Raw genomic sequence first — 453,674 nt, forward strand, 5'->3', positions numbered from 1 at the left:
TGGGACGGCGCGGCGCTGCGCGAGGTCATCGACGCCTCGCTCGCCGCGATGCGGCCCGTCGGTGCCCCCGCCACCTGGGTGCTCTCCAACCACGACGTCACCCGGCACGCCACCCGCTTCGCCGGACCGCCCTTCGCGGGCACCCAGACACGCGAGGCCGGCGACCGCGCGCTCGGCCTGCGGCGGGCCCGCGCGGCGACGCTGCTGATGCTGGCGCTGCCCGGGTCCGCGTACGTCTACCAGGGCGAGGAACTGGGCCTGCCCGACGTCACCGACCTGCCCGACGAGGCCAGGCAGGACCCGTCGTACTTCCGCGCCGCCGGCCAGGACGGCTTCCGCGACGGCTGCCGGGTCCCCATCCCCTGGACCCGCGAGGGCAGTTCGTACGGGTTCGGCGGCGGGGGCAGCTGGCTGCCGCAGCCGGCGGGCTGGGGCGCGCTGAGCGTCGAGGCGCAGACCGGCGACCCCTCCTCGACCCTGGAGCTGTACCGGGCCGCGCTGGCCATCCGGCGCGAGCACCCGGACCTCGGGGCCGGTGACTCGGTCGCGTGGCGGGACACGCCCCCGGGCGTACTGGCCTTCACCCGGGGCGACTTCGCCTGCACGGTCAACACGACACAGGAGCCGGTACGGATCCCCGTCCCCGGCAAGCTGCTGCTGTCGAGCGGCCCGGTGACCCCCGGCGGCACGCACACCGACCTGCCGCCGGACACCACGGCGTGGTGGACACGCTGACCACGCGACGACCCGCAGCACCCCCGAACCGCACCACACCGTAAGGAGCCTTGAGGGCAGAGCGCGACGCCACGCGAGGCCGCACCACCGTCACCCGCACACCCCACTCGTGCAGGAGGAACCATGGTCCGCAGATCCCTCGCCGCCGCGCTCGCCCTCGGGGCGGCCGCCACCGCCCTCGCCGTCCCCACCGGGACGGCGCAGGCCGTACCGCCGGGCACCAAGGACGTCACCGCCGTCCTCTTCGAGTGGACGTTCGCGTCCGTCGCCAAGGCGTGCACCGACACCCTCGGCCCCGCCGGATACGGGTACGTGCAGGTCTCGCCGCCCCAGGAGCACATCCAGGGCGGCCAGTGGTGGACCTCGTACCAGCCCGTCAGCTACCGGATCGCCGGGCGGCTCGGCGACCGCGCCGCGTTCTCCGCCATGATCGGCACCTGCCACGCGGCCGGGGTCAAGGTCGTCGCCGACAGCGTCATCAACCACATGGCCGCCGGGGACGGCACCGGCACCGGCGGCTCCCCGTACACCAAGTACACCTACCCCGGCATCTACTCGGGCGCCGACCTGGACGACTGCCGGGGGCAGATCAACAACTACCAGGACCGGGCGAACGTCCAGAACTGCGAACTGGTCGGCCTCGCCGACCTCGACACCGGTGAGCCGTACGTACGCGGCCGGATCGCGGCGTACCTGAACGACCTGCTCTCGCTGGGCGTCGACGGCTTCCGGATCGACGCCGCCAAGCACATGCCGGCCGCCGACCTCGCCGACATCAAGCGGCGGCTGAGCGACCCGGGAGCGTACTGGAAGCAGGAGGTCATCTACGGCGCGGGCGAGGCGATATCGCCCGACGAGTACCTCAACACCGGTGACGTACAGGAGTTCCGGTACGCGCGGAGCCTCAAGCAGGTGTTCCACCACGAGAATCTCGCCTACCTCAAGAACTACGGCGAGGGCTGGGCCTTCATGCGGGGCGACAAGGCGGCCGTCTTCGTCGACAACCACGACACCGAGCGCGGCGGCGACACCCTCAGCTACAAGGACGGCGCGAACTACACCCTCGCGAACGTCTTCATGCTGGCCTGGCCCTACGGCTCGCCCGACATCAACTCCGGCTACGAGTTCACCGACCGCGACGCGGGACCGCCCAACGGCGGCACGGTCAGGGCCTGTTACACCGACGGCTGGAAGTGCCAGCACGCCTGGCGGGAGATCGCCTCGATGGTCGCCTTCCGCAACACCACCCGCGGTCAGGCGGTGACCCAGTGGTGGGACAACGGCGGCGACCAGATCGCCTTCGGCCGGGGCGCCAAGGGGTACGTGGCCCTCAACCACGAAAGCGCCGCGCTGACCCGTACGTTCCAGACCTCCCTGCCCCCGGGCGGCTACTGCGACGTGCAGAGCGGCCGGCGGGTCACCGTCGACAACGCCGGGCAGTTCACCGCAACGCTCCCCTCCAACACGGCCGTTGCCCTCCACACGGCCGCCAGGAACTGCTGAACCGGGCGCCGTGACGGGTGTGGCGGAGTCTTCGCGTAGTGGCCTTGTAACGGACTCCGCCGCGCCCGTGTGAACCGCCCCTGGCGGGAAATCAGTCAGGTATGACGTCCACCGACGTGCAACCGGAACAGAGCCAGCGCAAGCCCCGCCCGGCGGGGCTGCCCTGGTGGAGCAAGCTGCTCATCACCCTCGTCGCCGTCGCGGCCCTGCTCTTCGCCGGGAGCAAGCTGGACCTGATCCCCGGCTTCGGCGACGTCTTCGGCAGCGAGACGAAGGACAGGACGGGGCCCACCCTGCTCCAGTCCATGCAGGACCTCGACCGGTACGAAGCCGCCTCGGGCAACTTCCAGGTCGTCGTCGACCTGGAGAAGGACGCCAAGTACCTGCCCGACGCGATCCGCGGCACCCGCACCCTCTACGTCGGCGCCGGCACCGTCAGCGCCTCCGTGGACTTCAGCGGCATCGGCGAGGGCAACGTCACGACCGACAAGGAACGCACCATGGCGACCATCCGGCTGCCGCACGCGCAGCTGGGCAAGCCCGCGCTGGACGCCGAGCGCTCCTACGCCGTCTCCAAGCAGCGCGGGCTGCTGGACCGGCTCGGTGACCTGTTCTCGGACAACGCGGCGAGCGAGCGGGCCGTGAACCAACTGGCCGCCAAGCACATCGGGGAGGCCGCCAAGGACAGCGAACTGGCCTCCCGCGCCGAGAAGAACACCACCAGCATGCTCCAGGGCCTGCTGCGGTCCCTCGGCTTCACCCAGGTCACCGTCGTCTACGGGACGAACTGACCGACCGGGCGGCCGGGGTACGGGAGGGGCCCACCGGCCGGGTCACGGGACGCGCTGACCCGGCAGCCGGGTGCCCAGCCCCATGAGCCGGCCGAGCAGGTCGCCGAACGGGCCCTCGGCCGGCTCGTCCGCGACGATCCGCAACAGGATCTCCGCCATCTCCGCGTCGTACGCGGCGCTCACCGCGGCGAGCGCCGCGAAGTCGTGCACGAGCTGCAACTCCAGCTCCCCGCGCGGGATCACCCGCCCGTCGAGCCAGATCAGCGCCGTCGACTCGGCGAGCGACACCCAGGACCGGACGACCAGGTGCAGCCGCGCGGGCGGCGTCGTCACGTCCAGGTGCGCGAGGATCTGCTCGTACGCCGCCTGCCGCACCTCGTCGATCATCGCGTTCGCCGTCGAGGAACCCACCGCGGGACCCCCGCGCATCAGCGCGGAGAAGCCGGGACCGTGCTCGTCGACGAAGTCGAAGAACCGCCCCATCACCCGCAACAGCCGGGCCCCGAGCGGCCCTTCCCTCGGCTCGACGAACCGCTCCGCCAGGTCCTCGGCCGCCCGGCGCAGCGCCGCCTCGTACAGGCTCTGCTTGCCGGGGAAGTAGTGGTAGACGAGCGGCCGCGAGATCCCCGCCGCGGCGGCAATCTCGTCGATGGAGACGTCCTCCGGGGAGCGGTGGCTGAACAGTTCCAGCGCGACACCGATCAGTTGCCGCTTCCGCTCTTCGACGCCCATCCTGCGGCGCACCCCGGTCGTCATACGAACAGCCTAACGGGCACGCTCCCCGGGGTGTCGATTACGCTGCCGGTCCATGACCTCATCTGACCCGGACCAGCCGACAGAGACACCCGCCGAGGCTCTTGGCGACACTGTGGCTGAGGATCCGGCCGAGGATCCGACTGAGGACCCGGCCGAAGACCCGGCGGAGGATCCGGCCGAGGATCCCGCACCCGGCCTGACGCCCCGTCAGGCGCGGGCCCTGCGGGTCACGCTCGCGTCGGCACTGCTGGTGGCGATGGCCGTGCTGCTGGCCGTACGGCTGGCGGAGCGCACGTCGGTCCTGGTGGTCGGGGTGTACGGGCTGGCGATGGTCCTGTGCGGTGTGGTGATCGAGCTGAGCCGCAACGGCCGTACCCGCCTGGGCACCTGGCTGCTCGCGGCGTGCCTGCTGTCGGCGCTGGGCGCGGACTGGCTGCTGCCGTAAGGCCCCGGGGTCACCGGAGCCCTTGGCGTCAGCGCGGCACCGCACGCCACCGAGGCGCCCCCGGCGTCACCGCAGCGCCCCCACCGAGGTGCCGTCCGCCACGACCCCCTTCAGCTCAGCCCGCGCGCCCGCCGAGGCCCGTACCGCCAGCAGGCGGCCCTTCGAGGTGCCCTTCACCCCGCCCGACACCTCCAGGGACCTGAACTCCTCGCTGCCCGCGGCCAGGACGTACCAGTGGCCCGCCCGCGACTTCCAGAGCACCCCGGCCAGCACCTCGCGCGGCCCCCGGGCCCCGCACGCGAGCGAGTCCTCGGCGCGGGCCGCGATCGCCCCCGCCGACGCGGGCCTGGTGGAGGAGGGGGCCTGGAACTGCGCCAGCACCCGGCTCCCCGTGCCCCGCCAGGTCTCCGCGCGGGTGCACAGCCAGTCCGCCGTGCCGTTCGACTCGGGCAGCTTCTGGCCGGCGAACGCCCAGGAGTTCACCGACCGCACCCCGTGCGAGCGGACCGTGGGCAGCAGGCACGCGGTCCTGGCCCACGCGGCCCGGTCCCGCGCGCTCCACACGTCCGAGGGGGCCGACGGCGGCCCCGCCGTCAGCCGCGCCGGGGTCAGCTCGCCGAGGTCCGTGAGCAGCCGGTCGTGGGACCCGTCCCGGATGTCGAGGGTGTCCCAGGAGCCGCAGTCGCGGGCCGTCGCCGGGCTGTCCATCGGGTCCGTCACCCCGTCCGCGTCCCGCGCCAGCGGCCTGACCGGGGTGGCGGGGTCGCGCAGGTCGCGCACGGACGTACGGGTCACCCAAGGCGCCGTCAGATAGCGGACGTTGCTGTCGGAGCGGCCCACCACCAGCGCCCCGGAGGCCGCCGCGTCCGCGCCGTCGACCCGGGCGAAGTCCAGCCCCGCCGCGTCGCCGCCGTCCGCCGGCTCCGCGTACCGCACGACCCGCAGGCCGTCGTACAGGAGCACCACGCGCGCGGCGTCGACCCGGCCCGCGTACAGCAACTGCGGTGATCCCATGGGCGGTCCCGAGGGGGTCCCCGGGGTGGTGGAGACCTGGACGGTACGGCCGGGCCGCGCCCAGACGGCCAACGCCCGCCGCAGCAGCCCGGTGTCACCGGCCAGAGCGCCGCGGGTGGGCCAGGCGGAGAAGTCGGTACGGGCGGAGGTCTCCCAGAAGGTGGGGGCGACCCGGCGTACCTTGGCCGGGTCCAGGGCGGACTGGGCCATGGGGTTGCGGGCGTACGAAGGGGCCGCCGCGCTCCCGGGGCCCCAGCCGTCGCCCGGCAGCCCGAGCAGGGTCCCGCAGACGAGCACGGCGGCGGTCGCCGCGAGGGCCGCCTTCGCGTGCTGGCGCCTGCGCATCAGGTCGGTGGGCCTGGCCTGGAGCGAGCAGGGGTCGAACTCGGCCGACCGCAGCAGCGTGCCGCTCTCCGGCGTCCCGGCGGCGACGGCCTCGGCGAGCGCCCCCGCCGGGTCCTCGGCCCCGGCCGCGGCGAGTGCGCGCTGTACGTCGGCGTCGGCCAGCCCTTCCAGGCCGCGCAGGACGAACGCGGCCCTGGCCGGCCCGGAGAGGGCGGACAGCCGCTGGTCGAGGGCGAGTTCGTCGGCGCCGCCGGAGCGCGGGAAGAGCCGCAGCCCCCAGACGTGCGGGAGCACCGGCGGGAGCTGGGCGCGGCGGGGCCTCGCGAGGCGCAGGAGGGGGCGGCCCGCGTCGAGGGCCTGGCGCAGCACGCGGGCGCGTACGTACGTGTAGCCGGGGTCGCGTGCCCCGTCGGAGCCGCCGCCCGCCCGGCGCGGGGCCGGGAGGACGCCCTCGACGGCCGCGGTACGGCCGCGGGGCAGCGAGCGCTGCACGAGGGCGTGAGCGGTCAGGACGCGCCGGTTGCGGCCGAGCGACGGGGGGAGGACGAGATAGGCGATCCGTACGAGACGGGGGTAGTGCTCGACAAGCGCCGCCTCGGCCTGGTCGACGTCGACGGGACCGCCGGGGGCGGAGGTGGCGGGGGCGGTGGCGGTGGCTGAGTCCTGTGGGCGCACGTTCAGCAGAACGAGCGATTGGTCCGATGGTCACCTCGGAATCCGGTGGTGCCCCCGGACGGCCACCTCGGAATGAGTCATTCCGCTCATTCCGTTCATTCCCTCGTTCCGCCGCGCGAAGGCGCGTTCGACAGGGCACCATGGGCCGCATGCGTACGGAACGAGCAGGCGTGGCAGTCGCGATCCTGGCCCTGGCCCTGACGGCGGGCTGCGGCGCGAACGACAACAAGGCCCCCGCGGTGCCGAAGGCGGCGACGGGGAGCCTCGAACAGCTCGCCGCGAAGGCGAAGTGCGAGCCGAACATCTCGACGGACGCCGCCGAGCTGCGGCAGGCCAACTGCGTGACCGGGGACGGCAAGTACGTCCTGGCGACCTTCGCCACCGACCGCGGCCAGCGCGAGTGGATCAACGAGGCCAAGGACTACGGCGGTTCGTACCTCGTGGGCCGCAAGTGGGTCGTGGTCGGCGAGGCGGCCGTGGTCGCCACGGTGCGCGGCCGGCTGGGCGGGGAGGTGGAAACGGGCTCGTCCCACCACGCGCAGAACGGTGGTGGGACGAGTGCCGATCCGTCCGGTCACGACATGAGTGACATGCCCGGCATGGACGGTATGGAGGACATGCCGTCCATGCGCTGACCGGCGTGGTGACGCCTACGACGTCGGGACGCGTGCCTCAGCGGCACGAGGTCCCGGCGTTGAGGCAGCTCACCATCTTGTTCATGATCCGGGTGTCGAACACGTTGATGAAGTCACCGTGGTCGGTCACCGGCTTGTGCAGCTGCTCCGGGAAGGAGTCGACCGCGAAGCCGGGGCCCGGCGGGACGCGGTAGACGATGCGCTGCTGGAGCTGCGGAATCGCCTTGAACCCGTTCTGGCAACGGCCGTTGGCATCGGCGAACGCCACGTGGGTGCGGTGGTTCGCACTGTCGGTGTTCGTGCCGTCCCAGCAGCTCTGGAAATTGAATGTACGGACCACCTTGCTGCCGCGCGGGCAGATCGGGTATTTGTCCTTGAGCTGGCGGTTCTCGAATCCGGTGCAACTCCACGACGCGTTGGCGTTGGCGTTTCCGTTGACGAACGCCTTGGCGTCACCCGTGATGATCCGCAGGAAGCGGGGCATCGCGACGACCTTGGAGGTCGGGTTGCCGACAAACTTCAGAGTCACCTCGGCGGGCGTCTGAATCTTTCCGGCATTTCCTTCCTTGCCGCCGCCGTCCGCGTTGACGTCGAACTCGGCCTGGCCGTTCTGAAGACGCAGCACCGGCCAGTAGTAGGTCGACTTGTCGCCCTGATTACGGCAGCTCGTGGCCGCCGCGGCGAGCGCGTCGTCACTGGCGAAGGCGTTGTTGCCCTGATTGCCGACATAATCGTGCATGTGGTGCGCGCCGTTGCTCACGCCGGGCGCCACGATCACGTTGTCCGAATTGTATTTCTTGTTCTTGTTCACCCCGCATGAGGTGGTGAACGAACCCCGGGACGCCTGGCGCAGCTTGCGCGGCTTCACCACGTTCGGCCGGACCGACCTGATGCTGACGAAGTCCGAGGCGTCCGGGCCGTTGCCGCCCTGGCCCGCCGCAGGCGGCGCGCTCGCACCGGCCTGGCCGTTGCCGGCCTGCCCGTTGCCCTGCGCGCCGGCGTCCTGGCCCTCGGCCGGGGCGCTCTCGGCGCCGGACGGGGCCGGGGAGGCGGTCGCGGGCTGCGCCTGCGCGCGCAGGGTGCACGGCGCGAGGGCCTCAAGACCCTGCGGCTGCTGCCCGCCGGCGCCGGTGATCGCCGCGGAGATCTTGTTCAGGCTCTCCAGGCGCTTGTCCTTCAACGGATTGAGAATCGCGTTGTCGGCGACGGCCGGGTCCTGCTCGATCTGGGCCTTCTGATCGGCGAACTGCTGGTAGGCCGCGGTGATCTGGCTGTCGATCCCGGCCAGCTCCTGGTCGACCGCCGGGCGGGCCGCCTCGGGCACGTCCGTGATGCTGTTCGCCACTTCGGGACAGTCGATGGTCGACATCTGCTGCGCGGCATTCTCGGCCTGGGCCGGCGGCTGCTTGTCCTTCGACCAGCCCTCACCCGCGGATGCGTAGAAATTGGCTGCTATCAGCCCACCCCCGCCCAGGAGCAAGGCAGCCGTGGCGGCGATCGCCCGGTTTGCCACGGTGGAACGTTTTCTTCTCGCTGTGCGTGCCATGGAACTCCTCAAGCTTCGTTGCCGGTTACAGGGAAATCGCGGCAGGGGAAGCGAAGCGCTCCGTTCCATACGGACGGCATTCGGGGAGTGTTCAGAGGTTCCGAGAATTCGTGGAAATCTCCGAAGCCAAACGGGCGGATACCCCCCATCACGGCACGATCGACCCCTGTACGGTCCGCCACGCGTTCCCGCTCGCTCACGTCCGGCCGCTCATGTCCGCCCGCTCATGTCCGGCCACTCACGTCCGGCCGCGGTCCAGGTAGGCGAGGACGGCCAGGACCCGCCGGTTGTCGTCGTCCGACACGGGCAGCCCCAGCTTCGCGAAGATGTTGGACGTGTGCTTGGCCACCGCACGCTCCGTGACGACCAGTTGACCGGCGATGGCCACGTTGGACCTGCCCTGCGCCATCAGTTCCATGACCTCCCGCTCGCGCGGGGTCAGCGCCGCGATCGGTTTGTCCTGCGACCGCCGGGACAGCAGTTGCTGGATCACCTGCGGATCCATCGCCGTGCCGCCGCCGGCCACCCGGCGTACCGCGTCGATGAACTGCTCCGCGTCGAAGACCCGGTCCTTGAGCAGGTAACCGACCCCGCCGGTGCCGTCCGCGAGCAGTTCGCGCGCGTACAACTGCTCGACGTGCTGCGACAGGACGAGGACCGGCAGGCCGGGGCGGGCCCGGCGGGCGGCGAGCGCGCACTGAAGGCCCTCGTCCGTGTGCGACGGCGGGAGCCGGACGTCGACGATAGCGACGTCCGGCTCCAATTCCGCCAGGGCCTTGGTGAGTTCGGGCCCCGTCTCCACCGCGGCGAGGATCTCGAAGTCGAACGCCTCCAGCATCCGGACCAGACCGTCGCGCAACAGGAAGAGATCTTCGGCTAGGACAACTCGCAAGGAATCTCCATGGTCACCATGGTGGGACCGCCTACAGGGCTGTTGACGGCCAGGACTCCGTCGAATGTACCGAGTCGCCGCTCCAGGCCGCTCAGCCCGGACCCCTTCCCGACCGCCGCCCCGCCCGATCCGTTGTCGGTGACCGCGACGCGCAGCATCCCCTCGCCGTACGAGATGTCCACCCAGATCCGCTCGGCGTTCGCGTGCTTGACCACGTTCGCCAGCGCCTCGCTCACCGCGAAGTAGGCGGCGGACTCGACGGGCGCCTCCGCCCGCCCCGGCAGGTCCACGTTGACCTCGCTCTCCAGCGGCAGCCGCAGCGCCAGGGCCCGTACGGCGTCCCCGAGGCCGCGCTCCGCCAGCACCGGCGGGTGGATCCCGCGCACCAGGTCCCGCAGCTCGGTCAGGGCCTCCGCGGACGACAGCCGCGCCTTGCCGAGCAGCTCCTTGGCCTTGGCGGGGTTCTTCTCGATCAGGGCCTCGACCGTGCCGAGGTCCATGCCCACCGCGACCAGCCTGGCCTGCGCGCCGTCGTGCAGGTCCCGCTCGATCCGGCGCAGTTCGGCGGCGGACGTGTCGACCGCGTCGTGCCGGGACTCGGTGAGCCGCTCGATCCGCCGCGCCAGCTCCTCTTCCTGGGTGGGCGCGATCAGCGCCCTGGTCAGGGTGAAGTGGGCCCGGACGAGCGCGGGGGAGTACCGCAGCCCGGCGGCGAGGACCACCAGGCCGAGCGCGAACGCGTACAGCCCGGTCAGCTGGCTGTCGACGGGCACGAAGGCGTACCAGTACGGGTCGTCCGTGAACACCCGCCACAGGCCGGCGGCCAGGGCGAGCCCCTCCACCGGGAAGACGATCAGCCAGGTGGCCGCGACGGCGACGGCGAAGCCCGCCGTCATGTCCACCAGCAGCCACCGCAGGTCACGCCAGGTGGCCCGTTTCTTGAGCAGGAGGACGGTGCGCTCGACGCGGCCGGTGAGCCCGCCGCGCACGTCGGCGGGGAGCGGCTCGTACGGCGGCGGGATCCGTATCCCCGACCACTTCGCGGCCAGCAGGCGGCGGCGGTTGGCGTGCGCCCTGACGGCCGCCAGCGCCGACGGGGTGGTGAGGAAGCCGATGCCCACCGTCGTGAGCGCGACCGAGACCACCGTCAGGACGAAGAGGGTGACGGATCCCACGATCGCGGTGAGCGCGAGTGCCAGCCCCCGGCCCGCGGCCACCATCGCACCCCGTATGTCGATTTCTTTCATGACGGTCCCTCTCCTTCGCGGCCGGACGGCCCCGGCCCGACCCCCGGGCAGGTCCCCAGTCTGACCGCGGCGCGGTGCGGGACGGCAGCCGGTTCGCCCCCCGGGCCGGGGTGTTGCCAGCACCACCCCCGGGCCGGGCCCCGCGTCCGCCCGCGGTCGTCCCTGAGGTCGTCCCCGGGATTGTCCCTGGTCAGGGTCGATTGTCAGTGGCGGGTGGCACGATCGGGACCATCGACGGATCGGGCGAACAGGGGCGGACGATGGGCGTGTGGGACACCGGACACTTCGACAACGACACGGCGGCGGACTTCGCCGGTGATCTCGACGCCGCCGCCGGGGCCGAGCGGACGGAGCTGGTGCGGGGGGCGCTGGCCCGGGTGATCGGTACGGGCGGGGGCGCGGTCCTGGAGGAGAGCGACGGGGCCGTGGCCGTCGCGGCGGCGGCGCTGGTGGCCGCGCAGTGCCCGGGCGGCCCGCCCGTGGAGACGGTGTACGGCCCCGACGAGCCCCTGCCGTCCTTCCCGGAGGAGTTGAGGGACCTCGCGGTCCGGGCCCTGGACCGCGTCCTCGCGGAGGACTCCGAGCTGCGCGAGCTGTGGGCGGATGGGGAGGGGGAGCGGGGACCCTGGTGGCGGGGGGTGACGTCCCTGAGGGGCGCGCTGGCGGCGGCGACCGCGATATCGGGCCAGGTCCCGGAGCTGTCCGGCGCGGTACGGCCTCCGGCCTGAGGGGGCGCCGCGCAGGGCGGGCGGAGGCGGGGCGGCCCGGGCCCGGGCCGCATGGGCCGACAGGGCTCCGGGTGTTGCCTCGTCGCGGCTCCCTGTTACGCGTCGCCGGTCAGGACCCTTGCCTCCGCTTCGGGGGACAGGCCCAGGGTCGGACGGTCCGGGCGCTGGGGGGCCTGGCCGCCGATCGACCGGAGCCAGGACCAGGTGTCCGCCACCGTCTCCTCCACCGGGCGGCACCGCAGGCCCGTGGCCAGGGCCTTGCTGACGTCGCCCCCGTGCATGGAGTCGTGCGCCTCACCCGGCGGGAGCCAGACGGGCAGGTCCGTCCACGGTTCGACGCCCGCGGCGAGGATCGGCCCGGGGTCGGTCCAGCGCAGCTCGGCGTCGGAGCCCGTGGCCCGGACGCAGGCGTCGAGCAGCCCGCCCATGGTGGTGTGCCCGGACGGCGAGACGAGGTTGTACGGGCCGTCGAGACCCTGCTCCACGGCGCCCACGATCCACGCGGCCAGGTCCCGCGCGTCGATGTACTGGAGGGGGTTGTCGCGCGGCCCCGGGGCGAGCACGGGACCGCCCCGGGCGATCCGCCCCAGCCACCACGGCAGCCGCCCGATGTTCTCCCATGGACCGAGGATCAGCCCGGCGCGGACCAGGACCGCGCGGTCGCCGAAGACGGCCTCCGCCGCCAGTTCACCGCCGAGCTTGTCCTGCGGGTAGGCGGTCGGCCCGGCGTCCGCCGACGCCCCCTCCACCAGGGGGCCGTCCTCCGTGAGCCCCGCCGGGCCCGGATAGGCGTACACCGACCGGCTGGAGACGTACACGTACCGCTCCACGCTCGCCTTGAGCGCCCTGGCCGCCTCGCCCACCACCGAGGGCGCCCCGGACCAGGTGTCGACCACCGCGTCCCAGGCCCCGCCCGACAGCGCCGCCAGTCCCTCCGGGTCCGTCCGGTCGCCCAGCACGGACGTCACGCCCTCCGGCGCCTCGTGGCGGCCGCGGTGGAACGCGGTCACCTCCCAGCCCCGTCCCACCGCCGCCTCCGCGACGGCGCGTCCGACGAATTCCGTACCACCGAGGAGGAGAAGTCTCATGGCACCGACTCTGCCTCGCGGCCACCGCCGTCGCCAAGAGAGTTCGCCGCGGGGTGAATCGGCGGCTTTTGGGACCTGCCGCGCGGCCCGGTCGGGATGGCAGCATGTGCGGACCATGACAGATGCCCGGTCGCCGATGCGCGCCCTGCGGGCCGCGTTCTTCGCGGCGGTGTGCGTGACGCTGGCGGCGCTGGGGCATTTGTACACATCCGGGCACGACATCCCGGCCGGGGCGGTGTGGACCGCCTTCGGGGCGACCGGGTGCGCCGCCTGGCTCGCGGGCGGCCGGCGCCACGGCTTCCTCTCCCTCGGGGCCGGACTGCTCACCGTCCAGGGCACCCTGCACCTGCTCTTCGCCGGCGTGCTGCCGTACGGACCGGCCACGGCCGCGCACGACCGGCACGCCATGGCCGGGGGAGGGGCGGACGCCCGCGCCGGGCTCGGCATGGGCCTCGGCATGGGCGGGCGCCCCGGCATGGACATGGGGACGGGCGGTGAGGGCGAGACCGCCGCGCTGGCCGCGGTCACCGACGGCCCGGCCGCGATGGTCGCCGCACACGTGCTCGCCGCCGCCGTCTGCGCCCTCTGGCTCGCGCGGGGCGAGGCCGCGCTCTTCCGGCTCGCCCGCACGCTCGGCGCCCTCGCCCTCGTACCGCTGCGACTGCTCCTCACCCCGGCGCGGCTGCCCGCCGTACCCCGGCCGGCCCCGCTCACCCCGGGGGCACCCGCCCCGCGCCGCTTCCGTGGCGTGGTCCTCGCGCACAGCCTGTCCCGGCGTGGTCCGCCCGTCGTGCGCACCGCTCGCACCACGGACCCGGGAGCCGCGCTCGTCCTCACCGCCTGACGTCGGCCGGCACCGGGGCCGCTTCCCCCATGCCCACGCCAACACCTAGGACAGTCATGGCCATTGACGATCCCCTCAAGGACGCGGACCCCGTCGCGGAGACCGCCACCACCGTCACCACCGACCCCGCCACCTCTGCCCCCACCACCTCCGCTTCCGCGTGGAGTGCGCTGCGCCCCCTCGTGCTGCGCCTGCACTTCTACGCGGGCGTGCTCGTCGCGCCGTTCCTGCTCGTCGCCGCCGTCAGCGGGCTCCTCTACTCGCTGTCCTTCCAGGCGGAGAAGGTGGTCTACCGCCACGAGCTGCGCGTCCCGGCCGGCGACCGTGTCCTCCCGCTGGAGACCCAGGTCAACGCCGCCCGTACCGCCCACCCGGACGGCAAGGTGACCTCCGTACGGCCCTCGTCCGAGGAAGGCGCCACCACCCGCGTCCTGATGTCCACCCCCGAGGTCGACGAGGGCAAGTCCCTGGCCGTCTTCGTCGATCCGTACACCGCCGAGGTACGGGGCCAGCTCGCGAGCTACGGCAGCTCGGGCGCCCTCCCGCTGCGCGCCTGGCTTTCCGAGCTGCACCGCCATCTCCACCTCGGCGAACCGGGCCGCCTCTACAGCGAACTGGCCGCCAGCTGGCTCTGGGTCGTGGCGCTCGGCGGGCTGGTCCTGTGGCTCGGCCGCCGGCGCACCTCGAAGCGCGCCCTGCTCCTCCCCGAGAGCGGCGCCACCGGGCGGCGCCGGACGCTCACGCTCCACGGCTCGCTCGGCCTGTGGGCCGTGACCGGCCTGGTCCTGCTCTCCGCGACGGGCCTGACCTGGTCGACGTACGCGGGCGCGAACATAGGCAAGGTCCAGGACCAGCTGGGCGGCTCCACCCCGTCGGTCTCCGCCACCCTCGACGGCGGAACCGGCTCCACGGGCGGCGGCCACGAGGGCCACGAGGACATGCCGGGGATGACGGACGACATGCCGGGCATGGAGGGCATGGGCGGTATGGACGTTGGGATGGACCTCGCGGTGGTCGCCGCCCGCCAGGCCGGCCTCGACGGACCTCTCCAGGTGACCCTGCCGACCGCGGGCAACGGGTACGTCGTCGCGCAGACGGACACCCAGTTCCCCGTCCGCCTCGACTCCGTCGCGGTCGACCCGGCCAACGGCATGGTCATCGACGAGCTGCGCTTCGCGGACTACCCCGTGCTCGCCCAGCTCACCCGCTTCGGCATCGACGCCCACATGGGGGTCTTCCTCGGGCTCGTCAACCAACTCGCCCTCGCCGCGCTCGCCCTGTCCCTGGTCCTGATCATCCTCTGGGGCTACCGCATGTGGTGGCAGCGCAGGCCCACTCAGGAGCGGAAGGCGGGCGTCGGCCGGCCGATGGCGCGCGGCGCCTGGCGGAAGGTCCCCCTGCGGGTGCTGCTGCCCCTGGCCGCGGTGACGGCCGTGGTCGGCTGGTTCGTCCCGCTGCTGGGTATCAGCTTCGTTGCGTTCCTGCTGCTGGACGGGGCGCTGGGCCTCACGGCCAAGGCGCGGGCGCGCGCCGCGCGATAGGGGTCACCGGCACATAGGGATCACCGGCACGCACGCGGCACAGAAGGACGCACCGGCCCGTCAGGTGCCGGTGCGTCCTCCTCGTGCCACGCGTCGGGGGGCCGGGGCGCCGCGCCCGGCCCGCCCGCTCAGGGGGCGTACTTGTACCCGACCCGTCGTACGGTCTGGATGGTGTGGCGGTGCTCGACGCCCAGCTTCCGGCGCAGGCGCGCCACGTGCACGTCGACGGTCCTGCCGTCCCCCACGTGCCCGTAGCCCCACACCGTCGTCACCAGCTGGTCCCGGGTGTGCACCCGGTGGGGGTGCGCCACCAGGTGCGCGAGCAGCTCGAACTCCAGGTAGGTCAGGTCCAGCTGCTGTCCGTCCACGAGCGCCGTGCGCTGGACGCTGTCGATCCGCACCGGACCGCCGCCGGCCTCGGTCCTCGGCGCGGCCGCCGCGCCCGCCCGGTCGGCCGGGTCCGTGGCGAGGTACGGCACGGAGGCGGCCAGCGCCGCCGCGTGCTGGTCGGCCGGGACGAGCACGAGGTAGCCGACCATCGGCGGCTGGCCGGGCAGGGACGGCAGGGTGTGCTGGGGCGCGGGCAGCCAGGTCGCGCCCGGCGGCAGGAAGTCCACGGCCTGCCCGGACGTGACGGCCGCGGGGAACGCGGCCGGGACGGTCTCGTCACGGTCGACGGCCCGCAGCCGGTGGCGGCCGGGAACGGGAGGCTTCTGGTTGAGCGGGGCCGCGGTCGCCGCGGAGAAGGAACGGGTGTTCGCCATGAGAGGTCAGCTCTTTCGCGCGAAGGAGTCGTCATGTGGGGAGGACGTACGTCATGCGCGGCGGCCGAAGGCCAGAAAGGAAGCTTTAGAGGGCCGGCGCGTTCTTCGCGCGACAACACACCCGGTCGAAATCGTGGTGCTGCCGGGACGGCCAGAACGGCTCCAGGTCGATGCGACCCGTCGCGGTGTGCTGGAAGCTGGCCATGCACCCATTGAAGCAGATAGCTGCCCGGCGCAGCAGACCCAGTTCACGCTACTGGGCGCACGCCGGGCGCGAGGCGGGTCGCCGGCCGCACGCCGAAGGGGCGGCCGCCGGCCCGGCGGTCGCCCCTCAGCTGCGTGTTCCCGGGTCCGGTCAGACCTGTCCGGCCTTCTCCAGCGCCGAGCAGCAGGTGTCCACGATGAGCCGCGTCACCACGTACGGGTCGACGTTCGCGTTCGGGCGGCGGTCCTCGATGTACCCCTTGCCGTCCTTCTCGACCTGCCACGGGATGCGGACCGACGCGCCGCGGTCCGAGACGCCGTAGCTGTACTCGTTCCACGGGGCGGTCTCGTGCAGGCCGGTCAGCCGCTCGTCGATGCCCGCGCCGTAGTTCTTGACGTGGTCGAGCGGCTTCGAGCCCTCGCCCAGCGACTCGGCGGCCGTGATGATCGCCTCGTACGTCTCGCGCATGGCCTTGGTCGAGAAGTTGGTGTGCGCGCCCGCGCCGTTCCAGTCGCCCTTCACCGGCTTCGGGTCGAGCGTCGCCGACACGTTGAAGTCCTCGGCGGTGCGGTAGAGCAGCCAGCGGGCCAGCCACAGCTGGTCCGAGACCTCCAGCGGCGACAGCGGGCCCACCTGGAACTCCCACTGGCCCGGCATGACCTCGGCGTTGATGCCGGAGATGCCCAGACCCGCCTTGAGGCAGTTGTCCAGGTGCGCCTCCACGATCTCGCGGCCGAAGATCTCGTCCGCGCCGACACCGCAGTAGTAGCCGCCCTGCGCGGCCGGGAAGCCGCCCTCGGGGAAGCCCAGCGGGCGCGCGCCCTTGAAGAAGGTGTACTCCTGCTCGATGCCGAAGATCGGCTCCTGGCCCGCGAACTTCTCCGCGACCTCGGTGAGCTGCGCCCGGGTGTTGGACTCGTGCGGGGTCATGTCGATGTTCAGGACCTCGCACATCACGAGGACGTCGTCCCCGCCGCGGATCGGGTCCGGGAAGGAGGCCACCGGCTTGAGCACCCGGTCGGAGGCGTGGCCCTCGGCCTGGTTGGTGCTCGATCCGTCGAAGCCCCAGATGGGCAGCTCGGCACCGTCGTCCAGGATCTTCGTCTTCGAGCGGAGCTTTGCGGTCGGCTCGGTTCCGTCGATCCAGATGTACTCAGCCTTGAAGGTCACGGGGCCTCATCCTTTGCGGGTGCAGCAGTTGTGGCCAGAAGAGTCGCAATCTGTCATGTCCCGGTTGTTGCCCGTTCATGAACTGCGTGTTACTCAGGTTTATTTTGTTTCCGCGATCCGGCGCGCGACCACGTGCTCGTTCAGCAACGGTCCAAAACCGGCGGCCTTGATCCGGCGCACCAGCTCCTCGTACGTCGTCCCCAGCGCCTCCGCCGCCCCCGCCAACCCCCAGTCGTGGTCCGCCAGCACGTTCAGCAGATGCCCGCGCCTGACCTGCGCGTCGGACAGCCGGAACGTCTTGAGGTACGCCGTGCGCCCCTTGTGGTCCGTGATCAGCTCACCGATGTGCTGCTCCTGCCGGCCGCGCGAGAACGGCGGCAGGAAGCGGTGCAGCTCGTACGAGCCCATCCGGTACACCCGCTCGAAGGCGTACGACTCCGTCAGCAACTCCCTCGCCAGGACCGCCCGGTGGGTCTCGTCCCACAGCCGCTCCTGCGCCACCGCGCGGGCCCGCAGATCGGCGAGCGTGGTGACGTACCGGTCGGGGATCCGCGCCTCGAAGTCCGCGACCGGGCCGCCGAAGAAGGCGTACTGGTGGACCAGTTCGCCGTACAGGTCCTGGAGCAGGCTCGGGTGCAGCGCCCGGTAGTCGTCCGGATGCGGCACGACGAAGGCGGCGGCCAGGGAGTCGGCCGTGTAGAGGAGCACCCCGCACTGGCCGGGGTGGATCTCGAAGACCCGCAGCGCGTCGGTGAGCCCCCGGACGTCGAGCCCGAGGTACGCCTCCTCCTCGCGGGGCGAGAACCCCTGCCGTACCGCCTGCCGGGACCACTCCTCCCAGGCGACGGACGGGCCGCCGAAGTGCAGCGACAGATAGCCCTCCAGGGCCAGGTGGAGCGGCAGGAACCGGCAGCGGGTCGTGGCGGCGCCGCCCGACAGCCCCTTGCCGGGCCGGCGGCGCTTCACCATGCGGTGGTGGTGGTGAACGGCCATGGCGTCCGGGCGGGCGTCACCCAACTGCGTCCCGTAGGAGGCCCGTTGCTGCGCCCTGCGGCCGTTGCCGTGTCCGTCGCCCCGGCCGCCGTCCTGGCCGCCGCCCGGTCCGCCGTCCGGTCCCGGGTGCGACTCCTCCCCGGACCAGTCCGCGACGAAGCCGTGCGGGACGTACGCCAGGTACTCCACGCCCTTGTCGACCGCGACCGCGCCCAGCCCCGCGTAGATCTCCGCGTGCAGCCGCAGACCGGGCATCGGCTCGGCGCGCACCAGCGGGACCAGCCGGACGCCGCCCCACACCTGCGCGGGGCGGGTCTCCAGCCCCGTGAGGTCGAGCCGGGTCATCGCCCCTCCCGCGCGGTGCCGGGCTCACCCGGGAAGTAACAGAACGGATCGTCGTCCACGAAGAGCCCCACCCGCCGGTCCAGGTACTCCCGCAACTCCGCCATGCCCGTACGCCCCTCCGCGAACTGCGCGATCTCCACCAGGGCCGGCAGATCCTCCGCGTCCCTGATCCCCGCCGTCGGCACGCTCGGTGCGAGCCGCCGTACGTCAAAACCATCCGTGTCGTATACGGGGTTGAGGTGAACCACGGTCGTCCGCCCCTCCCGGTCGAGCCGCGACCGCCACACCCGCAGCACCTCACCCGCCAGCCCCGGAGGCGCGTTGTCCCACCCGTCCGAGACGATCACCAGCCGTTCGGGGGCGTGCTCCAGGGCGTCGAGGATCCGCGTCCCGAGCGGCGTCGGCCCCCAGGGCCGTACCAGCAGCGCGTCCACGGCCCCCGACGTCCACCACGCCGTGTACGCGCCCGGCGCCGCCAGCGACTCCAGCAGGAAGTGGCAGGCCAGGGCCGTGCCCAGCGGGCGGCGGCGCCTCTCGCCCGAACCGGACGACGAGTAGCTGTCGTCCAGCACGGCGGCGACCCGCCCCCACGTCCCCCGGTACGGCCCCGCCGTGCGGCGCGCCGCCGTCCGCAGCGCGCCCGTGAGCTCCGCCCGCCGCCGTACCCGCTCGTCCAGGGGCAGCGACAGGGCGTACAGCGCGAGGCGGGTCAGCGGCATGGCGGACAGGTCCGCCCCGACCCCGGTGGACCGCTGGGTCCGCAGCCGCTCCAGCCGGGTCATCCGGGGCGCGAGCCGCTCCGCGAGGTCCTCGCGGCCCACGGCGTGGCGGGCCGCGAACCCCTCGGCGACCGTGAACGGCAGGTCGTACAGCGCTCCTTGCTCGTAATGGGCGCGGCGGTGCGCGTCCAGCAGCGGGTGCTGGTACTTCGTGCGGCGGCCCGGCGCGAAGAGGAAGTCACCCACCTCGCCGGCCCCGTTCCCCTTGCCCGCCGAGCCCGCCGAGCCCGCCGCGCCCGCCCCGCCCGTTACGAGCGGAAGGTGCGCGTGACGCGCAGCCGTCTTCAGCCCCCGCCGGTACTTCACCGCGTCGTGCCCCAGGTCCGGCCGCCCGGCCAGCCAGTCGCGCAGGATCGCGCGCGTCCGCCGGTTGTTCACCCGGGCCGCGCGCAGCGCCCGGAACAGCCGGTAGACCCGCTGCGGCGGCAGTATCGCCAGCCTGCGGGCGATCAGCCGCCCCTCCGCCCGCTTCTCCTCCGCGCTCGCCTCCCCGGCGGTGCGCAGCAGCGTCTCGACGATCCGCGCCGCGTTGTGGTCGTTGATGTCGAGCGCCAGCGTGGCGGCGTACAGCGGGCGGTAGTTGACGCACACGTACTCGTGCAGGAAGTCCAGGGACAGCCGCTGGGCGTGCGCCTCGGAACGGAACTCCCGCTGCCCCGTCGCCGTGACGGCCGCGTTGACGAACAGCAGCACGTCCTCGGCCGCGATCAGATCGGCGAAGGTCTCCGCCACGGTGTCCCCCCCGGGTGCGTGCCGTCGGATGCCGGCCGGGGCATGGAGGCGCGAACAGCGAAATGTTTGCTTCATAGGCAAGTCCCGGAAGTCGCACCGGAGGCCCGCGGCCGGCCCGTGCAACGTAACACCGATCCCCACCACCCCGGCCAGGGAATTTCCGCCCTGGCGGTGTCACCGCCACCGCCCCGGTGCACACTGAGCGCCATGAGCAAGCCACCACGTATCGGACTCCTCGGCGCCGGCCCCTGGGCGGAGCGCACCCAGGCCCCGGCCCTGGCCGCCCACCCCGGCCTCGAATTCAGCGGTGTCTGGGGGCGGCGCCCCGAGGCCGCCGCGGCCCTCGCCGCCGCCCATGACACCACCGCGCACTCCGGCGAGGCCGGGATAGACGCGCTCTTCGCGGAGAGCGACGCCATCGCCTTCGCGCTGCCGCCGGACGTACAGGCGCCGCTGGCGGTACGGGCGGCCGCCGCCGGCTGCCACCTGATCATGGACAAACCGGTCGCCACCACCGTGGAGGGGGCCCGCGCGGTGGCGGACGCCGCCGCGGCCGCGAACGTCGCGTCGGTGGTCTTCTGCACCCTGCGCTTCTCGCCGGTGACCTCGGCCTGGATCGACGACCAGGTCGCGACCGGCGGCTGGTTCACGGCCCACGCGCAGTGGCTCGGCTCGCTGTACGGGCCGAGCGCGGAGAGCAGCCCGTTCGCGGCCTCGCCGTGGCGGCGGGAGAAGGGCGGGCTGTGGGACGTCGGCCCGCACGCGCTGTCCGCGCTGATCCCGCTGCTCGGTGACGTCACCGAGGTGACGGCCGTACGCGGCGAGCCGGACCTCACCCACCTCGTCCTGCGGCACAACTCCGGGGCGACGAGCACCGCCGCGCTCAGCCTGAGCGCGCCGTCCAAGGGGGCGCGCACGGGGTTCGTCGCGCACGGCGAGCACGGCGTCGTGTCGCTGCCCGAGGAGTGGGGCGACCCGATCGGCTCCTTCACGGCGGCGGTCGACGCGCTGCTGGCGTCGGTGCGCTCGGGGCTGCCGCACGCGTGCGACGTGCGGTTCGGGCTGCGGCTGACCGAGATCCTGGTTGAGGCCGAGAAGCAGGTGGCGGCCGCGGCCGCGGGGAAGTAGCGGGGAGGGGTACGGGTACGGGTACGGGGGCCGCGTCGGCGAACCCGTACCTGTACCGCTCGTGTCCTCAGCCGACGCGCTCGATCCGGGCCTTGCGGATCAGGAACTTGCCCGGCTCGCGGACCTGCTCGAAGGCCGCGTTGTTCAGCAGCACGCAGCTCGCCGACGTCGAAGTGACCTTCACCGTCGTGGACTTGGAGTTGTCGAGGTTGGTCACCCGCAGTGTCGTCCCGATCGGGAACTGACCGCTGGACGCGCCCGGTGCGCCCTCCTCGTTGAAGAGGGTGACGGTCGAGCCGGGGCACACCACCTGCCCGGCGCCGTTGCCGGCACCACCCGCGGCGGGCGGCGCCTTCACCGGCGGGGTCTTGGCCGGCGGGGCCTTGACCGGCGGCGTCTTCACGGCCGGGGGCGCCTGGACCGCCCCACCGGCGACCACACCCTTGCCGCCCTCGCCGACCCGGCAACCGGACGCCTTCTGCTGCACCTTGATCTGCTCGATGACCGCCACCCGGTTGGCGATGCGCGCCTCGGACTGCGCGTCCGGCGCGGAGCGCTGCCCGGCGATGAACGCCTCGTTGTTGCCGAGGGCCGTCGCGAACCCGTCACAGGCGACGGACGCCTGGCTCGTACCGGTCATCACCACCGCCGTACCGCCGACCAGGGCGGCCGCCCCGACGAGCAGGGAGATCTTCTTCTTGCGGCTGAGCGTCTTCTTGCGGGACACGTGTGGGGCTCCTGTTCCCGGCCGCGCGCAGGCGGGCCGGCTGGGGTTCCGTGTGCCCTGGGATACGGGTGAGCTGGGCGTTCCACTCAATCGGCGGGACATCAACTTCCCTTTTCCGCAACGGGGTTCGCCTTTCACGTGTCACCCCCGCGCCCGCTCGGCCCGCTCGCGCCCCGCTCACTTCGTCGACCGGGAGCGGGACGATACGGCCCGCGCCGGATACCTGTCCGGCGCCTCCGGCATGAGCGCGGCGCGCCGCCCGCCGGGGGCGTTCCCGCCTCTTTCGCCACTCTCGGCACCGCGCTGTACTCCTGTCGCCAAACAGCCTCTGGCCAGGCCCGATTGTCAGTGGGGGGCAGTAGAATGGAGGGAGTTCGTGAGGGTTCCACCACCGTGCCGGGAGGTCGCCGATGGCCGTTGCCACAGTCACGACAATCACCACGAAAACGATCCGGATCCAGCCGAAGCCCGAGCGCAAGCCACTGCCCGCGGGACAGCCGCGTGAGTGGTACGAGACGCACAACCGCCGGCTGAAGGCCATGCGCCTCGCCATCGCCCTGCTGGACTCGGGCGTGTACCACCCGGCGAACGCCGGCAACCGCAGGATAAGGAGTACGGCGGCCAGGATCGGCATCCACCCGCCGTCCGACACGACGTGCCGGATGGTGCGCGCGCTGATCAGCTAGAGCGCGGGGGGCCGGGCGCCGGGCGTACGGGATCGTTCCGGCGTCCGGCGTTCCGGGTTCGGCGTTCGGGCCCCCGCACTACCGTGGAAGCGTGACCACGGGGACAGCGAAGTGCCGGACGTGCGGCCGGCCGATCGAGACGGGTGGGCGGCCCGGGAGGGCCGCGTCGTACTGCTCACAGGCGTGCCGCCAACGCGCGTACCGCGAGCGCAGGCAGCCGGACGGGCCGCCGGTCGAGGAGCTGATCGCCGGGATCGGCGGGCGGCTGCGCCGGCTGCGCCTGGCCCCCGCGCCCGCCTTCCGGGCGGACGTGGAGGCGGTGTCGGCGCAGTTCGCCCGGCTGCGGCGGCTGGCACGGCTGGCGGGGGAGCGGGTCGTCACGGAGCCGGTCGTCACGGAGCCGGGTGTTACGGAATCACCCGCCACGGAGCCGGCCGTCACACCGGCCCGAAACGTCACAGCACCCGGCGTGACGAATCCGCCCCGCGACGAGGACGCCTTCGCCGCCCTCACCGAGGAGTACCGGCGTGAGCTGCGCGCCCACTGCTACCGGCTGCTCGGGTCGTACGACGAGGCGGAGGACCTGACCCAGGAGGCGTTCCTGCGGGCCTGGCGCGCCTGGGAGACGACCGGCGCGATCGAGCACCCCCGCGCCTGGCTCTACAAGATCGCCACCCACGTGTGCCTCGACTTCCTCCGCAAGCACCACCGGAGCCCGACGACGTACGAACCGGTCCCGGGCATGGAGTCCGGCGACGGACCGCCCCCGCCCCGGCTGCCGTGGCTCCAGCCGTTCCCCGACGACCAACTGCCCGACGTACCCGCCCCGCAGCACGACCCGGACGTCCGGGCCGTGGCGAGCGAGACCATGGAGCTGCTCTTCCTGACGGCGATCCAGCGGCTCCCCCCGCGCCAGCGCGCCGCGGTGATCCTGCGCGACGTCGCCGGATGGTCCGCCCAGGAGACGGCCGACCTGCTGGGTTCGAGCCTGGCGTCGGCGAACAGCGCGGTCCAGCGTGGCCGGTCCGCGCTGCGGGCCGCGCTGCCGGGGCGGCGCGAGGACTGGTCGGCGGCCGAGCCGACCGCCGATGATCTGGCCCTGCTGGAGCGGTACATGGAGGCGTCCGCGCGCGCCGACATCGACGCGATGGTCGCGCTGGTACGGGAGGACGCGGTGCTCACGATGCCGCCGAACCCGTTCTGGTTCACCACCAGGGAGGCGCTGTTCGGGTTCGTACGGCCGAGCCTGGACCCGGCGTCACCGGCCTACGCCGGGCACTGGAAGCACGTGCGCGTGCACGCCAACGGGCAACTGGCCGTGGCCGGTTACCTACGGCGGCCGGGCACCAGCGTCCACCGGGCCCAGACGATCGACGTGCTGCGGGTGGAAGAGGGCGCGATCGCCGAGATCACGACCTTCGAGCCGCACCTGTTCGCGTCGTTCGGGCTGCCGATGACCCTGCCGGGGAGCGATGAGTCCGGGAGCGATGAGCCCCGGGGCCGATGAGTTTGTCGCTCCCGCGCGTCCTACGGGGTGAAGGGCGCGCACGGCGCCCGGGACGAGGACGACGGAAGGACACGAGACCATGCTGAAGGACAGGACCGCGGTCATCTACGGCGGAGCGGGTTCGCTGGGCACCGGCATCGCCCGGGCGTACGCGGAGGCCGGGGCGCGGGTGTTCCTCGCCGGCCGTACGGAGTCCACGCTCCGGAAGGCCGCCGCCGAGACCGGCGCCTCGTACGACGTCCTCGACGCGGAGGACGAGGAAGCGGTCGAGGCGCACGCCGCGTCGGTCGCCGAACGGGCCGGCCGGATCGACATCTCCGTCAACCTGGTCCCGCGCGGGGACTTCCAGGGGGTGCCCCTCACGGAGATGTCCGTGGAGGACTACACGCGGCCGGTGGTACGGGGGATCGCCTGCCAGTTCCTCACCGCGCGCGCCGCCGCCCGCCGGATGACCGCGCAGGGGTCGGGCGTGATCCTGTCGCTGAACAGCGGGTCCGCCAACGGCAGCCCGATGATGGGCGGCACCGCCGCGGCCGACGGCGCGATCGACGCGCTGATCCGCCAACTGGCGCAGGAGGTAGGCCCGTCGGGCGTCCGGGTCTGTGGCATCTGGACCGCGGGGGTGGCGGACTCCCTGACCCCGGAGAAGCTGTCGGCGGCGGGCGCCCCGGCCATGGACGAGGCGGCCGTCAGCGGGATCGTGGCGCACCTCGACTCCCTGCGCATGACCAGGCGCTCCCCCCGGATCGCCGACATCGCGGCCCTGGCAACGTTCCTGGCCTCGGACGCGGCCGCGTCGATCACCGGGACGTGGATCAACGCAACGGCGGGCATGTTCGCAAGCTGAACCACCAGGGGGCGGCCCGGACGCGGGGCCCGCGTCCGGGCCCCGCGTCCGCGTCCGGGCCCCGGCCTCCGCGTCCCGGCCTCCGCGCCTCCGCGCCCCCGCGCCTTCGGTCCCCCGCGTCTGGGCCCGCGTCCGGGCCCCGAGTCCGCGTCCGAGCCTCCCTCTCCATGCCTCCGCGTCCGCGTCCGCCTCCCCGCGTCCCAGGGCGCGGCCCTCCTCGTCGGGCCGGGGACGCAGAGACGCACCCCCGACCGACCGCCCTCGGACCGCCCCCCCCCGGTCGACCGCCCCCCATCACCCCACCCGCCGCTCCCAGCGGACCTCGCCGTCGTGCCACACGGTGGTCGGCGTCAGGCCGCACGCGCGGGCCACCGCGGCCGACGCGTGGTGGTCCGGGTGGATGTGCGCGATCACGCTGCCGACCCCTCGTACCTCCAGCCACCGTACGAGCCCCCGCGCGGCCTCGGAGGCGAACCCCCGGCCCTGCCACGGCGTCCCCACCACCCAGGCGATCTCGGCGACGCCGCCCCGCCCGGGACCGCTACCCGGAGCGGCCGAAGTAACCGTGGCCTGCACGGTCCCGACCAGCACGCCCCCGGCGTCCCTGACGCTCTCCCCGTCCCCGAGGCTCTCCCCGCCCCCGGCGCGCCCCACCCGCTCCACACCCTCAGCGCTCCCCGCGCCCCCGGCCTCCTCCGCACGGAGACGCAACACCCAGTTGCACCAAGCCACCTCCGGATCCGGAGATCCCCCGACCATCCGCGCGTAGCGCACCCGAAGTTCCGCCTCCGTCGACGGAGCCCCGCCGATGAACGCGTGCAGAGCCGGATCACCGAGCACGACGGCCATCTCCCGCGCGTGCTCCACCGCCAGGGGTACGAGGCTCAGCCGTTCCGTCCCGATCGGCCCCGGCCGCAGCCTCGCCGTCATCGGGCGGCGATCCACGGCCCCGCCGCCACCGCGTGCAAACGCCCGCGCCGCAGGGCGAGTTGCGGCAGCGCGACGCCGAAGAAGTCCGTCAGCGCGTCGAGCGCCTCGAACTCGTCGTCGACGTCAAGGGCGACCGGCGCCGGCCCCGCGTACTCCTCGTGCTCCACGTACTCCTCCTCCACGTCCTCCGGCACCTCCGCCCCCGGGAACAACTCCTCGGGATCGAGCGCCTCCGGAACGTCCCCCCACTCCTCGATCTCGTCCCCGCGCACGGCGAACCCGTACACGCGCCGCCCATCCTCGGCGTACGAGAAGTAGAACGCACCCGGCCGCGCCGCCGCGGTGTCCCCCCGCTCGACCCATACCGTGACAGCCTCCGTACCGCGCGAGGCCCGCTCCCCGGGATCGGCCAACTGCCCCGACCTGAAAGGCTCCAGGACCGTACCGAAGGCGAAACTCCACCCCTCCCCGGCCGTCCCGACCCGGACCATCGGTCGCGCGTCCGGCCCGAACGATCGCCGCTGGAACTCCCCTTCGTCGCCCGGCGGCAGCAACACCCCCTCCCCGACCCGCGCCGCCACCTCCCGCGGCGACACGCCCCGGACCAGCACGAACCGGTAGTCGCCGGGCTGCGCCACATGATCGGCGAGCCAGGTCAGCCCGACCTCCCGGGACACGAGCCCCGGCGCGTCCCAGCCCTCACCGGCCTCCCCGAGACCCTCCCCGCCACCCGCCCGCCGCCCGCCCCCACGCGGCGTCTCCAGCAGGTACCGCCCCCGCTCCGGAGTGATCACCGGCCCGAGGACCGGATCGGCGAGAAGCCCCACAGGAGCGACATGCTCGTTGCCGTGCGGCTCCCACGTACCCACCGCCGTCGCGAGCGTGCGCCACGCCGCGTCCGTGTCGCCCCAACGCGCCTGCTCCCGCGCGGTGTCGACGGCCACGCGGAAGGGCCCGTCCGGTTCGTACGGCAGCAGCCGCGCCCCCGCGTCGCCCGGACGCCCGTCCAGCAGGGCCGCCAACTCGGTCCGGAACCCGCCCGCCCGAGGCCGCCCGTGCTCCACCGCGTCCTCGAACACGTCGAGTTGGCCGTCGATGTCCTCACCCGCCAGACACGCCACCCGCGCCTCCTCCACCGCCGCGTCGAGTTCGCGCGTGGTCGCGTTGACGAACTCCGGGACCGCGCTGCTCCGGTGGAAGTCCCGGAAAAGCGCCTGCATGAGGTCGAGGAACGACTCGTAACGGACCGGCGGTTCGCCCGACCACGAGCGGTAGAGGTACGCGGCCCACTCCCCGTCCGCGTTCACGTCACCCGGGTCGAGCAGGAGGTCTGTGAGGTCCGACGCCACGGACAACTGGAGCGCGCGCCCCCACATCCCGGCCCGCAGCACCTCGCCGTCGGACGCCCCCTCGTCCAACCCGCTCTCGTACAACTCCTGGAGCTCGGCGCCCTTGTGCCAGTGCACCCCGTCCACCGTCCCCAGCAACTCGACGGCGGTCCCGGCCGGCCGCCACCCGTCCGTGACCGCGAGGAAGGACCGGAACGACGGCGGCAACTCCGTACCCAGCCGCTCCTCCAAGCCTGATATGCGCTCCGCCCCGGCCGGCGCGAACCCGAGCCACCGGTCCCGGACGACCTCCTCGGCCGCGTCCTCCCGCCCCTCCGCGTGAGGTGAGTCGATCCAATCCGCACTCCACCGGTCCAGGAACGGGCGCCAGTTGTAGATCTTCATGCGGTCATGGTGCCAGCGCCCACTGACAAGGGGCACATTCCGGCGGCCGGTGCCAGACTCTTCCCCGCACAGGGATAACGGCACGCGAGGATGACAGACATGACAGACGCAGCAGAGAACACAGAAGCCCCCAGCACAACCGCCACGCCCGACAGGTCAGGCACACCGGTGGCAACCGCCCCGACCACCTCGACCGACACAACCGCCCCGACCACCACCCCACTCACCCCCACAGACACCCCCCTCAACGCCCTCCGCAGCCGCTTCGCCGCCCTCACCACGGCCCACCTCGCGGACGCCTGCATCCGCGCCCGTATCCCCGTGCGCTGCGCCCCCACCGCCCTGCGCGCCCTGCAACCCGGCACACGCCTGGCCGGCCGGGTCGTCCCCGCCCGGCACGTCGGCAGCGTCGACGTGTTCCTGGAGGCCTTCGAGGGGGCCGACCCCGGCGACGTACTGGTGGTCGACAACGCCGGCCGGTCCGACGAGGCCTGCGTGGGCGACCTGGTGGCCCTGGAGGCCCGTATCGCCGGACTGGCCGGGATCGTGATCTGGGGCCTGCACCGCGACACCGCCGACCTGCTCGCGATCGGCCTCCCGGTCTTCAGCCTCGGAGCGCTCCCCACCGGCCCGCAACGCCTCGACCCCCGCCCCGAGGACGCCCTGACCTCCGCCACGGTGGGGGAGTGGAGCGTGGGCCGCGACGACCTGGTCGTCGCCGACGAGGACGGCGCCCTCTTCCTGCCCGCCGCCGGCATCGAGGCCCTCCTCACCCTGGCCGAGACGATCCGCGACACGGAACACCGGCAGGCGGACCGGATCCGCGCGGGCGTCTCCCTGCGCTCCCAGGTCGGGTTCGACACGTACCTCGCCGCACGCCGCCTCACCCCCTCCCTCACCTTCCGCGATCACCTGCGCGCGGTGGGCGGAGCGATCGAGGAGTAGACCTCTCGCCCCTCAGCCGGCCCAAGCCTCCCGCTCCGTGGTGACGGCGCGCCCGGTCCGTACGGACTCCTGGATCGCCAGGCTGATCAGATGGTCCTGACACCCTTCGGCGAGGGGGTACGGCTCCGGCCCCTCGCCGCGCACCCACGCGCCCGTACGGCACAACAGGTCGACAACGGCGAGGTCGTCCTCGGACAGCTGCGCCCCGACGTACTCGTTGCGGTACACCACCCGCCCGTCGAAGGAGATGTGGTGCAGCTCCCGCCCCTCCAGATTGAGGTCGGTCCCGGTCAGGCGGCGGACCAGCGGCGATTCCACGGGCGTACGGGGATCGGCCATCCGGATCACCTGATCGTCGACGATCTCGCCCAGCGAGCCGCGTACGACCATGCGCCGGGCGCGCAGCGGGTTCCACCACTGGTTGTCGGTGAAGTCGTACAACCCGGCCCGCCCGCCGCCGAAGTCGAGGAAGGCCAGGCAGGTCTCGGCGTCCCGGGGGGTCAGGTCGTCCGTCCAGCCGTCCCGGGACAGCGGGTCGGCGAGCGGGGCGGTGAAGGCCCGGGCCGTCACGGTGACGGGATCGAAGCCGACCCCCAGCAGGTGCCGGATCAGGGACACCGCGTGGTAGAGGTGGGTGGAGGACAGCTGTACGGAGGTGACGTCGCCGATGACCCCGTCCCGCACCAGCCGGAGCCGCGCCGCGTGCCCCGCCATCAGCGGATACTGCTCCGCGACCTGTACGAGCCCGCTTGCCCCGGTCGCCCGCCACAGGTCGCGCAGGCCGTCGGCGTCAGGGGCGGGGGGCGTCTCGGCGAGGACGGGCACGCCGAGGGCGGCGAGCTCCTTGGTCACGCCGGGGGTGGCGTCCCAAGGCACGGACGGAATGACGAACTCCGGCCGTACGTCAGAGCCTTCTGTCCCCGCCATCAACGCCTCGACGCTGCGATGGACGGGCACCCCCCAGGCGGCCTCCACCTCCGCGGCCCGCTCGGCGGACCGGCTGACCACCCCGACGACCGTCAACCGGCCGGGCAGCGCGCGGGCGAGCCGTACGAAGAACTCGGACCGCCACCCGGTCCCGACCAGCCCGAACCGCACGGGCGCCGCGCTCGCACTCACGTCATTCGCTCCTCGTACCGAGACCGTTTTTGTTCCGCCGCTGAACGATAGACGCAAAGGCACCCGGGCCCCGGCGCGGGCGGAAACTGTTCGAGCGACCGATGAGTTCCCCCAGGACCAACAGTCAGACCCCACAGACCCACAGACCCCACAGACCCACCACTGAACACGTACCAGGAGAACAAGATGCGCACCCTGATCAGCACCGCCTTCGTCTCACTCGACGGCGTCGTGGAGGCCCCGGGCGGCGAGCCCGGCTACCGCAACTCCGGCTGGACCTTCAAGAGCGTGGAGTTCCTCCCCGAGGCGTTCGAGATCAAGGGCCGCGAACAGGAGGAATCCGCCGCGATGCTCCTGGGCCGCACCAGCTACGAGTCGTTCAGCGCGGTCTGGCCCGACATGGAGGAGTTCGCCAGGTACAAGGTGATGCCGAAGTACGTCGTCTCCACCACCCTCACCGACAACGACCTGGTGACGAACTGGGGCGACACCACGATCCTGCGCTCACTGGACGACGTGGCCGCCCTGAAGGAAACCGACGGCGGCCCGATCATCATCCACGGCAGCGCCACCCTCAACCAGGCCCTCTCGGACGCCGGCCTGATCGACCGCTACCACCTGCTGGTCTTCCCCCTCCTGCTCGGCGCCGGCAAGCGCCTGTTCAGCACCACGGACAAGGACACCCAGAACCTCAAGCTCGTAGAACACGAGGCCTACCCCAACGGCCTCCAGAAGAACGTCTTCGACGTGGTCCACTGACAGCGCCGTCGGTCCGGCTGGAGCGGCACAGTAGGTCATTGAACGCACCACGTCCTGGGTTGCCGGTTGCCGGTTGCCGTCGTCTCCACCGCCATTACGAACGCGAACCCGAACACCTCCTAGCCTCCGCCGCCATCGCCACCAGCCTGATCGGCTACCGCTGATTCGCCAACCGAAACGACGTTTCAGGGGCGGTCCCGCATGCCACGCGACAACAAGGCGATGTATGACGCCGCCGACAGCATCAGGCCCTCGCCGCTCTTTGTGAAGAGTGACGAGGGCCTGATCGATCATGGCGAGCCATCGGCCTCGCGAGATCCACGTGTGTCCGGTGCAGCCCGAGCCTGTCGCGTGCCCGGTTCCGGACATGTGCGACCTAGGTCAGGGCGCTGGGGGTGAGAGGCGCCCGCACGTGCTTGAGCGGCGTCCCGTCTCAGTTCTCTGGGAACTGCCGATCGAAGAACTGGGAGGTGTCGGAGACGGCCCTCGCGTACGCATCGTCAACCATCCGATTCCGTGTCGGAGTCCGTTGTGTACACGGGCATTTCCTCGATTCCTAGTGAGCGCATGAGTTCGCAGGTCGCGATTCTGTAGATGCCCCCGACATGCAGGACCCGGCAGGGGAAAGTGTTCTGGTTGATCAGTCGGTACGCCATTGCGGGGGAGATGTTCAGGGCGCGAGCCGCCGTTCGCACGTCCACAGCGGTGGGCAGATTGAACAGGTCGGTGAACGAGAGCGCCCCGCCCTCGACGGACTTCATCGGCGCCTCGTACGGCGCAAGGAAACCGAACGGGTCGGACGCTTGATCGACTTCTTACGGCGGCGACGGATGGCCTTGTGCTGGTGGTCTGCGCCCAACTCCTTCAGCATCTCGGTGGGGACCGAGAACCTGAGGCTCGTTCGAAGGCCGTCCGGGCTGTCGGGGCGGTCGACCGTGATGTCCGTCGTCTCCGGGGCACTGTTGGAGTCCGGCTCCGTATCGGAGCGCAGGCAGTCTCCGTGAGCTACCAGGTTCTCCAGGTAGGAGACCGGCCGTTCCCGCAAGCCTTCTCGAGCGAAACGCCATCCGGCCGCGCGCGCGGCGGTGATGAGAGCGTTCGCCGGCAGAGGTGACTCCGGGTCGACAGATGCCAGACGCTCCAGGAACGCCACCATCATCTCCGATTCGACGTCGGCACGATGGGCACGCAGACGGGTGCTGATCCGGTGGGCGGCTCCGGTGAGGTGGGGAAGTGCCAGCCAGAGCAGCAGCATCTGTGATGAATCGGAGTATTTCCCCTTCTCCTGGGCTGCCCTGACGGCGGACCGCCAGACAGCCGAGGAACGCGCGGGTGTGGTGTTCGGGCCGTGCACCGCCGCGTAGGCCTCGGCGCAGGTCAGCCAGATGTTCCTGTCCCCGGCGATTTCCGGGACCTGAAGCAGTGCCGCGTCGTGTGAACGCGCGTTGCTGAAGTGTCGGCTGATCGCGGCGAATGCGCCGGAGGGTGGGATGGCCGTCATGTGAGGTCCTCTCTCGGATGAAGGACTTTGCATGTACTGGTCAACGGTGAAGTCGATTGACCGGGGTCACGTTCCGGGGCGAGCGGACACCACGGACACACATGTCCTGTGTCTCAGCGTTGTCCTTCTGTGTCGTCCTGAGCTCACGTGCAGGTCGAGAGTGGCGACACCCCTCTGCGGTTGACAGTCCGGGAAAGGGGGACGTCGTGCGGCAACGGCCGTTGCCGCGTTGTGGGCCGGGGCAGCCCGCCTGGGGCTGCCCCGGCCCAGCCGGGCGAGCCTCAGTTGGCCGTCGGCACCTGCGTGTCGGGTGTCGGCGGCTGCTGGGTCTCCGTCATCTGAGGGTCGGTGACGGCCGGCCGTCGGCGGTTGGGTTCGATCGGCGGGGAGGTGCGGTTGCGGCGAGGCTTACTGGTGGCACGGCGGATGGTCATGGTTTTTCCCTTCTGGCTTTCTTCGGCCGTCTCACGGCTTTCGTGAGCGGCTGATGGCCATGGTGCCCGCAGCGCGAGGTGAGTTGCTGGGGCAGAGCTGAGCGGAAGCTGAGTCCGGTCTGAGGGCGCGAAGGGGCATTCGCGTGTGACGCCGCAGCTGAGCTGCGCACACTGGTTGTGGGGTACGCCGCTCAGAGCGTCGAAAAACGGAGGGAGATCCGTGGAAGAGGGGGTCTTAGAAGGCCGTGTCCTGGGGCCGGTGAACGCCAAGGGCCGCGGCGGGACGCTCAGCGGCTCGATGCGTCTGGCGTTGTTCGCCCTGTTGGTAATGGCGGAGGGATACCGGTGTTCGGAAGATCAGATCATCGAGGCGCTGTGGCCTGAGAAGAGGGAAGGAGGTCGTCGTCGCGTCCACCGACTGGTGTCCGACCTTCGGGACGTTTTCGGGAAGGGCGCGGTGATCAACGAGGGGCGGGGCACCTATGTGCTGATCGTCAAGTCGATGAGCCTGGACGTCCTGAGGTTTCGCACAGGAGTGCGGGAGGCTCGCGGCCTTCAAGGACGGAAGCGCTTCGATCGACTCGTGGAGGCGCTCAATGAATGGCCCGCAGGGGCAGAGGCGTTGCACGGGCTCGTCGGCCGCCCCTTCGCCCTCCTCAGGGAGAACCTCATCAACGAACGGATGCACGCCCTGCATGACCTGCTGGAGACGGCCTGGCAAATCCGCGAAATCGAATGGCTCCGCGCTGAAACACAGAAATGGATTCGCGAAGCGCAGGACGACCCGACGATTTTTCGCTTCTACCTGAAGGCTCGATCCGGTGACAAGTCGAGCAGGCAAGAGCTAAAAACAATGATGAGAAAGTGGCGAAAGAACAACGGGGATCCTGACGAGGAGCTCCGGCGGGCAATGGACACTGTTCTCGGAAGGGTATCAGCGGTCCGTCGCTCCTTTGAACCGGTGCCCGACCAGCTGCCCCGGGAAGGGCGGACTCCGCGAGGGCAGGATGATCTTTTAGAGGAAGTCGAATCCCTTGTCAAGGCTCGTCTGGCTTCTGGGCGAGGCGCGTCGATCGCCGTCAGCGGCATGCCTGGTGTGGGTAAGTCAACTGTTCTGCTGAACCTCGCCTGGCGGCTGAGGAGTAAATTCCCCGACGGCGTACTCTACTTCAACATGCGGGGGTTCTCGGGAGCGGATGTCCGGCCGGCGACAACCGAAGAGGTCCTGGACTCCTTTCTCGCCGCGCTGCCGCCCTTCATGTCAAATGGTAGTTGTGAGGCCAAGAGCGGAGCATTTCGGTCCCTCGTGGCTCAACGGGCCATGCTCATCGTGCTGGACGATGTCCGCAATGCCGAGCAGATCCTCCCCCTTCTTCCCGGTACCGGGTTGAGTACGGTTCTCGTCGCCAGCCGGCAGAAGCTCGCGGGCCTGCAATCCCTTCAGGAAGTGGAGTTCCGCACGGTCGAGCCTCCGGAGGAGGCGGCGGCGCTGGAGATTCTCTGGCAGTACGTCCCGGTCTCCGATCGTCGAGGTCATGAGCAGGCTTTCGTTAACCTCGTCCGTTTCTGTGAACGGCTTCCCCTCGCGCTCGTCATCCTGGCCTGGCGTTTGAGGAATCTGCCGGTTCGCGCTGTTTCTCGGTTGGCCCAGGAGATGGAGGACGAATGCAGCAGGCTCGACCATCTGGAGCACCCCTCAGAACGCTCTGTGATGACGGTTCTCCAATGCTCAGCACGGCTTTTGTCCCCTGCGGCACGGCTTCTCCTACGGCGATTGAGCGTCCATCCGGGGCCGACCGTCCGCTGGGAGGCGGTGATGCACCTCAACTCGGGTGAATCGGAGATGAACAGCAGCCGAGCCCTGGAAGAGCTAATTGAGGCCAATCTTGTCGAATGTCAATCAAAAAGGTTCCGCCTCCACGATCTGGTGAGATCCTTTTCCCGTCACCGCATGGAACTGGATCTTTCAGATTCTGTGATCGATTTCGAGAAGAAGACTGTTCTCAATATTCTTGAGTATCAATTGCACTGCATTCGGTCCTGCGACAAGGTACTCAACCCCCGCCGTGTGCTACCGATCGGTGAACCGGAAGGATTTGGCGTGTACGTGCCGGAGAGTCGTGGAGAAGCCATGTCATGCCTCGACGAGGAATATCCGGCGGCGTTGCCCTGTATTGAGCTGGCGCACGAGTGGAAGTCGGAACGCCATATGTGGATGCTGCCGATGGCCCTAGTCGCGTATCAATGGCAAAGGAACCGTCTGTCCGATGCAATGAAGTGGCTCAGGATGGCAGTGGATACCGCAGAAACCTTCGCATCGGCCCCGGACCTGGCCATGGTTCACAGAATGATTGCCGGAACACAGTGGCGCTCCAAGCAGTTCAATCTCGCTGAGAGCACGCTGCGTCGTTCCATCGCGCTGAGCAAAGATGACGAAAGTGCGGCCGGGCGATTGAGTCTTGCGCATTCCTTGCAGGCCTATGGTGTTGCGCTGCGCAAGAAGAATCAGCAGGTTGAGCACACGGTCGGCAACGAAGCAGTTGACGGAGGATCTCTGGGATGTTTCCAGTGGGCTCTCAGTCTTTTTCGTGAACTTTCGGATCGTGCGGGGGAAGCGGCAGCTTTGAATGGATTGGGAACACTTCACCACGACCGCGGCGAGTACGACGACGCGCTGAGAATCTGTGCGGAAGCTCTGCGTGTCGTCGAGTCGACATCGGATCGGGCGGGGTACGCCAACACGCTTTGCACGCTTGCGAAGATCCATGTTTCTCGGGCGGAGCGGGAGGAGGCATTCGATCTCTACCGCAAGTCCGCGGCCGTCTACCAGGGAATTGACGACTGGGCCGGCGAGGACGATGTCCTCTGTCGTTTCGCGGACGCCTTGGTGATGGACGGCCGAATTGCCGAGGCGGAGGCCGCACTCGAACGCGTACTGGCCCTCAGGGAACGTATGGGTACCGCGGACGTCGAGCAAGTCCGTTCCAGGCTGGAAGGGTTACGGTGAGGAACGGAAGGGGCGCGTTGGAGTGTGGCGGTCCGATTACAGGGTGGGTGCGTTCGCCAGATAGTACTGGACGGGGTCTGGACGCAGTGGTTTCGCCGATCGTCGCGAACCGGGCACCGGGATCAGCGGACGCAAGGCGTCGAACACCGCTTTCATCGTGGGCGGGCGCAGATCCTTGTCGCGCTCGACCATGCTCAGGGCCAAAGGGCGAATGCGGGAAGGGATCTGCGCGAGGCGGTCGGCCGGCAGGACAGCGTGCTCTTCAAGTAGCCGTTCCTCGGTACCACCGTACGGCACGCGCATCACCGTCATTTCCAAGAGCATCACGCCCAGGCCGAAGATGTCCGCCTGACCGGTCAGTCCCTTCCCCTTCGGATTCCCGTCGTACTGCTCGGGGGCCATGAAGCCTGGGGTGCCCCGTGAGAAGTGGAACTCTGTTCCCATGGCAATACCCAGGCCCATATCGATCAGGCGGACCCGTCCGTCATGTTCCACGATGACGTTCTCCGGCTTCACATCGCAGTGTACGAGATTGAGGGCGTGCACGCCGTGAAGGATTTCGCACAATTGCCCGATGAGTGCGGCAACGGTCCCTAGATCCTTGACGGGGCGCACGCTCTCCACAAGGCCGGCGAGGGGGACACCGTCCACGTATTCCATGACGATGCACCGCCGTCCCCGATACAGGCCCCGGGCAAAGACATCGGGGATACCGGGAACCGCACTCAGTTCCTCATTCCTGTCTCCCTCTTCGAACAATTCTCTGCCGAGGCTCATGAATCGAGCGTGCGACTCGGAGTGCCAAGGGGGCTGGACCTTGACCGCCATTCTCCTGCCACTGGCGCGTTCGATCGCGACGAAGAGCAGTCCCTGACCACCGCGCCCGATCTCACCCTGGACGTTATAGCGGGTCTCGATGTCCATCAGTTCCTCAATCACACCTGTCTCCTTCCGGTCGCCATGCTCGGCGGCCTTCGACCTCTTGATAGAGCACAGACCACATCTTGGATGATCGGAGTGACGATGATTGACTCATGGTTTCCCCCTGACGGTGTGCAGTGCACCTCTGACGTCATCACAGTTGCGGCCAGCATGTTCAAGGCGAGGGAGTTCCGCTGTCCGGCCGCTGACGCGCTCAAGGCGCGGGGCTGTCGTCCGGCCCAACTCGGTTCACACCGTCGGGAACTGCTACAGCATTTCCCCCTGGGCCCGTTCATGGCCGCGTGCGACGGGCACGCCGGCTTGCCTTCTACGCCCCCAGGACGTCCGTCCCCGCCGCTCCACGAAGGGCTGCGCGTGTGGACCGAACACGCAGTCGCTGCCTACCGCGCCGCCTTCGCCGACGACGCCGACCGCACGCTTGGCGACGACGCGTCGCCGTGGGTCTACCGGCATCGCCCGACCACGAGGGATCAGCGCGGAGCGCGTGAGTACCGCCTCACTGTGTGGGGGAGGCGGCTGCGGTCGGCCGACGGCAGTGTGTGTGAACTACGTTTGCCGGTAAACCGCTTACATAGTGAGCCCCCGCCTGCCGCCTTCGTCGCTGTCGCCGCTCTGGTGCTGGCCGAAGGGGTTCGGGAGCCTCTGCCCGAGCGCGTGCGGATCATCGAGTTCGCGCTGCTCGACGGGCGTACGCGAGTCCTCGCCGACGATACGAGGGACGAAGCACTCGCCCGGTATCGGGAGCACGGACCGGCCGCGCTCACCGCCGTCCTCGACACCCATGAGTACCGACCGGGTCCGGTCTGTGTCGACTGCCCGTTCCTCGCATCCTGCCCTGCGGTGCGCAAGTCGACAGGCCTTCTCGGCGTCGCGAGCGAGGGCCGGCCGCGCCGTACCTGGTCCGTCACCAACGGCCGCAACTACCGGGACTGTCCTGCGCGCGACCACATGCGACGCCTCCACCTGCCAGCGGCGGACTCCATCGAACGGGGGAGCGCGGCCGAACGAGGACGGGCCATCCACACCTACCTCGCCGATCGCCACGGGCGTGGCGACGCACGTCCTTGCACGGTGGACGTCCCAGCGCACTGGGTGCCGGAGGGCTACGACCTACCGGCGTCCGAACGCGATCTCGGTGCCACACTTCTCCGCCGCCACGCCGCCGTTTGCCCCCTCCAACGCATCGGCGACATGACGGACGTCAGGGTCGAGCCCCGAGTGGTCCGACACGACACCGCCGCGGACATCCTGGTCCTGGCCGTACCTGACCTGCTTTACCGGGACAACGCATCGTGGGTCTGGCGCGAGACCAAGACCACGGCCACCACGCCGTGGGCCGGGCGGCCGTTGTTGGAACGATATCCGCAACTGGCGCTTGCTGTGATGCTGCTGGCACGGGGCGACCTGGGAGGAGAGCCGCGGCGGGCACGGGTCGAACTGGAGGTGCTGCGGCCCGATGGCGCGGATCTTGAGATCATCGATCCGTTCGCGCCCGCCACCCGCGCCTCTGCGGGGCGAATCATCACCGCACTGGTGGCCGGGTGGTCCGGGGACGATCACTACGCTCCCACCCCAGGACGCGCGTGCCGGCGTTGCGAAGTGGCGCAGTGGTGCACCTCGGCGGCTTCCCTGGAAGTGACCGAGTGACCGGCACGCCGGGCCGTCGCCGGACTCGCCGCACCGACGCCAGGCTGGACGTCGAGGGTGGTGTCGCGCTGTTCGCCGAACTCGCGTCGGTCATCTACTCGTTGACCGAACTTCGCAACTTGCGATCCTTCACACTGCCCTATCCGGCCATCTCCCAATTTGCCTTCGACCGCACCGTTCTGCGGTGTCTGCAACTTGGCCAGCAACCCCCGCGGAGCATTGCCGAACTGCTGGAATGGTGCCGCCACAGGTCTGCTGACAGCCCGCTGTTCGGCGTGCCCTCCGATCTCGTTACACCGGATGCGACGCTCGTGCACCCGGTCGGGTTGATGCCAACCCGCACGTGTCTCGAAGTCGCCTCCTACGAGAGGGAGGACGGTCCGGAGAGGGAGGCACTTGCTCTCCTTGACGAGCTTGCCACCCGGTGCGGTTCGACGGACAGGTACCGCGCCTGCCGGAGTTTCCTCCAGCGCCATCCGATGGTAAGCGGAGGAGCGCGGTACGAGACAGGGTGGAACAGAAACGTCTGGACTCGGGTCAAGACCTTGTACGAGCCGGTCCCGGAGTCCTTCCTGGCAGGCGGATACCTACTGCGCTGCCCGGCTTGCGGGCTGCCGGCCCTCCTTGGTGACCGGAGAGTTCCCGATCAGGGGCCGCCCTTCAGCGGCGACGACACCTGGTGCGAAGGGGAGACCTGCCGGAGCCCCCAGCCATTCGAAGTGATCCACGAACCGGAGAAGACCTGGATTCTCCGGCGATCCTTGCGCACCTTCCTCGCCCTGCCACATCGAGTGGAGGAGAGTGCTCTCGCCGAGCTTGACCGAGCGGGCATCGAATGCACACTCCTGACGGACGACCTCGCCGCCTACCGGCTGAGCGGAGCGGGCCCTGGAACCCGAATTCTTCAGTTCCGTAACCGGATACAGCCCGCGCTACTGGCAGCCGGTACGGGCCGGTGCGCCGAATCCCTTGCCGCAGATCTGACGGTCGTGGCGGTTCCGAGGCGTTTTGCGGAATGCGGCCAATACCGTGCCGCGTTCTTCGCGGCCTTACCGAGGCACGTCGTACAGCAGGTGAGACTGACCCATCCCCACGACATCGCGCGCTGTGTCCGCGCTCCCCTCGCCGGCAGTTCGCCCCAAGGGCCGACAACAGGAAAGGCTGATGGCGACGATGCGTAGCCTCACACCACCCCTACAGGACATTGTCGGCGAGCTCGCCGCGCACCTCGGCCTCAAGACAGCCCGGACGAAACTGGAAGGCCTATGCCAGGTCGAGCTCGGCCTTCATCTGCAGAGCAAGCTGATGCCGGGTACTCCCGCGGCCCACGCCTGGGTGCTGTTCAGCGGGTACGGGTTCGCCGAGGCGTACGGTGTGCGGCTTCCGCCGGACGGGGAGAAGATGCTGCGAGTCGCGCGCTACTCGCTGTGGACTCTCCGGCGCGGACGCGCATGGCGGGAGGCGCTTGAGGAGTATCAGCGCTACGCTCCCCTGCTGCGCGGTTTCGACGTACAGGATTCCGGGCGCGCCGCCACCCGCCAAGAGATCTCCGTCGCCGCCTCCCGCTGGCGGTGTTACGACCGGTTGCTGCGGGTGGCGCCGCCGCTCGCCGGCCGACCTCGTCCCGTTGCCCAGCACGGCCCGCACGGTTTCCCCATCAGCCGGTCCATGGCCGTGGTCGACCTGCCCGAGGTCGCCGCCGGACCCTTGACGGCCCACGACGTCGACATGCTTCCGGCGGGCGACGGGGCACCGCTGCGCTTTCGCATGAGAGACCTGGAGCGCACTGCCGCCGAAATGGACTCCCTGCACAGGGAAGAGGATCCGCAGCGAAGGCCGCGATGGCTCAAGCGGTTGAAGGACTTCACCATGTCTGTGAGGAAGGACGACTCCTTCGCCCCCTCCCGTGAGTTCACCGTGGACGGGGTCCAACATCTGCTCGGCATCGTCGGCGCCGGCAAGAGCACTCTGCGGGATGTCATCGCAGTGCATCTGGCGAAGCGAGGGCTGCGCACGACAGTTGTCGTGTCGGATGTACCCGATGTCCTCAAACTGGTCCAGATGTACAACCTCTACACCCAGGGCGCAGCCGCACCAGTCATCGGTTCCTCTAACCGAGAGCAGCACGCACAACGCCTGCACCGCCGTCTGGCCGGACGCGGCGAACACCGACTCCTTGCCCACGACGATCCGTCCTTCGCGTTTCTCGGGACATCGTGCGTACTGAACCTGCACCGGCGCAGCGGCCCGGTGGCCGAGCCCCTCGCCTTCGGAGAAGCGCCGTGCTCCCGTCTGCGTAAGCCCGCCGATCCGAAGCCCCGCAGCGCCCGCACTCCCGAGTGGCAGAGGGATTTGCTGAGTTGTCCGTACTGGTCGGTTTGCCCGCGGCATCACGGCTCCCGTGCTTTGGTCCGGGCCGCGATCTGGGTGGCGACGCCGGCGGGGCTTGTCGACGCTTCGCCGCCGCAGGCGCAGAACGCCCAGCGCATCCGCTACCTGGAACTGGCCTGCCGGCGCAGCGACCTGGTGATCATCGATGAGGCCGACCGGGTGCAGATGCAACTGGACACGGTCTTCGCCCCCGCCGTGCTCCTCGCCGGTGACGAGGAGCGGGGCTTCATCGATGTGCTGAGCAGGCACAAGATCCGCGAGCTTGCCGCGAGCGGACGTACCCAGCTCTCCGAGCGTGATGTGGAGAACTTCACCGCCGCCCTCAATACCGCCGGCACAGCCACTGACCGGCTGTACGCCATGCTGGTCGCCAGCGACAAGTTGCGCGAGTGGGTCAGGGTCGGGTACTTCAGTGCCTGGACACTCCAACTCGGTCTGCTCGATGAACGCTACCCGGTGCCCGAGGAGGGCACTTCGGCAGTGCCGTTGCACGCGGAAAGGGAAGCACTGGGCAAGCTCCTCGACGCCTTCCGCGACAATCCGCTCGGCGACCGTCCCCGGGCGGCGGAAGTCGAGTTCGGTCGGCTCACTGCTCTGCTTTATGAAATCCTTCACACGGGAAACCCGGATGCGACACGGCAGATCCTGGCGGAGGCAGTGACGGACATCTTCCGCATCGACGAGAAGTTCCTCGCGGGGAAACAAGAGGAATACGAACGCGAGCGGGTGAAATGGGAGTGCAAGAAGGAGAAGCGGCAACGGGGGAAGAAGAGCGGTAGCGCAAAGGCTCCGGATCCTCCGGAGACTCCCGATGAGTGGTACAAGGAGCTCGTCAAGCGGTTCGAATTCACCCTGCTGCTGAGCGCACTAGAACCTCGGCTGGCGATGATCAACGCCATGTGGCCCAGGGTTCAGTCTGCGCTCTCTCTCGGTTACAACGAGATGTACCGTCGCCCGCTCGACTACGGCCCCATGGTGCCCGAAGCCCCGATGGGTAATGTGCTCGGATTTCAGTTCCGTGTGCATGGAAAGGATGAAGGGGGCGTCAGGAGCGGAGAGCTGACGTTCTTCCGATGCAGCGGCGTCGGCCGTGAATTACTTCGCGCCCTGCCTCACCTGGCATCGGTCGACGCGCGCCCCGGTGCCCACCTCCTGCTCATGTCCGGAAGCAGCTGGGCCGGGAAGTCCAGTCGCTACCATCTCCGCGAGCCGGTGGGCGTGATCATCGAACCGCCGGCCCGGTTGACCGAACGCATTGCTGAGGAAAGCACCATGCGTTTCGAGTTCATCGACGACGGGGACGAGAGACTGCGCATTTCCGGTAGCGATGTTGAGGAACGCCCCGAAAAGATGCGACGCATTGCCAGTTGGCTGGGGGCGGGGGTCAACGAAGCAGAGGATGGCGGTCCTCTCGAACGGGAACTGCTCGATCTGCCGCCAGGGCGTGACCAGATCCTGCTGCTGGTCGGCAGCTACGTAGAGGCTCGGCTTGTGGCGGACACCCTGCACAATCTCAATTCCCGTTGGCGAGACCGGGTTCTCTGCCTCATCTCCGACGACGAGGAGATCGATGAGGACGACCTGGCCCCTTCCGCGTACCGGGCACGCTCGCTGCGGAGAGGCGATGTAGAGCATCTCAAGGATGCCCGGGCGGACGTTTTGGTGGCCCCCCTGCTTGCCGTGGAAAGAGGGCACAACATCCTCAACGAAGATGCCGAGGCGGCCATCGGCACAGTCTACTTTCTCGCCCGGCCGAATCCCCACCCCGATGACCTCTCTCTGGCGGTACACGCGGTCAACGACTGGATCGTGCGCGCGCTCGACAACGGCGACTTCGCGTCCTGGGTGCGCAAGGGCAGCACTGTCGAGGAAGGGGCGGAAGAGGTCCGCAGCATGGCGCGGTCACGCTGGCACGAGTTGCTTCAGCGGCCCATGGCGTGGAGTCGCCTCGGCGACGACCGCGAACAAGTGACCTGGGACATGCTGGTGTTGATGTGGCAGGTCATCGGCCGATTGGTACGCGGTGGTGTGCCGGCGCGTGTCGTCTTCGTCGATGCGGCCTTCGCACCCCACCGGGCGTCGAATCCGCCCCGTCCGGACACCCCACGGTCCAGTCTGTTGCACAGCGTCCTGGACGTACTCGACCCCTACCTGGTGAACGACAACGAACCTGCCGACCATCGTTTCATCGTCCGGGCCCTGTACGAGCCGCTGTGGCGGATGCTCAGCCGCTGCCTCGCACAGCCGCCGTCCGCGCCTGACGACTTTCGTACCACTTAGAGGAGGGCCCGTGTACCACACTGTTCGATGCCTTGCCTACGAGCCCGATCCGGACCGTGGACCGTGGATGGAGCACCTTCAGGTGCTCCGCCTGGGTGAGGATCTGCACAACGAGCTCACTCGACGCTCCGAGGAGGCCAACGCAACCGGTGATCGACCCGGCCGCTTGCCTGTCACCAGGCTGAACAGCCTTCTACAGGCACTCGCGCCGGGCACGGTGGCCACCGCACGACATGCCGGAAGCGATGGCAGGCTGCCCTGGCTCTATGCCCGCGAAGCTGTGCCCGTAGATGTTCTCGCACCTGTCATCGGTACCTGGGCGAGCGGGTTGCTCGTCGGCGGCGAAGGCGATGACGACGACGATCTGGAAGAGACACTCCTAACTGAGGGGAGCGCCTCGGGCCCAAGACTCCCGGCATGGGAGAACACGACCATCGACCTCACCGAGACGCTGATCTCCGGCGGGGGGACTGCCGAGCCCGAACAGCGTCTTTACAGTCTTCTGCCTGAGCAGATCGCCTTTCGCCTGGCAGAGCACCCCCTCCGAATCCGTGGAACGATCCTTCGGTTCCGCGTCGTGAGCTCGGCTTCAGGGACGGATCTCATTTCCTGGCCCCCTCAGCGATACGAGCGCGGAAGGCAGACCTGGTACTACTCGGCACGTCTCAACATCACCGTCCACACGGTTCCGTTCGCACCGCGGTTCCGGGTGCACATCTCCGCGGGGCTTCGACGATGGGCCACCCGGCTCGACATCCGACCCCGGGAACTCGACGGGTCGACGGTGCTGCTCGACGTACCGATTCCATGGCCGGACAGCGCGGACCACAGGCGTCGGCTCATGACCAACACACTCGGATACGACCGTAGGAAGCGTGAGATCGCATGGCGGCGGCGCAGCGCCGCGCCCTTGCTTCCTGAGCTGGACATCCTCCGCCACTACCCGGACGCTGCTGAGCTGTTCGCCTCGCCAGAGAAGTGGATCACAGGACGTGGAGAGGTCGCGGCAGGCATTGTGTACCACCCGTCCCTGGGGCCTCATGAGGTGGGCGCCGGACTCATGCCGGGGGAGCGAGCGACGCTTGACGCCTGGATCGAGGACGGTCTGCGGCCAGTACTCCGCCGAGTGGACGACCTTAGGCGAGTCACCAGACGTAACACACCGACACTGCTGCCGCGTACCGTGAAGAAGGATGAACCGGACACCAGGGAGGCACGAAAGTCACTGGCGCGCCGGACGGCGCTGGCAGTTGCTCTGAGCGGTCAGTCGCTTGACGTCGAAGTGGTCTGGCAGTCCCCCGAAACACGGGACGCCTTGCTCGCCGAACTTCCGAGACTCATCGGTCTTCCACCGGGGAGCAATACGGATCGGGAGAAGAAGGTCTGGCGGTGGCGACACGAAGGGATCGACATCACGGTCCGGACGCGTCCGGCTGGGCCGCTCGTGGCCGCCCTGACTGTTGCCCAGGATCGTGGCCGTCGTCGTTCGGTCAGGCTTGCCGAGGCAGTCGAGGAGAGGTGCGCGCTTGTCTTGAGCGAGGTCGGCCCACCGTGGGAGGGCATCGGCCTCGTCATCGCCGAGATCGCGGACAAGGGACGGTTCAGCGCCGTTCCGGATTCGGATCCCAAGAACGCGCTCCGCCTCGCATGGGCACGGCAGGGGCGTCCGAGCCAGTTCATCAACCTGCCCCAGGAGGACACAGCGGCTGTGGAGCACCGCGCCCGGTCGACGTGGCTCGACGCCTTCCGGCAACTGGGCGCCGTCAGCCCCCCCGCCCACCGAGTGGGTGCCGGAATCCCGAGTGATCTCCAATACGTGGCGCTGTGGATGGTGCGCTACACGAGGAAGGGGCCGACGCGGTGTCCCGTACGGCGTCTGATCGCTGTGCGGGTTCGTCCTGGTGGCGGCGGGCTCGGCGATGTCGATGGCTGGGATGCGGAGCGAGCCGAGTGGGTGCCGTACCGGCAGCTGCTTCTCCAACTGGCCGATTCCGCGAAACCGGAGGAGAGTTCCGCCCCGGGCAACCGCCTGAGGCAGCCTGCCGGTTCGGCGTCCGACAGTGCTCGCGCTGCCGGGCGGAGCGCTCGATGGCAGGCCCAGACCGAGCGGCAGATCCGTGAGCTGCTCTTTCAGCTGCGTGAGCGGCCGACCTTGCTGTTGGTCAGCGCTGGAAACTTGCGCCAGCACTGGCCCTACTTGCGCAACGGTGCCTTGGTCCGTGACTGCCTGGCATTCGGCACGGAGCCGCAACAACGCCACTCCCTCTACGGGGAGGAGCTTCGTGTCGTGGTGCTCCGCGATGCGAACGGCCGGAACGAAGTCGCCGAGTGGTACGCACACGACGGCAAGGGAAAGGTTGGCTTCGCGGAGGGGGTCTGGGGGACGTCCGACCTTGAGGGCCGAGTCTTCTCGAGTATTACCAGCACACCGCACACGGCGGCGAACCTGCCGAGGGGACTCATGAAACTGGTTCCCGCGGAGGGGTCCCGCACAGCCCCGGGCAAGACTGCCTGGAACCCGACACAACTCGAAGTGACTGTCCTGGGCTGCCGGTCCCCTCATTCCGAGGAGTGCGGGAACGGAAGCTGCGAGAGCGTCGACAACGCTGCCGAATGGGCGACGCTGACACATCAGTTGCGTTATCACGACGACTACCAGCCGCTCTCCCGACCGCTTCCGCTGCATCTGGCGCGACTGGCCGGCGAGTACGTACTTCCTCTCGCCACAGGTGGAGAACCGGCCAAGGCAGGTGACGGATTGGTACGGACCGCGATGGAGGAGCTGGAAACGACATGAGCTTGAGACGGTGCCACGAAGGGGGCGGCCCGGCGGTCGTGTCAGCGCCTCGCGGCCGCGGCGTGTTATGCCCCGACCGGCGCCCGTGCCGCCAGGACGCCGACCGATGGTGCCTCAGGTTCAATGCGGCCCCAGGGTTCCGCGCGGGATTCTGGTGACCAACCGGGGGAGCGAAACCGGCCCCGCCGCTCTCTGAGGCAGAGAGGGGCGGGGCCGGATCACGCGAGCCCATAGCCGGGTCATCTTGTCACCAAGAAGTCCCGGTTCCGGAGATCTCCGCTGGCGGCCGGTTCCCGGTTCTAGATGTCGAAGTACAGCTCGAACTCGTGGGGGTGGGGGCGGAGCTGGATCGGGGCGATTTCCTTGGTGCGCTTGTAGTCGATCCACGTCTCGATCAGGTCCGACGTGAAGACGCCGCCCGCCTGGAGGTACTCGTTGTCCGCCTCCAGGGCGTCCAGTACCGCCGGGAGGGACGTGGGGACCTGGGCGACGCCCGCGTGCTCCTCCGGGGCCAGTTCGTACAGGTCCTTGTCGATCGGCTCGGCCGGCTCGATCTTGTTCTTGACGCCGTCGAGGCCCGCGAGGAGGAGGGCCGAGAACGCCAGGTACGGGTTCGAGGACGGGTCCGGGGCGCGGAACTCGACGCGCTTGGCCTTCGGGTTCGAGCCCGTGATCGGGATGCGCATCGCGGCGGAGCGGTTGCGCTGCGAGTAGACCAGGTTGACCGGGGCCTCGAAGCCGGGGACCAGGCGGTGGTACGAGTTCACCGTCGGGTTCGTGAACGCCAGCAGCGACGGGGCGTGCTTGAGGATGCCGCCGATGTAGTAGCGGGCGGTGTCCGACAGGCCCGCGTAGCCCTGCTCGTCGTAGAACAGCGGCGTGCCGCCCTGCCACAGGGACTGGTGGACGTGCATGCCGGACCCGTTGTCACCGAAGATCGGCTTGGGCATGAAGGTCGCGGTCTTGCCGTTGCGCCACGCGACGTTCTTCACGATGTACTTGAAGAGCATCAGGTCGTCGGCCGCGGCGAGCAGCGTGTTGAACTTGTAGTTGATCTCCGCCTGGCCGGCGGTGCCCACCTCGTGGTGCTGGCGCTCGACCTGGAGGCCCGAGGCCTCCAGCTCCAGGGAGATCTCCGCGCGCAGGTCGGCGAAGTGGTCGACCGGCGGGGCCGGGAAGTAACCACCCTTGTAGCGGACCTTGTAGCCGCGGTTGTCCTCCGTGGAACCGGTGTTCCAGGCGCCGGCCTCGGAGTCGATGTGGTAGAAGCTCTCGTTCGACGTGGTGTTGAAGCGCACGCTGTCGAAGACGTAGAACTCGGCCTCGGGGCCGAAGTACGCGGTGTCCGCGATGCCGGTCGACGCGAGGTAGGCCTCGGCCTTCTTGGCGATGTTGCGCGGGTCGCGGCTGTACTGCTCGCCCGTGATCGGGTCGTGGATGAAGAAGTTGATGTTCACCGTCTTGTCACGGCGGAACGGGTCGACCCGGGCCGTGGACAGGTCCGCGCGCAGCGCCATGTCCGACTCGTGGATGGCCTGGAAGCCGCGGATCGACGAACCGTCGAAGGCGAGCTCCTCGGCGGGGTCGAACGCCCGTGCCGGGATCGTGAAGTGCTGCATCACGCCAGGCAGGTCGCAGAAGCGGACGTCGACAAACTTGACGTCGTTGTCCGCGATGTACTTCTTTGCCTCGTCGGCGTTCTGGAACATCCAGCTCCTCCTCCTCCCGACCCGAGGAGGGGCGGGGGTTTGTCGCTCGGTGGTGCGGCCAGTGCGGTGGCACACGCTGGTCCCGACCATAGGTTTCCGGGATTTCTCCGGCGTGACCCATTTGTTTCGTAGAAGTTAACCAGGCCCGGTGCGTACGGGGGCGGCGGGCGGCTCCCCGACCCCCGTCAAGAGGGGGTAAATCCCCGCCCAGTACCGTGGACGGGTGGACAACAGGCAAGTAATCGGATCCTGGCTCTCCGGACCCCGCGCCGCCGCCGAGAACATGGGTGTCGACTTCGGCTACCGGGGCGAGCGGCTCGGCCTGCCGGAGCACGGCCCGGGGTCCGTCGCCCCGCTCGGCCGCCGGTTCGGCGCGATCTTCGTCGACTGGGCGCTGTGCATGCTGATCGCATACGGGCTGCTCGCGGGCGGTAACTGGCCGAAGGCCGGCAACTGGGCGCTCGGCGTCCTCCTGGTCCTCAGCCTCCTCACCGTCGGCACGGTCGGCTTCACGCCCGGGAAGCGCCTCTTCCGCCTCCGTGTCGTCTCCGAGCGCGGTGGCCGCCTGTCCCTTCCCCGCGCCCTCGTCCGCTCCGTACTGCTCTGCCTCGCCGTCCCCGCCCTCGTCTGGGACCGGGACGGCCGCGGCTTCCACGACCGCCTCTCCGGCGCCGTACAGGTGCGGATGTAGGGACAGCAGGGACGTACAGAACCGCGATACGGCTGGAGGGCGGCCCGGGAGATCCCGGGCCGCCCTCCAGCCGTATCGCTCGGCATCACCGCGAGAGCGCTCAGCGCATCTTTCCGCCCCGCGGCATCCGCATGCCCTTCGGCATCGGACCCTTCGGCAGCGGCATGTTGCTCATCAGGTCGCCCAGCGCCCGCAGCCGGTCGTTCGTCGACGTCACCTGCGGCCCCGCCAGGACCCGCGGCAGCTTGAGGAGCGTCGTCCGCACCTTCTTCAGAGGCACCTGCCCCTCGCCGTCACCGACGATGATGTCGTGCACCGGCACGTCCACCACGATCCGCGCCATCCGCTTCTTCTCGGCGGCCAGCAGGCTCTTCAGCCGGTTCGGGTTGCCCTCGGCCACCAGCACGATGCCGGCCTTGCCGACCGCCCGGTGCACCACGTCCTGGTTGCGGTTCATCGCGACCGCCGGGGTCGTCGTCCATCCGCGCCCGACGTTCTCCAGCACCGCGGCCGCCGCCCCGGGCTGGCCCTCCATCTGACCGAAGGCCGCCCGCTCGGCACGGCGGCCGAAGACGATCGCCATCGCGAGGAACGCCAGGATGAAGCCCAGGATGCCCAGGTAGATGGGGTGGTCGATCAAGAAGCCGACCGCGAGGAAGACACCGAAGGTGACGATCCCCACACCCGCGACGACAAGACCGACCTTCGAGTCGGCCCGCCGGGTCATCTTGTAGGTAAGGGCGATCTGTTTCAGTCGCCCGGTGTTCGCAGCAGAGTCTGCGTTTTCCTTCGCCGCCATGTACGGGAGTTTACGTGGCCCGGGAAGTGCGGTCCGACACCGCCTCCAGCACATGCTGTGCCTCGACCCGGTCCCTGGCCCTGCGGCGGTCCTCCTGGACGGCCGTCCAGGCGTTACGGCGGGCCGTGCGCTGCCCGCCGCTCAGCAGGAGGGACTCCACGACGCGCAGCGCGGTGCCCACCGACGGGAGGGCGACGGCGGGCAGGCCGGCGCTGGGGCGGATCACTGTCGGCCCGGTGCCCGCACCGGATCCGGTGACGGGCCTTATGTGCGTGACCTGCATGGTGGCATTCCCCCTGGAGCGAGCCTGGAACCTGGAGCGGCGTCGAGCGGCGTGGAGCATGTCCGTGGCGCGTAGTGCCAGCGTCACCGACTGGTGTTACCAGGGCGTGACCGACCGGTCAAACGCCCATGAAGCCTGGGTACGGGGCCGGTGTACGCCCCCGTCGGCGGCCCGGGACGCGGACGCGGCCCGCACGCCGCCCCCGACCTGCGGGGAGGGTACGGACCGCGTTCCGCCGGGCTTCCGCCGGCGCGCTACCCGGAGGTAATCGCTTGTGCCCGGACTCACACCGCGGCGCCCGTGATCGGGCGGGCCCGCGGTGCCCGGATCACACCGCGGCCTGGCTGCCCACGACCGCGCCGCGCCGGTCCATCGCCTGCTGGTACAGCCGGCCCGCGCGGTACGACGAACGCACCAGCGGCCCCGACATGACACCGGAGAAACCGATGGCCTCGGCCTCGTCCTTCAGCTCCACGAACTCGTGCGGCTTCACCCAGCGCTCGACCGGGTGGTGCCGTACCGAAGGACGCAGGTACTGCGTGATCGTGATCAGCTCGCACCCCGCCGCGTGCAGGTCCCGCAGCGCCTCGCTGACCTCCGCGCGCTCCTCGCCCATGCCCAGGATCAGGTTGGACTTGGTGACGAGACCGGCCTCGCGGGCCCGCGTGATCACGTCGAGGGAGCGCTCGTACCGGAAGCCGGGGCGGATCCGCTTGAAGATCCGCGGCACCGTCTCGACGTTGTGCGCGAGCACCTCGGGGCGGGACGAGAAGACCTCGGCCAGCTGCGCGGGCTCGGCGTTGAAGTCGGGGATGAGCAGCTCGACCTTCGTGCCGCCGGCCTCGCGGGCCGCCGTCATCGCGTGGATCTGGCGCACGGTCTCCGCGTACAGCCACGCGCCGCCGTCCTCCAGGTCGTCGCGCGCGACGCCGGTGATCGTGGCGTAGTTCAGGTCCATCGTGACGACGGACTCACCCACGCGGCGCGGCTCGTCACGGTCCAGCGCCTGCGGCTTGCCCGTGTCGATCTGGCAGAAGTCGCAACGCCGCGTGCACTGGTCACCGCCGATGAGGAAGGTCGCCTCGCGGTCCTCCCAGCACTCGTAGATGTTGGGACAGCCCGCTTCCTGGCAGACGGTGTGCAGGCCCTCGGACTTCACGAGGCTCTGCATCTTGGTGTACTCGGGCCCCATCTTCGCCCGGGTCTTGATCCACTCGGGCTTGCGCTCGATGGGAGTCTGGCTGTTCCGGACCTCCAGACGCAGCATCTTGCGTCCGTCGGGTGCGACAGCGGACACGTCCGGCACCTCTCTCTGCTGGCGCGGCATTCGATTCTTCGGCGAACACCAGGTTACGCCCGTTGTTTGCGCGGCATTACGTCTGGCCAACCCGGGGCCGTGGGGGCGCATTCCCCCGTACGGCCCACGCACGGTCGCGTACGGCCCCTTCACGGACTCGTACGACCCCACGCCGGGGGAGCGGCCGTCAGGCGGTCGCGCGCTCCGGCTCGCGCACGATCGCGCGCGGCTTCGGCTCCGCGCCCTCCAGGACGTCCCGCAGGTGCCTCTCCACGGAGGGCAGCACCTCCGCGATCGTGACGTCGCGGCCCAGCTCGTACGCGAGCGAGGTGACGCCCGCGTCCCGGATGCCGCACGGCACGATCCGGTCGAACCAGGTGTTGTCCGGGTTCACGTTCAACGAGAAGCCGTGCATCGTCACCCCCTTGGCGATACGGATCCCGATCGCCGCGAGCTTGCGGTCCTCCCGGCGCTGCCCGGCGTTGGACGGCGCGTACTCGGGCCCGTTCAGCCGGGGGTCGAACTCGTCGTCCTGGAGCCGCGGGTCGAAGTCGAGCGTGAGCCCGCCCAGCGCCGGCCGCTCCTCCACCGGGTCGCCGAGCACCCACACCCCGCTGCGGCCCTCCACCCGGGACGTCTCCACCCCGAACTCGGCGGCCACCCGGATCAGCGCGTCCTCCAGCCGCCGGACGTGCGCGATCACGTCGACCGGGCGCGGCAGCTTGAGGATCGGATAGCCGACGAGCTGGCCGGGGCCGTGCCAGGTGATCTTCCCGCCGCGGTCGACGTCGACGACGGGCGTGCCGTCGAGCGGCCGTTCGCTGTCCGCCGTGCGCCGCCCCGCGGTGTAGACCGACTGGTGCTCCAGCAGCAGACAGGTGTCGGGAAGCTCGTCCGCGAAGCGGGCCGCGTGGACCCGGCGCTGCTCCTGCCAGGCCTCCCGGTACTCGACGGATTCCTCGCCGAACCCCAGATGGACGTACCGCAGCTCACTCACGGCCGTGCCTCCTCAAGAAGCTTCATGGCGCGTTCCTCACGCCCTCGCCACTGTACGGCGGCGCGGGGCGGGGGCGCGGGGCCGGGGCGCCGGGCAGGCGCGCGGGGCCCCAGGGGCTCCCGCCCGCCGGCCTGGCAGTTGCCCCCGGCACAGGCCCTCGGCCCCTGCCGCACGCGCTTGCGTCAGCCGTACCGTGAATCCTCACACGATCGGATGAATGTAGGACGAAGGCGGCGGTACGGACCCCCGGTGCCGCTAAATTCACGCCGTTCCATGAGGGCTGCTCCGGGGCCCGGAAGGCAGGAGACCCTACAGCTGATGTCGGAACGACCACCCCAGCGCATCCCCAACCGCCAGCTCGCCGCGCTCATCGCGGAAGCCGGGTTCTCCAACGCCGGGCTCGCCCGGCGCGTGGACCAGCTCGGCCTCGAACACGGCCTCGACCTGCGGTACGACAAGACGTCGGTGACCCGCTGGTTACGCGGGCAGCAGCCGCGCGGCACCACCCCCGCGCTGATCGCCGAGGTCTTCACCCGCCGCCTCGGACGCCGGCTCTCGGCCCAGGATCTCGGGCTCGACGCGTGCGCGCCGGTCTACGCCGGGCTCGAATTCGCCGCCACGCCCGAAGAGGCCGTCGACATCGTCGGCGGGCTCTGGCGCAAGGACTCCGGCAGCCACGCCGAGCTGCGCAAGATCGCGTTCACCCCGGCCGGACTGGTCGTCCCCAGCCGCGACTGGCTGATCGGCCGCGCCGACGAACGGGTCGGCCACCCCGACCTCGCCACTGGGACGCCCTCCCCGTACGAGCAGGGCACCCGCGGATCGCGGGACCCCGCCGCCCGCGAGGGCCCGCCCCGCGTCCCCGTCCAGGGCCGCCCCGCCGCCGTCCCCCGCCAGCGCACCGAACGCACCGCCGGCCAGCGCGTCAGCGGCGGGGACATCGCCGCGCTGCGGTCGGTCGGCGAGCTGTTCCGCGCGCTCGACCAGGCGTACGGCGGCGGCCACGCCCGCCAGGCCCTCGTCAGGTACCTGGAGCACGAGGTCGAGCCGATACTGCGCGGACTGTACGGGGAGGTCACCGGGCGCCGCCTCTTCGCCGCCGCCGCCGACCTCACCCGGCTCGCGGGCTGGACCTCGTACGACATCGCCGCGCACGGCCTCGCCCAGCGGTACTTCGTCCAGGCGCTGCGCCTCGCCCAGGCGGCCGGGGACCGCGCCTACGGCTCGTACGTCCTGATCACCATGAGCCGCCAGGCCGTCTACCTCGGCCACGGCCGCGAGGCCGTCCAGCTCGCCCGCGTCGCCCAGCAGGGCGTCGGCTCCTCCGCGCCCCCGGTCGTCCAGGCCCTGCTGCACGCCGTCGAGGCGCGCGGACACGCCGTCCTCGGCGAGGTACGGGCCTGCACCGCGTCCCTCGTACGGGCGGAACGGGCCCTGGAGACCTCACGCCCCGGCGACGACGTCCCGCACTGGGGCCGGCACTTCGACGAGGCACAGCTCGCCGACGAGTTCGGGCACTGCTACCGCGACCTCCAGCAGTACCGCGCGGCCGTCCAGCACGCCGAACGCTCCCTCCAACTGCGCGCCCCCGCCCTCGCGCGCAGCCGGCTCTTCTGCCGGGTGGTGCTCGCCACGGGCCGCCTCGGGCTCGGCGAACTGGACCAGGCGTGCCTGCTGGGCGCGGAGGCGGCCCAGCAGGCGGCCGAGATGCGGTCGGCGCGGGCGGTGGAGTACGTACGGGACTTCGAACGCCGCCTGGAGCCGTTCCGGGACGCGGCGGCGGTACGGAACTACCGGGACCGGGTCGCGGCGATCGGCTGACGCGGGGGCCGGGGCGCGCCTACGCCGCCGTTCCTACCCCGCCGTTCCTACGCCGCCGTGGCGCGCGGCGGGGTGTCGGGGGTGCCGGGCGCGGGCCTCACCCCCAGGTCCCCGAGGACGGCCCGGGCGGCCCTGCGGCCCGAGAACAGCGCGCCCTGGACCGTGTTGGTGTCCCGGTGGTCCCCGCACACGTACAGGCCCGACAGCAGCCGCACGGGCCGGTGCGGGTCGTGCGGGGCGGGCATCGCGGGTACGGCCTCCGGGGTGTGGTGCACGGCCAGCAACTCCCAGTCGTCCGTGGGCGTTCCGTACACCCCGGCCAGCTGCGCCCGTACGAGCCGGTCGACCTCCCCGGCCGGGGGCGGGGGGCCGAGCACGGTGGACGAGACCAGGACCCGGCCGTCGGGCGTGCGCGACGGGTCGACCGCGCTCATCACGGCCGTGTGCGCGACCGGGCCGCCGGTCTCGGCGTCCAGGACCAGCGCCGGGTCGGCCGACGGGGCGGTGGGGGCCGTGTGGTGAAGGACCGTCACCGGGTGGAAGTCCGGCACGCGCAGCCCCGGCAGCAGCTCGGCGGCGGCGCGCGCGCCGGTCGCGACGAGGAGGGAGCGGCACGCCGTCTCGCCGTGCTCCTTGGTCGTGACGCGGTTGATCGACGCGTCCGTCACGCACACGTCCGTCACGACGGTGCCGGGCGGCAGCGTCCGCGCGAGCAGGTCGGGCAGGGCCGACGCGCCGCCCGCGGGGACGCAGAGGCGGCCCCTGGCGTACGCGCGCAGCGCGAGGTCGGCGCGGTGGCTGGACGTCGACAGGTCCGGGTCGCCGAGGAGGGCGGTCAGGAGCGGGCGTACGAAGCCGTCGACGGCGGACGCGGGGAGGCCGCTGGCGGCGAGGGCCTCGTGGGTGGCGCGGTCGGGTCTCGCGGGGGCGCCCGGGTCCCTGTCGTGGCCGCCCCGCCGGGGGGCGCTCGCGAGGGCGCGTGCGGTGGTGAGTGCGCGGTGTGCGCGCCGGGGTGGGGTGGGGGCCGGGCCTGGGGCTGTGGCGCGGGTGCCGGTGGTGCGGGTCCGCTCGACCGGGTCGGCGTTCCCGGCCCGTTGGAGCCGGCCGTCCCTGCGGACGAGCACGCCCGGGGAGAACATCCGGAGCGGGATGCCCTCCAGGGCGGGGGTGCGGAGCAGTTCCGGGTACGCGGTGCTGAGCAACGGCCCGACCCGGTCCAGCCGGAAGCCGTCCACGTGCTCGGTGGCCATGCGACCGCCGGGACGAGGGGCGGCCTCCAGCACGCGGACGCTGAGGCCCGCGGCGGTCAGGTGATGCGCGGCGGCGAGACCGGCGATTCCGGCGCCGATGATGACGACGTCTGCGCTGTGCGCGCTGGTGTGGGTGCTGCTGAGCACGTGCGCCTCCCCGAGGTTGGTTGCCCGAGTGCAGGACGAGCGTAGGAAGCGGGGGGTGGGGTGGGCGCCGCGCGTGAGGTGGAGCATGGTTGCACGGGCGGCGCGTGCCCCCCCTCGATGTCCTCAATCGCCGGACGGGCTGGGGTTGCCTCGGGCCCGTTGCCCGTGCGGGTCAAGGATGTCCTCAAACGCCGGACGGGCTGGATGTGGCGCGGGCCCGTTGACCGTGCGGGTCAAAGACGTCCTCAAGCGCCGGACGGGCTTGAGAGGGGTTGCGGTCCGGTCGTGACCGTTGCGGTCACCGATGTCCTCAAACGCCGGACGGGCTTGATTTGCCCGCCCCGGCGGGCGCATCCGGGCCGCAGCGGGCACCATTAAGCCCGTCCGGCGATTGAGGACAAAAGGCCCGGCGCGCCCAGCGTCAGGACAACGCCGCGCCCACCGCGTCCCGCACCGTCGGGAACGCGAACGTGAAGCCCGAGTCCAGGAGCCGCCCAGGCAACACCCGCTGACTCGTCAGGATGTCCGACGACAGCTCCCCCAACACCACCCGCAACACCGCCCCCGGCACCGGGAACAGCGTCGGACGCCGCAGAGCCGCCCCCATCGCCGCCGTCACCTCCCGGTTCGTCGCCGGGGACGGCGCCGTCACGTTCACCGGCCCCGCCAGCGACTCCGTGTCGATCAGGTGCCGCAGCGCCGCCACGTGGTCGTGGAGCGCGACGAAGCTCCAGTACTGGTCCCCCGACCCGAGCCGCCCGCCCAACCCCGCCCGGAACAGCGGGAACATCCGCCCCCACGCCCCGCCCTCGGGCGATACCACGAGCCCCGTGCGCGCGAACACCGTGCGGATGCCCGCCTCCTCCGCCGCCGACGCCGCCTCCTCCCACTCCACGCACAGCGACGGCAGGAACCCGTCGCCGGGCGGAGCCGACTCGTCGACCGCCCGGTCCCCGGTGTCGCCGTAGTACCCCACCGCCGAGCCCGACACCAGCACCCGCGGTGGCACGTCCAGCGACGCCACGGCCTCCGCGATGGCCGCCGTGCCGAGGACGCGGCTGTCGCGGAGTTCCTTCTTGTACGCGTCGGTCCACCGGTGGTCGCCGATCCCCGCGCCCGCCAGGTGGACGACCGCCTCGCAGCCGTGCAGCCCCGCCGTGTCGACGTACTGCCGCGCCGGGTCCCACTCCACCTCGTCGCCGGTCCGCGAGGGCCGTCTCACCAGGCGCACCACCTCGTGCCCGTCCGCGCGCAGGGAGCTGACAAGTGCCGTACCGATGAGCCCGGTGGAGCCGGTGACCGCGATCCTCATGGCCCCATCCTGCCCCCGGGACGCCCCATGGCACAGTTGCGCCATGTCGGAATCACGGATACGTCCTGCCGTCCAGGACGACGACGAGGCGCTGGGGGAACTCGACCGGGAGACGTGGTCGCCCCTCCACGCCGTGTCCCCCCGCCCGCGCCCGCCCTACGACCCGTTCTACGACGACCGGCACCGGCCCGAGGAACACCTGGTCGCGGAGATCGGTGACCACCTCGTCGGGTACATCAGGATCGCCCGCCCCACCACGCTCCCGTGCAACGCGCACGTACGGCAGATCCAGGGGCTCGCGGTACGGGAGTCGGCACGCGGCCACGGCGTGGGCCGCGCCCTGCTGCGCGCGGCGCTGCTCCACGCCCGCAACCAGGGCGCGCGCCGGCTGACCCTGCGGGTGCTGGGGCACAACGTCGCGGCGCGGCGGCTGTACGAGGCCGAGGGGTTCGCCGTCGAGGGCGTACTGCCCGGGGAGTTCCTGCTCGAAGGGGAGTACGTGGACGACGTGTTCATGGGGCGCTCGCTCCTGGACTGAGCGAGCGCCGGAACCTCAGGGCGTACCGAAGCGGTCCGACAGGCGGGGGAAGCGGTCCGCGAGTGCCGTCGTGTCCTCGAAGTCCACCGGCGTGCCCTCCGGCTCCGCCGGCTGCGCCGCCACCCCGAGGTCCGGCGCCACCACGCCGGTCAGCTGTTCGTACGCCTCGTCCGCCGCGTACCCCAGCTCCTCGCCGTCCCCGTCGAGGTCCTCGTCGAACTCGTCCAGCAGTTCCGCGAGGCTGTCCGGGTCGTGGAGCGCGCCCTCGAAGATCTCCCGGCCCTGCCCGATGAGCCAGCAGCGGAAGTAGTCGAAGGCGTCGTCGCTCGCGCCGCCGAGGAGGACGGCCGCGGCGCCCCACAGATCCCAGTGGTACGCGCGGTTGTACCGCGCCTCGAAGTGCCGCGCGAAGTCCAGGACGGAGTCGGGGTCGAGCTGGAGCAGCCGCTCCACCAGCAGCTCGGCGTGGTCCTCGGGGTCGCCGTCGGCGGCCTCGCGGGTGCTGTCGATGATCTCCCAGAACTCCGTCTCGTCCATCACGGGTCCAGCATCGTGCTTGCCGGGGGCCCGCGCACGCGGAGGCGCCGAAATGAGACCGTCCGATACCTGGGCGAGGGGTGAATCGCCGAACGGCGGAGACGTCGCGACAAGCCGGACAGAGGATGTCGCCTTTTCGTGCGACGGTCGGTCGGCGGCCGGGACGCGGCCGGAAGCGATGGAGGTGGCGGATGACGGACCAGCCGTTGACGGGGAGGACCACGCTCGTGGCGGGGGCGACCCGGGGCGCGGGGCGGGCGATCGCCGTGGCGCTCGGGGCGGCCGGCGCGACGGTGTACGTGACGGGGCGCACGACGCGGGAGAAGGCCAGCGAGGTCGGGCGGACCACGGAGACCATCGAGGAGACCGCCGAGCTGGTGACGGAGGCGGGCGGCGAGGGGATCGCCGTACCGACCGACCATCTGGAACCGGACCAGGTCCGGGCGCTCGTGGCCAGGATCGACCGGGAGCAGGGCCGGCTGGACGTGCTGGTGAACGACGTCTGGGGCGGCGAGCACCTGGTGGAGTTCGGCAAGAAGATGTGGGAGACGGAGCTGGAACGCGGGCTGCGGATGCTGGAGCTGAGCGTGAAGACCCACGCCATCACCAGCAGCTGCGCGCTCCCGCTGCTGGTCCGCGAGCCCGGGGGGCTGGTCGTCGAGGTCACGGACGGCACGGCCGAGACGAACAAGGCCTTCCGGGAGAACTTCTACTACGACCTGGCGAAGAACGGTCCGATCAGGATGGCGTTCAACCTCGCCGAGGACCTCAGGAGCGTCGGCGGTACGGCGGTCTCGGTCACCCCGGGCTTCCTGCGCTCGGAGCAGATGCTCGACCACTTCGGCGTACGGGAGGAGAACTGGCGCGACGCGGTGGGGACGGACCCGGTCTTCGCGATCTCCGAGTCACCCGCCTTCGTCGGGCGCGCGGTCGCGGCACTGGCCTCCGACCCCGACCGGCACCGGTGGACCGGCCGGTCGCTGTCCAGCTTCTCGCTGGCCCAGGAGTACGGGTTCACCGACGCGGACGGCAGCACGCCGAACGCCTGGGGGTACATCACGGACGTCGTGAACGGCGGCAAGGACGTCCCGGCGGCCGACTACCGCTGAGGGGGCCGGATCAGGCTGGCCGGCCCGGATCAGGCTGAGCGGGCCGGATCAGGGCTGAGCGGCCCGGATCAGGCCGCCCTCACGCGTACAGCGCCCGGACCCGCTCCGCCGACTCGGCGAGGCGGGTCCGCAGCGTGAGCGGGCGCAGCACCTCCACCTCGGCGCCCAGCCCCAGCAGTTGGGTGTACGCCACGTCCTCAGACTCCACGGGCAGCGTGAGCGTCACCCGGCCCCGCTCGTCCGGGGCGGGCGCCGCGTCGAGCGCCTCGTGCGCCGAGGCGCGGTCCACGACGTGCGGCAGGGCGCGCACGCCGGCCGGGGAGAGCCGGATCCCGATCTCCGTACGGAGCAGGGAGCGCGCGAACTGCGCCGCGCGCTCCTCCCAGAAGCCCGGCAGGTCGAAGGACTCGTCCCGTACGAAACGTTCCGCCAGCGGCTCCACGGCCGTGAAGCGGTCGAGCCGGTACACCCGGAAACCGCCCCCGGCGCACGCGCACAGGTACCAGACGCCCGCCTTCAGCACGAGCCCGTACGGCGCCAGCTCCCGCGCCACCTCGCCGTCCGCGCGCCGGTACCGGACCGCGAGCAGCCGGTCGCCCCACACGGCCTCCGCGACCGCGGGCAGCAGTTCCGGGGTCCGCGGCTCCTGGTACCAGCCCGGGGCGTCCAGGTGGAAGCGCCGCGCCGCCGACTCCGGGGCGTCCCGCAGGGACGGCATCAGCGCCGCCGACACCTTGAGCCGCGCGGCCGACGAGACGTCGCCGAGGCCCATCTCGCGCAGCGCGCCCGGCACCCCGGACAGGAACAGCGCCTCCGCCTCGCCCCGCGCCAGCCCCGTCAGCCGGGTGCGGTAGCCGCCCACCAGCCGGTAGCCCCCGGTCCTGCCCCGGTCCGCGTACACCGGCACCCCGGCCTCGGACAGCGCCTGGGCGTCCCGGGTGACGGTGCGCTCGGAGACCTCCAGCTCCCCGGCCAGCTCGGCGGCCGTCATGGACGGCCGGGACTGGAGCAGGAGCACCATCTTGATCAGCCTGGCAGCGCGCATCGCCCCATGATGCCGCGAAACCCCTGCCGCGCGGCGGCAGGGGTTTCGTGGCGGAATCCGTGCGGGGAGGCAGGATCCGGGTACGGGACGGGTCAGAGGCCGTAGCGCTCGCGGGCCTCCAGCACCTTCTCCGGCTTGACCTCGCCGCGCCGCGCGAGCTGCGCGAGCGCCGCGACGACGATCGACCTGGCGTCCACGCCGAAGTGCCTGCGGGCCGCCTCGCGGGTGTCGGAGAGGCCGAAGCCGTCCGTCCCCAGCGAGGTGTAGTCCTGCTCGACCCACTGGCTGATCTGGTCGGGGACCTGGCGCATCCAGTCGCTGACCGCCAGCACCGGCCCCGGCGCGCCGGCCAGGGCGCGGGTCACGTACGGCACCCGCTCCTCGCCGCGCAGCAGCGCCTCGTCGGCCGCCAGGCCGTCGCGGCGCAGCTCGCCCCAGGAGGTGGCGGACCACACGTCGGCGGTGACGCCCCAGTCGGCGGCCAGCAGGTCCTGGGCCTCCAGGATCCAGTGGATCGCCGTGCCCGACGCGAGCAGCTGCACGCGGGGCGCGTCGGACGTGGCGGGCACGCCCTCCTTGAAGCGGTACAGGCCCTTGAGGATGCCCTCCTCGACGCCCTCGGGCATCGCGGGCTGCGGCATCGGCTCGTTGTAGACCGTGAGGTAGTAGAAGACGTCCTCGCCCGAGGGGGCGTCGGGGGTGGGCGTGTACATCCGCCGCAGGCCGTCCTTGACGATCACGGCGATCTCGTACGCGAACGCCGGGTCGTAGTTCAGCGCGGCCGGGTTCGTGGACGCGATGAGGTGGGAGTGGCCGTCGGCGTGCTGGAGGCCCTCGCCCGTCAGGGTCGTCCGGCCGGCGGTGGCGCCGACGATGAAGCCCTTGCCGAGCTGGTCGGCGAGCTGCCACATCTGGTCGCCCGTGCGCTGCCAGCCGAACATCGAGTAGAAGATGTAGAACGGGATCATCGTCTCGCCGTGCGTCGCGTACGACGTGGCGGCGGCGATGAAGTCGGCCATCGAACCGGCCTCGGTGATCCCCTCGTTGAGGATCTGCCCGTCCTTGGCCTCCTTGTAGTACAGCAACTGGTCACGGTCGACCGGGTCGTACGTCTGGCCGAGCGGCGAGTAGATGCCGTACGCGGGGAACAGCGCCTCCATGCCGAAGGTGCGCGCCTCGTCGGGGACGATGGGGACCCAGCGCTTGCCGGTCTCCTTGTCCCGCATGAGGTCCTTCATCAGCCGGACGAACGCCATGGTCGTGGCGACCGGCTGGGAGCCCGAGCCCTTGTAGACCGTCTGGAACGGCTTCTCGGCGGGCGCGGGCAGCGCCACCGCGTGCGTCCGGCGGGCCGGGGCGGGACCGCCCAGCTCCGCGCGCCGCTCCTGGAGGTAGCGGACCTCGGGGGAGTCGGCGCCGGGGTGGCCGTACGGGACCAGGCCGTCGTCCAGCTTCGAGTCCGGGATCGGCAGGTCGAGCAGGTCGCGCATGGTGCGGAACTGGTCGCCCGAGAGCTTCTTCATCTGGTGGTTGGCGTTGCGCGACTCGAAGCCGGCGCCGAGCGTGTAGCCCTTCACCGTCTGGGCGAGGATCACGGTCGGCGCGCCCTTGTGGGCGAGGGCGGCGCGGTAGGCCGCGTACACCTTGCGGGCCTCGTGGCCGCCGCGCGAGGTGAAGAAGCACTCGGCGATCTTCGCGTCCGTCAGCAGCTTCGCCAGCTCCACGAGGGCCGGCTCGGCGCCGAAGAAGTGCTCGCGGATGTAGGCGACGTCACGGGTCGCGTACGTCTGGAACTGCGCGTCGGGCACCTCGCGCAGGCGCCGTACGAGCGCGCCCGTGGTGTCCAGGGCGAACAGCTCGTCCCAGGCGGAGCCCCACAGCGACTTGATGACGTTCCAGCCGGCGCCGCGGAACTGCGCCTCCAGCTCCTGCACGATCTTGAAGTTCGCGCGGACCGGGCCGTCGAGGCGCTGGAGGTTGCAGTTGATGACGAAGGTCAGGTTGTCGAGCTTCTCGCGGGAGGCGAGGGCGAGGGACGCCGTCGACTCGGGCTCGTCCATCTCGCCGTCACCGAGGAACGCCCACACGTGCGAGGCGGAGGTGTCCTTGATGCCGCGGTTGGCCAGGTAGCGGTTGAAGCGTGCCTGGTAGATCGCGGAGAGCGGGCCGAGGCCCATGGAGACGGTGGGGAACTCCCACAGCCAGGGCAATCGGCGCGGGTGCGGGTACGAGGGGAGGCCCTGGCCGCCCGCCTCCTGGCGGAAGTGGTCCAGGTCCTGCTCGCTCAGGCGTCCGTCGAGGAACGCGCGGGCGTAGATGCCGGGGGAGGCGTGGCCCTGGATGTAGAGCTGGTCGCCGCTGCCGTCCCCCTCCTTGCCCTGGAAGAAGTGGTTGAAGCCCGTCTCGTAGAGCCAGGCGGCCGAGGCGAAGGTGGCGATGTGGCCGCCGACGCCGTAGCGGGCTCCGCGGGTGACCATCGCGGCCGCGTTCCAGCGGTTCCAGGCGGTGATCCGGGACTCCATCGCCTCGTCGCCGTCGAAGGCGGGCTCGGCGGCGGTGGGGATGGTGTTGACGTAGTCGGACTCCAGCAGCGCCGGCACCGGGACCCCGGCGGTCCCGGCGTGCTGGAGGGTGCGGCGCAGCAGGTACGCGGCGCGGTGGGGGCCGGCATGCTCGGTGACGGCGTCCAGGGAGGCCGCCCATTCGGCGGTCTCCTCGGTGTCACGGTCCGGGAGCTGGTCGAGCTCGCTCGGGAACTTGCCTACGGGGTCGGTCATGGTCGCCGCCTTCCGGACAGGAGGGGGGTGGAGAAAGGCCTTGTCTGGCAGGACAGGGCGAAGGACTGGGTGCAGTCCATGCGTTCGACTGTAATTCGCTGATCGATGATCGATCAAAGGGGTACGGGGTAAAACTTCACGTTCTGAAGAAAGTGGCATCCCGTGCCGTACGCAAGGGCACCCAGTGACGCTCGGTAAGTCATGCCAAAGAGGGGCGAATCAGGCGCGGGGCGCGCATCCGAGCACATGCACCTTCACCAGAGCGCCGATGGTCGGATCCCGCCGCCGGAACGCCTCGACCAGATCCTGGTGCTCCTCCGCGTACGACTTCTGTACGGTGCCGAGCCAGCGGATCGACAGCGCGGTGAACACCTCGATCCCCAGCCCCTCCCAGGTGTGCAGCAGGACCGCGTTCCCGGCGGCCCGCACCAGCTCCCGGTGGAACGCCACGGTGTGCCGCACCTGCGCCGTCCCGTCGGCCGTGCGGTCCGCGTCGTAGAGCGCCGTCACGTGCGGCTCCAGCGCCGAGCAGTCCCGCGCCAGCCGCTCGGCCGCCAGCTCCGCCGCGATCTGCTCCAGGCCGGCCCGGACGGGGTAGCTCTCCTCCAGGTCGGCCGCGGTCAGGTTCCGTACCCGCACGCCCTTGTTCGGCGCCGACTCGATCAGCCGCAGGCTCTCCAGCTCCCGCAGCGCCTCCCGCACCGGCGTCTGGCTCACCTGGAGCTCGGTGGCGATCCGCCGCTCGACGATGCGCTCGCCCGGCTTCCAGCGGCCGCTGACGATCCCCTCCACGATGTGCTCGCGGATCTGCTCGCGCAGCGAGTGGACGACGGGCGGAATCATCAGGGCGCTCCTCGGGGCGGGGCCGATGGGTAGACGATACGGCGACGCCCCCGCCCGGAGTGATCCGGACAGGGGCGCCGTCGCCGTACGGGGGTGTCACCTACAGCCTCACAGGCCGAGTTCGACCTCGAACTCACCGGCTTCGAGGATCGCCTTGACCGCCGTCAGGTAACGGGCCGCGTCGGCGCCGTCCACCAGGCGGTGGTCGTAGGAGAGCGCGACGTACGTCATGTCGCGCACCGCGATGGTCTCGCCGAGGTCCGGGTGGTCGATGACCACCGGACGACGGACGGTGGCACCGATGCCGAGGATCGCGGCCTGGTTCGGGGGCACGATGATCGTGTCGAACAGCGCGCCGCGCGAACCGGTGTTGCTGATGGTGAAGGTGCCGCTGGCCAGGTCGTCCGGCGTGATCTTGCTGGCGCGGACCGCCGCCGCAAGCTCCGCGGTCTTCTTGGAGATGCCGGCGATGTTCAGGTCGCCCGCGCCCTTGATGACCGGGGTCATCAGACCGCGCTCGGAGTCCACCGCGATACCGATGTTCTCGGTGTCGAAGTAGGTGATCGTGCCTTCGCCCTCGTTGATCCGGGCGTTGATGACCGGGTGGGCCTTCAGCGCCTGGGCCGCGGCCTTGACGAAGAACGGCATCGGCGAGAGCTTGACGCCCTCACGGGCCGCGAACGACTCCTTCGCCTGGTTGCGCAGACGCATCAGCTTGGTGATGTCCACCTCGACCACGGAGGTCAGCTGCGCCTGCTCGTGCAGGGCCTTCATCATGTTGTCGCCGATGACCTTGCGCATCCGGGTCATCTTGACGGTCTGGCCGCGCAGCGGCGACGCCTCCAGCTTCGGCGCCTTCGACGCGGCGGCCGGGGCCTTCGCGGCGGGGGCGGCGGCCGCGGCCTTCGCGGCGGCCTTGGCGGCCTCCGCGGCGGCGAGGACGTCCTGCTTGCGGATGCGGCCGCCGACGCCGGTGCCCTTGACCGAGCCCAGCTCGACACCGTTCTCGGTGGCGAGCTTGCGGACCAGCGGGGTCACGTACGCGCCGTCGTCACCGGCGGTCGCGGCGGGAGCCGGGGCCGGGGTGGCGGGCTTGGCCGGCGCGGGGGCCGGGGTTGCCTGCTGCGGGGCGGGCGCCGGGGCGGCCGGTGCCTGGGCCGCCGGGGCGGGGGCGGCCGGTGCCTGCGGAGCCGGGGCCGGGGCGGGAGCCGCCGGAGCCGGAGCCTGGGCGGCCGGCGCGGGGGCCGGAGCCGGAGCCGCGGCGGGCGCGGGAGCCGGTGCCGCCGCCGGGGCGGGAGCGGCCGGAGCGGCGGCCGGGGCCGGGGCGGCACCCGGGGCGCCGATCACGGCGAGACGGCTGCCGACCTCGGCGGTCTCGTCCTCGGCGACCACGATCTCCAGCAGGACGCCGGCGACGGGCGCCGGGATCTCGGTGTCGACCTTGTCGGTGGAGACCTCCAGCAGGGGCTCGTCGGCCTCGACCGACTCACCGACCTCCTTGAGCCAGCGGGTGACGGTGCCCTCGGTGACGCTCTCGCCGAGCGCGGGGAGGACGACGTCGGTGCCCTCGGCGCCGCCGCCGCCCGCCGCCGCCTGCGCGGTGGGGGCGGGAGCCGGGGCCTCGGTCTCGGTCGACGGGACCGCCTCGGCGGCCGGGGCGGGCTGCTGCGGCGCGGCCTGGGCCGGGGCCTCCTGGGCGGGGGCCGGGGCGGCGGGGGCCGGTGCGGCCTCGGCGGCCGGGGCCGCGTCGGCGGCGGGCGCGCCGGAACCGTCGTCGATGACGGCCAGTTCGGCGCCGACCTCGACGGTCTCGTCCTCGGCGACCTTGATCGACGCGAGCACACCGGCGACGGGCGCCGGGATCTCGGTGTCGACCTTGTCGGTGGAGACCTCGAGCAGGGGCTCGTCGGCCTCGACGCGCTCGCCCTCGGCCTTCAGCCAGCGGGTGACAGTGCCCTCGGTGACGCTCTCGCCGAGCGCCGGCAGGGTTACGGAAACCGCCATGGTTTCAGTTGCTCCTAACGAATGTGCGGTAGGTGGTCGTCGCCCGGACTGAGTCAGTCGTGGGAGTGGAGGGGCTTGCCCGCGAGCGCCAGGTGGGCCTCGCCGAGCGCCTCGTTCTGCGTCGGGTGCGCGTGGATGAGCTGCGCGACCTCGGCCGGCAGAGCCTCCCAGTTGTAGATCAGCTGAGCCTCGCCGACCTGCTCGCCCATACGGTCACCGACCATGTGGACGCCGACGACGGCGCCGTCCTTGACCTGGACGAGCTTGATCTCGCCCGCGGTCTTCAGGATCTTGCTCTTGCCGTTGCCCGCGAGGTTGTACTTGAGGGCGACGACCTTGTCCGCGCCGTAGATCTCCTTGGCCTTGGCCTCGGTGATGCCCACGGAGGCGACCTCGGGGTGGCAGTACGTCACCCGGGGCACGCCGTCGTAGTCGATCGGGACGGTCTTGAGGCCGGCCAGCCGCTCCGCCACGAGGATGCCCTCGGCGAAGCCGACGTGGGCGAGCTGGAGGGTCGGGACGAGGTCGCCGACCGCGGAGATCGTCTCCACGTTCGTGCGCATGTACTCGTCGACGACGACGTAACCGCGGTCGATCGCGACGCCCTGCTCCTCGTACCCGAGGCCCTGCGAGACCGGACCGCGGCCGATCGCGACGAGCAGCACCTCTGCCTCGAAGGTCTTGCCGTCGGCCAGCGTCACGCGGACGCCGTCCTGCGTGTACTCGGCCTTGTCGAAGAACGTGCCGAGGTTGAACTTGATGCCGCGCTTGCGGAAGGCCCGCTCCAGCAGCTTGGAGCTGTTCTCGTCCTCGACCGGGACGAGGTGCTTGAGGCCCTCGATGACGGTGACGTCGGTGCCGAAGGACTTCCACGCCGAGGCGAACTCGACGCCGATGACGCCGCCGCCCAGGATGATCGCGGACTCCGGGACGCGGTTCAGCGTCAGCGCGTGGTCCGAGGAGATGACCCGCTCGCCGTCGATGACCAGGCCCGGCAGCGACTTCGGTACGGAACCGGTCGCGAGCAGGACGTGACGGCCCTCGACCCGCTGGCCGTTCACGTCGACGGAGGTGGGGGAGGACAGCCGGCCCTCACCCTCGATGTACGTCACCTTGCGCGAGGCGACCAGGCCCTGGAGCCCCTTGTACAGGCCGGCGATCACGTCGTCCTTGTACTTGTGGACGCCCGCGATGTCGATGCCCTCGAAGGTGGCCTTGACGCCGAACTGCTCGCTCTCGCGCGCCTGGTCGGCGATCTCGCCCGCGTGCAGCAGGGCCTTCGTGGGAATGCAGCCGTTGTGCAGGCAGGTGCCGCCCAGCTTGTTCTTCTCGATCAGTGCGACGTCCAGGCCCAGCTGCGCTCCGCGCAGCGCCGCGGCGTAACCGCCGCTACCGCCGCCGAGGATCACTAGGTCGAAAACGGTGCTGGCGTCGTTCGCCACGTCACGTCCTCCATGCATGTGCGCCGGGCGCGGTCATCGATGACCGTCGCGGCGGCTGGTCTTCGGCCGCTTGCTTCTTCGGCCCTGTGGTGGGGGCCCTGTCCTGCCGAGGACCCATCTTCGCACTTGTTCAGGGCCCGCGGGACGCGGGGCCGGGGTCCGGGACGTGTGATGGAGCACCCCTGGCGACTTAACGCCCGCACGAACGTGCGTATTTCTTGGACCCGCCCCGGGCATCCCGGCGCCCGCCGCTTCCGGCCGGGGCGCCCCGGCCGGAAGCGGAACGCTCAGCCCAGGTCGCCGGCGGCGGTGCGCTCGGCGAGCCGGACCAGGGTGCGGATCGCGGAGCCCGTACCGCCCTTGGGGGTGTAGCCGAACGGCGCCCCCTCGTGGAAGGCGGGACCCGCGATGTCGAGGTGCGCCCAAGTGATGCCCTCGCCGACGAACTCCTTCAGGAAGAGCCCGGCGACCAGGCCGCCGCCCATCCGCTCACCCATGTTGGCGATGTCGGCGGTGGGGGAGTCCATGCCCTTGCGCAGGTCGGCGGGGAGCGGCATCGGCCACGAGGCCTCGCCGACCTCCTCGGCGATCTCGTGGAGCGAGGTACGGAACGCGTCGTCGTTCGACATGATCCCGAAGGTGCGGTTGCCCAGCGCCAGGATCATGGCGCCGGTGAGCGTCGCCACGTCGACGATCGCGTCGGGGTTCTCCTCCGAGGCGCGGGTCAGCGCGTCCGCGAGGACCAGCCGCCCCTCGGCGTCGGTGTTGAGGACCTCGACGGTCTTGCCGCTGTACATGCGCAGGACGTCACCCGGGCGGGTGGCGGAGCCCGACGGCATGTTCTCGGCCAGGGCGAGCCAGCCGGTGACGTTGACGCGCAGGCCGAGCCGGGCGGCCGTGATGACGGCGGCGAACACGGCGGCGGCGCCGCTCATGTCGCACTTCATCGTCTCGTTGTGCCCCGGGGGCTTGAGGGAGATGCCGCCCGAGTCGTACGTGATGCCCTTGCCGACCAGGGCGAGTGTCTTCTCCGCCTCGGGGTGCGTGTACGCGAGCTTCACCAGGCGCGGGGGGTTCACCGAGCCCTGGCCCACGCCGAGGATGCCGCCGAAGCCGCCCTTGGCGAGCGCCTTCTCGTCGAGCACCTGCACCTTGACGCCGTGCTCCTTGCCCGCGGCGGCCGCCACGGCGGCGAACGCCTCGGGGGTGAGGTCGTTCGGCGGGGTGTTGATCAGGTCGCGGGCGCGGTTGACCTCGTCGGTCAGCGCGATGGCGCGGTCGGCCGCGGCCTTGTGGGCCTTGTCGCGGGGCTTGGCGCCGAGCAGGGCGACCTCGCCGAGCGGTAGCTTCGGGCCGTTGCCGTTGCCGCCGTTCTTCTTCGCCGACTTCTCGCCGCCCAGGTAGACGGTGAAGGCGTACGCGCCCAGGAGAGCGCCCTCGGCGACGGCCTCGACGTCCTCGGCGTCCTCGACGGGCAGCGCGAACACGGCCTTCTTCGTGCCCGACAGGGCGCGGGAGGCGGAGCCGGCGGCGCGGCGCAGCGCCTCGGAGGCGTACGCCTCCTCCTTGCCCGGCGCGGGGCCCAGGCCGACCGCGAGGACGACCGGCGCCTTCAGGCCGGACGGGGCGGGGAGCTTGGTCACCTCGCCCTCGGCGCCCGACGCGCCCAGGGTCTCCAGGACGGCGGCGAGCTTGCCGTCGAACGCCTGGTCCACGGCTTCGGCGCCGGGCGCGACAACCGGCCCCCCGGCGCCCTTCGCGACGCCGACGACGATCACGTCGGCGCGGAGCGTCGCCGCCCCGGCTGTGCTGAGAGTGAGAGCAGTCACGGTGGTGAAATCTCGCTTCCGTTGAGTTCTTGAGCGGTCGAGGGATGGGCCGACCGTGCCCGCCGCATCGTAGGACCGATCCGGCCAGGTCGTCTCTCCCGGGATGTCGGCGAGGCAGGATCCGGAAGAGGCGGCCTGATGCCCGCCGGGAAGGAGCCTACGCTCGGTGATGTCCGGCGTTCACGGGGGCTTTGGGTGAGGGGACCGGCCCGGACACTCCCGGTCCCCGCCGGTGTCGCCCGGGGTCCGGTACGGGGTCGGCCCGGCGCCCGGCACGGGTCAGCCCAGGGTCAGCGCCACGAGCGCGGCGGTCGCGGCCGTCTCCGCCAGGGCGCCGAGGACGTCCCCCGTCACCCCGCCGAAGCGCCGGACGCAGTGCCGGAGCAGCAGGTGCGCGGCGCCGAGCGCGGCCAGGAGCGCCAGCACGTGGTGCACGGCCCCGGTGACCCCGAAGGCCCCGCCCCCCGCCGCGCAGACCGCGCCCGCCGCCAGCGCCGTGAGCAGGGCCGCACGCGGGGGTACGGCGCCGGCGACGGCCGCGCCCAGGCCGTCGGGCCGGGCCGGGGGCACGCCCGTACGGCAGGCGAGGGTGAGCGCGAGCCGGGCGGCCACGCCGGACACGGCCAGGGCCACCGCGCCGTGCGCCCAGCCCGCCCCGTACAGCTCGGACACCGCCGCGACCTGCGCGAGCAGGACGAGCAGCAGCGTGACCACGCCGAACGGGCCGATGTCGGAGCGCTTCATGATCCGCAGGGCGTCCTCGGCCGGCTTCCCGCTGCCCAGCCCGTCCGCGGTGTCCGCGAGGCCGTCCAGGTGCAGCCCCCGGGTCAGCGCGGCGGTCACGGCGACCGAGGCGACGGCGGCGAGCGGCGGCCCGGCGCCCGCCGCCAGCAGGAGCGCGCCGAGCGCCGCCGCGGCCAGCCCCACGACCAGGCCGGCGAGCGGCGCGGCCCGCATCCCGGCGCGGGCGGCCGGCCGGTCCCAGCGAGTCACCCGGACCGGCAGCACGGTGAGGGTGCCGAAGGCGAAACGCACGCCGTCGGCGGCCGAGGCGCGGGTGCCGTTCGCCGGTATGCCGTCCGGGGAACCGTCCGTGGAAGTCATCGCGCGAAAGGGTAGCCGGGGGACGCCGGGGGACGCGTCGACCGACGGCCGGTCAAAAGGCGCCCAATGCCGCAGACTTCCCATACCGTCACGTCGTACCGTCCCGTCCGGCACTCCGGAGGCAGGTGGCATGGGTCACTGGTTTCACCAGAACATCGTCGAGCCGGGCAAGCTGCCCGCCCTGCTCGCGCTCGCGTCGTTCGTGCTGACCTTCGCCGTGACCCGTACGGTGACCCGGCTCATCCGGGCGGGGAAGGGCCCGTTCCGGAACATCTCACCGGGCGGGATGCACATCCACCATGTGGTCCCCGGCGTGATCCTGACGGTCGTCGGCGGGTTCGGCGCGGTCGGCAGCGGGACGCAGGGCGTCACGGCCTGCGTCTGCGCGGTGATCTTCGGCCTCGGCGCGGGGCTCGTGCTCGACGAGTTCGCGCTGATCCTCCACCTCCAGGACGTCTACTGGTCCGAGCAGGGCCGCCAGAGCGTGGAGGTCGTGGTGACGGCGGCGGCGCTGGCGCTGCTCGTGCTCAGCGGCTTCTCGCCGGTGGAGGTGAACTCCCTGACGACCCAGCAGCAGGAGAACCGGACGTCGGTGATCGCGACGCTCGTCGTCAACTTCGGCTTCGTCCTCGTCGCGGCGTTCAAGGGCAAGCTGCGCATGGCGCTGATCGGCACGCTGGTGCCGTTCGTGGCGCTGACGGGCGCGATCCGGCTGGCGAGGCCGGGCTCCTGGTGGGCCAGGCGCTTCTACCGCTCGCGCCACAAGAAGCGGGCGCGGAGCACGCTGCGCGCGTACCACCACGACAAGCGCTGGGTGGGGCCGAGGCGCCGCTTCCAGGACCTGATCGGCGGCGCCCCGACCCCGGACGCGGCACGGATCCCGCACTGAGAGGGGTCCGCGCGGCGTGCGGGATCCGGGTACGGCGCCGGGGCCGCGACGTCAGTCCGAGGCCGGGTCCGCGTCCGCCGCCGCCCCGTCGTCCGCGTCCTTCTCCGGGGCGGGCGCGAGGGGCGCCTCCGGCAGTTCCGCCGCCAGGGCGGCCGCCGCCTGGACCAGGGGCAGCGCCAGCAGCGCCCCCGTCCCCTCGCCCAGCGTGACGCCCTGGTCGAGCAGCGGCACCAGCGCCATCCTGTCCAGCGCCTTCGCCTGCGCGGGCTCGCCGCTCATGTGACCCGCGATCCACCAGTCGGGCGCGCGGAACGCCGCCCGCTGGCCGACCAGCGCGCACGCCGCCGACACCACGCCGTCCAGGATCACCGGCACCCGCCGCACCGCGCTCTGGAGCAGGAAGCCCGTCGCCGCCGCCAGGTCCGCGCCGCCCACCGTCGCCAGCAGCTCCAGCTGGTCGCCGAGGACCGGCCGCGCCCGGCGCAGCGCGTCCCTGACGGCCGCGCACTTGCGCATCCACGCCAGGTCGTCGATCCCCGCGCCGCCGCGCCCGGTGACCACCGAGGCGTCCGTACCGCACAGGGCGGCGATCAGCGTCGAGGCCGGAGTGGTGCCGCCGACGCTCAGGTCGCCCAGGACGACCAGGTCCGTGCCGGAGTCGGCCTCCTCGTCGGCGATCCGCATGCCGAGGCGTACGGCCTGCTCGGCCTCCTCGATCGTCAGCGCGTTCTCGACGTCAATGCGCCCGCTGCCGCGCCGCACCCGGTGCCGTACGACCTCGTCGGGCAGCAGCTCCGGGTCGCAGTCCAGCCCGGCGTCGATGATCCGCACCGGCACACCCGCCCGGCGGGCCAGCACGGCGGCGGGGCTGGCGCCCTCCAGGAAGGCCCGCACCAGCTCGTGCGCGCTGCCCGCGGGACGCCCCGAGACGTCCAGCGAGGCCACCCCGTGGTCACCGGCGAACACCACCGCGCGCGGCTGCCCGACGGCCCTGACCGGGACGGACCCCTGCGCGGCGGAGAGCCACTCGCCCAGCTCGTCGAGGCGCCCGAGGGCCCCGGGCGGCACGGCCAGCCGCTCCCGGCGTTCCTCGGCGTCACGCCGCGTACCGCCGTCGGGGCGCTCGATCAGATCGGAGAAGTCGTCGAGATTCAGCGTGGTCATTCGCGAAACCCTACCGGGACGCGGGACGCCGCCCAGGACCGGACATCCCCGTCGGACGGACGGCAGTTCGGGCCGGGCCGGGACCGTCCCGTACGGTCACCCCCGCAACGGCAGCGGCTGGCCCGCCACCACCAGGAGGACGTGTTCGCACTCCTCGGCGACCGCCGCGTTCAGCCGGCCCAGCTCGTCGCGGAACAGGCGCCCCGAGACGTGCGCCGGGACGATCCCCGAGCCGACCTCGTTCGTCACCAGGACCACCGTGCGCGGGGTCGCGCGGACGGCCGCGACCAGCTCCGCGACCCGTTCCCGCAGCGCCCCCCGGCCCCCGGCCTCCCACGCCTCCTCGTTCCACGCGTCGACCCGGTCCATCGCGTCCGTCAGCCACAGCGACAGGCAGTCGATCAGCAGCGGCGCCCCCTCCCGCGCCAGCAGCGGGACCAGGTCGCGGGTCTCGACCGTCCGCCAGGTGGCCGGCCTGCGCTCCCGGTGCGTCCGCACCCGGGCGTCCCACTCCGCGTCCCCGTCCCGGCCGCCGCCCGTCGCCACGTACACGACCCCGGGGAACGTGGCGAGCCGCCGCTCCGCCTCCCAGGACTTGCCCGACCGCGCCCCGCCCGTCACCAGCGTCCGGCGCGGCACCTGTGGCACCGCCCGGTACGCGCCGACCGACACCGTCGTCCCGTCGGGCACCGCCCGCGCGCCCGCCGCCGCGAGCCGCCGGTCCAGCTCCGCGCCGGGCGGTACGTCATGGTCGAGATGGACGGCGACGATGTCGGTGGCCGCCCCCACCGCCCCGCTCGCCCGCAGCCGCGCCACCGCGTCCGGCCGGCCGGTGACGTCGGCCGCCACCAGGTCGTACGGGGCCGTCGTGCCCCGGCCGGGACCGTCGGGGAGCCCGGCGGGCGCGCCGCCGGGCGGCAGGTAGAGCAGGCGCTCGCCGCCGGGCGCCGTCACCTCGTACCCGGTGCCCGGCGCGTCCATCGCCAGCGCCCTGACCCGGTGGCCGCTGAGGAGCGTCAGCACCCGCCCGTCCGCGACCCGTCCCGCGGTCGGCAGGCCCACCGGCAGCTCCACAGCGGGCCCGTCGTGCGGATGGGTGAGCAGGACCTGCCGTACCCCCGCCAGGGAGTGCCCCGCGCGGGCGGCGGCCAGCGCGGCCCCGGGGGTGAGGTCGAGCAGCAGCACCCCGTCCACCAGCAGCGCGGTCGCGGCGCGGGCCAGCGTGCCGCGGGCGGTGGCGCAGGCGGCGCAGGGGCAGTCGGGGCGGGGGAGCCCGGAGGGGGCTCCCGTGCCGAGCAGAGTCAGTTCCACGGAGTAGATCCTCCCGCTTCGCCTCGTACGGTGCGCGCCCGGCTACGCTGCGGGCAGGAAGCTGATCAGTCGGGCAGGATCCGGGAGGCGCACATGGCGTGGACGTGGCGGTTCGAGAAGTCCGACGGGACAGAGGTCCCGCCGGCGGTGGAGCCGGAGGAGTTCACCACGCAGGGGGACGCCGAGTCCTGGATCGGGGAGGCGTGGAAGGAGCTCCTGGCAGGGGGCGCCGACCAGGTGCACCTCTTCGAGGACAGCACCAAGATCTACGGTCCGATGAGCCTGCACGCGGACGAGGCGGACCCGGCGGACCCGGCCGACGGGACGGAGCCCGGGGCGGACGCGAAGACCGAGGCGGCGGACGCCGGCGCGGGCTCTGCCGAAGAGGCCGCCGACCAGGCCTGACCGGGGCCGTACCGGCCGGGAGCGCGGGGCGCCCGGGGACCACGAGGTCCGCGGGCGCCTTTTCCCTTGCTCCTGATGCACCTGCCGCCCCTGCCGCCGCGCGGGGCTACATCTCGCCGAGGGTGACGTCCGCCGTGTGCGTCGCGCCCTGGCGGATGTACGTCACCTGGACCTTCTCGCCGGGGGAGTCGGACGCCAGCGACTCGGACAGCGACTGGATCGTGGTGACCGGGTCGGAGCCCACCTTGGTGATGATGTCCCCCGCCTTGATCCCGGCGCCGGCCGCGGGGCCGCCCTTGGTGGTCGAGACGACGGCCACCCCGGCGGGCTGGAAGTCGGTGCCGAGGAACGTACGGCCGGTGATCCCGAGGGCCGCGCGGCCCGAGTTGGTGACGCGCCCGCTCTTGATGATCTGGCCGGCCACGTTCTGCACCGTCGAGGCGGGGATCGCGAACCCGATGCCCGGCGCGGCGCTGTTGCCCTCCTGGGGGTCGGTCGCGGCCAGCGTCGGGATGCCGACGATCTGGCTGTCCAGGTTCACCAGCGCCCCGCCGGAGTTGCCCGGGTTGATCGCCGCCGACGTCTGCACCAGGTTGGCGATGGTCGCGCCGGTCCCGCCGCCCGAGTCGCTCTCGGTCACGGTCCTGCCGACCGCCGAGACGATGCCCTGGGTGACACTGCTCGACAGGCCCAGGGGCGAGCCCATGGCCAGCACGATCTGACCGACCGCCACCTGCGAGGAGTCGCCGAACTTCGCGGCCTTGAGCCCGGAGGGGACGTTCGTCAACTTGATGACGGCGAGGTCACCCTGCGGGAAGCTGGCCACGAGGCGGGCCTCCAGCGGCTGTTCGCGGGTGGCGACGGTGACCGCGAACGTCTTCTGCGAGCCCACGACGTGGGCGTTGGTGACGATGTGGCCCTGGGTGTCGAAGATGACGCCGGACCCGAGCGCGTTCCCCGCGTCGATCTCGACGACCGACGGCAGCACGTTCTTGATGACGTTCTCGTAGGCGCTCTGGAGGTCGTTCTGGGCGCGCTCCACGGGCCCGGCCCGGACCCCCGTGTCGGCCTTGGCCGCGGCCGCGGACCCCGCGTCGGTGTCCGAGCAGCCGGCGGCGAGGGCGACCGCGCAGACGCCGGCGGTCAGGGGCAGCAGCAGCCGGCGGGCACGGCCGCGGCGAAGGGAAGCATTCATGCCCGGAGTATCCCTTTTGTCCGCAGGGTGGCGCCTGCGGTACGCGGCCGATCAGGGGGTACGCGCCCACGCGGCCGCCCGCCCCGCCGACCCGCCCCCCGCCCTACCGCGCCGACGCCAGGAACTGGGTGGCCGCCAGCTCCCCGTACAGCGGATCCTCCGCCACCAGTTGGTCGTGCGTGCCCACCGCCCGCACCTTCCCCGCGTCCATCACCACGATCCGGTCGGCGAGCGTCACCGTGGACAGCCGGTGCGCCACCACCAGGACCGTCACCTCCCGCGCCGCCTCCGCCACGACGTCCCGCAGCGCCATCTCGTTGACCGCGTCCAGCTGCGAGGTCGCCTCGTCCAGGAGCAGCAGCCGCGGCCCCCGCAGCAGCGCCCGCGCGATCGCCACCCGCTGGCGCTCACCGCCCGACAGCTTCGACCCCCGGTGGCCGACCAGCGTCTCCAGACCCTGCGGCAGCCGCTCCACCAGCCCGTCCAGCCGCGACCGCCGGAGCACGTCCCGTATCGCCTCCTCCGAGGCGTCGGGCGCCGCGAAGACCAGATTCTCCCGGAGCGTCCCGGCCAGCACGGGCGCGTCCTGCTCGACATAGCCGATCGTGGCGCGCAGGGCGGCGAGCGGCCAGTCCCGTACGTCCGTCCCGTCGACCAGCACCCGCCCCCCGGTGGCCTCGTAGAACCGCTCGATCAGCCCGAACACCGTCGTCTTGCCCGCGCCCGAGGGACCGACGAAGGCCGTCATGCCGGGGCCCGGCACCTCGAACGAGACCCCGTGATGGACGTACGGCAGGTCCGCGCGGTACCGGAAGGTGACGTCCTCGAAGGTGACGGCGGCGGCGCCCCCGGCCCCCGCCGCCACGGGCACGGTCCCGGCGCGGTCGGCCAGTGCCTCGTCCTCGGTCTCCAGCCGCTCCGCCTGCGTGATCCGGGCGACGGCGGCCGAGCCGACCTGGTACTGCGTCACGGCGTTCACCAGGTTCGACACCGGGTCGATCAGGTAGAAGAGGAACAGCAGGAACGCGATGAGCGTCGAGACGGAGATCGCCCCCGACGCCACCCGCGCCCCGCCGATGCCGAGCACCGCCAGGAACGACACCTGCACGGCCAGCCCGACCGACGTGGACGCCACGGACTGCCACTTCGCGGACCGCACGCCGTGCCGCCACGCCTCCTGCGCCGCCGCCTCCACCACGGCGCTCTCCCGCTCCTCCGCGCCGGACGCCTTGACCGTACGGAACGCGCCGAACGCCCGCTCCAGCACGGTCGATATCAGCCCGACCGCCTCCTGGGAACGCCGGGTCGCCTCCGCGATCCTCGGCATCACCAGCGCGACGGCCCCGCCGATCAGCACGATCACGCCGAGCGTCACCCCGAGCAGCACCAGGTCCATCACGCCCATCAGGACGATCGTCGCCACGAACGCCAGCCCGCCGGTGGCGGCCGACACGATCGACTGCGTGGTCACCGCCCGCAGCAGGGTGGTGTCCGACGTGACGCGCGACATCAGGTCACCGGGCTGGGTGCGCTCCACCTCGGGCAGCCGCAGCCGCAGCAGCCGCCCGATCAGGCTCCGGCGCGCGGCGAGGACGACGGACTCGGCGGTCCGCTCCAGCAGGTACGAGGCCACGGACTGGATCAGCGAGCCGAGCAGCCAGCCCGGTGAGCAGCAGCAGGATCCCGGTGACCGACCCGTCGTCGCCGAGCCGGTCGACCAGCGCCTTCGCCGCGAGCGGCTGGGCCAGCCCGGTGCCGGCGCCGAGGAGGGACAGGAACCCGCCCAGCGCCACGACACGGCGGTGCGGGCGGAAGTGCCGGTAGAGGGCGCGCCAGGTCTCGCGGCCGGACAGGTCGGGCGGGGTGTCCACGCCGCTCTCGATTCCACTCACACCGGTGAGGACGCGGCCCGGGGGGTCCGTACCTGAGCCGGTACGGGTGCCGCGCCGACCACCCGTACCCAAACGGCCCGCCCCCGGAGACCCGCCTCAGCCGCGCACGCCACACAGATGGAGCAACGCGGCGACCCTGCGGTACGGCTCCGTCCGCCCCGCGCGGTCCTCCGCGGCCAACAGCCGCTCCAGGTCACCGTCGCCCGGCGGCGGGGTGCCGTCCGGCGCGAGGTCGGTGAAGACCCGCACCCCGTACCAGGCGTGCAGCGGCGCGGCGATCCCCGCGAGCGTCGCCGTCAGGGCGTCGAGCCGGTCCGCGCGGACCTGGAGCCCCAGCCTGTTGGTGTACGTGTCCGCCTCGAAGGCGTCCAGCGCCCCCGCCCAGTCCCCGGCGAGGCCGGGGCGCAGCGCGAGCGCGTCCGCGTTCCTCACCAGTAACGACAGCAGCCCGCCGGACGCCAGCATCCTGGCCAGCCCCGCGAGCATCGCGTCGGGCTCCTGGACGTACATCAGCACGCCGTGGCAGAGCACCACGTCGAAGCTGCCGGGCAGGAAGTGCACCCCGGTCTCCAGGCCGTCGCCCTCGATCAGCGTGACGCGCTCACGTATCCCCGCGGGCTCGTCCGCGAGCGCCGCGCGGGACGTCGCCAGCATGTCCGCGTCGGACTCCAGGCCGGTCACCGTGTGCCCGGCGCGGGCCAGCCGCAGCGCCTGCGTCCCCTGCCCCATGCCGACGTCGAGGATCCTCAGCCGCTGCCCCACGGGGTAGCGGGCCGCGATCTGTTCGTCCAGCTGTCGCGCCACCAGCTCCTGGCGGACGACGTTGCGTACCCCTCCGAGTCCGGCGAGCCAGCCCTGCGAGGCTCCCGCGAAACCGGAGACTCCGCTGCTCAGGGCCGTTGTCCGCGCTTGACCTGCGGCTTCGGCAGACGCAGGCGGCGCATCTGGAGCGTGCGCATCAGCCCGTACGCCACCGCGCCCCGCTTGGGGGTGTCGGGGAAGCGCTCCGCGAGCTGCTTCTTCAGCCGCAGCCACAGGCCGATCGAGTCGACGACGATCAGCACGATCACGCCGAGCCACAGCAGCAGCGCGATGTTCTGGAGGGAGCCGACCCGGACCATGCTCAGGACCAGGATCACCACGGCCAGCGGGAGGAAGAACTCCGCCATGCAGAACCGCGAGTCCACGTAGTCGCGGACGAAGCGGCGCACCGGGCCCTTGTCACGGGCCGGCAGGAACCGCTCGTCACCGCTGGCCAGCGCGGCGCGCTGGCGGGCCATGTCGGAGCGGCGCGCCTCGCGCTGCTGCTTCATGGCCGACTTGCGGTCGGTCGGCGTGGCGGCACGCCGCCGCTGCGACTGTGCCTCACTGCGCTTCGGGGTCGGGCGGCCCTTCGGGGCCTGCGGGTCGCGGGTCTGTGTGGAGAGGTCCGACGTCACCTGAGTGGCGGCCTTCTCTGTATTGGCGCGGCTACGGAACACAAAGCCCAAGGGTACGGGGTGTCGCGGTTGGACCCCACCCCCGCGGGGAACGATCCCGCAACAGCGGACGTCTCTACCGGTACGGACGCGGACTTTGTCCGTTCCGATCCTGTTGTACCTGGATTTCCCTCAGGGTCACCTACTCCTTGCGCCTGACCGGATCGGGGAGCAGTCGTCCTTGGGGAGGAGCGCATTCGCCTCCGAACAGTGCGGTAATAGAGACAGGGCCCGTACTGTGGGTTCTGTTGAAGTGCTGGATCTCACGTCCGTCAGAAGGGGGCGCGCGAAGCCCATGAGCGGTGTCATGAAGCGTATGGGGATGATCTTCCGCGCGAAGGCAAACAAGGCCCTTGACCGGGCCGAGGATCCGCGCGAGACCCTCGATTACTCGTACCAGAAGCAGCTCGAACTGCTCCAGAAGGTGCGCCGCGGTGTGGCCGACGTGGCCACCTCGCGCAAGCGCCTGGAGCTTCAGCTGAACCAGTTGCAGGGGCAGTCGACCAAGCTGGAGGACCAGGGCCGCAAGGCGCTGGCGCTCGGCCGCGAGGACCTGGCGCGTGAGGCGCTGTCCCGCCGCGCCGCGCTCCAGCAGCAGGTCACCGACCTGGAGACGCAGCACACCACGCTCCAGGGCGAGGAGGAGAAGCTCACGCTCGCCGCGCAGCGCCTCCAGACCAAGGTCGACGCCTTCCGTACGAAGAAGGAGACGATCAAGGCCACGTACACGGCCGCGCAGGCGCAGACCCGGATCGGGGAGGCCTTCTCGGGCATCTCCGAGGAGATGGGCGACGTCGGCATGGCGATCCAGCGGGCCGAGGACAAGACGGCCCAGCTCCAGGCCAGGGCGGGCGCGATCGACGAGCTGCTCGCGTCGGGCGCGCTGGAGGACCAGTCGGGCGTGGCGCGGGACGACATCGCGGCCGAGCTGGACCGGATCTCCGGCGGTACGGACGTGGAGCTGGAGCTCCAGCGCATGAAGGCGGAGCTGGCCGGAGGGTCGCCGCAGCAGGCGATCGAGGGCGGCAAGGGCGAGCAGCAGGACGCCCCCCGGAACACGGACAAGTTCAACAAACAGTAGGGGCTCGTCATGATCGTACGGATCATGGGGGAGGGCCAGGTGCGGTTGGCGGACAGCCACCTGGCCGAACTGAACAGGCTCGACGACGAACTGCTGGCCGAGGTCAGGGGCGGCGACGAGGACGGCTTCCGCCGTACCTTCCACGCCCTCCTGGACAAGGTCCGCGAGCTGGGCGAGGCCCTGCCGGACGACGCCCTGGAGCCGTCGGGGCTGATCCTGCCGGCGCCGGGCGCCACACTCGACGAGGTCCGCGCCCTCCTGGACGACGACGGCCTGATCCCGTCGGTGTAGGGGCCGGGCGACCAGCTCGCGACCTCCACAGCACTTCAACAACAGGTGCCCCACGCCCTGAGGCGTGGGGCACACTGCTTTGCCGCGCCGCCTCCGGCGCCTTCCGTACCCCGTACGGTGGCCGGTGTGACGACGACCCCCCTCGGTACCGCGTTCACGCGCTCCCGGTCCTGGGCCCGCGCGCACCCCCTCGCGCCCGACGTCCTCCTCGCCGGCGCCGTCCTCGTCGCCATGCTGGTGGGTTCGTTCGCCGACCCGAGCACCGGCCACAACACCCCCACCTTCGGCACCCGCAGCCCCACCGTCCCCAGCGTCCTCCTCATGGTCCTCGGCGCGGCCCTCATCGTGATGCGCCGCCGCCGGCCCCGGCCCGTCCTGCTGGGCACCTGCGCGGTCACCGCCCTGGAACTGATCACCGGCGACCCGCCGGCCCCCGTCGTGCTCAGCGCCGTCATCGCGCTCTACACCGTCGCCGCGCACACCGACCGCCCCACCACCTGGCGCGTGGGCCTCGCCACCATGACCGTCCTCACCGCCGCCGCCATGTGCTTCAGCTCCGGGCCCTGGTACGGGCAGGCGAACCTCGCGATCTTCGCCTGGAGCGGGATGGCGTCCGCGGCCGGCGACGCCGTACGCAGCCGCCGCGCCTTCATCGACGCGATACGCGAGCGCGCCGAACGGGCCGAACGCACCCGCGAGGAGGAGGCCCGCCGCCGGGTCGCCGAGGAGCGCCTGCGCATCGCCCGCGACCTGCACGACGTCGTCGCGCACCACATCGCCCTCGTCAACGTGCAGGCGGGCGTGGCCGCCCACGTCATGGACAAGCGCCCCGACCAGGCCAAGGAAGCCCTCGCCCACGTACGGGAGGCCAGCCGTTCCGCGCTCAACGAACTACGCGCCACCGTGGGGCTGCTGCGCCAGTCCGGCGACCCGGAGGCCCCCACCGAACCGGCCCCCGGGCTCGCGCACGTCGACGGACTCCTGGAGACCTTCCGCAACGCCGGCCTGCCCGTCACCTTCGTGGCCGGCGAGGGCGTCCCGCGCCTGCCCGCCGCCGTCGACCTCGCCGCGTACCGGATCATCCAGGAGGCCCTGACCAACACGCGCAAGCACGCGGGCCCCGGCGCCCGCGCCGAGGTGAGCGTCGTCAAGGTCGGCCCGACCGTCGAGGTCACCGTCCTCGACAACGGCGAGGGCACCGGCGAACCGGCCGACGGCGGCGGCCACGGCCTCCTCGGCATGCGGGAGCGGGTCACCGCGCTCGGCGGCAGCCTCACGGCGGGACCCCGCTACGGGGGCGGCTTCCGCACGCAGGCCATACTCCCCGTGAAGGGCCACGTCCCGGCGGCCACCACCACGCCGCCCGCGCGGAACCCTGCCGCACGGACCACAGACCCAGCACAGACAGCACAGACAGCACAGACCGCGCCCACCGGGGAGACCGCATGACCATCAGGGTGCTGCTCGCCGACGACCAGACACTGCTGCGCAGCGCCTTCCGCGTCCTGGTCGACTCCGAACCGGACATGGAGGTCGTCGGCGAGGCCGCAGACGGCGCCGAGGCCGTCGCCCTCGCGCGCGAACTGCGCGCCGACGTCGTCCTGATGGACATCCGCATGCCCGGTACGGACGGCCTCGCCGCCACCCGCATGATCAGCGCCGACCCCGAACTCGCCGGGGTGCACGTGGTGATGCTCACGACGTTCGAGGTCGACGAGTACGTGGTCCAGTCGCTGCGCGCCGGCGCCTCCGGCTTCCTCGGCAAGGGCGCGGAGCCCGACGAGCTGCTCAACGCGATCCGCATCGCCGCCGCCGGCGAGGCGCTGCTCTCGCCCCTCGCGACCAAGGGCCTGATCGCCACCTTCCTCGCCCAGGGCGGCAGTTCGGTCGACGACCGGGACGCGGCGGCCTACTCCGAGCGCCTCGGCGCGCTCACCGTGCGCGAGCGCGAGGTCCTGGTCCTCGTCGCGGGCGGCCACTCCAACGACGAGATCGCCGAGCGCCTCGCGGTGAGCCCGCTGACCGTCAAGACCCATGTGAACCGCGCGATGGCGAAGCTCGGCGCCCGCGACCGCGCCCAATTGGTGGTAATCGCGTACGAATCGGGCCTGGTACGTCCACGGGTGGAGTGACGTCCGGCCGCCGCGTACTCCAGACGCGGTATGCGGCGCGTAAGGAAATGGACCTACGGCCTACGCGTCGGCCCCGGCGATGGCAGATCGTAGAGGAGGACGATCGGCGCCGTGCCCGCACGGTGTGTCCGTCCCCGCAGACCTCCCCGCCCGGGCCCGGCGCCCACCCTCGGGCCCCGCGCCCACCTTGCCGTGCACACCACAGAAGAGAGACCCCATGTCCTGGCTGTCCAGATTCAGCCTCGCGCAACGGGCCCTGATAGGGCTGATGTCGATCATCGCGATCGTCTTCGGCGCGATCGCGATCCCTCAGCTCAAGCAGCAGCTTCTGCCGTCCATCGAACTGCCGATCGTCTCCGTGCTCGCCCCCTACCAGGGCGCCTCCCCCGACGTGGTGGAGAAGCAGGTCGTCGAGCCGCTGGAGAACTCCCTCAAGGCCGTCGACGGCATCAGCGGTGTCACCTCCACGGCCAGTGAGGGCAACGCCGTCGTCATGGCGAGCTTCGACTTCGGCAGCGAGAACACCAAGCAGCTCGTCGCCGACGTCCAGCAGGCCGTGAACCGGGCCCGCAGTCAACTGCCCGACACCGTCGACCCCCAGGTCGTGGCCGGCTCGACGGACGACATCCCGACCGTCGTCCTCGCCGTCACCTCCGACAAGGACCAGCAGGCGCTGGCCGACCAGCTCGACCGCTCGGTCGTCCCCGTCCTGGAGGACATCGACGGCGTCGGCCAGGTCACCGTCGACGGCGTGCGGGACCTCCAGGTCTCCGTCACCCCCGACCCCAAGAAGCTCGCCGCGGCCGGCCTGAGCGACCAGGCGCTCGCCGACGCCCTCAGGACCGGGGGCGCGACCGTCCCCGCCGGTTCCTTCGAGGAGGGCGGCAAGAGCCGCACCGTGCAGGTCGGCGGCGGCTACTCCTCGCTGAAGCAGATCGAGGACCTGCGGATCGCCCCCCAGCCCGCCCCCGGCGGCGCCGGCGCGGGCAAGCCCGCCAAGCCCGTACGCCTCGGTGACCTCGCCACCGTCGCGCAGAAGCCGTCCACCGCGGTCTCCCTGGCGCGTACCAACGGCAAGCCCAGCCTCGCGATCGCGATCACCATGGACAAGGACGGCAGCGCCGTCGCCATCTCCGACGCCGTCAAGGACAAGCTGCCGGACCTGCGCGCGGACCTCGGCTCGGGCGCCCAGCTCACCGTCGCCAGCGACCAGGGCCCCGCCGTCTCCAAGTCGATCTCCGGACTGACCACGGAAGGCGCGCTCGGCCTGCTCTTCGCGGTCATCGTGATCCTGGTCTTCCTGGGCTCGCTGCGCTCCACCCTGGTCACCGCGATCTCCATCCCGCTCTCCGTCGTCCTGGCGCTGATCGTCCTGTGGACGCGCGACCTCTCGCTCAACGTCCTCACCCTCGGCGCCCTGACCATCGCGATCGGCCGCGTCGTCGACGACTCGATCGTGGTGCTGGAGAACATCAAGCGGCACCTGGGCTACGGCGAGGAGCGCTACAGCGCCATCACCGTCGCGGTCAAGGAGGTCGCGGGCGCGGTCACCTCGTCCACCCTCACCACCGTCGCCGTGTTCCTGCCGATCGGCCTGGTCGGCGGCATCGTCGGCGAGCTGTTCGGCTCGTTCTCGCTCACCGTGACCGCGGCCCTGCTGGCCTCGCTGCTCGTCTCGCTGACCGTCGTACCGGTCTTCTCCTACTGGTTCCTGCGCCCGCCGAAGGAGTCCGTCGGCGTCGAACCCGCCGAGGCGCGCCGCCTGGCGGAGGAGAAGGAGAACAAGAGCCGGCTCCAGCGCTTCTACGTGCCGGTGCTGCGCTTCGCCACCCGCAAGCGCCTCACCAGCGTGGGCATCGCGGCCGTGGTGCTCCTCGCCACGTTCGGCATGGCGCCGCTGCTCAAGACCAACTTCTTCGACCAGGGCGACCAGGAAGTCATCTCCCTCAAGCAGGAGCTGCCGGCCGGCACCGGCCTCACCGCGGCCGACGCCGCGGCGAAGAAGGTCGAGAAGGTCCTCGCGGGCATCGACACGATCAAGGACTACCAGGTCACGGTCGGCTCGTCCGGCTTCCTGGCGGCCTTCGGCGGCGGTACGGGCGCCAACCAGGCCTCGTACAACATCACGCTCAAGGACGCCTCGACGTACGAGAAGACCACGGACCGGATCGAGAAGGACCTCGCCGGGGTCTCCGGCATCGGCGACACCACGGTCTCCGCGGGCGGCGGCTTCGGCAGCCAGGACCTGAGCGTCGTGGTGAAGGCCTCCGACGCGGACGTCCTCGACAAGGCCGCGGCGCAGGTACGGGACGCCGTCGCGAAGCTCGACGACGTCACCGACGTCCAGAGCGACCTGGCGCAGAGCGTGCCGCGCATCTCGGTCAAGGCGACGCCCAAGGCGGCGGACGCGGGTTACAACGACGCGACCCTCGGCGCGGCGGTCGGCCAGGCCGTGCGCGGCACCCAGGCCGGCACGGCGATCCTGGACGACACCGAACGCGACATCGTCGTCACCCCGGCCTCCCCGGCCGTGACGATCGCGCAGCTCAAGAACCTCCAGCTGAACGGGGTCAAGCTCGGCCAGATCGCCGACGTGGCGCTCGTGCCGGGCCCGGTCTCGATGACCCGGATCGACGGCGCCCGCGCCGCGACGATCACGGCCAGGCCGACCGGCGACAACACCGGCGCGGTCAGCGCCTCGCTCCAGACGAAGATCAACGAGCTGGACCTGCCGGCCGGGGCGACCGCCTCCATCGGCGGGGTCTCCGAGGACCAGGACGACGCGTTCGTCAACCTGGGGCTCGCCATGCTGGCGGCCGTCGCGATCGTCTTCATGCTGCTGGTCGGCACCTTCCGGTCGCTGATCCAGCCGCTGATCCTGCTGGTCTCCATCCCGTTCGCGGCGACCGGCGCGCTCGGCCTGCTGATCGTGACGGGGACCCCGCTGGGGGTCCCGGCGATGATCGGGATGCTGATGCTGATCGGCATCGTGGTGACCAACGCGATCGTGCTGATCGACCTGATCAACCAGTACCGCAAGCAGGGGCTCGGCGTGGTCGAGGCCGTGGTCGAGGGCGGCCGTCACCGGCTCCGCCCGATCCTGATGACCGCCCTGGCGACGATCTTCGCCCTGCTGCCGATGGCCCTCGGGGTCACCGGCGAGGGCGGCTTCATCGCCCAGCCGCTGGCGGTCGTGGTGATCGGCGGCCTGATCTCGTCGACGGTCCTGACCCTGCTGCTCGTACCGACGCTGTACGCGATGGTCGAGCTGCGCAAGGAGCGGCGCGCGGCCAAGAAGGCGGCGAAGCGGGACGCGAAGGCGGGACCCGCCCCGTCGGAGCCCTCGGCCCAGGAGCCCGCGAAGGTCTGACGGGCACCACAGCAGCACACCACCGCCCCCGGAGCAGGACGCTCCGGGGGCGGTGTCATGCGTACGAGGGACCCGCGGCCCCTACGGCAGCGACAGCATCCGCTCCAGCGCCAGCCGGGAGAAGTCCGCCGTCTCCTTGTCGACCTGGATCCGGTTGACCTCGTTGCCCTCCGCCAGCGACTCCAGGGTCCACACCAGGTGCGGCAGGTCGATGCGGTTCATGGTGGAGCAGAAGCAGACCGTGCGGTCGAGGAAGACGATCTCCTTGTCCTCCGCGGCGAAACGGTTCGCCAGCCGCTGGACCAGGTTCAGCTCCGTACCGATCGCCCATTTCGAGCCGGCCGGGGCCTCCTCCAGCGCCTTGATGATGTACTCGGTCGACCCCACCTGGTCGGCGGCGGAGACGACCTCGTGCTTGCACTCCGGGTGCACCAGGACGTTCACCCCGGGGATCCGCTCCCGTACGTCCCGCACGGACTCGACCGAGAACCGCCCGTGCACCGAGCAGTGGCCGCGCCACAGGATCATCTTCGCGTCCCGCAGCTCCTGGGTGGTCAGGCCGCCGTTCGGCTTGTGCGGGTTGTAGAGGACGCAGTCCTCCAGGGACAGCCCCAGGTCCCGGACGGCGGTGTTGCGCCCCAGGTGCTGGTCCGGCAGGAAGAGGACCTTCTCCCCCTGCTCGAAGGCCCAGTTCAGCGCGCGCTCGGCGTTCGAGGACGTGCAGATCGTGCCGCCGTGCCTGCCGGTGAAGGCCTTGATGTCGGCCGACGAGTTCATGTACGAGACGGGCACCACCTGCTCGGCGATCCCGGCCTCGGTCAGGACGTCCCAGCACTCCGCGACCTGTTCGGCCGTCGCCATGTCGGCCATGGAGCAGCCCGCGGCCAGGTCGGGCAGCACGACCTTCTGGCCCGGGCCGGTGAGGATGTCCGCCGACTCGGCCATGAAGTGCACACCGCAGAAGACGATGTACTCCGCCTCGGGGCGCGCGGCGGCGTCCCTGGCGAGTTTGAAGGAGTCCCCGGTGACGTCGGCGAACTGGATGACCTCGTCGCGCTGGTAGTGGTGGCCGAGGACGAACACCTTGTCCCCGAGCTTCTCCTTCGCCGCGCGGGCGCGCTCCACCAGGTCCGGGTCGGACGGGGAGGGCAGGTCGCCGGGACACTCCACACCCCGCTCGCTGCGCGGGTCGGCCTGGCGGCCGAGCAGCAGCAGGGCGAGGGGACTCGGCTGGACGGCGAGGTCCTGCTGGGGTTGGGCGGTGGTCACGTCACGCACCCTTTCTTCTCTTCGAACACGCCTTTTCGTCTATTTGACGTTATCTATCATAACCGGTTCATGTCACTTTGACGATGGCGATAGCGTCGATGTGACGCATTCCCGTTCGGGAATCCCGCGAAGGCTCCCGCTCCCGTTCGGCGGGCCCGTGTGCGAGCATGAAGAAGGGAAATGACACACGCCAGGGTCCGGAATGAATCCGAGGCCGCGCCGGTTGCAGTGTCGGCAAGCAGTCCGTACCAACCCGGGAGAGAAGCAGATGTCCGTATCGGACGACACCAAAACCGTGAGCGACGGCATCCTCCTGTCCGAGGCCGCCGCGGGCAAGGTCAAGGCCCTGCTGGACCAGGAAGGCCGGGACGACCTCGCGCTGCGCGTGGCTGTCCAGCCCGGTGGCTGCTCGGGCCTCCGCTACCAGCTCTTCTTCGACGAGCGCTCGCTCGACGGGGACGTCGTCAAGGACTTCGGCGGCGTCAAGGTCGTCACGGACCGGATGAGCGCCCCGTACCTGGGCGGCGCCTCCATCGACTTCGTGGACACCATCGAGAAGCAGGGCTTCACGATCGACAACCCGAACGCGTCGGGCTCCTGCGCCTGCGGCGACTCCTTCAGCTAGTACGGCCGGTCCGGCCCACCGGACCAGCACGGAAAGGCGGCGGCCCCCACGGGACCGCCGCCTTTCGCGTGCTCGGGATCGCCCGGCCCGTACGAGCCTCAGCCGCGTGGCACCGACGCCCCGGTGGTCGCGTTGACCACGCCCCGCTCCCGGAGCGGCGCCTTGAGCGTCACCGACGCCGTCTGCTCCTTCGCCATCGAGACGCACACCCGGTCCGGGTCGGGATCCGCCTGGTACACGGTCACCTTCACGTCCCGGCCCCCCTCCTCGGCACGGGCCGCGTACGAGCCGCACACACCGGCCCAGAAGCGCATGGTCAGCGTCGTTCCGTCGGAGGTGTACGAGATCACCGGCCGGATCGTGCCGCCACCCCCGTCGCCTTCCACCGCACCGGGCCCCACCGCGCCGGTCCCGCCGCCACCGGGCGCCTCCCTGTGCGGCGGCAGGGAAGGCGCGGGCGGGGCCTCGACGAACTTCGGCGCCACCGCCGTACGCGTCACCGTGTACGGCTCCGCGCCGCCGCCCGGCGCCACCCGGAACAGCCAGGCGGGCACCAGCGCCGGCTTGCCGCCCTCGGCCTCCAGGGCGAGCCCGAAGACCGCCCGGTCGACCACCAGCGGCTCCGGGGCGGTCGGAGCCGTACCCGGCTCGCACGGAGCGGCCGGCTTCGCCTCGCCCCCGCCCTTCAGCGGCTCCGCCGTCGCGCAGCCGCCGATCCCGGACGACGGCGTGCCGGCCGCCGCGCGGTTCAGCTCCGCCAGCGCCTCGTCCGCGCCGACCACCGGATAGTCCCGCGCCCGCTCCGGGGCCTTGAGCTGCCCGCTGCCGCCCGTCACCGTGCCGTCCGCGCCGACCTGGATCCCGGTCGACCAGCCGTACGTGGGCAGCCCGCCGACCACCGGATCCGCGTTCACCACCCGGACCGCGCCCATGACCTGCCGCGCGTCCAGCTTCGCGTCGTCCTGGCCCAGCGCCTCGATCACCGGCGCGGCCGCCTTCCTCGCCGCGGCCTCGCTCACCGCGGGGCCCTCGCCGGAGGCGATGTCCCCGCTCGGGCAGCTCTTGCCCTTCAGGCAGTTGTCGCCGCCCGGCGACGGGCCGAAGCGCGCGAACGTCCACGTCCCCGGCGCCTGCTTCTCCACCCGCAGCAGCGGCCCGGAACCGTCCTGGTCCGTGCCCACCTCCCAGGCCGTCCCGTCCGCGCGCGGGGCGCCCGGCACCCCGAGGGCCGCCGCCAGCCGCGCGACCTCGGCCGCCGAGACCGTGCCGGACGTCCGGTAGACGGGCGCCGAGTCCGGTCCCTCGGGCAGCTCACCCCCAGCGCGGTACGTCACCCCGTTCGGGTCCGGCTCGCCCGGCGCGATGCCGGGGGGCGGCGCGGACGGGTCCGCGGCCCGGGCCGCGCTGTCCAGCACCAGGGGCGGGGGATCACCCACCGTGCGCGCGCCGTCCCCGCCACCGCTCCCCGGGGTGGCGCCGGCGAGGTACAGGCCGCCGCCCCCGGCGATCAGTACCGCCACCACCGTCGCGAGGGCCAGCGGGGAACGCCGCCGGCGCGGGCTGTCGGGATCGGTGCTCCGACCGGGCTCCGTACTCGTCACCGCTTCGCTCCTTCGACCGCGTCCTGTCCCCCGGACGGGGACACCGGTGGGACGGAGCGGAGCGCCGGGCGGTTCCCCCCGGCGGGGGAGCGGGCCGCGTCAGCAGTCCCCGTACTCGGACATCCCGTCGAGCAGGCGGGCCGACCCTGGTGGCACGGTCACCCCGCGGATCAGCGACGGCGGCACCGGCGCGCGCGTCCCGGCGGACCCCGCCGTCCAGTGCGACGCCATCCGCGCGCAGTCCTCGCGGAGCCCGGCCAGGGTCCCGTCGTCCTCGCTCCCGGCCGGAACGGTACTCAAGGGGTTCTCGAAGGGCACGCTGTCCTTGGCCATGGTCGAAGCGTGGCACGGTCCGGCTCGCGAAGAAAGTTCTACTATCGGGTAGTTTTCCGGGTTGGGGAGTCTTAGGAAGGCGGCCCGCCAACCGGTAGCGTGAACTGTCAACCGTTCTCCGCCCCAGGAGCGTTCACGCCGTGCGAATCGCAGTCTCCGGCTCCATCGCCACCGACCACCTGATGACCTTCTCCGGACGCTTCTCCGACCTGCTGGTCGCCGAGCAGCTCCACACGGTCTCCCTCTCCTTCCTGGTCGACAACCTCGACGTGCGCAGGGGCGGTGTCGGCGCGAACATCTGCTTCGGCATGGGCCAGCTCGGCACCGCGCCCATCCTGGTCGGCGCGGCCGGCGCGGACTTCGACGAATACCGCGCCTGGCTCGACCGGCACGGGGTCGACACCGCCTCGGTCCGGATCTCCGAGGTCCTCCACACGGCCCGGTTCGTCTGCACCACGGACGCCGACCACAACCAGATCGGCTCCTTCTACACGGGCGCGATGAGCGAGGCCCGCCAGATCGAGCTCAAGAACGTCGCCGACCGCGTGGGCGGCCTCGACCTCGTACTGATCGGCGCCGACGACCCCGAGGCGATGCTCCGCCACACCGAGGAGTGCCGCAGCCGCGGGATCCCGTTCGCCGCGGACTTCTCGCAGCAGATCGCCCGCATGTCCGGCGACGACATCCGCACCCTGCTCGACGGCGCCACGTACCTCTTCTCCAACGAGTACGAGAAGGGCCTCATCGAGTCCAAGACCGGCTGGACCGACGAGGAGATCCTCGGCAGGGTCGGCCACCGCGTCACCACCCTCGGCAAGCAGGGCGTGCGCATCGAGGCCGTCGGCGCGGACCCGATCGAGGTCGGCTGCCCCGAGGAGGACACCAAGGCCGACCCCACCGGAGTCGGCGACGCCTTCCGCGCGGGCTTCCTCTCGGGCCTCTCCTGGGGCGTCGGCCTGGAGCGCGCGGCCCAGGTGGGCTGCATGCTGGCGACGCTCGTCATCGAGACGGTCGGCACCCAGGAGTACACGCTCGCCCGTACGCACTTCATGGAGCGCTTCACCAAGGCGTACGGCCACGACGCCGCCACCGAGGTCAGGGCCCACCTGGTCTGAGTCCGCGCCGGGCCCCCCGGCCGGCCGCCCGCTCACGACACCGGGCACACGGCACCGGGCACAACCGGGCTCACGACACCCGGCGGACCACAAACGCGGCACCGTGGTCCGCCGGCCGCTCGCCCACGTACTCCTGGCCCCGCATCGCGCACCACGCCGGGATGTCCAGCCGCGCCGCCTCGTCGTCCGCGAGGACCGTCACCGTCCCGCCGACCGGCACGTCACCGATCACCTTCGCCAGCTCGATCACCGGGATCGGGCACCGCCGCCCGATCGCGTCCACCACCAGCGTCCCCACGGCGGCCGGGGACGCCGCGGGTGTCCCGGCCGCCGGCGGGGCCGCCGGCGCGCCCAGCCGGTCCCGTACCCCCGCCACCGCCCCCGGCAGCACCTCCAGGTACCGCTCCACCTCCGCCGCCGTGGTGCCGGACGGCAGCGAGACCCGCACGTTCCCCTCCGACAGCACGCCCATCGCCCGCAGCACATGGCTCGGGGTCAGCGTGCCGCTCGTGCACGACGAACCGGAGTTGACCGAGAAGTCCGCCAGGTCCAGCGCGTGCAGCAGCGCCTCCCCGTCGACGTACAGGCACGAGAAGGTCACCAGGTGGGGGAGCCGGCGCAGCGGATCGCCCACCACCTCGACGTCGGGGACCAGCTCCGGCACCCGGGCCCGGATCACGTCCACCAGCTCCCGCAGCCGCCGGCCCTCCGCCGCGGCCTCCGCCCGTACCGCGCGCAGCGACGCGGCCGCCGCCACGACCGCCGGAATGTTCTGGAAGCCCGGGGCGCGCCCCGACTCCCGCTCGTCGGCGGGGCCTTGAGGGGCGAACCGCACCCCCTTGCGGACGGCCAGCAGCCCCACCCCCGCCGGCCCGCCCCACTTGTGCGCGCTGGCCGTGAGCACCGACCAGCCGCCCTCCACCGGACCCCACCCCAGCGACTGCGCCGCGTCCACCAGCAGCGGCACGCCCCGGCTCCGGCACACCTCCGCGACCGCGGCCACCGGCTGCTCGGTCCCCACCTCGTGGTTGGCGGACTGGAGGCACGCCAGCGCCGTGTCCGTACGCAGGACTTCACCGTACGAGTCGGGCGAAACCGCCCCGAACCGGTCCACCGGCACCTCGGTCACGTCACCCCCCGCCGCGACCGCGTGCAGCACCGACGAGTGCTCCACCGCCGACACGGCCGCGTGCCGCCCGACACGCCGACGGCCGGAAAGGACTCCGGTCACCCCCGCGTGCACCGCGTGCGTCCCCGAAGGAGTGAACACGAGCTCGTCGGGACGGCAGCCGACCGCCTCCGCGGCGGCCTCCCGCGCCGCGTCCAGCAGCAGCGCGGCGCGCCGCCCCTCCCGGTACAGCCGGGCGGGGTCGGCCCAGCCCTCGTCCAGCGAGGCCCGCAGCGCCTGGCGCGCGACGGGGTGGAGCGGGGCGGACGAGGCGGCGTCGAAGTAGGGCACGCCGCCACGCTAACCCCGGCGCCCGGCGGGTGAGTCGGCGCCGCCGCCCGGAGGGGGCGTCAGAAGCGTCCCGGAGCGGGGTATTCCACCCCTTCGAGGTGCCCGGCGGCGCGTTGGGCACCCTCGCTGCGAGGCCCCGAATTGCGTCCAGTAGGGTTTGGTCCGCATAAACATCCAAACCCCTGCCCGCGTCAGGGCCGGCGACCGACCGACACGGCCGCAGCCGGCCGTGCGGGCGAGACTCTCGGGAAGGCGCTACGTGAGTCCCAACGGCTCCGACCGCTCGTCGCGGCGCCCGATGCGGCGGACGCTGCCGCAGGTGCTGACTGCGGGCCTGATCCTTGCGACCGCCACCGGTTGCACGTACAAGGACTTCCCCCGCCTGGGTATGCCCACCCCGGTGACGGAAGAGGCCCCTCGGATCCTCTCCCTCTGGCAGGGCTCGTGGGCGGCAGCGCTCGTCACGGGTGTCCTGGTGTGGGGTCTGATCCTGTGGAGCGTCATCTTCCACCGGCGCAGCCGCACCAAGGTGGAGGTACCCCCACAGACCCGGTACAACATGCCCATCGAGGCGCTGTACACCGTGGTCCCCCTCATCATCGTCTCGGTGCTCTTCTACTTCACCGCGCGTGACGAGACGAAGATCCTCAGCCTCTCCGACAAGCCGGCCCACACCGTGAACGTGGTCGGCTACCAGTGGAGCTGGGGCTTCAACTACATCGAGAACGTGGACGGGAACCCGAACACCGGGACGAAGATCCCCAGCGAGATCAGCTCCATCCCGAACCGGTACCTCAAGGACTTCCCCAAGGGCGCCGAAGGCGTCTACGACGCCGGCGTCCCGGGCGAGCGGAATCCGCAGACCGGCAACCCCGGCCCGACCCTCTGGCTCCCCAAGGGCGAGAAGGTCAGGTTCGTCCTCACCTCCCGTGACGTCATCCACGACTTCTGGGTGGTGCCCTTCCTGATGAAGATGGACGTCGTCCCCGGGCACACCAACGCCTTCGAGGTGACCCCCAATCAGGAGGGCACCTTCAAGGGCAAGTGCGCCGAACTCTGCGGCGTCGACCACTCCCGGATGCTCTTCAACGTCAAGGTGGTCTCTCCGGAGCGTTACCAGCAGCACCTGAAAGACCTGGCGAAGGAAGGCCAGAACGGCTACATCCCGGCGGGCATCGCCCAGACGGACCCGGCCAGGAACGCGAAGGACAAGAACCTGTGAGCATCCTCAACGAACCCCAGGGTGCCGCCGCGGCCGAGGACTCGTACCAGAACGAGATTCCGGTACGGCGCAAGCAGCCCGGTAGCGTCGTCGTGAAGTGGTTGACCACCACCGATCACAAGACGATCGGCACGATGTACCTGATCACGTCGTTCGCGTTCTTCTGCATCGGCGGGGTGATGGCGCTCTTCATGCGCGCCGAGCTCGCCCGTCCCGGCACGCAGATCATGTCGAACGAGCAGTTCAACCAGGCGTTCACGATGCACGGCACGATCATGCTGCTGATGTTCGCGACGCCGCTGTTCGCCGGATTCGCGAACTGGATCATGCCGCTCCAGATCGGCGCGCCCGACGTGGCGTTCCCGCGGCTGAACATGTTCGCCTACTGGCTCTACCTCTTCGGCTCGATCATCGCCGTCAGCGGCTTCATCACCCCCCAGGGTGCCGCCGACTTCGGATGGTTCGCCTACTCCCCGCTGTCGGACGCGGTCCGCTCGCCGGGTGTCGGCGCCGACCTGTGGATCATGGGCCTGGCCTTCTCCGGCTTCGGCACCATCCTCGGTTCGGTCAACTTCATCACCACGATCATCTGCATGCGCGCGCCCGGCATGACGATGTTCCGCATGCCGATCTTCACCTGGAACGTGCTGCTGACCGGTGTGCTGGTCCTGCTCGCCTTCCCGGTGCTCGCCGCCGCCCTCTTCGCACTGGAGGCGGACCGCAAGTTCGGAGCACATGTCTTTGATGCCGCCAACGGCGGAGCCCTGTTGTGGCAACACCTCTTCTGGTTCTTCGGGCATCCAGAGGTGTACATCATCGCCTTGCCCTTCTTCGGGATCATCTCCGAGATCATTCCGGTGTTCAGCCGGAAGCCGATGTTCGGTTACATCGGCCTGATCGCGGCGACGATCTCCATCGCCGGCCTGTCCGTGACCGTGTGGGCCCACCACATGTACGTCACCGGCGGAGTGCTGCTGCCGTTCTTCTCCTTCATGACGTTCCTCATCGCGGTCCCGACCGGCGTGAAGTTCTTCAACTGGATCGGCACGATGTGGAAGGGCTCCCTGTCCTTCGAGACACCGATGCTCTGGACGATCGGCTTCCTGATCACCTTCGCCTTCGGTGGTCTGACCGGCGTCATCCTGGCCTCGCCGCCGCTCGACTTCCACGTCTCCGACTCGTACTTCGTCGTCGCGCACTTCCACTACGTCGTCTTCGGCACCGTGGTGTTCGCGATGTTCGCCGGATTCCACTTCTGGTGGCCGAAGTTCACCGGCAAGATGCTGGACGAACGGCTCGGCAAGATCACCTTCTGGACGCTGTTCATCGGCTTCCACGGCACGTTCCTGGTGCAGCACTGGCTGGGCGCGGAAGGCATGCCCCGCCGGTACGCGGACTACCTCGCCGCCGACGGCTTCACCGCGCTGAACACCATCTCCACGATCAGCTCGTTCCTGCTCGGCCTGTCGATCCTGCCGTTCTTCTACAACGTCTGGAAGACCGCCAAGTACGGCAAGAAGGTCGAGGTGGACGACCCGTGGGGCTACGGCCGTTCACTCGAATGGGCGACTTCGTGCCCGCCCCCGCGGCACAACTTCCTCACCCTGCCGCGGATCCGTTCCGAATCCCCGGCGTTCGACCTGCACCACCCCGAGATCGCCGCGCTCGAACAGCTGGAGACCGCCGGTCACGGCGCCGGGACCGGCGCCCTCGCCGGTGGCAAGGAGGCCGGGAAGTGAAGATCCAAGGCACGCTCTTCCTCTGGCTGAGCGTCTTCATCCTGGGCATCGCCGTCCTGTACGGCGTGTGGTCCAAGGAGGCCGCCGGCACCACGGCGCTCTTCCTGGCCTTCGGCCTGACGATCATGATCGGGTTCTACCTGTCCTTCACGGCCCGGCGCGTCGACGCCATGGCCCAGGACAACAAGGACGCCGACGTCGCGGACGAGGCCGGCGAGGTGGGCTTCTTCTCCCCGCACAGCTGGCAGCCCTTCTCGCTCGCCGTCGGCGGCGCGCTCGGCTTCCTGGGCATCGCGATCGGCTGGTGGCTGCTGTACTTCTCGGCGCCGCTGATCCTGGTGGGCCTGTGGGGCTGGGTCTTCGAGTACTACCGCGGCGAGAGCCGCACCCAGTAGCACGACCCGAGGCGAAAAGAGGCCGGACACTCCGAGAGGAGTGCCCGGCCTCCCCTCGTTCGGCCTACTCCGTCGCGCTGCCGGCGGCGAAGCTTCATAGCGTGAGGGGCATGAACCACACGCCACGCTTCCGCACCGTTCTCAGCTGCACCCTGCTGGTCGTGTCCTTCGGGGCGGGCGCGACCGCGTGCGGCGACAGCGGTGACAACCCCCTCTCCGCCGAGCCCTACGACGCCGCGGGACAGATCGCGTTCAGCGCCCCCTCCGGCAGCAAGAAGGCGAACCCCGACAAGCCCCTGGAGGTCACCTCCAAGGGCGGCGGCGGCCGCATCACGGACGTCACGGCCACCGACACCTCCGGCCGCTACCTCGCCGGCGAACTCACCGCCGACGGCTCACGCTGGCGCTCCACGGCCCCCCTCGCCGCGGGCACCCGCTACACCGTCCACGTCGCCACCGAGGACGACGACGGCGCGCCCGGCTCCCGCACCCTCTCGTTCGACACCCAGGCCCCCAAGGGCAAGAAGCTCCTCACCGTCGAGTTCGGCCCCGAGGCGGGCAAGTACGGCGTCGGGCAGCCCGTCACGGCGAAGCTCAGCGCCCCGGTCAAGGCCAAGGCGGACCGCGCCGCCGTCGAACGCTCCCTCAAGGTCCGCTCCAGCCCCGCCGCCCAGGGCGCCTGGCACTGGGTGGACAGCAAGACCCTGCACTTCAGGCCGAAGGAGTTCTGGCCCGCCAACGGCACCGTCACCGCGACGAGTACGCTCCAAGGAGTGAAGGTCGGAGCGTTGTACGGCGGCCCCGTGAAGCCCCTGAAGCTCTCGACCGGCGACCGCGTCGAGGCCGTGGCCGACGCCGGGTCGCACTACATGACGGTCTACCGCAACGGCGAGGAGATAAAAAGCATCCCGGTGACCACCGGGAAGCCGGGCTTCTCCACGCGTAACGGGATCAAGGTGATCCTGGGCAAGGAGCAGTTCGTCCGGATGCGCGGGACGAGCGTCGGCATCGCGGCCGGCAGCAGCGAGTCGTACGACCTGCCCGTTTACTGGGCGACCCGGGTCACCTGGAGCGGTGAGTACGTGCACGCCGCGCCCTGGTCCGTCGGCTCGCAGGGCTCCGCCAACGTCAGCCACGGCTGCGTCGGGATGTCCACCGAGAACGCCAAGTGGTTCTTCGGGGCCGTCCGCCAGGGCGACATCGTGCGGGTCGTCAACAGCGAGGGTCACACGATGGAGAACTTCGGCAACGGGTTCGGCGACTGGAACCTGAGCTGGGACAAGTGGCGCGGCGGCAGCGTCCTGACCGCCGGCGTCAAGGAGGGCAGCGGCCCCGTGGGCGCGGCGCGGCTGCGTCCCGAGGTCTGACACGCGGCGGGCGGGCGCCGTACGGGACCACTCCCGTACGGCGCCCGCCCGTTCTTCCGTTCGTTCGTCCCTTCGCCCGGGGGTCCCGGGATCCCCGGGCCGGGACTACGCCCCCACGGCCTGCCTCGTACGCAGCAGGGCGGCCAGGGTGTCCGCGAAGCCGACCGGTTCGACCGGAAGGGTCACCGCGGCGTCCGCGCGGCTCCAGGTGGCCAGCCAGGCGTCCTGCGGGCGCCCGATGAGCAGCAGCACGGGTGGGCAGTTGAAGATCTCGTCCTTGATCTGCCGGCAGACGCCCATGCCGCCCGAGGGCGCGGCCTCGCCGTCCAGGACGCAGACGTCGATGCCGCCCTTGTCCAGGGCGGCGATGACGGCGGGCAGGGTGGCGCACTCCAGGAACCGGATCGGCGGCACGTCGGCCGCCGGCCTGCGTCCCGCCGCCAGCCGTACCTGCTCGCGGGTGTTCGCGTCGTCGCTGTAGACCAGCACCGTGGCGGTCGGCTGCATTGTTCCTCCGTGACATCCGTGTCTGCGAGGGCTTCAGGGCACGTGCCCTGAACCGATGCGCGGATGCTACTCCGTCGGACAGCCTGTCAGCACGGGTAATGACAGCTCTTCGATGGGCCGTTCGGGCTGGACAGGACGCATGGACACACCGAACTGCACCCCCCGGAGTGAGGGCGGGATAAGGGACCGACATAATGTCGGTCGTGGCGACAGCAACGACAGTAGAAACCGGGCACGCGCACCCGTCGGTCAATCGGCCGAACCTCACCAGCGTCGGAACGATCATTTGGCTGAGTTCCGAGCTGATGTTCTTCGCGGCCCTCTTCGCGATGTACTTCACCCTGCGATCCGTGACGGGGGAGGAGCACTGGAAGGAAGTGGCGTCGTCCCTGAACGTTCCGTTCTCGGCGACGAACACCACGATCCTGGTGCTCTCCTCGCTCACCTGCCAGCTCGGCGTCTTCGCCGCGGAGCGCGGTGACGTGAAGAAGCTCCGCACCTGGTTCGTGATCACGTTCGTGATGGGTGCGATCTTCATCGGCGGTCAGATCTTCGAGTACACGGAACTGGTCAGGAACGACGGCCTCTCGCTGTCCTCCGACCCGTACGGCTCGGTGTTCTACCTGACCACCGGCTTCCACGGTCTGCACGTGACAGGTGGTCTGATCGCCTTCCTGTTCGTCCTCGGCAGGACGTACGCGGCCAAGAGGTTCACCCACGAACAAGCAACCGCCGCCATCGTTGTGTCCTATTACTGGCACTTCGTCGATGTCGTCTGGATCGGCCTCTTCGCCACGATCTACTTGATCAAGTAACGGACCGCGCCCCTGAGCGCGTCCGCACACTGTCCAGCAAGCACCGACGCAGAAGATCCTGACACCGGGGTAATCCGTGAAAAAGCTCTCCGCACGACGACGCCATCCGCTGGCGGCGGTCGTCGTCCTACTCCTCGCGCTGGCGGCCACCGGGGGGCTGTACGCGGCGTTCGCGCCCGCGGACAAGGCGCAGGCCGACACCACCTCCCAGTCACTCGCCATCGAGGAGGGCAAGAAGATCTACTCCGTGGGCTGCGCGAGCTGCCACGGGGTCGGCGGCCAGGGCAGCAGCGACGGTCCCTCCCTGGTGGGCGTCGGCGCGGCCGCCGTGGACTTCCAGGTCGGCACCGGCCGCATGCCGGCCCAGCAGCCCGGCGCGCAGGTGCCGAAGAAGAAGGTCATCTACTCGCAGAAGGAGATCGACCAGCTCGCCGCGTACGTCGCGTCCCTCGGCGCCGGACCCGCCCAGCCGACCTCGGAGCAGTACAGCCCCGACGGCGCGGACATCGCCCGGGGCGGCGACCTGTTCCGTACCAACTGCACGCAGTGCCACAACTTCACGGGTGAGGGCGGCGCGCTGACACACGGCAAGTCCGCACCGAACCTGGACGGCGTCGACCCGAAGCACATCTACGAGGCCATGCAGACAGGCCCGCAGAACATGCCGTCCTTCCCGGACACGACGATGCCGGAACAGCAGAAGAAGGACCTCATCGCGTACATCCAGGCGGTGAACGGCGCCGACTCGCCGAGCCCCGGCGGCCTCAACCTGGGCGGCCTCGGCCCCGTCAGTGAGGGCCTGTTCGGCTGGATCTTCGGGCTCGGCGCATGTATCGCAGTCGCCATCTGGGTCGCGGCCCACACCGCTAAGGCCAAGAAGTCATGAGTAGCCAAGAGATTCCAGAAGAAGAGAACCTGCCGAGCGCGCAGGAGCCAGGGCACGGCGGCGCGGTCGAGCGGGCGGACGATCCGTTCGCCGACCCGGGACTGCCGGCGCATCAGCCGCGGATCCAGGACATCGACGAGCGCGCCGCCAAGCGGTCCGAGCGCGTGGTCGCCTTCCTGTTCCTGCTCTCGATGCTGGCGACGGTCGCGTTCATCGCGTCGTTCGTCGCGTTCCCCGTGGACAAGATCGTCTACATCTGGCCGCTCGGGCACATCAGCATCCTGAACTTCTCGCTCGGAGTGACGCTCGGCGTCGCCCTGTTCTGCATCGGCGCCGGCGCCGTCCACTGGGCGCGCACGCTGATGTCGGACGTGGAGATGACCGACGAGCGCCACCCCATCGCGGCGACCCCCGAGGTCAAGGCGAAGGTGCTGGCGGACTTCGCGGCCGGCGCGTCGGAGTCCGGCTTCGGCCGCCGCAAGCTGATCCGCAACACGATGTTCGGGGCGCTGGCGTTCGTACCGCTCTCCGGTGTGGTGCTGCTGCGCGACCTCGGCCCGCTGCCGGAGAAGAAGCTCCGCAGCACCCTGTGGGCCAAGGGCAAGCAGCTCATCAACATGAACACGCTGGAGCCGCTGCGTCCCGAGGACGTCGTCGTGGGCTCGCTGACCTTCGCCATGCCCGAGGGGCTGGAGGAGGACAGCGAGGAGTTCCAGGTGGAGATCGCCAAGGCGGCCCTGATGATCGTCCGTATCCAGCCGGACGACATCAAGGACAAGCGCGAGCTCGACTGGTCCCACCAGGGGATCGTGGCCTTCTCGAAGATCTGCACCCACGTCGGCTGCCCGATCAGCCTGTACGAGCAGCAGACGCACCACGTTCTCTGCCCGTGCCACCAGTCCACCTTCGACCTCTCCGACGGCGCCCGCGTCCTCTTCGGCCCGGCCGGTCACGCTCTTCCGCAGCTGCGGATCGGAGTGAACGGTGAGGGCAATCTCGAGGCGCTCGGCGACTTCGAAGAGCCCGTCGGCCCTGCCTTCTGGGAGCGCGGATGAGTACCACGACGGACGAGACGACCACCCGCAAGGCGCCCGCCGGAGAACGGGTCGCCGACTGGGCCGACGGCCGGCTGGGCATCTACGGCCTGGCCAAGGCCAACATGCGGAAGATCTTCCCGGACCACTGGTCCTTCATGCTGGGAGAGGTCAGCCTCTACAGCTTCATCATCATCATCCTCACGGGTGTCTACCTGACGCTGTTCTTCCACCCGTCGATGAACGAGGTCGTCTACCACGGCAGTTACGTCCCCCTCCAGGGCGTACGGATGTCGGAGGCGTTTTCCTCGACGCTGGACATCAGCTTCGACGTCCGCGGTGGTCTGCTGATCCGCCAGATCCACCACTGGGCCGCGCTGATCTTCCTCGCGGCGATGCTCGTGCACATGATGCGCGTGTTCTTCACGGGTGCGTTCCGCAAGCCCCGTGAGGTCAACTGGCTGTTCGGCTTCCTGCTGTTCGTCCTAGGCATGTTCACCGGGTTCACCGGTTACTCCCTGCCCGACGACCTGCTGTCCGGCACCGGTGTCCGCTTCGTGCAGGGCGCGATCCTGTCCGTGCCGATCGTCGGTACGTACATCTCGATGTTCCTGTTCGGCGGGGAGTTCCCCGGCGGCGACTTCGTGGCCCGCTTCTACTCGGTCCACATCCTGCTGCTGCCCGGGCTGATGCTGGGCCTGGTGGCCGGCCACCTGATCCTGGTGTTCGTGCACAAGCACACCCAGTTCGCGGGTCCGGGCCGTACGGAGAAGAACGTCGTCGGCATGCCGCTGCTGCCGATCTACATGGCGAAGGCCGGCGGTTTCTTCTTCCTGGTCTTCGGTGTGATCTCGGTTGTCGCGGCGATCGCCACGATCAACCCGATCTGGGCCATCGGCCCCTACCGGCCCGACCAGGTCTCCACCGGCGCGCAGCCCGACTGGTACATGGGCTTCTCCGAGGGGCTCATCCGGTTCATGCCCGGCTGGGAGATCAACTTCTGGGGCCACACCCTGGTCCTGGGTGTGTTCATCCCGCTGATCATCTTCCCGCTGGTGCTCGTCGCGATCGCGGTCTACCCGTTCATCGAGGCCTGGGTCACCAACGACGACCGCGAGCACCACATCGCGGACCGGCCGCGCAACGCGCCGACCCGCACGGCCTTCGGTGTCGCCTGGCTGTCGTGGTACTTCGTCCTGCTCGTCGGCGGTGGCAACGACATCTGGGCCACGCACTTCCACCTGTCGATCAACACGATCACCTGGTTCGTCCGGGTCGGGTTCTTCGTCGTCCCGGTGGTCACCTTCGTCGTCACCAAGCGGTTCTGCCTCGGCCTCCAGCGCCGGGACGCCGAGAAGGTGCTGCACGGACGCGAGTCCGGGCTCATCAAGCGGCTGCCGCACGGTGAGTTCGTCGAGGTCCACACGCCGCTGGAGCAGGGCGACCTGTACAAGCTCACCGCGCACGAGCAGCCGAAGCCGGCCGAGCTCGGCCCGACGGTCGACGAGAACGGTGTCGAGCGGAAGGTCTCGCCGGTCGAGAAGGCACGGGTGAAGCTCAGCAAGAGCTTCTACGGGGAGAACACGCAGATCCCCAAGCCCACCGCCGAGGAGTACAAGGAGATCACGAGCGGCCACGGCCACCACTGATCCCACCGGCCCCAGGGTCGTCACCACCGAGGGCCCCGGCCCGGTCTCCTTCCCCGGAGACCGGCCGGGGCCCTCGGCGTCGCCCCGACACCGGCCGGTCCGCAGTCCGGTCACGCGGCCCGCCGGGACCGGGTCCGCCGATAGGCTTGGTGGCGGGCCTGGCGGCAGGCCGGGACCGTTGACTGACACCCCCAGGAGCGAGCATGAGCGCTGTTACCCCCGTCGGAGGCGACACCGTGGCGGCCCGTACCTGGCCGGGCGTCCTCAACCCCCTGCTGCGCGGCGAGGACCTGAGCACCGACGACACCGCCTGGGCGATGGACCGGATCATGGAGGGCGAGGCCACCGACGCGCAGATCGCCGGGTTCGCCGTGGCCCTGCGGGCGAAGGGCGAGACCGTCGAGGAGGTCTCCGGGCTGGTCCGCGCGATGTACGCCCACGCCAACACCATCGAGGTGCCCGGCCGTACGGTCGACATCGTGGGGACCGGCGGCGACCTCGCCAAGACGGTCAACATCTCCACGATGGCGGCGATCGTCGTCGCGGGCACCGGCGCCAAGGTCGTCAAGCACGGCAACCGCGCCGCGTCGTCCGCGAGCGGCTCCTCCGACGTCCTGGAGAAGCTCGGCGTCAACCTGGAGCTGACCCCGCGGCGGGTCGTCGAGGTGGCGGAGGAGGCGGGGATCACCTTCTGCTTCGCGGTGAAGTTCCACCCCGCGCTGCGGTACGCGGCCAAGGCGCGCCGGGAGTTGGGCGCGCAGACCACGTTCAACATCCTCGGGCCGCTGACCAACCCGGCCCGGGTACGGTCCCAGGCCGTCGGCGTGGCCGACGCGCGGATGGCGCCCATCGTGGCGGGGGTGCTGGCCGAGCGCGGCAGTTCGGCGCTGGTCTTCCGGGGCGACGACGGGCTCGACGAGCTGACCACGACCGCGACGTCGCGGGTGTGGGTCGTGCGCGACGGGAAGGTCGGCGAGGTGCCCTTCGACCCGCGTGACCTGGGCCTGGCGCTGGTGCCGGTGGAGGCGCTGCGGGGCGCGGACGCGTCGTACAACGCGGACGTGGCGCGCCGGCTGCTGGCCGGCGAGACCGGTCCGGTACGGGACGCGGTGCTCCTGAACGCGGCGGCGGCGCTGGTCGCGCTGGACCCGACGGATGACACGCTGGAGCTCCAGTTGGCGGCCGGCATGGCGCGCGCGGCCGAGTCGGTGGACTCGGGCGCGGCGGGCCGGGCCCTCGCCCGGTGGGTCGAGGCGTCGCACCGGTAGCGGTGCGCGGCGGCGGGGCGTGGCCACGGGCCGCGCCCCGCCGTTCCCGTTCCCACCTCCGTTCCACATCCCGGACGCGGACTTGAGGCGTCTGCCCGTCTGTGTCAAGCTCGTCGACAAGGTCATGAGTGACAGCGATTTAGGCCCCGGCTCGCTGTCCGGCAACCCTCCGTCCGTGGCGGGGTGCCCCGGGTGAAGACCAGGCCGTAGGCAGCGAGGTCTACGGCAAGCGCGGACCCCTGGCTTTCTTGGGGTCCAGGTCCTCGAGGGAGCAGTCTCGTGAGCAAGCGAATGCGATAGGGCGTACGCCCTTCTTCAACACGCCTCCGTACGGATCCCCGTGCGTGGAGGCATCCCCACGTCCGCCGCGGCGCCCGCCGCCTCCGTGGGTCCTTGAAGCCGTTCCGTCCTGCCGGGGAGATCTCGTCATGTCCGCATACCCGAACGCCGCCGCCACGCCGTCGTCCGCCACCAGCACCACCACCGCCACCACCGAGGACCCCGCCTGTGCGGCGCCGCTGCCCGTGCTCGGGCGCGACGTGACCGTCCCGCTCGTCACCGGCGGCGAGGTCACCTACGCCGCCCTCGACTACGCGGCCAGCGCCCCCGCGCTCCAGCGGGTCTGGGACGACGTCGCCGCCTACGCCCCGTACTACGGCAGCGTGCACCGCGGCGCCGGCTACCTCTCCCAGCTGTCCACGGACCTGTTCGAGAACAGCCGCGCCACCGTCGCGGAGTTCCTCGGCTGCCGCCCCGGCGACCAGGTCGTCTTCACCCGCTCGACCACCGACTCGCTCAACCTGCTGGCCGCCGTGGTCCCCGCCGACTGCCAGGTCTTCGTCTTCGAGACCGAGCACCACGCCTCGCTGCTGCCCTGGCGCGACGCCCGGGTGACGTACCTGAACGCGCCCCGCACCCCCGGCGAGGCCGTCGCCACGCTCGACCGGGCCCTCGCCGGCCGGGAGCCGGGCCCCGCCCTGGTCTGCGTCACCGGCGCGTCCAACGTCACCGGCGAGATCTGGCCCGTACGGGAGCTGGCCGCCGCCGCCCACCGGCACGGCGCCCGGATCGTCCTCGACGCGGCGCAGCTCGCCCCGCACCACCCCGTCGACATCGCGGAACTGGACGTCGACTGGGTCGCCTTCTCCGGGCACAAGCTCTACGCGCCGTTCGGCTCCGGCGTCCTCGCGGGCCGGGCCGACTGGCTGCGGGAGGCGGAGCCGTACCTCGCGGGCGGCGGCGCCAGCCGCAAGGTCGCCCGGCGGACGGACGGCGGGGTGGACGTCGAGTGGCACACCACGGCCGCCCGGCACGAGGCCGGCTCGCCCAACGTCATCGGCGTGTACGCGATCGCCTCGGCGTGCAAGGCGCTCCAGGAGGCCGGGTTCGACACGCTCGTCGCCCGGGAGCAGCGGCTCGTCGCCCGGGTGCGGGCGGGACTCGCCGACGTGCCCGAGGTGCGCGTGCTGTCCCTGTTCGGGGACGACGCCCCGCGGGTCGGCGTGCTCTCGTTCGTGGTGGAGGGCTGGAACAGCTCGCACTTCGCCGCGGCGCTCTCCGCGGAGTACGGCATCGGGGTGAGGGACGGCCTGTTCTGCGCCCACCCGCTGGTCCGCACGCTGCTCGGCAGCGACCCGCAGGACCCGGGGGAGTGCGGCGCCCCGGAGGCGGAGCCGGGCGAGCGCTCGCTCAACGCCATCCGGGTGAGCTTCGGCGCGGGAACGCCGGACGAGCACGTGGACCGGTTCGTCGGCGCGGTGCGGGAGCTGGTGCGCGAGGGCGCCCGGTGGAGCTACCGCACCGAGGAGGGCCGCTGCGTCCCGGACCGGGACGGCGAGACGGTCTGACCCCCGCGGGCGGGGACCGGGCGTCCGTACCGACAGGCCCGGCGCCCCGGCCCCCGTACCGGCGGGCCTCGCAGACCCCGCAGACCCCGCACCCCAGGAGGCGGCCCTACGCGTCGAGCCCGATCGCGAAGGCCGCCTCCAGGTCGTGCTGGGAGTACGTACGGAACGCGACGTGCGTGTCCGTCGCCTCGACGCCCTCGATCTTGCTGATCGAGCCGGGGATGACGTCCGCCAGGTCGTCGTGCCTGGCGACCCGCACCATGGCGATCAGGTCGTAGGTGCCGGTGACCGAGAAGACCTCGCTGACGCTGTCCAGCGCGGCGATCGACTCGGCGATCTCGGGGATCCGGTCGACGCTGGTCTTGATGAGCACGATCGCGGTGATCACGGTTGACGCTCTCCCTCGGTGGCCACGGCTTTGACCTCCACCCTATCGCTCCGCCGGTAACGGCCCCAGGCGTAGCAGAAGCCCACCGCGAAGCCCACCAGGTGGGCGAGATACGCCACCCCGGGCCCAGATCCGGCGTGCCGCGCGGCCACCCACTGGAGGACGAACCAGAAGACCAGCACGATCCAGGCGGGGAAGCGCAGCGGCAGGAAGAGGAGGAACGGGAAGAGGCTGGTGACCCGGGCCCGGGGGAACAGCCGGAGGAACGCGCCGAGCACCGCCGAGATCGCGCCCGACGCCCCCACCAGGGTCTGCTCCGAGCCCGCGTTGGCGATCGCGTACCCGAACAGCGCGACGTACCCGGCGGCGAGGTAGAACAGCGCGAAGTGCACTCGCCCCATCCGCTCCTCCGTCATCGCCCCGAAGACGTAGAGGAAGAGCATGTTCCCCAGCAGGTGCAGCCAGCTGCCGTGGACGAAGAGCGCGGTCAGCGGGGTCAGCAGGGACCAGAGGGTCGGGTGGTGCGTCAGCTGGGCGGGGATGACACCCCAGCGTTCGAAGTACGCGCTCTGCGCCCCGAGGAGCGCCTCGCCCCGGCCGTACGCCATGGTGAAGCCCGACAGGGGGCTCACCAGGAACGTCAGCACGCAGAGCGCGATCAGTCCGTACGTCACCACGGGGCCGTCGTTCGCCGTACGCCGATTGATCACGGACAGAGCATGGCGTACCGGGAGTCATCGGGCGGGAATGCCTCGCCGGACCATGGGGTACCCGGGAGGCCGTAGGGTTACGGGCGGACATCCACGGTTCGACGGCGCACCGACTGCCCCACCCCGACATACAAGGACGGCACGATGACGACGGTTCCCCGGCCGACGGCCGCCACCCGGTGGCGCTGCACGCTGTGCGGCAATCTCACGCGTTTCGACGTGACCCGGTCGTCGAGGGTCGTGGAGTACGTCCATCTGGACCTGGCGGGCGAGCCGACGGTGGAGGAGCGTGAGGTGGTCAGTGAGACCATCGAGTCCGTGCGCTGCCGTTGGTGCAACGCGGTGGACCAGATCGAACTGGTCGACAGGCCGGGCGCCGGTTCCTGAGGGAACCGCCCGAGGGTAGTGGGGTGACGGATCGTGGAGCAGCCGGACAGCGGTGCCGCGGCCGGCGGTGACGCCGCCGAGGCGCTCGACCGTCCGCTCCCTGACGGGGTGAGACGCCGTGTCGTCGCGCTGGTCTCGGACGCCTTCGGCGGGCTGACCGTCACCGAACTCCCGCCGCAGCTGCGCCAGTACGCCCGCTTCACCCCGAACAGGCGTGCCAAGTTCGCGGGCAACGCGATGGCAGCGGCGCTGGAGAGCGACCCCCTCTTCCGGCAGCGGATCGGGGAGCGGATCACCCAGTCGCAGCCCGAGCTGTCCTCCGCGCTGGAGTCCGGCTCGCCCCCCGCCGCCGCCGATCCCGTCGACGTGGCCGCCGCCGCGTACGTGCTGCGGCCCCCCGGATGGGTGAAGTTGGTGGCGGCCGCCGGCGAGGAGGCCCAGCGGGCCGACGCCGAGCGCGCGGGCGAGGAGGCCAGGCGCGAGCTGGAGCGGCTGCGCGAGGAGCTGGCCGTCGCCAGGGCGCTGACGAAGAGCGAGAACGAACGGCTGCGTACGGAGCTGGAGGCGGCCCGCAAGGAGACCGAGTCCCTCCACCGCAAGCTGCGCAGCGCCCAGAGCGACGTCAAGCGGGGCGAGGCCGCCCTGCGCCGTACGACCGCCGAGTCCGAGGCGCTCAAGGCGGAGGCCGCCGCGCAGGTGTCGGCCGCCGAGAGCGAGACCCGGCGGATCAGGGCGCGGCTGGCCGAGGCCGAGTCCACGGTCGAGTCGAGCCGCAGGGCCGCGCGCGAGGGCCGGTCGATAGAGGACATGCGGCTGCGGCTGCTGCTGGACACGGTCCTGGAGTCGGCGCAGGGGCTGCGCCGCGAGCTGGCGCTGCCGCCCGCCACCACCCGGCCGGCGGACTCGGTCGACGCCGTGGAGCCGGGCCGGATGTCCCCCAAGGACGTGGCGGCGCGGGCGTTGTCCGACATGGACCCGGCGCTGCTCGACCAGTTGCTGGCGCTGCCGCAGGCGCACCTGATCGTGGACGGGTACAACGTCACGAAGACCGGCTATCCGACGATGCCGCTGGAGAAGCAGCGGCTGCGGCTGCTGGGCGGGCTCGCCATGCTGGCGGCGCAGTCGGGCGCCGAGATGACGTGTGTCTTCGACGGGGCGGAGCTGGCGGCGCCGGTGCTGCTCGCGCCGCCGCGCGGGGTACGGGTGCTGTTCTCCAAGCCCGGGATCACGGCGGACGAGCTGATCCGCCAGCTCGTGCGCGCGGAGCCGCCGGGGCGGCCCGTCGTGGTGGTCTCCACCGACCGTGAGGTCGCGGACGGGGTGGCGAAGGCGGGAGCCCGGCCGGTCGCGTCCGCCTTGTTGCTGAAGCGGCTTTCGCGCAGCTAGTCAACTCGTGCGACCAATGACCGAATTGGCATCTCTTGTGGCCACCGCAGCGTCAAATGTCCATTACTGCCTGTGTGGTGTCGGTAAATTATGCCCCTCGTGGCCGAGATTTTTCCCGTGAGGATTTGAACTGATCACGGGAAGGTCACTAGGGTCAGGCCTCGAACCTTCGCGCGGTCGATCACCCATTCGGGGTGGCAGCGAAGGAACCGCCGAGTCCACGCCGTTCAGCCAGGTTCCGGGGGAGCTGAACGCGCGGAGCCGGGACATCCGTCCCCTTCCCGGTAGGCGGCTGAGGAAGAAGGAGCTCGCCTTCGTGGCGTCCCACCGTCGTCCCAAGCAGCCCAACCGCGCCCGGGTGACCGTTCTCACCGTGACCGCCGCAGCCGCTGTCGCACTGACCTCCCAGGCCGCCAACGCGGCCCCCAAGCCGTCCAAGGCCGAGGTCAAGGAGCAGGTCGACAAGCTCTACCACGAGGCGGAGGTGGCGAACGAGAAGCTGCACGCCGCCGAGGACGCGCAGGACAACCTGGAGAAGCAGGTCAGCGCCCTCCAGGACAAGGTCGCCGACGGGCAGGACGACCTGAACGAGCTCCGGGACGAACTCGGTTCGATCGCCAGCGCCCAGTACCGCACCGGCGGCATCGACCCCTCCATCCAGCTCTTCCTCTCCTCGGACCCCGACACCTACCTGGAGAAGGCCTCCACGCTGGACCAGGTGAGCGCCAAGCAGGCCGAGATGCTCCAGCAGATCCAGGCGAAGCAGCGGTCCCTCGCCCAGCAGCGCACCGAGGCGCAGGACAAGGTCAAGGACCTGTCCGACGCCCGCAAGCAGCTCGCGGACAACAAGAAGCAGGTCCAGAGCAAGCTCGCGGCCGCACAGCAGAAGCTCAACACCCTGACCGCGAAGGAGCGCGCCGACCTCGCGGCCGCCGACGCGGAGCGCGCCAGCCGCGGCAACGACCGCGTGGAGCTCGGCGACACCCCGCCGCCCGCCTCGGGCCGCGCCTCCGCCGCCCTGGCCGCCGCCAAGACCCAGCTCGGCAAGCCCTACATATCCGGCGCCGAGGGCCCCAACGCCTACGACTGCTCGGGACTCGTCCAGTGGTCGTACGCCCAGGCCGGCGTCCAGCTCACCCGTACCACCTACACCCAGGCCAACGAGGGAACGCGCATCGCGCGCAGCGAACTGCGCCCCGGCGACCTGGTGTTCTTCAGCAACCTGAGCCACGTGGCCCTGTACGTCGGCAACGGCCAGGTCATCCACGCCCCCAAGCCCGGTGCCGTGGTGCGGTACGAGGCCATGGAGTGGGCCGGCAGCTACATGTTCGGCGTCCGTATCTGAGACACCGTCCGCGAGAGAACCCTTCTCGACACGCGCGCGGCGGACACCGCCCATTCGGGCGAATTCCCCGCCGCCGTGTCGGCACCACGCCCCGCCGGTGACCTGTGGTCCACGGTGGGGCGTCACTGTGTGTGCGCGAGCCGGTCGTTGGTCGCTCCGTGTCCGCACGGCTACTGTCTGCTCCGCGCAACCCCGGCCATCGGTCCGCCCGTCGGGCGGCAGGGGGTGCGCTGTGCGTACAGCGGAAGGGAGCGCGGCTCTGTGGTGTCCCATCGTCGCCCCTCACAGCCCGGTCAGGGATTCGGTGTCCGCGGGGGCGCCGTCACGGCCGTGTCCGTCGCGGCCGCCACCGCCGCGGCCGCCCTCGGCGCCGCCCCGGCGAGCGCCGACCCCCACCTGACACCGGACGCGACCCGGGCCCGGGTCGACCGGCTGTTCGAGCAGGCCGAGAAGGCCACCGAGCTGTACAACAAGGCCGACGAGCGCGCCGACGCACTGCGCGCCCTGGTGGACCAGGCGCAGGACCGGGCCGCGCGCGGCCAGGAACGCATCAACCACATGCGCGGCGCGCTCGGTTCGCTCGCCGGCGCCCAGTACCGCGCGGGCGGCATCGACCCCGGGCTCGCGCTGCTTCTCTCCTCGCACCCGGACGACTACCTGGAGAAGGCGTCCGTCCTGGACCGGGTCGCCGAGCACCAGTCCGGCACCCTGACGGAACTCCGCCAGGCCCAGCGGGCGCTGGCCCAGGAACGCCTGGAGTCCACCCGCGACCTGGCCGAGCTGGAACGCAGCCGGGCGGCCGTCGCCCGCCACAAGCGGACCGTCGAGCGCAAACTCGCCGAGGCGCGGCGGCTGGTGAACGCCCTCCCGGACGCCGACCGTGTGTCGTTCGACCGCGCGTCGCGCTCCTCCGACCGCGACGGGCTGTTCGGCCCCTCCGGCGCCGTACCCGCCTCGGGCCGCGCGGCGGCGGCGGTGCAGGCCGCGGAGGGCGCGGTGGGCCGCCCGTACGTGTGGGGCGCCAACGGCCCCACCGGCTTCGACTGTTCGGGCCTCACCCAGTGGTCGTACGCCCAGGCCGGGGTGGGCCTGCCCCGCACCTCGCAGGCCCAGCGGTACGCCGGCCGCCAGGTCTCGCTGAGCGAGGCGCGCCCCGGCGACCTGGTCGCGTACCGCGACGACGCGAGCCACATCGGCATGTACGTCGGCAACGGCCAGGTGATCCACGCCCCGTACCCGGGCGCGGCGGTGAGGTACGACCCGGTGGGGATGATGCCGGTCTCCTCGGTGACCCGCGTCTGAAGCGGTACGCGGGCGTGGCACACCCGTGCCGCGGGCGCACCCGTACGATCGTGACGTGGCAGGTCAGCGGCGTATCGCCGGGGAACGGCAGAGCGGGCACCCGACCCGGCGGGGTGTCCTCGGGACGGTCCTCGGGATCTCCGGGGTGCTGCTCGTGCCCGGGTGCTCGGGGGCGCCGCCCGCGCCCGACGCCGCCACCCCCGCGATCCAGCGCGCGCTGGACGGCCGGGCCGCCGGGATCCTCGGCCGGGACGAGGACGCCTACCTCGCCGCACTCGACCCCGCCGCGACACGTCTGCGCGCCGACGCCCGCGCGGAGTTCGCCCACCTCGCCGGCGTACCGCTCAGCTCCTGGGCGTACCGGGTCACCGGCGTGGAACGCTCCGGCGCCCGCGCCACCGCCCAGGTAGAACTGCGCTACCGCCTCGCCGGGTACGACGACGCGCCCGTGTCGACCCCCCGGGAGGTGAGCCTCACCGAGCACACCGGCCGCTGGTACGTGACCGGCGACCGGCCCGCCCCGGACGGCGGCGCCCAGCAGCTCTGGCAGCAGGGGCCGGTACGGGTGGTACGCGGCGCGCACTGCCTCGTCCTCGGGGTCGGGCAGACCACCACCCGGCTGCGCGCGATCGCGGCCACCGCCGACCTCGCCGTGCCCGCCGTGGACGACGCCTGGACGGGCGCCTGGGCCCACCGCGTCGTCCTGCTGGTCCCGCGCTCCCTCACCGCCATGGCGGCCCTCCTGGGGGCACCGGAGGACGGTTACCGGGGCATCGCGGCCGTCACCACGGGGGAGACCGGCGCCTCCGGCGCCTCGCCCGCCGACCGGGTCACCGTCAACCCCGCCGCGTACGGCGCCCTCGGCGACTTCGGACAGCGTGTCGTCCTCACCCACGAGACCACCCACGTCGCCACCCGCACGGCCACCTCCTCCGCCACCCCCACCTGGCTCTCCGAGGGCTTCGCCGACTGGGTCGCGTACCGCGCCACCGGCCGTACCGCCGCCGAGATCGCCCCCGAACTCCAGCGGGCCGTCCGGCGGGGCGACCTGCCCGCCGCGCTCCCCGGCAACGACGCCTTCTCTTTCAGCGGCGACGCCGACACCCTCGCCCGGGCGTACGAGAGCGGCTGGCTCGCCTGCGAACTGATCGCCCACCACTGGGGCGAGAAGCGGCTGACCGCCTTCTACCGCGCCGTCGGCGCCGGCCGGCAGCCCGACGGGGCCGTCGAGAAGGCCATGAACGACGTCCTGTCGACCACCCCGGACGACTTCACCGCACGGTGGCGCGCGTACGTACGGGAACGCCTGGGCTGACCTCCCGCGCCCGCGCCGCCCGCCGCCGCGGCGCCGCCACCGTCCGTACCCACAGCCGCCGGCAGGCGATCAGGGCCGCCGCGACGAGCAGACCGTTCCGTACGGCCAGCAGCAGCACCCCCAGCGGGTCGCTCGCGACGACGTGCGAGAACAGCAGCGGGAATTCGAGCAGCGTCACCCCCGTGGCCACCAGCACCAGGCGCGCCGGCAGCACCATCCCGCTCGTCCGCACCACCAGGCACGCGGCGGCCAGGCCCACCAGCCACAGCAGGTACTGCGGGCTGATCACCCGGCTCGTCGTGGTGAACAGCAGCACCGCCACGAAAGCCGCGTCGCCCGGCGTGCTCGCGGGGAACTCCCGCGCCCGCAGCCGCCACACCACCAGCCACCCCAGCGCCACCCCGCTCAGCGCCAGCGCGGCCGCGCTCACCAGCCTCACGTACGGGCCGAGGAACTCCACCGAGCCGTAGTTCAGCAGCACCTCCCCCTCCCAGCCGACGTGCCGCGCCCCGTGGAACACGAGCGCCCCCAGCGACTCGACCTCCGTCCCCCGGTCCCGCTGGAACGTCAGGAACGCCAGCGCACCCGGCATCGCCGCGACACACCCCGCCGTCACCACCAGCGCCGTCCCGCCCGCCACCGCCCACGCCCGGCGCGTCGGCATCCCGCGCGGCGTGCCCACCAGCAGCAGCGCCGGCCACACCTTCAGCAGCGCGCCGAACCCGGCGAGCGCCCCCTTCACGGCCGGCCGGCGCGCCCCGGCCACCAGCGCCGCCACCGCGACGGCCGTCACCATCACGTCGTACCGCGCGTACGCCGTCGGCCCCAGCAGCGGCACCCCCGCCACCCACACCCACACCCCGCGCGCCGACCCGCCCGGGCGCCGGCCCGCCCGAACCAGCAGGCCGAGGACCACCGCGTCGCACGCGCACGCCAGGACGAAGAACGCGGCGGCGTAGCCCAGGAACGGCAGCGCCGCCGGCGAGAGGATCGCGAGCGCGGCGGCGGGCGGGTACTGCCACGTCACGTCGTCCAGCGGGTACGTGCCGGTCCTGAGCACCTCGGACCAGCCCTGGTAGATGACCGTGACGTCGCCGGTGACGTCGGGGCCGGGCAGGGTGACGACCTTGAACACGCAGAGCAGCAGCGCCGCCCTGGTGACGGCCCACACCGCGACGGCCGCCCGTCCTCCGGATCCCGCCCGGCCCACCCACCTGGTCATGGTTGTCATGATGCCGGGCAGGTGAGGGTGCGGGCGGGGAGGCAGGGCCGTCGGGCACCGACCGCGGCGATACTGTTCGGGGCGATGGACAAGACCCTGATCGTGACCAATGACTTCCCGCCCAGGCCCGGCGGGATCCAGGCGTTCCTGCACAACATCGCGCTGCGGCTGGACCCCGAGAAGGTCGTCGTCTACGCCTCCTCGTGGAAGCGCGGCCGTGAGGGCGCGGAGGCGACCGCCGCGTTCGACGCGGAACAGCCCTTCACCGTCGTACGCGACCCCACGACGATGCTGCTGCCGACGCCCCGCGTCACCCGGCGGGCGGCGGAACTGCTGCGCGCGCACGGCTGCGCGTCCGTGTGGTTCGGCGCGGCGGCGCCGCTCGGGCTGATGGGGCCCGCGCTGCGCCGGGCGGGCGCGCGGCGCCTGGTCGCGACGACCCACGGGCACGAGGCGGGCTGGGCCCAGTTGCCGGCGTCGCGGCAGCTGCTGCGGCGGATCGGGGAGGGTACGGACACGATCACGTACCTGGGCGACTACACGCGCTCGCGGATCGCCCCCGCGCTGTCGCCCGCGGCGGCCGCGCGGATGGTGCAACTGCCGCCGGGGGTCGACGAGAAGACGTTCCACCCCGGCTCGGGGGGCGCGGAGGTCCGCGCCCGGCTGGGCCTGACGGACCGGCCGGTCGTGGTCTGCGTCTCGCGCCTGGTGCCGCGCAAGGGGCAGGACACGCTGATCCGGGCGATGCCCGAGATCCTCTCGGCGGTGCCGGACGCGGTGCTGCTGATCGTCGGGGGCGGCCCCTACGAGACCGCGCTGCGGCGGCTGGCGCAGGCGGCGGGGGTGGCGGAGTCCGTGCGCTTCACCGGCGCGGTGCCGTGGGCGGAGCTGCCGGCCCACTTCGGCGCGGGCGACGTCTTCGCGATGCCGTGCCGCACGCGGCGGGGCGGGCTGGACGTGGAGGGCCTGGGCATCGTCTACCTGGAGGCGTCGGCGACGGGGTTGCCGGTGATCGCCGGGGATTCGGGCGGGGCGCCGGACGCGGTGGTGGAGGGCGAGACGGGGTGGGTGGTGCCGGGGGCCCCGGCACCCCTGGCCGCCTCGGCGACGGCGGACCGCGTGGTGACGCTGCTCCTGGACCCGGAGCTGCGTCGCGCTCTGGGGGAGCGGGGGAGGGCGTGGGTGGAGGAGCGCTGGCGCTGGGACACCTTGGCGACCCGCCTGGAATCCCTGCTGTAGCCACCGCTGCGACTCACCGATCGTCCTCAATCGCCGGACGGGCTTGATTTTGCCCGCTGCGGGCACCGATCTTGAGCCCGTCCGGCGATTGAGGACAATCGGTGCAGGGCTACGCGGAGTAGATCGCTTCGATCTCGGAGGCGAACTCCGCCACCACCACGTTCCGCTTCAGCTTCATCGACGGCGTCACATGCCCCCCGGCCTCCGTGAACTGCGAAGCCAGAATCCGGAACTTCCGCACCGACTCCGCCTTCGACACCGCCGCGTTCCCCTCGTCCACCGCCCGCTGGATCTCCGCCAGCAGGTCCGCGTCGAGGCGCAGCGTCGCCGCCGTGGACCCCGCGGGCTTGCCGTGGTCCGCCGCCCAGCGCGTCAGGAACTCCTCGTCCAGCGTGATCAGCGCCCCCACGAAGGGCCGCCCGTCGCCCACGACCATGCACTCCGCGACCAGCGCGTGCGCGCGGATGCGGTCCTCGATGACCGCGGGGGCGACGTTCTTGCCGCCCGCCGTCACCAGGATCTCCTTCTTGCGGCCGGTGATCGCGAGATACCCGTCCTCGTCCAGCGTGCCGATGTCACCCGTGTGGAACCACCCGTCGGCCAGCGCCTCCGCCGTCGCGGCCTTGTTGTTCCAGTACTCCGTGAACAGGTGCTCGCCGTGCAGCAGCACCTCCCCGTCGTCCGCGATCCGTACGACCGACCCCGGCAGCGGCTGCCCGACCGTGCCGATCTTCTGCCGGTCCCACGGGTTGAACGACGTCGCCGCGCAGGACTCCGTCAGGCCGTACCCCTCCAGGACGGTGAACCCGACCCCCCGGAAGAAGTGCCCGAGCCGCTCGCCCAGCGGCGCGCCGCCGGAGATCGCGTACTCCCCGGCCCCGCCCAGCACCGCGCGGAGCTTGCGGTAGACGAGCCTGTCGAAGATCGTGTGCTTGATCCGCAGGCCCAGCGAGGGACCCCGGGGTGTGGACAGCGCGCGGCTGTACGCGATCGCCGTCCCCGCGGCCCGGTCGAAGATCTTGCCCTTGCCGTCGGCCCGGGCCTTCGCCCGCGCCCCGTTGTAGACCTTCTCGAACACGCGCGGCACCCCGAGGATCAGCGTCGGCCGGAACGCCGCCAGCTCCTCGGTGAGGTTCTTGATGTCGGGGACGCAGCCCAGCTTGATCGGCGCCATCACGGCCGCCACCTCGACCAGCCGCCCGAAGACGTGCGCGGCGGGCAGGAAGAGCAGGATCGAGCATTCACCCGTACGGAACAGCGGCTTGAGCCGCTCCACCGCGTTCCCGCACTCGGCGAAGAACGCGCGGTGGGTGAGGACACAGCCCTTGGGGCGGCCGGTGGTGCCCGAGGTGTAGACGATCGTCGCCGGGTCGTCGGCCTTCGCGGACGACGCGCGCGCGTCGACGGTCGCGTCGTCGATCCCCGCCCCGCTCGCGACCAGCGCCTCCACGCCGCCCTTGTCGATCTGCCACACGTCCCGCAGCTCCGGCAGCGCGTCCCGGACCGAGGCCACCGTCTCCGCGTGCCCGTCGCTCTCCAGGATCACCGCGACCGACCCGGAGTCGCCGAGGACCCACCGCACCTGCTCGGCCGAGCTGGTCTCGTACACCGGGACGGTCACCGCGCCGGCGGTCCAGATCGCGAAGTCCAGCAGCACCCACTCGTAGCGCGTACGGGACATCAGCGCGACCCGGTCGCCCGGCCGCACGCCGGCCGCGATCAGGCCCTTCGCCGTGGCTCTGATCTCGGCCAGGAACTGGACCGCGGTCACGTCCGTCCAGACGCCGTCCACCTTGCGGCCGAGGACGGCCACGTCGGGATGCTGGACGGCGTTGCGGCGGACGAGGTCCGTCAGATTGCCGTCCGCGGGGACCTCGTACAGGGCCGGAAGGCTGAACTCGCGCAAGACTGCTGCTCCTCATCGGGCGCCGGCGCCACGTCGGTGTGGTGCGCCGGCCGCGGTCCAAGATCGGGCAGGTGCTCGGTGGCTGCGAGCACGACCGGACTGCCCGGACGTTACCCACCGGTACGGACATCCGGATAGGGGGCCCCGGCGAGATGTTCCTCGCGTCACACGTTTTTGACGGTACCTCGCGCACAGTAGTCCACGCCTCCGACACCATGGAGGTAACCGCAGGTCCGGCCCCCTCTGCCGGGTGGGACGCCGCAGCCCCTAGGGTGATCGTCATGCGAGGTGCGCGAATGGGTACACGAGTCCACGTGGTCAGCGACGTGCACGGGAACACCCGGGCCCTCGCCACCGCCGGCGAGGGCGCCGACGCCCTGGTCTGTCTCGGTGACCTCGTGCTCTTCCTCGACTACGCCGACCACTCGCGCGGGATCTTCCCCGACCTGTTCGGCGTCGGGAACGCCGACCGGATCGTCGAACTGCGCACCGCCCGCCGCTTCGACGAGGCCAGGGACTTCGGCCGGGAGCTGTGGGCGACGCTGGACGTCGAACCCTCCGCCGCCATCGAGGGGGCCGTACGCCGCCAGTACGCGGAGATGTTCGCGGTCCTCCCCACTCCTACGTACGCCACCTACGGCAACGTCGACATCCCCACGCTCTGGCCCGAGTACGCCGGACCGGGCACGACCGTCCTCGACGGCGAGCGCGCCGAGATCGGCGGCCGCGTCTTCGGCTTCGTCGGCGGCGGCCTCCGGACCCCCATGCGCACCCCGTACGAGATCTCCGACGAGGAGTACGCCGCCAAGGTCGAGGCCCTCGGCGACGTCGACGTCCTGTGCTCCCACATCCCGCCGGACGTGCCCGAGTTGACGTACGACACCGTCGCCCGCCGCTTCGAACGCGGCAGCCGGGCACTCCTGGCCGCCATCCACCGTACGAAGCCCCGCTACGCCCTGTTCGGCCACGTGCACCAGCCTCTGGCACACCGGATGCGGGTCGGTGCCACGGAGTGCGTGAACGTCGGCCACTTCGCCGCCACCGGGCGCCCGTGGGCACTGGAATGGTGACCGGCGCGGTCGCGATAGCCTGCACACCGCGTACCCAGCACTGAGGAGCACGGCGATGGCGGAACACACCAGTTCGAGCATCACGATCGAGGCGGCACCGGCCGACGTCATGGGCGTGATCGCCGACTTCGCCCGCTATCCCGAGTGGACCGGCGAGGTGAAGGAGGCCGAGGTGCTCCAGCGCGACGCCCAGGGCCGCGCCGAGCAGGTCAGACTCGTCCTGGACGCCGGCGCGATCAAGGACGACCACACCCTCGCGTACACCTGGACGGGCGACGACGAGGTCAGCTGGACGCTCGTGAAGTCCCAGATGCTGCGCTCGCTCGACGGCTCGTACCTCCTCGCGCCCGTCGGCGCCGGCGACCGCACGGAGGTCACCTACCGGCTGACCGTCGACGTCAAGATCCCGATGCTCGGCATGATCAAGCGCAAGGCCGAGAAGGTCATCATCGACCGCGCGCTCGCCGGGCTGAAGAAGCGCGTCGAGTCCGTCCCCGGAGCCTGACCCGTATGCGTACGGTCCTCGTCACCGGTCCCGGCGGTGCGGGCCGTACGACGGTCGCCGCGGCCACCGCCCTCGCCACCGCCCGGAGCGGCGGCCGCACGCTGCTGCTGTCCGCCGACCCCCTCGACACCCTCCTCGGCACGCCCCCGGGCCCCGGTCCCGCCGACCCCGCGTGGATCAGGGACGGCCTGTGGGCCGCGCGCGTCGACTCCGGTGACCACTTCCGTACGGAACTGCTCGCCCTCCAGGAACGGGTCACCCCCGCCCTCGACCTGCTCGGCGCCCGCCCGCTGCGCGAGGAGGAGCTCACCGAACTCCCCGGCAGCGGCCAGTTCGCCCTGCTGCACGCCCTGCGCCGGGCCGCGGAAGGCGACTGGGACGTCCTCGTCGTCGACCTGCCCCCGCCGCGCGAGGCCCTCGCCACCCTCGCCCTGCCCGAACAGCTGCGCCGCTACCTGCGCCGGCTGCTGCCCCGGGAACGGCAGGCCGCGCGCGCCCTGCGCCCGATGATGGCCCAGCTGGCCGGCGTCCCCATGCCCGCCCAGTGGCTGTACGACATGGCCGCCCACCGGGACGCCGAGCTGGCCGCCGTCCAGTCGGTGATCGAGGACCGCGGGACCACCCTGCGCCTGGTCGCCGAACCAGGACCCGCCGGGGAGGAGGCCCTGCGCCTCGCCCGCGCCGGGGCCGCCCTGTACGGCCTGGCCGTCGACCCGCTCGTACCGAACCGGCTGCTGCCGCAGGACTCCGCCGACCCCTGGCTGGCGACCCTGGCCGCCCAGCAGCGCAAGAGCCTGGACGCGTGGCGCGGCACCGGAACACACCCGGCCGATGCCCTGCGCCCCGTGACCCACCTGGGCCGCGACCCGCACGGACCCGACGACCTGGCCCTGCTGGACACGGCCGCCGGCGGACTCGCCGTGGACCCGGACGGACCGGCCGGGACGGGCCCCCGCGAGGAACCCGGGCGGGTCGAGGACCGCCTCGCCGAGGACGGCCTGCTGGTCTGGTGCCTCCCGCTGCCCGGCGTCGCCAAGAGCGAACTCACCCTCGTGCGCCGGGACGACGAACTCGTCCTCACCGTCGGCCCGTTCCGCCGGATCGTGCCGCTGCCCTCCGTGCTGCGCCGCTGCACGGTCGCCGGGGCGGCCCTCACGGACGGCCTGCTGCGCGTCAGGTTCACCCCCGACCCCGCCCTGTGGCCGCGTTCGAACTGAACGACGTACCGCCGTTCGGGTACCGTCGGAGGTACACCCTTCCGCCGTCCCTGACGCAGGAGAACCCCATGAGCGAATCCACCGAGCGCCCCGCCGCCGACTCGGACGCCTGGGCCACGGCGTGCGCCGAGGACCTGGAGGCGGAGAAGGCCCGCCGCCGGGCCGTCCACGGCCGCCCGCCCGCCTCCGCCTCCGAGGAACTGCGCAAGCTGGTCGACGCCGTCACCGACAAGGTCACCTCGCTCCAGAACCCGCTGTTCGGCATGGCCGCCCAGGGCGCCGTCCAGCAGTTCATCAACCAGGCCAGGGCCGCCGTCGAACCGGTCATCGAGCGCAACCCCGGCGTCTTCGACCACCTCGCCGCCGCGGGCAACGAGCTGCTCGCCGCCTACCGCGACGCGGTCGAGGGCCAGGAGAGCCGCTGGACCAAGGGACCGTCCGACGGACGGGACGTACCGCCCGCGGAGCGTACGGACGGCGTGAAGGGGTACGGAAACGACGAGCAGGCCTTTCCTGGCGCCCCGGGTGTCACGGACGACACGAAAAGCTCCGACGACCCCACGGACCCCAGGGACGAAGGACCAGGTCCGGGCGGCCGCATCGACCTGGACTGAACAGCCGGTCCGAAGCACCGGACCGACCGGGCGGGCGCCCGCCCTCGGGTACGGTTGGCCTTAGCGGGGCACGACCGAAAACTGAGGGACTCATGGGACTCACCATCGGCGTCGACATCGGCGGCACCAAGATCGCGGCGGGCGTGGTCGACGAAGAGGGCACCATCAGGGGAATGCACAAGGTGCCCACCCCGCAGACGGCCGAAGGCATCGTCGACGCGATCTGCGCCGCCGTCTCCGGTGCGGGCGAGGGACACCAGATCGAGGCGGTCGGCATCGGCGCCGCCGGCTACGTGGACGACAAGCGCGCCACCGTCCTGTTCGCGCCGAACATCAACTGGCGGCACGAACCGCTCAAGGACAAGGTCGAACAGCGCGTCGGGCTGCCGGTCGTCGTCGAGAACGACGCGAACGCCGCCGCCTGGGGCGAGTACAGGTTCGGGGCCGGGCAGGGCCACGACGACGTCATCTGCATCACCCTCGGCACCGGACTCGGCGGGGGCATCATCATCGGCAACAAGCTGCGCCGCGGACGCTTCGGCGTGGCGGCGGAGTTCGGCCACATCCGGGTCGTCCCCGACGGGCTGCTGTGCGGGTGCGGCAGCCAGGGCTGCTGGGAGCAGTACGCGTCCGGCCGCGCCCTGGTCCGGTACGCGCGCCAGCGCGCCAACGCCACGCCGGAGAACGCCGCGACGCTGCTCGGTCTCGGCGACGGCACCCCCGAGGGCATCGAGGGCAGGCACATCAGCGCCGCCGCCCGCGCCGGTGACCCGGTGGCCGTCGACTCCTTCCGGGAGCTGGCCCGTTGGGCGGGCGCGGGCCTGGCCGACCTGGCCTCGCTCTTCGACCCGTCCGCGTTCATCGTCGGCGGAGGCGTGTCGGACGAGGGCGAGTTGGTCCTCGACCCGATCCGCAAGTCCTTCCGCCGCTGGCTGATCGGCGGCGAGTGGCGGCCGCACGCCCAGGTGCTCGCGGCCCAACTGGGCGGCGAGGCCGGGCTGGTGGGCGCCGCGGACCTGGCCAGACAGGGCTGAGCCGTACGACTGTGCCCGTCGCACCCGCCGGACAGACCCTGGCGGGGGTGCGGCGGGCACAGCCATGTCCGGGGAGGCGCGGGGCGGGTGCCCGGCGGCCGGACGGCGTGGTGGCGGCCGGTGTCGGCGCGGAACCTCGTGTGCCCCTCACGTAATCTGGTGACCATGGAAATGCCGCCACCGCTGCCCGACTCCCGTACCGAGCCGGACGGTTCGGCCGTGATCCGGGTCCTCAGCTACAACATCCGCTCGATGCGGGACGACCGTGAGGCACTCGTCCGGGTGATCAAGGCCTGCGCGCCCGACCTGGTGCTGATCCAGGAGGCCCCGCTGTTCTTCCGCTGGCGCAAGCGCGCCGCTTGGCTCGCCTCCCGCACCGACCTCGTGGTGCTGAGCGGCGGGGGCACCGCGGCCGGCCCGCTGCTGCTCTGCTCGCTGCGCGCGACCGTGGAGCGGACCGAGGACGTCCTGCTGCCCCGTACCCCCGGTCTGCACCGGCGCGGGTTCGCGACGGCGGTCGTCCGGTTCGGGCGGGCCAGGCTCGGGGTGCTCAGCTGCCACCTGAGCCTGGACGCCACCGAACGCGAGGCGCAGGCGGGGATGCTGCTCGACCGCCTCGACGGGCTGGACGTCCCCCACGCGGTCGCGGGCGGCGACCTCAACGAGCCGCCGGACCGGGGCGCCTTCCGGCGGCTGGCGGCCAAGCTCCAGGACTGCTGGTCGGCCGCGCCGTGGGGCGGGGAGCACACCTGGGTACGGAGCGGGCCGCCCCGGCGCATCGACGCGCTCTTCGCCACGGAGGGCGTGGAGGTGCTCGGCTGCGGCGTGCCGCGCGGCCTGCCCGGCCTCACCGACCATGACCTGAGGACGGCCACGGACCACCTGCCGGTCCTGGCCGCGGTACGCGTCCCCGCGTCCTGAACGCGGGCCGGCCCGGGCGCACCGACACCGCCCGGGCCGCGAGCCCTGTGCTTCAAGCCCTGTGCTTCCTGCCGCGTGAGCGCTACACCACCGCGCCGCGGCCCGGGTCGTCGTCCTCCTCGTCGCCGTGGCTCATCCGCGCCACCAGCGTGGCGAACCCGCCCAGGAAGCCGCCCACGCAGATCGTGGTCAGCCACCACGTCATGTCCCACTGGAGCAGCACGGCGACCAGCATCAGCACGGGACCGCCCACCACCCCCAGCCAGGCGAACTTCGACGTGACGTCGGCCTCCGGCAGCGGCGGCGGCTCCGGCGGGACGAAGTGCCCCTCGTCGTCCGACTCCTCCGCCGGCGCGTAGTCACGCGGGCCCGCCACCGGGGAACCCACCCCGGGGGCGAAGATCACCGAACCCCCCAGCGGGGGCCTCACCTCGTCCGTACCGCCGTCCGCCCCGCCGTCGCGGGGCTGGTCCGCGGTCTTTTCCGCGCCGTTCTCAGGATGCTTCTCGGAACCCTTGTCCGGGGACGAGCCGTCCGGCTCCTGGCCGCCCCCGGTGCTGTTCGTCCCGCCCTCCAGCAGGGCCAGGCCGTCCACCGACTTGAACGGCTTGGCGCCCGGGGGGTCCGCGGGCTCGTCGCCGTACCCGGCCACGATCGCCGCCCAGGCGGCGTCCTCGTCGATCGGCTGCGGCTCGCGGTCCGCGTCATGTTGCTCAGCCACCGGTGGTGCTCCCCTTCTTCCCGACAGTCGGAGCGAGCCGGCCGATGAACGCGTGACTCTCCTCGAAGATCCGCTCCGCGTCATGGTCCAACGTCGCGACGTGGTAGCTCTGTTCCAGCAGGACCTCCCGGACATCCGTCGAGGAGACCCGGGACAGCACCCGGGCGGAGTCGGAGGGGGGCACCACATGGTCCCGAGGACTGCGCAACAGCAGCAGCGGCTGCGTCACCTGGGGCAGCGCCGCGTCCACCAGACGGAACAGCCTCCCCAGGGAGTAGGCGGCGTGCAGGGGCGTCCGGGTGTAGCCCAGTTCGACCTTCCCGTCCTTGGCGATGTCGTTCGCCAGCCCCCCGACCGAGGGGATCACGTGCCGCAGCACCGGCAGCGCGTACGCCGCCGCCCCGTGCATCCGCACCGCCGGGTTGACGACGACGATCCCGCTGATCGCCGCCCCGTGCTTGGCGGCCAGCCGCAGCGTCAGGGCCCCGCCCATGGAGAGCCCGGCGACGAAGACCTGCGCGCACCGCTCCCGCAGCTCGCGCAGCTCCCGGTCCACCTCCGCGTACCAGTCCTGCCACCGGGTGGACTGCATGTCCTGCCAGCGGGTGCCGTGCCCGGGCAGCAGCGGCAGCGACACCGTCAGCCCGCGCTCCGCCAGATACTCGCCCCAGGGACGCATCGACTGGGGGGAACCGGTGAAGCCGTGACAGAGGAGGACGCCGGCCTCGCCGCCCTCGTGGTGGTACGGCTCGGCTCCAGGAAGGACCGGCACCGGGGTCTCCTGTTCGTGAGGCTCGGAAGATGTACTTCACCGTACGCGACCGGACCGACACCGACCAGGTGCGTTCGGCCCCCAGGAAGGACAGCGCGGGACGCGCACGGGTTAAGGTCAGTCGGACAGCACACAGGAGGCATCCGAGTTGATCTACGGTGCAATGAAGTTCTCCGTCGGAGGGTCGCTGAAGCTCGCCTTCAGACCCTGGGTGGAGGGCATCGAGAACGTTCCCGCCGAGGGGCCGGCGATCCTCGCGAGCAACCATCTGTCCTTCTCGGACTCCTTCTTCCTCCCGGCCGTGCTCGACCGCAAGGTGACCTTCATCGCGAAGGCCGAGTACTTCACCACGCCCGGCATCAAGGGCAAGCTGACGGCCGCCTTCTTCAAGGGCGTCGGGCAGTTGCCGGTGGACCGCTCCGGGGCGCGCGGGGCGGGTGAGGCGGCGATCAAGAGCGGCGTCGACGTCCTGGCCAAGGGGGAGTTGTTCGGGATCTACCCCGAGGGCACCCGCTCGCCCGACGGCCGGCTCTACCGGGGCAAGCCCGGCGGCCTGGCCCGGGTGGCGCTCGCCAGCGGCGCCCCGGTCATCCCCGTCGCGATGATCGACACGGAGAAGATCCAGCCGCCCGGGAAGGTGGTGCCCAAGCTGATGCGCCCGGGCATCAGGATCGGCAAGCCGCTGGACTTCAGCCGGTACCAGGGCATGGAGGGTGACCGGTTCATCCTGCGCTCGGTGACCGACGAGGTCATGTACGAAATCATGAAGCTTTCCGGTCAGGAGTACGTGGACGTCTACGCGACCGCCGCGAAGCGGCAGTTGGCCGAGGCGGCGAAGGAGAAGAGCCCCACCGGCGAGTGAGGGCGGGCGGGGCACGGGCGGGACGCGGCCGGGGGGCCGCGGAGCGGAACGGGGGCGGGGTCGTGGTCAAGCGTGAGCGTGTCGTACGGATGTCGGTCGAGCAGCCGCTGTGGCGGGCGCTGACCGGCTACCGGGTGCTGACCGCCGTCTACGCGATCCTGCTGTTCGTGTTCGAGCGGGGGAAGTTCGAGCGCCCCTGGGTCGCGATCGCCTTCCTCGCGTTCCTCGCCGTCTGGACCGCCGCGACCCTGCCCCGGGTGGCGAACGCCGCGAGCTGCACGAAGCGCTTCCTGGTCGCGGACCTCACCGTCGCCGTGGTCGGCATCCTGCTCACCCCGCTCGCCGACGAGCAGGCGCAGCACGTCGACGGCCCCACCCTGCCGACGATATGGGCCGCCGGTTCCGTCCTCGCCTTCGCGATCAAGGGCGGCTGGCGGTGGGCGGCGCTCGCCTCCACCATCGTCGCCGTCGCCAATCTCGTCGAGCGGGCCCACCCCAGCAGGGACACGCTCCACAACGTGCTGCTGGTGTGGATCGCCTCGATCGCGATCGGCTACATCGTGGAGGTGGCCCGCGCCTCCGAACGCGTCCTCGCCCACGCCCTGGAGATCGAGGCCGCCACCCGCGAACGCGAGCGCCTCGCCCGCGACATCCACGACAGCGTCCTACAGGTGCTGGCGATGGTGCAGCGGCGCGGTACGGCCCTGGGCGGCGAGGCGGCCGAGCTGGGCAGGATGGCGGGGGAGCAGGAGATCGCCCTGCGGACCCTGGTCTCCAGCGGCCTCGTCCCCACCGCCCGCGCCTCCCACGACGCCCTCGCGGGGGGCGGATTCCTCCGTACGGACGACGGTCAGGACGACGGGACCGGCCACGGTCCGGGCCCCCGGCGGGACGGCGGTCCGGACCACCGGCACGACCACGGCCGGGGCGCGGGCCTCGGCAAGGGGCGGGCGGCCCCCGACGCCGGCCCGCAGGCGCCGTGCGACCTGCGCTCGCTCCTCGCCCCCTACACCGGCTCGAAGGTCACCTTCGCCGAGCCGGGCGCCCCGGTCCTGCTGGCGCCCGCCGCCGCGCGCGAGCTGGCCGCCGCAGTCGGCGCCGCCCTGGACAATGTGGGCAGGCACGCGGGTACGGACGCCCGCGCCTGGATCCTGGTCGAGGACGACCCGGACGAGGTGGTCGTGACCGTACGGGACGACGGCCCCGGCATCCCCGAGGGCCGGCTCGCGCAGGCGGAGGGCGAGGGGCGCCTCGGCGTCGCCCTGTCGATCCGTGGCAGGCTGCGGGACCTGGGCGGTACGGCCGAGCTGATCTCCGTCCCGGGCCAGGGCACGGAAGTCGAGTTGCGGGTCCCACGGGGGAAGGCGGAGCGATGAGCACGGACATGACGGGGACGACGGCGGGTCCGGTCAGGGTGATGGTCGTCGACGACCACCCGATGTGGCGCGACGCCGTCGCCCGCGACCTGGACGCGGCCGGGTTCGAGGTGATCGCCACGGCCGGGGACGGCCCGCAGGCGGTACGCCGGGCGAAGGCCACCGCCCCGCAGGTCCTCGTCCTCGACCTCAACCTCCCCGGCATGCCCGGCGTCCAGGTCTGCAAGGAACTGGTCGGCCTCCAGCCGGGCCTGCGGGTCCTGGTCCTCTCGGCCAGCGGCGAGCACGCCGACGTGCTGGAGGCGGTCAAGTCCGGCGCCACCGGCTACCTGCTCAAGTCCGCCAGTACGGAGGAGCTGGTCGACGCCGTCCGCAGGACCGCCGTCGGCGACCCGGTCTTCACCCCCGGCCTCGCCGGGCTGGTCCTCGGGGAGTACCGCAGGCTCGCCTCCGAGCCCGCCCCCGCCGCCCCGGACGAGCCGAAGGCCCCCCAGCTCACCGAGCGGGAGACCGAGGTGCTGCGCCTGGTCGCCAAGGGGCTGTCGTACAAGCAGATCGCCGAGCGGCTGGTCATCTCCCACCGGACCGTGCAGAACCACGTCCAGAACACCCTGGGCAAGCTGCAACTGCACAACCGCGTCGAGCTGGTGCGGTACGCGATCGAACGCGGCCTGGACGACGCCTGACCGGCCCGGCGCCCCCCGCGCGCCGGCGGGCCGGACGGACCGGGGCGCTCGACGCCCCCGGCCCGCCCGGCCGCCCGGCTCACACCCCCGCGCGGGCGCCGCTCATCGCCCCGGCCAGCAACTCCCGTACGATCTCCGGGCCGTTCAGGGTCAGCACCGACTCCGGGTGGAACTGCACGGAGGCGAAGCCCGGGCCGCGCAGCGCGTGCACCTCGCCGTCGTCCGTACCGCCGTCCCCGCGGCTCACCTCGATGCCGTGCGCCGCCAGCTCCACCGCCGCCGCGTCGTCGCAGGTCGCCGTGAAGCTGTTGTAGAACCCGACCGTCTCCGCCCGGCCGAACAGGTCGACGCCGGTCTGCGCGCCCTGGTGGGGGACCCGCTTGCGCACGGTCTCCAGGCCCAGTTCGACCGCGATCAGCTCATGGCCCAGGCAGATGCCGAGCAGCCCGTGCCGCCGGTCCCGCAGCAGCCCGGCGGCCAGCTCCCGCAGCAGCCCCATCTTCGGATCCGCCGGGTCCGCCGGATCGCCCGGCCCCGGCCCCAGCACCACCGGTCCCGGGTGCGCCAGCGCCGCCGGGCGCAGGCCCGGCTCGTCGAAGCGCCGCACCGTCACCTCCAGGCCGGACGAGCGCAGCAGGTGCGCGAGCATCGCGGTGAAGGTGTCCTCCCCGTCCACGACCAGCGCGTGCCCGGCCAGCGGCGCCGGCGCGGTCCGCATCCTCAGCCAGAACGGCGAGAGGTCCGCCCGCCGCGCGTCCAGCGCCGCCCGCACCCGCGGGTCGTCCGCCAGGCGCGGGGCCTCCCGCGCGGTGCGCGACGGCCCCGGCCGTACCCCCAGCGCCGCCAGCACCCCCGCCGCCTTGGCGTGGGTCTCCGCCACCTCGCCCGCCGGGTCCGAGTGCCGTACGAGCGTGGCCCCGACCGGCACCCGCAGGCCGCCCTCGCCGTCGATGTCGGCGGTACGGATCAGGATGGGCGAGTCGAGGGTCTGCGCCCCGCCCGCGTCCCGGCCGATCAGGGCCAGCGCGCCCGCGTAGTAGCCGCGCCCGCCCTCCTCGTGGCGTTCGATGACCCGGCAGGCGTTCTGCACGGGCGACCCGGTCACGGTGGCGGCGAACATCGTCTCCTTGAGCACCTCGCGCACGTCCAGCGAGGACCGGCCGCGCAACTCGTACTCGGTGTGGGCGAGATGGGCCATCTCCTTGAGCCGCGGCCCGATCACCACCCCGCCCCGGTCGCCGACGGTGCACATCATCTTCAGCTCCTCGTCGACGACCATCGACAGCTCCTCGGTCTCCTTGCGGTCGCCCAGGAAGCCGAGGAGGCCCTCCGCCGTCGGCCCGCCCGGCGGATAGCGGAACGTGCCGCTGATCGGGTTCATCACGACCGTCCCGCCGCTCATCCGCACATGCACCTCGGGGCTGGCGCCGACGAGGGTGCGCTCCCCGGCGTGCACGACGAAGGTCCAGTACGCGCCCCGCTCCCCGGCGAGCAGCCGCCGGAACAGCGCGAGGGCGTCGGCGCGCCCGAAGCCGGGGATCCGCCCCTCGAACGTCCTGCGAATGACGAAGTTCGCCCCCTCGCCGCTGCCGATCTCGTCCTCGACGACCCGCCGCACGATCCGCGCGTACCGCTCGTCGTCCACGTCGAAGGCGCCGCCCTCGACCCGTACCGCGTGCTCCGGCAGCAGGCCGAGCACCTCGTCCAGGGGCAGTTCGTACCGCTCGTCCGCGACGAGCACCGCGAGGGGCGTCCCGTCGTCCCGTACGTCGAAGCCGCGCTCCCTGATCTGCCGGAACGGCACCAGCGCGAGGGCGGTGCGCGACCCGTCCGGCAGGTCCGCGAGGCGCGCTGCCTCCTGGACCGGGCCGATCAGCAGCTCCACCACGTCGTGGTCACGGCCCGGGGTGCGGCGGCGGAGCAGGGCGAACGGCGGGGAGGCGGGGTCCAGGAGCCGGTCGAGGAGAGCGGCGGTGGAGGTCTCGGTCATGGGCGGTGTTCCTTCCGGGTGAGCTTCCGGGTGACGAGGAACGGCCCGCTTTCCGGAAGGACCCGGAAACACCGAAGGCCGCCCCTCGGGCGGCCTTCTCGATTCGTGTCGCGCGCTGAATCAGTGGGCCGCCGAGCGAGCGGTCCACCACCAGGTCTGCTGTGCGTGCGCGAACATGCACGGCACCCTAGCGCATCCGCCCCCCGCGAGGCGCGAAGCGTTCCATACTGTGAGCGTCGGCCATGGCACAGGCCGCGACCACGTAATCTGGGCGCGTGACAGTGAACGCTCAGAACCCCGCGACCCATGTGCCTACCTGGAAAGATCTTCCCGCTGCCCAGCAGCCGGAGTATCCGGACCGGGACGCCCTGCGCGGAGTGGTGGCCGAGCTGGAGTCCTACCCCCCGCTCGTCTTCGCCGGCGAGTGCGACCAGTTGCGGGCCCGGATGGCCGCCGTCGCCAAGGGCGAGGCGTTCCTGCTCCAGGGCGGCGACTGCGCCGAGGCCTTCGACGGTGTCTCCGCCGATCACATCCGCGGCAAGCTCAAGACGCTCCTCCAGATGGGCGCCATCCTCACGTACGCGGCGTCCGTGCCGGTCGTCAAGGTCGGACGCATCGCCGGGCAGTACTCGAAGCCCCGCTCCAAGGACACCGAGACCCGGGGCGGCGTGACCCTCCCCACCTACCGGGGCGACTCGGTCAACGGCTTCGCGTTCGACGAGAAGTCCCGCGTCCCGGACCCGGAGCGGCTCAAGCGGATGTACAACGCCTCCGCCGCGACGCTCAACCTGGTCCGCGCCTTCACCACCGGCGGGTACGCCGACCTGCGCCAGGTCCACGCCTGGAACCAGGACTTCGTGAAGTCCTCCCCCTCCGGCCAGCGTTACGAGCAGCTCGCCCGCGAGATCGACAACGCGCTGAACTTCATGAAGGCCGCGGGCACCGACCCGGCCGAGTTCCGCACGGTCGAGTTCTACGCGTCGCACGAGGCACTGCTGCTGGACTACGAGACGGCGCTGACCCGCGTCGACTCACGGACGGGCGAGCTGTACGACGTCTCGGGCCACATGGTCTGGATCGGTGAGCGCACCCGCCAGCTGGACGGCGCGCACATCGAGTTCGCCTCGCGGATCCGTAACCCCATCGGCGTCAAGCTGGGCCCGACGACGACGGTGGACGACGCGCTCGCGTACGTCGACCGCCTCGACCCGGACCGGGAGCCCGGCCGGCTGACCTTCATCGTCCGGATGGGCGCGGACAAGGTGCGGGACAAGCTGCCCGAGCTGGTCCAGAAGGTCACCGCCTCCGGCGCGACCGTGGCGTGGGTGACCGACCCGATGCACGGCAACACCTTCGAGGCGGCCTCCGGCCACAAGACCCGCCGCTTCGACGACGTGCTGGACGAGGTCAAGGGCTTCTTCGAGGTCCACAAGGGCCTCGGCACCCACCCGGGCGGCATCCACGTGGAGCTGACCGGCGACGACGTCACGGAATGCGTGGGCGGCGGCGACGAGATCTTCGTCGACGACCTGCACCAGCGCTACGAGACCGCGTGCGACCCGCGGCTCAACCGCAGCCAGTCGCTGGACCTCGCCTTCCTCGTCGCGGAGATGTACCGCGCGCAGTAGGCCGGCGGACAGGCGCCGAGAACGCACGACGGGGCGCGGATCGGTGTGATCCGCACCCCATCGTCCGTTCCGGGACTTTTGCGTGCGGGCCGCAATGGGTAAGGTTAGGTTTGCCTCACCGGGACGGTCGGGGCGACCGTCCGTTGCCGCTGCCCCACCGATCCCGCCGGAGGTGAACCGCGTGTACGTGTGCTCGTGCTTCGGCATCACCGAGAAGCAGGTCAGGGAACACGCGGACAGCGGCGCCTGCACCCCGCGCCAGATCGCGTCGGCCAGCAAGGCCGGCACCGACTGCGGTTCGTGCGTGCGCCGTATCCAGTCCCTCCTGGGGCGGGGAGCGGTGTGCCCCCGCCGGGAGCTGCTCGCGGAGGCCGTACCCGCCGAGTCCGCCCCGGCCGTCGTCACCCGCACGGGCCTGGGCGAGGCCGCCTGACGGTCAGCTGTCCGGCTGCTCGATCACCTGGGCGAGGTACAGCGGCTCACCGAGCTTCTCGATCAGCGCGAGCTGCGTGTCGAGGTAGTCGATGTGGTGCTCCTCGTCCGCCAGGATCGATTCGAAGATCCGCTTGGACGTGTGGTCCGACTTCTGGCGCATGACGTCGATCCCGCGCTTGAGGCGGTCGATCGCCTCCACCTCGACCTCGCGGTCCGCCTGGAACATCTCGGTGACCGTCTGCCCCACCCGGACATGGAACAGCCGCTGGTAGTTCGGCAGGCCGTCCAGGAAAAGAATCCGGTCGGTGAGCAGCTCGGCGTGCTTCATCTCGTCGAACGACTCCGCGCGCGTGTACTTCGCGAGCTTCGTCCAGCCGAAGTTCTCCTGCATCTTGGCGTGCAGAAAGTACTGATTGATCGCGGTCAGTTCCGCGGTCAGCTGCTCGTTGAGGAATTCGAGGACCTCGGGGTCGCCCTGCATCGCGGCGGCTCCTTCCAGGCGGGTGACGGGCAGGAATGCGCGAATCCTCGCACCGCCACCGGGGGGCGTCCAGTAAGTGCACGCTTACCACCAGTTGCCCGAATCCGGCGAGACCTGGTCATGACCACCCCTTCCGGTCTGTCACCATGGAACGCATGGGGCAGCCGAACCGGGAACGTCAAGAGCCGGATCAGGCCGAACTTCCACCAGGTCAGCGCCTCCAGCGCGGCTGGCCGGTCACCCACTACGGCCCCGTCCCCCGGTTCCGGCCGGAACGCTGGGAATTCCGGGTCTTCGGCGCCACCCTCGACGGCGACAAACACTGCTGGAATCACCAGGAATTCTCCGCGCTCCCGTTCTCCACCGTGATCGGTGATCTGCACTGCGTGACGAAGTTCAGCATGGTGGGGGCCGAATGGGGCGGAGTGCCCGCCCGTACGGTCCTGGAACTGGCCCCGCCCGCGCCCGACGTCACCCACGTGATGGTCTGGGCCGAATACGGCTTCAGCGCCAATCTGCGACTCGCCGACTTCGCCGCCGACCGTACGATTTTCGCCACCCACAAGGACGGCGAACTGCTCACCGCCGAGCACGGCTTTCCGCTGCGCCTCGTCGTACCCCAGTTGTACGCGTGGAAAGGGCCCAAATGGGTCCGGGGCGTGGAATACATGACGGCCGACCGCCGCGGCTTCTGGGAGGAGCGCGGCTACCACAACGTCGGCGACCCGTGGGCGGAGCAGCGCTACTCGTACCAGGAGGGGCCGGGCGAGGGCCCGGAGCTCTAGGACCTGTCCTGGCGCTCCCGGACAGGCCCTAGAGTTCTGGGGCCGCCGTACGGGCTACTTCCCCTGCCCCGCCTGCTCCCGGAGCTTCTTCAGCAGGGCCACGTCCGCCGCGTGCCCCTCCTTGCCGCCCGGTGTCTCGATCACCAGCGGGACGCCTTCGGTCGCCGGGTGCGTGAACAGGGCGCGGAACGCGTCCTCGCCGATGTGGCCCGTCCCGATGTTCTCGTGCCGGTCCTTGTGCGCGCCCGCCACGTCCTTGGAGTCGTTGGCGTGGATCAGCTTGAGCCGCCCGGCCCCGACCGTCTCCACCAGCAGGTCCAGGGTCCGGTGCGTCCCGCCGGGCTCCGCGAGGTCGTGGCCGGCGGCGAAGATGTGGCAGGTGTCCAGGCAGATCCCGAGCTTGGGGTGGGAGTCCAGCGCCTCGAAGTACGGGCCGAAGTCCCACGTCCTGGAGCAGAGCGAGAACCCCTGCCCCGCCGTCGACTCCAGCAGCAGGAACGGATCGTCGTCCCGGGTCAGCTCGTCGAGCAGCGGCAGCATCCGGTCCCGTACCTGCGCGAGCGCCACCTCGCGGGAGCGGCCGCCGGTCGCGGAACCGGTGTGCACGACGACCCCCGGCGCACCGATCTCCCGCGCCCGGCGCAGGCTGTGGCGCAGGGAGTCCACGGACCGGTCCGCCGTCGCCTCCGTGTGCGAGCCGAAGTTGATCAGGTACGGGGCATGGACGTACGCCGGCATTCCCGCGTCGGCGCACGCGGCGCGGAACAGCTCGTCCTGCGCCGGGTTCCCGGCGGGGGTCGCCCAGCCGCGCGGATTGGCCGCGAAGACCTGGACGGTCTCCGCGCCCAGCTCGCGGGCGTAGGCCAGGCCGGTCGCGGCGAGGCCGCCGGCCACCGGGACGTGGCCCCCGACGGGGTTGCGGCCCGCGACAGGGTCGCGGCCTCCGGCCGGGAGGCGACCCTCGGCCGGGATGCGGCCTTCGGCTGGGGTGCGGCCTGGGGCAGGGTCGGGCATGGGTGGTCAGAGTCCCTTGGTCTTGATGGTGATCGTGCTGCCCTCGGGGGCCGTGTCGCCGCCCGCCACGGACTGCTCCGAGACGGTGTCGTCCAGGAACGGGAAGCTCCGGTCCACGCTGACCTGGAAGCCGGCGTCCTCCAGGGCCTTCTTCGCCTCGTCGAGCTTCCGGCCCTCGACGTCGGGGACGGTCACCTGCCTCGGGCCCTTGGATAGTGTCAGCGTGACCGTGTCGCCGCGCGCCAGCTGCCGGCCCTCCGCCACGGACTGCTTGGCGACGGAACCGGCGTCCACCGGGGAGTTCACCCGCCCGGGGGCGATCCGCACCTTGAGGCCGGCGTCCGTGAGCCGGGCCGTGGCGTCCTCCTGGGTCTCGCCCGTGACGTCCTCCATCTCCAGCGGGCTGCCCTTGCTGACCACGAGCCTGATCCCCGCGTCGGGCTGCACCTCGGCGCCGGCGGCGGGGTCCGAGCTGATCACCGCGCCCTGCTCGACGCCGTCGTCGAAGGACCGGGACACCACCCCGGCGGCCAGCCCGGCCTGCTTCAGCGCCCGCTTCGCCTCGGCGAGCGTCGCGCCCTCCAGGTCCGGGACCTTCACGACCTTCGGGCCGCGCGAGACGACGAGGGTCACCGGACCGCCGCCGCGGACCCGTGCGCGGGAGGCCGGGTCGCTGCCCATGACCGTGCCGCGCGCGAAGGTGTCGCTGAAGTCGGTGCTGACCTGTACGTCGAGGCCGGCGTCCGCCAGCCGTTTCTTCGCCTCCTGCTCGGACTGCCCGAGCAGCGAGGGGACGCGCGTGAACTGGCCGGAATTGATGTACCAGACCCCCGTGCCCACGCCCAGCACCAGCAGCACCGCGACCACGGCGGCGATCAGGCCCCGGCGGGGCGGGCGGGCGGTCCGGCGGGGTGCCGCCGCATGGGGGAGATCGGGGGGTGCCATCTCCAGGCGGCTGGTGCGGTGGACGCCGTCGGCCTTCGGGGTCCTGGTGTTGCGGGTGGGTTCTTCGGAGCCGTGCGAGCCGTGGGAGGCGTGCGCGTGGTGCGAGCTGTGCGCGCCGTCGGGCTCCTCGGGCGGCAGGACGCGCTCGATCACCGTCGTACGGCTGTCCGGGCCGCCCTCCGGTACGGGCTTGGCCTTCGGCGGTACGGCGTCGAGCTGGGCGTCGCTCAGCCGGGAGCGGGCCTCCCGGGTCAGGGCGAGCAGCGCGACGGCGTCGTACGGGCGGATCTCGGGGTTGCGGGCCGTGGCCGCCGCGACCAGCTCGTCCAGTTCGAGGGCGAGGCCGGGGACGGCGGCGGAGGGGGCGGGTACGTCGGCGTTGAGGTGGAGGTACAGCACCTGCGCGGGGGTGTCCCCGGCGTGCGGCTTGCCGCCGGTCAGCATCTCGTGGAGGACGACCCCGCAGGCGTACACGTCGACGCGGGTGTCGGAGGTGCCGTGCTCGATCTGCTCGGGCGCCAGGTACGACACCGTGCCGAGGACCGTGCCCGTGGAGTTGGTGACGTCGCCCATGACCCGGACGAGCCCGAAGTCCGCGACCTTCACGCGGCCGTCGTCCCCTATGAGGACGTTCTCGGGCTTCATGTCCCGGTGCACGAACCCGGCGCGGTGGGCGGCGCCGAGCGCGGCGAGCACGGGCTCCAGGATGTCCAGCGCGGCGCGCGGCTGGAGCGCGCCGCGCTCGCGCAGGACGTCGCGCAGGGTGCAGCCCTCGACGTACTCCATCGCCAGGTAGACGTACGCGCCCTGGGCGCCCTGGTCGAAGACGCCGACGACGTTGGGGTGCGCGAGGCGCGCGACGGACTTGGCCTCGCGGATGAACCGCTCCACGAAGGCGGCGTCCGCGGCGAGCGCGGGGTGCATCACCTTGAGGGCCAGGACGCGGTCGAGCCGGGTGTCGAGGGCGCGGTAGACGGTGGCCATACCGCCCACCGCGATGCGCGCGTCCACGCGGTACCGGCTGTCGAGCACTTGCCCGACGAGAGGGTCCTGAAGGGTCGTATCCACGTTCCCGAGTCTACGAGCCGCCCCACCACCCGCAGCCCCCGCGCCCTTCTTGCAGCGCACCTGTGACGCCGGGCGGGTCACTGCTTTGTCCTCAAGCGCCGGACGGGCTTGGTGGTGCCCGCTGCGGCCCGGATCCGATCCGCGGGTTGTCGCCGGGGGTCGGGCAGGGGCCATGTCCTGCACTGCATGTTTTACGTCGCGCGCGACCAGTTGTCTTGATTAACCCTCGTCACGCGACACAAAACACGCTCTACGTTCCGGACAAGACCCCTGCCCGCCCCCCTTCCAGGCGCGCGTCCAGACAAATCAAGCCCGTCCGGCGTTTGAGGACATCTTTGACCGCAACGGTCCCGCCCGACCGCAACCCCCTCCAGCCCGTCCGGCGCTTGAGGACGTCCTTGACCCGCACGGGGCAACGGGCCCGGGCCACAATCAGCCCGTCCGGCGCTTGAGGACATCGGTGAGCCGCGCCCGCGCAACGAGCCGACGCCCAACCAAGCCCGTCCGGCGATTGAGGACGTTCTCGGCTAGGCGAACGCCGGGCGTTCCGGGTCGAGGGTCGGGACGCCCTCCGAAGGGGACGACGCGTGGGCGAAGTGACGTCGTGGGATACGCCCCGCCCGCCAGGCCAGGCGCCCGGCCGACACGGCGTGCCGCATCGCAGCCGCCATCAACTCAGGCTCCCGCGCCCGCGTCACCGCCGACGCCAACATCACCGCCGCACACCCGAGCTCCATCGCCAGAGCCGCGTCCGACGCGGTCCCCGCCCCCGCGTCCAGGATCACCGGGACGCGGGCGTGCTCCACGATGAGCTCGAAGTTGTGCGGGTTGCGGATCCCCAGGCCGGACCCGATGGGCGACCCCAACGGCATGATCGCCGCGCACCCCACGTCCTCCAGCTTGCGCGCCAGCACCGGGTCGTCGTTCGTGTACGGCAGGACCGTGAAGCCGTCGTCGACCAGCGTCTCCGCCGCGTCGAGCAGCTCGATCGGGTCGGGCAGCAGCGTGCGCTCGTCCGCGACCACCTCCAGCTTGATCCAGTCCGTGCCCAGCGCCTCGCGCGCCAGCCGGGCCGTCAGGACCGCCTCCCCGGCGGTGAAGCACCCCGCGGTGTTGGGCAGCGCCCGGATCCCGAGCGATTCGAGGACGGACAGCACCGACCCCTGCACGGTCGGGTCGAGGCGCCGCATCGCGACGGTGGTGAGCTCGGTGCCCGACGCGATCAGGGACCTGCGCAGGACGTCGAGGCTGGGCGCACCCCCCGTACCCATGATCAGGCGGGAGTCGAGGACGGTGTCACCGATGACAAGCCGGTCGTCGGCCATGTCAGCCTCCCTGGACGGCGGTGAGGACTTCCACCCGGTCGCCCTCGCCGAGGAGGGTGCCGGACCAGCGGGTGCGCGGGACGACCGTCTCGTTGACGGCGGCGGCGACGCCCGAGGGCGCGGGGGTCAGCGTGGCGACCAGGGCGTCCAGCGTGGTGGCCGCGCCGATCGCGCGTGGCTCGCCGTTCACGGAGATGGTCACGGAGACGTTCATGGTGTCGGTCATGCGAGCTGCTCCTGACGTGCCGGGGCGGGGGAGAAGCGGCGGGGGGTGAAGGGACGCGCGACCTCGGGGAGTTCACCGGTGGTCAGCACGTCGGCCATCGCGTCGCCGGTGACGGGGGTGAGGAGGACCCCGTTGCGGTAGTGGCCGGTGGCCAGATCGAGGCCGGGGAGGGCGGTGGGCCCGAGCAGGGGCGCGTTGTCGGGCGAACCGGGCCGCAGCCCGGCGGACGCCTCGGTGAACGGGAGTTCCGTGATGCCGGGCACCAACTCGTGCGCGTCACGGAGCAGTTCGTACACCCCGCCCGCCGTGACGGTGGTGTCCCAGCCCTGTTCCTCGCTGGTGGCGCCGACGACGAGCTCGCCGTTCTCGCGCGGCACGAGGTAGACGTGGCTGCCGCGGACGACGGCCCGTACGGAGCGGGACAGGAACGGCGCGTACGCCCGGGGCACCCGGAGGCGCAGCACCTGCCCCTTGACGGGCCGTACCGGCGGTACGACGTCGCTCGGCAGCCCCGCCAGCTTCCCGCTGAGGCTGCCGCCCGCCAGGACGGTCCGGTCCGCGGTCAGCACACCGCCGTCTTCCAGGACCACCCCGGTCGCCCGGTCCCGTACGACGGTGAGGCGGCTCGCGAACGCCCGGTGGAAGAGGACCCCGGCCCGCTCGCAGGCCGTCACGAGGGCCGCCGCCAGCCGCCGGGGATCGATCTGGTGGTCGCCGTCGACCCGCAGGCCGCCGCGTACGCCCGGCGCGAGCATCGGCTCCAGCCGCCGGCACTCGCGGCCGGACAGCCACTCCGAGGTGAGCCCGGACCGCTGCTGGAGGCCGTGCAGTTCGCGCAGGTGGGCGCGGTCGTCGGCGTCGAGGGCCACGGCGAGCGTGCCGCACGCGCGGTAGCCGGTGTCCTGGCCGGCGGCCTCTTCGAGCTCGGCGACGAAGGCGGGATAACGCGCGGCCGAGGCGAGGTTGAGACCGAGCAACGTCTCCTCGCCGTAGTGGAGTTCGGTGACGGCGGCGAGCATGCCCGCCGCGACCCGCGCCGCCCCGCCGCCCGGTTCGGGGTCGGCCACGACGGTACGCAGGCCGCGCTGCGCGGCCCGCCAGGCGATGACGAGGCCGATGATGCCGCCCCCGACGACCAGGACGTCGGAGATCTCCGTGGGGGCGGTGCGGGGGTGTTGATCGGTACGAGACGACTGCATGGGCGTCCAGCCCCTCCCTTCGCCGGCATGACCCGGATCAGGTTCGTACGGTCGGAGGCCGTCAGCCTCCCTCTCAGCCCGGTGCGTCCGGGCTCCCGCGAGGTAGTGTCACCAGCCAGACTAACGCCCTGTCCGCCGCCCGGTAAGGGAGCATTCACCGTGGCCCGTTCCCTGGACGGTCTTGTCCTGGCCCCCGTCGCCGACCAGGCGCCCGGGCAGGTGGGCACCCGCACGCGCTTCACGTACCACGAGCGGGACGGCCGGATCTGGGCCGCCTACGAGGGCGGTGACGTGGAGCGGGGGTATCTGGTCGGCACCCGGGAGGGCGACCGGCTGGACTTCCGGTACGTACAGCTCAAGCGGGACGGCGGGACCTCGGCCGGGCACTGCGTCTCCCTGGTGGTGGACCTGCCGGACGGCCGGGTCCGGCTGGAGGAGACGTGGGAGTGGGAGTCGCGCGAGGGCAGCGGGACGAGTGTGGTGGAGGAACTCCCCTCCGGTGTCCCGTCGGTCGACTGATTCCGGCGGCGCCCGTTCTCTAAGGTGATCGGGTGAGCGAGCAGCGGAGACACCCGGAAGAGCGGAACGTCGTCATCGTCGGGGCCGGCATGGCGGGGGTGCAGACCGCGGTCGCCCTGCGCGAGGGCGGATTCCGCGACCGGATCACGCTGATCGGCGCGGAGCCGCATCCGCCCTACGACCGGCCGCCGCTCTCCAAGGCGGTCCTGCTCGGCCAGGCGGACGGGTCGTCCTTCGACATCGACTTCGCGGCGCTCGGCGTCGAGCTGCGGCTCGGCCTCGCCGTGACCGGGCTGCGGGCGGACGTACGGGAACTCGACACGGCGGACGGCCCCGTGCCGTACGACGTGCTGGTCCTCGCGACCGGCGCGGAGCCGGTCAGGCTGCCCGGCACGGACGGCCTCCCGGGCGTCCACCTGCTGCGCACGCTGGACGACGCCGAGCGGCTGCGGCCCGTGCTGGCGCGGCGGGACGACGTGGTGGTCGTGGGCGCGGGCTGGATCGGCGCGGAGTTCGCGACGGCGGCGCGCGAGGCGGGGTGCGCCGTCACGGTCGTGGAGGCGGCGGACCGGCCGCTCGCGGGGGTGCTCCCGGCGGAGGTGGCCGCGCCGATGTCCGGGTGGTACGCGGAGAGCGGCGCCGAACTGCTGACGGGCACGCGCGTGGCGTCGATCGAGCCCGGCGCGGTGGTCCTCGCGGACGGCCGGCGGCTGGCGGCGGGCGCGGTGGTCGTGGGCGTCGGCGCGCGGCCCGCGACGGGGTGGCTGGCGGGCTCGGGCGTGGAGCTGGGCCCCGACGGGTCGGTCACCGCGGACGAAGGGCTCGGGACGTCGCTGCCCGGCGTGTACGCCGTGGGCGACTGCGCCTCCTTCCCCTCGGCCCGGTACGGGGCCCGGCTGCTGGTCCACCACTGGGACAACGCGCTTCAGGGGCCGCGTACCGTCGCCGCCCGGATCACCGGAGAGGGGGAGGGGGTCTACGACCCGGTGCCGTACTTCTGGTCCGAGCAGTTCGGCCGGTTCGTGCAGTACGCGGGCCATCACGCGCCGTCCGACACCCTGGTGTGGCGCGGCGCCCCGGCGGAGGCGGCGTGGTCGGTGGCGTGGCTGCGGGAGGGCGCGCTGGTGGCGCTGCTGGCGGTGGGCCGCCCGCGGGACCTGGCCCAGGCGAGGAAGCTCCTGGAGACCGCCGCCCGGTTGGATCCCCGGCTCCTGGCGGACCCGTCGGTTCCGCTGAAGAAGGCGGTCGTCTGACCGGCGGGACGGGCGGCGACCCACGTCCGGGTGGCTCCGGGTACCGTCTGTCCGTCCGGGATGGCACGCTTGTCCTCGTGACCGAGATTGACGCGAAGATCGATGCTCTCGTACCTGCCTGGCTCCACCTGCCCGACATCGCCGAATTGTTCGACATCGAGGTGACGCGGGTGCGGCAGCTGGTGAAGGAAGGCCAGCTCATCGCCGTCCGCCGTGGTGAGAACCGCGCGCTCCAGGTGCCCGCCGCCTTCATCGACGGCGGCAAGGTCGTCAAGGGTCTCGCCGGGACCCTGACGCTCCTCAGGGACGACGGCTGGACCGACGAAGAGATGCTGGAGTGGCTCTTCACCTCCGACCCCACCCTGCCGGGCACGCCCGCGCAGGCGCTCAGCGAGAATCGCGGCACGGAGGTGAAGCGCCGGGCCCAGGCGCTCGCCGTCTGAACCACATCACCGCACGCGGCGAGCGGCGGCACGGCACCGCCCCCGCGGTCCCGCGCCGCCGGCCGCCGCGGAACCGACGGGGGGACACTCCATGCCCGCAGAACGTACGTCCGCGGAACGCGCCGCGCTGTCCGACGCCCGGCTCTACCTCTGCACGGACGCGCGCAGGAAGCAGCGGGACCTTCCCGACTTCCTCGACGCCGTGCTGGCGTCCGGCGTGGACATCGTGCAGTTGCGCGACAAGGGCATGGAGGCGGCCGAGGAGCTGGAACACCTCCAGGTCTTCGCCGAGGCCGCCCGGCGCCACGGCGTCCTGCTCGCGGTGAACGACCGCGCCGACGTGGCGCACGCCATCGGCGCCGACGTGCTGCACCTGGGCCAGGGCGACCTCCCGGTCCCCGCCGCCCGCGCGATCCTCGGCGGGACGCCGATGATCGGCCGGTCCACGCACGCGGAGGCGGAGGTCGACGCGGCGGTGGCGGAGCCGGGCGTGGACTACTTCTGCACGGGCCCATGCTGGCCCACCCCCACCAAGCCCGGCCGCCACGCGCCCGGCCTCGACCTCGTGCGGTACGCCGCAGGCCTGGCCACCGACCGCCCCTGGTTCGCGATCGGCGGCATCGACGCGGGCAACCTCGACCAGGTGCTGGACGCGGGCGCCCGCCGGGTGGTCGTCGTACGGGCGATCACGGAGGCCGACGACCCGGCGGCGGCGACGGCGTCGCTCGCCAAGCGGGTGCGCGAACGCTCCCGCTGACCGGTGGGGCCTGTCCCCGGGGAACGCCCGCGCCGGTGTCCGAGGCGTGGACCGGGGACCGGCAATCCGGGCAAATGCCCCCCGCTCGCTTGGGGGACCGCCATCCCCTCGATAACCTGCACGTATGGCCTTCGGTACACCTTCGACCAGAACGGATCACGCGCCGACCGTGCGTGATCTGCTCGCCGCGGGCGAGACCACCTATTCGTTCGAGTTCTGGGCGCCCAAGACCGAGAAGGGCGAGCGGAACCTCTGGAACGCGCTGCGCCGCGTCGAGGGGGTGGCCCCCAGCTTCGTGTCGGTGACGTACGGCGCGGGCGGCTCCACCCGGTCCGGCACGGTCAAGGCCACCGAGCGCATCGCCGCCGACACCACCCTCACCCCGGTCGCCCACCTCACGGCCGTCGGCCAGTCCGTCGCCGAACTGCGCAACATGATCGGGCAGTACGCCGACGCCGGGATCCGCAACATCCTCGCCGTACGGGGCGACCCGCCCGGCGACCCCATGGGCGAGTGGGTCAAGCATCCCCAGGGCGTGCGGTACGCGGCCGAACTGGTGCGCCTGATCAAGGAGTCGGGGGACTTCTGCGTCGGGGTAGCGGCCTTCCCCGAGATGCACCCCCGGTCGTCCGACTGGGACACCGACATCAGGCACTTCGTCGACAAGTGCCGGGCCGGCGCCGACTACGCCATCACCCAGATGTTCTTCGAACCTGACGGATATCTCCACCTTCGTGACCGGGTGGAGTCCGCGGGTTGCACAACTCCGATCATTCCGGAGATCATGCCGGTCACGAGCGTGAAGATGCTGGAGCGGCTGCCCCAGCTCAGCACCGCCGCCGTCCCGGCCGCGCTGAAAGAACGGATCCTCGCCGTCAAGGACGATCCGGCCGCTGTACGCTCCATTGGCATCGAGTTCGCGACGGAGTTCTGCGCGGGACTGCTCGCCGAGGGTGTCCCCGGACTGCACTTCATTACACTCAACAACTCCACGGCGACGCTCGAAATCTACGAGAATCTCGGACTGCGCGAGCAGTCGTGACCGGCCGTAGCCGCCCTCTGCCGGGGTGGCGGCCGCAGGAGAGGGGCGGGCATGGGCTGGACGGTCCTCTACATCGCGTTCGGAATCGTGGCGCTGTGGCTGCTGGGTGAGGTGCTCCTCCAGTACAAGGCGCGGCTGCGCTGGCGCCTGCTCGCCTTCACCGGGTTCATGGGGGTGGTGCTGGGCGTCCTGATGCCGTCCGTCTTCGTCATCGCGCTCGGCGCGATCGCCTTCGCCGTCGGGCAGGCGTACGTGACGCTGTCCTTCCGCCGCGGTTTCTCCACCGGCTGGGCGCTGGGCGGCAGTCCGGGAGCCAGCCGCCGCCGCAAGGCGGTCGGCGCGGTCGAGCAGGAGCCCACGCTCGAGGTCTCGGACCTGGAGTACGAACCGGCCATGGCCGGCCCCGCGGCGGACGTGCCGATGGACGCCGCGATGACGGCGACGATGGGCGCGGTGTACGAGCCGCAGCCGCTCCCCGACGACACCGGGCAGTACGGCGTCTACAAGGACGACCAGGCCCAGGACAACCCGTACGGTGAGGCGTTCGACGCCTTCGCCGGGTACGGGCAGGCCGCGGCCGGGCAGCCGTACGCGGCGCAGGACCCGTACGCCGACCAGCAGACCGCGTACCAGACCGGGCAGGGCGTCTACGCGGCGCAGGACACCGGCCAGGGGGCCGGCCAGGACGCCTACGCGCAGTACGGCTACGGCGCCGACCAGTCGTACGCGGCCTACGCCGACCCGTACACCGGCGCGGGCGACGGCGGTCAGCAGGCCGGCGCGTACGACAGCTACGGCGGCCAGCAGCAGTACGCGGACCCCTACGCGGCCCAGCAGTACAGCGTCGACACGCCGCCCGGCGGGGTGTGGGTCCCGCAGCAGCGCGAGAACGACCAGCAGGTGCCGCCGATGCCGCAGGACCAGCCGCACGAGTACGGCTACGACCCCGGCTACAACAACGAGCAGCAGTACCGCTACTGACCTCCCGGCACTGACCTCCCGTCACCGACTCCCGCGGCTACCGCGAGCCGCGGAAGTCCGCCCCTTCCACGATCAGCCCGGCCACCAGCGCGCCGGACATCCCCGCGTGGGCGAGACCGCCGCCGGGATGGGCCAGGCCGCCCACCCGGTGGAGGCCGGCCAGGGCCGTGCCGTTCGCCGGGTACAGGAACGCCCCGTCCGCTCCGGCCAGCGCGGGCGCGGGCACCGAACCGCCCGGCGCACCCGTCAGCTCCGCCGTGTCGGCCGGCGTCCGCACCTCGCGCCACTCCACCCGCCCGGCCAGCCCGGGCACGGCCGCCTCCGCCGCCGCGACCAGCACGTCGGCGTACCGCTCGCGCACCGCGTCGTCCGTCCAGTCCACCGACCCCTGCGGGGCGACGGTCGCGGTGATCGTCACCGCCTCGTGGTCACCGCCGGGGCGCGTCGCCGGGTCGTCGGGACGCAGCACCGTGACCGTGGGCCGCGCCGCCCGCCGCCCGGCGAAGAGGTCGGCCGCCTCGGCGGGCCCGTCGGGGGAGTGCACCACCGTCCGGTGCGCGGCGCCCGCCGGCCGCCCGCCCCGCAAGGCCAGCAGCACGGTGAACCGCGCGGGTGCCGGAGAGGCGTCCCGGCCCCCCGGCCGTACGTCCCGGCCCTCGGGGCCCGTGTCGCCCGCCTCCCGGACCTCCCGCCCGGCGAGCGGTCCCGGGTCGACCCCCGTGACCACCCGGTCGGCCGCCACGACCGTCCCGTCCGCCAGCTCGACGCCGGTGGCCGCGCCGTCCTTCTCCACGATCCTGGTCACCGCCGCCCCGAACACGAACTCCACCCGGCGCGCCAGGCACCTTTCGTGCACCGCCCGGGCCAACTCCCGCATCCCGCCGCCCACATACCAGCTGCCGAAGGTCTGCTCCAGGTACGGCAGCACGGCCGCGCTCGCCGGGGCCCGCCGCGGATCGAGGCCGTACGCCAGGGCGTACCCGTCCAGCAGCGCGGCGAGGCGGGGGTCCGCCAGCTCCCAGGCGCCGATCTCCGCGACCGTCGCGGCCCGGCGCGCGCCGCGCAGCAGCCGTCTGTGCCGCACCGCCGGATACGGCTCGTGGGCCAGCGGCCCCCGGTCGGCGGGCAGCGGCTCCTCCAACAGCGGGCGCCTGGACCGCTCCCAGGTGTCCCTGGCCCGTCCGAGGAAGTCCCCCCAGCGCTCCCCGGCGCCCCCGCCCAGCGCGGCGTCGAGCGCGGAGACGACCCCGGCCCGTGACGCGTTGGGCAGCAGGACGTCCGTACCGTCCGCGAAGACGTGCCGGCTCGCCGGGTCCACCTGCCGGAGCTCGACGCACGCCTCCAGCGGCTCCTTGCCGGTCTTGACGAACAGATCGCGGTACACCGCAGGCAGGTGCAGCAGCCCGGGGCCCGTGTCGAAGACGAAGCCCTCGCGGGCGAACCGGCCGACCGACCCGCCGTACGTCGCCGCCCGCTCGTACACCGTCACCCGGTGCCCCGCCACGGCCAGCCGGGCGGCCGCCGCCATGGCGCCCATGCCCGCGCCGATCACCACAATCCGTGCCATGCCAGGGACTTTATCCGGGGCCACCGACAACGCCGTCCCGCACCCGGCGCCCCGGGCGGCTGCGCGTAGGGGTACTCAGCGTGCGGGATGAGTACGCGCGCGGATGGGACGGCACCCGCGCCGCAGGGAGAGTGGGGACCACGGAAGGGGCGCGGCGCCGGCACCGCCGGCACGGGGCTGCGGAACGGTGCCGCTCTCCTGACGTGGTGGACGGGGGGAACGGGGGAGGGGAACAACGGGGGAGGGGAACGGGGGAGCGGGGGAACGCGCCGGCCCGGTGGGACTCAGGAGGACCGAGTCCCACCGGACCGGCGCACTCGTGTGTCCGGGGCGCGGCCCCCGACGCGCGGCGAGAAATCTCGTCCGTACGTGCGTACGAGGCAACGTCGCAGGTCAGGGGTGATTGTCAGTGGTGTGCTCCACGATGAACACATACGGCCACAGAGCCGTCACACGAGGACAGGAGGTTCCGCCATGGCCAGCTCCCACGCCGGTGCCGCACGTCGGCGCCCCACGGGTGGCCCTGCCCCCTCACTGACCGGACCACCCAGCGACGTCCACCCGGTCCTGCGCAGGGCCACGGCCCCGCCGGCCGCCCTCGACCTCCTCGCCAAGGCCCGCCACGGCCTGGACGAGGCGGCGACGCTGGACACACCGAACGAGCGCTACGCCACCGCCCACCTCGCCGCCCTGCGCACCGCGGCCGCCGTCCTCGCCGCGCGGGGCCGCCCCGACACCACCCCGCCGCGCCGCCGCCGGATCAGGACCGCCTGGGAGGTCCTGCCCGAGATAGCGCCCGAACTGTCCGAGTGGAGCGCCCTGTTCGCCGCCGGCGCGCCCCGCAGGGCGCGCGCCGAGGCGGGCATCCGGGGCGCGGCGAGCAGCCGCGACGCCGACGACCTCCTGCGGGACGTGGCCATGTTCCTGCGCCTGGTGGAGCGGATGCTGGTGCTCGCGCCGGTCCTGCCCCAGCCCCGCGCCGAGTTACCGGGACAGGAGGACGCCGCGGGGTGAGGGGCGGGGGCGGCCGAGGCAATAGGGTGGGCGGAGCCCGCACCGTTCACGCCCCGCCGCCCGGGGCGGCACCGCGCCGAGGAGTCAACTGCCGTGTCGGACCCTTCCCCTGTCTTCGGTGGGGAGACGCCATCGCGCCCCCGGGGCTCCCTGCGTACCGCCGTGGTCTGGGAGGTCCTCAAGGACGCCCTGGAGCGCCGGGGCAAGGCCGCCGGGACGGACGTCCTCGACGTGCTCGACACCGGCGGGGGCACGGGCAACTTCGCCGTGCCCGTCGCCCGCCTCGGGCACCGGGTGACCGTCGTCGACCCGAGTCCGAACGCGCTCTTCGCGCTGGAGCGCCGGGCGGACGAGGCCGGGGTGGCCGACCGGGTCCACGGGGTGCAGGGCGACATCCACGGGCTCTTCGACGTGGTCGAGCGGGCCGGTTTCGACGCCGTGCTCTGCCACGGCGTCCTGGAGTACGTGGACGACCCCGCCGACGGCGTACGGACCGTGTCGGACGCCCTGCGCCCGGCCGGCGCGCTCAGCCTGCTCGCCGCGGGCCTCGGCGGGGCCGTCCTCGCCCGGGCCCTCGCCGGCCACTTCACCGAGGCCAGGCAGGCGCTCACCGACCCGGCGGGCCGCTGGGGCGAGGGCGACCCGGTGCCCCGGCGCTTCACGGCCGAACAGCTGACGGACCTGGTCGGCGACGCGGGCCTGCGGGTCGGCGCCGTGCACGGCGTACGGGTCTTCGCCGACCTCGTCCCCGGCGGTCTGGTCGACACCCAGCCGGGGGCACTGGAGGCGCTGCTGAGGCTGGAGACGGCCGCCGCCGAGCTGCCCGCGTTCCACGCCGTCGCCACCCAGCTGCACGTCCTCGGCGAGAAACGGCCGTGACCTTCAGGGGCCGATCGTGTGGCTGATCAGCGATGCAGCCGCGCATGCAGTGCGTCACTGGACCCCCGTGAAAGCCCCGGGCGCCGTATGATCGGTGTACACCATCCGGCATGACGGATCGATGGTTGGGGAATCAACGCCTCAGCGGTTGAAACGGCATGGCGGCCCGGATTGGCGAAATGGCGTTGAGGGCGGGTTTCACGGGGGCCGATTCCCTGCCTATCCTTGAAGGGGCCGCATCCCGGTCGCCCCCCGCGACCGACGACTAGGAGGACTCCGTGCCGCTCTCGGAGCACGAGCAGCGAATGCTCGAGCAAATGGAGCGAGCGCTGTACGCCGAAGATCCCAAGTTCGCGACAGCGCTTGAGGGAAGCGGGCTGCGTACATACACCCGACGACGGGTCTATCAGGCAGTCGCAGGCTTCCTGGTGGGTATCGCGCTCCTCATGGCCGGAATGGTCGCTCAGCAGATCTGGATCAGCGTGGTGGGGTTCCTCGTCATGCTCGGCTGTGCGGTCCTGGCGGTCACCGGCTGGCGGAAGGCGCCCAAACCGGGCGAGCAACCGGCTGCCGGGGGCGGAGCGCCCGGCCGACGACAACCACGACAACGTCGCTCGATGATGAACCGTATCGAGCAGCGGTGGCAGCGCCGCCGCGACGAACAGGGCCAGTGAGTTCCTGAGGTTCTTCATGAAGGAGGGGCGGACGCGTGACGCGTCCGCCCCTCCTTCATGTCGTGAGCTGATCCGTGAGCCGATCCGTCACCCGGTCCGCGCCGCCCCGGCCCCTCAGCCCCCCTGGCGGGAGGGGCGGCGGCGGATCGTGTCCGCCCAGCGGGACGGATGGAGGCGGTGGGCGGACCAGCGGTCCACGAGAACCGTCCACCGCTCCGAAAGCGCCCAGATCACCCGAATGGAGGAGCGCGGAGCGAGGAGCGCGCGCAGCCGCGCCGCGCGCCCCGCCGGGGCGTGCAGGCCCTCGTGCACCAGGCGGACGTCCTCGGCCAGCCCCGTACCCGCCCGGGGTACCGGTGCGTACAGCACCTGCTCCACCGCGCCGGCCAGCCGGTGCACGGCCTGCGCCGCCCCCGGCTCCAGGCGTCCTTCCCGCACGATCCGCTCGGCCGCCTTCCGCGGGGTCCGCGAATCGTCCGGCGTAATGCCGTAGTCCCACGCCGTATCGGTGATTTCACGCCACGCCGCGAGCGTCCGCGCGAAGGCGTCCGCTTCCGTACGCCCCGCCGAGCCCAGTCGCCGGGCCCGCAGCCCGCGCCGCCGCAGCAGCGGCAGGAACGGCAGCAGGAGGACCACCACGGCGGCCAGCCACAGGGCGGCCACCCCCACCCCCGACCACCAGGGGCTCTCGGGGTCGTCCGGGGTCACCGCGGCGCCCGGGGCGACCGAGCCGCACCCGTCCAGCCGCCGCGCCTGCGCGTCGCAGCTCTGCGAGGCCGACGGCTCCGTGGACGGCGCGGCCGAGGTCGTGGAGTCCGGGAGCTGGGGGTCGCTCGCGCTGCCCGAAGGCGCCTCGGGGCGGGTGTAGTCGGGGGTGCTGCCCCGGCTCGGCGTCGGCTCGAACCGGGTCCACCCCACGCCCTCGAAGTACAGCTCGGGCCAGGCGTGCGCGTCGCGCAGTCCCACCGACACGGTCCCGTTCGGCTGGGCCGTACCGGGCGTGAAGCCGACCGCGACCCGGGCCGGGATCCCGAGCGTGCGGGCCATCGCGGCCATCGTGAAGGAGAAGTGGACGCAGAAGCCTTCCTTGTTCTTCAGGAAGCGCGTGATCGCGGTGATCCCGGTGCCGGAGTCGACCTGGGTGTCGTAGGTGAACCCGCCGTCCACGGCGAACCAGTCCTGGAGCTTGACGGCCCTCTCGTAGTCGTTCGCCGAGCCCGACGTGACCTTCTTCGCGGTGTTCTCGACCACGGCCGGCAGGTTGCGCGGCACCTGGGTGTACTCCCGGCGCAGGGCCGCCGGGGCCGGGGGCGCCGAGGCGAGCTGCTCGCGGGTCGGCTCGACGAGCAGGCTGCTGACCTTGTACCGCTCACCGCGGGTCGACTGGCCGTTCTCGCCCACCAGCGTCCGGCCCGTGGGCTCGTAGCGCCAGCGTCCGTCGATGTCGACCTTGGTCGCCGGGTACGGCATCGGCAGGTAGTCCTGCCGGTACCAGGGGGCGGCCGAGATCGTGGTGGTGACCTCGGTGGTACGGACGTCCGAGTCCAGCCCCGGCGGGGTCGGCAGCTCGTCCGGCACGTCCTCGATGCTGCGCTGCGAGAACCGCCAGGAGGTGCCGTCGAACTTGTCGAGCGCCATGATCCGCAGGTACATGTTCTGCGTGTCGGGCGCGTTCGTCCGGTAGCTCAGCGCCTCGCGGTCCTCGGGCTGGTTCAGGTTGTCCTGGAGCGACACCAGCGGGTTCACCGCCGAGATGGTGCCTCCGCCGCCCGGTCCGGAACCGGTCCCGCCGCCGGTGCCGGCCAACAGGCCGCCGTCGAGGGCGGGCAGGGCCAGCGGGACCACCAGGGCCACCCCGAGCGCGACGACGCCGATCCTGCGTCCGGTACGGATCGGTGGCGGCGCGCCCGCGCCGGCCGCCTCCCCGCCGGGCAGCCGCCCCGTCCGCGGGGTGCCGCCGAAGACCCGGCCCCACTGGGACAGCCGGTCCCGGCCCTCGGCCAGGAGCAGCAGCAGATACCCGCACGCGGCGAGCAGGAACCACCAGGCGCCGCCGGCCCCGCCGGAGAGCCCGGCCGCCACCGAGTACAGCGCCAGCAGCGGCAGCCCGGCCGGGGCCGCGCTGCGGAACGTCACCGCGAGCGCGTCCACGGCCAGCCCGATGACGACCACGCCGCCGACGAGCATCAGCCGGATGCCGTCGGTCGCCGGCGCCGGTATCGCGAAGCGCCCGACGTCGTCACCGCCCGCGCTCAGCAGCGCGCCGAAGCGGGAGATGACGTCCGGGGTCGGCAGGAGGCCGAGGAACGCCTGCTGTCCGGCGAAGACCACCGTCAGCATGAGCAGCGTCACCAGCGCCTGGAGCGCCACGGTGAGCGGCCTGGCCAGCGGCACCCGCCGGCACAGCGCGCCCGTGACGCCGACGACCGCCACCATCACGGCGGCCTGGAGCAGCCACGTGGCCGGTTCGACCAGCGGCAGCAGGGCGCCCGCCGCCATCAGCGTGGCGGCGAAGGCGCACAGCGCCAGCCTTCCGCGACCGCTCATGACCATCCTCCGGAGAATCCGTTCGAACCGCCGGTGACGGTCGATTCCACGCGGTTGTGGGCCGCTTGGTGCCACAGGTCGGCCAACGCCGTCCCGGCGGGCACCAGGAGGGCGGTCCAGCCGGCCTCCCGCAGCTGCCGCAGCCGCTTCTCGACCCGCTCGGCGTCCCCGGCGTGGCCGGGCGCGCCCTGCGCCCAGCCGGAGCTGTCGAGGACGAACGCGACGGCCGCGCCGCTGCGCTGCCGCATCCGGGCCGCGATGGCGGCCTGCTCCTCGTCCAGGTCGCCGAAGAAGGCGAGCAGCAGGCCCTCGGTGCTGCCGCGCAGCACGTCGTACGCGCGGGAGAGGCCCGCCCCGTCGGAGTGGTCGACGATCGCGAGGGTGTCCATCATCAGGCCCGCCGAGTCGGCGGACCCCTGGGTGGCCCCGGCGAAGCCGTCGGAGCCCTCACCCGGCACCGAACTGCCGGTGTCGGTCAGGAGCCGGACGGCGAAGCCCCGCTCCAGCATGTGCACCAGGGCGGAGGCCGCGCCCGACACCGCCCACTCGAAGGCCGAGTCGGGTCCCGCGCCCAGGAAGCCGACCCGCCGGGTGTCCAGCAGCACCGTGCACCTGGCCCGCTGCGGGGTCTCCTCCCTGCGGACCATCAGCTCGCCGTACCGCGCGGTGGAGCGCCAGTGGACCCGGCGCAGGTCGTCGCCGTGCCGGTAGCCGCGCGGGATGACGTCGTCCTCGCCGGCCAGCGCCTGCGACCGGTTGCGCCCCTCGCCGTACCCCGCCGCCTCGCCCGCGAGCCGTACCGCGGGCAGCGGTTCGGTGCGGGGGATGACGGTGAGGGTGTCGTACGCGCTGAACGAGCGGGTCAGCTCGCACATCCCGAACGGGTCGCTCAGCCGCAGCTGGAGCGGCCCGAGCGGATAGCGGCCGCGCAGGTCGGAACGGACCCGGTAGGACACCTCGCGCCGGCCGCCCGACTCCACCCGGTCCAGGACGAACCGGGGGCGCGGGCCGAGCACGTACGGCACGTGGTCCTGGAGCATCAGCAGACCGGTCGGGCCCCGCGACACGTTGTCCATGCGCAGACGCACCCGGGCCTCCGAGCCCGCGGGCACCCGCGAGGGCGACAGCTGCCGGCCGGCCGCGACCCGGTAGCGGGTGCGGTACAGCACCCCCACACAGATCAGCGGCAGCACGGCGAGGAGCAGCCCCACCCGCAGCAGGTCCGACTGGCCGAGGACGTAGGCGCACACCGCCGCGGCGATCCCGGCAGCGAAGAACGAGCGCCCGCGCGTCGTCAGCCCGGACAGGGCGGCCCGCAGGCCGCCCGAGTCGTCGAGGTCCGGGGCGGCCGGGGCGGCCTGGGTGGCCGGCGCGTCCGGCCCCCCATGTCCCATCACAGCCGCCGGGCGCCGGGCTGCTGGCCGTAGAGCGGGGCGCCCGGCACCACCGGGCGTCCCCCCGTGGCCAGGCCGCCGTCCGCGGTGGGTACGGGCGTGCGCTGGAGGATCTCCAGCACGACCTGCTCCGCGGTCCGGCGGTTCAACTGCGCCTGGGCCGTGGGCAGCAGACGGTGCGCCAGCACGGCCACCGTCAGGGCCTGCACGTCGTCGGGCAGCGCGTAGTCCCGCCCGCTCAGCGCGGCCGACGCCTTCGCCGCCCGCAGCAGGTGGAGCGTGGCGCGCGGCGACGCGCCCAGTCTCAGGTCCGGGTGGTTACGGGTCGCGCCGACCAGCTCCACCGCGTACCGCCGCACCGACTCGGCGACGTGCACGCCGCGCACCGCCTCGATCAGCTTCACGATGTCGTGCGCGTGCGCCACCGGCTGGAGGTCGTCCAGCGGCGAGATCCCGCCGTGGATGTCCAGCATCTGCAACTCGGCCTCCGCGCTGGGGTAGCCGATCGACACCCGGGCCATGAAGCGGTCGCGCTGCGCCTCGGGGAGTGGATACGTGCCCTCCATCTCCACCGGGTTCTGCGTGGCCACCACCATGAACGGGCTGGGCAGTTCGTACGAATGCCCGTCGATGGTGACCTGCCGCTCCTCCATGGACTCCAGCAGCGCCGACTGGGTCTTGGGCGAGGCGCGGTTGATCTCGTCGCCGATCACGATCTGCGCGAAGATCGCCCCCGGTTTGAACTCGAATTCCCGCCGCTGCTGGTCGTAGATGGACACCCCGGTGATGTCCGACGGCAGCAGGTCGGGAGTGAACTGGATACGCCGCACCGAACAGTCGATGGAGCGCGCGAGCGCCTTCGCGAGCATCGTCTTGCCCACGCCGGGGACATCCTCGATCAGAAGATGTCCCTCGGCGAGGAGCACGGTCAGCGAAAGCCGTACGACCTCAGGCTTGCCCTCGATCACACCTTCCACCGATGCGCGCACACGCTCCGCTGTGGTGGTCAGATCAGTGAGGCTCGCTCGATCGTCATAGGTCGTCACCCGGCCCTCCTCGGCCCGTTCATACGGGCCGGCGCTCGACAGACGGCCCGGCCCACCTCGAAATACGGACGCCGCCCCCGGATGGTTCCGGTGCGCCGTCACACACGCATTCTTGTTGCCGTTACCGCTTCGTGTCACTCGCCTGTGGATAAGTGGGTGGGATACGTCGGCTTTGCCGGGATTGAGGGCCGGGACGACGACAGTTGAGGGGGTTTACGGGACTCAGTCGGAGGTTTCGATCTCCCGCAGGAGACCCGTCTTCACGTCGAAGACGAACCCGCGGATGTCGTCCGTGTGCACCAGGAACGGCGAGGTACGGACGCGCCGCATCGACTGCCGTACATCCTGGTCCACGTCGCGGAACGACTCGACCGCCCAGGCCGGCCGCTGGCCGACCTCCATCTCCAGGTCGTGCCGGAACTCCTCGGTGAGGCTCTCCAGGCCGCAGCCGGTGTGGTGGATGAGGACGACGCTACGCGTACCGAGGGCCCGCTGGCTGATGGTCAGCGAACGGATGACGTCGTCGGTGACCACGCCGCCCGCGTTGCGGATGGTATGGCAGTCGCCGAGCGAGAGGCCCAGCGCGGAGTGCAGGTCGAGCCGGGCGTCCATGCAGGCGACCACGGCGACGCGCAGCACCGGGCGGGCGTCCATGCCGGGATCGCTGAACGCGTCGGCGTACTGGTGGTTGGCGTCGATGAGCCGGTCCGTGACCGTCCCGCCGGTGCGGGCCGCGCCGGCGGGAGCTACGGAAGGCTCTGCGGGGAGGTGTGCGGAAGTCGACATACGTAAGACGGTAATGGTCACAGCCCGTCGAGGCTCGCCCCAAGACAGAACAAAGACCGTCAACGTGGCTGGATGTGAGCTACCCCACATGGGCCTGCCCCCGTAGCCCGATGGGGTGATCCGCGGTATTTGCGGCGCTGTGGTGAGTGGCCCGCGCGACGCGCCAGCCGGTTGATTGACCGGAAGGGCGAGTGGACTAAAGTGACGCGAAGTTCACGGACACCTTCCGAAGACATCCCGATTTCCCCCGCGTGTGCGGCGTACGTGCGGCTCGGCCCCCTCCCGCCGGCTCGGCCGGAGCCGCCGACGCCCCTCCCGGCGCCGGCGGACCTCCCCTCCCGGGCGGGCGGGAACCGGCCGTACGTACCGGCCGCACCGGATCTGAGAGGGGCGCATGAACCAGGCCCGACACGTACCGGTGATGCTCCAGCGGTGCCTGGACCTGCTGGCCCCCGCCCTCGACCGCCCCGGCGCCGTCGTCGTCGACGGCACCCTGGGCCTCGGCGGCCACAGCGAGGCGCTGCTCACCGCGTTCCCGGCCGTCCGGCTGGTCGCGCTGGACCGCGACAAGGAAGCCCTCCGGCTCTCCGGCGAACGGCTCGCCCCCTACGGCGACCGCGCCACGCTCGTCCACGCCGTCTCCCACGAACTCCCCGACGTCCTCGACCGGCTGGGCATCCCCAAGGTCCAGGGCGTCCTCTTCGACCTCGGCGTCTCCTCCATGCAACTGGACGAGGCCGAGCGCGGCTTCGCGTACGCCCACGACGCCCCGCTCGACATGCGGATGGACCAGTCGGCCGGCATCAGCGCCGCCGAGGTCCTCAACACCTACCCGCCCGGCGAGCTGGTCCGGATCCTGCGCGCGTACGGCGAGGAGAAGCAGGCCAAGCGGATCGTCTCCGCGGTCGTCAAGGAACGCGAGAAGGAACCCTTCACCAAGAGCGCCCGGCTCGTCGCCCTCATCCGCGACGCCCTGCCGCAGGCCGCCATGCGCACCGGCGGCAACCCGGCCAAGCGCACCTTCCAGGCCCTGCGCATCGAGGTCAACGGCGAACTCTCCGCACTGGAGTCCTCACTGCCCGCCGCCGTCAGGGCGCTCGACGTCGGCGGCCGGATCGCCGTCCTCTCCTACCAGTCGCTGGAGGACCGGGTCGTCAAACAGGTCTTCGCGGCCGGCGCCGCCACCACCGCGCCCCCCGGACTGCCCGTCGTCCCCGAGCGCTACCAGCCCCGCCTCAAACTCCTCACCCGCGGCGCGGAACTCCCCACGGAGGAGGAGATCGCCGACAACCGCCGCTCCGCCTCCGCCCGGCTGCGGGGGGCGGAGAGGATCCGGGAGGACGTGTCGTGACCGGACCGGCCAAGCAGTTGAAGGGGCGCGCCGCACGGCTCGCCCGGATGATGCCCGCCGGGGCCACCTCGGCGGCCCGTACCCCCTTCGTCCTGCTGGTCGTCCTGCTCCTCGGCGGCGGCCTGATCACCCTGCTGCTCCTCAACTCCTCCCTCAACGAGGGCTCGTTCCGCCTCAGCGAGCTCAAGAAGCAGACCACCGACCTCACCGACGAGCAACAGGCGCTGCAACGGGACGTCGACGACCACTCCGCGCCCGACGCCCTCGGCCGCCGGGCCCGCGAACTGGGCATGGTCCCCGGCGGCAACCCCGCCTTCCTCAACCCGGACGGGAGCGTCCGCGGCGTCCCCGAGCAGGCCGAGGCGCTGCCCCCGGTACGGCCCTCGGTCCTGGAGCAGCCGCCGCCCGCGAGCCCGCCGCCCGGCTCCACCGTGCCCGTACCCCTGCCGTCGCCCGCCGCCTCCGCCGCGGACCCGTCCGCCACCGCCACCGAAGCCCCCCGGGATCCCGCGGCCTCCGCGCCCGTGCCGACCCCCGGCGACCCCGCCCCGACGACCTCCGGCAGGTGACGCAGTGCCCCCCAAGGAACCACCGCGCCGCCGGGTCCCCGGCCCCGCCAGGACCGGGAACGCCCCGCGCCCCCGCCCCACCGGCCGCCCCGCCCCGCCCCGCCGCCGCGCCGGCGCCCGCCCGGCCAACCGGATCAGGCTCGGCAACCCCCGCCCCCGGCTGCGCCTGGTCAGCCTCGGCCTCACCCTCGTGATGCTGGTGTTCGTCGTGCGGCTGCTCCAGGTGCAGGCCGTCGACGCCCGCGCGTACGCCGCCAAGGCCGAGAAGAGCCGCTACCTCAGCCACACCCTGGACGCGGAGCGCGGCGAGATCACCGACCGCTCCGGGATCGCCCTCGCCGACAGCGTCGACGCCTACGACATCACCGCCGACCCGCTGATGTTCACCCCCGACTCCACCAGGGTCCCCGACGCCCCCGAACAGGCCGCCGCGCTCCTCGCCCCGATCCTCGGCGTCGACACCGGCGACCTGATCAAGAAGCTCAAGACCCCCAAGTCCCGCTACGCCGTGCTGGCCCGCCGCCAGACCCCGCAGGTCTGGAACCAGATCAAGGACCTCAAGAGCGTCCTCGCCAGCAAGGCGAGCAAGGCCAACCAGGGCGTGCCCGCGGACCGGGCGCGCAGCAGCGTCCTGTCCGGCGTCTTCCAGGAGGCCAGCAGCAAACGGGTCTACCCCAACGGCGACCTCGCCGCCGGGATACTGGGGTACGTCAACGCCGCCGGCCACGGCGCCGGCGGGGTGGAGTCCATGCTCGACAAGCAACTGTCGGGCGAGGACGGGCAGGTCACCTTCGCCCAGTCCGGCGGCCACCGGGTGCCCACCGCGACCTCCCGCGAGAAGCCCGCCGTGCCCGGCTCCGACATCGAGCTGACCATCGACCGGGACATCCAGTGGGCCGCCCAGCAGGCCATCACCGACCAGGTGCAGAAGTCCAAGGCCGACCGCGGCTACGTGGTGGTCCAGGACACCAGGACCGGCGAGGTGCTGGCCATGGCCAACGCCCCCGGCTTCGACCCGAACGACCTCTCCGAGGCCAACGCGGCCGACATGGGCAACGCCGCGCTCCAGGACGCGTACGAACCCGGCTCCACCGCCAAGATCATGTCCATGGCCGCCGTACTGGAAGAGGGGGCGGCCACCCCGCTGACCCACGTCGTCGTCCCCAACCGGCTGCACCGCGGCGACCGGCTCTTCAAGGACGACATCGACCACCCCACCTGGCACCTGACGCTCAACGGCGTCCTCGCCAAGTCCAGCAACATCGGGACCATCCTGGCGACCGGGCAGCTCGGCCCGACCCAGCCGAAGGCCAACCAGGTCCTCTACTCGTACCTGCACAAGTTCGGCATCGGCCGGCCCACCGGGCTGGACTACCCCGGGGAGACCCAGGGCATCCTGGCCCAGCCGCAGGACTGGTCGACCTCCCAGCAGTTCACCATCCCCTTCGGCCAGGGACTCTCCCTCAACGCCATGCAGGCCGCGTCGGTCTACTCGACCATCGCCAACGGCGGCGTACGGATCGAGCCCACCCTCATCCGCGGCGCGAAGGGCCCCGACGGCCGCTTCACCCCGGCGCCCGCCCCCAAGAAGACCCGGGTCGTCAGCGAGAGGACCGCCAAGACCGTCGCCACCATGCTGGAGTCGGTCGTCGGCAACGAGGAGGGCACCGGCACCAAGGCCCGCATCCCCGGCTACCGCGTCGCGGGCAAGACGGGTACGGCCAACCGGGTCGATCCCGAGCTGGGCCGCTACAAGGGCTACACCGCCTCCTTCGCCGGGTTCGCCCCCTCCGACGACCCGCGGATCACCGTCTACTGCGCCATCCAGAACCCGACCAAGGGCAGCTACTTCGGCGGCCAGATCTGCGGACCCATCTACAAGAAGGTCATGGAGTTCGCGCTCAAGACCTTGCAGGTCGCACCGACCGGAACCGCCCCCGCCCGACTGCCGGTCACCTTCTAGACGGGCCGGCCCACAGCCGGCCCGTCGCCGCCCGGCGCGTGACCCCAGGGAAAGCCCCAGTGACAACCATCACCCCAGATCCCGGGAACCGTTCCACCCCTCCCGACGGCCCCGACGGCACGAACCGCTCACTTCGCCCGCGGCCCTCCGGGCCCGGTACGCTCACCGCCGTGCCACACGCTGATCAGTACAGAACCGCCCCCGAGGACGCCCCTGTGAACCAGCCGGGGGCGCCCCGTCCGGACCGGGTCCGGCCCACCTCCCTCGCCGAGCTCGCCGTCCGGCTGGGCGCCGAGGCCCCGAGCCCCGCACCGAGCCCCGCACCGGGACACGGGGAGGCGCTCGGTGAGGCGACGGGCATCACCCACGACTCGCGGGCGGTCCGGCCCGGCGACGTGTACGCGGCCCTCCCCGGCGCCCGCGTCCACGGCGCCGACTTCGCCGCCCAGGCCGCGGGACTCGGCGCGGCGGCCGTCCTGACCGACCCCGCGGGGGCCGAGCGCGCCGCCGCCACCGGGCTGCCCGTCCTGGTCGTCCCGGACCCCCGGGCCCGCATGGGCGAGCTGGCCGCCGAGATCTACGGGCGGCCCGGCGAGGACCTGCTCCAGATCGGCATCACCGGCACCTCGGGCAAGACCACCACGGCGTACCTCGTCGAGGGCGGCCTGCGCGCGGCGGGCCACCGGACCGGCCTGATCGGCACCGTCGAGATGCGCATCGAGGACGAGCGCATCAAGTCCGAGCGCACCACCCCCGAGGCCACCGACCTCCAGGCCCTCTTCGCCGTCATGCGCGAACGCGGCGTCGGGTCGGTCGCCATGGAGGTCTCCAGCCACGCCCTGGTCCTCGGCCGGGTCGACGGCTGTGTCTTCGACGTCGCGGTGTTCAACAACCTCAGCCCGGAGCACATGGAGTTCCACTCCGGCATGGAGGACTACTTCCAGGCCAAGGCACAGCTCTTCACCCCCCGGCGCAGCCGCCTCGGCGTCGTGAACCTGGACGACACGTACGGCCGCCGGCTCGTCACGGAGGCGACCGTCCCGGTCACCACGTTCTCCGCCGAGGGGCGCGAGGAGGCCGACTGGCGCGCCGAGGACGTCGAGATCGGCTCCCAGGGCTCGACGTTCACCGCCGTCGGCCCCGAGGGGCAGCGGGTACGGGCCGCGGCGCCGCTGCCGGGGCCGTTCAACGTCGCCAACACCCTCGCGGCGATCGCCACCCTCGCCGCGGCCGGGATCGACCCGCAGACCGCCGCCGACGGCGTCGCCGCCGTCCCCGGGGTGCCGGGCCGGCTGGAGCGCGTCGACGCGGGACAGCCGTACCTCGCCGTCGTCGACTACGCCCACAAGACGGACGCCGTCGAATCGGTCCTGCGCTCCCTGCGCAAGGTCACCAAGGGCAAGGTGCACCTCGTCCTCGGCTGCGGCGGCGACCGCGACGAGACCAAGCGCGGGCCGATGGGCGCCGCCGCCGCCCGGCTCGCCGACACCGCCGTCCTCACCTCCGACAACCCCCGCTCCGAGGACCCCCTCGCGATCCTCGCCGCCATGCTCGCGGGCGCCGTCGCGGTGCCCGCCGCCGAGCGCGGCGACATCCTGGTCGACGCCGACCGGGCCTCCGCCATCGCCACCGCGGTCGCCCGCGCCCGGGCCGACGACACCGTCCTGATCGCCGGCAAGGGCCACGAGCAGGGCCAGGACATCGCCGGGGTGGTACGGCCCTTCGACGACCGCCTGGTCCTGCGCGACGCCATCGCACGCTCCCTCGACCGCGCGCCCGACCGCGGCGCCGCCGGCGAGGAGCCCCGCCCCGAGAACAACAGTCAGGGATGACCCAGTGATCGCCCTCTCCCTCAACGAGATCGCCGCCATCGTCGGCGGGCAGTCGCACGACATACCGGATCCGGAGGTCCGGGTCACCGGACCCGTCGTCATCGACTCCCGCACGGTGGAGAAGGGCGGCCTCTTCGCCGCCTTCGCCGGCGAGCGTGTCGACGGCCACGACTACGCGCGCGGCGCCGTCGAGGACGGCGCGGTGGCCGTCCTGGCCACCCGCCCCCTCCCCGGCGTCCCCGTGATCGTCGTCGACGACGTCGTCCAGGCCCTCGGCGCCCTCGCCCGTACCGTCGTCGAACGCCTCGGCGCCACCGCCGTCGCGCTCACCGGCTCCGCCGGCAAGACCAGCACCAAGGACCTCATCGCCCAGCTGCTCCGGCGCCGGGGCCCCACGGTCTGGCCGGACGGGAACCTGAACAACGAGATCGGCCTGCCCCTCACCGCCCTGCGCGCCGTCGAGGACACCCGCTACCTCGTCCTGGAGATGGGCGCCCGGTACGTCGGGGACATCCGCTACCTCACCGGCCTCGTCCCGCCCCGGATCGGCCTCGTCCTCAACGTCGGCACCGCCCACATCGGCGAATTCGGCGGCCGTGAGCGGATCGCCCTGGCGAAGGGCGAGATGGTCGAGTCCCTCCCCGCCGCCGCCGAGGGCGGAGTGGCCGTCCTCAACGCCGACGATCCCCTCGTCCGCGCGATGAGTTCCCGTACCCGAGCACGCGTCGTCCTCTTCGGAGAGGCAGACGAAGCAGACGTACAGGCAGAGAACGTCCGCCTCACAGCGACCGGACAGGCGGCGTTCCGCCTTCGAACACCCTCCGGGTGCAGGGACGTGACGCTGCGGCTGTACGGTGAGCACCACGTGTCGAACGCGCTCGCCGCGGCCGCCGTCGCCCATGAGTTGGGCATGTCCGTCGACGAGATCGCCGATGCGCTCTCGGAGGCGGTAACCCTCTCCCGCTGGCGTATGGAGGTCACCGAGCGCTCGGACGGCGTGACGATCGTCAACGACGCCTACAACGCGAACCCCGAATCCATGAGAGCCGCGCTCCGTGCGCTGGCCGCCATGGGCGGTGCCTCACGGGCCGAAGGGGGGCGTACCTGGGCGGTGCTCGGCCCGATGGCCGAGCTCGGGGACGAATCGCTCGCCGAGCACGACGCGGTCGGACGGCTCGCCGTCCGGCTCAACGTCAGCAAGCTCGTGGCGGTCGGGGGCAGGGAAGCGTCCTGGCTGCGGCTGGGCGCTTACAACGAGGGTTCGTGGGGTGAGGAGTCGGTGCACGTGTCCGACGCACAGGCGGCGGTCGATCTGTTGCGCAGTGAACTGCGTCCGGGAGACGTCGTGCTGGTGAAGGCTTCCAGGTCGGCAGGTCTTGAGAGGGTCGCCCTGGCACTCCTCGAGAGCACCACCGAGGGCGAGGTCTCCGGCCGATGAGGCAGATCCTCTTCGCGGGAGCCATCGGGCTCTTCCTGACCCTGATCGGCACACCGCTGCTGATCAAGCTCCTGGCCCGCAAGGGATACGGGCAGTTCATCCGGGACGACGGGCCGCGCACCCATGGCAGCAAGAAGGGCACGCCCACCATGGGCGGCATCGCCTTCATCCTGGCCACGCTGATCGCCTACGCCCTGGCGAAGGTGATCACCGGCGAGAACCCCACCTTCTCGGGTGTGCTGGTCCTCTTCCTGATGGCGGGGATGGGACTGGTCGGGTTCCTCGACGACTACATCAAGATCGTGAAGCAGCGGTCGCTGGGACTGCGGGCCAAGGCCAAGATGGCGGGCCAGCTGATCGTCGGCATCGCCTTCGCGGTGCTCTCGCTCCAGTTCGCCGACACCCAGGGACTGACCCCGGCGTCCACCAGGCTGTCGTTCGTCACGGACTTCGGCTGGTCGATCGGCCCGGTGCTGTTCGTGGTCTGGGCGCTGTTCATGATTCTCGCGATGTCCAACGGCGTGAACCTGACGGACGGTCTGGACGGCCTGGCCACCGGCGCGTCCGTGATGGTCTTCGGCGCGTACACGTTCATCGGGCTCTGGCAGTTCCAGGAGTCCTGTGCCAACGCGGTGACCCTGACCAACCCCAACGCCTGCTTCGAGGTGCGCGACCCACTGGATCTCGCGGTGGTCGCCTCCGCGCTGATGGGCTCCTGCTTCGGCTTCCTCTGGTGGAACACCTCGCCCGCCAAGATCTTCATGGGGGACACCGGGTCGCTCGCGCTCGGCGGCGCCCTCGCGGGACTCGCGATCTGCTCCCGTACGGAGTTCCTGATCGCCCTCCTCGGCGGGCTGTTCGTCCTGATCACGATGTCCGTCGTGATCCAGGTCGGCTCCTTCAAGATGACCCGCAAGCGGGTCTTCCGCATGGCTCCCCTCCAGCACCACTTCGAACTCAAGGGGTGGTCCGAGGTCCTTGTCGTGGTCCGCTTCTGGATCATCCAGGGCATGTGCGTGATCGTGGGCCTCGGCCTCTTCTACGCGGGCTGGGCGGCGGACAAGTGATCCGGTCCGGCAACTGATCCCGCCCGGCACGCGAAACCGGGCGGACGAATGAACAAGGCGGTCACGTGAACTGGCAGGGCAAGCGGGTCACCGTCGCGGGTCTCGGAGTCTCCGGGATCCCGGCGGCCCGGGTGCTGCGCGGCCTCGGCGCCGAGGTCACCGTCGTCAACGACGGCGACGACGAACGGTCCCGTACCCAGGCCGCCGAGCTGGAGAAGCTGGGCGTCACGGTCCGGCTCGGCGACGGGGACACCCTCCCCGCCGGTACGGAACTGATCGTCACCGCCCCCGGCTGGCGGCCCGACAAGCCGCTGTTCACGGCCGCCGCGGCGGCCGGGGTGGAGATCTGGGGCGACGTCGAGCTGGCCTGGCGGCTGCGGGGACCCGACGCGGCCCCCTGGCTCGCCGTCACCGGCACCAACGGCAAGACGACCACCGTCAGGATGCTCGCCTCGATCCTGACGGCGGCGGGGCTGCGCACGGCCGCCGTCGGGAACATCGGCGTCTCGCTGCTGGACGCCGTGGCCGGCGAGGAGACCTACGACGTGCTCGCCGTCGAACTCTCCAGCTACCAGCTGCACTGGGCGCCGAGCGTGCGCGCCCACTCCGCCGCCGTGCTCAACCTCGCCCCCGACCACCTCGACTGGCACGGCTCCATGGAGGCGTACGCCGCCGACAAGGGCCGCGTCTACGAGGGCAACCGGATCGCCTGCGTCTACAACGCGGCCGACCCGGCGACCGAGGACCTCGTCCGCGCCGCCGACGTCGAGGAGGGCTGCCGGGCGATCGGCTTCACCCTCGGCACCCCGGGCCCCTCCCAACTCGGCGTCGTGGACGGCATCCTGGTCGACCGCGCCTTCGTGGAGAACCGCCGCGACCAGGCCCAGGAACTGGCCCACGTCACCGACGTGGACCCGCCGGCCCCGCACAACATCGCCAACGCCCTCGCGGCGGCCGCCCTCGCCCGTGCCTTCGGCGTCGCGCCCACCGCCGTACGCGACGGACTGCGCGCCTTCCGCCCCGACCCGCACCGCATCGAACGGGTCCCCGCGGCCGGGGACGTCACGTACATCGACGACTCCAAGGCGACCAACACCCATGCCGCGGAAGCGTCCCTGGCGGCCTACGACCCGATCGTCTGGATCGCGGGCGGCCTCGCCAAGGGCGCGACCTTCGACGACCTGGTCTCCGGGGCGGCGAAGCGGCTGCGCGCGGTCGTCCTGATCGGCGCCGACCGTGCGCTGATCCGGGAAGCCCTCGCGCGACACGCCCCCGAAGTCCCGGTGGTCGACCTCGACCGGACCGACACTGGAGCGATGTCCGCCGCGGTCCGCGAAGCGGCACGGCTCGCCCAGCCGGGGGACACCGTACTGCTGGCCCCCGCCTGCGCCTCGATGGACATGTTCACCAACTACAACAAGCGAGGCGAGGCGTTCGCGGACGCCGTCCGCGCACTCGCCGCCGAGCACGCCTGACCGGCCCGGCCCTCCGGTGCCGTGCCGAGCTGTCCCGAGGACCCGGCCGCGGCACCCGAGCCGCGGTCCTCGGACCTCCGGCAGCCGCGCCAGGCACGACTGGAGGGGACAGCGACGATGCCGGCCGACGACACCGTGGGACGGGACCCGCGCCCCGCGCCGCGCGGAGCGGGCCTGACGGGCGCTCCCGCCCTCGCGGGAGCGCGGGGCGCGGGAACAGCACCCGGCGCCGGCGCGAAGGCCGCAGCGGGGTTCCTGGCGGTACGGGGGCCCCTCGCCCGGCTCCCCGGGCTCGCGCTGCGCGGCAAGGCCCCCGGAGCGCCCGTACGGCGCCCCGCCGCCCGCGGCAGGGGGAGCGGCCCCCGCGTCCCCGGGCCGCCCCGCGGCGGCGGGATCAGGCGCAGGTTCGAGCAGGCCCGGCGCACCTGGGACCGGCCGCTCACCGCGTACTACCTGATCCTCGGCAGCAGCCTGCTGATCACCGTCCTCGGACTGGTGATGGTGTACTCCGCGTCGATGATCAAGGCGCTGGAGCTGTCGCTGCCCGGCGCCTACTTCTTCCGCAAGCAGCTCTTCGCGGCCGCCATCGGCACCGCCCTGCTGCTGGTCGCCTCCCGCATGCCGGCCAAGCTCCACCGCGCCTTCTCCTACCCGCTGCTCGTCGGCACGGTCTTCCTCATGGCCCTGGTCCAGGTCCCCGGGATAGGGCAGTCCGTCAACGGCAACCAGAACTGGCTCTCCGTAGGAGGCCCCTTCCAGCTCCAGCCCAGTGAGTTCGGCAAGCTGGCGCTGATCCTGTGGGGCGCCGACCTGCTCGCCCGCAAACAGGACAAGCGGCTGCTCTCGCAGTGGAAGCACCTGCTGGTGCCGCTGGTCCCCGTCGCCTTCATGCTGCTCGGGCTGATCATGCTCGGCGGCGACATGGGTACGGCGATCATCCTCACCGCCATCCTCTTCGGCCTGCTGTGGCTGGCCGGGGCGCCGACCCGGCTGTTCGGCGGGGTGCTGGGCCTCGCGGGCGTCGTCGGCTTCGTCCTGATCAAGACCAACGAGAACCGGTTGTCCCGGTTCTCCTGCGTGGGGGCGATCGACGTCGGCCCCAACGGCGAGTGCTTCCAGGCCGTGCACGGCATCTATGCTCTTGCCTCCGGCGGATGGTTCGGTTCGGGGCTCGGCGCCAGTGTGGAAAAGTGGGGCCAACTTCCCGAACCGCACACCGACTTCATCTTCGCCGTCACCGGGGAGGAACTGGGGCTGGTGGGGACGCTGTCGGTGCTCGCCCTGTTCGCGGCTCTAGGCTATGCGGGTATCCGCGTGGCCGGACGCACGGAGGACCCCTTCGTGCGGTACGCCGCGGGAGGTGTCACCACGTGGATCACGGCCCAGGCCGTGGTCAACATCGGTGCGGTGCTCGGTCTGCTGCCGATCGCCGGAGTCCCGCTGCCGCTGTTCTCCTACGGAGGATCGGCTCTGCTGCCGACCATGTTCGCCGTCGGGCTGCTGATCGCCTTCGCTCGGGACGATCCCGCCGCGAAGGCGGCGCTGGCCATGCGGCAGCCTGTCTTCAGCAGGAAGCGGGCCGGGGTGAGATGGAAGACGATGAGACGGCGCGTCAAGAAGCGTCCGTCCGGAGAGCGGTGAATTTCGGTGCATGTCGTACTCGCCGGTGGGGGGACCGCCGGCCACATCGAGCCCGCGCTCGCCCTCGCGGACGCTTTGCGCAGGCAGGACCCCACCGTGGGGATCACGGCCCTCGGCACGGAGCGCGGCCTGGAGACCAGGCTCGTGCCCGAGCGGGGGTACGAGCTGGGGCTCATCCCGGCCGTACCGCTCCCGCGCCGCCCCACCCCCGAGCTGATCACCGTCCCGGGACGGCTCCGCGGCACCATCAAGGCCGCCGAGCAGATCCTGGAGCGCACCAAGGCCGACTGCGTCGTCGGCTTCGGCGGCTACGTGGCGCTGCCCGGCTACCTCGCCGCCAAGCGGCTGGGCGTGCCGATCATCGTCCACGAGGCGAACGCCAGGCCGGGCCTCGCCAACAAGATCGGCTCGCGGTACGCGGCGGCGGTCGCCGTCTCCACGCCGGACAGCAAGCTCCGGGGCGCCCGGTACATCGGCATCCCGCTGCGCCGGACGATCGCCACCCTCGACCGGGCCCGGGTCCGTCCCGAGGCGCGCGCGGCCTTCGGGCTCGACCCCAACCTGCCGACGCTGCTCGTCTCCGGCGGCTCGCAGGGCGCACGCCGGCTCAACGAGGTGGTGCAGCAGGTCGCTCCGGTGCTCCAGCGCTCCGGGATCCAGATCCTGCACGCGGTCGGCCCGAAGAACGAATTGCCGCATGTGGACAACATGCCCGGAATGCCGCCCTATGTCCCGGTACCGTATGTGGACCGGATGGACCTCGCGTACGCGGCGGCGGACATGATGCTCTGCCGTGCGGGCGCGATGACCGTCGCCGAACTCACCGCCGTCGGGCTGCCCGCCGCCTATGTCCCGTTGCCCATCGGCAACGGCGAACAGCGGCTCAACGCCCAGCCGGTGGTGAAGGCGGGCGGTGGACTGCTCGTCGACGACGCCGAACTGACGCCCCAGTGGGTGCAGGGCAACGTGCTGCCGGTGCTCGCCGACCCGCACCGGTTGTACGAGATGTCCCGCGCGGCCGCCGAGTTCGGCCGCCGGGATGCCGATGATCTGCTTGTCGGCATGGTGTACGAGGCGATTGCCGCACGCCGGCAGGCGTAGCGCGCCGTGAGGCGCCCGATCAGGGAGGCAGGGAGCGTGGCCGGACCGACGACCGCCGAACGGGACGGGCGAGCGCAGGCGGAGTCCGGCCGCTCCGGGCCGGACGGCTCCCCGCCGGGCCGCCGCTTCCAGCTGCCGGGCCGGTACGTACTGATCGGGGTGGCCGCCGGGACCCTCCTGCTGGTCGCCGGCGGGACCTGGGTGCTGTACGGCTCGCACTGGCTGCGGGTCGAGACGGTGAGCACGTCCGGCACGGACGTGCTCACCGTCGCGGAGGTGGAGCGGGCGGCGGCCGTACCGGTCGGGTCGCCGCTGGTCTCCGTCGACACCGGCGCGATCGGGGAGCGGCTCCGGCAGAGGCTGCCGCGTATCGACACGGTCGAGGTGACCCGGTCGTGGCCGCACGGAATCGGTCTGGAAGTGACCGAAAGGCAGCCGGTCCTCCTGATCGAAAAGGGCGGAAAGTTCATCGAAGTGGACTCGGGCGGAACCCGTTTCGCCACCGTCGGGAAGGCGCCGAAGGGCGTGCCCCTCCTGAAATTGACGGTGGAACGGTCCACGGGACAACCACGCTTCCCGGCCGACCGGCTGACCGGCGAGGCCGTACAGGTCAGAAGCGAACTCCCCGGGAAAGTCGCCGCCGACACCAGGGCGATCCGGGTGCGTTCGTACGACTCCATCTCCCTGGAGTTGACCGGCGGACGTACGGTGATGTGGGGAAGCGGCGAGGACGGCGCGGCCAAGGCGCGTGCGCTCAGCGCTCTCATGAAAGCCGCCCCCGGGGCGGGGCACTTCGACGTGAGTGCCCCTACCGCGCCTGCCGCGTCAAGGAGTTGACGCTCATACGTGCTGGCCAACACCCTGGTTGGTCAGCGCTATGGGTGATCACATAGGGTGAAAAGAAAAACGGGAGGTTCGGCGTGTTCGTTGAACGTGCGCCACTTGTCGACTTAGTGTCCTGTTCGGAAGAGTCCAAGAAGCGGACACACAGGTAACCCTGAACTTCGACGTCAGGGTTTGGGTCGGCGTTCCGGACCGTCCCATCGGCATCAGTCTCGCAGCGCGACTTCAGCGAAGCGACGACACGTAACTCGAGGCGAGAGGCCTTCGACGTGGCAGCACCGCAGAACTACCTCGCAGTCATCAAGGTCATCGGTGTCGGCGGCGGTGGTGTCAATGCCATCAACCGAATGATCGAGGTCGGTCTCAAGGGCGTCGAGTTCATCGCGATCAACACTGACGCGCAAGCCCTGTTGATGAGCGACGCCGACGTCAAGCTCGACGTCGGCCGCGAACTCACCCGGGGCCTCGGCGCCGGAGCCAATCCGGCGGTCGGTCGCAAGGCGGCAGAGGACCACCGTGAGGAGATCGAGGAGGTCCTCAAGGGGGCCGACATGGTCTTCGTCACCGCAGGCGAGGGAGGCGGCACCGGCACCGGTGGCGCGCCCGTGGTCGCCGCCATCGCGCGCTCGCTGGGCGCCCTCACGATCGGCGTGGTCACCCGCCCGTTCACCTTCGAGGGCCGCCGCCGCGCGAACCAGGCGGAGGACGGCATCGCCGAGCTCCGCGAAGAGGTCGACACCCTCATCGTCATCCCCAACGACCGGCTGCTGTCCATCTCGGACCGTCAGGTCAGCGTGCTGGACGCCTTCAAGTCGGCCGACCAGGTGCTGCTCTCGGGTGTCCAGGGCATCACCGATCTGATCACCACACCGGGTCTGATCAACCTCGACTTCGCCGACGTCAAGTCCGTCATGTCCGAGGCGGGATCGGCGCTCATGGGCATCGGCTCGGCCCGCGGCGACGACCGCGCGGTGGCCGCCGCCGAGATGGCGATCTCCTCGCCGCTGCTCGAAGCGTCCATCGACGGCGCCCGCGGCGTGCTGCTCTCCATCTCCGGCGGCTCCGACCTCGGTCTCTTCGAGATCAACGAGGCGGCGCAGCTCGTGAGCGAGGCCGCCCACCCCGAGGCCAACATCATCTTCGGCGCCGTCATCGACGACGCCCTGGGCGACGAGGTGCGGGTCACCGTGATCGCGGCGGGCTTCGACGGCGGACAGCCGCCGACGCGCCGCGAGACCGTGCTCGGCGCCGGCAAGCGCGAGGAGCCGCAGGCCCCGCCGCGGTCCGCGGACAGCGGCCGGTCCACCGGCGGACTCGGTACGGTCCCGCCGCGCGACGACAGCCCGGCCAAGCCGGAGCCGGCCCAGGCCGTCAACGAGAAGCCCCTCCCGCCCGTCAGCTCGCCGCACGTCCCGCCGGCCCGTCCCTACCAGGACACCCAGGTCGAAGAGCTGGATGTTCCGGACTTCTTGAAGTGATAGAGCGGCAGGACACCGAGAGCGGCGCGCACTTCGCCTTCACCGACAGGTGGGGCGGGGTGAGCGCCGTTCCGTACGAACAGCTCAATCTGGGCGGCGCGGTCGGCGACGACCCGGCCGCCGTACGGACCAACCGCGAGCGGGCGGCGAAGTCCCTGGGCCTCGATCCGGGCCGGGTGGTCTGGATGAACCAGGTGCACGGCCGCGAGGTCGCGGTCGTGGACGGCCCCTGGCACGCGGCCGGTGACGGCGCCGCCGCGGACCCCGCCGTCCTCCCGGACATCCCGCCGGTCGACGCGCTGGTCACCGCGCGCGGCGGACTCGCCCTCGCCGTACTCACCGCGGACTGCGTGCCCGTGCTGCTGGCCGACCCGGTCGCCGGGATCGCGTCCGCCGCCCACGCCGGCCGCCCCGGTCTGGTCGCGGGCGTCGTCCCCGCCGCCGTCGAGGCCATGGTCGCGCTCGGCGCCGAACCGTCCCGGATCACCGCCCGCACCGGACCGGCGGTCTGCGGACGCTGCTACGAGGTCCCGGCGGCCCTGCGCGACGACGTCGCCGCGGTCGTACCGGAGTCCTGGGCCGAGACCAGCTGGGGCACCCCGGCGGTCGACGTCGTCGAGGGTGTGCACGCGCAGCTCGCCGCGCTCGGGATCCGGGACCGGCGGCGTTCGGACTTCTGCACACGCGAGTCGGGCGACCACTTCTCGTACCGCCGCGACCGCACCACGGGCCGGCTCGCCGGCTATGTCTGGCTGGACGGGACGGCATGACGGACCGCGGAACGGAACTCGCCGAGAACCTCGCGAAGGTGGAGGCCCGGATCGCCGGGGCCTGCGCCGCCGCCGGGCGGGCCCGGGAGGAGGTGACGCTCGTCGTGGTCACCAAGACCTACCCCGCGAGCGACGTCCGGATCCTCCACGAGCTGGGGGTGCGGGAGGTCGCCGAGAACCGCGACCAGGACGCCGCGCCCAAGGCCGCCGCCTGTCAGGATCTGTCGTTGACGTGGCACTTCGTCGGTCAGTTGCAGACGAACAAGGTCCGTTCCGTGGCGGGTTACGCCGATGTCGTGCAGTCCGTCGACCGGGTGAGGCTCGTTTCCGCCCTCTCCGCCGCGGCGGTCCGGGCGGAGCGCGAGCTCGTCTGCCTGATCCAGGTCGCGCTCGACGCCGGGTCCGGGGAGCGCGGGGCGAGAGGGGGCGCGGCGCCCGACGCGATCGAGGAGTTGGCCGCCGCGCTGGCGGACGCGCCGGGACTGCGGCCGGGCGGCCTGATGACCGTGGCGCCGCTGACCGGGCCGTACGCGGGCCGGCAACAGGAGGCGTTCGAGCGGCTGCTGGAATTCTCATCCCGCCTGCGCGCGGACCATCCGGCTGCGAACATGGTGTCCGCAGGGATGAGTGCGGACCTCGAGGCAGCCGTCACGGCCGGAGCGACACATGTACGCGTCGGTACGGCGATACTCGGAGACCGACCTCGGCTCGGGTAACGTCGCGAAGCAAGTCGGACCACAGCAGAAAATATGGTCATTCCCGCCGATAGACGGGTGGACCCAGTGGATCGCGGGCACTTGGTGACGAGGCCGATCCACCACAGAGCGGAGGACTCAGAGCATGGCCGGCGCGATGCGCAAGATGGCGGTCTACCTCGGCCTCGTGGAGGACGATGGGTACGACGGCCGGGGCTTCGACCCCGACGACGATTTCGAACCCGAGCCGGAGCCCGAGCGGGAGCACCGGCGCCACCAGCCCGTGCACCAGCAGGAGCGGGAAGAACCGGTGCGGATGGTCCAACCACCCGCGCAGCGCGAGCGCGAGCCGGTGCCCCTAGCGGTAGAAAGCGGACGTCCGGCGCGAATCGCCCCCGTGGCATCCATCACACCTGAACGTCCGAGCCTGGAGAAGAACGCACCGGTGATCATGCCCAAGGTCGTGTCCGAGCGGGAGCCCTACCGCATCACCACGCTGCACCCGAGGACCTACAACGAGGCCCGTACCATCGGGGAACACTTCCGTGAGGGCACGCCGGTGATCATGAATCTGACGGAGATGGACGACACGGACGCGAAGCGACTTGTCGACTTTGCCGCGGGTCTTGTCTTCGGTCTCCATGGCAGCATTGAACGGGTGACGCAGAAGGTGTTCCTGCTGTCTCCTGCTAACGTCGATGTCACGGCGGAGGACAAGGCCCGCATCGCAGAGGGCGGATTCTTCAACCAGAGCTGAGAACACGGCACCGGGAACGACCCGGTCGCAGGGCGGGAACGATCCGGTCGCAAGGCCGGAACGGGAGAACCAGGGGAGAGGGAAGCACGGGATGGGCGTCGCACTAGAGGTGATCTACATCGTTCTGGTGTGCTTCCTCGTCGTGCTTATTTTCCGGCTGGTCATGGACTACGTCTTCCAGTTCGCCCGCTCGTGGCAACCCGGCAAGGCGATGGTGGTCGTCCTGGAGGCCACCTACACTGTCACCGATCCACCGCTCAAGCTTCTGCGGCGGTTCATTCCGCCGCTGCGTCTCGGGGGCGTGGCACTCGACCTGTCCTTCTTCGTTCTGATGATCATCGTGTACATCCTCATCGCGGTCGTGAGCAATCTCGCGACGTGAGCGACCTGGTGAGGGGAATGTGAACGATACGGTCTTGCCGACTGCCGACGACTACGTAGAGGTGAAGAAGAGATGCCGTTGACCCCCGAGGACGTGCGGAACAAGCAGTTCACGACCGTCCGCCTCCGAGAAGGCTACGACGAGGACGAGGTCGATGCCTTCCTAGACGAGGTCGAGGCGGAACTGACGCGCCTCCTTCGTGAGAACGAGGATCTGCGCGCCAAGCTGGCCGCCGCCACGCGTGCCGCCGCGCAGAACCAGCAGCAGCAAGGCATGCGCAAGCCCCCCGAACAGCAGGATCGGCCCGGCGCCCCGGTGCCCGCCGCCATATCCGGACCGCCGCAGCAGCAGCAGCCCCCGCAGATGGGCCCGCCCCAGCTGCCCGGTGGTGCTCCGCAGCTGCCCGCGGGACCGAGCGCGCACCCCGGCCATGGTGGTCCCCAGGGCCACGGCCCGCAGCAGGGCCAGCACGGCCCGGGTCCCATGCAGGGCGGCCCCATGCAGGGCCAGATGCAGGGTCCCATGCAGGGTCAGATGCAGGGCGGCCCGATGCAGGGCGGTCCCATGCAGGGCCAGATGCAGGGCGGCCCGATGCAGGGTCAGATGCAGGGCCCCATGCAGGGTCAGATGCAGGGCGGCCCCATGGGCGGACCGATGGGCGGCCCCATGGGCGGCCACCCGCAGCAGGGCCAGCTCGGTCAGGGTCCCGGCGGCGACAGCGCGGCACGTGTGCTCTCGCTGGCGCAGCAGACCGCCGACCAGGCGATCGCCGAGGCGCGTTCCGAGGCCAACAAGATCGTCGGTGAGGCACGCAGCCGCGCCGAGGGTCTGGAGCGGGACGCCCGTGCCAAGGCGGACGCGTTGGAGCGGGACGCCCAGGAGAAGCACCGCGTCGCGATGGGCTCCCTGGAGTCCGCGCGCGCCACGCTGGAGCGCAAGGTCGAGGACCTCAGGGGCTTCGAGCGGGAGTACCGCACGCGTCTGAAGTCGTACCTGGAGAGCCAGCTGCGCCAGCTGGAGACCCAGGCCGACGACTCGCTCGCGCCGCCGCGTACGCCTTCGGCGCCCTCGCTGCCGCCGTCGCCCTCAATGGCTCCGGCCGGCGCGGGTGCGATGGGGCACTCCATGGGGAACGGGTCGATGGGCAACGGCTCCATGGGCAACGGGTCCATGGGCGGTTCCATGGGCCACGGCGGTCCGGCCGCGGGTCCGTCGTACGGCGGCCAGCAGCAGATGTCGCCCGCGATGACGCAGCCGATGGCACCGGTACGGCCGCAGGCGCCGCAGCCGATGCAGCAGGCGCCGTCGCCGATGCGGGGCTTCCTGATCGACGAGGACGACAACTGAGGGCGCTGCGCGGTGCGTAGCGCGTAGCCGTCGGCAGGCTGACGCCAACAGGGCCGGGCCCGGGGTTTCCACCCCGGGCCCGGCCCTGTTGTATCGGGGCTCCGCCCCGGACCCCGGTCCTCAAGCGCCGGACGGGCTGAGAATCAGCCCGTCCGGCGCTTGAGGACTGTCTGTTCAGGCCTTGCGCAGGTGGAACGTCAGGGACAGGCCCTCGTCCGTGAAGGCTTCGCCGTAGGTGTCGTCCGGGGTGTCCTCGGCGTAGTCCGTGGACAGGACCTCGTCGGCGATCAGGGCCGCGTGGTCCGTCAGGGCCGTACGGACCGCTTCGTCCGTCGTGCGCCAGCGCAGCGCGATGCGGTCCGCCACGTCCAGGCCGCTGTTCTTGCGGGCCTCCTGGATTAGCCTGATCGCGTCACGGGCCAGTCCGGCCAGGCGCAGTTCGGGGGTGATCTCCAGGTCCAGCGCGACCGTCGCGCCCGAGTCGGAGGCCACCGACCAGCCCTCCCGCGGGGTTTCCGTGATGATCACCTCGTCGGGGGCGAGCGTGACCGTCTCGCCGTCCACCGTGACCGACGCCGTGCCCTCGCGCAGCGCCGCCGACAGCGCCGCCGCGTCCGCCTCGGCGACCGCCTTCGCGACCGCCTGGACGCCCTTGCCGAAACGCTTGCCCAGCGCGCGGAAGTTCGCCTTCGCCGTGGTGTCCACCAGCGAGCCGCCGACCTCGGCGAGCGTGGCGAGGGACGAGACGTTCAGCTCCTCCGTGATCTGCGCGCGCAGCTCCGCGGACAGCGCCTCGAAGCCCGTCGCCGCGATCAGGGCGCGCGACAGGGGCTGGCGGGTCTTGACGCCCGACTCGGCGCGCGTGGCCCTGCCCAGTTCCACCAGCCGCCGTACCAGCAGCATCTGCTGGGACAGGGTGGGGTCGATCGACGCGAGGTCCGCCGCCGGCCAGTCCGCCAGGTGCACCGACTCCGGGGCGTCCGGGGTGACCGGCACGATCATGTCCTGCCACACCCGCTCGGTGATGAACGGTGTCAGCGGGGCCATCAGGCGGGTGACCGTCTCGACCACCTCGTGCAGCGTGCGCAGCGCCGCCTTGTCGCCCTGCCAGAAGCGGCGGCGCGAGCGCCGTACGTACCAGTTGGACAGGTCGTCCACGAACGCCGACAGCAGCTTGCCGGTGCGCTGGGTGTCGTACGCCTCCATCGCCTCGGTGGTCTGGTCGACCAGCGCGTGCAACTCGCTGAGCAGCCAGCGGTCCAGCAGCGGGCGGTCGGCCGGGGCCGGGTCGGCCGCCGACGGGGACCAGTCGGACGTCCGCGCGTACAGGGCCTGGAAGGCGACCGTGTTCCAGTAGGTGAGGAGCGTCTTGCGGACGACCTCCTGGATCGTGCCGTTGCCGACCCGGCGCGCCGCCCACGGGGAGCCGCCGGCCGCCATGAACCACCGCACCGCGTCAGCGCCGTGCTGGTCCATCAGCGGGATCGGCTGGAGGATGTTGCCCAGGTGCTTGGACATCTTCCGGCCGTCCTCGGCGAGGATGTGCCCGAGGCAGACCACGTTCTCGTAACTCGACTTGTCGAAGACGAGCGTGCCGACGGCCATCAGCGTGTAGAACCAGCCGCGGGTCTGGTCGATCGCCTCGGAGATGAACTGCGCCGGGTAGCGCTTCTCGAAGAGATCCTTGTTCTGGTACGGGTAGCCCCACTGCGCGAACGGCATCGAACCGGAGTCGTACCAGGCGTCGATGACCTCGGGGACGCGCGTCGACGTCTGCCCGCAGTCGGGGCAGGGGAAGGTCACCTCGTCGATGTACGGGCGGTGCGGGTCGAGCCCGGACTGGTCGGTGCCGGTCAGCTCGGTCAGCTGGGCGCGCGATCCCACGCACGTGAGGTGGTTGTCCTCGCAGCGCCAGATGGGCAGCGGGGTGCCCCAGTAGCGGTTGCGGGACAGCGCCCAGTCGACGTTGTTGTCCAGCCAGTCGCCGAAGCGGCCGTGCTTGACCGAGTCCGGGAACCAGTTGGTCTTCTCGTTCTCCTCCAGCAGCCGGTCCTTGACGGCCGTCGTACGGATGTACCACGAGGGCTGGGCGTAGTAGAGGAGCGCGGTGTGGCAGCGCCAGCAGTGCGGGTAGCTGTGCTCGTACGGCACGTGACGGAACAGCACCCCGCGCTCGCGCAGGTCCTCCGTCAGCGCTTCGTCCGCCTTCTTGAAGAAGACGCCGCCGACCAGCGGGACGCTATCCTCGAACGTACCGTTCGGGCGGACCGGGTTGACGACCGGCAGGCCGTACGCGCGGCAGACCTTGAGGTCCTCCTCGCCGAAGGCGGGGGACTGGTGGACCAGCCCGGTGCCGTCCTCCGTCGTGACGTACTCGGCGTTGACCACGTAGTGGGCGGTGGTGCCCTCGGGGAACTCGATCAGCTCGAAGGGCCGCTGGTACGTCCAGCGCTCCATCTCGCGGCCGGTGAAGGACTCGCCGGTCACCTCCCAGCCCTCGCCGAGCGCCTTCGCGAGCAGCGGCTCGGCGACGACCAGCTTCTCCCGCCCGTCGGTCGCGACCACGTACCGGACGTCCGGGTGGGCGGCGACGGCGGTGTTCGACACCAGCGTCCACGGGGTCGTCGTCCAGACCAGCAGCGCCGCCTCGCCCGCGAGCGGGCCCGAGGTCAGCTGGAAGCGGACGAAGACCGAGGGGTCGATGATCGTCTCGTAGCCCTGCGCCAGCTCGTGGTCGGACAGGCCCGTCTCGTCACGGGGGCACCAGGGCGCCACCCGGTGGTCCTGGACCAGCAGCCCCTTGTCGAAGATCTCCTTGAGGGACCACCAGACCGAGTCGACGTACTGCGGGTCCATCGTGCGGTACGCGTCGTCCAGGTCGACCCAGTAGCCCATGCGGGTCGTCAGCTCGGCGAAGGCGTCGGTGTGCCGGGTCACGGAGTCCCGGCACTTGGCGTTGAACTCGGCGATGCCGTACGCCTCGATGTCCTTCTTGCCGGTGAAGCCCAGCTCCTTCTCGACGGCCAGCTCGACCGGCAGGCCGTGGCAGTCCCAGCCGGCCTTGCGGGCGACGTGGTAGCCGCGCATCGTACGGAAGCGGGGGAAGACGTCCTTGAAGACGCGGGCCTCGATGTGGTGCGCGCCCGGCATGCCGTTGGCGGTGGGCGGGCCCTCGTAGAAGACCCACTCGGGGCGGCCCTCGGAGTGCGCGAGCGTCTTGTCGAAGATCTTGCCGTCCCGCCAGAAGTCGAGCACGGCGTGCTCCAGCGCGGGCAGATCGACCTGGGCGGGCACCTGGCGGTACCGGGACGGGGTCGGGGGCGTCGATGTCATCTGGTGGTCTTCCTCCGGCGGAACTGCGTCGTCTCCGTCGGAGGGACGAGAGCTGGGCTCCCGCGGTACCACCCTCCTTGGCCCCGGGCGTGCCGCCCGTGGCCCCCTCATTGGGGTCGCGCTGCCGGGTCTACTCGCCCGGGACCTACCTGGTGGTACGTCCCCGGACTTTCTTCCGGCGGCTCCGGGGTGATCCTTCGCCTCGCGCTCGCCCCCGGGCTCTCACCGTCCCCGGGTCGCTCATGGCCGCTCACGGGGTTACTCGTCCCCATCCACGCCTCTCGCTCCGTCCAGTGTACGGGGCGGGGCAAGGCCCGGCCGACCGGTTTTTACGCCGCCCCTGCGCGGCGCGGCGTAGCTTGTGGCCGCCCCGGGGGAGCCGTACGGCCGAATGCGCCGCCCGGACGGTGAACGGGGGCGTCCGGGCTCCGCGGCGCCCGCGTGGCGGATTACCGGGCGGCGAGGTGGGCACAACGGTGGGAGGCTCCTCTTGTCCACAGGCGGGGCCGAGGGCCTGTCCGGCGGACCGGCCCTGAGCGGCGGCGTGCCCCGTTGCTGCGGGGCTGGGGTCGATTTATCGTCCCAGCACGATTCGCGAGCAAGATCACCAAGTGTGAAGGGGCCGCGGCCATGGTGGCGAAGAAGAGCGCCGCGAAGAAGAAGACCGCGCCGGGAGCCGCGGCGGGTAAGGCCGCCGGGACCACGGTGAACACCGCGGCGGCCGACCGGGCACCGGCCGAGGACACACCGGCGCCGGGGACGAAGGAGTCCCCGGCCGGGAAGCCGAAGGCCCGGAAACCGGCGGTGAGGACGTCACCGGTCGGGAAGACCAAGAAGACAGGCAAGCCGGCGGCCGCCAGGACGGCGTCCGCGGGGGCGGCCGGCAAGGCCGGGAAACAGGCCGCGTCCGCGGCCGAGGGGGCGGCCGAGGCCGCGGAACAGACGGGAGCCAAGACGGTGGCAGCGAAGAAGACCACGGGGGACAGGACAGCGGCCGCGGGCAAGGCCCCGGTCACGGCACCGGCGGCCGCCACGGCCACTCCGCCGGGCGAGCTGGCGGTACGACCCGGCGAGGACCCGTGGACCCCGGAGGAGGTCGCGGAGGCCCGCGCGCTGATGGAGAGCGAGGTCACCCGGCTCCAGGCCGAGCTGGCCTCGTCCGAGGCGTCGCTCGTCGGGCTCATGCGGGACTCCGGGGCGGGCGCCGGTGACGACGACGCCGACACCGGTACGAAGAACATCACCCGCGAGCACGAGATGTCCCTGGCGGCCAACGCGCGCGAGATGCTCGAACAGACCGAACGGGCCCTCCAGCGCCTCGACGCGGGCACCTACGGGCTCTGCGAGGTCTGCGGGAAGCCCATCGGGAAGGCCAGGATGCAGGCGTTCCCCCGGGCCACCCTGTGCGTGGAGGACAAGCAGAAGCAGGAACGTCGAGGCTGAACCCGTACGTGTGTGTCGTACCCTCGTCCTCTATAAGACATCTAGGTTGAGGGACTCACGTGGCAGAGGCGGAGCGCGTCATCGGTACGCCGGATGTGGACGACGAGGCCGCGGCTCCCGCCGAGCGGCCGAAGGGGCGGCGCAGGATCGCGGCGCTCTTCACCGTCGCCGTCGTCGCGTATCTCCTCGACCTCGGCAGCAAGATGCTCGTGGTGGCCAGGCTGGAGCACCACGAGCCGATCGACGTCATCGGCGATCTGCTGCGGTTCGAGGCGGTACGCAACCCGGGCGCGGCGTTCGGCATGGGCGAGGCCTTCACGGTGATCTTCACGGTGATCGCGGCGACCGTGATCGTCGTCATCGCACGGCTGGCGCGCAAGCTCTACAGCCTGCCCTGGGCGATCGCCCTCGGGCTGCTGCTCGGTGGCGCGCTCGGCAATCTCACCGACCGGATCTTCCGCTCGCCGAGCCCCTTCCAGGGCGCCGTGGTCGACTTCATCGCGCCCGCGCACTTCGCGGTCTTCAACCTCGCCGACTCCGCGATCGTCTGCGGCGGCATCCTGATCGTGCTGCTGTCCTTCCGGGGCCTGGACCCCGACGGCACGGTCCACAAGGACTGACAAGGCATACTCGACGGGTGAGTCTTCCCGAGATCAGAACGCTGCCCGTGCCCGACGGCCTGGAGGGCGAGCGTGTCGACGCCGCCCTCGCCCGGATGTTCGGGTTCTCCCGTACGAAGGCGGCCGAGCTCGCCGCCTCCGGGAAGGTCCAGGTCGACGGAGCCGCCGTCGGGAAGTCCGACCGGGTCAGCGGCGGGGCCTGGCTGGAGGTGGAGCTCCCCGAGCCCGCCCAGCCGATACGTATCGTCGCCGAGCCCGTCGAGGGCATGGAGATCATCCACGACGACGACGACATCGTCGTGATCGTCAAGCCCGTCGGCGTGGCCGCCCACCCCAGCCCCGGCTGGACCGGCACCACCGTCATCGGCGGCCTGGCCGCGGCCGGCTACCGCATCTCCACCTCGGGCGCCGCCGAGCGCCAGGGCGTCGTCCACCGGCTCGACGTCGGCACCTCGGGGCTGATGGTCGTCGCCAAGTCGGAGCGCGCGTACACGCTGCTCAAGGCGCAGTTCAAGGAGCGTGTCGTCGACAAGCGCTACCACGCGCTGGTGCAGGGCCACCCCGACCCGATGAGCGGCACGATCGACGCCCCCATCGGCCGGCACCCGAACCACGACTACAAGTTCGCGGTCACCGCCGAGGGCAAGCCGTCGGTCACGCACTACGACCTGATCGAGGCGTTCCGGTCGGCGTCGCTGCTGGACATCAAGCTGGAGACGGGCCGCACCCACCAGATCCGGGTGCACATGGCCGCCCACCGCCACCCGTGCGTCGGCGACGTCACGTACGGCGCGGACCCCACGCTGGGCAAGCGGCTGGGGCTCACCCGGCAGTGGCTGCACGCGGTGCGCCTCGGCTTCGAGCACCCGTCGGACGGCCGGTGGGTGGAGTACGCGAGCACGTACCCGGCCGATCTCCAGGGCGCGCTGGACCAGGTGAGAGCGGAGAGCAACGCATGACCACCACCGACGCCGGTTCCCTCGGCCACGCGATACGGGAGGCGACGGGGCCGGAGGACCGGGAGGCGTGCTTCGCGGTCCGCAAGGAGGTCTTCGTCCTCGAACAGGGCGTGCCCGAGGACATCGAGTACGACGGCCGCGACGACGACGCGATTCAGGTCCTCGCCCTCCGGGACGACGGCGTGCCCCTGGGCACCGGACGGCTGCTGTACGGCCCCGGCGCGGCGGACCGGACCGGCGGCGACCTGAGCGTGGGCGCCCTGGGCCGCCTCGCGGTGAAGGGGGCCGCACGCGGCCGGGGACTGGGCGCGGCCCTGGTCCGCGCCATCGAGGACGCGGCGCGTGAACGCGGCCTCACCGCGGTGGATCTGCACGCGCAGACCCACGCGCTGGGTTTCTACGAGCGTCTGGGGTACGAGGCGTACGGACCGGAGTTCCTGGACGCGGACATCCCGCACCGCTCGATGCGGCGCACGCTGTAGCGGTGACCTGCGCCCTTCCGGCCCCGTAGGCAAGGCCCAGCTCGCCCGAATCCCGCCGGGAGCGTGGCAGGCTTGGCCGCCTGAGCCGGCCTGACCGGGCCGCAGAGACGCCGGAGGGCGCACCGTGGACCAGCTGGCCCTGCTGCTCGTGCTCCTGCTGGGGGCGGTCGTCACCGTGCCGCTGGGAGCGCGGCTCGGGCTGCCGCCGCCGGTGCTGATGACGATCATCGGGATCGTCCTGGCGCTGCTGCCGTTCGTGCCGAACGTGGACGTCTCGCCGGACCTGATCCTTCCGCTGCTGCTCCCCCCGATCCTGTACGCCGCCGTCCAGCGGACGTCCTGGCGGCAGTTCACGGCCAACAAGCGCCCCATCTTCCTGCTCGCCGTCGCCCTGGTGTTCGTGACGACGGCCGCGGTGGCGGCGGTCGCGAGCGCGGTTGTCCCCGGGCTGCCGATCGCCGCCGCGCTGGTGCTCGGCGCGCTGGTCGCGCCGCCCGACCCGGTGGCCGCGACTGCCGTCGCCGGCTCGCTCGGGCTGCCCCGGCGGCTGGTGTCGATCCTGGAGGGGGAGGGCCTGTTCAACGACGTCACCGCGATCGTGCTGTACCACGTGGCGGTCGCGGCGGCCGTCAGCGGCACCTTCTCCTGGCCGGTGGCCGTCGGCCAGTTCGCGCTGTCCGCGGTGGTTGCCGTGGTGATGGGGCTCGCGCTCGGCTGGATCACCAACAAGCTGATGTCGCTGCTCGACGACGCGACCCTCCAGGTCGGGCTGACGCTCCTGGTGCCGTTCGCCGCGTACGTCCTGGCGGAGGAGGCGCACGGCTCGGGCGTCCTCGCCGTCCTCACCGTCGCCCTCTACCTGGCCGAGCACTCCGCGGACGCCGACGACGTCATGGGGCGGCTGGCCGGGAACGCGTTCTGGCAGATCGTCGACACGCTGGTCACCGGGATCGCCTTCGGCCTGATCGGGCTGGAACTCCACCAGGCCTTCGGCACCGGCGACGGCCGGGGCGGCGTACTGCTGGGCTGGAGCGCCGCCGTGGTCGGGGTGGTCGTCGGGGTGCGGCTGCTCTACCTGATGCCGGCGACCTGGCTGGCGAAGCGCCTGCACAAACTCCGCGACTACGACGAGGAGATCCCGGTCAGCTGGCGCGAGACCGTGGTCATGTGGTGGGCGGGGATGCGCGGGGTGGCCTCCGTGGCGCTGGCGCTGGCGATCCCGCTCAAGACCGACAGCGGGGAGCCGTTCCCGGGCCGCGACGAGATCATCTTCATCGCGTTCGCCGTCATCATGGCCACGCTGGTCTTCCAGGGGCTGACCCTGCCGTGGCTCGTGCGGCGGCTCGGGGTGCGGGCGGACACGGACGCCGAACGCGAGCTGCTCAACGACCTCGCGGGGCGCGCCGCGAAGGCCGCGCGGCACCGGCTCCGCGAGATCGAGAGCGTCGAGGACCTGCCGGACGACCTGAGTGAGCGGCTGCTGCGGGTGGCGTTCGACCTGGGGGTGCGGATCAGCCCGGACATCGTGGACGACGAACGGCGCGAGGGGTTCCGGCGGCGGGTGGACCGGATCAAGGTCGTCCAGCGGATCCAGCGGGAGATGATGTCGGCGGCGCGGCACGAGATCCTCGCGGCGCGCAGCGAGCCGGGGGCGGATCCGGAGCTGGTGGACCGGGTGCTGCGGCACCTGGACGTGAGCAGCATGCGATAGGGCGCTGCCGCGCGGGGGGTGGGTGCACGGCCTTCGGCCGTAGTGTGTCCTCAATCGCCGGACGGGCTTGATTTGGCCCGGCCGGGGTCCTGCCGTTCCTGTTCGGGGCGTGGGTCGGGGGGCTGGCAGGATGGCGGGATGGACATCATGCTTTTCCACTCGATGTACGGCCTGCGCCCGGCCGTGCACGCGGGTGCGGACCGGCTGCGCGCGGCCGGGCATCACGTGCACGTGCCCGACCTCTTCGAGGGGCAGACCGCCGGGACGGCGGAGGAGGGCGTCGCGCTGAAGGACAAGATCGGCAAGGAGGAGCTGCTGCGGCGGGCGATCCTGGCCGCCGCGCCGTACTCCGAGCGCGGCCTGCTGTACGCCGGGTTCTCGCTCGGCGGCTCGATCGCGCAGACCCTCGCGCTGGGGGACGAGAAGGCGCGCGGGCTGCTGCTCCTGCACGGGACGTCGGACATCGCGGAGAACGCGGAGGTCGACGACCTGCCCGTACAGCTGCATGTCGCCGACCCGGACCCGTTCGAGTCGCACGACTGGTTGAACACCTGGTACCTGCGGATGCGCCGCATCGGCGCGGACGTCGAGATCTACCCGTACCAGGGTGCCGGGCACCTCTACACCGACCCCGGCCTGCCGGACTACGACGAGTCCGCCGCGGAGCGGACCTGGCGGACCGCGCTCGGGTTCGTCGACTCGCTGTAGGGCTTACGCGGGGGAGCGGGACGGGCCGGCCTTCGCCGCCCGCCCCGACCACGCCCGCACCCGCGGCTCAGGCCTTGAGCGCCGCGTTGATCGCCGTGTCGAACTGCGCCACCGTCATGGGCGGGTTCTGGCTGCCGTCGTCCGCGGTGAGCGTCTTGCCGTCCATCTTGAAGGTCGGGGTGCCCTGCACCCCGCTCTTGTCGAAGGTGGCGGACATCTTCATCGCCCACGCGTCGAACGTGCCCTGCTTGACGTCCTTCTGGAAGGTCGCGTTGTTCTTGAGGGCGCTCACCGAGTCGGCGACCTGGAGCAGGTAGCTGTCCTTGGCGAACTTGTCGTTCGTCTCCTCCGGGTGGAACTGCGTGGAGTAGAGCGCGGTCTTGTACTGGAGGAACGCCTCGGGGCTCACGTTGAGCGCGGCGCCCAGCGCGGACAGCGCGTTCTTCGACCCGGTGCCGTTGTCGGAGTTGTCGATGAACGTCGCGCCGACGTACTGGATCTTGAACTTGCCCGCGTCGATGTCGTTCTGGACCGTCTTGCCGACCGTCTGCTCGAACTGGGCGCAGATCGGGCAGCGGGAGTCCTCGAAGACCTCCAGGGTCTTCGGGGCGGACGCCTTGCCGATGACGACGGTCGTGCCGTTGGTGCCCGTGGTGTTCTTCGGGGCCACGATGGTCGTCGCGTTCTTCGCGGCCTCCCAGTGGGAGGGCTTGTTGCCTTGGACGACGGCGTAACCGACCCCGCCGGCTATCGCGAGGAGGACGACGGCCGAGCCGGCCACGATCCCCTGGCGGCGGATCCGGTCCTTCTTCGCCTGGCGCTCGCGCTCCTGGCGCAGCCGTTCGCGGGCGGCGGCCTTGTTGGCCTGGTTGTTGCGTGTGCTCATGATCGGTGACTCCGTGTGAGGAAGCGCCCGTGCCGGTGACGGCCGGCGCTGGTGGGGATGCGGACGGGGTGGGGGAGCGGCGGCGGGCTCAGACGGAGCTGAGCGCGAGGCGCGGCGGTCCCCGGCGTCCTACGGAGTGCACGAGCAGGTGGGTACGGTTCGGGCGCGGCCGGCCCGTGGGACGTGCTCCGCGCCGTACCGTCCGGCGGACGGTCCCCGCGACGGAGGCGAAGGCGACGAGCAGCGGCCGGAACGCGGAGGTGGCGGCGGTCCGTACCAGACCGGCCAGCGCGGCCTCGCCGTGCCGCAGCCAGACCGTGGCGAGCAGCCCGATCGAGACGTGCACGGCGAGCAGCAGCCAGGGCAGGACCGGGTCCGGGGAGTTCAGCAGCGCCGCGGCGCCCCGCTCGGGGGAGACCACTCCGGGGAGCGGGCCGCCCACGCCGCCCCCGCACAGCACGTCGAGGCCGACCGAGCGCAGCGACCCCGTGACGGGCCCGCCGGCCTGGCCGTAACAGAACTGCTGGCCGCTGGTGAAGACGGTGTCCGCCGCCAGCTCCAGCGGGACGAGCAGCGCGGCGATGGGCCAGAAGCCCCGCTCGCGGCCCGCTGTCGCGTACGCCACGAGGAACACCACGGCGCTCAGCCCGGCGACGACGGGCAGCGGCAGGGGGACCCGGGAGAGCAGCACGTGGGAGCCCACGGACAGCGTCACGACGAGTGCCGTGAACAGAGCTGCCCGCAGCACTCTCAGCTGCGTCCCGGAAATGTCCATTGTCGCCGAGTGTGCCATGCCCGCCTGTAAACAGCCCCTAAAGGCCCGGACGCCGGGCGGACCGGGGAGGCCCGCCCGGCGTCACGACCTACGCCAGCCGCCCGTTGCGGAACAGGTCCACGAAGATCTGGTGGTCGGCCCGCGCCCGCGCCCCGTACGCGTGCGCGAAGTCCACCAGCATCGCCGCGAAGCCGTCCTCGTCGCCCGCGATCGCCGCGTCGATGGCCCGCTCGGTGGAGAACGGCACCAGCGAGTGGCCGCTCTCGTCGTCCGCCGCCGCGTGCATCGTCGCCGTCGCCCTGCCCAGGTCCGCGACGACCGACGCGATCTCCTCGGGGTCGTCCAGGTCCGACCAGTCCAGGTCCACCGCGTACGGCGAGACCTCCGCGACCAGCTGGCCCGCCCCGTCCAGCTCCGTCCAGCCCAGCCACGGGTCCGCGTGCGCCTGGAGCGCCCGCTGCGAGATCACCGTGCGGTGGCCCTCGTGCTGGAAGTACTCCCGGACGGCCGCGTCCGTGATGTGCCGCGACACCGCCGGAACCTGCGCCTGCTTCATGTAAATCACGACGTCGTTCTCCAGGGCGTCGCTGTTGCCCTCCAGCAGGATGTTGTACGAGGGCAGCCCGGCCGACCCGATGCCGACCCCGCGCCGCCCCACGACGTCCTTCACGCGGTACGAGTCCGGGCGGGTCAGGCTCGACTCGGGGAGGGTCTCCAGGTAGCCGTCGAAGGCCGCGAGGATCTTGTACCGCGTCGCCGCGTCCAGCTCGACGGCGCCGCCGCCGGGCGCGAAGCGCCGCTCGTACTCCCGGATCTCCGTCATCGAGTCGAGCAGCGCGAACCGGGTCAGCGAACGGGCCGCGCGCAGCGCCCCGAGCAGCGGCCCCTGGGCGCTGTCCAGCGTGAAGGGCGGCACCTCGTCGTTCTTGACGCCCGTCGCCAGCGCGTGGATCCGCTCGCGGTACGCGCCCGCGTAGATCTCCACCAGCTCGGTGATCTGCTCGTCGCTCAGCGCCTTCGTGTACCCGATGAGCGCGAGGGAGGCCGCGAAGCGCTTGAGGTCCCAGGTGAAGGGACCGATGTACGCCTCGTCGAAGTCGTTGACGTTGAAGATCAGCCGGCCGTTGGCGTCCATGTACGTGCCGAAGTTCTCCGCGTGCAGGTCGCCGTGGATCCACACCCGGCCGGTGCGCTCGTCCAGGAACGGCCCGCTCGCCCGGCTCCCCGACCGCTGCTGCTCCAGGTCGTGGTAGAAGAGGGCCGCCGTGCCCCGGTAGAACGCGAACGCGGACGCCGCCATCTTCCGGAACTTCACCTTGAAGGCGGACGGATCGGCGGCCAGGAGCCGGCCGAAAGCGGTGCCGAACACGGCGAGGATCTCCTCGCCGCGCTCCTCGTCGGCTGTTTCTGCGGGACGCGGGACCGACATCGCTGGGTGCCTCCTGGTGCAGGTGCTGAGGGGTCGGCGGCGCCTCGGCGCCGTCGGAAGTGGCAACGCACGACGGTACTCGCCAGTGCCCGCCGGTGGGTCCGTCCAGGCCTCCTTTGTCGGTGCCGAGTCGTAGACTCCACGCTGTCCCCCCAGACTGTTCCGCAGCCTGTCGATCGCCGTTCGCCGGAGGCCCCCGTCGTGACCAAGCCGCCCTTCACGCACCTGCATGTCCACACCCAGTACTCCCTGCTGGACGGTGCCGCGCGGCTCGGCGACATGTTCAAGGCCTGCGGTGAGATGGGCATGTCCCACATCGCCATGACGGACCACGGGAACCTGCACGGGGCCTACGACTTCTTCCACCAGGCGAAGAAGGCCGGCGTCACCCCGATCATCGGGATCGAGGCGTACGTCGCCCCCGAGTCACGGCGCAACAAGCGGAAGATCCAGTGGGGCCAGCCGCACCAGAAGCGTGACGACGTGTCCGGTTCCGGTGGGTACACCCACAAGACGATCTGGGCGGCGAACGCGAAGGGGCTGCACAACCTCTTCCGCCTCTCCTCCGACGCGTACGCCGAGGGCTGGCTGACGAAGTGGCCGCGGATGGACAAGGAGACCATCGCCCAGTGGTCCGAGGGCCTGATCGCCTCCACCGGCTGCCCCTCCGGCGAGGTCCAGACCCGGCTGCGCCTCGGCCAGTTCGACGACGCGCTCAAGGCGGCCTCCGAGTACCAGGACATCTTCGGCAAGGACCGGTACTTCCTGGAGCTCATGGACCACGGCATCGAGATCGAACGGCGGGTCAGGGACGGCCTGCTGGAGATCGGCCAGAAGCTGGGCATCCCGCCGCTGGTCACCAACGACTCGCACTACACGTACGCGAACGAGGCCACCGCCCACGACGCGCTGCTCTGCATCCAGACCGGCAAGAACCTCTCCGACCCGGACCGCTTCCGCTTCGACGGCACCGGCTACTACCTCAAGTCCACGGACGAGATGTACGCGGTGGACTCCTCCGACGCCTGGCAGGAGGGCTGCGCCAACACCCTGCTGGTGGCGCAGCAGATCGACACCGAGGGCATGTTCCAGGAGCGGAACCTGATGCCCAAGTTCGACATCCCCGAGGGCTTCACCGAGGTCAGCTGGTTCCGCGAGGAGACCATGCGCGGCATGGCCCGCCGCTACCCGGGCGGCATCCCGGACGACCGGCTCAAGCAGGTCGAGTACGAGATGGGCATCATCATCGACATGGGCTTCCCCGGGTACTTCCTGGTGGTCGCCGACTTCATCATGTGGGCCAAGAACAACGGCATCGCGGTGGGCCCGGGCCGCGGCTCGGCGGCCGGTTCGATCGTCTCGTACGCGATGGGCATCACCGACCTCGACCCGATCGAGCACGGGCTGATCTTCGAGCGGTTCCTCAACCCCGAGCGCATCTCGATGCCCGACGTCGACATCGACTTCGACGAGCGCCGGCGCGGCGAGGTCATCCGGTACGTGACGGAGAAGTACGGCGCCGACAAGGTCGCCATGATCGGCACGTACGGCAAGATCAAGGCCAAGAACGCGATCAAGGACTCCGCGCGCGTCCTCGGCTACCCGTACGCGATGGGCGACCGCCTCACCAAGGCCATGCCCGCCGACGTCCTCGGCAAGGGCATCGACCTCAACGGCATCACCGACCCCAAGCACCCGCGCTACAGCGAGGCGGGCGAGATCCGGGGGATGTACGAGAACGAACCGGACGTCAAGAAGGTCATCGACACCGCCAAGGGCGTCGAGGGCCTGGTCCGGCAGATGGGCGTGCACGCGGCCGGCGTCATCATGTCCAGCGAGCCGATCGTCGACCACGCCCCGATCTGGGTCCGGCACACCGACGGGGTGACCATCACCCAGTGGGACTACCCCCAGTGCGAGTCGCTCGGCCTGCTCAAGATGGACTTCCTGGGGCTGCGCAACCTCACGATCATGGACGACGCCGTCAAGATGGTGAAGGCCAACAAGGGCATCGACCTCGACCTGCTCGCGCTGCCGCTGACCGACCCCACCACGTACGAACTGCTCTGCCGCGGTGACACCCTCGGCGTCTTCCAGTTCGACGGCGGGCCCATGCGCTCCCTGCTGCGCCTGATGAAGCCCGACAACTTCGAGGACATTTCCGCCGTCTCGGCCCTCTACCGGCCGGGCCCGATGGGCATGAACTCGCACACGAACTACGCGCTGCGCAAGAACGGCCAGCAGGAGATCACCCCGATCCACCCGGAGCTGGAGGAGCCGCTCAAGGAGATCCTCGGCCTCACCCACGGCCTGATCGTGTACCAGGAGCAGGTGCAGAAGGCCGCCCAGATCATCGCCGGGTACTCCCTGGGCGAGGCCGACATCCTGCGCCGCGTGATGGGCAAGAAGAAGGCCGACGAGCTGGCGAAGAACTTCGTCCTCTTCCAGGCCGGCGCCAAGAAGAACGGCTACTCGGACGAGGCGATCCAGGCCCTGTGGGACGTCCTGGTGCCGTTCGCCGGATACGCCTTCAACAAGGCCCACTCCTCCGCGTACGGCCTGGTCACCTACTGGACCGCGTACCTGAAGGCGAACTACCCCGCCGAGTACATGGCGGCCCTGCTGACCTCGGTGAAGGACGACAAGGACAAGTCGGCCGTCTACCTCAACGAGTGCCGGCGCATGGGCATCAAGGTGCTCCCGCCGAACGTCAACGAGTCGCAGTCGAACTTCGCCGCCCAGGGTGACGACGTGATCCTCTTCGGCCTGACCGCGATCAGGAACGTGGGGCAGAACGTCGTCGACTCGATCATCCGGTGCCGCAAGGCGAAGGGGAAGTACACCAGCTTCCCCGACTTCCTGGACAAGGTCGAGGTCGTCGTCTGCAACAAGCGCACCGTCGAGTCGCTGATCAAGGCCGGCGCCTTCGACGAGATGAAGCACACCCGCAAGGGGCTCGTCGCCCACCACGAACCGATGATCGACAACGTGGTCGCGGTGAAGCGCAAGGAGGCCGAGGGGCAGTTCGACCTCTTCGGCGGGATGGGCGACGAGGCCACCGACGAGCCCGGCTTCGGCCTCGACGTCGAGTTCTCCGACGTCGAGTGGGATAAGTCGTACCTCCTCGCGCAGGAGCGGGAGATGCTCGGCCTGTACGTCTCCGACCACCCGCTCTTCGGTCTCGAACACGTGCTGTCCGACAAGTCCGACGCGGCGATCTCCCAGCTCACCGGGGGTGAGCACGCGGACGGCGCGGTCGTCACCATCGGCGGCATCATCTCCGGCCTCCAGCGCAAGATGACCAAGCAGGGCAACGCCTGGGCCATCGCCACCGTCGAGGACCTGGCCGGGTCCATCGAGTGCATGTTCTTCCCCGCCACCTACCAGCTGGTCTCCACCCAGCTCGTCGAGGACACCGTGGTCTTCGTCAAGGGCCGCCTCGACAAGCGCGAGGACATCCCCCGGCTGGTCGCCATGGAGCTCCAGGTGCCCGACGTGTCGTCCGCCGGCACGGACGCGCCCGTCGTCATCACGATCCCCACGGTGAAGGTCACCCCGCCGATGATCAGCCGCCTCGGCGAGATCCTCGGCCACCACCGGGGCAACTCCGAGGTCCGGATCAAGCTCCAGGGGGCCAGGAAGACGACGGTCCTGAGGCTCGACCGGCACCGGGTCCAGCCGGACGCGGCGCTCTTCGGCGACCTCAAGGTGCTGCTGGGCCCGGCCTGCCTGGCCGGCTGAGCCACCCCGTACCGCATGCCTGAGGGGCACGCCCGGATCACCGGGCGTGCCCCTCAGGCGTGAGCGGCCGGCCGCGTCAGTTGTGGCCGAAGCGCTTCTGCTTGCCCTTGTGCGGCATGTCCGACGGGGTTATCCGGGACTGCACCTGCTCCGAGCGGTCCTCGGACGACCGGGACTCCTCGGAGCCGCGCGCCTCCGTCGACGGGGCCTGCTGCTTGTTGCGGTCACGGTTCTTGTTCTTCGCCATGAAGATGCCTCCTGAGACGGTCCCGGGACCGGGACGCGTTCAGACTCACATATGACATAAAATGCCGCATTTTGGATCATTGCGCTGGGTAGTGAGCCCATGTCACGGGGCGGGTGTGCGATACGCCACGCCGATGATCGAGTTCCGGACGTCAAGCCTCCTGCCGTCGGGCAGACTCGAAGGAAACCCGCAGTAACTCCCGATCGCCCGATCCCGAGGTTGCCGAAAGAGGGGTGGAACACGTGGATCGCTGCGTCGTCCTGGTGGACGCCGGATACTTGCTGGGCGCCGCGGCGAGTCTCCTCGCCGGGGAACCGGCCCGCTCGCGCATCACCGTCGACCACGCCGCGCTGATCCAGGGCCTGCGCGAGCGGGCCGAGGCGGACACGGAACAGCCCCTGCTCCGGATCTACTGGTTCGACGGCGCCCCCGACCGCGTCCCCCAGCCCGAGCACCGGAGGCTGCGGGTCATGCCCCGCGTGACGGTCCGGCTGGGCGCGCTGACCCGGAGCGACGGGCGCTGGGCGCAGAAGGGCGTGGACGCCGCGATGCACGCGGAGCTGACCGAACTGGCCAGAAACCGCGCCTGCTCGGACGTGGTGCTCGTGACCGGTGACGGGGATCTGCTGCCCGGGCTGATGTCCGCCAAGGAACACGGCGTCGCGGTGCACCTGTGGGCCGTGCAGGCCGCGGACGGCGACTACAACCAGTCCGAGGACCTGGTGGCCGAGGCGGACGAGCGGCGGGTGCTCGACCGGGTGTGGATCACCAAGGCGGTACGGGCCAGGGAGACGGGCGGGGTGTGCCCGCCGCCGCCCGTGCCGCGCCCGGAGATCGCGGCGATCCTGTCGGCGCCCCTGCCGGAGTCGGCCTCGGCCTCCGGGGCGGGGGCGGCCTCGGGGGAGGCGGGGGGCGGCGAGGAGGCGGCTGCGCCGGGCGGGGCGGGGGTGGGGGCGGGGGCCGCGGGGCGGAACGGGTCGGGGCCGGCTGACCACGCGCCCGCCGCGGACGCGGACGCGTCTCCGGCGCCCGGGGGGCGGGGGGTGCCGACGCCCAAGGACCTCGCGAGCCTGCGGGCGCCGCTGGCACCTGCGGGGGCTGCCGGTGGTGGCGTCGGTGCGGGTGCGGGTGCGGGCGCCGGTACGGGTGCTGGTGCGACGCTTCGGTGGTCGTCGGACAAGGGGTGGGTCGAGCGGCCCGGGGGCGGGGGTGGCGGCGCTACGGCGGGCGAGCCGCCCGAGACGGCGTCGCTGCCGACGCTGGCCCAGCTCACGAGCGCGGAGCAGCGGTGGGCGGACCGGGAGGAGGACATCACCACGGTGGGGGGTGACCCCTTCGAGGTGGGTCAGGTCTTCGCGCGGCGGTGGATGGAGAGGTTGCCGGAGGCGGGGCATGTGCAGAAGCTCTCGGTGATGTACCCGCGGGTGCCGCACCGGATCGACGGGGAGCTGTTGCGGTACGCGGCGCGGTTCGGGTTGCTGGCGCACAAGGACGACCAGATCGACGAGCATGACCGGTACGCGATTCGAGCGGGCTTCTGGCGCGAGATCGACGTCCGCGCCACCGAGTCGGCCCCACCCGCGTAGCGCGGCTCAACGATGTCCTCAAACGCCGGACGGGCTTGGTTTGTGCGTCGGCCCGTTGCGCGGGCGCGGCTTAAAGATGTCCTCAATCGCCGGACGGGCTGGATTGTTGCGCCCGTTGTCCCGTGCGGGTCAAAGACGTCCTCAATCGCCGGACGGGCTTGAGAGGGGTTGCGGTCGGTCGTGACCGTTGCGGTTACCGATGTCCTCAATCGCCGGACGGGCTTGATTTGTGCGGGCGCGCGCCTGGGAGGGGGGCGGGTAGGGGTCGTGTCCGGAACGTAGAGCGTGTTTTGTGTCGCGTGATGGGGGTTGCCGTCAACAAGTGGTTGCGCGCGACGTAAAACATGCAGTGCAGGACATGGCCCCTGGCCGAACCCCGGCGACAGCCCGCGGATCGGATCCGGCTCGCAGCGGGCAAAATCAAGCCCGTCCGGCGATTGAGGACAAAGGCGGTGCGCGACGCCTAGTGCGCCCCCGAAATACCGGCTCCCCCCAACACCCCGTACGCTCAGGCGTGTGAGTACGGTGTGCGTCGTCCGCGATCTGGTCAAGACGTACCCCGCCGCGCGCGGCAGACGGGGCGCCCCGGCGACGCCGGAAGTGCGGGCCACCGACGGGATCAGCCTGGACGTGCGCCGCGGGGAGATCTTCGGGCTGCTCGGACCGAACGGCGCCGGCAAGTCCACCCTCGTCCGCCAGATCACCGGCCTCATGCGCCCCGACTCCGGCAGCGTCGAACTGCTCGGGCACGACCTCGTGGGCCACCCCGAGCGGGCCGCCCGCCTCATCGGCTACCTCGGCCAGGAGTCCACCGCGCTCGACGAGCTGACCGTGGCGCTCGCCGCCGAGACGACCGGCCGCCTCCGCGGGCTCTCGCTGCGCGCCGCGCGCGCCGAGCGGGACGCCGTGCTGGCCGAGCTGGGGCTCACCGAGATCGCCGGGCGCCCGCTCAAGAAGCTGTCGGGCGGGCAGCGCAGGCTGGCCTGTTTCGCCGCCGTGCTGGTCGGCGAACGCCCCGTACTGATCCTCGACGAACCCACCACCGGCATGGACCCGGTCGCGCGCCGCGCGGTCTGGGCCGCCGTGGACCGCCGCCGGGCCGAGCACGGGGCGACGGTGGTGCTCGTCACCCACAACGTCATCGAGGCCGAGACCGTCCTCGACCGGGTCGCCGTCCTGGAACGCGGCAAGGTCATCGCCTGCGACACCCCCGCCGGGCTCAAGGAGCAGGTCGCGGGGGAGGTGCGGGTGGAGCTGGTGTGGCGCGAGCGCGCGCCGCTGGACGTGCCCGAGGTCGCCGCGCTGCGCGGTTCCGCGCAGGAGTCGGGGCGCCGCTGGGTGCTGCGGCTCGCGCCCGACGAGGCGCGGGCGGCGGTCGCCGCGGTGACCGGGGGCGAGGCCTTCGCGGCGCTGGACGACTTCACGCTGGCGACGCCCAGTCTGGAGGACGTGTACCTGGCGCTCGGAGGCCGGGCGAAGGGGCTGGTGAAGGCGTGAGCCGTGCCGGTGCCCGGGGCTGTGCCCGTGGCCGCGTCCGGGAGCATGCCCGGGGCCGTACCCGCGTCCGTACGCGGGCGGCCGCCGCGCCGCCCGTGAGGGCCACGCCCACCACCTCCGCGCCGGACCGGGCGAAGAGGGCAACCCGTGCGTCTACGAACAGGAGCAGCGCCAGGTGAGCATCGTGCCGGCGGAGGCCGTGTCCGCGCGAGGCGGCGGGAGCGTGAGGGTGGCCCGGGAGAATTCCTCGGGGACGACGGCGGACGGCACGCCCGCGCCGCTCGCGCCGAGGGCGCGGCTGCTGCCCTCGCTGGCCGCGGTGTACCGCGCCCAGATGTCGCGGGCGAGGGTCGCCCGGATCCCGCTGCTGTTCGTCGCGACCTTCCAGTCGGTCGGGATCATGGTCCTGATGCGCGGGGTCGTGAACGGCGCGGAGGAGTCGCGGGCGGTGGTCGCGGGGGCCAGCGTCCTCGTGGTGGCGTTCGTGGCGCTCAACCTGCTCGCCCAGTACTTCGGGCACCTGCGGGCCAGCGGGGGACTCGACCACTTCGCCACCCTGCCGGTGCCGCCCGCGGCGGTGGTGCTGGGTACGGCGGCGGCGTACGCGTCCTTCACGGTGCCGGGCGCGGTGTTCACGGCGGTCACCGGGAGCGTGCTCTTCCAGCTGCCGCTCGCCCACCTGTGGGTGCTGTTGCTCGTGATCCCCCCGGCCGGCGCGGCGCTCGCCGGGCTCGGGGCGGCGCTGGGGCTGCTCGCGCCGCGTCAGGAGCTGGCGACGCTGCTGGGGCAGCTCGGGATGTCCGCGGCCCTGCTGCTGGGCGTCCTGCCGGCGAACCGTTTGCCCGAGCCGGTCACCTGGGCGCGGGACCTGCTGCCGTCCACGTACGGCGTGGAGGCGCTCTCCCGGTCGTTCGACGCGCGTCCCGACTGGGTGGCGGTCTTCGTGGACCTGGGGGTGTGCGCGGCCGTCGGCGTGGTGTCGCTGGCCGTCGCGACGTGGGCGTACCGGCGTGCGGCGGTCCGGTGAGGCGGACGCCGGGCGCGCCTGGCACGATGGCAGGGTGACCGCTCCCCTGACACCGCCTCACCAGCCGCGACACGATCCGTGGCAGACGCCGCCGGACGGCGCTTCCGGCGATTCCGGCTCCGATTCCGGCTCGGGTTCCGGGGACGGCTCCGTACCCGATGACAAGTCCGGCACGGGGGCCGAGGTGCGTACCGCGGTGGTCGTGACGGTGGCGCTCGCGGTCGCGGGGGTGCTGCTGGGGTTGCTGTGGCTGTGGCTCTCGCCGCGGATCCCGTTGGTCTCGGACGACACGGCCGTCTTCCTCAAGGACACGGAGGGGGAGGAGGCGATCGGCGCGGACGGGACGTTCGCGCTGCTGGGCCTCGGGTTCGGCGCGGTGGCCGCGGCGGTGGTCTTCCTCTTCCGCAAGCGGGGCGGGATCGCGGTGGTCGTGGGGCTGGTGCTGGGCGGGCTGATCGGGTCGTTCCTGGCGTGGAAGGTCGGCGTGTGGCTGGGGCCGACGTCGGACGTGGTCGCGCATGCGCGTGAGGTGGGGAAGGGGGTTACGTTCGACGCGCCGTTGAAGCTGAATGCCAAGGGGGCGTTGTTGGCGTGGCCTGTGGCGGCGATGGTGGTGAACCTGGCGTTGACCGCGGTGTTCGGGCCTCGGGATCCTGAGCCCGAGTGGGACTGGAGTGCGTTCGGCACGCCGCCCGGGGGCGCCAAGCCGTGAAGGTGGCCCTTGCGGGGCCGTCCGCGTGACGCTGTTGTCCTCAAGCGCCGGACGGGCTTGATTGTGCCTGGGCGGGGTTGATTGGGGCCGCTGGCCGGTGGTGGGTGCGGGTTACTGATGTCCTCAATCGCCGGACGGGCTTAAGAGGGTGCCGGGGTGGGGTTGAGTTGGGCGCTGCGGGGCGGTGGGTGGTGTCCTCAAGCGCCGGACGGGCCCAAGAAGGTCAGGGGCGGGCGATGGGGGACAGGGTGGCTGAGGTCAGGGTGGTGAGGGACTGGGGGGAGAGTTCTACCTCCAGGCCGCGGCGGCCCGCCGAGACGCAGATCGTCTCGTGCGACTCCGCCGAGCTGTCCAGGACCGTGCGGAGTCGTTTGCGCTGGCCCAGGGGCGAGATGCCGCCCCGTACGTAACCCGTCGTACGCTCCGCCGCCGCCGGATCCGCCATCGACGCGCGCTTGCCGCCCACCGCCGACGCCAGCGCCTTGAGGTCCAGCGAGCCGGCCACCGGCACCACCGCCACCGTCAGTTCGCCGTCCACGTCGGCCACCAGCGTCTTGAAGACCCGGTCGGGGGACACGCCCAGCGCCTCCGCGGCCTCCTCGCCGTACGAGGCCGACGCGGGGTCGTGCTCGTACGCGTGCAGGGTGTAGGGCGCGCCCGCCGCCGTCAGGGCGACCGTCGCCGGGGTGCCCCCCGATCCGGGCTGGGTCTTCTTCTTGGCCTTCGCCACCGGGGGTTCCTTGCGTCGGGGAGAGGGAGAGGGAGAGGGAGCGGGAGCGGGAGCGGGACGGGGAGCGGGCTCGCTCAGTTGGGGCTCGTCGGGGACCTGGTCAGGTCCACCGCCGGCAGGGACGGGAGGTGGCGGATCACCGCCGTCTCCGAGCGGAGGAGTCTCAGCTCCTCCCGCAGCCGCGCCGCCGTGTCCGGGGTCTCCAGCAGCCGCTGCTTCGACGGCGTGTCCAGCACCGCCGCCGCCGCGATCAGGTACGACACCACCGACGGCTCGTCGGGCAGGTCGTCGCCCGTCGCCAGCGTGCGTTCGCGGGCGCCCGCCAGCCGCTTCTGGTAGGCGCGGAACGCCCGCAGCACCGCCTCGGCCAACGCGGACGCGCCCTCGCCGACCTCCTCGGGCAGCTCCTCCACCTCGGCCGTCAGATAGGGGCCGCTCGCGTCGACGGACAGCAGCCGGACCCGGGTGGTGCCGGTGGCCATCACCTCGAAGCTGCCGTCGGGGCGTTCGCGGATCGTCGCCGCGTCCGCGACGCAGCCCACGTGGTGGAAGGCGGCCAGCGGCTCGGGGCCGAAGCCGTCGGTCGGGCCGCGCTCGGGCAGGGGCGCCTGGTCGGGCAGGCCCGGGGCGGTCGGCGACAGTTCGTGCCCGTCGCGGACGGCGACCACGGCGAAGCGGCGCGGCTCGGACTCGTCCGTCTTCAACAGCTCGCGCATCAGCGTGCGATAGCGCTCCTCGAAGACGTTCAGGGGCAGGACGAGGCCCGGGAACAGCACCGCGTTCAGCGGGAACAGAGGGAGGCGTGCGGTGGTCACAACGCTCAAGCGTAATGGCCGCGGGGCCTTCTCCGGTCTGCCCGGGCCCGCAAAGGCATTTCGGAGGCCACCTGGAGCCGTACCCCGTCCCGGGTTTCGAGGAACTGGCCCAGCGGATCGTCGGTGAAACACGTCCAGGGGAAGGACGTGGCGTACGGCCCGACGAGCCGGAACTGCTCCAGCGCCTCGGCCCACCGGCCGCGTCCCGCCAGGACGTACGCGAGGAGATTGCGCACCTCGGCCGGCCAGGGATCGCCCGCCTCGTACCGCGCGGACACCGCGACGGCCAGGTCGGCCGCCGCGTCGATCCGGTCCCCCTGTACGGAGGTGGGGTCGCCGCTCATCAGCAGGGTGAACGCCGCGCGCACGGGCAGCGCCTGGACGAGCGAGCCGGGCAGAGCGTCCCGCGCGGCCTGTTCGGCGAACTCGAAGCACTCGCGGTGCGAGCCGTACCAGAGGGCCGACAGGTACTGGAGCGCGGCGACATGGCAGCCGTAGTGGTGCGGGGAGCGCCGCACGGCCTGCGCCCAGAGCCCCTCGAACGCCGAGTGCGTGGCGTGGGTGCCGCGGGCGTGGTCGAGGGCCAGGCGCCACGGCACGGGGTCGCGGGGGTCGCCGTCGGCCGCCGCGTCGATCAGCGGGCCCATCTCCCGCAGCCGTTCGGCGCGCGCCGGTGACTCCCAGGCCCTGCGGACGGCGAGTTCGGCCTTCACGAGCAGCGCGTCCGGGTCTCGGGGCGTCACCGCGAGCCAGTCGGTGAGCCAGTCCTCGCGGCTGTGGGCGAACGCGGCCAGCCGTCTCACGTAGCGGTCCCGGTTCTCCCATTCGGCTGATTCCCGTGTGGTCGCGAGGAGTTCCGCGGCCTGCCCGTACGCGCCGAGGGCGGCGGAGACGAGCACGGGGGCGAGCCGTTCGTCGGGGGCGTCGAGCAGGACGGCGTCGTCCGGCGGCTGCCCCGCCGCGAGCAGCGGGGTGTGCCGGACCATACGCGCGGTGCCGATCAGGGCGCGGAGCAATGACATGGTGCCGACCATTGAAAACCGCAGGTCGTGGCCGCGCCAGGGGGCGGCTGTGAAGCTTTCGTAGGGGTGCGAAGGTTGTAGTGGACGAGGTCAAGGGCGGGCAAAGAAAGGGGATCAGCCGCGGCGTAGGAGACGGGAGGCGCCGGCCGCGACGGTGGTGGCGAGGATCCACCCGAGCAGGACCAGCACGGCCCCGGCCCATTGCCAACCGCCTTCCAGCCGCCAGTACCCGTACTGGCCGAGATCGATCACCGGGACGAGCAGGTCCAGCGCGAACAGGGCCGGGTTCCAGTCGGGGTGCTCGGTCGCCTTGAGCGGCGGCGGGGCGTGCCGGGTGAACGCGATCGTGCCGGCCGCCCAGAGGACCGCCATCCACAGCGCCGCGCGCCCCGGGCGGTAGCCGTACGCCACCGTCCAGTCCTGGAGGTACCCCCAGAGCTTCGCGGCGAGCGGCAGGGTCTCGCGCCGGCGGCGCTGCTTGACGAGCAGCACCTCGCGCGCGTCGGCGTCCTCGCCGCTGTTGCGCAGGACCTGCGCGAGCCGCTCGTACGGCTCCGGCGCGTACTCGGGGGTCGCGGCGGCCACCCACTCCAGGCGCCGGCTGAGCGGGAAGTGGCCGACCCACACGAGGTTCTCGTACACGAACCCGCCCATCGCGAGCCCGCCGGGACCCGGCCAGCTGGTCGACACGTCGACCAGCGTGACGATCCTCGCCCCGCTCAGCACGACCCGCCCCTCCTCGGGGCGTTCGCACTTGAACCGCAGCTCCGGCGTGACGATCCGGCGCAGCGACAGCTCCTCACCGGCCATCAGGACGAACCGCGCCTGGTCGAGGTCGACCGCGTCCCCGAACCGCCCGTCGTCCAGCCGCACCCCGCCCCGGCACTCGAAGGGCTGCACCCGGGTGCCGGGCGGCGGGCTGCCCGCGGTGCCGACGCCGTACGGGGGAGTGGAACCGGCGGGTCCGGTCTCGTCCGACACCCACGCGCCGGTCATGTGGAGCGTCCGCTCGACCGTCAGGCGCGGCGCGTTGAGCGCCCGGCGGTCGCGCGGGGCGCGCAGCCGGCTGCCGCGCAGGCTCAGCGACACCCCGATCTTCGCGCCGCGCAGACTCACCTCGCCGTATGTCTCGATCTGGTCGGCCTGGAGGTCCTGGGCCACGGTCATGCCGTCGGCGGTGATCGCCCTGCCGAGCCGGTCGGGGCGTACCTCTATCTGGCTGATCAGCAGATCCGTACCGATCTGGGCGTCCGTCAGCCGGATCCCGCGCTCGACACGGCACCGCGGCAGGTGAAGGTCACCCTCCGTGTGCAACCGGGCCGCCTCCAGGCGCGGTATCGCGCAGCCCACCATGCGCAGGGTGGTGAAGTGCGACTCGGGGAGCACGATCTCGTTGTCGAACAGGCAGCGGTCCAGTTCGACGTACGGCGCGATCGTGCCGCCCGCGAGCGTCAGCGTCCCGGTGATCCGCACCCCGCGCATCTTGAGCGCGGCGACCCGGCCCGGGAGCGCCGGCGGGCCGCTGAGCAGGAGCAACGCGATGACCCTGGCGCGCACGCTGCGGTTCGCGCCCCAGCCGTGCGGGGCGAACGGGTCGTCGCGCCGGGGGTCGTACGTGGAGAGGTCGTACGTACTGCCGTTCCGGAAGGCCTGCCACATGCCCAGCTCGGCCGCGCTGAGCCAGTCGGGAGCCTCACCTTCCTGCGGCTCGGTCACCGTCACTGCCGGCCCTCCGCTTCCCCGTCGCGTCGTTACTCATGGTGTTCCCTCTGGGTGACGGCCTGAACGCTAGTGGTGAGATGAGCCTGGCGGGACGTGTATCAGCCAGTGATACTCGCGTCCGGCGGCCGGAGGCCGTCTGCGAGAATTGACCGCGTGATCTCACGAATCGATCTGCGTGGCGGCGCCCTCCCCGAGGGCTCCGCACTGCGTGACCTGCTGCCCCGAGCCGAGTTCGACGTGGAAGCCGCCCTGGAGAAGGTGCGGCCCATCTGCGAGGACGTGCACCATCGCGGTACGGAAGCGCTGATCGAGTACGCGGAGAAGTTCGACGGCGTGAAGCTCACCCGGGTCCGGGTGCCCGCGGCGGCCCTGGCCGACGCCCTGGCCGGACTTGACCCGGCCGTACGGGCCGCGCTGGAGGAGTCCGCCCGGCGGGCCAGGCTCGTCCACCGCGAGCAGCGGCGCGCCCCGCACACCACGCAGGTGGTGCCCGGCGGCACGGTCCGCGAGAAGTGGGTCCCGGTCGGGCGCGTGGGGCTCTACGCGCCGGGCGGCCGGTCCGTCTACCCCTCGTCCGTGATCATGAACGTGGTGCCGGCCCAGGAGGCGGGGGTCGCGTCGATCGCGCTCGCCTCGCCGCCGCAGGCCGACTTCGGCGGGCTGCCCCACCCCACGATCCTCGCCGCCTGCGCCCTGCTGGGCGTCGACGAGGTGTACGCGGTGGGCGGCGCGCAGGCCGTGGCGATGTTCGCGTACGGCACCACGGGCCCCGACGGCTGCGCCCCCGCCGACATGGTCACCGGCCCCGGCAACATCTGGGTCGCCGCCGCCAAGCGGTACTTCACCGGCCGGATCGGCATCGACACCGAGGCCGGCCCCACCGAGATCGCGGTCCTCGCGGACTCCACCGCCGACCCCGTGCACGTCGCCGCCGACCTGATCAGCCAGGCCGAGCACGACCCGCTGGCCGCCGCCGTCCTCGTCACCGACTCCGCCGAGCTGGCCGACGCGGTCGAGAAGGAGCTGGAGCCGCAGGTCGCCGCGACCAAGCACGTCGAGGACCGGGTGGCGCCCGCGCTGGCCGGCAAGCAGTCCGCGATCGTCCTGGTCGACTCCGTCGAGGACGGCCTGCGGGTCGTGGACGCGTACGGCGCCGAGCACCTGGAGATCCAGACCGCCGACGCGGCGGCCGTCGCCGACCGGGTCCGCAACGCGGGCGCGATCTTCGTCGGCCCGTACGCGCCGGTCTCCCTCGGCGACTACTGCGCCGGCTCCAACCACGTCCTGCCCACCGGCGGTTGCGCCTGCCACTCCTCCGGGCTCTCCGTCCAGTCCTTCCTGCGCGGCATCCACATCGTGGACTACACCAGGGACGCCCTCGCCGAGGTCGCCCACCACGTCGTGACCCTCGCCGAGGCGGAGGACCTGCCCGCCCACGGCGCGGCCGTCAAAGCAAGGTTCGGCTGGAAGGTGCCCACCGCATGACCGGCACCTCAGGGCCCGCCCGGGAGCCGGGCGACCTCGGCATCGACGACCTTCCCGTACGGGACGAGCTGCGCGGCAAGACCCCGTACGGCGCGCCCCAGCTCGACGTCCCCGTCCAGCTGAACACCAACGAGAACCCGTACCCGCTGCCCGAGGCGCTCGTCGAGCGGATCGCCGAGCGGGTCCGCGAAGCCGCGCGCGGCCTCAACCGCTACCCCGACCGGGACGCCGTCGAGCTGCGCACCGAACTGGCCGCGTACCTGTCCAGGACCGGCGGCCACCCGCTGACCACCGCCCACGTGTGGGCCGCCAACGGCTCCAACGAGGTCATCCAGCAACTGCTCCAGACCTTCGGCGGCCCCGGCCGCACCGCGATCGGCTTCGAGCCGTCGTACTCGATGCACCACCTCATCGCACGCGGCACCGGCACCGGCTGGCTCTCCGGGCCGCGCGGCGAGGACTTCACGATCGACGTCACGGCCGCCGTCGCGGCGATCACCGCGCACCGCCCCGACGTCGTCTTCATCACCTCCCCCAACAACCCCACGGGCACCGCGGTCGACGCGGAGACCGTCCTCGCGCTGTACGAGGCGGCCCAGGCGGCCAGGCCGTCCCTGGTCGTCGTGGACGAGGCGTACGTCGAGTTCAGCCACCGCCCGTCGCTGCTCCCGCTCATCGAGGGCCGCCCCCGGCTGGTGGTCTCCCGCACGATGTCCAAGGCGTTCGGCGCCGCGGGCCTGCGCCTCGGCTACCTCGCCGCCCACCCCGCCGTGGTCGACGCGGTCCAGCTGGTGCGGCTGCCGTACCACCTCTCGGCCGTGACCCAGGCCACCGCGCTCGCGGCCCTGGAGCACACCGATACGCTGCTCGGGTACGTGGAGACGCTCAAGGCAGAGCGGGACCGGCTGGTCGGCGAGCTGAGGGCCCTCGGCTACGAGGTCACGGACTCGGACGCGAACTTCGTGCAGTTCGGCCGGTTCGAGGACTCCCACGCCGCGTGGCGGTGGATCCTCGACCGGGGTGTCCTGGTCCGCGACAACGGCGTACCGGGACGGCTGCGGGTCACCGCGGGCACCCCGTCCGAGAACGACGCGTTCCTCGACGCGGTACGGGAACTCAAGAAGGAGCAGAGCGCATGAGCCGCATCGGCCGCGTGGAACGCAGTACGAAAGAGACATCGGTCGTCGTGGAGATCGACCTCGACGGCACCGGGACGGTCGACGTCTCGACCGGGGTCGGCTTCTTCGACCACATGCTCGACCAGCTCGGCCGGCACGGCCTGTTCGACCTCACGGTGAAGACCGAGGGCGACCTGCACATCGACACCCACCACACCATCGAGGACACCGCGCTGGCCCTCGGCGCCGCCTTCAAGCAGGCCCTCGGCGACAAGGTCGGCGTCTACCGCTTCGGCAACTGCACGGTCCCGCTGGACGAGTCGCTCGCCCAGGTCACCGTGGACCTCTCCGGCCGGCCGTACCTGGTGCACACCGAGCCCGAGAACATGGCGCCGATGATCGGCACGTACGACACGACGATGACCCGGCACATCCTGGAGTCGTTCGTCGCCCAGGCCAGGATCGCGCTCCACGTCCACGTACCGTACGGGCGCAACGCCCACCACATCGTGGAGTGCCAGTTCAAGGCCCTCGCCCGCGCGCTGCGGTACGCCTCCGAGCGTGACCCCCGCGCCGTGGGAATCCTCCCGTCAACCAAGGGTGCCCTGTGACCGGCCTGTCGACCATCCTGATCGTCCTGGGACTCTTCCTGGCGGGCGGTGTCTACTCCTTCACCAAGCAGAAGCTGCCCACCGGTGTGATCACCCTGCTGGCGATCTCCTCCGCCTTCTGCCTGGTCGCGGGTGTCCTGCGGATCCAGGGCATCTGGGGGTGAGCGCGGTGACCGGACCCACCAGGAGCACCACGCCCGCCAAGAAGGTCGTCGTCTTCGACTACGGCTTCGGCAACGTCCGCTCCGCGGAACGCGCCCTCGCCCGCGCCGGCGCCGACGTCGAGATCACCCGCGACTTCGACCGGGCCATGAACGCCGACGGGCTGCTCGTGCCCGGCGTCGGCGCCTTCTCCGCCTGCATGCGGGGACTCAAGGACGCCCGCGGCGAATGGATCATCGGCCGCAGGCTGTCCGGCGGCCGTCCCGTCCTCGGCATCTGCGTCGGCATGCAGATCCTCTTCGAGCGCGGCATCGAGCACGGCGTCGAGACCGAGGGCCTCGACGAGTGGCCCGGCACGGTCGAGCCGCTCGACGCCCCGGTCGTGCCCCACATGGGGTGGAACACCGTCGAGGCCCCCGCGGACAGCCAGCTGTTCGCGGGCGTCGGCGCCGACGAGCGCTTCTACTTCGTGCACTCGTACGCCGTGCGGCAGTGGGGCCTCGAAGTCACCAACCCCGCCATCCGCGCCCCGCGGGTCACCTGGTCCACCCACGGCGAGCCATTCGTCGCCGCGGTGGAGAACGGTGCACTGTGGGCCACCCAGTTCCACCCCGAGAAGTCCGGCGACGCCGGCGCCCAGCTGCTGACCAACTGGATCGGAACCCTCTGAATGTCTCCTGTGCCGAAGCTCGAACTCCTCCCGGCCGTCGACGTCCGCGACGGCCAGGCCGTCCGCCTCGTCCATGGCGAGTCGGGATCCGAGACCTCGTACGGCTCCCCCCTCGAAGCGGCCCTCGCCTGGCAGCGCGCGGGCGCCGAGTGGCTGCACCTCGTCGACCTGGACGCCGCCTTCGGCACCGGTGACAACCGCGACCTGATCGCCGAGGTCACCGCGGCCATGGACATCAAGGTCGAACTGTCCGGCGGGATCCGCGACGACGCCTCGCTCGCCGCCGCCCTCGGCACCGGCTGCACCCGCGTCAACCTCGGCACGGCCGCGCTGGAGACCCCCGAGTGGGTCGCCAGGATCATCGCCGAGAACGGCGACCGCATCGCCGTCGGCCTCGACGTCCGGGGCACCACCCTGCGCGGGCGCGGCTGGACCCGCGACGGCGGCGACCTCTACGAGACCCTGGCCCGCCTCGACGCCGAGGGCTGTGCCCGGTACGTCGTCACGGACATCGCGAAGGACGGCACCCTCCAGGGCCCCAACCTGGAGCTGCTGCGCAACGTCTGCGCCGCCACCGACCGGCCCGTCGTCGCCTCCGGCGGGGTCTCCTCGCTGGACGACCTGCTCGCCATCGCCACGCTCGTGCCCGAGGGAGTCGAGGGCGCGATCGTCGGCAAGGCGCTGTACGCGAAGGCGTTCACGCTGGAAGAGGCGCTGGAGACGGTGGCGGGGACGGCGGTCCGATGAGCGGCGGGACGCCGGGCCAGGTGCGGAAGATCTCCTCGGGCGGGCCGTGGGAGGAGTCCTTCGGCTACTCCCGCGCGGTACAGCTGCCCAACGGCCTGGTGCTCGTGTCCGGTTGTACGTCGGTGGTCGGCGGCCGGATCGCCGAGGGCAGCCCGTACGAGCAGACGAGGACCGCCTTCGGCGTGGCCGTCAAGGCGCTGGAGGAGCTCGGCCTCGGCGCCGAGCATGTGGTCCGCACCCGGATGTACATCACCCACCCGCGCGACGCCGACGACGTGGGCCGCGCCCACAAGGAGCTGTTCGACCCCGTACGGCCGGCCGCCTCCATGGTCGTCGTCGCGGGCCTCATCGACCCGAGCCTGGTCGTCGAGGTGGAGGTCGAGGCCTACCGGGCCCCCTCGGGAGGCCCCGCATGAGCCTGGCGGTACGGGTCATCCCCTGCCTGGACGTGGACAACGGCCGGGTCGTCAAGGGCGTCAACTTCCAGAACCTCCGCGACGCGGGCGACCCCGTCGAGATGGCGAAGCTGTACGACGCCGAGGGCGCCGACGAGTTGACGTTCCTCGACATCACCGCCTCCTCCGGCGACCGCGAGACCACCTACGACGTGGTGCGCCGCACCGCCGAGCAGGTCTTCATCCCGCTGACCGTCGGCGGGGGCGTCCGTACCCCCGGGGACGTCGACAAGCTGCTGCGCGCGGGCGCGGACAAGGTCGGCGTCAACACGGCGGCCATCGCGCGCCCCGACCTCATCCGCGAGATCGCCGAGCGCTTCGGACGCCAGGTGCTGGTCCTGTCGGTCGACGCGCGCCGGACGCCGTCGGGGTCCTTCGAGGTCACCACGCACGGCGGCCGCCGGGGCACCGGCATCGACGCCGTCGAGTGGGCGCACCGGGCCGCCGAACTGGGCGCCGGGGAGATCCTGCTCAACTCGATGGACGCGGACGGCACGAAGGACGGCTACGACACCGAGATGATCGCGGCCGTACGGAAGCACGTGACCGTCCCCGTCATCGCCTCGGGCGGCGCCGGCCGGCTCGCGGACTTCCCGCCGGCCGTCGCGGCGGGCGCCGACGCGGTCCTCGCCGCGTCCGTCTTCCACTTCGGCGATCTGCGCATCGGCCAGGTGAAGGAAATCCTGCGTGAAGCGGGCCATCCGGTCAGATAGGACGGGGCGAAGGGACGGTTCCGGCCGTTCCTTCGCCACTTCCGACTTGATCGCGCAAGATATATTGCGCAACTTTCCTTTCCTAATTTAGCGTGCACGCCATGACACGCAGGGAAACCCGCGGAGTGACGGGCCCCGAGGCCTTCAAGGTCTTCGGCCATCCCCTGCGCATGAGGCTCTACCGCGCCCTCCATCTCTCCCGGACGGGCACCGCCTCCCAACTCGCCTACCAGGTGGGCGAAACCGTCTCGCTCGTCAGCTACCACCTGCGCAAGCTCGCCGATCACGGACTGATCGACGAGGCGGAGGGACAGGGTGACGGCCGGGAGCGGTGGTGGAAACTCGCCTCCGAGTACCCGGCCCCGCGCGCCGAGGACCTGGGCGACACCCCCGAGAACGCCGCCCCCCAAGCGGCCCTCGGGGCGCTCTCGTTCGCCCAGCGCGCGGACCTCTACCTCGGGTACGTCGGTACCCGGCTCACGTGGCAGGCGGACTGGCGCGCCGCCTCGTTCAGCCACGAGTACCTCGCGCTGCTCACGGCCGCGCAACTCGCGGAACTCTCCCGCGAGATGCACGACCTCGTCAGGAAGTACGAGAGCGCCGGCCGGGCGGCCGAGGAGGCCGGGGACACCGAGGGGCGCGAGAGGGTCGCGCTGCACACCTACGGCTTCCCCTTCCGTCTCTGACGCCTCCCGCCCGTCCGGCTTCCCCCAGACCTTCCGGGCCTTCCGACCCCCTACCGAGACGAAAGAGGACCGTTGAGCATGCCCCCACATGCGATATCAGCGCCCGCCGAGAACGGGACCACCCCCCCACCGCCCCCCGCGCACCGCGACGGCAACGTGTTGCGCTGGCTCGGCGCCTACACCGCGTCGATGATCGGCAGCAACGTCTACTTCGTGGCCCTCGCCTGGGCGGCCGCCCGGACCGGCAGCCCCGGACAGGCCGGCCTGGTGCTCGCCGTCGGATCGGTGCCCCGCGCCGTGCTGATGCTCGGCGGCGGAGTGGTCGCGGACCGCTGGGGACCCCGCCTGGTGGTCATCGGCAGTGACGCGGCACGCTGCGTCTTCATCCTGGGCATGGCGGCTGTGCTGATGTTCATCAGCCCCTCGGTCTGGCTGCTCGCCTCGGTCGCGCTGGTCTTCGGCGCGGTCGACGCGCTGTTCCTGCCGGCGGTCGGCGCGCTGCCGCCCCGGATCACCGCGCCCGGCCAACTCGCCCGCGTGCAGGGCATGAGCGGGCTCGCCACCCGGTTCGCCAACGTCGCGGGAGCGCCCATCGGCGGCCTGACGGTGGCCATCGGCGGCTCGGCGTCGGCCTTCACGGCGGCGGGCGTGCTGTTCGCGGTGTCGCTGCCGCTGCTCCTGAGCGTACGGATCGGCGGGCTGCCCGCCGCGAAGAGCGCGACGGGTACGGACGCCGAGGCGGCCGCGGAAGAACGGGAGACCCCGGAGGCGGGGGAGGAGAGCCGCGTCCCGCACGACGCGCTGCCCGGGCCGCGCGACGCCGCCGACGCGCGTAGAGAGGGCGCCGGGGAGGCGGGAGCGGGTACGGAGACCGCCGCGGCGGAGAAGCCGGCGGGCGGTACGGACGGGAAGGACACCGCGTCCCCCGGCGCCGGCCGCGCCCTCCTGGACGGCCTGCGCTACATCCGCCGCCACCGGGTCCTCGCCCCGCTGATCCTCGTCAGCGCCATCACCCAGCTCGGCTTCGTCGGACCGCTCAACATCGGCCTCGTGCTGGTGTCCGAGGAGCACGGGTGGGGCGCGTCGGGCCTGGGCTGGATCATCGCCGCGTTCAGCGCGGGCGCCGCCGGGGCCTCGCTGCTGCTGACGGTCCGCGGCCGCGTCCCCCGGGCCGGCTTCGTGATGTGCGCCTCGACGATCGTCGGCTCGGTCGCCATCGCCTGTATCGCGTACGCCCCGTCGGTGGCCCTCGCCGCCGTCGCCGCCGTCTGCGTCGGACTGCTCGCCGGGCTCGGCGGCGCGCTGTCGGGCGCGCTCGTCCAGACCCAGACCGAACCCGGCTACCTGGGACGGGTCACCTCGGTCACGACGCTCTTCGGACTGGGCATCGCCCCGCTGGTCTACCCGGTCATGGGCCTGGCCATCGGCGCCTGGGGCTCAGGACCGGTCTTCGTGGCCAGCGCCGCGCTCTGCGCCGCGGGCACCACCCTCGGGCTGTGCGTCACGTCGCTCCGCACGGCGGAGCTGCCGGGCTGAGCCCCGCACCGGTCCTGTCCGCCGGGCGCCTCCGGGCGCCCGGCCAGGGGGGAGCGACGCCCGTCCGCCCCGTACGAGCGGGTCGCCGTCCCCGTACCGGAACCCGCCCTCAGAACCCGAGCTTCGCTTCCAGCAGCCGTGTCACCGCGTCCTTGTCCCCCTCCAGCTGCACGTCCGCCGCGCTCTGGCGCCCCGAGAGGAACAGCACCAGCTCGCCCGGCTCGCCGGTGACCGTCACCACCGGCGCGCCCTTGCGGGCCACCGCCGTCCGGCCGTCCGCCCGCCGCAGCACCAGCCCCACCGGGGACTTGCGCGCCATCAGCCGGGCGCCCTTCTCCAGCCGCGACCACAGCGAGTCCGCGAAGACCCGGTCCAGCTCGCGCGGCGTCCAGTCGGGCTGCGCCCGCCGGACGTCCTCCGCGTGGATGTAGAACTCCGAGGTGTTCGCCGCCTCGTCGACCTGCTTGATGTTGTACGGGGACATCTTCGGCGGTCCCGTACGGATCAGGTCGATCAGCTCCTCGTACGGCTTCACGACGTACTCGCCCTGGACCCGGTCCAGGCGGTTCTTCAGCGCGGACAGGACCGTTCCGCCCGCCGCGTCGAGCCGGCGCTCACGCACCACGACGTGAGCGGCCAGGTCCCGGGTGGTCCAGCCCTCGCAGAGGGTCGGCGCCTCGGGGCCCGCGGTCTCCAACAGGTCGGCGAGCAGAAGTCGTTCACGCTTTGCATGGGTCGACATGTCCGCAAGGGTACGGCCGCCCCCACCCGTCCGCCCAGTGGACCGCCTCCCGCGGCACCGCCCGGGCGCGGCACAATGGCCCCATGAGCAGCACGACCCCGGCGCCCGGACCGACCGGCGGCCTCGACCCCGCCATCGCCGACCGCCTCAAGCGCAGCGCCGACGGACTGATCCCCGCCATCGCCCAGCAGTACGACACCGGCGAGGTGCTGATGCTCGGCTGGATGGATGACGAGGCCCTGCACCGCACCCTCACCACGGGCCGCTGCACGTACTGGTCGCGCAGCCGCGGTGAATACTGGGTCAAGGGCGACACGTCGGGCCACGTCCAGCACGTGAAGTCCGTCGCCCTGGACTGCGACGCCGACACCGTCCTGGTCCAGGTCGACCAGGTCGGCGCCGCCTGCCACACCGGCGCCCGGACCTGCTTCGACGAGGACGTCCTGCCGCTCGGGCGGTGAGGCGCTCCCCCACAGGCGGGGACCCCGCGCACCGCGCGGGGAGCCCCCGCAGCCAGCGACGAGCCAACGAGTAGGGTCAGCGGCCATGGATCTTGAGACCTTCCGCAAGCTGGCGGCCGACCGCCGTGTCATCCCGGTCAGCCGCCGGCTCCTCGCGGACGGCGACACGCCGGTCGGCCTGTACCGCAAGCTCGCCGCCGAGCGCCCCGGCACGTTCCTGCTGGAGTCCGCCGAGAACGGCCGCTCCTGGTCCCGCTACTCCTTCGTCGGGGTACGGTCCGCCGCCACGCTCACCGAACGCGACGGCGCCACCCACTGGCTCGGCGCGCCGCCCGTCGGCGTCCCCGTGGCCGGCGACCCGCTGGCCGCCCTGCGCGCCACCGTGGAGACCCTGCACACCCCCCGCGACCTCGCCGACGGGATGCCGCCCTTCACCGGCGGCATGGTCGGCTTCCTCGGGTTCGACATCGTCCGCCGCCTGGAGAAGATCGGCGACCACGCGCGCGACGACCTCGGGCTGCCCGAGCTGACGATGCTGCTCACCTCGGACCTCGCCGTGCTCGACCACTGGGACAACACCGTCCTGCTGATCGCCAACGCGATCAACCACAACGACCTGGACACCGGCGTCGACGAGGCCTACGCGGACGCCGTCGCCCGGCTCGACGCCATGGCCGCCGACCTCGCCAGGCCCGTCGACTCCGTGCCCACCGCGCTCCCCGCCTCCGAACTCCCCGAGTACACCGCGCTCTGGGGCGGCCCCGACTTCCAGGCCGTCGTGGAGGACATCAAGGAGCGCATCCGGGCCGGCGAGGCCTTCCAGGTCGTCCCCTCCCAGCGCTTCGAGACCCCCTGCACCGCCGGCGCGCTCGACGTCTACCGGGTGCTGCGCGCCACCAACCCCAGCCCGTACATGTACCTGTTCCGCTTCCCCGCCGCCGACGGGGGCGAGCCCTTCGACGTCGTCGGCTCCAGCCCCGAGGCGCTGGTGAAGGTCGAGGACGGGCACGCCATGGTCCACCCCATCGCCGGGACCCGGCCGCGCGGCGCCACCCCGCAGGAGGACCAGGCGCTCGCCGACGAGCTGCTCGCCGACCCCAAGGAACGCGCCGAGCACCTCATGCTCGTGGACCTGGGCCGCAACGACCTCGGGCGGGTCTGCCGGCCCGGCAGCGTCGAGGTGGTCGACTTCATGTCCGTCGAGCGGTACTCGCACGTCATGCACATCGTGTCCACCGTCACCGGCCGCGTCGCCGCGGACCGTACCGCCTTCGACGTGCTGACCGCGTGCTTCCCCGCGGGCACCCTGTCCGGGGCGCCCAAGCCGCGCGCCCTCCAGATCATCGACGAGGTGGAGCCCACCCGGCGGGGCGTGTACGGCGGCTGCGTCGGCTATCTCGACTTCGCCGGGGACTCCGACACCGCCATCGCCATCAGGACCGCCCTGCTCAGGAACGGCACCGCGTACGTCCAGGCCGGGGCGGGCATCGTCGCCGACTCCGACCCGGTCTCCGAGGACCTGGAGTGCCGCAACAAGGCGGCGGCGGTCCTCCGGGCCGTCCACACGGCGAACCGGCTCAAGGCGCCCGCGCCCCATACGCGCTGACGGACCGCGCGGCGGCCCCGCCCCGGCCGGCCGGCCGCGACCGGCCGAACCCCGGCTCGGCGGAACGACAGGACCGTGAGGGATAGTGGTGGGGTGAGTGCCGTCCCCGTACCCCAGCCACGCGCCGCCGTCCCGGTGTCCACCGACGCCGCGAGCAGCCGCCGCAGTCTCGCCGTCGCCCTCCTCCTCGGCGCCGCGGGCGCCGCCGTCGTCCTGATCGCCTCCGGCCAGGTCTGGTCCCGGGGCTCCGCGTCCGTGGGCGGCGGCAGCGTGCCGCTCTCGGCCGACGGCCGTGACGTCACCGGCGTGCCCGCCGCCCTCGCCGTGGTGGGCCTGGCCGCCCTCGTCGCCGTGTTCGCCGTCCGCAGCGGGGGCCGCCTGCTCGTCTCCCTGCTGCTCACGCTGAGCGGCGCGGGAGCCGCCGCCACGGCCTTCCTCGGCGCGTCGGACAGCTCCGCCCTGGACGAGAAGGCCGCCACGACGGTCGGCGACAGCTCCGCGACCATCGGCGACGTCCTGACCCGCACGGCCTGGCCGTACGTCACCGCCGCCGCCGGGCTCCTCATCCTGCTCGCCGGCCTGCTCGCCCTGCGGTACGGCAAGCAGTGGCCCGCCATGTCGGGGCGCTACGAACGCGAGGGCGCCCCCCGCGCCGGCGGCGCGAGCGCCGCCCGGGTGCCCGCCGCGCGCCGCGGTCCCGGCAGGCCCGCACCCGTCGTCGACCCCGACCGGCCGGAGGACCTGTGGAAGGCTCTGGACCGGGGCGAGGACCCCACGCGGGAGACGTGACCCCCGGCGCCGGAATGCCCCGCTCATGCGGGACAATGGCGCTGAGCGTCCGACTCACACAGCGCAACACCAACGAGGAGCAACTCATGGCGGGCAGCAGCCACGGACACACCCCGGCCGCCTGGACCGGTGTCACCATCGCGTTCATCGGGTTCTGTGTCGGCGGAGTCTTCACCGTGACGGCGGACCCGGTCGGGTTCTGGGTCGGCATCGGTGTCGTCCTGCTCGGCGGCGTGGTCGGCCTCGGGATGAAGCTCATGGGCCTCGGGATGCCGCAGGAGTCCGCAGAGCTGGCGCACGCCAGGGCCGAGGCCGGGCGTTCGCAGACCGAGGGTTACGGCAGCGAGGCCGACGCCGACCGGGCCGAGGAGAAGACCCACCAGTCCGTCTGACGGGCGTCCCCGCCCTCTTCCGGCACCGGCGGCACGGACGCGGCCCGGCACCTCCCGGGCCGCGCCCCGCCGCCGGCCGGTGCCTCCCCGCCGCTCCGCGCCTCTGTCGCGACGATCACCGGGTGGATGCCATGCCAGTCCCCTCCGCACCGGTCCCCGCGGGACCCGAGCCGTCGGCCGGACAGACCCCCGCCGCCACCGCGCCCTCCGGGGCCTTCGCGCCCGGCACCTGGTCCGCGCCCGCGCGGCACCCGGACCTCACACCGCGCCCGCCGGCCTCGCCGGTACGGCGTCTCCTGGCCCCCGTCGGCTCCCTGGCCGCGGTCGCCGGGGCCTTCACGTACGTCGGGCTGATCGACCCGAACCACCCCGGCCACTACCCGGTCTGCCCGCTGTTCGCCCTCACCGGCCTCTACTGCCCCGGCTGCGGCGGACTGCGCAGCGCCCACGCCGTCGCCCACGGCGACCTGGTGGCCGCCCTCGGCGACAACGCGCTGGCCGTCCTCGGTTACGGGGCCGCGGCCGTCCTCTGGGTGCTCTGGACGGTCCGGAGCGTACGGGGCAGCACCCGCCGGCCCCTGCCGATCCCGCGCAATCCTGCGCTGTGGTGGGCCGTCGGGGGAGTGGTCCTGATCTTCACACTGATCAGAAACCTGCCCTTTGGCTCGTCGCTCGCCCCCTGAAGACCCAGGTCGTGGCAGGCTCGGGTAGCCGGATGCGGGTCCTCGGACAAGTTCCGGATAGCATCGATATGGCTGATCCTGATTCAGTCGGCTCGAACCGGCCGACCTCCTCGGCCGACCTGATCACAACCCTCCCGGAAGGGGGCCGCTCCCGTGAGTGTGCTCGACGAGATCATCGACGGCGTGCGCGCCGACCTCGCGGAGCGGCAGGCACAGGTAAGCCTTGACGAGCTGAAGGAGCGGGCCGCCAAGGCCCCCGAGGCCAAGGACGGTGTCGCCGCGCTGCGCCGCGAGGGCGTCCAGGTGATCTGCGAGGTGAAGCGCTCCAGCCCCTCCAAGGGCGCGCTCGCCGCGATCGCCGACCCGGCCGGGCTTGCCGCCGACTACGAGGCGGGCGGCGCGGCCGTCATCTCCGTACTGACCGAAAAGCGCCGCTTCGGCGGTTCGCTCGCCGACCTGGAGGCCGTCCGGGCCCGGGTCGACATCCCTGTCCTGCGCAAGGACTTCGTCGTCACGTCGTACCAGTTGTGGGAGGCCCGCGCCTACGGCGCCGACCTGGTGCTGCTGATCGTCGCGGCGCTGGAGCAGGACGCGCTGGTCTCCCTCATCGAGCGCGCCGAGTCGATCGGGCTGACGCCGCTGGTGGAGGTCCACGACGAGGACGAGGTCGAGCGGGCGGTGGCCGCCGGGGCGAGGATCATCGGCGTCAACGCGCGTGACCTGAAGACGCTCAAGGTCGACCGCGGCACGTTCGAGCGGGTCGCCCCCGAGATCCCGGCGGGCATCGTGAAGATCGCCGAGTCGGGGGTGCGCGGTCCGCACGACCTGATCGCGTACGCCAACGCGGGGGCCGACGCGGTCCTCGTCGGCGAGTCGCTGGTGACCGGCCGCGACCCGAAGTCCGCGGTGGCCGACCTGGTCGCCGCCGGGGCCCACCCGGCGCTGCGGCACGGAAGGGACTGACCTCACCGTGACCGACGCCGTCGCCGTGGTGCGCGTACCGCCGCTGCCGTCGCCCCACGCGCCCCTGGCGCGCGGGTGCCGGCCGCGCGGCTGCCGCGCGCCCGCGCGGCGCGTGCACGGGCGGCGGGTGCGGTACGTGATCGGCGACGAGCCCGGCCAGGTCAACGGGATGCGATGGCGCGGCGGTCGCTGAGACCGCCGTTGTCCACCGGGCCGCGCGGCCCGGGTGTGTCCGTGGAGTGGCGCCGTACGGCTGTGTCACGCCCGGAAGACCGCCCTGCCCCCGCCCGACCCGTCCGTTGCTCCGAGGAGTCGTACCGGAATGTCCGAGAAGTCAGACATGTCAGAATTCTTCATCCCCGATCTCGAGGGACCCGTCCCCAGCGCCGCAGGCTACTTCGGTGACTTCGGCGGCAAGTTCATCCCCGAGGCCCTCGTCGCCGCCGTCGACGAGGTCGCCGTCGAGTACGAGAAGGCCAAGGGCGACCCCGCCTTCGCCGCCGAGCTCAACGAGCTGATGGTGAACTACACCGGCCGGCCCAGCGCGCTGACCGAGGTGCCGCGGTTCGCCGAACACGCCGGGGGCGCCCGGGTGTTCCTCAAGCGCGAGGACCTCAACCACACGGGGTCCCACAAGATCAACAACGTGCTGGGGCAGGCCCTGCTCACCAAGCGCATGGGCAAGACCCGGGTCATCGCCGAGACCGGCGCCGGCCAGCACGGCGTCGCCACCGCCACCGCCTGCGCGCTCTTCGGCCTCGAATGCACCATCTACATGGGGGAGATCGACACCCAGCGCCAGGCGCTGAACGTCGCCCGCATGCGGATGCTCGGCGCCGACGTGGTGCCCGTGCTCTCCGGCAGCCGCACGCTCAAGGACGCCATCAACGAGGCGTTCCGCGACTGGGTCGCCAACGTGGACCGTACGCACTACCTCTTCGGCACGGTCGCCGGACCGCACCCCTTCCCCGCGATGGTCCGGGACTTCCACCGCGTCATCGGGGTGGAGGCCAGGCGCCAGATCCTGGAGCGGACCGGACGGCTGCCCGACGCCGCCGTCGCCTGCGTGGGCGGCGGGTCCAACGCGATCGGGCTCTTCCACGCGTTCATCCCCGACGCGGACGTACGGCTCGTGGGCTGCGAGCCCGCCGGCCACGGCATCGAGAGCGGCGAGCACGCGGCCACCCTCAGCGCCGGCGAGCCCGGCATCCTGCACGGCTCGCGGTCCTACGTCCTCCAGGACGAGGAGGGCCAGATCACCGAGCCCTACTCGATCTCCGCCGGACTCGACTACCCGGGCATCGGCCCCGAGCACGCCTACCTCAAGGACAGCGGCCGCGGCGAGTACCGCGCCGTCACGGACGACGCGGCCATGCAGGCCCTGCTCCTGCTGTCGCGCACCGAGGGGATCATCCCGGCCATCGAGAGCGCGCACGCGCTGGCCGGCGCCCTCGAAGTGGGACAGGAGCTGGGGAAGGACGGCCTGGTGGTCGTCAACCTCTCCGGGCGCGGCGACAAGGACATGGACACGGCCGCCCGCTACTTCGGGCTGTACGACGGGGAGGGCTCCAAGTGAGCGGGAACGTGGCGCTGCTCGACACGACACTGGCGGCGGCCAAGGCCGAGGACCGCGCCGCCCTGATCGCCTACCTGCCCGCCGGGTTCCCGACGGTGGACGGCGGCATCGCGGCGGTCAAGGCCGTCTTCGAGGGGGGCGCGGACATCGTCGAGGTCGGGCTGCCGCACAGCGACCCGGTGCTCGACGGACCCGTCATCCAGACCGCCGACGACATCGCCCTCAAGGGCGGCGTCAAGATCGCGGACGTGATGCGCACGGTCCGTGAGGCGTACGAGGCGACCGGCAAGCCCGTGCTGGTGATGACGTACTGGAACCCGATCGACCGCTACGGCGTCGAGCGGTTCACCGCCGAGCTGGCCGAGGCGGGCGGCGCCGGGTGCATCCTGCCCGACCTGCCGGTCCAGGAGTCCGCGCTGTGGCGCGAGCACGCGGAGAAGCACGGCCTGGCCACGGTCTTCGTGGTCGCGCCCAGCAGCAAGGACCACCGGCTCGCCGAGATCACGGCGGTGGGCAGCGGCTTCGTCTACGCCGCCTCCCTGATGGGCGTGACCGGGACGCGCGTGTCGGTCGGCGCGCAGGCCCAGGACCTGGTCGTACGCACCCGCGCCACGACCGACCTGCCGGTCTGTGTCGGGCTCGGCGTGTCCGACGCGGCGCAGGCCGCCGAGGTCGCGGGCTTTGCCGACGGCGTGATCGTCGGCTCGGCGTTCGTGAAGCGGATGCTGGACGCCCCCGACGCGGCGGCGGGCCTGGTGGCGGTGCGTGAGCTGGCGGCCGAGCTGGCCGCCGGTGTGCGCAAGCGATGACGACGCCGTTCGCAAGCGCTGACGGGTGGCATAACCCGTAAGGGTGGACCTGGGGCCGGGGAGGTGCGTACGCACCTCCCCGGTTCGTTGCGCCCTGCGTGAGCGAGAAGAACCGTGAGGCAAGGCGGAGCGCGAGAGAGCGGCTCCAGCAGGAACGTGCGGCGGAGAAGACCCGGGAGAAGCGCAAGCGGGTCCTGGTCGTCGCGTCGACCGTGGTCGGCGTGCTCGGGGTGGTCGCCGTGATCGGCGTGGTCGCCGCCAAGGCGGGCAAGGACGGCACGAGCGACGCCGCGGGCCCGGTGCTCGCGCCGTCCGGCGTCTCGGGCAAGGACGAGCTGGCGATCCCCGTGGGCGCGCCGGACGCGCCCTCCACGCTGACGGTGTGGGAGGACTTCCGCTGCCCGGCGTGCGCGCAGTTCGAGAACGCGTTCCGGAGCACCATCCACGAGCTGGAGAACAAGGGACAGCTCAAGGTCGAGTACCACCTCGCCACGATCATCGACGGCAACATGGGCGGCACGGGCTCGCTGCACGCGGCCAACGCGGCCGCCTGCGCCCAGGACGTCGGGAAGTTCGCCCCGTACCACGACGAGCTGTACAAGAACCAGCCCGCGGAGACGGACGACGCCTTCGCGAAGAACAGCCGGCTGCTGGAGCTGGCGGGCAAGGTCGAGGGCCTGGAGTCGGCCCCCGGCTTCCGCCAGTGCGTGCAGGGCGGGGACCACAACAACTGGGTGAACAAGTCGGCGACGGCGTTCCGCACGGGCGGCTTCACCGGGACGCCGACGGTGCTCCTGAACGGGGAGGCGGTGTTCCCGAAGAAGGGCAACGAGAACATCACACCCGACAATCTGAAGAAGTGGGTGAAGGAGGCGAACCGGGGCAAGAAGCCCGGTACGGCGCCGCCCGAGACGACCTCCGTGGGCTGACCTCGTTACCAGGAAGTTGCCGGGCGGGTCGCCGCAGGCCCCGCCCGGCACGGTACCGTCGGTTCTGCCATGGAACTTGCCTACATTCCCAGCCCGTCGACCGGTGTGCTCCATCTTGGACCGCTCCCGCTGCGCGGCTACGCGTTCTGCATCATCATCGGTGTCTTCGTCGCCGTCTGGTACGGCGGCAAGCGCTGGGTCGCCCGGGGCGGCAAAGCCGGCACCGTGGCCGACATCGCCGTCTGGGCGGTGCCCTTCGGCCTGGTCGGCGGGCGGCTCTACCACGTCATCACCGACTACCAGCTGTACTTCAGCGACGGTGAGGACTGGGTCGACGCCTTCAAGGTCTGGCAGGGCGGCCTCGGCATCTGGGGCGCGATCGCGCTCGGCGCGGTGGGTGCCTGGATCGGCTGCCGGCGGCGGGGGATCCCGCTGCCCGCGTGGGCGGACGCGCTGGCGCCCGCGATCGCGTTCGCGCAGGCGATCGGTCGCTGGGGCAACTGGTTCAACCAGGAGCTGTACGGCAAGCGGACCGACGTGCCGTGGGCGCTGAAGATCTCCTCGGGGCCGAACCGCGAGGCGGGCCTGTACCACCCCACGTTCCTGTACGAGTCGCTGTGGTGCGTCGGGGTGGCCCTGCTGGTCATCTGGGCCGACCGCCGCTTCAAGCTCGGGCACGGGCGGGCGTTCGCGCTGTACGTCGCGGCGTACTGCGTGGGGCGCTTCTGGATCGAGTACCTGCGGGTCGACGAGGCGCACCACATCCTGGGCCTGCGCCTGAACGACTGGACGGCGATCGTCATCTTCGCGCTGGCGGTCACGTACATCGTGATCTCGTCGCGGGTGCGCCCCGGGCGCGAAGAGGTGGTGGAGCCGGACCGCGACGACGCGGCGAAGCCGGTGGCGTCCAGCTCCCCGGAGCCGGACGACGCGGAGGTCGCTGACGCGGACCCCGACACGGCGGACGCGAAGACGACGACCTGACGCGACCTGGCGGTCGCGCTGTGTCCTCAATCGCCGGACGGGCTTGAAATGCCCGCCCGGCGATTGCGCGTCCCGCCCTCCCCAGGACGACGCCTACTCCCGTGACGCCAGCGCCAGTGTCCGCCGTGCCGCTGCCACGATCGCCGCGTCGACGAAGCGGCCGTCCGGGAGGGACTGGGCGCCGCCGTTGGTCGTCGCCGCCTCGACGACCTCGTGGGCTGCCTCGATCTCCTGGGACGTCGGCAGGTAGGCCCGCTCGATGACCGGGAGCTGCCGGGGGTGGATCGCCGCCCGCCCCAGGAACCCCAGCGCCCGCCCGTGCGCGCAGGACGCCGCCAGCCCGTCCAGGTCCTGGACGTCGGGGAACACCGACTGGGCGGGCGGCGCCAGCCCCGCCGCGCGGGCCGCCACCACGACCCGGCCGCGCGACCAGTCGAGGCCCGAGTCGTCCCGTACCCCCAGATCCGCCCGCAGGTCCGCCTCGCCGAGGCCGATCCCCCGTACCGCCGGATGCGCCGTCGCGATCGCGTAGGCGTGCTCGACGCCCATCGCCGACTCCAGCAGCGCGTACAGCGCCGTGTCCGGCGTCCTGGCCGCGATCCGGTGGATGTCGGACGCGTGCGTGACCTTCGGCAGGCGCAGGGCCGACAGCCCGGGGAGCCCGGACAGCGCGGCGGCGTCCGGGCCGTCGTCGATCCGGACATGGACCGGCGTCGCGTGCGGCACGGACAGGAACTCGGCGGTGGCCGCCCGCGCGTGCTCCTTGCGGTCCGGGGCCACCGCGTCCTCCAGGTCCACGATCACCACGTCCGCCCCCCGCGACAGCGCCTTCGCCATCACCTCGGGGCGGTCCCCGGGGACGTACAACCAGGTCAGGGGGATCGTCACAGCGCCCCCTCCGACCGCAGCGCCGCGATCTCCCCCGCCGACAGGCCGAGGCCGGCGAGGACCTCGTCGGTGTCGGCGCCGTGCGGGCGCCCCGTCCAGCGGATCGCCCCGGGGGTCTCGGAGAGCCGGAAGAGGACGTTCTGCATCCGTACGGTGCCCAGCTCGGGGTCGGGCACCTCGGTGACGGTGTCCAGCGCCCGGTACTGCGGGTCCTCCATGACGTCGCGGACGTCGTAGACCGGCGCGATCGCCGCCTCGGCCTTCTCGAACGCCGCCATCGCCTCGTCCCGGGTGTGCCGGGCGATCCAGCCGCCGACCGCGTCGTCCAGGACGTCCGCGTGCTCCGCCCGCCCGCCGCCGGTGGCGAACCACGGCTCGGCCGCCAGCTCGGGCCGCCCCACGAGCCGCATCACGCGTTCCGCGATGGACTGGGCGGACGTGGAGACCGCGAGCCAGGAGCCGTCGGAGGTCCGGTAGGTGTTGCGCGGGGCGTTGTTGCGGGACCGGTTGCCCGTACGCGGCTGGACGTAACCGAGCTGGTCGTACCAGAGCGGCTGCGGGCCGAGGACCGTCAGGATCGGCTCGATGATCGCCAGGTCGACGACCTGGCCGCGCCCGGTGGCCTGCCGTCCGGTGAGCGCGGTCATCACCGCGTACGCCGTCGCCAGCGCCGCGATCGAGTCGGCCAGCCCGAACGGCGGCAGGGTCGGCGGCCCGTCCGGTTCGCCGGTGATCGCCGCGAAGCCGCTCATGGCCTCGGCGAGCGTGCCGAAGCCGGGGCGGTGGGAGTACGGCCCGAACTGGCCGAACCCGGTGACGCGGGCCAGCACCAGCCGGGGGTTGGCCGCGGAGAGCTCCTCCCAGCCGAGGCCCCACTTCTCCAGCGTGCCGGGCCGGAAGTTCTCGATGACGACGTCCGCGTCGGCGGCCATGCGCAGGAGCAGGTCGCGGCCGCCGGGCTTCGACAGGTCGAGGGTGACCGTGCGCTTGTTGCGGCCGAGCAGCTTCCACCACAGGCCCACCCCGTCCTTGGCGGGCCCGTGGCCGCGGGAGGGGTCGGGGCGGGTGGGGTGCTCGATCTTGACGACGTCCGCGCCGAAGTCGCCGAGCATGGTCGCCGCGAGGGGCCCCGCGAAGAGCGTGGCGAGATCGAGGACGCGCAGGCCGGTGAGGGGGCCGGGGGCGGGGGGCGCCGCGGTGGTCATGAGGCCTCGATCTCGGTGCGGTACGGCATGGAGGTGGACGCGCCGGGGCGCTGGACGCAGAGCGCGGCGGCGGCGGAGGCCCAGCGCAGGGCCTCGGGCAGGGGGCGGCCCTCGACCAGGGCCACGGCGAGGGCGCCGACGAAGGTGTCGCCCGCGGCGGTGGTGTCCACGGCGGTGACGTGGGGGGCGGGGACGAGGAGCGGCTCGGTGGTCCGGGACGCGTGGAGGCTGCCGGCCTGTCCCAGGGTGATGACCACCTCGGGGACCTGCCGGAGCAGCGCCCCTGCGGCGGCGTGCGGGTCCGCGATCCCGGTGAGCACGGCCGCCTCGTGCTCGTTGGGGACCAACAGGTCGGTGGCGGCCAGCAGTTCGGGCGGCAGGGGCTGGGCGGGCGCCGGGGTGAGGATGGTGCGCACCCCGTGACGGCGGGCCGCCTCCGCCCCGGCGATCACGGCGCTCAGGGGGAGTTCGAGCTGGAGGAGCAGGGCGTCGGCCGTGGTGATGAGGGCCTCGTCGCCGGGGCCGAGGTCGGTGACGGTGCCGTTCGCGCCGGGGACGACGACGATGGCGTTGCCGCCGTCGTCGTCGACCACGATGTGCGCGGTGCCGGAGGAGCCCTCGGCGGTACGGAGGAGGTCGGTGTCGACGCAGGACGCTTCGAGGGTGTGCCGCAGCACCGTGCCGAAGTCGTCGGAGCCGACCGCGCCGATCATCGCGACGGCGCCGCCCGCGCGGGCGGCGGCGACGGCCTGGTTGGCGCCCTTGCCGCCGGGCACGGTGACGAACTCCCGTCCGGTGACGGTCTCCCCGAGCTTGGGGGCCCGGGCCGTGTAGGTGACGAGATCCATGTTGGTGCTGCCGAGCACCACGATGCCGGTCATGGGTGAAGGGCCTCCTCGGGGGCGGGGGTGGGTGCGGCGAGTGGGTGGGTGAGTTCGGCGAGGGCGTCGAAGCCGACGCCGTCGAGACCGCCGACGGAGGTGGCGAGGCGGTTCTTGAGCGGGGCGGTCCACCGCTCGGGCAGCCGGCCGGGGTGCCCGGCCAGCAGGCCGGCGACGGACCCGGCGGTCGCGCCGTTCGAGTCGGTGTCCCAACCGCCGGACACGGCACGGCAGATGGAGCCGGTGAAGTCGCCGTCGGCGTGGGTGAGGGCGGCGGCGAGCAGGGCCGTGTTGGGGACGACGTGGACCCAGTGGTAGTGGCCGAGCGCGGAGTGGAGGAGGTCGACGACGGGGTCGAAGCCGGTACGGTCGTGCTCGCCGGCGACCGCGATGCCGAGACGGACCGCGTCGGCGAGGCGGGAGCGGGGCGGGACGACGGAGAGCCCCGCGCGCAGGCACGCGTGCACGTCGCCGTCCGCGCCCTGGCCGGCGGCGGTGGCGAGGGTGGCGGCGACGAACATGGCGCCGTAGACCCCGTTGGCGGTGTGGGTCAACACCGCGTCCCGGTAGGCCTGTTCGGCGGCCGCGGCCGGGTCGCCGGGGTGGGTCCAGCCGTGTACGTCGGCCCGGATGGACGCCCCGATCCACTCGCGGAACGGGTTGTGGTGGCGGGCGGTGTGCGGGGGCTCGATCCCGCGGAGGAGGTTGCCGTACGCGACCCGCTCGGCGGTGAACGTACGCCCGGCGGGCAGCTCGTCCAGCCAGAGCTTCGCGACCTGGGCGGTGGTGAACTCCCGGCCGTGGCGCTGGAGGAGGAGCAGGTTGAGGAGTGGGTAGTTGAGGTCGTCGTCCTCGGGCATCCCGTCGATGTTCTCGGCGAGCGAGGTCGGCGCGGACCGCCGGTTCCAGGGGTACGCGGCGGCCAGGTCGGCCGGGAGGCCCTTCGCCGTGAACCAGGTGCGCAGCGGCCAGTTGCCGGTGGCGGCGGCGAGGGCGCGGATGCCGGCGAGGGGCAGCTTCTCGACGGGCTTGCCCAGCAGGCACCCGGCGGCCCGCCCGAGCCAGGCGGCGTGCAGCTGGGCGACGGTGAGGGGGGCGGGGCGGGGCCTTCCGCCCGGGACTCCCGGCCGTTCGGGGGCGGGACCGGAGGTGGTCGACGTGCGCGTCACGTCGAGGAGTTGGGACCCGTCGTCCGGGGGCGGGGTGGCGAACACCTTCAGGTCCTGGGGGCCGCAGGCCGTACGGGACGGCACGTCGGGGCGACGGGGCGTGCGGTGGTCGCCCGTGCCGGACGGCCACGCCGGGCACATCGCCTTGATCGCGGCCAGGTCGGTGGGCTCGTACACCGCCAACGGCGACTCCAACAGGGCCAGTTCGCCCAGCAGCTCGTCCGCCAGCGCCCGCAGGCGCGCCGGTGCCGCGGCCGGGGACGCGCCCGCGCGGGGCGGCGCCGGGTGGCCGCCCGCCTCCCGCCAGCGCTGTTCGATCTCCGTCGCGTCCCGGCCGTCCCGCGCCGCCTGGGCCAGTTCGTGGCCGATCAGGTCCTCGGGCTGGACCCAGGTCAGGCGCAGGTCCGCCGCCCCGCCCGCCGCCGCGCCTCTCATCGCCGCCCCGTCAGCCGGGCGAACGCGCTCTCGTGGGCGCGGCGGCGTTCGGTGTCCCGCGCGAACACCTCGTACGCGACCTCCGTCAACACCCGGGCCGGCGCCCGCAGATCGAGGCGGCTCGCCTCGGCCACCCGCTCCGTCCACTCCGCCGGGACCGCCGCCTCGCCGCCCAGCGCCCCGGCGATCGCGCCGCTCATCGTGGCGATGGAGTCGCAGTCGCGCCCGTAGTTGACCGACCCCAGCACCGTACGGCGGACGTCACCCCCGCCGATCAGCAACATGCCGAGCGCGATGGGGAGTTCCTCGATCGCGTGCAGGCGGGAGGGGCGGCGGGCGCCCAGGGAGGGGGTGCGGTAGTGGGGGCCGACGGTGTCGAACGGCGCGACCGCCTCGCGCAGCCCGCGCAGCGCGGACTCCGCGTCACCGTGGCACGCGGCGACCTCGCACACCGCCTCGATCGCGGCGCGCGTCCCGTCCTTCGCGAGCGCCAGGCACGCCTCGACGACCGAGGCGGGCGTGGCGCCCGGCAGGCACGCCGCCGCGACCGCCGCCGCGAACACCCCGGCCGCCTCGCGCCCGTACGACGACTGGTGCGCGCCGGCCACGTCCAGCGCCTCGGCGTAGGCCGCCTCGGGGTGGGCCGCGTTGACCAGGCCGACGGGCGCCATGTACATCGCCGCACCGCAGTTGACGATGTTCCCGGTGCCGGCCTCGCGCGGGTCGACGTGCCCGTAGTGCAGCCGGGCGACGATCCACTTCTCCGCGAGGAAGATCCGCTGGAGGGGGAGCGCCTCGGCCTCCAGCTCGGGGATCCACCGGGGGGTGGACATCAGGTCGGGTACGAGGTGTTCGGCGACCGCGTACGCGTCGAGGTGGTCGCGGACGGTCCCGTACACCCGGACCAGCGCGTGGGTCATCAGGGTGTCGTCGGTGACGTGGCCGTCGCCCTTGTGGTACGGCGCGATGGGGCGGGCAGTGCGCCAGTCCTCGTTCCACGGGCCGACGATGCCGGTGACCCGGCCGCCGTGGCGCTCGACGATCTGGTCGGGGGAGTAGCCCTCGACCGGGCCGCCGAGCGCGTCGCCCACGGCGGCGCCCAGCAGGCAGCCGGTGACGCGGTCAGCGAGGGTGGGGGTCTCCGGGCCGGTGCCCGGCCTCGTCGCGGAGGGGGTGGGGGGTGTGCTCACGGTCGTCATGCCGGAATTGTCCACCCGGAGAGGCCAGTTCCGTGTCTGCGAGCAGCCCGGCGAGTTCGATGAGATCGATGCCCGCGAGACGGGGGAGCGCGCAGCCCGCGAGGGTACGGCAGGCGTCCCGCCAGGCGGCCGGTACGGTGTCGCCGCCGCCGAGCGCGCCGGTCAGCGCCCCGGCGAGGGCGGGCGCGGAGTCGGCGACCCGGGACAGGCACGCGGCGGCGGGCACGGCCCCGGTCACCCGGCCCCGGGCGGCGACGGTGAGGGCGAGGGCGACCGGGACGGTCTCGGCGGCGGCGATGCCGTAGCTGTAGACGTGGTCGACGATCTGATGCTCCAGCAGGGGGACGAGGGCGAAGGCGCCGGCGTCGTCGCCGGCGTCCTCGTCGGCGGAGGCCTGGGCGAGTTTGACGGCGTGCCGGGCGTTGCGGCCGATCTCGGTGGTGCCGGGGAGCTGGGCGAGCGCGGCCTCCACGGCTGCCTCAACGCCGCCGCCGCCGAGGGCGGTCGCGACGGCGGCGGCCATGGCGCGGGCGCCGTGGACCCCGTCGCCGTCCTGCGTGTACCGGGCGTCGAACTCGGCGAGTTCGGCGGCGGCGGTGGGGTCGCCGGGGTGGACGACCGCGAGGACGACGGCCCGTACGCACGCGGCGTCGTCGAAGAAGTGCGGGTTGTCGTGGCCGGTGGCGGGCGGGCGCAGGCCGGTGGCGAGGTTGCCGAGCCCGGCCCGTACCGAGATCCGGGCGCGCAGCGGCAGCACCGCGGACTCGACCTCGGGGGCGCGGTCGGCGGCCGCGGCGATCTCGCTGGCGAGGGAGTTCCAGGCGAGGTCGACGGCGGCCCGCATGCGCCGGTCGGCGCCGAGGCCGTGGAAGAGGTCACCGGCGGCGGTGAGCACGGCCTCGGCCGCGAACGCGGCCCACTCGGCGTCGTCGGAGGGGCCGAGGCGCAGGGGCTCGGGGGGCTGGTTGAGGGCGATGGGGACGGGGAGGGTGGTGGTCGCGTTCTCCTCGGCGAAGGTGTCCAGCTCGCGGGTGAGCCGCCGGGTCCACTCGGGCATCCGGGCGGCCCGGTGCCGCGCGGCGGGCCACCCGGCGGCGTCCCCGGCGGCGAGCCCGAGGAGCAGCCCCTCGATACGCCGCGCGTCGCGGGCACCTGGCCGCGGGGACCCGCCCACGCGCACGCCCGCACCGGCCCGCCGCCGGACAGCACCGCCGGCGCGGCCACCCGTACCGCCGCCGACGCCACCGGCGCGGTCGGCGCCGCCCCCGTCCCCGTCCGCTCCCGCGCCCGGACCCGTACCTGTACCCGCGCCCGGACCCGTACCTGTACCCGTACCCGCGCCCGGACCCGTACCCGCGCCGGAACCCACACCCGGGCCGGGACCCGTGCCCGTACCCGTACCCGCGCCTGCGCGCGGACCCGTACCCGCGCCGGAACCCGTACCCGGGCCGGAAGCGGTGTCCGTGCCCGTGTCCGGAGCCAAGCCGGAACCGGGCGAGGGGTGGTCCAGGAGGCTGCCCCCGCGCGGACCGTCCGGCAGGAGCACCCCGGGGACACCCCCGGACGCGGTCAGCGGTTGTGGGTACGTTCCGGGCCCCGCCGGGGCGTACGGTCCCGGTGTGTCGCGTTCTGGCGTGCCCCGGAGTTCGCCCGGGTCGTTCCGTGTCATGCCGGGGGTGCCTCTTCCTCGTCCGGGGTGAGCAGGTCCGCGATGTCCAGGACGTGGTAGCCGCGCATCGAGGGCAGGCAGCTGCCCCGCACCGGGCCGATCGCCGAGGACCATTCCGTGGGGATGGCCCGCGCCCCCGCGAGCGCGCCCGCCAGTGCCCCCGCCACCGCCGCCGTCGTGTCCGCGTCGCGGCCCATGTTGACCGCCGTCAGGACCGACGTACGGAAGTCGCCGCGCGCCGCCGTGAACGCGCCGAAGGCCAGGCCCACCGCCTCGGGGGCCAGGTCCGTCCAGGGGTAGCCGCCGATGACCACCGACGAGCGCACCGCCCGCTCCCGCGTCAGGGTGTCCGGGTAGTCGCGCCGCGCCGCGACCACCCCGCGCCGCAGGGTCCGCGCCGTCCAGGAGTCCATCGGGATCACCGAGAGCGCCGCGGCGACCACCGACGCCGGTCCCGCGCCCGTCATCGCCGCCGCGACCCCCGCCGCCACCGCCCGGCCGCCGTAGATGCCCTCGCCGTCGTGGCTGACACTGCCGTCCACCGACACCAGCCGCGCCGCCTCCTCGGGGCGCCCCGCCGCGAACACACCGAACGGCGCCGCCCGCATCGCCAGGCCGTCGCTCCACGCGTGCCGGTGCTGTGCCGTGATGGGGGCGGCGAGGCCCCGGCGCAGGTTCTCCAGCGTGCCGCGCTCGCTGAAACCCGCGCCCCGGAACGGGCCCTCGTCCAGGTCCGCCAGCCAGTGGTGCCAGGCCTTCTCCACGTGCGCGACGGTCAGCGCCGAGCCGTGCCGGGCGAGCAGCAGCCCGGAGAAGATCGCGTACTCCGTGTCGTCCGTACCCGCCGGGTTGTCCGCGACGAAGCCCTCGATACGGCCCCAGCGGCGGCGGATCTCCGAGGGCCGCATGTTCTCGGCGGGAGCCCCGAGCGCGTCGCCGACCGCCAGGCCGAGCAGTGCGCCGCGCGCCCGGTCGCGGAGCACCGCGGCCTCGTCGCGCGCCGGATCGCATGCAATCAGCTCCATCGGTGGCCGCCCTTCCGCGCACAACGAGCCTGTTCCTGCCATCTGTGCCACGGACACGCGCGCGGGAGTCCGGGAAACGCCCCTGTCACCCGGCTGACACCACGCGAGGGCGCCGGAAGGGTGCCCGTGGATCCCGGACCGGGTGTCGCGAAGGTCGCCGGAACGGCTCGAAAGCCCTGGTAAGTACGGCCTTCCTTGCTGGCGGGCGACGTTTTTCGTGCGTACTTTCGAACATCTGGAGGGGTGGACGCCGCTCCGGCGCGTACCCGGTCCACCGCTGTGAAAGAGGAGAAGCATGTCCGTCATCGACACCGAGGCCACGCTCCACGAGGCCCACCGCGACAACCACACCCACCGTGACGTCAACGGCGGCTGGCTGCGTCCCGCGGTGTTCGGCGCGATGGACGGACTCGTCTCGAACCTGGCCCTGATGACCGGCGTCGCCGGGGGCGCCGTCTCCCACCACACCCTGGTGATCACCGGCCTCGCGGGCCTCGCCGCCGGCGCGTTCTCGATGGCCGCCGGCGAGTACACCTCCGTCGCCTCCCAGCGCGAACTGGTCCAGGCGGAACTGGACGTCGAACGCCGTGAGCTGCGCAAACACCCCACCGACGAGATGGAGGAGCTGGCCGCGCTCTACGTGTCGCGGGGTGTGGAGCCGGCGCTCGCCCGCGAGGTCGCCACGCAGCTGTCCAAGGACCCCGAGCAGGCGCTGGAGATCCACGCCCGCGAGGAACTGGGCATCGACCCGGACGACCTGCCGTCCCCGACCGTCGCCGCCGTCTCGTCGTTCGGCTCCTTCGCGCTGGGCGCCCTGCTGCCCGTCCTGCCGTACCTGCTGGGCGCCACCGCGCTGTGGCCCGCGCTGGTCCTGGCGCTCGTCGGGCTCTTCGGCTGCGGCGCGCTGGTGTCCCGGGTCACCGCCCGCAGCTGGTGGTACGGCGGACTGCGCCAGCTGCTCCTGGGCGGGACGGCCGCCGCCCTGACGTACGGCCTGGGCTCGGTCTTCGGCGCCGCCCTCTGACGCACCCCGGGGGGGCGCGAGGAGGGCGGCGGACCGCCCCTGACCTGCGCTGTGACCGATCTCCCCGCCCCTGTACCCGCGCCCGGGCGGCCCAGGATGAGAGACTGTCCGAAGGGGCCGCCCACGGCGCGCCCCCGCACCCCGCGCACAGTCGTTACCCGGCGGTTTCGAGTCCTTAATCACCGGGCATGACCTCTGGGCGCCGCGGGCAACGATGCCTGCTCCGCGTCTGCCCGGCGGGCGACGATCTGTCCGTCCGTGCCCCACATCCGCCGCTCCGGGCGGTGTCCACATGTTGGAATGTGCTATCCGCTTCCTGAGAAGCCGCCCATCATGTAACCTGCACGAAATTTCTGGAGGGCCAGCGTCGTCCCTCGGTCTATTGCATATGCCACGACGACGACGGGAGTGCCGATGCGTTCCGACGCCTGGTCGCCCATGGACGGTCGCCCCGCCCCGCAAGGGATGTACGACCCCCGTAACGAACACGACGCCTGCGGTGTCGGGTTCGTGGCCACCCTTACCGGTGTAGCCAGCCACGCACTGGTGGAGCAGGCGCTGACCGTACTGCGCAACCTCGAACACCGTGGTGCCACCGGATCCGAGCCCGATTCCGGTGACGGCGCCGGCATCCTGCTCCAGGTCCCCGACGCCTTCCTGCGCGAGGTGACGGACTTCGAGCTGCCCGAGCCCGGCGCGTACGCCGTCGGCATCGCCTTCCTCCCCGCCGACGACGCGACCGACGCCGTCTCACGCCTCGAGACGCTCGCCGCCGAGGAGGGCCTGAACGTCCTGGGATGGCGTGACGTCCCCGTCGCCCCCGGACTGCTCGGTGCCACCGCCCGCGCCACGATGCCGGCCTTCCGCCAGCTCTTCGTCGCCGACGGTACGAGCACGGGCATCGCCCTCGACCGCAAGGCGTTCCTGCTGCGCAAGCGCGCCGAGCGGGTGGGCGGGGTGTACTTCCCCTCGCTCTCCGCCCGCACGATCGTCTACAAGGGCATGCTCACCACCGGCCAGCTGGAGCCGTTCTTCCCCGACCTGTCCGACCGCCGGTTCGCCACCGCGATCGCCCTGGTCCACTCCCGCTTCTCCACCAACACCTTCCCGAGCTGGCCGCTCGCCCACCCGTACCGCTTCGTCGCGCACAACGGCGAGATCAACACGGTCAAGGGCAACCGCAACTGGATGAAGGCCCGCGAGTCGCAGCTCGGCTCCGACCTCTTCGGCGCCGACAAGCTGGAGCGCATCTTCCCGCTCTGCACGCCGGACGCCTCCGACTCCGCGTCCTTCGACGAGGTCCTGGAACTCATCCACCTCGGCGGCAGATCGCTTCCGCACTCCGTGCTGATGATGGTCCCCGAGGCGTGGGAGAACCACGACTCCATGGACCCCGAGCGCCGCGCGTTCTACCAGTACCACGCCACGATGATGGAGCCCTGGGACGGCCCCGCCTGCGTCACCTTCACCGACGGCACCCAGGTCGGCGCGGTCCTCGACCGCAACGGACTGCGCCCCGGCCGCTACTGGGTGACCGACGAAGGCCTCGTCGTGCTCTCCTCCGAGGTCGGAGTCCTCGACATCGACCCCGCGAAGGTCGTCCGCAAGGGCCGCCTCCAGCCCGGCAAGATGTTCCTCGTCGACACCGCCGAGCACCGCATCATCGAGGACGACGAGATCAAGGCGGGCCTCGCCGCCGAGCACCCGTACAAGGAATGGCTGGAGACCGGCGAGATCGAGCTCTCCGACCTCCCCGAGCGCGAGCACATCGTGCACACCCACGCCTCGGTCACCCGCCGCCAGCAGACCTTCGGCTACACCGAGGAGGAGCTGCGCGTCCTCCTCGCGCCCATGGCCCGCAGCGGCGCCGAGCCGATCGGCTCCATGGGTACGGACTCGCCGATCGCCGCGCTCTCCGCCCGGCCCCGGCTGCTCTTCGACTACTTCACCCAGCTCTTCGCGCAGGTCACCAACCCGCCGCTGGACGCCATCCGCGAGGAGCTCGTCACCTCGCTGCGCTCCTCCCTCGGCCCGCAGGGCAACCTGCTGGAGCCGACCGCGGCGTCCTGTCGCAGCGTCACGCTCCCCTTCCCGGTGATCGACAACGACGAGCTGGCCAAGCTCGTGCACATAAACGCCGACGGCGACATGCCCGGCATGAAGGCCGCGACCCTCTCCGGCCTCTACCGCGTCAGCGGCGCCGGGGAGGCCCTCGCCGCCCGCATCGAGGAGATCTGCGCCGAGACGGACGCCGCCATCGAGAGCGGCGCCCGCATCATCGTGCTCTCCGACCGGCACTCCGACGCCGAACAGGCACCCATCCCCTCGCTGCTGCTCACCGCCGCCGTGCACCACCACCTCATCCGCACCAAGCAGCGCACGCAGGTCGGCCTGCTGGTCGAGGCCGGCGACGTACGCGAGGTCCACCACGTCGCGCTCCTCATCGGGTACGGCGCCGCCGCCGTCAACCCGTACCTCGCGATGGAGTCCGTCGAGGACCTGGTCCGCGCGGGCACCTTCATCGAGGGCCTGGAGCCCGAGCAGGCGATCCGCAACCTGATCTACGCGCTCGGCAAGGGCGTCCTCAAGGTCATGTCCAAGATGGGCATCTCCACCGTCGCCTCCTACCGCGGCGCCCAGGTCTTCGAGGCCGTCGGCCTCGACCAGGCCTTCGTGGAGAAGTACTTCAACGGCACCGCCACCAAGATCGGCGGCGCCGGGCTCGACATCGTCGCCGAGGAGGTCGCCGCCCGGCACGCCAAGGGCTACCCCGCCTCCGGGATCTCCGCCAGCCACCGCAAGCTGGAGATCGGCGGCGAGTACCAGTGGCGCCGCGAGGGCGAGCCGCACCTGTTCGACCCCGAGACGGTCTTCCGCCTCCAGCACGCCACGCGCTCCCGCCGCTACGACATCTTCAAGAAGTACACGGACCGCGTGAACGAGCAGTCCGAGCGCCTGATGACGCTGCGCGGCCTGTTCACCCTCGCCTCCGGCCGTACCCCGGTCCCCCTGGACGAGGTCGAGCCCACCTCCGCGATCGTCCGGCGCTTCTCCACCGGCGCCATGTCGTACGGCTCCATCTCGCAAGAGGCCCACGAGACCATGGCCATCGCCATGAACCAGCTCGGCGGCAAGTCCAACACCGGCGAGGGCGGCGAGGACGCGGAGCGGCTGTACGACCCGGCGCGCCGCTCGTCCATCAAGCAGGTCGCCTCCGGGCGCTTCGGCGTCACCAGCGAGTACCTGGTCAACGCCGACGACATCCAGATCAAGATGGCGCAGGGCGCCAAGCCCGGTGAGGGCGGCCAGCTGCCCGGCCACAAGGTCTACCCGTGGGTCGCCAGGACCCGGCACTCCACCCCGGGCGTCGGCCTGATCTCCCCGCCGCCGCACCACGACATCTACTCCATCGAAGACCTCGCGCAGCTCATCCACGACCTCAAGAACGCCAACCCGCAGGCCCGCATCCACGTGAAGCTGGTCTCCGAGGTCGGCGTCGGCACGGTCGCCGCGGGCGTCTCCAAGGCACACGCCGACGTCGTCCTGATCTCCGGACACGACGGCGGTACGGGCGCCTCGCCGCTCACCTCGCTCAAGCACGCGGGCGGCCCCTGGGAGCTGGGCCTCGCCGAGACCCAGCAGACGCTGCTGCTCAACGGCCTGCGCGACCGCATCGTCGTCCAGACCGACGGCCAGCTCAAGACCGGCCGGGACGTCGTCATCGCCGCCCTCCTCGGCGCCGAGGAGTTCGGCTTCGCCACCGCGCCGCTCGTCGTCTCCGGCTGCGTCATGATGCGCGTCTGCCACCTCGACACCTGCCCCGTCGGCATCGCCACCCAGAACCCCGTCCTGCGCGAGCGGTTCTCGGGCAAGGCCGAGTACATCGTCAACTTCTTCGAGTTCATCGCCGAGGAGGTCCGCGAGCTCCTCGCCGAGCTGGGCTTCCGTACCCTCGAAGAGGCCGTCGGGCACGCCGAGTTCCTCGACACCGACCGGGCCGTCGACCACTGGAAGGCGCAGGGCCTCGACCTGGCGCCGCTGTTCCACGTACCGGCGCTGCCCGAGGGTGCCGTACGCCACCAGGTCGCCGTCCAGGACCACGGCCTCGCCAAGGCCCTCGACAACGAGCTGATCCGGCTCGCCGCCGACGCGCTGGGCGCCGAGAGCGCCGAGGCCGCGCAGCCCGTCCGCGCCCAGGTCGCCATCCGCAACATCAACCGCACCGTCGGGACGATGCTCGGCCACGAGGTGACCAAGAAGTTCGGCGGCGCCGGCCTGCCCGACGACACGATCGACATCACCTTCACCGGGTCCGCCGGGCAGTCCTTCGGCGCGTTCCTGCCCAGCGGGGTCACCCTGCGCCTGGAGGGCGACGCGAACGACTACGTCGGCAAGGGCCTCTCCGGCGGCCGGGTCGTCGTACGGCCCGACCGGGGCGCCGACCACCTCGCGGAGTACTCCACCATCGCGGGCAACACCATCGCCTACGGCGCCACCGGCGGCGAGCTGTACCTCCGGGGCCGTACCGGCGAGCGCTTCTGCGTCCGCAACTCCGGTGCCACGGTCGTCTCCGAGGGCGTGGGCGACCACGGCTGCGAGTACATGACCGGCGGCCACGCCGTCGTCCTCGGCGAGACGGGACGCAACTTCGCGGCCGGCATGTCCGGCGGGGTCGCGTACGTCATCGACCTCGACCCGGACAACGTCAACGCCGGGAACCTGGAAGCCGTCGAGCCGCTCGCCGACACCGACAAGCAGTGGCTGCACGACGTCGTGCGCCGCCACCAGGAGGAGACGGGCTCCACCGTCGCCGACAAGCTGCTGGCCGACTGGGACGCCTCGGCGGCCCGCTTCAGCAAGATCATCCCGACCACGTACAAGGCAGTGCTCGCCGCCAAGGACGCCGCCGAGCTGGCCGGTCTCTCGGAGACCGAGACCACCGAGAAGATGATGGAGGCGGCGACCAATGGCTGACCCTAAGGGCTTTCTCACCACAGGGCGCGAGGTCGCCAGGACCCGGCCCGTCGACGAGCGCGTCAAGGACTGGAACGAGGTCTACGTCCCGGGCTCGCTGCTCCCCATCATCAGCAAGCAGGCCGGCCGCTGCATGGACTGCGGCATCCCGTTCTGCCACCAGGGGTGTCCGCTGGGAAACCTGATCCCCGAGTGGAACGACTTCGCGTACCGCGAGGACTGGACGGCGGCCAGCGAGCGGCTGCACGCCACCAACAACTTCCCGGAGTTCACCGGGCGGCTGTGCCCGGCGCCCTGCGAGTCCGCGTGCGTGCTGGCCATCAACCAGCCGGCCGTCACGATCAAGAACGTCGAAGTCTCCATCATCGACAAGGCCTGGGACAGCGGTGACGTCACCCCGCAGCCGCCCGAGCGGCTCTCCGGCAAGACCGTCGCCGTCATCGGCTCGGGCCCGGCGGGGCTCGCCGCCGCCCAGCAGCTGACGCGGGCCGGGCACACGGTCGTCGTGTACGAGCGGGCCGACCGCATCGGCGGGCTGCTGCGGTACGGCATCCCCGAGTTCAAGATGGAGAAGTCGCACATCAACCGCCGCATCGAGCAGATGCGCGCGGAGGGGACGAAGTTCCGTACCGGTGTCGAGGTCGGCCGCGACATCGACGCGGTGAAGCTGCGCAAGCGGTACGACTCCGTCGTCATCGCCGCCGGCGCGACCATCTCGCGCGACCTGCCCGTCGCGGGCCGCGACCTCAAGGGCATCCACTTCGCGATGGAGTACCTGCCGCTGGCCAACAAGGTGCAGGAGGGCGACCTCACGGTCACGCCCATCAGCGCCGAGGGCAAGCACGTCGTGGTCATCGGCGGCGGCGACACCGGCGCGGACTGCGTCGGTACGGCCCACCGCCAGGGCGCGGCCTCCGTCACCCAGCTGGAGATCATGCCGAGGCCCGGCGACGACCGCGCGGCGCACCAGCCGTGGCCGACGTTCCCGATGCTCTACAAGGTGACCTCCGCGCACGAGGAGGGCGGCGAGCGCGTCTACTCCGTCTCGACCACGCACTTCGAGGGCGACGAGGACGGCAACGTACAGTCGCTGCACCTCACCGAGGTGGAGTTCGTCAACGGCAAGCTGGAGCAGAAGCCCGGCACCGAGCGCTCCATCCCGGCGCAACTGGTCACGCTGGCCATGGGCTTCACCGGTACGGACCGGTCCAACGGCCTGGTCGAGCAGTTCGGCCTGGAGCTGGACGAGCGCGGCAACATCGCGCGTGACGAGGACTTCGCGACCAACGTCCCCGGCGTGTACGTCGCCGGTGACGCGGGGCGCGGTCAGTCGTTGATCGTCTGGGCGATCGCCGAGGGCCGTTCGGCGGCGCGGGGAGTGGACCGGCACCTGACGGGTGCCAGCGACCTCCCGGCCCCGATCCGTCCCACGGACCGCTCCCTGACGGTCTGACCGCCGCCGCACCCGTCCCACCGCCGCACCCGTCCCACCCCAACAGACGTCCCGTACAACGGCGTACGGGCGGTGTCGGCCCGGAGAGTGATCTCCGGGCCCTCCGCAAGGCGCGGCGCCTGCCTCCAGTCCCCGACCGGACCGCCGGCAGGCGCCGTGACATGTGGTGGCGCGGCCCCGGGGCGCGCCCTACACTCCGCCGTTCTTCAGCGCGGAGGTCTTCAGCACCACCAGGACGAGCAGCACCGCGAGCGTGCCCGCGCCCGCCACCACCTGGAGCGCGGTCCGGTTCCTGGCCGGGCTGTACGCGAGCGCCAGCGTCACCGCGCCGCCCGTGAGCAGGCCGCCCAAGTGGCCCTCCCAGGACGTGAATCCGGCGGATATCACCATCCAGATCAGGAATCCCGCCATGAAGCGGTTCACGGGCGCCATGTCGTGGCCCAGCCTGCGGTGGGTGACGTAGAACGCCGCCGCGAGGCCGAACAGCGCGCCCGAGGCGCCCACCGTCGTGTCCTGCGGCGCGATCAGGTAGACCAGCACGGAACTGCCCACCGCCGACAGCAGATACACCGTCAGGTACCGGACCCGGCCCAGCTGTTCCTCCGCGAAGCGGCCCAGCGTCCACAGCGAGAACATGTTGACGACGATGTGCATGATCCAGAACGAGCCGTCGGCCGGGGACTTGTGCAGGAAGGCGCCGGTGACCAGCCGGTACCACTCGCCGCCGACCACCCCCACCGTCCTCAGCTCGGGGAATTCGGGGCCCCACAGGTACCACGTCCCGTCCGGCGCCACGCTCGCCGCGCCCAGCATGCCGAACCGGTCGACGAGGTCGGGCCGCGCCAACTCGCCCAGGTAGCAAAGGACGTTGATCGCGATCAGCGCGATCGTCACCACCGGGGCGGCGTACCCGGACACCTGCCCGCCGAAGACCGTCCGCGGCCGCCTGACCGAGCGCTGCCCCTCCCGTACGCACTCCACGCAGTGATGGCCGACGGCCGCCTCCCGCATGCAGTCGGGACAGATGTACCGGTCGCACCGCGTACAGCGGACGTGGCACTCGTACTTGGGATGGCGATAGCAAGTGGTGACCGCGGCCTCCATGGCCGGCTCCTTCGTGCGGGGTGAGCGGGGGACGTCGGCCGGTGGGGCGGCGGCGATCAAGGTAGCGAACCCCACCGACACCCCTCCCACCGCCCACCCACCCCACCCGTTCCCACCGGCAGACCCCCTCCCCCCGGAGACCAGGAGGCGTACCCTCACCCCACGCACGACAGCCGCCGAGGCAGGGGGAGTTCCATGGGTTCCGCGATCAGTCTCCGCAAGGTGGAGGAGACCGCGCCCGCGCTGGTGAACCTGTACAAGAGCGCCGCGGTCTCCCTGGAGAAACACGGCCTCGGCGGACAGCGCGCCGCTGTCCACCTCGTCCTCGACCACTCCGGTTCCATGCGCGACCACTACAAGGACGGCACCGTCCAGGCCCTGGCCGAACGGGTCCTGGGCCTCTCCGCCCACCTGGACGACGACGGCACCGTCCCGATCACCGTCTTCTCCACGGACATCGACGCCGAGGCCGACATCTCACTCGCGAACCACGCGGGCCGGGTGGCCGAGATCGTCGGCGCGCTCGGGCACATGGGCCGCACCAACTACCACCTGGCCATGGACACGGTGATCGACCGGCTGCTCGGCGAGTTCCCGCGGTGGCTGCGCCGGGCCCGGGAGCTGGGGATCGTGGCATGACGCCGCGTCTGTTGCCTGCCGGGCGGCGGGTCGGGGTGCCGTGGAAGAACGGTGGGGGGATCACGCGGGAGGTTCTGGCCGGGTTCGAGGGGGGTGGGGGGTTCGACTGGCGGGTCAGTCTGGCGGAGGTGGCCGGGGACGGGCCGTTCTCGGTGTTCCCCGGTGTCGACCGGATCCTGACGCTGGCCGAGGGGGACGGCATGGACCTCACCGTCGGCGGGCGGCGGTGGCGGGTCGGGGAGCGGTTCGTCCCGCTGGCGTTCCCCGGTGACACGCCGACGGACTGCGCGCTGCTCGGGGGACCGGTCGTCAACCTCAACGTCATGTGCCGCAGGGACCGGGCGGCGGCGCGGGTGGAGGTCGTACGGGGGCGTCTCACCGATCCCGTACGGATCACCGCCCCGGCCGCCGGCGAGACCGTCCTCGTCGTGGCCCTGGAGGGCGCGGCGGCGCTCGGCGACCTGGACCTCGGCCCGTACGACGCCGTGCTGCTCGGCCCCGGCGAGGAGCCGGCGCGGCTCAGGACCGAGGGGCGGGCCGCCGTGGTGGTGCTGCGGGCGCTCTGAGGGGGGCTCCGGCACGCCCCCCGGACCGGTCGTCCCGTTTCCCGCGTGTTGTTCTCACCGCACGCCGGGCGACCGTGCTAGGCTTACAAGCGTTGCAGTTTTGGTACCCATGAACTTTATGTGCGCCTGACGGAAACTCGCTCAGGCGCATTATTGTTTTTGCCGGCTTCTCCGGATGGGGCTCAATGCGGCGACGAGGAATTCGTGAAGTGCGGATTTCCGGCTCTGCACCTGTTTTAGGAGAATGACATGGCTACTGGCACCGTGAAGTGGTTCAACAGCGAAAAGGGCTTCGGCTTCATCGAGCAGGACGGCGGCGGCGCCGACGTCTTCGCCCACTACTCGAACATCGCCACCCAGGGGTTCCGTGAGCTCCAGGAGGGCCAGAAGGTCTCGTTCGACGTCACGCAGGGCCAGAAGGGCCCGCAGGCGGAGAACATCGTCCCGGCCTAGTTCCCGGACGTGTACCTCGCAGCCGGGGCTCGCACCGTGCAGGTGCGGGCCCCGGCTCGCGCTGTTCTCAGGCCGCTGTTCTCAGGCCCAGGAAGGCTTTACTGAATGACTCGCCCCGAGCGGCAGGACCGTGCTGCCAGACCTGCCGGCAAACGCCCGGTGAATTCACGCGGACAGGGCTCCGCGCGCGGTACGGCGAAGGCCCCGGCCCGCCGTGCCCCCGCCCGCCCCCAGGAATTCACTCTGCCGGAGACCCTTACCCCCGCACTGCCTGCCGTCGAGGCGTTCGACGAGCTCGACATGCCCGCCGGGCTGCTGAAGACCCTCACCGCCCAGGGCGTGACGGAACCCTTCCCGATCCAGGGCGCGACGCTGCCCAATTCCCTCGCGGGCCGTGACATCCTCGGCCGCGGACGGACCGGCTCCGGCAAGACCCTGGCCTTCGGGCTCGCGCTCCTCGCCCGCCTCGCGGGCCGCCACGCCGAGCCCAAGGCCCCCCTCGCGATGGTCCTCGTGCCCACCCGCGAGCTGGCCCAGCAGGTGACCGACGCGCTCACCCCGTACGCCACGGCGGTGAACCTCAAGATGGCCACGGTCGTCGGCGGGATGTCGATCACCAAGCAGTCGGGACAGCTGCGGCGCGGCGCCGAGGTGCTCGTCGCGACCCCCGGACGGCTCAAGGACCTCATCGAACGCGGCGACTGCCGCCTCGACCAGGTGGACATCACCGTCCTCGACGAGGCCGACCAGATGGCCGACATGGGCTTCATGCCGCAGGTCACCGCGCTGCTCAAGCAGGTGCGGCCCGACGGCCAGCGGATGCTGTTCTCCGCGACGCTGGACAAGAACATCGACCGGCTCGTACGGCAGTACCTGACCGACCCCGTCGTGCACTCCGTCGACCCCTCGCAGGGCGCGGTCACCACGATGGAGCACCACGTGCTGTACGTCCTGGACGAGACGGACAAGAAGGCCGTCACGACCAGGATCGCGGCCCGCGACGGCCGGGTGCTGCTCTTCCTGGACACCAAGCGCTCCGTGGACCGGCTGGTCAAGCGCCTGCTGGCCAGCGGCGTACGGGCGGCCGGGCTGCACGGCGGCCGTTCGCAGCCGCAGCGCAACCGCACCCTCGACCAGTTCAAGACCGGCCAGGTCACCGCGCTCGTGGCGACCAACGTGGCGGCCCGCGGCATCCACGTGGACGACCTCGACCTCGTCGTGAACGTCGACCCGCCCGTCGACCACAAGGACTACCTGCACCGCGGCGGACGCACCGCCCGCGCGGGGGAGTCCGGCAGCGTCGTGACGCTGGTCCTGCCCGAGCAGCGGCGGGAGATGACCCGTCTCATGTCCGACGCGGGCATCGACCCCAAGTCGGCCAGGATCAAGTCCACCGACGAGGAGCTGGCGGTCCTCACCGGCGCCCGGGAGCCCTCCGGGATCGCCGTGGTCATAGAGGTGCCCCAGCCCGTGGTCCAGCAGAAGCAGAAGCCGCGCACCGCCCGCCCCGCCCGTTCCGGGTCACGCGGTGCCGGACGCTCCACCACCGGGGGCACCCGTACAGGGGCCACGGGCGGCGCGCGTTCGGCCGCGGGCGGGGGCGCCGGAAGCGGCGCCCGCACCGGCGGAGGCGCCAGGACCGGCGGCGGTACGGGAGCCGGCAACGGCGGCCGTGGCCGACGCGGCCGGGGCGGCGGCGGAGCGGGCGGCGAGGGCGGCGGAGGCCGCCGTACCGCGGCCTGATCCACGGCCCCACGGCACACCACCCGAACGCCCGGCAGCGCCCACGCGCCGCCGGGCGTTCGCGCGTCCGGGCGCGGTCCGGTCGCAGTCCGGCCGCCCGGCGACGGGATCGGGCGGCCGTCGGCGGTGCGTGACGCGCGTGGCTCCTGAGGCGGTACGAACGGGATCCGGACGGTGAACGAACCGGGAAATCAGGCATGTTGGGGGGCCGCGGTCTTGACGTGTACATATCTACGCGCGTCATCATGGGCGCATGCGAATTCCCCCACGTATCGCCGCCCTGGGCTCCGTCGTAGCCCTCGCCTCCACGCTCCTGGCCGGCACGGCCGCCGTCACCGCTTCCGCGGCCCCCAGCGCCGTCGGCAGCATCTGCTACGGCAGCCTGCCCTCACAGGCCAGGACGACCCTCAGCCTCATCGCCCGTGGCGGGCCGTTCCCGTACTCCCAGGACGGTGCCGTCTTCCAGAACCGCGAGCGTCTGCTCCCCCTCCAGGCCTCCAGCTACTACCACGAGTACACCGTCGTGACCCCCGGCTCCCCCGACCGCGGCGCCCGCCGCATCATCACCGGCAAGAAGGTCGACGAGGACTACTACACCTCCAACCACTACGCCTCGTTCTCGCTCGTCAACTACGGCTGCTGACAAGCCCCTGAGAACACGACGGACGACGGGTCCGGGCGGCCACGGCCGCCCGCCCGGGGAAAGGTAGCCTCCGTCCCATGACCGTGACCTATGTGATCGACGGGGCGGAGGTCACCGACCTCGACAGCTTCTGGCGGGTGATCGGCGCCGCGGTGAACGGACCCGGCGGGTACTTCGGGCGCAATCTCGACGCGCTCGTCGACTGCCTGCGCGGCGGGTTCGGCACGCCCGACGACGATGACTTCGCCTTCGAGTGGCGCGCCCACGACGTCTCGCGCGCGGCCCTGGACCGGGCGCGGGCCGGCGGCGGGCCCTCGGTGTTCGGCGAACTCGCCGAGATCATCGAGGAGGGCGCGCCGGGCGGCCTGCGGCTCCTCTGAGGGGCCGGTACGAGGCGGGCCGCGACGCGAGGCGGTCCGCTACGACGCGGGCCGCTACGAGGCCTGGTCGGGATCCGGCAGCGGGATCCACTTGTGCGACCAGGCGATGACCGACTCCAGCACCGGTTCCAGTTCGAGGCCCCTCTCGGTGAGGTGGTACTCGACCTGGACCGGTGTCGTGTCCAGGACCCGGCGCTCGATCAGCCGGTCCTCCTGGAGCGCGCGCAGCCGCTGCGCCAGCATCGTGTCGCTGACGCCCGGGATGGCCGCCTTGATCTGCGCGTACCGATGCTGCCCGGTGAACAGGGCGCGCAGGACCGCGCCGGTCCACCGGGTGCCGATCAGCTCGATCGCCGTGTGGAAGCGCACGCACACCGGGTGGATGTCGGTCACGGCGTCACGGCCGCCGGCCGGGGCGCGCGCAGCGGGCGCAGTGCCTCGCCGACCCGCTTGAGCTCGTCGAACATCGCCTTCGCGGAGCCGGTCATGGCGTCGGTGGCCGCCAGGCTCCCGTCCTCGTCGACGAGCCGGTGGGCGAAGGGGATGGGCACCGCCTCGAACACCGGGGTCATCCGGAGCGTGGTGACGACCTGCTTGATCATCTGGGCCGCCCGGGTGCCCCCGGCGACCCCGCCGTAGCTGACGAGGGCGACCGGCTTGTGGTGCCACTCGTTGTGCAGGTAGTCGATGGCGTTCTTCAACTCCGCGTTGTAGCCGTAGTTGTACTCCGGCATGACGAACACGAAGGCGTCCCCCTCCGCGATCCTGGCGCTCCAGTCGCGGGTGTGCTGGTGGACGTACTGACCCAGCCGCGGGTGGTTCGGCTCGTTCATGAACGGCAGGTTCACCTCGGCGAGGTCTATCAGCTCGACCTCCTCGAAACCACCGTGCTCGCGTGCCTCCGCATCGACCCACCGCCCGATGGTCAGGCCGATCCGGCCGGGCCGCGTGCTCGCCACGATGATCTTCAGGTGTGCCACTGCTGTCTCCTTGTGCGGGGTGTCGGCCGGTACGGCCCCCGGCACCCCGAAACGGGGGTGACCGGTACGGGAAGAGACTACGGATTCCTTAGTCGATAATCAAAGCGTAGTGACTATCGTGCGCGGGAGGGACCGGCCGTCCCGTCAGTGGCGCCGGGGGAGCGTCCGTTCCAGGCGCCGCCGCTCCGGCCCTTCCGGTACGTAGCGCACCGCCTCCACCGCCGTCCGGCGCGCCCCGCCGCCCGCGTCCCCGTCCGCCAGGATCCGGGCCAACGCCCCCACCGCGCGCGGGTCCTGACGTACCGCCAGACCACGCGCCGCCGCCGCGGCCGTGTCCGCCTCCGGGTCGTCGAGCCGGGCCGCCAGCGCCTCCCGCAGGGTGGGTGTGTCGTCCACCACACCCGCCAGGCCCCGGACGGCCGCTTTCCGTACGGAGGCGTCCGCGTCGCCGCTCAGCAGGATCAGCGCCCACACCCCGTCCCCCTGACCGTCCGGTACGAGCCCGGCCAGCGCCGCCGCCACCCGCCGCCGCACCCCCGCGTCCCGGTGGCCCGAGTGGCGCAGGATCTCGGGCAGCGCGCCCGGATCGCCCTGGCGCCCGAGCCCCGTCACCACCGCGCCGATCAGCGTCGTCTCCGTCGCCCCGCGCGACAGCTCCCGCAGCAGCGCCACCGCACGCGCGGTGAACCGGCCCGCGCCCTCCGCCGTGTCCTGCGCCGCGCCGTCCGTGGCCCCGCCCAGGCCCGCCAGGACGTCCGCCGCGAAGGCCTGCCGCAGCGCATCCTCGCCCGCACACCACGCGGCCGCCGCGAGGAACGTCTCCTCGTCGCCGCGCCGCCACAGCGCGGCCGCCGCCTCCGACCAGTCGTCCCGGCCGCGGTCCCCGCAGCGCAGCGCCCGGCCCGCCAGTTCCTCGTACGGCGTGCGGACGCCCGACTCGGCCTCCAGCAGCGTGGCGACCGCGGCGTGCCCCGTCTGCTGCTCCTGGCCGGCCACCGGCAGCCCGTCCCGGAGCAGTTCCACGACGACGGTCTCGGAGCCGTCCTCCTCGATCCGGCGCACCACGGTCTCGTACCCGTCGCCGTAGGCGCGCAGCAGCCCCGCGCGCACCTCCCGCTCCACGTCGACCCCCATCCAGCGCCGCGCCTCGGCGAGCGCCGCGGCCAGCGTGCCGGTGTCGGGGGTGGGGTCGGGGGATCGGGCGTCGGGGGCCGTGCTGTGGGCGTCCGGGTCCGTGTCCGCGTCCGTGCCGGTGGTCGGCGCGCCGCGGGTGCCCGCGCCGTACCGCAGCAGGACCCGGGTGGTCGAGGGGGAGCCGCGTCGGGCGGCGAGCACCAAGGGTGGTTCGTCGCCGGGGCCCGGGAGGTCCGGGTCCGCGCCGTGCTCCAGCAGCGCTTCCGCCGTGTCGGGGAAGCCCTGGACGACGGCCCAGGCCAGGGCGGTGAAGCCGAAGGCCTCCCGCCGGTCGGGCCGCGCGCCCGCGGCGAGCAGCGCCCGTACGACCTCGGTGTGGCCGCCGCTGGCGGCCCCGCACAGGGGCAGGTCCGCGCCGTCGGGGCCGCTGCCGCGCTCGGGGTCGGCGCCGGCGGCGAGGAGCAGCCGTACCAGGCCGGGTTCGTCGCTGACGGCCGCGAGGTACAGGGCGCTCTGGCCGTCGTCGTCGGTCGCGTCGGCGGGGACGCCGGCCCGCAGGAGGTGGACGACCGTGTCGTCCGCGCCGCTCAGCACCGCCTCGAACAGGCCATGCACACCCGCTGTTGGCTCGATCGTCATGCTTCGACCCTACGTGCGAGACCTGTGCGGGCGTCCGCGCGAGTCCTGTGCGGGCGTCCGGAGGCGGTCGGCCGGTCCGCCGGGGCCCTTTCCGCTGAGCACGGTCCGTCAGGCCGCCCCGTACCGCCGCCTGCTCCTCAGGTGTCGCACTCCAGGACCGTCCCGCACAGCCCGCAGCGGGCCCTGACCCGGCCCCGGACCGGGACCCGGATGCGCTGGTGGCAGGTCGGGCAGGGGAACGCGACGCGCAGCCCGTCGGGGAGGTGCTCGAAGGCGTACGGCAGGGCCGGGTCGGGGGCGCCGTCCGCGCGGCCGGGGTGGTCCAGCGCGTACCGCCGCTCCTTCGCGTACCGGTGGCGTCCCAGCCGGCCGGCCGTCGTCAGCGGCGGCTGCTGCTCGTCGCGCAGGGCCTGCGCGCGGCCCTTCGCGTACGCCGTGTAGCCCTGCGGGCTGGTGAACCAGATCCGGGGGTCCTCGTCGAAGACGAGCGCGCGCTTGGCGAGGACGTAACCGAACTCCTCGGGGGTCAGGTAGCCGAGCTTCTGGCTGGAGTCGCGGTCCTCGCGGTACGCGTCGAGCAGCAGCCAGCCGGCGCCGAGGTAGGTGGTGGCGGTGTCGGTGAGGATCTCGTTGTCGCGGGTGCCGGGGAAGGTCAGCCCCAGCCGGTGCAGCAGGACGTGGGTGATCTCGTGGGCGAGCGCGGCGCCGATGTCCCTGCGGTGGGTGCGGAAGCGGTTGTTGAGCTCGACGAAGTACTCGGGCCCCGCGGTCAGTTCGACGCTCGCCGCGTGTTCCATGTCGCGGAAGCTGACGATGACGCGCGCGTCGGGCAGCCGGAGTTGCTGGACCAGCGCGTGCGCCACCCGCTGGGTGCCCAGGTGGAGGTCGTCGTGGTCGGAGAAGGCGACGTCGGCCGGGGCGACGCTCGGCGCGTACCGGCGGACGCCCTCGGGGGAGAGCCGCCGGTAGAGCGCGGTGATCGCGGCGCGCGCGGTCTCCAGGTGCGGATAGCCGTGCATGACCTCGGTTCCCTGTGCCACGTCCGTACCCCCCTGCAAGGACGGTCATCCGCGATCCACTCTACGGCGGCGCGGTCGTGCGCCGCTGTGGGCGGGGCGGCGTAGGGCCGGTGCGTCGCTGTGGGCGGGGCGATGGAGGGGCCGGTGCGTCGCCGTGGTCGGTGCGGCGGAGATGGCAGAGATGGCGGTGCGTCGCCGTGGCCGGGGCGGTGGAGGTGGCGCTGCGTCGCCGTGGCGGAGGTGGCGGCGTGGTCGTGCCGTGCCGTGGCCGGGGCGGTGGCCCGGGGCCCGGCGTCCGGTCAGCGGACGGCGACCGGCGGGCGCCCCTTGCCCGTGGCCGGATCCGGGTCCTTGTGGCGGGGTGGGCGCGCTCCCCATAATCCGGAGCACGTTTTGTCGGGGCCATGTCAGGCCCCTCTCCCGTGCCCCCCACGAAAGGGCAGATCCATGAACCAGCTCGTGCGCGCATTCAAGAGATGCGCCGCCGCCGGTGCCGTCATCCTCGCCGCGGTCAGCCTCCAGTCCCCCTCCGCCTCCGCGTCGCCCCTGCCGGCCCCCGAGGCCAGGACCGCCGCCGTCGCCCCCGTAGCTCCCCCCGTCGTCGGCGGTACCCGCGCCGCGCAGGGCGAGTTCCCCTTCATGGTCCGGCTCTCCATGGGCTGTGGCGGCGCGCTCTACTCCCCGACCATCGTCCTCACCGCCGCGCACTGCGTGAACGGCTCGGGCAACAACACCAGCATCACCGCCACCGCCGGTGTCGTCGACCTGAACAGCAGCAGCGCGATCAAGGTCAGGTCCACCAAGGTCCTCCAGGCCCCCGGCTACAACGGCGCGGGCCGGGACTGGGCGCTGATCAAGCTCGCCAGCCCCATCAACCTGCCGACCCTGAAGATCGCCACGACCACGCAGTACAACACCGGCAACTTCACCATCGCCGGCTGGGGCGGGGCGACCGAGGGCGGCGCCCAGCAGCGCTACCTCCTCAAGGCGACCGTCCCGTTCGTCTCCGACTCGGTGTGCAACGGGCCGTCCTCGTACGACGGTGACGTCATCGCCTCCCAGGAGATCTGCGCCGGATACGCCCAGGGCGGCACCGACACCTGCCAGGGCGACTCGGGCGGCCCCATGTTCCGCAAGGACAACGCGGGCGCCTTCATCCAGGTCGGCATCGTGAGCTGGGGCAACGGCTGTGCGCGGCCGAACTTCTACGGTGTGTACACGGAGGTCTCGACCTTCGCCTCCGCGATAGCCTCGGCGGCGGCCGGTCTCTGACCCCGCCTCCCGCACCACCCGCGCGCGCCGGGATCCCGCATCCTGATCACGACCCGGCGCGCGCGGCCCGGCCGGTCTAAGCTCCGAACCCATGACCACGAGCAACACCGGCGTCGACGACTCCGTACGCGCCGAACTGAACCGCCTCCGCGAGAGCATCGACAACATCGACGCGGCCGTCGTCCACATGCTGGCCGAGCGCTTCAAGTGCACCCAGCAGGTCGGCGTCCTCAAGGCCGAGCACCAGCTCCCCCCGGCCGACCCGGCCCGCGAGGCCCGGCAGATCACCCGGCTGCGGCAGCTCGCGGAGAGCGCCCGGCTGGACCCGGCCTTCGCCGAGAAGCTCCTGAACTTCATCATCGCCGAGGTGATCCGCCACCACGAGACGATCGCCGACGAGGTGACACACGGCGGCTCGGCCGCCGACGGGGGTACGCGTGGCGGATCGGCCGCGGGGGATGTGGCGCAGGGCGGTTCGGCCGCGGACGGTGCGACGCACGACGAGTGACGCGCGGCGGTCCAGCCGCCCAGCGTGGCGGCGCGTGGCGGTTCGGCCGCGGAGGACGTGACACACGGTGGTTCGGCCACGGGCCGGGCGCGGCGCACGACGAGTGACGCGCGACAGTTCAGCTGTCGGCGGCGCGGGGCGTGGCGGTTCAGCCGCAGAGGGCGTGACGCAGGGCGGTTCGGCCGCGGGCCGGGCGACGCAGGGCGAGTGACGCGCGACGGTCTGGCCGCCAGCGGGGCGGGGCGTGGCGGTTCGGCCGCGGAGGGCGTGACGCACGACGGTTCGGCTGTGGAAGACGGCCGTACGGCGGTTCGGCCGCCGACCAGGTGGCGCGCACCGGCGTGACCGGTGGGGACGCGGCGCAGGGCTTGCCGGGCGACGGCAGGGTGACGCGGGCCGATCCGGCCGGCCACCCGGAGTGACGGCAGGGGCGCGGACGTGCCCGGCGCGGTGACAAGAACAGCGCCCCGCGACCCCCGGCCCCGGCGGCATCGCCCACAGCGGAACGTACCCCGATGCGCGGGGACAGGCCCATCCGGCACCATGTCCCCCATGTCCGTACTGACGCGCGACGAAGCGCAGACCCGAGCCCAGTTCCTCGATGTGCACCGGTACACGATCGCTCTCGATCTCACCACCGGCGAGGACACCTTCGACTCCCGCACCGTCATCCAGTTCACCGCGCGGGCGGCCGGGGACACCTTCGTCGAGCTCAAGCCCGCCGCGCTGCACTCCGTCACCGTCGACGGCACCCCCCTCGACCCCGCCGCGCTCGACGGGAACCGGCTCGCCCTCACCGGGCTCACCGAGGGACCGCACGAACTGCGCATACACGCCGACATGCGCTACTCCCGCACCGGCGAGGGCATGCACCGCTTCACCGACCCCGCCGACGGCGAGACGTACACGTACACCCAGCTCTTCATGGACGACGTCCAGCGCGTCTTCGCCGCCTTCGACCAGCCGGACCTGAAGTCCGTCTTCGAGGTGACCGTCACCGCCCCCGAGGAATGGACGGTCCTCGGCAACGGCGTCGCCACCAGAACCCCCGAAGGCCCCGCGGGACACTGGACGATCGCGCCCACCCCCCTCATCTCCACCTACCTCGTCGCCGTCGCCGCCGGCCCCTGGTACTCCGTGCGCACCGAACACGCCGGACTGCCCTTCGGCATCCACTGCCGCCGCTCGCTCGCCCCCCACCTCGACACCGACGCCGACGAGATCCTCTCCATCACGCGCGCCTGCTTCGACCGCTACCACGAGAAGTTCGAGGAGCCGTACCCCTTCGACTCCTACGACCAGGCGTTCGTACCGGAGTTCAACGCGGGCGCCATGGAGAACCCCGGACTCGTCACCTTCCGCGACGAGTTCATCTACCGCTCCGCCGTCACCGACACCGAGCGCCAGACCCGCGCCATGGTCGTCGCCCACGAGATGGCGCACATGTGGTTCGGCGACCTCGTCACCCTCGCCTGGTGGGACGACATCTGGCTCAACGAGTCCTTCGCCGAGTACATGGGCTACCAGATCCTCACCGAGGCCACCCGCTTCACCGACACCTGGGTCGACTTCGGCATCGCGCGCAAGGCCTGGGGGTACGACGCCGACCAGCGGCCCTCCACCCACCCCGTCGCCCCCGACCCGGACGCCGTCCCCGACACCGCCTCCGCGCTCCTCAACTTCGACGGGATCTCGTACGCCAAGGGCGCCTCCGCCCTGCGCCAACTCGTCGCCTGGCTGGGCGAGAAGGACTTCCTCGCCGGCATCAACGTCCACTTCGCCCGGCACAAGTTCGGCAACGCCACCCTCGCCGACTTCATCGACAACCTCGCCTCGGCCACCGACCGCGACGTGCACGCCTGGGCGGCGCGGTGGCTGCGCACCAGCGGCGTCGACACCCTCACCCCGCGCGTCACCACCGCCGACCAGGGCTGGACCCTCGGCGTCACGCACGACGGCAGCAGGCCGCACCGCGTGTCCGTCGGTACGTACGACCTCGACGTCGTCGACCCGGCCAAGCTCGTCGCACGCGACCGCTTCGCACTCGACGTGCCCCTCACCGAGGCCCCCGAGACCAGGCCCGGCCGCCGCCCCGCCCTCGTCGTCCTCAACGACGGCGACCTCACGTACGCCAAGGTCCGCCTCGACCCCGCCTCCTGGGACACCGCGCTGCGCGCCCTGTCCGGCGTCCCCGGCGCCCTCACCCGCGCCGTCATCTGGAACGCGGCCCGCGACATGGTCCGCGACGGCGAACTCGCCCCCGCCGCCTACCTGGACGCCGCCCGCGCCCACCTGCCCCACGAGAGCGACCTCGCCCTCGTCCAGGGCGTCCTCTCCTTCGCCGCGGTCCAGATCACCGACCGCTACCTCGCCGGCGCCGACCGGCGCGCCGCCCTCACCACCCTCACCGCCCTGTGCCGCGACCTCATCCGCCGCACCGAGGACGGCAGCAACCCCGGGCTGCGCCTCACCGCCGTACGCCACTTCATCGACGCCGCCACCCAGCCCGACGCCCTTCAGGACTGGCTCGACTGCGGCAGCGTCCCCGGCGGACCCGAACTCGACCCCGAACTGCGCTGGCGCATCCTCACCCGCCTCGCGATCCTCGGCGCCGCCGACGAGCGCGTCATCGCCGCCGAACTGACCGCCGACCCCAGCGCCACCGGCCAGGAAGGCGCTGCCCGTTGCCGCGCCGCCCTGCCCGACCCGGAGGCCAAGGCCGCCGCCTGGGCCCGGCTCTTCGCCAACGACGACCTGTCCAACTACCTCTTCGCCGCCACCGCCCAGGGCTTCTGGCAGCCCGAACAGGCCGATCTGGTACGGGAGTACGTGCCCCGCTTCTACACCGAGGCCGTCGCCCTCGCCGACCGGCGCGGCCCCGCCATGGCCGAGGTCGCGGGACGCCACGGATTCCCCGTCCACGCCGTCGACCAGGACACGCTGCGCCTCGGCCAGGAGTGCCTGGACAACGCCGAGATGATCCCGGCCCTACGCCGCAAACTCGCCGACCAACTCGACGACCTGGAAAGGGCCCTGAGAGTACGAGGCGCCTAACCCCACCACCGGGTCCGGCCGGCCCCCTCAGGCCGCCCGGCCCCCCGGCCGCCCCACCAGCCAGGCCCCGCCCGCCCCCGCCGGGACGGGCCAGGGCGGCCCGCCCCGCGCCCGCTGGCGCCCCGCCCCGGGACGCGCTTTCCCCGCACCGGCCGGCCGAGCACCCGCCGTCGCGTGCGGCGAGGACAGGCCGTCCTCGCCGGGACGCGGCGGCCCGCCCCGCACCCGGCGGCGTACCCCCGCCGGGGACGCCCTTCCTCCGCACCGGCCCGCCGCGCGCCCGTTGCCGTGCGGCCGGGACCGGCCCTCTCCGCCGGGACGCGGCCGTACGCCCCGCCGGGTGCGGCCAGGGCGGGCTGCCCGCGTCCGGGCGCGCACCCCTGGCCCGGGAGGCCCTCCTCCCTCCGCGCCGGGCCGGCCCCCCCAGGACCGGCCGCCCCGCGCGCGGCGGCGTACCCAGGCCCGGAACGGCCTTCTCCCGCGCCGCCCCGGCGCGCCCCCGGCGTGCCAAGGCGATGCCGTCGCGGCCGATACTCCTTACCGGTTCCGCTCGTTGTGCTCCACGGGCACGTACGACCACCGAACCTGAAGGACCCCCCTATGCGCACGCCACCCCCCGGTACGCCCCTCCCGCCGCTCGCGGGTGGCGCGCACGGTTCCGACGCGTTGCGGCCCCTCCTCGGCACCGTTCTCGACGCCCTCCACGACGGCGCCGCCGAGCGCGGCGGACCCCTCCCCGCCGGCGGCCCCGACCGCGTCGCCGAGCACCTCCGTACCGCCGCCGAACCCGTCCTCCCCGACACCGGCACCGGACCGGGCGAAGCCCTCCGTACCCTCGTCCACGCCCTCGCGCTCGGCGCCGCCGACCCCGCGCACCCCCACTGCGCCGCCCACCTGCACACCCCGCCGCTCGCGCTCGCCGTCGCCGCCGACCTCGCCGCGTCCGTCCTCAACCAGTCCATGGACTCCTGGGACCAGGCCCCCGCCGCCTCCGCGCTCGAAGCACTCGTCACCCGCGCCCTCGCCGACGAGGTCTACCCCGCCCCCGGCGCGCCCGACGCGGTCCTCACCACCGGCGGCACCGAATCCAACCAACTCGCCCTCCTCCTCGCCCGGGAACGGCACGGCCCCACCGTCCAGGTCGTCTGCGGCGACCACACCCACCACTCCGTCCACCGCGCCGCCTGGCTCCTCGGCCTGCCCCGGCCCGTCACCGTCCCCACCCCCACCGGCACCCTCGACCCCGCCGCCCTCGACGCGGTCCTCACCGCCCTGCGCGGCCCCCTCCTCGTCACCGCCACCGCCGGCACCACCGACACGGGCCGCATCGACCCCCTGAGCGCCCTCGCGGACCTCTGCGACACCCACGGCGCCGCCCTCCACGTCGACGCCTCCTACGGCGGCCCGCTCCTCCTCAGCCCCACCCACCGCCCCCTGCTCGACGGGATCCACCGCGCCCACAGCGTCACCCTCGACCTCCACAAACTCGGCTGGCAGCCCGTCGCCGCCGGCGTCCTCGCCGTCCCCCGCACCGGCGACCTCGCCCCCCTCGCCCACACCGCCGACTACCTCAACGCCGACGACGACACCGAGGCCGGCCTCCCCGACCTCCTCGGCCGCTCCCTGCGCACCACCCGCCGCGCCGACGTCCTCAAGATCGCCGTCACCCTCAAGGCACTCGGCCGCACCGGCATCGCCGCGCTCGTCGACCGCGTCCTCGACGCCGCCCAGCTCCTCGCCGACCTCGTCGAGGACCGGCCAGGACTGGAGCTGTACGAACGCCCCACCCTCACCACCGTGTTGTTCCGCCCCACCGGCGCCCCCGACCGCACCGTCGCCGCCGCCCGCCGCACCCTCCTCACCGAAGGCACCGCCGTCCTCGGCCGGGCCCGCGCCGACGACCGCCTCTGGTTCAAGGCAACCCTGCTCAACCCCCACGCCACCCCCGGCGACCTCGACACACTGCTCCGACTCGTGGAAGGCAGCACCCGCCGATGACCGACCGGCCCAACGACCTCGACGACCCCCACGACCTGGTGGGCATCGGCATCGGCCCGTTCAACCTCTCCCTCGCCGCCCTCGCCGACGGCGTCCACGGCGGCCTCGCCGCCACCTTCTACGACCAGAGCCCCGCCTTCCACTGGCACCCCGGGCTCCTCATCGACGACACCACCCTCCAAGTCCCCTTCCTGGCCGACCTGGTGACCCTCGCCGACCCCGCCAGCCCCTGGTCCTTCCTCAGCTACCTTCGCGCCCGCGACCGGCTCTTCCCCTTCTACGTCGCCGAGCGCTTCCACATCCAGCGCGCCGAGTACGACGCGTACTGCCGCTGGGTCAGCGAACAACTCCCCGGACTCCACTTCGGCCACCAGGTCGACGCCGTCCGCTGGAACCCCGAACGCAAGCTGTTCGAGGTCGACTTCACCCAGCTCGACCCCGACGGCGAGGTCGAGGCCCTCGGCCGCGCGTACACCCGCAACGTCGTCCTCGGCATCGGCACCGAGCCCTACGTCCCCGAACCCCTCAAACCCCTCGCCGAGGCCCCCGCCGTCCCCGTCGTCCACTCCGCCGACTACCTCGACCACCGCGCACGCCTGCTCGCCGCCGAGCACATCACCGTCATCGGCTCGGGCCAGTCCGGCGCGGAGATCTTCCTCGACCTGCTCCGCGCCCGCCCCGCGGGCGCCGAGAAACTCCACTGGCTCGCCCGCACCGAGGCGTTCGCCCCCATGGAGTACTCCAAGCTCGGCCTGGAACAGTTCACCCCGGACTACACCCAGTACTTCCACGCCTTGCCCGAGCAGGTACGCGACGACCTCGTCCCCCGCCAGTGGCAGCTCCACAAGGGCATCGACGCCGCCACCATCGCCGCCATCCACGACGAGCTCTACCGGCGCACCCTCCACGGCGGCTGGCCCGACGCCGTCCTCACCCCCGGGGTCTCCGTCCGTACGGCGGGCCGCGTCGCCACCACCAAGGTCGAACTCCACCTGGAACACCGCCAGCAGGGCACCCGCACCCGCCTCACCACCGACGCCGTCGTCCTCGCCACCGGCTACCGCGAACGCCCCTTCGACCGGATCCTCGCCGGCCTCGACCCGTACCTGCGCCGCGACAGCTCCGAGCGCCCCCGCGTCGACGCCCACCACCGGCTCGTCCTCGACCGCAGCGTCACCGGCTCCGTCTACGTACAGAACGCCGAACGCCACACCCACGGCGTCGGAGCCCCCGACCTCGGGCTCGCCGCCTGGCGCAGCGCCACCATCCTCAACCACCTCACCGGCACCGAGCCCTACCCGCTGCCCCGGCGCACCGCCTTCACCAGCTTCGGCCTCGACGGGCGGGACCGGACCCGCTCGGTGCCCGCACCGAGGAGTCTGGTCCCGCTCACCGAGGTCCGCTGAACAGGCCCTGCCGAGCCGCGCCTAGAAGACCGGCACCCCGTCCCGCGTCAGCGTCCAGTCCACGGACCCGAACACCGCCGGGTCGACCGTGCCCGTCGCCCGTACCCACTCGATGATCGTGTTACGGATCTCGTTCGAGTTCGCCCACAGCTGCTGGGCGGCGGCCACGTGCGGGAAGTTCCCGCCGCCGCTCGCCCGGTAGTTGTTCACCGCCAGCACGAACTTCGCCGCCGGGTCCAGCGCCGCCCCGGCGAAGCGGAGATCCACGATCCGCGACCCCGCCGGCTTCGCGATGTCGATCTCGTACGTCAGCCCCGACACCGCGTCGTAGTTGTAGTCAGGGGTGTTGGCCGCGTTCGTCAGCTTCGACGTGTCCACCACCGCGCCCGCCGGCGTCTGGACGTAGTACTTCGCCGAGAACTCCAGGTACTCCTTGATCTGAGCACCCGTCAGGAGGCGCGCCTCCATGGTGTTCTCGAACGGGTAGAGCCCCGCCGCGTCCTTGATGGTCACCGGACCGGCCGGGATCGCCGCCGTACGGGAGAAGCACGACGCCTGCGACAGCACCGGCAGCGCCGCCCACTCGGTGCCCGCCAGGGCCGCCTTCACGGTCTCCGTCTGCACGTGGTTGATCAGGTCGATGATCGGCTCGTCCTTCCACGGCGCCTCCACCGTGGACATCGCCGCCGACGACGTACCGATCACCTGGTTCACGTACGCCACCACCTTGCGGTGCTCGTCCGCGAGCAGCCCGGTGATCCGCCGGTCCTCCGCCACTGTGTTGGAGTTCAGGACCTTCGACGTCACCCGCTCCACCGACCAGCCGCCGCGCTCACGCACCAGCTCGATGTCGAACAGCGTCAGCCGCTGACCCCACTTGGCCGGCTCGGAGAGGACAACCTCCTTGCCGGTCTTCGTGTTGACGACCCGTCGCTCCGCGATCTCCTGGTGCGCGTGCCCGACCAGAATCGCGTCGATGCCCGGGACCTGCTGCGCGACCAGCGTCGCCGCGTTCTCCACGTACGGCACCTGGTCGCCGTACGACGACGAGCCGTCCGTACCCGAGTGCGCCGACACGATCACCACGTCCGCGCCCATGGACCGCAGCTTCGGCACCCACTTCGCCGCCTTCTCCTCCAGACCCGGGAACGTCATCTTGCCCTGCACGTTGGCCTTGTCCCAGATCGCGATCCCCGGGTTCGTCAGCCCCAGGATCGCCACCTTCACGTCATGGCCGGACGGCGTCCGCAGCTTCTTGATCACGTACGGCGCGAAGGCCGGCCTCAGCGTCTTCGCGTCCAGCGCGTTCGCCCCCAGCAGCGGGAAGTCGCACTGCTCCTCGAACTTCCGCAGCACCGGGATGCCGTAGTTGAACTCGTGGTTGCCGAGGGCCGCCGCGTCGTAGCCGATCGCGTTCATCGCCTGCGCCATCGGGTGCACCGGACCGCGCTTCGCCGTGATCGGGTCGACCTTGGCGTAGTAGTACGACAGTTGGGTGCCCTGGATCGTGTCGCCCGCGTCGATGAGCAGCGTGTTGCGGTGGCCCTTCTCCGCGCGGACCTGGTCCACCAGCGTCGAGATCTTCGCCAGGCCGACGTCGTTGTGGGCCGCGTCGTCGAACTCCTTGTCCGTGAAGTAGTCCCAGTTGAAGACGTTCCCGTGCAGGTCCGTGGTCCCCATCACGGTGAGCGAGTACCGCTGCGGCGGACGCCCGTGCCCGTGACCGTGGTCCCTGCCGGTCGCCTCCGCCGGCATCGCCGCGCCGCCCACCAGCGCCACACCCGCCCCGGCGGCGGCCGAGCGCTCCAGGAACGTCCTTCTGTCCAGCGGCATTTCTTCTCCCTCGATCCGCGGCACAACGTGTGCACAACGCGCGTAGATTCTGGCCCACGAGCGGGTGACCGCAACACCCCCGACGGGTTGCGATCCGATGACCGCGGGCTGTCGCCCGCCGTACCCGGGTGCGAGAGTGTGCGCATGACCGACGACGCCCCCACCACCACCGCGACCCCGCCCTACGGCACCCCCGAGACCCCGCGCGTCGCCGTCCGCGGCGAAGCGCGCCTGGAGGTCGACCCCGAGATCGCCCGGATCACCGTCACGGTCAACGCCCGCGGCACCGACCGGCGCGCCGCGCTCGACGACCTCACCCGCCGCAACGCGGACGTCCTCGCCCTCGTCAAGTCGTACGGCGACTCCGTCGAGAAGCTGGAGACCGGCTCGTTCTCCATCAGCCCCGAACTCACCCGCCACGGCAGGGGAGAACGCGTCCGCGCCTACCACGGCAGCGTCCATCTCACCGTCGAGCTCGCCGACTTCACCGCCCTCGGCGAACTCACCACCCGCCTCGCCGACCTCGACCTCACCCGCGTCGGCGGACCCTGGTGGTCCCTGCGCCCCGACTCGCCCGCCCACGGCGAGGCCCGCCGCCAGGCCGTCCGGGAAGCGGTCCAGCGCGCCCGCGAGTACGCCGAGGCCCTCGGCGCCCGACTCGCCGCGCTCGTCGAGCTCGCGGACCTGGGCGCGGAGAACGCCGGCGGTTACGCCCCGGCGCCCGGCTACGGGATGCAGCGGGCCTCCTTCGGCGGCGCGCCGGCCTCCGACGAGCCGCCCGTGCTCGACCTCGAACCGCAGCGGCAGACCGTGCACGCCCAGGTGAACGCGCGCTTCACGATGACGCCACCGGAGCTGTGAGACCGCCGGTCCCGCGACGGCGCCGCACGCGTCCCTCCGGTCCCTCCCGGCCCGTCGACCCCCGGCGCCCGGCGCTCCCCGGCCCCGTCCCTCCCGGCCCTACCGGACGGTAAGTCGTACGCTCGAACTATGCGCCGAGCGAAAATCGTCTGCACCCTGGGACCCGCCACGGATACGTACGACCAGGTGAAAGCCCTGGTCCAGGCCGGGATGGACGTCGCGCGCCTCAACCTCAGCCACGGCACGTACGCGGACCACGAGGAGCGCTACCGCCACGTGCGCAAGGCCGGCGAGGAGACCGGCCGCGGCGTGGGCGTCCTCGCCGACCTCCAGGGGCCGAAGATCCGGCTGGGCGTGTTCCCCGACGGGCCCGTCATGCTGGAACGCGGCGACGAGTTCACCCTCACCGTCGACCACGTTGCGGGGGACCGCCACCTCTGCGGCACCACGTACGACGGGCTGGCCAAGGACGTCGACACCGGCGACCGCATCCTCGTCGACGACGGCAAGGTCGCGCTGGAGGTCACCTCCGTGGAAGGGCCCCGCGTCCACACCCTCGTCATCGAGGGAGGCATGGTCTCCGACCACAAGGGCATCAACCTCCCCGGCGTCGCCGTCTCCGTCCCCACGCTCTCCGCGAAGGACGCCGACGACCTGCGCTGGGCCCTGCGCACCGGCGCGGACCTCATCGCCCTCTCCTTCGTACGGAGCGGACGGGACATCGCCGAGGTGCACCGGATCATGGACGAGGAGGGTCACCGGCTCCCCGTCATCGCCAAGATCGAGAAGCCGCAGGCGGTCGAGGACATCGCGGGCATCGTCGCCGCCTTCGACGGGATCATGGTCGCCCGCGGCGACCTCGGCGTCGAGATGCCCCTCGAACAGGTCCCGCTCGTCCAGAAGCGCGCGATCACCCTGGCGAAGCGCAACGCCAAGCCCGTCATCGTCGCGACCCAGATGCTCGAATCGATGATCGAGCACTCCCGGCCCACCCGAGCGGAGGCCTCGGACGTCGCCAACGCGGTGATCGACGGCACGGACGCGGTGATGCTGTCCGGCGAGACGAGCGTGGGGGCGTACCCCGTCGAGACGGTCAGGACGATGGCCCGCATCGTGGAGGCGGCCGAGGAGGACCTCCTGTCGCGGGGCCTGGCCGACATCCCCGCGCACACGAAGCCCCGCACCCAGGGTGGCGCGGTGGCCCGCGCGGCGGCCGAACTGGGCGACTTCCTGGGCGCGAAGTTCCTGATCGCGTTCACCGAGTCCGGCGACACCGTCAAGCGCCTCTCGCGCTACCGCTCCCCGATCCCCCTCCTGGCCTTCACCCCGGTCCCGGCGACCCAGGCCCAGCTGAACCTGACCTGGGGCGTGGAGGCGTACCTGGCCCCGGAGGTCGACACGACGGACGAGATGGTCGCCCAGGTCGACGAACACCTCCTCCGCGTGGGCCGCTGCCAGAAGGGCGACCTGGTGGTCATCACAGCGGGCTCACCCCCCGGCATGCCGGGCGCCACCAACCTGGTCAGGGTTCACCACGTGGGCGAGGACGACAGCCCCAAGTAGCCCGCCCCACTCACCATTTGGACCCGACATGACGGTCCATCAGCGCTACGGACGCGCGCTTGGCCACGGATATGTTCTGTACGGTACGGGCCTGGTTGGTCGGCTTCCATTCCACGCCGACCGCGTCCAGGGCGTCGGTGAAGAGCCGCAGGATGTCGGTGGACGCGTTGGAGAAGAAGTAGCGCGGGTACTCGTACCGCTTCCGCCGGCCGCCGATGGTCTTCTCGGTCCAGTTGGTCACCCGGCAGCCGTCCGAGTGGATCAGCCCCGGACGAAGTCCCACGGGTGGGCCTCCACGACGGCCCGCTGCCACGGGACGAGGGCGATCGGCCGCTCGTGCTTCTTACCGGGGCCGTGTTGCGGGAACAGGCGGGGCCAGTGGCGGTCGTAGCTGGTGACCATGACGCACCCTTCCTTGCGGAGGGTGTACACGGGTGCGCAGGGCTGGACGGCTGTGATCGCCCGGCGGCACAGGTCGATGAGGCCGGGCCAGGTGTCGGCGCAGGCTATGCGCAGGTGGTAGCCGCCGTGGGGGTGTGGGCTGAGGCAGCCGTCGCCCAGGTAGAGACCCAGCAGGTAGGCGTAGGCGGTCCGGTCGGAGCCGTGGAGGTTCATGCGGCCACTCTGCGTAATCGAGGGTCGCGCCGGACGCAAAGAAGTGGATGTTCACGAGAACGTGAACATCCACTTCTGTCGAGCGGTACCCGGTGTGGGATTCGAACCCACATGCCCAAAGGGCACGGCATTTTGAGTGCCGCGAGTCTGACCAGTTCCTCCAACCGGGCAAGCAAGGGGAGCTGGCAGGAAGTGTACCGGTTCACCGGATCCCGCCGCTGCTAGGTAGGCTCATCAGCAGCAGCAGCGTCCTGTCCGGCAACGAGGAGCCCCCGTGACCACCCCCGAGTCGCCCCAGCCCGACGATGACGACAAGTCGCACGTCCCGCCGCTGACGACGCGTGTCGTCATCGCCGAGGACGAGGCCCTGATCCGGCTCGACCTCAAGGAGATGCTCGAGGAGGAGGGGTACTCGGTCGTCGGCGAGGCCGGGGACGGGCAGACGGCCGTCGAGCTGGCCCGGGAGCACCGGCCCGACCTGGTGATCCTCGACGTGAAGATGCCCGTCCTGGACGGGATCTCCGCCGCCGAGAAGATCGCGGAGGAGTCCATCGCCCCCGTCCTGATGCTCACCGCGTTCTCGCAGCGCGACCTCGTCGAGCGGGCGCGGGACGCCGGGGCCATGGCGTACCTGGTGAAGCCGTTCAGCAAGAGTGACGTCGTGCCGGCCATCGAGATGGCCGTGTCGCGCTTCACCGAGCTGCGCTCGCTGGAGGCGGAGGTCGCGGACCTCACGCAGCGGCTGGAGACCCGCAAGCTGGTGGACCGCGCGAAGAGCGTGTTGCAGACGCAGTACGGGCTGACCGAGCCCGCCGCGTTCCGCTGGATCCAGAAGACGTCGATGGACCGGCGCCTGTCGATGCAGCAGGTCGCCGAGGCGGTCATCCTGGACGCCGAGGAGAAGAAGGCCGCGAAGGCCAAGGGCGAGTAGCCCCCGGGGACGGGGGAGTGGGACATGGAGGAGGGCCCGGCGCCTGTACGCGGCGCCGGGCCCTCCTCCGTATCCGTACGGGCGCTCAGTCCTCGCCCAGGTACGCCTTGCGCACCGACTCGTCGTGCAGCAGGTCACGGCCGGTCCCGGACAGGACCACCTTGCCGATCTCCATCACGTGCCCCTGGTCGGCCAGCGAGAGCGCGGCCTGCGCGTTCTGCTCGACCAGCAGGATCGTCGTGCCCTGGGCCTTCAGCTCGACGATCGTCGCCATGATCTTCTGCATCATGATGGGCGAGAGGCCCATGGAGGGCTCGTCCAGCATCAGCAGCTTCGGCTGGGACATCAGCGCCCGCCCCATCGCGAGCATCTGCTGCTCGCCGCCGGACAGCGTGCCCGCCGCCTGCTTGCGCCGCTCGCCCAGGATGGGGAAGAGGTCGTAGGCGCGCTGGATGTCCTTGGCGATGCCGGCCCGGTCGTCCCGCAGGAACGCCCCGAGGCGCAGGTTGTCCTCGATCGACATGCGGGGGAAGATGTGCCGGCCCTCGGGGGAGTGCGCGAGTCCGAGGGCGACGATCTGGTGCGCGGGCACCTTCTTCAGTGACTTGCCGTTGAACCTGATCTGCCCGCCGACCGGCTTGAGCAGCCCGGAGAGGGTGCGCAGGGTGGTCGTCTTGCCGGCCCCGTTGGTGCCGATGAGCGTGACGACCTCGCCGGCCTCGACGCTGAACGAGATGCCCTTGACGGCCTCGATCTTGCCGTAGGCGACGCGCAGGTCCTCGACTTCGAGAAGTGCGGCCATCAGTCGTTCTCCTTGCTGGCGTCGCCGGTGGTGCCGGCGTTCTCGGCGGATCCGGTGCCGGCGGATCCCGCGGCGGCTCCGGACCCGGCGGCACCGGACCTCGCGGCGCCGGCCTCGGCGGCCGCCACCTCCGCCGCCTCCTCGTCGCCCGGGGCGCCCTCGAAGGGCTCCCCGAGGTACGCGGCGACCACCCGCTCGTCGCCCTGCACGGTCTCGCTGTCGCCCTCGACGAGCTTCTCGCCCTGGACGAGGACGGCGACCCGGTCGCACAGGTTGAAGATGAAGCGCATGTCGTGCTCGATGACGAGGACGGCGATGCCCATGTCCCGGATGGCGAAGACGAGTTCCTCGGTGGTCCGGGTCTCCTGCGGGTTCATGCCGGCGGTGGGCTCGTCGAGGAGCAGCAGGCCGGGTTCGCTCGCGAGGGCCCGGGCGATCTCCAGCTTGCGCTGTTCGCCGTAGGGCAGGTTGCGGGCGAGGTGTTCGGCCTTGGCCTCCAGGCCGATGAACTCCAGGAGTTCCATGGCGCGTGCCTTGGAGGCGGCCTCGGCCCGGTGGAAGCCGGGGCCGCGCAGGAGCGCGGACCAGAGGCCTTCCTTGGTACGGGTGTGGCGGCCGACGAGCACGTTCTCCAGGACGGTCATGTTGCCGAAGAGGCGGATGTTCTGGAACGTACGGGCGATGCCGGCCGCGGTGACCTTGAAGGACTTGGACGGCAGGACGGTGCCCTTGTAGCGGACCTCGCCCTCGGTGGGGATGTAGAGGCCGGTGAGGCAGTTGAAGAAGGTGGTCTTGCCGGCGCCGTTGGGGCCGATGAGTCCGACGATCTCGCCCTTGTTGACGGTGAGGTCGACGGAGCGTACGGCGGTGAGGCCGCCGAATCGCATGGTGACGCCCCGGGCGTCGAGGACCACGTCGCCGGGCGCGGTGGCCGGGGCGGTGTCCTTCGTCGTGGTGTCGGTGGTCATGGATCAGGCCCCTGTCTTGCTGAGGACTGCGGGCGCTTCGGCCGCTTCGTGGAATTCGAGCTGACGGCGCCGGTTGGGGATGAGGCCTTCGGGACGGAAGCGCATCAGGAGGACGAGCGCGATGCCGAAGGCGAGGAGCTGGTAGTCGCCGAGGAACTGGAGCTTGGCGGGGATCAGGTAGAGCAGGGAGGCGCCGACGAGGGGTCCGCTGATGGTTCCCATGCCGCCGAGGACGACGGCGGCGAGGAGGAAGGCGGAGTTCGGCGGGACGACGTGCGCGAACTGGTACTGCTCGGGTGTCACGGTGTAGGTGACGTGTGCCTGGACGGTGCCGGCGAGGCCGGCGAGCGTGGCGCCGAGGGCGAACGCGATGAGCTTGACCCGGAAGCCGTTGATGCCCATGGCGAGCGCCGCGGTCTCGTCCTCGCGGATGGCGACCCAGGCGCGTCCGATGCGGGAGTCGCCGCTGCGCCGGAAGACGATGACGACCACGAGGGTGATGATCAGCATCAGGAAGAAGTAGTTCGCGAAGCGCCCGATGGTGATGCCGAAGACGTCGTGCGGGATCCCGAAGTCGAAGCCGAACATCTGGAGGTTCGGGATCGAGGAGATGCCGTTCGACCCGTTGGTGATGTCGGGGCCGGAGGTGCCGTCGAGGTTGTTGACGGTGATCCGGAAGATCTCTCCGAAGCCGAGGGTCACGATGGCGAGGTAGTCGCCGCGCAGGCGCAGGGTGGGGGCGCCGATGAGGACGCCGAACACCATGGACGCCGCGGCGCCGACGAGGACCGCCCCGAAGAAGGGGAGGTGGATGTCGAAGGGGGACGACGGGGATCCGGAGACCATGGCCGCCGCGTAGGCGCCGACGCCGAGGAAGGCGACGTAACCGAGGTCGAGGAGGCCGGCGAGTCCGACGACGATGTTCAGGCCCAGGGCGACGGTGGCGAAGATGAGGATGTAGACGCCGATGGTGGCGTACCGGTCGTCGGACTGGGTGAACGGGAAGGCGGCCGCGGCGGCGAACGCGCCGGCCATGGTGACGTTGCGGTGCCGGGAGGTGATGACGGAGATCCGCACCATGAGGCCGGACTTGGAGATGGCCGCGAAGCCGAAGCCCGCCGTGATGAGGAACCCGATGAAGAGTTCGTCGTACCCGGTGCCGATGCCGTACGTGAAGACGAGCAGGCCGAGGGCGAGTGCCGCGACGATGATCAGGATCTCGACGTAGGAGGGCAGGGTCGGGGCGGGCTTCGACCGGCCGGTGGCGAAGGCCGCCTTCCAGGTGTTGGCGGTGCCGGCGGCCCGGTGCTTGAACGCGTCCCATCCGTCGTCGTCCGGGTCGACCGGGTCGGGCGCGGGGCGGTGGAAGGGCAGGGCGAGGGCGCCGACCAGGGCGACGAGTGTCGCGACGGCCGCGACGAAGCCGCCCGGTTCGAGGTTGGCGAGCCCGCCGAGCTGGACGCTGATCGCCAGCACGGTGTACCAGGCGGTGCCGAAGGCGGCGAGCGCCGCGAACTTGATGGAGCTGTCGGCGCCGGCCGGGACGAGCCACTGGAGGCCCTTGACCCCGTAGGAGGCGAGGCCGAACAGGGTGGTCAGCACGCCCGCGACGAGGACGAGCCACTGGAGTCCGCCGGGGTACCCGTAGACGGTGAGGTCACCGGGGAAGGCGGAGGTCCAGGTCCAGGAGAGGAAGGCGGAGACGATCGTGAGGGCGCCGCCGCCGGTCGCCAGGGCCCGTGCCGGACCGGCCGGGAGGCCGATGAGGCCGGACGGCGCGTCGTGCTCGGGCGTGCGCGGGGTTTCCGCTGTGGTGGTCTGTGTCGTCATCGGTGTCACGCCCTGTCCGCGACGCGCTCGCCGAGGAGGCCCTGTGGCCTGACGAGGAGCACGACGATGAGAAGTACGAAGGCCCAGACGTCGGCCCAGGACTGGCCGCCGAGCTGCTGCATGCCGGGGATGTCGCTGATGTAGGCCGTGGCCATGGTCTCGGCGATGCCGAGGGCGAGACCGCCCAGCATGGCGCCGTAGATGTTCCCGATTCCGCCGAGGACCGCGGCCGTGAAGGCCTTGAGGCCGAGGATGAAGCCCATGCGGAAGTTGATCTCGCCGTACTTGAGGCCGTACGCGACGGCTCCGACGGCGGCGAAGGCGGCGCCGAGGGCGAACGCGACCACGATGATGCGGTCGGTGTTGATGCCCATGAGCTTGGCCGTGTCCGGGTCCTGCGCGGTCGCCTGCATGCCGCGGCCGGTACGGGTCTTGGCCACGAAGTAGGCGAGGATCGCCATGCAGATCGGTGCGGCGACGAGCAGGAAGATGTCACCGGTCTGGATGGTGACGCTGCCCAGGTGGAAGGGGCCGCCGGAGATCTCGGGGAAGGTGCGGGACGACTTCGCCTCCGGGTACCAGGCCCAGACCGCCTGCTGGAGGGCGAGGGAGAGGCCGATGGCGGTGATGAGCGGGGCGAGCCGGGGTGCGGTACGGAGCGGTCGGTAGGCGAATCGTTCCGCCCCGACCGCGATGGTGGTGGCCACGACGATCGCCCCGATGATCATGAGCGGGAGGGTGAGCCACATGGTGGTGCCGGTGGGAAGTATGAGCCAGACCGTCAGGGCGCCGAAGCCACCGGTCATGAAGATCTCGCCATGGGCGAAGTTGATGAGCTGGACAATGCCATAAACCATCGTGTAGCCGATGGCGACGAGCCCGTACATGGATCCCAGTAGCAGGCCGTTGACCAGCTGTTGCGGCAGTTCGTGCACCGCAGGTCCTCCGAGTCTTTCGACGGATGTGACAACCGCGCGGGGCGCTGTTCTTCGCAGCGCCCCGCGCGGCTGGGGAAGTTGGTGCGGGTGGGAAAGGTCAGCCGGCGTAGGTACCGGACTTGACCGGGACCCAGGCGTCGCCCTTGTACGCGTACACGGTGAGCTGCTTGTTGGTCGCGTCACCGAACTCGTCGAAGGAGACCTTGCCGGTCACACCGTCGAAGGAGACCGTCTGGAGGGCCTCGACGACCTTGGCGCGGGCGTCGTCGGGGAGCTTGCCGTCATTGGCGTCGACAACCTTCTTGACCGCCTCGATGATGGCCCAGCCGGAGTCGTAGGAGTAGCCGCCGTACGCCTCGTAGGCGTCCTTGTAGCCGGCCGCCTTGTAGTTGGCGACGAACTCCTTGGCCGAGGGGAGCGTCTCGACCGGCGCGCCGACCGAGGTGGCGAGGTCGCCCTCGCCCTCCTTGCCGGAGAGCTTGATGAAGTCGGCGCTGTAGATGCCGTCACCACCGACGAGCGGGATCTTGGCGCCGGACTTCTTGATCTGCTTGCTGAGCGGGCCGGCCTGCGGGTACTCGCCGCCGTAGTAGACGACGTCCGCGCCGGAGTTCTTCACCTTGGTGACGACGGCACCGAAGTCCTTGGTGTCCGGGTTGATGTGCTCGGTGCCGACGACCGCGCCGCCGAGCTTCTTGAACTCGGTCGTGAAGGTGGCGGCCAGGCCGGCGCCGTAGGTCTTCTTGTCGTCGATGACGAAGACCTTCTTCTTCTTCGCGTCGTTGAACAGGTACTGCGCGGCGAACGGGCCCTGGATGGCGTCCGTGGTCGCGGTGCGGAAGTACGAGGCGTACGGGCGCTTCTTCGTGCCGCCGTTCCACTCCGTGCCCTGCGTCAGGGCCGGGTTGGTGTTGGCGGGCGAGACCTCGGCGAGCTTCGCGTCGTCGAAGACCTTCTGCATGGACTCGGCCACCGAGGAGTTCAGCGGGCCGACCACACCGAGGACGGACTTGTTCGAGACGAAGTTGACCGCGTTCTGCTGCCCGGAGGACGGCTGCGCCTGGTCGTCGAGCGCTTCCACCTTGAAGGTGATGCCGTCGACGTACTTCTTCGTGTTGGCCTGCTTGGCCGCGAGGTCGACGGAGTTCTTGATGCCGAGGCCCAGCGCGGAGAGGTCACCCGTCAGCGGGGCGTCGACGCCGATGACGACCGTGGTGCCGGCGCTGTCGCCGGAGCCGGAGTCGTCGGAGTCACGGGAGCCACAGGCGGTGAGCGTGAGAGCTCCCGCGGTGAGCGCAGCCATCACGGCTATGAGCGAACGTTGACGCACGATCAGTCCTTTCACCAGGCACGGCCGTCCCCCCTGGAACGTACCGAGTCGAGCGCGGGAACCGAACTGAAGGTAATCCGGCGGCGCGGTGACTGGCGGTGACTATAAGCGGGGTATTGGGGCGGGTGGAGTGGTCTGGCCAATGATGTGACGCTCTTGTTATGCCAGCACGTCATGGATAGCGGAACTTCAGGGGTGGATCGGGGGAATTCGGGTCGGTTCGTCTGGTCCACATGCTGAGAACGTGCAGGACTGTCAGGGGGTTTGAGTCCTGACATCGCAGGATGTCCGGTGAACGGACGGGGCACGCGGTGCCACGAGCTTCTGCCAGGTCGTGGCTGTATGGCACACCCAGAATGTAGCGCTGCTCCTGTATTGCACGTGTATTACGCAGTGTTACGCCGAGGAAATGGAGTCCGGCATTCCGTGCCACTTTTCCGTATTCCGGCATATGAATCGTGACGCGTACTGTTCGCGGCTTTTCGGAAGTGATACGCAAGGGGGCGGCGGGGCCGGAGATGCGCCCGAGGCCTTGCGGGGGCGGGCCCGGCGGGCCGTGACCCCGGCCCCGCGCTCACTGCCAGGGACCGCCGGTCGGGCCGCCGTCGCGGTACCGCTCGGCGCAACGGTCCTTCGCCCGCGCGGAGATCAGCCGGTCGGCGGCCGCCCGGCCGTGAGCACTCTCCTCGGCGCGGGCGGCGTCGGCCACGGCGCGCAGGATGTCGTTCTGGCCACCGGACAGGCCCATGGCCTGGTAGTCGAGGTTCGCCTGGGAGCCGCCGTCGAGGATCACGCCCGCCCAGTGGGTGACGAGCCGGGCGCAGAGGTCCTGGGGCGCGGTGGTCCGCGGGGCGGGCCGGGTGGCCGCGGTCGTGGCGGGGCGCGCGTCCGCGCCGCCGGGCGCGTTGGCGCAGCCGGTCAGCGCGGTGAGGGCGGTCGCGAGGGCGAGCGCGTACCCGGCGGTGAACGCCGACAGCGCCCCGTACCGGTGCGGTGGTGGCCTCATGCGGGCACGCTACTGCGCCCCGGCCGCCGGTTCACCGGCCGGGACAGGCCAATTCCCGCCCGGTACGGGGGCGGAGAGGCGCGGACGCCGCCGAGTGCGGGAGGCGCTCAGGCGGTGCCCTGGGCGTCCCGCAGCAGGCAGGTGAGGCGGGCGGTGCAGACGCGCTTGTCCTGGTCGTCGGTGATGACGATCTCGTACGTCGCGGTCGTACGGCCCCGGTGCACGGGCGTCGCGACCCCGGTGACCAGGCCGCTGCGCACCCCCCGGTGGTGGGTGCAGTTGAGGTCGACGCCGACGGCGACCTTGCGGCTGCCGCCGTGCAGCATCGAGCCGACGGAGCCGAGGGTCTCGGCCAGCACGGCGGACGCGCCGCCGTGCAGGAGCCCGTACGGCTGGGTGTTGCCCTCCACCGGCATGGTGCCGACGACACGTTCGGGTGACGCCTCGACGATCTCCACCCCCATGCGGGTGCCGAGGTGTCCGGCCGAGAAGACCGCGGCGAGGTCGACGCCGAGGGCGGCGTACTCGTCGATGATCTCCTGGGGGAACTTCACGGGGGACTTCGTCGGGGACTGCTCGCCCATGGGGCCCGGCTCCGATCGTCGACGGCGGTGTGCACACCGTCCTACCAGATGACTGAGCGAACGCTTAGCCGAGCGCCCTGTTGCGTGGGTCACGCCGGCCCGCGGCGGCGGGCCGGCGGCGTCCCGGGCGGTCCTACTCGGCCACCGCCGCCTGGCGCTCGGCGCGTTCGAAGCGGACGATGACGGACTTGCTCGTGGGGGTGTTGCTGATGTCGGCCGTCGCGTCCAGCGGGACCAGCACGTTCGTCTCCGGGTAGTACGCGGCGGCGCAGCCCCGGGCGGTCGGGTAGTGGACGATCCGGAATCCGGGGGCGCGGCGCTCCACGCCGTCCTTCCACTCGCTGACGAGGTCCGTGTACGAGCCGTCGGGCAGGTCGAGTTCGGCCGCGTCCTCGGGGTTGACCATGACGATCCGGCGGCCGTTCTTGATGCCGCGGTAACGGTCGTCGAGGCCGTAGATCGTGGTGTTGTACTGGTCGTGCGAGCGCATGGTCTGGAGCAGCAGCCGGCCCTCGGGGAGCTTCGGGTACTCGACGGGCGCGGCGGTGAAGTTGGCCTTGCCGGTGTCGGTGTTGAACTTCCGCTCGTCGCGCGGGGCGTGGGGCAGCTCGAAGCCGTTGGGGTCGGCCACCCGCTCGTTGAAGTTCTCGAAGCCGGGGATGACGCGGGCGATCCGGTCGCGGATGTTCGCGTAGTCCTTCTCGAAGTCCTCCCAGGGGATGAGGGAGGCGGGGCCGAGGGTGGCGCGTGCCATCCGTACGACGATGGCCGGTTCGGAGAGCAGGTGGGGGCTGGCCGGTTCGAGGTTGCCGCGGGAGGCGTGGACCATGCCCATGGAGTCCTCGACGGTGACGATCTGGCGGATGCCCGCCTGGAAGTCCTTGTCGGTGCGGCCCAGGGTCGGCAGGATCAGCGCGCGGACGCCGGTGACGACGTGCGAGCGGTTGAGCTTGGTGGACACGTGCACGGTGAGGCGCGCGTTGCGCATGGCCGCCTCGGTCACGAGGGTGTCCGGGGTCGCGCCGACGAAGTTGCCGCCCATCGCGAAGAAGACCTTCGCGTCGCCGTCCCGCAGCGCCTCTATGGACCGCACCACGTCGTAGCCGTGGTGGCGCGGCGAGGTGATGCTGAACTCCAGGTCCAGGGCGTCGAGGAAGGCGTCGGAGGGCCGCTCGAAGATGCCCATCGTGCGGTCGCCCTGCACGTTGGAGTGGCCGCGCACGGGGCAGACGCCGGCGCCGGGGCGGCCGATGTTGCCGCGCAGCAGCAGGAGGTTGACGACCTCGCGGATCGTCGGTACGGAGTGCTTGTGCTGGGTGAGGCCCATGGCCCAGCAGATGATGGTGCGCTTCGAGGCGAGGACCATCTCGCCGGCCTTCTCGATGTCGGCGCGGTCCAGGCCGGTGGCGGTGAGGGTCTGGTCCCAGTCGGCCTCGCGGGCGGCCGCGGCGAACTCCTCGTACCCGTGCGTGAACTCGGCGACGAAGGACTCGTCGACGGCGCCGGGGGTGTCCAGGACGATCTTGTTGAGCAGGCGGAACAGCGCCTGGTCGCCGCCGATGCGGATCTGGAGGAACAGGTCGGTGAGGGCGGCGCCCTTGACCATGCCGAGCGGGGTCTGCGGGTTCTTGAAGCGTTCGAGGCCCGCCTCGGGCAGCGGGTTGATCGAGATGATCTTCGCGCCCGCGGCCTTGGCCTTCTCCAGCGCGGAGAGCATGCGCGGGTGGTTGGTGCCCGGGTTCTGGCCGGCGACGATGATCAGGTCGGCCTTGTGCATGTCCTCCAGGGACACGCTGCCCTTGCCGATGCCTATGGTCTCCGCCAGGGCCGAACCGGACGACTCGTGGCACATGTTGGAGCAGTCGGGCAGGTTGTTCGTGCCGAACTCCCGCGCGAAGAGCTGCAGGAGGAACGCGGCCTCGTTGCTGGTGCGGCCCGACGTGTAGAAGCACGCCTCGTCGGGGGAGTTCAAGGCTTTCAGTTCCTCGCCGATGATCCCGAAGGCCCGCTCCCAGGGGATGGCCTGGTAGTGGTCGGCGCCCTCGGGCAGGTACATCGGCTGGGTGATACGGCCCTGCTGGCCGAGCCAGTAGCCGCTGCGCTCCGCGAGGTCCGCGACGGAGTGGTCGGCGAAGAAGTCCGGGGTCACCCGGCGTACGGTCGCCTCCTCGGCGACGGCCTTCGCGCCGTTCTCGCAGAACTCGGCCTTGTGCCGGTGGTCGCCCTCGGGCCAGGCGCAGCCGGGGCAGTCGAAGCCGTTCTTCTGGTTGAGCTTGAGCAGCGTCTGCGCACTCCGGCGCAACCCCATCTGCTGCCGCGCGATGATCAGGGAGTGCGCGACGGCGGGCAGTCCCGCGGCGGCGTGCTTGGGTGCCGCGACCTGCGGCGCGTCCTGGATTGGATCACCTGCGGGCGGCTTGCTGGCCATCGTGCTCTCCTAGAGCTGCGTGTCACACGAACTGATCCACGAACTGACGTCACACCCGAACTGGTTAGTGTCGACTGTGTACAGTATTCAAGTTTTGCACAGCGCTGCCGGACGGGTATAGACCACCCCCCAGTGAAGCCCATCACCGTCGCGTCCGCCGGTCGGGACCGCGGGCCGGTCGGGATTGTCAGTGGGGCGTGGCAGGATCGGGTACGTGGCTGAGACAGCGTCGAAGAAGACCCCAGACAATCGTCCTCGCCTGCTCCTCATGGACGGGCACTCCCTGGCGTACCGGGCGTTCTTCGCGCTGCCCGCGGAGAATTTCACGACCGCGACCGGCCAGCCGACCAACGCCATCTACGGCTTCGCGTCGATGCTGGCCAACACGCTGCGTGACGAGGCGCCCACCCACTTCGCGGTCGCCTCCGACGTGTCCCGCAAGACGTGGCGCTCGGAGGAGTTCCCCGAGTACAAGGCGAACCGCTCGAAGACCCCCGACGAGTTCAAGGGACAGGTCGAGCTGATCGGCGAGCTGCTGGACGCGATGCACGCGGACCGGTTCGCGATCGACGGGTTCGAGGCCGACGACGTCATCGCGACGCTCGCCACCCAGGCCGAGGCGGCCGGCTTCGAGGTGCTCGTCGTCACCGGCGACCGGGACTCCTTCCAGCTGATCACCGAGCACACCACCGTGCTCTACCCCACCAAGGGCGTCTCCGAGCTGACCCGCTTCACCCCGGAGAAGGTGGAGGAGAAGTACGGCCTCTCCCCCCAGCAGTACCCGGACTTCGCCGCGCTGCGCGGCGACCCGTCCGACAACCTCCCCGGCATCCCCGGCGTCGGCGAGAAGACCGCCGCCAAGTGGATCAGGGAGTTCGGCTCCTTCGACGAGCTGATCGCGCGCGCCGACGACGTGAAGGGCAAGGCGGGGCAGAACTTCCGCGACCACCTGGAGTCGGTCAAGCTCAACCGCAGGCTCACGGAGCTGACCCGCACCGTCGAGCTGCCCAAGTCCCCCGAGGACCTGGAGCGCCGGGCCTACGACCGTACGGCGCTGATCTCGGTGCTGGAGGTCCTGGAGATCCGCAACCCCAGCCTCCGCGAACGCCTGCTGGCCGTCGACCCGGGCGCCGTCGAGGACGAGGCGCCCGCGCCCGCCGCCGGCGTCGAGCTGGACGGCACCGTCCTCACTTCTGGGCAGCTGACGCCCTGGCTCGCCGAGCACGGCACCGGACCGCTCGGCATCGCCACGGTCGACACCTGGGCCCTGGGCACCGGCAGCGTCACCGAGGTCGCGCTCGCCGCCGCGGGCGGCCCCGCCGCCTGGTTCGACACGACCCAGCTCGACGAGGCCGACGAACAGGCCTTCGCCGCCTGGCTCGCCGACGACGCGCGCCCCAAGGTCATGCACAACGCGAAGAGCGTCATGCGCGTCGCCCCCGAGCACGGCTGGCGGGTCGGCGGCGTCACGATGGACACCGCCCTCGCCGCGTACCTCGTCAAGCCGGGCCGCCGCTCCTTCGCCCTGGACACCCTCGCCATCGAGTACCTCGGCCGGGAGCTGGCCCCCGCCGCCTCCGCCGACGGCCAGCTCGCCTTCGGCGCCGACGACGAGGCCGAGGCCGACGCCCTGATGACCCAGGCCCGCGCGGTCCTCGACCTGGGCGATGCGTTCACCGAGCGGCTCGGCGAGGTCGGCGCCACCGACCTGCTGTACGGGGTGGAGCTGCCGACCTCCGCCCTGCTGGCCCGGATGGAGCGCCACGGCATCGCCGCCGACCGGGCGCACCTGGAAGCCATGGAGCAGCAGTTCGCCGGCGCCGTCCAGCAGGCCGTGAAGGAGGCGCACGCCGCCGTCGGCCACGAGTTCAACCTCGGCTCGCCCAAGCAGCTCCAGGAAGTCCTCTTCGGCGAGCTGGGCCTGCCCAAGACCAAGAAGACCAAGACCGGTTACACCACCGACGCCGACGCCCTCGCCTGGCTCGCCGCGCAGACCGAGCACGAACTGCCCGTCATCATGCTGCGCCACCGCGAGCAGGCGAAGCTGCGGGTCACCGTCGAGGGCCTGGTCAAGACGATCGGCGCCGACGGCCGCATCCACACCACGTTCAGCCAGACCGTCGCCGCCACCGGCCGCCTCTCGTCCACCGACCCCAACCTCCAGAACGTGCCCGTGCGCACCGACGAGGGCCGGGCGATCCGCCGCGGCTTCGTCGTCGGCGAGGGGTACGAGTCGCTGATGACGGCCGACTACAGCCAGATCGAACTGCGCGTGATGGCCCACCTCTCCGAGGATGCGGGCCTGATCGAGGCCTTCACCTCCGGCGAGGACCTGCACACCACCGTCGCCTCCCAGGTGTTCGCCGTCGAGCGGGCCGCCGTCGACCCCGAGATGCGCCGCAAGATCAAGGCCATGTCGTACGGACTGGCCTACGGCCTCTCGGCGTTCGGCCTGTCTCAGCAGCTGAACATCGAGGCCGCCGAGGCCCGCGGGCTGATGGACACCTTCTTCGAGCGGTTCGGCGGGGTACGGGACTACCTCCAGCGCGCGGTCGTGGAGGCCAGGGCCACCGGCTACACCGAGACGATGCTCGGCCGCCGCCGCTATCTCCCCGACCTCAACAGCGACAACCGCCAGCGCCGCGAGACCGCCGAGCGGATGGCGCTCAACGCCCCCATCCAGGGCACCGCGGCCGACATCGTCAAGGTCGCCATGCTCAACGTGGACAAGGCGGTCCGCGAGGCCGGCCTCACGTCCCGCATGCTCCTCCAGGTCCACGACGAAATCGTCCTGGAGATCGCCCCCGGCGAGCGCGAGGAGGTCGAGGCGATCCTGCGCCGCGAGATGCCGGCCGCCGTCGACCTGCGCGCGCCGCTGGACGTCTCCGTGGGCGTGGGCACCGACTGGGAGTCGGCGGCCCACTGATCGCCCGGATGGTACGGATCCGGCACACCACCCGAGGTGAGCGGCGCCGCCCCCGGGGGCGGCGCTCAGGTGGCGAACTGGTGAAAACGGGTCGCGGCCGGTGTTGTCCCACAGGGAGTTGACGTAGGGTCGCCGGTGCCCAGGCGCGGGGAGCGCGCACTTGTCTTTCACCGGGGAGGGACCAGACGTATGGCAGTGCCATTCGGCAGCCGACTGCGCAGAGGAGCCACCACCACCGCGGTGGCCGCCGTGGCCATCGCGGCACTCTCCGCCTCCCAGGCGCCGGGCGCCGTGCTCGGACTGCCAGGCGGCGGTACGCAGGCCGCCGACGCCGCCAACCCGCCCGGTACGCCCGCCACGGGCAACTCCCCGTACTACACGGACCTTCCGCCGCTGAACCCGCCGGACAAGCCGCTGGTGTCCATAGACCTGCCGGCCGCCAAGGGCCCCGCGGAGGCCGGGATACCCGCCACGGTCCTCGACGCCTACAAGAAGGCGGAGCAGGCCCTCGCGGAGACCCGGCCCGACTGCCGGCTGCCCTGGCAACTGCTCGCGGCCATCGGCAAGGTCGAGTCCGGCCAGGCACGCGGCGGGGCGGTGGACGCCGCGGGCACCTCGACGCCCCCGATCCTCGGACCCGTCCTCAACGGGGTCGGCTTCGCCAACATCCCCGACACGGACAACGGCGCGTACGACGGCGACTCGACGCACGACCGGGCCGTCGGTCCGATGCAGTTCATCCCCTCCACCTGGGCCACCTCCGGCCAGGACGGCAACGGGGACGGCCGCAAGGACCCCAACAACATCTACGACGCGGCCCTCGCGGCCGGGTACTACCTCTGCGCGGCCGGCCGCGACCTCACGGTCGACGACGACCTCGACAAGGCGATCCTCAGCTACAACCACTCGCAGGACTACTTGAACACGGTCCGGTCGTGGCTGGAGTACTACCGCAAGGGCACCCACGAGGTCCCGAACGGCAGCGGCGTACTGCCCAGCACCGACACCCCGACCGGTACGGTCCCGACGACCCCGGCCACCCCGCCGCCGTCGACGCCGCCCGTCACCGGGCCGCCGTCGTCCCCGGGCACCCCGCCGCCCAGCAGGCCCCCGACGACGCCCCCCGCCACCCCGCCGACGACGCCGCCGGCCAACCCGCCCACGACGCCGCCGACCAAGCCCCCGACCAAGCCCCCGGCGAAGCCGTCCGTCGTCACGCACCTGGAGAAGGCCGGCACGGGCACGTTCACGACCGTCGCCGGGAGCCTGTTCCCCGGCCGGGCCGCGGTCCTGGCCGAGGACAAGGCGGGCAAGCCCGTCGCCAAGGCCGAGATCACCTTCACGATCGCCGGCGACACGGACGCCCGGTTCGTCCCGGACGCCACCACCGTCACCGTCGTCACCGGCACGGACGGCATGGCGATCGCACCCCAGCTCAAGGCCGGTGAGAAGGCCGGTACGTTCGTGGTGCGCGCCACCTCGTCCGTGGCCCAGGTCCCCGGCCTCACCTGGACGACCACCGTCACGGCCCGCCCGGTCGACGCCCTGGCCAGGACCGGCACCGAGGACCTGACCGCCGTCGCCGGCGCCCAGTTCGCCGACCCGGTCGCGGTGAAGGCCACGGCCAAGGGCACGGCCGTGTCCGGGGTGGGCGTCACCGCCTCCGTGATCACCTCCGCGGACGACCCCACCGCCCCGGCCGGCGGCCCGTACTTCAAGGGCGCGGACAACACCAAGCTGCGGACGCTGACCGGTCTCACCACGGGCCCCGACGGCGTCCTGCAACTCCCCGCGTTCTTCGCGGACACCGACGCCGGAACGTTCGTGCTGCGCCTCCGGACGGACAACGGGGTGACCCTGGACATCACGGTCAAGGTCACCGCGGCGCCGCCCACCGACCCGCCCGCCGACCCGGACGGCCCGTCCGACGACCCCTCGGGGACCCCGTCCTCGTCGCCCTCCGCGTCACCGTCCACCCCGGCGGCCTGACCGCGCGTCCCCCGTCGTACGTCCGCCCCCGCGTCCTCCAGGACCCGGGGGCGGACCCGTACCGGAACCGGACCCGCGCCACCCACCGTCCGGTGCCCGGCGCCCTCCACCGCCCGCAGTCCCGAACGCGGCGCTCCCTACCGCCGGTTGTTCAGCCGCCGCGTCGCCACCGCCGTGGACGGGTCCTCCGGCCACGGATGCCGGGGATACCGCCCCCGCAGCTCCGCCCGCACCGCCCGGTAGCCCTCCCGCCAGAACGACGCCAGATCCGCCGTCACCGCCGCCGGACGCCCCGCGGGCGACAGCAGGTGAACCAGCACCGGCACCCCCGCCACCTCCGGCGTCTCCCGCAGGCCGAACAACTCCTGGAGCTTCACGGCCAGCACGGGCTGTGGGCCGCCGTACTCCACCCGTACCCGCGACCCGCTCGGCACCTCGATCCGCTCGGGCGCCAGCTCGTCCAGCCGCGACGCCTCGCCCGTCGACCACGGCAGCAGCCGCCGCAGCGCCTGCCCCGCGTCCAGCCGCGCCAGGTCCGACCGGCGCCGCGCCCGCGACAGTTCGGGCTCCAGCCACTCGTCCGCCCGCTCCAGCAGCGCCGCGTCCGACACGTCGGGCCACCCGCCGCCCACCACCCGGTGCAGGAACCCCAGCCGCTCCCGCAACCCCTCCGTGTCCCGCGTCCAGCGCAGCAGACCCAGCCCCTCCCGCCGCAACCCGTCCAGCAGCGCCGCCCGCACCAGCCCGCCGTCCGGCTTCTTCAGTGGCCGTACGGACAACTCCACCGCCCCGAGCCGCTCCACCCGCCGGGCGACCACGTCCCCGTCCTCCCAGCCGACCTCCTCGCCCTCGGCCCGCAGGTGCCCGGCCGCGTCCCGCGCCGTGGCCTCGTCGATCACCGCCGCCAGCCGCACCCGCGCCGCCACCGCCGTGGCCGGCCGGTCCGCGACCGCCACCGCCAGCCAGCCCGCGCCGCCCAGCGCCGACCCGCCGCCCAACTCCCCGCCCGTACCCGACACCATCAGGTACGCCCCCTCCCCGCGCGCCCGCGCCACCCGCTCCGGGAACGCCAGCGCCGCCACCAGCCCGGCCACGGAGTCGTCCGACGCGCCCGCCTCCCGCCCGGCCGTCTCCCGGCCCGCCGCCGACGCCAGCCGCCGCGCCTCCTGCCGCCAACGGGCGCCGTACGCGTCGCTGTTGCCGCGCGCCGCCCGCCAGGCCGCCGCCAGATCGTCCCCGTACGCCCGCGGCGGCTCCTCGCTCAGCAGCGCCACCACCTCCGCCGCCCGGCGCGTACCGACCCGTGACGCGCCGTCCAGCAGCGCCCGCGCCAGCCGCGGGTGCAGGCCGATCCGCGACATCCGTACGCCCCGCTCGGTGGCCCGGCCCGAGGCGGCGTCCACCGCGCCGACGGCCGCCAGCACGCTGCGGGCCGCCGCGAGCGCCCCCGCGGGCGGCGCGTCGAGCAGCGCGAGACCGGTCGCGTCCGGATCGCCCCAGCACGCCGCCTGGAGCGCGAACGCCGCCAGGTCCGCGACCCTGATCTCCGGGGACGGGAAGCGGGCCAGCCGGACGTCCTCCGCCTCCGTCCAGCACCGGTAGACGGTCCCCGGGGCCTCGCGCCCCGCCCGGCCCGCCCGCTGCCGGGCTCCCGCCTGCGACACCCGTACGGTCGCCAGCGCGCCGAGCCCCCGCGCGTGGTCGGTACGGGCCTCCCGCGCCAGGCCCGCGTCCACCACGACCCGCACCCCCGGCACGGTCAGGCTCGACTCCGCCACGGCCGTCGCGAGGACGACCCGCCGCCGCCCCGACGCGGCGGACCCGGCCAGGACCGCGTCCTGCACGGCGGCCGGCGCCCGCCCGTGCACCTGGAGCACCTCCGCCCCCACGTCGCCCAACTGCCCGGCCACCCGGCCGATCTCGCCGACCCCCGGCAGGAAACAGAGCACGTCACCCTCCCGCTCCGCCAGCGCCCGCCGGACCACCGACGCCACATGCGTGAGGAGGACGGGATCGACCCGCATCCCGTGCGGCGGCCGCACCGGACGCGCCGGAGGCGCCCAGACCACCTCCACCGGGTACGACACCCCCTGGGCCTCGACCACCGGCGCGTCGCCCAGCAGCCGCGCCCAGCCCGCCGCGTCCGTCGTCGCCGACGCGGCCACGAGCCGCAACTCCGGCCGCAGCGCCGCCCGTACGTCCAGCAGGAACGCCGCCACGGTGTCGGCGTCCAGATGCCGTTCGTGGCACTCGTCGAGGATCACCACGTCGACGCCCGCCAGCTCCTGGTCCCGCTGGAGCCGCTGGAGCAGCACCCCGGTGGTCACCACCTCCACCACCGTGTCGCGGCCGACGACCCGCTCGCCGCGCACCGTGAAGCCGACCCGCTCGCCGGCCTTCTCGCCGAGCAGCCACGCCATCCGCCGGGCCGCCGCGCGGGCCGCGATCCGCCGGGGCTCGGCGACGACCACCCGCCGCACCGGCCCGTCCCCGTCGCCCACCAGCCCGGCCAGCACCAGCGGGACCAGCGTCGTCTTGCCCGTCCCGGGCGGGGCGCACAGCACCGCGCACCCGTGCCCGCCGTCCGCGCCGGCCGGGAGGTCCGCGCCGTCCCCGCCCCGCCCGTAGAGGGCCCGCTCCAGCGCGGGCAGGGCGGTGCGGACGGGCAGGGCGCGGAGACTGTCGTGGCGGATCATGCGCCCAGTCTCGTACGCCGGCGGCCGGTGGCCGCGTACAGGCCCGGTCGGTCCTCCCGCCCGGCGGTCAGTCCTCCCGTACGCACACGAAGATCGCCGTGCCCGGGATCAGCTTCCCGCGCAGCGGGGACCAGCCGCCCCACACCTGGCTGTTCCAGGCGGGCCACTCCGGCTCCACGACGTCCAGCAGCCGGAAGCCGCCGGCCACCACGTCCCGCACCCGGTCGCCGACGGTCCTGTGGTGCTCCACGTAGACGGCGCGCCCCTCCTCGTCCTGCTCCACGTACGGGGTGCGGTCGAAGTACGAGGACGCCACCGACAGGCCCTCGGGCCCCGGCTCGTCGGGGAACGCCCAGCGGACCGGATGCGTCACCGAGAAGACCCAGCGCCCGCCGGGCCGCAGCACCCGCCGCACCTCCCGGAAGACCGCCACCGGGTCGGCGACGAAGGGGATCGCCCCGTACGCGGAACAGGCCAGGTCGAAGGAGCCGTCCAGGAAGGGCAGCTGCCCGGCGTCGGCCTGCACCAGCGGGAAGCCGGACGGGCGGTCCTGGGCGATCCGCAGGGCGTGCTGGAGCTGGCGGTGGGAGAGGTCGAGCGCCACCGGGCGGGCGCCCTGCGCGGCGAGCCAGCGCGAGCACTGCGCCGCGCCCGCGCCGATCTCCAGGACGTCCAGGCCGCGCAGCGACTCCTGCGGGCCCAGCAGCTCGGCCTCCACCTCGTCCAGGCCCTCGGGGCACCAGACGAAACGGTCGTCGCCGAGGAAGGTGCCGTGCTCGATCTGGTACTCGTCCGCGTTCCTGTCCCACCAGCCGCGATTGGCCCGGCTGCTCTCCGCCGTGCCGCTCTCGCGCCGGGTGGCCTCGGGCTCGGGCTCGGTGTCGGCCTCGGGATCGGGCCCGGTGTCCGGCCCGGGCCTGGTGCCGGGTCCCGCGTCGGGTTCGGTGTCGGTACCGGCGGGCGTGCGGCCGGCGGGGCCGTCGGCGCGACCGGCCGCGGATTCGGGTTCGTGCTCTTGGATCATCGTGTCCGTCGTCGTAGGCTGCGAGGAGTCGTCGTGGGGCCGCGGTGGCCTCATCGAACGCTGGATGTGCCGGGTATGGGCCGTTCCGCCCCGGGTGTGCGCCTTCGCGCATTGACCGTGCTCGGCTGCCCCCGTATGCTAAAGGTTGCGCTGCGGGCTTGCGCGCCTCAGACGTAGCAGCCGCGCTCGCGTCAGTTGGTTGTCCCCTCGGTCGTCGAGGCGCTTATCCCGTGGTGTGGGATCGGCGCTTCCTTGGCTGTCCGGCTTCGGCAGATGCGATACGGGCTCCCGGCGTAGCAGTACCTACGACTCACTGTCCGCACCGGAGCCCTAACCCACATGACGAGCAGCACCGAGACCACCGCCACCACTCCGCAGGTTGCGGTCAATGACATCGGTAACGCCGAGGCCTTCCTCGCCGCGATCGACGAGACGATCAAGTACTTCAACGACGGCGACATCGTCGACGGCGTCATCGTGAAGGTCGACCGGGACGAGGTCCTGCTCGACATCGGTTACAAGACCGAAGGCGTCATCCCGTCCCGCGAGCTTTCGATCAAGCACGACGTCGACCCCAACGAGGTCGTCAAGGTCGGCGACGAGATCGAAGCCCTTGTTCTCCAGAAGGAGGACAAGGAGGGCCGCCTGATCCTCTCGAAGAAGCGTGCCCAGTACGAGCGCGCCTGGGGCACGATCGAGAAGATCAAGGAAGAGGACGGGATCGTCACCGGCACCGTCATCGAGGTGGTCAAGGGTGGTCTCATCCTCGACATCGGCCTCCGTGGCTTCCTGCCGGCGTCCCTCGTCGAGATGCGCCGCGTCCGCGACCTCCAGCCCTACGTGGGCAAGGAGCTCGAGGCCAAGATCATCGAGCTGGACAAGAACCGCAACAACGTGGTCCTGTCCCGCCGTGCCTGGCTGGAGCAGACGCAGAGCGAGGTCCGCCAGACCTTCCTCACGACCCTCCAGAAGGGCCAGGTCCGCTCCGGCGTCGTCTCCTCGATCGTCAACTTCGGTGCGTTCGTGGACCTCGGCGGAGTCGACGGTCTCGTGCACGTCTCCGAGCTGTCCTGGAAGCACATCGACCACCCCTCCGAGGTGGTCGAGGTCGGCCAGGAGGTCACCGTCGAGGTTCTCGACGTGGACATGGACCGCGAGCGTGTCTCCCTGTCGCTCAAGGCGACGCAGGAAGACCCGTGGCAGCAGTTCGCCCGGACGCACCAGATCGGCCAGGTCGTCCCCGGCAAGGTCACCAAGCTCGTTCCCTTCGGTGCGTTCGTCCGCGTCGACGAGGGCATCGAGGGTCTGGTCCACATCTCCGAGCTGGCCGAGCGCCACGTGGAGATCCCGGAGCAGGTCGTCCAGGTCAACGACGAGATCTTCGTCAAGGTCATCGACATCGACCTGGAGCGCCGCCGCATCAGCCTCTCGCTGAAGCAGGCCAACGAGTCCTTCGGCAGCGACCCGGCCTCGGTCGAGTTCGACCCGACGCTCTACGGCATGGCCGCGTCGTACGACGACCAGGGGAACTACATCTACCCCGAGGGCTTCGACCCCGAGACGAACGACTGGCTCGAGGGCTTCGAGACCCAGCGTGAGGCGTGGGAAGGCCAGTACGCCGAGGCGCAGCTCCGCTTCGAGCAGCACCAGGCGCAGGTCATCAAGTCCCGCGAGGCCGACGAGGCCGCCGCTGCCGAGGGTGCTGCCGCGCCCGCCGGCGGGGGCAGCGCTCCGGCCGCCTCGGGTGGCGGCGGTGGCGGTTCGTACTCCTCGGAGTCGGACGACAACTCCGGCGCCCTGGCGTCGGACGAGGCGCTTGCCGCGCTCCGCGAGAAGCTGGCCGGCGGCCAGAGCTGACGCTCCGGTCGGCAGGTGGCTGAACAGCCGGACGGAAGGCCCGTTCCCCTTCGGGGGAGCGGGCCTTCCGCGTGTCCGGACACCCCTGGGGCCTAGGGAGTGACGGCGATGTTCGTCAGGCCGTTGCCGCCGGTCACGGTGTTGGAGCCGTAGACCGTCGTCCGGCAGGACGCGCTGTTGTTGGTGACGTTGACGGCGAGCCTGCCCGTGCCGGTCGCCCCGGTCAGGTCGGACCGGTTGGAGCGGAAGACCGTGCCGCAGCCCCAGCCGGTCTGCTGGGTGTGGGTCTCGTAGCCGTTGTTCCGGGTGTTACGGCCGGTGTTGCCCTCGACCAGCGTGTTGTTGCCCTTCACGTCGACCCAGGAGTCGTCGAAGTTGGCGTTGGTGAGGCCGTTGCCGTCGAAGGTGTTGCCGACGATGCGGGCGCCCGTGGTGCCTTCCTTGATGTCGATGTTCTCGCCGCCGACGTCGGGCCCGATGGTGTTGTTCAGGATCTGCGTGTTGTCGCTGCGGTCGGTCAGGTCGCCCGCCGAGCCGACGTACACGCCCTCGCCCATGCCCCGGCCGTCGTTGCCGGTGTCGTAGATCCGCGAGTTCCTGAGGATGCCGTTGCTGCTGGACGTCCGGAAGTGGACGCCCTCCATGGTCAGGTGGTGCACGGTCACCGAGTCGATCACGACGCCGTTCGCCGCGTCGGCGACGATGCCCTTCTGCGCGTCGGTGACGGTGACGCCCTGGACGGTCCAGTAGGCGGCCCCGTTGAGGTGCAGGGCGTAGCCGCCGCCGGTGGTGGTGGTGAGGACGGCGGCGGGCGAGCCGACAAGGGTGATCCGGGCGGCGGCGGTCCCGGCGACCGTCGCCTTGAAGTTGCCCTTGTACGTGCCGTCGGCGAGCTTGATCGTGTCGCCGGGCGCCACGGCGGTGAGGGCCGTCTTGAGCTGGGCGGCGGTGCTCACCTGGATGACGGTGGCCGAGGCCGCCGCGTCGGCGGGCGTGGCGAGCAGGGCCGTACCGCCGGTGGCGAGGAGCGGGGCCAGCAGGGCGGGGAGGAGCGTTCGGGCGCGCATGGGGGTGCCTTCCCGGTCAGGTGGCCGGATCCGTTCCGGCCGCCTAGAGCATGCCAAGGTCTGGACCAATGGCCAAGAGGGCGGGCGGTGAAGGGATGGGGGGCCGGGTGGCGTGGTGAGCGGAGAGCAACGTGTGGGATACACGAGCATCCGACGGGCCGTAACACGCGGTTGCCAGGATCCCCGCACACCTGACCGGAAGGGGTAACGGGCCATGCGTCACACGCCGAACACCACCACGGGCAACCGCACTTCGGGGATCAGCACTTCGGGGATCAGCGCCTCGGGCACGAGCACGCCAGGCACGAGCCGGCGGAGTTTCCTGCGCCAGGTAGGCGTCACCGGGGGAGCGGGGGCGATGCTCGCCACCATGGGGGCGCTGGGTCTCGCCCCCACCGCCGAGGCCGCGAGCCGCGAGCCCGTCTACCGCGCGCCCAGAACGGGCGACTTCACCCTCAAGGGCCGGGCGGCGGCCAGGATCGTCGTGGTCGGCGGCGGGATAGCCGGCCTCACCACGGCGTACGAACTGGGCAAGGCGGGCTACGACTGTACGGTCCTGGAGGCCAGGGAGCGGACGGGAGGCCGCAACCTCACCGTACGCGGCGGGGATTCGACCACGGACCTGCTCGGCCACCGCCAGACGGCGCGGTTCTCGGACGGCCAGTACATGAACGCGGGACCCGCCAGGATCCCGCAGTGGATGGTCACCATGGACTACTGCCGTGAACTGGGCGTCCCCGTCGAGGTGTTCACCAACTCCAACGCCAGCGCCTACATCTACAACGAGAAGGCCGGCATGACCGCGCCGGTGCGCTACCGCACCGCCAAGGCCGACATGTACGGCTACGTCTCCGAGTTGCTCGCCAAGGCCACCGGACGCGGCGCGCTGGACGCCGAGTTGACCGCCGACGACCAGCAGCGGCTCCTCGAATTCCTCAAGAGCTTCGGCGACATCGGCAGCCAACTCACCTACACGGGAAGCGAACACCGCGGCTTCACCGTGGACCCGGCCGCCGCCGGTACCCCCGGGGTGGAGCTCGGCGGACTGCCCTCCGTGTCCCAGGTGCTCTCCAGCGGGGTGGGCCGCTACTTCTCCTTCGAGTTCGGCTACGACCAGGCGATGCTGATGTTCCAGCCGGTCGGCGGCATGGACCGGATCCCGGCGGCGCTCACCCGGGCGATCGGCCCGGGCCGGATCCGTACCGGCGCGGTGGTCCAGGCGATCACCGACAAGGCGCACGGTGTGACCGTCACGTACACGCAGAACGGCCGGACGCGCGCGATCGACGCGGACTACTGCGTCGCCGCCCTGCCGCCCCACATCCTCGCGAAGACCTCCCACAACCTGGGCGGCGCCGTGCAGACCGCGCTGGAGGCCGTGAAGCCCTCGTCCGCGGGCAAGATCGCGCTGGAGTACCGCAGCCGCTGGTGGGAGAGCGACCACCGGATCTACGGCGGGATCACCGAGACGGACATGGACCTCAGCCACATCTGGTACCCGTCGTACGGCTTCCACGGGGCGCGCGGCACGGTCATCGGCTACTACAACACGGGCGCCAACGCCGATGCGTACGGGAACCTGACCCCCGCCGAGCGGGAGAGGCGGGCCGTCGCACAGGGCGAGAAGATCCACGGCGCGAAGTACCGCACCGAGCTGGCCTCCTCCTTCTCCCACCACTGGCGGCAGACCCCGCACCTGGAGGGCGCCTGGCACAGCATGGCCGGCGGGCCCGACGCCCCGGTCTTCGCGCCGCTCAACCGGGCCGCCGGCCGCGTCTACTTCGCCGGTGACTACCTTTCGTACGCCGACGCCTGGCAGCACGGCGCCTTCACCTCCGCCCGGAAGGTGGTGACCACGCTCCACGCGCGCGTCCTCGCCTGACGGCCGAGGCGGGGCCCCCGTCCGGAACGGATCTTCGTGCGGCACGGGGAATGCCTGTGCCGCACGGGGCGTTCTTCCTGTGAACACGAGGAGGAGCGGTAATCGTGCTTGATCCGCAGGGTTTGTACGAATGGGAGCCCAAGGGCCTCGCCGTCGTCGACATGGCGCTGGCACAGGAGTCGGCGGGCCTTGTCATGCTTTACCACTTCGACGGCTACATCGACGCGGGGGAGACCGGCGACCAGATCGTCGAGAACATCCTGGAGTCGCTGCCCCACCAGGTGGTGGCCCGCTTCGACCACGACCGGCTCGTGGACTACCGCGCACGCCGGCCGTTGCTGACGTTCAAGAAGGACCGCTGGGCCGGTTACGAGACCCCGACGCTCGACGTGCGTCTGGTCCAGGACGCCACGGGCGCGCCCTTCCTGCTGCTGTCGGGCCCGGAGCCGGACGTGGAGTGGGAGCGCTTCGCCGCGGCCGTCCGGCAGGTCGTGGAGCGTCTGGGAGTACGGCTCTCGGTCAACTTCCACGGCATCCCGATGGGCGTCCCGCACACCAGGCCCGTCGGCATCACGCCGCACGGCAACCGCACGGACCTGATGCCGGGCCACCGCAGCCCCTTCGACGAGGCGCAAGTGCCGGGCAGCGCGGAGTCGCTGCTCGAATACCGCCTGATGCAGTCGGAGCACGACGTCCTCGGAGTGGCCGCGCACGTCCCGCACTACGTGGCCCGGTCCTCGTACCCGGACGCGGCGCTGACCGCGCTGGAGGCGATCACGGCCGCGACCGGGCTGGTCCTGCCGAGCATCGCGCACTCCCTGCGCACCGAGGCACAGCGCACCCAGACCGAGATCGAACGCCAGCTCAGCGAGGGTGACGAGGACCTGGTGACCATGGTCCAGGGTCTTGAGCACCAGTACGACGCCGTCGCCGGGGCCGAGAGCCGGGGGAACCTGGTCGCGGAGCCCACCGAGCTGCCGTCGGCCGACGAGATCGGCCGGGAGTTCGAGAAGTTCCTCGCCGAGCGGGAGGGCGACGGCGGCGCCTGAGACGGCCCGCCCGCACGCTTCCGCTGTTCAGGCGCCCGCGAGGGCGCCTGAACAATGGCTTGTTAAATGTCCGGACCAGTCGTGCACGCCTGTTGGTGTATGCGCGAAATCATCCGATTGACGTAGTGATCACTCGCTCTTAGCGTGTCCGCGTCACGGGTGGGGCGACCAGGCCTCCCCGAACGTATGGGGGCACCCTTGCGGAGAGCGAAGAGAACGACGACGGCTGCCGTCCTTGCCGGGGCGACGGCTCTTGCCCTGGCCACCACGGGACTGGCGGCCCTGCCGTCCGCCGCCCACTCGCGGACGGGGGCGGCCGCGGCGGCCGGCGGGACAGGGGCGGCGGGCGGTACGACAGGCGGCGCGACGTCTCCCGCGGCGGGCAGCTCGGCCGGCGGGGAGGTCACCCTGATCACCGGCGACCGGGTCCTCCTGGACAGCCGGGGCGCCTTCGTCCGGTTCCTGCCCGCGGCGGGCCGCGAGTCGATCCCGGCCCAGATCCGGCAGGTCAAGGGGCACACGTACGTCCTGCCCTCGGACGCCGCCGGCCTGATCGCCACCGGCAAGCTCGACATGCGGCTGTTCGACGCGACCGAACTGAGCCGCCCCGAGTACCGCCGACTCGTCGGCGACGGCGTTCCGTTGCTCGTCGGCTACACCGGCGGCGCCGGCCTCAGGTCCGCCGCCAGGAGCGCCCTGCGCGCCGACGCGGGCGCGACGGTACGGGCCGAGATCGCCGCCGTCGACAGCGAGGCCCTGACCGTGCGCGGCGCGGACACCGCCGACGCGTGGGCCTCCCTCACCACCCGCTCGGCGCGCGGCCACCGCCTCGCTCCAGGCATCCGCTCGGTCCGGCTCGACGGCCTGGTCACGGCGTCCCTGGACGTGAGCGTGCCGCAGATCGGCGCCCCGGACGCCTGGCAGGCCGGGTTCGACGGCAAGGGCGTCAAGATCGCCGTACTGGACACCGGTGTCGACACCCGCCACGAGGACCTCGCCACCCAGGTGGTCGAGGCGAAGGACTTCACCAACTCCACCGACGTCCTGGACCACTACGGCCACGGCACGCACGTCGCCTCGATCCTCGCCGGGACCGGCGCCGCCTCGCAGGGCAAGTACAAGGGCGTCGCCCCCGGCGCCCGGCTGATCAGCGGCAAGGTGCTCAACGACCGGGGCTCCGGCACCGAGTCCTCGATCATGGCGGGCATGGAATGGGCCGTCGACCAGGGCGCCACGATCGTCAACCTCTCCCTCGGCGGTGCCGACACCCTCGGTGTCGACCCCCTGGAGGAGACCGTCGACAAACTGTCGGACCGCGCCCTGTTCGTGATCGCGGCGGGCAACGAGGGACCGGGCGCCGGCACGCTCGGCACCCCCGGCACCGCGGAGCGCGCGCTGACCGTCGGAGCCGTCGACAAGCAGGACGTCCTCGCCCCGCGCTCCTCGCGCGGCCCGCGCGTCGGCGACGGCCTCCTCAAGCCCGACCTGACCGCCCCCGGCGTCGACATCACCGCCGCCGCGGCCGAGGGGAGCCGGATCGACACGAGCCCCGGCACCCCGCACCCGGCCCCCGGCTACCTCACGATCTCCGGCACCTCCATGGCCACCCCGCACGTGGCCGGAGCCGCCGCGCTGCTCTCCCAGCAGCACCCCGACTGGACCGGCCAGCAGCTCAAGGAAGCCCTCGTCGGGTCCGCGAAGCCCGGTCCGTACAGCGCGGTCGAGCAGGGCAGCGGCCGGGTCGACCTGACCCGGGCCATCACCCAGACCGTCGTCGCGGAACCCGCCTCGCTGAGCTTCGGCGCCCCGCGCTGGCCGCACACCGACGACCAGCCGGTCACCAAGACCCTGACGTACCGCAACACCGGCGCCCAGGCCGTCACGTTCGACCTGGCCGCCACCGCGACCGGCCCCGGCGGGACGCCCGCCCCGGCCGGCCTCTTCACCCTCGGCGCCCGGCAGGTCACCGTGCCCGCGGGCGGCACCGCTTCCGTGGACGTCACGGCGAACCCCAAGCTCGGCGGTACGGCTCTCGGCGTCCACAGCCTCGCCGTCACCGCGACCGCGGGGGACCGGGTCGTCCGTACGGCCGGCGCGTTCCACCTGGAGGGCGAGATGCACGAACTCACCCTCAAGGCCACCGCCCGCGACGGCTCGGCTCCCGCCGACGGCGACTGGTCCGGCTACCTCTACAACCTGGACGACGACACCATGGTGCCGGTCTCCGGTGAGAACGGCACAGCCCGGCTCTGGCTGCCCAAGGGCACCTACACGATCCTCGGAGAAGTGCCGCTCCTCAGCTCCGAGGGCGTCTACATCGGTCACGACTGGGTCTCCGCGCCCCGGCTGGTGCTCGACCGGGACATGACCCTCCCCGTGGACGCCCGGCAGACCAAGCCGATCGACATGTCGGTGCCCGACCCCGACGCCTCGTACTCCATCGGGTTCGTGGTGATCACTCCCGACGGGGCGCCCGGCCCCATCGCCCTGTACATCGGCTCGATGCCCGAGGGCTTCCGCACCCAGCAGATCGGCCCCCGGCCCGCCCGCGGCACGGTGTCCTCACACCTCATGGCCAGCTATGCCACGGACGACGCGCAGTACCTGCTGGCGGACACGCTCAAGGACGCCTTCTACACCGGCGCGACCCTGCGCCCGCGGCTGGACCGGTTCGCCCGGCTCGACTCCCGGCTGGGCACCCCCGCCGAGGGGCGGTCCGGTGTGATCGCGAGTACGCCGGGCTTCCCGATCCCGCTCTACACCAGCGCCGACCTGCCCGGCACGGTCACCACCCACCTCCTGGAGGGCCCCGCCTGGACGCGGACGTTCCAGCAGGTCAACGGGCGCGTCGTGGAGGCGGAGTACCGTACGCCCGCCCGTACGTACCGGGGCGGCCGGACGTACACCGAGACCTTCAACGCCGGTGTCTTCGGCCCCGCCCTCGGTGACGCCGGGGTCGGACTGGTCCGCGACGGCGACCACCTGACCGGCTCGATCAGGCCCTTCGCCGACGGGGCGGGCCATGACGGCCTGAGCCTGTACGACCCGCTCACCTCGTACACCTCCCTGTACCGCGACGGCGTGAAGTACGGCTCCGCGCAAGGCGTGCTCGACACCACGTCCTTCGACCTGCCGAAGGACAAGGCCCGCTACCGCATCGCCACCGGCGGGATCCGGCGCGAGGCCGGTGTGTCCGCCATCAGTACGGAGGTGACCTGGACGGCCGAGTTCACCTCCGCCCGCACCAAGAAGCCCACCTCCCTCCCGGTGAGCGTGGTGCGCTTCACGCCGGAGATCGGCCTCGACGGCTGGGCGGTGGCGGGTGCCTCGCAGAGCGTGCCGGTCACGGTCCAGGGCTCGGGGGAGCACGGCCTCAGGTCGCTCACGGTGTACGCCTCCTCCGACCACGGCTCGACCTGGTCACGGCTCCCGGTGCGCGGCGGGAAGGTCACCGTGGTGAACCCGGGCGCGGGCGGCACGGTCTCGTTCAAGGCGGAGTTCAGCGACCGCAAGGGGGGAGTGTTCACCCAGACGGTCATCGACGCGTACCGCACCAAGTAGGTCGTCCACCGGACAGGCAGGCCGTGCGCCTCCTGTCCGTGGACGGGCGCGCGTACGGATCGCCGGAGGTCACGGCGGACCGTACGCGCGCTGTCGCGTCAAGGGCTCCCGAACCCGCCGGGCGCCCGGGACCCCCTAGGCTGAGCCCATGCTGAGGTTGGGACTCACGGGCGGGATCGGCGCGGGCAAGAGCGAGGTCTCGCGGCTGCTGGCGGGCTACGGGGCGGTGGTCGTCGACTCGGACCGGATCGCGCGCGAGGTGGTGGAGCCGGGCACCCCGGGGCTCGCCGCCGTGGTCGCCGAGTTCGGCCCCGGCGTGCTGACCGGCGACGGGACCCTCGACCGCCCGGCCCTGGGCGCGATCGTCTTCGGGAACCCCGAGCGGCTCCAGGCGCTCAACGCGATCGTCCACCCCCTGGTACGCGCCCGCTCCGCCGAGCTGGAGGCCGCCGCCGGGCAGGACGCGATCGTCGTCCACGACGTGCCGCTCCTCGTCGAGAACGGCATGGCACCGCTGTACGACCTGGTCGTCGTCGTGGACGCCTCGTCCGAGACCCGGATCGACCGGCTCGTACGCACCCGGGGCATGACCGAGGCCGCCGCGCGCGAGCGCATGGCGGCGCAGGCGACACGCGAGGAACGCCGCGCCGTCGCGGACGTCGTCATCGACAACGACGGCCCGCTGGAGAAACTGGAACCGCAGGTCCGCGAGGTCTGGGAGAGCCTGCCGGAACGCGCGGCGGAGTCCGGCCGGCGCGGGAGAATGGAATAGCACCGCCAGGTGCGGCGTTGAAGCCGCGCAGCTAGGGAAGGATGCGACCGTGCCCGAGAGCCCGGAGACCCACGTCATCGACTATCGCGCGGCCGAGCAACTGCTGGCGGCGCGGGACCCGCGCGGGGCCGTGAAGCTGCTCGACTCGGTGATCGCGGCCCACCCGGAGAACACCGCCGCCCGGCTGCTGCGCGCCCGCGCGTTCTTCGCGGCGGCCCAACTGCGCCCGGCCGAGCTGGAGTTCGAGCTGGTCCTGGAGCGCGAGCCGGACAACGCGTACGCGCACTTCGCCCTGGCCAGGACGTACCAGCGCGCGGGCCGCCCCGACCAGGCCACCCGGCACTTCCGGCTGGCGGCGGCGCTGGACCCGAAGCCGGAGTACCTGAAGGCGGCGCGCTTCGACAGCGACGCGCGGGACGGCACCTCGCACGACGAGGACTGACCCCGCCGGGGCGAGCGCCATGGAGGCCGCTCACTTGTCGGGCCCGACCGCTCACGTACGGTCACCGCCGTGAGCGCCGTCCGCCGTACCGGTCGTCGCGGTCCGTCCCCCGCGCTCTCCGCCTGATCCGCCACACGACCACCACCAGGTCCGTCAGCACGGCGAGCAGCAGCAGACCGCATGCCAGCGACCAGCCGAACCGCCCGGCGACCGCGAACGCCACCGTGCCGAAGACGGCCCAGATCACCCCCCACACGCTCAGCCAGAACCGCATCCGCAGCGCACTGCGCGCGGTGGTCGGCTCACTTCCGGTGCGCATATCCCTCGCACCTCCCGTGGTGGGTCTACCCGCCGGCGCGGCCCCTGACCCCGACAGGGACGAAGAGTGTGAAGTGGGGTGAATCGGACTAGATGAAACGGGTTCCGCCGCGAGCGATGAGTTCGGGCACGACCCTCCGTCTACCTCCCGACAGCGCCGCCCGGCGCTCGACCAGACGGAGGAAAAACCATGTCACAGGCCCTGAACCCGATCACGTCCACCGGCGCGTACGCCCCCTCGCGCCGGGTGCGCGTCACGGCGCGCGGGCTGGAGATCGTGCTCGCGCTGTTCTTCGGGATAGCCAGCGCCTCGCCCAAGCTGGTCGGGCACTCCTCGGCGGCGGAGTCCTTCGACACCATCGGTCTCGGCGACTGGTTCATGTACCTGGTGGGGGCGCTGGAGCTGGCCGGCGCCGTCGCGCTGCTGATCCCGCGGCTGTCCGGGGTGGCCGCGATCGCCCTCGTCGGGCTGATGGCCGGCGCCTTCGTCACCCAGCTGACCGTCTTCGACGGCGAGAACCTGCTGACGCCGCTGATCCTGGCCGTCCCGCTGGTCTTCCTGGCCGTGGTCCGCCGGTCCCGTACGGCGGAGCTGGTCGCTCAGTGGACGAAGCGGTAGCTCCGCCAGGGGGTGGCGCCGGGGGCGATCACGTCGTTCAGCGTGGTGGCGATGTACTGGGCGTACTTCCCCGAGCAGTCCGGGGTCCGGTACATCTTCATGTCGACCAGGGTGCGGTTCGTGAGGTCGACGGCGCCGCCGGGCACGAGCCGGTGGCAGCCGGTGACGCGGGGGTTCGACTCCTGGACCTCGCGCTTGTTCCCGGACTCGTACACGATCGTGCCCACCGAGGTCCGGCCGAGGCCGGAGCAGCCGGCGACGGCGAAGGTCAGGAGCACTGCCCCGGCGGCGATGCCGAGGCGCCGGTGGTCGGTCACGGACATGGGGCCGTCCTCGTCTGTGGATGGGTGGACCGGACGGGCCCGCCCGGCTCGGTGGGTCTGGTGGGCTCGATGGGCTCGGTGGGTTCCGTGGGCCTCGTGGGCCCGGTGGGTCGGTACGGGGCGTCGGGCAGGTGCTCGCCACACTGCCGGATCCGGCGGGGAGCGGCACCAGATGTGCGGCCGGCCGGGCTACGGACCGACCGGGGCGGCGGCGGAACCGGGGGACACCGGGCGGCGCTCCCGGGGCTCCCGCGGGCGCCGCCGGGGTACATCTCGCGTATGGAACCGCAGTGCACGACCCGTCAGGGGCAGGTCCGAGGCCGTGAGTCCGCCACCACGGGTGTGACGTCGTTCCTCGGCATCCCGTACGCGACCGCGCCCCGGTTCGGCGCGCCCGTGGCCGTCGAGCCGTGGGAGGGCGTGCGCCCCGCCGTCGCGTACGGCCCGACCGCCCCGAAGGCGCCCTACGCACCGCCCCTCGACGCACTCGTCCCGGAGAACGTCATCCCGGGCGAGCCGGGGGAGTCGTGCCTCAACCTGAACGTCTGGACCCCCTCTCGCGGGCCCGGCGCGCGGCTCCCGGTCATGGTGTGGGTGCACGGAGGCGCGTTCGCCAACGGGTCCGGTTCCACCTCCGCGTACGACGGGACGGCCTTCGCCCGGGACGGCGTGGTGTGCGTGACCTTCAACTACCGCCTCGGGGCGGAAGGTTTCTGCCACCTGGACGGCGTACCGGACAACCGGGGCCTCCTCGACCAGATCGCGGCCCTGGAGTGGGTACGGGACAACATCGCCTCCTTCGGAGGTGACCCCGACCGGGTCACGGTCTTCGGCGAGTCGGCCGGGGCCATGAGCATCGGCGTGCTGCTCGGGATGGACCGCGCCAAGGGGCTCTTCCGGCGGGCGATCCTCCAGAGCGGCGGCGCCCACCACTTCCTCACCCCGGCCTCCGCGCGGCTGGTCACGGCCCGCCTGGCGGAGAAACTGGGCGTCGCCCCCACCGCGGAGGCCCTCGCCGGGGTGCCCGCCGGCCTGCTGCTCCCCGCGCAGACCGAGCTGCGCGCCGAGATCGTGGCCCGGCCCGACCCCTCCCTGTGGGGCGAGGCCGCCGTCAACCTGATGCCGTTCGAGCCGGTGCGGCCCCGGCTGATCCTGCCCGGGCCCGACCGCGGGGTCGACCTGCTCGTCGGCAGCAACCGGGAGGAGTACCGGCTGTTCCTCGTGCCGTCGGGACGGCTGGACCTGCTGACCTGGGACAGGCTGCGCGCGACCGCGCGCGCGTACGGCCTCGATCCGGGGCCCGCGCTGGCCCGGTACGGGGAGGCGCGGCCCGGGGCGGGCGCCGGCGAGCTGTACGACGCGCTCGTGACGGACTGGTTTTACCGGATCCCGGCGATCCGGCTCGCCGAGGCGGTCCCCGGCTCGTACGTGTACGAGTTCGCGTGGCGCTCCCCGCGCTTCGGCGGCCGGCTGGGCGCGTGCCACTCCGCCGAGCTGGGGTTCGTGTTCGACCGGCTGCGCGACCCGGTGTACGCCCCGATGCTGGGCGAGGACGCGCCGCAGGGCGTCGCCGACGCGATGCACGGGGCGTGGGTGGAGTTCGCGAGGACGGGCGATCCGGGCTGGCGGGCGTACGACCGGGACACGCGGACGACGATGGTGTTCGGGGCGGGGGCGGGGGCGGGGGCCGGGAGCGGGGACGGGGCCGCGGGCGCGACGGTCGCCGAGGCCGTCGCGGATCCGGGGGCGGCGACCAGGGCGGTCTGGGAGGGGCTGCGCTGACCTGCGAGGACGCCGGTCCGGGGCCGGTTGTCGGACCGTGATGTCAGACCCCCCGCCTAGACTCGCAGTCAGTCGGATCCCGGGGTGGATCCTGGGGTGGGAGGGAGGTGGCGTCATGGAGCGAATCACGCATACCGCCGTGCGGCCGTCGTCCCGCGCGCCCCTGCCGGGCGGGACTGCCGGCGCCCCGTCCGGTGCCGTGTCCGGCCCGCCGTCCGTCCTGTCGTCCGGCGTCCTGTCCTCGTCCGTGCCGCCCGGTCTCACGCGTTGCGCGGCCGTCTTCCTGCCCGCCGGGCTGCCCCGCGAGGGACGCGTCGCCTTCTGGGCCCCGGAGGGGGACCTGCCCGCCTGGCCGGACGAGGACGGGACTCCGCCGGGCCCCGCTGGCGGGACCGGCGCCGCGCGGGGGCGGGCGCGTGGTGACGAGATCACGGGCCGGGCGGAGCGCGGCGAGATCACGGTCGTCCGGCGCGGGGAGGACGGTCGGATCGACGCGCGTCCGGTGCCCGCCCTGGTGATGCCCGTCGCCGACGCCGTCCCGCTGCTGGCCCGCGCCCGGCGGGACAGGTCCGCGCATCCCGCCTCGGCGTGCTGGGGGGCCGCCGCGCTGCACGCGCTCCAGCTGGCCGCGCGCGGCAGGCTGCTGCCCGGGCTCACCGCCTCCGACCACGACGCCTGGCGGGCGGGCCCGCTCGACGCGGACGACATCGCGCAGCTGAGGGCGATCGCCGCCGCGATGCCTCCGGAGGCGTACGCGGTACCGGTCGCGGACCCGGAGCCGGGGACGGGCCAGGAGGAGCGGGTGACCGGTCCGGGCGCCGACCCGCGCGGGCTCAGCCTGCCGGACCCCGAGGCGCTGGTACGGGCGTTCCTGGACGCCGTGGCGGACGCCCTGCCCCGTACGCCCGCCGCGGCGTTCGCCGCCGGGAAGCCCTTCGCCGCCCGGGCCGCCCAGCATCTGCCGGGCGCCCGGACATGGGCCGCCGAGGCAGCGGCCGGCATGGACGCGGGCGTACGGGTGTCGCTGCGCCTCGACCTGTCCGCGTACGACCTCTTCGACACGACCGGAGCGGGCGAGGAGGCGGCGGACACCGCCGCCTCCCGGCCCGGCGGCCCCCTGACACCGCGCCGCGCCGACGCCGGCACCGGCGCCGACCCGATCACGCGCCGCGCCGGCGCCGCCCTCGTCCAGGTCCACAGCCTCGCCGACCCCACCCTCGTCCTGGACGCCGGCCGCCTGTGGGCGGGCGACGGGGACGCGAGCTTCGGCCCCCGGGCCCGGGTCGACGCGATGCTCGCCCTGCGCCGCGCCGCACGCGTCTGGACCCCCCTCGGACGGCTGCTGGAGCGCGACGTCCCCGACGCGCTGTCGCTCTCCGAGGACGAGCTGTACGACCTGCTCGGCCCCGCCGCCGCCCGCCTCGCCGCGGCCGGGGTCGCCGTGCACTGGCCCCGGGAGCTGGTGCGCTCGCTCACCGCGTCGGCGGTGGTCCGCGCCGCCCCCGGGTCCGCCACCGACGGCACCCCGTTCTTCGACAGCGCGGAGCTGCTCAAGTTCAACTGGCAGGTGGCGCTCGACGGCGATGCCCTCACCGAGCGGGAGATGGACGCGCTCGCCGAGTCCACCCGCCCCATCGTGCGGCTGCGCGACCAGTGGGTGGTCGTCGACCCCGCCCTCGTCCGCAAGGCACGCAAGCGGGAGCTGGGCCTCCTGGAGCCCGTCGACGCCCTCGCGATCGCCCTCACCGGCACGGCGGAGGTCGACGGCGAGACGGTGGCGGCCGTCCCGACGGGCGCCCTGGCCGTGCTGCGCGACCGGCTCGTCGCGGGCCCGAAGGCCGTGCCCCAGCCGCCCGCCCTCACCGCCACGCTGCGCGACTACCAACTGCGCGGCCTCGCCTGGCTGGACCTGATGACCTCGCTCGGCCTCGGCGGCTGCCTCGCCGACGACATGGGCCTCGGCAAGACCATCACCGTCATCGCCCTGCACCTGCACCGGGCGCACCCGGCGCCGACCCTGGTCGTCTGCCCGGCCTCGCTCCTCGGCAACTGGCAGCGGGAGATCACCCGCTTCGCCCCCGGCGTGGCCGTGCACCGCTTCCACGGCGCGGGACGCTCCCTGGACGAGGCGGGCGACGGCTTCGTCCTCACCACCTACGGCACGATGCGCTCCAGCGCCGCCGAACTGGCCGCCCACGACTGGGGGATGGTCGTCGCCGACGAGGCCCAGCACGTCAAGAACCCGTTCTCCTCCACGGCCAAGGCCCTGCGCACGATCCCCTCGCCCGCCAGGATCGCGCTCACCGGCACCCCCGTGGAGAACAACCTGTCCGAGCTGTGGGCGCTCCTCGACTGGACCACCCCCGGCCTGCTCGGCCCGCTCAAGGCCTTCCGCTCCCGCCACGCCCGCATCGTGGAGAACGTGGAGAACGCGCGCGCGGCCGACGTCAAGGACGCCGACAACGAACAGGCCGTGGAGCGGCTGGCCCGCCTCGTGCGCCCGTTCCTGCTCCGGAGGAAGAAGTCCGACCCCGGCATCGTGCCCGAGCTGCCGCCCAAGACCGAGAGCGACCACCCCGTCGCCCTCACCCGCGAACAGGCCTCCCTGTACGAGGCGGTCGTCCGCGAGACGATGGCCGCCATCGAGGCCGCCGAGGGCATCGCCCGCCGCGGCCTCGTCATGAAGCTGCTCACCGCGCTCAAGCAGATCTGCAACCACCCCGCGCAGTATCTGAAGGAGGACACCGCCCGGCTGACGGGCCGCTCCGGCAAGCTCGCCCTCCTGGACGAGCTGCTCGACACGATCCTCGCGGAGGACGGCTCCGTCCTGGTCTTCACCCAGTACGTGAGCATGGCGCGGCTGCTCTCCGCGCACCTCGCCTCCCGCGCGATCCCCTCCCAACTGCTCAACGGCGGCACGCCGGTGGCGGAGCGCGAGCGCATGGTCGACCGGTTCCAGTCCGGCGAGACCCCGGTCTTCGTCCTCTCCCTCAAGGCCGCGGGCACCGGCCTCAACCTCACCCGCGCCGGCCATGTCGTCCACTTCGACCGCTGGTGGAACCCGGCGGTGGAGGAGCAGGCCACGGACCGCGCGTACCGCATCGGCCAGACCCAGCACGTCCAGGTCCACCGGCTCATCGCGGAAGGCACGGTCGAGGACCGGATCGCCGAGATGCTCCAGGCCAAGCGCGCCCTCGCGGACGCGGTCCTCGGCTCGGGCGAGGCGGCCCTGACCGAGCTGACCGACCGGGAGCTGGCCGACCTGGTCTCCCTGCGGCGGCAGACATGACGGCCCCGCGCGCCGTGCGGCAGGACGACCGCCGCCGTACGTTCCCGGCGCTGCCGCCCCGCCCCGGGAACCCGGCCGACGGCACCGGCGCACCCCGCGCGGGCGCCCCGGACGACGAGGCCGCGCGCGCCTTCGCGAGCGGGTTCGCCAGCACCTGGTGGGGCAACGCGTGGGTGGAGTCCATGGAGGACACCGCCCTCGACCCGGCCCGCCTGCGCCGCGGCCGGGTGTACGCGGGCGGCGGCCACGTCGACGCGATCACCGTCACCCCGGGCCGCGTCACCGCCTACGTACGCGGCTCCAGGCCCCGGCCGTACCGCACGGAGATCCGCCTGCGCACCCTGGACGACGGGGACTGGGAGGACCTCCTCGACGCGGCGGCGGCCCGCCCCGACCACATCGCGGCCCTCCTCGACAAGGAGATGCCGCACGCCCTCGCCGCCACCGCGGACCTGCTCCCCGCCGGCGGCGACCTCACCCCGGACTGCTCCTGCCCCGACGACGGCTACCCGTGCAAGCACGCGGCCGCCCTCTGCTACCAGACGGCCCGGCTCCTGGACAAGGACCCCTTCGTCCTGTTCCTGATGCGCGGGCGCGGCGAGCTGGAGGTCCTGGCCGACCTGACGCGCCGCAACGCGACCCGCTCGGTCGTCGAGCGGACCGCCGCGCCGCCGCCCATGCCCACGGTCCCGGCGGCCACCGCCCTGGCCCCCCGCACGCTGCCCGCGCTCCCGCCGCCCTTCCGCACCCCGGACCGCCCCGGCCGCCCGCCCGCCTACCCGCAGGCCCCCGGCGCCCCCGACCCGCTCGCGCTCGACCTCCTCGCCTCGGAGGCGGCGGCCCGCGCGCACACGTTCCTGACCACCGGCCTCGACCCGGTCGGCGCGCTCACCCCCTGGCAGGACGCGGTACGGCTGGCCGCCGCGCACCCCGGCTCCGGACTGACCGCCTCCTCCCGCGCCCTCTACCGCGACCTCGGCGCCGGCACGGACCACACCCCCACCGACCTCGCCCGCGCCGTCGCGGCCTGGCGGCAGGGCGGCCTCGCGGGCCTCGCCGCCCTCGAAGAGGCCTGGGACCCCCCGGCCGGCCCCTTCGACCGCGCCCGCCCGGCCCTCGCCGCCGCCGACCACCCCCACTTCCGCCCCTGGCGCAACCGCCTCTCCACCCCGGTCCTCCAACTCCGCTTCGGCCGCGACGGCCTCTGGTACGGCTACGAGTCGGACCGCGACCGCGAGGACTGGTGGCCCCGAGGCACCCCCGACACCGACCCGGTCGGCGCCCTCACCGCCCTCCTCGGCCGGTGACAGACGGCGGTCCCTCCGGGCCGCCCACCCGCCGGGACTGGCGTCCTCGCCGCCCCGCCCACCTGTCTACGCTGGTCCCATGGCACCTTCGACCCCCGGCCCGTCCCCCGCGCCGGGCACTCCCGGCACCCCCGCGCCCGGCGACCTCACGAGCGAGCTGCTGGCCGACCCGTACGAGGTCTACGCCCGGCTGCGCGAGACCGCGCCCGTGCGGCGGATCACCGGGTCCGACGGGACGTCCGCGTGGCTCGTGACCCGCTACGACGACGTGCGGCGGGCGCTTGCCGACCCCCGGCTGTCCCTCGACAAGCGGCACGCCCTGCCGGGCAACTACAAGGGCTTCTCCCTGCCGCCGGCGCTCGACGCGAACCTGCTCAACATGGACCCGCCGGACCACACGCGGATCCGGCGCTTCGTCGTCCAGGCGTTCACCGCCCGGCGCACCGAGAGGCTCAGGGAGCCCATCCGCCGCACCGCCGACGAACTGCTCGACGCGATGGCCCCGGCGGGCCGCGCCGACCTGGTCGCCGCCTACGCGGCCCCGCTGCCCATCGCCGTCATCTGCGAGCTGCTGGGCGTACCGCCGGAGGACCGGCGCGACTTCCGGGAGTGGACCGACGACCTGATCACCCCGGACCCCGCGCGTCCCGAGGGGATGAAGAACGCGGTCCGCGCCCTGCTGGCGTTCTTCACCGGCCTGGTCGACCGCAAGCGGGCCGAGCCCGCCGACGACCTGCTGTCCGCGCTGACCGCCGCCCGGGACGAGTCCGACGACCGGCTGAGCGAGGACGAGTTGGTGTCCCTCGCCTTCCTCATCCTCTTCGCGGGCTACGAGAACGTCATCCAGCTCATCGGGACCGCGACCCTCGCCCTCCTGCGCGACCCGGCCCAACTCGCCGCGCTGCGCGCCGAACCGGCCAGGACCACCGCGGCGGTCGAGGAGTTCCTCCGGTACGACAGCCCCGCGCTGACGGCCCTGCGCCGCTTCCCGGTGGAGGACGTGACCATCGGCGGGGTGACCGTACCGGCGGGGGAGACCGTGCTGCTCTCCCTCGGCTCCGCCAACCGCGACCCGCGGCGCTTCCCGGACGCCGACCGCCTGGTCCTGGACCGCGACACGGCGGGTCACCTGGCCCTCGGCCACGGCATCCACTACTGCCTGGGCGCCCCGCTGGCCCGCCTGGAGACCGAGATCGCCCTCACGGCCCTGCTGGAGCGCTTCCCCCGCCTCACCCTGGACGCCCCGCCCGAAACCCTGCGCTGGCGCCCCTCCACCCGCGCCCGCGGCCTGCGGGAGCTGCCCGTACGGTTCTGAACCCGGAACGGACCGCGGGGGGCGTCGCGGGTCCGGCGGATCGCGGGCCGGTACGCCTTCTCAGTTCAGTTCCTGGGCCAGTCCCACGATGACGCCCTCCGGGCCGCGGAGGTAGCAGAGCAGGACGCTGTCCTCGAACCGGGCGATCTCGCCGACGAGTTCGGCGCCGTGAGGACGCAGGCGGGCGACGGTGTCCTCCAGGTCGTCGACGGCGAACATGACGCGGTGCGTGCCCAGGATGTTGTGCGGCCGGTCGCGCGGTCCTGGGTCGATCGCCGCGGGGCTCAGGTACTTCGCCAGTTCGAGCCGGCCGTGACCGTCCGGGGTCCTGACCATCACGATGTCGCAGCGCACGCCCTTGAGCCCGGTGCACCCGTCGGCGACAGGGCCCTCGACCCGCGCCCGGCCCTCCACCTCCATGCCGAGCTCCACGAAGAACGCGACGGCGGCGTCCATGTCCTCGACGACGATGCCGACGTTGTCCATCCGCTGAATCGCCATGCTGCTCTCTCCTTCTTCCTCGCGCGGCCGGTGGTGGCCGCGGACGCACCGGGGACGGAGCCGGTGGCCCGTTCTCGACATCCTCGGCCACCGGATCCCGGAAAGTTCGGAGGCAAGGTACGCGGCGCCGAATAATCGTTCGATGGGACGCCGACTTGTCGCTAGTGTCTCGGTCGTGGCGAAACTCAATCAGATCATCGCGGTCGAGAAAGGCGTCAAGGCCAAGGCGCACCAGGACCTCACGGCGGCTCATCACGGGCTCCAGAAGCCGGCGTTGCTCGTCGGCATCTCCCGTACGTACCAGGCCAAGGACGAGGAGGGCGAGCAGCTGCCGCCCGAGTCGACCCGGGTCCAGGTCCAGGCCGAGGACGTGCTGCGTGACACCGCGAAGTCGCTGACGCGGCTGTTCGACGTGACCGCCACCAAGGACTGGGCGAACTGCGAGGCGCGCGCCGATGTCACCGTGGACGGACGGGTGTTGGTGGCCGCCGTGCCCGTCTCGTACCTCCTCTTCCTGGAGAAGCAGCTGACGGACCTCAACACCTTCGTCCGCAAGCTCCCCGTGCTGGACGCGTCGGAGGCCTGGAGCCAGGACCCGTCGACGGACGCGTGGAAGACCGAGGCGGTACGGACGCTCCGTACGAAGAAGGTCCCGCGCAACCACGTGAAGGCCGAGGCCACGGAGAAGCACCCGGCGCAGGTCGAGGTGTACTACGAGGACATCCCGGTCGGCTACTGGACGACGACCAAGTTCAGCGGCGCCCTGCCGGCTCGGCGGGTCAACGAACTGCTCGACCGGGTGGAGAAGCTCCAGCAGGCCGTGAAGTTCGCGCGCGAGGAGGCCAACGGCGCCGAGGTCACCGACCAGCGGGTGGGTGACGCCGTGTTCGGCTACCTGTTCGGGTAGCCTCATTGATTCCCCGGCTGACGCACAGACGCCGGCCGGGGTGCGCGAGGAGCGCAAGCTGAAACTGAGGCTTGTCGTGAAAGGCGCGGTTCCTGTGGAGGTTCGAGTCCTCCCCGTGGCACTTCCTGCCTCGGTGGCCCAACTGGCAGAGGCAGACCGCGATCAATCTCAGACTATTGCTCCAGACTCAGCATTCGCCACCGATCGCCGGATCGACCGGACTCAGGCCCCGGACGTCGAAATGCCGGTTCAATTCCGGTCTGCGCAGCTCGATGCGCGGTGGTCCAAAGGCAGGACGCGACGACATCATGCTGACCTGAGTCCTCAAGTGTGCCGGCGTGTGCACATGGTGGCACTCACAGGGCTCGGGAGCCGGCTACGCTCCCGAGCCCGCTCCCGTTCCCGGCCTCACTGCCGGTAGCCGCCCAGGAAGCGGCCGATACGGCTGATCGCCGCGTCGAGATCGTCGGCGTACGGCAGGGTCAGGATCCGGAAGTGGTCCGGGCGGGACCAGTTGAAGCCCGTGCCCTGCACCACCTGGATCTTCTCGCGCAACAGCAGGTCCAGCACGAACCGTTCGTCGTCGTGGATGCGGTGCACCTTCGGATCGAGGCGCGGGAACGCGTACAGCGCGCCCTTCGGCTTGACGCACGAGACGCCGGGGATCTCGTTCAGCTTCTCCCAGGCGCGGTCGCGCTGTTCGCGCAGCCGCCCGCCCGGCGCCGTCAGCTCGTGGATGGACTGCCGCCCGCCGAGCGCGGCCTGAATGGCGTACTGCGCGGGCGCGTTGGGGCACAGCCGCATCGACGCCAGCATGGTCAGGCCCTCCAGATAGCTGCGGGCGTGCTGCTTGGGCCCCGTCACGACCAGCCAGCCGGAGCGGAAACCCGCCACGCGGTACGTCTTCGACAGCCCGCAGAACGTGAGCACCACCAGGTCGGGGGCGAGGGCGGCCGCGCTGTGGTGCACCGCGTCGTCGTAGAGGATCTGGTCGTAGATCTCGTCGGCGAACACCATCAGCTGGTGGCGGCGCGCCAGGTCGAGGATGCCCTCGACGATCTCGCGCGGATAGACCGCGCCGGTGGGGTTGTTGGGGTTGATGATCACGACGGCCTTGGTCCGGTCGGTGATCTTGGCCGCCATGTCCTCCAGATCCGGGTACCACTCCGCGGACTCGTCGCAGAGGTAGTGCACGGCCCGGCCCCCGGCCAGGGTCGTCACGGCCGTCCAGAGCGGGAAGTCCGGTGCGGGGATGAGGACTTCGTCCCCGTCCTCCAGCAGCGCCTGCACCGCCATGGAGACCAGTTCGGACACGCCGTTGCCGAGGAAGACGTCGTCGACGGTCACCTCGGTCAGGCCCAGGGTCTGGTAGCGCTGGGCGACGGCGCGGCGGGCGGAGAGGATCCCGCGCGAGTCCGTGTAGCCGTGGGCCTTCGGCAGCATCCTGATCATGTCCTGGACGATCTCCTCCGGCGCCTCGAAGCCGAAGGCCGCGGGGTTGCCGGTGTTGAGGCGCAGGACGCTGTGGCCCGCCTCCTCCAGGGCGTCGGCCTGCTCGATGACCGGGCCGCGGATCTCGTAACAGACCTCGCTGAGCTTGCTCGACTGCCGGAATTCCATGCGGTGGGCTCCCAGACCTCGTTCGACCTTCGGGCGATTCTTGCGACACTTGGTTTTACCAAGTGTCCGCTTGGAAAGTCCAACAACATGTCTAGACTGCGACGCATGCCACGCCGCCGAAGCTACGACCAGTACTGTTCCGCCGCGCGCGCCCTCGACGCCGTGGGCGACCGCTGGACCCTGCTGATCGTCCGTGAACTCCTGGCGGGCCCCCGCCGCTACACCGATCTGCACGCCGATCTGCCCGGCGTCAGCACGGACGTGCTGGCGTCGCGGCTCAAGGACATGGAGCGCGACGAACTGGCCACGCGCCGCAAGCTGCCCCCGCCGGCCGCTGCGGTCGTGTACGAACTCACCGAGCGTGGGCGGGAGTTGCTGCCGGTGCTCACCGCGCTGGCGCGGTGGGGGGCGCCGGCCCTGGCCGAGCGCCGCCCCACCGACGCCGTACGGGCGCACTGGTTCGCCGTACCGCTGATGCCGGTGCTCGCCGCGTGCGCGGCGGGCGCGGGGGCCGGGGCGGAGGGTGTGGTGGAAGTGCGGCTGGACGAGGGGGTGTTCCACGTCCGGCTGGGCGGCGGGGCACCGGGCCCAGTCGCGGATCAGGCCGTGGATCGGGCCGCGGACCCGGCCGCGAACCCGGTCGCGTACGGAGACGGGCCCGCCGACGCCCCCGACGCCCGCCTCGTCCTGGACGCCGACACCTGCCGCGCGGTGGGCGCCGGGACGCTCGCGCTCGCCGACGCGGTACGGGACGGCCGGATCGAGGTGTCGGGCGACGGCCCCCTCGCGAAGGCGCTGCGCGGCGCGTGACACGGCCACGCGAAGTCGCGGGAAGCGGACGGACCGTGTGCGCGGATCGAGTAGCGTGACCGGATTGGGCACGGTCGTCGGCGGAGGGGACTCTCCGGGACTCGACTCCGGGATTCAACTCCGCCTCTCCGCAGATGAGTTGGAGGAGCCATGAGAGCTTGGAGCAGACGGCGCGCGGCAGGCCCCCGGTGGGCGGCACGGTGGCCCCGCGCGGCCCGTTCCGGCCGGGCGGCGCTGGTCACCGCGTCGGTGGCCGCGCTCGCGGTGGTGCCGTCCGCCGCGCTCGCCACACCGGGCAGCGGCGTCACGGGCACGATCCTGGCCCAGGGAACCTCGGACGGCACCGTGAAGGTGCGGACCAAGGGGCGGACGGACGTGGTCGTGCGGACCATCACCGTCGCGCCGGGCGGCTCCACCGGCTGGCACTACCACCGGGGCCAGCTGATCGCCGTCGTGCAGTCCGGCACACTCACCAGGACCCTGGACGACTGCTCGGTCGAGGAGACCCCGGCCGGGAAGTCGTTCGTCGAACCCTCCGGGGCGCGGCACCGCCACATCGGCCGCAACCTGGGCACCGAGCCGGTCGTCCTGTACGTCACCTACCTGCTGCCGGCCGGCAGCGCGCTGTCCGAGGACGCGGAACCCCCGGGGTGCGCGCACGCGTGAGTGCCGGGGGTGACCGATGATGAACGGGTGCGACTCGAAGCGATCACCTGGGACAGGCTGACCGACGCCCTGGCCGAGCGGGTGCTGAAGACGGCGCCGGCCGACGGCGGTCCGTGGCTGCGCGTCGCCGTCGACGGCGCGCCGGCCGCGGGGACCGCCGCCCCCGCCGCCGCGCTCGCCGACGCGCTGCGGTTGCGCGGCAGGTCGGTCCTCGTGATCGACACGGCCGGGTTCCTGCGCCCGGCGTCGCTGCGGTACGAGTACGGCCGCGAGGACCCCGACACGTACTACCAGGGGTGGTTCGACACCGGCGCGCTCTGGCGCGAGGTCTTCGGACCGCTGGACCCGGGCGGCAGCGGACAGGTCCTGCCCGACCTGTGGGACCCGCTCACGGACCGGGCCACCCGCAGCGCGCCCCGCGAACTCCCGCCCGGCGGCGTACTGGTGACACACGGTCCGTTCCTGCTGGGCCACTGGTTCCCGTTCGACCTCACCGTGCACCTGGGCCTGTCGCCGAACGCCCTGCGCCGCCGGACGGCCGACTCCGAGCGCTGGACGCTGCCCGCCTTCCAGCGGTACGACGAGGAGGTCGACCCGTCCTCGGCGGCCGACGTGGTGGTACGGGCCGACGACCCCCGCCACCCCGCCTGGGGCGGCCTGCCCTAGACCCTGGCGGACGACCCCGGCGGACGGCCCCGGCGCACGCAGCCCTCGTTCAGCGCGCGGTCCCGAGGAAGGCCGTCAGGCTGTCCAGGAGCATCGTGGAGCCCTGCTCGGCCCCGTCGCGCTCCTCCGCCGTGTCGCACGTCTGGCTCAGCACGAGGTGCGTGCCGGCGCCCCGCTCGTCGAGTTCGAGCGTCATGAGCGCCTGCTCGCTCCTCCCCGGCACGTCCATGCCGGTCACCAGGCGCCGGTTCCTGTCGACCTCGGCGTACGAACCGGTCAGCGGGAACTCCGCGCCGTCCGGGGTCACCATCGTCGCCTTCCACGCCCCACCGGGCCGTACGTCCATCTCGACGGTCCCCGGGGCGGCGTAGGCCCACTGCGCGTAGGACTCCGGGACGGTCCAGGCGTCCCACACCGCCGCCGCGGGGACGTCGAGCGTCCGCTCCAAGGTGTAGGAGAAACCCTCGCCCGTGTGCTGTTCCGTGCTCATCCCGTGCTCCCTGTTCGCTCTGGTCCGGCTGTTGTACGAGGTAGACGCGTACGGCTCCCGAAACTCATCGGTCCGCCGCGCCCCTTTTCGCCCGGGCGCCCGTCACCCCGCGAAACCGGCCGCGGGACCCCCTTCCCGGCCCGGCCTGCCCCCCGCCCGGGTCACCGCCGCCGCGCCCGCCCGGCAGCCCTCCCCGGCGGCCTCCGGCGGGTCCGCGCCCGCCAGGCGCGCCGCCAGGTAGGCGCCCGTGAAGGCGTCGCCCGCGCCCGTCGAGTCGACCGCGAGGGCCGCGACCGGGGCCACCCGGGCCGTCACCTCGCCCGCCTCGGCCACCAGCGCGCCCGCCGCGCCCAGGGTCACCACCGCCACCGGCACCCGCCGGCTCAGCGCGGCCGCCGCCGCCCCGGCGTCCGCCAGCCCGGTGAGGAGCCTCGCCTCGTCGGCGTTGGGGAGAAGCGTTTCCGCGCCCGTGGTCGCCGCCAGGAAGCGCTCCACGCCCAGCTCCCCGACGAACGCCACCGACGCCGGGTCCACACTCACCGCGACGCCCCGCTCCCGCGCCGAGGCCAGCGCGGCGGCCGCCGTCCCCCGGCCGGGCCCGGAGAAGTACAGGTAGCCCGACAGGTGCAGCCGCCCGACGCCGTCCAGCATCGAGGGCGACCAATCGTCGGCGGTCAGGCGCGTCGACGCGCCGCCGTCGGTGAGGAAGGTCCGTTCCGCGGAGGCGTCCACCAGCGAGATGACCGTGGCGGTCGGCGCCTCGTCGTCCACGACCAGCCGCGGCCGGACCCCCGCCTCCCGCAGCGACGCCTCGTGCCACGCCCGCGCGTCCGTCCCCACCCGGCCGAGCAGGCGTACGTCCGCGCACCCCCAACGGGCCGCCCAGCAGGCCGCGTTCGCCCCCGCGCCGCCCGGCAGGAGGCGGATGTCGGCCGTCGTGTCCGTGCCGCGCGCCAGGGGCGACCGGTGGCGCGCCACCACATCGGTGACCACGTCCCCGACCACCAGCAACCCACGCCCACCCCCCTCCGCACCCCCACCCGAACGCCCCCTCACCACGCCCCCGCGATCGCCGCCGCCAGGCGCACGTTCCCGCGTACCGCCGCCAGGTTGGCCTCCAGCGACGCACCCCCGGTCCCGCGCACCAGGCGCTCCAGCAGGAACGGCGTGACGGCCTGCCCCGTCACCCCCCGTTCCCGGCACGCCTCCAGCGCCTCCGCCAGCACCCTGTCGTGCAGCTCCGGGTCCAACTGCTCCGACTCCGGTACGGGGTTGGCGACCACGATCGCCGCCTCGGGCCCGCCCAGCGCGTCCTGGGCGCGCATCACCGCCGCCACCTCGTCCGGCGTACGGACCGTCCAGTCGACGGGCTCGCCCGAGGACGACAGGTAGAAGCCGGGAAAGTGCGACGTCCCGTACCCGAGGATGCCGACGCCCAGCGTCTCCAGCCGTTGCAGCGTCGCCGGCACGTCGAGGATCGACTTCACCCCCGCGCAGACCACCGTGATCCGGGTCCGCGCCAGGAGCCGCAGGTCGGCCGACTCGTCCTGGGTCTCGGTCCAGCCGCGGTGGACGCCGCCGAGCCCGCCCGTCGCGAACACCCGGATCCCCGCCCGCGCGGCGAGGAACGCCGTCGCGGAGACCGTCGTCGCCCCGCTCGCCCGTGCCGCGAGCGCCGGCGCCAGGTCGCGATGACCGAGCTTCCGTACGGAGGTGTCCCCGGCGACCCGCTCCAACTGGTCCTTGCTCAGGCCCACATGGGCCCGCCCGTCCAGCACGGCCACCGTCGCGGGGACGGCCCCGCCGGACCGTACGAGCTCCTCCAGCTCGTGGGCCACGGCCAGATTGCGCGGGCGCGGCAGCCCGTGCGCGATGATGGTCGATTCCAGCGCGACGACGGGACGGCGCCCGGCGAGCGCGTCCCGTACCTCGGGGGACAGGTGCGTGGTGGTGTCTGACATGACCCCATCCCTGGCACACGACGGGCCCGCGCAAACGTCCACGACGTCGCGCGGGCCCGTCGGCCCCGGTCCGGGAGGCAGCCGTCAGGCCGCCTCGGCCCCGTCCAGCGCCCCGTTCGGGTTCAGCACGTACTTCCGGCTGACACCCTTGTCGAACTCCTCGTACCCGAACGGCGCGTCCTCCAGCGGGAGGATCGTCGCGTTGACCGCCTTGGCGATGTGGATCCGGTCGTGCAGGATCGCCATCGCCAGGGCCCGGTGGTACTTCATCACCGGCGTCTGGCCGGTCGAGAACGTGTGGCTCTTCGCCCAGCCGAGCCCCAGCCGCACCCGCAGCGTGCCGGACTGCGCGTCCGAGTCGATGCCGCGCGGGTCCTCCGTGACGTACAGGCCCGGGATGCCGAGCGCGCCACCCGCCCTGACCAAGCCCATCAGCGAGTTGAGCACGGTGGCCGGGGCGTCGTCGGAGTCCCGGCCGTGGGACTTGGCCTCGAACCCGACCGCGTCGATCGCCGAGTCCACCTCGGGCACGCCCAGGATCTGCGCCACTTGCTCCTCGGCCGGGCCCTGGGCGAGGTCGACCGTCTCGCAGCCGAAGCTGCGGGCCTGCGCCAGGCGTTCGGTGTTGAAGTCCGCGACGATGACCACCGCGGACCCGAGCAACTGCGACGCCGCCGCGGCCGCCAGTCCGACCGGGCCGGCGCCGGCGACGTACACCGTCGAACCGACGCCCACCCCCGCGGTCACCGCGCCGTGGTAGCCGGTCGGCAGGATGTCCGTCAGCATCGTCAGGTCGAGCAGCTTCTCCCGCGCGGCGTCCCGGTCGGGGAAGCGCAGCAGGTTGAAGTCCGCGTACGGCACCATGACGTAGCGGGCCTGCCCGCCGACCCAGCCGCCCATGTCGACGTAGCCGTAGGCGCCGCCGGCCCGGGACGGGTTGACGTTGAGGCAGATGCTGGTCTGGCCCTCCTTGCAGTTACGACACCGCCCGCAGGCGATGTTGAACGGCACCGACACCACGTCGCCCACGTCGATGAACTCCACGTCGGGGCCGCGTTCCACGACCTCGCCGGTGATCTCGTGCCCGAGGATCAATCCCTCGGGAGCCGTCGTGCGCCCGCGCACCATGTGCTGGTCACTGCCGCAGATGTTGGTCGCGAGGACCTTCAGGATGACCCCGTGCCGGCAGGTGCGGCCGGCGTTCGCCGGATCCACTCCGGGGCCGTCCAGCAATTCGAGTGTCGGGTAGTCGGTGGTCCTGACCTCCACCTCGCCCGGCTTGAGATACGTGACCGCCGCGTTTCCTCCAGCCATGCCCGCTCGCCGTCCCTTCGCCCTTGGGCTCTCCGCGTTCTGGCGGGCGAGGCGCGAACCGCACGTCGAATCGCCCGTTTGCCGCATCACTTTCAGCCTAGGCCGGGTACACAAAGCGGGCAAACAGGAGTAAAAGTAGCGCCTGTGAGGGTGTGCGCCCCGGCCGCCTCAGCCCACCGCGCCCTCCACCGCGCCCGGCCCCCCGCCGCCCACCGCGTCCCGCACCACGTCCGGCCTGTTGGTGATGATCCCGTCCACCCCGAGCCCCGCGACCCGTACCGCGTCCGCGGTCCCGTCCACCGTCCAGGTACTGACCCGTAGCGGCTTCCCGTGCGGGCCCTTCAGGCGGTGCACCGCCTCCACGTAGTCACCGGTGAGCGCCGCGTGCGCCGGATTGATCTGGTCCGCGAACGCCGCGTACGCGGGCAGATCGGCCACCGCGGGCGCGCCCAAGAAACCCGTCGTGAGGTCGGCCCGCCGCTGGTGCACCGCGCGGAGGCTCGCCGCGCCGAAGCTCTGGACGACGAGCCCGCCCTCCACGTGCGCGCGGTCCAGCCAGCCCTCCCGCCCCAGCACCCGCAGGATGTCCGCCTCGATCCCCGGGTACAGCTCGGGGGCCTTGATCTCCAGGAGCAGCTTCTGCCGGTTCCGCTCCACGGCGCCCAGGTACTCCTTCAGCGTGGGCACCCGGACGCCCTCCCAGCGCGGCCCGAACCAGCTCCCGGCGTCCAGCCGGGCGATCTCGGCGGCGGTGAAGTCCCCGACCTTCCACGGGGAGCGGCCGGGGAAGACCCGCTCCACATCGGTGGTCCTGGCGAGCGTGGTGTCGTGCAGGACCACCAGCTCCCCGTCCTCGGTCCGCTGGACGTCGTTCTCCACCCACTCGACGCCCAGGCCGGCCGCCGCGTCGACGGCGGCGAGCGTGTTCTCCGGCGCGTAGGCGGACGCGCCCCGGTGCGCGATGACGACCGGGGCGGGCTGTGCGACGGGGGCCCCGGCCGCGCCGCCGGAGTGCGCGGCCGGGGCCGCCGTCGTGCAGCCCGGCAGGAACAGCGCCGCGGCGGCCAGCAGTGCGGCCGTGGTCACCGGCGTGCGTGCGTACATGTGTGCTCCTCTGCTCCTGGTACCTGAAGTCGCGGCAGGAGAAAGCCCTTTCCCGCCTGCTTTTTTCGCCGTTTCCGGCTCAATGTCGACAAAACTCCGGGTAACTGTTTGCTTACCGGCCCGGCCGTCCTACCCTCGCCCCGGGCCGGGGCTTCCGCACAGGGAGCACAGGGCGCACCAGGGGCGAAGGGGCATACCGCTATGCAGGGGACGATCGACGGATTCAGCCACGGTCCCGGCACGGTCGTGGCGGCGCTTCTGGTGGCCTGCCTCGGCGCCGCGCTCGGCCTGCTCTGCGCCGCGCACTCCCTCCGTACCTCCCGTCCTTGGACGCCGGGCCGACTGGCACTGGGCGCCGCCGCGCTCGGCTCCGGTGTCTGGGGCATGTACCTCGTCGCGATGACCGGCTTCACCGTGGAGGGGATGCCGGTCGGCTACGACAGGTTCACGACGCTCGCCTGCCCGGTCGTCGGGAGTGTGATGGCCGCCGCCGGGATCTTCGTCGTCGGATACCGCGGATCCACGCCGCTGGCCCTCGTCACCGGCGGTACGGTCACCGGACTCGCGCTCGCCACCACGCACTACCTCGGCATGGACGCCGTCCGGCTGCCCGGGCGCCTGGAGTACGACACCTCGACCGTCGCGCTCTCCGTCCTGATCGGCGTCGTCGGCGCGACCACCGCGCTGTGGCTCGTCGTCTCGCGCCGGGGGCTCCCGCCCACCCTGGCCGCGGGAGCGGTGATGGGCGGCGCGGCGACCGGGATGCACTACGCCGGGATGGCGGCGGTGCGGGTCCGGGTCGGCGCGCCCGGCGCCGGGGGCGAGGCCACCTCGCCGACCGGCTTCCTCGCCGCCCTGCTGGTGGTCCCCGGGCTGGTCCTGCTGGTCACCGCCGTCGTCCTGCTGGGCGAGCGGCGCCGCGCCGCCTCCCGCCGCCACGGCCCCTGCGGGCGCGTCGGCGTCCCCCGGCAGCGGACCCGCCCGCGCCGGGCGGACCGGGGCCCGTCCGGGACCACCCCGTGGGCTCCCGAAGGCGACCGCGAGCGGACGCCCGCCAGGACCCCCCGCGCCGGCTCCCCGGACTTCCACGACTGGTGACCGGCCGCCCGCCGCGCGCCGCCCGCCCCCGCGCCTCCCGGCCGACCTGAGAGCGTCGGCGCAGGTCACGGCGGTGCGATCCCGACTGTCAGTGCGGGGCCGTACGGTTGATCCATGCGGCCTGTTTCCCAGATCGAACGTACGGTGGCGCCTTTCGAGGTCGTCAGTTCCTACCAGCCCAGCGGCGACCAGCCGACGGCCATCGCCGACCTGGAGAAGCGCGTCCGCGCCGGCGAGAAGGACGTCGTCCTGCTCGGCGCGACCGGCACCGGCAAGTCGGCGACCACGGCCTGGATGATCGAGAAGCTCCAGCGGCCCACGCTGGTGATGGCTCCGAACAAGACCCTGGCCGCCCAGCTGGCGAACGAGTTCCGCGAGCTCCTGCCGAACAACGCGGTCGAGTACTTCGTGTCGTACTACGACTACTACCAGCCCGAGGCGTACGTCCCGCAGTCGGACACCTACATCGAGAAGGACTCCTCGATCAACGAGGAGGTCGAAAGGCTCCGCCACTCGGCGACGAACTCCCTGCTCACGCGGCGGGACGTGATCGTGGTCGCCTCGGTGTCCTGCATCTACGGCCTCGGTACGCCGCAGGAGTACGTGGACCGGATGGTGCCGCTCAAGGTCGGCGACACGATCGACCGGGACCAGCTCCTGCGCCGCTTCGTGGAGATCCAGTACACCCGCAACGACGTCGCGTTCGCGCGCGGCACGTTCCGGGTGCGCGGCGACACCATCGAGATCTTCCCGGTGTACGAGGAGCTGGCCGTCCGCATCGAGATGTTCGGCGACGAGATCGAGGCGCTGACCACCCTCCACCCGCTCACCGGCGAGGTCATCAGCGAGGACAACGAGCTGTACGTCTTCCCGGCCAGCCACTACGTGGCGGGGCCCGAGCGCATGGAGAAGGCGGTCAACGGCATCGAGCGCGAGCTGGAGACCCGGCTCGCCGAGCTGGACAAGCAGGGCAAGCTCCTGGAGTCCCAGCGCCTGCGCATGCGGACGACGTACGACATCGAGATGATGCGCCAGATCGGCTCCTGCTCGGGGATCGAGAACTACTCGATGCACTTCGACGACCGCGGCCCCGGCACCGCCCCCAACACCCTCCTCGACTACTTCCCCGAGGACTTCCTGCTCGTCATCGACGAGTCGCACGTGACGGTGCCGCAGATCGGCGCGATGTACGAGGGCGACGCGTCCCGCAAGCGGACCCTCGTCGACCACGGATTCCGCCTCCCGTCCGCGCTGGACAACCGGCCCCTCAAGTGGGAGGAGTTCCAGAAGCGCATCGGCCAGACCGTCTACCTCTCCGCCACCCCCGGGAAGTACGAGCTGTCGCGCGGCGACGGCTTCGTGGAGCAGATCATCCGCCCCACCGGGCTCATCGACCCCGAGGTCGTCGTCAAGCCCACCGAGGGCCAGATCGACGACCTGGTGCACGAGATCCGCAAGCGCACGGAGAAGGACGAACGCGTCCTGGTCACCACCCTCACCAAGAAGATGGCCGAGGACCTCACGGAGTACTTCCTCGAACTGGGCATCCAGGTCCGCTACCTGCACAGCGACGTCGACACCCTGCGCCGCGTCGAGCTGCTGCGCGAGCTGCGCTCCGGGGAGTACGACGTCCTCGTCGGCATCAACCTCCTGCGTGAGGGGCTCGACCTGCCCGAGGTGTCGTTGGTCGCGATCCTCGACGCCGACAAGCAGGGCTTCCTCCGGTCGGGCACCTCCCTGATCCAGACCATCGGCCGGGCGGCGCGCAACGTGTCCGGGCAGGTCCACATGTACGCGGACACGATCACCCCGGCGATGGCCCAGGCCATCGACGAGACCAACCGCCGCCGGGAGAAGCAGGTCGCGTACAACACCGAGCGCGGCCTCGACCCCCAGCCCCTGCGCAAGAAGATCAACGACATCGTCGCGACGATCGCCCGCGAGGAGATCGACACGGAGGCCCTGCTCGGCACGGGCTACCGGCAGGGGAAGGACGGCAAGGCGGCCAAGGCCCCCGTACCGTCGCTCGGCGGGAAGGCCGCGACCGCCGCGAAGGGCGGCAAGGGCGGCAGGGCGGCCGCCCAGGGCGCGGTGCTCACCGACCGCCCCGCCGAGGAACTGGCCGGGATCATCCAGGAGATGACCGACCGGATGCGGGCCGCGGCGGCGGAGCTCCAGTTCGAGGTCGCCGCGCGGCTGCGCGACGAAGTGGGCGAGCTGAAGAAGGAGTTGCGGCAGATGAGGGAGGCGGGACAGGTCTGACGACCCGGGGGGCGGCGGGCCGTGCGATGTGTTGCAAGACCGACACAAAAACGGCCCATGTCTCCTGTTGCGACGACGTGACTGCGTAGGGTGCTGCGCAACCGCACACGGACGGTTGCGGGGGAACCATTCGAGAGGGGACAGCGCGTGGTGGACGTATCCAAGGGCAGTGCGCCCGGGGGCCCTGGGGTCAACCTGACCAAGGGTCAGGCCATCAGCCTGGAGAAGCGGGGCGGGGGCACCCTGACCGCGGTGCGCATGGGGCTGGGCTGGCAGGCCGCCCCGCGCCGGGGCCTGTTCGGCTCCCGCACCCGTGAGATCGACCTGGACGCCTCTGCGGTGCTGTTCGCCGACAAGCAGCCGGTCGACGTGGTGTTCTTCCGTCACCTCGTCAGCGACGACGGCTCGGTGAAGCACACCGGCGACAACCTGGTCGGCGGCGCGGGACAGGGCGGGGACGACGAGGCCATCCTCGTGGACCTCCAGCGGATCCCGGTCCACATCGACCAGATCGTCTTCACGGTGAACTCGTTCACCGGACAGACGTTCCAGGAGGTGCAGAACGCCTTCTGCCGCATCGTCGACGAGACCAACGGCCAGGAGCTCGCCCGCTACACGCTGGACGGCGGCGGGCAGTACACCGCGCAGATCATGGCGAAGGTGCACCGCGCCGGCGCCGGATGGCAGATGACGGCCCTCGGGAATCCGGCCAACGGCCGCACGTTCCAGGACCTGATGCCGTCGATCCTGCCGCACCTGTAGAGCGACCCGCGGATCAGGCCGCGGATCGGATCGCCGACACCACACGCACGGTACGTACCGGCACACGCAGCTCCCGGAGGCAGGCCACGGCCGCCGGGAGCTGCACCGTTGCCACCCGCACCGCACCGCTCACACGGCACCACCCACACCGCACCACGCGCACCGCACGAGACCGACGAGGGGACAGAGGCGATGACGGCCGAGCTGGTCCGGGGACAGAACCACCCCCTGCCGCACACCCGACTGGAGATACGGGTGACGGCCGGCGCGCCGGTCCTGGCCTGCGTCACCCTCGCCGACGCCGGGGGCACCGTCCCCGGCACCGAGTGGATCGCCCACCCCGGCTCACCCACGCTCCCCGGCGTCGAGGTCTCCCGCCAGGCCGCCGCCGCGCTGCGCTTCCACGTCGACCTGGAGGCCGTGCCCGAGCGCGTCCACCTGGTGCACGTGCTGTTCGCGCTCCCCGAGGGCGTGGGCGGCCCCGACCGCTTCGGCGGCACGGCCGCGCCCTTCGCCGCCGTCACCTCCACCGACGGCACCGAGATCGCCGGGTTCACCCTCACCGGCCTGGACACCGAGTCCGCCGTCGTCGCCCTGGAGCTCTACCGCCGCCAGGGCGCCTGGAAGGTCCGCGCCGTCGGCCAGGGGTACGCGGGCGGCCTCGCCGCCCTCCTCGGCGACCAGGGCCTCCCGGAGGCGCGCGCGTGCGCCGCCACCATCCAGGAGGCGGTCGCCCGCCACCTCGCGAGCGCCGTCCAGGCGCCCCTGCCCGCGGCGCCCGACGGGGCCCGCGCCCGCCCCGACTCACCGGCGCCCGGGCCCGCGGCCCCGCAACCCGGCCCCGTGACCCCGCCGCCGGCCCCGCCCGGCCCCGTACCGCCGCAGGCCTGCCCGCCCACCGGCGCGGGCGGAGCCGTCAACTACACGCACCCCGGCCGCCGCACCTCCACCCCGCCGCCCCCGCCCCCGGCCGCCCCGCCCGCCGCCCCCGGACAGCCCCCGCGCCCCGTCGCGGGCGACGCGACGGGCTGGTCCATGGACGAGCGCCTCTACAACCAGGTCTGGGGCATGTTCGAGGATCTGGCCCGCGCCGTCGCCGCGTACCGCAGCGCCGTCGACTTCGCCGAGTCCCGGATGGAACAGGAACTGGACCGCGTCCTGTCCGACCCCCGCAACCGCATCGGCCGCGCCGGCGACACCGCCCGCGAGGCGGCCCGCGCCAAGCACGACGAGCTGACCGCCCGGGCGCGCGAGGTCCTCGACCGCGACCTCGCCCAGCTCACCGCCGAGGCCGAGGTGGTCGAACCGGCCCTCCCCGCCGCCTACGCGGGCTGGGACAACCCCGTCTGGCACGCCTACCGCGTCCCGATGGAGATCCCCATGGCGCTGCGCCTCGGGGACGTACACCTGCCCGAGCGCCCCGACCTGCGGATCCCGATGCTCGTCCGGCTGCCGCTGGAGCGCGGGCTGTGGATCGACAGCGGCCGGCTCGGCTCCGAGGCCGCCATGACGATGGACGAGGACCGGCTGCGCCGGCTGGCCATGGACACCGCCGTCGTCCACGCGGCGCGCCTGCTGGCCGTCTACCCGCCCGGCGAGTTCACCGTCCACGTCATCGACCCCGCCGGGGCCGGAGCGGCCGCCCTGGCCCCGCTGACGTCCTCCGGGGTCCTCGACGGGCCGCCCGCGGCGGGCGCCGCCGGCGTCTCGGCCGTCCTCGCGAAGCTCACCCAGCGTGTCGACCTGGTGCAGATGGCCGTGCGGGGCGGGGCCGCCGAGTCCCTGCCGCCCGACCTCGACACCGCCGAACAGCTGCTGATCGTCAACGACTTCCCGCACGGCTTCGACGACCGGGCCGTGACCCAGCTGCGCTACCTCGCCGACGAGGGCCCGTCGGTCGGCGTGCACCTGCTGATGGTCGCGGACCGCGAGGACGCCCACGCGTACGGACCGGTGCTCGACCCGCTCTGGAGGTCCCTCCTCCGGATCACCCCGATCCCGGACAGCCACCTCGCCGACCCCTGGGTCGGCCACGCCTGGACGTACGAGCCGCCGACCGTCCCGCAGGGCAGCCGGGTGGTCACCCAGGCACTCGGACAGGTCGCGGCGGCTCGTCGCGCATGGCGCCGCTGACCTGCGCTCTTGGGATTCCTTTACCTTTTTCTTTACCTTTCCTTGGTCTTTCCTGTACTCTTCTGGGTATCGGAGGGGAGTACTCCCGTATCGCGACGTACCCGTCAATACGGACCGCAATCGGTCCCGGGGCGTCGGCCCGAGGAGCGGCGGTGGCCGTCCGGGTGGAGGAGACCTCCGGCAGCGACGACGCTGATCTTGTAGCCGTACGACGCCGGAGGCGCAGTGGACGTGTCATGGATCTTGTGGGCGACGACCATCCTCGGTCTGTCCGCCCTGATCGCGGTCGACTTCTTCATCGGGCGCAAGCCCCATGACGTGTCGATCAAGGAGGCGGGCATCTGGACGGGTGTCTGGATAGCCCTGGCGGTGGTGTTCGGCCTCGGCCTGATGGTGTTCGGCACGGGCCAGGCCTCGGGCGAGTTCTTCGCGGGCTTCATCACCGAGAAGTCACTCAGCGTGGACAACCTCTTCGTCTTCGTCCTGATCATGGCGAAGTTCTCGGTGCCCTCCCACCTCCAGCAGCGGGTGCTGCTGATCGGTGTGCTGATCGCCCTGGTCCTGCGGGCCGTCTTCATCGCCGCCGGCGCCGCGATCATCGCGAGCTTCTCGTGGGTGTTCTTCATCTTCGGCGCGTTCCTCATCTACACCGCCTGGAAGCTCGTCCAGGAGGCGCGCTCCGACGACGAGGACGAGGAGTTCGAGGAGAACCGCCTCCTGAAGTCCATCGAGCAGCGCTTCGGCGTCGCGGACAAGTACCACGGCACCAAGCTCTTCATCCGGAAGAACGGCAAGCGGGTCCTGACCCCGCTGATGGTCGTCATGCTCGCCATCGGCACCACCGACGTGCTGTTCGCGCTGGACTCCATCCCCGCGATCTTCGGCCTGACCCAGGACCCGTACATCGTCTTCACCGCCAACGCCTTCGCCCTGATGGGACTGCGGCAGCTGTACTTCCTGATCGGCGGACTGCTCAAGAAGCTGGTGCACCTCAGCTACGGGCTGTCGGTCATCCTGGGCTTCATCGGGGTGAAGCTGGTCCTCCACGCGCTGCACGAGCAGGGGGTGCACGTGCCGGAGATCTCCATCCCGGTGTCCCTGGCCGTCATCTGCGGTGTCCTGATCGTCACGACGATCACCAGCCTCATCGCCTCCAAGAAGCAGGCCGAGCGTGACGCGGCGGAGCCCGCCGCCGCGGACAAGGACAGCATCGAGGCCTGACCCGACCCGCCTCCGGCCTTCCGCCGCCCCCGGTCTACCGTGGGCGGCGGAATCGTACGCCGGGGGCGGGAAGGGAAGAGGGCACGTCGTGCTGCCGCAGCTCACGCTCGCCCGGGGCCTGTCCTCGTGGCGGCTGGACCCGGTCGCCGTGGCCGCCGTGGCCGTCCTCGGAGGGGCCTACGGCGCCGGGGTGGTACGGCTCCGACGGGCGGGACGGCGCTGGCCCGTCGCCCGGACCGGGGCCTTCGTGGTCCTCGGCCTCGGCACGATCGTGGTGGCCACGATGTCGTCCCTCGCGGTCTACGACCGGGTGCTGTTCTGGCCGGCGGCCGTGCAGAACATCCTGCTGGACCTCCTCGCCCCCCTCGGCCTGGCCCTCGGCGACCCCCTGGGGCTGGCCGCCGGGGACGGCGCGCTGCACCGGGCGCTGACCTCGCTCCCGGCGAGGGTGCTGACCTTCCCGCTGGTCAGCTCGCTCGTGGTGCTCGTGTCCGAGCTGACCATCTACTTCACGCCGTACTTCACCGCGTCGCTGCACCACGACGCGGTCCGCCGGCTGATGCAGGCCCAACTGCTGATCACCGGCTGCCTGTTCGTGCTGCCCATGCTCACCGGCCGGGACCTGCTGCCCCGCTGGTGCACCCACCCCGTCCGGGCCGCGCTGGTCTTCCTGGACGGGCTCTTCGACTCCGTCCCCGGCATCGTCGTCATGACCAGCGGGACGTCGGTGGCCGGCCGCTGGTACGCGGCGCAGGGGCGCACCTGGGGGCCGGGGGTCCAGCAGGACCAGCGGCTCGGCGGGGGACTGATGCTGAGCCTCGCGGAACTGGTCGCGCTGCCGTTCCTGATCGCCGTCTTCGCCGAGTGGTGGCGCGCGGACCGCGCCAGGTCCCGGGACCTGGACGCCCGCCTCGACCGCGAACTGGCGCCGGCCGCGCCGGCCGGGGGCGGCGTACCGGGGCCGGGACCGGATCTCGTACGCCCCTGGTGGGAGACGGAGGACGGCGAAGTGGGCCGGCGCATGCGCGACGGCCGCTGACGGGCCCCCGCCGGGGGGCCCGGGCGTCGTACGGACGCCTGGTGCGGGCGGCTACCAGCCCCGCGCGCGCCACTCCGGCAGGGAGGGCCGTTCGGCGCCGAGGGTGGAGTCGTCGCCGTGACCGGGGTAGATCCAGGCCTCGTCGGGCAGCGCCGCGAAGATCTTGGACTCCAGGCCGTCCATCAGCGTGCCGAAGTCCGTGGGGTTCCCGGTGCGTCCGGGGCCGCCGGGGAAGAGGCAGTCGCCGGTGAAGACGTGCGGGTGACCGTGCGGGTCGTCGTAGATCACCGCGATCGAACCCGGCGTGTGCCCCACCAGGTGCACGGCGGTGAGGCCGATCGCCCCCACCCGGATCGTGTCCCCGTCCTCGACCAGGACGTCGGTGGGGACGGGGATGGCCTCCGCGTCGTACCGCCCCGCGTACGTACGGGCCCCGGTGGCCGCCACGACCTCCGCCAGCGCCTGCCAGTGGTCCTGGTGGCGGTGGGTGGTGACGACGGACGCGACGGAGTCCTCACCGATCAGGGTCAGCAGCGTCCCCGCGTCGGCCGCGGCGTCGATCAGCAGTTGCTCACCGGTGGCCCGGCAGCGCAGCAGATAGGAGTTGTTGCCCATCGTGCCGACCTCGACCTTGGAGATCACCAGGTCGGGCAGTTCGTGCACATCCGCAGGTCCGCCGACCTTCACCGCTCCGCTGTACGTCATACGGCTCAGCCTATAGCGGGGGCAGGACGGGAAGGGGGCCGCTCGCGAACTCCAGTGCGGATCCGTCACGCCGCCCCGCGAGCCACCCCAGCAGGTCCGGCGCGGCGCCGGTGACGACGTCCGCGGGCCCGTCCCCGACGTCAGGCGTACGCCCCGTACGCCACGTGTGCCCGGCGGGGGTGGCCAGGGTCAGCGGGGGGACCGAGGCGTTCCCGGAGAAGCGGTCCGCGAGGAAGGTGATCTCCCGTTCGGTGAACTCCTCGGAGAGGTCCTCCAGCGTGCGGTCCAGGCCCAGGTCGACGTGGTGCAGCTCGACCTCGATCCAGCGCCGGAAGGGCACCCGCGCCGCGGCGTCGGTCACGCCGTTGCGCAGGGCGACGGTACGGGTCCAGTCGGCGGGGACGGCCGCGGAATGATGGAAGCGGGCCGCGGCGTTACGTACATCGGCGAGATGGACGTCGAGGGCCCTGGACGCGTCCCGCTCGATGTCCGCGTCCCGGGTGGCGCCGTCGGCGTACATGGGCCGGCCCTGGAGAACGTTGACCAGAGCGTCCGCGTTCCGCGCGAGATGGGCCAGGACGTGCCCCCGGCTCCAGCCCGGCAGCCGTGACGGCGCGGCGAGGCTCGCGTTGTCCAGTGAGGCAGCGGCGTGGAGGAGCCTTTCGTCCGCCTCGCGCAGGAGGGCCAGGTCCCGTACGTGATCAGTCATGGCGCCGACGATAGCGACCGCCTCGGGACGGCGTCCGCCACTCGATCGGGTGAAGGCGGCGGAGAACGGCCGTAAATCGAATGCACGTGCTATAAGCTCGGAAGAGGCATCCTGGCATGTAGGCAGAACCGCGTGGGCACCCGAAGACAGGGCTCCCCGTGCACCCCCATCGCTCTGGCGCGACCCCCTCAGGCTGCGAAGCCGCAAGGGGGGCTCCGCCCCTGTTTCCCTCCCCAGAAAGGTGCGGACCGGCGTGGCCGACCGTCTCATCGTCCGTGGCGCGCGCGAGCACAATCTCAAGAACGTCTCGCTCGACCTCCCCCGTGACTCCCTCATCGTCTTCACCGGGCTCTCCGGGTCGGGCAAGTCCTCCCTCGCGTTCGACACGATCTTCGCCGAGGGGCAGCGCCGGTACGTGGAGTCGCTGTCCTCGTACGCCCGGCAGTTCCTCGGTCAGATGGACAAGCCGGACGTCGACTTCATCGAGGGGCTGTCCCCGGCCGTCTCGATCGACCAGAAGTCGACCTCGCGCAACCCGCGCTCGACGGTCGGCACGATCACCGAGGTGTACGACTACCTCCGGCTGCTCTTCGCCAGGATCGGCAAGCCGCACTGCCCCGAGTGCGGCCGGCCGATCTCCCGCCAGTCGCCGCAGGCCATCGTGGACCGCGTCCTGGAGCTGCCCGAGGGCAGCCGCTTCCAGGTCCTCTCGCCGCTCGTCCGCGAGCGCAAGGGCGAGTTCGTCGACCTCTTCGCCGATCTCCAGACGAAGGGGTACAGCCGCGCCCGGGTCGACGGGCAGACGATCCAGCTCACCGAGCCGCCCACCCTCAAGAAGCAGGAGAAGCACACCATCGAGGTGGTCGTCGACCGCCTCACGGTGAAGGACAGCGCCAAGCGCCGGCTGACCGACTCGGTCGAGACCGCGCTGGGCCTGTCCGGCGGCATGGTCGTGCTCGACTTCGTGGACCTCCCGGAGGACGACCCCGAGCGCGAGCGGATGTTCTCCGAGCACCTCTACTGCCCGTACGACGACCTGTCCTTCGAGGAGCTGGAGCCCCGCTCCTTCTCCTTCAACTCGCCTTTCGGCGCCTGCCCCGAGTGCAGCGGTATCGGTACGCGCATGGAGGTCGACCCGGAGCTGGTCGTCCCGGACGAGGACAAGTCCCTGGACGAGGGCGCGATCCACCCCTGGTCCCACGGCCACACCAAGGAGTACTTCGGCCGGCTGATCGGCGGCCTCGCGCAGGCCCTCGGCTTCCGTACGGACATCCCCTGGGCCGGACTGCCCGCGCGCGCCAAGAAGGCCCTGCTGTACGGCCACAAGACGCAGGTCGAGGTCCGGTACCGGAACAGGTACGGGCGGGAGCGCGCGTACACCACCCCCGCCTTCGAAGGAGCGGTCTCCTTCGTGAAGCGGCGGCACGGCGAGTCCGAGACGGACTCCAGCCGCGAGCGCTTCGAGGGGTACATGCGCGAGGTGCCCTGCCCGACCTGCAAGGGCACGCGCCTCAAGCCGATCGTCCTCGCGGTCACGGTCATGGACAAGTCCATCGCCGACATCGCGGCCCTGTCGATCAGCGACTGCGCCGAGTTCCTCGGCCGGCTCAAGCTGAACGCGCGCGACAAGAAGATCGCCGAGCGGGTCCTCAAGGAGGTCAACGAACGGCTGCGGTTCCTGGTCGACGTCGGCCTGGACTACCTGTCGCTGAACCGCGCCGCGGGCACCCTGTCCGGCGGCGAGGCCCAGCGCATCCGGCTCGCCACCCAGATCGGCTCCGGCCTGGTCGGGGTGCTCTACGTCCTGGACGAGCCGTCCATCGGCCTCCACCAGCGGGACAACCACCGGCTGATCGAGACCCTGGTCCGGCTGCGGGACATGGGCAACACCCTGATCGTCGTCGAGCACGACGAGGACACCATCAAGGTCGCCGACTGGGTCGTCGACATCGGCCCGGGGGCCGGCGAGCACGGCGGGAAGGTCGTGCACTCGGGCCCGTTGAAGGGGCTGCTGACCAACAAGGAGTCGCTGACCGGGCAGTACCTGTCGGGGAAGCGGTCCATCCCGACGCCGGAGATCCGGCGGCCCGTGGACGGGAGCCGGCAGCTCACGGTCCAGGGGGCGCGGGAGAACAACCTCCAGGACATCGACGTCTCGTTCCCGCTGGGCGTGCTCACCGCCGTCACCGGGGTCTCGGGCTCCGGGAAGTCGACGCTGGTCAACGACATCCTCTACACGCACCTGGCGCGCGAGCTGAACGGCGCGAAGTCGGTGCCGGGGCGGCACACCCGGGTCGAGGGCGACGACCTGGTCGACAAGGTCGTCCACGTCGACCAGTCGCCCATCGGCCGGACGCCCCGGTCCAACCCGGCCACGTACACCGGCGTCTTCGACCACGTCCGCAAGCTCTTCGCCGACACGATGGAGGCGAAGGTCCGGGGATACCTCCAGGGGCGCTTCTCCTTCAACGTGAAGGGCGGCCGCTGCGAGAACTGCTCGGGCGACGGCACGATCAAGATCGAGATGAACTTCCTGCCGGACGTGTACGTCCCCTGCGAGGTCTGCCACGGGGCGCGCTACAACCGGGAGACGCTGGAGGTCCACTACAAGGGCAAGTCCATCGCCGAGGTGCTGGACATGCCGATCGAGGAGGCGCTCGACTTCTTCGAGGCGGTGCCGGCGATCTCGCGTCACCTCAGGACGCTCAACGAGGTGGGTCTCGGGTACGTACGGCTCGGCCAGTCCGCGCCGACACTCTCGGGCGGCGAGGCCCAGCGCGTGAAGCTCTCCAGCGAGCTCCAGAAGCGCTCCACGGGCCGCACGGTCTACGTCCTGGACGAGCCGACGACCGGCCTGCACTTCGAGGACATCAGCAAGCTCATCAAGGTGCTGTCCGGGCTGGTCGACAAGGGCAACTCGGTGATCGTGATCGAACACAACCTGGACGTCATCAAGACGGCGGACTGGGTGATCGACATGGGTCCCGAGGGCGGGAACGGGGGCGGACTGGTGGTTGCCGAGGGGACGCCGGAGCAGGTGGCGGGGGAGGCTGCGAGTCATACGGGGAAGTTCCTGCGCGAGATCCTGGACGCGGACCGCATCAGCGACGCCTCCCCGAAGAAGCCCACCCGCCGCCGCAAGCCCACACCCCGCTGACGCGCGGCTCCCCGATGTCCTCAATCGCCGGACGGGCTTCGGTTTGACGTCTGCCCGTGCGCGGGCGCGGCTTACCGATCGTCCTCAATCGCCTGACGGGCTTGATGTGCCCGCTGCGGCACGATCAAGCCCGGCTGGCGATTGAGGACATCTTTGACCCGCACGTGCAACAGGGCCTTACGCTCCCGCGCGGGCGCAGACCTCGGCCGCTGACTCCGCCGCGAAGGCGAGCACCTCCCGCCACCCCGCCGACCCCAACCCCACCACCCCCGCGGGGGACAGCGCGTCGCGGGTCGCCAGGGCGTGCAGCAGCGCGGCGTTCACCGCGTCGCCCGCCCCGATCGTGTCCACCACGGACACCTCCGCCGCCGGCACGGACACCTCCGTCCCGTCCGCCGTCCACACGGACAGCCCCTCCGCGCCCCGGGTCAGGACCACCGCCGCGGGCCCCCGAGCCGTCCACTCCGCCGGGACACCCCCCAGCCATTCCGCGTCGTCCACGGACAGCTTCAGCAGCGTCACGGACGGCAGCCAGCCGGTGAAGCGGGTCCGGTACGCGTCCGCGTCCGGGATCACCGCCGGCCGGACGTTCGGGTCGAGCAGCGTGAACACCCCGCGCGACGACTCCCGCCGCAACAGCGCCTCGTACGCGCTCGCCCCCGGCTCCAGCACCAGCGCGCACGTACCCAGGGCCAGCGCCCGCACCTCCGGCGGCAGCGCGTGCGGCAGTTCGAAGAGGCGGTCCGCGCTGCCCTCCGCGTAGAAGCCGAAGCCCGCCGAGCCGTCCGGGCCGAGCGCCGCGACGGCGAGGGTCGTGGGCTCGTGGCCCCGCTGCACCAAGGACGTGTCGACGCCCGCCGTCCGCAGGCCCTCCATCAGCATGTCCCCGAAGACGTCCTCCGAGATCCGCGAACAGAAGGCGGCGGGCGACCCGAGCCGGCCGAGCGCGACGGCCGTGTTGAACGGCCCGCCCCCGAGGCGCGGCAGCAGCGGCGCGGGCGTGGCGTTGTCCGTACGGTCCCCGGCGGCCCGCTGCGGCACCAGGTCGATCAGGGCTTCTCCGGCGACGACGATCACAGATCCGAACGTAACGCATACCCGCCGCACGCGAAGCCCCCCGACCCACCCCGACCCACCCCCGAGGCCGCCCCCGCCCACCCCGCCGGTATCGTCACGTATGTCACCCGCCCGCACCCCGCGGCGGCTCGGACGCCCCCTGACCTGTGGAGACACCATGCGCACCCCCCGCCGTACCGTGCTGAAGGGGGCCGCGCTCGCCGGCGCGGCCGGACTGGGGGTCGCGGCCTGCTCCACCGAGTCCAAGCTGGGCCACGCCCAGACGCCCACCCCCACGGCCCCCGAGCCGCTGGGCGCCGCGTCCGAGGTGCCCGTCGGCGGGGCGAAGCTCTACAAGGAGCAGCGGGTGGTCGTGTACTGCCCCGCGAAGGGCGAGTACAAGGGGTTCAGCGCCCAGTGCACCCACGCCGGCTGCCTCCTGGAGAAGCTCGAAGGCACGATCGGTGACTGCCCGTGTCACGGCAGCCGCTTCGACGTCACCACCGGCGAGGCGGTGCACGGTCCCGCGACGGTGCCGCTGCCGAAGGTCCCCATCACGCTGGAGGGCGACAACCTCGTCGCGGGCCCGAAGGCCTGACTCCGGGCCCTGACCCGGCCCGTACGCGGAGCACGCGGCGGACGACCTCAGGCCCAGTCCCAGTCGATCCCTACGATCCCGGGCCCGGCGCTCTCCTCCATCAGGTGGACCGTACGGTGCCGCCCGCCGACCGTGAGGTCCGTCCGGCCCCCGCGCGGCGCCCCCGCCGACGTACGCGTGAAACGGCGGCAGCGCACGGGCAGCGCCTCCGGGGCGAACCGCACCTGCATCACGTACTGCGCGGCGGCGAAGCTGAAGTTGCGGGCGTACTCGTTGCTCCGGCCTCCGGTGCCGTCCTCGAAGCCGTACGCGAACATCCAGGTATCGCCCGCGCGCAGCCGTACGTCGAACAGCAGCTCCGCGACCACCAGGCCCGCGCCCCGGTGCCGGCGTACCCGCCCCACCCGGCAGTTCTCGTGCCCCCGTACCACCACCAGGTCCGGTTCGCACCCCTCCTCCCCGTGGTGGATGGCGAGGTAGCGGTCGACACCGTCCCGGTGCGCCTTGACCACATGCCGCGAGTCGCGACCCAGCAGTTCCCGGACCGGGCCGATGCGGACGTCGTCCACCTGGAGGACGGAGTGCAGCCCGCCGTCCGCGGGCAACTCCAGGTCGGAGAGCAGCTGGTCCAGGACCCCGGCCTGCTCCGTCAGCGTGCGGTACGGCCGGGACCGGGGGCGCTCGGGACCCGGCGCCGGGCGTTCCGTGCCGAGGTGCCGGGTCAGCGCGCCGGCCGGCAGGTCGAGGATTTCCTCCAGGGCACGTACCGCACGGAGGGATTCGAGCCGCCGGGGCCGCCGCGCGCCCTGCTGCCAGTAACTGAGGCTGGTCACTCCCACGTTGATGCCGCGCAGCGCGAGCTGCCGCCGCACCCGGTGCAGGGCGAGCCCGCGCGCGGCCAGGGCCGTCCGCAGGGCGAGAGGGAACGGGCCGTCGCGCAACGCCTCCGCGAGCACGGTCTCCGCCTCTTCCGCGGGTACGGGGCTCCGCTCCATCCGCCGGCTCCTCTGTGAACATTCACGTCCGGTCATCGCGGTCCGCCGTCCTGGCCGGGGCCGCGGAGCAGCGCGGGCCGGGCGTTCCCCGTTCACATGGAGGCCGGGCCGTTCACACCGCGATGTCATCCCGCATTGAAGCGTGTTGACCTGTTCGGGACAACACCCGATGCTCCTCGTCAGCGTCCGGACGCGCTCCTCACCTCCACCCCGACCCTCACCAGGGGAGGAATGCCATGTCCTCTGTCCCCCACGTCACCCCGCGCACGGTGTCCCGCCGCCGGCCCCTCCGGCGGCTTTCGCTCACCGGCCTCGTCGCGGCCGTCCTGTTCGCCCTTCCCACCGCCACCGCCACGGCGGACAGCGCTCCGAGGACCGTTCCGGCCGCCGCGGCGTCCTCGCAACTCGGCATCTCCATGCAGGCCCAGCAGAAGTCCAACTGGTGCTGGGCCGCGGCCGGCAACACCATCGCGACCTGGTTCGGCCGGAACCACACCCAGAACGACTTCTGCAACGCGGCCTTCAACCGGGCCCAGGGCTCGACGTGCCCCAACAACCAGGCCACGCTCGCCAACGTGCAGACCGCCCTGCGCTGGTCCGGCATCAGCGCGGGCTCCTACATCACCGGGACCCTGAGCTACGCCACCGTGCAGAGCGAGATCAACGCGCGGCGGCCGATGGAGACCCGCATCCTCTGGTCGTCGGGCGGCGGCCACATGCACGTCCTCTACGGCTACGACACCGCGAGCAACTGGGTCTACTGGGGCGACCCGTGGGGCTCCAACAGCCGCTACAACTGGGCCTCCTACAGCTGGTACCAGCGCAACAGCGAGTTCTCCTGGACCCATTCCCTCTACCGGATCGGAGCGTGAGGCCGTGCGACACCCGACCGTCGGCCCCCTGACCGCCGCCGTCCTCACCGCCGCGTTCGTCGGTCTGACCCCCGCCGCGGCCATGGCGGCCGGCTCCCCGATCCCTCCCGGCCCTCCTCCCGCGCCGCCGGCCGCCTCGGCCCTCGCGGCCGCGGGCCGGGCGGCCGGGGCGGCCGACACCCTGGACACCCTGCGCCGCTTCTTCGCCGCGCCGGACCCGACCCGGGCGGCGGGGTCCCTCCGCAAGGAAACCGGCGGTTCCGGCGCGGCCCGCGTCGAAGGGGCCACCGTCCCCGTCCGCCTGCTCTCCACGGCCTTCGTGGCCGCCGAGCCCGGGTCGCGCGCCGCGCTCACCACCCCGGTGGCGAAGGTCGCGTTCCTGGCCACCGGAGCCGTCTCCGCCGACGGGCGCACGGCATCGGTGTGGACGGCGGAACAGGACGGCCGGTGGCAGGTCGTGAACATCGCCACCGGTGACGACGAGACCCGTTTCGCCGCGCTGGGTGCCGCCCGCCTCGCGGGCGGCACCGTCTTCCGCGAACCCCAGATCGACGCGTGGTACGTCCAGCGCGGCGACCGGGTCCTGCCGCTCGACCCGGAGGCGACCACCGCGATCGGCGCCGGGGGCACGACGCTCGGCGCCTACCAGCGCCGGGTCCACCGCTCCTACGGGGACAAGCTGCCCGGCTCGGCCTACGCGGGGGACGGCGCGGCGGGCGGATACGGCCCCGACGGGTCCCCCGCCCCGGTACCGCGCCCAGGACCCGCCGTCCGGGCCCAGGCCGCCCCCGGCGCAGACCCGGCCGCCCCCACCGGCTCCTCCGCGCCCGCTCCGGCACCGGCCGGCCCCGCCGTACTGCCCGTGGCCGGCGTGCTGCTGGCCCTCGGACTGGCCGCGGTGGCCGTCCTGCGTCCGCGGCGGCGCTGACGCGCGGCCAGGCACCGCGAACGCGTCGCTCCCACGGCCCCGGCGGGCGATTCCCGCCGGGGCCGTCGCGTCCCGCGTTGTCGGCGCTCGCCAGTAGGGTGGAGAGCATGGCCGACCCCTCCAGCTACCGCCCCAAGCCGGGACAGATCCCCGACTCGCCGGGGGTCTACAAGTTCCGCGACGAACACCACCGGGTGATCTACGTCGGGAAGGCGAAAAGCCTGCGCCCGCGCCTGTCGAGCTACTTCCAGGACCTGGCGGGCCTGCATCCCCGTACGCGCACGATGGTCACCACCGCCGCCTCCGTCGAGTGGACGGTCGTCTCCACCGAGGTCGAGGCGCTCCAGCTGGAGTACTCCTGGATCAAGGAGTTCGACCCCCGGTTCAACGTCAAGTACCGCGACGACAAGAGCTATCCGTACCTCGCGGTCACCCTCAACGAGGAGTTCCCGCGCGTCCAGGTGATGCGCGGCGCCAAGCGCAAGGGCGTGCGGTACTTCGGTCCGTACGGCCACGCCTGGGCGATCCGCGAGACGGTCGACCTGATGCTCCGGGTGTTTCCCGTACGGACGTGCTCCGCCGGGGTGTTCAAGAACGCGGCGCGGACGGGCCGCCCCTGCCTGCTCGGGTACATCGGCAAGTGCTCCGCGCCCTGCGTCGGCCGGGTCACCCCGGAGGAGCACCGCGAACTGGCCGAGGAGTTCTGCGACTTCATGGCCGGCCGCACCGGCGCGTACATCCGCCGCCTGGAGCGGCAGATGACGGTCGCCGCCGAGGACATGGAGTACGAGAAGGCGGGCCGGCTGCGGGACGACATAGGGGCGCTGCGCCGGGCGATGGAGAAGAACGCCGTCGTGCTCGCCGACGCCACCGACGCGGACCTGATCGCGGTGGCCGAGGACGAGCTGGAGGCCGCCGTGCAGATCTTCCACGTCCGCGGCGGCCGGGTGCGCGGCCAGCGCGGCTGGGTCACGGACAAGGTCGAGGAGGTCGGCACGGCCGGCCTGGTCGAGCACGCGCTCCAGCAGCTGTACGGGGACGAGACCGGCGACTCCGTACCGAAGGAGGTCCTCGTCCCGGCGCTGCCCGGCGACGACGCGGAGACGGCCGCCGTCACCCAGTGGCTCAGCGAGCGCCGCGGTTCCCTGGTGTCCCTGCGCATCCCGCAGCGGGGCGACAAGAAGGACCTGATGGCGACGGTCGGGCGCAACGCGCAGCAGGCGCTCGTCCTGCACAAGACCCGGCGGGCCAGCGACCTCACGACCCGCTCCCGGGCCCTGGAGGAGATCGCGCAGGCCCTGGACCTGGACAGTGTGCCGCTGCGGATCGAGTGCTTCGACATCTCCCACCTCCAGGGGGACGACGTCGTCGCGTCCATGGTGGTCTTCGAGGACGGCCTCGCCCGTAAGAGCGAATACCGCCGGTTCCAGATCAAGGGGCGGGTCGGCGACACGCAGGTCTGGCACGGCGAGGGCCAGGACGACGTCCGGTCGATGCACGAGGTGATCGCCCGCCGCTTCCGCCGCTACCTCCTGGAGAAGGAGAAGACGGGGGAGTGGACGGAGCAGGACCTCGCGGGCGAGACCGACGCCTCGGGCGAGGTCCCCGCGGCGCCCGAGGACGACGGCCGCCCCAAGCGCTTCGCGTACCCGCCGCAGCTGGTCGTGGTCGACGGCGGGCAGCCGCAGGTCGCGGCGGCCAAGCGGGCCCTGGACGAGCTGGGCATCGACGACGTGGCCGTCTGCGGGCTCGCCAAGCGCCTCGAAGAGGTCTGGCTGCCGGACGACGACGACCCGGTGGTGCTGCCCCGCTCCAGCGAGGGCCTCTACCTGCTCCAGCGGGTCCGGGACGAGGCGCACCGCTTCGCGATCACCTATCAGCGGGCGAAGCGGGCCAAACGCATCAGGACCAGCCCGCTGGACGACGTCCCCGGTCTCGGGGAGACCCGGAAGCAGGCGCTCATCAAGCATTTCGGCTCGGTGAAGCGGCTGCGACAGGCGACAATCGAGCAGATCTGCGAGGTGCCGGGGCTCGGCCGCAAGACGGCCGAGGCCGTCGCCGTGGCCCTCGCCCAGGCGGCCCCGGCCGCACCCGCCGTGAACACGGCAACAGGAGAGATCATGGATGACGACGGGGGCAGCACGCATGACTGAGCACGACCGGGACGGAGCGGAGCACGTGAGTACGGGCACCACGAAGGAGGCCGGTGAGGCCGTCGAGGCGGCCATCCCCGAGCTGGTGATCATCTCCGGCATGTCGGGCGCGGGGCGCAGCACCGCGGCGAAGTGCCTGGAGGACCTCGGCTGGTTCGTCGTCGACAACCTGCCACCCGCGCTGATCCCCACGATGGTGGAGCTCGGCGCCCGCTCGCAGGGCAACGTGGCGCGGATCGCGGTGGTCGTGGACGTCCGCGGCCGGCGGTTCTTCGACAACCTCCGCGAGTCCCTGGCGGATCTCGACGCGAAGGGCGTCAACCGCAGGATCGTCTTCCTGGAGTCGTCGGACGAGACGCTGGTCCGCCGCTTCGAGTCCGTCCGGCGCCCGCACCCCCTCCAGGGGGACGGCCGGATCGTGGACGGCATCGAGGCCGAGCGCGACCTGCTGCGCGAGCTGCGGGGCGACGCCGACCTGGTGATCGACACCTCCAGCCTCAACGTGCACGAGCTGCGCGCCAAGCTGGACGCCGGGTTCGCCGGGGACGAGAAGCCGGAGCTGCGGGCGACGGTGATGTCGTTCGGGTACAAGTACGGCCTGCCCGTCGACGCCGACCTGGTGGTGGACTGCCGCTTCCTGCCGAACCCGCACTGGGTGCCGGAGCTGCGACCCTTCACCGGCCTCAACGAGGAGGTGTCCGCGTACGTGTTCAACCAGCCGGGCGCCAAGGAGTTCCTCGACCGCTACACCGAGCTGCTCCAGCTGATCGCCGCCGGGTACCGCCGCGAGGGCAAGCGGTACGTGACGGTCGCCGTCGGCTGTACGGGTGGCAAGCACCGTTCCGTCGCCATGTCCGAGAAGCTCGCCGCCCGCCTCGCCGCCGAAGGCGTCGAGACCGTCGTCGTCCACCGGGACATGGGGCGCGAGTGACCGGACGCACCTTCCGCATGCGACGCCTGCGCCGGGGGACCCCCGCGCCGGCGTCGCGGGCTCGCGGTGCCCAGCCCAAGGTCGTCGCCCTCGGCGGCGGCCGGGGCCTGTCCGCCTCCCTGGCGGCCCTGCGCCGGATCACCGGCGACCTGACCGCCGTCGTCACGGTCGCCGACGACGGCGGCTCCAGCGGCCGGCTCCGCGACGAGCTGGGTGTCCTGCCGCCGGGCGACCTGCGCAAGGCGCTGGCGGCGCTCTGCGGTGACGACGACTGGGGCCAGACGTGGGCCCGGGTCATCCAGCACCGCTTCGTCTCCCGGGGCGATCTGCACGACCACGCGGTGGGCAATCTGCTGATCGTCGCCCTGTGGGAGCAGTTGGGCGACCATGTGCAGGCCCTGGACCTGGTCGGCAAGCTGCTCGGCGCGCACGGCCGGGTGCTGCCCATGTCGGCGGTGCCGCTGGAGCTCCAGGCGCTGGTACGGGGGCACGACCCGGCCCGCCCGGACGACGTCGACACCGTGCGGGGCCAGGCCACGGTGGCGCTGACCCGGGGCGAGGTGCAGTCCGTGCACCTGGTGCCGAACGACCCGCCCGCGGTGCCCGAGGCCGTCGCGGCGGTGCTGGACGCCGACTGGGTGGTGCTCGGTCCCGGTTCGTGGTTCTCGTCGGTGATCCCGCACCTGCTGGTGCCGGAGTTGCTCGACGCGCTGGTCGAGACGAAGGCCCGCCGGGTGCTGTCGTTGAATCTCGCACCACAACCCGGTGAAACCGATGGCTTCTCACCGCAGCGTCATTTGGAGGTTTTGGGGCGACACGCCCCTAAACTCGCCCTGGACGTGGTGCTCGCCGATGAGGCCGCCGTGCCTGACTGCGAGTCACTCGCCGATGCCGCCAAACGGTTCGGTGCCGCGGTCGAGCTGGCGCCGGTGGCAGCGACCGACAGTTCCCCGAAGCACGATCCGGAGCTGTTGGCAGCCGCGTACGACCGTATTTTTCGGATGCATGGAAGGATCGGCCCATGGCGATGACGCCAGCGGTGAAGGACGAGATCGCCCGCCTCCCCGTCACCCGGACGTGTTGTAGGAAGGCTGAGGTCTCGGCGATTCTTCGGTTCGCGGGCGGGCTGCACCTGGTGAGCGGCCGCATCGTGATCGAGGCGGAGCTGGACACCAGCATCGCCGCGCGCCGGCTCCGCAAGGACATCCTGGAGATCTTCGGGCACAACTCGGAGCTCGTGGTGATGGCCCCGGGCGGCCTGCGCAGAGGCAGCCGTTACGTCGTACGGGTGATCACCGGCGGTGACCAGCTGGCCCGCCAGACCGGTCTGGTCGACGGCCGGGGGCGCCCGATCCGCGGCCTGCCCCCGCAGGTCGTCTCCGGTGCCACCTGTGACGCCGAGGCGGCGTGGCGCGGGGCGTTCCTCGCGCACGGCTCGCTCACCGAGCCCGGCCGCTCCTCCTCGCTGGAGGTGACCTGCCCCGGCCCCGAGGCGGCCCTCGCCCTGGTGGGCGCGGCCCGCCGGCTCCAGATCGCCGCGAAGGCCCGTGAGGTACGGGGCGTGGACCGGGTGGTCGTACGGGACGGGGACGCGATCGGCGCCCTGCTGACCCGGCTCGGCGCGCACGAGTCGGTGCTCGCGTGGGAGGAGCGGCGGATGCGCCGCGAGGTCCGCGCCACGGCCAACCGCCTCGCCAACTTCGACGACGCGAACCTGCGCCGCTCGGCCCGCGCCGCCGTCGCGGCGGGGGCCCGGGTGGGGCGCGCCCTGGAGATCCTCGGCGAGGAGGTGCCCGAGCACCTCGCCGCGGCCGGGCGGCTGCGCATGGAGCACAAGCAGGCGTCGCTGGAGGAGTTGGGCGCGCTCGCCGACCCGCCGCTGACCAAGGACGCGGTCGCGGGCCGGATCCGCCGGCTGCTGGCCATGGCCGACAAGCGGGCCCAGGACCTGGGCATTCCGGGTACGGAGTCGACCCTCAGCGAGGAGATGGCCGACGGTCTCGTCGGCTGACGCTCCCCGCCCCGCACCACCGGGTGCCGCCCGCCTCCCCGGAGGCGGGCGGCACCCTTCGCGCTGTCCGATTTAGGTGTCTCCAGCACCTACCCCGCGCGTGCCCGATGTGCCCTTGACATGATCATGGAGCGTGGTGAACCTGACGTCTGGTCACGTACGTGACGGACAACGGCAAGGGGGGCACATGAGACGCAGAGCGAGATCGATCCTCGCGGCGGGCGCGCTGCTGGTGGGCGGAGTGACACTGGCACCGCTCGCCGAGGCGCGGACGGCACCGGCCGCGGACAGCGGCGCGGACGCCGTGAAGGTGTTCGACGCACAGGTCACCAAGGAGCAGGTGCCGCTGCTCATAGCCGCCGGCCAGGACTCCCACGAACTGGGCGAGCTGGCACCGGAGAAGGGCACGGCGAAGGTCGAGCTGTTCCTCACCGACGCGCAGGCGCGCGGCCTGGAACAGCAGGGCGTCGACGTCACCGAGCGCAAGATCGCGAACAAGGCCGAGGCCCGGATCCAGGCGGCCGGCGACGGCGTCTTCCGCCCGTACAGCGGCAAGGGCAACCTCAAGGAAGAGATCGTCAAGACGGGGGCGGCCAACCCCGGCCTCACCAAGGTCGTCTCCATCGGCAAGACCGTCCAGGGCCAGGACATCCTCGCGCTCAAGGTCAGCAAGGGCGCGAAGAAGACGAAGGACGGCGCCAAGCCGTCCGTGCTCTACATGTCCAACCAGCACGCCCGGGAGTGGATCACTCCCGAGATGACGCGCCGCCTGATGCACTACTACCTCGACAACTACGGCAAGGACCGGCGGATCACCAAGATCGTCGACTCCACCGAGCTGTGGTTCGTCCTCAGCGCCAACCCGGACGGCTACGACTACACGTTCAGCCCCGACGGCGACCGGCTGTGGCGCAAGAACCTGCGCGACATCAACGCCGACGGGAAGATCGGTCCCGGCGACGGCGTCGACCTCAACCGCAACTTCGCCTTCAAGTGGGGCTACGACGACGAGGGTTCGTCGCCCCGGCCCAACGGCGAGACCTACCGCGGCGCCGGCCCGAACTCGGAGCCCGAGACGAAGGCGATCGACCGCTTCCAGAAGAGCATCGGCTTCGACTACGGCATCAACTACCACTCGGCCGCCGAGCTGCTCCTGTACGGCGTGGGCTGGCAGGTCGCCACCCCCACCCCCGACGACGTGCTGTACAAGGCGCTCGCCGGTACGCCCGAGAACTCCGCCGTCCCCGGCTACTACCCGCAGGTCTCCTCCGAGCTGTACACCACCAACGGTGAGGCCGACGGGCACGCGGCGAACGTCAACGGCATCATGATGTTCACCCCGGAGATGACCACCTGCCAGACCGCGTCCGCGGCCGACCCGGCCGACGCGTGGGAGGCCAGGGACTGCCAGTCCGGCTTCAACTTCCCCGACGACGAGAAGCTGATCCAGGGCGAGTTCGCCAAGAACGTCCCCTTCGCGCTCTCCGTCGCCGAGACCGCCGTCCACCCTGACCAGCCGGTCTCCGCGGTGGGCCTGACGGCCCCCGACTTCACCCTGGACCCCTTCACCACCTCGTACGCGCGCGGCGCGGACCAGGAGGTCGCGGTCACCGTCCGCAAGTCGGTCCGGGACAAGGAGCTCAACTACCGGATCAACGGCGGCCGTACGCACGACGAGGACCTCAAGGCCTGGAAGGGCGGCGAGACCTACGGCGGCGACGACAACCTCCACTTCGACGAGTACCGCGCCGACGTCGAGGACGCCGACCCGGGCGACAAGGTCGAGGTCTGGTTCACCGGCCGCACCAAGGCCGGCAAGGCCACGGCCAGTGAGCACTTCACCTACACCGTCGCCGAGCGCCCCCGCGCCGACACGATCGTGATCTCCGAAGGCGCCGGCTCCGCCCAGAACGCCGCCGCCTACGTCGACGCCCTGCGGGCCAACGGCCGTACCGCCGTGGTCTGGGACGTCCCCACCCAGGGTGCCCCGCACCCGCTGGGGGTCCTCTCCCACTTCTCCACCGCCGTCCACCACACCGGGGCCACCGCCCCGACCGGGGACACCCAGCTGGCCGTCAGGGACTTCATCAACGAGGGCGGCAAGCTGGTCGAGGCCGGTGAGCTGGCCGGCGGCAACGCCCAGGTCGGGCGCGCCCAGACCAACGACTTCAGCCAGTACTTCCTGGGCGCGTACGGCCGTACGTCCCTCGGCGGCGCCACCGGCTTCACCGGCGACGGCGCCCTCGCGGGCGCGGCCGGACCGCTCGGAGCCGCCCCCGGCAACCCGCTGAACGCGGCCGGGGTCTACAACATCACCTCCGAGAACCTGGACCCGGCGACCTTCCCCCAGTTCCGCAGCGCCCAGGCGGGCACGTACGCCGGCATCGTCAACCCGTACGCCCCCTACCAGGGCTCCTGGATGGCGGCCGCCACCCACGAGGACGACGCGTGGCGGCGCCTGAGCCGGACCGTCGACCTCACCGGGGTCACCGCGGCCGACCGGCCCGAGCTGCGTCTCGCGCTGAACTGGAACACCGAGCCGGGCTACGACCACGCCGTCCTGGAGGCCCACACCACCGGCGCCGAGGACTGGACCACCCTCCCCGACACCGGCGGCGCCACCAGCGCCGCGGTCCCCGCCGAGTGCGAGGCCGGGTTCTTCCTCGCCGGGCACCCGTTCCTGGAGCACTACCTCACCCTCGGCGACGCCGCCTGCCAGGCCTCCGGCACCACCGGCGCCTGGCACAGCTTCACCGGCACCTCCAACGGCTGGAAGCAGGTCGCCTTCGACCTGAGCGCCTACGCCGGCAAGAAGGTCGACCTGTCGCTCAGCTACATCAGCGACCCCAGCACCGGCGGCCGCGGCCTCTTCGCGGACAACACGCGCCTGTCGGTCGGCGGCGGCGAGCAGCAGGCCGAGGGCTTCGAGACGTCCCTCGGCGCCTGGACCACCCCGGGGGCCCCCGCGGGCAGCCCGGCCGTGGACGGCGACTGGACCCGCGTCCAGGAGCTGTTCAAGGCCTACTCCGCGGTGACCACCCGTGACACCGTGCTGCTCGGCTTCGGCCTGGAGCACGTGCAGGACGCCGGACAGCGTGCGGCGATCCTCGGCAAGGCACTGCGCAGCCTGCGTCACTGATCCGCAAGGCCGGGGTCACCGGTGGTTCGCCACCCGACCACCCCGGCGTCGACGGCCCGTGCCCGCTACCCGCGGGTACGGGCCGTTGTCGACTTCACGGGCGCTCGATGTCACTCCGCCCTCCCCAGGAGGGTAGGGTCGGGAGCGGTCGGGGACATCCCATACAACTCGCCGGCGTCGAAAACCGGCGTACCAACGAGGAGATCGGTTCGTGACGATCCGCGTAGGCATCAACGGCTTTGGCCGCATCGGTCGTAACTACTTCCGCGCGCTGCTGGAGCAGGGTGCAGACATCGAGATCGTGGCTGTCAACGACCTGGGTGACACTGCGACCACCGCGCACTTGCTGAAGTACGACACCATCCTGGGGCGCCTGAAGGCACAGGTGACCCACACCGCCGACACCATCACGGTCGACGGACACACCATCAAGGTGCTCTCCGAGCGCAACCCGGCCGACATCCCCTGGGGTGAGCTGGGCGTCGACATCGTCATCGAGTCGACCGGCATCTTCACCAAGAAGGCCGACGCGGCGAAGCACCTCGCGGGCGGCGCCAAGAAGGTCCTCATCTCGGCTCCGGCCAAGGACGAGGACATCACCATCGTGATGGGCGTCAACGAGAACAAGTACGTCGCGGCCGACCACCACGTCATCTCCAACGCCTCCTGCACCACCAACTGTGTGGCGCCGATGGCCAAGGTTCTCCTGGAGAACTTCGGCATCGTCAAGGGCATGATGACCACGGTCCACGCGTACACGAACGACCAGCGGATCCTGGACTTCCCGCACAGCGACCTCCGCCGCGCCCGTGCCGCCGCCGAGAACATCATCCCGACCACCACCGGTGCCGCCAAGGCCACCGCGCTGGTGATCCCGGAGCTGGCGGGCAAGCTCGACGGCATCGCGATGCGCGTCCCGGTCCCGACCGGCTCGGTCACCGACCTGGTCGTCGAGCTGGAGCGCGAGGTGACCAAGGACGAGGTCAACTCCGCGTTCCAGAAGGCCGCCGAGGGCCAGCTCAAGGGCATCCTGGACTACACCGAGGACGCGATCGTCTCCTCGGACATCGTCAACTGGCCCGCCTCCTGCACCTTCGACTCCTCCCTGACCATGGTCCAGGGCAAGAGCGTGAAGATCATCGGCTGGTACGACAACGAGTGGGGCTACTCCAACCGCCTCGTCGACCTGACCGAGTTCGTCGGCGCGCAGCTCTAGGCATCCGGCATGGGCGACAGGGCTCGGTGGGCGCACGCTGCGCCCGTCGAGCCCTGTCGGCCTGTGCGGCCCGCCCGGAAACCGACCGGACCTTCCAAGGAGTGCAGCACCCGATGAAGACGATCGACGAACTTCTCACCGAAGGGGTCGGCGGCAAGCGGGTATTCGTCCGCGCCGACCTCAACGTGCCGCTCGACGGCACGACGATCACCGACGACGGCCGCATCCGCGCCGTCCTGCCGACGATCGCCCGCCTCGCCGAAGCGGGCGCGCGCGTGATCGTCGCGTCCCACCTCGGCCGCCCCAAGGGCGCCCCCGACCCGGCCTTCTCGCTCGCGCCCGCCGCCGCCCGCCTCGGGGAGCTCCTCCGCGCGGACGTCGCCTTCGCGACCGACACGGTCGGCGACTCGGCCGAGGCCGTCGTCGCGGGCCTCGCCGACGGCCAGGTCGCCGTCCTCGAGAACCTCCGCTTCAACCCCGGCGAGACCGCGAAGGACGACGCCGAGCGCGGCGCCTTCGCCGACCGCCTCGCCGCCCTCGCCGACCTGTACGTCGGCGACGGCTTCGGGGCCGTGCACCGCAAGCACGCCTCCGTCGTGGACCTCCCCGCCCGCCTGCCGCACGCCGCGGGCGGCCTCATCGCCACCGAGGTCGGTGTCCTCAAGAAGCTCACCGAGGACGTCGCCCGCCCGTACGCGGTGGTCCTCGGCGGTGCCAAGGTCTCCGACAAGCTCGGGGTCATCGACCACCTGCTGGAGAAGGCCGACCGCATCCTCATCGGCGGCGGCATGGCGTTCACCTTCCTCAAGGCCCAGGGCCACGAGGTCGGCTCCTCGCTGCTCCAGGAGGACCAGATCCCGGCCGTACAGGGCTACCTCAAGCGCGCCGAGGAGCGCGGCGTGGAGTTCGTGCTCCCCGTCGACTTCCTGGTCGCCGAGCAGTTCCCCGACCTCAAGACCAAGGCGCCCGCGCACCCCGAGACCGTCCGGGCCGACGCCATGCCCGCCGGGAAGATGGGCCTGGACAACGGGCCCGAGACCTGCGCGCTCTACGCCTCCAAGCTCGCCGACGCGGCCACCGTCTTCTGGAACGGCCCCATGGGCGTCTTCGAACACCCCGACTACGCGGAAGGCACCCGGGCCGTCGCCCAGGCCCTCCTCGACTCGTCGGCCTTCACGGTCGTCGGCGGTGGCGACTCCGCCGCCGCCGTCCGGATCCTGGGCTTCGACGAGAACGCATTCGGCCATATCTCGACCGGTGGCGGCGCGAGCCTCGAATACCTCGAGGGCAAGACGCTTCCCGGCCTCGCCGCACTGGAGGACTGACCGTTCCATGACCGACTCACCCGAAACCGCAGGCCGCCTTCCGCTCATGGCGGGCAACTGGAAGATGAACCTCAACCACCTCGAGGCCATCGCCCACACCCAGAAGCTCGCCTTCGCCCTGGCGGACAAGGACTACGACGCCGTCGAGGTCGCCGTCCTGCCCCCCTTCACCGACCTGCGGTCCGTACAGACCCTCGTCGACGGGGACAAGCTCAAGATCAAGTACGGCGCCCAGGACATCTCCGCCCAGGACTCCGGCGCCTACACCGGTGAGATCTCGGGCTCGATGCTCGCCAAGCTCAAGTGCACCTACGTCGCCGTGGGGCACTCCGAGCGCCGGCAGTACCACGCCGAGACCGACGAGCTGTGCAACGCCAAGGTGAAGGCCGCGTTCCGGCACGGCCTGACCCCGATCCTCTGCGTCGGCGAGGGCCTGGACGTCCGCAAGGCCGGTGACCAGGTCTCCTACACGCTGGCGCAGCTCGACGGCGGTCTCAAGGACGTCCCGGCCGAGCAGGCCGAGACGATCGTGATCGCGTACGAGCCGGTCTGGGCGATCGGCACCGGCGAGGTCGCCACCCCCGAGGACGCCCAGGAGGTCTGCGGGGCGATCCGCGGCCGGCTGGCCGAGCTGTACTCCCAGGAGCTGGCCGACAAGGTCCGCATCCAGTACGGCGGCTCGGTGAAGTCCGGCAACGTCGCCGCGATCATGGCCCAGCCCGATGTGGACGGCGCTCTGGTCGGCGGCGCGGCGCTGGACGCCGAGGAGTTCGTCAAGATCGTCAGGTTCCGCGACCAGTGAGTATGCGGTAGCACGGATCCGTCGTACCCTTGCGGGGGCCAGGTGGCTTGCCATCCGGCCCCCGCAGTCCATCTGCGCAGTCCGAATTGGTCCTGTCAGTCCGAGGAAGTTGGTCCAGCCGTGGTTATGGGGTTCTCGATCGCCCTCATCATCTTCAGCCTGCTGCTGATGCTGCTGGTGCTGATGCACAAGGGAAAGGGCGGCGGCCTCTCCGACATGTTCGGTGGCGGAATGCAGTCGTCCGTCGGTGGGTCCTCGGTCGCGGAGCGTAACCTCGACCGCATCACCGTGGTTGTCGGTCTGCTGTGGTTCGCGAGCATCGTCGTCCTGGGTCTGCTGCTCAAGCTGGACGGCTGACCGCACGTACGGTACGGCGCCGCGGGCGCGGCCTATCATGAGGTTCCGCGCCCTGCGGCAGGGGGTAACTCCCCTCTCTGGACGCGAGTTGGGCCTTACGTAGACTGGGGCGCCACCCGGCAGCGGAGCTGCCTATCGATGCTTCGCGGCACCATCACGCAGGGAGTTACGACCGTGGCAAGTGGCAACGCGATCCGGGGAAGCCGGGTCGGAGCGGGGCCGATGGGTGAGGCCGAGCGTGGCGAGTCCGCGCCACGCCTGCGCATCTCCTTCTGGTGCTCCAACGGGCACGAGACGGTGCCGAGCTTCGCCAGCGACGCGCAGGTTCCGGAGACGTGGGACTGCCCGCGCTGCGGTTTCCCGGCCGGCCAGGACCGGGACAACCCGCCGGACCCGCCGCGCACCGAGCCGTACAAGACGCACCTCGCCTACGTACGTGAGCGGCGGAGCGACGCGGACGGCGAGGCGATCCTCGCGGAGGCGCTCGCCAAGCTCCGCGGCGAGATCTAGGGTCCGTCCCCACAGCCGCGAGTTCAGGACAATCCGGTCCGGCCGGGTCACCGCACGAGGTGACCCGGCCGGACCGTTTCCCGGCCGCGTTGTCAGTGCCTCCCCCTACCGTGTGAACCGTCGGACACGAACGGTGAGAACGGTGAGGGGGCGCGGTGTCGGTCGCGGACGTGGCGGGAGCGGCGGAGGTACGGGCGCCCGCGTGGCGCGGCGGGTTCGGGCGGCTGTGGTCCGCCGCGGTGGTCTCCCGGTTCGGGGACGCGCTGCGGACGGCCGCGATGCCGCTCCTCGCCACCACGCTCACCGACGACCCGCTCCTGATCGCCTCGGTGACCGCCTGCGGCTACCTGCCGTGGCTGCTGTTCGGACTGCTCGGCGGGGCGATCGCCGACCGGGTCGACCAGCGGCGGGCGATGTGGGGCGTCGACCTGCTCCGGGGCGTGCTCATGGCGGCCTTCGCGGTGGCCGTCGCCCTGGGCCACGCCTCCGTCGCCCTGCTCGTCGTCCTCGCCTTCGTGCTCACCACCTTCCAGACGCTCTTCGACAACGCGGCGACGGCCCTGCTGCCCTCCCTCGTGCCGCCCGGGGCGCTGGGGAGCGCCAACGCCCGGCTGATGACCGGACAGCAGATCGCCGGCACGTTCGTCGCCGCGCCCCTGGTGCCCGTGCTGCTGCTCGGCGGCGCCTCCCTCCCGTACGCGGCCGACGCGGCGACCTACGGCGTGGCCGCGCTGCTCGTCGCCTCCCTGCGGGCCGACCCGGCACCACGGCAGGCCCGCAAGGACGGCTCCACCCTGCGCGGGGAGATCGCCGAGGGGCTGGGCCTCCTGTGGCGCGACCGGACCCTGCGCGGGCTGTGCGTGGCCACGACCCTCTGCAACATCGGGATGGGCGCCCTGATCGCCACGCTCGTCCTGCACGTCACGGGCTGGCTGGGCGCGGGCCACGGCGGGTACGCGCTCGCGGTCGCCGGGTACGGGGCGGGGAGCGTGCTGGGCGGCCTGCTCGCCCGGCGGCTCGCCGAGCGGACCGGGCGGATACGGGCCGTCCTCCTCGCCGGCACCGTCCAGACCGGTGCGCTGCTCGCCCTGGGCACGGTGCGGGAGTTGTGGGTCACCGTGGTGTGCCTGGTGGTCTTCGGGCTGTGCGGCATGGTGTGGAACGTCAACCAGGCGACGCTCGTGCAGGAGCGGAGCCCGGCTCCCGCGCTGGGCCGGATCAGCGCCGCCTTCCGTACCCTCGCCGTCGCCGGGGCGCCGCTCGGCGCGCTCCTCGGCGGCGCCGCGGCGGCCGGATGGGGGCTCAACACACCCGCCCTGGTGGCCGCCGCGCTCTTCGTACCGGCCGTCGCGTCGCTGGCACGTCTGATCAATTAGGTTGGAGGGGAAGTAGGAGCAGCACGCACGTACGAGCAGAAGTGGGCTGATGTCCGAATGAACGCAGAAAGCCGTAGCAGGCTCAATCGCACGCCCGAGTGGGCCGCACTGGGCAAGCACCGGGAGCAGTTGGGCCAGACGGGTCTGCGGGAGCTGTTCGCCTCGACACCGGCGCGCGGCACCGACTACACCCTCCGGGTCGGCGATCTCCACCTGGACTACTCGAAGCACCTGGTGACGGACGAGACGCTGGCGCTGCTGCGCGAGCTGGCCGCGGCCACCGGGGTGAGCGAGCTGCGGGACGCGATGTTCCGCGGCGAGAAGATCAACACCACCGAGGACCGCGCCGTCCTGCACACCGCGCTGCGCGCCCCCCGGGACGCCGTCGTCGAGGTCGACGGGGAGAACGTCGTACCGGCCGTGCACGCGGTCCTGGACAAGATGGCCGCGTTCGCCGACCGGATCAGGAGCGGCGAGTGGACCGGCCACACGGGCCGGCCCATCAAGAACGTCGTCAACATCGGCATCGGCGGCTCCGACCTCGGCCCGGCGATGGCGTACGAGGCCCTCAAGTCCTTCACGGACCGCGGCCTCACGGTCCGCTTCGTGTCGAACGTCGACGGCGCCGACCTGCACGAGGCCGTACGGGACCTGGACGCGGCCGAGACGCTGTTCATCGTCGCCTCCAAGACCTTCACCACCATCGAGACCATCACCAACGCCACCTCCGCGCGCGACTGGCTGCTCACCGAGCTGCGGGCCGGCCAGGAGGCCGTCGCCCGGCACTTCGTGGCGCTCTCCACGAACAGCGAGAAGGTCGCCGACTTCGGCATCGACACGGCCAACATGTTCGAGTTCTGGGACTGGGTCGGCGGGCGGTACTCGTACGACTCCGCCATCGGCCTCTCCCTGATGATCGCGATCGGCCCCGCCCGCTTCCGCGAGATGCTCGACGGCTTCCACCTCGTCGACGAGCACTTCCGCACCGCGCCGCCCGAGTCCAACGCGCCGCTGCTGCTGGGCCTGTTGGGCATCTGGTACGGGTCGTTCTTCGACGCCCAGTCGCACGCCGTGCTGCCGTACAGCCACTACCTGTCCAAGTTCACCGCGTACCTCCAGCAGCTGGACATGGAGTCCAACGGCAAGTCCGTGGACCGTGACGGCAAGCCCGTGGACTGGCAGACCGGCCCGGTCGTCTGGGGCACGCCGGGCACCAACGGCCAGCACGCGTACTACCAGTTGATCCACCAGGGCACGAAGATCATCCCGGCCGACTTCATCGGTTTCGCCCGGCCCGTCGCGGACCTGGCGCCGGGCCTGGTCGCCCAGCACGACCTGCTGATGGCCAACTTCTTCGCGCAGACGCAGGCGCTCGCGTTCGGCAAGTCCCCCGAGGAGGTACGGGCCGAGGGGGTGCCCGAGGAGCTGGTCCCGCACAAGACGTTCCGCGGGAACCACCCCACGACCACGATCCTCGCCGAGGAACTGACCCCGTCCGTGCTGGGCCAGCTGATCGCCCTGTACGAGCACAAGGTCTTCGTCCAGGGCGCCGTCTGGAACATCGACTCCTTCGACCAGTGGGGCGTCGAGCTCGGCAAGGTCCTCGCCAAGAAGATCGAACCGGTCCTCACTGGTGACGAGGCCGGTGACGGCCTCGACTCGTCGACGGCGGCGCTGGTCGCCACGTACCGCACCCTGCGCGGCCGCTGACCGATGAGCGCGCCCGGGATAGGCGGGCCGCAGGCGGAACGGCGCCTGCGGCCGCCCCGCAACACGCTCGACCCCCGCGCGGTCGCCTGGTGGCGCACCAGGGTGCTGCTGTGGACGCTTGTCCCCGTCGTGCCGCTCGCCGTGCCGGGGGCGCTCGTCGCCCCCGCCCGGACGTGGCTGCTCGTCCCCGCCGCCGCCCTGGCGGTCCTCGGTGTCCTCGGCGCCGCGTTCCTGCCGGTGTGGTGGTTCCGGGTGCACCGCTGGGAGGTGACCGACGAGGCGGTCTACGTCCGCACCGGCTTCTTCCGGCAGGAGTGGCGGATCGCGCCGATGTCCCGGATTCAGACCGTGGACACCGTGCGCGGCCCGCTGGAACAGCTGTTCCGGCTCTCCACGGTCATCGTCACGACCGCCTCCGCCAAGGGCGCCGTACACATCGCGGGGCTGGACCACCGGCCGGCCGCGGAGCTGGCCGAGCGGCTGACCCGGATCGCCCAGGCCACCCCCGGCGACGCCACATGAGCGACGCGGGGGGCACGGGGGAGGACGAGGTGAGCCCGGGGGAGGACGACGGGTGGCGGCGGCTGGACCGGCGCGGCCTGCTGGTCACCGCGACCGTCCTCGCGGGCGTCGGCCTCGGCGCCGGGGTACCGACCGCCGTCGGGACGACCGGCCCCATGCCCCTGGGCGAGGCACTCGCCTGGGTCCTCCTCGGCACGGCGGCCCTGGCGGCCTGCGGCACCGCCGGCGCGTACGTCCGCCGGCGCCGCACCCGCTACCGCGTCGGACCCGAACGGGTCGAATTCCACACCGGCCTCTTCCTGGTCAAGCGCCGGTCCCTGGCCCGCGAACGCATACGCAGCGTCGACCTCACCGCCGGCCTCCTGCCGCGCTCCCTCGGCCTGGTCAAGGTCAGGATCGGCACCGGCGAGCACACCGGCGACGCGTCCACCCTGGAGCTCGACGCGGTCCGCAGGGCCGAGGGGGAGCGGCTCCGCAGGGAACTGCTCGACCGGACGCCCGCGGAGCCGGGACCGCGCCGCGACGGCGTGCTGGCCGTCCTCGACCCCGGCTGGGTCCGGTACGCCCCGCTCTCCTTCGCCGCCCCCGTGCTCGGCGGTACGGCGGCCGGCGGCCTCCTCCAGGTCAGCGACTGGTTCGGCGCCCAGGCGGAGGTGATCGACTGGGTGGCGGAGCGGCTGCGGGACACCCCGCTCCTCTGGTCGGCCGTCGTCCTGGTCACGGCGGCCGGGCTGGCCGGCGTGGTCGGCGCCCTCGGCCTGTGGACCGAGATGTGGTGGGGCTACCGGTTGGAGCGGGAGCCCGGCGGCACCCTGCGCGTGCGCAGAGGACTGCTCACCTCCCGGTCCGTCTCCATCGAGGAGCGGCGGCTGCGCGGGGTCGAACTGGTCGAGCCGATCGGCGTCCGGCTCGTCGGCGCGGCCCGGCTGGACGCCGTCGCCACCGGCCTCGCCCACGACGACGAGGACGGGCACGCCGACCACAGGACGCTCCTGCCCGCCGCGCCGCGCGCCTTCGCGGACGAGCTGGCGGCCCGGGTCCTGCGCGAGCCCGTCTCCCCGACCCGTACCGCCCGGCTGATCCCCCACCCCAGGGCGGCCCGTTCGCGCCGGGTGCGCCGCGCCCTGGCGGCCGTGCTGCTGCCGGCCGCGCTCCTCGCCGTCCTCGGCCTGCTCCTGACCGACGCGCTGCTGTACGTGGCGGCGGTGGCGACAGCGGTCCTGCTGCCGCTCGCCCTCCTGCTGGCCCTGGACGCGGCCCGCAACCTGGGGCACGCCACCACCGGCGCCTACCTGGTGGCCCGTTCCGGAACGCTGAGGCGCACGACGGTCGCGCTCCGGCGCGGCGGTGTGATCGGCTGGACGGTGCGCCAGTCGTACTTCCAGCGCCGCGCCGGCCTGATCACCCTGACGGCGACCACGGCGGCCGGGGCGGGCGCGTACGCCATCAAGGACGCGGCCCAGGGCGAGGGGCTGGCCTTCGCGGCGGAGGCGGTCCCGGGCCTGCTGGAACCGTTCCTGGAGCCGGGGTGACCCACGGCCCGAACGGCCGGCATCCGGTCCGGGGGACGCGGAAGGCCCGGTCCGCCTGAGGGGCGGACCGGGCCTTCACACCAGCGTGGTGACAGCGCGTCAGGCGCCGGCCGGCGGATAGAGGTCGCGCGGCAGCTTCGACGCCGCGTCCCCGTCCAGCAGCCAGAGCGTCCGCGCCCGGCCGTACGCGCCCGCCGCCGGGGCCTGGATCTCGCCCGCGCCCGACAGGGCGATCTCCGCCGCCTCCGCCTTGTCCGCGCCCGCCGCCAGCAGCCACACCTCGTGCGCCGCGCGGATCGCGGGCAGGGTCAGGGAGATGCGGACCGGCGGCGGCTTGGGAGCGCCGTGCACGGCGACCACCGTGCGCTCGGTCTCCCGTACCCCGGGCAGCTCGGGGAAGAGCGACGCCACGTGCGTGTCGGGGCCCACCCCGAGCATCAGGACGTCGAAGGACGGCACCTGGGCGTGGTCCTCCGGCCGGGAGGCCGCGGCCAGTTCGGTCGCGTACGCGGCGGCGGCAGCCTCCACGTCGTTCCCGTACGGGCCGTCCGACGCCGGCATCGCGTGGACCCGTGCGGGGTCCAGCGGTACCGAGTCGAGCAGCGCCTCGCGGGCCTGGGTGACGTTGCGGTCCGGGTCGCCCTCCGGCAGGAAGCGCTCGTCGCCCCACCACAGGTCGAGGCGCGACCAGTCGATCGCGTCCCGCGCGGGCGCCTGCGCCAGCGCGGCCAGCAGGCCGTTGCCGTTGCGCCCGCCCGTGAGCACCACCGACGCGGAGCCCCGGGAGGCCTGGGCGTCCACGATCCTCGTGATCAGCCGGGCCGCCGTGGCCTGCGCCATCAGCTCCTTGTCGCGGTGGACGACCAGTTGCGGGGCACTCACTTCGAGGCCGCCTTCTTCGCCGGGGCCCGCTTCGCCGCCGGCGCCGGGGCCGGTTCCGGAGTGGGCTCCGCCTGTCCCGACGCGTCGCTGAGCTTCTCCACGCCGTACCGCAGGGCCGACGCGTAGATCTCGTCCGGGTCGAGCCGGCGCAGCTCCTCCGCGATCAGCTCCGAGGTGTCACGCCGGTTGAGCGCGACCGCCCGGTCCGGCTGGCCCTCGATGGACAGCGTCGCGAGGGTGCCGTCCAGGCGCTTGAGCGTGATCGGCCCGCAGTCGGTCTCCATCCTGACGGACGTGAGGCCGGGTCCCGCCGAGACCGTGCGCTTGACCGGTACGTGCAGCCGGTCGGCGAGCCACATGCCGAGCAGCTCCCCGCTCGCGTTGAGCTCCTCGCCCTCCACCTCGACCTCGGTGACGGCGCAGTCCACCTGGTCCAGGGCCGCCGCGAGCATCGAGCGCCACGGGGTGATCCTGGCCCACGCGAGATCCGTGTCGCCGGGGGTGTAGACGGCGGCGCGGGACTTGAGCTCCTTGATCGGGTGCTCCGCCGCGTACGTGTCCGTCACGCGGCGCTGCGCGAGGGTGCCCAGCGGGTCCTTCGCCGGGTTGACGGGCGCGTTGACCGCCCACCACACGACGACGGGCGCGTCCGGCAGCAGCAGCGGCAGGACCACCGACTGGGCGTGGTCGATGACCTCGCCGTACAGCCGCAGGACGACCGTCTCGCCGGTGCCGGCCTCCACGCCGAGGCGCACCTCGGCGTCCAGGCGCGGCTTCGCGCGGTCGCGCGCCGAGCGGGAGACGCGCTTGATGACGACGAGCTTGCGCGAGGGGTGCTCGCGGGACGCGTCGTTGGCGGCCTTCAGCGCGTCGTACGCGTTCTCCTCGTCGGTGACGAGGACCAGGGTCAGGACCATGCCGACGGCCGGGGTGCCGATCGCCCTGCGGCCCTGGATCAGCGCCTTGTTGATCTTGCTGGACGTGGTGTCCGTAAGGTCGATCTTCATGGCCGACGCCAGCTCCGTCCGTGTCGTGCGAGCATTTCGTCCGCCTCGACCGGACCCCAGGTCCCGGACTCGTACTGCGCGGGCTTTCCGTGCGCGTCCCAGTACCGCTCGATCGGGTCGAGGATCTTCCAGGACAGCTCGACCTCCTCCGTGCGCGGGAAGAGGTTCGAGTCGCCGAGCAGCACATCGAGGATGAGCCGCTCGTACGCCTCGGGGCTCGACTCCGTGAAGGACTCGCCGTACGCGAAGTCCATCGAGACGTCCCGCACCTCCATCGCGGTGCCGGGGACCTTCGAGCCGAAGCGCATGGTCACGCCCTCGTCCGGCTGGACCCGGATGACCAGGGCGTTCTGCCCCAGCTCCTCCGTGGCCGTGTGGTCGAAGGGGGAGTGCGGGGCCCGCTGGAAGACCACCGCGATCTCCGTGACGCGGCGGCCGAGGCGCTTGCCGGTACGGAGGTAGAAGGGGACGCCGGCCCAGCGCCGGTTGTCGATCTCCACCTTCACCGCGGCGTAGGTGTCGGTCTTCGACTTGGGGTCGATGCCGTCTTCCTGGAGGTAGCCCACGGCCTTCTCGCCGCCCTGCCAGCCCGCGGCGTACTGCCCGCGCACCGTGTCGGCGCCGAGGTCCGCGGGCAGCCGTACGGCCCCGAGCACCTTGGTCTTCTCCGCGGCGAGCGCGTCCGCGTCGAAGGAGGCGGGCTCCTCCATCGCGGTCAGCGCGAGCAGCTGGAGCAGGTGGTTCTGGATGACGTCCCGGGCGGCGCCGATGCCGTCGTAGTACCCGGCGCGGCCGCCGATGCCGATGTCCTCGGCCATCGTGATCTGCACGTGGTCGACGTACGACCGGTTCCAGATCGGCTCGAAGAGGGTGTTGGCGAAGCGGAGCGCCAGGATGTTCTGGACGGTCTCCTTGCCGAGGTAGTGGTCGATCCGGAAGACCTCGTTGGACGGGAAGACCTCGTGCACGACCTTGTTGAGGGCCTGCGCCGACTCCAGGTCGTGCCCGAACGGCTTCTCGATGACCGCGCGGCGCCAGGAGCCCTTCTTCTGGTCGGCCAGCCCGTGCTTCTTGAGCTGCTGGACGACCTGCGGGAAGAACTTCGGCGGTACGGAGAGGTAGAAGGCGAAGTTGCCGCCCGTCCCCTGCTTCTTGTCCAGGTCGTCGATCGTCGCCTTGAGGTTCTCGAACGCCTCGTCGTCGTCGAAGTTGCCCTGGACGAAGCGCATCCCCTGGACGAGCTGCTGCCAGACCTCCTCGCGGAACGGGGTGCGCGCGTGCTCCTTGACGGCGTCGTGGACCTCCTGTGCGAAGTCCTCGTCCTGCCATTCGCGGCGCGCGAAACCGACGAGCGAGAAGCCCGGCGGGAGCAGGCCGCGGTTGGCGAGGTCATAGATGGCGGGCATCAGCTTTTTGCGGGACAAATCGCCCGTGACGCCAAAGATGACCAGGCCCGACGGCCCCGCGATGAGCGGGAGCCGTCGGTCCGCGGCGTCACGGAGCGGGTTCGCTCCGTGGGTTGCGGTCAAGGGATCAGCCCTCCGAAGGGGCGAGGCGCTTGAGCTCCGCCTCGGTCGACTTGAGCAGGTCGGTCCAGGCGCCCTCGAACTTCTCGACGCCCTCGTCCTCCAGGAGCTGGACGACCTCGTCGTACGAGATCCCCAGCTTCTCGACGGCTTCGAGGTCCGCGCGTGCCTGGTCGTACGTGCCGCGCACCGTGTCACCGGTGATGCGGCCGCTGTCCGCGGTGGCGTCCAGCGTGGCTTCCGGCATGGTGTTCACCGTGTTCGGCGCGACCAGCTCGTCCACGTACAGGGTCGCCTTGTACGCCGGGTCCTTGACGCCCGTCGAGGCCCACAGCGGACGCTGCTTGTTGGCCTGCGCGCGGTCCAGGGCCGCCCAGCGGTCCGAGGAGAAGACCTCCTCGTACGCCTCGTACGCCAGCCGGGCGTTGGCGAGGGCGGCCTTGCCGCGCGCCGCCTTCGCCTCGTCCGTGCCCAGCGCGTCGAGCCGCTTGTCGATCTCGGTGTCCACACGGGACACGAAGAAGGACGCCACCGAGTGGATCTTCGAGAGGTCCAGGCCCGCGGCCTTCGCCTTCTCCAGACCCGCGAGGTACGCGTCCATGACCGCGCGGTAGCGCGCCAGCGAGAAGATCAGCGTGACGTTGACGCTGATGCCCCGGCCGATGGTCTCGGTGATCGCCGGCAGGCCCGCCTCGGTCGCCGGGATCTTGATGAGCGTGTTCGGCCGGTCCACCAGCCACGCCAGCTGCTTGGCCTCGGCGATGGTCGCCGTCGTGTTGTGGGCCAGGCGCGGGTCCACCTCGATCGAGACCCGGCCGTCCTGGCCCTCGGTCCGGTCGAAGACCGGGCGCAGGATGTCGGCGGCGTCGCGGACGTCCGCCGTCGTGATCATGCGGATGGCCTCTTCGACCGTGACCCGGCGGGCGGCCAGCTCGGTGAGCTGGGTGTCGTACCCGTCGCCCTCCGAGATGGCCTTCTGGAAGATCGACGGGTTGGTGGTGACGCCCACCACGTGCTGCTGGTCGATCAGTTCGGCGAGGTTGCCGGACGTGATGCGCTTGCGCGACAGGTCGTCGAGCCAGATCGCGACGCCTTCGTCGGAGAGGCGCTTGAGTGCGTCTGTCATGAGAAATACATCTCCTGAGGTTCGTATACCGGCGTCAGCGCGCGGAGGCTTCCAGTGATTCCCGAGCGGCCGTGGCGACCGCCTCGGCGGTGAAACCGAACTCGCGGAACAGCACCTTCGCGTCCGCGGATGCCCCGAAGTGCTCCAGCGACACGATGCGTCCCGCGTCGCCGACAAAACGGTGCCAGGTCAGGCCGATCCCGGCCTCGACCGCCACCCGCGCCTTCACGGACGGCGGCAGTACGGCGTCCCGGTACGCCTGGTCCTGCTCGTCGAACCACTCCACCGACGGCATCGACACGACCCGCGTCGGGATGCCGTCCGCCTGGAGCAGCTCACGGGCCTCGACGGCCAGCTGGAGCTCGGAGCCCGTACCGATCAGTACGACCTGCGCGGGGCCGCCCTCGGCCTCGAAGCGGACGTACCCGCCCTTGGCCGCGTTCACGTCGGCCTCGTACGTCGGCACGCCCTGGCGGGTCAGCGCCAGACCGTGCGGCGCGCGCTTCGGGTGCCGCTTGAGGATCTCGGCCCACGCGATCGCCGTCTCGTTGGCGTCGGCGGGACGGACGATGTTCAGGCCCGGGATCGCCCGCAGCACGGAGAGGTGCTCGACCGGCTGGTGCGTCGGACCGTCCTCGCCGAGGCCGATCGAGTCGTGCGTCCACACGTAGGTGACCGGCACGCGCATCAGCGCGGCGAGCCGGACGGACGGCCGCATGTAGTCGGAGAACACCAGGAAGGTGCCGCCGTAGATACGGGTGTTGCCGTGCAGCGCGATGCCGTTCATCGTCGCGCCCATGGAGTGCTCGCGGATGCCGTAGTGCACCGTGCGGCCGTACGGGTCCGCCTCCGGAAGGGGGTTGCCCTCGGGGAGGAACGACGACGTCTTGTCGATCGTGGTGTTGTTCGAGCCCGCGAGGTCGGCGGAGCCGCCCCACAGCTCGGGGACGACCTCGCCGAGCGCCTGGAGCACCTTGCCCGACGCGGCGCGCGTGGCAAGGGACTTGCCCGTCTCGAAGACCGGCAGGCTGTCCTCCCAGCCGGCGGGCAGCTCGCCCGCGCGGACCCGGTCGAACGTCGCGGCGCGCTCGGGGTTGGCCGTACGCCACGCCGCGAACAGCTTGTCCCACTCGCCGCGCGTCTCGCGGCCGCGGTCGAGGGCCTCGCGGGTGTGCGCGAGCACCTCGTCCGCCACGACGAAGGACTTCTCCGGGTCGAAGCCGAGCACGCGCTTCGTGGCCGCGACCTCGTCGCCGCCGAGCGCCGAGCCGTGCGCGGCCTCGGTGTTCTGCGCGTTCGGGGCCGGCCAGGCGATGATCGAGCGGGCCGCGATGAACGACGGGCGGTCGGTCTCGGCCTGCGCCGCCCTCAGCGCCTCGTACAGGCCCTTCGGGTCCAAGTCGCCGTTCGGCAGCTGGTCGACCCGCTGCACGTGCCAGCCGTAGGCCTCGTACCGCTTGAGGGTGTCCTCGGAGACGGCCGTCTCCGTGTCGCCCTCGATGGAGATGTGGTTGTCGTCCCACAGGACGACGAGGTTGCCGAGCTTCTGGTGGCCCGCCAGCGAGGACGCCTCCGCGGAGACACCCTCCTGGAGGCAGCCGTCGCCCACGACGACCCAGATGGTGTGGTCGAACGGCGAGGTGCCGGCCGCCGCCTCGGGGTCGTACAGCCCACGCTCGTAACGGGCGGCCATCGCCATGCCCACCGCGTTCGCCACACCCTGTCCGAGCGGGCCCGTGGTGGTCTCGACACCGACCGTGTGGCCGTACTCCGGGTGGCCCGGGGTCCTCGAACCCCAGGTCCGGAAGGCCTCCAGGTCGGCCAGGTCCAGGCCGTACCCGGCGAGGAAGAGCTGGATGTAGAGGGTCAGAGAGGTGTGCCCCGGTGAGAGGACGAACCGGTCACGACCGGTCCACTCGGCATCCGCCGGGTCGTGCCGCATGAGTTTCTGGAACAGCAGGTAGGCGGCGGGCGCCAGGCTCATGGCCGTACCGGGATGGCCGTTGCCGACCTTCTGTACGGAATCCATGGCAAGGACGCGCGCGGTGTCGACTGCCCGACTGTCCAGATCGGTCCACTCGAGGTCTGTGGTGGTCGGCTTGATGCTCACCCTGAGTCAGGGCTCCTCTCCACATGTCAAGCCCGGTGCTCTGAGGGCAAACCGGTTCGCCGTTGAGCCTACCCTCGCGGCCAGACCATCTTTTCGAGTGCCTTTCCAGGGTGCGACGGGTCCGCGCACTTCGCCTCCCGGCACGGCGAACGGGGGCGCGGGAGTACCCCCAACACGACCCGACCCCCGCGAAGAACGGCATCTGGGCAACGTCTAGAGTGACGTGGTACGCGCAAGCCTTTACCGGGTCTTCACGCCCGGAGCTTGCTGGGTTTCTCTGTCAGGGGTGTACGTGACAGCCGTCGAGTCCCGACCCGCAGGGGTCGTCCAGACTCCGAGTCCGGGGGGCCGTCGGCCGCTCAGAGCCCGCGTCCTGGCGTTCGTGGCGCTGACCAAGCCGAGGATCATCGAGCTCCTGCTCATCACCACGGTCCCGGTGATGTTCCTGGCCACCCAAGGGGTGCCGGATCTCTGGCTCGTGGTCACCACGTGTGTCGGCGGGTATCTCTCCGCGGGCGGCGCCAACGCGCTCAACATGTACATCGACCGGGACATCGACGCGCTGATGGACCGTACGTCGCAGCGTCCCCTGGTCACCGGCATGGTCTCGCCGCGCGAGTGCCTGGCGTTCGGGTTCACGCTCGCCGTGGTGTCGACGCTGTGGTTCGGGCTGCTGGTCAACTGGCTCTCGGCGGCGCTGTCCCTGGGCGCGCTGCTCTTCTACGTCGTCGTCTACACGATGATCCTCAAACGCCGTACCTCGCAGAACATCGTCTGGGGCGGCATCGCTGGCTGCATGCCGGTGCTGATCGGCTGGTCGGCGGTGACCGACTCGGTGTCCTGGGCCGCGGTCATCCTCTTCCTCGTCATCTTCTTCTGGACGCCCCCGCACTACTGGCCGCTGTCCATGAAGGTGAAGGACGACTACGCGCGCGTGGGCGTCCCGATGCTGCCGGTCGTGGCGTCCAATCGGGTGGTGGCCCGCCAGATCGTCGCCTACAGCTGGGTGATGGTCGCGGTGTCGCTGCTGCTGACCCCCCTCGGCTACACCGGCTGGTTCTACACGTCGGTGGCGCTGGTGGCGGGCGGCTGGTGGCTCTGGGAGGCGCACGGCCTCCAGTCGCGGGCGAAGTCCGGGGTGACCGGGGCGAAGCTCAAGGAGATGCGACTGTTCCACTGGTCGATCACCTATGTTTCCCTCTTGTTCGTCGCCGTGGCGGTCGATCCCTTCCTGCGGTAGCGCCGTCCTCCTTTCCGGGGCGGCCGGGGCCTGCGGTGGCCCGAACCGTTACCCGTCGGTAGCATCGGGGCCATGGCAGAGACAGACGGCGACACGGCAGACACCGGACAGGGCGACGCCCGCGACGAGCGGCGCGCCGCGCGGCTGGCCAAGCACATCGGCGCGTTCGCCAGGAAGCACGGCGGCGCCGAGGGACAGCTCGCGTACCTCGGGCAGGCCGGCACGCGCATCGTGCTCGTCGGCGAGGACGGCGGCTGGGGCGACCTCGTCGCCCCCTCCCACGGGGTCGCGCTGAGCGCGGCCGAGAAGGCGGGGCTCACCCTGCACGAATCCTTCGACGGCGAGTTCGCCGCGAAGGTACGCACCGGGCGGTACGAGTGGTCCCGCATGGCGGGCATCCAGGTCGGCGGACACGGGAACCGCTGAGCCGGGTCCCGGGCCGCGACCGGATCGCCCCTCACCCGTTAGGACTGTAGGAGTACGGTCCACGACGGGAATCCCGATGATCGAATCACTGTCCCTCGTGGACCAGTACTGCCACGGCGTGCTCCGCACGGAGCTGGGCCTCGGCACCTTCGAGGCCCAGCTCGGCGGCCGGGTGGGACCCGCCGCCCCGGGCACCACCTTCTTCGACACCCAGACCGGCTTCGCCGTACGGCGCTGGTGCCCGCCGCTCCTCGGCCTCGAAGCGCACTGCCCGCCCGCGCACTACCTCGCGCGCCGCCGCGAGCTGGGCGTCCTGGAGTCCGGCCGACGGCTGCTGCGCTCCACCGGGGTCACCACCTACCTGGTGGACACCGGACTGCCCGGCGAACTGACAGGACCCGGCGAGATCGCCGCCGCCGGCGCCGCCGACGCCCGGGAGATCGTCCGACTCGAACCCCTCGCCGAGCGGGTCGCCGACGCCTCCTGCGGAGTCGCCGACCTGCTGTCCCGCCTCGCCGAGTCCGTCCACGACGCGGCCGCGACGGCCGTCGCCTTCACCTCCGTGGCAGGAGTACGGCACGGGCCCGCCCTGGCCCCCGAACCGCCCGCGCACGCCGAGGTACGGGCGGCGGCGGGCCACTGGCTCACGGTGCGCGGGCCCGGCGGCCCGCTGGACGACCCGGTGCTGCTGCGGCACCTGCTCTGGCTCGCCCTCGGCTCGGGGCTCCCGCTGCAACTGCACACCGGCGCGCGCGACGCCCGCGCCCCGGCGGGCGGCGCCGACCCGGCGCTGGTCACCGCGTTCGCGAGCGCCACGGCCGGGCTCGGCACCGATCTGGTGCTGCTGGGGGCCTACCCGTACCACCGGCACGCGGCGCACCTGACGAGCGTCTTCCCGCATGTGTACGCCGACCTCGGGCCGGCTCTCGCGCACACGGGGGCGCGCGCCGCGGCCGTCCTGGCGGAGATCCTGGAACTGGCCCCGTTCGGGAAGCTGTTGTTCTCCAGCGGGGCGCGGGCGCTGCCCGAACTGCACGTGGTCGGCGCCCGGGTGTTCCGCGAGGCGCTGGTCCGGGTCCTCGGCGGCTGGGTCGCCGACGGGGCGTGGTCGCTCACCGACGCGCGGCGGGTCGCCGAGATGATCGCGGCGGGCAACGCCCGCCGGCTCTACGGGCTGTCAGACGGCCGCGGACAGCCGTGAGTCGGGCTGGGCGGGGATCTCCGCGGTGGTCACCGGACGCTCGCGCTGGCTCATCGCCACCCGCACGACCCCGACCCACACCAGGCACGACCCCAGCATGTGGAAGCCGACCAGCACGGCCGGGACGTCCGTGAAGTACTGGACGTAGCCGATCGCGCCCTGCGCGAGCAGCACCAGCAGCAGGTTCCGGGCGATCACCCGGGTGTCCGCCGGGGCGTCGACGACGCGCAGCACCAGCCACATCGCGAGGGACAGCGCGCAGACGACCCAGGCGGCGGCGGTGTGGACATGGGCGGTGGTCGTCCAGTCGAACGGCATCCGCGGGACGTCGCTGCTGTCGCCCGCGTGCGGCCCGGAACCGGTCACCGCCGTGCCCGCCACGAGCAGGACGACCGTGGACGCGGTCAGCGCCCACGACAGCTTCCGTACGGGGCGGGGGACACGCGGGCGGGGGGTGCCGTCGCCCTCGCGGGTGCGCAGCCAGGTCACCGTGGTGACCGTCAGGAGGGTCATGGCGAGCAGCAGATGCCCCGCCACCGTCCAGGGGTTGAGGCCCGCGAGGACGGTGACCCCGCCGAGCACGGCGTTGCCCATGACGATCCAGAACTGCGACCAGGCGAGCCGGGAGAGCCCGCGCCGCCGGGGCTTCGCGGAGCGCGCCGCGATGATCGCCCAGCCGACGGCCGCGCACAGCACGTACGTCAGCATGCGGTTGCTGAACTCGATGGCGCCGTGGATGCCCTGCTCGGGGGTGGCGACGAGGCTGTTGTCGGTGCACTTGGGCCAGGTGTCGCAGCCGAGTCCGGAACCGGTCAGCCGTACCGCGCCGCCGGTGACGACGATCACCACGCTCATCAACACGGCGCCGAGGGCGGCGCGCTGGAGCGTACGGGGCGAAGGCGTCCAGCGCCGGGCGATGTAGGCGAGGGGGGTCAACACGGCAACCATCGTAGGCGGGAGCTTGTGCGGGTTTTCACGAGGGGTACGTAAGCCGCGTCTTGGCGGCCGGCGCCGCGTGAGGTGCGCCCGACCGCCCGGTGCACGCCGTGCCGTACGCCCACTCCCGACGCAAGCCGGACGCCCACTCCCGACGGGAGCCGGACGCTCACTCCCAGCGGAAGAACGTGCCCGCCGCGCCGAGCCCCGCCGCCGCCCAGACCGCCAGGATCCCGAGGTCCCCCCACGGGGTCCCGGCGCCGTGCTGGAGCACGTCCCGCAGCCCGTCGGAGAGCGCCGAGATCGGCAGGAGGCCGAGCACGGTCTGCGCCCCGTCCGGGAACCGGTCCAGCGGCACGATCACCCCGCCGCCCACCAGCAGCAGCAGGAAGACCAGGTTCGCGGCGGCGAGCGTCGCCTCCGCCTTGAGGGTCCCCGCCATCAGCAGGCCGAGGCCCGAGAACGCCGCCGTGCCCAGCACGAGGAGCAGCAGGACCACCAGGGGGTTGCCGTGCGGCGACCACCCCAGGGCGAACGCGATCACCGTCAGCAGGACGACCTGGAGCACCTCCGTGACCAGCACGGACAGCGTCTTGGCGGTCATCAGCGCCCAGCGCGGCAGCGGTGACGCGGCGAGGCGCTTGAGCACCCCGTACCGCCGCTCGAAGCCCGTCGCGATCGCCTGTCCGGTGAACGCCGTCGACATCACGGCGAGCGCCAGGACGCCGGGCGCCAGGAAGTCCACCGCTTTGCCCGCGCCGGTGTCCACGACGTCGACCGTCGAGAACAGCACCAGCAGGAGCGAGGGGATGATCACGGTCAGCAGGAGCTGTTCGCCGTTGCGCAGCAGCAGCTTCGTCTCGAACGCCGTCTGCGCGGCGATCATGCGCGCCAGCGGCGCCGCGCCGGGCGCCGGGGCGTACGTGGCGCCGCCCGCGCGCAGGCCGGTCCCCGGGCTCGTACCGGTGCTCATCGCCGCAGCTCCTTGCCGGTCAGTTCGAGGAAGACGTCCTCCAGCGTGTGCCGCTCCACCGCTATCCCCGACGCCATCACGCCGTGCTGCGCGCACCAGGAGGTGACGGTGGCGAGCAGCTGCGGGTCGATCGTGCCGCCGATGCGGTACGCGCCCGGCGTCAGCTCGGCGGCGGCGGTGCCGTCGGGCAGCGCCTTGAGCAGCGAGCCGAGGTCGAGCCCCGGGCGGCCGGTGAAGCGCAGGGTGTTCTCGGCGCCGCCCCGGCACAGGTCCTCGGGGCTGCCCTGGGCGATGACCCGGCCCGCGTCGACGATCACGACGTCGTCGGCGAGCTGTTCGGCCTCGTCCATGAAGTGGGTGGTGAGGACGACCCCGACGCCGTCGCCCCGCAGCTCGCGGACCAGGTCCCAGGTGGAGCGGCGGGCCTGCGGGTCGAGCCCGGCGGTCGGCTCGTCCAGGAAGACCAGTTCGGGGCGGCCCACGACAGCGAGGGCCAGGGCGAGCCGCTGCTGCTGGCCGCCGGACAGCCGCCGGTAGGTCGTACGGCCGCAGTCGCCGAGGCCGAGGCGCTCGATCAGCGCGTCGACGTCCAGGGGATGGGCGTGCAGCCGGGCCATGTGGCGGAGCATCTCGCCGGCGCGCGCCCCGGAGTAGACGCCACCGGACTGGAGCATCACGCCGATGCGGGGGCGCAGCCGCGCCGCGTCGGCGACGGGGTCGAGGCCGAGGACCCGTACCGTGCCGGCGTCCGGCCGCCGGTAGCCCTCGCAGATCTCGACCGTGGTGGTCTTGCCGGCGCCGTTGGGGCCGAGGACCGCGGTGACCGTACCGGCCCCGATCCGCAGGTCCAGGCCGTCGAGCGCGGTCTTCCCGCCGTACCGTTTGATCAGTCCCCGGATCTCGACCACGGGTTCGCCGGCGACGCTGTGCATAGCGGGGAGTCTAGGCAGCGGGGGAGGGCGCCGGGGCCCCGGGGCCGGAATGCGGTCGCCGTAACCGCCCGGACCGGCCGAAAAGCCCTTTCTTAGGTAACCCTAAGTGATCAATTCCACCGCGCCCGGTTCTGGACCGTAGTTGTCAGCGCCGAGGGAATTACGCAACAATGGCGTTGTGAAATACCTGGGCGAGGCTCCGCAGGAGGAACTCGCGACCGGCGAGCGCTCCACGCGCAACCGCGTCGCGCGCTCCATCCTGGACCACGGCCCGTCCACGGTCTCCGACCTGGCGGGACGCCTGGGACTCACCCAGGCGGCGGTCCGCCGCCACCTCGACGCCCTCGCCGCCGACTCCGTCGTGGAGGCCCGCGACCAGCGGGTGTACGGCTCACGCGGACGCGGCAGGCCCGCCAAGGTGTTCGCCCTGACCGACTGCGGCCGGGACGCCTTCGACCAGTCCTACGACAAGCTCGCCGCCGAGGCGCTGCGCTGGATCTCCACCGCGGCCGGCGGCGGGGAGCGGGGCGAGGCGGCCGTCGCCGCGTTCGCCCGCGCCCGGATCGCCGCGCAGGCCGAGGCCGGGCGGTACGCCGACGTGGTCGAGGCCGCGGGGCCGGACGGGCGCACGGAGGCGCTGGCCAAGGCCCTGAGCGCCGACGGGTACGCTGCCACGGCGCGCGGCGCGGCGAACCAGCAGGGCGAGCAGCTCTGCCAGCACCACTGCCCGGTCGCGCACGTCGCGGAGCAGTACCCCCAGCTGTGCGAGGCGGAGACGGAATTTTTCTCCCAGCTGCTCGGTACGCATGTACAACGGCTGGCCACGATCGCCCACGGCGACGGGGTCTGCACGACGTTCATCCCCCGGGCCACCGCGTCACCGCCGAGCGGGTCCCCGCACACCACTGACCAAGCATCCGAAAGCAACGCCGGGAGGAACCCCGCATGACGCTCCCCACGGAGACCGCCCACCCCGAACTCGATGGCCTGGGCACCTACGAATTCGGCTGGGCCGACTCGGACGCCGCCGGCGCCGCCGCCAAGCGCGGTCTCTCCGAGGCTGTCGTGCGCGACATCTCCCAGAAGAAGAACGAGCCGGAGTGGATGCTCAAGCTGCGGCTCAAGGGCCTCAAGCTCTTCGGCAAGAAGCCGATGCCGAGCTGGGGCTCCGACCTCTCCGGCATCCACTTTGACAACATCAAGTACTTCGTGCGGTCCACGGAGAAGCAGGCGGAGTCCTGGGAGGACCTGCCCGAGGACATCAAGAACACGTACGACAAGCTCGGCATCCCCGAGGCGGAGAAGCAGCGCCTCGTCGCCGGCGTCGCCGCGCAGTACGAGTCGGAGGTCGTCTACCACCAGATCCGTGAGGACCTGGAGGAGAAGGGTGTCATCTTCAAGGACACCGACACCGCGCTCAGGGAGAACCCGGAGCTGTTCCAGGAGTACTTCGGCACGGTCATCCCGGTCGGCGACAACAAGTTCGCGTCGCTGAACTCGGCCGTGTGGTCCGGCGGATCGTTCATCTACGTGCCGAAGGGCGTGCACGTCGACATCCCGCTCCAGGCCTACTTCCGTATCAACACGGAGAACATGGGCCAGTTCGAGCGGACGCTGATCATCGTCGACGAGGACGCGTACGTTCACTACGTCGAGGGCTGTACGGCCCCGATCTACTCCTCGGACTCGCTGCACAGCGCCGTGGTCGAGATCATCGTGAAGAAGGGCGGCCGCTGCCGCTACACGACGATCCAGAACTGGTCGAACAACGTCTACAACCTCGTCACCAAGCGCGCCGTGGCGTACGAGGGCGCGACCATGGAGTGGGTCGACGGCAACATCGGCTCCAAGGTCACCATGAAGTACCCGGCCGTGTACCTGATGGGCGAGCACGCCAAGGGCGAGACCCTGTCCATCGCCTTCGCGGGCGAGGGCCAGCACCAGGACGCCGGCGCCAAGATGGTCCACATGGCCCCCAACACCTCGTCGAACATCGTCTCCAAGTCGGTGGCGCGCGGCGGCGGCCGTACCTCGTACCGCGGTCTCATCGAGATCGGCGAAGGCGCCCACGGCTCCAAGTCCAACGTGCTGTGCGACGCGCTGCTGGTCGACACCATCTCGCGCTCCGACACCTACCCGTACGTGGACGTCCGCGAGGACGACGTGTCCATGGGCCACGAGGCGACCGTCTCCAAGGTCTCCGAGGACCAGCTCTTCTACCTGATGAGCCGCGGCCTCTCCGAGTTCGAGGCGATGGCGATGATCGTGCGCGGATTCGTCGAGCCGATCGCCAAGGAACTGCCGATGGAGTACGCGCTGGAACTCAACCGGCTGATCGAGCTCCAGATGGAGGGCTCCGTCGGCTGACGGACCCACCACCAGGCCGGGCGGCGACCCGCCCGGCCCCCTCGTTCCCCCGTCCCAGAGGCAGAGAGTGAGCACCACGACAGCCATGGCTGAGGCTCAGAACATTCCGGCGGGCTCCACCACCGCCGGTTCGATCGCGGTGGCCGCCGAGTCGACCGTCGCCACGCGCATGAGCGCGCCCCCCTCCTTCGACGTGGCGGACTTCCCCGTCCCGCACGGCCGTGAGGAGGAGTGGCGGTTCACGCCGCTGGAGCGGCTGCGTGGCCTGCACGACGGCACCGCCGTCGCCACGGACGGCAGCGTCACCGTCGAGGTGAACGCCCCCGACGGCGTCACCGTCGAGACCGTCGGCCGCGACGACGCGCGCATCGGCAAGGCCGGTACGCCGGTGGACCGCATCGCCGCCCAGGCGTACTCCTCCTTCGAGAAGGCCTCGGTCGTCTCGGTGGCCAAGGAGACCGTCCTGACCGAACCGATCAGGATCGACGTCCGCGGCGAGGGCGGCACCGCCTACGCGCACCAGGTCATCGAGCTCGGCGCCTTCGCCGAGGCCGTCGTGGTCATCGACCACACCGGTGACGCGGTGCTCGCCTCGAACGTCGACTACCTGATCGGCGACGGCGCGAAGCTCACCGTCGTCTCCGTCCAGGACTGGGACGACAAGGCCGTCCACGTCGCCCAGCACAACGCGCTGGTCGGCCGCGACGCATCGTTCAAGTCGATCGTCGTCACCTTCGGCGGCGACCTCGTACGGCTCCACCCGCGCGTCCAGTACGCGGGCCCCGGCGGCGAGGCCGAGCTGTTCGGCCTCTACTTCACCGACCGCGGCCAGCACCAGGAGCACCGCCTCCTGGTCGACCACAACGCGCCCAACTGCAAGTCGAACGCCGCCTACAAGGGCGCGCTCCAGGGCCAGGACGCCCACGCCGTCTGGATCGGCGACGTCCTCATCCGCGTCATGGCGGAAGGCACCGACACGTACGAGATGAACCGCAACCTCGTCCTCACGGACGGCGCCCGGGTCGACTCCGTGCCGAACCTGGAGATCGAGACCGGCGAGATCGCCGGCGCCGGACACGCCTCGGCGACCGGCCGGTTCGACGACGAGCAGCTGTTCTACCTGATGTCCCGCGGCATCCCGCAGGCCGAGGCGCGCCGCCTCGTCGTCCGCGGCTTCTTCGCCGAGCTGGTCCAGCAGATCGGACTGCCCGACGTCGAGGAGCGCCTGCTGACGAAGATCGAGACGGAGCTGGAGGCGACGCTGTGAGCGTGCCGACCACCTTCGTCCGCGTCTGCGGCCTCGGCGAGCTGGAGGAGGACACCCCGAAGCGGGTGGAACTCGACGGCACGCCGGTCGCCGTCGTCCTCACCGAGGGCGAGGTGTTCGCGATCAACGACATCTGCTCGCACGCGAACGTGTCGCTCTCGGAGGGAGAGGTCGAGGACTGCATGATCGAGTGCTGGCTGCACGGCTCCAGCTTCGACCTCCGTACCGGCAAGCCGTCCAGTCTTCCCGCGACGCGCCCCGTCCCCGTGTACCCCGTACAGATCCAAGGGGACGATGTGCTCGTCTCCGTCACCCAGGAGTCCTGAGCCCCCATGGCAACGCTTGAAATCAACGACCTGCACGTCACCGTCGAGGCGGAGGGCGGCCCCCGCGAGATCCTCAAGGGCGTCGACCTGACCGTCAAGCAGGGCGAGACGCACGCCATCATGGGCCCCAACGGCTCCGGCAAGTCGACCCTCGCGTACTCGCTGGCGGGCCACCCCAAGTACACGATCACCGGCGGCACGGTGACGCTCGACGGCGAGGACGTCCTCGCGATGACCGTCGACGAGCGCGCCCGCGCCGGCCTCTTCCTCGCCATGCAGTACCCGGTCGAGGTCCCCGGCGTCTCCGTGTCGAACTTCCTGCGGACGTCGGCCACCGCGATCCGCGGCGAGGCCCCCAAGCTGCGCACCTGGGTGAAGGAGGTCCGGGAGACGATGGAACGCCTCCAGATGGACCCGGCCTTCGCCGAGCGCAACGTCAACGAGGGTTTCTCCGGCGGCGAGAAGAAGCGCCACGAGATCCTCCAGCTCGAACTGCTCAAGCCGCACATCGCGATCCTCGACGAGACCGACTCCGGCCTCGACGTGGACGCCCTGCGGGTCGTCTCCGAAGGCGTCAACCGCGTCAAGGAGACCGGCGAGGTCGGCACCCTGCTGATCACGCACTACACGCGGATTCTCCGCTACATCAAGCCCGACTTCGTGCATGTCTTCGCCCAGGGCCGTATCGCCGAGTCCGGCGGTGCGGAGCTGGCCGACAAGCTGGAGAACGAGGGCTACGAGGCGTACACGAAGGGTGGCGTCACCGCGTGACACAGCTGCCGGGCCTCCTCACACCGTCGAGCGCGCCGTCGGGACGGCTGCTCGACGAGGCGATCCGCAAGGACTTCCCCCTGCTGGATCGTGTGGTCCATGACGGGAAGAAGATCGTTTACCTGGACAACGCGGCGACGTCCCAGAAGCCGCGCCAGGTCCTCGACGCCCTCAACGAGTACTACGAGCAGCACAACGCCAATGTCCACCGTGGCGTGCATGTGCTCGCCGAGGAGGCCACGGCGCTGTACGAGGGCGCGCGCGACAAGGTCGCCGCCTTCATCAACGCACCCAGCCGCGACGAGGTGATCTTCACCAAGAACGCCTCGGAGTCGCTCAACCTCGTGGCGAACATGCTCGGCTGGGCCGACGAGCCGTACCGGGTCGACAGCGACACCGAGATCGTCATCACGGAGATGGAGCACCACTCCAACATCGTGCCGTGGCAGCTGCTCTCGCAGCGCACCGGCGCGAAGCTGAAGTGGTTCGGCCTCACCGACGACGGCCGGCTCGACCTCTCGAACATCGACGAGATCATCACCGAGAAGACGAAGATCGTCTCCTTCGTGCTGGTCTCCAACATCCTCGGGACGGTCAACCCGGTCGAGGCGATCGTCCGGCGCGCGCAGCAGGTCGGCGCCCTCGTGCTGATCGACGCCTCGCAGGCCGCGCCGCACATGCCGGTCGACGTCCAGGCCCTCCAGGCCGACTTCGTGGCCTTCACCGGCCACAAGATGTGCGGTCCGACGGGCATCGGCGTCCTCTGGGGCCGCCAGGAGCTGCTGGAGGACCTCCCGCCGTTCCTGGGCGGCGGCGAGATGATCGAGACCGTGTCGATGCACTCGTCGACGTACGCCCCCGCGCCGCACAAGTTCGAGGCGGGTACGCCCCCGATCGCCCAGGCCATCGGCCTCGGCGCGGCCGTGGACTACCTCTCCGCGATCGGCATGGACAAGATCCACGCGCACGAGCAGGCGATCACCGAGTACGCGGTGCGCCGCCTGCTGGAGGTGCCCGACCTGCGCATCATCGGCCCCGCCACGGCCGAGGAGCGCGGCGCCGCGATCTCCTTCACGCTGGGGGACATCCACCCCCACGACGTGGGGCAGGTGCTCGACGAACAGGGCATCGCGGTCCGGGTCGGCCACCACTGCGCGCGGCCGGTCTGCCTGCGGTACGGAATTCCGGCGACCACACGGGCGTCTTTCTATCTGTACTCCACACCCGCCGAGGTCGACGCTCTGGTCGAAGGGCTGGAGCACGTCCGTAACTTCTTCGGATGAGGACTGAGCCGTGAAGCTGGATTCGATGTACCAGGACGTCATCCTGGACCACTACAAGCACCCCCACGGGCGCGGTCTGCGGGACGGCGACGCCGAGGTGCACCATGTCAATCCGACCTGTGGTGACGAGATCACCCTGCGGGTGCGGTACGAGGGGTCGCTGATCGCGGACGTCTCGTACGAGGGCCAGGGCTGCTCCATCAGCCAGGCCAGCGCCTCCGTACTGAACGATCTCCTCGTCGGCAAGGAGCTGGCCGAGGCGCAGAAGATCCAGGGCACCTTCCTGGAGCTGATGCAGTCCAAGGGCCAGCTGGAACCGGACGACGCCATGGAGGAGGTGCTGGAGGACGCGGTCGCGTTCGCCGGCGTCTCGAAGTACCCGGCACGCGTCAAGTGCGCCCTGCTGAGCTGGATGGCCTGGAAGGACGCGACGGCCCAGGCCCTCGCCGCCGCCCCGGCCGCCGGCCCGAACGACCGCCCGACGAAGGAGACGGCATGAGCGACAACGAGACCGTGACCATGACCCCCGCCTCCGAGGAGGAGGTCCGCGAGGCCCTGTACGACGTGGTCGACCCCGAACTGGGCATCGACGTCGTCAACCTGGGCCTGATCTACGGCATCCACATCGACGACGCGAACATCGCGACCCTCGACATGACCCTGACGTCCGCGGCCTGCCCGCTGACCGACGTGATCGAGGACCAGGCGAAGTCGGCGACGGACGGCATCGTCAGCGAACTCAAGATCAACTGGGTCTGGATGCCGCCGTGGGGCCCCGACAAGATCACCGACGACGGCCGCGAACAACTCCGAGCCCTGGGCTTCAACGTCTGAGCCGCCGCGCTTCCGTACGGCTTCTGATACGGCTGCCGTAAGCGCTTCCGAAGGCCCCCGACCTCTCCGGTCGGGGGCCTTCGCGTATGTCCGGAGGGGTGTTGTGTACGGGTGTACGCATCGATGTGTACACTCGTACGCATGGGATATGGACTGCTTGCCGGGGCGATAGCGGCGGAGGTGGCCGGGACTACGGCCATGAAGTACAGCGAGGGGTTCACCAGGCTTTGGCCCTCGCTGCTGACCGTGGCCGGTTACCTGATCGCCTTCAGCCTGCTCGCGCAGACACTCAAGACGCTCTCCATCGGTACGGCCTACGCGATCTGGGCCGGGACCGGTACCGCCGCGATCGCCGCCATCGGCATCGTCTTCATGAACGAGTCGGCGGGGCCCGTCAAGATCGCCGGGCTGGTCCTGGTGATCGCCGGAGTGGTTGTCCTCAACCTCGGAGGGGCCCACTGATGAGCCGCCGCTACGACCCCGACCGGCGCCAGCGCATCACCGACGCCGCGTTGCGCGTCGTCGGGAACAACGGGATCGCGGGGCTCAGCCACCGCACCGTGGCCGCCGAGGCGGACGTGCCCCTCGGCTCCACGACGTACCACTTCGCCTCCCTGGACGAGATGCTGGCCGCCGCCCTGCGGCAGGTCAACGAGGGCTTCGCGGCGGCCGTACGGGACAGCGAGGCGCTCGCCGACCCCGCCTGCGACATGGCGGCGGAGCTGGCCAGGATCATCGGGGTGTGGCTCGCGGGGGACCGTACGGGCGTGGAGCTGGAGTTCGACCTCTACCTCTCCGCCCTGCGCAGGCCCGTGCTGCGGCCGGTCGCCGCCGAGTGGGCCGACGCCGTCGCCGAGATCCTCGCCCGGCGGACCGACCCGGTCACCGCCCGGGGGCTCGTCGCGCTCATCGACGGGATCTGCCTGCAGGTGCTGCTCACCGACGCGGTGTACGACCCGGCGTACGCGCGCGAGATGCTGGCGCGCCTGATCCCGTGACGACGCGGTGCGCCGGTCCCGGCGGGCCGGCGCGGCGGTAGGTTGGGCCGGTGAGCATCCCTCCCTCGGGTCCCGAGATCACCTACGCCGAATGCCGGCAGTGCGGCACGCTGATCGCGGGGCTGGACGGGCGGTACAGCTGCGGGGTCTGCGGCTGGGTCAACCACCACTCCGAGGGCCACCGCGAACTGCCGCGCGCCGAGGACGACGCCGACCACCCGGCGGGCGGCGCCGAGGGGAACCGGTTGAGCGCCGACGACAACAGGCTGAGGGGCGAGGGCGACAGCTGAGTGCCGAAGGCAACCAGCTGGGTGGCGAAGGCAACAAGCTCGGCGGCGAGGGTGACGGGCTGGGCGGCGAAGGCAACCGGCTGGGCGGCGAGGGTGGCAGGTTGAGTGGCGCGGGTGGCAGGGCGGGCTGGGATCGTTCCGCGGTGCGGCGGGCCGGGACCGGTTGGCCCGAGCCGCCCCGGGACGGTTAGGTTCAGGGCATGACCGACACGCCTTCCTTCCGTTCCTCCCGTACCACCGGCGCCGCCGCCGCCGGGCTCGCCACGCTCACCGAGGACGGGACCGTCCTCGACACCTGGTTCCCCGCGCCCGAACTGCTCGCCGAGCCGGGCCCCGCCGGCACGGAGCGGCTCACCGAGGCGCGCGCCGTGGAACTGCTCGGCGAGGGCGCGGCCCGCGCCGTCGGCCCCGACCCGCGCCGCGGCGTCGAGGTGGTCGCCGTCCGTACGGTCATCGCCTCCCTCGACGACAAGCCGCTCGACGCGCACGACGCGTACCTCCGCCTCCACCTGCTCTCCCACCGCCTGGTCCCGCCGCACGGCCAGAACCTCGACGGGCTGTTCGGCGTGCTCGCCAACGTCGCCTGGACCTCGCTCGGCCCCGTCCCCGTCGACGGCCTGGAGGCGGCGCGGCTCAACGCCCGCGCGGAGGGCCTGCACCTCCAGGTGACCTCGGTGGACAAGTTCCCCCGCATGACCGACTACGTGGCGCCCCAGGGCGTCCGGATCGCCGACGCCGACCGGGTGCGCCTCGGCGCGCACCTCGCCACCGGGACGACCGTCATGCACGAGGGCTTCGTCAACTTCAACGCGGGCACGCTCGGCACCTCCATGATCGAGGGCCGGATCTCCGCCGGGGTGGTCATCGGCGACGGCACCGACATCGGGGGCGGCGCCTCCACCATGGGCACGCTCTCCGGCGGCGGCAAGGAGCGCATCGTCATCGGCGAGCGCTGCCTGATCGGCGCCGAGGCGGGCATCGGCATCGCGCTCGGCGACGAGTGCGTGGTCGAGGCGGGGCTGTACGTCACGGCCGGTACGCGCGTCACGCTGCCCGACGGCCAGATCGTGAAGGCCCGCGAGCTGTCGGGCGCGAGCAACATGCTCTTCCGCCGCAACTCCGTCACCGGCACGGTCGAGGTCCGGCCGAACAACGCGGTCTGGGGCGGCCTGAACGACGTCCTGCACCAGCACAACTGAGGTTCCGCGGGAAGGCCGCACGGCGGCGGGGCGGGTGCCGGTTCAGGGCCGGGCCGCGTGCAGCAGCTCCCCGTACGTGGCCAGCAGCCCGTCGGCCGTCTCCCGGCCGGCGGGCAGCAGCGGTTCGCGGACCGGCCCCCCGGGCAGGCCCAGCCCGTCGAGGAGCGCCTTCGCGGTGACCGTGCCCGGCAGGCCCGACGCCATCATGGACTCGACCAGCGGCAGGGTGAGTTGGTTGAGCCGTACGGCCCCGGCGCGGTCCCCGGAGTCGTACGCGTCGAGCACCGCCCGCATCTGCCGGGGCGCGACGCCCGCCACCGTACTGACGTACCCGGCGCCGCCCACCGCGTACAGCGGCAGGTTCAGTTCCTCGCAGCCCGAGTAGTACGCCAGCGACGTCCGCGCGATCGCCAGGGAGCTGCCCAACAGGTCGTACGCGCAGTCCTTCACCGCCACCACGCGCGGGTGGGCGGCCAGCGCGAGCAGGGTGGCGGGCTCGATACGCGTACCGGTGCGGCCCGGGATGTCGTACAGCATCAGCGGCAGGCCGGTCGCGTCCGCGACACGCAGGAAGTGCGCCTCGACGGCGGCCTGCGGAGGGCGGCTGTAGTACGGCGTCACCACCAACAGGCCGTCCGCGCCGGCTTGTTCGGCCTCGCGTGCGAGGGCGACGGTGTGCCGCGTGTCGGCGCTGCCGACCCCCGCCACGACGAAGGCGCGGTCACCGACCTCCTCGCGCACGACCCGGACGAGCGCGGTCTTCTCCGCGTCCGTGGTGGTGGGGGACTCGCCGGTCGTGCCGTTCAGGACCAGCCCGTCGCACCCCTCCGCCACCAGATGGGCGGCCAGCTTCCGGGCGCCGTCCAGGTCCAGGGCGCCGGTGGCGGTGAACGGGGTGATCATCGCGCACAGGGCGCGGCCGAACGGGCGGGGAGTGGTCATGCCCGCAGTGTCCGCCCGCCCCACCGTGAAGGTCCACTTAGATCTTCTTGCCTCCACGATGTAGTGCTGCTGAACCGAAGGGTGCCGCCGATCGGTTGTCGTCGAACAAGGGATCGGTATGGGGCAGGATGCACGGCATGACTCGTTCGCTCCGTGCCCCCTTGCTCCTGCTGGCGCTGACCCTCGCCCTCGCGTCGGCCGGCTGCGGTACGGAGAGAGCGGGCGCGCCCGGCGACGACGGCGGCAAGCTCCACGCGACGGCGGACCCCACCCCGGCCCCGGACCCCCGCCCCTCCGTCGACCGGTCCCAACTGGAGGCGCGGGCGCGGTACATGCAGTCCGCGATCGAGCTGATCCGGGTGACCGACCTACCCGGCTTCGCCGTCGCCCCACAGTCCGTCGGCGTACTCGGCGACGACGGCTTCCACAGCGTGTACGTCACCCCGCGGGGCACCACACAGATCGAACTCGCCGTGGAACGCGGCACGTTGACCGCGAACACCTGCCCGGACACCCCCGTCGACGGAACGGGCGGACGCGTCGCGTGCGAGAAGGACGGCGCCGCCTGGTACCGCGTCTCCGGCCAACTCCACGAATACGCCCGGCCCGAGGACGGCCACGTCGTCCGCCTCACCGCCCGGCGCGACACCGTGGACCGCGCCACCCTGCGCCGCGCCGCGAGCGCCGCCCGCCCCGCGGACGACGCGGAGCTGGACGCGCTGCTCCCCAGGAACATCCCGACCGCACCGGTCGAGCGGGGCGATCTGCCGCCCGTGGGCGACGGGGCCCCGAACAACTCGGTGCCGGAAGGGGCGTCGGGCTGACCGGTGAGCCGATGGTCCACCACCGTCCCGCACTGGTCCAATGGAGAACATGGAGAGTATGGACAACGAACACGCCGACAGGGGCGAACTGGACGCACTGCGCGCGGCTTTCCCGGCGGAGCACTGTCTGCCGCCGCTGGGCTGGGACGGGGTCCGCGCCTTCGAGCGCGCCCACGACATCGTCCTGCCCGAGCCGTACCGCACGCTGGTCGCCGAGATATGCGACGGATGCACCGAGGGACCACCCGACATCGACGGGCTGATACCCCTGGCGGCGCTGCCCGCCGACTGGGGCCCCGACGACACCCAGCGGGTGCTCGCCGAGCCGTTCCCGCTGACCGAGGCCTGGGTCTGGGAGGACGACCCACGCCCGTACGAGGAGATAGAGCCGCTGATCGACGCGGTCAGCAACCACGGCAGCGTGGTGCTGGGCACGGACGGCTGCGGCATGTACTGGCACCTGGTCGTCACCGGCCCGCAGCGCGGCCGGCTCTGGAACATCAGCGACGTGGGCGCGGCACCGTTCGGGGCGGTGTTCGGGACCACCGCCGCCACCGACGGATTCGCCGGCTGGGTCGGACTCTGGTCCACCACCCGCCGGCCCTGGTACGACGTCGTGGTCTGACCCCCACGACCGCCTCGGGAGCGTTGAGTTCCCCCGTACTTCGCGGTCCGGCTCCCAGGGGCGGACCGGGTGATGAGGGCGTGCGTCAGGGGGCGCGCGCCGACCGGGGCATCACCGGGAACGTACGGGGCCACCGCTCCCGAGAACACCACCCCCGGGGCGCCGGCCGCCGGGATCGGCCGGGACGCCCGGTGAACCGGTGGCGAGGGCCGAATACGTCTACGCTGGGGGCCGCCCCGACCGTGCGTGACACGCTCGGGCCCGCCCCGACCGTGTACGCGCGAGGAGAACCACCAGATGCCCGGAGATCGCACCTCCCTGCCGCCGGTGCGGCTGCCCTCGGACGCGGAGCTGGCGCGGGACGCGCTCGCCGCGCCGCTGCTCGCCCGCGCCGTACGCCTCGCCCGCTGGGCCGGGCCCGGCACGCGGGTCGGCGCCGGCGGCGAACTCGTCGACGAACAGCTGCCCGCCGCCGCGGAGCTGCTCGGGCTCGGCGACGAACTGGAGGACGGGGACGGGGAGGCGTACGCCAGCGAGGCGTGGCGTGTCGCCGTCGACACGGGGCTGGTGGAGGTGGAGGACCCCGATGAACCTGACGAGCAGGACGCCTCCGACGGCGCTCTCGACGCGGATTCCGGGGACGGCGAGCCGACCGGGAGCGTCACCGCGGGCGCGCAGCTCGCCCTGATCACCTCGGGCGCCCCGCAGGACGTCCTGCCGCTCTGGCTGGAGGCCCTCGACGTGGTCTTCGCCGACGCGACCGCGCCGATCCTGGACGACCTGGCCGCGGTCATCGACGACGACGGCGAGATCGACTTCGAGGCGCTCGACTGGGACCCCGAGGCGGAGGCGGAGTTCCTGGAGGGCGTCCTCGGCAACCTCTACCTGCTCACCGTCGCGGACGGCGGCGCCACCGAGGGGCCCGTACCGCTGCCCGTGCTCGCCGCGTCGATGATCGTCCCGGACGACATGGGCGAGCCGACCGACGACATCCTGGAGCAGGTCTCCGAGGCGATGATGCGGCTGGACGACCAGTTCCAGCTGCTGGAGCCGATCGGGCTCGTCACCTACACGCCCGTGGACGAGGCGCTGATGGTGGAGGACGCGGACGGCGCCGAATCCGCGCTGCCCGTCGAGGAGGACGACGTCTCCCGGTACGGGATGGTACGGCTGACGCCCCTCGGCCTCTACGGGATCAGGTCCCGCATGCTGGAGGCCGGCGTGGACGCGCCCGCGGTGGGTGACCTCGCGGGCAAGGACGCCCGGGCGCTGCTGGACGGCATCGCGCACTTCCCGGAGCTGTCCGCGCGCGCGGAGACCGAGCAGTGGCTGGCCCGCCGCGCCGCCGCGGACGCGGCCCGCGACCTGCTCGCGGCGGCCCGCGGCACCGACGAGGGCGCGCCGCTGCGCCGCCTGCACTGCCAGCAGGCGCTGTCGCTGGTCGGCGCGGAGGCGGAGCCGGCGGTACGGGAGGTCCTCGACTCCCCGGAGCTGGGGGGCCTCGCCCGGGTCTGGCTCGCGGAGCTGGGCGCCGCCGACGTGCCGGCGCCGCCGGAGTCGATGATCTTCTGGCTGGCCATCGACACGATCGCCGCGCAGCTGTCGGCGGACGGGGAGCCGGACGAACTCCAGGAGCTGGTCGAGGGGTTGGTGGGGCAGCACAGCGGGTTCTTCGACACGGCGTGGCGGGTGGAGCATCCGGCTACGGCGGAGGTGCTGGAGGCGATGGGGAGGTTGCACCGGGACCGGACCGTCTCGAAGGAGGCCCGCAAGGCAGCCTTCCGCGCCCGCTCCCGCAGCTGAGCCCGCCCCCGCACCGATGTCCTCAATCGCCGGACGGGCTGGGTTGTTGCGCCCGATGTCCCGTGCGGGTCAAAGACGTCCTCAATCGCCGGACGGGCTTGAACAGCCCCGGGGCGGGCGAGCCTGTCCCGGTCCCGGGCCGCAGCGGCACTATCAAGCCCGTCCGGCGATTGAGGACAAAGTAGTCACCCGCGCGGCCCCCCGGCCCCGAAGCCCGTCCGGCGATTGAGGACAACCCCGCGGGTCAGCGGAGGTGGGAGGCTCCGTTCAGGTCCAGGATCGTTCCCGAGGACCACACCGCCTCCGGCGACGCCAACCACACCACCGCCGACGCCACCTCCCCCACCCTCCCCACCCGCCCGAACGGGCTCTGGGCGCGGATCGTGTCGCCCTCCGGGCCGGTGAGCCGGGTCGCGACGCGTTCCGTCTCGAAGAAGCCCGGGGCCACCGACGCCACCCCGATGCCGTACGGGGCCAGGGACACCGCCAAGGACTGGCCCATCGCGTGCACCGCCGCCTTCGTCGCGCCGTAGGCGGGGTGGTCCGGCTCGCCCCGGAACGCCCCGCGTGAGCCGACGTTCACGATCCGCCCCGCCACCCCCCGGTCGATCATGTCCCGCGCCGCCCGGTGGCTGAGCAGCGCCGTGGCGAGCACGTTCACGGACAGGTGGCGTTGCCACGTCTCCGTCCACTCCTCGTACGACGTCGTCGGCAGCGGATGCCGCTCGTTGACCGCCGCGTTGTTGACCAGGACGTCGATCCCGCCCAGCCCCTCCGCCGCCTCGTCCGCGACCCGCGCCACCTCCGCCGGGTCGGAGAGGTCGCCGCCCACCAGCACGTGCCCCGTACCGGGCAGGGACTCCAGCGTGCGCCGGGCGTCGGCGGCGCGGGTCCCGTGGTGGACGGCGACCACGTCGCCGTTGGCGGCGAAGGCCCGGGCGACCGCCCGCCCCAGCCCCCGCGAGGCCCCGCTGACGAGCACCCGCCGCCCCGAGGCGGGCAGGTCCGGGACCGGCCCGGGCAGGTCGGGGGCAGGCACGGGCAGGTTCATGGAAGCGGGCCTCTCGACGTCGGACGTTGTTCAACCGCTGTTGGTGCGCGCACGCGACAGTGTCCCCCCGTTCCGGCGCCCCGGCGCCCACGCCCAGGAGGCCACGATGCCGCTGACCCGCAGGGAATTCTCCGGGAAGTCCGCCCTCACCGGCGCCGGCCTCGTCCTCACCGGCGCCGCCGGAGCCCTCGCGACCGCCCCCGGCGCGCTCGCCGCCGAGGACGCGCCCGAGGTGTCCTGCGGACCCGCGCCCCGGCCGGGCTACGGGCCGCTGGTCCCCGACCCCGCCGGGATGCTCGCGCTGCCGGCCGGATTCTCGTACCGCGTCCTCACCCGCAGCGGGGTCACCCGGCTGGAGACCGGCGAGTTCACGCCGTCGGACCACGACGGCACCGCCACGTTCGAGGGCCCGCGCGGTACGACGCTGCTGGTCAACAACCACGAGCTGGACGGTCCGCGCGCCGACTACCCGTACCCCGTACCGCTGACCGAGGGGCTGGTGTACGACCCGGCGGCGGCCGGCGGCTGCACCGTCGTCGAGGCGCACCGCGACGGCCGTACCGCCGAGTGGGTCGGCATCGCCGGGACCTCCACGAACTGCGCGGGCGGCCGCACCCCGTGGGGCACCTGGCTGACGTGCGAGGAGAACGCCGACCGGGCCGGCCAGAACGGGATGACCAAGGACCACGGCTTCGTCTTCGAGGTCGACCCGTACGACCGCCGGGCCAATCGCGACCCCCGGCCCGTCAAGGCGTTCGGCCGCTTCGAGCACGAGGCGGTCGTGATCGACCCGCGCACCGGGCACGCGTACCTGACGGAGGACGCGGACGGCCCCAACGGACTTCTCTACCGCTGGGTCCCGCCGAAGGGCTTCGCGCACGGCCGGGGCCGCCTCCGCCACCTCGCCGACGACGCGGGAGTGCTCCAGGCCCCGCGCTGCTTCGACGCCGGCGGGCGTTTCGTGGACGACCTCTCGCGCGCGACGCGGATCGGCACGGTGTACGGCGTGGACTGGCTGGAGGTGCCGGACCGGCAGGCGCGGACCGTCGAGGTGCGCGAGCAGTTCGACGACGGGGACGTCACCCGGGCCAGGAAGCTGGAGGGCATGTGGTGGGCGGACGGCGGCGCGTACGTCGTCTCCTCGTACGCCCGCGACGAGAGCCCCGGCCGCCCGCACGACGGGCAGGTGTGGTTCTACGACCCCCGGCGCCGCACGCTCACGCTCAAGGTGCTGCTCGGGGTCAACACCGATCCGGACCGGGACGGGGCCTTCGACGGGCCGGACAACATCACCGTCTCGCCGTACGGCGGGCTGATCCTCGCGGAGGACGGCGAGGGCGTCCAGCACCTCTTCGGGGCGACGGAGAGCGGGGTCACGTACCCCATCGCCCGCAACGACCTCAACGACAGCGAGTTCACGGGTGTCGTGTTCTCGCCGGACGGCGCCGTCCTGTACGCCAACATCCAGGAGCCGGGGATCATGCTGGCCGTCACCGGCCCCTGGCGGCGGTCGCCGCGGCGCTGAACCGGGCGGTGCGCGCGGGGGCTCCAGTCACCCCCGCCGGGGCCCTGGAACGGGTGATCCGGCGGGCCGGTCGGCGGTCGGGCATGGCGCGGCGGGGCCCCTTGGGCGCATACTCCAAGTAATGACAAAGTCAGCCGGATCCCGGCGCCACCTGCCGTCCAGTCCCTTCAACCGCCAAGGCCCGGCCTCACCCCCGCCCGAGCAGTTCGATGTCGGAGACCGCGTCTCCCACGACCAGTTCGGGTTGGGAAGAGTCATCGGAGTCGAGGGCGAACACGCCGTGCTCATCGATTTCTCGGGGCGCCAGGGCAGGATCCTGACCCCCTTTTCCAAACTGACCAAGCTCTGAAGCGGAGCCTGGAGAAGGCCGAGCCCCCGGGCCGCCGCCGGTCGTCGAGACCGCGGCGGCCCGCTGGGCGTTCCTGACGCCGTTCCGGCCGTCCCGGGGGACGGCCCCGGCTCAGAGGATCTTGGCCGCGGGCTTCACCATGCCGCGGACCGTGCGGGACTTCACGAACTCCCCGAGGCCGGTCATCTCCCACTCGCCGGAGAACTGCTTGATCAGCTTCGCCATCATCACGCCCGTCTGCGGCTCGGCGCCGGTCAGGTCGAAGCGCACCAGCTCCTCGTCGGTGGCCGCGTCGATCAGCCGGCAGTAGGCCTTGGCCACCTCGTTGAACTTCTGGCCCGTGAACGAGTTGACCGTGAAGACCAGGCCGGTCGCCTCGGCGGGCAGCCGGCCGAGGTCGACGACGATCACCTCGTCGTCGCCCGCGCCCTCGCCCGTCAGGTTGTCCCCGGAGTGCTTGATCGCCCCGTTGAGGATGGACAGCCGGCCGAAGTAGCAGCTGTCCAGGTGCTTGCGGTCCGGGCCGTACGCGATGACGGAGGCGTCCAGGTCGATGTCCTTGCCGCCGTACGCCGGCTCCCAGCCGAGGCCCATCTTGACCTTGCTGAGCAGCGGGCGGCCGCCCTTGACCAGGGAGACGGTCTGGTTCTTCTGGAGGCTGACGCGGCCCTTGTCCAGGTTGATCTTGCCGGAGCCGGGCGCGGAGGGCGCCGGGGCGGGCGGCGCGGGCGGGGCCGCGGGGGCCGGGGGAGCGGCGACGCGCGGGTCGGCCGCGCGCGGGGCCTGCGCGGGGGCCGCGGGCGCGGCGGCGGGGGCCGCGGCGGGCTCCTCCACCGAGACGCCGAAGTCGGTGGCGATCCCGGCCAGCCCGTTCGCGTACCCCTGGCCGACGGCTCGGACCTTCCAGGCGCCTTTGCGCAGGTAGACCTCGACGATCACCAGGGCCGTCTCGGCGCCCAGCTGCGGGGGCGTGAAGGTGGCCAGCACGCTGCCGTCGGCCGCGTTGCGGACCGTCGCCGTGGGCTCGATGCCCTGGAAGCTCTGCCCCGCCGCGTCCGGGCTGGCCGTGACCACGATCTTCTCGATGCCGGCCGGCACCGCGCCGGTGTCGACGACGATCGCGTCCGGCGCCGTGCCCCCGCCCGAGCGGTAGCTCACGCCGGGGCCCGTCGGCTGGTTGTAGAAGATGAAGTCGTCGTCGGAGCGCACCTTGCCGTCGCCGGTGAGCAGCAGGCCCGATACGTCGAGCCGCACCGGAGCGGTGACGTCCACCGCCACGTGGGCGGTGGGAAGAGGGATGTTCGAGCCGGGGGTCATAGCTGTCATGCCGTCGTAACGAGCGACCCGGCTTTGCCGTTCCCTTACCTACGCCGATTGCGCGAATGGTCGCGTGCGACCCGTTCGTTCCCGAACTTGTACGCGCCCGTCCAGCGGGCCATGACCAGCTGGGCGTCGCCCTGCTCCACCTCGGCGAGGAACTTCTCCGCCCGCGCGGCACGCAGCGTCGCGGCGGCGCGTCCGCGGTGCGTGACGACGACCGTGCCGTCGCCGCGCCGCTCGTAGGTGAATCCGAAGGGCCTGGGCATACCGCCATGGTGCCGGTACGGGGCGTCGCTGTCGCCCGCATTTCCGGGGGTCCGTGCCTCCTCCGACGCCGCACCCGTCGGCCGCCGCCGGTGTCAGTGGGGCCACTGCGGCGGGTGGGTCGTGAAGTGGCCGCCGAGGTGCGCGTGGTCCGGGTTGGCCGGGTCCAGTTCGCCCTGCTCGGCGATCAGCTTCGCGGCGTACGGCTCCGAGTCGTCCCGGGGGTCGTAGCCGAGGGCCCGCGCGCCGGACAGGTCCCACCACAGCCGGGTGTTGGCGGAGGAGCCGTACACGACGGTGTGGCCGACGTCCTCGGCGGTGAGCGCGGCGTGGAAGAGCCGGGCGCCGTCGGCGGGGCTCATCCAGACGGACAGCATCCGTACGGAGGTCGGCTCGGCGAAGCAGGAACCGATCCGGACGGAGACGGTCTCCATGCCGTGCAGGTCCCAGTAGAGCTGCGCGAGGTCCTCGCCGAAGCACTTGGAGAGGCCGTAGTACGTGTCGGGCCTGCGCGGGGTGTCGACCGGGATCAGCGGGTCGTCGCCCTGGGGGCGCGGGGTGAAGCCGACCGCGTGGTTGCTGGAGGCGAAGACCGTGCGGGGGATCCCGGCCGCGCGGGCCGCCTCGTACAGGTTGTACGTCCCCTCGATGTTGGCCTTGAGGATCTTGTCGAAGGACGCCTCCAGGGAGATGCCCGCGAGGTGGAGGATCGCGTCGACGCCGTCCACGGCCTCGCGCAGCGCGCCCTTGTCCGCCAGATCGGCCGTGAGGGCGCCCGGCTCGCCCTCGACGGGCCGGGAGTCGAAGAGGCGCAGTTCGTAGCCGTACGCGGGCAGCAGGCCCCGCATCAGGGTGCCGAGGCCCCCGGCGGCGCCGGTGAGCAGGACGGTGCGGGGTGCGGGCATGGGCGCGGTCTCCTCGGCGGTACGGTCCGGGGCCCGCCTTCAGGGCTCAGATCCGTAGACGGAATTCACATGCGTGGACACGCTAAGGAGTGTCTCTCCGTACCGTCAAGTCTCGCGTGGCGGGGAGTGATCCGCCTCCTGGTTGCTGTTTCCTGTCTTGACCTGCGCCGCGCGGCTGCCCTAGCGTGGTCGTGTTCAGAGATATGGACATCGATCAGAATTGTGCACGGGCGGTGAGCGCCCGGTGCACGGCCCAGGGAGCGCCCAGTGACCTCAGCCCCGCTCGCCGCCCGACTCACCCGAGTGGAGGGGCCGCTGTTCTTCCCCGTCACCGCGTACGGTCCCGACGGCACACTCGACCTCGACGCGTTCCGCGCGCACGTCAGAGGGGGCGTCGACGCGGGAGCCGCGGCGGTGTTCGCCTGCTGCGGCACCGGCGAGTTCCACGCCCTCACCCCCGACGAGTTCCGCGACTGCGTCGCCGCCGCCGTGGAGGAGACCGCCGGCGAGGTGCCCGTCGTGGCCGGCGCCGGCTACGGCACCGCCCTCGCGATCCAGTACGCGCGGCTCGCCGAGGAGGCCGGCGCGGACGGGCTGCTCGCCATGCCCCCCTACCTGGTGTTCGCCGACCAGGAGGGCCTGCTGCGCCACTACACCGAGCTGGCCGCGGCGACCTCGCTGGAGACCATCGTCTACCAGCGGGACAACGCCGTCCTCACCCCCGAGACCGCCGTCGCGCTCGCCCAGGTCGACGGCATCATCGGCCTCAAGGACGGCTTCGGCGACCTCGACCTGATGCAGCGGATCGTCAGCACCGTCCGCCGCGAGCTGCCCGGGCGGGAGTTCCTCTACTTCAACGGGCTGCCCACCGCCGAACTCACCGGGCTCGCCTACCGGGGCATCGGCATCACGCTCTACTCCTCCGCCGTCTTCGCGTTCGCCCCCGACATCGCCCTCGCCTTCCACCGGGCGCTCAACAGCGGCGACGACGTGACGGCCAACCGGCTCCTCGACGGCTTCTACGTCCCGCTGGTCGAGCTGCGCAACCAGGGGCGCGGGTACGCGGTCTCGCTGGTCAAGGCGGGGGTACGGCTGGGCGGGCTGGACGTCGGCGAGGTGCGGCCGCCGCTCGGCGAACCGCTCGCCCTGCACGTCAAGGAACTCGCCGCGCTCATCGAGCGGGGGCGTGCGCTGCTCGCGGACATCGCGTCCGATGCCGCTCCCGGTGCGGGGGGCGACGCGTGAGGGCCTCCGCGTTCCTCTACCCCTGGGACGTGGTGGGCGACCCGGACGCGGCGCGCAGGATCGCCGACCTCGGCGTCGAGCAGGTCACGCTGGCCTCCGCGTACCACTCCACCCGCGCGCTGACCCCGCGCCACCCGCGCCACCGGATCGTCACGGCCGAACACGCCGCCGTCCTCTACCCCATGGACGAGGACCGGTGGGCCGGGCAGGAGCTGCGGCCGTACGCCGCCGGGGCGTGGGCGCCGGGCGACGCGTACGGCGAGGCGGCGGCGGCGCTCGCCGACGCGGGTCTCGACGTGCACAGTTGGGTGGTCCTCGCGCACAACTCGCGCCTGGGTACGGAGCGTCCCGACACGTCCGTCGTGAACGCCTACGGCGACCGCTACCCCTGGGCGCCCTGCATCGCCCGGCCCGCGGTCGCCGCGTACCTGGTGTCACTGGCGGCGGAGGCCGCGGTACGGCCCGGGGCGGGCGGTACGGAGCTGGAGTCGTGCGGCTGGTACGGGCTCGCGCACCTGCACGCGCACGACAAGATCGCGGGGGTGGGGCTGGGGGACGCGGCGCAGTACCTGATGTCGCTGTGCTTCTGCGACGTGTGCGCGGCGGGGTACGCGGAGCTGGGTGTTCCGGCGTCGGTTCTCGCGGGGGTGGTGCGGGGGGCGCTCGGGCCGGTCTGGAGTGGTTCCGCTTCTGGCGCGGAGGGTGGTTCCGCGGCCGGTTCCGCTGCCATCGATAAGCTCCTCGGCGCGGAGCTGGCGGCCGTCACCTTCGCGTGGCGCGGCGGGGTGGCGCGCGGGCTCCAGGAGTCGGTGGTCGCGGCGGTGCGGGCGGCCGGGGGCCCTGGGTTCCAGGTGTTGCTGCACGCGGATCCCTCGTTGTACCGCACGGGTGCGAACGTCGGGGTGGACCCCGACCACATCCTGGGCGTCGCGGACGGGGTGGTGCTGCCGTGCACGGGGGGTGGGGCGGGGCTGCTGCTGCCCGCGTTCACCTCGTCGCCGTCGCGTACGGCGTCCTCGGTGCTCGCGGCGAACTTCACTGTCGTGAGCGGGATGGGGGGTGTGCCGGGGGTGTTGGGGGAGGATGTGGAGGAGGCGGTCGGGTTGGGGGCTACGGGGGTGCGGCTTTACCACGCGGGGTTGGCGTCCGCCGGGGACTTGGCGGCGTGCGTTGCTGGTTTGTCCTCAATCGCCGGACGGGCTTGATTTTGCCCGCTGCGGGCCGGATCCGATCCGCGGGTTGTCGCCGGGGGTCGGGCAGGGGTCATGTCCTGCACTGCATGTTTTACGTCGCGCGCAACCAGTTGTTGGCGTTAACCCCCGTCACGCGACACAAAACACGCTCTACGTTCCGGGCACGACCCCTGCCCGCCCCCCTTCCAGGCGCACGTCAAAACAACCCGGCCCGCCCCGGGCTTGTTTTCAGCCCGTCCGGCACCCACCCCAGCCCGTCCGGCGTTTGAGGACATCTTTGACCGCAACGGTCACGATCGGACCGCAACCCCTCTCCAGCCCGTCCGGCGATTGAGGACGTCTTTGAGCCGCACGGAACAACGGGCGCAACAATCCCAGCCTGTCCGGCGTTTGAGGACGTCGGTAGGCCGCGCCTGCGTACCGGGCCGACGCACAACCAAGCCCGTCCGGCGGTTGAGGGCGTTAGTTGGGGTGGTGCGTGAGGTGCCAGGCTGTGGCCAGGGCGATGAGTGACGCTGTCGCGAGGAGCGGGGTCGGGTTCGTGAGGGCCACCGCCCCGGCGCCCAGCGCCAACCCCACCGCGTTGGGCGCGTACATCAGCGTCGTCGCGGTCGCCGACACCCGTCCCAGCTCCGCCGGAGGCACCTCCCGTTGCAGCGCCGTCATCGCGGCGATCAGGACGCACGGCAACCCCGCCCCCACCCCCACCGCGCTCGCCAGGACCGCCGCGTCGTACGGGAGCGCCCGTACCCCGAGGGACACCGCGAACACCGCGACCCCCGCCGCCGCGAACCCCCGTTCCGGCAGCCGTCGCAGCAGCGGGCCCGCCAGCAGGCCGACGAGGACCGAGCCGGCCCCCTGCACCGCGTACAGCACGCCCACGTACGCGGGGGAGCGGCCGAGCCCCTCGTCGACCACCGCGTACACCGCCGCGCCGTTCAACCCGGCCAGCAGCATCGTCACCGCGGCCGCCCCCACGAGCGGGCGCACGGCCGGGGTGGCCCGCAGCCTCCGTACTCCCTCCGCCGTCGCCGCCCGCCACCCGCCCCCGGCGGCCGGGGAGGGCCGGGGCTCCCGCACCCGCATCAGCCCGAAGAGGCAGCCCGCCAAGGCGAACGTCGCCGCGTCCAGCAGCGCCACCCGCCCGCCCCCGAAGCGCGCATACAGCGCCGCCCCCGCCAGCGGCGCCAGGAGCTTCATGCCCTCGTTGGCCGTCAGGCGCAGCCCGTTGAAGGCGCCCAGGAGCCGCTGGTCGAGCACCCCGGCGATCAGCGCGTTCTCCGCCGCGTCCATGACGACCCCGGCCGTCCCGTACACGAACAGCACGGCGAAGACGATCCAGACCCGGTCCGCCGAGTCGACGGCGAGGAGGGCCGTCAGCAGCAGCGCCATGCCGAGGTTGCAGACGATCAGCAGCGGCCGCCGGCGCACCCGGTCGGCGACCGTCCCCAGGACCGGCCCCGCCAGCGTCGGCGCCCACATCGCGAGGACGGTGAGCGCCGCCAGGCTGTCCGAGCCGGTCAGGGACTTGACCCAGATCCCGGCGGCCAGCCACATCGCCGAGGTGCCGAAGCCGGACACCACCACCCCGGCCAGGTAGAGCCGTGCGTCGTGGTCGCGCAGTACGCCGCCGCCGCGGTCCCGATCTCCCTTGATTCGCATGGCGAAAGGGTGGTGGCTGAGGGGGGTCCGGGGGATGGGGCAACTGCCCTAACCAGGGCCTCAGACGGCGGCACGGCATCGGAACGGCCTCGGAAAGATGTCGTACCGGAAAACCCGTAACACCCCGAAAACCTGAGTTGTGCCTGACACGTGCACAATCCCCCTACCCCCCCGCGACCCCCAGAACGGCGAGGAGCCCCATGTCAGGCGAGGCGACCAACGAGAACGGAAGTGCCGTGGACCGGTACTTCAAGATCAGCGAGCGGGGTTCGACCTTCGCCCGGGAGATACGGGGCGGATTCGCCACGTTCTTCACGATGGCCTACATACTCGTCCTCAACCCGATCATCCTCGGCAGCGCCCAGGACAAGTTCGGCGCCCACCTTTCCGGGCCCCAGCTGGTCACCGCCACCGCGCTGGTCGCCGCCGTCATGACCGCGATCATGGGGCTCGGCGGCAACCTGCCGCTCGCCATCGCGGCCGGGCTCGGCCTGAACGCCGTGGTCGCGTTCCAGCTCGCCCCGCTCATGAGTTGGCCCGACGCCATGGGGCTCGTGGTGCTGGAGGGCCTGGTGATCTGCGTCCTCGTCGTCACCGGCCTGCGCGAGGCCATCATGAACGCCATCCCGCAGTCGCTCAAGCAGGCCATCAGCGTCGGCATCGGGCTGTTCATCGCCTTCATCGGCTTCATCGACGCGGGCTTCGTCACCCGCATCCCCGGCGACACCGGCTCCGTCCCGGTCCAGCTCGGCGCGAGCGGGCACCTCGCGGGCTGGCCGGTCCTCGTCTTCTGCCTCGGCGTCCTCCTCACCCTCGCGCTCGTGGCCCGCAAGGTGAAGGGCGCGATCCTCCTCGGCATCGTCGTGACGACCCTCTTCGCCGTGGTCATCAACCAGATCGCCGACATCAAGCCCGCCGCGTGGGGGCTGACCGTGCCGTCCGTCCCCGACGACCTCGTCGCCGCCCCGGACTTCGGGCTCATCGGCCACTTCAGCCTCTTCGGCGCCTTCCAGCAGATCGGCGTGGTCACCCTCGTCCTGCTGGTCTTCACCCTCATCCTGAGCGACTTCTTCGACACGATGGGCACCGTCGTCGGCGTCTCCAACGAGGCCGGCCTCCTCGACGAGAACGGCAAGGTCCCGAACCTCGGCCGCGTCCTGCTCATCGACGGAGTGGCGGCGGTGGCGGGCGGCGCGGCCTCCGCCTCGTCCAACACCGCGTACATCGAATCGGCGGCGGGCGTCGGCGAAGGCGCCCGTACCGGCTTCGCCTCCGTCGTCACCGGCTCCCTGTTCGGCCTCTCCCTCTTCCTCGCGCCGCTCGCCCTGGTCGTCCCGGCGCAGGCGGCGGCGCCCGCGCTCATCGTGGTGGGCTTCCTGCTGATGTCGCAGGTGCGCCACATCGACTGGGAGAAGTACGAGATCGCCGTCCCGGCCTTCCTGACGATCGCCGTCATGCCGTTCACGTACTCCATCACCAACGGCATCGGCGCCGGCTTCGTCGCGTACGTCGTCATCAAGACCGTGCTGGGCAAGGCGCGTGAGGTGCACTGGCTGCTCTGGGCCACCACGGCCCTGTTCGTCGTCTACTTCGCGATCGACCCGATCGAGCGGTGGATCGGCTGAGCGGCACGCCTGGGTGAGGCGGCGGCCGGCAACGGCCCGGCGGGTCAGGAGCGTTCTCCGTAACGCACGTGAAGCGTGTGCTCAACGAGGCAGTCATCGACGGGTGATGGAGTCGCGCACTGCACCCCCCGCACTTCCTCGCACGGCCCGGTGACCCCGGAGGTTCCCCTTGAGCCAGCTACCGCCGCCCACCCAGGAGCAGTTGGACGCCTACGTCAGGACGAGGCTCGCCCTGGCCGGCTTCGACCTCACCCTGCTGCCCGAACAGCCCGATCCCGCGACCGGTGTCCCCACGCGTTCCCAGGTCCTCGCCTCGCTTCGGTCGTTCGTCGCCTCGACCCCGGCCGCGATCGCCGGCTGGGCGCCGCCCGTGACCGGCACCCCCGCACCGGAGTACGCCCAGCAGGCCGCGCCGCCGCTGCTCTACCCGTCGATCACGGAAGCCTGGACCGGAGAGGCGGACGGACGATGAGCCGCACCCTCAACCGCCGTGTCTTCCTCGCCGGTTCGGCCGCCGCGGCCGGTGCGGTCGTAGGCGGTACGGCCCTGGCCGCGCCCGCTGCCGCGAGCCCCGCCACCACGGCCGGCCGCGCCACCGCGGGCCCCGCGCCGTACGTCCCCGACCTCCCCGTACGGGACGCGGCCCGCCGCGACCCCACCGAGGCGACGCTCGCCGAGGCCGCCGTCCTGATGCGGCGGCGCAAACTGACGTCCGCGACGCTCGTCGAGGCGTACCTCGACCGGATCGAGGCCTTCGACTCCACGTACCAGGCGTACGCCGTGGTCACCGGCGCGACCGCGCTCACCGCCGCCCGCAAGGCCGACCGGGAGGGCGGACGCGGGGTGTTGAGCGGCATCCCGCTCTGTATCAAGGACAACTACTTCACCCGCGGGGTGCCGACCCGCTGCAACTCGACTATCTTCGAGGACTTCGTCCCCGACCACGACGCGACCGCCGTCGCCCGGCTCACCGCCGCCGGCGGAATCGTCCTGGGCAAGGGACAGATGGGCCCGCTCGCCACCACCCGGGCGACCACGCCCGACGGGACCGTCACCACCGTCAACGCCTGGACCCCCGACAACCCCGCGACGGACCCAGGCGGTTCGTCCACCGGGCCCGCCTGCTCCGTGGCCGGACGGATGGCGTCCTCGTCCATCGGCACCCAGACCGGCGGTTCCATCGTCCTGCCCTCCAACCGGCAGAACCTCACCGGCCTCAAGCCCACGATGGGCCGCGTCTCCGCGCACGGCGTCATCCCCCTCTCGTACACCCGGGACCACCCCGGACCGCTCGCGCGCGACGCCATGGACGCCGCGCTCATGCTCGCGGTGATGGCCGGCCCGGACCCGTCCGACCCGCGCACCCTCGGGCTGCCGCGCCTGCCGGATCTCGTACGGGCCGCCACCCCGGTCCTGTCCCGGGGGAAGGTGAAACTGCGCCGCGCGACCCGGATCGGGGTGCCCGCCGACTTCCTGAGCGGCGCCGCCGACGTGCGCCGGGCGTTCCTCACCACGCTCGACGCCCTTCCGGGGGTGACGCTGGTCGACGTCACGTACCCCGCCGACTGGGGACTGCTCACCGGCACGTTCAACGACGCCCGGCTGTCGGAGCGCACCGAGCCGTTCCGGCACTGGCTCCGGGAGGACCCCGCCAAGTTCGGTGTGTCGCTGCTCAGTTGGCTCCAGGGGCTGATGCTCTCCGGTGACGAGTGGATCACCGCCCAGAGGGCCAAGAACCACCTGCTGCGCGAGGTTCTCGACGGGGTCATGGCCCGCTGCGACGTGCTGCTCCAGACGGGGCCGGTGCCCTTCGACATCCTCGGCCTGCCCGAGATCGCGTTCCCGGCCGGGTTCGTCGCGGGCATCCCCTCCGGCGTGATCCTCGGCGGGCAGCCGTACGAGGAGGACCGGCTGCTGGAGGTCGTGGCGGCCTACCAGGCGGTCACCGACTGGCACACCCGCCGCCCGGCCGACCCGGCACCGCCGGCCGCGGGCAGGCGGCTCGCCGCCGCGCCGCGCCCGCGGCTGAGCGCGGAGGAGGCGGCGGCGCAGAGCGCGTAGGGCGGGGTGCCGCTTCCGCGGGTCCGTCGGGTGCGGGCCCGCGGGAGCGGTGTCCGCGTCGGCGAGCGGCTGCGGGCCGTCGCGGCGGCCCGGCCTCCGGCCGGAGGTGTCCTCCATCGCCGGACGGGCTTGAACGGCCGGCTCTGACAGGCCGCTACTTCAGTGCCGCCGCCATCATCCTCTGCGCCACCGGCGCCGCCAGCCCGTTGCCGCTGACCTCCGCGCGCGCCGCGTCCGAGTCCTCCACGACCACCGCGACCGCCACCTCGTGCCCGGTCGAGGCGTCCTTCGCGTACGAGGTGAACCACGCGTACGGCGTCTGGCTGTTGTCGACGCCGTGCTGCGCCGTACCGGTCTTGCCGCCCACCTCCGCGCCCGGCACCCGCGCGTTGGTGCCCGTGCCCGACTCCACGACCGTCCGCATCGCGCTGCGCAACTGCTCCGCCGTCGAGGAGGACACGATCCGGGTCGTGTCCCCGTCCTTGTACGACTGGAGGGTGTCCCCGTTGCCGTCCACGACCTTCGACACCAGGTGCGGGGCCGCGAGCAGCCCGTCGTTCGCGAGCGCCGACGACACCATCGCCATCTGGAGCGGGGTCGCCGTCACATCGAACTGGCCGATGCCCGACAGGCCCGTCTGCGCCCGGTCCATGCCGCTCGGGTAGACGCTCTCCGCCGCCCGTACGGGCATGTCCTGCGTGGCGTTGTCGAAGCCGTACTTCTTCGCCATCGCCGCGACCTTGTCCTGCCCCAGGTCGTCGGCCATCTTCGCGAAGACCGTGTTGCAGGAGTAGCGCAGCGCGTTCCTGATCGTGGCGTTCTCGCACGGGTCGGCCGCGCTCTCGTTGCGCAGCACGGTGGTCGTGCCGGGCAGGGTGTACGGGTCCGGGCTGTCCGTCGGCACGTCCACCGACGGGTACAGGCCGTCCTCCAGCGCCGCCGACGCCACGACCAGCTTGAACGTCGACCCGGGCGGCAGCGGCTGGCGCAGCGCGCGGTTCAGCATCGGCATGTCCTTGTCCGCGCCCAACCGGCTCCAGGCCGTGCCGTCCGTCGTCCCGCTGATCGTCGAGGGGTCGTACGACGGGGTCGAGACGACCGCCAGGACGCGCCCGGTCTTCGGATCGAGCGCGATCGCGGCGCCCTTCTTGCCGCCGAGGGCGTCGTACGCGGCCTTCTGCACGTCCGGGTCGATCGTGGTCAGCACGTCGCCGGGCTTGGTCCGTACTCCGGTGAGCGCGTCGAGCGGGTTGCCGAGCCGGGGGTCCTTGCCGTCGAGGACGTCGCTGTAGATGCCCTCCAGCTGCGTGGAGCCGTACACCTGCGAGCTGAACCCGGTGACGGCCGCGTAGAGCTTGCCGTCGGTGTACGTCCGCTCGTAGGCGAGGTCGCCGCCGGACGTCCGTCTGGACCCGGTGACCGGCGTACCGGCCACGACGATGTCGCCCAGCGGCTGCGCGTACTGCGCGATGGCCTTCCGCTGGTTGTACTTGCTGTCCGCGAGGGCACGGGCGTCGTAGGCCTGGAGCCAGGTCACCCGCACGAGGAGCGCGAGGACCATCAGCAGGCAGAACACCGAGGCACGTCTGATCGTCTTGTTCATCCCGAACGGGAGACGAGCGGAGCGGCGGCCGGCGTTCCGCCCGGCCGCCGTTCTCAGGAACTCTTCATGTCGGCCCGAGCTGTCGGAGCAGGCCCGTCACAGGCGGCGGGTGGCGAGCGTGAGCCGGTCGCGGGCGTCGAACAGCGCGTCCTTGATCATCTGCTCGTGCCCCGGGGTCAGCCGGGCCACCGGTACCGAGCAGCTGATCGCGTCACGCGCCGGGGTGCGGTACGGGATCGCGATGCCGAAGCAGCGCAGCCCGAGCGTGTTCTCCTCGCGGTCCACCGAGTAGCCCTGCTCCCGGATGAGGTGCAGGTCCTCGATGAGCTTCTCGCGGTCGGTGATCGTGTGCTCGGTCAGCGACGGCAGCGTCTCGGGCAGCATCTTGCGGACCTGCTCGTCGCTGTGGGTGGCCAGCAGCGCCTTGCCCAGCGAGGTCGAGTGCGCCGGGAGCCGGCGGCCGACGCGGGTGAAGGGGCGCAGGTAGTGCTGGGACTGGCGGGTGGCGAGATACACCACGTTCGTGCCGTCCAGGCGCGCCAGGTGGATGGTCTCCGTGGTGTCGTCGGAGAGCCGGTCCAGCGTGGGGCGGGCCGCGGCGACGACCTCGTCACCGTCGATGTACGACGTGCCGACCAGCAGCGCCCGTACGCCGATCCCGTACCGCGTTCCCGTCGCGTCCGTCTCCACCCAGCCCAGCTCGACCAGGGTGCGCAGCAGCATGTAGAGGCTGGATTTGGGGTAGCCGACGGCTTCCTGGACGGCGGCGAGGGAGTGCATGCCGGGCCGGCCGGCGAAGTACTCGAGCAGCTCCACCGTCCTCACCGCGGACTTGACTTGTGCCCCACCGGATTCCGCAGCCGACATCGTCTTTCGCCCTTCTAGACCTACGGACCGCTCTTGACCACACAGAACGCCCGGAAATAGAGTCCCTATGGATTCACTATCAGGAACTGTGTTCAGAATACCGAACAACTCCTGGTGGATGGCAGAGGTTCGCAAGGCCAGGAAGGAAGCCGCCGTGGCAGCAGCACCAGTCTGGAGTGTCGACCCCCGAACGGGGAACCCACGCGAGCAGGTTGCCGACGAGGCGACTGCCGAGGAGGTCGACTCCGCGGTGCGCCGGGCACGGGCCGCCGGGGCGGGGCTCGCCGACCGTACCGTCCGCGCCGCCCTCCTCCGTACCGCCGCCGACCTCCTCGACGAGGCGGCCGAGCACGTCATCGAGGCGGCGGACGCCGAGACGGCCCTCGGGCCGGTCCGGCTGCGGGGCGAACTCGCCCGTACGACGGCCCAGTTGCGCGCCTTCGCCGGGGTGGTCGACGAGGGCGCCTTCCTCGACATCCGCATCGACCACGCCGACGCCACCCGCACCCCGCCGTGGCCCGACCTGCGCCGCTGGAAGGTGCCGCTGGGCGTGGTCGCCGTCTACTCCGCGAGCAACTTCCCGCTCGCCTTCTCCGTCCCCGGCGGCGACACCGCGAGCGCGCTGGCCGCGGGCTGCCCGGTGGTCGTCAAGGCGCACCCCGACCACCCCGGCACCTCCGAGCTGTGCGCGTCCGTGCTGCGCAGGGCGGCCGCCCGGGTCGGCCTGGACGAGGACGTCCTGATCGTCGTCCACGGCTTCGAGGCGGGCGTCGAGCTGGTCAAGCACCCGCTGGTGTCGGCGGCCGGGTTCACCGGCTCGATCCGCGGCGGCCGCGCCCTGTTCGACGCGGCGGCGGCCCGGCCCGCGCCGATCCCCTTCTACGGCGAGCTGGGCTCCCTCAACCCCGTGGTGATCACCGAGGCCGCGGCGGCCGAGCGCGCGGAGGAGATCGGCGCGGGGCTGGCCGGTTCGATGACCTTGGGCGCGGGCCAGTTCTGCACCAAGCCCGGCTTCGTCCTCGCGCCGGCGGGCGCGGCGGGGGACAGCCTGCTCAAGACCCTCACCAGCGCCGTCAGCGAGACCGAGCCCGGCGTGATGCTCGACCACCGGATGCGGGACGCCTTTGTCGCGGGGGTACGGGAACGGGCCGGGCTGCCCGGCGTCGACGCGCCCATCACGCCCGGGGCGGGCGGCGAACACACCGTCAGCGCGGGCTTCCTGACCGTACCGGCGGAGCTGCTCACGGCGGAGGGCGGCCCGCACGACCTGCTGCTGGAGGAGTGCTTCGGGCCGGTGACCGTGGTCGCGCGCTACGCCTCGACGGACGAGATCGGCGCGGTCCTGTCCCGGCTGCCCGGCAACCTCACCGCGACGCTGCACCTGTCCGACGCGGAGGGCGCGGGCACCGCGCCGGGGGCGGCCGAGTTGCTGGCCGAGCTGGTCCCGCTGGCGGGCCGCGTCCTGGTCAACGGCTGGCCGACGGGCGTCGCCGTGGCCCCGGCGCAGCAGCACGGCGGTCCGTACCCGGCGACGACGTCCACGTCCACGTCGGTGGGCGCGACGGCGATCGAACGCTGGCTGCGCCCGGTCTCGTACCAGTCCACACCCCCGGCCCTGCTCCCCCCGGAGCTGCACGACGACAACCCCCTGGGACTGCCCCGCCGGGTGGACGACGTGCCGGTGAGGTAAGGCACCGACGCGGCGCCGCCGACCGGGTGGGGAGGCCGTGGGCCGCGAGGGCGGGGCCCGGGGGCGTGCGTCGCCGGGGGCCTTCTTGCCCGGGCCGCAACCGCGGCGCCCGCTCGCACGTCTACGTCACCATGATCAGACCAGCCACCCCCGCCGACCTCGACGCGATCACCGTCGTCCACGCCGAGGCGCGTGCCACGTACTACCGGGGCCACCTCCCGGACGAAGAGTTCGACGGCCCGGCCGAGCGCGCCCGTACCCGCGCCGCCTGGGCCACCGGGCTGAGCCGCGACGAGCCGGGCGCGGCCGTGCTGTGCGCGGAGCACGACGGCCGGCCGGTGGGCGTGGCCGCCTACCGCCGGGTCGACGGCGTCATGACCCTCACCCAGCTCCACGTCGCGCCCGCCCACTGGCGCCGGGGAATCGGTGCCGCGCTGCACGAGGCGTGCGTGGCGGCCTGGCGGCGGGACGGGGTGGGGACGGCGCGCCTGGAGGTCTTCGAACCGAACAAGCGGGCGCAGGCGTTCTACGCGGCGCACGGCTGGTACCCCGATCCGGACACCCCGCGGGACGGCACACACCTGATCCTGCGCCTGGCGGTGGGCCGGACCGCGAAACCAGCGCCGCTACCTCAGGAATAGATCTTCTTCCGCTCGGCCAGCATCGCCACGTACTTGGCGATGCGCCGGGCCCGGGTCTCGGGCTTCTTGGCGTCGTGGACCTGGTGGAGGATGGAGAACCGGTTACGGCTGTCGAGCGTCGCGAAGAACTCCGCCGCCACGGGCTCGGCCGCGAGGGCCGCCGCGAGATCGTCCGGTACGGAAATGGTCCTGGACCCCTCGTACGCGGCCTCCCACCGCCCGTCGGCCTTGGCCCTCGTCACCTCGGCGAGCCCGGCCTCCCGCATGCGGCCCGAGGCGATCAGCGCCTCGACCTTGTCACGGTTGATCTTCGACCACTTGCTACGGGCCCGCCGTGGCGTGAACCGCTGCAACCAGTGCGTGTCCTCGGCGGCCTTCCGCTTCTGCCCGTCGATCCACCCGTGGCACAGCGCCACGTCGAGCGCCTGCGCGTAGTCGAACGTGACGACCCCCGGCGTCTTCTTCCTGAGCCTCAGCCAAATCCCGTCGACGGACCCCTGATGCCCGACCAGCCACGCCTCGAAGTCCTCGGCGCTCTCGAACGACACACTCTCCGGTTCCTCAGCCATCCCCGTAGTCAAACATAGGCGTTTCCCGTCACGGGACGATCGCGGTGCGTAACATCGGATACCGCCCGATCTCCAACCGACCCTCGCCACCAAGGGGTTGCAGCACCATGGCACCACGCCCACGCGAACTGACACCGGACCGCTCGGCCCGCCATCTGTTCGGCTCGGAGATGCGCCGCCACCGCGAACTGGCGGGCATGAGCCTGGAAAGCCTGGCGACCGTCGTGAGATACGCGAAGAGCTCGCTGGCCCGCTACGAAACGGCGGACGCGATGATCCCCCCGGACCTCCCGGGCCGCTTGGACGCGGCGTTCGGGACGGACGGGTTGTTCGAGAAGCTGTACGGGTTGGCGAAGTACGAGATCCACCCGGACAAGTACCGGCGGCGCATGGAGTTGGAGGCGCGGGCGCGGGTCATCGACCAGTACGCGGGACAACTAGTTCCTGGTCTTGTCCAGACCGAGGATTACGCCCGGGCGTTGTTTCGCGTCACGAATCCCAGGGCCAACTCCGAGGCGATCGAGGAGAAGGTGGCTGCCAGGATGGGACGGCAAGCGCTGCTGGCAGCTACGCCAGGACCCGACCTGTCCGTGATCCTCGACGAGGCGGTTGTACGGCGCCCGGTGGGCGGATCAGCCGTGATGCGAAGTCAACTGGCTCGCCTCTGCGCTCTCGTGGACACGCCCACCACCACCGTGCAGCTGCTTCCCTTCGGACACGGTGAGCATGCCCTGCTGGGCGGCGGCACACTGACGCTCATGACGCTGGACGATAAGTCGTCAGTGGTCTATGAGGAAGGCCTGACCTCCGGCACGTTGGTGGAGGAACCGGAAGCGGTCAGAACCCGCCGCCGGGACTACGATCTGATGAGGGCCTACGCCCTGTCGCCCCGGGATACGGCGGCACGCATCCGATCGGCCATGGAGGAACTTCCCTGATGAGCAGCAGCCAGGACCTCACGAGTGCGCGGTGGGTCAAGTCCAGCTACAGCAATGGGGACGGAGGCGACTGCGTCGAGTGGGCGCCTGCTCGTGTCGCGACTTCGGCGGTCGTCCCGGTTCGGGACAGCAAGTATCCTGCCGGGCCGGTACTCCTCCTTTGCCCGGTAGCCTTTTCGGTGTTCGTCAGGGCGATTGGCGAGGGTGTGATCCCGCAATGAAGGGAAACTCGGACGTGGCGGGCGCGGAGTGGATCAAGTCCACGTACAGCAACGGGGACGGCGGCTCCTGCGTCGAGTGGGCACCCGGGTACGCGGCGGCCACCGGCCTCGTCCCCGTGCGCGACAGCAAGGATCCCCGCCGCCCCGCGCTCCTCATCGGCGCCGACGCCTTCTCCTCCTTCGTCCGGGGTGTCCGGCTCGGCAGCCGCTGGGAATGACCGGTCGGGCCCGGGTGTTGATCCGGCGGCGGAGGGTGCCTCCGTGTTCGCTGGGCTGGGGCCCGTGAGGCCGAGGAGAAGCTGAGTCATGCGCGTCGAGATCTGGAGCGACATCGCCTGCCCGTGGTGTTACGTCGGGAAGGCCCGCTTCGAGAAGGGGCTCGCGGCGTTCGCGCACCGGGACGACGTCGAGGTGGTGCACCGGTCGTTCGAGCTGGATCCCGGGCGGGCCAAGGGCGACACGGCGCTGGTGGTCGACATGCTGGCCGAGAAGTACGGGCGTACCCGCGAAGAGGCCAGGTCCATGGAGGAGGGGGTCGCGTCCAACGCCCGCTCCGAGGGGCTCGGCTACCGGATCGAGGGGCGTGACCACGGCAGCACCTTCGACATCCACCGCCTTCTGCACCTGGCCAAGGCCCGGGGGCGCCAGGACGAGCTGCTGAACCTCGCCTACCGGGCGAACTTCGCCGAGGAGCGGTCCGTCTTCGACCCCGAGACCCTGGTCGCCCTGGCGGTCGAGGCCGGCCTCGACGAGGCGGAGGCGCGGGCGGTGCTCGCGGACGCGGACGCCTACGCCGACGACGTACGGGCCGACGAGCGCGAGGCGGCCGAGCTGGGGGCGACCGGGGTGCCGTTCTTCGTGCTCGACCGGCGGTACGGGGTCTCCGGCGGACAGCCCGCCGAGGTGTTCACGCAGGCGCTGGAGCAGGCGTGGCAGGGCCGGGTCATCACCGAGATCGGGCAGAGCGGCGGCGACGCGGCCGCCTGCGGGCCCGACGGATGCGAGGTCCCGCACGCCGGGCCGCACGCGGGCGCACACGCATAAGGCCTGGTCAGGGGGCACGCATAAGCAGCTCTGGGGTGTTCCCTTCACGGATATGTGATTGACCCGGGGTGGTGGCTGACTCAGGGTGAGTTCATGACCACCCTGGGGGGCGCCGAGTTCGCGCCCGAGACGACGTACCTGAACACATCGACCGCCGGGCTGCTGCCCCGTAGCGCCGTCGAGGCCGTACGGGACCTCGCCGCGAAGAGCGCGACTGGCTCGTACGACGGCTCCGACGGGTACGAGTCCGTCGCGTCCGCCCGTACCTCCTTCGCCCGGATCGCCGGGGTCGACCCCGGCCGGGTCGCCCTCGGCGGGTCGGTCGCCGCGCATGTCGCGCTCGTCGCGGCGTCGTTGCCGGCCGGGGCCGAAGTGCTGTTCCCCGAGGGGGAGTTCAGCTCCGTCATCACGCCCTTCACCATCCGGGGCGACCTCAGGTTGCGGTACGTGCCGCTCGACGCCCTCGCGGAGTCGGTACGGCCCAGCACGGCGTTGGTCGCCTTCTCGGTGGTGCAGTCCGTCGACGGCCGGCCGGCCGACACGGCGGCGATCCTCGCCGCGGCGTCCGCGCACGGCGCTCGTACGCTCGCCGACGCCAGTCAGGCGGCGGGGTGGCTGCCGCTGGACGCGGGGGCGTTCGACTACACGGTGACCGGGGGGTTCAAGTTCCTGCTCAGCCCGCGCGGGGTGTCGTTCCTGACGGTGACGGAGGAGGCGCAGGGGTCGCTGCCGCCGCTGTACGCGGGGTGGGTGGCGGCGGAGTCGCCGTGGGACAGCACGTACGGGCCGGTCGAACAACTCGCTTCCTCGGCTCGGCGGTTGGACGCGCCGCCGTCCTTCCTGGCGTACCACGCCGCCGCGCGGTCGCTGGCCCTGCTGGAGTCGACGGGCATCGAGGCGATTCACGCGCACACGGTGTCCCTGGCGGCGGAGTTCCGGGACGGTGTGGCCGGGTTGGGCCACACCCCGGTGGACGTGGGCGCCGCCGGGTCCGCGATCGTGGCGGTACCGGGGTGGGGGAAGCGGCTGGAGTCGCTGCGGGAGGCGGGAGTGGTGGCATCCGAGCGCGGCGGCAACTTGAGGGTCGCCTTCCACCTCTACAACTCGTCGGCGGACGTGGCACACACCCTTGAGGCCCTCGCGCCCTGACCGACCTGGCGGCCTGCTTTTGTCCTCAATCGCCGGACGGGCTTGATTTTGTCGCTGCGGCCCGGTGACCGTGTGCGGGTTGTCGCCGGGGGCGGGGCCGCCCCCGGCGAACAACTACGCGCCCTCGCACTCCGAGGCCTGGCGGCACAGGTTGGCCTCGACCTTGGAGAGCAGCCTGGCCAGCTCCGCGCGCTCGCCCTCGTCCAGGCCGGCCAGCGTGTGGTCCTCCAGCTCGCTCCACGCGTCCTTGACCTGTGAGGCCAGCGCGCAACTCTCGCGGGTCGACTCGACCAGGACCGCCCGCCGGTCCAGGGGGTCGGACGTCCGGGTCACGTAACCGGCCTGGTCCAGACGCTGGAGCATCTTCGTGACCGTCGACGGATCCAGGTCCATCGCCTTGATCAGCTCCGCCTGGCGCACCGCACCCTCGTTCCACAGGTGCATCATCAGGAACTCCTGGCCCGGATAGAGCCCGGTGCGGTGCAGCAGCTTGCCCGCCGCGATGCGGTGCAGGCGGGAGATCCGGGACAGCGCGTTGCTGACCGGGCTGCCGCGCATCCCACTGGGGGCGTCGTGCGCACCGCCGGGCACCGCGGCCGTGACGCCGCCCGAAGCGGGCCCGTCACCACCAGAACCGGGCGCTGCGCCCGTACACGCGGGGTCGTCGGAAGTCATGTCCTCCAGCTTAGCTTGGTCGGCCAAGGAATGAGCTAGAGTGACACGCGGTTGTTTACTTGGCCGACCACATACCGTGCCGTCGGCCCACCGCGCCCTTGGAGTCCTCATGACCACCGCGTTCGACCCGATCGACCTCTCGGGTAGGCAGCTCGCCAACCGCATCGCCCTGGCGCCCATGACCCGGAGCCGTTCGTACGGCCCCAGTCACGCGCCCACCGACGCTGTCGCCGAGTACTACGGCCAGCGGGCCTCGGCCGGTCTGGTGATCACCGAGGGCATCCAGCCCTCCGTCGTCGGGCAGGGCTACCCGGACACCCCCGGACTGCACAGCGCGGAGCAGATCGCGGGCTGGCGCAAGGTCACCGACGCCGTGCACGCCAAGGGCGGCACGATCTTCGCGCAGGTCATGCACGCCGGCCGGATCGGCCACCCCGACCTGCTGCCGGACGGCCTGATCCCGGTCGCCCCGTCCCCGATCGCCGCGAAGGGGCAGGTCTACCTGCACGACGGCCCGAAGGACTTCGTCACGCCCCACGAGCTGACCTCCGACGAGATACGCGCGACGATCGGCGACTTCGTCACGGCGGCCCGCAACGCGATCGACGCCGGTTTCGACGGGGTGGAGCTGCACGGCGCCAACGGCTACCTGATCCACCAGTTCCTGGCGGACACGACCAACGCGCGCACCGACGAGTGGGGCGGTTCCGTCGAGGGCCGTACGCGCTTCGCGGTCGAGGTCGCGCGCGCCGTCGTCGCCGAGATCGGCGCCGACCGCACCGCGATCCGCATCTCGCCCGGAAACCCGCTGAACGACATCGGCGCCGAGTCCGGACTGGAGGACACCTACACGGCGTTGGTCCAGCAGTTCGAGACGCTCGGCCTCGCGTACGTGCATGTGGTCGAGTACAGCCGCGAGTTGACGCTCGTGCTGCGCAAGCACTTCTCCGGGACGCTCGTCCTCAACGCCAAGACCGAGGGACCCACCAGCCCCGAGGAGCTCAAGCTGATCGAGGACGGCGTCGCCGACCTCGTCTCCTTCGGCCAGCTCTTCCTGGCCAACCCGGACCTCCCGGCCCGGCTGAAGGCCGGCGGCCCGTACAACACCCCCGACCCGTCCACGTTCTTCGGCGGTACGGAGAAGGGCTTCACGGACTACCCGGCGCTGGCGGTCTGACCGCAAGGGCCGACATGGCTCGGGTACGGGAGGGGGCGGGGGCGGTCGTCGTGACCGGCCCCGCCCCCTCCCGTACTCACCAGGACCAGGACTCCCCGGCGCTCACCAGGTCTCCTCGACCGCCCGCGCCGCCGCCTCCAGGCACACCTTGACCCCGCTCTCCGCGAGCGCCGCGCCCAGCGCGAGGAGCGACTTCCGTACGGCGTCCTCGGTCGCGTCGGGGCCGTAGTGGTTCACGCGGACCATCTCCGACGCGAGCGCGCCACCCCCCGCGACCAGCGGAAGCGACGCGTCCGAGGCGAGCGCCTTGGCCACCACCTCCGCCGCGTCGACCCCGGCGGGCACCCGGATCGTGGTGGCCACCGGAGCGGCCGCCGCGTCCTCGCCCACGAACGGCACGACCCCGCCGCCCAGCGCCCGCGCACCCGCGCGCGCCGCCCGCGACGCCGCCGCGTGCCGGGCCGTCACCGCGCCGAGGCCGTCCTCCTCGATGCGCTCCACGGCCGCCTCCAGCGCCAGCATCTCCAACTGGGCGGGCGCGTGGGGGAGCGCGCGCCGGCCGGTGTCGATCCAGCGCTCCTTCCAGTCGAGGAGCGAGAGGTACGAGTGCCGCGGCGCGCGCGGATTCGCGGCGAACCGCTGCCAGGCGCGCTCGCTCACCGACACCACCGACACCCCGGCCGGCCCGCCCATCGCCTTCTGCGCGCCGATCACGCACAGGTCCACGCCCCAGGCGTCCGGGAGCAGCGGTTCCGCCGCCACCGACGCGACCGCGTCGAGCATGAGGAGAGCTCCGTGCGCCCGGACGACCTCGCCGATCTCCGCGACCGGGTTGGTGTTGCCGGTCGCCGCCTCGGCGTGCACCAGCGACACGAAGTCGGTCTCCGGGTGGGCGGCGAGCGCCTGCTCGACCTGCGCCGCGGTGACCGCCGTGTCGAAGGGCACCGCCAGGTCCACGACCTTCGCGCCGCAGTCGCGCAGCCAGTTCCCGAAGGTCTGGCCGTACGGTCCCGTCACCACGTTCAGCGCGGTCGAATCCGGCCGCGCGCCGCCGCGGATACACGCCTCCAGGGGGAGCAGGGCCTCGCCCTGCATGATCACGACGTCGTTGTCCGTCGCGAGGAGGGCGGCGACCCGCCGCTCGATGGTGGCGAAGTGCGCGGCGGTCAGCGGGGCGAGGCCCAGCAGCGGATGTGTCACGGGGGGCTCTCTCGGCAGGGGACGCGGAGGTTCTGTTCGACCCCACCGAGGATACTCACCGCTCCGCGTGGCCTCCTGATCGTCCTCGTGCGGGGCTTCCCCGGGGCGTGATCGCCCCAGTGCGGGGCCGACCGGCGCGTGATCACGCCCACGCGGGGCTGACCGGCGCGTGATCGCGCTCGTACAGTGCTGTCCATGCTGTCCATGAGTGATCACGCGGTGCTGCGGGTGAAGGGGCGGGTGCTCGTCGGCCCCGAGGAGGTCAGGGACGAACTGTGGGTGGTCGGCGGCCGCGTCACCTACACCCGGCCGCCCGGCGCCCGGGACGTCCGTACGGTCACGGGCTGGGTCCTCCCCGGGCTGGTCGACGCCCACTGCCATGTCGGGCTCGACCACCACGGCGCGGTCGACGCGGCGACCAGCGAGAAGCAGGCACTCGGCGACCGGGACGCGGGCACGCTGCTGCTCAGGGACGCCGGGTCGCCGGCGGACACGCGGTGGATCGACGACCGGGAGGACCTGCCCAAGATCATCCGGGCGGGCCGGCACATCGCGCGGACCCGGCGGTACATCCGTAACTTCGCGTACGAGATCGAGCCCGACGACCTCGTCGCGTACGTCGCTCAGGAGGCCCGGCGCGGGGACGGCTGGGTCAAGCTCGTCGGCGACTGGATCGACCGGGAGGAGGGCGACCTCACCGCGTGCTGGCCGCGCGGGGCGGTGGAGGCGGCGATCGCGGAGGCGCACCGGCTGGGCGCCCGCGTCACCGCGCACTGCTTCGCCGAGGTCGCGCTGCGGGAGCTGGTCGAGGCGGGCATCGACTGCGTCGAGCACGCGACGGGGCTCACCGAGGACACGATCCCGCTGTTCGCCGAGCGGGGGGTCGCGATCGTGCCGACCCTGGTCAACATCGCCACGTTCCCGCAGCTCGCGGCGGGCGGCGCGGGGAAGTTCCCCCGCTGGTCGGCGCACCTGAACCGGCTCTACGAGCGGCGGTACGACACCGTCCGCGCGGCGTACGACGCCGGCATCCCCGTCTTCGTGGGTACGGACGCGGGCGGCGCCCTCGCGCACGGCCTCGCCGCGGCGGAGGTCGCCGAACTCGTGACGGCCGGCATCCCGCCGCTGGACGCGCTCTCCGCGACGACGTGGGCCGCCCGCAGGTGGCTGGGCCGTCCCGCCCTGGACGAGGGGGCGCCCGCGGATCTGGTGGTCTACGACGAGGATCCGCGCGCGGACGTACGGGTGCTGGCCGCGCCGCGGGTGATCGTGCTGAACGGGCGTGTGGTCGGCTGACGGCTTCACCGGGGCGCCGGGTTGACGGAGCGTGACGTGCGGCTCGGCGTCTCGTTGAAGCACTTCACGTGGTCCGCGCTCCGGTGCGACCGGCGCACCACCCTGACCGTGTCATATGCGGCGTGGCGGGGAACGCGTGCGCCAGCGGAATCGAACCTTCTGCCGGAAACCCCCCTTTGGGGTGAACTCACCCCAGGTGTCTGTCAGTTCACTCTCAGTGCGTAAAGATTCCGGTGTCTCAGTCGCCGCCGCCGCGTGTCCCCGTGTCGGTGAACCGGCGACACCATGTCTCTTGTGGGGGTTCCACCCTTGAACAGCAACACCTTCCGCATGCCCGCACGCCGTCGCGCCGCGGTGGCGGTCGCCGCCGCGCTGACCGCCGGTCCCGTCCTCCTGGCCGCTCCCGCGCAGGCCACGGGCGTCATCGACGGCGAGGGCCGGGCGACCGCGGTGGTCCTGCGGACCGGGCTCGACGTGTCCCTGCTCAACAAGACGGTCAACGTGCCGCTGCGGGCCGCGCTCAACGACGTGAAGGCCCCCGCCGACGCGGACCGGACGACGCTGACGGTCGAGCTGGAGGGGGTCGAGGGCGGGAAGCCGGTCGACGTCCTGCGCGCCGACGTCGCCACGTCACGGGCCACGGTCGACGACCGCAAGGCGGAGGGGTACGCGAACCTCGCCCGCGCGAAGGTGCACGTCCCCGGGCTGCCGCTGCTCCCGCTGATCGAGGTCGAGCAGGTCACGTCCAGGGCGGTCTGCGAGACGGGGAAGCGGCCGGTGGCCGAATCCAACGTGCTGGGTTCCGTGACGGTCCTCGGCAAGCGCGTCACCCTGTCCGCGGGCGGCCCGACGCGCGTCGACGTCCCCGGCGTCGGCAAGGTGACGCTGGACCTGTCGGAGAAGAGGACGACGTCCCGTACGGCGGCGGCGGTGGCGCTCCGCCTCCAGGTGGCGGTCAACCCGCTGAACCTGAACGTCGCGGACGTCCAGGGCGAGGTGACCCTGGCGGAGGCGACGTGCCGCTCGCCCAAGGCGAAGGCGGAGCCGTCCCCCTCCCAGGCGCCCGCGAAGCCCACCCCGAAGCCGGACGTGAAGCCGCAGACGGAACACCTGGCGGAAACCGGCGGCAGCTCGACGACCCCGTACCTGGCAGGCGGGGCGGTCCTCCTGCTGGCCCTGGGCGCGGGCGGACTGGCCCTGGCACGGTCGCGCCGCCGGTAACAGGGGCGGCGGTCCCCCGATCCGAAGCGGCGCCCGCGGGCCTCACGGGCCGGTGAGGCCCGCGAAGTCAGAAACCGGGCCGCGGGGGAATGTCCGATCGCACGAGGCGGACTCGCGCGGCTGGTATGTGGCCGGGCAGGTAGAGGAATCCGTTGCCGTTGTCGATGAGCAACTCCTCGTCGATGCCGTCCACGGACCACAGATCGACCGGCCCGCCGGTGTTGTTGATCTGGAGGAAGAAGTCCGCTGTCTCCTCGCCCGGGCAGACGAAGATCCCCTCCACCTCGGGCCGGCGGCTGCCGGCGATTCCCGGTGCGGCGCCCATCCGGGTCCAATCCAGGCCGTGTTGTGCGATCGACCGCCGGTTGCGCACGGACGAAACGTGGAAGAAGTTCTGCGTATCGAACACGCCAGGAGTATAGGAGGCGGTGAGGCTTCCTCCCCGGGGCGAGGCGGCCGGCTCCAGGGGGGATGAGAAGGATGGAACGACGAGCGAGAGCGGTCGTCACGGGATCGGCGCTGTTTGCCCTTTCCCTTCTCGGCGCGGGATGTACCCCCGGTCCGAAAGGTGTTCTCGCCGTCGAGCGGACGGCGGACGGGGAGGTCGGTCTGCTCGTCGCGGAGTGCCCCGGCTACCAGGCCCGCATCTTCTCCGTCCTGGCCGACGACGAGGGTGAAGCCTTGCTGAGCTGGGCTGTGTTCAACCTGAGTCGGACGAAGTCCCTCGGCGGTGTACGGCTCTTCGCACCCGCGCCCGAGGGGTGGGAGACGGACAGGGACAACCTGAAGAAGCTGGCCGAAGGTGTGCCGTACGTCGCGAAGGTCGACGGGTCGGTACGCGAGCGGGGGCTCGACGGCAGGGTCGCCTTCACCCTCGACGACCTCGACGGCGTCAAGAAAGGCCAGGTACTGATCGCGGACGGCGACGGTGCCAAGGCCGTGGATCGCGAGGACTTCCTCCGGCCCGACTCGGACCGGTGCGAACCCTGACCGCTTTGTCACGGTGACATGGCTCGACGAGGGTCCCCGCTTCCCAGCGGGGACCCTCGTCGAGCCATGTCACCCCGTGAGGCGACGACCTCCCGCTACGCTCCCGTTGCCACCAACGCCTGGTCCAAGGCCTGGAGGAAGCGGTTGGTGGTGGCGCGGTCCCGGACCGCCACGCGCAGCCACCTCTCGTCCAGGCCCGGGAACGTGTCCCCCCGCCGCGCCGCGAACCCCAGGGAGCGCAGGCGGGTGCGGACCGCGTCCGCGCGGTCCGTCCGGAGCAGGACGAACGGCGCGGTCGCCGCCGGGACGACCCGTACCTCCTCGAACTCCGCCAGCCCCGCGAGCAGGTGCCGGCGCTCCACGGCGATCAGGCACGCCGCCTCCTCCGCCTCCGCCAGCGCCGAGGGCGTCATGCACGCCTCCGCCGCCGCCAGCGCGGGCGTCGACACCGGCCACAGCGGCTGCGCCCGCTCCAGCGCCGCGACGGTGTCCGGCGCGGCCAGGACGTACCCGACCCGCAGCCCCGCCAGGCCCCAGGTCTTCGTGAGGCTGCGGATCACGACCAGGCCCGGCACGTCCACGCGCCCGGCCAGCGCCTCCGGCTCGCCCGGCACCGCGTCCATGAATGCCTCGTCCACGACCAGCGTCCGCCCCGGCCGGGCCAGTGACGCGATCGTCGCGGCCGGGTGGAGCACGGACGTCGGGTTCGTGGGATTGCCCAGGACCACCAGGTCCGCGTCCTCCGGGACGGCCGCCGGATCGAGCAGGAAGCCGTCCGACGCGCGGAGCAGGACCCGCCGTACGGTGTGCCCCGCGTCCCGCAGCGCCGCCTCCGGCTCGGTGAACTGCGGGTGCACGACCACCGGCCGCCGCACCGGCAGCGCCCGGGCCAGCAGGACGAACGCCTCCGCCGCCCCCGCCGTCAGCAGCACCCGCTCCACCGGCAGCCCGTGCCGCGCCGCGACCGCCGCGCGGGCCGCCCGCCCGTCGGGGTAGGCGGCGAGCCCGGTCATCGAGTCGGCGATCCGGGCGCGCAGCCACGCCGGGGGAGTGCCGGCCCGGACGTTGACCGCGAGGTCGACGAGCGCGCCGGAGCAGTCCCGTACCTCGGCGTCGCCGTGATGCCCGAGGTCATGGAGGTCAGCGCGCGTAGACATGGCTGCCACAGGCCTGCTCGTCGCCGTGCAGAGAGGGGTCGGCGGGTATGGGGGTCACCGGGCTCCTTCCGAGTGCCACCGGGTCCGCCGGGGGCGTCAGGACGCGCCCCGCGGAGTACCGCGTGGCCGCTGTTGTCTACCGTCTGCACCTGCGTCGTGTCCAGGCCATCCCGTTACACCCGGCCCGTCGGCACGGGCCACCGCGCACGTCGCGGAGGCGGGCCGGCCCGCGGGCCGGGAGGCGCGTTTCGGTACGAGCAGCTCACCGCCGCGGGCCAGCGCCGCGGCCTCCGCGACGGACGGGGTGCCGAGGGCGGCGAGCGCCGCGGCGGACGGGTTCGGTACGGCGACGTCCGCGAGGAAGGCCGCCGCGTACCCCCGTACCGGCACTCCGAGGCGCGCCGCCGCGGCCGTGATCCCGGTCTCACCGGCGCGGGTGTCGACGGTGGCCAGTTCCACGACGTCGCCCGCCGCGAGCCCGGCGTCCCGCAGGGTTTCCGCGATCAGGCGCAGGATTTCGCCAGCCGCGACGCCCGGCCGGGCCCCGACGCCGACCACCAGCGGAGACCCCGGATGTGCGCCGGAGGGCCCTGATCGGCTAAGCAGGGGCCCATGGCGGTCTTCGTCGCGCTCGGCGCGTTCCTCATGACCCTCTTCGGAGGCTGGACGGCGCAACGCGTCACCGACCGCCGGCACCTGGTGCTGGGCCTGGCGGGCGGGCTGATGCTGGGGGTGGTCGGGCTCGACCTGCTGCCGGAGGCGATGCACGCGGCGGGCCAAGAGGTCTTCGGCGTCCCGCAGGCGCTGCTGCTGTTCGTGGGCGGTTTCCTCGTCGCCCATCTGGTGGAACGACTGCTGGCCGTCCGCCAGGCGTCCCACGGCGCGGACCCGAAGGAGAGCGAGGCGCTCGACGGCCACGACGGCCATGCCCACGCCCACGAGCGCGTGCCGCAGGTCGGGCTGACGGCCGCCGCGGCGATGGTCGGTCACAGCCTGATGGACGGCATCGCGCTGGGCGCGGCCTTCCAGATCGGCGGGGGCATGGGCGCGGCGGTCGCGCTCGCCGTCGTCGCCCACGACTTCGCCGACGGCTTCAACACGTACACGCTGACCAGTCTGTACGGGAACGACCGCCGCAAGGCGGTCATGATGCTCGTCGCGGACGCCGTCGCGCCGGTGGTCGGCGCCGCGTCCACGCTGCTGTTCACGCTCCCCGAGGAACTGCTCGGCAGCTACCTCGGGTTCTTCGGCGGCGCCCTGCTCTACCTGGCCGCCGCCGAGATCCTGCCCGAGGCGCACCACGAGCATCCGGCGCGCTCCACGGTGCTGTGCACGGTGGTGGGGGTCGCGTTCATCTGGCTGGTGGTGGGCATCGCGGGCTGAGCGGTACGTCACGCCGCCCGCCCCGCCGCCGGCCCCGCCCGCCACCCCGCGCACCCCGCCGTACGTCATCCCGCGCACCGCTCCACGAACCGCCGCGCCATCAGCGGTGTCGCCGCCCAGTGCGTGTGCAGGTAGCTGGCGTGCACTCCTTGTTGTACGAAGCCCTCCAGCCGCCGTTCCGGGTGGACCACGCCCCAGGCGGGCGCCGCGCCCGCGCCCGGCTCCAGGACCGTGCGGTGGAACTCGTGCCCCCGTACCCGCGTCCCCGCGACGGCCAGCGCGCTGTCGCCGACCGCCACCGCCTCCCGGTAGCCGAGCGTCAGCCGTCCCGACATCCGCCCGTCGGCGTCCAGCACCCCGCACATCGGCTTCCCGTCCAGCGACCGCGCGAGGTACAGCAGGCCCGCGCACTCCGCCGCCACCGGCGCCCCGGACAGGGCCAGCTCCGAAACGGCCTTGCGCAGCGGCTCGTTGGCCGACAGCTCCGGCGCGTACACCTCGGGGAAGCCACCACCGATCACCAACCCGCTCGTCCCGTCGGGCAGTTGTTCGTCCCGCAGCGGATCGAAGGGGACGACGTCCGCGCCGGCCGCCGCGAGCAGCTCGGTGTGTTCGGCGTACGAGAACGTGAACGCGGACCCGGCGGCCACCGCCACCACCGGCCGGGAGCCGACCGGTTCGGCCTCCGGGGACCACGGGGTCACGTCCAGCGCGGGCGCGCTGCGCGCCAGGCCCAGCAGCGCCTCCAGGTCGCACCCCGCCCGCACCCGCCCGGCCAGCTCGCGCATCGATTCCACCGCGTCCGCGCGGCGTTCGGCGACGGGCACCAGGCCGAGGTGGCGGGAGGGCGTGCTGACCTGCTCGGTCCGCCGGAGCACCCCCATCACCGGCACGCCCGACCCGTCCAGCGCCTCGCGCAGCAGCAGTTCGTGCCGGTCCGAGGCGACCTTGTTGAGGATCACCCCGCCGATCCGCACCTCCGGGTCCCACGACGCGAAGCCGTGCACCAGCGCCGCCACCGAGCGGGACTGCGACGAGGCGTCCACCACCAGCACCACCGGGGCGCGCAGCAGCTTCGACACCTGGGCGGTGGAGGCGAGTTCGCCCTGCCCGGACGCGCCGTCGTAGAGGCCCATCACCCCTTCGACGATCGCCAGGTCGCACCCCGCCGCGCCGTGCGCGAACAGCGGCCCGATCAGGCCCGTACCGCTCATGTACGCGTCGAGGTTGCGCCCCGGCCGCCCGGAGCCGCCCGCCGAGACGGCGAGCGTGTGATAGCCGGGGTCGATGTAGTCGGGCCCCACCTTGTGCGGGGACACGGCGAGCCCGCGCTCGGAGAAGGCCGCCATCAGCCCGGTCGCGACCGTCGTCTTCCCGCTGCCCGACGACGGCGCGGCGATCACCAGGCGGGGGACACTCACCACTCGATGCCCCTCTGGCCCTTCTGTCCCGCGTCCATCGGGTGCTTGACCTTGGTCATCTCGGTGACGAGATCCGCGAACTCCACCAGTTTCTCGGGGGCGTTGCGGCCGGTGATGACCACGTGCTGGGTGCCGGGACGGTCGCGCAGCACCTCGATGACCTCGTCCGTGTCCACCCACCCCCAGTGCAGCGGGTACATGAACTCGTCGAGCACGTACAGCTTGTGGGTCTCGTTCGCCAGGTCGCGCTTGACCTGTTCCCACCCCTCGCGCGCCGCCTCCTCGTTGGAGAGCTGGCTGTCGCGCTGCACCCACGACCAGCCCTCGCCCATCTTGTGCCAGGCGACGGAACCGCCCTCGCCGCTCGCCCCCAGCACCTTGAGCGCCTGCTCCTCCCCGACCTTCCACTTCGCCGACTTCACGAACTGGAACACCCCGATCGGCCACCCCTGCGTCCACGCGCGCAGCGCCAGGCCGAACGCCGCCGTCGACTTGCCCTTGCCCACGCCGGTGTGGACGAGGACGAGCGGGCGGTTGCGGCGCTGGCGGGTGGTGAGTCCGTCGTCCGGTACGGTCTCCGGCTGTCCCTGCGGCATTACGCGGCCCTCCGTCGGTTGCCCTGCACGCCCTGCGTGCCGTGTGCGCCCTGTGCGCCCTGCACGTCCCTGACCAGCCCCGCGATGCTGTCGGCGCGCAGCTCGTCCAGGGTGATGCACGTGCCTTCCAGGTCGCCGGCGAGTGTCCCGGCGAGCCCGAGTCGTACGATGCCCGACTCGCAGTCCACGACCACCGAGGCCGTCCCCTCCGACGCGTGCAGCCGCGCGGCGCGCGCCGCGAGCGCGACCGGATCGGCGCCGCCCGTCGCCCGGCCGTCGGTCACCACGACGAGCAGCGGCCGGCGCGCGGGATCCCGCAGCCGCTCGACCCGCAGCACGTCGTGGGCCTTCAACAGCCCGGCGGCCAGGGGAGTCCGGCCCCCGGTCGGCAGCGACTCCAGGCGGGCCGCGGCCGCGTCCACGGACGACGTGGGAGGCAGCGCCACCTCGGCGTCCTTGCCCCGGAAGGTCACCAGCCCGACCTTGTCCCGGCGTTGGTAGGCGTCCAGCAGCAGCGAGAGCACCGCGCCCTTCACCGCGCTCATCCGCCGCTTGGCGGCCATGGACCCGGAGGCGTCGACCACGAACAGCACGAGGTTGCCCTCACGCCCCTCGCGGGTCGCCTGCCGCAGGTCGTCCTTGCGGATCACCAGGCCGGTCCCGCTGCGGCCCCGGGCCCGCTGGTGCGGGGCGGCGGCCTGCACGGTCGCGGCGAGGTGCAGCTTGGTCAGCGCGCCCCGGGGCCGCCGGGACCCGGTGGTCCTGCCGTGTTCGGTCCGCGCGCGCGAGCGCCGCCCGGCGGCGCCCTCGCCGAGGCCGGGGACGCTGAGCGTCTTCGTACGGTACGGCTCACCGGCCTGTACGGCGGCCTGCTCACCGCCGCCCGGGCCCCCGGTCCCGGGGCGGGGCGACTCCCCGGGCGCGTCGCCCTCCCCGGACCCGGAGTCCTCCGGCGCGTCGGAACCGCTGTCGGGGGCCGGACCGCCGCCGCCGTCCCCGGGGCCGCCGCCGTCCCCCGGCCCGTCGGGCTCGGGATCGTCGTCCTCGCCCTTGAACTCCTCCAGCGTGTCGTCGAGTTTGTCCTCGTCCAGCCCCGGCGCGTCGAACGGGTTGCGCCGCCGCCGGTGCGGCAACGCGAGCAGCGCCGCCTGCCGGACGTCCTCCGCGAGCACGTCCGTACGCCCGGCCCACGCGGCCAGCGCCGTCGCGGTCCGCGCCATCACGATGTCGGCGCGCATCCCGTCCACCTCGAACGCGGCGCACGTCGCGGCTATCTGCAGCAGCGCCGCGTCGCCGAGCCGTACCTCGGGCAGCAGGGCCCGCGCGGTCACGATCCGCTCGCGCAGCGCGGTCTCCTCCCCGGCCCAGCGCGCCGCGAACCCGGCCGGGTCGTCGTCGTACGCGAGCCGCCGCCGTACGACCTCGACCCGCGACTCGGGCTCCCGGGACGCGGCGACCTCCACGGTCAGCCCGAACCGGTCGAGCAACTGCGGCCGCAGCTCCCCCTCTTCGGGGTTCATCGTCCCGACGAGCAGGAAGCGCGCAGCGTGCCGTACCGAGACCCCCTCGCGCTCGACGTACGAGGCGCCCATCGCGGCGGCGTCCAGCAGCAGGTCGACCAGGTGGTCGTGGAGGAGGTTGACCTCGTCCACGTACAGCACCCCGCGGTGCGCGTCGGCGAGGAGCCCCGGCTCGAAGGCCTTCACGCCCTCCGACAGGGCCCGTTCGATGTCGAGCGCCCCGACGAGCCGGTCCTCCGAGGCCCCGACGGGCAGCTCGACCATCCGCGCGGGCCGGGGGGTGCCCGGACCGCTCTCGTGCGGGCCGTCCGGGCACCGCGGGTCGGGCGAGGCGGGATCGCAGCTGAACCGGCAGCCCGCCACCACGTCGACCTCGGGCATCAGCGCGGACAGCGCCCGCACGGCGGTGCTCTTCGCGGTGCCCTTCTCCCCACGGACCAGCACTCCACCGACCGCGGGACTGACGGCGTTGAGGAGCAGCGCGAGCCGCAGATCGTCCATTCCCACCACGGCGGTGAACGGAAAGGGGGTACTCATAGGGCTCCTTCGCGTGCGATCGGTATGGGCCGGGCTGCCGGCCGGGTCAGGACGAGGGACGCCGGACCCGGGCCGGACGGCGTCATGGCGCACCGGGCGGGACGAACGGCAGCCCCCCGGGGGCGCCCTCCTCGATCAGCCGCCACAGCGCGTCCGTGTCCGCGTGTTCCTCCACCAGGTCTCCCAGCAGGTCGAGCTGCTCCTCCCGCAGCGCCCCGAAGCTCGTGTCCGGCGCCGGTACGAACCGGCGCCCCGCCTCGCGCGCGACCTCCGTGAGGAAGCGCCGCCGGAACGCGTCGTTCTCCAGCACCCCGTGCCAGTGCGTCCCCCGCACCGACCCCACCCGGCACCCGTCCAGCGCCGTGCCGCCCGCGTCGGAGACGAAGGCGGAGCCGCCGTCGACCTCCGCGACGCCGTGGTGGATCTCGTACCCCTCCACGGACTCGCCGAGGGCCACGCCCACCGGCCGCCCCAGCGTCTTCGCGCGCGCGAACCGCACCCGTACCGGCAGCAGTCCGAGCCCGGCCACGACCCCCGCCCGCGACTCCACCTCGTCGTCGATCAGCTCGCCCAGCACCTGGTAGCCGCCGCAGACGCCCAGCACGGGACGGCCCTCCGCCGCCCGGCGGGCCAGCGCGTCCGCGAGGCCGCGCTCCCGCAGCCAGGCCAGGGCGCCCACCGTGCCGCGCGTGCCGGGCACGACCACCAGGTCCGCGTCCGCCACCTCCTCGGCCCGGTCCACGAACCGCACGACCACGCCCGGTTCGGCCGCCAGCGCGTCCACGTCGGTGAAGTTGGACATCAGCGGTACGGCGCACACGGCGACCCGCAGGACGTCCTCGCCGTACGGGGCGGACGCCGCGGACTCCCGTACCGCGCCGCGCAGCGACACCCGCAGCCCGTCCTCCTCGTCGATGCCGAGCCCCGGCCGCCACGGCAGGACACCGAGGGTCGCGCGTCCGGTGAGGCCGCGCAGCATCTCCAACCCCGGTTCCAGCAGCGACACGTCGCCCCGGAACTTGTTGACCACGTACCCCGCGACCAGCGCCTGGTCCTCGGGGCTCAGCAGCGCGGTCGTCCCGAAGAACGAGGCGAACACCCCGCCCCGGTCGATGTCCCCGACCACGACCACCGGCAGGCGCGCGGCGCGGGCGATGCCCATGTTCACGATGTCGGTGCGGCGCAGGTTGATCTCGGCGGGGCTGCCGGCGCCCTCGCAGATCACGGCGTCGTACGTACGGCGCAGCTCGGCCAGGCACTCCAGCACGGTCCCGAGCAGCGCCTCCTGCCGGCCGCCGTGGTAGCCCCTGGCGCTCATCTCGCCCACCGGGCGCCCCATCAGGACCACTTGGCTGGTCCGGTCCCCGCCCGGTTTCAGCAGGACGGGGTTCATCAGCGCGGTCGGCTCGACGCGGGACGCCTGCGCCTGCATCGCCTGGGCGCGGCCGATCTCCGCGCCCTCGCGCGTGACGAACGAGTTGAGGGACATGTTCTGGCCCTTGAAGGGCGCGACCTTGACGCCCTGGCGCACGAGCCACCGGCAGATGCCGGCCGTGACGACGCTCTTGCCCGCGTCGGAGGTGGTCCCGGCGACAAGCAGCCCACCCCCGAGCCCACCCCGCCCCCTCACAACTGCCTCCCGCCACCGACACGGAGCCCCACGCCGACCCACGCCCAGCAGCCCGCCGCCACCCCGATCCCGCCACCCACCGCCACCCCGAGCCCCCACCGGGCCACGGCCCCCGACCCCGAGCCCGGGCGCGACCCCACGCCTGATCCCGGGCGCGACCCCAAGCCAGCTACCAAACCCGCCACCAAGCCCAACCGCGAGCCTGATCCCGACCCCGCAGCCGACCCCGAGCCCGCCGCCGATCCGAAGCCCGCCGCCCCCGCTCCCGAGCCAGAACCCGCTCCCGCTCCCGAACCCGCTCCCGCTCCCGAACCCGCTCCCGCTCCCGAACCCGCCCCCGCTGCCGCGTCCACCCCCGCCGCGTGGGCGAATCGCGCCGCCACGCACACCGCCAGCGCGCAGGCGCTCACGCGGCGGGACAGCCGGACGGCGCGCTCGATGTCCGCGATCTCCACGGGCCGGCCGCCGCCGTTCAGCACCGGGCGGTGCTCGACCCGGCCGCCGTACGCGAGCGTCCCGCCCAGCCGTACCCCCAGCGCCCCCGCGAACGAGGCCTCCACCGGGCCCGCGTTGGGGCTCGGGTGCCGGTGCGCGTCCTGGCGCCACGCCCGCCACGCCCCGCGCGGATCGCCGCCCGCGACGACGGCCAGCGCGGCGGTCAGCCGGGCGCCGGGCCGGCCGGCCACGTCGTCCAGGCGGGCCGACGCCCAGCCGAACCGGCGGTACCTGGCGGACTTGTGCCCCACCATCGCGTCCAGCGTGTTCACGGCCCGGAACCCGGCCAGCCCGGGGACCCCCGCGAGGGCGCCCCACACGAGCGCGCCGACCACCGCGTCGGAGGTGTTCTCGGCGACGGACTCCACCACGGCCCGCGCGATCTGCTGGGCGTCGAGGGACTGCGGGTCGCGGCCGCACAGGTGCGGCAGCCGCTCCCGGGCCAGTTCGACGTCCCCGGCGGCGAGCGCCCGGCCGATGGCCCGCGCCTCGCGCGCCAGTGACGTACCGCCGACGACGGACCAGGTGGCGGCGGCGGTCAACGCGACGGAGGCGGCATCACGACGCGTGAACCCGGCACGCGCGGACCCCAGAGCCCTTGGTCCCGGTACGCCAGGTCCCCGTACTCCGCGCGCCACCACCGCGCCCAGCCCGACGGCGCCGCCCGCGCAGACCAGCGTGTGCAACGCGCCCCAGCCCCGGTGGTCCCGCCACAGCACCCGCTCCACGGCCCCCGCGGCGCGCCCGAACGCCGCGACCGGATGGCCCCGGCGGGGATCGCCCAGCAGCAGATCGGCGAGCAACCCGCCCAGGGCCCCGTACGCGTGGATCCGCGCGGCGTCCCGGCCGGGAGCGGCGGAGGGGAGGGGGTGTCCGGAAAGGGCTCGGCCGACGGGAACGGCGGCGTACGCGCGGCCAGGCATGGCGACGTGTCCTCACTCAGGGTCCGCGCCCCGGCTCGACGGATGACGCGGCGGCGAGAGTTCCTGGCTCCCGGGACGGATCCCCGGAGGGACACCGTGCCCGGTGACAGTGGCGGGACCGCGCCGGATTCGCACCGGCTTCCTCTGCTGCCGCCGTAATTGGCCCCGGCAGTCCACCACGCTGCGAGAACACCCGTCAACCCGCCCTTGACCTGCGGCGGGGCAGTGTGCGAAGCCCCACATGACGGACCCGGGGGCCGGCCCGTCCCGGTGTCAGGACGAGGCCGGCCCCCGGGGCGCGGGTACGGTACGGGCGGTCAGGCCACGATCAGGTAGATGCCGTACGCGACGGCCGCCGCGCACAGTCCGAAGCAGGCGTAGGCGCCGGTGCGCGCCAGGGCCACGGATCCGCCGGAGGAGCCGGCCGGACCGGAGGCCGCCGACTCCTGTTTGGCCAGGGCCACGATGCCGAGGGTGAAGAGGCCCACCAGGCCGATGGTGGACACGAGGCTGACGCCGAACACGGAGCCGAGAGCTGCCCAGTCGATTTTCATGTGATCGCTTCCTTACACCGTGGCGGTGCGCGCGGACTCGCCGGCGACGGCGGGCGGGGTGGGCAGGGCGGCGGGGCCCGGAATGGTGGCCGCCAGGCTGGGGGACCCGGTGTCGACGCCTACGGTGCCGACGGCCACGGCGTCCACCGACCCGGCGTCCACGGGCACGTTGACCGGCACCACATCAGCCCCCGTCACGTTCGTGTGGTCCACCGGGCGGCGCCGCGACGCGAGCCAGATGGCGGCGGAGGCGGCGACGAGCAGGATCGCCACGACGGTGACGCCCCAGGTGCCGTGACCGGTCAGGTACTCCGCGCCGGCGGCGACCAGGCCCGCCGCGGGCAGCGTCAGCCCCCAGGCGACGAACATCCGGGTCGCGGTCGACCAGCGCACGACCCCGCCCTTGCGCCCCAGTCCCGCGCCCATCACGGCGCCGGAGCACGACTGCGTGGTGGAGAGCGAGAAGCCGAGGTGGGAGGAGGCCAGGATGACCGTCGCCGCGCTGGTCTGGGCCGCGAAGCCCTGCTGCGGGCGCAGGTCGGTGAGGCCGGTGCCCATGGTCTTGATGATGCGCCAGCCACCGAGGTACGTGCCGAGCGCGATCGCCGTGCCCGCGGAGACGATGACCCACAGCGGCGGGTTGGAGCCGGGGGAGAGGACCCCGCCGGTGACGAGCGCCAGCGTGATGACGCCCATCGTCTTCTGCGCGTCGTTGGTGCCGTGGGCGAGGGAGACGAGCCCGGCGGAGGCGATCTGCCCGGCCCGGAAGCCCTTGGCGGTGGCCTTCTCGTCCGTACGGGCGCTGATGCGGTACGTCAGCCGCGTGGCGAGCATGGCCGCGAGCCCGGCGACGACTGGCGCGGCGAGCGCCGGGATGAGGACTTTGGTGATGACCACGCCGCCGTTGACACCGGAGGCGCCGACGGACATCAGGGTGGCGCCGATGAGGCCGCCGAACAGGGCGTGGGAGGAACTCGACGGGAGTCCCAGGAGCCACGTGAAGAGATTCCAGATGATCGCGCCGACCAGCGCCGCGAAGATCACTTCGGTACGGATGCCCGACTCGTTGATGAGTCCGCCGGAGATCGTCTTGGCGACCTCCACGGACAGGAACGCGCCGACGAGATTCAGGACGGCGGACATCGCCACCGCGGTCTTGGGCTTCAGGGCGCCGGTCGAGATGGTCGTCGCCATCGCGTTGGCGGTGTCGTGGAAACCGTTCGTGAAATCGAACACGAGAGCCGTCGCGATCACGATCGCGAGGAGCAGCGTGAAGTGTTCCATTTACCCAGGCAATCGTTCGACGTCGGTGGCCACGGTGAACGTAAGGATGCAGGGTGAACGGGAGGTTAACTGAGGAGGTACTCGGGGTGTCTCTCCTGAATGACTCCCCGGCCCCCCGGATCCGTTGTCCGACCTGCCCTTTTTCCACCCCGCCTGACAGGATCGTCATATGACGGATCATCTGACCGGACGGGCCGCGGAGCGCCCCGCCGAAGGGCACGACGACGCGCGGGACCGGGCCTGGGCGGAGCTGGTCGCGACCGCCCGCAGGACCACCGCCGAAGGGCTTGTCGTGGGGACGTCCGGCAACGTCTCCGTACGCGTCGGGGACGAGGTGCTCGTCACCCCGAGCGGGGTGCCCTACGACCGCCTCACGCCCGGGGACCTGCTCGCCGTCGACCTCGCGGGCCGCCGGGTCTCCGGCCGTCTCGCCCCGACCAGCGAACTGCCGCTCCACCTGGAGATCTACCGCACCACGGACGCCACGGCCGTCGTCCACACGCACGCCGTCCACGCCACCGCCGTCTCGACGCTCGTCACCGAACTGCCGCTGATCCACTACATGGCGGCGGCCCTCGGCGGCCCGGTGCGGGTCGCCCCCTACGCGACGTACGGCACCCCCGAACTGGCCGCCCACATGCGCGACGCCCTGCGCGACCGCACGGGCTGCCTGCTCCGCAACCACGGCACCGTCACCTACGGCGACTCGCTGGACCGGGCGTACGACCGCACGGCCCAGCTGGAGTGGATGTGCCGCGTCTGGCTCACCGCCTCCTCCGTCCCCGGTCACGCCCCCGCCCTGCTCTCCGAGGCCCAGGTCGCCGAGGTCGGCGAGAAGCTCAAGGGGTACGGCCAGAAGCCCTGAGCCCGCCCGGTCGCCGCCCCGGTCCGCGGCCCTGACGGCCCACGCCCGGTGGCCGTCCGCCGCCGCCGTACCGACACTGAGAAGATGCGCCCGGCAACTGTGACGGCAGCGGCCGTCTCCACACTCATCGGTGTCGGCGCGGCCGCGGTGGCGGCCGGCCGGTACGCCAGCGATGCCGCGCTCAAGGCATCGCCCGGGCGCCCCCTGCCCGGCGACCCCTGGCTGACCGTGCACGCCACGGCCGCCGGACACGTCACCCTCACCCGCTGCCTCGCGTCCGTACGGCCCGGCACCTACGGCCTGGAGGCCCCGGGCCTGCACGCGGTCGTCGGGCCCGTCCTCGACGGGGAGGCACGCGACGCCCACACCGTCGTCCGGCGCCTGGAACGCGTCGGCCACGGCACGCTCGCCCCCGGCGCGCGCGTCCGTCTCACCCCCCGGCTGCACAGCGGCGACCCCACCACGGCCCTGGGGATCGACCACAAAGAGGTGCTGATCCCGGGTGAACTGGGCGCTTTGCCCGCGTGGTTCGTCCCCGGCGCCCGCGAGACCTGGGTGATCACCGCGCACGGCCTGGGCGCCACCCGCGAGCACCCGCTGAACCTCCTGCCGTTCCTCACCGGCCGGCAGTTCCCGGTCCTCGACCTCGCCTACCGCGGCGACGCGGGCGCGCCCCGGTCCCCGGACGGCCTCGGGCACCTCGGCGACTCCGAATGGCACGACCTCGACGCGGCGATCCGCTACGCCGTCCGGTACGGCGCCGAGCGGGTGATCCTGTACGGCTGGTCGACCGGCGCCTCCATGGCGCTGCGCGCCGCCGCGGACTCCACGCTCACCGCGCGGATCTCCGGCCTCGTCCTGGACTCGCCGGTCCTCGACTGGGAGACCACGCTCCGGGCGCTCGCCTCGGCCCGCGGCGTCCCCGCGGCGCTGATGCCGCTCGCGGTCAGGGCCGCCCAGGGGAGCACCGGGCTCCACGGGAACCGGCTGCGCCAGGCCGCGGACCCCCGGAACCTCCGGGTCCCGACCCTGATCTTCCACGGCCCCGGCGACACCCTCGCGCCCTGGGAGCCCGCCCGCGCGCTCGCCGCCCACCGACCGGAACTGATCGCCCTTCATCCCGTCGCGCACGCCCCGCACGGCGCGATGTGGAACGCCGACCCGGAGGACTACGAGGAAACCCTCCGCCGGTTCCTCGTGCCCCTGATGTAGCGGACGCCCCACCCCCACATCCCGTCCCCGGACCCGTCCCACGCCCTGCCCCACGAGACTCCGGAAGCGCGCTTTCACCCCATCCGTACCGCTCCGTTGGCCTCGTCGGAGGGGCTCTCCCCACCGGTCCAGGAGCGAGGGAAGAGGTTCCGTTTGGGCTTTCGGGCAGTCACCGGGAAGACTGCCCCCGTGACGTCCCGAAAGCCTGATGAGCAATTGGCGCGCAACTCCAGACTCCGACTTGTCACCCCGAGGCCGTTGACCACGGCACGACGGGCTGTGACCGACGGGCGCAGCCGCCCCGCACCCCGGCCGCCCGAGGGCACTCCGCCTCCGGCGGAGCTGGCCCGCCAGGCGAGGGCCGTCCTCGCCGACGCCGTACGGATCGCCCGCTGGGCGGCCGTCGACCGCGACCCCGGAGCGGGGCATCTCGCCGCGCACACCCAGGAACGGGCCTCGGCCGCGCTGGAGTTGACGGCGGAACAGGTCCGCGCGAGCTGGGACCGCGCCCGGCTGGCCGGACTGGTCGAGCTGCACGGCGGGACCGTGCGCCCCGGCTGGCGGCTCCAGGCCTGGGACCGCGACGACAGCGCTGTCCTGCGCGGCTGGGTGGCGCTCTTCGACGCCTGGTCGCTCGTCCACCCCGCCCCCGAGGACGTCGCCCCCGCGACCGTCGCCGAGGTCGTCGAGGCCGTCCCGCAGGTGCTCTCCCTGCTCCAGCTCTCCGCGGGACCCGTGACCGCGCCGGCGCTGCTGGACCTGCTCCAGCAGCGCGTGGCCGAACTCCACGAGGAGCGCTGCGAGGTACCGGAGGTGGCGTACGGCCCCGAGGGCGCCGAGGCTCCGGACGTCCCCGGTGCCTCCGACGTCTCCGACGTCTCCGACGAGGAACTGCTGCCGCCGCTCCTCGACTGGGCCCTGGAGGGCCTGGCCGCCGTCGGCGCGCTGACGCTGGGCAAGGGCCAGGCGACCCTCACCCCCCTCGGCAACTGGGCGGTGTGGGTCAAGCTGGAGCAGATCTGCGTCGCCGCGCAGAGCCCCGCCGGCAACATCGAGCAGAACGCCCAGGACATGCTGCGCGGTTGCGCCCGGCTCACCCCGGGTCCCGCACGGGCCGAGTACCGGGCCTGGCTCGCCGCGCGCACCGTCGGGAGCGCCATCACCGAACTGCTCGCCGTCGCGCGCGGGGAGGACGCGCTGCTGCGCGGCCTCGCCTTCGAGGCGCTGCGGGTCGTCGGAGCGCCCGCCGAGCCGTCGGTGCGGGCCGCCGTGAACGACACGTCCCTGCGGCCGTACGCGCTCCTGTGGCTCGCCGAGTACGAGGGCGCCGACCCCGACGACGCCGCCGACGTCCTGACCCGTGAGGAGTCGACCTGGCTCTGGGTGGACACCGCCGCGGCCGTCGCCGACCACGGCGAGACCGACCTGCTCGTCCGGCACCTGGAGTCCGCCGTGCAGGGCACGGTGCCCGCCCTGCTCAGGGAGGTCAGGGCCATCGGCCATCCCCGTACGGTCCAGGTCCTGGTCGCCCTCGCCGCCGCGCACCCCGACCCGGCCCTCGCCAAGGCCGTGCGCCGGGCCGCGTTCCAGGTCCACACCGGAGGCGCCTGAACGGCGCCCCTCCCGGCATCCCCGCCCGTCCGGCGGGGCGCCCCGGCTCAGCCGGCCGGGGCGGCGCTGGGGGAGTACGTCCCGAAGCTCCATACGTTCCCCTCCGCGTCGCGTGCCAGGTAGTCCCGGGACCCGTAGTCCTGGTCGGTGGGCGGCATCAGGATCTCCACGCCGTGCTCCACGGCCCGGGCGTGGTGCGCGTCCACGTCCTCGATCACCACGTAGATCCCCACCGGCCCCGAATCCGCCAGCGCCCGCGCGAAGACGCCCTCCCGGCCCCGGGAACCCAGCATCACCATTCCGTTGCCACAGGCCAGTTCCGCGTGGAGCACGGTGCCGTCCTCGCCCTCGTACACCCGCACCTCGGTGAAGCCGAAGCCCTCCGTCAGGGTCCGCAGGGCGGCCTTCGCGTCCTTGTACAGGACGGTCGGGAAGATGCTCGGGTCGCCGGCCATGCCGATCACTCCTTCGTACGGGCGCGCTCGTACGGACACGCTGTCGAATGTGACGTGGATCTCAGTCTGGCACCCGGCACTGACAACGCCCCCCGACCGCCCGGCGACACGGCGGCCGGCCGACGGCGCCGGGGCCGTACCCGGCTGTTGACTGGGGCGGTGACCGCTCCGACCGGCGGGCGTCTCGCGCTCGCCTTCCTCCCGGCCCTCCTCGCCCTCCCCCTCGTGACCGCCGCCCACCACGCCCGCCCCGCGCCCTTCGGCGACCACCTGCGGACGTACCGCACCGCCCCCGGAGCCCTTGTCGGCCCGGAACCCGTCCCGCGCGCCGCGGCCGCCCGCGTGGAGGCACGCGACCCGCGCACCGGCGCCCTGCGCTGGACCCACGGACGCGACGGCAGCCGGCCCGTGGCCCTCGCCGCGGTCCCCGGCCACGTCTTCGCGCTCTGGAGCGACGGCCTGGTCACCGACACCGAGCGCGCGGCGGGCACGTCCGTCCGCTGGCACCGCGCCGTCCCCGACCTGACCACCCCCGGAGCCCTGCTGCCCCTCGGCGCCGGGGACCGGATGCTCGCCGTCGTGACCCCCCGCCGCATCGCCGCCTACCGCACCGCCGACGGCGACCTGCGCTGGGTGCTGCCCGCCGCCGAGGGCTGCGCCTTCGCCCCCGGCCGCCAGGCCCGTACCCGGGGCGTGCTGCTGGTCGCGCAGCCCTGCCGCGCGGGCGGCCCGTGGACCACCGGGGTGATCGCCGTGGACGCCCTGGGGCGGATCACCCCGGGCCGCACCCCGCTCGCCAACGAACCCCGGCCAGACAAAGCAGTTGCGGCGCCCCGCTAGACTGGGGGCTATGGCACTTCTCCTTGTGCATTAGCCGGCGTCGAAGACTCTCCTCCGCCTGCCCTCTTCCGCCGTCCATACCGCCTTGGAGTCTTTCCGTGATCACCGCAACCGGCGTAGAACTGCGCGCCGGCGCCCGCGTCCTCATCGAGTCCGCCTCGTTCCGCATCGCCAAGGGGGACCGCATCGGTCTCGTCGGGCGCAACGGCGCGGGCAAGACGACCCTCACCAAGTGCCTCGCCGGCGAGGGGATCCCGGCCGCCGGGACCATCACCCGCTCCGGCGAGGTCGGCTACCTCCCGCAGGACCCGCGCACCGGCGACCTCGACGTCCTCGCCCGCGACCGTGTCCTGTCCGCCCGTGACCTCGACTCGGTCCTGCGCAAGATGCGGGAGAACGAGGAGCGGATGTCCAACGGCCAGGGCGCCACCCGCGAGAAGGCGATGCGGAAGTACGAGCGCCTGGAGACCGAGTTCCTCACCAAGGGCGGGTACGCCGCCGAGGCCGAGGCCGCCACCATCGCCGCCGCGCTGGGCCTGCCCGACCGGGTGCTCGGCCAGCCCCTCCACACCCTCTCCGGTGGTCAGCGCCGCCGGATCGAGCTCGCCCGCATCCTGTTCTCCGACGCGGACACCCTGCTCCTCGACGAGCCCACCAACCACCTGGACGCCGACTCCATCGTCTGGCTGCGCGACTACCTCAAGAGCTACCGCGGCGGTTTCATCGTGATCTCCCACGATGTCGAGCTGGTCGAGACGGTCGTCAACAAGGTCTTCTACCTGGACGCCAACCGCGCCCAGATCGACGTCTACAACATGGGCTGGAAGCTCTACCAGCAGCAGCGCGAGTCGGACGAGAAGCGCCGCAAGCGCGAGCGGGCCAACGCCGAGAAGAAGGCCGCGACCCTGAACTCGCAGGCCGACAAGATGCGCGCGAAGGCCACCAAGACCGTCGCCGCGCAGAACATGGCCCGCCGCGCCGAGCGGCTCCTGTCGGGTCTGGAGCAGGTGCGCCAGTCCGACAAGGTCGCCAAGCTCCGCTTCCCCGAGCCCGCGCCCTGCGGCAAGACCCCGCTGACGGCGGAGGGCCTGTCCAAGTCGTACGGCTCGCTGGAGATCTTCACCGACGTCGACCTCGCGATCGACAAGGGCTCCCGGGTGGTCATCCTCGGCCTCAACGGCGCGGGCAAGACCACGCTGCTGCGGCTGCTGGCGGGGGTCGAGAAGCCCGACACCGGATCGGTCACCCCGGGCCACGGCCTGAAGCTCGGGTACTACGCGCAGGAGCACGAGACCCTGGACCCCGAGCGGTCCGTCCTGGAGAACATGCGCTCCTCCGCGCCCGACCTGGACCTGGTCGAGGTCCGCAAGACGCTCGGCTCGTTCCTGTTCTCCGGGGACGACGTCGACAAGCCCGCCGGGGTCCTGTCCGGCGGCGAGAAGACCCGTCTCGCGCTGGCCACGCTGGTCGTCTCCGCGGCCAACGTGCTGCTGCTCGACGAGCCGACGAACAACCTCGACCCGGCCAGCCGCGAGGAGATCCTCGGGGCGCTGCGTACGTACAAGGGCGCCGTCATCCTCGTCACGCACGACGAGGGCGCGGTGCACGCGCTGGAGCCGGAGCGGATCATCCTGCTGCCCGACGGGGTCGAGGACCTCTGGGGCGCCGACTACGCGGACCTCGTGGCGCTCGCCTGAGCCTCCCGAGCCCCGCGTCCCCGTGGGTCGCGGCCGCCGTCCGGGGGCCGCGACCGGTGATCCGCCGCCGGTGATCCACTGCCGATGGATCATTCGGCTCAGCGGTGATCCTTCATCTGAGTGAGACGGTCTCGTACTCCGGCGCGTCATGGGACGGACCGGACCGTACGCGCTCCCCCTCCTGGCCATTTTCCGACACCACCGCCCTGACCTGCGCCTTCGGTTAAAGAGCAGGTCAAGTGCGGCCGTCCGGGCGTCCGGAAATCACCTGGAATTCCGCAATCCGGACGCGCTCGGAGCGGGAAGCGCGCCGAAGCTCGTCGCACGGACCTTGCCGAATGGGTGGCCAGGACGGCGCCGAGGGGTGATCATGAGAAGTCCAGAGCGCACTTCCCACGAGGAGGCACGGGTGGCCGAGACTCTGAAGAAGGGCAGCCGGGTGACCGGCGCCGCGCGCGACAAGCTCGCGGCAGACCTGAAGAAGAAGTACGACAACGGTGCGAGCATCCGGGCACTGGCCGAAGAAACGGGCCGTTCCTACGGATTCGTCCACCGGATGCTCAGCGAGTCCGGAGTCACGCTCCGGGGACGCGGTGGAGCGACGCGAGGCAAGAAGGCCGCTGCGGCCTGACGACCGAGCGTGGCTCCTCCCGGCCGCCGGTTCGGCGGTGCCCACCCGGCCGACCTCCGTGTCGGCCTGGTGGTTACTGTGCAGTCACTTAGCTCGAACGGCTGACTGCCCGAACCGGAGGCGCCCCCATGACTTCGCTTGATCCAGTACACGACAAGGACGGCGTACGGCTCACCGTCGAGGACGCGGTCGCCACGGTGACACTGACCAATCCGGCCAAGCGCAACGCTCAGTCTCCCGCTCTGTGGCGGGCGTTGTCGGAGGCCGGGAGGTCGTTGCCGGGCAGTGTGCGGGTTGTCGTCCTGCGCGGCGAGGGTCTCTCCTTCTCCGCCGGGCTCGACCGGCAGGCGTTCACCCCCGAGGGGTTCGACGGGGAGCCTACTTTCCTCGATCTCGCGCGCGAGTCCGACGAGGCTCTCGACGCGGCGATCGCCGGGTACCAGGAAGGATTCACCTGGCTGCGGCGCAACGACATCGTGTCGATCGCTGCGGTCCAGGGGCATGCCATCGGGGCGGGCTTCCAGCTCGCCCTGGCGTGTGACCTGCGGGTGGTGACGCCCGACGTCCAGTTCGCCATGCGCGAGACCGGCCTCGGCATCGTCCCCGACCTCACCGGCACCCATCCGCTGGTGGGGCTGGTGGGCTACGCCCGCGCGCTGGAGATCTGCGCGACGGGCCGCTTCGTCCAGGCGGCGGAGGCCGAGCGCACCGGGCTCGCCAACCTGGTGGTCGACGCGGACGAGCTGGACGCCTCGGTGAAGGACCTGGCCGCCGCACTGCTGGCCGCGCCGCGCGACGCGGTGATCGAGACGAAGGCGCTGCTGGCGGGCGCCGCGGGCCGCACCTTCGACGAACAGCGCGCCGCCGAGCGCGCGTCCCAGGCACGCCGCCTCCGCGACCTGGCGGGCCTCGCCGACTGACGCGCGGCCCCGCGCCCCGGAGCATCCCCGTCGGGAGCGCGCGCGGGCGCGGGCGAAGGATCCGGGGCGCGGGTACGGCCTGCGGCGTGCGCGCCGCAGGCCGTACCCGCCCCTTCGGTACGAGCTCGTACGTGACCCCCGCGGCGCCCTACGCGCGCCCCGCGCCCGGCTCCGCGCCCTCCCGTACCGCCTCCACCGCCGTCACCAGCACCGTCACCGGCGGTGTCCCCGTCGCGGCCACCGCGTCCCGGACCGCCCGGGCCACCGTCGGCGCGTGGTGGCCCGGGGCCGTCGCCACCTCCACGCGTACCTGGTTCCAGGTGACGGTCACCGCCGCGCCCAGCGTTCCGGTCAGGTACGCGACCCCCGGCACCCCCGCCGCCGCCCAGGCCGCCTCGCCCTTCGCCACCGCCGCCCGTCCCCCGACCGGCCCAGTGGCCGCCGACTTTCTCCCGGCCCCCGCCCCGGCCCCCGCCCCGGCCCCCGGCTCGCCCGGTCCCGCCTCCGCCCCGCCCGCCCCGTCGCCCGGCTCCACCAGCCCCGTCACCCGCAGGTCGACCTCCGCCACGTCCAGCCCCAGCCGCTCCCGGGCCGCCCCCGCCAGCACCTCACGCACCCGCCGCGCCACCGCCATCAGCGGCTCACCCGTCGTCGCCGTGAACTCCCCGTCGATCCGCAGCGGCCCCGCGACCGCGTCCCCCGGCGGCGGAGGCACCACCGGCAGACCGGGCCCGTCGTCGTCGGCCGCGGAGACCGCGAGCGTCCCCAGCGACGCGCCCGGCACCGCCTCCGCCGCGCGCCGCAGCTCCGCCGACGCCGCCTGCTCCGTCACCCAGATCCCCTCGGCGGGGCCGCCCGAGGGGAGCAGCCGGCCCAGACCCAGCCGCTGCCGCACCGCGGCCGTCCATCCGGAGGAGCCCTGGCCGTCGGCGCCCTCCGCGGGGCCCTGGCCGTCCGTGCTGTGCGCTGTCGTCATGGGCCCAGCCTGCCGTATGTACGGTGCGTAACCGCACAAGCACCCCTAATGTGTGCAAAGGAGTCCAGCACCGAGCGGAAAGGGCGAATGGCGATGTCAGACACCGCATCCCGCAACCAGTCCGAGCCTTCCGTCAGGGAAGGGGCGGGCGACGAGGCGCGCAGGGCCGGCGCCAACAAGCGCGGCGCGGGCGCCGCCGGCTCGCGCGGCCGTACCACCATCGCCGACGGCGTGGTGGAGAAGATCGCCGGCCTCGCGGCCCGGGACGTCGTCGGCGTGCACGCCATGGGCAGCGGGATGTCCCGCACCTTCGGCGCCGTCCGCGACCGGGTGCCCGGCACCGGGTCGTCCAAGTCCGTCAGCCGGGGCGTGAAGGCCGAGGTCGGCGAGGTACAGACCGCGCTCGACCTGGAGATCGTCGTCGACTACGGCGTGTCGATCACCGACGTCGCCCGGGTGGTCAGGGAGAACGTCATCTCGGCGGTCGAGCGCATGACCGGCCTGGAGGTCGTCGAGGTCAACATCGCGGTCAGCGACGTCAAGCTGCCGGACGAGGATGACGACGACGAGTCGGAGACACGACTCCAGTAAGGGGTGGTGGACGAGGGATCGAAGCGGAGGAGGAGCGCGATGAGCATGGCGATGGTCGGCGTGTTGGCCGGGATGGCGCTCGGGTTCGCCGGGTACTTCGGCGGTTTCGGAGCGTTCGTGGTGGTGGCCGTGCTGGGCGCGGCCGGGTTCGTCGCCGGGAGGTTCGCGGACGGCGACCTGGAGCCCGGCGACTTCTTCCGCAGCCGCGACCGCGGCGACCGGCGGCGGTGATCCGGCGTGGCCGGTGACCAGGTGGTGGCCGCCGAGCGCGGAGTGACGACGATCGCGGACCGCGTCGTGGCGAAGATCGCCGCGCGCGCCGCGAGGGAGGCGCTCGACCGCGTACCGGAAGGCGGGGAGGCACCGCACGCCTCGGTGACGCTGCATCACGGCGCCGCCCGGGTGCGGGTCGGTGTCGAGCTGGACTACCCCACCGACATCGGCGCCCGCTGCGGCGCCGTACGGCAGCGGGTCTCCCAGCGGGTGCACGGGCTGGCGGGCGTGGAGGTGGCCGAGGTGGTGGTCCAGGTCGAACGCCTGCACTCCGTCCACACGCGGGGCACCGACGGGGGGAGGATCCGATGAGCGGACCCGCGCACGACGGACCAGGCCGGGACGACCGCGTCGACCGCGCCGAACACGACGACCGCGTCGACCTCGCCAAGCACGACGGACGAGGCGGGGTCATGCAAAAAGACCGGTCCGCCTCGGCCTCCGGGGAAGCGCGCGCGCCGTCCGTGGACGGCGCCACGGTCTCCGGCGGCCGGGCGGGCCGCTTCTGGTCCACGCGCCGGATCCCCGCCGCGGTGACCGCCCTGATCATCCTGGGCGCCGCCGGCCTGGTGCTGTACGACGTCGCGGCGGTACGGGCCGGGCACGCGGCGATGTACTGGCGCCGCCGGCTCGCCGAGGAACTGGCCGAGCAGCCGCTCGACGAGACCTGGCTCATGCTCTCGGCGTGTGTCGCGATGGCCCTCGGCGTCTGGCTCATCCTCCTCGCCCTGACCCCGGGCCTGCGCGCGCTGCTGCCGATGCGCCGCGAGCACGCCCACGTCCGGGCCGGACTCGACCGGTCCGCCGCCGCGCTGGTGCTGCGCGACCGGGCCCTGGAGGTCTCGGGGGTGCGCTCCGCGCGGGTCCGGGTGCGCCGGCGCACGGCACGCGTCCGCGCGCTGTCCCACTTCCGTGAACTCGACGACGTACGGGCCGATCTGGACAGCGCGCTCGGCGCCGGCCTGGGGGAGCTGGGCCTCGCCAGGCCCCTCGCCCTGTCGGTGCGGGTGCGCAGGCCCAAGAGGAAGGGGTGACCGGGTGAGCCGGGGCGAGAGGCGCGGGACGGACCGTCAGGTCAGGAAGGACCGCAAGGAACAGAAGCAGTGGCGGGTGAGGCAGGCCAGGAAGGCGAAGCACGAGACGCGGGAGCGCGACGCCCACCACGGGGGCCCGGGGAAGCCCGGCCGGACCGGCGGGGCGCTCCGGGTCGTCAACCGGGTCCTGCTCGGTCTCATCGGCCTGGTGCTGCTCCTGGCCGGGGGTGTCGTGGTCGCCCAGGGCCAGGACTGGGCGGTGCCCGGCTGGTGGCCGTACAGCGGCCCGCACGACGTCCTGCTGACCCGCCACAACCGCCAGCGCTACCGCGACGACGGCTGGTGGTGGCCGGTGGTCATCGCCGCCCTCGCGGTCATCGTCGTGGTCACGCTGTGCTGGGCGCTGGCGCAGTTCCGGCGGGCACGGCTGGCCGAGATCCTGATCGACAGCGGGGACGGTGAGGGCGCGCTGCTGCGCGGGCGGGCACTCGAAGGAGTGCTGGAGAGCGAGGCGCGGTCCCTTGACGGGGTGGCGCGGGCGCGGGCGCGGCTGACGGGCCGTCGTACGGCGCCGGCGGCGCGGGTCCAGCTCCTGCTGGAGCCGCACGCCGATCCCGGCGGGGCGATGGACCGGCTCACGGGGGAGGCGCTGGCGCACGCGCGGGGTTCCGCGGGTCTTGAGGCGCTGCCCGCGGAGGTCAGGTTGCGGGCCGCCAAGCACCGCCCCGAGAGAGTGAATTGACGCAGGGTACCCGACTCGTAACTCATCTGGTGTCTCTGTGGCCCCATTCGTCCCAGAGTTTCTGATTCTCCCGTTGACTGGTCCCATAGATCACCGATAGGGCTATACGGCGGCCCGGAGCGGCCGCCGGATCCGCGGGACGACAGCGATGCGGCGACAACAGTGATGTGACGGGGTTACAGCTATGGCAAGTGGTGCCACTGCCGGTCCACGGTGGTGCGAGTGATGCCTGTTCCGTGGTGGCGGCCGGGAAGACGGGCCGAGAAGGCACTGGCCGAGGCGCAGTCGGTGTTCGACGCGCGGCTGGCGTACGGGGAGAAGATCCGGCAGGACCGGGTGGCGGCGCTGGAGGGGGAGATCGCCCGGCTGGACGCCGAACTGGCCGCGAAGGACGACCTGGTGCGCTCGGTCCTCACCGAGCTGCGCCACACGGCCACCACCCGGCTGCCCGAGCTGGCGATGTCCACCGCCCACCCCCACGTGGTGGTCCCGGGGCTGCGCGACGCACAGCTGGCCGGCTCCGACGTGGACGTGTCCCTCGGGCATGTCCTCGAACAGGTGCGGCAGTTGGTCGTCGACGAGCGGGTACGCGGCGACGACGCGGCCAAGGCCGTGATGCGGGGCGTCATGGGCAAGCTCCAGGCGCTCCACTACCGGCAGCAGACCTTCCTCCAGGGCATGCAGGAGCGGTACGACCATCCGGACGTGGCCGAGGACCTGGTGCGCCTGGACGAGCTCAACGAGCTGAACCTCCGGCTCGTCCAGGGCCTGGCCGTGATGTGCGGGAGATGGCCCGGGCTCGCCCGGGGGGACTCTCCGGTGCAGGGCATCGTCAAGAGCGCCGCCGGGCGGGTGGTCGGCTACCAGCGGATCGCGCCGCCCAGCTACCAGGTGCGCGGCCGGCTCGGGGTGGTGGCCCGCGCCGTCGAACCGCTCGCCATGGTCCTCGCCGAACTGCTCGACAACGCGCTCAGCCACTCCCCGAGCAACATCGACATCGAGGTCGAGGTGAAACACGGCGCGAGCGGCTGCACCTTCTTCATCACCGACTGGGGACTGGGCATGGAGGCGGACGAGCTGGCGCGGGCCAACGGGCTCGCCGCCGGCGAACTGGCGCTGCTCTTCACCGAGCTGGAGGGCGAACCGCCCGGCATCGGCCTGCCGGTGGCCGGCGCCATCGCCCGCCAGTACGGCCTGCGCACCGTCCTGGAACGCGCCCCCTACAGCAACGGGCTGCGCGCCGCCGTGTTCGTACCGGAATCACTGCTGATCATGGTCAAGGAGGACTCGGTGACGCCGAGCGTGGTGTCACCGAACGTCCCCTCCCCGCGCGGTCCCGTCCCCGGCGACGAGGAACAGTCCGCGCCCACCTCCGCGGACGCCCTGGCGTCCGTCGCCGTCCTGCCGCCCGGCCCGAGCGGTCTGCCGCAGCGCAGGGGCATGCGCGGCCGGGTGCCGGGACCGGTCGGAGTCCCCGACGCGGCCGACGCGCCGGAGCCCAGCCCGGCGGAGAACCAGAGCCGGTGGGCCGCGGTCCAGTCCGGCACGGCGGCCGGCCGCGCCGCCCCGGACCAGCCCGACCACCCCTCCGAAGAAGGACAGCCGTGATGATCGATGGACGCCGTGAGCCGAAGCTCCGGACGACGGACGAACCGATGTCGTGGGTGCTCGAACCGCTGATGGACATCCCGCACGTACGGCACGGCGTGGTCCTCGCCTCCGACGGGCTCGTCCAGGGACGCTCCACGAACCTGCCCCGGGTGGACGCGGAGGGCGCGTCGGCCATGCTCGCCGGGATCATCTCGTCCTCCCGCGGCCTCCTCGGCGCCTTCGCGGGCTCCGACGGCCCCGAGGACGTACGGCAGGTGGTCGTCGAGGGCCTCCACGGCTACGTGTTCCTGACCGGCGCCGGCCGGAACGCGGTGATCGCGGTCTACACCGACACCGAGGTCGACCTCGGGGTCGTGGCGCACGAGGTGCAGGTCCAGGTGAAGAAGCTGGGCCGCGCCATGAGCACCCCGGCGCGCCAGCACGGGAGCGGCGCCGTGGGTGCGGTGTCATGACCCCGGAACGGGCGTCGAGGCCGCTCGTACGGCCGTACGTCGAGACCGGCGGCCGGGCCAGGGCCGACCGCTGCGCGCTCGAACGGATCACCCTGCTCCACCGCGTCGGCGGCGACGTCCCGCGCGGCCTGAGCGACAAGCAGCGCGAGGCCATGGAGCTGCTCAGGGCCGGTGCCCTCTCCCTGGTGGAGACCGCCTCGTACCTGCGGCTGCCCGTCTCGCTGTCGAAGGTCGTGCTGGCGGATCTGATCGCGGCGGGATGCCTCAAGGCCCGCCCGCCCGCGCCCCTCGCGGCGCAGCACGACCCCGAGATGCTGAGAAAGGTGCTCGATGGACTCCGCCGGGCCAAGTCCTCTTCCTGAGGCCCCCGACAGCCGGCCCCCGGCCCACCTGCCCGAGAACGCCCTGATGCTCAAGGTCGTCGTCGCCGGACCGTTCGCGGTCGGCAAGACCACGTTCGTCAGTGCCGTCTCCGAGATCCAGAGCCGGCACACCGAGGAGCTGATGACGCAGGCCGGCGCCCTGGTCGACGACCTGGAGGGCGTGGACGCCAAGACCCACACCACGGTCGGCACCGACTTCGGCCGGCTCACCCTGGACGACCGCCTGGTCCTGTACATGTTCGGCAGTCCCGGGCAGAAGCGCTTCCGCGTGCTGTGGGACGACATCGTCAGCGGCGCGCTCGGCATCCTGGTGCTGGTCGACACCGGCAGGCTGGACGCCGCGTTCGAGGTGATGGACATGGTGGAGGCCGCGGGGCTGCCGTACGTCGTCGGCGTCAACCACTTCCCCGCGTCACCGGTCCACTCCCCGGACGACGTACGCGCCGCGCTCGACCTGCCGGCCGGCACCCCGGTCGTCGGGCTCGACGCCCGGGACCGCGACGCGTGCCTGGACGCGCTGATCACGATGACCCAACACGTCCTGTCCCCGCTGGAGATGGTGTGACCACCCCGCTGACGACCACCCCGCCGACGTCCGACCTGACCCGGCTGTACGGCCCCGAGTTCGCCGCCGACGCCTACGGGATCTACCGGCGGCTGCGCGCCCTCGGCAAGGTGGCGCCCGTCGAGTTCGCCCCCGGGGTCAAGGCCCTGCTGGTGACGGACTTCGGCACCGCGCTGGAGGTCCTGTACGACACCAAGCTCTGGTCCAAGGACCCGCGCGCGTGGGAGGCGGCCCACATGCCCGCCGACTCGCCGATGCGGACCATGCTGGGCTACCAGCGCAGCCCGATGTTCACCGACGGCGACGAACACGCCCGGTACCGGGGGGCGGTCTCCGACAGCCTCGCCCGCTTCGAGCCGCACGTCCTGCGCGGGATGGTGCGGCGCAGCGCCGACCGGCTCATCCAGGGGTTCGCGGCACGCGGGGAGTGCGACCTGGTCGCCGAGTTCGCGATGGGGCTGCCGGTCCTGCTGTTCAACGAGATGTTCGGCGTCCCCGACCGGGAGAACACCCGGCTGGCCACCGCGCTCGCCGGGTTCACGAGCGCGCACCAGGAACAGGCCAAGGAGGCCTGGGACGACTACCTCGGGTACATCGGCGAGCTGGTCGACCTGCGGGTGCGCGAGCCCGGCCAGGACCTGACGTCCTGGCTGCTGGCCCATCCGGCGCGGCTCACCACGCAGGAGGTCTTCGAGGAGCTGCTGCTCTTCGTCGGCGCGGCGCACGAGCCCACCAGCGGGCTCCTCGCCAACAGCCTGCACCGCATGCTGACCGACGACCGGTACTACAGCACGCTCACCGACGGGGCGCTGACCGTGCACGACGCGCTGCGGGTCGTGCTGTGGAAGCAGACGCCGGTGGCCAACTACGGGGCGCACTACCCGCGTCAGGACACCGTGCTGGCCGGGGTGCCGGTGCCGGCGCACAGCCTGGTGCTGATCTCGTTCGCCGCGATCAACGACGGGTTGGCGCCCGAGCGGCCCGAGGAGGCGGGGAACGGGGGGCGTTCGCATCTCGCGTTCTCGGCGGGGCCGCACGCCTGTCCGGCGAAGGACCCCAGTGTGCAGATCGCGGTGACGGCCGTCGAGCGGCTCACGTCGTGGCTCCCGACGCTGGAACTCGCGGTGCCCGCGGACGAGATCGTCTGGCGCCCGACGGGGTTCCTGCGGGCCCTGACCCGCCTGCCGGTGCGCTTCACCCCGATCCACCCGGACCAGGAGGGAACCACTCCGTGGACGTCCCCGGCGTCGGCGTAGCCGCCGTTGTCCTCAATCGCCGGACGGGCTGGGTGTGTACGGGGTGCACGGGGTGCCGGGTCAGAAGCCGTGGCGGGCGCCGCCGTCCACCGGGACCATGACCCCCGTCACGTACGACGCGGCCGGGGAGAGGAAGAAGGCCGCTGTCCGGCCGAACTCGGCGGGGGTGCCGTAGCGGCGCAGCGGGATACGGGCCTCCTGGCGCGCCCGCGCCGCCCCCGCGTCGCCCGACAGCGCGTCGAGTTCGCGGACGCGGTCCGTGTCGATGCGGGACGGCAGCAGGCCCAACACCCGTATCCCGCGCGGCCCCACCTCGTCGGCGAGGGACTTCGCGAAGCCCGCGAGCCCCGGCCGCAGGCCGTTCGACAGCGTCAGGCCCGGTATCGGCTCGTGCACCGACCCGGACAGCACCAGCGCGATCACCCCGCCCGCGCCCAGCTCCGACGTCGCGGCCCGCGCCAGCCGTACCGCCCCGAGGAACACCGACTCGAACGCCGTCCGCCACTGCTCGTCCGTGTTGGCGGTCGCCGCCCCCGCCGGCGGACCACCGACGCTGATCAGCATCCCGTCGAACCGCCCGAACCGCTCCCGCGCCGCGGCCGTCAGCCGCCCCGCCACCTCCGGGTCCGCGTTGTCCGCGGCCAGCCCGTACGCGCCCGGGCCCAACTCCCGCGCCGCCGCGGCCACTCCCGCCGCGTCCCGCCCGGTGATCACCACTTTCGCGCCGTCCCCGACCAGCGCCTCCGCCGCGGCGCGGCCGAGCCCCCGGGAGGCCCCGGTGACGACGTAGACACGGTCCTTCAGCCCAAGATCCATGGGCCTATGGTGCCGTGCCGTCCTTGCCCAGCAGGACGGCGGTCCCCACCAGCCCGATATGGCTGAACGCCTGCGGGAAGTTGCCCAGTTGGCGCCCGGCCACCGGGTCGTACTCCTCCGACAGCAGCCCCACGTCGTTGCGCAGGTCCAGCAGCCGCGCGAACAGCTCCTCCGCCTCCTCCCGCCGCCCCGTCATCCGCAGCGCGTCGGCCAGCCAGAACGAGCAGACGAGGAACGTGCCCTCGCCGCCCGGCAGTCCGTCCACCAACGGGCCCTCGGTGCTGTACCGCCGTACGAACCCGCCGTGCATCAGCTCGTCCCGCACCGCGTCGACCGTGCCCACCACCCGCGGGTCGTCCGGCGGCAGGAAGCCGACCTGCGGGATCAGCAGCGCCGCCGCGTCCAGTTCGTCGGAGCCGTACGACTGCGTGAAGGTGTTCCGCACCGGGTCGTACCCCTTCGCGCAGACCTCGTCGTGCACCTCGTCCCGCATCGCCCGCCAGCGCGCCACGTCCCCCGGCAGCGACGGGTCGTCCTCCAGGGTCCGTACGGCACGGTCGGCGGCGACCCACGCCATCACCTTCGAGTGCGTGAAGTGCCTGCGGGGACCGCGCACCTCCCACAGCCCCTCGTCCGGTTCGCGCCACCGCGACTCCAGGAAGCCGAGCAGGCTGAGCTGGAGCTTCCAGGCGTGCGAGGTCGCGGGCAGGCCCGCGGCGCGCGCCAGGTGGAGGGAGTCCATGACCTCGCCGTACACGTCGAGCTGGAGCTGCTCCACGGCCTCGTTGCCGGTACGGACCGGTGAGGACCCCTCGTACCCGCGCAGCCAGGACAGTTCGGTCTCCGGCAGTCGGCGCTCGCCCCCGACGCCGTACATGATCTGGAGGTCCGCCGGGTCGCCGGCGACCGCGCGCAGCAGCCAGTCGCGCCAGGCCGCCGCCTCCTCCAGGTACCCGGCCGACAGCAGGGCGCCCAGCACCAGCGTCGAGTCGCGCAGCCAGCAGTAGCGGTAGTCCCAGTTCCGCACCCCGCCGATCTCCTCGGGCAGCGAGGTGGTGGGGGCGGCGATGATCCCGCCCGTCGGGGCGTAGATGAGTGCCTTGAGGGTGATCAGCGAGCGCATCACGGCGTCCCGGTGCGGCCCCTCGTACCGGCAGCGCGCCGACCACTCCCGCCAGTCCTCCAGGCTCTGTTCCAGGGCCTCGTACGGGTCGATCAGGTCCGGGCGCTCCTTGTGCGAGGGGTGCCAGGTGAGGACGAACGCCACCTTCTCGCCCGCGCCGACGGTGAACGACGAGAAGGTGGTGAAGTGCTGGCCCCACGTCTTGACGTGCGGCTCGCTGCGCAGCCACACGGAGTCCGGTCCCGCGACGGCGACCCGGTGGCCGTCCGAGCGCCGCATCCACGGCACGACCGAGCCGTAGTCGAAGCGCAGCCGGAGGGTGGACCGCATCTCGACCGTCCCGCTGACGCCCTCCACGATCCGCACGATGTCGGGCGCGGTGTCGCGCTGGGGCATGAAGTCGGTGACCTTCACCGTGCCGGTACGCGTCTCCCAGACGGTCTCCAGGACGAGCGTGTCGCCCACGTAGGAGCGCCGGGTGCTGTCACCGGCGTCCTTGGGGGCGATCCGCCAGTGGCCGTTGTCCTCGTCGCCGAGCAGGGCCGCGAAGCAGGCCGCCGAGTCGAAGCGAGGAAGGCACAGCCAGTCGATGGAGCCGTTCCTGCCGACCAGGGCGGCGGTCTGGAGATCGCCGATGAGCGCGTAGTCCTCGATGCGTGGGGTCACTCTGGGCCTCTGCCCACGTCAACGAGGGGTTAGGCCCGGTCAGGTGGCCCTGTCCGCCGGATCCTCGTGGGTCCGCGCGCGTCGGCGGTCGGGTCGGACCGTCGCCGTCGCCGGGTCAGACCGTCGCCGGGGACGGTTCCGGTACGTCCTGGTCCGCCGCCGCGGCCTCCGCGGCCGCCGTGCGGTCGCGCTTCTCGCGGCGTACGAGCACGACGAAGCCGACCGGCACCCCGGCGGCGAACAGCCACCACTGGACGGCGTACGCCATGTGCGGGCCGATCGAGCCGTCGTCGGGGTCCGGGATCTCCTGCGGGGAATGCCCGGCGGGCACCGGTGAGGTCAGCTCGATGTACCCCCCGAGGACCGTGCGGTCCAGGTACTTCGCCTGTTCCTCGCTGTTGATCAGCATGACCTGGCGGGGCGGCAGGTCGCGCAGGTCGCGGATGCCGCTGCCCTTCGTCGTCTCGTCGGCCTTGAGCCGGCCGGTGATCGTGACCTCGCCCGAGGGCGGGGCGGGGATCTTCGGGAAGGCCCGCTGGTCGTCGCCGGACGGGATCCAGCCCCGGTTGACGATCACCGCGCGGCCGTCGTCCAGGACGAGCGGGATCAGGACGTGGTAGCCGACCTGTTCGTCACTGGACGTACGGCGGCGGACGACCACCTCGTGGGCGGTGTCGAACCGGCCCGTGGCGGTGACCCGGCGCCAGTAGTCGGAGTACGGGACGGTGTGCCCCGGGGAGGTGAGCTCCGTGACCGGGACGGGCTTCGCCTTGAGGTTGTCCGAGATCAGCGTGTTCTGGGCGACCTTGTGCTCATGCCGGTGAAGCTGCCAGAAACCCAGCTCGATCATCGTCGGGATGAGCGCGAGCGAGAGCAGGGCGAGAATCACCCACTGCCGGGTGAACAGGAAGCGGTACACGCCTTCGACGGTACCCGCCGGGCCCCGGGGGCCGGACGGCGGGTACGAATCGGTCACCTGTCCGTGGAGGTGGGGGCGGAACCGCCCGCGGGCGCCACGTCCCGCAGGAGCTGGGTGAAGGCGGCCTCGTCGATGACCGGGGTGCCGTACGACGCCGCCTTGACGGTCTTCGACGTCGAGGACTCCGGATCGTTGGTCACGAGCAGGCTCGTCAGCCGCGACACGCTCGTCGCGACGTGCAGCCCCGCCTCCACCGCCCGGTCCTCCAGCAGTTCGCGGTCGACGGACGTGTCGCCCGAGAACGCCACCCGCATGCCCTGGACGAGCGCCTTGCCCGGCTCGTACCGGCCCGGGTTCGGATACGGGCAGGACGGGCGCTTGCGCGAGGGCCGCCAGCTCGTCTGCGCCGCCGGGCGGTACGACGACTGCCGGCCGATCCGGGGCCGCGCGGGCGAGTCCGACCACTCCGTGAGCGGCAGGCATTCGAGGAGCGGGAGCCGTACGCCGCCCCGCGCCGCCGCGTGCAGACTCGGCCGGAACGCCTCCGCGAGCACCCGCGCGTCGTCCAGCGCGTGGTGCGCGCGCTGCTGCACCACGCCGAAGTGCGCGGCCAGCGACTCCAGTTTGTGGTTGGGCAGCGGCAGGGCCAGCTCCTTGGACAGCGCGATCGTGCACAGCCGCTGCCGGGTGGGCGCCGCGCCGCCCGCGCGCGCGTACTCCCGGGCGATCATCGACCAGTCGAAGATGGCGTTGTGCGCCACCAGGACCCGGCCCTCCAGGCGCTCCGCGAACTCGGCGGCGATCTCCGGGAAGAGCGGGGCGCTCTCCAGGACGTCGCTCGTCAGCCCGTGGATCCAGACGGGTCCCGGATCGCGCTCCGGGTTGACGAGCGTGTACCAGTGGTCCTCGACCTCGCCCCGGACGTCCAGGCGGTAGACGGCGGCGGACACTATCCGGTCGTCGCGGGCGAGGCCGGTGGTCTCCACGTCGACGACCGCGTACCCCTGGGGGTAGGCGGCCGGCCACGTCGTCGCTGTCGTCTGGTCGTCGAGCATGGTCACAGAGAATACGGGCCGGGACCGACAGCACGGTCGCCCGGGCGGCCCGGGCCCGCCGCCGGGTGGTCCGTCAAGTGCGGGTCGCTGTCGCGCCGCTGACGGCCCGGGTGAGACTCTCGCCGGATGACGGACTCCACCCCCGCCCACGCGGAGCCGCACGGCGACGCCCTCGGCACCCGCCTCAACTGGCTGCGCGCGGCCGTCCTCGGCGCCAACGACGGCATCGTCTCCACGGCGGGCCTGGTGGTCGGCGTGGCCGGCGCCACCGACGCCAGGGGGACGCTGCTGACGGCGGGTCTGGCGGGCCTGCTGGCCGGGTCGATGTCGATGGCGACGGGGGAGTACGTGTCGGTCTCCACCCAGCGCGACTCGGAACGGGCGGCGCTGGCCGTGGAGCGCCGCGAGCTGCGGGAACAGCCGGAGGCCGAACTCGCCGAGCTGACGGGCCTGCTGGCGGAGCGGGGCCTGTCGCCCGAGGTGGCGCGGGAGGCGGCCGAGCAGCTGACGGCGCGGGACGCGCTGCGCGCCCACGCGAGCGAGGAGCTGGGCATCGACCCCGACGCGCTGACCAACCCGTGGCACGCGGCGGGGGCGAGCTTCCTGTCGTTCACGGTGGGCGCCCTGCTGCCGCTCCTCGCGATCGTCCTGCTCCCGCCCTCGTACCGGGTGCCGGTCACGGTCCTGGCGGTGCTGGTGGCCCTCGCCCTGACCGGGTGGGGCAGCGCGCGGCTGGGAGCGGCCCCGAGGACCCGCGCGGTGCTGCGGAACATGGGCGGGGGAGCGGTGGCCATGGCGGTCACGTACGCCGCGGGCGCGCTGCTGGGGGCGGCGGGGGTGTGACGGGGGCGCGCTGCTGGGGGTGCGGCGGGTCGCGGGCCGGCCAAGTGGTGCGCGTCACAGCGGGGGAGGCCGCCCCCGCCGCCCGTGCGGCACGCGGTCCTGACCACCCGAAAGCGGGCGTAACGTGTTCGGGTCCCATCATCAGACCGGCAAGGACCCCCCATGCGCGCCACCGTCATCCACGCTCCCCACGACATCCGGGTGGAGGAGGTGCCCGATCCGGTGATCCGGCGGCCCACCGACGCGGTGGTGCGGGTGCTGCGGGCCTGCATATGCGGCAGCGACCTGTGGCCGTACCGGGGCGAATCGGTCGTGGAGCCCGGGTCGCGGATCGGGCACGAGTTCCTCGGCGTGGTCGAGGAGACCGGCTCCGACGTGGCGCGCTTCGCGGTCGGCGATCTGGTGGTCGCGCCCTTCGTCTGGGCCGACGGGACCTGTGACTTCTGCCACGAGGGGCTCCCCACGTCCTGCCCGAGCGGCGGCGACTGGGGCGACGGCGGCACCGACGGCGGCCAGGGCGAGGCGGTCCGGGTCCCCTTCGCCGACGGCACCCTCGCCGCGCTCCCGGCCGACGCGGCCTCCGACGAGCGGCTGCTGACCGCGCTGCTCGCCCTCTCCGACGTGATGGGCACCGGACACCACGCGGCCCTGGGCGCCGGGGTACGGCCCGGCAGCACCGTCGCCGTCGTCGGGGACGGCGCGGTGGGGCTGTGCGCGGTGCTGGCCGCCCGGCGGCTGGGCGCCGGGCGCATCATCGCGCTGGGCCGCCACCAGGCCCGTACGGACCTCGCCAGGACCTTCGGCGCCACCGACGTGGTCGCCGAGCGCGGCGAGGCCGCCGTGGAGGCCGTGCGCGAGCTGACCCGGGGGCAGGGCGCGCACGCCGTCGTGGAGGCGGTCGGCACCGAGCAGTCGATGCGTACGGCCCTGCGGATCACCCGTGGCGGCGGGGCGATCGGTTACGTCGGGGCGCCCCACGGCAGCGGTACGGCCGTGGACCTGCGCCACATGTTCGACCGGAACATCGCGCTGCGCGGCGGGCTCGCGCCGGCCGGGGCGTACATCCCCGCGCTGCTGCCCGACGTGCTCGACGGCACCCTCGACCCGTCGCCCGTCTTCGACCTGACGGTCTCCCTGGACGACGTGGCCGACGGCTACAAGGCCATGGACTCCCGTACCGCGCTCAAGGTGCTCATCAGGATGTAGTCCGGCTCCACGGCCGAGACCCCGGCCCGGGCCCCGGACACGACCGCGGACACGACTGCGGGCCGCCCCCGGAGGGACGGCCCGCGCCGTGAAATGCCGTGCTCACGCGTGCCGGTGACGGGATGTCAGGACCGGCGGCGGTGGGAACGCGATCAGTGCCGGAAGCCGCTCACCGCGTCCAGCGCGTCGGCGATGCCCGCGCCGTAGAAGCTGTTGTACCGCTTGCTCCCGCTGCACACCGCGTCGACCTTGCCGTCGCTGTTGTAGTCGTACACCGCCGGGCAGGCCGTGTCGTCGGCCTGGGCCGTCAGCAGCGCCTTGATCACCGCGAGGGAGGCGTGCGGGTACGTCGACTTCAGCAGCGCCGCGACACCCGCGACGTGCGGGGAGGCCATCGACGTACCGGACATGTAGCCCCACGAACCGCCCGGCAGCGGGCCCAGGATGGAGCCGCTGGTGGCCGGCGCGTCCGGGACCTGGTAGCGGTCGCCGCCCGGCGCCGCGATGTCGATGATGCCCAGGCCGTAGTTCGAGAACGACGACTTGCCCGACTTGGCGCCGGTGGCCGCGACGGTCACGACACCCGGGAGCTGGGTCGGTATGTCCAGGCACTCGGACGGGTCGATCACCCGGTCACCGGGGATGGTGTCGTTCGGGCTGGTCGGGTCGGTGATGGAGTCGGCCGCGAGGTCGTACGCCTCGTTGCCGGCCGCCGCCACGTTGACCGTGCCCTTGCTCTCCGCGTACTTCGAGGCCCGGGTGACGGCTTCGACGAGCGCCTTCTGGTCCGGGTCGTTCTTGCAGTTGAAGTACCACGGGTCGGTGTAGTAGCTGTTGTTGGTCACGTCGACACCGTGGTCGGCGGCCCAGACGAAGCCGCAGACGACCGCCTCGGTGTAGAAGAACCCGGCCGGCGTGGAGACCTTGATGCCGGCGACCTTCACGCCCGGGGCGACCCCGGTGACGCCGATGCCGTTCTTGGCGGCGGCTATCTCACCCGCGACGTGCGTGCCGTGCGGGCTCTCCCCGGCGTTCGGACGCCAGGCGCCGTCCGTCGTGTCGGGCTTGCCCGTCACGCAGTTGACCGACGCGGCGCGGTCGAAGTTCGGGGCGATGTCGGGGTGCGTGTCGTCGACGCCCGTGTCGATGACGGCGACGGTCACCTTCCGGCTGCCGAGGGTCTTCTCGTGGGCCTTGTCCGCCTTGATGGCGCGCAGGTCCCACTGCAACGGCTCCAGCGGGTCCTGTGCGGCGGACTTGTCCGCGGTCGCCTCGGCGAGCTCGGCGGCGGTGAGCGCGCGGGGCGCGCCCTCGTCCGTGGTGGACTGCGCCGGCAGCGGCGCGGTGCGGGTGGCACCGGCCGAGTCGACGCCCCTGACCTTGCGCAGGGACTTCGCGAAGTCCGGGTTCTGCGAGGACGCGACGATGACGCCTATGCGGTCGTAGGTGGTCACCACCGTGCCGCCGGCCTTGCCGACGGCCTTCTCCACCGACTTCAGCGTGGAGCGCCCGCCGTGCGTGTTGACGACGTACGAGAGCTTGGGGCCGTCCGTGACGACCGGCGCCGAGACGGCCGGTGCCGCCGGAGCGGCGACCGCCGAGGCGCCGGGCAGGAAGCCGAGCGAGGCGGTGAGCGCCAGACCAGCGGGCAGCGCGAGTACGCGTCTGCGTCTGGATCCCAGATGAGCCATGGGTTCTCCACATCATCCGTGAGAGCCGCCCACGCGCATGACGCGCGTGGACAGGTGCATGATCAGCGAAAACTACCGTCGACCACCCCCGCGTATCAATGACTTGAGACGCCGCCGACGGGACGTCAAGAAGAAAAACCGCCGCGTTGAACCGCTTCGCCACGCCTTCCGTGCCGTTGTCAGAGGGACCAGCAACATCACACGCCCAACCGTGCGAGGTCCCTCATGCCAGTCCCCACAGTGCCCCCGTCACGAGGAGATTCCGTGGCTTCCGACGCACCACCGCCCCCGGGCGGAACGGACACCAGCCCCGCTCGCCCCACCCCCGACCTGCCCGCGCAACAGCCCACCACCGCCCAGTACGCCGACGTGCAGGACAGCACGGAGTTCGGCGAACTGCGGCGCACCTACCGCTCGTTCGCGTTCCCGCTGACCGTCGCCTTCATCGCCTGGTACCTGCTGTACGTCCTGCTGTCCAACTACGCGGGCGGCTTCATGGGCACCAAGCTCTTCGGCAACATCAACGTCGCGCTCGTCCTCGGCCTCGCCCAGTTCCTGACGACGTTCCTCATCGCCTGGTTCTACGCGCGGTACGCCTCGCGGAAGCTCGACCCCAAGGCCGACGTCATCAAGTCCCGTATGGAGGCGGACGCATGAGCCAGCCACTCCCGCTCCACCTCGCCGCCACCTCGGACGCGAGCGAGCACCGGCCGCTGATCATCACCCTCTTCGCGCTGTTCGTCGTCGCGACCCTGGTGATCACCGTCTGGGCCGGCCGCCAGACCAAGAGCGCCTCCGACTTCTACGCGGGCGGGCGCCAGTTCACCGGATTCCAGAACGGACTCGCGGTGTCCGGCGACTACATGTCCGCCGCGTCCTTCCTCGGCATCGCCGGCGCCATCGCCCTCTTCGGCTACGACGGCTTCCTCTACTCGATCGGCTTCCTGGTCGCCTGGCTCGTCGCGCTGCTCCTCGTCGCCGAGCCGCTGCGCAACTCCGGCCGCTACACGATGGGCGACGTCCTCGCGTACCGCATGCGCCAGCGCCCGGTCCGTACCGCCGCCGGTGTCTCGACCATCGTCGTCTCGATCTTCTACCTGCTCGCGCAGATGGCCGGCGCGGGTGTGCTCGTCTCCCTGCTGCTCGGCATCACCAGCGACGCCGGCAAGATCGCCATCGTCGCGCTGGTCGGCCTGCTGATGATCGTGTACGTCACCATCGGCGGGATGAAGGGCACCACCTGGGTCCAGATGGTCAAGGCGGTCCTGCTGATCGCGGGCACCATCCTGATCACCTTCCTGATCCTGCTGAAGTTCCACTTCAACGTCTCCGACCTGCTGGGCACGGCCGCCTCCAACAGCGGCAAGGGCTCCGCCTTCCTGGAGCCGGGGCTCAAGTACGGCGCCACGGAGATCTCCAAGCTGGACTTCATCTCCCTGGGCATCGCGCTGGTGCTCGGCACCGCGGGCCTGCCGCACATCCTGATCCGCTTCTACACCGTGCCCACCGCCAAGGCCGCCCGGAAGTCGGTGATCTGGGCGATCGGCATCATCGGCTCCTTCTACCTGATGACCATCGTCCTCGGCTTCGGCGCCGCGGCCCTGCTCAAGCCCGGCGACATCATCGCCTCCAACAAGGCGGGCAACACGGCGGCCCCGCTCGCCGCCCTGGAGATCGGCGGCGGAGCCGGCTCGACCGGCGGCGCCATCCTGCTCGCCGTGATCTCCGCCGTGGCCTTCGCCACCATCCTCGCGGTGGTCGCCGGCCTCACCCTGGCGTCCTCGTCGTCGTTCGCGCACGACATCTACGCCAACGTGATCCGCCGCGGCCAGGCGACCGAGAAGGAGGAGGTACGGGCCGCCCGCTGGGCGACCGTCGCCATCGGCGTCGTCTCCATCGCGCTGGGCGCCCTCGCCCGCGACCTGAACGTGGCCGGGCTGGTCGCGCTCGCGTTCGCGGTGGCCGCCTCCGCCAACCTGCCGACGCTCCTCTACAGCCTCTTCTGGAAGCGGTTCACCACCGCGGGAGCGCTGTGGTCGATCTACGGCGGCCTGGCCTCGTCCGTCCTGCTGGTGCTGTTCTCGCCGGTCGTCTCGGGCAAGCCCACCTCGATGTTCCCCGGCGTCGACTTCCACTTCTTCCCGCTGGAGAACCCCGGCCTGATCTCCATCCCGCTGGGCTTCCTGCTCGGCTGGGTGGGCACGCTCGTCTCCAAGGAGGAGCCGGACACCGGCAAGTACGCGGAGCTGGAGGTCAAGTCCCTGACGGGCACCGGGGCGCACTGATCCCCCCGCCCGTCCGGACACCCCCCACCGGGTGAGCGAGCCTCTCCGCGGCCGCGTCGCAGCACTCCGCGACGCGGCCGCGGCGCGTCCCGCGCCCCACCGGCACCTGCCGTTGTCGGTGGTCTGACGTAGGCTCGAACCTGACGGATTGCATACACGGTTCGCGACGGAACGGGACGGCCGCATCGCGGTCATGAGGGAAGGGGGCCCCACGTGCTCATCGACACCTACGGCCGCATCGCCACCGACCTGCGCGTATCACTGACGGACAAGTGCAATCTCCGGTGCACGTACTGCATGCCGGAAGAGGGCCTCCAGTGGCTCGGCAAGTCCGAGCTGCTCAGCGACGACGAGATCGTCCGCCTCATCCGTATCGCCGTGACCGACCTCGGGATCACCGAGATCAGGTTCACCGGCGGCGAGCCGCTCCTCAGGCCCGGCCTCGTCGGCATCGTCGAGCGCTGCGCCGCGCTGGAGCCCCGCCCCCGCATGTCCGTGACCACCAACGGCATCGGCCTCAAGCGCACCGCCGCCGCCCTCCGGGCCGCCGGCCTCGACCGGGTCAACGTGTCGCTGGACACCCTGCGCCCCGACGTCTTCAAGACCCTCACCCGCCGCGACCGGCACCAGGACGTCCTGGACGGCCTGCGCGCGGCCCACGAGGCGGGGCTGACCCCCGTCAAGATCAACACGGTCCTGATGCCGGGCCTCAACGACGACGAGGCCCCCGACCTGCTCGCCTGGGCCGTCGCGCACGACTACGAGCTGCGCTTCATCGAGCAGATGCCCCTCGACGCCCAGCACGGCTGGAAGCGCGACGGGATGATAACGGCCGGTGACATCCTCACCTCGCTCCGTACGCACTTCACCCTCACCGAGGAGCCCGGTACCGCGCGCGGCTCCGCCCCCGCCGAGCGCTGGACCGTCGACGGCGGCCCGCACCGCGTCGGGGTCATCGCCTCCGTCACCCGCCCGTTCTGCCACGCCTGCGACCGCACCCGGCTCACCGCCGACGGACAGGTGCGCAACTGCCTCTTCGCCCAGGAGGAGACGGACCTGCGCGGGGCGCTGCGCTCCGAGGCGCCGGACGAGGAGATCGCCGCGCTCTGGAAGCGCGCCATGTGGGGCAAGAAGGCCGGCTCCGGCCTCGACGACCCGTCCTTCCTCCAGCCCGACCGGCCGATGTCAGCGATCGGCGGCTGAGTCCCGCTCCCACTCCTCCAGTGTCACCACGTCCTTGAGGAACCCACGCACACCGAGGAACGAGGACAGATGCTCGCGGTGCTCGTCGCAGGCCAGCCAGGTCTTCCGGCGCTCCGGAGTGTGCAGCTTGGGGTTGTTCCAGGCGAGGACCCACACGGCGGGGGTACGGCACGCCTTGGCGGAGCACACCGGCGCGGGATCCGCGGCGGGAGTGGTACGGGGCGGGGCATCGGGAGCGTCGGGGGAGTTCACCCGTCCACCCTAGGCGCTGTTGTCACACTGCCCCAGGGACAGGTCCGGCAGCCCGAAAAGGCGACGCCGAGCAGCCACGGGGGGAGCTGCCCGGCGTCGGTCCGTCGCTCCGACGGGGGATGCGGAGCGCCTACGAAGTATGTCACGGGCAACGGGGTGCGGTGCACCGGAACTTCACGATTGATCTGAGCTTTTCTTGAGCTTTGCGCTCCGCTTCCCGCCCCCGGAGCGACCCGTTACCCGCGGGTTCTACCGGCGGGTCTACTCACCGGTCGGGCGCGCGGATTCCGTCGCCACCGGCGCCGCGGAGGGCGCGATCGCCGGCCGTACCGGAGCCGGGACGAAGGTCGACGGAAGCGAAGGAGCGTTCTCCCGGCCCGCGTTGGCGATCACCACGGCCACGTACGGCAACAGCGCCCCGAGGACCAGTGTGACGATGGCCACCGGCCGTTCCACGTTCCACAGCACGACGGTCAGGATCACCGACAGTGTTCTCACGGACATCGAGATGATGTAACGCCGCTGCCTGCCGCGTACGTCCTCGGCGAGGCCCTGCCGGGCCCCGGTGATCCGGAAGACCTCGGTGCTGCTCCGCTTCCGCATCACACTTCACCACCCGATTCCCACGCCGGTCCCTACCCCGGACCGGACCGCAACCACGGTACGCCGGGCCGCCCCCACGCACGAGGGCGGGGCACCGGCCATCCTGGCCGATGTGCCCCGCCCCGTGACGCAGGTGCCCGCGCGTGTCAGGCGCCCTCGTGGGTCAGCCGGCCGTGATCTCGATCGCGGCCAGGTTCTTCTTGCCCCGGCGCAGTACCAGCCAGCGGCCGTGCAGCAGGTCGCCCGCCGCGGGCACGCTCTCCGCGTCCGTGACCTTGACGTTGTTCACGTACGCCCCGCCCTCGTTGACCGTGCGGCGCGCCGCCGACCTGCTCGGCGCGAGGCCCGCCTCGGTGAACAGGTCGACCACCGAGGCCGGTTCGGAGAAGCGCGCGTGCGGCACCTCGGAGAGCGCGGCGCTCAGCGTCGCCTCGTCGAGGTCCGTCAGCTCACCCTGGCCGAAGAGCGCCCGGGACGCGGCGACGACCGCCGCGCACTGGCCGGCGCCGTGCACCAGGGTCGTCAGCTCCTCCGCCAGCGCCCGCTGCGCGGCCCGCGCCTGCGGCCGTTCCGCGGTGGCAAGCTCCAGCTCCTCCAGCTCCGCGCGGTCCTTGAAGCTGAGGATCCGGCTGTACGTGGAGATGTCACGGTCGTCCACGTTCAGCCAGAACTGGTAGAAGGCGTACGGCGTGGTCATCTCGGGGTCCAGCCAGACGGCCCCGCCCTCGGTCTTGCCGAACTTGGTCCCGTCCGCCTTGGTCATCAGGGGCGTGGCCAGCGCGTGCACGGTGGCACCCGGCTCCAGGCGGTGGATCAGGTCCAGGCCGGCGGTGAGGTTGCCCCACTGGTCGCTGCCGCCCTGCTGGAGGACACAGCCGTAGCGCCGGTACAGCTCCAGGAAGTCCATGGACTGGAGCAACTGGTAGCTGAACTCGGTGTAGCTGATGCCCTCGTCGGACTCCAGCCGCCGGGCGATGGACTCCTTGGCGAGCATCCGGTTGACCCGGAAGTGCTTGCCGATGTCCCGCAGGAACTCGATCGCGGACAGGCCCGCGGTCCAGTCCAGGTTGTTGACCATCGTGGCCGCGTTCGGCCCCTCGAAGGACAGGAACGGCTCGATCTGCGACCGCAGCCGCCCCACCCAGCCCGCGACCGTCTCCGGGTCGTTCAGCGTCCGCTCGGCCGTGGGCCGCGGGTCGCCGATCTGGCCGGTGGCCCCGCCCACCAGCGCCAGCGGCCGGTGACCGGCCCGCTGGAGCCGGCGCACGGTGAGCACCTGCACGAGGTGGCCGACGTGCAGGCTGGCGGCGGTGGGGTCGAAGCCGCAATAGAACGTGACGGGACCGTCCGCGAGCGCCTTGCGCAAGGCGTCCTCATCGGTGGACTGGGCGAACAGCCCGCGCCACTGGAGCTCGTCGACGATGTCCGTCACGGTCTCGTGTCTCCTCGAACAGATGATGTGTGGATCCGGCAGCGATCAGTCTAGAGCGGTCACACCCCGCGGCTGACCGAGCTCATGTTGAAATCGGGGATGCGCAGGGCGGGCATCGCGGCCCGGGTGAACCAGTCGCCCCACTCGCGCGGCAGCGTCTTCTCCGTGATCCCGGCCTCGGAGGCCCGCGACAGCAGGTCGACCGGCGACTCGTTGAACCGGAAGTTGTTCACCTCGCCGACGACCTCGCCCTTCTCCACGAGATACACCCCGTCCCTGGTCAGACCGGTGAGCAGCAGCGTCGCCGGGTCGACCTCCCGGATGTACCAGAGGCACGTCAGGAGCAGGCCGGGACCGTCGTGCCCGGTCGCCGCGACCATCTCCTCCAGCGTCCGCTCGCCCCCGCCGTCCAGGACCAGGTTGCCGATGGAGGGCGCCACGGGCAGGCCGGTCAGCTCCGCGCTGTGCCGGGTGGTCAGCAGGTGCTCCAGCTTCCCGTCCCGTACCCAGTCCGTCGCCGCCAGCGGCAGGCCGTTGTCGAAGACGGACGCGTCGTCGCCCGAGGAGTGCGCGATCACGAACGGCGCGCATTCGAGGCCCGGCTCGCCGGGCGCGCTGCGCAGCGTCAGCGGCAGCTCGGAGAGCGTCTCGCCGACGCGGGTGCCGCCGCCGGGGCGGGAGAAGACGGTACGGCCCTCCGCGGCGTCGCGGGCCGCCGAGGACCACAGCTGGTAGATCAGCAGGTCGGCCACGGCGCTGGGCGGCAGCAGCGTCTCGTACCGCCCGGCGGGCAGGTCGATCTTCCGCTCGGCCCAGCCCAGGCGCCGGGCCAGCTCCGCGTCGAGGACCCCCGGGTCGACGTCCTTGAAGTCACGCGTGGCCCGGCCCGCCCACGCGGAGCGGGTCCGGTCGGGGGACTTGGCGTTCAGCTCCAGCGTGCCGCTCGGCTGGTCGTGGCGCAGCCGCACGCCCGTCGAGGTGCCGAGGTACGTCGACGTCAGCTCGTGGTTCGCGAAGCCGTACAGCTCCCGGCCGCCGGCCCGGGCGCGGGCGAAGGCCTCGCCGAGCGCCGGGGCGAAGTCCGTGAAGACGGCGGAGGTCGTCTCGCCCGGCGCGTCCGTGAAGTCCCCGGACACCGGACCGCCCGCCACCAGCGCGCGGGCGTCCTCGGCGGGACCGGCGCCCCGGGCGGCCGCCTCGGCGGCCCGTACCAGCGGCTCCAGGTCGTCGTTGGTGACCGCGGACCGGGACACCACGCCGGAGGCGGTGCCCTGGGCGCCGTCGACCGTCGCGATGACGGTGAGGGTACGGCCCCGGGTGACCCCGTTGGTGGTGAGCGCGTTGCCCGCCCAGCGGAGGTTCGCCGACGACTGCTCGTCGGCGATGACCACACACCCGTCGGCGGTGGACAGTGCGAGCGCGCGCTCGACGATCTCGTGCGGCCTGGCCGTACGGCCCGTGGTGGTCCCGCTCTTCGCGCCGCTCATCGGCCCGCCTCCTGCGTCGTGTTGAGGATGTTCACTCCGCGGAAGAGCGCGGACGGGCAGCCGTGCGAAACCGCCGCGACCTGGCCCGGCTGGGCCTTGCCGCAGTTGAAGGCACCGCCCAGGACGTACGTCTGCGGGCCGCCGACGGCCTCCATCGAGCCCCAGAAGTCCGTGGTCGTCGCCTGGTAGGCGACATCGCGCAGCTGGCCCGCGAGCTTGCCGTTCTCGATGCGGAAGAAGCGCTGCCCGGTGAACTGGAAGTTGTAGCGCTGCATGTCGATCGACCACGACCGGTCGCCGACCACGTAGATCCCGCGCTCCACCCCGCCGATCAGGTCCTCCGTCGCGAGGCCGCCGGGATCGGGCCGCAGCGACACGTTCGCCATCCGCTGCACCGGCACATGGCCCGGCGAGTCCGCGTACGCGCACCCGTTGGACCGGCCCAGGCCCGTCAGCTTCGCGATCCGCCGGTCCAGCTGGTAGCCGACGAGCGTGCCGTCCTTCACCAGGTCCCACGACTGGGCCTCGACGCCCTCGTCGTCGTACCCGATGGTGGCGAGCCCGTGCTCGGCGGTCCGGTCCCCGGTCACGTTCATCACCGACGAGCCGTACGCGAGCTTCCCGAGCTGGTCGAAGGTCGCGAAGGACGTGCCCGCGTAGGCCGCCTCGTACCCGAGCGCCCGGTCCAGCTCGGTGGCGTGGCCGATCGACTCGTGGATCGTCAGCCACAGGTTGGACGGGTCGACGACCAGGTCGTACGTCCCCGCCTCGACGCTCGGCGCCCGCATCTTCTCGGCGAGCAGCCCGGGGATCCGCTCCAGCTCGGAGTCCCAGTCCCAGCCCGTGCCCGTCAGGTACTCCCAGCCCCGCCCGGCCGGCGGCGCGATCGTCCGCATCGAGTCGAACTCGCCCGAGTCCGAGTCGACCGCGACGGCGGTCAGCTGCGGGTGCAGCCGGACCCGCTGCTGCGTGGTGACCGTGCCCGCGGTGTCCGCGTAGAACTTGTTCTCGTGGACGGTGAGCAGCGACGCGTCCACGTGCGCCACCCCCTCCGCCCGCAGCAGCCGCGCGCTCCATTCCGCGAGCAGCCCGCTCTTCTCCTCGTCCGGCACGTCGAACGGGTCGATCTCGTACGCCGACACCCAGGTCTTCTCCGCGTGCACCGGCTCACCGGCCAGCTCCACCCGCTCGTCCGACCCGGCGGCCGCGATCACCTTCGCGGACAGCTTGGCCATGGCCACGGCCTGCCCGGCGACCCGCGCCGCCGCGTCCATCGTCAGGTCGACCCCGGAGGCGAACCCCCAGACCCCGCCGTGCACCACCCGGACCGCGTACCCGAGATCCGTGCTGTCCGAGGAACCGGCGGGTTTGGCGTCCCGCAGCCGCCACGCCGCGCTGCGCACCCGCTCGAAGCGGAAGTCCGCGTGGTCGGCGCCGAGCGCCCGCGCCCTCGCGAGCGCGGCGTCGGCGAGTGCCCGCAAGGGCAACGCCAAGAACGTCTGATCTACCTCATGGGGCACGGCGGCCTCTCCTCAACTGACATTCGGCTGACACTCGGCACTGTCACCGGCAGTGAATCACGCGTCACCGGCCCGCCCGCCGACACCCGTCCCACGCCCACGAGGCCCTTCGTGGCAAGGGAATCCGCAGGTGCCCGGTCCGGGGTTCTGTAGGGAACCGACAGGGTTGACCGTCCGGCACTGTCCGGGGCGATTCCTCGCGAGCAGAGCACTACCGATAGGTTTTCGGCAGACCAGACCGCTGAGGAAAGGGTGATCCGATGAGCCGCTCGGTTCTCGTCACCGGAGGAAACCGGGGCATCGGCCTCGCCATCGCCCGCGCCTTCGCGGACAACGGCGACAAGGTCGCCTACACGTACCGTTCCGGCGAGCCGCCGCAGGCCCTGACGGACCTGGGCTGCCTGGCCGTCCGCTGCGACATCACCGACACCGAACAGGTGGAGCAGGCCTACAAGGAGATCGAGGAGAAGCACGGTCCCGTGGAGGTGCTGGTGGCCAACGCCGGCATCACCAAGGACCAGTTGCTGATGCGGATGTCCGAGGACGACTTCACGTCCGTCGTGGACACCAACCTCACGGGCGCGTTCCGCGTCGTGAAGCGGGCCAACCGCGCCATGCTGCGCGCCAAGAAGGGCCGCGTCGTCCTGATCTCGTCGGTCGTCGGCCTCACCGGCCAGGCGGGGCAGGCGAACTACGCCGCGTCCAAGGCCGGCCTGGTGGGCTTCGCCCGCTCGCTCGCCCGCGAACTCGGTTCGCGGAACATCACCTTCAACGTCGTCGCCCCCGGCTTCACGGAGAGCGACATGACGCGGGTGCTCACCGACGAGCAGCGCGCCGACATCGTCTCGCGGGTTCCGCTCGCCCGTTACGCACAGCCGGAGGAGATCGCCGCGGTGGTGCGGTTCCTGTCCTCCGACGACGCCTCGTACATCACTGGAGCCGTCATTCCCGTTGACGGCGGATTGGGCATGGGTCACTGATCACATGAGTGGAATCCTGGCCGGCAAGCGCATCCTCGTCACAGGGGTCCTCACCGAGGCCTCCATCGCCTTCCACGCCGCCAAGGTCGCGCAGCAGCAGGGCGCCGAGGTCATCCTCACCGGCTTCGGCCGGCTGTCCCTCGTCGAGCGCATCGCCAAGCGGCTGCCCGAGCCCGCCCCGGTCATCGAGCTGGACGTGACCAACCAGGAGCACCTGGACGGTCTGGCCGGCCGGATCCGCGACCTCCAGGGCGACGACGCGCGCATCGACGGCATCGTGCACTCGATCGCCTTCGGCCCGCAGGGCGCGTTCAACTTCCTGGAGGCGCAGTGGGAGGACGTCGCGACGGCCGTCCACGTCTCCGCGTACTCCCTCAAGTCCCTGACCATGGCCTGCCTGCCGCTGATGGAGCGGGGCGGCTCGGTCGTCGGCCTCACCTTCGACGCGCAGGTGGCCTGGCCGAAGTACGACTGGATGGGCGTGGCGAAGGCCGCCCTGGAGTCCACCAGCCGCTACCTGGCCCGTGACCTGGGCGCGCGGAACGTCCGCTGCAACCTGATCTCGGCCGGTCCGCTCAAGTCGATGGCCGCCAAGTCCATCCCGGGCTTCGAGTCGCTCGCGGACGTGTGGAACCACCGGGCGCCGATGGAGTGGGACATGTCCGACCCGGAGCCCGCGGGCCGGGGCATCGTCGGTCTGCTGTCGGACTTCTTCCCGGCCACGACGGGCGAGATCGTCCACGTCGACGGTGGCGTGCACATGATGGGCGCCTGACCCTCCCGTACCACCGATCCACCGGCCGCGTGCTCGTCCCCCGGGACGGGCACGCGGCTTCCGTATGTCACGGAGCGTGTCCGTCCGAGTCGAAAAGACGGGCATTTCCCCGCACACTGGGCAGGACGCGGAACGGACCGGATCCGTCCGGTCGTGACGGGGGAGGAGGTACGGGAATGCGCGCAGTACGCCGCGCGGTGGTCGCGTTCCTGGCCGCCCCGCTGATCCCGCTGGGCCTCACGGTCCTCTCGGAGGTACGGGAACCCCCCGCGCCGCACCCCGCGACGGCCCGCCCCGGCCCGCACGCCCCGGGCGCGGCGGCGGCCCCGGAGCGGGACCGTGAGCGCGACCGCGAGAAGGGCCGCGACCGCGACAAGACCCGCGACCGGGACCGTGCCACCTGCCGTACCCGCGTCGAGGGCTCCCGTGCCACCGCCTCCTGCCACAACCCGTACCCGGTCACCGACCGCGTCCGCCTGCACGTCGAGTGCGCCCGCTGGTGGGACGTCGACGCCGACAGCGCCCCGGTGGAGCTCCACCCGGCGGGCTACGTCCAGCTCTCCGACCGCTGCTGGAAAGAGGTGCGGTCGGTGTGGGTCAGCCACGACCCGGTGCGCTGAGGCCCCGGCCGTACGGACCGCCGGGGCCGGGCCCGCCCGCGCTCAGGCCCGCTCGACCAGGCAGTGCAGCGCGTGGCTCGCGGCCTCCGCGCCCGCCGCCTCCCCGTCCCCCGCCCGGATCGCCGTCACCAGCCGCGCGTGGTCCAGGTGGTCCTCCGGCCGCAGCTCCGGCCCCACGTCGGTCCGCAGCCGGTCCCGCAGCACATGCCCCAGGTCCGCGTAGAGCGCCACCAGGACGTCGTTGTGGGAGGCCGACACCACCGCCAGGTGCAGCGTCGCGTCCGCCGTGACGAACCGCTCCGCGTCCCCCTCCCGCCACGCCTCCTCGCGCCGTGCCAAGAGCGTCTCCAGCAGGCGCAGGTCCTTCGGTGTACGGCGCTCCGCCGCGAGCCGGGCCGCCGACGACTCCAGCGTCGAGCGCAGCTCCGCGACGTGCCGGGGATCGGCGTCCGCGAACCGGCGCGCCATCACACCCGCCAGCTCGCTGGTCGCGACGACGTACGTGCCCGAGCCCTGCCGGATGGCGAGCAGGCCGTTGTGCGCCAGCGCGCGGACCGCCTCACGGACGGTGTTGCGTGCCACGCCCAGCTGCTCGACCAGCTCGGGTTCGGTCGGGATACGGGACCCCACCGGCCACGCGCCCGAGGTGATCTGGTTCCGCAGCTCGGTGATCACCTGGTCCGAGAGGGCGGAACGCCGGGGAGAGGTCAGCGCCATGGTGCTCCCAACTCTGGTCCGCCGGTCCACGAGGGGAACGGAGACAACTGGACGATTGGAGACAACTGGACAACCAATCATCCCATGATTCTATGATGACCCCATGCCTGACGAGACCCGGACCGAGCCCCGGCTGCCCGCCGCGACCCCGAACGCGCCCGGATCCCGGGGCCTGCCCGCCCCCACCGGTGCGCCCGGCGAGGTCCAGGGACCCCGCCCCGCCGCGTGGGTGACTCCGCTCGTCGTCGCCGGACTGGTCCTCGCGGCCCTCAACCTGCGGCCCGCCATCACCAGCCTCGGCCCGCTGCTGGAGGACGTACGGGGCGGGCTGCACATGAGCGGCACGGTCGCCGGAGTCCTCACCTCCGTACCGCCCTTCTGCTTCGCGGTCTTCGGTTTCACAGCGCCCCGCCTGGCCCGCCGCTTCGGCCCCGGCGCGGTCATCTGCGCCGGCATGGCGGCCATCACCGCGGGGCTGCTGATCCGGCCCTTCACCTCCGGCACGCCCGCCTTCCTGGCGGCGAGCGCCCTCGCGCTGATGGGCATCGCGGTCGGCAACGTCCTGATGCCGGTGATCGTCAAGCGGTACTTCCCCGACCGCGTCGGCACCATGACCGGCCTCTACTCGATGGCCCTGGCGCTCGGCACCGCGTTCGCCGCCGCCGCGACCGTCCCCATGACCGAGGCGCTGGGCGGCAGTTGGCGCGTGGGCCTCGGGGTCTGGGCCGTGCTCGCCGCCCTCGCGGTCCCGCCCTGGGTGGTCCTCGTCCGCGACCGGAGCGCCGCCGCCGCGGCCTCCCCGGCGGGCGGCGCCCTGGGGGCGGGCGGGACGAGTCTCCTGCGGAGCCGTACCGCCTGGGCACTCGCCTGCTACTTCGGCATCCAGGCCTCCGGCGCGTACATCACCATGGGCTGGATGCCCACCGTCTTCCGGGACGCCGGGCTCTCCGCGAGCACCGCCGGGCTGCTGCTCGCCGTGACGATGGTGATGGGCGTCCCGTTGGCCTTCGTGATCCCCCGGCTCGCCACCCGGCTCAGGAACCAGGGCCCGATCGCCGTCGTCCTCGGCCTGTGCGGTCTGGCGGCCTTCGCCGGCCTCCACCTCGCCCCCGCGTCCGGCGCCTGGCTCTGGGCCGTGCTCCTCGGCATCTCCAACTGCTCGTTCCCGCTCGCCCTCACCATGATCGGCATGCGGTCCAGGACCGGCGCCGGGGTCGTACGCCTCTCCGCCTTCGCCCAGTCCACCGGCTACCTGATGTCGATCCCCGGCCCCCTGCTGATCGGCGTGCTCCACCAGAGCACCGGCGGGTGGGGGCTGCCGCTGGCGCTCATGGCCGGGTTCCTGGTGCCGCAGATGGTGGCCGGTGTCGTCGCCGGGCGGGACCGGACGATAGAGGACGAAACCAGGATGCGAGACTGAGCGCATGCCAGTCCTTGACCCGAATCCCCAGAACGGCCAGCGCAAGCTGCTCCTCGTCTTCGGCACGATCGTCGGCATCCTGGTGATCATCGGCATCATCGCGTCCATCGCCAGCCCCTGATCACACCGATCCGCCGGGTATGCCCGCTTCCGTGGTGGGGCCGGCACCACCGTCCCCTAGGGGGCCAGGGTCAGGGGAGAGTGGGTGGGTCACCGGATGGGCCGGGGGCCCCGCGATCCGTAGGTTCTGAGGTGTCGGAGACCACGGACCCACGGAGGCGGACATGCCGGCCAGAACGTACCCCCGCACCCGCCCCGGGACGGCCGGCGCCCTCACCGTCCGGCTCCCGTGGTGGGCCCTGGTCCTGCCCGCCGCCGCCTTCGCCGTCCTGCTCGTCCTGATGGCAGGACCGGGCCAGGCGCAGGCCGCGAGCACCGACCCCGGGATCGCCCGGATCCTGGACCTGACCCGGCAGGTGCTCGTGCGTTAGCACGTTCACCCGTGCCGGGGGACCGTTCCAACACCCTGCGCCCGCGGGCGCATTTCATGCGAAGCTGGATTGCATGAGCGTCGATACGTCCCGCAGGATCGTTCTTCTCCGGCACGCCAAGGCCGACTGGCCGGACGTGGCCGACCACGAGCGGCCACTCGCCGACCGGGGCCGCGCGGATTCGTCCGTCGCGGGCCGCCGGCTCGCCGAGACCGGTATCGCCTTCGACCTGGCCCTCTGTTCCACCTCGGCCCGGACCCGCGAGACCTGGAAGCTGGCCGTGCACGAGCTGCCGCAGCGTCCGAGGACCGTCTACGAGGACCGGCTGTACGACGCGACCCTCGGCGACCTGCTCGCGTTGATCAACGAGACCCCCGACGACGTGACCGACCTGCTCCTCGTCGGCCACAACCCCGGCATGCACGCCCTGGCCGACGCGATGGCCGGTACGGACTCGGGCGAGCACGTCGCCCGGATGACCCGCAGCGGCTTCCCGACCGCCGCCTTCGCCGTCATCGGCGTCGACCGGAGCTGGAAGTCGGTCGAGCTGGGAGTGGGCACGCTCCAGGAGTTCTGGGCCCCGCACGACTGACCCCGCCGACCCCGGCCCCGGCCTCCCGGGGCCGGACCGCCCGGCCCCCGACCGCCCGGCTCACCGGAGTGTCGTCACTCCGGTGAGCCGTCGCCGTCCCCGGGCGCCTCGGCCTCCTCGACCTCTTCCCGGGTGATCCCCAGCAGGTAGAGGACGGTGTCGAGGAACGGTACGTTCACCGCCGTGTGCGCGGCCTTCCGTACGACCGGCTTCGCGTTGAAGGCCACCCCGAGCCCGGCCGCGTTCAGCATGTCGAGGTCGTTCGCGCCGTCGCCGATCGCCACCGTCTGCGCCAGCGGCACCCCCGCCTCGGCGGCGAACCGCCGCAGCAGCCGGGCCTTGCCCGCGCGGTCCACGATCTCGCCGGTCACCCGCCCGGTGAGCTTCCCGTCCACGATCTCCAGGGTGTTGGCGGCGGCGAAGTCCAGTCCGAGCCGGTCCTTGAGCGCGTCCGTGACCTGGGTGAACCCCCCGGAGACGACGCCCACTTGGTAGCCGAGCCGCTTGAGCGTACGGATCAGGGTGCGGGCCCCGGGAGTGAGCCGTACCTCCGCCCGTACCTTGTCCACCACCGACGCGTCGAGCCCGGCCAGCAGCGCCACCCGCGCGTGCAGGGACTGCTCGAAGTCCAGCTCCCCGGCCATGGCACGGGCCGTCACCGCGGCGACCTCGGCCTCGCAGCCGGCGTGCGCCGCGAACAGCTCGATGACCTCGTCCTGGATCAGCGTCGAGTCGACGTCCATCACCACCAGGCGCTGGGCGCGGCGGGCCAGCCCGGCCGAGACGACCGCGACGTCCACCCCGATGCCCGCCGCCGAGGTCGCCAGCGCGGTGCGCAGCGGCGCGGTCTCCACGCCCGACACCGCGAACTCCACGGCGGTGACGGGGTACTTGGCGAGGCGGAAGATACGGTCGATGTTGCCGCCGGTCGACGTGATGCTGGCCGCTATGGCCGCCGTCGACTCGGCGGTGAGCGGGTTGCCGAGCACGGTGACGTGGGAACGGCCGCTGCCGCGCGGCCGGTTGTCGCCCGTCCCGGAGATGATCTCGGCCTGGAGCTTGAGGGACTCCGTCCAGCTGTGGACGGTGGCCCGCAGCTCGCCCTCGGTGGCGCCGCCCGCCGCGGGCGCGGTGATCAGCGCGCACAGGACGATACGGCCACGGGTGACGACCTGCTCGATGTCGATGACGTCGACGGCGTAGGCGGCGAGGGTGTCGAAGAGCCCCGCGGTGATCCCGGGGCGGTCCTTCCCGAAGATCTTGACGAGAAGGGTCGGGACCTCGGCGATCGGGACCTCGATCGGGATCTCGGCCGGGACATCGGGGGACTGGCGGGGCTGCGGTGCACTCATGGTGATCCCACCGTAGCGGGCCCGGCCGCCGGACCGGCCGCGTGTCCCGTCCAGCGGACACCTCTCATGATCGCGGACGCCAGCGGACCATGATCACGGGCGTCGCTGAACCACCCGCATGGACCCGGCCGTACCTGGGTATTGAAGAGGCCCGGTTTTCACGGGAAGCCGCCCGCCTGAAATAGTTCCCCACGATGTTCGCCATCCCTAGACTCCCCAGCGATGGGGGAACTTCGGGGGACAACTAGTGGGGCATGGAGTGCACGAACTCGTACTGGAACTGAACGGAAGGACCTGGGCGCTCGATCCGGCCAGGTCGTACACCCTGGGGCGTGATCCGCAGGGCGACCTCGTGATCGACGACGCCAGGGTCTCGTGGCGTCACGCCACCATCAGCTGGGGGGGCCGCGGTTGGGTCATAGAGGATCACGGAAGCACCAACGGGACGTACGTACTGGGGCAGCGGGTCCACCAGACGGAGATCGCGGCCGGTTCGGCCGTCCATCTCGGCAACGCGACGGACGGGCCCCGGCTGAGCCTCTCCGCCGCCGCGTACAGCCCGCAGGCGGCGGCGCCGCAGCAGGCGTACCAGCAGGCGCCACAGGCCCAGGCCCAGGCCCAGACGCCCGCCCACCCGGCCGCCCCGCAGCAGGGCTGGCAGCAGCCGCAGCAGCCCCACGTGCCCCAACAGGGCGGCCCCGGGGGCCCGTTCGCGGTCCAGGGCCAGCCGCCGGCGCAGGCCGCCGGGGCCTCACCGGTCTACGGGGACCGCAGCCCGACCACGTTCCACCAGCTCTCCCTCGGCCGTGTCATGCGCATCGGCCGCGCGCTGGAGAACGAGTTGGTCGTCTCCGACCTCCAGGTCTCGCGCCACCACGCCGAGTTCACCGCCACACCCGACGGCCGTTACGAGATCCGCGACCTCGGATCCCACAACGGCACCTACGTCAACGGCCAGCCGATAGCCAAGTCCGGCACGGTACCCATCGGCCCCAACGACATCGTGGGCGTCGGCCATTCGACCTTCCGCCTGGTCGGCGACCGCCTCGAGGAGTTCGTCGACACCGGCGAGGTCTCCTTCTCGGCCCGCCACCTCACGGTGACGGTCGACGGCGGCAAGCAGATCCTCAAGGACGTCTCCTTCGGCGTCCCCGAGAAGTCGCTGATCGCGGTCATCGGCCCGTCGGGCTCCGGGAAGTCCACGCTGCTCAAGGCGCTCACCGGCTACCGCCCGGCCAACGAGGGCGACGTCCTCTACGACAACCGGAACCTGTACAAGCAGTTCGCCGAGCTGCGCCAGCGCATCGGCCTGGTCCCGCAGGACGACATCCTGCACAAGGAACTGACCGTCAGGAAGGCGCTCCGGTACGCGGCGAAACTCCGCTTCCCCGGTGACACCAAGCCCGCCGAGCGCGAGGCCAGGATCGACGAGGTCCTGGGCGAGCTGAAGCTCGACATCCACCGGGACAAGAAGATCACCGCGCTCTCCGGCGGCCAGCGCAAGCGCGTCTCGGTCGCCCTGGAGCTGCTCACCAAGCCCTCGCTGATCTTCTTGGACGAGCCGACCTCCGGCCTCGACCCGGGCATGGACCGCGATGTCATGAAGCTCCTGCGCGACCTCGCCGACGACGGCCGTACGGTCCTCGTGGTCACGCACTCCGTCGCCGAGCTGGCCATCTGCGACAAGCTCCTCGTCATGGCCCCCGGCGGCTCGGTGGCCTACTTCGGCCCGCCGGAGGAGGCGCTCAACTTCTTCGGCTACACCACGTGGGCCGACGTCTTCTCGGCGTTCGAGAACTACCGCGAGTACGACTGGGCGGGCCGCTGGCGCGGCTCGCAGCACTACCAGATGTACGCCGCCGACATCGACGCCATCGCCGCGCAGTCCGTCGCCATGCCCTCGGCCCAGCAGATGCGCCCGCCGAAACCGCAGAGCTGGGGCTCCCAGCTGTGGACCCTGGTCCGCCGGTACGTGTCGGTCATCGCGTCCGACCGGGGCTTCATGGGCCTGATGGTGCTGCTGCCGGCGATCCTCGGCGGGGTGAGCGCCGTCATCCCGGCCAAGTTCGGCCTCGTACCGCCCACGCCGCCGTCCCGCTTCAACAGCACGGCCGGGATCATCATGATGATCCTGGTGGTCGGGATGTGCTTCGCGGGCTCGGCCAACTCCGTACGAGAACTGATCAAGGAACGGGTCATCTACGAACGGGAACGGGCCACCGGCCTGTCCCGCTCCGCCTACCTGATGTCCAAGGTGATCGTGCTCGGGGTGATCACGGCCTTCCAGGCCGTCATCATCTGCGCCATCGCGCTCCCGGTCCGAGAACTCCCCGAGAAGGGAGTGATCACCCACCCGGCCATCGAGATCTGCCTCGCGATCGTCGCCATGGGCTTCACGGCGATGATGCTCGGACTGGTCATCTCCGCCCTGGTCAAGACCGCCGAGAAGACCATGCCGCTGCTCGTGATGTTCGCCATCGTGCAGCTCGTCTTCACCGGCACCCTCTTCCAGATCTTCGGCAAGATCGGCCTGGAGCAGTTCGCCTGGCTGATGCCCTCCCGCTGGGCCCTCAGCGCGGCCGGCTCGACGCTGGACCTGTCGCACCTGATGGCGCCGTGGGACCCGGAGAAGCCGGACGACCTGGACCCGCTGTGGAAGCACACCGTCGCCCAGTGGTCCGTGGACATGATCGTGCTCGTCGTGATCGGTGTCGTCTGCGGCTTCGTGGTCGCGCGCCTGCTGCGCCGCCACGAGCCCGAGGTCATGCGGAAGTAGCGGTCGTACGGGCCCGGTCCACCCCGGCCCGGCAGCACCGCGCCGGAGGGCGGCACCCCGCACAGGGGTGCCGCCCTCCGGCATGTCCGACCGGTGTCCAGCGCGCTCAGTAGGCGCTGTTGACGTTGTCCATCGAGCCGTACTTGTCGGCGGCGTAGTTGGCCGCGGCGACGATGTTGGCGACGGGGTTGTAGATGTTCGTCGACGTGCCGTTGACGTGGTACGCGGCGAAGGTCGGCGGGATGACCTGGAGCAGACCCTTCGACGGGATGCCGTTCTGGGCGTTGATGTCCCAGTTGTTGATCGCGTTCGGGTTACCGCTCGACTCACGCATGATGTTGCGGTGCAGCCCGTCGTACGAGCCCGGGATGTGGTGCTTCTTCATGATGGACAGCGATTCCTTGATCCAGCCGTCCAGGTTGTTCGCGTAGACCGGGGTGCGCGCGGCCGACCGGCTGGCGGCGGCCTTGGCACGCTTCTTCGCGTCGGCCTTCGCCTTCGCCTTGGCCTTGGCCTTCGCGGCCTTCTCGGCCTTGGCCTTCTTCTCGGCCTTCGCCTTGGCGGCGGCGGCCTTCTTCGCCTTCTCCGTCTTCTCGGCCTTCTCGTGCGCGGCGGCCTTGACCTTCGCCGCGGCCTGGACCTTCGCCGTGTTCTCGGCGGAGACCTGCTGCTTGAAGACGCTCGTGTGCAGTGCCGCTGCCTGGGCGGCGGTGTCCGGGGTCGCCGTGAAGGCGGCCTGGGAGGCGGTGATCGCCTGCGACGGCTGCGAGTGGGCGGCCGCGCCCGGAACCAGCGAGAAGGTCAGGGCGGCGACTCCGGCGGCGGCTACGCCGGCGATCGAAGCCTTGTGCGTCCGGTTGAGACGATCAAGGCCAGGGGTGCGTGACGAGAACATAGAGACGTACCTCTTCGAATAGCGGGGAGTCGCGGGGGCCGGGTGGCCGACAGCCTGCTCGGCGGCGACGAACGCAATTCTTAGCGGCCGCAAAATGCTGTGGCAAAGGTGTGACGTACGACCCCGGGTAGTGGGACGGGGAGGGGGGCGAAAGGTGCGTTTCCGTCGTAGGGCAAGCTCACAGCCCGCTCGCTCGTCGACTAGACGGCTTCGTAAGTGACCTGGGTCCTATGCCCGGGCTCACATCGGGGACGCGTCAACCTCACCCCGCGTTGCTGGAGCAATGCATACGGTGAGTGGCCGGACAGGGGTCCTCACCGGTCTCCACCCCCTCCACGCCCGCCCCGCAAGGGACTTCGGGCCTAGGCCGTCCGTCCCGGACGCCCCCCTCTTCGGCCTCATCACACGGCTCCGACCCGCCGGTACGGTGAACCCATGAGCCACCGAACCGGCTCCGGCCTCGCGGCGGTCAGCACCGCGTTGCTGGCGATGAACCGGCACCTGGAGGTACGGGACGTCCTCAAGACGATCGTCGCCTCCGCCCGCGAACTGCTGGACGCCGAATACGCGGCCCTCGGCGTCCCCGACGACCACGGCGGCTTCGCCCAGTTCGTCGTCGACGGCGTCAGCGACGCCCAGTGGAAGGCCATCGGCCCCCTCCCGCGCCAGCACGGCATCCTCGCCGCGATGCTCAGGGACGAGACCCCCCAGCGCCTCGCCGACGTACGCGAGGACCCCCGCTTCGAGGGCTGGCCCGCCGCCCACCCCGACATGTCCGACTTCCTGGGCCTGCCCGTCAGGGACGGCGACGAGACCCTCGCCGCGCTCTTCCTCGCCAACAAACGCTGCCCCCGGCCGGGCGGCGGCTGCGGCTTCACCGAGGAGGACGAGGAACTCCTCGGCATCCTCGCCCAGCACGCCGCCATCGCCCTCACCAACGCCCGGCTCCACGAGCGCAGCCGCGAGCTGACCATCGCCGAGGAACGCTCACGCCTCGCCCACGAGCTCCACGACGCCGTCAGCCAGAAACTCTTCTCGCTGCGCCTCACCGCCCAGGCCGCCGCCGCCCTCGTGGACCGCGACCCGGCCCGCGCCAAGGACGAACTCCACCAGGTCACCGCCCTCGCCGCCGAGGCCGCCGACGAGCTGCGCGCCGCCGTCGTCGAGCTGCGGCCCGCCGCCCTCGACGAGGACGGCCTCGTCCACACCCTCCGTACCCAGATCCACGTCCTCGACCGCGCCCACTCCGCCCGGGTCACCTTCGACAGCTTCTCGGTACGGGCCCTGCCCGCCGCCCAGGAGGAGGCCCTGCTGCGGGTCGCCCAGGAGGCCCTGCACAACGCGCTGCGGCACTCCGGCGGCGACCGGGTCGACGTCACCCTCGCCCGTCGGGGCCCCGCCGTGGTCCTCAGCGTCACCGACAACGGCACCGGCTTCGACCCCCGGGCGGTCCGCCGGGCCGGCCGCCACCTGGGCCTGGTCTCCATGCGCGACCGGGCCGGCGGCGTCGGCGGCAGACTCCGCGTGCAGTCCGCGCCCGGACAGGGCACCACGATCGAGATGGAGGTGCCCGGTGGCTGACAAGACCATCCGTGTCCTGCTGGTCGACGACCACCAGGTGGTCCGCCGGGGACTGCGCACGTTCCTGGAGGTCCAGGACGACATCGAGGTCGTCGGGGAGGCCTCCGACGGCGCCGAGGGCGTCGCCCGCGCCGAGGAGCTGCGCCCCGACGTCGTCCTGATGGACATCAAGATGCCCGGTACCGACGGCATCGAGGCCCTGCGCACCCTCAGGGACCTCCAGAACCCCGCCAAGGTACTGATCGTCACCAGCTTCACCGAACAGCGCACCGTCGTCCCCGCCCTGCGCGCCGGCGCGTCCGGCTACGTGTACAAGGACGTCGACCCCGAGGCGCTGGCCGGCGCGATCCGCTCCGTGCACGCCGGGCACGTCCTGCTCCAGCCCGAGGTCGCCGGCGCCCTGCTCGCCCAGGACAACCCCGGCGGCGGCCAGGGCCGGGGGACCACCCTCACCGAACGCGAACGCGAGGTGCTGACCCTCATCGCCGACGGACGCTCCAACCGGGAGATCGCCCGCGCCCTGGTGCTCTCCGAGAAGACCGTCAAGACACACGTCTCGAACATCCTGATGAAACTGGACCTCGCGGACCGCACCCAGGCCGCCCTCTGGGCCGTCCGACATGGGATTACCGGCTGAACGGACCGCGCGAGGGCACCCCCGCCCGCCGGTCTGAGATTCATACCGTCGGGTGTATGTCACCCACACGGCGCATCCTGACCGTCCCCCGGGCGTTCTCCATGGCATGCCGCGGCGCACCGCCGCGGCCGCCCCGAGGAGGAAACCCGAAATGAAGAACCTCAAGAAGGCCGCCACCCTCACCCTCGTCGCCGGCGGCATCGTCGCCGCCGCGTCCGGCGTCGCGTCCGCCCACGGCGGCGCGCAGGCCGAGGGCGCCGCCCTCCAGTCCCCGGGTGTCGCCTCCGGCAACCTCGTCCAGGCCCCGGTGCACATCCCGGTCAACGCCGTCGGCAACAGCGTCAACGTGATCGGCGTCCTGAACCCGGCCTTCGGCAACGCCGCCGTCAACCACTGACACCGGCCCGCCGCACCGCCCCTTTCGTACCCTTACCGATTCTCGATTGAGGAACATCCCATGAAGGTCGCCAAGAAGGCCGCCCTGGTCATCGTCACCGCCGGTCTCGCCGCGAGTGCCTCCGCCGGCGCGGCGTTCGCCACCGGTGGCGGCTCCGGCGCGCAGGCCGACGGCCTGGCCCAGCACTCCCCGGGCGTCGGCTCCGGCAACGCCGTCCAGGTCCCGGTGCACGTCCCGGTCAACCTCACCGGCAACACCGTGAACGTGATCGGCCTCCTGAACCCCGCGTTCGGCAACCACTCCGTGAACCGCTGAACCCACGCCTGACGCCCCCCGCGGCGTAACCCCGAGGCCCCGAGACCTGCCGTCATCCCCCCGGCGGTCCCGGGGCCTCGTACATACGGCGTACGTACGACGCACACACGCGCGTGATCACGTACGCGCGTGATTCAGACCACAGGCGGCAGCCCGCGCTCCCGCTCCTCCACATACGCGTTGTACGAGGCCACCTGCGCCCGCCGCGCCACCCGCTCCACCGGCCGCAGCGCCGCACCCCGCGCCGCCATCTCCGACGCGCTCACCGCGCCGCCGTCCCCCCGCTCGTACGCCAGCTCCACCAGCAGCCCCACCCGCTGCGCCAGCTCCAGCACCCGCACCGCCCGCGGCGGATACCCGGGAGCCAGCACCTCACGGCCCCGCTCCGCCCGCGCCCGGTACGCGTCCAGCGCCGCCGCGGCCACCGGCCCCGAAGCCGCCACGTCCAGCCGCGACAGCACGTCCGTCGCCTCCCGCAGGGCCTCCGCCAGCTCCCGCTCCGCCTCCCCGAGCGACGGCACGTCCGCCGGCGGCGCCTCCCGCACCGGAAGACAGTGCCAGACCACCTCCACGTGCCGGTCCCCGTCCGGGCCCACCGCCGTCACCTCCGGGACCAGGCCGTACGGCGCGCCCGTGGCGACCACCGCCTCCCCGGCGTCCAGCGCGCGGGCGTTGAACTCCGGGGGACCGCTGAGCCCCAGCGGATGCCCCGGCGCGGGCAGCGCGACCCGGTACCCGGTCACCCCGAGCGTCCGCAGCCGCCCCAGCGCCAGCGTCAGCCCGACCGGCCCCGACTCGCCCGGCAGCCCCTCCACCCGGTGCACCGCGTCCTCGCCGACGACGGCGTGCACGGCGTCGTCCGGCGACACAAATCCGGCCAACAGGGCGTTTCCCCATGCGGCCAGCAATCCTGAGCGTGGTTGCGAAAGCATGGCCCCAGCCTAGGGAACGGACCTCAGGGCCGGACCACTCCATGGGTGGCGTAGGTTTTCCCTGGGAACCGCGCCCACAGGCGCACCCGGAACTCGAGACGATTGCATGGGGAGACAACGCGCTCATGAGCGATGTACTGGAGCTGGTGGACGTATCCGTGGTCCGCGACGGACGCGCTCTGGTGGACGACGTCTCCTGGTCGGTCAAGGAGGGCGAGCGCTGGGTGATCCTCGGGCCGAACGGCGCCGGCAAGACCACCCTGCTCAACCTCGCGTCCAGCTACCTCTTCCCGACCACCGGCAGCGCCCGGATCCTCGGCGAGAGCCTCGGCAAGGTCGACGTCTTCGACCTCCGCCCCCGCATCGGCATCGCCGGTGTCGCCATGTCGGAGAAGCTGCCCAAGCGCCAGACGGTCCTGGAGACCGTCCTCACGGCCGCGTACGGCATGACCGCCACCTGGCAGGAACAGTACGACGAGGTCGACGAGCAGCGCGCCCGCGCCTTCCTCGACCGCCTCGGCATGACCGAGTTCCTCGACCGCCGCTTCGGCACCCTCTCCGAGGGCGAGCGCAAGCGCACCCTCATCGCCCGCGCGATGATGACCGACCCCGAACTGCTCCTCCTCGACGAGCCCGCCGCGGGACTGGACCTCGGAGGCCGCGAGGACCTCGTACGCCGCCTCGGCCGCCTCGCCCGCGACCCGTACGCCCCCTCCATGATCATGGTCACCCACCACGTCGAGGAAATCGCCCCCGGCTTCACCCACGTCCTCATGATCCGCCAGGGCAAGGTGCTCGCCGCGGGCCCCATGGAGACCGAGCTGTCCTCCCGCAACCTCTCCCTCTGCTTCGGCCTCCCGCTCGTCGTGGAGCGCACCGGCGACCGCTGGACCGCACAGGGCCTGCCGCTCAAGTGACCACCCCCGCAAGGGGCCTGCCGACCGAATGACCTGATATCGCCCCTGTCCGGCGGGGGTTCACCGGAACTACCATGCACAAGTGGAAATCGACGCATGGGTGTGGTGGCTGATCGGCGCGGTCGGCCTGGGCATTCCGCTCGTCCTGACAGCGATGCCCGAGTTCGGCATGTTCTCCGCCGGCGCCGTCGCCGGAGCGATCGTCGCCGCCCTGGGCGGAGGGATCGTGGCCCAAGTCCTCGTCTTCGTCGCCGTGTCGGTGGCACTCATCGCCGTCGTACGCCCCCTCGCGGCCCGGCAGAACGCACGCCGCCCGGTCCACGCGAGCGGCATCGACGCGCTGAAAGGCCGTCAAGCCGTCGTCCTGGAACGGGTGGACGGCACCGGAGGCCGCATCAAACTGGCGGGTGAGGTCTGGTCCGCGCGGACCCTCGACGCCCACCAGTCGTTCGAACCAGGACAACAGGTCGACGTCGTCGACATCGACGGCGCGACCGCCGTCGTCATGTAGACCGCCCGAACACCCCCCACGCACACCCCTGGTCTGACAAACTCGATCATCGGAACATCCGGCAGCGAAGGGCCCGAGGAACGCGATGCCATCAATCATCATCGTCCTGGTCATCCTGGTGGTGCTTGTATTCATCGCCCTGATCAAGACGATCCAGGTCATCCCGCAGGCAAGCGCCGCCATCGTCGAACGGTTCGGCCGTTACACCCGCACGCTCAACGCGGGCCTCAACATCGTCGTCCCGTTCATCGACTCCATCCGCAACCGCATCGACCTCCGCGAACAGGTCGTCCCCTTCCCGCCCCAACCGGTGATCACCCAGGACAACCTGGTCGTCAACATCGACACCGTCATCTACTACCAGGTGACCGACGCCAGGGCCGCGACCTACGAGGTCGCCAGCTACATCCAGGCCATCGAACAGCTCACCGTCACCACACTCCGCAACATCATCGGCGGCATGGACCTGGAGCGCACCCTCACCTCCCGCGAGGAGATCAACGCGGCCCTGCGCGGCGTCCTCGACGAAGCCACCGGCAAGTGGGGCATCCGCGTCAACCGCGTCGAGCTCAAGGCCATCGAACCGCCCACCTCCATCCAGGACTCGATGGAGAAGCAGATGCGCGCCGACCGCGACAAGCGCGCCGCGATCCTCACCGCCGAGGGCATCCGCCAGTCCCAGATCCTCACCGCCGAGGGCGAGAAGCAGTCCGCGATCCTCCGCGCCGAAGGTGAGGCCAAGGCCGCCGCCCTGCGCGCCGAGGGCGAGGCCCAGGCCATCCGTACCGTCTTCGAGTCCATCCACGCCGGCGACCCCGACCAGAAACTCCTCGCCTACCAGTACCTCCAGATGCTCCCCAAGATCGCCGAGGGCGACGCCAACAAGCTCTGGATCGTGCCCAGCGAGATCGGCGACGCCCTCAAGGGACTCAGCGGAGCCTTCGACAACTTCGGCGCCGGCGGCGGACCCGGCTTCAACACCGGCAAGGAACGCAAACCGGCACCCCCGGTGGAGTGACCCACCCCCGCCCTCGTGCATGATCGGTGCGCACTGCACCGATCATGGAAGGCCGCACCGTGACCCTCTGGGAGATGCTCGCCGTACTCGTCGCGGGCATCTGCGCCGGCACCATCAACACCATCGTCGGCTCAGGCACCCTGATCACTTTCCCGGTCCTGCTCGCCACCGGCCTGCCGCCCGTCACCGCCACCGTCTCCAACGCCCTCGGCCTCATATCCGGCTCGGTCAGCGGCGCCATCGGCTACCGCGCCGAACTCACCGGCCAACGCCGCCGCATCCTGCGCCTGAGCGCCGCCGCCCTCGTCGGCGGCCTCACCGGAGCCGTACTCCTGCTGCTCCTGCCCTCGACGGCGTTCGAGACGATCGTGCCCGTCCTCGTCACCCTCGCCCTGCTGCTGGTCATCCTCCAGCCCAGGATCTCCGCCGCCGTCCAGAAACGCCGCGCCGAGAAAGGCACCCTCGTCCGCCCCGACGGCGGCCCGCTCCTCTTCACCGGACTGCTGCTCGCCAGCGTCTACGGCGGCTACTTCACCGCGGCCCAGGGGATCATCTACCTCTCCCTCATGGGCACGCTGCTCGACGACACCATGCAACGGCTCAACGCCGTGAAGAACATCCTCGCGGCCGTCGTCAACGCCGTCGCCGCGCTCTTCTTCCTCTTCGTCGCCGACTTCGACTGGACGGCGGTCCTCCTCATCGCGGCCGGCTCGGCCCTCGGAGGCCAGATCGGCGCGAGGGCGGGCCGCCGCCTGTCACCCAAGCTCATGCGGGGAATCGTCGTCGCCGTCGGCGCGTGCGCACTCGTCCAGTTGATGTTGCGCTGACCGGGCCCACCGACCCGGCCCGGTCCGCTCGCTACGCCGCCGGCTGCACCGCGGCCAGCCAGCCCGGCAGCTCCGTCCGCTCGCCCGCCCGCAGCGAGAGCAGCATCGCGTCCGCCGGGGACGGCACGAACGGCTCCTTCAGCAGCGGCATCCCCGCCTGCTCAGGCGTCCGGTCCGCCTTGCGGTGGTTGTCCTCGGCGCACGAGGCGACCGTATTCAGCCAGCTGTCCGCCCCACCCCGCGACCTCGGCACCACATGGTCCACCGTCGTCGCCCGCCGGCCGCAGTACGCGCACCGGTGTTGGTCCCGTATCAGCACACCCCGTCTCGACCACGGTGCCTGTCTTCGGAAGGGCACCCGTACGTACCGGCAGAGCCTGATCACCCGGGGCACCGGCAGCACCACCGTGGCCGCCCGCACACGGAGACCGGGGTGGGCCTGCTCGACCACGGCCTTGTCCTGGAGCACCAGCACCACCGCACGGTTGAGTGTCACCGTCGACAGCGGCTCGAAGCTCGCATTCAGTACCAGCGTGTCCCGCATCCCGCCCACCTCCCGTGTGCGGCCCGCCGCACGGCGGGCGTGGATCAACTCTGGCCGGGCACGCCGAGAGGGACAACACAATAAAAAATGCCCTGCCCTGATCTCTCCAAGACCAGGGCAGGGCAAACAACGGGCCAACGGTCAGCTTGCGTCAGGGGCCGTGTACTCACCGACGAGCTGGGCGCGCGCCAGCGTGTGATAGCGCAGATTGAAACCGACGTACGCCGGCGACGCGTCCCCGTCGACCCCGAGCGCCTCCGTGTCCACCGCGTACACGGTGAACACATAACGGTGCGCCGGATCGCCGACCGGCGGCGCCGCGCCACCGAAGTCCTTCGTCCCGTAGTCGTTACGGGCATGCGTGACGCCCTTCGGCAGTCCCTCGAACCCACCGCTCGACGCACCCGTCGGCAGTTCGGTGACCGAGGCCGGGATGTCGAAGAGCACCCAGTGCCAGAAACCACTGCCGGTCGGCGCGTCGGGATCGAAGCACGTCACGGCGAAACTCTTGGTCTCCGGCGGGAAACCCGTCCACCGCAGGTGCGGCGACACGTTCCCCGCGGCGTAGACCTGGTCGTCCTTCAACACCGCACCCGGCGCGACGTCGTCGCTCACCACGGTGAACGACGGGACCTCCGGGAGGAAGTCATGAGGAAGAGGAGCCCTCTTTGCCTCGGTCACGTTCGAACCTCCGAATAGGCTGCCTGGCCGGCTGTTCCGCCCGCCGGCCCCGAGCTTAGGCCGCCGACTAGAACCAGTTGCGGCGGCCGCCCACCTCGGCGAGCCACTGGTTCAGGTACGCCGACCAGTCCGTGCCCTGGAAGTCCCCGAGACCCACCTTGAACGCCCGGAACGAGTCGCTGCCCTCACCGAACAGACCCGGCTTCTTGTCCATCTCCAGGATCACGTCCATCTCCCGGTCGTCCGCCACGAACGTCAGCTCGACCTGGTTCAGCCCGCGGTACTGCGACGGCGCGAAGAACTCGATCTCCTGGTAGAACGGCAGCCGCTGACGCGTCCCCCGGATGTGCCCCCGCTCCATGTCCGCCGCCTTGAAGCGGAAGCCAAGCTGGATGAACGCGTCCAGGATCGCCTGCTGCGCCGGCAGCGGGTGCACGTTGATCGGGTCGAGGTCACCGGCGTCCAGCGCCCGCGCGATGTCCAGCTCCGTGGTCACCCCGATGTTCATGCCCCGCAGCGGCTGGCCGTCGATGATCGTGATCGGGGTCTCCCAGGGGATCTCCAGACCGAACGGCACCACGTGCGTCGCGCCGGCCTGCACCTCGAAGGCGCCGCCGATGCTCTGCTTCGTGAACTCGATGTCCTGCTTGACCTCCTGGTCGTTCCCCTCGACCTCGACCCGCGCCTGGAGACCGATGTTCAGGCCCTGGATCTGCTGGTTCACCGAACCGCCCTGGAGCCGCACCTCGCCCTGGACGACCCCGCCGGGGACGACGTTCGACTCGGTCAGCTCCGTCTCGACGGACGCACCGCC

At 72.2% G+C, this 453,674-nt stretch carries 401 protein-coding genes, 1 tRNA gene, 7 pseudogenes and 3 riboswitches (2 of these 412 running past the window's edge); of the genes and pseudogenes, 250 read left to right on the plus strand and 159 right to left on the minus strand.

Annotation, left to right across the window (positions count from 1 at the left end; genetic code table 11):
- The 3 genes and pseudogenes from HA039_RS24945 to HA039_RS24955 form a co-directional block, all read left to right on the plus strand.
- Positions 1 to 735, plus strand: the 3' portion of a protein-coding gene (locus HA039_RS24945; RefSeq protein WP_167033602.1) for a glycoside hydrolase family 13 protein. 954 nt of this gene lie to the left of the window's left edge; 735 of the gene's 1,689 nt are visible here — the last part of the coding sequence; the start codon falls outside the window, past its left edge; it ends in the stop codon at positions 733 to 735.
- A 123-nt stretch (positions 736 to 858) separates the two neighbouring features.
- Positions 859 to 2,235: pseudogene (locus tag HA039_RS24950) on the plus strand (alpha-amylase); the annotation flags it as partial.
- A gap of 104 nt (positions 2,236 to 2,339) precedes the next feature.
- Positions 2,340 to 3,029: a DUF4230 domain-containing protein gene (locus HA039_RS24955; protein WP_167033603.1), complete on the plus strand. Its 690-nt coding sequence runs from the start codon at positions 2,340 to 2,342 to the stop codon at positions 3,027 to 3,029.
- 42 nt (positions 3,030 to 3,071) lie between these two features.
- On the opposite strand, the gene HA039_RS24960 is transcribed toward HA039_RS24955, so the two are convergent.
- Positions 3,072 to 3,785, minus strand: a complete 714-nt coding sequence (locus HA039_RS24960) for a TetR/AcrR family transcriptional regulator (RefSeq protein WP_167033604.1) — start codon at positions 3,783 to 3,785, stop codon at positions 3,072 to 3,074.
- Between the two features lie 52 nt (positions 3,786 to 3,837).
- Here HA039_RS24960 and HA039_RS24965 point away from each other — a divergent pair, with 52 nt between their 5' ends.
- Positions 3,838 to 4,230 carry a hypothetical protein gene (locus HA039_RS24965; protein WP_167033605.1) on the plus strand — a complete coding sequence of 131 codons (393 nt, stop codon included), beginning with the start codon at positions 3,838 to 3,840 and terminating at the stop codon, positions 4,228 to 4,230.
- A 66-nt stretch (positions 4,231 to 4,296) separates the two neighbouring features.
- Here HA039_RS24965 and HA039_RS24970 read toward each other — a convergent pair whose 3' ends face one another.
- Positions 4,297 to 6,264 carry a hypothetical protein gene (locus tag HA039_RS24970; protein WP_208298709.1) on the minus strand — a complete coding sequence of 656 codons (1,968 nt, stop codon included), beginning with the start codon at positions 6,262 to 6,264 and terminating at the stop codon, positions 4,297 to 4,299.
- A 149-nt stretch (positions 6,265 to 6,413) separates the two neighbouring features.
- Between HA039_RS24970 and HA039_RS24975 the strand changes: the two genes are divergently transcribed.
- Positions 6,414 to 6,899: a hypothetical protein gene (locus HA039_RS24975; protein WP_167033606.1), complete on the plus strand. Its 486-nt coding sequence runs from the start codon at positions 6,414 to 6,416 to the stop codon at positions 6,897 to 6,899.
- A 37-nt stretch (positions 6,900 to 6,936) separates the two neighbouring features.
- Here HA039_RS24975 and HA039_RS24980 read toward each other — a convergent pair whose 3' ends face one another.
- The 3 genes from HA039_RS24980 to HA039_RS24990 form a co-directional block, all read right to left on the minus strand.
- On the minus strand, positions 6,937 to 8,445 hold the full coding sequence (locus HA039_RS24980) for a DUF1996 domain-containing protein (RefSeq protein ID WP_167033607.1): 1,509 nt from the start codon (positions 8,443 to 8,445) through the stop codon (positions 6,937 to 6,939).
- Between the two features lie 238 nt (positions 8,446 to 8,683).
- The gene (locus tag HA039_RS24985) at positions 8,684 to 9,337 is read right to left on the minus strand and encodes a LuxR C-terminal-related transcriptional regulator (protein ID WP_167033608.1); all 654 of its coding nucleotides are present in this window, start codon (positions 9,335 to 9,337) and stop codon (positions 8,684 to 8,686) included.
- Positions 9,322 to 10,584, minus strand: coding sequence for a sensor histidine kinase (locus HA039_RS24990; protein WP_167033609.1), 1,263 nt, complete (start codon positions 10,582 to 10,584; stop codon positions 9,322 to 9,324). Before HA039_RS24990 ends, HA039_RS24985 begins: the two co-directional genes overlap by 16 nt.
- Positions 10,585 to 10,844: 260 nt before the next feature.
- Here HA039_RS24990 and HA039_RS24995 point away from each other — a divergent pair, with 260 nt between their 5' ends.
- A complete protein-coding gene (locus tag HA039_RS24995) occupies positions 10,845 to 11,312 on the plus strand; it encodes a DUF4259 domain-containing protein (RefSeq protein ID WP_167037578.1) in 468 nt (155 codons plus the stop codon).
- 95 nt (positions 11,313 to 11,407) lie between these two features.
- On the opposite strand, the gene HA039_RS25000 is transcribed toward HA039_RS24995, so the two are convergent.
- Positions 11,408 to 12,400: an NAD-dependent epimerase/dehydratase family protein gene (locus HA039_RS25000; RefSeq protein ID WP_167033610.1), complete on the minus strand. Its 993-nt coding sequence runs from the start codon at positions 12,398 to 12,400 to the stop codon at positions 11,408 to 11,410.
- Positions 12,401 to 12,515: 115 nt separating this feature from the next.
- Between HA039_RS25000 and HA039_RS25005 the strand changes: the two genes are divergently transcribed.
- Both HA039_RS25005 and HA039_RS25010 read left to right on the plus strand, forming a co-directional pair.
- The gene (locus HA039_RS25005; protein ID WP_167033611.1) at positions 12,516 to 13,244 is read left to right on the plus strand and encodes a hypothetical protein; all 729 of its coding nucleotides are present in this window, start codon (positions 12,516 to 12,518) and stop codon (positions 13,242 to 13,244) included.
- A gap of 56 nt (positions 13,245 to 13,300) precedes the next feature.
- Positions 13,301 to 14,785: a PepSY-associated TM helix domain-containing protein gene (locus HA039_RS25010; protein WP_167033612.1), complete on the plus strand. Its 1,485-nt coding sequence runs from the start codon at positions 13,301 to 13,303 to the stop codon at positions 14,783 to 14,785.
- A 128-nt stretch (positions 14,786 to 14,913) separates the two neighbouring features.
- On the opposite strand, the gene HA039_RS25015 is transcribed toward HA039_RS25010, so the two are convergent.
- The 4 genes from HA039_RS25015 to HA039_RS25030 all read right to left on the minus strand — a co-directional run bounded on the left by HA039_RS25015 (position 14,914) and on the right by HA039_RS25030 (position 19,773).
- Positions 14,914 to 15,549: a winged helix-turn-helix domain-containing protein gene (locus HA039_RS25015; RefSeq protein ID WP_167033613.1), complete on the minus strand. Its 636-nt coding sequence runs from the start codon at positions 15,547 to 15,549 to the stop codon at positions 14,914 to 14,916.
- 355 nt (positions 15,550 to 15,904) lie between these two features.
- A complete protein-coding gene (gene glnII / locus HA039_RS25020) occupies positions 15,905 to 16,924 on the minus strand; it encodes a glutamine synthetase (protein ID WP_167033614.1) in 1,020 nt (339 codons plus the stop codon).
- 99 nt (positions 16,925 to 17,023) lie between these two features.
- A complete protein-coding gene (locus HA039_RS25025; RefSeq protein WP_167033615.1) occupies positions 17,024 to 18,262 on the minus strand; it encodes an ARPP-2 domain-containing protein in 1,239 nt (412 codons plus the stop codon).
- Positions 18,259 to 19,773: a hypothetical protein gene (locus tag HA039_RS25030; RefSeq protein ID WP_167033616.1), complete on the minus strand. Its 1,515-nt coding sequence runs from the start codon at positions 19,771 to 19,773 to the stop codon at positions 18,259 to 18,261. Before HA039_RS25030 ends, HA039_RS25025 begins: the two co-directional genes overlap by 4 nt.
- Positions 19,774 to 19,980: 207 nt before the next feature.
- On the opposite strand from HA039_RS25030, the gene HA039_RS25035 reads away from it, so the two are divergent.
- Positions 19,981 to 20,901 (plus strand): Gfo/Idh/MocA family protein, encoded by a 921-nt coding sequence (locus tag HA039_RS25035; protein ID WP_167033617.1) that lies wholly within the window; start codon positions 19,981 to 19,983, stop codon positions 20,899 to 20,901.
- A 67-nt stretch (positions 20,902 to 20,968) separates the two neighbouring features.
- On the opposite strand, the gene HA039_RS25040 is transcribed toward HA039_RS25035, so the two are convergent.
- Entirely contained in the window at positions 20,969 to 21,628 is a 660-nt protein-coding gene (locus HA039_RS25040; protein ID WP_167033618.1) for an RlpA-like double-psi beta-barrel domain-containing protein, read from the minus strand.
- 410 nt (positions 21,629 to 22,038) lie between these two features.
- On the opposite strand from HA039_RS25040, the gene HA039_RS25045 reads away from it, so the two are divergent.
- The 3 genes from HA039_RS25045 (at position 22,039) to HA039_RS25055 (ending at position 24,668) form a co-directional block, all read left to right on the plus strand.
- Positions 22,039 to 22,314: a hypothetical protein gene (locus HA039_RS25045; RefSeq protein ID WP_167033619.1), complete on the plus strand. Its 276-nt coding sequence runs from the start codon at positions 22,039 to 22,041 to the stop codon at positions 22,312 to 22,314.
- A 91-nt stretch (positions 22,315 to 22,405) separates the two neighbouring features.
- Entirely contained in the window at positions 22,406 to 23,821 is a 1,416-nt protein-coding gene (locus HA039_RS25050; protein ID WP_167033620.1) for an RNA polymerase subunit sigma-70, read from the plus strand.
- Between the two features lie 79 nt (positions 23,822 to 23,900).
- Positions 23,901 to 24,668 carry an SDR family NAD(P)-dependent oxidoreductase gene (locus HA039_RS25055; protein WP_167033621.1) on the plus strand — a complete coding sequence of 256 codons (768 nt, stop codon included), beginning with the start codon at positions 23,901 to 23,903 and terminating at the stop codon, positions 24,666 to 24,668.
- A gap of 294 nt (positions 24,669 to 24,962) precedes the next feature.
- Here HA039_RS25055 and HA039_RS25060 read toward each other — a convergent pair whose 3' ends face one another.
- Positions 24,963 to 25,598 (minus strand): GNAT family N-acetyltransferase, encoded by a 636-nt coding sequence (locus HA039_RS25060; protein WP_167033622.1) that lies wholly within the window; start codon positions 25,596 to 25,598, stop codon positions 24,963 to 24,965.
- Positions 25,595 to 27,331 carry an SMI1/KNR4 family protein gene (locus tag HA039_RS25065; protein WP_167033623.1) on the minus strand — a complete coding sequence of 579 codons (1,737 nt, stop codon included), beginning with the start codon at positions 27,329 to 27,331 and terminating at the stop codon, positions 25,595 to 25,597. Before HA039_RS25065 ends, HA039_RS25060 begins: the two co-directional genes overlap by 4 nt.
- A gap of 99 nt (positions 27,332 to 27,430) precedes the next feature.
- Here HA039_RS25065 and HA039_RS25070 point away from each other — a divergent pair, with 99 nt between their 5' ends.
- Positions 27,431 to 28,276 (plus strand): RraA family protein, encoded by an 846-nt coding sequence (locus HA039_RS25070; protein WP_167033624.1) that lies wholly within the window; start codon positions 27,431 to 27,433, stop codon positions 28,274 to 28,276.
- A 12-nt stretch (positions 28,277 to 28,288) separates the two neighbouring features.
- Here the strand turns inward: HA039_RS25070 and HA039_RS25075 are convergent, their stop codons facing one another.
- Complete coding sequence (locus HA039_RS25075) at positions 28,289 to 29,395, minus strand: Gfo/Idh/MocA family protein (protein WP_208298710.1); 1,107 nt, start codon at positions 29,393 to 29,395, stop codon at positions 28,289 to 28,291.
- 186 nt (positions 29,396 to 29,581) lie between these two features.
- Between HA039_RS25075 and HA039_RS25080 the strand changes: the two genes are divergently transcribed.
- Positions 29,582 to 30,154, plus strand: coding sequence for a dihydrofolate reductase family protein (locus HA039_RS25080; protein ID WP_167033625.1), 573 nt, complete (start codon positions 29,582 to 29,584; stop codon positions 30,152 to 30,154).
- A 500-nt stretch (positions 30,155 to 30,654) separates the two neighbouring features.
- Here the strand turns inward: HA039_RS25080 and HA039_RS25085 are convergent, their stop codons facing one another.
- The 3 genes from HA039_RS25085 to HA039_RS25095 form a co-directional block, all read right to left on the minus strand.
- Positions 30,655 to 30,915 (minus strand): MerR family transcriptional regulator, encoded by a 261-nt coding sequence (locus tag HA039_RS25085; RefSeq protein WP_167033626.1) that lies wholly within the window; start codon positions 30,913 to 30,915, stop codon positions 30,655 to 30,657.
- A complete protein-coding gene (locus tag HA039_RS25090; protein WP_167033627.1) occupies positions 30,912 to 31,655 on the minus strand; it encodes a hypothetical protein in 744 nt (247 codons plus the stop codon). Before HA039_RS25090 ends, HA039_RS25085 begins: the two co-directional genes overlap by 4 nt.
- Positions 31,656 to 31,936: 281 nt before the next feature.
- Positions 31,937 to 32,089 (minus strand): hypothetical protein, encoded by a 153-nt coding sequence (locus HA039_RS25095; RefSeq protein WP_167033628.1) that lies wholly within the window; start codon positions 32,087 to 32,089, stop codon positions 31,937 to 31,939.
- A 259-nt stretch (positions 32,090 to 32,348) separates the two neighbouring features.
- Here HA039_RS25095 and HA039_RS25100 point away from each other — a divergent pair, with 259 nt between their 5' ends.
- Positions 32,349 to 35,096 (plus strand): AfsR/SARP family transcriptional regulator, encoded by a 2,748-nt coding sequence (locus HA039_RS25100; RefSeq protein ID WP_167033629.1) that lies wholly within the window; start codon positions 32,349 to 32,351, stop codon positions 35,094 to 35,096.
- Positions 35,097 to 35,132: 36 nt separating this feature from the next.
- Here HA039_RS25100 and HA039_RS25105 read toward each other — a convergent pair whose 3' ends face one another.
- Positions 35,133 to 36,035 carry a serine/threonine protein kinase gene (locus HA039_RS25105; protein WP_167033630.1) on the minus strand — a complete coding sequence of 301 codons (903 nt, stop codon included), beginning with the start codon at positions 36,033 to 36,035 and terminating at the stop codon, positions 35,133 to 35,135.
- Between the two features lie 357 nt (positions 36,036 to 36,392).
- Here HA039_RS25105 and HA039_RS25110 point away from each other — a divergent pair, with 357 nt between their 5' ends.
- From HA039_RS25110 to HA039_RS25125, 4 genes are read left to right on the plus strand one after another with little or no spacing between them, the layout of a single operon-like run.
- Positions 36,393 to 37,685, plus strand: a complete 1,293-nt coding sequence (locus HA039_RS25110) for a PD-(D/E)XK nuclease family protein (RefSeq protein ID WP_243869734.1) — start codon at positions 36,393 to 36,395, stop codon at positions 37,683 to 37,685.
- The gene (locus HA039_RS25115) at positions 37,682 to 38,866 is read left to right on the plus strand and encodes a pPIWI_RE_Y domain-containing protein (RefSeq protein WP_167033631.1); all 1,185 of its coding nucleotides are present in this window, start codon (positions 37,682 to 37,684) and stop codon (positions 38,864 to 38,866) included. Before HA039_RS25110 ends, HA039_RS25115 begins: the two co-directional genes overlap by 4 nt.
- A complete protein-coding gene (locus HA039_RS25120) occupies positions 38,850 to 42,356 on the plus strand; it encodes a pPIWI_RE_Z domain-containing protein (RefSeq protein WP_243869736.1) in 3,507 nt (1,168 codons plus the stop codon). The genes HA039_RS25115 and HA039_RS25120 overlap by 17 nt, the downstream gene beginning before the upstream one ends.
- Before the next feature lie 10 nt (positions 42,357 to 42,366).
- Entirely contained in the window at positions 42,367 to 45,153 is a 2,787-nt protein-coding gene (locus HA039_RS25125) for a pPIWI_RE module domain-containing protein (protein WP_167033632.1), read from the plus strand.
- A gap of 299 nt (positions 45,154 to 45,452) precedes the next feature.
- Here the strand turns inward: HA039_RS25125 and glnA are convergent, their stop codons facing one another.
- The gene (gene glnA / locus HA039_RS25130; RefSeq protein WP_167033633.1) at positions 45,453 to 46,862 is read right to left on the minus strand and encodes a type I glutamate--ammonia ligase; all 1,410 of its coding nucleotides are present in this window, start codon (positions 46,860 to 46,862) and stop codon (positions 45,453 to 45,455) included.
- Positions 46,863 to 47,085: 223 nt separating this feature from the next.
- Between glnA and HA039_RS25135 the strand changes: the two genes are divergently transcribed.
- On the plus strand, positions 47,086 to 47,553 hold the full coding sequence (locus HA039_RS25135; protein WP_167033634.1) for an RDD family protein: 468 nt from the start codon (positions 47,086 to 47,088) through the stop codon (positions 47,551 to 47,553).
- Positions 47,554 to 47,653: 100 nt separating this feature from the next.
- Here the strand turns inward: HA039_RS25135 and HA039_RS25140 are convergent, their stop codons facing one another.
- The 4 genes from HA039_RS25140 to lipB form a co-directional block, all read right to left on the minus strand.
- Complete coding sequence (locus HA039_RS25140) at positions 47,654 to 48,352, minus strand: DUF4191 domain-containing protein (RefSeq protein ID WP_167033635.1); 699 nt, start codon at positions 48,350 to 48,352, stop codon at positions 47,654 to 47,656.
- 10 nt (positions 48,353 to 48,362) lie between these two features.
- Complete coding sequence (locus tag HA039_RS25145) at positions 48,363 to 48,557, minus strand: SCO2195 family GlnR-regulated protein (protein ID WP_243870254.1); 195 nt, start codon at positions 48,555 to 48,557, stop codon at positions 48,363 to 48,365.
- Between the two features lie 406 nt (positions 48,558 to 48,963).
- Positions 48,964 to 49,932 carry a lipoyl synthase gene (gene lipA, locus HA039_RS25150; RefSeq protein WP_167033636.1) on the minus strand — a complete coding sequence of 323 codons (969 nt, stop codon included), beginning with the start codon at positions 49,930 to 49,932 and terminating at the stop codon, positions 48,964 to 48,966.
- Between the two features lie 187 nt (positions 49,933 to 50,119).
- Complete coding sequence (gene lipB / locus HA039_RS25155) at positions 50,120 to 50,929, minus strand: lipoyl(octanoyl) transferase LipB (RefSeq protein ID WP_167033637.1); 810 nt, start codon at positions 50,927 to 50,929, stop codon at positions 50,120 to 50,122.
- 318 nt (positions 50,930 to 51,247) lie between these two features.
- Between lipB and HA039_RS25160 the strand changes: the two genes are divergently transcribed.
- Entirely contained in the window at positions 51,248 to 52,750 is a 1,503-nt protein-coding gene (locus HA039_RS25160; RefSeq protein WP_167033638.1) for an NsdA family TPR-like regulatory protein, read from the plus strand.
- A 47-nt stretch (positions 52,751 to 52,797) separates the two neighbouring features.
- Here the strand turns inward: HA039_RS25160 and HA039_RS25165 are convergent, their stop codons facing one another.
- Positions 52,798 to 54,147, minus strand: a complete 1,350-nt coding sequence (locus HA039_RS25165; RefSeq protein ID WP_243869740.1) for an NAD(P)/FAD-dependent oxidoreductase — start codon at positions 54,145 to 54,147, stop codon at positions 52,798 to 52,800.
- A gap of 421 nt (positions 54,148 to 54,568) precedes the next feature.
- Positions 54,569 to 55,459 carry a TIGR01777 family oxidoreductase gene (locus HA039_RS25170; RefSeq protein ID WP_167033640.1) on the minus strand — a complete coding sequence of 297 codons (891 nt, stop codon included), beginning with the start codon at positions 55,457 to 55,459 and terminating at the stop codon, positions 54,569 to 54,571.
- A 43-nt stretch (positions 55,460 to 55,502) separates the two neighbouring features.
- Here HA039_RS25170 and HA039_RS25175 point away from each other — a divergent pair, with 43 nt between their 5' ends.
- A complete protein-coding gene (locus tag HA039_RS25175; RefSeq protein ID WP_167033641.1) occupies positions 55,503 to 55,997 on the plus strand; it encodes a GNAT family N-acetyltransferase in 495 nt (164 codons plus the stop codon).
- Positions 55,998 to 56,012: 15 nt separating this feature from the next.
- Here the strand turns inward: HA039_RS25175 and HA039_RS25180 are convergent, their stop codons facing one another.
- Positions 56,013 to 56,534: a DUF4240 domain-containing protein gene (locus HA039_RS25180; protein WP_167037593.1), complete on the minus strand. Its 522-nt coding sequence runs from the start codon at positions 56,532 to 56,534 to the stop codon at positions 56,013 to 56,015.
- Between the two features lie 191 nt (positions 56,535 to 56,725).
- Between HA039_RS25180 and HA039_RS25185 the strand changes: the two genes are divergently transcribed.
- A complete protein-coding gene (locus tag HA039_RS25185; protein WP_167033642.1) occupies positions 56,726 to 57,643 on the plus strand; it encodes an SDR family oxidoreductase in 918 nt (305 codons plus the stop codon).
- Positions 57,644 to 57,722: 79 nt separating this feature from the next.
- Here the strand turns inward: HA039_RS25185 and HA039_RS25190 are convergent, their stop codons facing one another.
- The 7 genes from HA039_RS25190 to HA039_RS25220 all read right to left on the minus strand — a co-directional run bounded on the left by HA039_RS25190 (position 57,723) and on the right by HA039_RS25220 (position 68,687).
- On the minus strand, positions 57,723 to 58,688 hold the full coding sequence (locus HA039_RS25190; protein ID WP_167033643.1) for a helix-turn-helix transcriptional regulator: 966 nt from the start codon (positions 58,686 to 58,688) through the stop codon (positions 57,723 to 57,725).
- A gap of 92 nt (positions 58,689 to 58,780) precedes the next feature.
- Complete coding sequence (gene aceE, locus HA039_RS25195) at positions 58,781 to 61,465, minus strand: pyruvate dehydrogenase (acetyl-transferring), homodimeric type (RefSeq protein ID WP_167033644.1); 2,685 nt, start codon at positions 61,463 to 61,465, stop codon at positions 58,781 to 58,783.
- 219 nt (positions 61,466 to 61,684) lie between these two features.
- Entirely contained in the window at positions 61,685 to 62,308 is a 624-nt protein-coding gene (locus tag HA039_RS25200; RefSeq protein ID WP_167033645.1) for a GntR family transcriptional regulator, read from the minus strand.
- A gap of 108 nt (positions 62,309 to 62,416) precedes the next feature.
- The gene (sucB, locus tag HA039_RS25205) at positions 62,417 to 64,312 is read right to left on the minus strand and encodes a 2-oxoglutarate dehydrogenase, E2 component, dihydrolipoamide succinyltransferase (RefSeq protein WP_167033646.1); all 1,896 of its coding nucleotides are present in this window, start codon (positions 64,310 to 64,312) and stop codon (positions 62,417 to 62,419) included.
- Positions 64,313 to 64,365: 53 nt separating this feature from the next.
- Positions 64,366 to 65,754 carry a dihydrolipoyl dehydrogenase gene (gene lpdA, locus HA039_RS25210; protein ID WP_167033647.1) on the minus strand — a complete coding sequence of 463 codons (1,389 nt, stop codon included), beginning with the start codon at positions 65,752 to 65,754 and terminating at the stop codon, positions 64,366 to 64,368.
- A 287-nt stretch (positions 65,755 to 66,041) separates the two neighbouring features.
- Positions 66,042 to 67,583 carry a leucyl aminopeptidase gene (locus HA039_RS25215; RefSeq protein ID WP_167033648.1) on the minus strand — a complete coding sequence of 514 codons (1,542 nt, stop codon included), beginning with the start codon at positions 67,581 to 67,583 and terminating at the stop codon, positions 66,042 to 66,044.
- Positions 67,584 to 67,862: 279 nt separating this feature from the next.
- Complete coding sequence (locus tag HA039_RS25220; RefSeq protein WP_167033649.1) at positions 67,863 to 68,687, minus strand: adenosylcobinamide-GDP ribazoletransferase; 825 nt, start codon at positions 68,685 to 68,687, stop codon at positions 67,863 to 67,865.
- A gap of 130 nt (positions 68,688 to 68,817) precedes the next feature.
- Here HA039_RS25220 and HA039_RS25225 point away from each other — a divergent pair, with 130 nt between their 5' ends.
- The gene (locus tag HA039_RS25225; RefSeq protein ID WP_167033650.1) at positions 68,818 to 69,576 is read left to right on the plus strand and encodes a hypothetical protein; all 759 of its coding nucleotides are present in this window, start codon (positions 68,818 to 68,820) and stop codon (positions 69,574 to 69,576) included.
- A gap of 51 nt (positions 69,577 to 69,627) precedes the next feature.
- On the opposite strand, the gene cobT is transcribed toward HA039_RS25225, so the two are convergent.
- Positions 69,628 to 70,731, minus strand: a complete 1,104-nt coding sequence (cobT, locus tag HA039_RS25230; protein ID WP_208298837.1) for a nicotinate-nucleotide--dimethylbenzimidazole phosphoribosyltransferase — start codon at positions 70,729 to 70,731, stop codon at positions 69,628 to 69,630.
- A 105-nt stretch (positions 70,732 to 70,836) separates the two neighbouring features.
- A complete protein-coding gene (locus tag HA039_RS25235) occupies positions 70,837 to 72,051 on the minus strand; it encodes a bifunctional adenosylcobinamide kinase/adenosylcobinamide-phosphate guanylyltransferase (protein WP_167033652.1) in 1,215 nt (404 codons plus the stop codon).
- Positions 72,052 to 72,144: 93 nt separating this feature from the next.
- Between HA039_RS25235 and HA039_RS25240 the strand changes: the two are divergent.
- Positions 72,145 to 72,351 (plus strand): annotated as a pseudogene (locus tag HA039_RS25240) (hypothetical protein); the annotation flags it as partial.
- A gap of 211 nt (positions 72,352 to 72,562) precedes the next feature.
- Here the strand turns inward: HA039_RS25240 and HA039_RS25245 are convergent.
- The 4 genes and pseudogenes from HA039_RS25245 to HA039_RS25260 all read right to left on the minus strand — a co-directional run bounded on the left by HA039_RS25245 (position 72,563) and on the right by HA039_RS25260 (position 77,024).
- Entirely contained in the window at positions 72,563 to 73,651 is a 1,089-nt protein-coding gene (locus tag HA039_RS25245; protein WP_167033653.1) for a S1C family serine protease, read from the minus strand.
- A 103-nt stretch (positions 73,652 to 73,754) separates the two neighbouring features.
- A pseudogene (locus tag HA039_RS25250) lies at positions 73,755 to 75,543 on the minus strand (ABC transporter ATP-binding protein).
- A 96-nt stretch (positions 75,544 to 75,639) separates the two neighbouring features.
- The gene (locus HA039_RS25255; RefSeq protein ID WP_167033654.1) at positions 75,640 to 76,347 is read right to left on the minus strand and encodes a class I SAM-dependent methyltransferase; all 708 of its coding nucleotides are present in this window, start codon (positions 76,345 to 76,347) and stop codon (positions 75,640 to 75,642) included.
- Between the two features lie 86 nt (positions 76,348 to 76,433).
- Complete coding sequence (locus HA039_RS25260) at positions 76,434 to 77,024, minus strand: DUF3043 domain-containing protein (RefSeq protein WP_167033655.1); 591 nt, start codon at positions 77,022 to 77,024, stop codon at positions 76,434 to 76,436.
- 292 nt (positions 77,025 to 77,316) lie between these two features.
- Here HA039_RS25260 and HA039_RS25265 point away from each other — a divergent pair, with 292 nt between their 5' ends.
- The 5 genes from HA039_RS25265 to HA039_RS25285 all read left to right on the plus strand — a co-directional run bounded on the left by HA039_RS25265 (position 77,317) and on the right by HA039_RS25285 (position 83,895).
- Complete coding sequence (locus HA039_RS25265) at positions 77,317 to 78,102, plus strand: PspA/IM30 family protein (protein ID WP_167033656.1); 786 nt, start codon at positions 77,317 to 77,319, stop codon at positions 78,100 to 78,102.
- 9 nt (positions 78,103 to 78,111) lie between these two features.
- Positions 78,112 to 78,393, plus strand: a complete 282-nt coding sequence (gene pspAA / locus HA039_RS25270) for a PspA-associated protein PspAA (RefSeq protein ID WP_167033657.1) — start codon at positions 78,112 to 78,114, stop codon at positions 78,391 to 78,393.
- A 117-nt stretch (positions 78,394 to 78,510) separates the two neighbouring features.
- Positions 78,511 to 79,842: a sensor histidine kinase gene (locus HA039_RS25275; protein ID WP_167033658.1), complete on the plus strand. Its 1,332-nt coding sequence runs from the start codon at positions 78,511 to 78,513 to the stop codon at positions 79,840 to 79,842.
- Complete coding sequence (locus HA039_RS25280; protein WP_167033659.1) at positions 79,839 to 80,525, plus strand: response regulator; 687 nt, start codon at positions 79,839 to 79,841, stop codon at positions 80,523 to 80,525. Before HA039_RS25275 ends, HA039_RS25280 begins: the two co-directional genes overlap by 4 nt.
- A 217-nt stretch (positions 80,526 to 80,742) precedes the next feature.
- Positions 80,743 to 83,895 (plus strand): efflux RND transporter permease subunit, encoded by a 3,153-nt coding sequence (locus HA039_RS25285; RefSeq protein ID WP_167033660.1) that lies wholly within the window; start codon positions 80,743 to 80,745, stop codon positions 83,893 to 83,895.
- A gap of 81 nt (positions 83,896 to 83,976) precedes the next feature.
- Here HA039_RS25285 and nadA read toward each other — a convergent pair whose 3' ends face one another.
- A complete protein-coding gene (nadA, locus tag HA039_RS25290) occupies positions 83,977 to 85,173 on the minus strand; it encodes a quinolinate synthase NadA (protein ID WP_208298711.1) in 1,197 nt (398 codons plus the stop codon).
- A gap of 259 nt (positions 85,174 to 85,432) precedes the next feature.
- Between nadA and HA039_RS25295 the strand changes: the two genes are divergently transcribed.
- Positions 85,433 to 85,789, plus strand: coding sequence for a HesB/IscA family protein (locus HA039_RS25295; protein WP_167033662.1), 357 nt, complete (start codon positions 85,433 to 85,435; stop codon positions 85,787 to 85,789).
- Positions 85,790 to 85,887: 98 nt separating this feature from the next.
- Here the strand turns inward: HA039_RS25295 and HA039_RS25300 are convergent, their stop codons facing one another.
- Together HA039_RS25300 and HA039_RS25305 are read right to left on the minus strand one after the other, a co-directional pair.
- A complete protein-coding gene (locus HA039_RS25300) occupies positions 85,888 to 87,390 on the minus strand; it encodes a hypothetical protein (protein WP_167033663.1) in 1,503 nt (500 codons plus the stop codon).
- 99 nt (positions 87,391 to 87,489) lie between these two features.
- Positions 87,490 to 87,723, minus strand: coding sequence for a hypothetical protein (locus HA039_RS25305; protein WP_167033664.1), 234 nt, complete (start codon positions 87,721 to 87,723; stop codon positions 87,490 to 87,492).
- 140 nt (positions 87,724 to 87,863) lie between these two features.
- Between HA039_RS25305 and HA039_RS25310 the strand changes: the two genes are divergently transcribed.
- Positions 87,864 to 88,838 (plus strand): carbohydrate kinase family protein, encoded by a 975-nt coding sequence (locus HA039_RS25310; RefSeq protein ID WP_167033665.1) that lies wholly within the window; start codon positions 87,864 to 87,866, stop codon positions 88,836 to 88,838.
- A 70-nt stretch (positions 88,839 to 88,908) separates the two neighbouring features.
- Here HA039_RS25310 and HA039_RS25315 read toward each other — a convergent pair whose 3' ends face one another.
- Positions 88,909 to 90,297 (minus strand): cysteine desulfurase/sulfurtransferase TusA family protein, encoded by a 1,389-nt coding sequence (locus HA039_RS25315; protein ID WP_167033666.1) that lies wholly within the window; start codon positions 90,295 to 90,297, stop codon positions 88,909 to 88,911.
- Positions 90,298 to 90,556: 259 nt separating this feature from the next.
- Here HA039_RS25315 and ctaC point away from each other — a divergent pair, with 259 nt between their 5' ends.
- The 4 genes from ctaC (at position 90,557) to HA039_RS25335 (ending at position 95,020) form a co-directional block, all read left to right on the plus strand.
- Complete coding sequence (gene ctaC, locus HA039_RS25320; protein WP_167033667.1) at positions 90,557 to 91,519, plus strand: aa3-type cytochrome oxidase subunit II; 963 nt, start codon at positions 90,557 to 90,559, stop codon at positions 91,517 to 91,519.
- Positions 91,516 to 93,258, plus strand: a complete 1,743-nt coding sequence (gene ctaD / locus HA039_RS25325) for an aa3-type cytochrome oxidase subunit I (protein ID WP_167033668.1) — start codon at positions 91,516 to 91,518, stop codon at positions 93,256 to 93,258. The genes ctaC and ctaD overlap by 4 nt, the downstream gene beginning before the upstream one ends.
- Positions 93,255 to 93,653 (plus strand): cytochrome c oxidase subunit 4, encoded by a 399-nt coding sequence (locus HA039_RS25330; protein ID WP_161307686.1) that lies wholly within the window; start codon positions 93,255 to 93,257, stop codon positions 93,651 to 93,653. Before ctaD ends, HA039_RS25330 begins: the two co-directional genes overlap by 4 nt.
- Before the next feature lie 110 nt (positions 93,654 to 93,763).
- Positions 93,764 to 95,020, plus strand: a complete 1,257-nt coding sequence (locus HA039_RS25335) for a L,D-transpeptidase (RefSeq protein ID WP_167033669.1) — start codon at positions 93,764 to 93,766, stop codon at positions 95,018 to 95,020.
- Positions 95,021 to 95,125: 105 nt separating this feature from the next.
- Here the strand turns inward: HA039_RS25335 and HA039_RS25340 are convergent, their stop codons facing one another.
- Entirely contained in the window at positions 95,126 to 95,527 is a 402-nt protein-coding gene (locus HA039_RS25340; RefSeq protein ID WP_167033670.1) for a DNA-binding transcriptional response regulator, read from the minus strand.
- Positions 95,528 to 95,721: 194 nt separating this feature from the next.
- Here HA039_RS25340 and ctaE point away from each other — a divergent pair, with 194 nt between their 5' ends.
- The 6 genes from ctaE (at position 95,722) to HA039_RS25370 (ending at position 103,026) form a co-directional block, all read left to right on the plus strand.
- Positions 95,722 to 96,342 carry an aa3-type cytochrome oxidase subunit III gene (ctaE, locus tag HA039_RS25345; protein WP_167033671.1) on the plus strand — a complete coding sequence of 207 codons (621 nt, stop codon included), beginning with the start codon at positions 95,722 to 95,724 and terminating at the stop codon, positions 96,340 to 96,342.
- 76 nt (positions 96,343 to 96,418) lie between these two features.
- Entirely contained in the window at positions 96,419 to 97,228 is an 810-nt protein-coding gene (qcrC, locus tag HA039_RS25350; RefSeq protein WP_167033672.1) for a cytochrome bc1 complex diheme cytochrome c subunit, read from the plus strand.
- Positions 97,225 to 98,283: a cytochrome bc1 complex Rieske iron-sulfur subunit gene (gene qcrA, locus HA039_RS25355; protein ID WP_167033673.1), complete on the plus strand. Its 1,059-nt coding sequence runs from the start codon at positions 97,225 to 97,227 to the stop codon at positions 98,281 to 98,283. The genes qcrC and qcrA overlap by 4 nt, the downstream gene beginning before the upstream one ends.
- The gene (qcrB, locus tag HA039_RS25360) at positions 98,280 to 99,911 is read left to right on the plus strand and encodes a cytochrome bc1 complex cytochrome b subunit (protein WP_167033674.1); all 1,632 of its coding nucleotides are present in this window, start codon (positions 98,280 to 98,282) and stop codon (positions 99,909 to 99,911) included. The genes qcrA and qcrB overlap by 4 nt, the downstream gene beginning before the upstream one ends.
- A 203-nt stretch (positions 99,912 to 100,114) precedes the next feature.
- A complete protein-coding gene (gene trpD / locus HA039_RS25365) occupies positions 100,115 to 101,179 on the plus strand; it encodes an anthranilate phosphoribosyltransferase (RefSeq protein WP_167033675.1) in 1,065 nt (354 codons plus the stop codon).
- 120 nt (positions 101,180 to 101,299) lie between these two features.
- Positions 101,300 to 101,417, plus strand: a riboswitch (SAM riboswitch).
- A 190-nt stretch (positions 101,418 to 101,607) separates the two neighbouring features.
- The gene (locus HA039_RS25370) at positions 101,608 to 103,026 is read left to right on the plus strand and encodes an aminotransferase class V-fold PLP-dependent enzyme (RefSeq protein ID WP_243869742.1); all 1,419 of its coding nucleotides are present in this window, start codon (positions 101,608 to 101,610) and stop codon (positions 103,024 to 103,026) included.
- Positions 103,027 to 103,132: 106 nt separating this feature from the next.
- Here HA039_RS25370 and HA039_RS25375 read toward each other — a convergent pair whose 3' ends face one another.
- Positions 103,133 to 103,414, minus strand: coding sequence for an Lrp/AsnC family transcriptional regulator (locus HA039_RS25375; protein WP_167033676.1), 282 nt, complete (start codon positions 103,412 to 103,414; stop codon positions 103,133 to 103,135).
- Positions 103,411 to 104,088: a rhomboid family intramembrane serine protease gene (locus tag HA039_RS25380; protein ID WP_243870256.1), complete on the minus strand. Its 678-nt coding sequence runs from the start codon at positions 104,086 to 104,088 to the stop codon at positions 103,411 to 103,413. Before HA039_RS25380 ends, HA039_RS25375 begins: the two co-directional genes overlap by 4 nt.
- 180 nt (positions 104,089 to 104,268) lie before the next feature.
- Between HA039_RS25380 and HA039_RS25385 the strand changes: the two genes are divergently transcribed.
- The 5 genes from HA039_RS25385 to HA039_RS25405 all read left to right on the plus strand — a co-directional run bounded on the left by HA039_RS25385 (position 104,269) and on the right by HA039_RS25405 (position 109,859).
- A complete protein-coding gene (locus tag HA039_RS25385; protein ID WP_167033677.1) occupies positions 104,269 to 104,511 on the plus strand; it encodes a hypothetical protein in 243 nt (80 codons plus the stop codon).
- Positions 104,512 to 104,544: 33 nt separating this feature from the next.
- A complete protein-coding gene (locus HA039_RS25390) occupies positions 104,545 to 105,897 on the plus strand; it encodes an NYN domain-containing protein (RefSeq protein ID WP_167033678.1) in 1,353 nt (450 codons plus the stop codon).
- 316 nt (positions 105,898 to 106,213) lie between these two features.
- On the plus strand, positions 106,214 to 107,242 hold the full coding sequence (locus HA039_RS25395) for a C40 family peptidase (RefSeq protein ID WP_167033679.1): 1,029 nt from the start codon (positions 106,214 to 106,216) through the stop codon (positions 107,240 to 107,242).
- A gap of 261 nt (positions 107,243 to 107,503) precedes the next feature.
- Positions 107,504 to 108,544 carry a C40 family peptidase gene (locus tag HA039_RS25400; RefSeq protein WP_167033680.1) on the plus strand — a complete coding sequence of 347 codons (1,041 nt, stop codon included), beginning with the start codon at positions 107,504 to 107,506 and terminating at the stop codon, positions 108,542 to 108,544.
- Positions 108,545 to 108,599: 55 nt separating this feature from the next.
- Positions 108,600 to 109,859 carry a hypothetical protein gene (locus HA039_RS25405; RefSeq protein WP_425086383.1) on the plus strand — a complete coding sequence of 420 codons (1,260 nt, stop codon included), beginning with the start codon at positions 108,600 to 108,602 and terminating at the stop codon, positions 109,857 to 109,859.
- On the opposite strand, the gene HA039_RS25410 is transcribed toward HA039_RS25405, so the two are convergent.
- A complete protein-coding gene (locus tag HA039_RS25410) occupies positions 109,816 to 111,081 on the minus strand; it encodes a glycosyltransferase family 87 protein (protein ID WP_167033681.1) in 1,266 nt (421 codons plus the stop codon). The genes HA039_RS25405 and HA039_RS25410 overlap by 44 nt on opposite strands.
- A gap of 84 nt (positions 111,082 to 111,165) precedes the next feature.
- Between HA039_RS25410 and HA039_RS25415 the strand changes: the two genes are divergently transcribed.
- Positions 111,166 to 112,320: a glycosyltransferase family 4 protein gene (locus HA039_RS25415; RefSeq protein ID WP_167033682.1), complete on the plus strand. Its 1,155-nt coding sequence runs from the start codon at positions 111,166 to 111,168 to the stop codon at positions 112,318 to 112,320.
- Positions 112,321 to 112,429: 109 nt separating this feature from the next.
- On the opposite strand, the gene HA039_RS25420 is transcribed toward HA039_RS25415, so the two are convergent.
- Positions 112,430 to 114,226, minus strand: a complete 1,797-nt coding sequence (locus HA039_RS25420; protein ID WP_167033683.1) for an AMP-dependent synthetase/ligase — start codon at positions 114,224 to 114,226, stop codon at positions 112,430 to 112,432.
- Between the two features lie 296 nt (positions 114,227 to 114,522).
- Between HA039_RS25420 and HA039_RS25425 the strand changes: the two genes are divergently transcribed.
- The 6 genes from HA039_RS25425 to HA039_RS25450 all read left to right on the plus strand — a co-directional run bounded on the left by HA039_RS25425 (position 114,523) and on the right by HA039_RS25450 (position 119,587).
- The gene (locus HA039_RS25425; RefSeq protein WP_243869744.1) at positions 114,523 to 115,296 is read left to right on the plus strand and encodes a metallophosphoesterase family protein; all 774 of its coding nucleotides are present in this window, start codon (positions 114,523 to 114,525) and stop codon (positions 115,294 to 115,296) included.
- Positions 115,297 to 115,351: 55 nt separating this feature from the next.
- A complete protein-coding gene (locus HA039_RS25430) occupies positions 115,352 to 115,801 on the plus strand; it encodes an SRPBCC family protein (protein ID WP_167033685.1) in 450 nt (149 codons plus the stop codon).
- Positions 115,802 to 115,806: 5 nt separating this feature from the next.
- A complete protein-coding gene (locus tag HA039_RS25435; protein WP_167033686.1) occupies positions 115,807 to 117,018 on the plus strand; it encodes an ArsA family ATPase in 1,212 nt (403 codons plus the stop codon).
- Positions 117,019 to 117,086: 68 nt separating this feature from the next.
- On the plus strand, positions 117,087 to 117,632 hold the full coding sequence (locus HA039_RS25440; protein WP_167033687.1) for a DUF5304 domain-containing protein: 546 nt from the start codon (positions 117,087 to 117,089) through the stop codon (positions 117,630 to 117,632).
- Between the two features lie 92 nt (positions 117,633 to 117,724).
- The gene (locus tag HA039_RS25445; RefSeq protein ID WP_167033688.1) at positions 117,725 to 118,666 is read left to right on the plus strand and encodes an ROK family glucokinase; all 942 of its coding nucleotides are present in this window, start codon (positions 117,725 to 117,727) and stop codon (positions 118,664 to 118,666) included.
- A 165-nt stretch (positions 118,667 to 118,831) separates the two neighbouring features.
- Complete coding sequence (locus HA039_RS25450; protein ID WP_167033689.1) at positions 118,832 to 119,587, plus strand: endonuclease/exonuclease/phosphatase family protein; 756 nt, start codon at positions 118,832 to 118,834, stop codon at positions 119,585 to 119,587.
- Positions 119,588 to 119,669: 82 nt separating this feature from the next.
- Here the strand turns inward: HA039_RS25450 and HA039_RS25455 are convergent, their stop codons facing one another.
- Together HA039_RS25455 and HA039_RS25460 are read right to left on the minus strand one after the other, a co-directional pair.
- Positions 119,670 to 120,308 (minus strand): hypothetical protein, encoded by a 639-nt coding sequence (locus tag HA039_RS25455; protein WP_167033690.1) that lies wholly within the window; start codon positions 120,306 to 120,308, stop codon positions 119,670 to 119,672.
- Complete coding sequence (locus HA039_RS25460; RefSeq protein ID WP_167033691.1) at positions 120,301 to 121,080, minus strand: alpha/beta hydrolase; 780 nt, start codon at positions 121,078 to 121,080, stop codon at positions 120,301 to 120,303. Before HA039_RS25460 ends, HA039_RS25455 begins: the two co-directional genes overlap by 8 nt.
- 148 nt (positions 121,081 to 121,228) lie before the next feature.
- Here HA039_RS25460 and HA039_RS25465 point away from each other — a divergent pair, with 148 nt between their 5' ends.
- From HA039_RS25465 to HA039_RS25475, 3 genes are all read left to right on the plus strand, one after another.
- Positions 121,229 to 121,942, plus strand: coding sequence for a lysophospholipid acyltransferase family protein (locus HA039_RS25465; RefSeq protein ID WP_167033692.1), 714 nt, complete (start codon positions 121,229 to 121,231; stop codon positions 121,940 to 121,942).
- Between the two features lie 62 nt (positions 121,943 to 122,004).
- Positions 122,005 to 123,318: a MacS family sensor histidine kinase gene (gene macS / locus HA039_RS25470; RefSeq protein WP_167033693.1), complete on the plus strand. Its 1,314-nt coding sequence runs from the start codon at positions 122,005 to 122,007 to the stop codon at positions 123,316 to 123,318.
- Positions 123,315 to 124,004 (plus strand): response regulator, encoded by a 690-nt coding sequence (locus tag HA039_RS25475; protein WP_208298712.1) that lies wholly within the window; start codon positions 123,315 to 123,317, stop codon positions 124,002 to 124,004. Before macS ends, HA039_RS25475 begins: the two co-directional genes overlap by 4 nt.
- Before the next feature lie 79 nt (positions 124,005 to 124,083).
- On the opposite strand, the gene HA039_RS25480 is transcribed toward HA039_RS25475, so the two are convergent.
- Complete coding sequence (locus tag HA039_RS25480) at positions 124,084 to 125,994, minus strand: anthranilate synthase family protein (RefSeq protein WP_167033694.1); 1,911 nt, start codon at positions 125,992 to 125,994, stop codon at positions 124,084 to 124,086.
- 275 nt (positions 125,995 to 126,269) lie between these two features.
- Here HA039_RS25480 and HA039_RS25485 point away from each other — a divergent pair, with 275 nt between their 5' ends.
- Together HA039_RS25485 and HA039_RS25490 are read left to right on the plus strand one after the other, a co-directional pair.
- The gene (locus HA039_RS25485) at positions 126,270 to 127,622 is read left to right on the plus strand and encodes a class II 3-deoxy-7-phosphoheptulonate synthase (protein WP_167033695.1); all 1,353 of its coding nucleotides are present in this window, start codon (positions 126,270 to 126,272) and stop codon (positions 127,620 to 127,622) included.
- 172 nt (positions 127,623 to 127,794) lie between these two features.
- Positions 127,795 to 128,055: a (2Fe-2S)-binding protein gene (locus HA039_RS25490; protein ID WP_167033696.1), complete on the plus strand. Its 261-nt coding sequence runs from the start codon at positions 127,795 to 127,797 to the stop codon at positions 128,053 to 128,055.
- A gap of 3 nt (positions 128,056 to 128,058) precedes the next feature.
- Here the strand turns inward: HA039_RS25490 and bfr are convergent, their stop codons facing one another.
- A complete protein-coding gene (gene bfr / locus HA039_RS25495) occupies positions 128,059 to 128,538 on the minus strand; it encodes a bacterioferritin (RefSeq protein WP_167033697.1) in 480 nt (159 codons plus the stop codon).
- A gap of 155 nt (positions 128,539 to 128,693) precedes the next feature.
- On the opposite strand from bfr, the gene HA039_RS25500 reads away from it, so the two are divergent.
- The gene (locus tag HA039_RS25500) at positions 128,694 to 129,323 is read left to right on the plus strand and encodes a sulfite oxidase-like oxidoreductase (RefSeq protein ID WP_167033698.1); all 630 of its coding nucleotides are present in this window, start codon (positions 128,694 to 128,696) and stop codon (positions 129,321 to 129,323) included.
- A 54-nt stretch (positions 129,324 to 129,377) separates the two neighbouring features.
- Here the strand turns inward: HA039_RS25500 and HA039_RS25505 are convergent, their stop codons facing one another.
- From HA039_RS25505 to thiO, 5 genes are all read right to left on the minus strand, one after another.
- Complete coding sequence (locus HA039_RS25505; RefSeq protein ID WP_167033699.1) at positions 129,378 to 130,337, minus strand: deoxyribonuclease IV; 960 nt, start codon at positions 130,335 to 130,337, stop codon at positions 129,378 to 129,380.
- A 6-nt stretch (positions 130,338 to 130,343) separates the two neighbouring features.
- Positions 130,344 to 132,350 (minus strand): Stk1 family PASTA domain-containing Ser/Thr kinase, encoded by a 2,007-nt coding sequence (gene pknB, locus HA039_RS25510; protein WP_208298713.1) that lies wholly within the window; start codon positions 132,348 to 132,350, stop codon positions 130,344 to 130,346.
- 527 nt (positions 132,351 to 132,877) lie between these two features.
- Positions 132,878 to 133,675, minus strand: a complete 798-nt coding sequence (locus HA039_RS25515) for a thiazole synthase (protein WP_167033700.1) — start codon at positions 133,673 to 133,675, stop codon at positions 132,878 to 132,880.
- Between the two features lies 1 nt (position 133,676).
- Positions 133,677 to 133,901, minus strand: a complete 225-nt coding sequence (gene thiS / locus HA039_RS25520) for a sulfur carrier protein ThiS (protein WP_243869746.1) — start codon at positions 133,899 to 133,901, stop codon at positions 133,677 to 133,679.
- Positions 133,898 to 135,100 carry a glycine oxidase ThiO gene (thiO, locus tag HA039_RS25525; protein ID WP_167033701.1) on the minus strand — a complete coding sequence of 401 codons (1,203 nt, stop codon included), beginning with the start codon at positions 135,098 to 135,100 and terminating at the stop codon, positions 133,898 to 133,900. The genes thiS and thiO overlap by 4 nt, the downstream gene beginning before the upstream one ends.
- Positions 135,098 to 135,209: riboswitch (TPP riboswitch) on the minus strand. (Overlaps the previous gene by 3 nt.)
- Positions 135,210 to 135,259: 50 nt before the next feature.
- Between thiO and HA039_RS25530 the strand changes: the two genes are divergently transcribed.
- The 6 genes from HA039_RS25530 to HA039_RS25555 all read left to right on the plus strand — a co-directional run bounded on the left by HA039_RS25530 (position 135,260) and on the right by HA039_RS25555 (position 140,095).
- Positions 135,260 to 135,619: an avidin-fold protein gene (locus HA039_RS25530; RefSeq protein ID WP_167033702.1), complete on the plus strand. Its 360-nt coding sequence runs from the start codon at positions 135,260 to 135,262 to the stop codon at positions 135,617 to 135,619.
- 32 nt (positions 135,620 to 135,651) lie between these two features.
- Positions 135,652 to 136,872, plus strand: a complete 1,221-nt coding sequence (locus HA039_RS25535) for an NAD(P)/FAD-dependent oxidoreductase (RefSeq protein WP_167033703.1) — start codon at positions 135,652 to 135,654, stop codon at positions 136,870 to 136,872.
- A gap of 77 nt (positions 136,873 to 136,949) precedes the next feature.
- Complete coding sequence (locus HA039_RS25540; RefSeq protein ID WP_167033704.1) at positions 136,950 to 137,315, plus strand: Rv2175c family DNA-binding protein; 366 nt, start codon at positions 136,950 to 136,952, stop codon at positions 137,313 to 137,315.
- A 91-nt stretch (positions 137,316 to 137,406) separates the two neighbouring features.
- Positions 137,407 to 138,072: a thiamine phosphate synthase gene (gene thiE / locus HA039_RS25545; protein ID WP_167033705.1), complete on the plus strand. Its 666-nt coding sequence runs from the start codon at positions 137,407 to 137,409 to the stop codon at positions 138,070 to 138,072.
- A gap of 124 nt (positions 138,073 to 138,196) precedes the next feature.
- Positions 138,197 to 139,114 (plus strand): methylenetetrahydrofolate reductase [NAD(P)H], encoded by a 918-nt coding sequence (gene metF / locus HA039_RS25550; RefSeq protein WP_167033706.1) that lies wholly within the window; start codon positions 138,197 to 138,199, stop codon positions 139,112 to 139,114.
- A gap of 51 nt (positions 139,115 to 139,165) precedes the next feature.
- Positions 139,166 to 140,095 (plus strand): hypothetical protein, encoded by a 930-nt coding sequence (locus HA039_RS25555; RefSeq protein WP_167033707.1) that lies wholly within the window; start codon positions 139,166 to 139,168, stop codon positions 140,093 to 140,095.
- Between the two features lie 37 nt (positions 140,096 to 140,132).
- Here the strand turns inward: HA039_RS25555 and HA039_RS25560 are convergent, their stop codons facing one another.
- Positions 140,133 to 141,662 carry a phytoene desaturase family protein gene (locus tag HA039_RS25560; RefSeq protein WP_167033708.1) on the minus strand — a complete coding sequence of 510 codons (1,530 nt, stop codon included), beginning with the start codon at positions 141,660 to 141,662 and terminating at the stop codon, positions 140,133 to 140,135.
- A gap of 474 nt (positions 141,663 to 142,136) precedes the next feature.
- Between HA039_RS25560 and HA039_RS25565 the strand changes: the two genes are divergently transcribed.
- The 3 genes from HA039_RS25565 to HA039_RS25575 all read left to right on the plus strand — a co-directional run bounded on the left by HA039_RS25565 (position 142,137) and on the right by HA039_RS25575 (position 144,229).
- Positions 142,137 to 142,676 carry an SAV_6107 family HEPN domain-containing protein gene (locus HA039_RS25565; protein WP_167033709.1) on the plus strand — a complete coding sequence of 180 codons (540 nt, stop codon included), beginning with the start codon at positions 142,137 to 142,139 and terminating at the stop codon, positions 142,674 to 142,676.
- Positions 142,677 to 142,769: 93 nt separating this feature from the next.
- Positions 142,770 to 143,555 (plus strand): methyltransferase, encoded by a 786-nt coding sequence (locus HA039_RS25570; RefSeq protein WP_167033710.1) that lies wholly within the window; start codon positions 142,770 to 142,772, stop codon positions 143,553 to 143,555.
- 278 nt (positions 143,556 to 143,833) lie between these two features.
- Positions 143,834 to 144,229, plus strand: coding sequence for a DUF3040 domain-containing protein (locus HA039_RS25575; protein ID WP_161307326.1), 396 nt, complete (start codon positions 143,834 to 143,836; stop codon positions 144,227 to 144,229).
- Positions 144,230 to 144,343: 114 nt separating this feature from the next.
- Here the strand turns inward: HA039_RS25575 and HA039_RS25580 are convergent, their stop codons facing one another.
- From HA039_RS25580 to HA039_RS25595, 4 genes are all read right to left on the minus strand, one after another.
- Positions 144,344 to 146,776, minus strand: coding sequence for a transglutaminase TgpA family protein (locus tag HA039_RS25580; RefSeq protein ID WP_167033711.1), 2,433 nt, complete (start codon positions 146,774 to 146,776; stop codon positions 144,344 to 144,346).
- Entirely contained in the window at positions 146,773 to 148,170 is a 1,398-nt protein-coding gene (locus HA039_RS25585) for a DUF58 domain-containing protein (protein WP_167033712.1), read from the minus strand. Before HA039_RS25585 ends, HA039_RS25580 begins: the two co-directional genes overlap by 4 nt.
- Entirely contained in the window at positions 148,170 to 149,216 is a 1,047-nt protein-coding gene (locus tag HA039_RS25590; RefSeq protein ID WP_167033713.1) for an AAA family ATPase, read from the minus strand. Before HA039_RS25590 ends, HA039_RS25585 begins: the two co-directional genes overlap by 1 nt.
- Before the next feature lie 222 nt (positions 149,217 to 149,438).
- Entirely contained in the window at positions 149,439 to 150,002 is a 564-nt protein-coding gene (locus HA039_RS25595; protein WP_167033714.1) for a beta-class carbonic anhydrase, read from the minus strand.
- Between the two features lie 394 nt (positions 150,003 to 150,396).
- Between HA039_RS25595 and rsmH the strand changes: the two genes are divergently transcribed.
- The 16 genes from rsmH (at position 150,397) to HA039_RS25675 (ending at position 168,711) form a co-directional block, all read left to right on the plus strand.
- Positions 150,397 to 151,353 carry a 16S rRNA (cytosine(1402)-N(4))-methyltransferase RsmH gene (gene rsmH / locus HA039_RS25600; RefSeq protein ID WP_167033715.1) on the plus strand — a complete coding sequence of 319 codons (957 nt, stop codon included), beginning with the start codon at positions 150,397 to 150,399 and terminating at the stop codon, positions 151,351 to 151,353.
- A complete protein-coding gene (gene ftsL, locus HA039_RS25605; RefSeq protein ID WP_167033716.1) occupies positions 151,350 to 151,922 on the plus strand; it encodes a cell division protein FtsL in 573 nt (190 codons plus the stop codon). The genes rsmH and ftsL overlap by 4 nt, the downstream gene beginning before the upstream one ends.
- A 4-nt stretch (positions 151,923 to 151,926) precedes the next feature.
- Positions 151,927 to 153,885, plus strand: coding sequence for a peptidoglycan D,D-transpeptidase FtsI family protein (locus HA039_RS25610; RefSeq protein ID WP_167033717.1), 1,959 nt, complete (start codon positions 151,927 to 151,929; stop codon positions 153,883 to 153,885).
- A 59-nt stretch (positions 153,886 to 153,944) separates the two neighbouring features.
- On the plus strand, positions 153,945 to 155,717 hold the full coding sequence (locus HA039_RS25615) for a UDP-N-acetylmuramoyl-L-alanyl-D-glutamate--2,6-diaminopimelate ligase (protein ID WP_167033718.1): 1,773 nt from the start codon (positions 153,945 to 153,947) through the stop codon (positions 155,715 to 155,717).
- A gap of 4 nt (positions 155,718 to 155,721) precedes the next feature.
- A complete protein-coding gene (locus HA039_RS25620) occupies positions 155,722 to 157,155 on the plus strand; it encodes a UDP-N-acetylmuramoyl-tripeptide--D-alanyl-D-alanine ligase (RefSeq protein WP_167033719.1) in 1,434 nt (477 codons plus the stop codon).
- On the plus strand, positions 157,152 to 158,222 hold the full coding sequence (gene mraY, locus HA039_RS25625) for a phospho-N-acetylmuramoyl-pentapeptide-transferase (RefSeq protein ID WP_167033720.1): 1,071 nt from the start codon (positions 157,152 to 157,154) through the stop codon (positions 158,220 to 158,222). The genes HA039_RS25620 and mraY overlap by 4 nt, the downstream gene beginning before the upstream one ends.
- A gap of 65 nt (positions 158,223 to 158,287) precedes the next feature.
- Complete coding sequence (gene murD / locus HA039_RS25630; protein ID WP_167033721.1) at positions 158,288 to 159,697, plus strand: UDP-N-acetylmuramoyl-L-alanine--D-glutamate ligase; 1,410 nt, start codon at positions 158,288 to 158,290, stop codon at positions 159,695 to 159,697.
- 117 nt (positions 159,698 to 159,814) lie between these two features.
- Entirely contained in the window at positions 159,815 to 161,338 is a 1,524-nt protein-coding gene (gene ftsW, locus HA039_RS25635) for a putative lipid II flippase FtsW (RefSeq protein ID WP_243869748.1), read from the plus strand.
- 6 nt (positions 161,339 to 161,344) lie between these two features.
- Complete coding sequence (murG, locus tag HA039_RS25640; protein WP_167033722.1) at positions 161,345 to 162,439, plus strand: undecaprenyldiphospho-muramoylpentapeptide beta-N-acetylglucosaminyltransferase; 1,095 nt, start codon at positions 161,345 to 161,347, stop codon at positions 162,437 to 162,439.
- 36 nt (positions 162,440 to 162,475) lie between these two features.
- Positions 162,476 to 163,276, plus strand: a complete 801-nt coding sequence (locus HA039_RS25645; protein WP_167033723.1) for a cell division protein FtsQ/DivIB — start codon at positions 162,476 to 162,478, stop codon at positions 163,274 to 163,276.
- Between the two features lie 275 nt (positions 163,277 to 163,551).
- A complete protein-coding gene (ftsZ, locus tag HA039_RS25650; protein ID WP_167033724.1) occupies positions 163,552 to 164,760 on the plus strand; it encodes a cell division protein FtsZ in 1,209 nt (402 codons plus the stop codon).
- Entirely contained in the window at positions 164,757 to 165,530 is a 774-nt protein-coding gene (gene pgeF, locus HA039_RS25655; RefSeq protein ID WP_167033725.1) for a peptidoglycan editing factor PgeF, read from the plus strand. Before ftsZ ends, pgeF begins: the two co-directional genes overlap by 4 nt.
- Positions 165,527 to 166,246, plus strand: a complete 720-nt coding sequence (locus HA039_RS25660) for a YggS family pyridoxal phosphate-dependent enzyme (protein WP_167033726.1) — start codon at positions 165,527 to 165,529, stop codon at positions 166,244 to 166,246. Before pgeF ends, HA039_RS25660 begins: the two co-directional genes overlap by 4 nt.
- Before the next feature lie 124 nt (positions 166,247 to 166,370).
- Positions 166,371 to 166,982: a cell division protein SepF gene (locus HA039_RS25665; protein WP_167033727.1), complete on the plus strand. Its 612-nt coding sequence runs from the start codon at positions 166,371 to 166,373 to the stop codon at positions 166,980 to 166,982.
- 91 nt (positions 166,983 to 167,073) lie between these two features.
- On the plus strand, positions 167,074 to 167,364 hold the full coding sequence (locus HA039_RS25670) for a YggT family protein (RefSeq protein ID WP_167033728.1): 291 nt from the start codon (positions 167,074 to 167,076) through the stop codon (positions 167,362 to 167,364).
- A gap of 72 nt (positions 167,365 to 167,436) precedes the next feature.
- A complete protein-coding gene (locus tag HA039_RS25675; protein ID WP_167033729.1) occupies positions 167,437 to 168,711 on the plus strand; it encodes a DivIVA domain-containing protein in 1,275 nt (424 codons plus the stop codon).
- Positions 168,712 to 168,885: 174 nt separating this feature from the next.
- Here HA039_RS25675 and ileS read toward each other — a convergent pair whose 3' ends face one another.
- A complete protein-coding gene (ileS, locus tag HA039_RS25680) occupies positions 168,886 to 172,044 on the minus strand; it encodes an isoleucine--tRNA ligase (protein ID WP_167033730.1) in 3,159 nt (1,052 codons plus the stop codon).
- 630 nt (positions 172,045 to 172,674) lie between these two features.
- Here ileS and HA039_RS25690 point away from each other — a divergent pair.
- From HA039_RS25690 to HA039_RS25715, 6 genes are all read left to right on the plus strand, one after another.
- Entirely contained in the window at positions 172,675 to 173,487 is an 813-nt protein-coding gene (locus HA039_RS25690; RefSeq protein ID WP_167033731.1) for a TraR/DksA family transcriptional regulator, read from the plus strand.
- A gap of 59 nt (positions 173,488 to 173,546) precedes the next feature.
- Positions 173,547 to 174,107, plus strand: a complete 561-nt coding sequence (gene lspA, locus HA039_RS25695; protein WP_167033732.1) for a signal peptidase II — start codon at positions 173,547 to 173,549, stop codon at positions 174,105 to 174,107.
- 17 nt (positions 174,108 to 174,124) lie between these two features.
- Positions 174,125 to 175,066, plus strand: a complete 942-nt coding sequence (locus HA039_RS25700; protein ID WP_167033733.1) for an RluA family pseudouridine synthase — start codon at positions 174,125 to 174,127, stop codon at positions 175,064 to 175,066.
- Entirely contained in the window at positions 175,063 to 175,548 is a 486-nt protein-coding gene (locus HA039_RS25705) for a GNAT family N-acetyltransferase (RefSeq protein WP_167033734.1), read from the plus strand. Before HA039_RS25700 ends, HA039_RS25705 begins: the two co-directional genes overlap by 4 nt.
- A gap of 124 nt (positions 175,549 to 175,672) precedes the next feature.
- Complete coding sequence (locus tag HA039_RS25710) at positions 175,673 to 177,259, plus strand: Na+/H+ antiporter (protein WP_167033735.1); 1,587 nt, start codon at positions 175,673 to 175,675, stop codon at positions 177,257 to 177,259.
- 138 nt (positions 177,260 to 177,397) lie between these two features.
- A complete protein-coding gene (locus HA039_RS25715; protein ID WP_167033736.1) occupies positions 177,398 to 177,967 on the plus strand; it encodes a dienelactone hydrolase family protein in 570 nt (189 codons plus the stop codon).
- 67 nt (positions 177,968 to 178,034) lie between these two features.
- Here the strand turns inward: HA039_RS25715 and HA039_RS25720 are convergent, their stop codons facing one another.
- From HA039_RS25720 to HA039_RS25730, 3 genes are all read right to left on the minus strand, one after another.
- A complete protein-coding gene (locus HA039_RS25720; protein WP_167033737.1) occupies positions 178,035 to 178,853 on the minus strand; it encodes a thioredoxin domain-containing protein in 819 nt (272 codons plus the stop codon).
- A gap of 88 nt (positions 178,854 to 178,941) precedes the next feature.
- The gene (locus HA039_RS25725) at positions 178,942 to 179,628 is read right to left on the minus strand and encodes a hypothetical protein (protein ID WP_167033738.1); all 687 of its coding nucleotides are present in this window, start codon (positions 179,626 to 179,628) and stop codon (positions 178,942 to 178,944) included.
- Positions 179,629 to 179,716: 88 nt separating this feature from the next.
- Entirely contained in the window at positions 179,717 to 181,057 is a 1,341-nt protein-coding gene (locus tag HA039_RS25730) for a DUF2252 domain-containing protein (protein ID WP_167033739.1), read from the minus strand.
- Positions 181,058 to 181,258: 201 nt separating this feature from the next.
- Here HA039_RS25730 and dnaE point away from each other — a divergent pair, with 201 nt between their 5' ends.
- Positions 181,259 to 184,798: a DNA polymerase III subunit alpha gene (gene dnaE / locus HA039_RS25735; protein WP_167033740.1), complete on the plus strand. Its 3,540-nt coding sequence runs from the start codon at positions 181,259 to 181,261 to the stop codon at positions 184,796 to 184,798.
- Between the two features lie 76 nt (positions 184,799 to 184,874).
- Here dnaE and HA039_RS25740 read toward each other — a convergent pair whose 3' ends face one another.
- A complete protein-coding gene (locus HA039_RS25740) occupies positions 184,875 to 185,045 on the minus strand; it encodes a hypothetical protein (protein WP_167033741.1) in 171 nt (56 codons plus the stop codon).
- 233 nt (positions 185,046 to 185,278) lie between these two features.
- Here HA039_RS25740 and HA039_RS25745 point away from each other — a divergent pair, with 233 nt between their 5' ends.
- The 4 genes from HA039_RS25745 to HA039_RS25760 all read left to right on the plus strand — a co-directional run bounded on the left by HA039_RS25745 (position 185,279) and on the right by HA039_RS25760 (position 189,867).
- Positions 185,279 to 186,631, plus strand: a complete 1,353-nt coding sequence (locus HA039_RS25745) for an NYN domain-containing protein (RefSeq protein WP_167033742.1) — start codon at positions 185,279 to 185,281, stop codon at positions 186,629 to 186,631.
- Between the two features lie 525 nt (positions 186,632 to 187,156).
- Positions 187,157 to 188,128 (plus strand): ABC transporter ATP-binding protein, encoded by a 972-nt coding sequence (locus tag HA039_RS25750; RefSeq protein ID WP_167037616.1) that lies wholly within the window; start codon positions 187,157 to 187,159, stop codon positions 188,126 to 188,128.
- A 223-nt stretch (positions 188,129 to 188,351) separates the two neighbouring features.
- Positions 188,352 to 189,155, plus strand: coding sequence for an ABC transporter permease (locus tag HA039_RS25755; protein ID WP_243870259.1), 804 nt, complete (start codon positions 188,352 to 188,354; stop codon positions 189,153 to 189,155).
- Positions 189,156 to 189,189: 34 nt separating this feature from the next.
- Complete coding sequence (locus HA039_RS25760) at positions 189,190 to 189,867, plus strand: hypothetical protein (protein WP_208298714.1); 678 nt, start codon at positions 189,190 to 189,192, stop codon at positions 189,865 to 189,867.
- 223 nt (positions 189,868 to 190,090) lie between these two features.
- Here the strand turns inward: HA039_RS25760 and ybaK are convergent, their stop codons facing one another.
- The 4 genes from ybaK to HA039_RS25780 form a co-directional block, all read right to left on the minus strand.
- Complete coding sequence (ybaK, locus tag HA039_RS25765) at positions 190,091 to 190,597, minus strand: Cys-tRNA(Pro) deacylase (RefSeq protein WP_167033745.1); 507 nt, start codon at positions 190,595 to 190,597, stop codon at positions 190,091 to 190,093.
- A gap of 74 nt (positions 190,598 to 190,671) precedes the next feature.
- Positions 190,672 to 191,412, minus strand: coding sequence for an LON peptidase substrate-binding domain-containing protein (locus HA039_RS25770; protein ID WP_167033746.1), 741 nt, complete (start codon positions 191,410 to 191,412; stop codon positions 190,672 to 190,674).
- A gap of 5 nt (positions 191,413 to 191,417) precedes the next feature.
- Positions 191,418 to 192,446 carry a hypothetical protein gene (locus HA039_RS25775; RefSeq protein WP_167033747.1) on the minus strand — a complete coding sequence of 343 codons (1,029 nt, stop codon included), beginning with the start codon at positions 192,444 to 192,446 and terminating at the stop codon, positions 191,418 to 191,420.
- 102 nt (positions 192,447 to 192,548) lie between these two features.
- Positions 192,549 to 194,150, minus strand: a complete 1,602-nt coding sequence (locus HA039_RS25780; RefSeq protein ID WP_167037619.1) for an oxidoreductase — start codon at positions 194,148 to 194,150, stop codon at positions 192,549 to 192,551.
- Positions 194,151 to 194,309: 159 nt separating this feature from the next.
- Between HA039_RS25780 and hisD the strand changes: the two genes are divergently transcribed.
- The 10 genes from hisD to HA039_RS25830 all read left to right on the plus strand — a co-directional run bounded on the left by hisD (position 194,310) and on the right by HA039_RS25830 (position 202,339).
- Positions 194,310 to 195,641, plus strand: coding sequence for a histidinol dehydrogenase (hisD, locus tag HA039_RS25785; protein WP_167033748.1), 1,332 nt, complete (start codon positions 194,310 to 194,312; stop codon positions 195,639 to 195,641).
- Positions 195,638 to 196,780, plus strand: coding sequence for a histidinol-phosphate transaminase (locus HA039_RS25790; protein WP_167033749.1), 1,143 nt, complete (start codon positions 195,638 to 195,640; stop codon positions 196,778 to 196,780). Before hisD ends, HA039_RS25790 begins: the two co-directional genes overlap by 4 nt.
- Complete coding sequence (gene hisB, locus HA039_RS25795; RefSeq protein ID WP_167033750.1) at positions 196,777 to 197,370, plus strand: imidazoleglycerol-phosphate dehydratase HisB; 594 nt, start codon at positions 196,777 to 196,779, stop codon at positions 197,368 to 197,370. The genes HA039_RS25790 and hisB overlap by 4 nt, the downstream gene beginning before the upstream one ends.
- A complete protein-coding gene (locus HA039_RS25800; RefSeq protein WP_167033751.1) occupies positions 197,367 to 197,534 on the plus strand; it encodes a hypothetical protein in 168 nt (55 codons plus the stop codon). The genes hisB and HA039_RS25800 overlap by 4 nt, the downstream gene beginning before the upstream one ends.
- 5 nt (positions 197,535 to 197,539) lie before the next feature.
- Positions 197,540 to 198,202 (plus strand): imidazole glycerol phosphate synthase subunit HisH, encoded by a 663-nt coding sequence (hisH, locus tag HA039_RS25805; protein WP_167033752.1) that lies wholly within the window; start codon positions 197,540 to 197,542, stop codon positions 198,200 to 198,202.
- Positions 198,203 to 198,211: 9 nt separating this feature from the next.
- Complete coding sequence (priA, locus tag HA039_RS25810; protein WP_167037622.1) at positions 198,212 to 198,949, plus strand: bifunctional 1-(5-phosphoribosyl)-5-((5-phosphoribosylamino)methylideneamino)imidazole-4-carboxamide isomerase/phosphoribosylanthranilate isomerase PriA; 738 nt, start codon at positions 198,212 to 198,214, stop codon at positions 198,947 to 198,949.
- Positions 198,946 to 199,365 (plus strand): RidA family protein, encoded by a 420-nt coding sequence (locus HA039_RS25815; RefSeq protein ID WP_167033753.1) that lies wholly within the window; start codon positions 198,946 to 198,948, stop codon positions 199,363 to 199,365. Before priA ends, HA039_RS25815 begins: the two co-directional genes overlap by 4 nt.
- Positions 199,362 to 200,117: an imidazole glycerol phosphate synthase subunit HisF gene (gene hisF / locus HA039_RS25820; RefSeq protein WP_167033754.1), complete on the plus strand. Its 756-nt coding sequence runs from the start codon at positions 199,362 to 199,364 to the stop codon at positions 200,115 to 200,117. Before HA039_RS25815 ends, hisF begins: the two co-directional genes overlap by 4 nt.
- Positions 200,118 to 200,218: 101 nt before the next feature.
- Positions 200,219 to 200,803 (plus strand): winged helix-turn-helix domain-containing protein, encoded by a 585-nt coding sequence (locus tag HA039_RS25825; protein WP_167033755.1) that lies wholly within the window; start codon positions 200,219 to 200,221, stop codon positions 200,801 to 200,803.
- Positions 200,804 to 200,881: 78 nt separating this feature from the next.
- On the plus strand, positions 200,882 to 202,339 hold the full coding sequence (locus HA039_RS25830) for an MFS transporter (RefSeq protein ID WP_167033756.1): 1,458 nt from the start codon (positions 200,882 to 200,884) through the stop codon (positions 202,337 to 202,339).
- A 109-nt stretch (positions 202,340 to 202,448) separates the two neighbouring features.
- Here the strand turns inward: HA039_RS25830 and HA039_RS25835 are convergent, their stop codons facing one another.
- A complete protein-coding gene (locus HA039_RS25835; RefSeq protein ID WP_167033757.1) occupies positions 202,449 to 203,081 on the minus strand; it encodes a TIGR03085 family metal-binding protein in 633 nt (210 codons plus the stop codon).
- Positions 203,082 to 203,164: 83 nt separating this feature from the next.
- Here HA039_RS25835 and hisI point away from each other — a divergent pair, with 83 nt between their 5' ends.
- From hisI to lgt, 11 genes are all read left to right on the plus strand, one after another.
- Positions 203,165 to 203,542 (plus strand): phosphoribosyl-AMP cyclohydrolase, encoded by a 378-nt coding sequence (gene hisI / locus HA039_RS25840; RefSeq protein ID WP_167033758.1) that lies wholly within the window; start codon positions 203,165 to 203,167, stop codon positions 203,540 to 203,542.
- Between the two features lie 85 nt (positions 203,543 to 203,627).
- Positions 203,628 to 205,148 (plus strand): anthranilate synthase component I, encoded by a 1,521-nt coding sequence (locus tag HA039_RS25845; protein WP_167033759.1) that lies wholly within the window; start codon positions 203,628 to 203,630, stop codon positions 205,146 to 205,148.
- Positions 205,149 to 205,241: 93 nt separating this feature from the next.
- Positions 205,242 to 205,937 (plus strand): TIGR02234 family membrane protein, encoded by a 696-nt coding sequence (locus HA039_RS25850; protein ID WP_167033760.1) that lies wholly within the window; start codon positions 205,242 to 205,244, stop codon positions 205,935 to 205,937.
- Positions 205,938 to 206,023: 86 nt separating this feature from the next.
- Positions 206,024 to 206,329: an HGxxPAAW family protein gene (locus tag HA039_RS25855; RefSeq protein WP_243869751.1), complete on the plus strand. Its 306-nt coding sequence runs from the start codon at positions 206,024 to 206,026 to the stop codon at positions 206,327 to 206,329.
- Positions 206,330 to 206,460: 131 nt separating this feature from the next.
- The gene (locus HA039_RS25860) at positions 206,461 to 207,012 is read left to right on the plus strand and encodes a DUF2752 domain-containing protein (protein ID WP_167037625.1); all 552 of its coding nucleotides are present in this window, start codon (positions 206,461 to 206,463) and stop codon (positions 207,010 to 207,012) included.
- A gap of 153 nt (positions 207,013 to 207,165) precedes the next feature.
- The gene (gene trpC, locus HA039_RS25865) at positions 207,166 to 207,975 is read left to right on the plus strand and encodes an indole-3-glycerol phosphate synthase TrpC (RefSeq protein ID WP_167033761.1); all 810 of its coding nucleotides are present in this window, start codon (positions 207,166 to 207,168) and stop codon (positions 207,973 to 207,975) included.
- Between the two features lie 7 nt (positions 207,976 to 207,982).
- Positions 207,983 to 208,168: a tryptophan biosynthesis modulator TrpM gene (trpM, locus tag HA039_RS25870; RefSeq protein ID WP_167021954.1), complete on the plus strand. Its 186-nt coding sequence runs from the start codon at positions 207,983 to 207,985 to the stop codon at positions 208,166 to 208,168.
- A 147-nt stretch (positions 208,169 to 208,315) separates the two neighbouring features.
- On the plus strand, positions 208,316 to 209,551 hold the full coding sequence (gene trpB, locus HA039_RS25875; protein WP_167033762.1) for a tryptophan synthase subunit beta: 1,236 nt from the start codon (positions 208,316 to 208,318) through the stop codon (positions 209,549 to 209,551).
- Positions 209,548 to 210,360 (plus strand): tryptophan synthase subunit alpha, encoded by an 813-nt coding sequence (trpA, locus tag HA039_RS25880; RefSeq protein ID WP_167033763.1) that lies wholly within the window; start codon positions 209,548 to 209,550, stop codon positions 210,358 to 210,360. The genes trpB and trpA overlap by 4 nt, the downstream gene beginning before the upstream one ends.
- Before the next feature lie 98 nt (positions 210,361 to 210,458).
- Positions 210,459 to 211,289: a DsbA family protein gene (locus tag HA039_RS25885; RefSeq protein WP_167033764.1), complete on the plus strand. Its 831-nt coding sequence runs from the start codon at positions 210,459 to 210,461 to the stop codon at positions 211,287 to 211,289.
- Positions 211,290 to 211,358: 69 nt separating this feature from the next.
- Entirely contained in the window at positions 211,359 to 212,273 is a 915-nt protein-coding gene (gene lgt / locus HA039_RS25890) for a prolipoprotein diacylglyceryl transferase (RefSeq protein ID WP_167033765.1), read from the plus strand.
- A 93-nt stretch (positions 212,274 to 212,366) separates the two neighbouring features.
- Here lgt and HA039_RS25895 read toward each other — a convergent pair whose 3' ends face one another.
- The 7 genes from HA039_RS25895 to HA039_RS25925 form a co-directional block, all read right to left on the minus strand.
- On the minus strand, positions 212,367 to 213,161 hold the full coding sequence (locus tag HA039_RS25895; protein ID WP_279592862.1) for an HpcH/HpaI aldolase/citrate lyase family protein: 795 nt from the start codon (positions 213,159 to 213,161) through the stop codon (positions 212,367 to 212,369).
- Positions 213,158 to 214,366 (minus strand): CaiB/BaiF CoA transferase family protein, encoded by a 1,209-nt coding sequence (locus tag HA039_RS25900; RefSeq protein ID WP_167033766.1) that lies wholly within the window; start codon positions 214,364 to 214,366, stop codon positions 213,158 to 213,160. Before HA039_RS25900 ends, HA039_RS25895 begins: the two co-directional genes overlap by 4 nt.
- The gene (gene rbsK, locus HA039_RS25905; protein WP_167033767.1) at positions 214,363 to 215,247 is read right to left on the minus strand and encodes a ribokinase; all 885 of its coding nucleotides are present in this window, start codon (positions 215,245 to 215,247) and stop codon (positions 214,363 to 214,365) included. The genes HA039_RS25900 and rbsK overlap by 4 nt, the downstream gene beginning before the upstream one ends.
- Positions 215,244 to 216,851 (minus strand): ADP-ribosylglycohydrolase family protein, encoded by a 1,608-nt coding sequence (locus tag HA039_RS25910; RefSeq protein WP_167033768.1) that lies wholly within the window; start codon positions 216,849 to 216,851, stop codon positions 215,244 to 215,246. The genes rbsK and HA039_RS25910 overlap by 4 nt, the downstream gene beginning before the upstream one ends.
- Entirely contained in the window at positions 216,848 to 218,050 is a 1,203-nt protein-coding gene (locus HA039_RS25915; protein ID WP_167033769.1) for an ADP-ribosylglycohydrolase family protein, read from the minus strand. The genes HA039_RS25910 and HA039_RS25915 overlap by 4 nt, the downstream gene beginning before the upstream one ends.
- Entirely contained in the window at positions 217,974 to 219,230 is a 1,257-nt protein-coding gene (locus HA039_RS25920; protein ID WP_167037632.1) for an ADP-ribosylglycohydrolase family protein, read from the minus strand. Before HA039_RS25920 ends, HA039_RS25915 begins: the two co-directional genes overlap by 77 nt.
- Positions 219,231 to 219,715: 485 nt before the next feature.
- A complete protein-coding gene (locus HA039_RS25925) occupies positions 219,716 to 220,744 on the minus strand; it encodes an ADP-ribosylglycohydrolase family protein (protein WP_167033770.1) in 1,029 nt (342 codons plus the stop codon).
- Positions 220,745 to 221,039: 295 nt separating this feature from the next.
- Here HA039_RS25925 and HA039_RS25930 point away from each other — a divergent pair, with 295 nt between their 5' ends.
- The 3 genes from HA039_RS25930 (at position 221,040) to HA039_RS25940 (ending at position 228,195) form a co-directional block, all read left to right on the plus strand.
- Entirely contained in the window at positions 221,040 to 221,768 is a 729-nt protein-coding gene (locus tag HA039_RS25930; RefSeq protein ID WP_167033771.1) for a VIT1/CCC1 transporter family protein, read from the plus strand.
- Positions 221,769 to 222,182: 414 nt separating this feature from the next.
- Positions 222,183 to 226,742 carry a glutamate synthase large subunit gene (gltB, locus tag HA039_RS25935; protein WP_167033772.1) on the plus strand — a complete coding sequence of 1,520 codons (4,560 nt, stop codon included), beginning with the start codon at positions 222,183 to 222,185 and terminating at the stop codon, positions 226,740 to 226,742.
- A complete protein-coding gene (locus HA039_RS25940) occupies positions 226,735 to 228,195 on the plus strand; it encodes a glutamate synthase subunit beta (protein ID WP_167033773.1) in 1,461 nt (486 codons plus the stop codon). Before gltB ends, HA039_RS25940 begins: the two co-directional genes overlap by 8 nt.
- A gap of 189 nt (positions 228,196 to 228,384) precedes the next feature.
- Here HA039_RS25940 and HA039_RS25945 read toward each other — a convergent pair whose 3' ends face one another.
- Positions 228,385 to 229,299 (minus strand): rhomboid family intramembrane serine protease, encoded by a 915-nt coding sequence (locus HA039_RS25945; protein ID WP_167033774.1) that lies wholly within the window; start codon positions 229,297 to 229,299, stop codon positions 228,385 to 228,387.
- Positions 229,300 to 229,494: 195 nt separating this feature from the next.
- On the opposite strand from HA039_RS25945, the pseudogene HA039_RS25950 reads away from it, so the two are divergent.
- The 6 genes and pseudogenes from HA039_RS25950 to HA039_RS25975 all read left to right on the plus strand — a co-directional run.
- Positions 229,495 to 229,884, plus strand: a pseudogene (locus tag HA039_RS25950) (VWA domain-containing protein); the annotation flags it as partial.
- A 50-nt stretch (positions 229,885 to 229,934) separates the two neighbouring features.
- On the plus strand, positions 229,935 to 230,504 hold the full coding sequence (locus tag HA039_RS25955) for a HutD/Ves family protein (protein WP_167033776.1): 570 nt from the start codon (positions 229,935 to 229,937) through the stop codon (positions 230,502 to 230,504).
- Between the two features lie 249 nt (positions 230,505 to 230,753).
- Complete coding sequence (locus tag HA039_RS25960) at positions 230,754 to 230,957, plus strand: cold-shock protein (protein WP_015607926.1); 204 nt, start codon at positions 230,754 to 230,756, stop codon at positions 230,955 to 230,957.
- A 105-nt stretch (positions 230,958 to 231,062) separates the two neighbouring features.
- The gene (locus tag HA039_RS25965; RefSeq protein ID WP_167033777.1) at positions 231,063 to 232,700 is read left to right on the plus strand and encodes a DEAD/DEAH box helicase; all 1,638 of its coding nucleotides are present in this window, start codon (positions 231,063 to 231,065) and stop codon (positions 232,698 to 232,700) included.
- A gap of 253 nt (positions 232,701 to 232,953) precedes the next feature.
- Complete coding sequence (locus tag HA039_RS25970; protein WP_167033778.1) at positions 232,954 to 233,343, plus strand: guanyl-specific ribonuclease; 390 nt, start codon at positions 232,954 to 232,956, stop codon at positions 233,341 to 233,343.
- A gap of 77 nt (positions 233,344 to 233,420) precedes the next feature.
- Positions 233,421 to 233,723: a barstar family protein gene (locus tag HA039_RS25975; protein ID WP_167033779.1), complete on the plus strand. Its 303-nt coding sequence runs from the start codon at positions 233,421 to 233,423 to the stop codon at positions 233,721 to 233,723.
- Positions 233,724 to 233,777: 54 nt separating this feature from the next.
- Here HA039_RS25975 and HA039_RS25980 read toward each other — a convergent pair whose 3' ends face one another.
- The 4 genes from HA039_RS25980 to HA039_RS25995 form a co-directional block, all read right to left on the minus strand.
- Positions 233,778 to 234,116, minus strand: a complete 339-nt coding sequence (locus HA039_RS25980) for a winged helix-turn-helix transcriptional regulator (RefSeq protein WP_167033780.1) — start codon at positions 234,114 to 234,116, stop codon at positions 233,778 to 233,780.
- Positions 234,113 to 234,703: an NADPH-dependent FMN reductase gene (locus HA039_RS25985; protein ID WP_167033781.1), complete on the minus strand. Its 591-nt coding sequence runs from the start codon at positions 234,701 to 234,703 to the stop codon at positions 234,113 to 234,115. Before HA039_RS25985 ends, HA039_RS25980 begins: the two co-directional genes overlap by 4 nt.
- A gap of 144 nt (positions 234,704 to 234,847) precedes the next feature.
- Positions 234,848 to 236,476 (minus strand): ankyrin repeat domain-containing protein, encoded by a 1,629-nt coding sequence (locus tag HA039_RS25990; protein ID WP_167033782.1) that lies wholly within the window; start codon positions 236,474 to 236,476, stop codon positions 234,848 to 234,850.
- Between the two features lie 137 nt (positions 236,477 to 236,613).
- Positions 236,614 to 237,495 (minus strand): hypothetical protein, encoded by an 882-nt coding sequence (locus tag HA039_RS25995; RefSeq protein ID WP_208298840.1) that lies wholly within the window; start codon positions 237,493 to 237,495, stop codon positions 236,614 to 236,616.
- Positions 237,496 to 237,942: 447 nt separating this feature from the next.
- On the opposite strand from HA039_RS25995, the gene HA039_RS26000 reads away from it, so the two are divergent.
- The 5 genes from HA039_RS26000 to HA039_RS26020 all read left to right on the plus strand — a co-directional run bounded on the left by HA039_RS26000 (position 237,943) and on the right by HA039_RS26020 (position 245,733).
- Positions 237,943 to 238,767, plus strand: a complete 825-nt coding sequence (locus HA039_RS26000; protein ID WP_167033784.1) for a S1 family peptidase — start codon at positions 237,943 to 237,945, stop codon at positions 238,765 to 238,767.
- A 91-nt stretch (positions 238,768 to 238,858) separates the two neighbouring features.
- Complete coding sequence (locus HA039_RS26005; protein WP_167033785.1) at positions 238,859 to 239,275, plus strand: chorismate mutase; 417 nt, start codon at positions 238,859 to 238,861, stop codon at positions 239,273 to 239,275.
- Positions 239,276 to 239,827: 552 nt separating this feature from the next.
- Positions 239,828 to 242,329, plus strand: coding sequence for an aminopeptidase N (gene pepN, locus HA039_RS26010; protein ID WP_167033786.1), 2,502 nt, complete (start codon positions 239,828 to 239,830; stop codon positions 242,327 to 242,329).
- A gap of 600 nt (positions 242,330 to 242,929) precedes the next feature.
- Positions 242,930 to 244,327: a pyridoxal phosphate-dependent decarboxylase family protein gene (locus HA039_RS26015; protein WP_167033787.1), complete on the plus strand. Its 1,398-nt coding sequence runs from the start codon at positions 242,930 to 242,932 to the stop codon at positions 244,325 to 244,327.
- Complete coding sequence (locus HA039_RS26020; RefSeq protein WP_167033788.1) at positions 244,324 to 245,733, plus strand: lysine N(6)-hydroxylase/L-ornithine N(5)-oxygenase family protein; 1,410 nt, start codon at positions 244,324 to 244,326, stop codon at positions 245,731 to 245,733. Before HA039_RS26015 ends, HA039_RS26020 begins: the two co-directional genes overlap by 4 nt.
- A gap of 21 nt (positions 245,734 to 245,754) precedes the next feature.
- On the opposite strand, the gene HA039_RS26025 is transcribed toward HA039_RS26020, so the two are convergent.
- A complete protein-coding gene (locus HA039_RS26025) occupies positions 245,755 to 247,566 on the minus strand; it encodes a bifunctional metallophosphatase/5'-nucleotidase (protein ID WP_167033789.1) in 1,812 nt (603 codons plus the stop codon).
- A 144-nt stretch (positions 247,567 to 247,710) separates the two neighbouring features.
- Here HA039_RS26025 and HA039_RS26030 point away from each other — a divergent pair, with 144 nt between their 5' ends.
- Positions 247,711 to 248,427 carry an SIMPL domain-containing protein gene (locus HA039_RS26030; protein WP_167033790.1) on the plus strand — a complete coding sequence of 239 codons (717 nt, stop codon included), beginning with the start codon at positions 247,711 to 247,713 and terminating at the stop codon, positions 248,425 to 248,427.
- Between the two features lie 129 nt (positions 248,428 to 248,556).
- Positions 248,557 to 249,990, plus strand: coding sequence for a pyruvate kinase (pyk, locus tag HA039_RS26035; RefSeq protein ID WP_167033791.1), 1,434 nt, complete (start codon positions 248,557 to 248,559; stop codon positions 249,988 to 249,990).
- 10 nt (positions 249,991 to 250,000) lie between these two features.
- On the opposite strand, the pseudogene HA039_RS26040 reads toward pyk, so the two are convergent.
- Positions 250,001 to 250,605 (minus strand): annotated as a pseudogene (locus HA039_RS26040) (helix-turn-helix domain-containing protein).
- Between the two features lie 86 nt (positions 250,606 to 250,691).
- A tRNA-Leu gene (locus tag HA039_RS26045) sits at positions 250,692 to 250,775 on the minus strand.
- A gap of 104 nt (positions 250,776 to 250,879) precedes the next feature.
- On the opposite strand from HA039_RS26045, the gene HA039_RS26050 reads away from it, so the two are divergent.
- Positions 250,880 to 251,536, plus strand: coding sequence for an ANTAR domain-containing response regulator (locus tag HA039_RS26050; RefSeq protein WP_167033792.1), 657 nt, complete (start codon positions 250,880 to 250,882; stop codon positions 251,534 to 251,536).
- Positions 251,537 to 251,621: 85 nt separating this feature from the next.
- On the opposite strand, the gene HA039_RS26055 is transcribed toward HA039_RS26050, so the two are convergent.
- The 8 genes from HA039_RS26055 to HA039_RS26090 all read right to left on the minus strand — a co-directional run bounded on the left by HA039_RS26055 (position 251,622) and on the right by HA039_RS26090 (position 261,422).
- The gene (locus tag HA039_RS26055; protein ID WP_167033793.1) at positions 251,622 to 252,338 is read right to left on the minus strand and encodes an ABC transporter ATP-binding protein; all 717 of its coding nucleotides are present in this window, start codon (positions 252,336 to 252,338) and stop codon (positions 251,622 to 251,624) included.
- Positions 252,338 to 253,306, minus strand: coding sequence for an ABC transporter ATP-binding protein (locus tag HA039_RS26060; RefSeq protein ID WP_167033794.1), 969 nt, complete (start codon positions 253,304 to 253,306; stop codon positions 252,338 to 252,340). The genes HA039_RS26055 and HA039_RS26060 overlap by 1 nt, the downstream gene beginning before the upstream one ends.
- A 3-nt stretch (positions 253,307 to 253,309) precedes the next feature.
- Positions 253,310 to 255,136 carry a branched-chain amino acid ABC transporter permease gene (locus HA039_RS26065; protein ID WP_167033795.1) on the minus strand — a complete coding sequence of 609 codons (1,827 nt, stop codon included), beginning with the start codon at positions 255,134 to 255,136 and terminating at the stop codon, positions 253,310 to 253,312.
- Positions 255,137 to 255,141: 5 nt separating this feature from the next.
- Positions 255,142 to 256,071: a branched-chain amino acid ABC transporter permease gene (locus HA039_RS26070; RefSeq protein WP_167033796.1), complete on the minus strand. Its 930-nt coding sequence runs from the start codon at positions 256,069 to 256,071 to the stop codon at positions 255,142 to 255,144.
- Between the two features lie 100 nt (positions 256,072 to 256,171).
- Positions 256,172 to 257,404 (minus strand): branched-chain amino acid ABC transporter substrate-binding protein, encoded by a 1,233-nt coding sequence (locus tag HA039_RS26075; RefSeq protein ID WP_167033797.1) that lies wholly within the window; start codon positions 257,402 to 257,404, stop codon positions 256,172 to 256,174.
- Between the two features lie 574 nt (positions 257,405 to 257,978).
- Positions 257,979 to 258,410 (minus strand): hypothetical protein, encoded by a 432-nt coding sequence (locus HA039_RS26080; protein ID WP_167033798.1) that lies wholly within the window; start codon positions 258,408 to 258,410, stop codon positions 257,979 to 257,981.
- A gap of 107 nt (positions 258,411 to 258,517) precedes the next feature.
- Positions 258,518 to 258,994 (minus strand): PaaI family thioesterase, encoded by a 477-nt coding sequence (locus tag HA039_RS26085; RefSeq protein WP_167033799.1) that lies wholly within the window; start codon positions 258,992 to 258,994, stop codon positions 258,518 to 258,520.
- Positions 258,995 to 259,127: 133 nt separating this feature from the next.
- A complete protein-coding gene (locus HA039_RS26090; RefSeq protein ID WP_167033800.1) occupies positions 259,128 to 261,422 on the minus strand; it encodes an FdhF/YdeP family oxidoreductase in 2,295 nt (764 codons plus the stop codon).
- Between the two features lie 214 nt (positions 261,423 to 261,636).
- Here HA039_RS26090 and polA point away from each other — a divergent pair, with 214 nt between their 5' ends.
- Both polA and HA039_RS26100 read left to right on the plus strand, forming a co-directional pair.
- A complete protein-coding gene (polA, locus tag HA039_RS26095; protein ID WP_167033801.1) occupies positions 261,637 to 264,348 on the plus strand; it encodes a DNA polymerase I in 2,712 nt (903 codons plus the stop codon).
- 189 nt (positions 264,349 to 264,537) lie between these two features.
- Entirely contained in the window at positions 264,538 to 266,337 is a 1,800-nt protein-coding gene (locus HA039_RS26100; RefSeq protein ID WP_167033802.1) for a lytic transglycosylase domain-containing protein, read from the plus strand.
- A 137-nt stretch (positions 266,338 to 266,474) separates the two neighbouring features.
- Here HA039_RS26100 and hrpB read toward each other — a convergent pair whose 3' ends face one another.
- Both hrpB and HA039_RS26110 read right to left on the minus strand, forming a co-directional pair.
- Entirely contained in the window at positions 266,475 to 269,033 is a 2,559-nt protein-coding gene (gene hrpB, locus HA039_RS26105) for an ATP-dependent helicase HrpB (protein WP_167033803.1), read from the minus strand.
- Between the two features lie 67 nt (positions 269,034 to 269,100).
- Positions 269,101 to 270,057 carry a methyltransferase domain-containing protein gene (locus tag HA039_RS26110; protein WP_167033804.1) on the minus strand — a complete coding sequence of 319 codons (957 nt, stop codon included), beginning with the start codon at positions 270,055 to 270,057 and terminating at the stop codon, positions 269,101 to 269,103.
- A gap of 339 nt (positions 270,058 to 270,396) precedes the next feature.
- Between HA039_RS26110 and rpsA the strand changes: the two genes are divergently transcribed.
- The gene (gene rpsA, locus HA039_RS26115) at positions 270,397 to 271,914 is read left to right on the plus strand and encodes a 30S ribosomal protein S1 (RefSeq protein ID WP_167033805.1); all 1,518 of its coding nucleotides are present in this window, start codon (positions 270,397 to 270,399) and stop codon (positions 271,912 to 271,914) included.
- Between the two features lie 92 nt (positions 271,915 to 272,006).
- Here the strand turns inward: rpsA and HA039_RS26120 are convergent, their stop codons facing one another.
- Positions 272,007 to 272,981: a right-handed parallel beta-helix repeat-containing protein gene (locus HA039_RS26120; RefSeq protein WP_167033806.1), complete on the minus strand. Its 975-nt coding sequence runs from the start codon at positions 272,979 to 272,981 to the stop codon at positions 272,007 to 272,009.
- 358 nt (positions 272,982 to 273,339) lie between these two features.
- On the opposite strand from HA039_RS26120, the gene HA039_RS26125 reads away from it, so the two are divergent.
- The 5 genes from HA039_RS26125 to HA039_RS26145 all read left to right on the plus strand — a co-directional run bounded on the left by HA039_RS26125 (position 273,340) and on the right by HA039_RS26145 (position 280,687).
- Entirely contained in the window at positions 273,340 to 274,863 is a 1,524-nt protein-coding gene (locus HA039_RS26125; RefSeq protein WP_167037635.1) for a flavin monoamine oxidase family protein, read from the plus strand.
- Positions 274,864 to 274,967: 104 nt separating this feature from the next.
- Positions 274,968 to 275,912, plus strand: a complete 945-nt coding sequence (locus tag HA039_RS26130; RefSeq protein ID WP_167033807.1) for a PAC2 family protein — start codon at positions 274,968 to 274,970, stop codon at positions 275,910 to 275,912.
- Positions 275,913 to 276,110: 198 nt separating this feature from the next.
- Complete coding sequence (locus tag HA039_RS26135) at positions 276,111 to 279,473, plus strand: S8 family peptidase (protein ID WP_167033808.1); 3,363 nt, start codon at positions 276,111 to 276,113, stop codon at positions 279,471 to 279,473.
- Positions 279,474 to 279,621: 148 nt separating this feature from the next.
- Complete coding sequence (gene coaE / locus HA039_RS26140) at positions 279,622 to 280,245, plus strand: dephospho-CoA kinase (RefSeq protein WP_167033809.1); 624 nt, start codon at positions 279,622 to 279,624, stop codon at positions 280,243 to 280,245.
- A gap of 49 nt (positions 280,246 to 280,294) precedes the next feature.
- Positions 280,295 to 280,687, plus strand: a complete 393-nt coding sequence (locus tag HA039_RS26145) for a tetratricopeptide repeat protein (protein ID WP_167033810.1) — start codon at positions 280,295 to 280,297, stop codon at positions 280,685 to 280,687.
- Between the two features lie 61 nt (positions 280,688 to 280,748).
- Here the strand turns inward: HA039_RS26145 and HA039_RS26150 are convergent, their stop codons facing one another.
- Positions 280,749 to 281,006, minus strand: coding sequence for a DUF6343 family protein (locus HA039_RS26150; RefSeq protein ID WP_167033811.1), 258 nt, complete (start codon positions 281,004 to 281,006; stop codon positions 280,749 to 280,751).
- Positions 281,007 to 281,195: 189 nt separating this feature from the next.
- Between HA039_RS26150 and HA039_RS26155 the strand changes: the two genes are divergently transcribed.
- Positions 281,196 to 281,624: a DoxX family protein gene (locus tag HA039_RS26155; protein ID WP_167033812.1), complete on the plus strand. Its 429-nt coding sequence runs from the start codon at positions 281,196 to 281,198 to the stop codon at positions 281,622 to 281,624.
- Here HA039_RS26155 and HA039_RS26160 read toward each other — a convergent pair.
- Positions 281,606 to 281,947 carry a hypothetical protein gene (locus tag HA039_RS26160; RefSeq protein WP_167033813.1) on the minus strand — a complete coding sequence of 114 codons (342 nt, stop codon included), beginning with the start codon at positions 281,945 to 281,947 and terminating at the stop codon, positions 281,606 to 281,608. The two genes, HA039_RS26155 and HA039_RS26160, sit on opposite strands and share 19 nt — an antisense overlap.
- A gap of 279 nt (positions 281,948 to 282,226) precedes the next feature.
- On the opposite strand from HA039_RS26160, the gene HA039_RS26165 reads away from it, so the two are divergent.
- The 4 genes from HA039_RS26165 (at position 282,227) to HA039_RS26180 (ending at position 289,640) form a co-directional block, all read left to right on the plus strand.
- The gene (locus HA039_RS26165) at positions 282,227 to 283,729 is read left to right on the plus strand and encodes a carboxylesterase/lipase family protein (RefSeq protein ID WP_167033814.1); all 1,503 of its coding nucleotides are present in this window, start codon (positions 282,227 to 282,229) and stop codon (positions 283,727 to 283,729) included.
- Between the two features lie 115 nt (positions 283,730 to 283,844).
- Positions 283,845 to 287,018: a DEAD/DEAH box helicase gene (locus HA039_RS26170; protein WP_167033815.1), complete on the plus strand. Its 3,174-nt coding sequence runs from the start codon at positions 283,845 to 283,847 to the stop codon at positions 287,016 to 287,018.
- The gene (locus HA039_RS26175; RefSeq protein ID WP_167033816.1) at positions 287,015 to 288,325 is read left to right on the plus strand and encodes an SWIM zinc finger family protein; all 1,311 of its coding nucleotides are present in this window, start codon (positions 287,015 to 287,017) and stop codon (positions 288,323 to 288,325) included. The genes HA039_RS26170 and HA039_RS26175 overlap by 4 nt, the downstream gene beginning before the upstream one ends.
- A 79-nt stretch (positions 288,326 to 288,404) precedes the next feature.
- Positions 288,405 to 289,640 carry a cytochrome P450 family protein gene (locus tag HA039_RS26180; RefSeq protein ID WP_167033817.1) on the plus strand — a complete coding sequence of 412 codons (1,236 nt, stop codon included), beginning with the start codon at positions 288,405 to 288,407 and terminating at the stop codon, positions 289,638 to 289,640.
- 60 nt (positions 289,641 to 289,700) lie between these two features.
- On the opposite strand, the gene HA039_RS26185 is transcribed toward HA039_RS26180, so the two are convergent.
- Positions 289,701 to 290,141, minus strand: a complete 441-nt coding sequence (locus HA039_RS26185) for a VOC family protein (protein ID WP_167033818.1) — start codon at positions 290,139 to 290,141, stop codon at positions 289,701 to 289,703.
- Between the two features lie 175 nt (positions 290,142 to 290,316).
- On the opposite strand from HA039_RS26185, the gene HA039_RS26190 reads away from it, so the two are divergent.
- Complete coding sequence (locus HA039_RS26190) at positions 290,317 to 291,048, plus strand: DUF7873 family protein (RefSeq protein WP_161313156.1); 732 nt, start codon at positions 290,317 to 290,319, stop codon at positions 291,046 to 291,048.
- 408 nt (positions 291,049 to 291,456) lie between these two features.
- On the opposite strand, the gene HA039_RS26195 is transcribed toward HA039_RS26190, so the two are convergent.
- Positions 291,457 to 292,668, minus strand: a complete 1,212-nt coding sequence (locus tag HA039_RS26195) for a pyridoxal phosphate-dependent aminotransferase (protein ID WP_167033819.1) — start codon at positions 292,666 to 292,668, stop codon at positions 291,457 to 291,459.
- An 87-nt stretch (positions 292,669 to 292,755) separates the two neighbouring features.
- Between HA039_RS26195 and HA039_RS26200 the strand changes: the two genes are divergently transcribed.
- The 3 genes from HA039_RS26200 to HA039_RS26210 all read left to right on the plus strand — a co-directional run bounded on the left by HA039_RS26200 (position 292,756) and on the right by HA039_RS26210 (position 294,810).
- Positions 292,756 to 293,478: a winged helix-turn-helix transcriptional regulator gene (locus HA039_RS26200; RefSeq protein ID WP_167033820.1), complete on the plus strand. Its 723-nt coding sequence runs from the start codon at positions 292,756 to 292,758 to the stop codon at positions 293,476 to 293,478.
- A 150-nt stretch (positions 293,479 to 293,628) separates the two neighbouring features.
- Positions 293,629 to 294,144, plus strand: a complete 516-nt coding sequence (locus HA039_RS26205) for a cupin domain-containing protein (protein WP_167033821.1) — start codon at positions 293,629 to 293,631, stop codon at positions 294,142 to 294,144.
- Positions 294,145 to 294,171: 27 nt separating this feature from the next.
- Positions 294,172 to 294,810, plus strand: a complete 639-nt coding sequence (locus HA039_RS26210; RefSeq protein WP_167033822.1) for a nucleoside/nucleotide kinase family protein — start codon at positions 294,172 to 294,174, stop codon at positions 294,808 to 294,810.
- A 49-nt stretch (positions 294,811 to 294,859) separates the two neighbouring features.
- Here the strand turns inward: HA039_RS26210 and HA039_RS26215 are convergent, their stop codons facing one another.
- The 5 genes from HA039_RS26215 to HA039_RS26235 all read right to left on the minus strand — a co-directional run bounded on the left by HA039_RS26215 (position 294,860) and on the right by HA039_RS26235 (position 299,679).
- Complete coding sequence (locus tag HA039_RS26215) at positions 294,860 to 295,300, minus strand: SRPBCC family protein (protein ID WP_167033823.1); 441 nt, start codon at positions 295,298 to 295,300, stop codon at positions 294,860 to 294,862.
- A 102-nt stretch (positions 295,301 to 295,402) separates the two neighbouring features.
- A complete protein-coding gene (locus tag HA039_RS26220) occupies positions 295,403 to 296,359 on the minus strand; it encodes a carbohydrate kinase family protein (RefSeq protein WP_167033824.1) in 957 nt (318 codons plus the stop codon).
- Positions 296,353 to 297,261 (minus strand): pseudouridine-5'-phosphate glycosidase, encoded by a 909-nt coding sequence (locus HA039_RS26225; RefSeq protein WP_167033825.1) that lies wholly within the window; start codon positions 297,259 to 297,261, stop codon positions 296,353 to 296,355. The genes HA039_RS26220 and HA039_RS26225 overlap by 7 nt, the downstream gene beginning before the upstream one ends.
- 84 nt (positions 297,262 to 297,345) lie before the next feature.
- Positions 297,346 to 298,575, minus strand: a complete 1,230-nt coding sequence (gene fdhA / locus HA039_RS26230; protein ID WP_167033826.1) for a formaldehyde dehydrogenase, glutathione-independent — start codon at positions 298,573 to 298,575, stop codon at positions 297,346 to 297,348.
- 168 nt (positions 298,576 to 298,743) lie between these two features.
- A complete protein-coding gene (locus tag HA039_RS26235) occupies positions 298,744 to 299,679 on the minus strand; it encodes a glycerophosphodiester phosphodiesterase (RefSeq protein ID WP_167033827.1) in 936 nt (311 codons plus the stop codon).
- Positions 299,680 to 299,880: 201 nt separating this feature from the next.
- On the opposite strand from HA039_RS26235, the gene HA039_RS26240 reads away from it, so the two are divergent.
- The 6 genes from HA039_RS26240 (at position 299,881) to HA039_RS26265 (ending at position 308,194) form a co-directional block, all read left to right on the plus strand.
- Positions 299,881 to 300,777 carry an MHYT domain-containing protein gene (locus tag HA039_RS26240; RefSeq protein ID WP_243869755.1) on the plus strand — a complete coding sequence of 299 codons (897 nt, stop codon included), beginning with the start codon at positions 299,881 to 299,883 and terminating at the stop codon, positions 300,775 to 300,777.
- Positions 300,778 to 300,891: 114 nt separating this feature from the next.
- The gene (gene uvrB / locus HA039_RS26245) at positions 300,892 to 303,039 is read left to right on the plus strand and encodes an excinuclease ABC subunit UvrB (RefSeq protein WP_167033828.1); all 2,148 of its coding nucleotides are present in this window, start codon (positions 300,892 to 300,894) and stop codon (positions 303,037 to 303,039) included.
- A 195-nt stretch (positions 303,040 to 303,234) separates the two neighbouring features.
- A complete protein-coding gene (locus HA039_RS26250) occupies positions 303,235 to 303,801 on the plus strand; it encodes a TerD family protein (protein WP_167037641.1) in 567 nt (188 codons plus the stop codon).
- Positions 303,802 to 303,993: 192 nt separating this feature from the next.
- Complete coding sequence (locus tag HA039_RS26255; protein WP_167033829.1) at positions 303,994 to 305,934, plus strand: TerD family protein; 1,941 nt, start codon at positions 303,994 to 303,996, stop codon at positions 305,932 to 305,934.
- 225 nt (positions 305,935 to 306,159) lie between these two features.
- The gene (locus HA039_RS26260) at positions 306,160 to 307,155 is read left to right on the plus strand and encodes a TerC family protein (protein ID WP_167033830.1); all 996 of its coding nucleotides are present in this window, start codon (positions 306,160 to 306,162) and stop codon (positions 307,153 to 307,155) included.
- A gap of 88 nt (positions 307,156 to 307,243) precedes the next feature.
- Positions 307,244 to 308,194, plus strand: a complete 951-nt coding sequence (locus HA039_RS26265; RefSeq protein WP_167033831.1) for a cytochrome c oxidase assembly protein — start codon at positions 307,244 to 307,246, stop codon at positions 308,192 to 308,194.
- A 51-nt stretch (positions 308,195 to 308,245) separates the two neighbouring features.
- On the opposite strand, the gene HA039_RS26270 is transcribed toward HA039_RS26265, so the two are convergent.
- Together HA039_RS26270 and HA039_RS26275 are read right to left on the minus strand one after the other, a co-directional pair.
- On the minus strand, positions 308,246 to 308,899 hold the full coding sequence (locus tag HA039_RS26270; protein ID WP_167033832.1) for an MBL fold metallo-hydrolase: 654 nt from the start codon (positions 308,897 to 308,899) through the stop codon (positions 308,246 to 308,248).
- A 10-nt stretch (positions 308,900 to 308,909) separates the two neighbouring features.
- On the minus strand, positions 308,910 to 309,608 hold the full coding sequence (locus HA039_RS26275) for a maleylpyruvate isomerase family mycothiol-dependent enzyme (protein ID WP_167033833.1): 699 nt from the start codon (positions 309,606 to 309,608) through the stop codon (positions 308,910 to 308,912).
- Between the two features lie 253 nt (positions 309,609 to 309,861).
- On the opposite strand from HA039_RS26275, the gene uvrA reads away from it, so the two are divergent.
- Entirely contained in the window at positions 309,862 to 312,765 is a 2,904-nt protein-coding gene (uvrA, locus tag HA039_RS26280; protein WP_243869757.1) for an excinuclease ABC subunit UvrA, read from the plus strand.
- A gap of 177 nt (positions 312,766 to 312,942) precedes the next feature.
- Here the strand turns inward: uvrA and HA039_RS26285 are convergent, their stop codons facing one another.
- The gene (locus HA039_RS26285) at positions 312,943 to 313,842 is read right to left on the minus strand and encodes a carbohydrate kinase family protein (protein ID WP_167033834.1); all 900 of its coding nucleotides are present in this window, start codon (positions 313,840 to 313,842) and stop codon (positions 312,943 to 312,945) included.
- Positions 313,843 to 313,999: 157 nt separating this feature from the next.
- Here HA039_RS26285 and HA039_RS26290 point away from each other — a divergent pair, with 157 nt between their 5' ends.
- On the plus strand, positions 314,000 to 314,419 hold the full coding sequence (locus HA039_RS26290; RefSeq protein WP_167033835.1) for a Rieske (2Fe-2S) protein: 420 nt from the start codon (positions 314,000 to 314,002) through the stop codon (positions 314,417 to 314,419).
- Between the two features lie 47 nt (positions 314,420 to 314,466).
- Here the strand turns inward: HA039_RS26290 and HA039_RS26295 are convergent, their stop codons facing one another.
- Entirely contained in the window at positions 314,467 to 315,414 is a 948-nt protein-coding gene (locus HA039_RS26295) for a hypothetical protein (RefSeq protein ID WP_167033836.1), read from the minus strand.
- A gap of 236 nt (positions 315,415 to 315,650) precedes the next feature.
- On the opposite strand from HA039_RS26295, the gene HA039_RS26300 reads away from it, so the two are divergent.
- The 16 genes from HA039_RS26300 (at position 315,651) to HA039_RS26375 (ending at position 334,798) form a co-directional block, all read left to right on the plus strand.
- Positions 315,651 to 316,286: a papain-like cysteine protease family protein gene (locus HA039_RS26300; RefSeq protein ID WP_167033837.1), complete on the plus strand. Its 636-nt coding sequence runs from the start codon at positions 315,651 to 315,653 to the stop codon at positions 316,284 to 316,286.
- A gap of 4 nt (positions 316,287 to 316,290) precedes the next feature.
- Positions 316,291 to 317,214: a hypothetical protein gene (locus tag HA039_RS26305; protein ID WP_167033838.1), complete on the plus strand. Its 924-nt coding sequence runs from the start codon at positions 316,291 to 316,293 to the stop codon at positions 317,212 to 317,214.
- Between the two features lie 107 nt (positions 317,215 to 317,321).
- A complete protein-coding gene (gene uvrC / locus HA039_RS26310; RefSeq protein ID WP_167033839.1) occupies positions 317,322 to 319,367 on the plus strand; it encodes an excinuclease ABC subunit UvrC in 2,046 nt (681 codons plus the stop codon).
- Positions 319,360 to 320,298 carry an RNase adapter RapZ gene (gene rapZ / locus HA039_RS26315; protein ID WP_167033840.1) on the plus strand — a complete coding sequence of 313 codons (939 nt, stop codon included), beginning with the start codon at positions 319,360 to 319,362 and terminating at the stop codon, positions 320,296 to 320,298. The genes uvrC and rapZ overlap by 8 nt, the downstream gene beginning before the upstream one ends.
- Positions 320,295 to 321,329, plus strand: coding sequence for a gluconeogenesis factor YvcK family protein (locus HA039_RS26320; protein WP_167033841.1), 1,035 nt, complete (start codon positions 320,295 to 320,297; stop codon positions 321,327 to 321,329). Before rapZ ends, HA039_RS26320 begins: the two co-directional genes overlap by 4 nt.
- Positions 321,320 to 322,309, plus strand: a complete 990-nt coding sequence (gene whiA / locus HA039_RS26325) for a DNA-binding protein WhiA (RefSeq protein ID WP_041990916.1) — start codon at positions 321,320 to 321,322, stop codon at positions 322,307 to 322,309. The genes HA039_RS26320 and whiA overlap by 10 nt, the downstream gene beginning before the upstream one ends.
- Before the next feature lie 187 nt (positions 322,310 to 322,496).
- Entirely contained in the window at positions 322,497 to 325,448 is a 2,952-nt protein-coding gene (locus tag HA039_RS26330) for a M14 family metallopeptidase (protein ID WP_167033842.1), read from the plus strand.
- Between the two features lie 211 nt (positions 325,449 to 325,659).
- Entirely contained in the window at positions 325,660 to 326,664 is a 1,005-nt protein-coding gene (gene gap / locus HA039_RS26335) for a type I glyceraldehyde-3-phosphate dehydrogenase (protein ID WP_167033843.1), read from the plus strand.
- Between the two features lie 113 nt (positions 326,665 to 326,777).
- A complete protein-coding gene (locus HA039_RS26340) occupies positions 326,778 to 327,989 on the plus strand; it encodes a phosphoglycerate kinase (RefSeq protein WP_167033844.1) in 1,212 nt (403 codons plus the stop codon).
- 7 nt (positions 327,990 to 327,996) lie between these two features.
- Complete coding sequence (gene tpiA / locus HA039_RS26345; protein ID WP_167033845.1) at positions 327,997 to 328,791, plus strand: triose-phosphate isomerase; 795 nt, start codon at positions 327,997 to 327,999, stop codon at positions 328,789 to 328,791.
- Positions 328,792 to 328,917: 126 nt separating this feature from the next.
- On the plus strand, positions 328,918 to 329,148 hold the full coding sequence (gene secG, locus HA039_RS26350; protein ID WP_208298842.1) for a preprotein translocase subunit SecG: 231 nt from the start codon (positions 328,918 to 328,920) through the stop codon (positions 329,146 to 329,148).
- A 174-nt stretch (positions 329,149 to 329,322) separates the two neighbouring features.
- Positions 329,323 to 329,658, plus strand: coding sequence for an RNA polymerase-binding protein RbpA (locus HA039_RS26355; protein WP_078615979.1), 336 nt, complete (start codon positions 329,323 to 329,325; stop codon positions 329,656 to 329,658).
- A gap of 155 nt (positions 329,659 to 329,813) precedes the next feature.
- On the plus strand, positions 329,814 to 331,034 hold the full coding sequence (locus HA039_RS26360) for an MFS transporter (protein ID WP_167033847.1): 1,221 nt from the start codon (positions 329,814 to 329,816) through the stop codon (positions 331,032 to 331,034).
- Positions 331,035 to 331,091: 57 nt separating this feature from the next.
- Complete coding sequence (pgi, locus tag HA039_RS26365) at positions 331,092 to 332,744, plus strand: glucose-6-phosphate isomerase (RefSeq protein ID WP_167033848.1); 1,653 nt, start codon at positions 331,092 to 331,094, stop codon at positions 332,742 to 332,744.
- A gap of 3 nt (positions 332,745 to 332,747) precedes the next feature.
- The gene (locus HA039_RS26370; protein ID WP_167033849.1) at positions 332,748 to 333,266 is read left to right on the plus strand and encodes a PH domain-containing protein; all 519 of its coding nucleotides are present in this window, start codon (positions 332,748 to 332,750) and stop codon (positions 333,264 to 333,266) included.
- Positions 333,263 to 334,798: a PH domain-containing protein gene (locus HA039_RS26375; protein WP_167033850.1), complete on the plus strand. Its 1,536-nt coding sequence runs from the start codon at positions 333,263 to 333,265 to the stop codon at positions 334,796 to 334,798. The genes HA039_RS26370 and HA039_RS26375 overlap by 4 nt, the downstream gene beginning before the upstream one ends.
- Before the next feature lie 99 nt (positions 334,799 to 334,897).
- On the opposite strand, the gene pgl is transcribed toward HA039_RS26375, so the two are convergent.
- From pgl to tkt, 5 genes are read right to left on the minus strand one after another with little or no spacing between them, the layout of a single operon-like run.
- Positions 334,898 to 335,680: a 6-phosphogluconolactonase gene (gene pgl, locus HA039_RS26380; protein ID WP_167033851.1), complete on the minus strand. Its 783-nt coding sequence runs from the start codon at positions 335,678 to 335,680 to the stop codon at positions 334,898 to 334,900.
- Entirely contained in the window at positions 335,677 to 336,687 is a 1,011-nt protein-coding gene (gene opcA / locus HA039_RS26385) for a glucose-6-phosphate dehydrogenase assembly protein OpcA (protein ID WP_167033852.1), read from the minus strand. Before opcA ends, pgl begins: the two co-directional genes overlap by 4 nt.
- A complete protein-coding gene (gene zwf, locus HA039_RS26390; protein ID WP_167033853.1) occupies positions 336,684 to 338,216 on the minus strand; it encodes a glucose-6-phosphate dehydrogenase in 1,533 nt (510 codons plus the stop codon). Before zwf ends, opcA begins: the two co-directional genes overlap by 4 nt.
- A gap of 4 nt (positions 338,217 to 338,220) precedes the next feature.
- Positions 338,221 to 339,339, minus strand: a complete 1,119-nt coding sequence (gene tal / locus HA039_RS26395) for a transaldolase (protein WP_167033854.1) — start codon at positions 339,337 to 339,339, stop codon at positions 338,221 to 338,223.
- A 34-nt stretch (positions 339,340 to 339,373) separates the two neighbouring features.
- The gene (gene tkt / locus HA039_RS26400) at positions 339,374 to 341,449 is read right to left on the minus strand and encodes a transketolase (RefSeq protein ID WP_167033855.1); all 2,076 of its coding nucleotides are present in this window, start codon (positions 341,447 to 341,449) and stop codon (positions 339,374 to 339,376) included.
- Between the two features lie 292 nt (positions 341,450 to 341,741).
- On the opposite strand from tkt, the gene HA039_RS26405 reads away from it, so the two are divergent.
- The 3 genes from HA039_RS26405 to HA039_RS26415 all read left to right on the plus strand — a co-directional run bounded on the left by HA039_RS26405 (position 341,742) and on the right by HA039_RS26415 (position 344,316).
- Positions 341,742 to 342,689, plus strand: coding sequence for a heme o synthase (locus HA039_RS26405; RefSeq protein WP_167033856.1), 948 nt, complete (start codon positions 341,742 to 341,744; stop codon positions 342,687 to 342,689).
- 72 nt (positions 342,690 to 342,761) lie between these two features.
- On the plus strand, positions 342,762 to 343,115 hold the full coding sequence (locus tag HA039_RS26410) for a hypothetical protein (RefSeq protein WP_167033857.1): 354 nt from the start codon (positions 342,762 to 342,764) through the stop codon (positions 343,113 to 343,115).
- 76 nt (positions 343,116 to 343,191) lie between these two features.
- Positions 343,192 to 344,316 (plus strand): amidohydrolase family protein, encoded by a 1,125-nt coding sequence (locus HA039_RS26415; protein ID WP_167033858.1) that lies wholly within the window; start codon positions 343,192 to 343,194, stop codon positions 344,314 to 344,316.
- Here the strand turns inward: HA039_RS26415 and HA039_RS26420 are convergent.
- The 3 genes from HA039_RS26420 to HA039_RS26430 form a co-directional block, all read right to left on the minus strand.
- Positions 344,293 to 345,264 (minus strand): COX15/CtaA family protein, encoded by a 972-nt coding sequence (locus HA039_RS26420; protein ID WP_167033859.1) that lies wholly within the window; start codon positions 345,262 to 345,264, stop codon positions 344,293 to 344,295. The two genes, HA039_RS26415 and HA039_RS26420, sit on opposite strands and share 24 nt — an antisense overlap.
- Positions 345,265 to 345,421: 157 nt before the next feature.
- Positions 345,422 to 346,225, minus strand: a complete 804-nt coding sequence (locus tag HA039_RS26425; RefSeq protein ID WP_167033860.1) for an ABC transporter permease — start codon at positions 346,223 to 346,225, stop codon at positions 345,422 to 345,424.
- Positions 346,222 to 347,157 carry an ABC transporter ATP-binding protein gene (locus HA039_RS26430; RefSeq protein ID WP_167033861.1) on the minus strand — a complete coding sequence of 312 codons (936 nt, stop codon included), beginning with the start codon at positions 347,155 to 347,157 and terminating at the stop codon, positions 346,222 to 346,224. The genes HA039_RS26425 and HA039_RS26430 overlap by 4 nt, the downstream gene beginning before the upstream one ends.
- A 178-nt stretch (positions 347,158 to 347,335) precedes the next feature.
- On the opposite strand from HA039_RS26430, the gene HA039_RS26435 reads away from it, so the two are divergent.
- The 12 genes from HA039_RS26435 to dapD all read left to right on the plus strand — a co-directional run bounded on the left by HA039_RS26435 (position 347,336) and on the right by dapD (position 356,492).
- Positions 347,336 to 348,106, plus strand: a complete 771-nt coding sequence (locus HA039_RS26435; protein WP_167033862.1) for a helix-turn-helix transcriptional regulator — start codon at positions 347,336 to 347,338, stop codon at positions 348,104 to 348,106.
- Positions 348,103 to 349,524: a Fe-S cluster assembly protein SufB gene (gene sufB / locus HA039_RS26440; RefSeq protein ID WP_161310759.1), complete on the plus strand. Its 1,422-nt coding sequence runs from the start codon at positions 348,103 to 348,105 to the stop codon at positions 349,522 to 349,524. The genes HA039_RS26435 and sufB overlap by 4 nt, the downstream gene beginning before the upstream one ends.
- A gap of 85 nt (positions 349,525 to 349,609) precedes the next feature.
- Complete coding sequence (sufD, locus tag HA039_RS26445) at positions 349,610 to 350,791, plus strand: Fe-S cluster assembly protein SufD (protein ID WP_167033863.1); 1,182 nt, start codon at positions 349,610 to 349,612, stop codon at positions 350,789 to 350,791.
- Between the two features lie 2 nt (positions 350,792 to 350,793).
- Entirely contained in the window at positions 350,794 to 351,117 is a 324-nt protein-coding gene (locus tag HA039_RS26450; protein ID WP_161310761.1) for a non-heme iron oxygenase ferredoxin subunit, read from the plus strand.
- Between the two features lie 6 nt (positions 351,118 to 351,123).
- Positions 351,124 to 351,888 (plus strand): Fe-S cluster assembly ATPase SufC, encoded by a 765-nt coding sequence (gene sufC / locus HA039_RS26455; RefSeq protein ID WP_161310762.1) that lies wholly within the window; start codon positions 351,124 to 351,126, stop codon positions 351,886 to 351,888.
- The gene (locus HA039_RS26460; RefSeq protein ID WP_425086384.1) at positions 351,885 to 353,171 is read left to right on the plus strand and encodes a cysteine desulfurase; all 1,287 of its coding nucleotides are present in this window, start codon (positions 351,885 to 351,887) and stop codon (positions 353,169 to 353,171) included. Before sufC ends, HA039_RS26460 begins: the two co-directional genes overlap by 4 nt.
- 10 nt (positions 353,172 to 353,181) lie before the next feature.
- On the plus strand, positions 353,182 to 353,670 hold the full coding sequence (gene sufU, locus HA039_RS26465) for a Fe-S cluster assembly sulfur transfer protein SufU (RefSeq protein ID WP_167033864.1): 489 nt from the start codon (positions 353,182 to 353,184) through the stop codon (positions 353,668 to 353,670).
- Positions 353,667 to 354,005: a metal-sulfur cluster assembly factor gene (locus HA039_RS26470; RefSeq protein WP_161310764.1), complete on the plus strand. Its 339-nt coding sequence runs from the start codon at positions 353,667 to 353,669 to the stop codon at positions 354,003 to 354,005. Before sufU ends, HA039_RS26470 begins: the two co-directional genes overlap by 4 nt.
- A gap of 141 nt (positions 354,006 to 354,146) precedes the next feature.
- Complete coding sequence (locus HA039_RS26475) at positions 354,147 to 354,467, plus strand: DMT family transporter (protein WP_167033865.1); 321 nt, start codon at positions 354,147 to 354,149, stop codon at positions 354,465 to 354,467.
- Complete coding sequence (locus tag HA039_RS26480) at positions 354,467 to 355,003, plus strand: TetR/AcrR family transcriptional regulator (protein ID WP_167033866.1); 537 nt, start codon at positions 354,467 to 354,469, stop codon at positions 355,001 to 355,003. The genes HA039_RS26475 and HA039_RS26480 overlap by 1 nt, the downstream gene beginning before the upstream one ends.
- Before the next feature lie 50 nt (positions 355,004 to 355,053).
- Positions 355,054 to 355,293: a hypothetical protein gene (locus HA039_RS26485; protein ID WP_167033867.1), complete on the plus strand. Its 240-nt coding sequence runs from the start codon at positions 355,054 to 355,056 to the stop codon at positions 355,291 to 355,293.
- 200 nt (positions 355,294 to 355,493) lie between these two features.
- A complete protein-coding gene (gene dapD, locus HA039_RS26490; RefSeq protein WP_167033868.1) occupies positions 355,494 to 356,492 on the plus strand; it encodes a 2,3,4,5-tetrahydropyridine-2,6-dicarboxylate N-succinyltransferase in 999 nt (332 codons plus the stop codon).
- A 42-nt stretch (positions 356,493 to 356,534) separates the two neighbouring features.
- Here the strand turns inward: dapD and dapA are convergent, their stop codons facing one another.
- On the minus strand, positions 356,535 to 357,434 hold the full coding sequence (gene dapA / locus HA039_RS26495; RefSeq protein WP_167033869.1) for a 4-hydroxy-tetrahydrodipicolinate synthase: 900 nt from the start codon (positions 357,432 to 357,434) through the stop codon (positions 356,535 to 356,537).
- Positions 357,435 to 357,571: 137 nt separating this feature from the next.
- On the opposite strand from dapA, the gene HA039_RS26500 reads away from it, so the two are divergent.
- The 3 genes from HA039_RS26500 (at position 357,572) to HA039_RS26510 (ending at position 360,686) form a co-directional block, all read left to right on the plus strand.
- Positions 357,572 to 358,258, plus strand: a complete 687-nt coding sequence (locus tag HA039_RS26500; protein WP_208298715.1) for a hypothetical protein — start codon at positions 357,572 to 357,574, stop codon at positions 358,256 to 358,258.
- 49 nt (positions 358,259 to 358,307) lie between these two features.
- A complete protein-coding gene (locus HA039_RS26505; RefSeq protein ID WP_425086385.1) occupies positions 358,308 to 358,883 on the plus strand; it encodes an SMI1/KNR4 family protein in 576 nt (191 codons plus the stop codon).
- Between the two features lie 297 nt (positions 358,884 to 359,180).
- On the plus strand, positions 359,181 to 360,686 hold the full coding sequence (locus HA039_RS26510) for a hypothetical protein (protein WP_167033871.1): 1,506 nt from the start codon (positions 359,181 to 359,183) through the stop codon (positions 360,684 to 360,686).
- Between the two features lie 244 nt (positions 360,687 to 360,930).
- Here the strand turns inward: HA039_RS26510 and HA039_RS26515 are convergent, their stop codons facing one another.
- Entirely contained in the window at positions 360,931 to 361,737 is an 807-nt protein-coding gene (locus HA039_RS26515; RefSeq protein ID WP_167033872.1) for an SDR family NAD(P)-dependent oxidoreductase, read from the minus strand.
- 106 nt (positions 361,738 to 361,843) lie between these two features.
- Here HA039_RS26515 and HA039_RS26520 point away from each other — a divergent pair, with 106 nt between their 5' ends.
- Complete coding sequence (locus tag HA039_RS26520) at positions 361,844 to 363,262, plus strand: alkaline phosphatase PhoX (RefSeq protein ID WP_167033873.1); 1,419 nt, start codon at positions 361,844 to 361,846, stop codon at positions 363,260 to 363,262.
- Positions 363,263 to 363,383: 121 nt separating this feature from the next.
- Complete coding sequence (locus HA039_RS26525; RefSeq protein ID WP_161311713.1) at positions 363,384 to 363,611, plus strand: hypothetical protein; 228 nt, start codon at positions 363,384 to 363,386, stop codon at positions 363,609 to 363,611.
- 111 nt (positions 363,612 to 363,722) lie between these two features.
- On the opposite strand, the gene HA039_RS26530 is transcribed toward HA039_RS26525, so the two are convergent.
- From HA039_RS26530 to HA039_RS26540, 3 genes are all read right to left on the minus strand, one after another.
- Positions 363,723 to 364,937, minus strand: a complete 1,215-nt coding sequence (locus HA039_RS26530) for a TerD family protein (protein ID WP_167033874.1) — start codon at positions 364,935 to 364,937, stop codon at positions 363,723 to 363,725.
- Positions 364,938 to 364,972: 35 nt separating this feature from the next.
- Positions 364,973 to 365,197 (minus strand): hypothetical protein, encoded by a 225-nt coding sequence (locus HA039_RS26535; protein ID WP_167033875.1) that lies wholly within the window; start codon positions 365,195 to 365,197, stop codon positions 364,973 to 364,975.
- A 93-nt stretch (positions 365,198 to 365,290) separates the two neighbouring features.
- Positions 365,291 to 366,100, minus strand: a complete 810-nt coding sequence (locus tag HA039_RS26540) for an NAD-dependent epimerase/dehydratase family protein (RefSeq protein ID WP_167033876.1) — start codon at positions 366,098 to 366,100, stop codon at positions 365,291 to 365,293.
- A gap of 267 nt (positions 366,101 to 366,367) precedes the next feature.
- Between HA039_RS26540 and HA039_RS26545 the strand changes: the two genes are divergently transcribed.
- Together HA039_RS26545 and HA039_RS26550 are read left to right on the plus strand one after the other, a co-directional pair.
- A complete protein-coding gene (locus HA039_RS26545; protein ID WP_167033877.1) occupies positions 366,368 to 367,345 on the plus strand; it encodes a 5-dehydro-4-deoxyglucarate dehydratase in 978 nt (325 codons plus the stop codon).
- Positions 367,342 to 368,550 (plus strand): hypothetical protein, encoded by a 1,209-nt coding sequence (locus HA039_RS26550; RefSeq protein ID WP_167033878.1) that lies wholly within the window; start codon positions 367,342 to 367,344, stop codon positions 368,548 to 368,550. The genes HA039_RS26545 and HA039_RS26550 overlap by 4 nt, the downstream gene beginning before the upstream one ends.
- A 450-nt stretch (positions 368,551 to 369,000) precedes the next feature.
- On the opposite strand, the gene HA039_RS26555 is transcribed toward HA039_RS26550, so the two are convergent.
- Positions 369,001 to 370,200, minus strand: a complete 1,200-nt coding sequence (locus tag HA039_RS26555) for an MFS transporter (RefSeq protein WP_167033879.1) — start codon at positions 370,198 to 370,200, stop codon at positions 369,001 to 369,003.
- A gap of 200 nt (positions 370,201 to 370,400) precedes the next feature.
- On the opposite strand from HA039_RS26555, the gene HA039_RS26560 reads away from it, so the two are divergent.
- The 3 genes from HA039_RS26560 (at position 370,401) to HA039_RS26570 (ending at position 373,886) form a co-directional block, all read left to right on the plus strand.
- Entirely contained in the window at positions 370,401 to 371,825 is a 1,425-nt protein-coding gene (locus HA039_RS26560) for an NCS2 family permease (RefSeq protein ID WP_167033880.1), read from the plus strand.
- 169 nt (positions 371,826 to 371,994) lie between these two features.
- Complete coding sequence (locus tag HA039_RS26565) at positions 371,995 to 372,297, plus strand: hypothetical protein (protein ID WP_167033881.1); 303 nt, start codon at positions 371,995 to 371,997, stop codon at positions 372,295 to 372,297.
- Positions 372,294 to 373,886 (plus strand): amidase, encoded by a 1,593-nt coding sequence (locus HA039_RS26570; RefSeq protein ID WP_167033882.1) that lies wholly within the window; start codon positions 372,294 to 372,296, stop codon positions 373,884 to 373,886. The genes HA039_RS26565 and HA039_RS26570 overlap by 4 nt, the downstream gene beginning before the upstream one ends.
- Positions 373,887 to 374,040: 154 nt before the next feature.
- Here HA039_RS26570 and HA039_RS26575 read toward each other — a convergent pair whose 3' ends face one another.
- Together HA039_RS26575 and HA039_RS26580 are read right to left on the minus strand one after the other, a co-directional pair.
- On the minus strand, positions 374,041 to 375,489 hold the full coding sequence (locus HA039_RS26575) for a penicillin-binding transpeptidase domain-containing protein (protein WP_167033883.1): 1,449 nt from the start codon (positions 375,487 to 375,489) through the stop codon (positions 374,041 to 374,043).
- Positions 375,490 to 375,585: 96 nt separating this feature from the next.
- Positions 375,586 to 376,356: an IclR family transcriptional regulator gene (locus tag HA039_RS26580; RefSeq protein ID WP_167033884.1), complete on the minus strand. Its 771-nt coding sequence runs from the start codon at positions 376,354 to 376,356 to the stop codon at positions 375,586 to 375,588.
- A gap of 154 nt (positions 376,357 to 376,510) precedes the next feature.
- On the opposite strand from HA039_RS26580, the gene HA039_RS26585 reads away from it, so the two are divergent.
- Both HA039_RS26585 and HA039_RS26590 read left to right on the plus strand, forming a co-directional pair.
- A complete protein-coding gene (locus tag HA039_RS26585; RefSeq protein WP_243869760.1) occupies positions 376,511 to 378,046 on the plus strand; it encodes an aldehyde dehydrogenase (NADP(+)) in 1,536 nt (511 codons plus the stop codon).
- 131 nt (positions 378,047 to 378,177) lie between these two features.
- Entirely contained in the window at positions 378,178 to 378,687 is a 510-nt protein-coding gene (locus tag HA039_RS26590) for a GNAT family N-acetyltransferase (RefSeq protein ID WP_167033885.1), read from the plus strand.
- Here HA039_RS26590 and HA039_RS26595 read toward each other — a convergent pair.
- On the minus strand, positions 378,678 to 379,256 hold the full coding sequence (locus HA039_RS26595) for a YdeI/OmpD-associated family protein (RefSeq protein WP_167033886.1): 579 nt from the start codon (positions 379,254 to 379,256) through the stop codon (positions 378,678 to 378,680). The two genes, HA039_RS26590 and HA039_RS26595, sit on opposite strands and share 10 nt — an antisense overlap.
- 107 nt (positions 379,257 to 379,363) lie before the next feature.
- On the opposite strand from HA039_RS26595, the gene HA039_RS26600 reads away from it, so the two are divergent.
- From HA039_RS26600 to HA039_RS26620, 5 genes are all read left to right on the plus strand, one after another.
- Entirely contained in the window at positions 379,364 to 380,194 is an 831-nt protein-coding gene (locus HA039_RS26600; RefSeq protein ID WP_167033887.1) for a helix-turn-helix domain-containing protein, read from the plus strand.
- The gene (locus tag HA039_RS26605; RefSeq protein ID WP_167033888.1) at positions 380,194 to 380,415 is read left to right on the plus strand and encodes a DUF397 domain-containing protein; all 222 of its coding nucleotides are present in this window, start codon (positions 380,194 to 380,196) and stop codon (positions 380,413 to 380,415) included. Before HA039_RS26600 ends, HA039_RS26605 begins: the two co-directional genes overlap by 1 nt.
- Complete coding sequence (locus HA039_RS26610; protein ID WP_167033889.1) at positions 380,412 to 380,633, plus strand: DUF397 domain-containing protein; 222 nt, start codon at positions 380,412 to 380,414, stop codon at positions 380,631 to 380,633. Before HA039_RS26605 ends, HA039_RS26610 begins: the two co-directional genes overlap by 4 nt.
- Positions 380,634 to 380,721: 88 nt before the next feature.
- Positions 380,722 to 381,459 carry a DsbA family oxidoreductase gene (locus HA039_RS26615; RefSeq protein ID WP_167033890.1) on the plus strand — a complete coding sequence of 246 codons (738 nt, stop codon included), beginning with the start codon at positions 380,722 to 380,724 and terminating at the stop codon, positions 381,457 to 381,459.
- A 93-nt stretch (positions 381,460 to 381,552) separates the two neighbouring features.
- Positions 381,553 to 382,608 carry an aminotransferase class V-fold PLP-dependent enzyme gene (locus HA039_RS26620; RefSeq protein WP_167033891.1) on the plus strand — a complete coding sequence of 352 codons (1,056 nt, stop codon included), beginning with the start codon at positions 381,553 to 381,555 and terminating at the stop codon, positions 382,606 to 382,608.
- A gap of 114 nt (positions 382,609 to 382,722) precedes the next feature.
- Here the strand turns inward: HA039_RS26620 and HA039_RS26625 are convergent, their stop codons facing one another.
- Positions 382,723 to 383,166: a MarR family winged helix-turn-helix transcriptional regulator gene (locus tag HA039_RS26625; protein ID WP_243870262.1), complete on the minus strand. Its 444-nt coding sequence runs from the start codon at positions 383,164 to 383,166 to the stop codon at positions 382,723 to 382,725.
- A gap of 226 nt (positions 383,167 to 383,392) precedes the next feature.
- Between HA039_RS26625 and HA039_RS26630 the strand changes: the two genes are divergently transcribed.
- Entirely contained in the window at positions 383,393 to 384,460 is a 1,068-nt protein-coding gene (locus tag HA039_RS26630; RefSeq protein WP_167033893.1) for an alkene reductase, read from the plus strand.
- Positions 384,461 to 384,562: 102 nt separating this feature from the next.
- Here the strand turns inward: HA039_RS26630 and HA039_RS26635 are convergent, their stop codons facing one another.
- Complete coding sequence (locus HA039_RS26635) at positions 384,563 to 385,660, minus strand: pyridoxal-phosphate-dependent aminotransferase family protein (RefSeq protein ID WP_167033894.1); 1,098 nt, start codon at positions 385,658 to 385,660, stop codon at positions 384,563 to 384,565.
- A gap of 204 nt (positions 385,661 to 385,864) precedes the next feature.
- On the opposite strand from HA039_RS26635, the gene HA039_RS26640 reads away from it, so the two are divergent.
- The gene (locus tag HA039_RS26640) at positions 385,865 to 386,956 is read left to right on the plus strand and encodes an amidohydrolase family protein (protein WP_167037650.1); all 1,092 of its coding nucleotides are present in this window, start codon (positions 385,865 to 385,867) and stop codon (positions 386,954 to 386,956) included.
- Between the two features lie 309 nt (positions 386,957 to 387,265).
- A complete protein-coding gene (locus tag HA039_RS26645) occupies positions 387,266 to 388,177 on the plus strand; it encodes an SCO1860 family LAETG-anchored protein (RefSeq protein WP_243869762.1) in 912 nt (303 codons plus the stop codon).
- A 67-nt stretch (positions 388,178 to 388,244) separates the two neighbouring features.
- On the opposite strand, the gene HA039_RS26650 is transcribed toward HA039_RS26645, so the two are convergent.
- Positions 388,245 to 388,586, minus strand: coding sequence for a hypothetical protein (locus tag HA039_RS26650; protein WP_167033896.1), 342 nt, complete (start codon positions 388,584 to 388,586; stop codon positions 388,245 to 388,247).
- 71 nt (positions 388,587 to 388,657) lie between these two features.
- Between HA039_RS26650 and HA039_RS26655 the strand changes: the two genes are divergently transcribed.
- A complete protein-coding gene (locus HA039_RS26655; protein WP_167033897.1) occupies positions 388,658 to 389,167 on the plus strand; it encodes a hypothetical protein in 510 nt (169 codons plus the stop codon).
- 95 nt (positions 389,168 to 389,262) lie between these two features.
- Here the strand turns inward: HA039_RS26655 and cobC are convergent, their stop codons facing one another.
- Positions 389,263 to 390,324 carry an Rv2231c family histidinol phosphate aminotransferase CobC gene (gene cobC / locus HA039_RS34195; RefSeq protein ID WP_167033898.1) on the minus strand — a complete coding sequence of 354 codons (1,062 nt, stop codon included), beginning with the start codon at positions 390,322 to 390,324 and terminating at the stop codon, positions 389,263 to 389,265.
- 96 nt (positions 390,325 to 390,420) lie between these two features.
- Positions 390,421 to 390,882, minus strand: coding sequence for a cobalamin biosynthesis protein (locus HA039_RS34200; RefSeq protein ID WP_425086386.1), 462 nt, complete (start codon positions 390,880 to 390,882; stop codon positions 390,421 to 390,423).
- Between the two features lie 54 nt (positions 390,883 to 390,936).
- On the opposite strand from HA039_RS34200, the gene HA039_RS26670 reads away from it, so the two are divergent.
- Positions 390,937 to 391,707 (plus strand): ZIP family metal transporter, encoded by a 771-nt coding sequence (locus HA039_RS26670; RefSeq protein ID WP_167033899.1) that lies wholly within the window; start codon positions 390,937 to 390,939, stop codon positions 391,705 to 391,707.
- A gap of 65 nt (positions 391,708 to 391,772) precedes the next feature.
- Here the strand turns inward: HA039_RS26670 and HA039_RS26675 are convergent, their stop codons facing one another.
- From HA039_RS26675 to HA039_RS26705, 7 genes and pseudogenes are all read right to left on the minus strand, one after another.
- Positions 391,773 to 393,131, minus strand: coding sequence for a cobyrinic acid a,c-diamide synthase CobB (locus tag HA039_RS26675; protein WP_167033900.1), 1,359 nt, complete (start codon positions 393,129 to 393,131; stop codon positions 391,773 to 391,775).
- Complete coding sequence (gene cobO, locus HA039_RS26680; protein ID WP_167033901.1) at positions 393,125 to 393,724, minus strand: cob(I)yrinic acid a,c-diamide adenosyltransferase; 600 nt, start codon at positions 393,722 to 393,724, stop codon at positions 393,125 to 393,127. The genes HA039_RS26675 and cobO overlap by 7 nt, the downstream gene beginning before the upstream one ends.
- The gene (locus tag HA039_RS26685) at positions 393,724 to 395,781 is read right to left on the minus strand and encodes a putative cobaltochelatase (protein WP_167033902.1); all 2,058 of its coding nucleotides are present in this window, start codon (positions 395,779 to 395,781) and stop codon (positions 393,724 to 393,726) included. Before HA039_RS26685 ends, cobO begins: the two co-directional genes overlap by 1 nt.
- Before the next feature lie 82 nt (positions 395,782 to 395,863).
- On the minus strand, positions 395,864 to 397,411 hold the full coding sequence (locus HA039_RS26690) for a cobyric acid synthase (RefSeq protein WP_167033903.1): 1,548 nt from the start codon (positions 397,409 to 397,411) through the stop codon (positions 395,864 to 395,866).
- Positions 397,412 to 397,776: 365 nt separating this feature from the next.
- Positions 397,777 to 398,829, minus strand: a pseudogene (locus HA039_RS26695) (cobalamin biosynthesis protein); the annotation flags it as partial.
- Positions 398,830 to 398,867: 38 nt separating this feature from the next.
- Positions 398,868 to 399,022: riboswitch (cobalamin riboswitch) on the minus strand.
- Between the two features lie 124 nt (positions 399,023 to 399,146).
- A complete protein-coding gene (locus tag HA039_RS26700; RefSeq protein WP_167033904.1) occupies positions 399,147 to 399,383 on the minus strand; it encodes a hypothetical protein in 237 nt (78 codons plus the stop codon).
- 12 nt (positions 399,384 to 399,395) lie between these two features.
- On the minus strand, positions 399,396 to 400,667 hold the full coding sequence (locus HA039_RS26705) for an inorganic phosphate transporter (RefSeq protein ID WP_167033905.1): 1,272 nt from the start codon (positions 400,665 to 400,667) through the stop codon (positions 399,396 to 399,398).
- Between the two features lie 169 nt (positions 400,668 to 400,836).
- On the opposite strand from HA039_RS26705, the gene HA039_RS26710 reads away from it, so the two are divergent.
- From HA039_RS26710 to HA039_RS26720, 3 genes are all read left to right on the plus strand, one after another.
- A complete protein-coding gene (locus HA039_RS26710; protein ID WP_167033906.1) occupies positions 400,837 to 401,532 on the plus strand; it encodes a class II aldolase/adducin family protein in 696 nt (231 codons plus the stop codon).
- 84 nt (positions 401,533 to 401,616) lie between these two features.
- Positions 401,617 to 402,744: an alpha/beta hydrolase gene (locus tag HA039_RS26715; RefSeq protein WP_167033907.1), complete on the plus strand. Its 1,128-nt coding sequence runs from the start codon at positions 401,617 to 401,619 to the stop codon at positions 402,742 to 402,744.
- Positions 402,745 to 403,023: 279 nt separating this feature from the next.
- Positions 403,024 to 404,355, plus strand: coding sequence for a hypothetical protein (locus HA039_RS26720; protein ID WP_167033908.1), 1,332 nt, complete (start codon positions 403,024 to 403,026; stop codon positions 404,353 to 404,355).
- Between the two features lie 47 nt (positions 404,356 to 404,402).
- On the opposite strand, the gene HA039_RS26725 is transcribed toward HA039_RS26720, so the two are convergent.
- On the minus strand, positions 404,403 to 404,810 hold the full coding sequence (locus HA039_RS26725; protein ID WP_208298843.1) for a VOC family protein: 408 nt from the start codon (positions 404,808 to 404,810) through the stop codon (positions 404,403 to 404,405).
- A 159-nt stretch (positions 404,811 to 404,969) separates the two neighbouring features.
- Here HA039_RS26725 and HA039_RS26730 point away from each other — a divergent pair, with 159 nt between their 5' ends.
- From HA039_RS26730 to HA039_RS26745, 4 genes are all read left to right on the plus strand, one after another.
- Positions 404,970 to 405,650 (plus strand): hypothetical protein, encoded by a 681-nt coding sequence (locus tag HA039_RS26730; RefSeq protein ID WP_167033909.1) that lies wholly within the window; start codon positions 404,970 to 404,972, stop codon positions 405,648 to 405,650.
- A 98-nt stretch (positions 405,651 to 405,748) separates the two neighbouring features.
- Positions 405,749 to 407,347: a ribosomal protection-like ABC-F family protein gene (gene abc-f, locus HA039_RS26735; protein ID WP_167033910.1), complete on the plus strand. Its 1,599-nt coding sequence runs from the start codon at positions 405,749 to 405,751 to the stop codon at positions 407,345 to 407,347.
- 409 nt (positions 407,348 to 407,756) lie between these two features.
- Positions 407,757 to 407,978: a helix-turn-helix domain-containing protein gene (locus HA039_RS26740; protein ID WP_208298717.1), complete on the plus strand. Its 222-nt coding sequence runs from the start codon at positions 407,757 to 407,759 to the stop codon at positions 407,976 to 407,978.
- Between the two features lie 128 nt (positions 407,979 to 408,106).
- Positions 408,107 to 408,898: an enoyl-CoA hydratase/isomerase family protein gene (locus HA039_RS26745; RefSeq protein WP_167033911.1), complete on the plus strand. Its 792-nt coding sequence runs from the start codon at positions 408,107 to 408,109 to the stop codon at positions 408,896 to 408,898.
- A 148-nt stretch (positions 408,899 to 409,046) separates the two neighbouring features.
- Here HA039_RS26745 and HA039_RS26750 read toward each other — a convergent pair whose 3' ends face one another.
- Positions 409,047 to 409,874: a hypothetical protein gene (locus HA039_RS26750; protein WP_208298718.1), complete on the minus strand. Its 828-nt coding sequence runs from the start codon at positions 409,872 to 409,874 to the stop codon at positions 409,047 to 409,049.
- Between the two features lie 93 nt (positions 409,875 to 409,967).
- On the opposite strand from HA039_RS26750, the gene HA039_RS26755 reads away from it, so the two are divergent.
- The 10 genes and pseudogenes from HA039_RS26755 to HA039_RS26800 all read left to right on the plus strand — a co-directional run bounded on the left by HA039_RS26755 (position 409,968) and on the right by HA039_RS26800 (position 416,781).
- Positions 409,968 to 410,465, plus strand: a complete 498-nt coding sequence (locus HA039_RS26755; RefSeq protein ID WP_167033912.1) for an Asp23/Gls24 family envelope stress response protein — start codon at positions 409,968 to 409,970, stop codon at positions 410,463 to 410,465.
- Between the two features lie 39 nt (positions 410,466 to 410,504).
- The gene (locus tag HA039_RS26760; RefSeq protein WP_167033913.1) at positions 410,505 to 410,696 is read left to right on the plus strand and encodes a hypothetical protein; all 192 of its coding nucleotides are present in this window, start codon (positions 410,505 to 410,507) and stop codon (positions 410,694 to 410,696) included.
- Positions 410,697 to 410,702: 6 nt separating this feature from the next.
- On the plus strand, positions 410,703 to 411,050 hold the full coding sequence (locus tag HA039_RS26765; protein WP_167033914.1) for an Asp23/Gls24 family envelope stress response protein: 348 nt from the start codon (positions 410,703 to 410,705) through the stop codon (positions 411,048 to 411,050).
- A 101-nt stretch (positions 411,051 to 411,151) separates the two neighbouring features.
- Positions 411,152 to 411,772, plus strand: a complete 621-nt coding sequence (locus HA039_RS26770; RefSeq protein WP_425086426.1) for a DUF6286 domain-containing protein — start codon at positions 411,152 to 411,154, stop codon at positions 411,770 to 411,772.
- A gap of 166 nt (positions 411,773 to 411,938) precedes the next feature.
- Positions 411,939 to 412,514: pseudogene (gene amaP / locus HA039_RS26775) on the plus strand (alkaline shock response membrane anchor protein AmaP); the annotation flags it as partial.
- 225 nt (positions 412,515 to 412,739) lie between these two features.
- A complete protein-coding gene (locus tag HA039_RS26780) occupies positions 412,740 to 414,122 on the plus strand; it encodes an ATP-binding protein (RefSeq protein WP_167033915.1) in 1,383 nt (460 codons plus the stop codon).
- On the plus strand, positions 414,122 to 414,577 hold the full coding sequence (locus tag HA039_RS26785) for a roadblock/LC7 domain-containing protein (RefSeq protein WP_167033916.1): 456 nt from the start codon (positions 414,122 to 414,124) through the stop codon (positions 414,575 to 414,577). Before HA039_RS26780 ends, HA039_RS26785 begins: the two co-directional genes overlap by 1 nt.
- Positions 414,574 to 414,939 (plus strand): DUF742 domain-containing protein, encoded by a 366-nt coding sequence (locus tag HA039_RS26790; RefSeq protein WP_167033917.1) that lies wholly within the window; start codon positions 414,574 to 414,576, stop codon positions 414,937 to 414,939. The genes HA039_RS26785 and HA039_RS26790 overlap by 4 nt, the downstream gene beginning before the upstream one ends.
- The gene (locus tag HA039_RS26795) at positions 414,908 to 415,525 is read left to right on the plus strand and encodes a GTP-binding protein (RefSeq protein WP_167033918.1); all 618 of its coding nucleotides are present in this window, start codon (positions 414,908 to 414,910) and stop codon (positions 415,523 to 415,525) included. Before HA039_RS26790 ends, HA039_RS26795 begins: the two co-directional genes overlap by 32 nt.
- Positions 415,522 to 416,781 (plus strand): cytochrome P450 family protein, encoded by a 1,260-nt coding sequence (locus HA039_RS26800; protein ID WP_167033919.1) that lies wholly within the window; start codon positions 415,522 to 415,524, stop codon positions 416,779 to 416,781. The genes HA039_RS26795 and HA039_RS26800 overlap by 4 nt, the downstream gene beginning before the upstream one ends.
- A gap of 60 nt (positions 416,782 to 416,841) precedes the next feature.
- Here the strand turns inward: HA039_RS26800 and HA039_RS26805 are convergent, their stop codons facing one another.
- The 4 genes from HA039_RS26805 to HA039_RS26820 form a co-directional block, all read right to left on the minus strand.
- Positions 416,842 to 417,597 (minus strand): SDR family oxidoreductase, encoded by a 756-nt coding sequence (locus HA039_RS26805; RefSeq protein WP_167033920.1) that lies wholly within the window; start codon positions 417,595 to 417,597, stop codon positions 416,842 to 416,844.
- A 4-nt stretch (positions 417,598 to 417,601) separates the two neighbouring features.
- Positions 417,602 to 419,386, minus strand: a complete 1,785-nt coding sequence (locus HA039_RS26810) for a glycoside hydrolase family 15 protein (RefSeq protein ID WP_167033921.1) — start codon at positions 419,384 to 419,386, stop codon at positions 417,602 to 417,604.
- Positions 419,387 to 419,501: 115 nt separating this feature from the next.
- Positions 419,502 to 420,305, minus strand: coding sequence for an SURF1 family cytochrome oxidase biogenesis protein (locus HA039_RS26815; protein WP_167033922.1), 804 nt, complete (start codon positions 420,303 to 420,305; stop codon positions 419,502 to 419,504).
- A gap of 53 nt (positions 420,306 to 420,358) precedes the next feature.
- Entirely contained in the window at positions 420,359 to 421,366 is a 1,008-nt protein-coding gene (locus HA039_RS26820; protein WP_167033923.1) for a DEDDh family exonuclease, read from the minus strand.
- A gap of 120 nt (positions 421,367 to 421,486) precedes the next feature.
- Here HA039_RS26820 and HA039_RS26825 point away from each other — a divergent pair, with 120 nt between their 5' ends.
- Together HA039_RS26825 and HA039_RS26830 are read left to right on the plus strand one after the other, a co-directional pair.
- Positions 421,487 to 422,203 carry a VIT1/CCC1 transporter family protein gene (locus tag HA039_RS26825; protein ID WP_167033924.1) on the plus strand — a complete coding sequence of 239 codons (717 nt, stop codon included), beginning with the start codon at positions 421,487 to 421,489 and terminating at the stop codon, positions 422,201 to 422,203.
- Between the two features lie 162 nt (positions 422,204 to 422,365).
- Positions 422,366 to 423,409: a zinc-dependent alcohol dehydrogenase family protein gene (locus HA039_RS26830; RefSeq protein ID WP_167033925.1), complete on the plus strand. Its 1,044-nt coding sequence runs from the start codon at positions 422,366 to 422,368 to the stop codon at positions 423,407 to 423,409.
- Positions 423,410 to 423,561: 152 nt separating this feature from the next.
- On the opposite strand, the gene HA039_RS26835 is transcribed toward HA039_RS26830, so the two are convergent.
- A complete protein-coding gene (locus HA039_RS26835; protein WP_167033926.1) occupies positions 423,562 to 425,100 on the minus strand; it encodes a S8 family peptidase in 1,539 nt (512 codons plus the stop codon).
- Between the two features lie 264 nt (positions 425,101 to 425,364).
- On the opposite strand from HA039_RS26835, the gene HA039_RS26840 reads away from it, so the two are divergent.
- The 3 genes from HA039_RS26840 (at position 425,365) to moaA (ending at position 428,588) form a co-directional block, all read left to right on the plus strand.
- Positions 425,365 to 425,757: a DUF485 domain-containing protein gene (locus HA039_RS26840; protein WP_167033927.1), complete on the plus strand. Its 393-nt coding sequence runs from the start codon at positions 425,365 to 425,367 to the stop codon at positions 425,755 to 425,757.
- Entirely contained in the window at positions 425,754 to 427,385 is a 1,632-nt protein-coding gene (locus HA039_RS26845; RefSeq protein ID WP_167033928.1) for a solute symporter family protein, read from the plus strand. Before HA039_RS26840 ends, HA039_RS26845 begins: the two co-directional genes overlap by 4 nt.
- A gap of 213 nt (positions 427,386 to 427,598) precedes the next feature.
- Positions 427,599 to 428,588 (plus strand): GTP 3',8-cyclase MoaA, encoded by a 990-nt coding sequence (gene moaA, locus HA039_RS26850; RefSeq protein WP_167033929.1) that lies wholly within the window; start codon positions 427,599 to 427,601, stop codon positions 428,586 to 428,588.
- Here the strand turns inward: moaA and HA039_RS26855 are convergent.
- From HA039_RS26855 to HA039_RS26875, 5 genes are all read right to left on the minus strand, one after another.
- A complete protein-coding gene (locus HA039_RS26855; protein ID WP_167033930.1) occupies positions 428,571 to 428,840 on the minus strand; it encodes a hypothetical protein in 270 nt (89 codons plus the stop codon). The genes moaA and HA039_RS26855 overlap by 18 nt on opposite strands.
- Positions 428,841 to 429,101: 261 nt before the next feature.
- Positions 429,102 to 429,443 carry a DUF3099 domain-containing protein gene (locus HA039_RS26860; RefSeq protein WP_167033931.1) on the minus strand — a complete coding sequence of 114 codons (342 nt, stop codon included), beginning with the start codon at positions 429,441 to 429,443 and terminating at the stop codon, positions 429,102 to 429,104.
- Positions 429,444 to 429,606: 163 nt separating this feature from the next.
- Complete coding sequence (gene tyrS, locus HA039_RS26865; protein WP_167033932.1) at positions 429,607 to 430,875, minus strand: tyrosine--tRNA ligase; 1,269 nt, start codon at positions 430,873 to 430,875, stop codon at positions 429,607 to 429,609.
- A gap of 59 nt (positions 430,876 to 430,934) precedes the next feature.
- Positions 430,935 to 432,362, minus strand: a complete 1,428-nt coding sequence (locus tag HA039_RS26870; protein WP_167033933.1) for a metallopeptidase TldD-related protein — start codon at positions 432,360 to 432,362, stop codon at positions 430,935 to 430,937.
- Positions 432,359 to 433,882, minus strand: a complete 1,524-nt coding sequence (locus HA039_RS26875) for a TldD/PmbA family protein (RefSeq protein ID WP_167033934.1) — start codon at positions 433,880 to 433,882, stop codon at positions 432,359 to 432,361. The genes HA039_RS26870 and HA039_RS26875 overlap by 4 nt, the downstream gene beginning before the upstream one ends.
- Positions 433,883 to 434,142: 260 nt before the next feature.
- Between HA039_RS26875 and fabG the strand changes: the two genes are divergently transcribed.
- The 3 genes from fabG (at position 434,143) to HA039_RS34205 (ending at position 436,257) form a co-directional block, all read left to right on the plus strand.
- Positions 434,143 to 434,862 carry a 3-oxoacyl-[acyl-carrier-protein] reductase gene (fabG, locus tag HA039_RS26880; protein WP_167033935.1) on the plus strand — a complete coding sequence of 240 codons (720 nt, stop codon included), beginning with the start codon at positions 434,143 to 434,145 and terminating at the stop codon, positions 434,860 to 434,862.
- 4 nt (positions 434,863 to 434,866) lie between these two features.
- Positions 434,867 to 435,637 (plus strand): enoyl-ACP reductase FabI, encoded by a 771-nt coding sequence (gene fabI, locus HA039_RS26885; RefSeq protein WP_167033936.1) that lies wholly within the window; start codon positions 434,867 to 434,869, stop codon positions 435,635 to 435,637.
- A 176-nt stretch (positions 435,638 to 435,813) separates the two neighbouring features.
- Positions 435,814 to 436,257: a hypothetical protein gene (locus HA039_RS34205; RefSeq protein WP_243869764.1), complete on the plus strand. Its 444-nt coding sequence runs from the start codon at positions 435,814 to 435,816 to the stop codon at positions 436,255 to 436,257.
- Positions 436,258 to 436,299: 42 nt separating this feature from the next.
- Here HA039_RS34205 and HA039_RS26895 read toward each other — a convergent pair whose 3' ends face one another.
- Positions 436,300 to 436,974 carry a FadR/GntR family transcriptional regulator gene (locus HA039_RS26895; protein ID WP_167033937.1) on the minus strand — a complete coding sequence of 225 codons (675 nt, stop codon included), beginning with the start codon at positions 436,972 to 436,974 and terminating at the stop codon, positions 436,300 to 436,302.
- 103 nt (positions 436,975 to 437,077) lie between these two features.
- On the opposite strand from HA039_RS26895, the gene HA039_RS26900 reads away from it, so the two are divergent.
- The 4 genes from HA039_RS26900 to HA039_RS26910 all read left to right on the plus strand — a co-directional run bounded on the left by HA039_RS26900 (position 437,078) and on the right by HA039_RS26910 (position 439,477).
- Positions 437,078 to 438,394, plus strand: coding sequence for a CynX/NimT family MFS transporter (locus tag HA039_RS26900; protein ID WP_167033938.1), 1,317 nt, complete (start codon positions 437,078 to 437,080; stop codon positions 438,392 to 438,394).
- A gap of 4 nt (positions 438,395 to 438,398) precedes the next feature.
- A complete protein-coding gene (locus HA039_RS34450) occupies positions 438,399 to 438,515 on the plus strand; it encodes an SGM_5486 family transporter-associated protein (RefSeq protein ID WP_279592865.1) in 117 nt (38 codons plus the stop codon).
- 163 nt (positions 438,516 to 438,678) lie between these two features.
- The gene (locus tag HA039_RS26905) at positions 438,679 to 438,885 is read left to right on the plus strand and encodes a hypothetical protein (RefSeq protein ID WP_167033939.1); all 207 of its coding nucleotides are present in this window, start codon (positions 438,679 to 438,681) and stop codon (positions 438,883 to 438,885) included.
- A 73-nt stretch (positions 438,886 to 438,958) separates the two neighbouring features.
- Positions 438,959 to 439,477, plus strand: a complete 519-nt coding sequence (locus HA039_RS26910; protein ID WP_167033940.1) for a SixA phosphatase family protein — start codon at positions 438,959 to 438,961, stop codon at positions 439,475 to 439,477.
- Positions 439,478 to 439,551: 74 nt separating this feature from the next.
- On the opposite strand, the gene serB is transcribed toward HA039_RS26910, so the two are convergent.
- Positions 439,552 to 440,829 (minus strand): phosphoserine phosphatase SerB, encoded by a 1,278-nt coding sequence (gene serB / locus HA039_RS26915; RefSeq protein WP_167033941.1) that lies wholly within the window; start codon positions 440,827 to 440,829, stop codon positions 439,552 to 439,554.
- A gap of 247 nt (positions 440,830 to 441,076) precedes the next feature.
- Here serB and HA039_RS26920 point away from each other — a divergent pair, with 247 nt between their 5' ends.
- Positions 441,077 to 443,605: an ABC transporter ATP-binding protein/permease gene (locus HA039_RS26920; protein ID WP_167033942.1), complete on the plus strand. Its 2,529-nt coding sequence runs from the start codon at positions 441,077 to 441,079 to the stop codon at positions 443,603 to 443,605.
- Between the two features lie 106 nt (positions 443,606 to 443,711).
- Here the strand turns inward: HA039_RS26920 and HA039_RS26925 are convergent, their stop codons facing one another.
- Positions 443,712 to 444,500, minus strand: a complete 789-nt coding sequence (locus tag HA039_RS26925; RefSeq protein ID WP_167033943.1) for a lytic transglycosylase domain-containing protein — start codon at positions 444,498 to 444,500, stop codon at positions 443,712 to 443,714.
- A gap of 435 nt (positions 444,501 to 444,935) precedes the next feature.
- Here HA039_RS26925 and HA039_RS26930 point away from each other — a divergent pair, with 435 nt between their 5' ends.
- From HA039_RS26930 to HA039_RS26945, 4 genes are all read left to right on the plus strand, one after another.
- On the plus strand, positions 444,936 to 446,081 hold the full coding sequence (locus tag HA039_RS26930; protein WP_167033944.1) for a GAF domain-containing sensor histidine kinase: 1,146 nt from the start codon (positions 444,936 to 444,938) through the stop codon (positions 446,079 to 446,081).
- Positions 446,074 to 446,718 (plus strand): response regulator, encoded by a 645-nt coding sequence (locus HA039_RS26935; protein ID WP_167033945.1) that lies wholly within the window; start codon positions 446,074 to 446,076, stop codon positions 446,716 to 446,718. The genes HA039_RS26930 and HA039_RS26935 overlap by 8 nt, the downstream gene beginning before the upstream one ends.
- Positions 446,719 to 446,869: 151 nt before the next feature.
- Positions 446,870 to 447,115 (plus strand): chaplin, encoded by a 246-nt coding sequence (locus HA039_RS26940; protein ID WP_167033946.1) that lies wholly within the window; start codon positions 446,870 to 446,872, stop codon positions 447,113 to 447,115.
- Between the two features lie 60 nt (positions 447,116 to 447,175).
- Complete coding sequence (locus HA039_RS26945; RefSeq protein WP_167033947.1) at positions 447,176 to 447,430, plus strand: chaplin; 255 nt, start codon at positions 447,176 to 447,178, stop codon at positions 447,428 to 447,430.
- 134 nt (positions 447,431 to 447,564) lie between these two features.
- On the opposite strand, the gene HA039_RS26950 is transcribed toward HA039_RS26945, so the two are convergent.
- Positions 447,565 to 448,362: a hypothetical protein gene (locus tag HA039_RS26950; protein ID WP_167033948.1), complete on the minus strand. Its 798-nt coding sequence runs from the start codon at positions 448,360 to 448,362 to the stop codon at positions 447,565 to 447,567.
- Between the two features lie 125 nt (positions 448,363 to 448,487).
- Between HA039_RS26950 and HA039_RS26955 the strand changes: the two genes are divergently transcribed.
- The 4 genes from HA039_RS26955 to HA039_RS26970 all read left to right on the plus strand — a co-directional run bounded on the left by HA039_RS26955 (position 448,488) and on the right by HA039_RS26970 (position 451,635).
- Entirely contained in the window at positions 448,488 to 449,279 is a 792-nt protein-coding gene (locus HA039_RS26955; protein ID WP_167033949.1) for an ABC transporter ATP-binding protein, read from the plus strand.
- Positions 449,280 to 449,361: 82 nt separating this feature from the next.
- Positions 449,362 to 449,790, plus strand: a complete 429-nt coding sequence (locus HA039_RS26960) for an NfeD family protein (protein ID WP_167033950.1) — start codon at positions 449,362 to 449,364, stop codon at positions 449,788 to 449,790.
- A gap of 85 nt (positions 449,791 to 449,875) precedes the next feature.
- Positions 449,876 to 450,808: an SPFH domain-containing protein gene (locus HA039_RS26965; RefSeq protein ID WP_167033951.1), complete on the plus strand. Its 933-nt coding sequence runs from the start codon at positions 449,876 to 449,878 to the stop codon at positions 450,806 to 450,808.
- 59 nt (positions 450,809 to 450,867) lie between these two features.
- Positions 450,868 to 451,635: a sulfite exporter TauE/SafE family protein gene (locus HA039_RS26970; protein WP_167033952.1), complete on the plus strand. Its 768-nt coding sequence runs from the start codon at positions 450,868 to 450,870 to the stop codon at positions 451,633 to 451,635.
- Positions 451,636 to 451,666: 31 nt separating this feature from the next.
- On the opposite strand, the gene HA039_RS26975 is transcribed toward HA039_RS26970, so the two are convergent.
- The 3 genes from HA039_RS26975 to HA039_RS26985 all read right to left on the minus strand — a co-directional run.
- The gene (locus tag HA039_RS26975; protein ID WP_167033953.1) at positions 451,667 to 452,179 is read right to left on the minus strand and encodes an HNH endonuclease; all 513 of its coding nucleotides are present in this window, start codon (positions 452,177 to 452,179) and stop codon (positions 451,667 to 451,669) included.
- A gap of 141 nt (positions 452,180 to 452,320) precedes the next feature.
- Positions 452,321 to 452,860 carry a YbhB/YbcL family Raf kinase inhibitor-like protein gene (locus tag HA039_RS26980; protein ID WP_167033954.1) on the minus strand — a complete coding sequence of 180 codons (540 nt, stop codon included), beginning with the start codon at positions 452,858 to 452,860 and terminating at the stop codon, positions 452,321 to 452,323.
- A gap of 67 nt (positions 452,861 to 452,927) precedes the next feature.
- On the minus strand, positions 452,928 to 453,674 hold the 3' portion of the coding sequence (locus tag HA039_RS26985; RefSeq protein ID WP_167033955.1) for a sporulation protein. 36 nt of this gene lie beyond the right edge of the window; the window shows 747 of its 783 coding nt (coding positions 37–783); the start codon falls outside the window, past its right edge — the gene reads right to left on this strand; it ends in the stop codon at positions 452,928 to 452,930.

Origin of the sequence: Streptomyces liangshanensis (assembly GCF_011694815.1) — a bacterium.
GTDB classification, from domain to species: domain Bacteria; phylum Actinomycetota; class Actinomycetes; order Streptomycetales; family Streptomycetaceae; genus Streptomyces; species Streptomyces liangshanensis.

What these genes read in the sequence shown, in the direction of transcription:
- HA039_RS26200 (WP_167033820.1), top strand. Translation starts at nt 292,756, where the DNA reads ATGTCTAGACTGCGACGCATGCCACGCCGCCGAAGCTACGACCAGTAC.
- HA039_RS26760 (WP_167033913.1), top strand. Translation starts at nt 410,505, where the DNA reads ATGAGCATGGCGATGGTCGGCGTGTTGGCCGGGATGGCGCTCGGGTTC.
- HA039_RS25555 (WP_167033707.1), top strand. Translation starts at nt 139,166, where the DNA reads ATGGGCTGGACGGTCCTCTACATCGCGTTCGGAATCGTGGCGCTGTGG.
- HA039_RS26560 (WP_167033880.1), top strand. Translation starts at nt 370,401, where the DNA reads ATGTCAGGCGAGGCGACCAACGAGAACGGAAGTGCCGTGGACCGGTAC.
- HA039_RS25410 (WP_167033681.1), bottom strand. Translation starts at nt 111,081, where the DNA reads ATGACCAGGTGGGTGGGCCGGGCGGGATCCGGAGGACGGGCGGCCGTC.
- HA039_RS25990 (WP_167033782.1), bottom strand. Translation starts at nt 236,476, where the DNA reads ATGACGATCGAGCCAACAGCGGGTGTGCATGGCCTGTTCGAGGCGGTG.
- HA039_RS25340 (WP_167033670.1), bottom strand. Translation starts at nt 95,527, where the DNA reads ATGCAGCCGACCGCCACGGTGCTGGTCTACAGCGACGACGCGAACACC.
- tpiA (WP_167033845.1), top strand. Translation starts at nt 327,997, where the DNA reads ATGACCGACTCACCCGAAACCGCAGGCCGCCTTCCGCTCATGGCGGGC.
- thiS (WP_243869746.1), bottom strand. Translation starts at nt 133,901, where the DNA reads ATGACCGACACCATGAACGTCTCCGTGACCATCTCCGTGAACGGCGAG.
- HA039_RS25415 (WP_167033682.1), top strand. Translation starts at nt 111,166, where the DNA reads ATGGACAAGACCCTGATCGTGACCAATGACTTCCCGCCCAGGCCCGGC.
- HA039_RS26535 (WP_167033875.1), bottom strand. Translation starts at nt 365,197, where the DNA reads ATGCCCAGGCCCTTCGGATTCACCTACGAGCGGCGCGGCGACGGCACG.
- HA039_RS25975 (WP_167033779.1), top strand. Translation starts at nt 233,421, where the DNA reads ATGACCGTGACCTATGTGATCGACGGGGCGGAGGTCACCGACCTCGAC.
- HA039_RS26275 (WP_167033833.1), bottom strand. Translation starts at nt 309,608, where the DNA reads ATGACTGATCACGTACGGGACCTGGCCCTCCTGCGCGAGGCGGACGAA.
- HA039_RS26925 (WP_167033943.1), bottom strand. Translation starts at nt 444,500, where the DNA reads ATGTTCTCGTCACGCACCCCTGGCCTTGATCGTCTCAACCGGACGCAC.
- HA039_RS25740 (WP_167033741.1), bottom strand. Translation starts at nt 185,045, where the DNA reads ATGGCGAAGAACAAGAACCGTGACCGCAACAAGCAGCAGGCCCCGTCG.
- HA039_RS26790 (WP_167033917.1), top strand. Translation starts at nt 414,574, where the DNA reads ATGACCCCGGAACGGGCGTCGAGGCCGCTCGTACGGCCGTACGTCGAG.
- fdhA (WP_167033826.1), bottom strand. Translation starts at nt 298,575, where the DNA reads ATGGCTGGAGGAAACGCGGCGGTCACGTATCTCAAGCCGGGCGAGGTG.
- HA039_RS26420 (WP_167033859.1), bottom strand. Translation starts at nt 345,264, where the DNA reads ATGGTTGCCGTGTTGACCCCCCTCGCCTACATCGCCCGGCGCTGGACG.
- HA039_RS26570 (WP_167033882.1), top strand. Translation starts at nt 372,294, where the DNA reads ATGAGCCGCACCCTCAACCGCCGTGTCTTCCTCGCCGGTTCGGCCGCC.
- HA039_RS26500 (WP_208298715.1), top strand. Translation starts at nt 357,572, where the DNA reads ATGACTCGTTCGCTCCGTGCCCCCTTGCTCCTGCTGGCGCTGACCCTC.
- HA039_RS26955 (WP_167033949.1), top strand. Translation starts at nt 448,488, where the DNA reads ATGAGCGATGTACTGGAGCTGGTGGACGTATCCGTGGTCCGCGACGGA.
- HA039_RS25845 (WP_167033759.1), top strand. Translation starts at nt 203,628, where the DNA reads ATGGATCTTGAGACCTTCCGCAAGCTGGCGGCCGACCGCCGTGTCATC.
- HA039_RS25675 (WP_167033729.1), top strand. Translation starts at nt 167,437, where the DNA reads ATGCCGTTGACCCCCGAGGACGTGCGGAACAAGCAGTTCACGACCGTC.
- HA039_RS24975 (WP_167033606.1), top strand. Translation starts at nt 6,414, where the DNA reads ATGCGTACGGAACGAGCAGGCGTGGCAGTCGCGATCCTGGCCCTGGCC.
- HA039_RS25790 (WP_167033749.1), top strand. Translation starts at nt 195,638, where the DNA reads ATGACCGGCACCTCAGGGCCCGCCCGGGAGCCGGGCGACCTCGGCATC.
- HA039_RS26125 (WP_167037635.1), top strand. Translation starts at nt 273,340, where the DNA reads ATGCTCGCCACCATGGGGGCGCTGGGTCTCGCCCCCACCGCCGAGGCC.
- HA039_RS25560 (WP_167033708.1), bottom strand. Translation starts at nt 141,662, where the DNA reads ATGGCACGGATTGTGGTGATCGGCGCGGGCATGGGCGCCATGGCGGCG.
- HA039_RS25830 (WP_167033756.1), top strand. Translation starts at nt 200,882, where the DNA reads ATGCCCCCACATGCGATATCAGCGCCCGCCGAGAACGGGACCACCCCC.
- HA039_RS26515 (WP_167033872.1), bottom strand. Translation starts at nt 361,737, where the DNA reads ATGAACCTGCCCGTGCCTGCCCCCGACCTGCCCGGGCCGGTCCCGGAC.
- HA039_RS26580 (WP_167033884.1), bottom strand. Translation starts at nt 376,356, where the DNA reads ATGTCGGCTGCGGAATCCGGTGGGGCACAAGTCAAGTCCGCGGTGAGG.
- HA039_RS26030 (WP_167033790.1), top strand. Translation starts at nt 247,711, where the DNA reads ATGACCGACGACGCCCCCACCACCACCGCGACCCCGCCCTACGGCACC.
- HA039_RS25200 (WP_167033645.1), bottom strand. Translation starts at nt 62,308, where the DNA reads ATGATTCCGCCCGTCGTCCACTCGCTGCGCGAGCAGATCCGCGAGCAC.
- HA039_RS25080 (WP_167033625.1), top strand. Translation starts at nt 29,582, where the DNA reads ATGCGCACCCTGATCAGCACCGCCTTCGTCTCACTCGACGGCGTCGTG.
- secG (WP_208298842.1), top strand. Translation starts at nt 328,918, where the DNA reads ATGGGGTTCTCGATCGCCCTCATCATCTTCAGCCTGCTGCTGATGCTG.
- HA039_RS25060 (WP_167033622.1), bottom strand. Translation starts at nt 25,598, where the DNA reads ATGACGGCGAGGCTGCGGCCGGGGCCGATCGGGACGGAACGGCTGAGC.
- HA039_RS25515 (WP_167033700.1), bottom strand. Translation starts at nt 133,675, where the DNA reads ATGGCCGACGACCGGCTTGTCATCGGTGACACCGTCCTCGACTCCCGC.
- HA039_RS25035 (WP_167033617.1), top strand. Translation starts at nt 19,981, where the DNA reads ATGAGCAAGCCACCACGTATCGGACTCCTCGGCGCCGGCCCCTGGGCG.
- ftsW (WP_243869748.1), top strand. Translation starts at nt 159,815, where the DNA reads ATGCCGGCCGACGACACCGTGGGACGGGACCCGCGCCCCGCGCCGCGC.
- HA039_RS26005 (WP_167033785.1), top strand. Translation starts at nt 238,859, where the DNA reads ATGACCACGAGCAACACCGGCGTCGACGACTCCGTACGCGCCGAACTG.
- pgi (WP_167033848.1), top strand. Translation starts at nt 331,092, where the DNA reads ATGAACGCAGAAAGCCGTAGCAGGCTCAATCGCACGCCCGAGTGGGCC.
- HA039_RS26715 (WP_167033907.1), top strand. Translation starts at nt 401,617, where the DNA reads ATGCGCCCGGCAACTGTGACGGCAGCGGCCGTCTCCACACTCATCGGT.
- HA039_RS25595 (WP_167033714.1), bottom strand. Translation starts at nt 150,002, where the DNA reads ATGTCGACTTCCGCACACCTCCCCGCAGAGCCTTCCGTAGCTCCCGCC.
- HA039_RS25945 (WP_167033774.1), bottom strand. Translation starts at nt 229,299, where the DNA reads ATGGAGGCCGCGGTCACCACTTGCTATCGCCATCCCAAGTACGAGTGC.
- hrpB (WP_167033803.1), bottom strand. Translation starts at nt 269,033, where the DNA reads ATGATCCGCCACGACAGTCTCCGCGCCCTGCCCGTCCGCACCGCCCTG.
- HA039_RS26215 (WP_167033823.1), bottom strand. Translation starts at nt 295,300, where the DNA reads ATGAGCACGGAACAGCACACGGGCGAGGGTTTCTCCTACACCTTGGAG.
- HA039_RS25705 (WP_167033734.1), top strand. Translation starts at nt 175,063, where the DNA reads ATGACCACCACCGACGCCGGTTCCCTCGGCCACGCGATACGGGAGGCG.
- HA039_RS25065 (WP_167033623.1), bottom strand. Translation starts at nt 27,331, where the DNA reads ATGAAGATCTACAACTGGCGCCCGTTCCTGGACCGGTGGAGTGCGGAT.
- HA039_RS25855 (WP_243869751.1), top strand. Translation starts at nt 206,024, where the DNA reads ATGGCGGGCAGCAGCCACGGACACACCCCGGCCGCCTGGACCGGTGTC.
- HA039_RS25190 (WP_167033643.1), bottom strand. Translation starts at nt 58,688, where the DNA reads ATGCGCGCTGCCAGGCTGATCAAGATGGTGCTCCTGCTCCAGTCCCGG.
- HA039_RS26520 (WP_167033873.1), top strand. Translation starts at nt 361,844, where the DNA reads ATGCCGCTGACCCGCAGGGAATTCTCCGGGAAGTCCGCCCTCACCGGC.
- HA039_RS25120 (WP_243869736.1), top strand. Translation starts at nt 38,850, where the DNA reads ATGGCGACGATGCGTAGCCTCACACCACCCCTACAGGACATTGTCGGC.
- HA039_RS26670 (WP_167033899.1), top strand. Translation starts at nt 390,937, where the DNA reads ATGGCGGTCTTCGTCGCGCTCGGCGCGTTCCTCATGACCCTCTTCGGA.
- HA039_RS25335 (WP_167033669.1), top strand. Translation starts at nt 93,764, where the DNA reads ATGAACCACACGCCACGCTTCCGCACCGTTCTCAGCTGCACCCTGCTG.
- HA039_RS25660 (WP_167033726.1), top strand. Translation starts at nt 165,527, where the DNA reads ATGACGGACCGCGGAACGGAACTCGCCGAGAACCTCGCGAAGGTGGAG.
- aceE (WP_167033644.1), bottom strand. Translation starts at nt 61,465, where the DNA reads ATGACCGACCCCGTAGGCAAGTTCCCGAGCGAGCTCGACCAGCTCCCG.
- HA039_RS25070 (WP_167033624.1), top strand. Translation starts at nt 27,431, where the DNA reads ATGACAGACGCAGCAGAGAACACAGAAGCCCCCAGCACAACCGCCACG.
- HA039_RS34205 (WP_243869764.1), top strand. Translation starts at nt 435,814, where the DNA reads ATGCGCGCAGTACGCCGCGCGGTGGTCGCGTTCCTGGCCGCCCCGCTG.
- HA039_RS25425 (WP_243869744.1), top strand. Translation starts at nt 114,523, where the DNA reads ATGGGTACACGAGTCCACGTGGTCAGCGACGTGCACGGGAACACCCGG.
- HA039_RS26410 (WP_167033857.1), top strand. Translation starts at nt 342,762, where the DNA reads ATGGCAGAGACAGACGGCGACACGGCAGACACCGGACAGGGCGACGCC.
- trpD (WP_167033675.1), top strand. Translation starts at nt 100,115, where the DNA reads ATGAGCGCTGTTACCCCCGTCGGAGGCGACACCGTGGCGGCCCGTACC.
- pepN (WP_167033786.1), top strand. Translation starts at nt 239,828, where the DNA reads ATGTCCGTACTGACGCGCGACGAAGCGCAGACCCGAGCCCAGTTCCTC.
- HA039_RS25445 (WP_167033688.1), top strand. Translation starts at nt 117,725, where the DNA reads ATGGGACTCACCATCGGCGTCGACATCGGCGGCACCAAGATCGCGGCG.
- serB (WP_167033941.1), bottom strand. Translation starts at nt 440,829, where the DNA reads ATGAGTGCACCGCAGCCCCGCCAGTCCCCCGATGTCCCGGCCGAGATC.
- qcrA (WP_167033673.1), top strand. Translation starts at nt 97,225, where the DNA reads ATGAGTAGCCAAGAGATTCCAGAAGAAGAGAACCTGCCGAGCGCGCAG.
- HA039_RS25825 (WP_167033755.1), top strand. Translation starts at nt 200,219, where the DNA reads ATGACACGCAGGGAAACCCGCGGAGTGACGGGCCCCGAGGCCTTCAAG.
- HA039_RS26750 (WP_208298718.1), bottom strand. Translation starts at nt 409,874, where the DNA reads ATGACGACAGCGCACAGCACGGACGGCCAGGGCCCCGCGGAGGGCGCC.
- HA039_RS25180 (WP_167037593.1), bottom strand. Translation starts at nt 56,534, where the DNA reads ATGGACGAGACGGAGTTCTGGGAGATCATCGACAGCACCCGCGAGGCC.
- HA039_RS26370 (WP_167033849.1), top strand. Translation starts at nt 332,748, where the DNA reads ATGAGCGCGCCCGGGATAGGCGGGCCGCAGGCGGAACGGCGCCTGCGG.
- HA039_RS26085 (WP_167033799.1), bottom strand. Translation starts at nt 258,994, where the DNA reads ATGGGCGAGCAGTCCCCGACGAAGTCCCCCGTGAAGTTCCCCCAGGAG.
- HA039_RS26155 (WP_167033812.1), top strand. Translation starts at nt 281,196, where the DNA reads ATGTCACAGGCCCTGAACCCGATCACGTCCACCGGCGCGTACGCCCCC.
- HA039_RS25025 (WP_167033615.1), bottom strand. Translation starts at nt 18,262, where the DNA reads ATGACCCGGCTCGACCTCACGGGGCTGGAGACCCGCCCCGCGCAGGTG.
- HA039_RS25670 (WP_167033728.1), top strand. Translation starts at nt 167,074, where the DNA reads ATGGGCGTCGCACTAGAGGTGATCTACATCGTTCTGGTGTGCTTCCTC.
- HA039_RS26300 (WP_167033837.1), top strand. Translation starts at nt 315,651, where the DNA reads ATGTCCTCTGTCCCCCACGTCACCCCGCGCACGGTGTCCCGCCGCCGG.
- HA039_RS26780 (WP_167033915.1), top strand. Translation starts at nt 412,740, where the DNA reads ATGCCTGTTCCGTGGTGGCGGCCGGGAAGACGGGCCGAGAAGGCACTG.
- HA039_RS26415 (WP_167033858.1), top strand. Translation starts at nt 343,192, where the DNA reads ATGATCGAATCACTGTCCCTCGTGGACCAGTACTGCCACGGCGTGCTC.
- hisB (WP_167033750.1), top strand. Translation starts at nt 196,777, where the DNA reads ATGAGCCGCATCGGCCGCGTGGAACGCAGTACGAAAGAGACATCGGTC.
- sucB (WP_167033646.1), bottom strand. Translation starts at nt 64,312, where the DNA reads ATGGCGGTTTCCGTAACCCTGCCGGCGCTCGGCGAGAGCGTCACCGAG.
- HA039_RS25720 (WP_167033737.1), bottom strand. Translation starts at nt 178,853, where the DNA reads ATGAGCACACGCAACAACCAGGCCAACAAGGCCGCCGCCCGCGAACGG.
- HA039_RS26020 (WP_167033788.1), top strand. Translation starts at nt 244,324, where the DNA reads ATGACCGACCGGCCCAACGACCTCGACGACCCCCACGACCTGGTGGGC.
- HA039_RS25010 (WP_167033612.1), top strand. Translation starts at nt 13,301, where the DNA reads ATGGCCATTGACGATCCCCTCAAGGACGCGGACCCCGTCGCGGAGACC.
- HA039_RS26895 (WP_167033937.1), bottom strand. Translation starts at nt 436,974, where the DNA reads ATGGCGCTGACCTCTCCCCGGCGTTCCGCCCTCTCGGACCAGGTGATC.
- cobO (WP_167033901.1), bottom strand. Translation starts at nt 393,724, where the DNA reads ATGCCGCAGGGACAGCCGGAGACCGTACCGGACGACGGACTCACCACC.
- HA039_RS26180 (WP_167033817.1), top strand. Translation starts at nt 288,405, where the DNA reads ATGGCACCTTCGACCCCCGGCCCGTCCCCCGCGCCGGGCACTCCCGGC.
- HA039_RS26430 (WP_167033861.1), bottom strand. Translation starts at nt 347,157, where the DNA reads ATGCACAGCGTCGCCGGCGAACCCGTGGTCGAGATCCGGGGACTGATC.
- HA039_RS25690 (WP_167033731.1), top strand. Translation starts at nt 172,675, where the DNA reads ATGGTGGCGAAGAAGAGCGCCGCGAAGAAGAAGACCGCGCCGGGAGCC.
- HA039_RS25915 (WP_167033769.1), bottom strand. Translation starts at nt 218,050, where the DNA reads ATGACGACCGTGAGCACACCCCCCACCCCCTCCGCGACGAGGCCGGGC.
- HA039_RS25015 (WP_167033613.1), bottom strand. Translation starts at nt 15,549, where the DNA reads ATGGCGAACACCCGTTCCTTCTCCGCGGCGACCGCGGCCCCGCTCAAC.
- HA039_RS26945 (WP_167033947.1), top strand. Translation starts at nt 447,176, where the DNA reads ATGAAGGTCGCCAAGAAGGCCGCCCTGGTCATCGTCACCGCCGGTCTC.
- HA039_RS25140 (WP_167033635.1), bottom strand. Translation starts at nt 48,352, where the DNA reads ATGGCGGCGAAGGAAAACGCAGACTCTGCTGCGAACACCGGGCGACTG.
- HA039_RS25170 (WP_167033640.1), bottom strand. Translation starts at nt 55,459, where the DNA reads ATGAGGATCGCGGTCACCGGCTCCACCGGGCTCATCGGTACGGCACTT.
- HA039_RS26725 (WP_208298843.1), bottom strand. Translation starts at nt 404,810, where the DNA reads ATGGCCGGCGACCCGAGCATCTTCCCGACCGTCCTGTACAAGGACGCG.
- HA039_RS26620 (WP_167033891.1), top strand. Translation starts at nt 381,553, where the DNA reads ATGACCACCCTGGGGGGCGCCGAGTTCGCGCCCGAGACGACGTACCTG.
- HA039_RS25220 (WP_167033649.1), bottom strand. Translation starts at nt 68,687, where the DNA reads ATGACTTCCACGGACGGTTCCCCGGACGGCATACCGGCGAACGGCACC.
- HA039_RS26845 (WP_167033928.1), top strand. Translation starts at nt 425,754, where the DNA reads ATGAGCCAGCCACTCCCGCTCCACCTCGCCGCCACCTCGGACGCGAGC.
- metF (WP_167033706.1), top strand. Translation starts at nt 138,197, where the DNA reads ATGGCCTTCGGTACACCTTCGACCAGAACGGATCACGCGCCGACCGTG.
- HA039_RS24960 (WP_167033604.1), bottom strand. Translation starts at nt 3,785, where the DNA reads ATGACGACCGGGGTGCGCCGCAGGATGGGCGTCGAAGAGCGGAAGCGG.
- HA039_RS26950 (WP_167033948.1), bottom strand. Translation starts at nt 448,362, where the DNA reads ATGCTTTCGCAACCACGCTCAGGATTGCTGGCCGCATGGGGAAACGCC.
- cobC (WP_167033898.1), bottom strand. Translation starts at nt 390,324, where the DNA reads ATGTCTACGCGCGCTGACCTCCATGACCTCGGGCATCACGGCGACGCC.
- HA039_RS26240 (WP_243869755.1), top strand. Translation starts at nt 299,881, where the DNA reads ATGCAGGGGACGATCGACGGATTCAGCCACGGTCCCGGCACGGTCGTG.
- HA039_RS26700 (WP_167033904.1), bottom strand. Translation starts at nt 399,383, where the DNA reads ATGAAAATCGACTGGGCAGCTCTCGGCTCCGTGTTCGGCGTCAGCCTC.
- HA039_RS26615 (WP_167033890.1), top strand. Translation starts at nt 380,722, where the DNA reads ATGCGCGTCGAGATCTGGAGCGACATCGCCTGCCCGTGGTGTTACGTC.
- uvrC (WP_167033839.1), top strand. Translation starts at nt 317,322, where the DNA reads ATGGCCGACCCCTCCAGCTACCGCCCCAAGCCGGGACAGATCCCCGAC.
- HA039_RS25925 (WP_167033770.1), bottom strand. Translation starts at nt 220,744, where the DNA reads ATGGAGCTGATTGCATGCGATCCGGCGCGCGACGAGGCCGCGGTGCTC.
- HA039_RS25965 (WP_167033777.1), top strand. Translation starts at nt 231,063, where the DNA reads ATGACTCGCCCCGAGCGGCAGGACCGTGCTGCCAGACCTGCCGGCAAA.
- HA039_RS26755 (WP_167033912.1), top strand. Translation starts at nt 409,968, where the DNA reads ATGTCAGACACCGCATCCCGCAACCAGTCCGAGCCTTCCGTCAGGGAA.
- HA039_RS26100 (WP_167033802.1), top strand. Translation starts at nt 264,538, where the DNA reads ATGGCAGTGCCATTCGGCAGCCGACTGCGCAGAGGAGCCACCACCACC.
- HA039_RS24995 (WP_167037578.1), top strand. Translation starts at nt 10,845, where the DNA reads ATGGGCGTGTGGGACACCGGACACTTCGACAACGACACGGCGGCGGAC.
- HA039_RS25505 (WP_167033699.1), bottom strand. Translation starts at nt 130,337, where the DNA reads ATGCCCGACCCTGCCCCAGGCCGCACCCCAGCCGAAGGCCGCATCCCG.
- HA039_RS24965 (WP_167033605.1), top strand. Translation starts at nt 3,838, where the DNA reads ATGACCTCATCTGACCCGGACCAGCCGACAGAGACACCCGCCGAGGCT.
- HA039_RS25160 (WP_167033638.1), top strand. Translation starts at nt 51,248, where the DNA reads ATGTCGGAACGACCACCCCAGCGCATCCCCAACCGCCAGCTCGCCGCG.
- HA039_RS26785 (WP_167033916.1), top strand. Translation starts at nt 414,122, where the DNA reads ATGATCGATGGACGCCGTGAGCCGAAGCTCCGGACGACGGACGAACCG.
- trpB (WP_167033762.1), top strand. Translation starts at nt 208,316, where the DNA reads ATGTCAGAATTCTTCATCCCCGATCTCGAGGGACCCGTCCCCAGCGCC.
- HA039_RS26770 (WP_425086426.1), top strand. Translation starts at nt 411,152, where the DNA reads ATGCAAAAAGACCGGTCCGCCTCGGCCTCCGGGGAAGCGCGCGCGCCG.
- HA039_RS25385 (WP_167033677.1), top strand. Translation starts at nt 104,269, where the DNA reads ATGACGACGGTTCCCCGGCCGACGGCCGCCACCCGGTGGCGCTGCACG.
- HA039_RS25580 (WP_167033711.1), bottom strand. Translation starts at nt 146,776, where the DNA reads ATGAGCGGTCGCGGAAGGCTGGCGCTGTGCGCCTTCGCCGCCACGCTG.
- HA039_RS26225 (WP_167033825.1), bottom strand. Translation starts at nt 297,261, where the DNA reads ATGTCAGACACCACCACGCACCTGTCCCCCGAGGTACGGGACGCGCTC.
- HA039_RS25960 (WP_015607926.1), top strand. Translation starts at nt 230,754, where the DNA reads ATGGCTACTGGCACCGTGAAGTGGTTCAACAGCGAAAAGGGCTTCGGC.
- HA039_RS26590 (WP_167033885.1), top strand. Translation starts at nt 378,178, where the DNA reads ATGATCAGACCAGCCACCCCCGCCGACCTCGACGCGATCACCGTCGTC.
- fabG (WP_167033935.1), top strand. Translation starts at nt 434,143, where the DNA reads ATGAGCCGCTCGGTTCTCGTCACCGGAGGAAACCGGGGCATCGGCCTC.
- HA039_RS26940 (WP_167033946.1), top strand. Translation starts at nt 446,870, where the DNA reads ATGAAGAACCTCAAGAAGGCCGCCACCCTCACCCTCGTCGCCGGCGGC.
- HA039_RS26930 (WP_167033944.1), top strand. Translation starts at nt 444,936, where the DNA reads ATGAGCCACCGAACCGGCTCCGGCCTCGCGGCGGTCAGCACCGCGTTG.
- HA039_RS25280 (WP_167033659.1), top strand. Translation starts at nt 79,839, where the DNA reads ATGACCATCAGGGTGCTGCTCGCCGACGACCAGACACTGCTGCGCAGC.
- HA039_RS26160 (WP_167033813.1), bottom strand. Translation starts at nt 281,947, where the DNA reads ATGTCCGTGACCGACCACCGGCGCCTCGGCATCGCCGCCGGGGCAGTG.
- HA039_RS26825 (WP_167033924.1), top strand. Translation starts at nt 421,487, where the DNA reads ATGACGGACTCCACCCCCGCCCACGCGGAGCCGCACGGCGACGCCCTC.
- HA039_RS26600 (WP_167033887.1), top strand. Translation starts at nt 379,364, where the DNA reads ATGGCACCACGCCCACGCGAACTGACACCGGACCGCTCGGCCCGCCAT.
- HA039_RS26530 (WP_167033874.1), bottom strand. Translation starts at nt 364,937, where the DNA reads ATGACAGCTATGACCCCCGGCTCGAACATCCCTCTTCCCACCGCCCAC.
- HA039_RS25450 (WP_167033689.1), top strand. Translation starts at nt 118,832, where the DNA reads ATGGAAATGCCGCCACCGCTGCCCGACTCCCGTACCGAGCCGGACGGT.
- HA039_RS26060 (WP_167033794.1), bottom strand. Translation starts at nt 253,306, where the DNA reads ATGACCACCGACACCACGACGAAGGACACCGCCCCGGCCACCGCGCCC.
- HA039_RS24980 (WP_167033607.1), bottom strand. Translation starts at nt 8,445, where the DNA reads ATGGCACGCACAGCGAGAAGAAAACGTTCCACCGTGGCAAACCGGGCG.
- ileS (WP_167033730.1), bottom strand. Translation starts at nt 172,044, where the DNA reads ATGACATCGACGCCCCCGACCCCGTCCCGGTACCGCCAGGTGCCCGCC.
- HA039_RS25480 (WP_167033694.1), bottom strand. Translation starts at nt 125,994, where the DNA reads ATGACCGAGACCTCCACCGCCGCTCTCCTCGACCGGCTCCTGGACCCC.
- HA039_RS26630 (WP_167033893.1), top strand. Translation starts at nt 383,393, where the DNA reads ATGACCACCGCGTTCGACCCGATCGACCTCTCGGGTAGGCAGCTCGCC.
- HA039_RS26150 (WP_167033811.1), bottom strand. Translation starts at nt 281,006, where the DNA reads ATGCGCACCGGAAGTGAGCCGACCACCGCGCGCAGTGCGCTGCGGATG.
- HA039_RS34450 (WP_279592865.1), top strand. Translation starts at nt 438,399, where the DNA reads ATGCCAGTCCTTGACCCGAATCCCCAGAACGGCCAGCGCAAGCTGCTC.
- opcA (WP_167033852.1), bottom strand. Translation starts at nt 336,687, where the DNA reads ATGAAGATCGACCTTACGGACACCACGTCCAGCAAGATCAACAAGGCG.
- HA039_RS26510 (WP_167033871.1), top strand. Translation starts at nt 359,181, where the DNA reads ATGCCCGGAGATCGCACCTCCCTGCCGCCGGTGCGGCTGCCCTCGGAC.
- HA039_RS26205 (WP_167033821.1), top strand. Translation starts at nt 293,629, where the DNA reads ATGAGAGCTTGGAGCAGACGGCGCGCGGCAGGCCCCCGGTGGGCGGCA.
- HA039_RS26185 (WP_167033818.1), bottom strand. Translation starts at nt 290,141, where the DNA reads ATGGCGATTCAGCGGATGGACAACGTCGGCATCGTCGTCGAGGACATG.
- bfr (WP_167033697.1), bottom strand. Translation starts at nt 128,538, where the DNA reads ATGCAGGGCGACCCCGAGGTCCTCGAATTCCTCAACGAGCAGCTGACC.
- HA039_RS26625 (WP_243870262.1), bottom strand. Translation starts at nt 383,166, where the DNA reads ATGCGCGGCAGCCCGGTCAGCAACGCGCTGTCCCGGATCTCCCGCCTG.
- dapA (WP_167033869.1), bottom strand. Translation starts at nt 357,434, where the DNA reads ATGACCACTCCCCGCCCGTTCGGCCGCGCCCTGTGCGCGATGATCACC.
- ctaE (WP_167033671.1), top strand. Translation starts at nt 95,722, where the DNA reads ATGTCGGTCGTGGCGACAGCAACGACAGTAGAAACCGGGCACGCGCAC.
- HA039_RS26270 (WP_167033832.1), bottom strand. Translation starts at nt 308,899, where the DNA reads ATGACGTACAGCGGAGCGGTGAAGGTCGGCGGACCTGCGGATGTGCAC.
- lgt (WP_167033765.1), top strand. Translation starts at nt 211,359, where the DNA reads ATGGAACTTGCCTACATTCCCAGCCCGTCGACCGGTGTGCTCCATCTT.
- HA039_RS25370 (WP_243869742.1), top strand. Translation starts at nt 101,608, where the DNA reads ATGTCCGCATACCCGAACGCCGCCGCCACGCCGTCGTCCGCCACCAGC.
- HA039_RS26595 (WP_167033886.1), bottom strand. Translation starts at nt 379,256, where the DNA reads ATGGCTGAGGAACCGGAGAGTGTGTCGTTCGAGAGCGCCGAGGACTTC.
- HA039_RS25900 (WP_167033766.1), bottom strand. Translation starts at nt 214,366, where the DNA reads ATGACCACCGCGGCGCCCCCCGCCCCCGGCCCCCTCACCGGCCTGCGC.
- HA039_RS26175 (WP_167033816.1), top strand. Translation starts at nt 287,015, where the DNA reads ATGACGGCCCCGCGCGCCGTGCGGCAGGACGACCGCCGCCGTACGTTC.
- HA039_RS25585 (WP_167033712.1), bottom strand. Translation starts at nt 148,170, where the DNA reads ATGGGACATGGGGGGCCGGACGCGCCGGCCACCCAGGCCGCCCCGGCC.
- HA039_RS26705 (WP_167033905.1), bottom strand. Translation starts at nt 400,667, where the DNA reads ATGGAACACTTCACGCTGCTCCTCGCGATCGTGATCGCGACGGCTCTC.
- HA039_RS25095 (WP_167033628.1), bottom strand. Translation starts at nt 32,089, where the DNA reads ATGACCATCCGCCGTGCCACCAGTAAGCCTCGCCGCAACCGCACCTCC.
- HA039_RS26905 (WP_167033939.1), top strand. Translation starts at nt 438,679, where the DNA reads ATGCCGGCCAGAACGTACCCCCGCACCCGCCCCGGGACGGCCGGCGCC.
- gltB (WP_167033772.1), top strand. Translation starts at nt 222,183, where the DNA reads ATGCGTTCCGACGCCTGGTCGCCCATGGACGGTCGCCCCGCCCCGCAA.
- hisF (WP_167033754.1), top strand. Translation starts at nt 199,362, where the DNA reads ATGAGCCTGGCGGTACGGGTCATCCCCTGCCTGGACGTGGACAACGGC.
- hisI (WP_167033758.1), top strand. Translation starts at nt 203,165, where the DNA reads ATGAGCAGCACGACCCCGGCGCCCGGACCGACCGGCGGCCTCGACCCC.
- HA039_RS26745 (WP_167033911.1), top strand. Translation starts at nt 408,107, where the DNA reads ATGACTTCGCTTGATCCAGTACACGACAAGGACGGCGTACGGCTCACC.
- HA039_RS24990 (WP_167033609.1), bottom strand. Translation starts at nt 10,584, where the DNA reads ATGAAAGAAATCGACATACGGGGTGCGATGGTGGCCGCGGGCCGGGGG.
- HA039_RS26425 (WP_167033860.1), bottom strand. Translation starts at nt 346,225, where the DNA reads ATGAGCACCGGTACGAGCCCGGGGACCGGCCTGCGCGCGGGCGGCGCC.
- HA039_RS25815 (WP_167033753.1), top strand. Translation starts at nt 198,946, where the DNA reads ATGAGCGGCGGGACGCCGGGCCAGGTGCGGAAGATCTCCTCGGGCGGG.
- tal (WP_167033854.1), bottom strand. Translation starts at nt 339,339, where the DNA reads ATGACAGACGCACTCAAGCGCCTCTCCGACGAAGGCGTCGCGATCTGG.
- HA039_RS26025 (WP_167033789.1), bottom strand. Translation starts at nt 247,566, where the DNA reads ATGCCGCTGGACAGAAGGACGTTCCTGGAGCGCTCGGCCGCCGCCGGG.
- HA039_RS26605 (WP_167033888.1), top strand. Translation starts at nt 380,194, where the DNA reads ATGAGCAGCAGCCAGGACCTCACGAGTGCGCGGTGGGTCAAGTCCAGC.
- HA039_RS26375 (WP_167033850.1), top strand. Translation starts at nt 333,263, where the DNA reads ATGAGCGACGCGGGGGGCACGGGGGAGGACGAGGTGAGCCCGGGGGAG.
- HA039_RS26080 (WP_167033798.1), bottom strand. Translation starts at nt 258,410, where the DNA reads ATGAGGCCACCACCGCACCGGTACGGGGCGCTGTCGGCGTTCACCGCC.
- uvrB (WP_167033828.1), top strand. Translation starts at nt 300,892, where the DNA reads ATGCGGCCTGTTTCCCAGATCGAACGTACGGTGGCGCCTTTCGAGGTC.
- HA039_RS26975 (WP_167033953.1), bottom strand. Translation starts at nt 452,179, where the DNA reads ATGCGGGACACGCTGGTACTGAATGCGAGCTTCGAGCCGCTGTCGACG.
- HA039_RS26540 (WP_167033876.1), bottom strand. Translation starts at nt 366,100, where the DNA reads ATGCCCGCACCCCGCACCGTCCTGCTCACCGGCGCCGCCGGGGGCCTC.
- HA039_RS26120 (WP_167033806.1), bottom strand. Translation starts at nt 272,981, where the DNA reads ATGCGCGCCCGAACGCTCCTCCCCGCCCTGCTGGCCCCGCTCCTCGCC.
- HA039_RS25475 (WP_208298712.1), top strand. Translation starts at nt 123,315, where the DNA reads ATGAGCACGGACATGACGGGGACGACGGCGGGTCCGGTCAGGGTGATG.
- HA039_RS26835 (WP_167033926.1), bottom strand. Translation starts at nt 425,100, where the DNA reads ATGGCTCATCTGGGATCCAGACGCAGACGCGTACTCGCGCTGCCCGCT.
- HA039_RS26290 (WP_167033835.1), top strand. Translation starts at nt 314,000, where the DNA reads ATGCGCACCCCCCGCCGTACCGTGCTGAAGGGGGCCGCGCTCGCCGGC.
- HA039_RS26655 (WP_167033897.1), top strand. Translation starts at nt 388,658, where the DNA reads ATGGAACGACGAGCGAGAGCGGTCGTCACGGGATCGGCGCTGTTTGCC.
- HA039_RS26015 (WP_167033787.1), top strand. Translation starts at nt 242,930, where the DNA reads ATGCGCACGCCACCCCCCGGTACGCCCCTCCCGCCGCTCGCGGGTGGC.
- HA039_RS25225 (WP_167033650.1), top strand. Translation starts at nt 68,818, where the DNA reads ATGGGTCACTGGTTTCACCAGAACATCGTCGAGCCGGGCAAGCTGCCC.
- HA039_RS26710 (WP_167033906.1), top strand. Translation starts at nt 400,837, where the DNA reads ATGACGGATCATCTGACCGGACGGGCCGCGGAGCGCCCCGCCGAAGGG.
- HA039_RS26165 (WP_167033814.1), top strand. Translation starts at nt 282,227, where the DNA reads ATGGAACCGCAGTGCACGACCCGTCAGGGGCAGGTCCGAGGCCGTGAG.
- HA039_RS25000 (WP_167033610.1), bottom strand. Translation starts at nt 12,400, where the DNA reads ATGAGACTTCTCCTCCTCGGTGGTACGGAATTCGTCGGACGCGCCGTC.
- HA039_RS25185 (WP_167033642.1), top strand. Translation starts at nt 56,726, where the DNA reads ATGACGGACCAGCCGTTGACGGGGAGGACCACGCTCGTGGCGGGGGCG.
- rsmH (WP_167033715.1), top strand. Translation starts at nt 150,397, where the DNA reads ATGAACCAGGCCCGACACGTACCGGTGATGCTCCAGCGGTGCCTGGAC.
- HA039_RS26795 (WP_167033918.1), top strand. Translation starts at nt 414,908, where the DNA reads ATGGACTCCGCCGGGCCAAGTCCTCTTCCTGAGGCCCCCGACAGCCGG.
- HA039_RS26860 (WP_167033931.1), bottom strand. Translation starts at nt 429,443, where the DNA reads ATGCGGAAGCGGAGCAGCACCGAGGTCTTCCGGATCACCGGGGCCCGG.
- HA039_RS25730 (WP_167033739.1), bottom strand. Translation starts at nt 181,057, where the DNA reads ATGTCGGTCCCGCGTCCCGCAGAAACAGCCGACGAGGAGCGCGGCGAG.
- HA039_RS25265 (WP_167033656.1), top strand. Translation starts at nt 77,317, where the DNA reads ATGAGCGGTGTCATGAAGCGTATGGGGATGATCTTCCGCGCGAAGGCA.
- HA039_RS24955 (WP_167033603.1), top strand. Translation starts at nt 2,340, where the DNA reads ATGACGTCCACCGACGTGCAACCGGAACAGAGCCAGCGCAAGCCCCGC.
- thiO (WP_167033701.1), bottom strand. Translation starts at nt 135,100, where the DNA reads ATGCAGTCGTCTCGTACCGATCAACACCCCCGCACCGCCCCCACGGAG.
- pyk (WP_167033791.1), top strand. Translation starts at nt 248,557, where the DNA reads ATGCGCCGAGCGAAAATCGTCTGCACCCTGGGACCCGCCACGGATACG.
- sufB (WP_161310759.1), top strand. Translation starts at nt 348,103, where the DNA reads ATGACGCTCCCCACGGAGACCGCCCACCCCGAACTCGATGGCCTGGGC.
- coaE (WP_167033809.1), top strand. Translation starts at nt 279,622, where the DNA reads ATGCTGAGGTTGGGACTCACGGGCGGGATCGGCGCGGGCAAGAGCGAG.
- HA039_RS25175 (WP_167033641.1), top strand. Translation starts at nt 55,503, where the DNA reads ATGTCGGAATCACGGATACGTCCTGCCGTCCAGGACGACGACGAGGCG.
- HA039_RS26965 (WP_167033951.1), top strand. Translation starts at nt 449,876, where the DNA reads ATGCCATCAATCATCATCGTCCTGGTCATCCTGGTGGTGCTTGTATTC.
- rbsK (WP_167033767.1), bottom strand. Translation starts at nt 215,247, where the DNA reads ATGACCGGCATCGTGGTGCTCGGCAGCACCAACATGGATCTCGTCACC.
- HA039_RS26340 (WP_167033844.1), top strand. Translation starts at nt 326,778, where the DNA reads ATGAAGACGATCGACGAACTTCTCACCGAAGGGGTCGGCGGCAAGCGG.
- HA039_RS26685 (WP_167033902.1), bottom strand. Translation starts at nt 395,781, where the DNA reads ATGAGTACCCCCTTTCCGTTCACCGCCGTGGTGGGAATGGACGATCTG.
- HA039_RS26470 (WP_161310764.1), top strand. Translation starts at nt 353,667, where the DNA reads ATGAGCGACAACGAGACCGTGACCATGACCCCCGCCTCCGAGGAGGAG.
- HA039_RS25090 (WP_167033627.1), bottom strand. Translation starts at nt 31,655, where the DNA reads ATGACGGCCATCCCACCCTCCGGCGCATTCGCCGCGATCAGCCGACAC.
- HA039_RS25970 (WP_167033778.1), top strand. Translation starts at nt 232,954, where the DNA reads ATGCGAATTCCCCCACGTATCGCCGCCCTGGGCTCCGTCGTAGCCCTC.
- HA039_RS25440 (WP_167033687.1), top strand. Translation starts at nt 117,087, where the DNA reads ATGAGCGAATCCACCGAGCGCCCCGCCGCCGACTCGGACGCCTGGGCC.
- HA039_RS25295 (WP_167033662.1), top strand. Translation starts at nt 85,433, where the DNA reads ATGTCCGTATCGGACGACACCAAAACCGTGAGCGACGGCATCCTCCTG.
- qcrB (WP_167033674.1), top strand. Translation starts at nt 98,280, where the DNA reads ATGAGTACCACGACGGACGAGACGACCACCCGCAAGGCGCCCGCCGGA.
- HA039_RS26090 (WP_167033800.1), bottom strand. Translation starts at nt 261,422, where the DNA reads ATGGCCAGCAAGCCGCCCGCAGGTGATCCAATCCAGGACGCGCCGCAG.
- HA039_RS25665 (WP_167033727.1), top strand. Translation starts at nt 166,371, where the DNA reads ATGGCCGGCGCGATGCGCAAGATGGCGGTCTACCTCGGCCTCGTGGAG.
- HA039_RS25835 (WP_167033757.1), bottom strand. Translation starts at nt 203,081, where the DNA reads ATGTCGACCCATGCAAAGCGTGAACGACTTCTGCTCGCCGACCTGTTG.
- whiA (WP_041990916.1), top strand. Translation starts at nt 321,320, where the DNA reads ATGGCGATGACGCCAGCGGTGAAGGACGAGATCGCCCGCCTCCCCGTC.
- HA039_RS26610 (WP_167033889.1), top strand. Translation starts at nt 380,412, where the DNA reads ATGAAGGGAAACTCGGACGTGGCGGGCGCGGAGTGGATCAAGTCCACG.
- mraY (WP_167033720.1), top strand. Translation starts at nt 157,152, where the DNA reads ATGAGGCAGATCCTCTTCGCGGGAGCCATCGGGCTCTTCCTGACCCTG.
- HA039_RS25045 (WP_167033619.1), top strand. Translation starts at nt 22,039, where the DNA reads ATGGCCGTTGCCACAGTCACGACAATCACCACGAAAACGATCCGGATC.
- HA039_RS26870 (WP_167033933.1), bottom strand. Translation starts at nt 432,362, where the DNA reads ATGAGCGGCGCGAAGAGCGGGACCACCACGGGCCGTACGGCCAGGCCG.
- pspAA (WP_167033657.1), top strand. Translation starts at nt 78,112, where the DNA reads ATGATCGTACGGATCATGGGGGAGGGCCAGGTGCGGTTGGCGGACAGC.
- HA039_RS26640 (WP_167037650.1), top strand. Translation starts at nt 385,865, where the DNA reads ATGAGTGATCACGCGGTGCTGCGGGTGAAGGGGCGGGTGCTCGTCGGC.
- HA039_RS26195 (WP_167033819.1), bottom strand. Translation starts at nt 292,668, where the DNA reads ATGGAATTCCGGCAGTCGAGCAAGCTCAGCGAGGTCTGTTACGAGATC.
- HA039_RS25245 (WP_167033653.1), bottom strand. Translation starts at nt 73,651, where the DNA reads ATGAATGCTTCCCTTCGCCGCGGCCGTGCCCGCCGGCTGCTGCTGCCC.
- glnA (WP_167033633.1), bottom strand. Translation starts at nt 46,862, where the DNA reads ATGTTCCAGAACGCCGACGAGGCAAAGAAGTACATCGCGGACAACGAC.
- sufC (WP_161310762.1), top strand. Translation starts at nt 351,124, where the DNA reads ATGGCAACGCTTGAAATCAACGACCTGCACGTCACCGTCGAGGCGGAG.
- HA039_RS25775 (WP_167033747.1), bottom strand. Translation starts at nt 192,446, where the DNA reads ATGGTCGGCACCATGTCATTGCTCCGCGCCCTGATCGGCACCGCGCGT.
- HA039_RS25995 (WP_208298840.1), bottom strand. Translation starts at nt 237,495, where the DNA reads ATGCACGGCTATCCGCACCTGGAGACCGCGCGCGCCGCGATCACCGCG.
- HA039_RS25715 (WP_167033736.1), top strand. Translation starts at nt 177,398, where the DNA reads ATGGACATCATGCTTTTCCACTCGATGTACGGCCTGCGCCCGGCCGTG.
- HA039_RS25085 (WP_167033626.1), bottom strand. Translation starts at nt 30,915, where the DNA reads ATGAAGTCCGTCGAGGGCGGGGCGCTCTCGTTCACCGACCTGTTCAAT.
- rpsA (WP_167033805.1), top strand. Translation starts at nt 270,397, where the DNA reads ATGACGAGCAGCACCGAGACCACCGCCACCACTCCGCAGGTTGCGGTC.
- sufD (WP_167033863.1), top strand. Translation starts at nt 349,610, where the DNA reads ATGGCTGAGGCTCAGAACATTCCGGCGGGCTCCACCACCGCCGGTTCG.
- HA039_RS26000 (WP_167033784.1), top strand. Translation starts at nt 237,943, where the DNA reads ATGAACCAGCTCGTGCGCGCATTCAAGAGATGCGCCGCCGCCGGTGCC.
- HA039_RS26910 (WP_167033940.1), top strand. Translation starts at nt 438,959, where the DNA reads ATGAGCGTCGATACGTCCCGCAGGATCGTTCTTCTCCGGCACGCCAAG.
- HA039_RS25725 (WP_167033738.1), bottom strand. Translation starts at nt 179,628, where the DNA reads ATGGACATTTCCGGGACGCAGCTGAGAGTGCTGCGGGCAGCTCTGTTC.
- HA039_RS26575 (WP_167033883.1), bottom strand. Translation starts at nt 375,489, where the DNA reads ATGAACAAGACGATCAGACGTGCCTCGGTGTTCTGCCTGCTGATGGTC.
- HA039_RS25955 (WP_167033776.1), top strand. Translation starts at nt 229,935, where the DNA reads ATGACGCCGCGTCTGTTGCCTGCCGGGCGGCGGGTCGGGGTGCCGTGG.
- HA039_RS26505 (WP_425086385.1), top strand. Translation starts at nt 358,308, where the DNA reads ATGGAGAGTATGGACAACGAACACGCCGACAGGGGCGAACTGGACGCA.
- HA039_RS26330 (WP_167033842.1), top strand. Translation starts at nt 322,497, where the DNA reads ATGAGACGCAGAGCGAGATCGATCCTCGCGGCGGGCGCGCTGCTGGTG.
- HA039_RS26805 (WP_167033920.1), bottom strand. Translation starts at nt 417,597, where the DNA reads ATGGATCTTGGGCTGAAGGACCGTGTCTACGTCGTCACCGGGGCCTCC.
- HA039_RS25435 (WP_167033686.1), top strand. Translation starts at nt 115,807, where the DNA reads ATGCGTACGGTCCTCGTCACCGGTCCCGGCGGTGCGGGCCGTACGACG.
- HA039_RS26830 (WP_167033925.1), top strand. Translation starts at nt 422,366, where the DNA reads ATGCGCGCCACCGTCATCCACGCTCCCCACGACATCCGGGTGGAGGAG.
- HA039_RS25910 (WP_167033768.1), bottom strand. Translation starts at nt 216,851, where the DNA reads ATGAGAGGCGCGGCGGCGGGCGGGGCGGCGGACCTGCGCCTGACCTGG.
- HA039_RS25860 (WP_167037625.1), top strand. Translation starts at nt 206,461, where the DNA reads ATGCCAGTCCCCTCCGCACCGGTCCCCGCGGGACCCGAGCCGTCGGCC.
- HA039_RS26110 (WP_167033804.1), bottom strand. Translation starts at nt 270,057, where the DNA reads ATGATCCAAGAGCACGAACCCGAATCCGCGGCCGGTCGCGCCGACGGC.
- HA039_RS25565 (WP_167033709.1), top strand. Translation starts at nt 142,137, where the DNA reads ATGGCCAGCTCCCACGCCGGTGCCGCACGTCGGCGCCCCACGGGTGGC.
- HA039_RS26055 (WP_167033793.1), bottom strand. Translation starts at nt 252,338, where the DNA reads ATGGCCGCACTTCTCGAAGTCGAGGACCTGCGCGTCGCCTACGGCAAG.
- HA039_RS26170 (WP_167033815.1), top strand. Translation starts at nt 283,845, where the DNA reads ATGGAGCGAATCACGCATACCGCCGTGCGGCCGTCGTCCCGCGCGCCC.
- HA039_RS25500 (WP_167033698.1), top strand. Translation starts at nt 128,694, where the DNA reads ATGGGGCAGCCGAACCGGGAACGTCAAGAGCCGGATCAGGCCGAACTT.
- HA039_RS25305 (WP_167033664.1), bottom strand. Translation starts at nt 87,723, where the DNA reads ATGGCCAAGGACAGCGTGCCCTTCGAGAACCCCTTGAGTACCGTTCCG.
- HA039_RS26555 (WP_167033879.1), bottom strand. Translation starts at nt 370,200, where the DNA reads ATGCGAATCAAGGGAGATCGGGACCGCGGCGGCGGCGTACTGCGCGAC.
- HA039_RS25005 (WP_167033611.1), top strand. Translation starts at nt 12,516, where the DNA reads ATGACAGATGCCCGGTCGCCGATGCGCGCCCTGCGGGCCGCGTTCTTC.
- HA039_RS25430 (WP_167033685.1), top strand. Translation starts at nt 115,352, where the DNA reads ATGGCGGAACACACCAGTTCGAGCATCACGATCGAGGCGGCACCGGCC.
- HA039_RS26525 (WP_161311713.1), top strand. Translation starts at nt 363,384, where the DNA reads ATGACAAAGTCAGCCGGATCCCGGCGCCACCTGCCGTCCAGTCCCTTC.
- rapZ (WP_167033840.1), top strand. Translation starts at nt 319,360, where the DNA reads ATGACTGAGCACGACCGGGACGGAGCGGAGCACGTGAGTACGGGCACC.
- fabI (WP_167033936.1), top strand. Translation starts at nt 434,867, where the DNA reads ATGAGTGGAATCCTGGCCGGCAAGCGCATCCTCGTCACAGGGGTCCTC.
- HA039_RS25285 (WP_167033660.1), top strand. Translation starts at nt 80,743, where the DNA reads ATGTCCTGGCTGTCCAGATTCAGCCTCGCGCAACGGGCCCTGATAGGG.
- HA039_RS26475 (WP_167033865.1), top strand. Translation starts at nt 354,147, where the DNA reads ATGGGATATGGACTGCTTGCCGGGGCGATAGCGGCGGAGGTGGCCGGG.
- HA039_RS25055 (WP_167033621.1), top strand. Translation starts at nt 23,901, where the DNA reads ATGCTGAAGGACAGGACCGCGGTCATCTACGGCGGAGCGGGTTCGCTG.
- dapD (WP_167033868.1), top strand. Translation starts at nt 355,494, where the DNA reads ATGACCGACACGCCTTCCTTCCGTTCCTCCCGTACCACCGGCGCCGCC.
- HA039_RS26480 (WP_167033866.1), top strand. Translation starts at nt 354,467, where the DNA reads ATGAGCCGCCGCTACGACCCCGACCGGCGCCAGCGCATCACCGACGCC.
- HA039_RS26255 (WP_167033829.1), top strand. Translation starts at nt 303,994, where the DNA reads ATGACGGCCGAGCTGGTCCGGGGACAGAACCACCCCCTGCCGCACACC.
- HA039_RS26235 (WP_167033827.1), bottom strand. Translation starts at nt 299,679, where the DNA reads ATGTACGCACGCACGCCGGTGACCACGGCCGCACTGCTGGCCGCCGCG.
- HA039_RS25930 (WP_167033771.1), top strand. Translation starts at nt 221,040, where the DNA reads ATGTCCGTCATCGACACCGAGGCCACGCTCCACGAGGCCCACCGCGAC.
- HA039_RS26900 (WP_167033938.1), top strand. Translation starts at nt 437,078, where the DNA reads ATGCCTGACGAGACCCGGACCGAGCCCCGGCTGCCCGCCGCGACCCCG.
- HA039_RS26065 (WP_167033795.1), bottom strand. Translation starts at nt 255,136, where the DNA reads ATGACGACACAGACCACCACAGCGGAAACCCCGCGCACGCCCGAGCAC.
- HA039_RS26295 (WP_167033836.1), bottom strand. Translation starts at nt 315,414, where the DNA reads ATGGAGCGGAGCCCCGTACCCGCGGAAGAGGCGGAGACCGTGCTCGCG.
- HA039_RS25940 (WP_167033773.1), top strand. Translation starts at nt 226,735, where the DNA reads ATGGCTGACCCTAAGGGCTTTCTCACCACAGGGCGCGAGGTCGCCAGG.
- thiE (WP_167033705.1), top strand. Translation starts at nt 137,407, where the DNA reads ATGCCCGCAGAACGTACGTCCGCGGAACGCGCCGCGCTGTCCGACGCC.